Below are 461,373 nucleotides of genomic sequence, written 5' to 3' on the forward strand. Positions count from 1 at the left end.
CCCTTATCTTCGCATCTTTCGTTTTCTGATACACATCATCCGTAATCCCTTCTATCAGCTCCAGCGCTTCCTCATAGCCGGAAGCCACGCCTACCACAAAGAGATCCTCCGGATGAAAGATCTTCTGCTGCAGCAAAAGTGTGGAGAAAAATTCCAGTTCATTTTGTCTGCCCTGAGCCAGAGTGATCAGATAGATCCCCGGTTGAATCTTATTCTGTTTTAATTTCCGTATGATCTTCGCCTTTTTATTGACCAGCGATTCACTGAAATAGGTCTGATAATAAAATTCCATCTGTATTCTCCGTTCAGGACTTTTCTCGATTCTTATTGATAATAATATGCATCCAGTACCTGCTTGGCGATCGGAACCGCTCTGGCTCCGGCGTTTCCGTCATATCCTTCCACGATCACGCTGATCACCAGTTCCGGATTGTCCACATTGGTAAATCCCATAAACCAGGAATGGCTCTTTTCCTTGTCACTGCTGTATTCGGCAGTTCCGGTCTTTCCTGCTACAGAGTAGGATTCTCCGCTTAACATGGTCGCCGTTCCTTCATCTACCACTGCCTTCATATATTCTTTCAACTGAGCTGCCTCACTGGAATCCATCAGTTTTCCGTAAGAAGACGGTTTGTGTTTGGAAACCTGCGTTCCCGTATAATTCGTAATGCTGTCCACAAGATACGGTTCCATCAGAGTTCCGCCATTTGCCACTGCCGCCGTAATCAAAGCCATATGATATGGACTGACCTGGGTTTCTCCCTGCCCCATAGCTGTCATCATCATATCCGCACTGGAAGAATTCTTATCGATTTTAAATTTACTCTTGGAATACGGAAGTACAGACGGAAGTGCTTTATTAAACAACAACTCCTCGGCTGTTTTTCTATATGCACTCTTGTCCAATGACAAGCCGATATTCGCAAAGGAAGAATTACAGGAATAGGCCATAGACAATCTGAGATCTACCGTACCATGGGCCGTACTGTCAAAGCAGTGGATCGTGGTTCCGTCTGCCGTAATCTCTCCGTTACAGTCATAGCTGTAATTTGCATAGGCACTGTTTTCTCTCATGTATTCCAGTGCTGTTACAACCTTAAACGTCGATCCGGGCGCATAAGCTCCCTGTGTCGCACGGTTTAAAAGCGGACTGGAACTGTCGTCAGCATTTAATGCTTCCCAGTTTTCCGACACGGTATTCGGATCAAACGCAGGCTTTGATACCATCGCAAGGATCTTTCCGGTACTGGCTTCCATCACCACAACCGCACCCTTGTTGTCTCCCAGCGCACTGTAGGCTGTCTGCTGAAGATTGGCGTCCAGCGTTGTGATCACGGTATCACCCATATTTTTCTGATCCTTAAACTCATTGGCCAGTTTTTCCAGGAAAAATGCATTGGAAGTCAGCAGTTCAAAGTTCTCCACAGACTCCAGACCACTCTTTCCTTTTGCCGTATATCCTACCACGTGTGCAAAAATCTCTCCATAGGGATAGACTCTCGTCTCTGTTCCGTCATCATTTACTTGCGTCTGTGCCAGAACTTCTCCATTTTTATCCAGAATACTTCCGCGGATCACCCGGTCCGCATAAGAATCCAGTCTCGGATTATAGGCACTGTTGACAATGTCTTTACTCCTTACCACGTAAAAATAGACGATATAAGCCATCATCGCCAGAAACAGGAACACAAACAGATACGTCACTCTAGCGAATTCTTTGTTGCTCGACTTCCTCGAATTTCGTTCTCTTTTTCTTTGGCGCCTGGGCAGGTCTTTTTCTCTTCTTCTTCGGATTTCTTGTTTCTCTTCGTAACTCATTTTTCTTTCTTTCAATGATTTCTTCCTCATCTTCTCTTAAAATATACAATCCCTGGATGATTCCAAACATAATCAGTGTACTGAGCAGCGAGCTGCCTCCGTAACTTACCAGAGGCAGAGTCACACCCGTAGACGGAATAAATTTTGTCACGCCGCCAATGGTCAGAAATACCTGGAAAATATAACAGGTTCCAAGTCCCAGCGCCACCAGCTTATAAAAAACATTGCGAAGCTGCATGGCAATATTTAGGAACATCACATAGCAGCTTACACAGATCAGAATCAGACAAAGTGCAAAAATCAATCCCAGTTCTTCCGAAATCGCCGAAAAGATAAAATCAGATTCTGCCACCGGGATCTTATCCGGCATTCCCTGATAGAGTCCCATTCCGAACCATCCGCCGGTTCCGATTGCAAACAGAGACTGCGCCACCTGATATCCGCCGTCTGCATACGTTGCAAACGGATCCTTCCATGCTTCCACACGGGTTCTGACATGTCCAAACAAATGATAAGCAAGGACAGATGCCACGCTTCCGCCTCCTAATCCTGCCAACACATACAAAGGCTGTCTGGTTGCCACATAAAGCATCACCAGATACACCACAAACATAATCAATGCCGCACCAAGGTCGGTCGATGCCACCAGGATCAGTACATGCAATGCCGCAACAATCGTAGTCTTTACTACATTTTTAAAATCCGTGGAAATCCTGAGACTGGATGCCACATAAAATACAAACAGAATCTTCACGAACTCTGAGGGCTGGATGCTGATCCCGCCAATGGAAAATCCCAGCTTGGCTCCGTAGGAAGTCTGTCCCAAAACCGCAACAAACAACAGTGCTGCAATGCCGACTCCCGCATAGAAATTCGTCCATTTGGAAAGGAATTTCAAACGTCTTATGATCACCGGAACCACCAGACTGACCGTCACAGATACCGCAACAAATACAAACTGTTTCACTGCTGTCGCATAATCCAGCCGCGTAATCATAATAAATCCCACGCAGATCAACATACACATGTTATTGACCACAAGCCTGGATGACCTGGGGTAAATATTGATGTACAGAAGAATGATCGCAATCAGCAGCACGACCTGTGCCAGATAGAAAAACACCAGCTCCAGTTCCTTCGTCTGCAAAAACATAACCAGATACGCAATCAACTGAATCGTAAACATCAGCCGGTTCTGTCTGCCTAAAATTTTCTTTTTCCGTACCAGATCATGCTGAGCGAATACGGAAAAACATGAAAATGTATATGCCGCAATCAGTATGATCATCAGATACTTCGATAACTCAACAATAATATTAACCAAAACTCCACCTACTTCGTTCTTCTTTACTTAATCCCCCTGCGGAAATGTCCCTTCGTATAATTCAAATTCTCCGGCCATACCGGATCTTGCGCGTAAGCCTGTGTGTAAAGCGATAAAATCTGTTTCGTTTCCGCCTTGCTTTCGCCTGTAAAATGAAGCCGACAGGAAGAAACCTTCACTCTGCGCAAAGTATCCATTTCAGAAAACAGCACCTGCGGATCTGTATTATAGATCACATTATAACAAAAGGTACAGACTCTTCTTATCGAAAAACGATGTCCCAGTCTGTCTGCCATCTCATCTCTTCCAGACGCTTTTTTGCATCCAAAACAGGTCTTTTCCAGACACTGTGCACTTTCCATCACCGGTATATATCCATAGACCACACCCTCGCAATCCGTGAGATCAAGCCCCGAAAGTTCCTTTGCGTTCAATTCCAGAGAGGCTGTATATTCTGAAATCCCCTCTTCTTTTAAAAACTTTTTTGCTTCATGATTTAATATATATAGATTATGGTCTGCAATCACCGATTTGTCAAATCCGATTTTTCTCAGCATTCCAAGAGATTCCAGATTGCGGATCAGGACACCATCCACAGTCTCTTTCTCCGCCAGAAGCAATGATTTCAGCTTTCCATCGAGATTTCCTCTGCTGATATGAGGAAGTGCCAGAAAGATCTGAATCTTCTTTTGCTGAAATTTTCTGCAGATTTCCCGCGTTTTCTCCGGCGTTTCTTTTCCAAGGAACAATTCAAAATCCAGATAGATTCTTCGAAGACTCTGCTCCATCTCAGAACTTTCCAGTGCTGATTCCAGAAACTCCCACATCGCCTCCAGTTGTTCCAGTGTTTCTGCCAGAACGGAGGTTCGCAGGTTTCCAGCAGTGTTATCAGCTCTTTTTTCTAAATCAGAAACCGTATCCGTCATATCTTGCTGACCGACATCTGCGGAAGTTCTTCTGAACCCATTCAAGACCGCTTTTTCCAGTTCTTCGATTCCCTGCCGGCGGAGTGTATTTAACTGCTGCATCGGACAGAAGCAGTCTCCTTCCAGCTTTACATCCAGTGTTTCAAAATAAAACGGCGTATTTCCCGTTTTAGCAAGCGCCTTTGTCACCTGCTCTTCCGTAAGCGGACGATTTTCTGCCGGAGCGATTCGTTCCCCCTTAACCCGGATCACGGTTTTTGTCCCGTTTCTGCCTGTAAACCGAAGTTCCAACACTGCTTTCTCACCAGGTTTCAGAACAACACGTCCTGAGATCGGCTCCTGAAGTTTTGCATTTACATACGTCTGATTCAGACGTTGCAGCAACGCATTGCATCTGGTTCGAAAAATCCAGGCGCCTTTCTTTTCCCGCTGATTTTTCGGAAGCAGTATCGTCTGCCTTTCTCCTTTTTTCCAGTCTTTGCCAAGTGTATAATCTCCATGTCCGGACGGAAATTCCAGTACATCTCCTTTGGACAGATCTTTCAGCACAGAAATCTGCAATTCTCTTCCCTTTTGTCCCAACACTTTTGCAGCCTTCGTCCCCGCATGATTCGGTCGATTGGTACAAAGCATCTCCGGTCCATTGTGTACGAAATAATAACCGCTGTGGAATCCTCCCCGGTTGTATAGATCCATCAGTTCTTCCAGATCCGACTTCTTTACCCGGAATTTTTCTCTGCCATGCTCCAGATATAAATCCGTATATTTCCGGTACATTGCCGTAACACCTGCCACATATTCCGGCTTTTTCATCCTGCCTTCAATCTTAAAGGAATCGATGCCATGTTCGATCAGATCCGGTATTGATTCCAGCGTACAGATGTCTTTCAGACTCATCAGATATCCGTTTTTTCCTTTATAAGTATAAGGAAGCCGACAGGGCTGGGCACACTGTCCCCGGTTGCCGCTTCTTCCCCCGATCATACTGCTCATCAGGCACTGGCCGGAATAACAGTAACACAATGCACCGTGTACGAAACATTCCATTTCCATCTGCGTGGCCTTTTTTATGGTCTCAACTTCTTTTAAAGATAGTTCCCTGGCCGGAACCACACGTTCTACCCCATAATCTGCCAGCAGACTCGCCCCTTCCGGACCAGTCACCGTCATCTGCGTGCTTGCATGCAGCGCAAGTCCCGGAAAATGTTGCCGGATAAAACGAAGGACTCCATAATCCTGCACGATCACGGCATCCAGCCCTTCGTTATAATAAGGTTCCAGATAGGTATATAATTTTTCTTCCAACTCTTTTTCCTTCAAAAGGGTATTGACCGTCAGATAGATCTTTCGTCCATGTAAATGCGCCTCATCGATCACATGCAACAGTTCCTCTTCTGAAAAATTCTGTGCAAATGCCCTTGCTCCGAACAGATTTCCCGCCAGATAGACCGCGTCTGCTCCCGCAGCAATTGCCGCATGAAAACTTTCATAAGATCCTGCCGGTGCCAGGACTTCCGGAAATCCAGACTGTACCATTTATATCCTCCATTCAAAACGAAAGTGTCTCAATAAATTGAGACACTCTTATTTTCTTCGATTCTTCATTTCAGTTTCTAATTTTACGATCTGCATCTGAAGGTCGTTGTTCTCCTCTTTCATCTTAGAAAGTTCCTTCTCTGCATTCTCCAGTCTGATCTGTACCGAAATCAACTCGTGCTTCAGATCATACATGTCTTTATCTTTCAGTTCGATATCATTTTCCAGGGAATCACACTGCTTCTTCGCTTTATAATAATCATCTGCAATGTTCAATGCCAACAGGATATTGCGCGTATCTGCACTCTGTTTCCGATATCCTTCACTGTTTGAACACTCTGTTATCTTGTGGTTCAGATAGGTGGAGACTTTCTGGAGATATTCTTCTCCTTCAAATCCGCTCAGGGTATATACCTTACCGCCGATCAGAACTTCTGTAAAATGTTTTGCCGAACTCATAATATCCTCCTCACAGCTTCTTGCATTTATTATAAACTATCTGTCAGGAAAAACCAACTGTTTTTTCGCATTTTCAGTCATCTTTCAGCCATCTCTCTTGCTGTCATTTTCCGTTATGCCATCTGCAAATATCTTTTCGGTACTTCATTTATTCTTCCTTCGGAATTCCCAGATGTTCATAGGCCAGATCCGTTGCCACCCTTCCCCGGGGAGTTCTCTGAACAAATCCGCTTTTGATCAGATAAGGCTCATAGACATCCTCCAGTGTTCCTGCGTCTTCGGACAAGGTTGCCGCCAAAGATTCCAGTCCGACCGGGCCTCCCTGAAATTTGTAAATCAGTGCCTGCAAGATCTCACGATCCTGTGTATCCAGGCCCAGTTTGTCTACATCCAGAAGATCCAACGCTTCCTGTGCCACCTGTTTTGTAATCACTCCCTCATAACGCACCTGTGCAAAATCACGCACCCGTTTCAATAATCGATTGGCAAGTCTCGGCGTTCCTCTGGAGCGCTTTGCCATCTCATAAGCTCCATCCGGGTCAATTTCCACATTCAATACCTTTGCAGAACGTAAAATAATCGTACGCAATTCTTCCCAACTATAAAATTCCAAACGGTGGATCACACCAAATCGATCCCGCAATGGTGCCGTCAGCATGCCGGCTCTTGTAGTCGCACCTACCAAAGTAAAATGCGGCAAATCCAAGCGGATGGATCTGGCGCTCGCACCCTTGCCGATCATAATATCAATGCAATAATCTTCCATCGCCGGGTACAGCACCTCTTCCACTTGTCGGTTCAGGCGGTGAATCTCATCTACAAACAACACATCCCCCTCCTGGAGATTATTCAGAATCGCTGCGATTTCTCCCGGCTTTTCGATTGCAGGTCCGGATGTGATTTTCAGATTCACACCCATTTCATTTGCAATAATCCCGGCAAGTGTAGTCTTTCCAAGTCCCGGAGGGCCGTAAAATAATACATGATCCAGAGACTCCCCTCTTTCTTTCGCCGCTTCAATATATATTTTCAAAGTTTCTTTCGCCTTTTCCTGGCCAATGTAGTCCGAAAGCAACTGGGGACGCAAATGATTTTCAATCTTTACATCTTCTTCCAGATTTTCCGTTGTCAAAATTCTTCTTGCCATCTTTCTCTCAAGATCCCTTCCGCTTTATCCTGCCACAAATTTATAACATTTTCTTCAAAGCTATTTTCAGAAGTGCCTCCGCGCCCAGCTCTGTTTCCTGATTCTCCTTCACAGCCTCACGAACCGCCCGCAGACTTTCTGCGCTTCCATATCCGAGAGAAACCAGTGCTTCTACCGCCTCTGTCTGCACATCGTTTCCGACAGTTCCCGAACGCAGATCTGCTTCTTCCGGCTGACGCTCAAGAATATCTTCCATTTTCAGCTTATCTTTCAGATCCAGGATCAGGCGTTCCGCTGTTTTCTTTCCGATTCCTGGAGCTGCTGTAATCGCTTTGACATCTCCTGCCATCACAGCAAACCGCAATTCGTCCGCTGAAAGTGCGCTCAAAATTCCCAGACCTCCTTTTGGCCCGATTCCATTGACTGTGATCAGCAGACGAAACACCTCCAGTTCGTCCCCGGTTAGGAAACCAAACAACTGCATGGCGTCCTCCCGTACATTCAGATAGGTATGGATCTTAAGCTGTTCTCCGATTCCCGGCAACTGCGCCAGATCCTTTCCCGGCATATAAATTCCATATCCGATTCCACCGGCCTCTATAATCGCCTTTTCCTCTGTAACCCCTGCAAGTTCTCCCTTAATATATGAAATCATACTTTTACCTCAGTCCTTTTATTTCCGTCTCATTTCCTTCAATGTCTGCTCTTTGTTGTGCGCTGCCGATTCGATTTTTTCTGAATGTTTTCTGAATGATTTTCAGAATTTCTTCCTGCATATATATTTCAGAATTTCTTCCTGCACATGTATTTCAGAGTTTCTTCTATTTCTGAATTCCAAAATCTGGAAGCCGTTTCAGGACTTCTTTTGATACAATCCCGATCAGAAACCCTGTACACACACCAGAGATCAGAAGAATCGGCCCATAATATAAAAGTCTGGCAGTCTCCACCACAAACATTGCCACAATCAACTGACCGATATTGTGAAAAACACCTCCCACAATACTGACTCCCATCACACTGAATCCATCCCGGCTTTTCAAAAATACCATCGCCGCAAAACTTACCAGCGCACCCGCCAGGCTGTAAAGCATACTGAACATGCTGCCAAACATAAAGCCTGCCAGAATCACTCTTGCCACGGTCAACGGAAATGAAAACTTCGTACCCATTTTATAAAGAGCAATCACGATCACCAGATTTGCAAGTCCAAGCTTCACTCCGGGAATTCCGATCGGAACCGGCAAAAGAGTCTCTATATAACTGAATATAAATGCAAGCGCCACAAAGACACCAAAATATGCTACCCGGTTTTTCAAAATATCCTCCTGTATCCATTCACTTCTGATGCAATCTCTTTCTTGTTTCAGAGCATGTCTGCTGTTTCCTGCAGTTCACAGATTTAACGCGCCACCACATCTATCTGGGAATCTTCTGCTCCCTCAATCGATACAACAACCTTATTTGGTAAACAGATGATACTTTCTCCATTCTTCGAAATCGCGCGCTGGTGTACACAGATCTGATCCGGGCAGTCTGCGGATTTCATTTTCGCCTCTCCGTCCCGGATCTCCAGTACATTTGTCTCATTAATCTGAATCTCCTGTTCCGAAGAAAGCTGATATCTTCCGTATTCTTTTCCATCGACTGTAATCAGAACACTTCCGCTTTCTGAATCCAACATAAAAAAACGGATCAGTATCCATATGCCCGCAAGCAACAGAATGCTTCCCGCTAATATGAAATCTTTCTTTTTCATAAATTTATCTGACTCCTTTCGGTTAATAAAGAAAAATCCTCTTCTTTTACCGAATCATGGCTTCATCTTATCACATTGTCTTTCGCAATGCAACCACATGTTCGATTGTCAGCGAGTTCCGGTTGTTATTTTTTCGAAAATTCTTTATAATAGAAAAAGATTCTCGTAAAAAGAACTTATCATTATTACTAAGAAAGGACTTACTCATTATAATATGAAATATTTTATAAACCACGGCATACCTCACAGAATATTTTCTGCACTCTTTCCAATCCTGCTGGTTGCTCTGGCTCTGACAGGCTGTTCTACCCCACCGAAAAACGAAGGACTCTCCGCTACCGGATTTTATTTTGATACCGTCGTTACGCTCCAGGTCTGGGGAACCAATGACGAAGAGATTCTGAATCACTGTATGAAACTTTGTACCCAATATGAACAGAAATTAAGCCGTACCATAGAAGGCAGCGATATCTGGAACATCAATCACGCCCAGGGAAATCCGGTCACAGTTTCCGATGAGACGATTCAGGTTCTGGAAGCCGGACTTTCTTACAGTCAGCTTTCCGAAGGCCGTTTTGATATCACCATCGCTCCCTTAAGTATTCTCTGGGATATCGACAATAATCCCGGAACGATTCCCGAACAGTCAGCAATTGAGGAGGCCAGATCCCATGTAAACTATCAAACGGTACAGATTTCCGGCAACACGGTCACTCTTACAGACCCAAATGCAGCAATCGATCTGGGCGGAATCGCCAAAGGATATATTGCAGATCAGTTAAAAGCTTATTTAAAAGACCAGGGCATCGAACACGCCTGGATCAGTCTGGGTGGAAATGTAGTCACCATCGGTACCAAAATAGACGGTTCTCCATTTCGTATCGGCATCCAGAAGCCTTTTGCCGAAGAAAACACGGCAATCACAACTCTGGAAGTTACCGATCAGTCTGTGGTGTCTTCCGGAATCTATGAACGGTATTTCGAGAAAGACGGGAAGATCTATCATCACATTCTGGATCCCGCAACCGGATATCCCTGCGAGACAGATCTCTACGGAGTCACGATTCTTTCCAAGAAATCTGTCGATGGTGACGGTTACAGTACCATCTGTCTTTCTCTCGGACTGAAAGAAGGTCTGAAATTCATCAACCAACAGGACGGAATCGAAGCCATCTTTATCACCAGTGATTATAAGCTTCATTATTCTGATGGACTGAAAGATCTCAACTAAAAATGTTCTTCATTGAAAGATTCCGCAAAGCTATAAGCACGTTACTCACTTTAACAATCTATCAACAGAAGAACCGAATCACACGCTGAAGATCATTTCCCTGATAATACAGCATCGGCCATTGATCCGGAAACATCGTTATCATGCGAATCAGATAAACCAAAATTAACAGGATAAAAAAGAGTCCCACAATTTTCTTACAGATTGTGGCTCTTTTTTTCCGAAATTTTTCTGATACAGACTGGTTCTCTGAAATTTCTTCCATATTCGAATCGTTCTTTTTTCCAGATCTGACGATCACAAAAGCCATTCCCAGAACGAGTAATCCATATATCATAGGGTTTGCCTGCCACGCAAAAAGGAAATCTCCTCTCAGAAGGCCAAAGGCCGCCCTTGTCATTCCGCAAAACGGGCAGGGAATTCCTGTAAGCATCAGAAACGGACAGGTACTGTACTGAATTTTTGATAAAATATAATAGAACAGGGCAATTCCAAGAATTGCCCCGCTTCCTCTTTTGAAATCTTCTTTCAATTGTCTCATTATCCGATCTTTTCGATGATCTTCTTCGGACATTTCAACGCGCATGCTCCACATCCGATACATTTACTGTAATCAATTCGTGCAATATTGTTCTCCACTTTGATTGCGTCGAACTTACAGGTCTTTTCACACATCTTACATCCGATACATCCAACCTTACATGCACTCATTACGTCTTTGCCCTTATCGCAGGAGCTGCAGCGTACTCTTACCTTCTTCTCGTAAGGAACGAGTTCGATCAGCTTCTTCGGACATGCAGCCACACATTTTCCGCAGGCTTTACATGCTTCCTGATCTACAACAGAGATTCCGTCCACGATATGAATTGCATCAAACGGACATGCCTTTACACAGTCTCCGTAACCGTGACATCCGTAATTACAGCTCTTCGGTCCACCGTTCTGAACGAAACTCATCATAGCACAGTCTTTCACACCAGTATATTCATAATCCTGTCCTGCCTGTTCATTGGTACCTGCACAATGTACATAAGCAACCATACGAACCTGTTCTCCGGCTTCTACACCCATGATCTCACCGATCTTTGCGGCAACCGGGGCTCCACCGACCGGACACTGATCAATCGGTGCATTTCCTGCTGCGATTGCTGCTGCAAGTCCGGAACATCCCGGATATCCACAACCACCGCAGTTATTGCCAGGAAGAACGCCAAGAATCGCTTCTTCCTTTTCATCTACTTCTACCGCAAACTGTTTGTCCGCAAGTCCAAGGAAGATTCCAATGAATAATCCAGTACCACCTACGACAACAGCCGCTAAAATAATTCCTGTCATGCTCATTTCTTCTTCCTCCTATATCAGTCCTGAGAATCCGAAGAACGCAATTGCCATCAGTGTTGAAGTCAACAGAACAATCGGCATTCCCTTAAAAGATTCCGGAATATCGTTGTATTCAATCTTTTCACGAATTCCCGCCAGGAGTACGATTGCAATCAGATAACCAACACCTGTTGCGAATCCATTTACAACGCCCTGCAAAAGATTGTAATCATTTTTTACGTTGTTCAAAGCCACACCAAGCACTGCACAGTTTGTTGTGATCAAAGCAAGGTATACACCCAGTGCATTGTAAAGTGCCGGCATAAATTTCTTCAGGAACATTTCTACGATCTGTACCAGTGCTGCAATAACCAGGATAAATACGATTGTCTGCAAATATTCAAAATTCAGCGGTACCAGAATAAACTGATACAGAAGTCCTGCTACGAAGGATGCGATCGTAATAACGAAGATTACCGCACCACCCATACCAAGTGCTGTCTCTGTTTTCTTGGAAACACCAAGGAAAGAACAGATACCAAGGAACTGACTGAGCACGACGTTACTTACAAGAGCAGAACCTACCGCAATTAAAATCAAGTTTACCATCTCTTAGTCCTCCTTCTTTGAAGCGGCCGGTGCGGATGCACATCCACCGCAAGTTGCACAGTCTGAACCACATCCTGACTGGATCTTGGAAGCATCTTTGCCCTTCTTTGTAAGGTTGATCTTTACCTTATTCTGAATGGCTGCAAGGAATGCAAGTACCAGGAATGCTCCAGGTGCCAGGATAAAGATTGTAATCGGAGTGTATCCTGCTGTTCCTGTTGCAGAATCAGCAAGCGGAAGTACCTGAACCCCAAATACTGCTCCTGCTCCGAGGATCTCACGTACCAGACCGATTGCTACCAGACCAACGGTAAATCCAAGTCCCATTCCAAGTCCGTCAAAGATTGACGGCAATACAGGATTCTTGGACGCATAACTCTCCGCACGTCCCAGGATGATACAGTTTACAACGATCAGAGGAATATAAATTCCAAGGGAATCATACAGCGCCGGAGTAAAACCTTCCATCAGGAACTGTACGATCGTAACAAAAGATGCAACAACTACGATAAAGGCCGGCATTCTGACGGAATCCGGAATCACTTTACGCAGAATAGAAATCAACATATTTGACATAACCAGAACGACTGTCGTAGAAAGTCCCATTCCGATACCATTCATGGCAGAAGTCGTAACCGCAAGAGTCGGACACATACCAAGCATCAGGACAAAGATAGGATTTTCATCGATAATACCATTCTTCAGTCTCTCTATACAACTATTCATCTACATTACCTCCTAAAACGCATTCTGAAAATAACCGAGGGCAGCGTTTACAGCTCCGGTAACTGCTCTTGATGTAAAGGTTGCACCACTGATCGCATCGATTGGTTCTCCTTCTCCTCCATCTTTGGATACATAGAACTTATCGGTCTGCTTCCCTACATACTGCTCATAGAAAGCCGGCTTCTGTGCATTCATTCCAAGACCTGCAGTCTCGCTGATGGAAAGGAATGAAATACCACTGATGGTTCCGTCTTTCTGAATTCCAACTGTGATCTGGATATCTCCGCCGTATCCGTCACCATCTGTTGCGGTCACAACGTATCCTTCTTCACCAACTGTACAAACTTCATCGATCGTTGCATTAACGCCAAGATCACTGATCACCTGATCTGCGATATCCTGATCTACATCAATCTGTTTGAATTCACTTAAATCTGCTCCCGGGAATACAGCCTGCCATGCTTCTTTTTTGGCTTTTTCCTGAGAATCAGCGATCGGTTTCTTAGTAATTTCATATACAAGTCCAAGACACAGACCTGCTACTACCGTAATAATGGTAAGGATTAAAGTATTCTTTATGATCTTTTTCATTATTTTTCTCCTCCTTTACCAAATGGTTTTGGAAGAGTTACCTTTTCAATCAACGGAACCAGAAGGTTGCTGATGATGATTGCATAGGATACTCCTTCTGCGCTTCCTCCAAACAGACGGAAAAGTCCGGTCAGAATACCGAGACATGCTCCATATACATACTGACCTTTCTTGGTGATTGGAGACGTTACATAATCGGTTGCCATGAACCATGCTCCAAGCATCAGACCACCACCACAAAGATGTGCGGTAATATACTGAGGATCAAATCCATGTCCTCCGAACAGTGTAACGAAAATCACGAAAGTAACAATATAGGTTCCCGGAATCCGAAGATCAATCACACCTGTCAGAAGCAGAATAATTGCTCCGATCATGATTGCGATCACGGATGTCTCACCGATTGTTCCGCGGATTGTTCCGATCAACATGCTCATGGTATCCACAGTCTGTCCTGCTTTCAGTTCAGCCAGTGGTGTTGCTCCGGTTACTCCGTCATAAATGAAGTAAGTCATCGGACCAGTAAAGGAAAGCAACAGGAAACATCTTGCACCCAGTGCAGGGTTCATGAAGTTCTGTCCCAGACCACCGAAAAGCTGTTTCACAACAATAATCGCAAATGCAGAACCTAAAATTCCGATCCAGAGCGGAATCATCGGCGGAAGGTTCAATGCCAGAAGAAGTCCTGTCACTGCTGCACTTCCATCTTTAATAGTAATTGGTTTATGTAACAATTTTTCAATCAAAGCTTCCCACAAAACTGCTGAGGCTGTGGTTACAATTACAACGAGTAACGCATGTACTCCAAAATTGTAAACACCAAATACCATCGCCGGTAACAGGGCAGCGAAGACGATATACATGATCTTGTCAGTCGTCATCTTATCCCTTACATGTGGTGAAGCCGAAATATTACGATTCTCTTTCACAATTTCCACCTCTCTTATTTCTTCTTCCTCAGATTCGCCATTGCAATCTTCTTCATAGAACCAATTGACTGCTTCAGCTGACGTCTTGCAGGACAAACATAACTACAAGATCCACATTCTATACATTCCAGACCTTCTAATTTCACGAAGGCTTCTTCTGCGTGATGTTCCGCATGATCTGCCAGTCTGGAAGGGATCAGGCGGATTGGACAGGCGTCCACACACCGACCACAGTTAATACATGCTGAAGTCTGCTGTTTTGAAACAATGTCCTCTTTAAATCCAAGAATAGATGAGGTTGTCTTTGTGATCGGAGTATCCAATGTAAACATAGAGAATCCCATCATCGGACCACCGGAGATGATCTTTTCCGGTTCACTGGTAAATCCTCCTGCAGCGTCTACCAGTTCCTGCTGATTTGTTCCAAAGAGTACTTTAAAGTTTGACGGCTGAGCGACTGCGTCACCGCTGACTGTTACAACACGTTCCATTGACGGAATTCCACGCAGTACAGCATTGGAAATACCAATCATTGTCTCCACGTTGTCAACGACACATCCGGCATCTGCAGGAAGCATCTTGGAATTGATCGCACGTTTGGTTGTTGCATAGATCAACTGACGCTCTCCACCCTGTGGGTATTTTGTCTGAAGTTCCATCACTTCCATACGCGGCTCATCTTTTACAGCTTCACGCAGGGCTGCAATACAGTCTTTCTTGTTGTCTTCCACGCCGAAAATACCTTTGGCATTGTCAAACAATTTCAGTACGACACGCATACCGTTTACAAGATCTTCCGTATTTTCCAGCATTCTTCTGTAATCCGCTGTAATATATGGTTCACACTCTGCACAGTTTGCGATTACATAATCAATCTTCTCCGGCTCTTTCGGGGAAAGTTTCACACGTGTCGGGAATCCTGCGCCTCCCATTCCAACGATTCCGGCTTCTCCGATTCTCTCCAGGATTTCCTCTTTTGAAAGTTCCTCTAAAGATTTTGCCGGAAGATGCTCTGCTTCCTCATATGCCCCATCATTTTCCACAACAATACAGTTCACCTTTGAACCGGTAGCATTGAAGTGTGGCTCGATTGCCTTTACTGTTCCGGACACAGATGCATAAATCGGTGCAGACACAAATCCGCCTGCCTCTGCGATCTTCTGCCCCTTCAGGACACGATCTCCAACTGCAACGACTGGATTCGCCGGTGCTCCGATATGCTGAGATAAAGGATAGACCAGATCTCCAACTGGTAACAGCTCCTTAATGGGTTGATCTTTTGCAAGGCTTTTTCCATCATTCGGATGGACTCCACCTTTAAATGTTAAAAGTCCCATTCTCATACCTTCCTTTCTTCTTTACATCTAGCTTTAGATATTATAATACAAAAAATCTCACAAAATCCAGTAATACTGCTCAATTTCTTGTATATTTACGCATACAATCTTTGTTATTTTTTACACAAAAACATTCAAAAAATAGAGGCTATGCAGCCTCTATTTTTCTCACACATAACATTTAAGACGATTATTCTTCTGTAGCTTCGTCCTGATTTTCATTTTCAAGAGCTTTCATGCTCAGGCTGATCTTCTTGTCAGCTTCGTTCAGATCAACGATCTTAGCTGTAATCACCTGTCCAACAGACAGAACATCAGACGGCTTGTCAACATGTGCTCTGGAGATCTGGGAAACATGAAGCAGAGCGTCTACTCCAGGAGCCAGTTCTACGAATGCACCAAAGTCTGTCATTCTTGCTACACGACCTTCGATCACTTTACCTACTGCAAAGTCTTCTGCTGCGTTTGCCCATGGATTTGTCTCCGGGAATTTCAGGCTGAGCGCAACCTTTGTATCGTTGATATCTTTTACAAGTACTGTCAGCTCATCACCAACTTTGAATACTTTCTTCGGATTCTCAACTCTGCCCCAGGACATCTCAGAGATATGAAGCAGACCATCCACGCCACCAAGATCGATAAATGCACCGAAATCTGTAACGTTCTTTACAGTTCCGTCGATTCTGTCATTTACCTGAAGTTTTGCAAACAGTTCTTTCTGACGTTCAGCTCTTTCAGCAACCAGAAGCTGTCTTCTGTCTCCGATCACACGGTTTCTTCTCGGATTGAACTCGCTGATTACAAATTCGATTTCCTGTCCGTCATATTTGCTCAGATCCTTCTCATAAGAATCGGAAACAAGACTTGCAGGAATAAATACTCTTGCGCCCTCTACGTCTGCGCAAAGACCACCACCAAGGATCTGAGTTACTGTTGCTTTCAGGACTTCCTTGTTCTCGAAAGCTTCTTTCAGTCTCTCGTTACCCTTTTCAGCTGCCAGACGTTTGTATGTCAATAACACCTGACCTTCTCCATCATTAACTTTCAGAACTTTAACGGTCATCGGATCTCCGACTGATACAACCGTTGTAAGATCAAGTGACTGATCATTTGAATACTCGTTCTTTGAGATGATACCATCTGATTTGTATCCGATGTTCAGGATAATCTCGTCCGGTTTTACATCGATAACGGTTCCGTCAACAACCTCCCCGTTATGTATTGTTTTAAATGAATCTTCCAACATCTGTTCAAAAGATAATTCTGACATTATTTTGAACCTCCTCAATTATATTATTGGGCGTGGATGCCCCTGCTGTAATACCTACTGTTTCCACGGACCTTAATTGATTCATATTCAAATCGTCAAGTGTCTGTATATAGTACGTATCCGCACATGCCCCTCGGCATATTTCAAATAGTTTTTGGGTGTTCGAACTGTGTTTATCGCCGATCACGATCATCGCATCCACCGCCTCTGCAATGGATTTTGCTTCGGTCTGGCGTTCTTTCGTCGCACCACAGATTGTATTTAAAACACTAATATCATAACTCTTTTTTTCTATAATTTCAACTAATTCTTTAAATTTATTGTAATTAAATGTCGTCTGTGCCACGACACACACCGAAGCGTTGTCCTCCACCTCAAATGTGCATGCTTCTTCTTCCGTTTTCAGGACCGTCACCGGGCCATTCACCCAGCCTTTGATCCCTATCACCTCCGGGTGATCTTCACTTCCTATGATCACAATGTGTTTTCCTTCCCGGCTTTCCTTCTCCACAATGTTATGGATCTTTTTTACAAAAGGACAGGTCGCATCCACGATTTCCAGACCTTTGGCTTCCATCTTGTCATAGATTCTTTTTTCCACACCATGAGAACGGATGATCACCGTTCCCTCCGAAATTCCGTCTAGAGCATCTTCCGTCCTCAGAACCTGCACGCCTTTTTTCTCCAGATCCTTGATCACTTCTTCATTGTGTATGATCGGTCCGTAAGTATAGATCTTTTTTTCGTCTTCCACATCTGACTGTTCTTTTTCTATCTGCCGGTAGACGGTATCTACCGCCCGCTTTACTCCAAAGCAGAACCCGGCCGTTTTCGCAAGCTTTACTTCCATAATCTGTAAACTCTCCTTTTTAATGTTTCAGATGATAATTTCAGTCCGTGAATCCCAATCATTTACACAATTCCAGAATCTTCTCTGTCACTTCCTCAATGGAAAGATCGGAACTGTCGATCAGGATTGCATCCTCTGCCTGTTTCAGTGGTGCAATCTCACGGTTCATATCCCGCTCATCCCGGGCAATGATCTCTCTTTCAATCTCATCCAGATTACAGTCCACATTTTTTTCACGCAATTCCAGATATCTGCGGTTTGCTCTTGTCCTGGAGCTGGCTGTCAGATAGACTTTCACATCCGCATCCGGAAGAATATTGGTTCCGATATCTCTTCCATCCATTACCACATCTTTTTCCTTCGCCAGATTTCTCTGAAGGCTGAGCAGCTTCTGTCTCACTTCCGGAATCGCCGAACTGATGGATGCCATCTTTCCGACCTCTTCCTTCCGAAGTAATGCGGTTACATTTTTTCCATTCAGATAAATCTGCTGTTCGCCATCCTCATATGCAATGGAAACTTCCGCATTCTGACAGGCTTTTGCAATCTCTTCCTTCTCATCCGGTGAAATCTTCTGCTCCAGGAAATAAATTGCCATTCCCCGATACATCGCGCCTGTATCTACATATATAAATCCTTTTTCTTTTGCAACCCGCTTTGCAATCGTGCTTTTTCCGGCTCCTGCCGGTCCGTCAATCGCCACATTGTATCCCATATCTTCTCCTCTTTTCCTTCTATCTGTTGTGCCCCGGTTCCGCTTCTATACTTCTGCCGGCATCTCTCGAATTTCTTTAGCTGCGTCATTCTCCATAAGCTGCCGCAAGTCCCGCCGTATATCCGGTAGACCAGGCAATCTGCAGATTAAATCCTCCGGTCTGCGCATCCAGATCCAGGACCTCTCCTGCGAAATACAGTCCTTTCACCAATTTAGATTCCATCGTGCCAGGATCGATTTCTTTCACATTTACACCACCTGAAGTAATGATCGCCTCACTGAAACCACGAAGCCCGGTAAGCGTCAGTTCCAGATTCTTTATCAGTTCTACAAAATGCTGTCGCTCTTCTCTCGTGATCTCATGTACCCGTTTTCTCGGATCAATTCCGCAAAGTTCCAGCATTACCGGTCTTAACTTGGACGGGAACAGTTTTTCCACAGCGTTTCCGAACTGCTTATTATGATTCTCTTCAAACTCACGCAGCACCCTCTGATCCAGTTGCTCCTTTGAAAGCGCTGGTTTCAGATCAATCACAAATCGAAGTTCTTCCTGTTTCAGCTTTCTGCCCACCAGGCTGCTGGCCGTCAGAACCAACGGGCCACTGACCCCGTAATGGGTGAACAGCATCTCACCGAATCCCTCATATAACTTTTTCTTCTTCTGGAAAATCCGCACCTCTACATTTCGTAAAGACAGCCCCTGTAACTCTTTGACCCATTCTTCCTTTGCCGTCATCGGCACCAGTGCCGGAACCAGTTCCTGCACCTTATGTCCCGCTTCTTTTGCAAATCGATATCCATCCCCCGTGGATCCGGTACTCTGATAAGAATATCCACCGGTTGCCACGATACAGGCATCTGCCCTGACGATCTCACCATCCGCTTTCTTAACCCCACAGAATTTTCCATCAGCGATCACCATAGAGTCTGCTTTTGTATACAGGTATACATCTACATTATTCTTCTGTAATTCCTGTTTCAGAACACGAATCACGTCCGAAGAATGGTCACTGTTCGGAAACACCCGTTCTCCTCGTTCCGTTTTCAACTCCAGACCCGCTTCTTCAAAGAATTCCATGGTCTGTTCATTGGTAAATCCATAAAAACTACTGTACAGAAATTTCGGATTGCGCAGTACGGCCCGAAACAGATTTTCTATATCGCAGGCATTTGTCAGATTGCAACGTCCTTTTCCTGTGATGAAGATCTTCTTTCCCAGTTTTTCATTCTGTTCAAACAGATCTACCTGACAACCGTTTTTTGCAGCAGTGATCGCAGCCATCATTCCGGCCGCCCCTCCGCCGATTACAATTACCTTTTTCATATCCATCTCCATTCCTTTATCGACCAACAACAAAAATAGGAAAGAAAGTCCATTATCCTGTTATTTTTCTTTCCGTTGCTCGTCCGGATAAGAAGTCATTTCCATCTTCTCGCTGACAGGACCCAACTCATCTCCGCTGTACACCTGATACTCATCCCAGATTTCTTCCAGCATTTCCAGGGTCTCTACCACATTTTTCTGTCGTTTCATACACAACGCAACCACCAGCGCATTGATCACACTCAGCGGAGCCACCAGCGAATCTACGATCGAAGCCATATCGCTTCTCGCAATCAGATTGCAGGAAGAATACAGGTTCATGGGAGAATGTATGCTGTCTGTCAGCGTAATAACCTTTGCCTTGCGATTTCCGGCAAATTCCAGCGCTTTCAGAGTTCTCATCGAATATCTGGGGAAGCTGATCCCGATAATCACATCTTCTTCTCCAATTCGAATCAACTGCTCGAAAATCTCGCTGGCACTGTTGGTATTGACCGATACCACATCCTCACAGATCAGATTCAGATAGAACGTCAGGAACGAAGCCAGCGGCGCACAGCTTCGGATTCCAACCACATAAATCTTTCTGGCTGCAAGGATTGTTTCCACCGCAAGATCAAACGCTTTCTGATCAATATTTTCCAAAGTTAACTTGATCTTATCGATATCAGAATGTAATACGGTAGATAAAATTTCCGCGGGAGCCACTCTTCCATACGTCACTTCCATTCGCTGGATGGAATTCAGGCGATTGCGCACCACTTCCTCCAGTGCTTTCTGAAATCCCGGATACCCCTGATAGCCAAGCTGAACCGCAAATCGGACTACGGTCGATTCACTGACCCCTACCATTTTCCCTAGACTGGACGCTGTCAGGAAAACAGCTTTATCATAATTTTCTCTCACATAATCCGCCAGGCGTTTCTGTCCCTTACTCAGTTTTTCATATTTTTCATCAATCCGCAGCAGCAGTTCTTTTGTCCCACTTTCTTCCACGTTCCCTGTTCTCCTTCATCTTATCCTGTCGCATGCCACTCAGTATACTATGCTTTTTCTCACTTTGCAAATCCGACTTCCTGTACTTTCTCATCGTTCATCTGCTCGTCCTTTCAGCTAGCAACATCGTTCCCCATGCTCAGCTCCATGATTCAGTTCTTATGAATTTCCCTTGTATACTCTTTCAGCCATTCTTTCTCCTCTGCTTCCAGATAAGGAGAAATCTTTTCCCAGACCCTTTTATGGTACCGATTCAGTAATTCACACTGTTCTTCACTTAAATATTCCAGATCTATCGCATCCAGGTCAATCGGGACCAATGTCAATATTTCAAATTTCAGAAACTCTCCGAACGCATTGATTGTATCCTTGCATACAATCAGTTCATTTTCTGTACGAATTCCGTATTTTCCTTCTATATAAATTCCCGGCTCGTCAGTGATGATCATATTTTCCAATAATTCCTGCTGATTCCTTCTCGGATTCCAGTGAAAGGCGATCGGAGGTTCATGTACATTTCCCAGATACCCTACCCCATGTCCTGTTCCGTGATTAAAGTCTTTCCGATATTTCCAGAATGGCGCACGTGCCGCATAATCCAGACTGGCTCCGGAACAACCTTTCTTAAACACTGCATCCGCCAGATTCAAAGCCCCGGCTAGGACGATCGTAAAATCTTCTTTCTCTCCCTCCGTCAAGTCCCCCAGCGCAATCGTTCTGGTCACATCCGTAGAACCCTGCAGATAATGTCCTCCCGTATCCGTCAGATAAAGTCCCCTTGGCTGTAATTCCACATCCGTTTCTTCTGTCGCCGAATAATGTACGATCGCTCCATGGGCTCCGTAAGCTGAAATCGGCGCAAAGCTAGGTTCCAGAAAATCTCCCTGTGCCTTTCTCAAGGCTTCCAGTTTTTCTGCCGCTGAGATTTCCGTGATTCTTTCTTTTCCAACCTGCTTTTTCAGCCAGTACATAAATTTGGTATGAGCAATTCCATCTTTCAGATGTGCCTGTTTTTCATTCTCTGCTTCTACCGGATTTTTCACACACTTCATCAGAACTTCCGGATTGGCACTTTCTATTTTCTTCACAGACTCCGGAATCTTCCGATACAGGCTGTAATTTACTCTCGCCGGATCGAGCAGCAGTTTTTCTTTCTCTGAAAGTGTTGCAATCTCTTCATAAATCTGTTCATAAGGACACAGTTCCACATTTAATCCAAACAGATACTCTTTCAATTTTTCTGAAAATTTCTCTTCCTCCGCATAAAGCCGGATTTGCGACTCCATAACCAGTGCATACGCCAGTACAAACGGGCAGTATGCCACATCATTTCCCCTGATATTAAAAAGCCATGCGATGTCATCCAGACTTGTCAGCAAGTGGCTGGTCGCGCCTTTTTCCTGCATTTTCTCCCGAATCCGTGCAATTTTTTGCTCTGCCGATTCGCCTGCATACTGTTCCTCCAGTAAAAACGCCGGTTCCATCGGAAATTTCGGGCAATCCATCCAGATTTCATGGATCAGATCCTGTTCAAAAAGAAGTTGTCCCTCTTTTTCATTCACAATTTTCTCAATCGCTTCTCCTGTGGCTTTATCGAAACAACGCCCGTCCAGACCCACATTTTCTCCTGTCCCTAATTCAGATTTTAAAAATTCCAACACAGTCGGAACGTCAGGCTCCCCCATTTTTTGAAGCTGGATTCCACTTTCCCTAAGCTGGGATTCTGCCTGAAGAAAATACCGTCCATCCGTCCAGAGAAAAGCCTGTTCCTTTGTCACAAAAGCCGTTCCCGCAGATCCGGTAAAACCTGTCAGATATTCTCTCGCCTTGAAATAGTCTCCCACATATTCGCTCTGGTGAAAATCAGCCGTAGGAACGATGTAATAATCCATCTGATATTCCTGCATTTTTCTTCGAAGTTCTTCGATTCGGGTTCTTATCCTGTTCAATGTATCCGCCTCCATGTCTGTATTTTTCTCTGTATTTATATCCACATCTATGTCTGTATTTACATCTGTTTCTATCTCTGCATTCTTGTCTGTATTTACATCTGTTTCTATCTCTGCATTCTTGTCTGCATTTGCATCTGTTTCTATCTCTGCATTCTTGTCTGCATTTATCTCTGTATTCCTGACATCACATGCTACTGCCCCTTTATACTTTCCCATCTGTAAGCCAGGCAATCAGATTTTTATATCACACAAATGCCCTATATAGTTTAACAAAAATCCGCCCCAAATGAAAGTATAACTAAAAAAACTGTATCCAACGATTTCTCATCAGATACAGTTCTTCTTATACAACATTATATACAGTTTTATACCGGATATGCTCCATTTTCAGTGTCAGCAACGGTTGCATCCACCTTTGTCTGCTGTGCTTCTCTGTATTTAAAGAAGTCAACTGCAACCTGCGGGAACAATGCATAAGACAGTACGTCTTCATCCTGCTGGATCCACTGTTCACATTCTTTGCGGAGAGTATCCAACTCATCCGGGATCAGATCTGCCGGACGGCAGGTGATCACTTCTGCATTTTCACCGATAACTTTCTTCTGAACCTCAGGATTGAACGGTTTTACCGTTGCTCCGTATTTTCCGGAAAGGATATCTTTTGTCTCCTTTGTTGCAACTTTATAACGCTCTCCCATCAGTACATTAAACACAGCCTGAGTTCCAACGATCTGGGAAGAAGGTGTAACAAGCGGCGGCTCACCAAGGTCAGCACGTACTCTCGGAACTTCCTCCAGCACTTCGTAGAATTTGTCTTCCGCTCCCTGCTCTGCAAGCTGGGAAGTCAGGTTGGACAGCATTCCTCCCGGAACCTGATAAAGCAGTGTCTTAATGTTGACACCCAGGTTCTTCGGATTCAGCAATCCGCTCTCCAGTGCATCATCACGGATCGGACGGAAGTAATCAGCAATCTCAGCCAGAAGATTCTGATCCAGACCTGTATCATAAGGTGTTCCCTTAAATGTCTCAACCATAACCTCTGTTGCCGGCTGGGAAGTACCCAGTGCGAACGGTGAGATTGCAGTATCGATGATATCAGCACCAGCTTCTACGGATTTCAGATAAGTCATGGAACCTACACCGGAAGTATAGTGTGTATGCATCTCAATCGGAATGTCTACTGCTTCTTTCAGAGCTGCAACCAGTTCTGTTGCCTGATACGGACAAAGCAGACCAGCCATATCTTTTACACAGATAGAATCTGCGCCCATGTCCTCAATCTTCTTTGCCAGATCAGTCCAGTAGTCCAATGTATAAGCATCTCCCAATGTATAGGATAATGCAACCTGTGCATGAGCTTTTTCCTTATTAGCCGCCTTTACTGCTGTCTGCAGGTTTCTCATATCATTTAAGCAGTCAAAAATACGGATAATATCGATTCCGTTTGCAACAGATTTCTGTACGAAATACTCTACCACGTCATCTGCATATGGACGATATCCCAGGATATTCTGTCCACGGAACAGCATCTGAAGCTTGGTATTTTTGAATCCGTCACGGAATTTACGAAGTCTGTCCCACGGATCCTCTTTCAGGAAACGTAAGGATGCATCAAAAGTAGCTCCACCCCAGCACTCTACGGCATGGTATCCGACCTTATCCATCTTGTCGATGATCGGGAGCATCTGTTCTGTTGTCATTCTGGTTGCGATCAGAGACTGATGTGCATCACGCAGGATGGTCTCTGTAATCTTAACCGGTTTCTTCTCTATCTCTGCCATAATCAATTTTCTCCTTTATTCAGACTCTATTTCACACCAAAGATTGCCATGAACGTACCGGCTGCTACGGCGGTACCGATAACACCTGCAACGTTTGGTCCCATTGCATGCATCAGCAGGAAATTGGTAGGATCTGCTTCTGCTCCGACTTTCTGCGATACTCTGGCTGCCATAGGTACGGCAGATACTCCGGCTGAACCGATCAGCGGATTTACCTTACCTCCGGTTGCAAAGCACATCAGTTTACCGAACAATACTCCGGCTGCTGTACCAAATGCAAAGGCTACAAGACCCAGAATTACGATCTTAATGGTATCCCAGTTCAGGAATGCTTCTGCACTTGTGGTTGCACCTACAGAAGTACCAAGCAGAATAACTACGATGTACATCAACGCATTAGCAGCTGTCTCTGTCAACTGTCTTACAACTCCAGACTCTTTAAACAGATTACCAAGCATCAACATACCAACCAGCGGTGCTGTAGTCGGAAGGATCGTACAAACTACGATTGTGATAATGATCGGGAAAAGGATCTTCTCCAGTTTGGAAACCGGACGAAGCTGTTCCATCTTGATCTTTCTTTCTTTTTCTGTGGTCAGAAGTTTCATGATCGGCGGCTGAATGATCGGCACCAGTGACATGTAAGAATATGCTGCCACCGCGATCGGTCCCATGATTGCTGTCTGCTGCAGTTTACCTGCAAGGAAGATAGAAGTAGGGCCATCTGCTCCACCGATGATGGAAATTGCTGCTGCTGCTTTGTCTGTAAATCCCATCGCCATTGCTCCGAGATATGCAGCGAAAATACCGAACTGTGCGGCTGCTCCCAACAGGAAACTCTTCGGATTGGCGATCAGCGGTCCGAAGTCTGTCTGCGCACCAACACCAAGGAAGATCAGTGACGGAAGAATTGCCCATTCATCCAGCAGATAGAAATAATGTAACAGTCCACCTACTCCATTACTGGATTCCTCAACGCTGATCATAATGTCCGGGTAAATGTTGACAAGAAGCATACCGAATGAGATCGGCACCAGAAGGAGTGGCTCAAAGCCCTTTCCTACTGCTAAATACAGGAAAACACAGGCCACTGCGATCATTACAAGATTGCCCACTGTTAAGTTCATGAACGCAGTCTGTTGCACAAGGTTTTCCAACGTGTTTGTTATATATTCCATTTGTCAAACCCCCTAATGTACTAGTTTAATGTAGCTAAAACATCTCCTGCGTCGATTGCATCTCCGACTGCTACATTAATACTTGCAACGGTTCCTGCTTCCGGAGCTACAACCGGAATCTCCATCTTCATTGCCTCGATGATGACAACCGGATCACCGGCTGCTACGCTCTGTCCTACGTTTGCTGCGATCTGGAATACTTTTCCTGCTGCTCCTGCTTTTACTTCAATTCCGCCTGCTGCGGCTGCCGGTGCTGCCGGAGCCGGTGCTGCGGCCGGTGCTGCGGCAACTGGTGCCGCTACCGGAGCTGCTGCAACCGGTGCTGCTCCTGCGCCTTTTTCCTCAACTGTAACATCATATGCAACTCCATTTACTGTGATTGTATAATTCTTCATTTTATTTCCTCCTGTTATTTCCAGTTATTATTCTTTCTGCGTTTGATGGAACGCACGATAAATCCATCTGTTGAAGTTCCCTCAGAAGCTGCGATCGCTGCTGTAATGACTGCAATCAGCTGAGACTGATCCATCTCACTCTTTGCAGGCGCTTCTGCAACCGGTGCTGCCGGAGCCGGTGCCGGTTTTGCCGGAGCTTCTACCTTCGCTTCTTTTGCATTTCCCTTGAATTTTGCTTCAATTGCCGGGATAAACCGGAACAGGGAAATAATAAATGCGATAAAGATCAATACAAGGAATACGGTTCCCATACCGATCAGTGTATTCATTCCTGCTTTTTCAAGAATCTGACCGATCGTGTACTTGATATTGACGGACATATCTGTCATATGTTCTTCGTCATCAAAGTTCAGTACGATATCGGCATCTTTATTCTCAAATTCAGCTTTTGTCGTAAGAATCGGTCCATCTTTTGACTCAGAAACTTCGAATTCTCCATAATCAATCAGTTCGCCATATTCTTTGACCGCATTCTGATAGGAATCCATCATAATAAGGAAATCGTCATTAGCGATCGGAAGTCCTGAACTCATCAATGTATAATTCAACTGAAAATCAGAATAGGATCTTAACATGTCAAAATCCGCATCTGACATTGTCTGGAAACTCTGGAGTACAGTGTCTGCACATGTTTCCATGGATTGCGTATCATAATCCGCACTCTTCTCATCCGCTCCACATCCGGCCAGTCCCAGAGCCATGGTGAGAACGAGAAGGATTAAACTAATTTTTTTCTTCACTTCGCCTCACCTCACTAAACTGTTCCGTGTTTCTTGTCCGGACGATCCTCTCTCTTGGTAAAGAGCATTTCAAATGCACCGATCAGATATTTTCTGGTATCTGCCGGCTCTACGATAGAGTCTACATAGCCTCTTCTTGCTGCTGACATCGGGGAAGACTGCAGTTCTTTGTACTCCGCTGCTTTTTCACGAATTACAGAAGCGTCTTCTCCTGCATACATGATCTTCGCTGCAAGATCTGCTTCCATCATACCGATCTCACTGTTTGGCCATGCATAGACAATATCTGCACCAATCGACTTGCTGTTCATTGCGATGTAAGCGCTTCCGAATGCTTTTCCAACGATAACATTGACTTTTGGAACGGTTGCATTTGCAAATGTATAGGTCAGTCTTGCTGCTGCTCTTGCCATATTCTTTTCGGATTCTTTGGTTGCACAGTATCCGGAAACATTGGTCAAAGTCAGTACCGGAATAGAAAATGCATCACAGAAGTTTACGAAGTCAATTGCCTTCTTACATCCGTCAACGGTAAGGGATCCGTCAAATTCAGCCACAACCTGTGCCTGTGCATCATAAACCTTGGTACGGTTAGCCACAGCACCGACTGTCACACCATTCAGGCGGATAAATCCGGTTACCATCTCTTTTGCGAAAGCGGACTTCACTTCAAAGAAGCTCTGATTGTCTGCGATCTGTGCCAGAGCAATTGCAGTATCTTCTGCTGCATTTGCAAGATCCGGGCATACACGATTCAGATCATCTGTACATTCTTCATAAGAAAGATCATCTTCGTTATTTGCCGGAAGAAGTGTAACGAGTGTACGGATCTGTCCGAGAATCTCTGTCTCACTTCCTACACCGTCTACCAGTCCTGCCACTTCACTCTGATAGTCTGCGGAAGAAGTATCACACTTGGAAATTTCATTTCCTGCAAGTGCATTTGGAGAATTCACAAACAGTTTTCCTGATTTGCTTTCCATAAATGTAAAATCTGTCAGACCCGGAATCACTGCCAGTCCACCACCGCATGTTCCAAAGATAGCAGTGATCTGCGGAATCACGCCGGATGCCATAGACTGTTTCAGATACAGTCCACCGAACGCTTCCAGTGCGTCAGTTGCCTCCTGAAGACGAAGTCCTGCGCAGTCGATCAGACCGATCACCGGTGCTCCCATCTTCATAGCCATGTCATAAATCTTCAGGATCTTCTTTGCATGCATCTCACCAATCGAACCGTTTAATACGGTTGCATCCTGGCTGTACACATAAACAAGGTTTCCGTCGATCACTCCATAGCCTGTGATGACGCCATCCGCCGGAGTCTCCTTTGCCTGCAGATTGAAGTCAGTGTTTCTGGCTGTTACAGCTCCACCGATTTCAACAAAACTGCCTGCATCCAGCAGTTCGGCAATCCGTTTGCCTGCAGAATTATCTGTTGCATTGTTACCCATATTCTAGCCCTCCATAAAAAATTTTTATTAAAAATAAACCAAAATTTCTGCCTATTATATTATAGCTCTTTTATCCACAAATTGCAAGAAAATCTGTCCGATTTTTAGTGAATTTCACAAGTTTTTTCTATGAATTTGTCAAAAAGCCCGTATCAATGAAGGATTCCATTGATACGGGCTGCTTCTTCGTTTCCTTTCAGAATTCCTGTCAAGTGCTTTCTTTCTGATATGCGGTTGCAATTTTGAAACAAAAAACCCTTGCTGATTATTTCTTACGATTCCGGTACTGGATCGGAGTCATATTATACATTTTCTTGAACAACCGGTTGAAATGTTCCACATTCTGATATCCTACGGACTCTGCCACATTTTCTACAGTCATGGCAGAACCTTTTAACATCGTACATGCTTTCTTCATCCGGACTTTCTTCAGGATATCTCCGAACGTCTCTCCTGATTTTTCTTTAATATATTTTGACAGATAAGGTTTGGTCAGGAAGAATTTCTCAGACAGATCATCCAATGTAACCGTTGTATAGTTCTCCTGGATATAATTTACAATCTCTGTCAGTCTCTCATCCTTGCACTCTGTCGCACCTTTCAGTTCTTCGATCTTATTGACTGCGATTGTCAATGCCGCGATGGAAGCCTTAATGATATCGGCATCAATTCCGACACCCCAGTATCTCTGACGGTTACAGATGATTCCCACATAAGCAACCGCTTTGGAAGATGATCCACGAGTCAGAGAATGCTCTTCGTATACAGAAAGTTCATAGCTGATGTTAAAGTAATGCTTGATCGCATTGCTGACTGCATCCAGACGTCCGTTACCGACACCGTTGATCACACGATTCTGTCCGCCGTGATGGATGGTTGCGCTTGCGATGATTCCATTTTCCTGCTTGAAATGGCACTCATCCACGGTAAAGATCGGATGAGCCGTTACATAATGATCCTCGAAGATCCGATAGACCAGATCCGGGGTAAGTTCTTTATGCGCTTTGTCGGAAACATCTTTTACAAGATATCCAACTTCTTCCATCATCTTCTTTGGCAGACTGATACCGAAGTTCTGCTTCAGGATGTAATTGACACCGCCCTTTCCGGACTGGCTGTTGATTCGGATGACATCGGATTCGTAACGTCTTCCCACGTCTTTCGGATCCAGCGGCAGATATGGAACGGTCCAGTGATCGTCGTTTCTTTCCTCCCGCCATGTCATACCCTTCGCGATGGCATCCTGATGAGATCCGGAGAATGCTGTAAACACAAGGTCTCCTGCATATGGCTGTCTCGGCGGTACCTGCATTCTGGTCAGATGCTCATAAGTCTCTCTGATGTCCTGAATATCGGTAAAATCAAGATTCGGTTCTACTCCCTGTGAATACATATTCAAAGCAAGTGTTACGATATCTACGTTTCCGGTTCTCTCACCATTTCCGAACAACGTTCCCTCGATACGGTCTGCTCCTGCAAGCATACCCATCTCTGCATCGCTGACTCCGCAGGCACGATCATTGTGCGGGTGAAGGCTTAAGATTACGTTTTCTCTGTATTTAAGATGTTTATTCATGTACTCTACCTGACTGGCAAATACATGAGGCATTGCATTTTCCACAGTGGTCGGAAGGTTGATGATAACCTTTCTCTTCTCAGACGGCTGCCATACATCCAGAACCGCATTGCAGACATCCAACGCATAATCCACTTCTGTTCCGTGGAAACTTTCCGGACTGTACTCAAATGTAAAATTACCGTCTGTCTCACTTGCCAGCTGATTCAATAAAACAGCTCCGTCTACTGCGATCTGCTTGATCTCTTCTTTGCTCTTTCTGAAAACCTGTTCTCTCTGAGCTACGGAAGTAGAATTGTACAGATGAACCACTGCATGAGGCGCACCCTGTACTGCTTCAAAGGTACGTTTGATGATATGTTCTCTCGCCTGAGTCAGCACCTGGATCGTCACATCATCCGGAATCATATCCTGCTCGATCAGAGTACGAAGAAACTGATATTCTGTCTCAGACGCTGCCGGGAAACCGACCTCGATTTCCTTGAACCCGACATCTACCAGCATCTGGAAAAATTCCACCTTTTCATCCAGACTCATAGGCTCGATCAATGCCTGGTTTCCATCTCTCAAATCTACACTGCACCAGATCGGCGGTTTCTCTACATGATCCTTTTTCGCCCAATCATAGCACTCTTCCGGTGGCATATAATAACTCCGTGTATATTTTTCACTGTTCTTCATTATCTTCTCTCTCCTTGTATTCCAAAGAGCCCATCACAGCCTCCATTTCGTTTCCTCTTACTTCCTCATTTCCAAGAACTGAGACCGATCTTCTCAAAAAGTAAGATTCACTCCATTTTCGTATAATATATCAAACTGTTTGCTCTTTTTTGTCTTTATCATAGTATCATAGTCCCTCTGATAATCCTAGTGACAAATTTAATCATTTATATTGATTATATTTAACATCCATTTCTCCAACACTGCTTCTGCGCATACCCGGAACGTCCGAACGAGTACCGTTCGATCCGATACGATCGGAATTACTTTCCAGGTCTTTCCGCCCAGTTCATAGCGGACAGTGCCGATCTGTTGGTACTTTCTGACCGGTGCTTTCAGATCGTTTTGCATCGTTACTCTCACATTCATTTTTTCCCCTTTTTTCATCAATACCTCCATCGCTTTTTCTTCGGTTTTTAGCATTGTATACACGTATGCATCAGAATATATTCCATCTTCTTTGCTAACTCCATCTGCGATCTTTACTTGCTTTGTCGGGATTTCTTTCCAGACATTCTGATAAGAATAGTTTTTCAGTCCGTATTCCATCAGTTTTCTGGTATCTTCCCATTTATAGTTCTTATGGTTCGGCCATCCGCAGCCAAGCAAAGCTACGATATAACAGCGATTCTCCCTCTTTAATGCCCCCACATAACAATATCCCGCCTTTGAGGTAAATCCTGTCTTTCCGGATATTGCTCCATCCATCATCTGTAAAAAGGCATTGTGATTGTGGCACTGGTAATGAGAAACACCATCCAGATCTGAGAACTGATACTCGTTTGTTTCCGTAATCTCCAGGAACAGATCTCTTTTCGGTGAATTCCAGATACAATACTTCATAATTGCTGCCAGATCCTCAGCCGTTGTCTGATGTGCTCCGCCTTCATTTTCTCCGTCCAACCCATTCGGCGTCACAAAATGTGTATGATGAAGTCCGATGCTTTTCGCTTTTCGATTCATCAGATCCGCAAAAGACTCCACCGAACCGCTGATATGCTCTGCAATTGCCACTGCACTGTCATTGTGGGATTCCAGCATCAGGGAGTTGAGAAGATCTCTTAGTTCAAAACGTTGTCCTTCTCTCATCCCCAGTCTGACTTTCGGCTGTTTTGCCGCTTCTTTTGATACAGTCACTTTCTCTTCCAGATTTCCATATTCCAGCGCTAATATACAGGTCATGATCTTGGTTGTACTGGCCATCGGACGGATTTCGCTTCCGTTTTTTTCAAATAAAATACGCCCACTGTCAGCATCCATCAATACGGCCGACTGGGCGTGTAGTTCTGTGGGTTCTTCTTCTGCATTTTCTGCATTTACAACTTCTAATGTATGGATTCTCTCTGAACATTCAGCCAATTCAACGCCTGTTACGCTTCCAGCTATAAGCCCCAGCACCATGACAAATGTTATGACCGGTACTTCATGGAATGCCGCAAGTGTTTTATATAACAGTACATAAGCTGAACGCGAGATAAAACGACGAATCTCTTCGACTTTGTTTTTCACGCTTTCAGATTTCCCACCTTTTCCATCCATATTCTGTTGTTATCATTCTATTGTTTCCGGGTATGTCCTATACATCATTTCTTAGATCTGCAACGTCAACTGTGCTTCATCTTCCGCCTGTTCTTTCAGATCTTCCACCTGCTCCGGATTCAGATTCGGAAGTTCTTCCAGAGAAGTCACTCCGAAGTGACGTAAGAATTCTTCCGTCGTCCCGAACAAAATCGGGCGTCCCGGCGCATCCAGTCGTCCCACTTCCTGTACCAGTTCATATTCTACCAGCTTATTGACTGCGTGATCGGTTTTCACCCCACGGATCTTTTCGATCTCCAGCTTTGTCACAGGCTGTCTGTATGCAATGATGGATAAGGTTTCCAGCAATACGTCCGTCAGTACATATTTTTTCGGCTGTTTTGCAATCCGGATCAGATATTCATAAGCTTCCGGTTTGGTACACATCTGAAAAGAATTGTCCAGTTCAATAATCCGGACTCCCCGGTCTTCTGCTTCATAGCGATCCGCCATATTGTGGATTAATTTTCTTGTCGTTTCCTCATCATGTTCGATCGCTGCTGCAATCTTTTCAAGTTCTACCGATTCTCCCATGGTAAAAAGAATCGCTTCGATGATTCCTTCTGTCTTTTCAATTGTCATCTTCATCCTCCGATTCTTTATTCTCCATGCAGGATTTCATCCGAATTTCACCAAAGGTGTCTTCCTGTTCCACCTGAATTTTTCCCATTTTCATCAATTCCAGTACTGCAAGAAATGTCACGATAATCTGCACTTTTGAGCATTGCGCTTCCAATAAGGATCGAAAATCTGCCGTCTGATGTTGTCTCATATATTTTTCGACCCAGGAAAGCCTGTCCGGAAGCGTCACTTCTTCTTTTTCAATCTTTCCGAATTTGCTTCGAATCGGGTCGATCTTATTGTTCTGACGTTTCATCACATCCCGAAAGACTCGGTTTAGACTGTTCAGTGTCACACCTGACAACAGGGCCTCTACATCTACCGGTTCCACATAATCCAGAACTTCCTGCGGAATGGTAGGATCCTTATAATAAGTCTGGGCATTATCCACCTGTCGGTCTTTCAGTTCTTCTGCCATGTATTTATAAATCTTATACTGTAAAAGACGTTCCACCAGTTCTTTTCGAGGATCTTCCTCTTCGCCCTCTTCATTTACTTCTGCCGGAAGCAGCATTTTACATTTAATGTCCAGAAGAGTCGCCGCCATAACCAGGAATTCACTCATCACATTCAGATCTTCCCGTTCCATCTGATGAATATAGTCCATATATTGATTGGTAATCTCTACGATCGGAATATCATAGATATCAATTTTATTTTTGTCGATCAGGTGCAACAACAGATCCAACGGACCCTCAAATACCTGAAGTTTTACAGACAATCCCATAGTTTACCTGTCCTCTTCCTTTTCCTGTTCCGGTTTTAATTCCAATGCAACGATTTCTGCCTCATTAAACAGACGAATGTTCACAGTGTGGCTCCCAAGCCCTCTACTGACTGCAATATAAGACTCCTCTTTTTTTGTCAGTTCCCCCGAATACTTCGGAAACAGCTTTGCCTGAGGCGTGATCAGCCCCCCTAACCCCGGAATGCGAATGATTCCGCCATGAAGATGTCCCGATACCACAAGATCCGCTCCCCAGTTACGATAGTCCTGAAAAAATACAGGATTATGGGCAATCAGAATCTGAAAATTCTCTGTTTCCCCTTTTCCTAGCATTTCCTCTAGCCTTTCTTTTCCGAGAAAATGTTTGCGAAATTTTTTATAATAGGAATTTGGAAGTTCCAGTCCGGTGACGACGATTGTTCTTCCTGCAATCTTTATCTGATCGGTCTGATTTTCCAAAAAATGAATTCCAGCCTTTTCCAGCCGTTCTTTATAGGAAAAAAATGCATCCCCATACACTTCCTGCTGTTCTTTCATCCGCTGTTCATGGTTTCCGTTTCCGTAATAAACCGGACAGATTTCCGGAAGCTGCTCTACAAATTGTGCGGCTACTTCCCAGGAAATATCCTCTTTTCCGACCAGCATATCTCCCGCAACCAAAATAAGATCCGGATGAATCTTCCGGATTTCATCGAGCAACTTCTTATTTTTCTCTCCATAAACATGGTTATGCAGGTCGCTTAGTAAAACGACCTGCAAATTTTTCTTAATCCCGTTCAGTTTCGGAGAGATGACTTCATATTCTCTGACCCGGAATGTATGTAATTCCCGGATCATTTCCGCTACGGTCACTGCAAAGATAATCGCAATGATCCAGATCACTGTCTGAAGAATCTCCTGCATAGTTATTGTTCCTTTATTATTCTGCCCAGTCCTCTAAGATTGCAACGCCTGCACTTGCACCAAGACGGGTAGCTCCGGCTTCGATCACTTCTTTTGCAAATGCTGCATCACGCACACCGCCAGATGCTTTTACTCCAAGTTCCGGTCCTACTGCTTCCCGCATCAGTTTGACATCTTTTACGGTTGCTCCACCGGTGGAAAATCCGGTAGAAGTCTTTACAAAATCAGCTCCGGCTGCCTTTGCAACCTTGCTTGCCTCTACGATCTCTTCATCTGTCAGCAGACAAGTTTCCAGAATCACTTTGACCAAGACTCCTTCTCCGGCTGCTGCTACAACTGCTTTGATATCTTCTGATACATAATCCCAGTCTTTGGATTTGATCATTCCTACATGGATGACCATATCGATCTCTGTTGCTCCGTCTTTTACTGCAATCTCTGTCTCAGCAGCTTTGCCTTTGGTAGACATTGCTCCGAGAGGGAAGCCTACAACCGTACATACAGCTACCCCACTGTCTTTCAGAAGTTCTGCGCAATACGGTACATAACTGGAATTCACACATACAGAATGGAATCCGTATTCCTTTGCCTCCTCACACAGTGCTTTGATCTGTTCTTTGGTTGCTTCCGGCTTCAATAATGTATGATCGATCATCTGAGCCACTTCTGCTTTTGTCATAATATACTCGTCTCCGTTTCTTTTTCTTTCTATTCTACACGATATATCCTGAAATTTCAATGACTCCATGACAGTATCTGCTTAACATCTTATGAATCCAGTCTTTCAGCGATGCTTTTTCGATGGTTTCTTTCAGGCAGATCTCCACACTCCCGATTTTTTCCTTTCCCAGATAATAATCCAGTGTTCCGATCGTTTCTCCCTTCTTGCCGGGAGCCTGGATTTTTTGCGGCAGATTCAGCTTCTTTTCAATCTCTCCGAATTTTGCACCGGTCGTATCTAACCAGGTAAATGGATAGGCATATTGGATTTCTGCCGTTTCTTCTGTCCCGTTTTTCACTTCAATCGGTTTCAGTTCCGGCATCTTATCATCCCGGTATAATCTGCAGATTCCAAAGCCGTATCCCAGCAATGTCACCGCATCTTTAAACCGGTCTTTTGAGTTTTCCGCTCCCATGATCACTGCGATCAGTTCCACATCATCCTTCTTTGCGGTAGCCGATACGCAGAATTTTGCATTTCCTGTGGAACCGGTTTTCAATCCGGTCGCATATTCATACTGACGCACCAGCTTATTGGTATTGGTCAGTCCAAATTCCGAATCTCCTTTCCGCGTATGATGGGTAATATTTTCCATCCAGATCATCGAATAATCCTGGATATCCGGATATTTGGTGATCAGTTCCTTTGACATCAGTGAAATATCCCTTGCCGTGGTCTCATGTCCCTCAGCATCCAGACCGTTACAGTTCACAAAATGAGTGTTGGTCATCCCAAGTTCTTTTGCTTTCTCATTCATCTTTTCCACAAACACTTCTTCACTCCCGCACAGATGCTCTGCCATCGCCACACAGGCATCGTTTGCACTGGCCACTGCGATGCATTTCAGCATGGTATCCACGGTCTGTGTCTCTCCGGGTTCCAGAAACACTTGGGAACCGCCCATGGATGCCGCATATTCCGAAACTGTCACCTGATCGTCTTTGTGGATCTTTCCTTCCGCGATTCCTTCCATGATCAGAAGCATGGTCATCACTTTCGTCACACTGGCCGGTGCCCTCCTGGTGTCTGCCTCTTTTTCATATAAGATACTTCCCGTTGTCTTTTCTATCAGGATTGCAGACGGTGCACTGATCGTCAGATTTTCGTTTGCCGCAGAAAGTCGCAGTGGGAATGAAAACATCATCCCCACCGTAAGTATCCATATGATCCAACATTTTGCAAGATTTCTTATCCTGTCTCTTCTGCCGAATGCTGTCTTGTATCTTCCATCAGGATTCCTGCACCACTTTTTACTACCTCTCATACCACATTTCTCCCGCCTGTTTCTCTGTTATCAGTATAAGAGAAGTTTGAGCAAAATATGCCGGAATCCATTCTGATTTTCAGAAATATCTTTTCACTCTTTTATAATTTCATCACCGTATAACTTACATTATTCGATAATCCGATAATCGCACTGATCTGGTTTCCTCCGTTCGGTGAGGAATGCCAGAACAAATCCTGACTGGAAGTCTCTCCCCAGAAAAAGCCCACATGGTTATAATCACTATTACCGTGTTTTCCACCTTCATTTTCATTCCAGATCCAGATTACATCCCCTTTTTCCAGGATTCCGGAGTTCAACATTGCAGATTTACTCCTGAAATCATACATCGGAACCTGATTTGCATATTTTCTCTGCCAGGTGATCCATCCTCCTGCACACTGGGAATATTCCTGCTGATTCGGAATTGCTGACGGTGTCGCACCTGCACTTTTCAACACATACCACACAAACCCGGTACAGTTCATTCCCGGTGCCCCGTTAAAGGAAATATCTCCATTCGGAGAGCGATAATCCAAATCCGGTTCATAACGAGTTCCCAGATAAAATTTATCCTTTTCATGGGACTGAAGATTCATGACCACCGCAGCGGCTGAAATTCCAAGTGCGTTGGAAATCCCGCGATTCGGGCGGTAAATACTCTGTGTATAAGGATTTGCCGTAGATCCGGGTGCACTGCTTCCCTTTGGAAGAAGTACGATCTTTATCGCCTGCATATTATAATGAATTCCGGTACTTCCGGCAATCTGTCCGTTTTTTGCCCAGCCAAGCCAACCGTATTTCTCAAGATGTACCTGATAGTATACGTCATAATAGCTCGCATATTCTCCGGTCAACTGAACTTTCATCGCCTCAATCCGGCTACTGTGATCTGTAACGCCCGCTACGGCACCTCCATTTACCCAGTTCTGCCATCCACCTGTCTCAAGACATGCACTATACTGGATTCCTCCCTTAAGTCCATCCTTTACATTTTCTAGATTGATTTTTACTGCTTCTAACTGTTTGCCCTGCCCGGTGGTTCCGGAGATCGTTCCGGCACTGACTGCATTTTGCCAGCCGCTTCCTTCCACAAAAGAAGCGTATGTCAATGTTCCGGCCTCTGTATTTGCTATATAACTACGTGTGGTCTGGGCAGGTGCATTGGATGCGTTTTTCGGATAAAGCTGAATCTGGATTGCCTCCAGTCGCTTGGAGTATCCGGCGGTTCCGGCATATTCTCCATTCTTCGCCCAGCCAAGCCAGCCGTAAGTCTGGGAATGCACCCGATAATATATATCATAATGCTGCGCCATTTCCCCGGTCAGTCGGATCTGAATTGCTTCCAGTCGCTTGGACTGTCCGGAGGTTCCGGACATCGCTCCATTTTTCACATATCCTTGCCAGCCATAGGTCTGTACATGGGTTCGATACTCAATATTTCCATCATATTCCTGGTTATTGAGCTGAATCTGAATTCCTTCCAGTCGTTTCGACTGTCCGGAGGTTCCCGCAACCGTTCCATCCTGAACATACCCCTGCCAACCGTAAGTCTGTACATGAGTTCGGTAAGAAACCATCGGATGCAGATACTTCTTATCGGTTGCTCCCGGCGCTGCATCTCCTTTTTCTACCAGTCGGATTTCGATGGCTTCCAGACGTTTGGAATAGCCGGCGGTTCCCGCATATTCCCCGTTCTTGGCCCAGTCAAGCCAGCCATAGGTCTGAGAATGAACCCGGTAATAAATATCGTAATGCTGTGCTATCTCTCCGGTCAGGCGGATCTGAATCGCTTCCAGTCGCTTGGATTGTCCGGTAGTTCCTGCCATTGCATCATTCTTTACATAATTCTGCCAGCCATAGGTCTGCACATGGGTTCGATACTCAATATCTCCCGTATATTCCGGATGCTCCAGTTTGATTTGGATGCCCTCCAGTCGCTTGGACTGCCCCGATGTTCCGGAGGTTTCTCCATCCTTCACATAGTCCTGCCAACCGTAAGTCTGTACATGAGTCCGGTAAGAAACTGACGTCTTCTCCGCCTGCGTTTCCACCTCGGTTTCTATCCCAGTCTCCTGATCCTCCTGATCCTGTTCTTCGGATACCGGTTGTATCTGTGACCCGTCATCCGACTCCTGACCATCCTGATTCTGTTGATCTGAGTTCAGACTTGAATCTTGAGCATCTTGTTCCTGAGCCAACACCTGATGATCTTTCTCCTGTGGGTTCTGTAAATCCTGTGTCTCGGTATGGTCCGACGCCTGTTCCGAATTCTTTCCCGTAGTTCCATCTTCCATCTGAGCAGAAACAGCGTCTACACCTTCATAGGCATAGCTGTCTGCCGGATAGTAGATTCCTGTATTGAAAACAACTGCCGCCAGTATGAGCGCTAAAATTTTCTTCTTCATTCGACATAATCCTCCCTCAACTTATTTAGTTTACCATACCCTTTCTTTTTGTTTCAAGGAAAATCCGTCTGTTCAAATTTAGTCTGGTCAAATTTAGTCTGGTCAAATTTAGCCTGGTCAATAAAAAAAATCCGAACCCTCCGGTTACCCGGAAGATTCGGATTTTCACTTTCTGTAATCTTTCAGAATATTTCTTTCTTAAATTAGCAGATTCCCTGAGCTGTCATAGCATCTACAACTTTCTCGAATCCGGCAATGTTAGCACCTACTACGTAGTTGCCTTTTGCGCCGTATTTCTCTGCTGCATCAGACATGTTATGGCAGATATTGATCATGATGTTTTTCAGTTTTGCATCTACTTCTTCAAATGTCCAGCTCAGACGCTCGCTGTTCTGGGACATCTCCAGTGCAGATGTTGCAACACCACCGGCATTTGCAGCTTTACCAGGTGCAAAGATTACACCATTCTCCTGCAGATACTGTGTTGCTTCCAGTGTAGTAGGCATGTTTGCACCTTCGCAGACTGCCAGGCATCCGTTTGCTACCAGAGCCTTTGCATCCTCTAAGTGCAGTTCGTTCTGTGTTGCACATGGAAGAGCGATATCTACTTTCACATTCCATACGCCACGTCCCTCATGATATTCTGAATTCGGACGATATTTCTTGTATTCTGTCAGTCTTGCACGATTGACTTCTTTGATCTCTTTCAGTGCTGCAACGTCAATTCCTTCCGGATCATATACCCAACCGGTAGAATCGCTGACTGTTACAACCTTAGCGCCCAACTGCTGAGCCTTCTCTGTTGCATAGATTGCAACGTTACCGGATCCGGAAACTGCAACTGTCTTTCCTGCAAGTTCGATTCCGTTCAGCTTCAGAAGTTCTTCTGTCAGATACAGCAGACCATATCCGGTAGCTTCTGTTCTTGCAAGGGATCCACCATAAGTTAATCCTTTACCTGTCAGAACACCTTCATAAAGTCCTCTGATTCTCTTGTACTGACCGAACATATATCCGATCTCTCTTGCACCTGTTCCGATATCTCCGGCCGGTACATCTGTATCTGCTCCAATATATTTGCAAAGTTCTGTCATAAAGCTCTGGCAGAATGCCATAACCTCACGGTCTGATTTTCCCTTAGGATCGAAGTCGGAACCACCTTTTCCTCCGCCGATCGGAAGACCTGTCAGTGAGTTTTTGAAAATCTGCTCAAAACCAAGGAATTTGATAATACCAAGGTTTACAGATGGATGAAGTCTCAATCCTCCCTTGTATGGTCCGATTGCGCTGTTAAACTGTACACGGTATCCGGTATTTACCTGAACCTGTCCCTTATCATCTACCCACGGTACTCTGAATTTGATCTGTCTTTCCGGTTCAACCAGTCTTTCAAGCAATGCATCTTTACGATACCTTTCCTCGTTTGCTTCGATTACAACTCTCAAAGACTCCAGTACCTCTTTTACTGCCTGATGGAATTCAGGCTCTGCCGGATTTTTCTTTACGACAGCTTCGATTACCTCATCAACATATGACATAACTCTACCTCCTAAAATATGTTCTGGTTTCTGATAATACCCGTATCCTATCTTTCTAACAAATATTCCTGCAATACAGAGCATTATATCCTGGCTCATCGCCATACAAAAAGCAGAACTTCAAAGAAGCCCTGCCTGTTGTCCCCTTTGACAAAAAATATTTTAGACTGTACTCTGTTTTTTGTCAATATAGAATTTGGAAAAAATTTTATCTTTGTAGCACTTTAAACCTACAAACCACATCGGAATCACCGGATTATATAAAACCATTATCCTCCAGCAAAAGGAATACAACGGGAACCGCTTACGCTTGCCTTCGCCCCATAAAGAGATCTCCTTCGAGCGGCGATCACGCTCGCTCGAAGAAAGTACCGGGGCTTCGGATGTTCCCTTATGTATTCCTTTTGCGAGAGTTAAAGTTGCATTCCTGTAACTTTAAAAAGATCCACCGGATCTTTTTGTCGTATACCCGACAACGAAAAAACGGAACATCCGAAGGATGTTCCGTCCATTATGCACACTAGTTATACTTGCGTTTTCTAGCAGCTTCAGATTTCTTTTTACGTCTTACGCTTGGCTTTTCGTAATGTTCTCTCTTACGAATCTCCTGCTGAATTCCAGCTTTTGCGCAATTTCTTTTAAATCTGCGTAAAGCGCTGTCCAACGTTTCGTTTTCTTTTACGATTACATTTGACATAGTCTCACACCTAACCTCCCTCCAGCCTATATTGTGCATCATACGACTGTTTGGGTATTTTTTATTGCACTATATAGAATTATATCATATTTTCCGTTTACGTCAACTGATTTTTCGCATTTGATGCGTTTTTTTCCTCAGTAATTTTTCTGACGTATTTTCAGACCGATGATTTGATTATTTCAACTGTCCTTCCAGAACTTCTTTCACTTTTGCAAGCGCTTCGTCAATTCCTGCCGGATTCTTTCCGCCTGCCTGTGCCATGTTCGGACGACCACCACCGCCACCGCCGACACATCCTGCGATTGCCTTCACAAGATTTCCGGCATGAGCACCCTGTTTGATTGCGCCGTCTGTTGCGGTTGCCATCAGACTGACCTTACCGTCTGCTCCGGAAGCCAGAACTACAACGCCTTCTCCCAGTTTTTCTTTCAACTGATCTCCCAGGTCGCGCAGTCCGTTCATATCTGCACCGTCTACTTTCAGTGCAAGTACTTTTACGCCTTTGACTTCTTCTACCTGCTCGGTCACATCACCCATGGACTCTTTTGCCATCTTGCTCTTTAAGCTTTCCACCTCACTGTGCAGACTCTTATTCTCTGCCAGTGTATGGGAAATCTTCTCTACCAGATGATCCGGAGTTGCTTTCACAAGGGCTGCCGCTTCTTTCAGGCTCTCTTCCAGTTTGTCATAGTATTTCAGGAGTCCTTTGGATGTCAGTGCTTCAATACGTCTGACACCTGCTGAGATTCCGGATTCAGACACGATCTTCAATGCCATGATCTCTCCGGTATTCTTTACATGAGTTCCACCACAGAACTCAATGGAAAAGTCTCCCATGTTTACGACACGGACTACATCCCCGTATTTCTCACCAAACAGAGCCTGTGCTCCTGTCTTTCTTGCTTCCTCGATCGGCATGTTCTTACATACAACCGGAAGTCCTGCCATGATCTTCTCATTGACGATCGCCTCTACCTGCTTCAGTTCCTCCTGACTCAGTGCAGAGAAATGTGTAAAGTCAAAACGAAGTCTGTCTTCGTTGACACTGGATCCGGCCTGTTCTACGTGTGCTCCCAGCACTTCACGCAGTGCTTTCTGAAGCAGATGGGTTGCAGAATGGTTGCGCTCTGTCAGGGCACGTTTCTGTGCATCCACTTCCAGAGTTACCTGATCTCCAATCTTGATCATACCTTTTGAAACGTATCCGATATGTCCCAACTTGGTTCCTGCCAGATGGATCGTGGTTTCTACGGTAAATTCTCCGTCGGCTGTCCGAATCACACCGGCATCGCCTTCCTGTCCACCCATCGTTCCGTAAAACGGTGTTTTATCCACAACGATCGTACCTTTTTCCCCGTCGGAAAGGGCATCGACTACTTCTGTCTCTGTAGTCAACGCAGTTACTTTCGCCTCATAAGACAGATTGTCATATCCTACAAATTCTGTTTCCAGTGTGGAATCCAGTTCATCATATACAGAAGCATCTTTTCCGGACATGGAATGAACGCCGAAAGAGCCTTCGGATTTCTTCTTCTGTTCTTCCTGTGCCTTTTTAAAGCCTTCCTCGTCATAAGTCAGACCTTTTTCTTCCAGAATCTCACTGGTCAGATCAATCGGGAATCCGTAAGTATCGTACAGACGGAACGCATCCTCTCCTGAGAGAACCTTTTCTCCACGTTTTTCCATCTCAGCTTCCATATCAGCCAGAATCGAAAGTCCCTGATCAATGGTCTTGTTGAAGTTGGCCTCTTCTTTTGCGATTACGTTAAAGATAAATTCTTTCTTTTCTTCCAGTTCCGGATATCCGTCCTTAGATCCCTCAATTACGGTATTGGCCAGATCTACCAGGAATGCTCCGTCGATTCCGAGAAGCTTTCCGTGGCGGCATGCACGGCGAAGGAGACGACGAAGGACATATCCGCGACCACTGTTGGAAGGAAGGATACCGTCGGAGATCATAAAGGTTACGGAACGTACATGGTCTGTGACCACACGAAGAGACACATCTGTCTCATGGTCGATTCCGTAAGATTTGTCTGCAAGACGGCAGACATGATCTCTCAGCGCTTTGATCGTATCAATATCGAACATGGAATCTACATCCTGAACCACACATGCCAGACGTTCCAGTCCCATACCTGTATCAATGTTCTTCTGGATCAGGTCTGTATAATTGCCATGTCCGTCGTTGTTGAACTGGCTGAATACGTTGTTCCAGATTTCCATGTAACGGTCGCAGTCACAGCCGACTGTACATCCTGGTTTTCCGCAGCCGTATTTCTCTCCGCGGTCATAATAAATCTCAGAACAAGGTCCGCAAGGGCCTGAACCGTGCTCCCAGAAGTTATCTTCTTTTCCGAAACGGAAGATTCTCTCTGCCGGAATTCCCATCTCTTCATTCCAGATCTTGAACGCCTCATCATCATCCTCATAAATGGACGGATACAGACGATCCGGATCGATGCCTACTACTTCTGTCAGAAATTCCCAGGACCAGTGGATGGCTTCGGTCTTAAAATAATCTCCGAAAGAGAAGTTACCAAGCATCTCAAAAAATGTACCGTGGCGGGCTGTCTTACCTACATTCTCGATATCTCCGGTACGGATACATTTCTGACAGGTTGTCACTCTGCGTCTCGGCGGAATCTCCTGTCCCGTAAAATAAGGTTTCAGCGGAGCCATTCCTGAATTGATCAGCAAAAGACTCTTGTCATTGTGCGGCACCAGTGAAAAACTTTTCATTGCCAGATGTCCTTTACTCTCAAAAAATTTCAGGAACATCTTTCTTAATTCGTTTACTCCATAGGATTGCATATCTTTCCTCCTCATGTTACAAGCGGACATGCCAGCATGTCCGCTTGTGTGTTACTTACGCACCAATAGAGTGGCACATATGTCCACTCTATGGAAGTTCTTTATTTTTTGCCTTTACCTTTTTGGTTCTTTCCGTCTTTCCGACCAGTTAATCCTCTTCCGAAGATTCCTGCAATAAATGCGATTCCGCCGATTGCAACTGCCTGGATCAGAAGTTCCGGTACACCAGATAAAAATCCCATAACTACACCTCCGAACGTTCTATGCTACGTTCTTTCCTATGATAGCATAGGCATTTCCGTTTGTAAAGAGAACTTATTTCGCAACTTATTTTAATTCGATCTCTGCCAGTTCTTTTGACGGAAGTGGTGTGGAAGAATTCTTCACAAAGTTAGCCAGCGCTTTCTTTGCTTTCTCTACCGGAATATTGGTACCTGCTCCGGCGATACATCCTCCCGGACATCCCATACCTTCGATCAGGCATCCGTTCATACGTCCTGCTTTCGCAAGCATCAGGGTCTTCTTACATTCAGCCAGTCCCTCTGCATGTTCCACATGAACATCCACATCCGGATAATACTCATGTACACAGTTCTCGATTGCCTGAGCCACGCCGCCTGCACACGCATAACCGCGGCCTGCTCCGGTTGCATTATGGAAAGAGGACTCTGCCTCATATTTGGTCAGGTCAATTTCTTTTGCATCGAACATTGCCTGCAACTCTTCATAGGTTACAACGAAGTCTACATCGCTTCGAACGGTTCTTCTGGAAGCTTCCAGCTTCTTGGCTGCACATGGTCCGATAAATACCACTCTTGCATTCGGATGCTCTTTCTTGATGGTTCTTGCAGTTGCCACCATCGGAGTCAGTTCCTGGGAGATCTGATCGATCAGATCCGGGAAATATTTCTTTGCCAGCATGGACCAGGACGGGCAGCAGGAAGTCAGCAGGAACGGTAACTCTCCTGTCTCAACCTTCTCTACATAGTGATGAGCCTCAGCAATGGCTCCGATATCTGCTCCAAGTGCTACTTCATATACTTCCTTGAATCCAAGTTCCTGTAAAGCCGCTTTGATATTTCTCGGGGTGATGTTGTCTCCGAACTGGCCGACAAATGCCGGTGCGATCTCTGCAACAATCTCTCCACCCTCGGAAAGTGTACGCATCAACTGGAATACCTGGGATTTGTCAGAAATTGCTCCGAACGGGCAGTTTACCATACACATACCACAGGATACACATTTGTCATTGTCAATCTTTGCACGTCCCATCCTGTCACTTCCGATGGCTCCTACGCCACAGGCAGCCTGACACGGACGCTCTTTTTTGGAAATTGCATCATACGGACAGGCCGATTTGCACTTTCCGCATTTGATACATTTTTCCTGATCAATATGGGAATGTCCGTCTACCATGGAAATCGCGCCTCTCGGACATACCTCCATACACGGGTGCGCCAGACATCCACGACACATATTGCTGACTTCATATCCTCTTTCCTCACATGCATCACATGCTGACGGAATCACCTGCATAAGCGGCGGCTCATAATATTTCTCGGAAATATTACTTGCATCCACCCCTGCGGTCAACGGAATCGGTTTATCCTCCGGACGAAGGGAAAGTCCCATTGCAAGTCTCAGTCGTTCTCTGACGATCGCTCTGGAACGGTATACGCTTTCCCGATACTGTTCCGTATCTTCATTTACAATTTTATAAGGAATTTCTTCCATATCATCTAAAAGCGTCTCTGAATTAGCTTTCAGTCCAAGTTTCGCTGCTTCTGTAAATACCTGTCTTCTGATTGCTCTGATTGGTGTGTCCAATCCTCTCAACATAAGGCGTACCTCCTGATTTTTAATCTTTATCCTCATTCATTTACCACAGATTAATATACCTGTCCGTTAAAATCTTGTCAACCAAAATCCATGTATGAAATAAGAAACAATCCGGTAAATCTTCTGACCGGAAACCATTTAAATCCTGTTTCCTTATTTTAACAGCAGATCCTGTGCGTAATAAACAGACTGCATGGCATCTTTTCCGTAGAAATCTGCGCCGATCATATCCGCATACTCCTGATTCAGTACCGCTCCTCCTACCATGACTTTGCAGTCCAATCCTGCTTCTTTGAGCTGTTTGATGGTCTCTTCCATGCTGACAACGGTTGTCGTCATCAGGGCACTTAAGCCTACCAGCTTAATGTTCTGTTCTTTCACGGTCTCTACGATCTTCTCCGGCGGAACGTCTTTTCCAAGATCCACCACTTCAAATCCGTAATTTTCCAGAAGAACCTTCACAATATTTTTTCCGATATCGTGAATATCTCCTTTGACGGTTGCCAATACAACTTTTTCTTTTGCCTCTTCTGTCTCATCGGTTCCTGCCATAGCATCCTTGATCACGGCAAACGCAACCTTTGCTGCCTCTGCACTCATCAAAAGCTGTGGAAGAAAGACCGTACCTTTTTCGAATCCCTTGCCCACGGTATCCAGTGCCGGGATCAGATGCTGATTGATGATATCCAGCGGCTTTTCTGTCTCCAGAAGTGCCTTTGTCATCTCTCTTGCCTCTTCCTTCAGACCCTTTTCGATAGCGGTCTGAAGCGTTCTGCTTCCGCCTCCCGCAGCGGCTGTCCCACCGGCTGCTCCGTTCCCCTGGTCAATGGAAACCGTCTGAATCGTCTGAGTTACTTTAGAGAACCGCTCGATATAGTTTCCAAAGTTCTCATCCAGATTCATCAGTGCATGATAAGCATAGAAGGAACGCATCATGTCTTCGGAAGATGGATTGATGATTCCCGCGCTCAGCCCACTGTACATCGCCATGGTGTAGAAATTGGAATTGATCACCGGACGGCTCGGCAGACCAAAGGAGATATTGGACACACCGAGAACCGTATTTAATCCCAGTTCCCACCGCACTCTTCGCAGAGCTTCCAGTGTAACGATCGCACCTTCCGCCTCTGAGCTGATGGTCATCGTCAAAACATCGATCACGATATCCTTCTTCTGGATTCCGTATTTTGCTGCCTCTGCCACAATCTTCTCTGCAATCTTTACTCTTCCGTCTGCGGTTGCAGGAATTCCTCCCTCATCCAGCGTCAGCCCGATCACAACGCCGCCATATTTTTTCACCAGAGGGAATACCATATCCATGGATTCTTTCTTCCCACTGACCGAATTGACCATCGGCTTTCCGTTGTAGATCCGCATGGCACGTTCCATCGCATCTGCATCTACGGTATCGATCTGAAGGGGAAGACTGGTCACCGCCTGAATCTCCTGGATCACTTCTTCCATCACCGCCGGTTCGTCAATATCCGGAAGACCTACATTGACATCCAGAATGTGTGCGCCCCGCTCTTCCTGGGTAATTGCTTCGTTCAGGATATAGTCCATATCATTTTCTTTTAACGCCTGCTTGAACCGTTTCTTTCCGGTCGGATTGATCCGTTCTCCGATGATCCTAGATCCCACGCCCAGTGTGACAGACTGCCCGTAAGAGGATACGATGGTCCGGTCTTTTGGCTGGGGTACCAGAATGGAAAGATCTTTGCACTCCTCTGCCATCTTTCGGATATGATCCGGTGTGGTACCACAGCATCCGCCGATCACACACGCTCCCATCGATACGATTTCTTTCATACATCCGGCAAATTCTTCCGGTGATACGTCATACCAGGTCTTTCCGTCTTTCTGTTTCGGAAGTCCCGCATTTGGTTTTACGATAATCGGAAGGGAGGTATATTCTCTTAACTGTTCCAGAATCGGCATCATCTGTGCCGGTCCCAGTCCACAGTTGATTCCCAGAGCATCCACTCTTAAGCCTTCCAGCATGGCAACAACGGACGGAACATCCGCACCGGTCAGAAGCTTTCCTCTTTCGTCAAAAATCGCCGTAACGAACACCGGAAGATCTGTACCTTCTTTCGCCGCAAGAACTGCCGCCTTCATCTCATAGGTATCACTCATGGTCTCAATATGGATCAGATCTGCCCCTGCCGCTTCTCCATATTCCATCACTTCGCGGAAGGCACGGTAAGCCGTCTCAAATTCCAGATCTCCCATGGGCTTTAATAATTTTCCGGTAGGGCCCACATCGAGAGCTGTATAAATCTTCCGGTCAACTCCTGCGTCCTCTGCCGCCTGTTTTACATGAGACACCGCCGCATCCACGATCTCTTTGAGCTGATAGCCTTCATCGTGGAATTTCAGGGCATTTGCACCGAATGTATTGGTCAGTACAATATCACTTCCCGCCTCAATATAGGATTGGTGAATCTCCCGGATTGCCTCCGGATGAAGCAGGTTCCAGGTCTCCGGCAACTCTCCCGGTGCCAGCCCCTTTGCCTGGAGCAGGGTTCCCATTCCTCCGTCAAAAAATAATAATTCTTTTCCTAACTTTTCTCTTATCATGCCGTATTCCTTCTATATAGACAATCTGTCTTTGTACAAATCTCGCATCCCTGTCTGTGACACGGCAGAGATGTTTCGCTGATCCCGATCACCGCCGTCACTGATTTTGACGGAACCATCATACAACTGTCCGTCAGTGTCAGTCCGATCTTCTTTGCTGCATCCAGCATCTGAACGATCGGTCTTTGATACTCAATCGAAAAATCTCCGTATCCGGGACTGAATCTCGGTCTCAGATAAAGAGCTTCCTTTTCTTTTTCCCGGCGCAGTTCTTCCTGGATCTGATCACAGTATTCTTCCAGATAAGCCGCCGCACAGGCCTGTACGACAACCGCCTTTGCCATATTCCTTACAGAACTTCTCTGGATCAGGCGATCCACCTCAATTCCCAGTGTCGCCCCAAAAACAGCCACGGAAGAACATCCCTTCAAATTCTTCCCAAGCCCTTTGCTTTTCACATCCAGCTTTCCGATTTTAAACCTGTCATCCGCCATCTGCTCTAACTGAAAAATGCGGCAGACCGAACGCTTCTTTGCGCATTGGTCCAACTGCAAAAAAGCTTCGGAAACCATGTCAAGCGTTTCTTGATCTACCGCGTTTCTTCCATAGCCCAGATACCGGATTGCCTCCTGTATTCTGCTTTCCATGCTATCTGTCTTCTATCCTCTGTCTTTTCTCTTCTTCTCGTTAAATCCTGTCCTTCGGATCACAGAATTCCATATCTCTGCCATCCGCAGTTCTTTAGCATTTCACAATCTCTGAAAGGTTGTTCAGGATTGCTGCCGCAACTTCCGGTTTGTTCATGGAATAAATATGGATATTCTTGATTCCATTTGCCAGGAGATCAATGATCTGATCTGTCGCATATGCAATACCTGCCTGCTGCATTGCCGCCGGATTGTCCCCGAAGCGGTCTACGATTGCCTGAAATCTTGCCGGAAGAATGGTTCCGGAAAGCTGACAGATCCTCTTCATCTGGCGCCCGTTGGTTACAGGCATAATTCCCGGAAGTACCGGAACCGTGATTCCCGCTTCCCGGATTCTGTAAAGGAAATTATAGTGGATGGAATTGTCAAAGAACATCTGTGTCGTCAGGAAATCAACTCCACAGTCCACTTTTTCTTTCAGATAACGGATGTCATCCTCTTTATGTGCATTTTCTACGTGTCCTTCCGGATAGCATGCTCCTCCGATACAGAAATCTCCATGCTTTTTGATCTCCTGTACCAGTTCCGATGCATGTTTGAAGGAATCATCTCCCGGTAAGCTTCCGCCTTCCGGAATATCTCCGCGCAGAGCAAGAATATTTTCGATTCCTGCTTCCTTTAACCGTCCGATCACCTCGCGTACCTCTTCTTTTGTAGAAGAAGCACAGGTCAGATGTGCCAGAGAGTCCACACCCAGATCGTCTTTGATGTGTTTGGCGATCTTAAGCGTATTCTTGCTGGTTCCGCCGCCTGCCCCGTAAGTCACACTGATAAATGCCGGTTTTAATGCTCCGATCTTATCTACTGCATCCTGTACCTTATCATAGGTATCCGATGTCTTTGGTGGGAATACCTCTAAAGAAATATTAATTTTCCCGCTGTTTAATTTTTCTGAAATCTTCATCCTGTTGTATACTCCTGTTTCTTTTTACTGTTGCTTATTGTACTATCCCAGAAGATTCTTGTAAAGCATATCATATTGCTTTGCTGAATTTTTCCAGGAGAAATCCCGTTCCATGCCGCGTTCTACGATCTTGTTCCAGTCACGTTTCTTATCATAGAAGATCCGTTCTGCATACCGGATCGTATGAAGCATCTCATGGGCATTGTAGTTTGCAAAGCTGAATCCCGTACCGGTCTTCTCATATTCATTATAGGCTTCTACGGTATCTTTCAGTCCTCCGGTCTCCCGTACGATTGGGACTGTTCCGTATCTTAAGCTCATCAACTGGCTTAATCCGCATGGTTCAAACAGGGACGGCATCAGAAATGCATCGGCAGAGGCATAAATCTTATGGGACATTTCTTCGGAATAGAAAATGTTTGCGGAAACCTTCTCCGGATACTTCCATGCAAAGTGCCGGAACATATTTTCATATTTCACTTCTCCGGTTCCAAGAACCACGATCTGTACCGCATCCTGACAAAGTTCATCCATCACATAGTCCACCAGGTCAAATCCCTTCTGATCTGTCAGTCGGGATACCATGCCGATCATCATTACCTTCGAATCCTTCACCAACCCAAGTTCTTCCTGCAGTGCCGTTTTATTTGCCACTTTATTTCGCCGGAACGTATCGGACGTATAGTGCTTTTTGATTATCGGATCCATAAACGGACAGTATTCATTATAATCCAGTCCATTGACGATTCCGCTTAAGTCATTGGATCTGGCATACATCAGTCCGTCCAGACCTTCTCCAAAAAACGGAGTCTTGATCTCTTCTGCATAGGTCTCACTGACCGTAGTAACCTTGTCGGCAAATACGATTCCGCCTTTTAAGAGATTGGCGTTGTCATAAGCCTCCATCTTATCCGGCGCAAAATAATAATCCGGAAGTCCCGTAATCCGCTGTACGCTGTCCCGATCCCAGACTCCCTGGAATTTCAGGTTATGTATCGTCATAACAGTATGGATTCCCCGGTAATATTCTCCTCCGTAACGGAAATTATCCAGATAAACCGGAACAAGACCTGCCTGCCAGTCGTGGCAATGGATCAGATCCGGTCTGAATCCGATCACCGGAAGGATACTTAAAGCCGCTTTGGAAAAGAACGCGAACTTCTCGATATCCCATAGTGTATCTCCATAAGGAGTAAATCCCGTAAAGTAATGTTCATTATCTATAAAATAAAACGTAATCTTATCCAGTACGATCTTTAAAATGCCTACGTACTGGTCTTCTCCGTTTATGTTCATATAAAAATGATCCACATATTCCATTTTATCTTTCCATTCCTGCTTCATACAGGAATATTTTGGCAGAACCACTCGCACGTCGTATTTTTTTCTGTCAAAATATTTTGGCAAAGAACCCACAACATCTGCCAGTCCTCCCGTTTTAATAAATGGTACTGCTTCTGATGCAACATAAAGAATATTTTTCATATTTCTTCCTCCATCGACCATAAAACTCTTATTTTCATTATACCGCATCCGGTCAATTATTGGAAGAATTTTATCGATGTTTGTACTCTAATTGAATGGTGTCCGCGATCAGTGCAATGAACTCTGAATTGGTTGGTTTTCCTTTGCCATTGCTGACAGTATACCCGAAAAGTTCATCGATCGTATCCAGTTTTCCTCTGCTCCATGCTACTTCAATCGCATGACGGATTGCCCGTTCCACACGACTGGATGTGGTCTGATATTTTTTTGCAACGGTCGGATACAAGACCTTCGTGATGGCATTTAATACATCCATATCATCCACCGCCATCAAAATGGCATCCCTCAGGTAATGGTACCCTTTGATATGTGCCGGAATTCCGATCTCATGCAGCAGATTGGTGATACGGTTCTCCAGTTCTCCCTCTCTGAGGGTCTCATAATTTTCGGCTTCCGCTCCCCGTTTTCCCTGTCCCCTGAAAGAGTGGTTCACATTCTTGATCCGGCTTAACAACATCTCATTATTGAATGGTTTCATCATGTAGTAATTTGCACCTTTCTGAAAGGCATCTTCCGTGATCGCTTCCTGTCCGATCGCCGTCAGTACAATAAAACTCGGATGTTTCTTCACCATTTTGTCATGATTGATCTGATCCATCACTGTCAGACCATCCATTTTCGGCATAATCAGATCCAACAGCACCACATCCGGCTCTTTGTTCCTTATGATCTGACAGATATCTTCTCCGTTTTTTGCTTTTCCCACCACGTTCAGCATTTTATCCGAACTGATGATTTCATCCAACATGTCCAAAAGTCGTTCATTGTCATCTGCAATTGCTACACTTAACTGTTCCATGGGTACTCCTTTCCTGATTCCTTTTAAGTTTTCCACATGGGCTATTATACGACGGCAGTTTACAGATCACAATTTCAACACCTCGTAATGATTCGACCACTCCTTTGTTTTTCTCTGAATTATCAAAATAATTCGTCATTTTTCTCGTGAAATCTGTTTTATTCCGTCTGGTTTTCTGCAAAATTATCCCCGGAAAGTTCCAACATCGTCTCCGCAAAGATCCCATACCCTTTTTCCGGATGATTCACAAACACATGGGTTACAGCCCCGATCAGTTTTCCGTTCTGGACGATCGGACTGCCGCTCATTCCCTGAATGATTCCACCCGTTTTCTCCAAAAGCTTCGGATCCGTCACCCTTACAATCATTCCTTTATTGACTTCCTTTTCTGTCGGATCCACATCCAGGATCTCCACATCGTAGTAACAGATCTCATCCCCGATACAGCACCGGATCTGCGCCGGCCCTGTACAGATTTCTTCTTTCTTTGCCACTTCGATTGCAATTTCTTCCTCGAACAGCCGGTCAACTTTCTCCAGTTTGCCGTAGATTCCGGCTTCTGTATTCTTCTCAATCTCGCCCAGCCTGTTAAAACTGTTATAAACGATAATTCCTTCCAGACTCCCCGGCATTCCCGCTCTGCCCTTCATCAGTGTCCGGATATTGGTGGCATAAAGACTCCCTTTTGCGATTTCCACCAGTCCATTGGTGTCCACATCATGGATTCCATGCCCCAGTGCCCCAAAACGGCTGTCTCTGGTTAAAAAAGTGATCGTTCCGAGTCCCTGAAGATTGTCCCGGACCCAAATGCCGAGTTTCCGCTCTTTGGATGAGACACTGACCGGTGTCATTTTCAGCTCAATTTCCTCTCGGTCGCGTCGAATCTGAAGGATCACCGTTTCTTTTTCGAGATTCTTCACACAATCCGCCAGTTCTTTCTTATTTTCTACCTTTTCTCCATTGATCCCCACAATGTAATCCCCTGCCTTCACCAGGTTTTTGGCAGGTTCTTCCTTGATTCCTTCCTGATTTTCCACCGATTGAGTCCCAAGTACCATCACGCCCTCTGTTTCCATGTAAATCCCAACCGGCATTCCCCCCAGAAGCACTGTATTTTCTTCCAGAGATCTTGCACTGACCTCCTGTTCCGTCTGACTCCCATCCTTTTTCACCGTATCATATGCCACATATCCATATCCCGCCAGCCCGATGATCCCCATGAACAACAAACCGTTCAGTATTCTTCGATACCAGATTTTTTTCACAGACCCACACCTCTTTTCTGAAACAACCTATAAGAAAAAACGACCGCCTTTAGCAGTCGTTTTATTATGTGAATCTTTGCATCGTTTCACTCTGGTATTTTTTTCATTTCTTTTTTTGCTTCATTTCCTTTGCGCTGGACAAAATTGTATCCGTAATCTGATCTCCGCCCAGGATTCTGGCCAGTTCCATCACAGAACCTTCCTCATCCAGCTTTCGGATCTGGGTTCGGGTCTTTTCATTTTCCACAGATTTTTCGATCAGATAATGGCTGTCCGCCGCTGCTGCGATCTGAGGCAAATGGGTAATACAGATCACCTGATGGGACACTCCGATGATCTCCATCTGTTTTGCCACCTTTGCAGCCGTGATCCCGCTGATTCCCGTATCGATCTCATCAAAGATCAGGGTCGGTGTCTCTTCTTTGTCTGCCATCACCGCTTTGATCGCCAGCATCACTCTGGAAAGTTCTCCCCCCGATGCCACTTTGGAAAGGGGGCGTAATTCTTCGCCCGGATTCAGTGTAATCCAGAACTCTCCCTGTTCCCATCCCTTTCCGGTACATGCTTCCATTCGGGTCAGACGCACTTCAAAACAGACATCCAGGAAATTCAGTTCTCTTAATCCGTCTTCCACTTTCTTCTCAAAGATTTCGGCACATTCTTTTCGCTTTTGACTCAACCGGTCTGCGCTTTCTTCCAGTGTTGCTTTTGCTTTCTCCGTCTGCTCCAGCAGCGTATTCCGATAAGTTTCATAATCCTGAAGCATCTGGAGTCTCTCACACTGTTCTTCGTAATAATCCTGAATCTCAGAGATCGTTTCTCCGTATTTTGCCTTCAGACGATTGATCTCATTTAACCGATCTTCTGTCTGTGCATACTCTTCCTGAGAGAAAGAAAAGCTTTCCTGATAATCTGCCAGTTCCCGGTTAAAATCATTGAGCAGACTGTCTACTTCCACCAGTTGTTCATAAAGTCCCGCGCCGGTTTCATCATAAGTACTGATCTCCTGAAGCGCGCGGATCGCACGGCTCAACAGATCACTGGCGTTTGCTCCTTCCCCTTCACTGGTATACCCATACGCCTCCGAGATCATCTCTGTCATTTTCCGTCCGTCCGACATTCTCCGGTAGGTTTCTTCCAGCAGTTCATCTTCTCCTGCCGTCAGTTCTGCTTCCTCAATCTCCTGTATCTCAAACTCCAGAAGAGAAATTTCTTTTTTCCGTTCTTTCTCATCCATGGAGGTCTCTTCCAGTTTTTTCACTTTTGCTCTGTATTCTTTATAGTTTGCCGCCACTTCCTGTTTTAATTCCAGAAGTTCCTCTCCGCCAAAAAGATCCAGAAGCGTCAGATGATTTTTCCGGTTTAACAGGGTCTGGTGTTCATGCTGACCGTAAATATCGATCAGACTGCCTGCCACTTCTTTCAATACACTCATGCTGACCGTCTCACCGTTGATCCTGCTGATACTTCTTCCTCCGGTCAGCTTCCTGGTCAGGATGATCTGTCCCTCATCCGGATAGATATCCATTGCTTCCAGTTTCTTTTGGATCCGTTGATCTTCCACAGAAAAGCACAGTTCTACCAGACCGTAATCCGCTCCTGTACGCAGCATATCCTGACTGTATTTTCCACCCAGAGCCAGACCGATCGAACCGAGAATGATGGATTTTCCCGCGCCGGTTTCTCCGGTCAGGATATTCAGTCCTTCTGAGAAATCCACTTCGATTTCCTGGATCAGCGCCAGATTTTTCACATGCAGATTTTGTAGCATTGTTTCCTCCTGTCCCGCAAACTCCTCAACTTCAAATTCAAATCCATCAACATCAGGCTAATTATTGTTTACGATTTTGCGGATCTTATCCATTACAAGAATCGTATCGTCCACCGTTCGGATCGCACACATAATAGTGTCATCTCCTGCGATACATCCCACCACTTCCGTCCAGTCCATATTATCAATGGCAGCCGCAACTGCCATTGCCATACCGGAGACCGTCTTGATCACCAGAATATTCTGTGCCATGTCCATGGACGAAAAACCATCACGCAACACTCTTCTGTATTTCTCGCTGATCTGATTTTCTTCCGGCTGCAATACCACATATTTCTGCTTTCCTTTTTCCGTTTGCACTTTGGTCAGCTTCAAATCTCTGATATCTCTGGAAACCGTAGCCTGTGTCACCTGGAAGCCTTCCCGGTTCAGAAGTTCTGCCAGCTCTTCCTGAGTCTCCACATCATACTGACCGATTAATTCTACGATTTTTGCGTGACGACTGACTTTCATAGTTTATTTTCCTTTCATTTTCCTGCGCAATGTTGCCATAAAACTTTCTTTGCCCAACTTTACAAGTCCTGCAGTCTCCTGCGTCTTTTCTATCCGAACCTTGTCTCCGGTAATGAGGGGAGAACATTCCGTTCCATCAAAAGAAACCAGGGCATGGGAGACGGAACCCCCTCTGCCTTCTCCCACTTCAATCTCGATCACATCCTCCGCGGAAAGCACCACACTGCTGGTATTCAACGCATGGGAGCAGATCGGTGTAATGATGAAAAGCTGCGCTGTCGGTTCTACAATTGGACCACCTGCCGACAGATTATATCCGGTCGATCCGGTAGGGGTAGAAATAATCACTCCATCCGCTTCATACCGGTTCATCAGTTCTCCGTTGACATACAGATTAAAATGCATGATCCGAAGAGCACCGTCTCTGGTCAGTACAATGTCATTCACCGCAGTTTCCGGTGCCCCGTCATTGACACTGCCCTGCATCATCATCCGGTATTCCAGTGTATAGGACTCTTCAAACAATTTGTTCAGGTCATTTGCAATATCTGTCACTTCCACTTCTGCCAGATATCCCAGGGTTCCCATATTGATGCCGAGAACCGGAAGATGAGACCCGCGAATTCCACGGATTGCCTGGATCAGCGTCCCATCTCCTCCGATTACGATCGCACAGTCTGCTTCAAGCGGCACCGATCCCGGAATCACATATCCTTCCTCGTCTGTCTGTGCAAGAATACTCTTCTTACCGGATTTTTCGATATAAGACTGCACCAGCCTGGTCACATGCAATCCTTTGTCTTTCTTTTCATTTGTTAAGATATAAAACGTATCCATCAATTTCTCCCTTAGTTCAGTGTTTCAAATGCCGCATCCACAACTGCTTCCGGGGTTACTCCATGGATCGCGCCCGGCATTTCCGGACACTTCTGTAAATGCAGTAAATATTCAATATTTCCCTCAGGTCCTTTGATCGGGGAAAACTCCAGATTCAGGATATCAAATCCGATCTGAGAAGCATAATCCATCACTTTGTGAATCACTTCCAGATGGGTGCTCTTTTCTCTTACCACACCCTTTTTCCCCACTTTTTCTCTTCCCGCCTCAAACTGAGGTTTGATCAAAGCTACGATCTGTCCCTCCGGCTTCAGATAATTTCGGATCGGTTCCAACACCTTCGTCAGCGAAATAAAGGAAACATCGATGGAAGAAAAATCGATGGGTTCTCCGATATCTTCCGGTGTCACGTAACGGATGTTGGTTTTCTCCATGCAGACTACCCGTTCATCCTGCCGTAATTTCCAGTCCAGTTGTCCTCTGCCCACATCGATGGCAAACACCTTCACTGCACCGTTTTGCAGCATACAGTCTGTAAATCCCCCTGTGGAGGAACCCACATCTGTACACACCTTCCCCTCTACCGTCACATCGAAATGTTTCATCGCTTTTTCCAGCTTGAGTCCACCGCGGCTTACATAAGGCATCTTATGTCCCCGGATCTCAATCTGAACTTCTTCCGGAAAGCTTGTCCCCGCTTTATCTTCTCTCTGGCCGTCCACAAACACCTGCCCTGCCATAATGATCGCTTTTGCTTTTTCTCTGGACGCTGCCAGATTCCGTTTTACAAGCAATACGTCTAAACGTTCTTTCATAACTACTCCTGTATCTCCTGATGTTTTTCCCGATCTGTTCTGTCGTTGTCGGATTCTTCTGAATCTTCTCTCAGAGCATGCAGATATACTCTGTCACAATCTGTTTTACGATGGTATCCGGATCCATTCCAACTTCTTTTCTTAAGACTTCCACATTTCCATGCTCGATATATTCATCCGGAAGTCCGACATTTAAGACCTTCATGGTAAGTCCCTTCTTTTCTGTATAACGAAGAACCGCCTCTCCGTATCCGCCGGAAAGCACGCCTTCTTCAATGGTTACAAGAAGCCTGTGGTCTTTCGCCGCTTTTTCTATCATCTCTTCATCCAACGGCTTTATAAATCTTGCATTGATCAAAGACACCGGATACCCGATTTCTTTTAACCCTTCCCGCACTTTTTCTGCCAGCTCTGCCATATGTCCCACAAAGAGAATGGCAATCTCCTCCTCTTCATAGATCCACTCACTCTTTCCGTAACAGATTTCCCGGCGAAATTCTTTCAGACCTTCATAGGCTTCTCCTCTCGGATAACGAAGTGCCACAGGTCCGTCATAATCTACGCAGAACCTGACCATATCCGCCATCTCCCACCTGTTTTTCGGCGACAGGATCGTCAGATTCGGGATCATGGATAAAAAGGCAATGTCAAACAATCCCTGATGGGTCTCTCCGTCACTTCCTACCAATCCGGCACGATCTACACCGATAAATACCGGAAGATTCTGAAGACATACATCATGGATCATCTGGTCAAAGGCTCGTTGTAAGAAGGAGGAATACAGTGCAATCACCGGTTTCAGTCCTCCTGCAGCCAGTCCCGCCGCAAAAGTCATCCCATGTTCCTCTGCGATTCCCACATCAAAAAAACGTTTTGGAAACTGTCTGGAAAATCGTGCAAGCCCTGTTCCATCTGCCATAGCTGCCGTAATTGCCACCAGATGTTCCTTTCGTTTTGCCTCATCACACAATACTTTTGAAAAAATATCCGTGTAGGTATCCCTCGTTGTCTTCCCGGTCTGTTCTCCGGTATCCACCACAAACGGACCTGTCCCGTGGTATTTGGACGGATTAATCTCTGCCGGCTGATACCCTTTTCCTTTTTTCGTCAGAACATGAATCAATACTCCATGCTGGATCCGTTTTGCCTCCCGGATTACCCGCCGCAGCTTCCGGATATCATGCCCGTCCACCGGTCCCAGATAGGTAATGCCCATATCTTCAAAGAACATTCCAGGAACGATCAGTTGTTTCAGACCGCTTTTTGCCCTTTTCATCTGACCCAGGATCCGTTCTCCGGCTCCCGGCACTTTCAGGAGACTGTCTTCCACACCTTTTTTCAGACCGGTATAGGCTTCCGCCGTCCTTAGTCCATTCAGATAATTTGACATTCCACCTACATTTTTGGAAATCGACATATTGTTGTCGTTTAACACGACAATAAAATTACTTTTCAGTCTGGACGCATTATTCAACGCCTCATAGGCCATGCCACCGGTCAGGGAACCGTCACCGATCACAGAAACTACTGTGTGATGCTGTCCTAAGATTTCTCTTGCCTCCACATATCCGAGTCCGGCAGAAATTGACGTAGAACTGTGTCCCGTATCAAAAGCATCACATTTGCTTTCCTTCCGTTTCGGGAAGCCGCTCATTCCGCCATATTTTCTCAGATCATCAAATCCGTCTTTTCTTCCGGTCAGAAGTTTGTGGGTGTAGGACTGATGTCCTACGTCCCAGATCAGTTTATCTGTCGGCAGGTTCAGTTCCAGATGAAGCGCCATTGTCAGTTCCACCACGCCCAGATTGGAAGCCAGATGTCCACCGGTTCTGCTGATCTTCTCAATCAGAAAAGAACGGATTTCTTCTGCAAGAACCGGAAGTTCCTCCGGTTTTAGTTTTTTGATATCGTTCTCCTGGCGGATCTTATCTAAAATCATGTGCTGTCCCTTTCTGTCTCTGTGACATTATGATTCCCGGTACACCAGAGACTCTACCAGCCAGCATAAAAATTCATTGGCCTTTCCGGTTTCTTTCAGTTTCTCCATGGCACGGTCAGAAATCACCTTAACATCTTCTTTCGCACGCTCTAACCCATGGATGGTTACATAAGTCATCTTCTGATTCTTTTCATCACTCAAAATCGGTTTTCCCAGCGTCTCTCTTGTACTGGTCACATCCAGAATATCATCGCGGATCTGGAATGCCATTCCGATATCAGAAGCGATATCTTTCATCCGCAGGACTTCGTCATCATCTTCTCCCGCCAGAACGGCTCCGACCATCATGGCAGCCTCAATCAATGCTCCTGTTTTCAGACGATAGATAAATGTCAGGGTATCCTCATCGATCTCTTTGCCTGTTTCTTTCACATCAACTACCTGCCCGCCGATCATTCCGTAAACGCCGGCCTTTTTTGCAAGCAGTGCAATGGCTTTTCCTACTTTTTCCAGATCATCCGGATAGGTGTCAAAAGCAGTTGCCGCTGTCTCAAATGCGTAGTTTAACAATGCATCCCCTGCCAGGATTCCCATGTCTTCGCCATAAACCACGTGGGTTGTTTTCTTTCCTCTTCTGTAATCATCATTATCCATAGCCGGAAGGTCATCATGTACCAGAGAATAGGTATGGATCATCTCCAACGCCGCCATAAACGGTTCCACCAGCGAACCCTCTCCGCCATACATTTTGTAAACCTCCTGCATCAGCATCGGTCTTAACCGTTTGCCGCCTGCCATCAGGCTGTACTCCATCGCCTCTCCGATCACATTTTGATTCTGCAGGTCAGAGGGCAGATATTCTTTCAAGATTGCTTCGATTTCTTTTACTTTTTCCGCTCTTTGTTCTTCAAAATTCATGTGTCTCTCCATTCTCGTCCAGGATCTGTACTTTCTTTTCGATCCGGTCAATCTTATCTTTGCATGTTTTCAGTAACTCCATTCCTTTCTGATACAGTGCAAAGGATTCTTCCAGAGACGTGTCTTTCTCTTCCATCTTTCCGGTCACCTCTTCCAACTGTTCAAAAAGTTCTTCCAGCTCAGGTTCTTTCTCTGTTTCCATGATACGCCTCCTTCCCTTTTTCAAGCACTTCTGCACGGACCCAGCCGTCCGTTACATAGATCTCCAGTTCTTCCCCCTCGGAAGTCTGTTCCACCGATGTCAGCCTGTGTCCCTGCTCATCCGCCACATAGGCAAAGCCCTGTTCCAGTTTCTTGAGCGGAGACAGCCCTTTCATCTTCTCCAGATACAACTGATATCTGTGCCGTTTCTCCAGGATTTTCTGTTCCATAGAGCCTCTCATATCATCCTCAAGATCTGCAAGATACTGACGTTTCTGATCCAGTTGTGATCTTGGATGGATCAATCGCAGTTTCAGTTCCATTTTTTTCTGTTCCTGGCGCATTTCCTGAATCTTCCAGTGGATCTGCTGGCGAAATTCTGTCTGGTACCCGTCCAGCAATCCAAGGATTTCATCGATTCTCGGCACCGCCAGCTCAGCCGCCGCCGAAGGCGTAGGTGCCCTTAAATCGGCCACAAAATCCGCAATCGTCGTATCTGTTTCATGTCCGACGGCTGAAATCACCGGAACCCGACAGTTAAAAATCGCGCATGCCACATTTTCTTCGTTAAAGGCCCAGAGATCCTCGATGGAACCGCCGCCCCTTCCGACAATGATCACATCCACCTGTTTGGATTCCAGCATACGGATTCCCTGTACAATGCTCTCTTTGGCTCCTTCTCCCTGTACCAGTGCCGGATAAAGGATCAGTTGCACAAAAGGATTCCTTCTCTTTGAAATATTGATGATATCACGGATTGCAGCCCCCGTAGGTGCTGTCACGATTCCGATCCTGGAAGGATATTTTGGAATCGGAAGTTTATATTCCGGTGCAAACATTCCCATCTCTTCCAGTTCCTGTTTCAATGCTTCAAACCGTTCATACAGTTCCCCGGCTCCATCCAGCACGATCTGTCTGGCATAGAGCTGGTATTTTCCGTCTCTTTCATAGACACTGATGTTCCCCAGCACAATCACCTGCTGTCCTTCCCGCATACGAAAAGAAAGCCCCGACCTTGAGCCTGCAAACATAACACAGGCTATGGTTCCGGACTCATCTTTTAAAGAAAAATAAATATGACCCGAGGTATGATATTTTAGATTAGACACCTCGCCTTTTACATAGATGCGGTTCAGCATGTAATCCTGCGCAAACATATTTTTCAAGTAGGAATTCACCTGCCGCACCGAATATACATTTTCCATGAGATTACTCCCGCAAAACTTCCGGCGCTCAGGATGCAAACCGGGCAAGTACACCGTTTACAAAAGCCGGTCCTTCTTCCGAACTGAAGCGTTTCGCCAGTTCGACCGCCTCATTGATCGCAACTCCCTGTGGAACATCCTCATCCCAGAGGATCTCATAGACTGCCAGTCTCAGGATCGACAGATCAACTTTGTTCATGCGGCCAGTCTTCCAACCTGTTGTCTTTTCATTGAGCAGATTGTCGATTTCCGGCAGCTTGTCCACGATCTTCTGGTATTTTTCCTGGATATATACAAGATCGCTGTCTTTTGCATGGGAAAGCTGCTCAAAATAGAGCCTGAGATGCTCCGGCATATCTTCCATGGAATTAAACTCCACCTGAAAAATCATTTTAAATATATGTTCTCTGAGTTCTGATCTGACCATAACAGTTCCTTTCTCGCTTGTTTTTTACTACTAAAAAAGATCCACCGGTTCTTTTTGTCGTATGCTAGGCAATAAAAGGAAACGAATTCTATTCGTCTCCTTCCATCTCCACACCTGCAACTTTAATATTCACATCTGCCACTTCCAGACCTGTCATAGTCTCAATTGCAGACTTCACCCGTTCCTGAACCTTTGTAGATGTCTCAACAATACTGTAATCATATTTCATATTCAGTGCAAGGGCAACCGTCACAACACCTTCCAGCACATCCACTTTCACGCCTTTGGACAGATTCTTCATGCCCAGTTTGCTGATCAGTTCGTTGGTGATGTTTCCGGCCATGGATGCCACACCTTCCACCTCAGTCGCTGCTAATGCGGCAATGATCGCTACGACTTCGTCTGCGATCTTCACCTCTCCCATATTCGGATCATTCTGTATCGTATACGTATTTCTCTCGTCTTTTGCCATTTTAAAAACCTCCTGTGTTGGTCTTGTCTATCCCTTATTATAGCAAATCTGTGTTTAAATGCAAAGGGTATATTTTACCGTCCGAATTCTGATAAGATCAGGCCTTCGTTCCTCTCCTGTGTCATCCGGATACTCCAGTCATGCACGAACAGAAGAAGCGGTCTTCCCTTCAGATCCTTGATCTTCTTCATATCAGAAGTTCCACTCAGTTTATCCAGATTGATCTCTTCGTTTTCGATCCAGCGAATATGCTCATAAGGAAGATTTTCCATGCGAATCTCCACATTGTATTCATTGTTCAGCCGGTATTTCAACACATCAAACTGCAGGACACCCACAACGCCTACAATGATTTCTTCCATTCCGGTATTGTACTCCTGGAAGATCTGGATCGCACCTTCCTGTGCAATCTGGTTGATCCCTTTGATAAACTGTTTCCGTTTCATGGTATCTACCTGACGGACTCTTGCAAAATGTTCCGGCGCAAAGGTAGGAATTCCTTCATAACAGAATCTGTCTTTGGCGGAAGTCAGCGTATCTCCGATGGAAAAGATACCCGGATCAAAGACTCCGATGATATCTCCGCCATATGCTTCTTCCACGATCTTGCGCTCACTCGCCATCAACTGCTGTGGTTGAGATAACCGTACTTCCTTTCCGCCCTGCATATGGTACACAGACATTCCAGCCTCGAATTTACCGGAGCAGATTCGCATAAATGCGATCCTGTCTCTGTGGTTTTTATTCATATTTGCCTGAATTTTAAAGACAAATGCAGAGAAATCTTCCTCGGTCAGCGGATCAATCTCGCCTTTGTCCGACATTCTCGGAAGCGGGGATGTGGTCATCTGAAGAAAATGTTCCAAAAATGTTTCCACACCGAAATTTGTCAGAGCCGAACCGAAAAATACCGGGGAAAGTTCTCCTTTGCTTACCAGTTCCTGATCAAATTCTGCGGAAGCGCCATCCATCAGTTCGATTTCTTCTTCCAGCGTAGCTTTGGCATCTGCTCCAAGGATTTCATCAATCTCCGGCGCTTCGATGTCGATGGTTCTCACTTCTCCCTGGGTCGTTCCTTTTCTTGTATCAGAGAACAGTTCCACTTCCCGTTTCTGTCTGTCATATACCCCTTTAAACGCTTTTCCTGACCCGATAGGCCAGTTAACAGGACAGGTTGCGATTCCCAGTTCTTTCTCGATATCATCCAGAAGGTCAAAGGTATCCATGGCCTCCCGGTCCATTTTATTAATAAAGGTAAAAATCGGAATATGGCGCATGACGCAGACTTTAAACAGTTTTCGTGTCTGTGCCTCCACACCTTTTGACGCATCGATCACCATCACGGCTGAATCCGCCGCCATCAGTGTACGGTAGGTATCTTCCGAGAAGTCCTGATGTCCCGGGGTATCCAGAATGTTGATGCAGTATCCTTCATATTCAAACTGCAAAACGGAAGAGGTTACCGAGATACCTCTTTCTTTTTCAATCTCCATCCAATCAGAAACCGCATGCTTTGCTGTTGCCTTTCCTTTTACACTTCCCGCCTGATTGATGGCACCTCCGTACAGCAGGAATTTTTCAGTCAGAGTCGTCTTTCCTGCATCCGGATGGGAAATGATTGCAAACGTTCTTCTCTTTTTTATTTCGCTTTTAATGTCTGCCATTGTATTTTTCTCTCCCATTTTCGATCGTTCTTTATATTCGCTGTCTTTCTTACGTTCCTGTGCGGTCAGATCTTTTGTTCTTCTGCCGGATATCTCCTGTCATACTCTGACCGCATACTTAGTTAGTCTATCACATCTATATAGTCCCCTGCAAGTCTTGAATCTCATTCACCCGGCCGAATCTGCGTGATCACCACATTTTCCGGAGAAATCTCTGTTTTTCTCGTCACGATGTCTTCGATCTGAGCCAGTGCAGCGTCTGTCAGATCTGAAGCTTCCACCACTACATCCGCCTGATCCTCTGTCAGATTTACCACAGCCTGTGTAAATCCTTTGGAGGCCAGCAGGGTTTCAATCGCCATTTCCTGTTCTGCCATCTGTGTCAGCTTCACCATCTGACTGATAGCATCCTGTTTCTGTTCCTCACTCAAATCCGTATTATCTATGATTGCCTGAAGGGTTTCTTTATTTTCGGCTCTCACCTGTTCTCTTGACACCTTTGCCTGTGCAACCGTCGCTTTTGCTTCCCCGTTTGTCAGAACTGCCTCCCCCGGTGTTCCGTCCACATTATCTTCTGAATCCTGACTCTCTACATCTGAATTTTCTGCCTGAAGATCCTCCTGAGAAATATCCAGCAGTTCCTGATTGGCAAGATCTGCACTGGTTTCTTCCGCCTGATTCGATGATTTCGGGAACAGCTTCCCGGAATAATTCAAATATCCTGCGATTGCGACCATGACCGCCAGTGTTGTGATCACGATCTGATTCTTTTTCAGAATTTTTTTCATTGTCATGTCCTCCCTGATTATTTGGAATGTTCCCGTTTCACTATTTTTATCTTATGCGCTTCGATTCCAAATAATGCACGGACTGCTTCCGTCAGATTTTCCACGACCACAGGATCATCTCCGCCATCTGCCACGATCAGTACCCCTTCCGTTTCCGGCACCAGTTCTTTCTTTACATACGGATCCTGCGTTCCCTGACCCGACTGTGTATAAATGCTGCTTTTCTCACTGTTCTGACTCTGCGTTGTCCGACTGCCGCCTGCACTGTCTGTCTCTTCAACCGTATCAGAGGAATGATTCTGATCCTTCTCCACTACTTTTTCTCCGGTTGATTTCAACGTGATCATCACTGAGACTTCTCCCACCCCGTCAATTTTCCTCAATACTTCAACCAGTGTTTTCTCCATATTTTTCCGGTACGTTTCGATCTCTCCGTCCCCGGACATTCCCTGTGTTTGCGTCTCCTGCGTCTGTATGCTGTCAGCCTGTCCCTTCTCTTTTACCGGAATCGACAGCACCACCAGCAGAAGCCCCGCCAGAAAAAGAATCAGCAGACGTTGCCTTCCATTCCCAAGTTTGCGGAGTTTTTCACTCCAGACGGACAGGTTCCACGAAAATCTGTTTTTGTCCATTTTCTTGCCTCCGACCTCCTGTTCCGGCTCCTTCTGTCACTTCACCCGTTGTTTTCTCCTGCATTTCTGTTGCATCCGCTGCACTTTCCCCGCTTTCTGTTCCGGTCTTTGTACTTTGATCGTGTCCTGTCACTCCTTGAGTCTCTGTGTCATTTGAGCCGATTTTATTTTGAATTTCGTGATTTGCTTCCTTTCCTAATTCCACATTCTTTAGATGTAGAGTTTCCTCAAAATCAGCCACTTCCTGCTCTTTTTCGGAAAACATCTGCGAGAGATCTCCCGTTCCGGACAACTTCAGCACCGGGGAGATCACCAGCAGAATCAGCACCAGTCCCACAAAAAATCTGACGTACTTTCTGTAATTTCCCGACGGCAGCAGTTGAAGCGCCGCCGTAAATATCACCAGATAAAATGTAATCTGATACATCCAGTCATAAAGATATGTAAACATATTTCTTTTATACTCCTTACCGCCCATGAGAAGACCAGACGTCTGACTTTACCCGCCTGATTATTTTCAAACCGCTCAGGATGTCGTTGCGCTTAAAACTGCCAATGTCAACATGAACAAAAGCCCGGTACTGGTCATGATTTTTAAGAGAAGCTCATAGCCTTCACTGATACTGCTGACACATCCCACGATTCTCTGATGGGAAACCGGTTCCACAACCGCCGCCAGCAATTTATAAAGCAGGGTCAGTGCCGCCATCTTCACCACCGGAGAAATACAGAATACCCCACAGAAAATAAGGCCAGTCATGCCGATTCCGTTTTTTATCACGACAGCCGATGCCAGTGCCACATCCGTCATGCCTCCCAATACATTTCCGATCCCCGGAATCACTTCCACGCCCCTGCCCAGTATGGTTCGATTCAGGGAATCCATTGCCGGTGTCAACATCCCCTGTATAATATTGATCCCGGCAACCGCACCTACCAGAATCTTCAGGATCCAGCCGATCAGTTTTCTGCACAACTCGGTAAATTGTGTCAGATACTCTTCTTCTGTCAGGTAATTCATAATCTTCATCATCAGGAAAAGATGGACCATCGGCAGCAACAGATTCACAATCACCAGATTTACCACATAAATGATCAGAAGTACCAGATTATAAAAGGCCAGTGAAGACGCCGCTCCCGTGGAAAATGCAATCGCCATACAGTAAGAAGGTGCCAGTACCTTCATAAATTCCGTCAGATCCCCAAGCCTTTCTTCCGCCCCGTCCAGGGTGATCAGAAATCCCTGCAGACAAATGGTAATCATCAGCAGATATAAAATATAAAAACTGACTTCCGAAATCTGCCGGTTCTGAAAAGCTTCTGAAAAATTGGTGAAAATAGCAGAGATCAGAATCAGTACCAACAGTTCGACCCAAATTTTTCTGTGACTGGTCAGTTCATATCCCATCTGTTCTTTGATCAGTCCTAACACAAGTTCCCCGGTCGGTTTCAGATCTCCGTGCATCAATTCCCGCAGGATTTCTTCCATACTTCTCTTTTCCTGCGGAAAGAGTTCCTGCAAAGATCGATCCACTTCCCGAAAATCAAACCGATCCAGCAACAGTTCTTCCGCCTGGTCCGATGTCGTCTGGTCTGATACGTTCTCTTCTGATATATTCTGATCATTTGCCATTTGATCAGCCGCCCTGGTTCTGCCCGGAACCGCCAGAACAATGCCGACAGTTACCACGAACGTCAAAACTATACGTATCAGTCCGCAGGATGATGTTTTGTCCTGCAACACGCCTTTTCTATGCTCTGTGTTTCCCTTTCTCATGACAGAAATTTCCGAACCGTTTCAAGCAATGCCGACAAAACCGGAAGACTCAGCAATAGAATAGTCAGCTTTCCGAACAGTTCGATCTGAACCGCAAGTGTCTGGTATCCCGCATCCTTACAGATCCCGGATGCAAACTCTCCTACATAAGTGATCCCGATCATTTTCAGCAGAATTGACAGATACTCCGGATTGATCCCGGACAGTTCTTCCAGATTTCGGAACATTGTGACAAAGCTGCCAAGCCTTTCCACAATCCCGCCAAACAGCAAAAGGCTGACTCCCACGCTCACATAGATTCCGTATTCCGGTTTGCCGCTTTTTAACTGGACAGACAGTAAAGCACCGACCACTGCAAGCAATGCAATCTTTATCATTCTTTTCCCTCCCATCCCGGATTCTGATTTTTCTCTGAACACATTACATTCTGTTTTTCTTATTCCAATCCATCTCATGCACTCCTGCAAGTACATAAGCGAAAAAAAGTACCTGTATTTCAAAGCGCAAAAAGTCTCTGGATCGTCAGAAACAGTTCATAGATATATGGAAGGATCCATCCCAGCACCAGAATCAGGCCTGCAAAACTCACAAGAAATGCCTGTTCCTCACGCCCGCTGTGTTTCAGAACCTGGCTCAGTATGGATACCAGAATCCCCACCGCTGCGATTTTAAAGATCAACGTGACCGACATGTTTCCCTCCTCTTACAGGAACAACAGTACCAGAAAAAGTCCTCCGGTGATCCCTGTACAGTAATAAAGTCTCCGTTTCACCGAAAGTGCCTCCCTGCATGTTCCGATTTTCAGTTCCAGTTGTTTCAGATACCATTCCAACACTCCCACACCTGTTTTTAAGTCTGTCTGTCCCAGTCTTTCCCCAAGTTCCGTTAAATCCAGATATTCTCCTTCTTTCAGCGAGAGTCCGGACAAATAGGTTCTGAGTTCTCGCTCCCACAACCGCGCAAATTCTTTTTCCTTTCGCTCCTTAAGGCCCACGGAAAGTGCCAGGAACCACTCCCTGTACGGTGAATCCAGATGAGTCGCAACTTGTCCGAACAACAGTTCCAACGGGACATGCGTATACTCCAATTCTCCTTTCAGCAGATAAAAAATCCGGTACAGTTCCTTTAATTCCTCATACTTCTTTGCTTCCTTTCCTGCCGAAAATGCACCAAGTCCGACGCAGGAGATAAAGATCAGAACACAGCCTGTCAGTTTCAGCATCTGGAATAAAAATCCACACCCCGCTCATCAAAAATGGACTGTATCGAGCCGGTGGTCGGCTGATTTCCGAGGATTACATACCGTTCAAACCTTCTCTGACGAACCATCTGATCCAGAACCGGTCTTTTTCTGATTTCCTCCATAGACTCTCCATGGACACTTGCCAGCATTTTACATCCGCAGTGCATGGCATATTCAATGGCATGTACTTCCTCCGGTGTTCCGATCTCATCCACCGCGATCACCTGCGGAGACATGGAACGTATCAGCATGATCATTCCTTCCGCTTTCGGACAACAGTCCAGAATATCCGTCCGCATCCCAAGATGGTTCTGGGCAACCCCCATATAACATCCTCCCAGTTCCGAGCGTTCATCCACTACCCCGACCGTACAGCCTTTGATATATTGATTCCCGTCTGAGATCTGCCGGATCAAATCCCGGATCAATGTGGTCTTGCCGCACCCCGGAGGAGAAATGATCAGGGTATGGCATAACTGCCGGTTTGCCGTGATATAAGGCAGCACCTGGTCCGCACATCCCAGAACCTCGTGCGAAATCCGCAAATTAATAGATGAAATAAACTGCATGTTTTTAATATGATCGTTTTCTATGATGGCTTTTCCCGAAATACCCACGCGATGTCCTCCTTCAATCGTCAAAAATCCCTGTTTCATTTCATATTCATAAGCATAAAGCGAATAATGGCTGATATATTCCAGGGTCTCCCGTATCTCTTCTTTTGTGACCACATGTTCCCGCCCATTTCCGTCCACAGGAATTTTTTCTTCTCCGTCCTCCAGAAGGATCAGTGGTTGTCCGATCCTCATCCGAATCTCCTGCAGCCGATCAGTAAAAAGTTCTCCCGCCTGAAATATTTCCCGGATCGATGCCGCCAGCACCTGCATGACCTGTCGCTCCTTTCGTCTGCTGGTCTGTTGCCGGGTGCGCTCTCCTGTACTTTGCATCCTCATACTTGTCTACCTCCATACAACTACACTATATGAGAATGTTGCCCGAAACATTCCTGAAACTCTGAGAATCCTTGTTCCGACTTTTTTATACTTTCCCAAACTTTACGTGTTGTTTTGCGTAAACTACTAATGAAAAACGACTTCCTCCAAACTGCAAAAGTTACTTCTTATTTCTCCCACAAAAGGTTGCAACGGGAACCGCTTACGCTTGCCTTCGCCCCATAGAGATACTCTTCGAGCAGCGCTGATGCTTGCTCGAAGAAGGTACCGGGGCTTCGGATGTTCCCTTATGCATTCCTTTTGTGGAAGAATCCGGACCAGAACTGTTCGCATGTCATTTTGCTCTCACTGTAGGACTAGCACGAGTGGTTTCCGACACAACTTTTGCAAAAGAACGAAAGTCATCTTGTTGCTTCGCGTAAACGCAAAAAAGCACCCGGCCGCTCTTTTTGAACAACCGAATGCTTTCATATCTTTTATAAATTTCTGTATGAATTTTTCAGATTTTCTTATTCTGCAACATCTTTCATGCTGAAGCTGAATCTTCCCATCTTGTCTTTTCCGAGGCATACAACCTTTACATGCTGACCAAGTGTCAGAACATCTTCTACCTTGTCGATTCTCTCCTTGGAGATCTTGGAGATGTGAACCATTCCTTCTTTGCCCGGAGCGAACTCTACGAATGCACCGAAGTCTTTGATGCTGACAACATCACCTTCCAGAACCTGTCCAGCCTCAAAATCTGTTGCAATGATCATCACCAGTTTTGCTGCTTCTTCCATGCTGGCTTTGTCCACACCACAGATGGATACATTTCCTTCATCTGTAATATCGATCTTCACGCCGGTACGCTCGATAATAGTATTGATGGTCTTTCCTCTCTGACCAACCACATCACCGATCTTCTGCGGATCAATCTGGATCTGCATGATCTTCGGTGCATATTCTCCGACTTCTTTTCTCGGCTCTGCGATGGCTTTGGACATTACCTCATCCAGGATATAGGTTCTTGCTTTCTTTGTTGCTGCAATCGCCTCTTCGATAATCGGACGGGTCAGACCGTGGATCTTAATATCCATCTGAATTGCTGTAATACCTTTATGAGTACCTGCTACCTTAAAGTCCATATCTCCGAAGAAGTCTTCCAGTCCCTGAATATCAGTCAGTACCAGATAATCATCATCTGTCTCACCTGTCACCAGACCTGCTGAGATACCTGCAACGGCTGTCTTGATCGGAACTCCAGCTGCCATCAGTGACATAGAAGATGCACAGATACTTGCCTGAGAAGTTGAACCGTTGGACTCGAATGTCTCAGATACTGTACGGATCGCATATGGGAATTCGGATTCACTCGGAAGTACCGGAACCAATGCTCTCTCTGCCAGTGCTCCATGTCCGATCTCACGACGTCCCGGTCCTCTGGACGGACGGGTCTCTCCTACGGAGTAAGACGGGAAATTGTAGTGGTGCATATATCTCTTTGTGGTTGCAGACTCATCCAGACCATCCAGTTTCTGTGCTTCGGAAAGCGGAGCCAGTGTAGTCATGGTACAGATCTGAGTCTGTCCTCTTGTAAACATTGCGGATCCGTGTACTCTCGGGATCAGATCGATCTCTGCCGCAAGCGGACGAATCTCATCGATGGCACGTCCATCCGGACGCTTGTGATCTTTTAAGATCATCTTACGAACGGTCTTCTTCTGGTACTGATATACAGCCTCTCCCAGAACTGCCAGCCATTCTTCCTTCTCCGCAAATGCCTCAGCCAGACGGTCTGTGATCACGCGGATATTCTCTTCTCTTGTCTGTTTGTCATCGGTAAAGACAGCTTCTTCCATCTCTGCCGGCGGAACGATCTCTTTGATTGCTGCAAACAGTTCTTCCGGAACTGCACAGCTTTCGTAACTGTGTTTCGGTTTGCCACACTCTGCTACGATGGTATCGATAAATGCGATGACCTTCTGGTTCAGCTCGTGTGCTGCGAAGATTGCTTCGATCATCTGTGCTTCCGGAACTTCATTGGCTCCTGCCTCGATCATGATGACTTTTTCTTTGGTAGAAGCAACCGTCAGTGCCAGGTCAGAAACTGCTTTCTGATCTGCGGTCGGGTTGAATACAAATTCTCCGTCAACCAGACCTACCTGTGTGGTAGAGATCGGGCCGTCAAACGGAATATCGGAAATGCTGGTTGCAATGGCTGCACCAAGCATCGCTGTCAGTTCCGGAGAACAATCCTGTTCTACAGAAAGTACCAGGTTTTCCAGAGTTACGTCATTTCTGTAATCCTTCGGGAACAGAGGACGCATCGGGCGGTCGATTACACGGCAGGTCAGGACTGCATTCTCAGATGCCTTTCCTTCTCTCTTGTTGAATCCTCCCGGAATCTTTCCTACGGAATACATTCTTTCATTATATTCCACACTCAGAGGGAAGAAATCGATTCCTTCTCTCGGTTTCTCAGATGCGGTTGCTGTACAGAGAACGGTCGTATCCCCGTAATGCATCAGAACTGCACCGTTTGCCTGTTTTGCAACACGGCCTACATCAACTCTTAAAGTTCTTCCGGCCAGTTCCATTTCAAACTTTTTATACATGGTGGTCTCCTTTTCTTTTTCTTCTTTTGGACAGGAGATCCCGAAACTACTGAAAAACATACTGCTTCAGAGCTCTCAATATCCTTTTCAGTGGTCTCGGTTTACTCATTCTGCCCACAATCTGCTTTATTATAACACAAAGGAGCATCATTGTAAAACAATTAATGCTCCATCATATAGCGAATTTAAATTTATTTCAAATTATCGCAAGACGCAATCTTGTTCTTGTCATATTTCCGCAGTTCATTTTTATTGTCCGGAATCTGCTTTTCCGCAAAAGTTTGCCACGGAAACCGCTTACGCTTGCCTTCGCCCCCATAGAGATACTCTTCGAGCGGCGCTCGCGCTCAGGAAGTACCGGGGCTTCGGATGTTCCCTTATACAAATCTTTTGCGGAAGAATTGAGAAATGATTTGACGTGTTGATACTTTTCTTTTGCCAATGTTTATTTAAATAAAACATGAAAAAAGCTTCCTGACTGTTACTTCAGGAAGCTTTTTGTAAGCAATAAAATTATTTTCTCAGACCAAGTCTCTCGATCAGGGAACGATATCTTTCAATATCTTTCTCTTTCAGATATGCAAGAAGACCTCTTCTCTGTCCAACCATCTTCAGAAGACCTCTTCTGGAGTGATGATCCTTCGGGTTTGCTTTGAAGTGATCTGTCAGCTCATTGATTCTTGCTGTCAGGATAGCAATCTGTACTTCCGGAGAACCTGTATCTCCTTCGCTTCTTCCGTATTCCGCGATAATAGCCTGTTTCTTTTCCTTTGCGATCATGTTTCTTTTCCTCCTTGTAATTCTCTTTTTTAAACGCCTGATATTAAGTGACGGTGGAGTCCTCCAATCACCGAACATCGGCTGACCACGAGTGCTAGTATATCATAGATTCTCCCCTGAGTAAAGGATTTTTTCTCTGATATGAAGCCAGATATGATTTCCATGATATTTTCTCATTCTGTCGGGATCAGTGAATCCGTCAGATTCTGGTAATCTTCATTTTCCCCTGCCGTAAATCTCAATGCTTTTCTGCTGTAATGAACTTCTTTTGTCTGTGTCTCTCCATAAACCGGTGCAGCTGCATAGCTCTCCAGCACACTGATAAATCCCTCTTCCGCCTGATCCTGGGAACCGTACATTCCCTGATTCACATTCGCCTGGAAGGTGTCCATCGCCTGTTTCAGACTCAGATTCGGCTGATAGGTGACAGGTACCACATAACCGTCTCCGTCTGCTTTTCTCGGAATCCCAACTTCATACTGACTGGACGCAAACATGGTTTTTAATGCCTGTTCGAATCTTGCTTCCCGCTCCCCTGAAAATCCCGGATCCTCCGAAGAATCTGTGAAACTCTGTTCATATTCTGCCTGTGCCTCTTCCTGCGTCTCCCCGGTAAATTTACAGTAATCTGTCACCTGACCTTTCAGGCTTGCATCCAGCGATGCCTGAAGATAACGACCGGCTTCCAGCGTATCCGCAATCTCCTTGTATGGCTGCATATAGTCATACAAGATCTGGTTCATCAGGATTTCCCAGCCGGCATCCTCCATCTGAAACCCGTCACTGTTCTTTTTCACGGTCAGTGTCAGTGTTTTTTTCTCTTTTCTCACAGGGGTATCCAGCAGAGAACTATCCTTTTTCAAAAGCCCGGACACTTCTTTTGCCAGATCCGTAGTTTCCAGTTTTTTGGCCTGGTCTTCGTCTGTTTTCCCTGTGGTTTCTCCCACATCCACTGCCGAAACCTCCACGGACACTTTATAATCTGCATTATGTTTCTTCACATCCAGTATCTGAAATTCCACCTGTTTTAATGCAGCTTCCAGAAAATTTCTGTAATCTTTTTTCAGTGCTTCCGGAAATTCTTCGATATAGCTGTCCTTTACGGAGTCGATTCCTCTCTCCAGCAACAACTGGGCTGTCGCCTTGTCTCCGGACGTAATCATTTCAATCTGTGTATTCGCATACTCCTTCGGATCTTCCTTTTTGCAGGAACAAAGTACCGCCATCATAAGCAGACTCAGCAAAAAGATCTCCACCCATTTACTTTTTCTCATGGAAATACTCCCATCCATACTGAATATCCTTTTTTAACTGTGTTTTCAGTTCCTCAAGACCACTGAATTTCTGTTCTGCACGCTTAAACGCACAGAACTGGATCGTAATCGTTTTTCCGTAAGCATCCTGGTCATAATCATAGAGATACACCTCTGTCAAAAGCACCGGTGTTTCTTCCACCGTAGGTTTTACTCCTACATTTCCAATCGCAGGATACCACTTGTCATCCACTTTGACCTTGCAGGCATAAACTCCGTATTTCGGCAGGATCTTTCGATCCGGCGGTGCCACATTCATCGTAGGAAATCCGATCTTTCTTCCGATCTGATTTCCGGTTCTTACAACACCTTCCATCTGATAAGTATACCCGAGCAGATTATTTGCCAGCTCAACATTTCCCTCTCTTAAAGACTCTCTTACGAATGTACTGCTGATCTCCCGGTTCCCATACATTTCTTTTTCGATAATATCTACCTGAAAACCGAACTGCGGTCCGACTTCCGCAAGCATCCGGGCATCGCCTCTCTGGCAGTGTCCGAAACGGAAATCTGTTCCAACCACAATATATCTGGCATGAAGTTTTTTTACCAGGACATCCCGGATAAAATCCATCGCCTCCATCTCCCGGATTTCTTTTGTAAAGGAGCAGGCGATCAGAACGTCCGTCTGTCCCTCTAAGAGTTCTCTTCGTTCTTCGGCAGTCAGAAGAGAATCTTTATGCATGTCAAAAGAAAATACCACACTCTGAACCGAACCGTCTTTTGCATACTCTCTGATCCGGTTGATCAGTTTCTGATGACCTCTGTGCAATGCATCAAACTTGCCCAGAGTGACCGCACTTCCTTTTCCTTCTTCTACTTGAAACTCCTGTATGTCTGTTACGTACTGCATGTTTTTCCCCTGCTCTACTCCTGTGGTGAGTAAAAATTTTTTATCAGTTTTATCCTCTGTTTGTCCTGTTGGTATTCATAAATCCCAAGGAACTGCTGTTTATGGTCATATACTCTGATCCATTCCCGGTCATGAGCCGGCCGTTTTCCATCCTCATACTCCCGGATCCATTTCAACTCCAGCGGATTTCCGTTATAAGCCAGAACAGCTCCTTTTTCTTTCAGAACTGCTCCCGGATACTGTGAAAACATCTGATCCACCGGAATCAGAATCTCCTGCAATCTTCCCTGATCGGAAAGTTCCTGAATTTCCTGTAACGTCCTGGCATCTTCCAGCCGGAACCGTTCCACTCTGGTACGGATCAGTTCTTCCATACAACCGCCCACTCCCAGTTTCTCTCCGATATCCTGACAAAGAGTGCGGATGTAGGTTCCCTTGGAACATTCCACCCGGATTCTGGCTCTCGGAAGCTCCATGGAAAGGATCTCAATCTCTGAGATTGTAACCCTTCGTGGCTTTCTTTCTACCGTTTTTCCCTCTCTTGCCAGTTCATACAGCTTCTTTCCGTTTACTTTCAACGCACTGTACATCGGCGGGATCTGATCGTAACTTCCCCGGAACGAAAGGATAGCTTCTTCTACCTGTGATTCATCAAGATCCGCTGTTTCCTGTTCTTTCAGAACCGTTCCGCTGATATCCTGGGTATCGGTACTGATTCCCAGCAACAGGACTGCTTCATAGACCTTGTCCTTATCCGTCAGCATATCGCACAGTTTGGTTGCCTTCCCCAGGCAGACCGGAAGCACACCTGTGGCATCCGGATCCAAAGTTCCGGTATGTCCGATCTTTTTCTGATGGGTGATGCCTCTTAATTTTGCCACAACATCATGAGAGGTATAGCCCTTCTCCTTGCTGACATTCAACACACCGTTTTTCATGCTTTTTCTCCGTCTTCTTCCGTTATCTGTGGAGCGATCTTCCTCAGCAGATTATTGATCACATCATGAACGGAACCCTGCATGGTCACACCGGCCGCTCTTACATGTCCGCCACCACCGAAATACTGTGCCACTGAACTGACGTCCACCAGACCATTGGAGCGCAGGCTGACTTTGAATTCACCGCTGTCCAGTTCATGCAGGAAGATTGCCACTTCCACACCTGTTGTATTGCGAAGCTGACTGACAATTCCTTCCAAATCTGACGCCTTTGCTCCGTAAAAATTCATCACTTTTTTGGTGATGACACTGACAATACATTTTTTGTCCAGCAAAAACATACTTTCCAGCAAAGCCCGCCCCAGGATCTGCTGCTGGATATAGGTCTTGCTGTAATAGGTATGATCGATCAGTGCATTGGCATCCAGTCCGGTTCTGAGCAGATCTGCTGCGACCTCCATCGTCTCCGGTGACGTACAGGAATATAGAAATACACCGGTATCATGGGCAATTCCCACATAAAGTGCCTCTGCGATTTCCCGATCCAGCCCCTCAGAGCCGATCATCCGGCAGATCAGTTCCGAAGTGGAACTGGCATCCGGAACCACATAATTTTCCCGCGCATAGCCCAGATTGCTGATGTGATGATCCACACACAGCGTAGTCTTTGCGTTTCGAAACATTTCTTCTGCAAATCCGAGCCGGTCCGGACTTCCGCAATCCAGACTGATAAACAGATCATAGACCTGATCCACAGCCTGATTCTTTACCTGATCGGTTCCTTTCAGGACGAGAAACTGTGCCGGTACTTCCTCTAGATACACATCTGTTTTTATTTCCGGATATTCTCTGGTCAGATAAAGGTAAAGCCCCACACAGGATCCCACACAGTCCCCGTCCGGGCGCACATGTCCTGCGATCCCTACCGTCTTCTTTTCTTTCAGAATCTCCTGCAACAATTTCTTCATTCTTTATTCCGCCTCTTCTTTTAAATCCTTTGTCACATCGGCAATCTTCTTTGACATATTGACTCCGTATTCGATGGACTGATCCAACACAAAGCGGATCTCCGGAGTATTTCTCATATTCAGAGTTCTTGCCAGTTCTCTGCGGATATATCCTTCCGCACTTTTCAGGCCTTTCAGCGTATCCTGCTGGGCTTTTTCATCTCCCAGCACGCTGATATAGGCCTTACATGTCTTCAGATCCGGTGCCACTTCTGCCATCACAACCGAAGTCATCGTTGCCACTCTCGGATCCTTCAGTCCGGCACGGATAATGTTGCTCAGTTCGTGCTGAACCTCACTGTTAATCCTTGTATTTTTTATACTGTTTTTTCTCATCTTTCTACTTCCACCATCTTATAAGCTTCTACCTGGTCGCCCTCTTTGATGTCGTTATAATTCTCAAAGACGAAACCACACTCATAACCTGCTTTTACTTCTTTTACATCATCTTTGAAACGTTTCAGAGATGCAAGTGGCCCCTCAAATACCACGATTCCGTCACGAACCAGACGTACCTGACAACTTCGCTCGAAGACACCATCCTGCACATACGCACCGGCAATGGTACCCACTCCGGATGCCTTGAATGTCTGTCTGACTTCCGCATGACCCAGTACCTTTTCTTCGAAAACCGGATCCAACATACCCTTCATCGCTGCTTCCACATCTTCGATCGCATTGTAAATGACACGATACAGACGGATATCCACGCCCTCACGCTCTGCAATCTCTTTTGCAGTCGCATCCGGACGTACGTTAAATCCGATGATGATCGCATTGGATGCAGATGCCAGAATAACGTCGGATTCATTGATGGCACCAACACCACCATGAATGATCTTGATGACAACCTCATCGTTGGTCAGCTTCAGAAGACTCTGTTTCAGAGCTTCCACAGATCCCTGTACGTCAGCTTTGACTACGATACCCAGTTCTTTTAAGTTTCCTTCCTGAATCTGTGTAAACAGATCATCCAGAGACATCTTGGACTTGGTATCATCCAACAGCTTCACACGGTTCTGAGAAATAAAGGTATCTGAGAAGGATCTTGCCTCTTTTTCATTCTTACAGCCGACAAAGATTTCTCCTGCATTCGGCACATCATTCAGACCCAGAATCTCAACCGGCATAGACGGTCCTGCTTCTTTCACACGACGTCCCTTGTCATCCATCATCGCACGAACCTTACCATGTGCAGATCCGGCTGCGATGGAATCTCCGATACGAAGAGTACCCTTCTGTACCAGAACGGTTGCCACACTACCTTTTCCTTTGTCCAGCTCGGCCTCGATCACAAGACCTCTTGCACGCCGGTTCGGATTTGCCTTCAGTTCCAGCATTTCAGCCGTCAAAAGCAGCATTTCCATCAGTTCCGGAATTCCTTCTTTGGTATGAGCGGAAACCGGTACGAAAATAGTACTTCCACCCCAGTCTTCCGGGATCAGTTCATATTCTGCCAGTTCCTGTTTTACACGATCCACATTTGCACTTGGCTTATCGATCTTGTTGATCGCCACTACGATCTCGATTCCGGCTGCTTTCGCATGGTTGATAGCCTCTACAGTCTGTGGCATAACACCATCATCTGCTGCAACTACCAGAATCGCAATATCTGTGGAATTTGCACCACGCATACGCATGGAGGTAAATGCCTCATGTCCCGGAGTATCCAAAAATGTGATCTTTTCTCCGTTGACCGTTACCACACTTGCACCGATATGCTGGGTGATTCCACCGGCCTCACGGTCTGTTACGTTGGTATCACGGATTGCATCCAGAAGGGATGTTTTACCATGGTCAACGTGTCCCATTACGCAGACTACCGGCGGACGTTTTACCATCTTGCTTTCGTCCTCTTCGTCCTCTTTCAGAAGTTCCTCGATTACATCAACGACTTCTTCTTTCTCGCAAAGTACATCAAATTCCATTGCGATCTCTTCTGCGGTATCATAATCCACTTCCTGATTTACCGTTACCATCTTACCCTGCATAAACAGTTTTTTCACGATCACGGACGGAACGACTTTCATCTTGTCTGCCAGTTCCTGAATCGTCAGAGATTCCGGAATTACGATCTGTTTGATAGTCTCTTCTTTCTTTTTCTCCTGTTTCTGCGGTTTCTTAATCTCTGCCTGGTTCTTCTGATTCTTGCCTTTCCGGCTCTTTCCTACAAAATCATCATCCAGACGTTCCTGTTTCTTGTGATCTTTTTCTTTATCCTTTGTCTTGTTACGACTCGGCTTCTGTTCCGGTACAACCGGTGCAGGAATGGAAGATCTTTCATCTCTTCTGCGGTTGTCTCTGTTTCTGTTATCCCGGTTGTCGCGATTGTCTCTTCTGTTGTCTCTGCGGTCATCGGATCTGCCACCCTGATTGCCCTGGAACCGGTTATTTCTGTTGTCTCCGTTTGGACGACGGTCATTGTGACCACCACCTTGTCCGTTTCGGTTTCCATTGTTATTGTTATTAAATGGTCTGGAATTTCTCTGACCGGATGCCGATCGCTGTCCCTGCTGGTTCTGACCGCCCTGATTCTGGTTCTGATTGGCTGTCTGGCGCTGTCCCTGATTCTGACTGCCCTGATTTGCTGCCGGGCGCTGTCCCTGGTTCTGACTACCCTGATTTGCTGCCGGACGCTGTCCCTGATTCTGACCCTGATTTCCTGTCGGACGCTGTCCCTGCTGATTCTGACCCGGACGCTGTGCTCTCTGTCCGTTTGGTCTGCCGCCCTGTCTGGAGCCGTTCTTCAAATTCTGTGGCCGGAAGACCTGCACAATATTTTTCTTCTTCGGTGCTTCCTGCTTTTCTTCTGCTTTTGTCTCCTGATTTGCTGCCGGATGTTTCTTTCCGTAAGCACTGCGGATGGATGCAACCACATCATCCTCCAGTGTACTCATATGACTCTTCACATCGACTTCTTTCTTTTTCAAAACGTCCATCAGGACTTTATTTTCCATGCCAAGCTCTTTGGCCAGCTCATGTACTCTGATTTTTGTCATATTGCAACTACCTCCTTTATGCAATCGTGTTTCTGTCTGTTGAAGTTTCCATTTCCTGAATGTTTTTCAGAATTCCTTTTGCGAACCCCTCATCCAGTACCGCCAGTGATGCGCGGAACTGTTTTCCCATCGCATGTCCCAGGCTCTCTTTATCACTGTAAAAACAGATCGGGACTTTATGATACTCACACATATTCCGAAAATTTTTCTTTGTATTTTCTGATGCATCTCCTGCCACGATCACAAGATATGCGCGTCTTGCCTTTGCTTCCCGCTCCGTCATAAATTCTCCGCTCACAGTCTTTCCTGCTTTCGTGGCCAGACCGATCAGGGAGAGTGCCTTATCTTGTCTCAATCGTCTGCATCTCCTCTTTTAATTCATCATATACCTCAGACGGAATCGCCTGTTTGAAGGAACGCTCCAGCCCCTTGCTCTTTATCGCACGCTCCAGACATTCCCCGGACGGGCACAGATATGCACCCCGGCCGTTCTTCTTGCCGGATGCATCCAGTACAAATTCCTCCTCCGGTGTCTTCAGAACCCGGATCATTTCTTTTTTATTTTTCATTTCTCCGCATCCTACGCATTTACGCATGGGAACTTTTTTCTTTACGCTCAAGTGCCTTCACCTCATTTGATTCCTGACTGTTATTCTTATTCTTCTACTTCCTGAAACTCGACTGCATCCTGGGATACTTCTTCGTCTGTATAATTCTCAGCCGGATACTCTTCCTCATATCCATCCTCGTATCCTTCTTCCATCATCTGCATCTGTTCCATATAATCTTCCGGCAGTTCTCCGGATTCGATTGCCTGTGTCTCACTCTTGATATCGATCTTGTATCCGGTCAGACGGGCTGCAAGTCTTGCATTCTGTCCTTCTTTTCCGATTGCCAGAGATAACTGATAATCCGGAACGATCACGCTTGCCATCTTCTCATCCGGATCCGCCATAACAGAAATGACCTTGGCCGGACTCAGAGCATTTTCAATCAGAAGTGCCGGGTTGTCACTCCAGTTGATAATGTCGATCTTCTCGCCTCTTAACTCATCTACGATCGCATTGACACGTGCTCCGTTTAATCCTACACATGCTCCTACCGGATCTACATTCTCATCATTGGATGCCACAGCGATCTTGGTTCTGGATCCTGCTTCTCTTGCAATGCTCTTGATCTCAACGATTCCTTCTTTTACTTCCGTCACCTCAGCCTCAAAGAGACGCTTTACAAGCTCCGGATGGGTACGGGATACCAGGATCTTCGGTCCCTTCGGTGTGTTCTTCACTTCTACCACATAAAGCTTGATACGCTCGGTCGGTTTGAAATGCTCGGTCTTTACCTGTTCCTGCTCTGTCAGCATTGCATCGGCTCTTCCCAGATTGATGCTGATATTTTTGCCAACATAACGCTGTACAATACCTGTTACGATATCTTTCTCTTTTTCAAAATACTGATCGTAAACGACTTTCCGTTCTTCTTCGCGGATCTTCTGTAAGATCAGGTTCTTTGCGTTCTGTGTTGCGATTCGTCCGAAAGATTTGGACTCTACCGGGATCTGTGCGATGTCTCCCATCTCCAGCTTCGGATCGATCTCCTTTGCATCTTCCAGGCTGATCTCGATTGCCGGATCAAATACTTCTTCTACGACTTCCTTTTCCGCAATTACGGAATAATCACAGGTCTCACGGTTCATCGTAATCTTGATATTATCCGATGTTCCGAAATGATTCTTACATGCACTGATCAGTGAATTTTCGATTGCATCCAGCATCGTGTCCTTGCTGATGTTCTTTTCTTCTTCCAGGACTTTCAATGCTTCCATTAATTCTGTGTTCATTTTTACCCTTCCTCCTTATAATCAGAAATCAAACGCCAGTCGAATCAAAGCGATTTCTTTTTTCTCAAATGTCTGTTTTTCTCCGTCTTCATACGCGATCGTCACCGTATCTTTATCATATCCATCCAGGATTCCGATAAACTCTTTCTGGTGATCGATGGCACGATAGGTACGGACTTCCACTTCTTCCCCAAGACTTCTCTTAAAATCTTTCTCTTTTTTCAGAGGTCTTCCGAGTCCCGGAGAACTTACCTCAAATATATAGCTGTCTTCAATATAATCTTTCTCATCCAGAATATCGGAAAATTCCCGGCTGACAGCCTCGCAGTCGTCTACCGTGATTCCGCCTGGCTTATCAATATAAGCCCGCAAATACCACTGACCGCCTTCTTTTACATACTCAACGTCTACCAATTCAAACCCCAGACGTGTGATGATCGGTTCCAGTAATGTTTCTGTCTTTTGCTCGTATTCTTCTCTTCTCGCCAAAGCACTTCTTCCTTTCTCCATCTGTCCGGCTGCTACCGACTAAAAAAACTGCACTGGATCTTTTGTCCTATGCCTGGCAACTGAAAAAGTTCACGGAACCTTTTCGTTGTATGACTGGTAACACCAAAGAAGAGTGGACCAAATGTCCACTCTTCTGCCGGGTTCTTATGTAACTGTTGTAAGTATAGCACTCTTTTTCAGATCATGCAAGCCTTTTGGCCAATTTCATGCCTGTTTTCGCACAATTTCATTATATTTCACACAAACCCTCTCTGTATAACACACTATACAGCAACTTGCACGCTTTCGATTCCTTAACGGCTCTTTGTGCCAACGCCATCCCGTTTTGCCTGCTTCAGACGGTTCAAAGTCACTTCCCGTTCTCCCACTTTTACTTTCGTCTCTGTTCCTTCCGTAAACAGATACACTTCTTCCAGTTCATCTTTTTTCTGGAGACGGATTCCACGGACTCCCACGGCTCCTTTTTTCTTCTGCGGAATATCATCCGCTGCAAACCGAAGGAAATATCCTCCCTTTGTCCGAAGTACCGCCTGCTGTCCTTCTGTTACCAGCCAGACACCGATCAGCGCATCCTCGTCCTGAAGTTTCGTTGCCACAATGGTTCGTTTGGATACCAGGAACTCGCTTCCCTCTACTTTCTTGATCATTCCCTGTCTGGTAGCAAATAACAGTTTTGCATACCGAAGCTGTTCTCCGTCACAGATATAGACGATCTGTTCTTCGGTACTGTCATAATTGCTCACATTGTCAATCGGGGTTCCCTTGTCCCGGAATCTTCCGTAAGGCAGATCCAGTACTTTGACCTGATGCATCTTTCCGGTATCTGTAAACATACAGATCTTCCCGGTATTCAGACAATGTACAATGTATTTGTTTTCCTGATCGGCCGCCTCTTTGTTCCGTTCATACACAGACGGATCCACCGTTCTTGCATACCCGAACCGATCCATCAGGAAGACCACTTCCTGTTCTTCGATCTTCTTTTCTTCAAAGACGGCTTCCTCTGCATTTTCAACCTTTGTGCGACGTTTTCTTCCATAATTTTTCTTGATCTCATCCAGTTCGGACATGATCAACTCCGCCATGGAATCGTAGTTGTTCAGAAGATCTTCATATCTTGCGATATTTTTCAGCGTCTGTTCGTGTTCTCTCTCCAGAGCCTCGATTTCCAAACCGATCAGTCGGTACAGACGCATCTCCAGAATGGCAGTTGCCTGTCGCTCTGTAAAGCGCAGCATGGCTGCCATCTTTTTGGAGATCTTGGATTTGAACTGGATGTTCTCCGTCTCTCCCCGGATCAGGCAGGCCTTTGCATCTTTTACATTTTTACTTCCACGCAGGATCTCGATGATCAGATCGATCACGTTGCAGGCCTTAATCAGCCCTTCCTGCACTTCCTTCTTTTCCTGCTCTTTTGCAAGAAGTGTCCGGTACTTTCTGGTAGAAAGTTCAAACTGAAAATCCACATGATGTTCGATGATCTGTTTCAGACTTAATGTCTCCGGTCTGCCATTTGCCACTGCCAGCATATTGACACCGAAAGTATCTTCCAGTCTGGTCTTCTTATAGAGCATATTTTCCAGATTCTCAACGTCCGCACCCTTTTTCAGCTCCAGCACGATCCTGATTCCCTCTTTGGAGGACTGGTTGGAAATGTCCGTGATATCAGAAGTCAGCTTTGTCTCCACCAGATGATATACATCGTTTAGGAATTTGCCGATTCCGCTTCCGATCATGGTATAAGGGATCTCAGAAATCACCAGTTGTTTCTTTCCGCCTTTTAATTCCTCGACCTCTACTTTTCCGCGAAGTTTGATCTTGCCCTGCCCGTTTTCATAGATATGGGCCAGATCATCCTTGTTGACTACAATTCCTCCCGTTGGGAAATCCGGTCCTTTAATATACTTCATCAATCCTTTTGTAGTAATCTCGTTGTCCATCATATAGGCTTTGACCGCATCCACCACTTCTCCCAGATTATGGGTAGGGATGCTGGTTGCCATACCAACCGCAATTCCTTCTGCGCCATTTACCAGCAGATTCGGAATCCGAACCGGCAAAACCAGAGGTTCTTTTTCTGTCTCATCAAAGTTTGGCCCGAAATCCACCACATTTTTATCCAGATCTGCCAGATACACTTCCTGAGTCAGTTTCGCAAGCCGTGCTTCCGTATAACGCATGGCAGCGGCTCCGTCTCCTTCGATGGAGCCGAAATTTCCGTGGCCATCCACCAGCACCATACCTTTTTTAAAGTCCTGCGCCATCACCACCAGAGCTTCATAAATGGAACTGTCCCCGTGCGGATGATATTTACCCATGGTATCTCCCACGATACGGGCGCATTTTCGATAAGGTCTGTCATAACGGATTCCAAGCTCATGCATATCGTAAAGGGTTCTTCTCTGCACCGGCTTCAGCCCGTCCCTCACATCCGGCAGGGCACGGGCAATGATTACGCTCATCGCATAATCGATATATGATTTTTTCATTACATCCGAATATTCTGTTCGGATGATCTGTGATTCACTCATCGGTTTTCTCCTTTAACATCAGATATCCAGCTCTGCTTCTGTGGCATTCTTATATATGAAAGAACGTCTCGGCGGAACTTCGGTTCCCATCAGCATTTCCGTCACACTGGAGGCCATTCTCGCATCCTCGATCTCTACCAGCTTCAACATCCGGTGCTCCGGATCCAGCGTTGTCTCCCAGAGCTGCTGCGCGTCCATCTCACCCAGACCTTTGTAACGCTGCAGCGTAAACGGACCGGTATGTTTTTTTCGGTAATGTTCCAGAGCCTTATCATCATACAGATACTCTTCTTCCCCATTCTTCGGCATCGCTTTATAAAGCGGCGGCATGGCGATATAGACATGTCCTTCATAGATCAGTTCCGGCATAAACCGGTAGAACAATGTTAACAAAAGGGTGGAGATATGGGCTCCGTCCACATCCGCATCCGCCATAATAATAATCTTGTCATACCGCAGTTTTGTGATATCAAAATCGTTGCCGTATCCTTCGGAAAATCCACAGCCAAATGCATTGATCATGGTCTTGATCTCCGCATTTGCAAGGACTTTGTCAATGCTCGCCTTCTCCACATTCAGAATCTTTCCGCGAATCGGAAGGATTGCCTGATATTTTCGGTTTCTGGCTGTCTTCGCAGATCCGCCCGCAGAATCTCCCTCCACGATAAAAATCTCACATTTGGAAGCATCTCTGCTCTCACAGTTTGCCAGCTTTCCGTTACTGTCAAAGGAATATTTCTGTTTGGTCAGCAGATTGGTCTTTGCCTTCTCTTCCGTCTTTCGGATTTTTGCTGCCTTTTCCGCACAGGACAGGATCTTTTTCAGAGTTTCCAGGTTTCTGTCAAAATACAGAACCATCTCATCCCCCGTCACCTTTCCGGTGGCCTTGGATGCATCCGGGTTGTCCAGCTTCGTCTTGGTCTGTCCCTCAAATCTCGGATCCGGATGTTTGATGGAGACGATCGCCGTCATTCCGTTTCGGATATCCGCTCCGGTAAAATTGGCATCCTTCTCTTTCAGCACCCCGATCTCACGGGCATACTGGTTCATCACCGTCGTAAAGGTCGTCTTAAATCCGGTCAGATGGGTTCCGCCTTCCGCATTATAAATGTTATTACAGAAGCCCAGTACATTTTCATGGAATTCATTGACATACTGCAACGCGATCTCCACTTCAATCCCCTCTGCCGTTCCTTTAAAATAAATGGGATCGTGGATCGCTTCTTTCTTTTCATTTAATTCCCGGATAAATCCAAGGATTCCGTCCGGTTCATGATAGGTTACTTTTTCCTGGCTGTCCGGTCTTTTATCCTCGAACACGATCGTCAGAGACGGGTTTAAGTACGCCGTCTCATGCATCCTGCTTTTGATCTCTTCTGCGCGGAACTTCGTCTTCTCGAAGATCGTATCATCCGGCAGGAAGTTCACCTTCGTTCCGGTCTTTCTGGTCTTGCCAACCACTGGCAGCAGGCCGTTTTCCAGTTCGATCACCGGATGTCCCTGTTCGTACCGGTCATGATGGATTGCTCCTTCCCGGCTGATCCACACATCCATATGGGTGGACAGTGCGTTTACAACAGAAGAACCGACTCCGTGAAGACCTCCGCTGGTCTTATAAGCCGAATCGTCAAATTTACCGCCGGCATGCAGCGTCGTATATACAATTCGTGCTGCCGAAACTCCTTTTGCGTGCATTCCCACCGGAACACCACGTCCGTTATCTTCCACAGTCGCAGACCCGTCCGCCTCCAGTGTCACATGGATCTCCGTACAGAATCCGGCGAGATGCTCATCCACCGCATTATCTACGATCTCGTAAACCAGATGATTCAATCCCTTCGTAGACACACTTCCGATATACATTCCCGGACGCTTTCGTACCGCTTCCAGTCCTTCCAGGATCGAAATACTGTCTGCATCGTATGTATTTTTCTTTGCCATCTTATACTTTCCTTCCTGATTTTATGCAAATGCATACTCCTGTTTGCTATCTTAGCACAAAATCTTGGGTCAGTTCAACTAGATTTTCACTCTATCACTACACCATATAGAACATCCGCCAGGATTTCCATGGAATTTTTCATCTCTCCCACCGTATTCGTCTGCGCCCCGGCCTCGATCAGAAGAGATTTCGGAAGCATATGCAGACTGTACCGGTATCCCTTCAGATAAATATGTCTGGCATAACCCGGATACCTGGTCTCACAGGCCAGTTGCATCTGAAAGGAAAACGACAGATTCTCCTGAATATATGGGTTTGCCAGATACGCGATGTCCCCATTGGTCCGGGTTCTGCTCAGCCCGTTAAAAAACATGATCTTTGCCGTCGGCTTTCCGGCGATCTCCGTAACCAGATGGGTCGTATCCGCCACACCATCCCGATGCAGATCGATTGCGACCTGGATTGACGGATTTTCTTTCAAAATCTTCCGAACCTGCGGCTCCACCAGTTCGTATGCGTTACTACGATCCAGTTTTCCGTCCACCAGATCATAAACGCCGGTATGATGCAGCGTCTCGATTCCTTTTTGGTTCAGAAGCTCTGTCAGATACTCTCCGATCCCTACGATCGACGTGTTCGGATCCCCCGGCACAGAATCCGCAAAGGTCTCCTGGGAATGGGTGTGAAAGATCAGGATCTTTGGGCCTTGTACACTTCTGTCAATTTTCGAACTCCGACTCATCAGGTCTTGAATATTCAACTGCTCCGGACCGATCATCGTAATGCTGTCCACTGTATAAAACCGGTTCAGAAGATATTCAAAATCCTGCAATTTCTCCATGGAAAATCCCCCGTCTGTCGGAGCGTTTTCCCCGGAACTTTGCGTCGGATCTGCCTCCCGTTTTTCTTCTGCTTCCGCAAAAGTCTCATCCTCTGCCTGTTCTTTTAAAATCCTCGCAATCGTCTGCGGATCCTCTACTTCTCCGGCATAAGCCTGTTTTTCCGATGTAAATGCCAGATATGGCAGCAGACGGATTGCCTGCTCCAGCAACCAGTCCTCTCCGCTTTTTTCGTTTTCTTCTTTCAGATAAGAAAAGCCCGGAAGATAAAGTCTTTCCGCCAGACCTAATAATTTTTCCTGTAAAAACAAATTGCCCAGCCACAGAATGAAAAAAATACAGACGGGCACCATAAACCTTCCTTTTCTCATATCATACTTTATGTCCCAGCCTTCCCGGTTATGAACTTAAACCTTCATTTTTTTCATTCCTGTCACCTGCAAATAACAGGTTCAGTCCTTCTGAAATCGTAAATCCGATCTGCACCACCATTTCATCCACATCTTTCGGCGTCATATACATTCCGTTCAAATGAGGAGAAATCAGTTCTTTCACCAGTTCATATTTTTCTGTCCCGTTATAGGATCGCAGCACTTCTCCCACCCCTTTCAGACTGTCGGATGTTTCCAGCGCGCGGATCAGATTTTCCATGGTATCATTGACGATCGTGGCTGCATCCACCACCGTAGGAACCCCGATTGCGATCACCGGAACCCCCAGGCTTTCTCTGGTAAGTCCGTTTCTGTGGTTTCCCACACCGGAGCCAGGATGAATCCCCGTGTCTGCGATCTGGATCGTCCGATTTAATCTTTTACTGTTTCTCGCTGCCAATGCATCCACCGCGATCACCAGATCCGGATGAGTCTGCTCCACGATTCCTCTCACGATCTCCACCGTTTCCATACCGGTTTTTCCCATCACGCCCGGCGTGATCGCACTGACCAGATTCATCACATCCATTCCCATCGCATATTTCCCATATTCTTTGACTACATGCCGGTTTACACAGACCTGATCTGCCACGTTTGGCCCCAGAGCATCCGGTGTTACATCCCGGTTGCCAAGTCCTACGATCAGCACCGAGCAGTCTTCCTTTTCACGAAACCCCAGCTTTTCCATCAATTCCTTCACATGACCTGCCAGTCTGACAGATACCTCCCTGTGGTAGGATTCATCCGGCACTACCAGATTTGGCGCCTCCAGCGTAATATACGTCCCCACCGGTTTTCCCATGGTTCTGGCACCTTTTTCCGTCTGGATGATCACCCGGGTCATTTGGATTTCCCGCTCCGCATCATAGTCCTCTTCCAGAATCACACCTTTCACTTCCACATCATCTGACTCGAACTTTTCCTTTTCCTCCAATGCCAGATCGGTACGTACTTCATATCTGTCCAACATCTTTGCTCTCCTTCATCCTGTTATTTTTCTCTGAATTTGTTGCCTTACTTCTCGCCTTGCCCATCAGCATTTCGGCTGTCTTTCCTTTTATCGCCTAGTTTTTCCAATTATTTCAGAAATATGTATTGACAAGGTTGTACCCTTATCATAAAATAAATGAGTATGTTCCGTTAGAACGTCCGTGTCCGAGTCTAACGGTTCCAACATTATCAAGTAATTTATCAATCACATTTTGGAGGTGTACAGATTGGCTAATATTAAATCTGCAAAGAAAAGAATTCTCGTTACAGAGACAAAGACTGCCAGAAACAAAGCAATCAAATCTAAAGTTAAAACAATGGTAAAGAAGGTAGAAGCTGCTGTTGAAGCAAAAGACGTTGCTGCTGCTCAGGACGCACTGAAAGCTGCAATTTCCGAGATCAACAAAGCTGGAACAAAGGGTGTTTACCACAAGAAGACATGTTCCAGAAAAATCGCTCGTCTTTCCAAGGCTGTATCTGCAATCGCTTAATTTACAGAGCATTTTATATTGAATTTACAAGAAGAACATCCATACCGTCAGTGGATGTTCTTTTTTTATGCAACCTTTTGTGGCAGGGTAACAGTTTTCATCAACACATTTCTTCCGCAAAAGGGATGCATAAGGGAACATCCGAAGCCCCGGTACTTTCTGAGAGCGTGCGTGAGCATCGCTCGAAGGTTCTCTCTATGGGGCGAAGGCAAGCGTAAGCGGTTCCCGTTGCAACCTTTTGCGGGAGGATAGTGGTTTGCGTAAACAAAAGATCCACAGAACTCTTTCATGAATTCTGTGGATCTTTCTTCTTTTCTTTATTTACACAATTCGGATTAGTTGTTGATCAGCTTATCTTCGTTGCTCCAGCTGTACAGTTTTCTGATTTCTTCTCCAACCTTTTCAGCCTGATGCTCTGCAGCTTTCTTTCTCATAGCCTTGAAGTGTACCTGACGTCCTGCCGGTGACATATCAAGCAAGAACTCTTTTGCGAAAGTTCCATCCTGGATATCGGACAGGATCTTCTTCATAGCTTTCTTTGTATCTTCTGTAATGATCTTCGGTCCTGTAATGTAATCGCCATACTCAGCAGTATTGGAGATGGAGTATCTCATTCCTGCAAATCCTGACTGATAGATCAGGTCAACGATCAGTTTCATTTCGTGGATACACTCAAAATATGCATTTCTCGGATCATATCCAGCCTCACACAGAGTCTCAAATCCAGCCTGCATCAGAGCACATACACCACCACAAAGAACTGCCTGCTCACCGAAGAGGTCTGTCTCTGTCTCTACTCTGTAGGTTGTCTCAAGAAGTCCAGCTCTTGCTCCACCGATTGCAAGACCATAAGCCAGTGCACGATCCCATGCTTTTCCTGTTGCATCCTGCTCAACAGCAATCAGACACGGTGTTCCTTTTCCTGCTACATACTCACTTCTTACTGTATGTCCCGGTGCCTTTGGTGCGATCATGGTAACATCTACATTTGCCGGAGGTGTGATACATCCGAAGTGAATGTTAAATCCATGAGCAAACATCAGCATGTTTCCTTCTTCCAGGTTTGGCTCGATGTCTTTCTTGTACATATCTGCCTGAAGTTCATCGTTGATCAGGATCATAATGATATCAGCCTGTTTTGCTGCTTCTGCTGCTGTAAACACCTGGAATCCCTGCTCTTCAGCTCTCTTCCAGGATTTGCTTCCTTCATAAAGTCCGATGATAACATCGCATCCGGAATCTTTCAGGTTCAGAGCGTGTGCATGTCCCTGACTTCCGTATCCGATGATTGCGATCTTCTGTCCTTCCAATACAGAAAGATTACAGTCTTCCTGATAAAAAATTCTTGCTGCCATTTTTACATTCCTCCTAAATTGTGTAAATAATTATGTTAAAGACTTTCGTCTCTAGCCTCTGGTTCCTAGAGATAAGTAACATCCTTCAGTCCTCTGGCCAGTCCCGTAATTCCGGTTCTCGCCAGTTCCAGGATCTCATATCCATCCAGAAGATTTAAAAATGCTTCCAACTTGGACTGATTTCCCGTCAGCTCGATCATCAGGCATTCTTTTTCCACATCCACGACTTTCGCACGGAAAATATCCGCCAGTGAAATCACTTCAGCACGATGAGATGCATCAACTCTGACTTTTACGATGATCAACTCGCGGTAAACAGAATCATCATCCTTTAAAAGCTTGATCTCTCTTACATCTTCCAGTTTGCGTACCTGCTTCTCGATCTGGGACAGGATCACCTCGTCTCCTGTCGCAACTACCGTAATTCTGGTAAATCTCGGATCAGCCGTAACACCGGCTGTAATACTGTCGATACTGTATCCTCTTCGGCTGAACAGTCCTGCGATTCGACTCAGGACACCCGGAGTATTATCGACAATCAATGAATAAACTTGCTTTCTCATTCTCTTTCCTACTCACTTTCCAGAAAACAGAGTGCGTTCTGTTTTCTAAATAATATCAACTTCCAACCTGTTTGTCAAGTTGTGATTTTAATATCTTACAGATTAATTTAGCTACGATATCCATCCGGATTATTGGACTGCCATTTCCAAGAATCTGCGCACATCTCTTCAATTCCACGTTCTGCAACCCAGCCCAGTTCTTCTTTCGCCTTTGTTGCATCACAGTAACAGGTTGCAATATCCCCTGCACGGCGCGGCTTGATCTCATATGGAAGTTCTTTTCCACACGCCTTCTCATAGGCATGAAGCACGTCTAAGACACTGTAACCGATTCCGGTTCCCAGATTGTAGATGTTCACACCTTTCTGTGTCTTCATTTTCTCGATTGCCTTTACATGACCGATTGCCAGGTCTACTACATGGATATAATCCCGCACTCCGGTACCATCCGGTGTCGGATAATCATCTCCGAATACCCCAAGGCATTTCAGTTTGCCCACTGCCACCTGTGCAATATAAGGAACCAGATTGTTCGGGATTCCTTTCGGATCCTCCCCGATCAGTCCTGACGGATGCGCTCCGATCGGATTGAAATACCGAAGCAGCATTACATTCCATCTCTCATCTCCCACATGAAGATCTGTCAGGATCTGCTCCAACATTCCCTTGGTCTGTCCGTAAGGATTGGTGATCTGTCCTTTCGGACACTTCTCTGTAATCGGAATCTCCGCCGGATCTCCATATACCGTTGCAGAGGAACTGAAAATCAGATTGAAACAGTCATGCTGTCTCATCACATCACACAAAAGCAGCGTACCTGTAATGTTATTATGATAATATTCCCACGGCTTTGCCACGGACTCACCAACTGCTTTTAATCCTGCAAAATGAATTACGTTTTCAATGTTTTCCTTTTCAAATACTTCTTCCAAGTCTTCCCTGTTCAGAATATCTCCCTGATAAAATTTTACAGATTTTCCGGTAATTTCTTTGACACGATCCAGTGCCTTCTCGCTGGAATTGTAAAGATTATCCAAAACCACTACCTCATATCCTCTGTTCAGCAACTCCACACAAGTATGACTTCCGATATATCCGGCTCCTCCGGTTACTAAAATTGCCATAATTTCCTCCTGTTGTTATTGTTATCTGTTTTCCGGCATCTGCAACTTGCTTTTCCTTCTGCCATCGAACTTTCATCTATACTTTTTTCAAATATTTATCTGTAGCTGAATTTTCAATTTTTTCTTTCAGACACATACCTGGCCAGCTACGCTGCTTCTCGATACTTTTACTGTCTGATCACTCCTTCATCCAGAGATACGTTGGGTACAGTCCGTCTTCTTTCATCCTGCGGATTGCCTCTACCACCGATGCCTTATCTTCTTTATAGGTAACCCCATACCATTTATCCTGGGATTTTAACACTTCTACCGTAGCCTTATCTTCGCTCAGCAGTTCCCCCACAACAGTCGGCAGAAAATACTCACATTTCAGTGGATTGGATGCAAGATTTTCCTCCAGGAATTTCGGGAATCTTTCCTTCAGTTCCTTTAAAATGCTCTCGGTAAATCCAAACATGTTCATAGACACGATACTCTCCGGAGAAATCTTTGTCCAGGTCTCTCCGTCATCCTCCGTATAAGCAGCCCCATCCTCTGTTTTCTCAATATGGGTGCGCTCTGTAATGTTTTTCAGATACCCCTGAGCGTCCATCTCGCAGATACCGCGTGACACATGCCCATTCTCTGTCAGTGTATTTTTCAGAATATATCCCACCATAGTATAACGATACTTCTCATCATCCTGATGAGTCGTCAGATAATCATAGATCATCTTTAACGCGTGAGGACCATAATAATCATCCGCATTGATCACCGCAAACGGTCCGTCCACTTCCTCTATACAGCTCAGAATAGCATGTCCCGTACCGAAGGGTTTCACCCTGCCTTCCGGAACCTGAAATCCTTCCGGAAGATTGGTCAGTTCCTGGAACACATATGCCACTTCCATCTGCTGTGCCATACGGTTTCCGATACTTTTCTTAAAATCTTCTTCATTCTCATGTTTAATAATAAACACGACTTTCTCGAATCCGGCTCTTTTGGCATCATACAGGGAAAAATCCATGATAATATGGCCCTGTTCGTCCACCGGATCAATCTGTTTTAAGCCACCATACCGACTGCCCATACCGGCTGCCATAATGACTAATACTGGTTTCTTCATTTTCTTTTCCTCCATGATTACTAGTATAATGTGCTACCTGTTTAAAAACAATAGCAAATCCTGTTTTCTCTAAATGACCTTCTTTTTCTTCCAGATTCCCGAAAAATAGAATCCCAAAGATACAGCAGTTCCAATAATCCATCCCACCGGCCAGGACATCCAGATACCGGTGGATTCAAAGAATCCGGACAGAATAAAGGCAAGAACGACTCTCAGGATCAGATCCGTAAACGTCGAGATCATAAATGCCTGCATACAACTTGCTCCGCGGAGCACACCGTCCGCGATCAACTTCCAGGAGACTACCGCATAGAACGGAGATACAATCCTCAAAAATTCTACTCCCACTTCCAGTGCTTTTTCTCCTCCCTGACTTAAAAACAATCCCACTGCGAATCGACCGCCGAAAAAAAAGAAACATACGACCGGAATCACCACAGCAAATACCAGTTTCATTCCTGCTTTAAAGCCTTCTGTCACTCGCTTGATTTCTCCTGCCCCCATATTCTGGGCAGTATAATTGGATACTCCATTTCCCAGTGTGGTAAAGGATGTGATCGCAAATGTATTTAATTTAATGGCTGCGGAATAACCTGCAACTACGGTAGATCCAAAACTGTTGACCAGACTCTGCACACACAGATTTCCCACAGAAATAAAACTCTGCTGCAAGATACTTGGAATAGAGACTTCCGCTATTTTTAACAACATTTCGAAAGAAAATCTGGAATAGGTCTCTTCCTCTTTGATCTGCCGCAACCGAAGTTTCAGCAAAAGAAAGGACAAGATCGACGAAACACCCTGCGCCAGAAAGGTTGCCCATGCCACTCCGGCTACCCCCATATGGAACCAGATCACAAAGATCAGATCCAGCGCAATATTTCCAAGAGAAGAAATGATCAGAAGTAACAACGGAGTTCTGGAATCCCCCAACGCAGTAAACACTCCGTTGCAGATATTATATAGAAATAAAAAGAACAGTCCCCAGACATAAATTCGCAGATAAATTGCCGAATCCCCGAAAATATCCGACGGTGTCCGCAACAATTTCAAGACTCCGTTGGAACTGAATTCTCCGATAACCGTCAAAAACAGACTCACAACAATCGTAGTAATCATAGACGTACTGACGGCCGATTTCATTTTTCCATAACGCTTTGCCCCGAAATACAGTGCAATTACTACGGAACATCCCACATTCAGCCCGGTGGCCACTGCCATATAGAGCATCGTCACCGGATAAGAGGCACCGACAGCCGCAAGTCCCTGCACCCCTACAAATTTTCCTGCGACAATACTGTCCACGATATTATAAAACTGTTGGAACATCACGCTTAAAAGCATGGGAAGTGTAAATCTGCACAGCACTCCAAAGGGCTTGCCTTTCGTCATGTCTGTTACCATCTTTTTTCCTCCGTATTTTTTTCTTCTGATCTTTTGAGCTTCTGATTTTCATGTTATTCATTCTTTTTTGCTTTTCTCGTAGATTCTTTCTCACCACCGAAAAGCCGTTTCTTTTACAAACGCTTTCTATCTTAATACAGGACGCCCGGAAAGTCAAAAAAATCTTCCATTGCTTTTCGCATCTGGCATTTTGCATCCGGCAAGTTCTTCTCCGGCACGATCAATACGAAATTGCGTCACGTCCTCGGCGGTCGGACAGACAACCTTACCAACTGCCCAGCTTCCTTTTTAATCTGATCCCGATAGGACAGATTGTGATATCGCTTTACCTGCATCCGGGTAATCCCAAGGGAAGATGCCACCTGTGCCGAGTCAGCCCCATACACATACAGTGTTGCTCCACAACTGCTTCGGATCTGTCTTGCGCTGTAAGAAGGCGTTCCCGCCTTTTGTGCCAGTTTTTTCAACATTCTGCTGATATACATCAGATTCAATGGCTGATTCCGGCTGTTTAAAAACAAGGTCTCTTCGTTTTTTCTTCCAGTTTCCAACAAATACTGTTCCACAATCTTCCATGCATCTTCCGGTATATAAGCCGGCTCTTTCCTTCCGGCAGGAAACACATACACACCATCCGCATACTGACCGAAATCTCCCGGACAAAGTGCAACAATTTCCGTTGCTGACAAACCGGCTCTGTATAGTAACACCAGGATCGTATATGCCATAGCATCTTCTTCTGCCGCCTGAAACAGACGATCCAGATCCTGAATCGGAACCGTCTGCGTAAACTGTTCCTGACGTTCCAAACCGGGGAGATACTCTGCAAACCAGTCCGCAAACTCCGTTCCCGTCATAATCCCCATTTCCTGCTGATTCTGTATGATATAATCCGCCAGAGAATGTAATTCCCGGATCTTTTTTGACACCGTAGAACCTTTCAGGCTTCCTGCTTTTACCTTCTCCTGTAAATATCCGAAATACTCTGCCACATCCTTCTGCTCCATTTCCAGGAAATCTTTTTTCATAAAATGCATAAATTCTATCAAATCTGTCTCGTAAGAAGCCTTCGTTGTCTCACTCTTAAAATGTGCCAAAAACTCTGGCCAGATCACATCTTTTAAAGTATCGGATGCATAAGAATCATTCATGAGAAGCCCCTCCTGCCTTGTCTGCATATTCCGCGCAAGCGGAATCCATCCATTAAATGTTATTAGTATACTTCATACTATAACATTTAACATAAAAAAAGAAAAGAGTATTTTCAACTCTTCTCTCCGTGATTCTCCTGTTTTTCAAGGAAGCATCCTTTTTCATGAGAATAGATCACTCCCACTGCCTGAAGATAGGAATAGATGATCGTGGTTCCCACAAATTTCATGCCTCTCTTCTTCAAATCCTTCGAAATCTGATCTGATAATTCCGATCTCGTCTCCCCGATCTCATAGATTGTCTGCCCATCTGTCCAATGCCAGAGATAGGAATCAAAACTCTCCCACTCTTCCTGAATTTCACGAAAAATCTGCGCATTTACCACGGCTGCATGAATCTTCAGCCGGTTTCTGATGATTTGCGGATTTGCTTTCAACTCCTCTTCTTTTTTCTCATCATAAGCTACAATCTTTTCTATCGCAAACTGATCAAAAGCCTGCCGAAAGGCTTCCCGCTTATTCAGCACACACTCCCAGGATAATCCTGCTTGGAAGGATTCCAGGATCAACATTTCGAATAATTTTCCATCCTCATGAACCGGTTGCCCCCATTCTTTATCATGATAGCGAATATATCGTTCATTTTTTGGATTTGCCCACCGGCACCGGCATTTTCCATCTGACCATTCCATATCTTTTCTCCTGTAATTCTGTATAGTTCATTTCAATCGTTTATTGTCTCTTTACAATTTTTAATTCATATCCTAATACATTCAGCAATTTATTGAACGCTGTAATTGTTGGTATACTTTCCCTTCTTTCAATTTTTGAAATTGTTTGTTGTGTCTTTCCGGTCAATTTTGCCAATTCCTTCTGTGTAATATTCTCCTGCTTACGTAAAGAAATCATTTCCCCTATCAACCTGTATTCAGCACGTGATTCATCCCACTCCTTTTTAAATTGCTCATTATTTTGTCTTCTTTTTTCGATTTCCCTTTTTACATTTACCTCAACAAATGGCATATTACACCTCTCCTATTGTCTATATTAATTTCTTTCCTAATATCTTTTCTAATTCTTTTGCTCTCTTTTTTATAATTTTTACATCCGCTTTTTCTGTCTTATTTTTCTGTTTTTTGCAAACATGAAGCAAATATATATTTTCTCCATCCGGCACCACATAAAACATTCGATTATGCTTATAAAAATAGACTTCATATATCTTCTTCTGCCATAGTTTATACTGAATTTTTTCAAATTCACCATTTTCCATACATTCTCTTACCGAATATGCATCTACAATTTCTCTTTCTGTTAAAGAATGTATGTATTCTAAAATCAAATTCCTTCCAGAATTTGATTCATAATCATGCAATATCATAGTTCTTCTCCCTTTATAAAATACATCATATAAGATGTATTGTCAATTTTATTTTAACATCAACTGAGAATACTTTTATTTTCTGTGAAATAACAAAGATATCGAAAATAAGATTTGAATAATGAAATGTCTTAAAGATACATTGTGGGTCACGCTATTACAGACCTTACAAAATCAGTCTATACTAAGCGAAACCCACAATGGTTACATGATGAAATACTTAAACTATTTTATAACTTTCTTAGAACTTACCAGCCTTTGCTGCTTCCTCAATCGAAACTGCAACTGCAACAGTCATACCAACCATCGGATTGTTACCTGCACCGATCAGACCCATCATTTCTACGTGAGCCGGTACAGAAGAGGATCCTGCAAACTGAGCATCAGAGTGCATACGTCCCAGTGTATCTGTCATACCGTAGGAAGCCGGTCCTGCTGCCATGTTGTCCGGATGCAGAGTACGTCCTGTACCACCACCGGAAGCAACGGAGAAGTATTTCTTTCCTGCTTCTACGCATTCTTTCTTATAAGTTCCTGCTACCGGATGCTGGAAACGTGTCGGGTTTGTGGAGTTACCGGTGATAGAAACATCAACGCCTTCTTTCCACATGATAGCAACACCTTCACGTACATCGTTTGCTCCATAGCAGTTTACTTTGGAACGAAGTCCGTCAGAGTAAGCGATTCTCTGAACTTCTTTCAGTTCTCCTGTATAATAATCATATTCTGTCTGAACATATGTAAATCCGTTAATTCTGGAAATGATCTTTGCAGCATCTTTTCCAAGACCGTTCAGGATTACACGCAGAGGTTTCTTACGAACCTTGTTTGCTTTCTCAGCGATACCGATTGCACCTTCTGCTGCTGCGAAAGACTCGTGACCTGCCAAGAAGCAGAAGCAGTCTGTCTCTTCTTCCAGAAGCATCTTTCCGAGGTTACCGTGTCCAAGACCTACTTTTCTCTGGTCAGCTACAGATCCCGGAATACAGAATGCCTGAAGTCCTTCTCCGATTGCTGCTGCAGCGTCAGCGGCTGTCTTACATCCTTTTTTGATTGCGATTGCTGCACCGACAGTGTATGCCCAGCAAGCGTTCTCAAAACAGATCGGCTGGATACCTTTTACCTGATTATATACATCCAGACCGGCATCCTTTGTGATCTTCTCTGCATCTTCGATAGATGCAATGCCATAGCTATTTAAAACTTCATTGATTTTATCAATTCTTCTCTCGTATGATTCAAATAAAGCCATCTAATTATCCTCCTATATTCTTTTCCGATTGCGAGACTATTATTCTTTACGCGGATCGATGATCTTCACTGCGTCATCTACACGTCCGTACTGTCCCTGTGCCTTTTCCCAAGCTTCATTCGGAGTATCTCCTGCTTTGATGAAGTCTGTGAATTTGCCAAGGCTTACGAACTTGTAACCGATGATCTCATCGTGCTCGTCAAGAGCGATTCCTGTTACATAGCCTTCTGCCATCTCAAGATAACGAGGACCTTTTGCAAGTGTTCCGTACATTGTACCAACCTGAGAACGAAGTCCTTTTCCAAGGTCTTCCAGTCCGGCACCGATTGCCAATCCGTCTTCAGAGAATGCACTCTGAGTTCTTCCGTATACAATCTGTAAAAATAATTCTCTCATAGCAGTGTTGATTGCATCACAGACAAGGTCTGTATTGAGAGCTTCCAAAATCGTCTTTCCTGGAAGGATCTCAGATGCCATTGCTGCGGAGTGTGTCATTCCTGAACATCCGATGGTCTCAACCAGTGCTTCCTGGATCACGCCATCCTTTACGTTCAGAGACAATTTACAAGCTCCCTGCTGCGGAGCGCACCAACCCACACCATGTGTAAAGCCGGAGATATCTTTGATCTCTTTTGCCTGTACCCATTTGGCCTCTTCCGGGATCGGAGCTGGTCCGTGATTAGCACCCTGAGCTACCGGACACATCATTTCTACTTCATGTGAATAAATCATGTTAAAACTCCTTTCAAATCTGAAATTTTCTCTTGTATAATGTTGAATGGTTTCTCACACTACACCCAGTATATTTTCGCATATTTTGACAAATCCGTCAATCATTCCGAAAAAGATTTGCTTCTAAGATTTGAGCATCTCAATCGCAAGTGAGAGAACCCTTTCTACCGCCTGTCTTCGATTTTCCTGTCGATCCCCTGAAAATCGACATTCTATCGTTTCTGTCTTCTGGTTTAAACTGCATCCCACATAAACCAGGCCTACCGGTTTTTCTTTGGTGCCGCCGCCCGGTCCTGCAATTCCAGTGGTAGAAAGTCCCATGTTGGCTCCGGCAGCTTTTGCCGCCCCCTCTGCCATTTCTTTCGCAGTCTGAGCGCTCACCGCGCCGTACTTTTCCAGCGTTTCATGAGAAACACCCAGCAGTTTTTCCTTTGCCTGATTGGAATAGGTAATATAGGCTTCATTTAACACATCAGAAGCCCCTGCAGTATTTACAATGGTACCGGAGACCAGACCTCCGGTACAGGATTCCGCGGTTGTAACCGTGTATCCTTTTTCCTTTAGTAAAGTAACCAGTTCTTCTTCCAGTAGGATTGCAGACATTTTACATGCCTCCCTGAGTCAGAACCTGTACATTCTTTGCAATATAGTCTACCAGTGAGATAATGGTCAGTGCCAGTGCGATCCACATCAAAACGGTTCCCACCATATCAAAGGCTCCTCCTAAATTCATGATCATGACAATGATCATCAGCATCTGGAAGGTTGTTTTAAATTTGCCCCAGTAGCTGGCTGCAATAACGATTCCATTGTCGGATGCCACCAGACGGAATCCGCTGATAATAAATTCTCTGGCAATGATTACGATAACCACCCATGCCGGAACCCGGTCAAGATCCTGTAGACAGATCAGGGCAGAACAAACCAGCAGTTTGTCAGCTAACGGATCCATAAATTTTCCGAAATTTGTAACAAGATTATATTTTCTTGCGATCTTTCCATCCAGAAAATCCGTAAGACTCGCAACCACAAATAAAGCAAGTGCAATCCATTTATTGGCATTTCCACCCACGTCTGTCAACATAAAAAATACAAAAAACGGAATCATAATCACACGCAGTGTCGTCAGTTTGTTTGGTAAATTCATGAAATCAGTCCTCCTATCAGATCATACTCATTTGCACCAGTTACTTTTACTCTCGCAAAATCACCGGACATCAACTCCTGATCCGCAGTTACAAAAATCAGGCCATCCACATTCGGTGCGTCCATATAAGTTCTTCCTACAAAAGCATTTTCATCCACAACTTTTCCTTCGATCATCACCAGAAGTTCTCTTCCGATCATGTCTTCTGCCTTTTCAAAAGCAATCTCCTGCTGCAATTCCATCAGCTCTGCCTGTCTTAATTCTTTGACTTCTTCCGGAATCTGATCCGGCATGGTTGCCGCCGGTGTATCTTCTTCCGGCGAGTAAGTAAAGACTCCCAGTCTTTCGAACTCCATTTCATCCACAAATGCCATCAGTTCTTCATGCTGTTCCTGTGTCTCACCCGGGAAACCGGTGATCAATGTGGTGCGAAGTGCAATATCCGGGATTTCTTTCCTAAGCTTTCCAATGATGTCAACCAGCTCCTGTTTGGTGGTTCTCCTTCCCATTCGTTTTAAGATGCCATCGCTGGCATGCTGAATCGGAAGATCCAGATAATGACAGATTTTCTCTTCTTCTTTAATGACCTGAATCAGTTCCTCTGTAATCTCTTCCGGATAACAGTAGAGAATCCGGATCCAGTAAAGTCCCGGGATCTCGCACAGTTTTCGCAGCAGTTCCGGTAATTTCTTTTCCCCGTAGAGATCCACTCCGTAAACGGTGGTTTCCTGTGCGACCAGGATCAGCTCTTTTACTCCGCCTTCTGCCAGTTCTCTTGCTTCTTTCAGAAGTTTCTCCATCGGCACACTCCGGTAATCTCCGCGCACCTTCGGGATGATACAGTAAGTACAGTGTTTATCACAGCCCTCTGCAATCTTCAGATAAGCGTAATGTCCACCGGTCGTTACCAGACGCTTCGTTTCCACCTGCGGAAGGGCGTTGATATCTTCCATTTTCAGTTCCGTATGACCTGCCAGTGCTTCATCGATTGCTTCCAATATCTTATCATAGGATGTGGTACCAAGAACTCCGTCTACTTCCGGAATCTCGTCTAAGATTTCTTTCTGATATCTCTGTGCCAGACAACCTGTCACGATCAGCGCTTTCAGTCTTCCTGTCTTTTTATATTCTGCCATCTGCAGGATCGTATTGATACTCTCCTCCTTGGCATCATGAATAAAACAACAGGTATTGACAACGATCACATCCGCTTCTTCTTCCGTATCTACCATCTGATACCCTCTGGAATCCAGCAAACCCAGCATCACTTCCGTATCCACCAGATTCTTGTCACATCCCAGAGAAATAAACAATATATTCATAGATATTCTTGCTCTCCTATACAGTGATAAAGGGGCTGTCAGAAAACAGTCCCTTTTCTTCTTCATTTTGTTTTACTTTTATTCCTCGTCTTCTGCATTTTCAGCGATGATCTTGATCTTTCCCTGATTCAGTTCATCGATAGCGATAGACAGAGGTTTCTCTCCTCCGTGTACATCAACCAGCGGCATTTCTCCGTCGATCAGCTGTCTTGCGCGTTTGCTGGTTGCAAGCACGATGGAATACCGGCTGTTTACAATCTTAGTAGCGCCCTCCTCTACGTCTGAGTTTACTACCTTCATAAGATCCGTATAAGATGGATGCAGCATAATTTATTTCTCCTTTCCTAATTGCGATAATTCTTCTTTAATCTCCTGCGCGAATTCTTTTCTGGAACAGATTCTGGAACGCGCACACTGGATCACCCTGTGGACTTCCTCCACACATCTTTCCAGTTCATCATTAATGATCAGATGATCATAACGGTCGATATATTCCGCTTCTTCCACTGCACGTTTCATCCGACCTTCGATGACTTCCATGGTCTCCGTTCCTCTGCCAACCAGTCTTTCTTTCAGTTCTGTTGCACTGGGCGGAGTCAGGAAAATCAGTTCCGTCTCCGGAAAACGTTCCTTTACTTTTAATGCACCCTGAATCTCAATCTCCAGAATTACATTTTTTCCCAGAGACAATTGCTCTTCTACATAGGCTCTGGGAGTTCCGTAATAATTTCCCACGTAATTAGCATACTCTATCAGTTCCTGCTCTGCAATCATTTTTTCAAATTGTTCTTTCGTTTTGAAAAAATATTCCCTTCCATCCACTTCACCCGGACGCGGATTTCTCGTGGTCGCAGAGATCGACAATGCATAATTTTCCGGATATTTCTCCAGGAGACGTTTCATCACAGTTCCTTTACCGGAACCGGAAAATCCGGAAACAACACTTAAGATTCCTCTTTCCTGTCTCATAGCTTACTTCTTTTCCTTCTGATTTCTTTTCTCTTTTTCTATACTTCTTCTGTATCGTTCTGTCTTATTCAATGTTCTGGATCTGCTCACGGATCTTTTCGATCTCTGTCTTCAGATTGATGGCATGATTGGAAACATCCAGATCATTTGCCTTCGACAGGATTGTATTGGCCTCCCGGTTCATTTCCTGAGCAATAAAATCCAGCTTTCTTCCGATTCCGCTTTCTTCATCCAGAGTCGCTTTCATATGAAGTACATGGCTTCTTAAGCGGACCAGTTCTTCGTCCGTACAGATCTTATCGGCAAAAAGCACGATCTCTGTCGCGAGACGGTTCTCATCGATCTGGGTATCTCCCAACAGTTCCTGTACCTTTTCTTCTAGTTTTTCTCTGTATTCTTTGACGATCTCCGGAGACCGTTTCTCGATGGCTTCCACGTCTTCCAGGATTCCGTCCAGTTTTTCAAGCAGATCTTTCTTCAGATTCTCCCCTTCTGTGATCCTTGTCTCCACAAACTGTGTGAATGCACCTTCCAGCGTCTCTTTTAACAGACTCCAGAGTTCTTCCTCATCCACTGCCTGTTCTTCCATGGTGATGACTTCCGGATATCTGGACAGCGCAGACACTCTGATATCGTTTTCCAGACCGAACTGTTCTTCCATCTTCCTGAAGCAATCCAGATATTCTGCCGCAAGTGCTTCATTATATTTTAAGGACACCTGATTCTGCGCAGAATCTTCATAGGAAATGAACAGATCCACTTTTCCGCGGGCTGCGTACTGTTTCAGAAGGCTGCGGATTGATGACTCAAAGAAATTCAATTTTTTTGGCATCCGAATATTGACATCCAGATAACGATGATTCACACTTTTTACTTCTACCGTAAATTTTCTGGAATCCCGAACCAGTTCACAGCGTCCGAAACCTGTCATACTTTTTATCATGTTGTCTCCTCCTCGAGGCTTCTTTTCGTTTTTAAAACCTTTTTAAGCTCAAAATCCATTATGCTATTATAACCCTCATCATGCAAAATGGTCAACCGCTTTCGATGTACATTTTTTTTTAAATAGGGTATAATAGTGGAAATGTAAGTTAGATAGTGAGGATGATAATATGGCTTTTGATGGAATCACCATAGCAAATATAACCAAAGAATTACAGGATACTTTAACAGGCGGAAGGATTTCCAAGATTGCACAGCCGGAAAAAGACGAACTGCTGTTAACGATCAAATCTTCTGCCGGACAATTCCGTCTCTGCATCAGCGCAAGTGCTTCTCTTCCGCTGATCTACCTGACAGATGTCAATAAGCCCAGTCCCATGACTGCCCCCAATTTCTGCATGCTTCTCCGCAAGCACATCAGTAACGGGCGGATCACCGGGATCACACAGCCGGGTCTGGAACGCATCATCCGATTCGAGATTGAACATCTGGATGAACTTGGCGATCTCAGGCAGAAAGAGCTGATCGTAGAGATCATGGGCAAACACAGCAACATCATTTTCTGTGATGAGAATCAGAAAATCATCGACAGTATCAAGCATGTCTCCGCCCAGATGAGTTCTGTGCGTGAAGTGTTGCCGGGCAGAGATTATTTTATTCCGGATACGCTGGAAAAAGAGGATCCTCTTTCCATTACCGAAGCACACTTTTCCGATCATCTCCGGAAGAAACCGCTCCCGCTTTCCAAAGCGCTCTACAACAGTTTTACCGGCATCAGTCCGGTGGTTGCCGAAGAAATCTGTACTCTCAGCAATCTGCCGTCTGAGCTTTCACCAAAAGATTTAAGCGAAGACCTGATGCACCACCTGTACACACAGTTTTCTATCTTTTTAGATCCTGTCCGGGAGGGTAGGTTTTCTCCCGTAATTTATTTTGACGGGCCGGAACCGAAAGAATTTTCTTCCCTGGAACTGTCTCATTTTTCCAATCTGGAGGCTAAGACTTTCCCGACCATTTCTCAGGTTTTGGTCACTTATTACGCTTCCAAGAATCAGATTACACGGATCCGCCAGAAGTCTGCTGATTTAAGACACGTCATTAATACGGCACTGGAACGTAACCGCAAAAAATACGATTTACAGCTTCGTCAGTTAAAAGATACCGAAAAGCGGGACAAATACCGGATCTACGGGGAGCTGATCAACACCTACGGCTACGGCGTGGAAGAAGGCGCCAAATCCATGGAAGCATTCAACTATTACACCAACGAAACCATTCAAATTCCATTGAAGGATACGCTTTCTGCCAAAGAAAATGCGCAGAAATATTTCGACCGTTATAACAAACTGAAACGTACCTTTGAAGCCTTAAATGAACTGACCCGAGAGACCCATCAGGAGATCCTGTATCTGGAATCCATCGGAAATGCCCTGGATATCGCCCGTCAGGAAGAAGATCTGACTCAGTTAAAGGAAGAACTTGCACAGACCGGATATATCCGCCGCAGAAGCGGTCAGAAAAAGGTCAAAATCACCAGCAAGCCTTTCCATTATATTTCTAGCGATGGATTTCATATGTACGTCGGAAAAAATAATCTGCAAAACGATGAGCTGACTTTCCGTTTTGCCAACGGTGGTGACTGGTGGTTCCATTCTAAAAAGTATCCCGGCTCTCACGTCATCGTAAAGACTGAGGGAAAGGAGTTGCCGGATCGCACCTTTGAAGAGGCAGCCCGTCTTGCCGCTCATTTTTCCAAAGCAAGCAAAAGCGACAAAGTCGAGATTGACTATGTCCAGAAAAAGGAAGTAAAAAAGCCCGGTGGGGCAAAACCGGGCTTCGTTGTCTATTATACGAATTATTCCCTGCTAATCGATTCCGATATCAGCGGGATTCAAGAGGTCCGGTAATTATACCGGATCTTTCTTTCCAAGCAAGTGGTCGATAAACTGCTGTGCCGTTCTTCCCGAACGTCCACCGTGGTTCATCTCCCATCTGTTCGCTTCTAAGAGAAGTTCCTCATCTTCCATCTTAATTCCATTTGCTCTTGCAAGTTCCAGTACAATCTCCTGGAATCCTTTTTTATCCGGTGCTCCATAATAAATCGTCACACCAAACCGTGCCACCAGAGAAAGCTTCTCCTGTACGGTATCGTTTGTATGCAGTTCCTCATCTCTGTCCGCTTTATCTTTAAAGGTCTCCCGGATCAGATGACGCCGGTTGCTGGTCGCATATATCAGGATATTATCCGGTTTCTTCTCCAGACCGCCCTCAATTACTGCCTTCAGATACTTGTATTCAATCTCAAATTCCTCAAAAGAAAGATCATCCATATAAATAATAAACTTATAATTCCGGTTCTTGATCTGCGCAATCACATCATTCAAATCCTGGAACTGATGTTTATAGACTTCGATCATACGGAGTCCCTGATCATAATACTGATTCAGGATCGCCTTGATCGAGGAAGATTTTCCGGTTCCCGCATCCCCGTAGAGCAGACAGTTATTGGCTCTTCTTCCTTCCACAAAAGCTTCCGTATTCTCGATCAGTTTCTGCTTCTGTATATCATATCCTACCAGATCATCTAAATATACATGAGCAATCTTTGTGATCGGAACGATATTTGCACCGTCCTCGGTATGCTCCACACGAAATGCCTTGTGAAGTCCTAATTTACCAACGCCGAACTCTTTGTAGAACTGTGTAACACTGGTTTTAAATTCCTCCGCATCCTTGCTTTCTTCCAGATTGGCCGCCAGTTCACAGATCCGGTCTCTGATCCGCTTATTAAAAAGCTTACTGCCGTTTCCGGTGTCTTTATAATTTTCTAAAATATCCAGACAGGATGCGTTTAAGGTTTTCTTCAATTCTGAAAAGTCATAGTCAAACAATTCCTTGAAAATCTCAAAATCATGCAGTGCGATCTGATTGATACTTCCCTCTACTTTTCCCACGATCTCACATGCGGTGCTGTATGCATTCTCATCAGTTGCCAGAAGATAAGTCAGATATGTATGCCACAAATTTCCTTCGAATCCGTGTCCTGCCGATAATTCCAGCAGTTCATTGACGCATTCAAACAATAAGCCTCTCAAATCTTCCAGGTTATAGTATTCATTGTCATAATTTTCCATCAGAAAGGTCATATCCGCCAGGAGCTGTCCTTCTTCCATATACTTATATAACATTAATTCATTGGTTCTCACGTTTGTTTCCTCTTTTCTCTTACACTCGGTTCTTTTTCAAGTGCTTTTTAATAATTTCCGAGAATCTTCAGATTTCTGGATTCTTCTCTCAGACCACGGATCGCATTTTTCACTGCCGGATCTGCCATGTTTCCGTCGAAATCCACGAAAAACCGGTATTCCCAGGGTCTTCCCTCGATCGGGCGGGACTCGATCTTCGTCATGTTCAGATCATTGTAAATAAAATGAGACAGCATATGATACAAAGATCCGCTCTCATGAGACACCTCAAAGCAGATGCTGATCTTAGACGCATTTTTCCGGAAAATCTTCTGATTCGTCACGATGATAAAACGGGTAGAATTTGCAGGATTGTCATTGATCTCCCGATCCAGGAGTTTCAGTCCGTACACCTCGGCTGCATGTTCGGAGCAGATGGCCGCCTTTTTCACATCATCATCCTCCAGAACCTTCCTTGCCGCTACAGCAGTATTGGCCACACTGATCTGCTGCCAGTCCCTGTGTTCATCCAGATAACGGGCACTCTGCATCAGTGCCTGCGGATGGGAATAGACCCTCTCGATATCACTTAATGTAGCATCAGGAAGTCCTGCCAGCGCATGACGCACCGGAAGCACCAGCTCATCTACGATATAATTTTCAAACTCCACCAGAAGGTCAAAGACCTCGTCTACGGCTCCTGCCGTGGAATTCTCAATCGGAAGGACCGCAAAATCTGCGCTTCCCTCTTCGATTGCTTCCATCGCATCTCTGAATTTCTGTACATGAAAGCTGTTAATCTCTTTTCCGAAATAACGGAACATCGCTTCCTGGCTGTAGGATCCTTCTGTTCCCTGGAATACGATTCTTGAATTCTTCCAATCCAGCTCCTCCACAGCAATAAAAGGAAGCTTTCCAAGAGCTCCTTTCTCCGTCAGCAGCTGATACTGTAACTTTCGGCTCATCGCCATCAGCTGCTCAAACAGTTCCCCGATCCCTTTTTTATTGAACTCGCCATGGACCATCGTCTTCACAGCCGAAATCTTTTCCTTTTCCCGTTGTCTGTCAAAGACTTTACTGCCGTTTGCGATCTTATATTCGCCTACTTCCCGACACACCCCCATGCGCGCCTCATAAAGTCTGGCGATCTCATGATCAATCTCATCGATCCGATCTCTTAATTCCAACAAATCTGCCATTTTAAAATCCTCTTTTCTCCCTGTACTTTGCAGATACATACGATTTTCATTCTATCACAGCATTTTCACAAAATCTATATTTTCTCTAAAATATCTTCTATCCTGCTTGAAAATATCCAGCGGATATTATATGATGTTCTAGGTATTTTGAATAAAAAAATGAAAAGTACAATACAAAGGAGGTTTTTATGAGACATTTAATGAGTCCTCTTGATTTTTCCGTTGAAGAACTGGACGAAATCATGGATCTGGCCAATGATATTGAAGCTAACCCCAAAAAATATGCACACGCCTGCGAGGGCAAGAAACTCGCGACATTGTTTTATGAGCCAAGTACACGTACCCGTTTAAGCCATGAAGCAGCAATGCTGAATCTTGGTGGTAGTGTCCTCGGCTTTTCTTCTGCCGATTCTAGCTCTGCTTCCAAAGGCGAAAGTGTTTCCGATACCATTCAGATGATTTCCTGCTATGCAGATATCTGTGCAATGCGACATCCAAAAGAAGGTGCACCGATGGTAGCCTGTGAGCATTCTTCCATTCCGATCATCAACGCAGGAGACGGTGGACATCAGCATCCGACCCAGACACTGACTGATCTTTTAACCATCCGTTCCATGAAAGGTCGTCTGGACAATCTGGTCATCGGTCTTTGCGGAGACTTAAAATTTGGTCGTACCGTTCACTCTCTGATCCATGCACTGGTTCGCTATGAAAATGTAAAATTTGTCTTAATCTCTCCGGAAGAATTAAGACTTCCAAGTTATATGCGTGAAGATGTGCTCGATAAGAAGCATGTACCATATAAAGAAGTAGTTCGTCTGGAAGATGCTCTTCCGGAACTGGATCTTCTTTACATGACCCGCGTTCAAAAAGAGCGTTTCTTCAATGAAGAAGATTATGTCCGCATGAAAGATTTCTATATTCTGGATAAAAAGAAAATGGCTCTGGCTCCGGATGATATGCTGGTCCTGCATCCGCTTCCGAGAGTAAATGAGATCTCTACCGAAGTAGACTCTGATCCCCGTGCCGCTTATTTCAAACAGGCTCAGTACGGTGTCTATGTCCGCGAGGCTCTGATCCTGACTTTACTTGGGATTCAGGTAGATCAGTAGATTCAAATGAAGGAGGAAAAACTTATGGTAAAACATACACTGAACGTCAGCAGTATTTCAGAAGGTTTTGTACTGGATCACATCGAAGCCGGAAAAAGCATGGAGATCTATAAATATCTGAATCTTGACAAACTGGACTGTTGTGTTGCAATCATCAAAAATGCACGAAGTGAAAAAATGGGCAGAAAAGATATCATGAAGATTGAGTGCCCGATTGATATCATCGATCTGGATATTTTAGGTTTTATTGATCACAACATCACCGTAAATATCATTCAGAACGATCACGTAGTAGAAAAGAAACTGCTTACACTTCCGAAGCAGATCAAAAATGTGATTCGCTGTAAGAATCCGCGTTGTATCACTTCCATCGAACAGGAACTGGATCATATCTTCGTTCTGACCGATGAAGAGAATCAGATCTATCGCTGCAAATACTGCGAAGAGAAATACAGCGACCATAATAAATAAAAAGAAAAAAGAAACGCGAAGCAAGACGATAAGCCGGGTTATGTCGTTGGACGGTCATCTGTCTAGGCCTGATGTTGCCATCAGGCTCCAGCGACCTACCTAAAGCGTGACGGGCCGCCACATCGCTTTGATCCGGTCTTGCTTCGGATGGGGTTTACATATGCCCCCGCTGTTACCAGTGAGGCGGTAGTCTCTTACACTGCCTTTCCACCCTTACGAGCCGGAGTAATTCACTCCGGCTCGCGGTTTATTTCTGTTGCACTAGCCTTGGAGTCGCCTCCACCGGACGTTATCCGGCATCCTGCCCTTTGAAGCCCGGACTTTCCTCGTCTGCTACCTTTCGGCACTTGCAGCCGCGACCGTCTGTCTTACTTTGCGTTTCAGTTTCAAATTATATTACAGATTATTCTATGTGTCAATTCCCAGATCTTTCAACCAGTTTCCGGAATCCGCTGCCGTTGTCGCCAGCTCGTCACACCGCTCATTCTGCGGATGTCCGTCATGGCCCTTCACCCAGTGGAACGTCACCTGATGGATCTCTTTCGCTTTCAGAAGCCGTTTCCACAGGTCGATATTCTTGACCGGTCCGCTCTTTCCCCGGTTCCAGTTCTTTTTGATCCATCCATCAATCCATTTCTGATTAAATGCATCCACCACATACTTGGAATCCGAAAAGAGATCCACCTGACAGGGACGGTTTAAAGCTTCCAGCCCCGCAATCACCGCCATCAATTCCATCCGGTTGTTGGTGGTTTTTTCATATCCCTGGGAAAGTTCCTTCGTATGCATCTCTCCTTTAGAATCCACATATTCCATTACGGTTCCGTATCCTCCCGGTCCGTCCGGATTACCTCTCGCTGCACCATCTGTATAGATCGTCACTTTCATCATATCGAAAACCGCTCTCCCTTCCAGTCAATTTCCGCAATTCTGTCGCGATAATCTTCTGTTTCTTTCTGCCGGATCAAGCAGTCGATCGTCTCGTATTTTCCCCAGAAATGCATGGGAAAGACCACCTTCGTATCCGTTTTCCGCATAAAATAATCAATCCCCCAGAAGTAGGCATCTTCCAGCCTCGGATCCACCGGAACAAAGGCTGCATCGATCTTACGTCCCTCCAGCTTGTCTACTTCTCTCTGATAATTTTGCTTCATCTCGTCATTATAAGTGGCACTTTCTTCTTCCCAGTGCCACCAGTTCAGATCTCCGGCATGATAAACGGTTTTTTCTCCACATTTCACCAGAAATGCAACTCCCTCATCCGTAGATTTCAGACAGGTAATCTCACATCCCGCAACCGTAACTTTCACATCAGAAGAAACCCAGATTACATCTGGCGCATCATATTTCTTCGGAATATCATCCGATAAGACAAAATATACTTCCTGATACTGTTCCCGCAACTGAAAGATCTTTTTCTGGAAATGATCCCCATGCACATGACTTGCAAACACGATCAACGGATGCTCCTTCGGAAATTCAGGAAGCTTTCCCAGATAATAATCAAATAACAAGGTACATTCAGGAAGTTCCACAGAAAATCCACTGTGCTCGATATACGTTACTACCATCTATTCTTCCTCTCCGATTTCCTCAATCAGCCTTGTAATCAACTGCTCAAACTCCGGTGCTTTTTTATCTGCGGTCTCCTGCACTTCTTCATGCGTCAGCTTATTACCGGAAATGCCGCTTGCCATGTTGGAAATAAAACTGATTCCGCAGACCTTCATACCTGCATGGTTTGCCGCGATCGCCTCGCAGGCGGTACTCATCCCCACAGTATCTGCCCCAAGGATTCCAAACATCCGGATCTCTGCCGGGCTTTCAAAATTCGGCCCGGAAGCCTGTACATAAACACCTTCCTGTAAAGAAATCTGCTCTTTTTTTGCTACGATCCGGATCTTTTCCTGAAGCTCCAGATCATAAATATAAGTCATGTCCGGGAATCGGACTCCCAGTTCTTCCACATTTGCTCCAACCAGCGGAGACGGTACAAAGCAGGAGATCTGATCTGTGATCATCATGAAATCTCCGGCCTGAAATTTGGGATTAATCCCTCCGGAAGCATTGGTCAGAATCAATATCTCTGCGCCCAGTTCTTTCATCAGTCTGGTCGGAAGCACCACGTCTTCCATAGAATATCCTTCATAAAAATGGACCCTTCCCTTCATGACAACCATCGGAACCTGTCCAATGTAGCCAAACAGAAATTTCCCATCGTGCCCTGCTACCGTTGAAACAGGGAACCCTGGGATATCCCGATAAGGGATTTCTGCCACGATCTTCATATTTCTGGCATAATTTCCAAGTCCAGATCCCAGGATCAGAGCTACTTTCGGTTCAAAATCCGTAACCTTCCGGCAGTACTCATATCCAGCACGAATTCTTTCATATGCTTTACTCATTGTCTCTGCTCCTGTCTTTCTCAGTCTTTGTTAAACACTTCCAAATCTAATGCATTATTCTGTTTCGCAACTATGGTGGTGCAGACTGCATCTCCGGTAATATTCACCGCAGTACGTACCATATCCAAAATACGGTCAATACCCATAATCAGTCCGATTGCTTCTACCGGAAGTCCTACGGAATTAAACACCATTGTCAGAGTAACCAGCCCCACACTCGGGACGCCGGCTGTACCGATGGATGCCAGAGTTGCGGTACCGATCACCGTAATGTAATCCATCATATCCAGATGAATTCCAAAAGCCTGCGCCGCAAACACAACTGCAACACCCTGCATGATAGAAGTTCCGTCCATATTGATAGTCGCACCAAGCGGAATCGTGAAAGAAGAAATCTTCTTGGATACTCCCACCTTTTTATCCAGTGTATCGATGGACAGCGGAATGGTCGCATTGGAAGTGGCTGTGGAAAATGCAAATGCCATAACCGGGAAAAATTTCTTCAGGAACCGAATCGGATTCAGTCCGGTAAAGATCTTTAACAGGATCTGGTAAACACCCAGACACTGCAATGCCAGTGCAAGCAACACTGCAATCATATATTTTGCCAGCGGTACCAACGCAGAAAATCCGATATTTGCAAAAGTTCTTGCCACCAGACAGAAGACTCCGACCGGTGCAATCGCCATGACCATCATGGTCATTTCCATCATAATATCGTTGAACTGGCTGATAAAATTGGCGACGGTTTCCGCACGGTCTCCGATCTTTGCCAAGATCAGTCCCACAATCAGGGCAAATACAATAATCTGCAGCATATTACCGCTTGCCAGAGAATTGATCGGATTGTCCGGAATTATATTCAGGATCGTAGAAATCAGAGAAGTACTCTCCATCGTCTCTACTGCATCCGCACTGGTTTTGATCTTACTCATATCCAGACCGATTCCCGGATTCAGAAGATTTCCTACACTCAATGCAACCGTAACTGCCAACGCAGTTGTCGTCAGATAAAAGATCAGGGTTCTCACACCTACTGCTCCTAACTTCTTGGTATCTCCGATGGACATACTTCCGCAGACGATGGAGCAGAATACCAGCGGAACAACCAGCATCTTCATCAGACGGATAAATCCCTGACCGATCACATAAAGGATTCCCTCAACAATGATATCCGTCTTAATATGACTGTCCGGTACTACATAGCACAGAAAGATTCCTAGGATCAGTCCCGCAAACAACCCGATAAATACCTGGGTCGTAAGTCCCAGTTTCTTCTTTTCTTTCTTTTGTTTCTTTTCCATTTGTTACTCCGCCCTTTCTTCCATATATTCTACCAGAGATTCTTGCCAGCTCGGCATCTCATAAACATCGATAATCCGAAGGATAAAATTATCCAGTGCCGCAAAAGCCGGTCTGGAAGAAGAAAGTTCAGACATTCTGGTCGGAACAGATTCCATTTTCATATCTTTGCCTGCCAGGCGTAAGATCTCTTTTGCGAATTCATACCGATTGCACACACCCTTACAAGTCGCATGATAGGTTCCATATTCATTGGTCTGAATCAGAAATAAAATCAGACGTGCCAGATCCTTTGCGCTGGTCGGAGAGGCAAACTGATCGGAAGCCACCGCCAGAGACTCTCTCTCATCTGCCAGCTCCAGAATCTTATTTACAAAGTTTTTTCCTTTTCCGTATACCCAGTTACTTCTCACGATAAAATGCTTTTCTGTAAATTCCTTGACGTACTCTTCTCCTGCTTTTTTGGATTTTCCGTACACCGTCTGAGGACGTGCTTCGTCAAATTCCGTATAAGCCACACCCCTCTGACCGTCAAACACATCATCAGTAGAAAGCTGTACCATTTTCGCTCCCACTTTTCTTGCCGCAATGCTTAAGTTTCTTGCCCCCAGTGCATTGATTCGATAAGCCTTTTCCGGCTCATCTTCACAGATCTGAATATCTGTAACAGCCGCACAGTTGATAATCACATCCGGTCGGTTCAGCGTTGCGAAATTCAGAACCTCATCGGTCCTGGTGATATCCAATTCCTGTAAATCGGTATTAAACACTTCCATTTCCAACGGATCCAGCGTGTCATTTAATGCCTGTCCCATCTGACCTGCCGATCCTGCAATCCAAATTTTTAACATGATATTCTCCTCCATACACAAAAGAAAAACGTTGATTCAACCCTTGAACCAACGTCTTTCAAGTTCTTATGTATTATACCAGTTTTTTCGAACCACTGTCAATCGTTTTCCCCGTATTCCGGATCTTCTTCCAACTCGAATATTGCCCATTTTTTATGGTTACTTTGTCATTTTCCGAATCGGATAAGGCATACATTTACACACTTCTCTCCAAGAAGTACTATTATTTCTCTGCTCATAAAAAATACCTTGCAAACCGTTAAAACTACTCTTTATATCTTCTGTAGCTCTTTATTCGCACCTATCAAGATCAAAATCATGTTTTCATTCAACTTTTCATCCGGATCAGGATTAACCTCCACCCGGCTGTTCTCCTTGAGCCCTACCACGCTCACTCCATATTCCTTACGTATATCCAGCTCTTTCAGACTCTTTCCAAGCCACTTTTTCGGAACCCTGGATTCTGCAATACTGTAATCCTGTGATAATGCGATCCAATCGGTAAAGTTTGCTTTCATCAGATTCCTTGCAAGCTTTATGCCCATTTCCTTCTCAGGAGAGATCACCGCATCTGCTCCGATCTTTTTCAGAATCTCCGCATGTCTTTCACTCTTGGCTTTTACCACTACATATGGGACCCCAATCTCCTTGCAGATGACCGTCGCCATAATACTCGATTCCAGATCTACAGACTCAGCAATTACTACACCGTCTAAGTTACGGGTTCCCAGAGATCTCAGGAAATCCGCATCACTGAAATCCGCCTGCATGGCATAAGATATCGAATCCGCAATATGTTCTACTCTGTCCATATCCTTATCTATCGCAATTACTTCACAGCCAAGGCTCTGCAATTCCATTGCAACACTTTCTCCAAACCTTCCTATTCCAAATACTGCATACTGTTTATTCATCTTTATCCTCCATATTTTATCCGATTATTATCCTCTCTGACGGAAGCGATCTCAACTTTTCTTTCAGCCTGACCCTCTCTGCAAATAAAAGTGCGATTGTCATCGGACCCACTCGCCCGATATACATCAAAATCATCAATACGATCTTACTGCCTGTATGCAGCCTGGTCGTAAGATCCGCTGTCAGTCCCACTGTACCAAGTGCTGACGCTGCCTCATACATAATCCTCTGGAAGGAAACGGCATCCGGTTCAATCACCGCAATCGTAATGGTTCCGGTGATGTATATACCAAGAGCCAGCATAATCGCAACGAAGCCAACGCGAAAATTCTCCTCATCAATCTTTCTTCCAAAGCATTCGATATCATGTCCGCCACGCAGCATCGTGAGAAGCGCCAGGAACAGCATCGCAAATGTCGTCGTCTTAAGCCCGCCTGCCGTTCCTCCCGGTGAACCTCCGATAAACATCAGAATCGTATGCAGAAATCCGGTTTCCTCATGCATACCTACCTGTGAGAATGTAAAAAAACCTGCTGTTCTTGTCGTGACTGACTGGAACGCAGACGCCAGAAACTTCTGTCCGATGCTTAAATTCCCAATTGTAGCCGGATTATTATATTCCAATATAAATGTCAGAATCGTTCCGGATAAGAAAAGTACCAGTGAAGTAACCAATGCAACCTTTGTATGAAGCCTCAGTCTGGTAAACCACCATTTTCGAGGTACTTCCTGTCGATAAATTCTTTTGCCATTGTCAATCACATCGTACCACACGGTAAATCCGATTCCACCAAGTGTGATCAGCAGCATGGTCGTAATATTAATCAACGGATTTGTCACATATTTTGCAAGACTGTCTTCTCCGAGAATATCAATTCCGGCATTGCAGAATGCAGATATAGAATGAAAGATGCCATACCAGATTCCTTTTAGCAGACCAAATTCCGGCACGAACTGAATTGCATACAATACCGCGCCCATACCTTCGACAACCAGCGTTCCCAGAAGTAACTTTCTGACCATTCTTACCAGTCCGCCAAGAGAATCCATATTATAGGTCTCCTGAATTACGATACGTTCTTTCAACGTAATCTTTCTGCGCATCAGCATAAAGAATGCCGTCACACAGGCAATGATTCCAAGACCTCCGATCTGGATCAGCAGGAGGAGCACCGCTTTCCCAACGATTGTAAACTGATACTTCGGAACGATTGTAACCAGTCCCGTCACGCAGACGGATGTTGTCGATGTGAATAGTGCATCCAGAAAACTGATTGGTTTTTCATTACAAACCGGCATCCACAAAAGCACAGCACCTGTCAAGATCACACCGAGGAATCCAAGTGCCAGAATCTGCATGGTATTCCATCTGATATTTTGTTTTTTCTCTTGTCTCATTTATTTTTCCTCTTTATAATCTGTATCCGTTTTTAAAAAAGAAGCATCTATGTCGATGCCCCTTTTTGTTAACTTTCTGCATTTCATTTACATTTTATCAGACAAAACTAAATTTTCAAGTACAATCGAAAAATTTTCTTCTTCCATCTTGGATATCGCTCGGTTTTTCAAAGATTCTGCGCGATTTCCCGAGCCATTATCTCCAGACTTCTTCTGCGATCTCTTTGACCAGTTTTAATTTAGCCCACTGTTCTTCTTCCGTCAATTTGTTTCCGATCTCACAGGATGCAAATCCACACTGAGGACTTAAGTACAGTCGATCTAGCGGAACATATTTTGCCGCTTCATGGATTCTTGCAATCACTTTTTCCTTATCTTCCAGCTTTGGTGTCTTGGTTGTGACAAGTCCAAGTACCACTTTCTTCTCTCCACTTACTTTTGCAAGCGGTGTAAAACCGCCGGATCTCTCATCATCATACTCCAGGTAATAGGCATTGACATTTTCTTCTCCAAAGAGCAGATCCGCCACGGAATCATAGGCTCCGGAGCTGAAGAAAGTGGAATGATAGTTCCCTCTGCACACATGGGTATTAATGACCAAATCTTCCGGTGCATTCTCTACAACTTTATTGTTCAATTCTAGCAGAAGCTTCTTATAATTTTCAAGTGTCTCTCCACTCCTTCCGGTCAGTGCCACTGCCATTTTTGCATCCACCATGCCTCCCCATACGCAATCATCAAACTGAAGATTTCTGCAACCTGCCGCATAAATTTCCTGTACGAATTCTCCGTATGCTTTGATCACATCCTCTGCAAACGCCTCTTCTGTTCCATAAATCTCCAACGTTGTCTGCAAAAGCTGTGCTCCTGTAAAATATGCATAGAACTGCCCCGGAGAAGGAATGGTCTGTTTTGCCACGGTATTTTCATCTTCCAGTGCTTTCACAAATTTAAAATGCTCTACAAACGGATGATGTTTCACAGAAATCTTTCCGGTCATATAAGTATCATCGATCATGGCTGCTTCCGCATCAAACGTGGTATTTCCCTCCACCGTCTTCTGATGTTCAACTCCTTCAAATCCCCACATAAAATCCAGATGCCAGGTGGATCTTCGGAATTCTCCGTCTGTAATCACATGGTAGCCTAATTCCTTAGTCTTCTTTACCAGATCCAAAATACATATATCTTCCACTTCGGTCAGTTGCGCTTTGTCGATTACTCCTGCTTCATACTTCTTTCTTGCCTCTTTTAACTTTTCCGGCCTCAAAAAACTTCCTACAAAATCATATCGAAATGGTGTGCTCATCTTTTTCCCTCCAAATTATTTTCATCATTTATTTCATGCTGTTATTATAATTTGGATCTTTCACTTTGTATAATATATATCTCAGAAGGTTCTCCATAGCTTTAAACTATGGCTATTACAAATCAACAGAATGATTCTTTATAAAGAATGTCGTCACGCAAACGGATGTTGTCGAATGGTTCCATAAAACTGATTCGCACTTTCCTGCGGCATCGAATAGTCATCTGCCTGCTCACTGTCCCTCTGTTCCATTCTCTTGACGATCTGATCGAATCTCTCTCTTATTCTGATAACGCCGATATAAAGCACCTTTTGTCATGCCAAGCTCTCCCGCAATCCGGCTGACCGATACAGTTTCATATCCATTTTGTGCAAACAAATGCAGCGAACTGTATAATTCTTGCAAGCTCCATAACCACAACTTTCAGCAACTGCCGCCTGAATGGTCTTATCCAATCCATCCCTGGCCGCTGCAAAGCAACAAATGACAAGACCATACATCAACAAAAACAAATTCCTACGTCCCCAGAAACTGATCGTGTTACGATTCCATACAGAATATCCAATAAATCCAACTAGAGCAATTACCATAATAGTCGTTACTGTAGTTACCATATTTCCAAAATAAAGTTTCATAACTTACCTCCGATCATCTTTTACCGTTGTACCAACTAATCACGCCCTGCAGGTTCTGTATCCTGACACGTTCGCCACCATGCAGCATCATATCCAGTATATCCTCCTCTTCCGGAGTTCGATCTGTTTTCTTCTCCAGAGCTTTTCCTGCTGTTTTTACCATAATGCTCATCATCATTTTGTACATTCCATGAAGTTTTTCTACATTAAAATTTCCCTGCAATGTAAATACAGGAATCTTTCCAGGAATACTGTTCTTTTCCCGTATTTCCTTTCGCTGTGTTCCCGTCTGTCCCATTCCAACTGCACATACTGCACAAATCTTATATTTTTTTCTTGCCAAGCCATAACCCTGTATCTTTCCTGCCATGATCCATCCAAGATAAATAATTTCAGTACCCGCTGGTAACTTATTTCCAGCTTCTTCTGTACTATACACAGAGACACTCAATTCATATCCTAATAATTTTGCATAATGTTCGGTACTTCCTGTATTTGATGTATAAACAACTGCTTCCATTTCAACTTTCCTCCATTCCCTTACTCAAATATTCGGTTAAATTATTTTTTGTAATAAAAAAAATAAGGATGCAGACACGAAAATCTACATCCTTATATTTCACGTTTCGTATTATATACATGTATAAGCCGATCTGTAAATCGCTAAAATTGCGTACTTTTCGCCAAAGGTAGTCGATTTTTATTTTACGCAATTCTCTACGCAAATTTGACTCAAAACCATACGATAAATTTAGATATTTTATGATATTTTAGGACACTTTACTCACATATATCTAACTTCGTAAAATTGTCGAGAACCGCGTAAACACGCTGTTTGTGGGCTTATAATGCTATAACTTCACCGACGAACTTATGCGTTCATCTGTTTTGCGACTTTTAGATTACATTCCAGCCTGATTTGTGAACTTTGTAATTACACTCCTGCCTGTATTGCTACCTATATATAATACAGCTATGTATTTATCACCACTTTCAAGGAATTTCTCTTTCTAGCTTATTGACGATTTCCGGTGTTCCCCAAATTTTTAAGTTGGGGAATATTTTTGAGCATTTGTTGCTTGATTTCAATTTCATTTTTTATCATTTGGGGAATCCTTTTTATAAAGTTGGGGAATATTTTCGTTCCCCAACTTCAATTCATAGCATCATTTTTCAATCTCTATTTCTAAAGAAATCCTCATATTCCTTTTTTACCCTTCTATTTTCAGGAAACATATCTCTTTCCACCAATAACTGTGACGCTCTCCAATCTTCTTCACTTCTCATAGATTCAAAACTTTTTCTAACTGCTTTAACATCTCTACCATGTATAAGACTGTTAACCAACATATCGTCCTGTCGTAAAGCACTTCTAGATAATAAATGCCAATATCCCATTGATATATTACTTGAAGCTGTTACTCTTTTTAATTTATATTTATTTTTCCCAGGCTTAAGCATTTTAAAATTAAATTCCTTTTGTAACAAGTCAACGTACTTTGTTCTCATTTCCTTTATACTATTATTTTTCCAAAATACTATATATATAATAGCATTTCCAAATCTTAGACACAATGTAGCCTCGGAACCAGAAATTATGACTCTATTATAATCTAACGGCAAATCATACATCATAGACAAGCCTAATGCTGTTCCAATAAGTCTAGGCTCCTCAACTATTTCTAAGGGTTTATATTCATAACATCGTTCTGGTAATGGTGTTGTATTGACATGTACACCCATAAAAACATTAAAAGCATCAGGCATTTCTTTATCTTCCAATATGCATTCAATATATTTCGTTATAAAAGAACAATCCATTTTTCGACTTCTCATATAGTTATATGTAATTTTTATTATCCACTTGACAAAAATACTATAATCTATTTCTTTTTCTATCTCTGAGTCTTTCAAATTATAATCTATTTCTTCTAAAAATTGTTCTTTTATCAATTTTCCACCATATTAATCTAACCCAGACAAAATGCCATTATTACATTCACTACATACATCTGCAATTGTTAAACCAAAATTATCTTTAAATGTTCTCTCCGGGGTGAACGAAACATCCTGTTCTGGAAAAAGCTCTAACAAAACCTGTGGGAAAATATGTTCTGCTGATCTTTTTCGATTTGAATCAAATTCTTTTTTGCAGTAGGCACATTCTTTCTTTTTCAAATAACGCCCTCTTTTCTCCAATATATTTTTTCTCTTATTATAACCATATTTTCTTTCTATTTCTAGTAAACTATACATATTTATAATTTTATAATCAGCAGTGACTCATAGCCGAAATTCTAGCTCTTCGAATTTCTTCATTATAATATTCTTCCGGTGTCTGCGTCTTCGCCACTCCAAATTTCTTAATTTCTTCTTCCATTATATTATCCAAGACATGTGTATAAATGTTTAATGTAATGCTGATACTCGAATGTCCCATCAACCTCTGGACAACCTTCGGTTCCATTTTCTTTTCAAAGCATCTTGTAGCAAAAGTATGCCGTAAACTATGTGGGTGAAAGTCCCTGATTTCTCTGGGTTCTCTATTTTCCTGTACTGCCAGAACTCCTTCTTTTTCGCTCATTCTTTTTAAAGCCTTTTTAATTTCTTTTTCTACAACATATCTGACACAAGGACTTCCCATACCTGTTGTAAAAACCAAATCTTTTAAATCATCCGTACTTCTCCAGCGACTGCCCAGTTCCTCTTTTAGCTTATTCTGTTTTTTCTTCTGAGCTTTTAATATTTCTTCCATTTCTCCTAAAAACGGAATCTCTCTGATTGAATTTACCGTTTTAGGAGTTACAAGCATCATTCTCTTTTCTCCATTATAATAACTACAACTCAAGGAACGTCTGACGTGAACTACTTTCTTTTTAAAATCTATATCGCTCCATTTCATTCCACCAAGTTCTCCAACTCGGACACCTGTCAGACACATGAAATAAAACATTTCTTTATACCAGCTATCCTCCATCTCACTCAGAAAATTGTCCTGTTCTTCCTGGGTTAATGCAATTTCTTCTTTTGATTGTTTAAATGTCCATGGTACTTCTACAATCAAACATGGATTTACTTTAATCAATTGGTTTCCTAATGCAAAATCTAAGCATTCTCTTAAACGCCCCAATGCTTCTCGCATTGCACTGTGCGATACCTGATTCTGTTCCATTGCATTTAATGCTCTCTGAACATCCAACGGTTTAATATCTTTCAACTTCATTGAACCAATATAAAAGCCAAATGTTCTTTTGAAATTATTTTTCATCGGTGCAATACTCGTTTCCTTCACCCGGTGTTGCTTTACCTCTGAAAACCATTCTTCAAACCACTCATTCAATGTGATTCTTGTTTTTCTATAATCCAATGTATCCCTGGCATTTTCTTTTGCCTTTTCAAATTCTTCCATCAGTTCATTTAGATCTGTTCCATATAAATTGATTCTAATTCCATTTACAACCGCTCTTGCTTCATATGAACCGTTCTTCTCTCTAACTCCTCTTGGTAATGCTTTTGCCATAATTATTTCCTCCTGAAAAAAATATTTATCTGTTGCTCCTTCAAATTACCATTCATAAACGTGCAAAACAAACATGCAAATTTTTATTTCGTATCCTTGACTTATTGTCTAACCTGTGCCAACAGCCATTTATCCAGTAAGAGCTTATGTGCATAATTGCGATTGCCAATTCTGACAACAAATATTTTTTCATTTTCCTTCATCAATTCTCTGGTTTTCGTCATCCCAAGATTCAAGTAAGCTGCCGTTTCTTCTACATTCAATAGTACCTTTTCTTGCTCCATATACTACCCTCACACTTTCTTCTTTCCTATATAATAGTCATATCCTTTTCTGACATTGCAAAACATACATGTATCCTTATATCGCTGTTCTGGATTCACTCGCCGGATATAATGTCCCGGCACATCATAAAAATTGCCTGCACATACTCTGCACAGGCTCACGACTAACGGTTTTTCAATTATCTTCGGTATCCCGGTACTTCTCCTGATTGCTTTATTGATTTTCTCCATTTCAGTGCGGTCTAAGGTACACACATAATTTTCCAACCGTCTTTTATCTAAAGTTCTAAGCTGCTCCAACAGCACTACAGAATCTTTTTCTAACCCTTCTATTTCCGGGACTGCAATGTGTGTCGGCAGTTTCATTTTTTCTTTACTAGTAATTGCTGCCACGATCACTGTCGGACTGTATTTATTTCCTATATTATTCTGAATCACCAGCACCGGACGATAACCGCCCTGTTCACTTCCAAATACAGGATCAAGGTCGGCGTGATAAATATCCCCACGCCTGACGTTTCTATCTTCCATCTTTGCTTTATCTCCTCTCGTCTTTCTAACTGTTGTTATCCCTAAATATGTAAAATACAAGCCTATTTGTCCCCGACGCCCCGACTTGTAATTGGGAAATCATCAGACGGCTGACTGCTAATCAGCTCCACAGGATTTTATCTAAAATAAATATATGGGATTAGGAGTTTTCCTCTCCAGGGATCTCCTGAAGCTGCCCTCACTTGTTGCGGCATCAAAGAAATATTTTGTATACACGACTTTATGACCGGACAGGAGTATCATTATGCCTGTTGTCTGTTATCGCCCTGCCAGAAGCAATCTGACAGTTATAACCAGATATTTTTCGCTCAACAGTCTGGGCAATATAAACTGAAACCAAAAGGAAGTATACGGGTGGGATTTCGCTGTCTTTACCCAATCCGTGTTATGGCGTATCTGTTAATGTGGCTTACGCTCATCACGATAACAACAGGAATGTGCCTGATGAATGTATATGAATTTGTCAAGGTTCGTCCCGCTCCCCAGTCTTTTCATAACAAAAGAAGAACCAGGTGGATCAGAATATTTCTCTTTCCACCTGTTTCCTCACTTAAACGCTATTTTTCAACCCACTATCTCAAAATCTTTTTCAAATTTCTGATTGCTGCTTTTACAGACTTTGCTACCATCTGAAAAGAGCAGCCTTCTTCCTGTGCAATCTGCTCATAATTCTTATCTTCAAAATAATACTTCATCAATCGTCTTCTCTGAATTTCCGACAACTGCTGGATTGCACTATGTAACCGTTCCGCTTCCAGTTTATTCAGAACAGTATCCTCTACACCTTCCTCTTTCTGAAATACCCGTTCATATAAACTGGAATCCCAGATTTCTGACTGTTCCAAATGCCTGTCCACAACATTCATATGCGACACATCCTGCAATTCAAACGTATTAAAAGCTTCATATACATTCTTTCCTATTTCCAAATCCTTGTACTCTTTTTCACCATTATGAAATGAAACATAATATTTTCCGTCCTTCTCATAGATTTCATATGGGTTGTATTTATCTTTTCTTCTTTTTGGCTGTCTGCCTTCCATGTCCTTTCCTCCGATCTGAATTTTTTTGAATTCAGATCAGTAGGCGGGGGCACGAATACGAACAATCGTCCTTATTTTGAATTGCTCATTCTCAATATTTAGGTAACAAAAAACGCCCTGACAGATTTCACTTCTATGGACGCATTTAATTCGATATTTTATTACCCTGGATTCATTATTGGCTCTTACCCTAGTTTCAATTCCAACATTTACTAATGAAATTGTTGAGATTTTTTTAATTGAATACCTTCTGTTGAACAGAATTTTTTAGCTGAACTCTTGCTAAGAACCATATTTTCTCCGGTTAGATTCCGGAAAAAAAATAAGCATACAAATACTGCTCTTTCGAAATCTGTTTTTTTTAACCGAAAGAGATTTGTATGCTTTCTCATTTATCGGGTAATACCCTGTGTTTTTTCTAATGTTACACCCTTTTCACTTTTCAAATTTAGGGTAATACACTAAATTTATGGAGGTATATAAACATGGATATTCCAAAACATTATTTGCCACTTTAGTAAAACAAGGGCGTATGGAAATGCATTTAACACAAGAAGCTCTTGCTGAAAAACTCGGAATATCGGCGGCTTATCTTGGAGACCTCGAACGCCATAAAGGCGGTCCCAGTCTGGAATTATTTTGTAAAACCATGCAGACTTTAAATATTTCTGCTGATGACTACGTTTATCCAAATCAGAATAAAAATAATTCTACATATGATCAGATTCTTCGGCTCTTAAATCAGTGCAATGATTATCAGTTACAGGTAATTCTTGCAACTACGACAGCTCTGCTAGATTCTAATCCTTTTATTTCTAACGTAGGCACTACTAATGATACAAAATAAAACTTGTAAAATACCGATAAATAGCTGATAATTACCGATATTTAAAATTAGTGGAATAAATACTATTACCATATGTTAAAAACAGTTATGCTATATCATTACAACTTGATATAACATAACTGTTTCTTCTTTACGAACATCCTTTTATCTATCAAATACTACATTTTCCTCCACGACACACTTAATTGCTTTTCATCTCACTAATTATTTTTTCCATATCCGTCGATTTTTTCAAGAGTCCTAAACCGGCCAATAACTGAATACAATCTACATATCCTTGACAATATGCCCTTTGTTCTGACACAAACGCTTCTTCTTCCAAAATTTCTCCATATTGCTTCAACTTCTCCCTGTCCTCATTATTTATATGATCGAGAAGTTTATTCACCTTTTCTTTTTCCATTTTCTTCTTCAACTGAATATTTGCAAGTTCTTGGAAATAGATATAACTTTCTCTGTTTATATTCTCACAACGCAACTGGTTCAAAAAAGAGGATATTTCATTCCAAATATCATTTTCCATAAAAATTTCTCCTGCTATTTTTGGTATCTTTACTTATTATGCCCAATTTTATATTCCATCATTTCATCAATTCACCATTAAATTTATATCCCATTCCCCATACATTTAAAATGTATCTTGGTTTTGCAGAATCTGGCTCAATCTTTTTTCTGATTCTCCGAATTATGCCCATAACATTATCTTCTGCCCCATAATATGGTTCTTTCCAGACTCGTGTATATATTTGTTCCTTCGAAAAAACTTGTCCTGGATTTCTTGCAAGCAAATATAAAATTTCAAATTCATAATTTGTTAATCTTACTTGCTCACCTTGGCATTCAACCGAACGATACACAGCGTTTATTTTTAAATCTTCATAATCAAGTACCTTTCCTCTTGAACCTTTCATATCTGTGCGACCTTTGTGATTAAGAAAATATAATAATTCATTCAATTCGTCTTCTTCATCATCGGTAAATGTTACAACCACTACCTTCCTCATCTATCAATAAAACCTCTCACTTTTTAAATCTTACATTTGTAATCTTTTCTTTATTATTACATTTGTAAGATTTAAAGTCAAGCTTTTTCATTCCATTGACAGATCAGACATTTTCAATATATAATATTTTTATTACAAGCGTAAGATTTGGAGGGATATCACATGAGCAATTTGCCTCAAATTACAGAAGCTGAATTTGAAGTTATGAAAATCGTTTGGAAATACGCGCCAATCAGCACAAATGAAATTACTGAAAAATTAACACAAACTTCCAGTTGGAGTCCTAAAACAATTCAGACATTGATCAAACGTCTCGTTTCTAAAAAGGCTTTAACTTATGAAAAACAAAGCCGGGTTTTCGTCTATACTCCATTAGTCAAAGAAGAGGAATATATTCGGCAGGAAAGTAATTCTTTTTTAAAACGATACTATAATGGTAATATCACTTCTATGCTTGCCTCTTACATTGAGGACGATAAATTATCTGAAGAAGACATTACTGCCTTACGGAATCTTCTTTCCAATCATTAAACATGGGAGGAGCATATTTTGACATATTTTAGCTTTCGTTTTTTACTCTGTAATGCCATCATCTGTATTTTTTTAGGCATTTTACTGGGATTAAAAAGATTATTACAAAATCAATTATCCGCACGTATGCAATATAATCTTTCGATTATATTTCTTGTCGTTCTAATTGTTCCTTTTTTTCCAATAAAGTCTGCCCCATCTTCTATATCATGGGGACATTTACTAATGCCAAATTCAAATACCAATGGTGACATTCAAACCACTTTTCTTTCTGGTAATAGTTATACTTTGAATAAAATAAATGATTTTGCTGTCTCGGTCAGCACCCAAATTCCAACTTTTATTCACTCATTACTTGTATTTTTCTGGAGCATCGGTGTTTTCGTAATGTTTGTTCTTCTCTACCGTTCGGCAAAACAAGTAAAAGCCTTACATAGTTCTGCCTTACCTCTTCAAAACGAAGTAATAAACACTCTTTATATAGATTGTTTAAACGAAACGAACAGCAAGAACACAATCCCAATTTATAGTACAGCATTTTTGAAATCTCCTGTTTTAGCTGGTTTCCTACGTCCTCGCATTTATCTTCCAATTCACCTGATTTCAGATTTTAATGCCGGAACTATAAGCGCAACGGATCTTCGATATATGCTTCTGCACGAACTACAACACTACAAGCATAGAGATATTCTAGTTGGATATCTGATAAACACAGCAAATGTTTTCTACTGGTTCAATCCTTTGATCGGGTATTTTCTGAAAAGAATACGACAGGAACGAGAACTTGCCTGTGACGCTGCTGTATTGCAATTATTGAAAGAAACAGAATACACGTCATATGGAAATACACTGATTAACTTTGCCGAAACAATAGCTCTGACTCCATTTCCTCTTACTATGGGAATCAGTGGAAATGCAAAGCAGTTAAAAGGACGTATTTTAAATATTGCATCATTCCGCAAGCCTACTTTTACACAAAAAATTCGTGGATACCTTATATGCATATTTGTCTCTACTGTCATCATTGGATGTGTTCCATTACTTTCTGTTTATGCTTCCGATCAGACTGGCTATCATTTTGATACAACAAGAAAGAATATTACTCAGCTAAATCTTTCTTCCAATTTTGGAAACTACACCGGAAGCTTTGTTCTATATGATCAGGCTACTGATAAGTGGAATATTTATAATATAGATAACGCTTCCACACGTATACCACCGAATTCAACTTATAAAATATACGATGCATTACTTGGCCTGGAATCTGGAATCATTACACCGGAACATTCCACTTTCACATGGAATGGAGAACCCTGTCCTTTTGAATCTTGGGAATCTGATCAAGATTTGACCTCGGCTATGCATAATTCCGTGAACTGGTATTTTCAGGCAATTGATTCACAGGCAGGTTTTCAATCCGTAAAGACATTTTTACAGACAATAAACTATGGTAATCAGAATACTGGAACAAACTTAAATCTCTATTGGACAGATTTTTCTCTGAAAATCTCTCCAATAGAACAAGTAGAATTACTACAGAATTTCTACCAAAATAATTTTCATTTTGATAGAAAAAATATACAAGCAGTAAAAAATGCCCTGTTACTTTCCACTACCTCTTCTGGTTCTCTTTACGGAAAAACCGGAACCGGACGTGTCAATGGTAAAGATGTCAATGGCTGGTTTGTCGGATACATTGAATCAGATAATAATACTTACTACTTTGCTACAAATATTCAAGCTCCTTCCAACGCAACCGGAAGTCAGGCTACTGAAATAACCGAAACTATACTTTCTGATTTTGGTATTTGGAAATAAAAAAGAAGAACTGGTAACCTAATTTCCTGTTATCAGTTCTTTCTTTTTCTTCGTAATCTCTTCAATATTGTTATCTGATTATTTTAAGGTATATCCTCACTTACATTCCTATATATTTTTGGGCTTCTTTTTTACAATCCAACGTATTACCATGGGCAATTACATATTCCATGCATTCTTTTCCCTGTTGTTCTTTCCCTACTCTGTAGTAACATACTCCAAGCAGAAGTCTGCGTGTAACCTCATAATATGGCAACTTTTCTGTATCATCTTCCAGTAATCTTATTGCTGCCTCATCTTCCTCTTTCAGCATAAACTTTTTTGCCATAAACAGCGGATTATTCTGAAATACGTTTCCTGCTTTTTCTAATGTATCAGAATATCCAGCTCCATCTTTCTCCTGATATTTCTTCGTCAGTTCAAGATTCGTCACAACCTGCTGCCAGGAACGTCCCTCTTTTTTTCCTTTCCATTCATTCTTTGTATATTCTTCTGCTTTCTGTAGTTCTCCATTAGCAATAAGTGCAACTATATACTTAGGTTGAGCCATCAATACTACATTTTTTTGAAAACCTTTATAATCCAGACTCTTTCCGTATTTTATCATCCCCTCCAACATTTCTAAATATTTCTCTGCATCACATTCCTGCGACAGCATCCGATCAATTTTTGAAAACTCTCGGAGAATATTACAAACTTCAATCAACATGACCACAATCAGATCAAGCACCGCACAGCCCCATAGAAGATAGGAATCTGTTGTGATCCAGCCCGACTGTTTCACATTGAAAAAGAGTACTGTCTCTTGATGTGGAAATGGATTCCCTTTAAAAATACTTACAATACAAATCAATGCTACATAAATCAACAGCGCATTTCGTATCATTCTGATGCGACCATTTTTTTGCTTTTCATAAATCTTTTTTATCTGTTCTTCCATTCTCTTCTACCTTTCTTCGTTGCTGATCAATCCTGCAACTTATCTAATCGATACTGATATTTTGGTATATTATCGATTCCATTATCTAAAATCCTGTTTCCAACATAATGAACCGATCCATCATTCTGAAATTTCACCGTAAGTTCATGTGTAATAACCGCATCATTACACACTACAGAATCACAAACTGCATTTATAGTCAATACAACTGTTCCATCTTCATTATACTTGATTTCAATTACTTCCGGCAATGATAATCCGAAATGTGTTGGTGCATAATTACCACATCCCAAACGTTGCCACGCATAAGTATTACTTTGTTCATCATACACCGCCCATTCTTTTAGTTCTTCTGCGGTAACAGGAAGATATGTCATAATTACACTTTCAAACTCATCTGCCGTAACTCCTGCTACTCCAGTTTCATTGCTAAATTTTTCCCCGTATTTCATATTATAAAGATATTCAAAAACCCCATTATAGTCCAGATCTTGCATATTCTCTATATTCCAGTTTGAGCACAGTAGATTGTTTCCCTGATAACCCAATGGCCCTACATATCTTTCTGAATATTCCAGGCATTCCTCATTTAATGGTCTAACTCGGATAATACAACTTCCATCAACAATTTCTGTCACTTCCGGTGGTTCCGGTACACATACTTCATAGCAAAAGTTCCCATATTCTGTGTATTTCCATTCCTTTATTTTTGAAAGAGAAATATAGGTAAGCATCGGCTCTGTATCATCGTTCCACAACATTTTTGCTGACATAACAAACATGTTTTCCCCATCATATGTATATTCTTTTCTGGTAATTCCTCCATCTATATCAATTTCATATAAAATTACGTTGTCTTTTTCTTCTTGCCTGGCAGCATTCAAAAACATTTCCATCTTCTGATAATTTTCCATAACAGAATAATGATCTGAACCCCTTACCGGATTTCCATTTTGTTTGATAATCTCTTTCATCCGATCCATCATTTGCCTGGCAACATTCTGATCCGCTTCTTGCATTCCATTAAATTCAGAATAAATATCTCGGATGGCCTCCATATTCTCTTCACAATCGTTCACTACTTCCTTTTTCTTTTTTTCATCAATTGGCAAATCATATCCCTTATCTTGAATTTCCATAACAGTTTTTTTCTGACTCTTCTCATTTTTTACATCTGAATCGTTTAGTGTTTTTATGTTTTTGCAGGAAATCAGAACCATTCCTATACAAAGTACTAACAAGATGCTTTTTCTTTTCATATTGCCCCCTAATTATTGCTATAATTTGCTTTCCACTCTTCTTCTGTCAATCTTGGCATATACCACCCTGCATTTGCATTTTGATCTGATTTGATTACTTTATTTGATAAATACTGAAAACTTCCGTCTTTCATAGGTTTTATAATCAATTCACTGGTAATTGCCTGGTCTAACATTCTAATTTCCCATACTGCTTCTATCGTAAGTTTTAATGTTCCATCGTGCAATTTTTCATATGAAATAACTTCCGGATATGGCTCATATGGAAATTCACAATCATACAATCCTCTCGGTCTGTATCTAAAAGTTTTGTCATCACAGTTATAAAAAGTTCCCTTTTCAATCTCAGTACTGTCAAATGGTAAATATGTCTGCAAAACCTCTTCAAACTCATCTTCTGGAACTTCATATTCTGCTCCACCGAAATTTGCTTCATAGGAGACTTGCTTTCCATATTTCATATGATACATTTTTTCATAAAGGTCATAAAAATCAAGTTCCGTATAATTCTGCTCATCCCAATTTGTAATCAATAGATTATTAAGCGTATACCCTAACGGCATAACATATTTCCGATTCAATTCTCTGCACGTTTCGTTCAATGGCTGTACTCTGAATCCAGTCTCCCCCGGTGCTCCATCAAATCCCGGTGGACGGTACTCTTCAATAAACAAATATCCTTTTTCCGTATATTTCCACGCATACGCTTCATATTCATCATAATATTCGGCCTGTGGATTATTATCTTTCCATTCAACCTGACATAATCGAACATCCACCTTTCCATCCATTGACTCTAAATGATATTGTATAATTTCCCCTTCATCAAATACGACAACAATGTCAACTGCTGCCTGTTCTTCTTTTTCCGCTGCTTTGCAAAATTTTTCTACCTTTTCACTGTTGACCATATCAATCTGATTATCACGATCTACTGCCGCATATCCTTGCATTTTCAGACAATTGATAATTTTTCTTTTCGTTTTTAATGTATTTAACTCTGACTTCTCCTGTATATAGATATTCTGAAAAATTTGTGCCGTTTCTTTCGCTTCAGCATACATTGCAGATTCTACAGTTTCTTTCTTTTGTACTTTTTCTGTGATTCTTTCTTGTCTGCATCCTGTAAAAACCATAAGAATTATCAATATCACCGTCAAAATCTTACATTTGTAATAATTTTTTGTAAAAATTTTTTTATTCTTTAAAATACTCATCCAATACTGTTGCATCTTTTCTAACAACATAACCACTTCCACCGATTCCTTTCACATTCTCAACCATACTGATGAGAAGAATTGGTCTGTCTACATTTTTCTCTGCTGTAAACACTGAAAACCACCCGATTTCTTTACCAGAAGTATCTTCTTTCGTTGCTTTCAACTCTGCTGTCCCCGTTTTTCCAGCCAGTAAAATATCGTCACGATGTGCCGCATATCCGGTTCCTTCTGGATTATTTACAACACCTTCTACACCTTGCATAATTTCTTCTACATTTTCTTTGGTAAAAGCATTTTCTATCCATATTTCACCGGCAGCCTCTTCTTCGTATGTTAAATACGGCTTTACCATATTCCCTTCATTTAAAAACGAAGTATAAATACTTGCCAAATGTAACGGATTTACAAGAATCTGCCCTTGTCCATAGCCACTATCTGCCAGTTGTATTTCTGTTTCTATTTTATCCGTATTTGAATATGTTGATTCCTGCATCGCAATCTCAAACGGTATATCCTGATTAAAGCCTATTTCATTTAAAGTATTCATAAAATTTTCACTTCCAATTTTAAGAGCAGCCTTTGCAAAGTAAATATTATCAGAATAAATAATTGCATTCTTCATAATAACCGGTTCATACTCATGAAGTGTTGTCACTTGATAAGACCCCCAGGACGAATCTTTCTGCCATTCCAGACCTTCATTTCCAAAATCCTCTTTTGGATCTATGGTTTCCGTTTTCAACCCAATTCCTGCTACAACTGGCTTAAATGTTGAACCAGGACACCATACTTGACGGAAACGATTATATAAAGGTTTCTTTTCATCTTCATTTAATGATGTCCATTTTTCTGATGATAGTCCTCGTATAAATTCATTATTGTCATAAGATGGAGTACTGACCAAGGCCAATACTTCTCCTGTATAAGGATTCATTGCAACAGAGCACCCCGGATCTTCTTTAAACTGCTCATATAATGATTTTTGCAAGTCAGAATCTATCGTCAATCTTATATCTTTACCATCTTCTTTAAAAGTGCTTACAAGAACTTCTTTTTCTTCCCCATCGCTATCTAGAATCTTTATATCACAACCATCTTTTCCTTTTAATTGCTTTTCGTATAATTTTTCCAACCCAGACCTTCCGATTACACTTTCGTTTGTATATCCTTCCCCCGGATGATTTTCCAAATCCTCTGCCGTTACAGATTGTACATAACCAATTAAATGAGCGGCTGCTTCCCCTAACTCATAGGATCTAACTTCCACATCTGACAACATAACCCCCGGAATTTCCAGAAGTTTATTCTGACGCTCCTGCTCCTCAAGCGTCTTTTCTTCTGGCTGTATTTTCATTAAATCTGTTTCTTTTACTTTCGGAATAGTTTCAATTGGTACAAAAGAATCTTCTTTCACCCACTTTGCTGTAAGTTTGTTATTTATTGTTTCTACGTCTATCTTCAATAACTCTGCTATTTTTTCAAGAGATACATTCCTGTCTTCCAGCTTTCCCGGTATAATACCAACCGATGTCGCTACACCTTTTCCTGCAAGCATTTTACCATTCCGATCTAATATTTCTCCTCGCTCCGCTTTTGAGGTAGTAACGCTTATTTTATCATCACTCTCTAAATCTGGAAAAATCAAACTATCCTGCCATACTAATTTATATCCCTGTTTTGTTTTTTTCAGTTCTACCATATTATCAAACTGTATTGTTCCGGCAATTGTATTACATGATGTTTCATACGAAAGCGTAACTGTATCTGCTTTTTTCTCTTTCACAGCTATATGACTGATTTTAATGTCACTGACCTCTATTCCTTCGTATATCTTAGAATTTCGTTGTATGTATTCTTCTTTTGTCAAATAAACTTTTTCATCTGAATCTATCATAGTATACATTACTTCATATTCCTTTTTTTCAATATGATTCATATATTCCACAAGTGTGTCTTCTGGTGATTCCGTTATCGTCCTTTTTAATAAAACACCTCCTGAAACAGCAATTACTGTTATAGCTACTATCAGCCCAAAAATCTTACAAACGTAAGATTTTTGGATATTTTGCTTTTTTCGTCTTCTTTTCATAGATATTCCTTTCTTCTAATTTTTTTGTTTCTTAAATCTTACATTTGTAATATTTAAAAGTCAAGTAAAATATAATGTTTTAAAAGAATACTTACTTATATAATTTTTTTGACTTTTATATTAAATCAAATCTTCACCATTAACAAATCCATACGATTTTAATAATTCTTTATCTTCTGAATTCCTTTCTTGCCTTAGATTAATATTATTGGGGATAATATCCGGGCATGAAAATAGCCAGGTGATTCCTTGAGTTGGAACCATCTGGCTATGTAGATTTTATTTCTATTTTTTCACTATTTCTTCGACCAAAACTTCTATTCTATGTCTTGACATATGATCACAATCTTCTTTTATTTTTTTACAATACTGCAAGAATTTTTCAGCATCCGAATGATACAAAACATACATAATATTATAACACGTATGATATCTATCTTCATCCACATTGTCTACTGGAAAAGAAATTCTATTATACAAATTGTCTATCTCTGATATGATAATATCATGATAATAACTACTATCAAAATTATTTCTAAGTTTATATGAATAATCATAAGCCTTTTTCCCATGAGTTGTTTTTTTCAAATATCCCACATATGTCTCTATTAAAAATTTCATCATCTCTTTATTTTCTTCTTGATATATTCTTTTTATCTTTTCCGCTGACATGTGAAACAAATCATATGAATACGATAGCATTTCCTCTTTTCCATCTAAGACAGTTTTTTCCAGCATTTCTTCTAAAATATTTCTATATTCTGATAAAACACTTTCATTATTTTCCTCTAAAACATCACTCCAAACAACATACGCATCTGCAAATTCATTTAATTCTGCTAAACTCTTTGCTTCAAGCATTTTCTCTCTTAAAATAGGTAATACACTCCTTATTTCCTCATCTGACTTATAATAATTAGACTTACCTCCCGAATTAAGAAATAGCTTGTATTCAGCATCCAATTGTTCTTCATTTAGTACCCCTTCCTCATAATATTTCAGTATCATTTCTACCAAATTTGTACTACACTTTATTCCATAAAGATATCTGCCAATTCTATGCTGAAGCATATTTCCAATCGTATTTGTCATTTTTTCTACAGAATCAGTATTATCAGAATCAATTTCTTTATAGTACAAGTTTTCTACACTCTCCACAACAACAGCAAAGCATATTAACTTTAATTCTTTTTTAAATTGCTCACTCATATCACTATTACAAAACAATTTTACATCTTCAAAAAAACGTTGCGCCTTTTCGAGCGTCCGTAAATTTTTGACTTTATGGATTTCCAAGAATTTTTCAACAAAGTCTGCATGGATATTCATTTTACTCCATGTCACTTTCTCTGCACGTTCTGTAATATGATATATTCTTTCAATGACCTTTTCATTATACTTTTCAAATACAACTTTTTTGTCCGATTGTATTTCATCTGTATTCGCAATCACAATAACTTTTACATAATTACATTGCTTGAGTTCTTCTATAATTCCAAATATATCTTCCAAATTTATGTCATCACTCATTCTTTCCAAGTCATCTATTACAATAATATGAACAGAAGTAAACTCTTTTGACAATAATAGAAACATTTCTCTTTCATTGACTATACTTTGTACTGCTTCCTTTGCCTGACCAACTTTATCCCAGATTTTTGATGCGCCATCTAAAATATTATTAGCTATTTCACCTATTTTCCCACCAATATTATTCTTTAAAGCCAATTGAAATAAAGCTTCATGATATATTTGCCTAGTGTCTTTCAAACCAAACATTGATATTTTACAAACATTGGGATTTGCTTCTAATGCCTCATTTACCGCATAAGATTTTCCAATTCCCCATGTTCCATCAAATAAAATTGCTCTATACGGTAGATGATCTATGTCACTGATTATATTTTTTATATTATCTGCTTTCATACTGTATCTTTCCACCCCTATTTTTCATCTAACAACTTATCTTCCATCATCCTTCCGAATCTCATCAATAATCCGACCTATATTACACGTAATCTGTCCCTTACACTGATGAATATCCTCATTGATTTTCTTTTCCTGTTCAATAGCAATCTCTATATTTTTCGCCAGTTCTCCAATCGCAGCATTTTTCTTCGGATTGATTCCTGTTCTGGCAAGTAACAACTTATAGATAAATGTCTGATGTCCATCTTTTTCATTCTGGATAATCTGTTCAGCATTTGGCTCAATATCATCTTCGTATGAATTTTCATAATGTAACAACAGAAATAATTCAAATGCCGGATTACTAACCGCTAATATATTCTTCTTTTCACCTTCAGCTACCAATTCATCATAATCAAGTACCTTCTCTTCAAAAATGTCTCCATCAAATACAACAATCATCTTATCCCGTTCTTTATCAAACGCTATTTCTGGATTTTCTTTCTGATTTTCTGCAAACTCAATCAAACGTCTTGGAAATGAAATGTCCCTGTCTCCCTCTGTTTTTTCAAGTAACCGGATATCGATCAATGGATGAATATTTAACTCTTTTCGGATATCAATTAACTTTTTGAAATACCATGTTTCAGTATTTGCACCCTCACATATGAAAAAGTACTTACGATAAGGCTCAATCTGTTCTTCTTCATCTGTAGTTCTACTATTCCAATTCGTATAACTTCTTACTGGAGCCAAGGCTACTCCTCCTCTCTCGGTACAGAAATACTTTCTGCACTGTCGCGGCAGTCGTCAGGTGTCTGTGCAAGCACATCCGTCTGACTCGTTGCACGCGCAAAATCAAATGTTGAAAATACTGGTATCGCACCATACCTGCCTTCCAGATATGCCTTGCTCAAAACTTTATCGTATCTCTCCTTGAAACGATCTAAAGAATAAATAGAGCTTGCATTTTCTGCATTACGTTCTACAAACCAGATCTCATCCCTTCTAAAAATAGCCTGATCCATAATAGATGATTCATGTGTAGTGAACAATAGCTGCATACGCTGCTCATCATGTAGCTGCATAAACAATTGCAAAAATCGTTCTGTCAGCTTCGGATGTAAGCTTCTCTCCAATTCATCCACAACATAAAGAACATCTTCTCGTTTATTCAACAGCATATCCATCAAATCAAATAATCTTCTTGTTCCATCTGATTCTTCATCAAAACCAAACTCATAAAATGACTTATTATGATGCAACCGGATGGTTGTGACCTTCGGTTCAGAATGTCCTTCAACTTCGATATTAAAGAAAGTTTCCTTCGATCTCATCGTCATTCTAAATGATGGTTCTTCCTGCTCTTCCATTCTATTTTTTACATGTTGCATCATCTTATCAAATACTGATTTCGGCAATGCATTTGATAACTCATCCAATGTAATTTCTTCAATTTTCACCTGGCTGATTCCCGTATCAAATGTTTGGATCAATTTGTTAATCAACTTCAGCGAATTATCATCATAATAATATTCCAGATCAATCAATGGTGTATCCGGTGTAATGATTGAAATATGGTTCTGAATCCAGTCGTATACATCCCGGAAGAACAACAATTTAGATCGTGTGCTATATTTTTTTCCACGATTCATTTCTGTTAAGAACAAAGATGTTTCATTTCCTTCAAAATCATCTGCATATGTTTCAAATTTATTTTTTTCTGTGTTTGTCAGCGTAATGCCATCATTTAACACCGGACGTTTACTTCCTTCTCGCTCAAAGAGACATTTGGCTGAACCATTCTGATATAATTCATATAACCATTCTCCGGTTACTTTTCGTCTACTTAAAACTGCCGAAAAACCATAAGCATAAAATTTGTCACCTACAGTAATCTGAATTTCAAAACTACTTTCTCGTTCCTTATTCTCCTGGCGATTCTTACAAAACATCTGTGTAGCTTCTATTGGAATACCATTGCAGACACTGTCTTTAAAAAATTTAAAGAACAATGCCAGATTGGTCTTTCCAGATGCATTTGCTCCATAAACGACTGCATATTTTAATAACTGGGTACTTTTTATCTTTAACCTGTGATTTGCATTTGTTCGTATTTTATTTGAGGAAATCATTGTCAGCTCTGCTGCTTTATCAAAAGATTTAAAATTTTCAACACTTACTTTTACTAACATTCTTATACACCTCCACCTTTATTATATGTTTTACTCTTCTCTCAGTCAATGTAAATTTTCTTATTTAGAGATTTTTTCGTTATATATTGTTTCTTTTTCTATTTTTAACAATTTTATTTTGAGTTATGCATATAATATCAATGTATAAGTCAGCTTTTTGTAGCGACACTATTTTACTAATGCCGCTACATGAAATATTACAATAAATAAAAACTTCTAATTCTTTTTTCTTCTATCTCTCCCAGTCCATCCTTCCTGTCACATTCAACATCTTTTCTTCTCGGAAGCTGAGCATCTTTCCATTAGTTCCACCGACAATGATATGATCCAGCAATTCTATCCCCAATAGCTGTCCGCACTTCTGCAGCTTTCTCGTAACAATCATATCCTCTTTTGACGGTTTCACATTGCCACTGGGATGATTATGAAGTCCAATGATTGCAGAAGCATTTGCCAGAATACTGCTCTTAAAAACTTCTCTGGGAATTACCAAAGATGCATTGATTGTTCCAACACTGACCAGATTCATATTGATTACCTGTCCATTATTTTTCATATTCAGGATGCAAAATACTTCTCTGTCATATTGCAATAACTCCTTCGCCATCAATTCTACAACAGCCTGTGGACTGTCCAACGTCTGCTCACTATAAAGAGACGGCTCTTTTACCAGACGGATATTCACAACTTCCAATTCATTCTCCATCCTTCTGATCTCCTTTTGGAAATTCTACAACCAGAAGGACATTACTCTCTGAAGATTCCACATATGCTTTCAATTGTGTTAATGTCATCTCCAAATATTTAGGTTGTTCCACCATCATCTGCTCCTTTCGTTTCTTCCCTTGCTTCTGTTTTTCCTGACAAATAGCTTATCACTTTGTTTGTCTTAATGCTTTTCTGTAACTCACTGATAATGCACAGATCTGCTACATTCACTCCCGGCAAAGCAAGCATTTCATCCATCGCCATATTGACAATCTCTTTTTCCGTTCCGTATCCGGCATAAAATAAACGCTGTAATACTTTTATTGCTTTCTGATTTTTTCCCATTTCATCATCAAAGGGCAGCTTATCGCCGCCCTCTGTTTTACTCCTCCTCTTCTTTCTTTTCTTCAATTCCTAATCTCTTAACTTGTTTCTTTTTATTCCAGATACGAACTCCTGTGATCCCGGCTGCTGATAATACCAGAATGGCTATCCATAAAATTGCATTTTCAATGTCTCCTGTTTTCGGAGGGTTATTGGTTTTTGTAGTAGTACCCGGTGTCTCTGGGGTTGGTGTTTCCGGTACTTCTTTGATGGTTACAGTCTGACCTTCATCGTTGATTTCCTTATGCTCTGTTACCTTTTTCGGTTCTTCCAGATTTGTTATATCATACAGTTCTTCAAAGGTTACAAGCTGTTTTCTTCCAAGAGTACTGCCATCGAAAGTAAACTCAATCTGCACTTCCATGTTTTCCTTGTCCGCTGTAAATTCATAATCATTGGTAACTTCTTTGCCATCAATGAGCAACTTTGCATTTTCTGCCTTAATCATCTGCCAACCAGACAGCTTATAGTTCGTACCAATTTCCAGTCCTTCTAAAGTAACCTTATCCACGATCGTCAGATCTTTTCCGGCTTCAATCTCTTTCTTTCCATTCTTATCAGTTGCTATGGTATGAATCGAAATCTTTCGCTCCGTAATCAGAACTGTCTGACCTTCATCGTCAATGTCTTTATGCTCTGCAACTTTTACAGGTTCTTCCGGATTCTTCAGGTCATATAATTCTTCAAATGTAACCAGATTCTGTCCGCCAAGCTCTGATGCATCAAACGTATAAGAAATCTCTACTTTCATTTTCTCGCTGTCAGCAACAAAAGTGTAATCATTCTCCACACGTTTTCCAGCAATCAGCAATTCAGCATTTTCTTCTTTCAGCATCTGCCAGCCTTTTAACTGGTACTTTCTTCCTTCTTCCAGACCATCCAAAGTAACCGTATCCACAATCGTTACTTTCTTTCCTGCGACAATTACCTTTTCGCCCGTTTCCTTGTCCGTTGCGGTTGTATGAATGGTAATCTCTTTTTCATACTCATCGGTCAGCGTTCCAAGATCGATTGTTACTTTATTTCTGCTGACAACAACTTCAAATACAGGAATCAGCTTCATGCCTTTGTTGGATTCGCAAGATAACTCTTCAATCTCATAAGTGTCATAAAATAATGCACCTTTGCTGTCGTCCGGCTCTGAACTTCCGAACCAGATACCGTCCTCACTGGATGCTCCGGCATTTGTATTTTTCTTATGAGATGCCCAATCGGAAGCGGTTGAAAACTGACCATTTTTATCTGTCACTACAATATGGCTCTCTCCGGTTGTTTTACTTGTAATCTTAAAAGGAACATTCGCAAGTCTCTTATGTGTACCTGCTCCAATCTTTACTCCTTCCAGATCTCCACGTTTAATCTGATTGTAAATGGAATGGTTTTCATCAGTTAAATCCTCGATTTTTCCATTTTCCGTAATCGAAAATTCAATCGCTTTTGCCCCATCAGTCAGATAACCCTCTGGTGCTTTGGTTTCTTCCAGTTTGTATTTACCATACGGAAGTAAATCTGCTGTCGTTGTTGCGATTCCGTCAATACCTGTCTGAATCGTCTTAACTGTTTCATTCTTCTTGTACAGCTTTCCTTCTACTAGAACCGGATTCTCGTTCAGAGAAATAATTGCAAATGCTGCATCTTTTAATATGGCACTTCCCTGTGCCTTGGTGTCTTTCGTCTCCAAATCACGTTTCTGAATCTTCACACCACCTCGGATTACCTGGTCAGATACGGAATACTGATTACTTCCAGAAAGAACTGCAAGTTCTCCGTCTTCTGTAATCTGTGTCAGATACATTCCTTTGATCTGCTCTGTGCTGTCTCCTGCCTGCATATAAGCTCCGTCCAGTAAATATCCGTCTGGTGCTTTTGTCTCCTCAACAGTCAGTGTTCCAAGTGGTAATACGATTTTTTCATTCTGTGTATAGAATGTATCTCCGGATACTTTGTAAGCATCTGCCAATTTTGTCACATAATGAATATTTCCATTACTATCTTTTTCAACCACCGTCTTTGTAACCCAAGTACATGTTGCTTTCTCCGGTAAATTATCTTTTGTATAAAGTCCGTCATAATAATGCCAGGTAAATTCTGCTCCTGCCAGTGCTGTATTACCCTGTGCGGTTGCTTTTCCTGTCTCCATATCAATCTTGAACAGATCTACCAATGTCTCTGTTACTTTCGGAACATCGGAAACATTTAATACGGCTGTCTTTCCGGCTTCAACTTTCAGACTGCGTACTGTCGTATCCAGCTTATATCCTTTCGGTGCAGAAAGCTCTTTGATATAAACAGTCCCTGCAGTCACTTCAACTTCATTTGTCTCACCATTCTCATTTGTTGTAAGTGTTCCAATCTGATTACTGCAATTCTGGTCTGAGAATATGCCAAAAGTTGCTCCGGCAATGGAATACATTGCATTTGCTTTTGTGATACTTTCATTTGCTGTGGTCTTTTTTGCCTTCGCATTTCCGACATTCAGTTCTGCCCAAAACTGTCCGATGTCCTGTCCTTCTCCGGTGTAAATGTAACCGCCGCATTTATATCGTCCCTTATTTGTCTTCACAAATGATTTTGCTCCGGCATACACCTCATTCTGAATATCCTGTGAAATCTCAGAATAGACTACCCGGACATTATCACACTTCCAACCCAAATGCTCACTTAAACGCTGCCACACAAGACACTGTTCTAAGAGATATGCCTGATTTGCACTCAGGTTACTGTGACTGCCTGCATACTGTTTCATATACTCAATCGACAATGCCACATCTTCAATCTGATCTGCACTCATGCTGGCACTTGCATCATGTCTAGTTTTATAGCTATTCTTAAATTTCATGTTAATATTTACACAGTAGGCAGTTTCTCCCTCTACTTTCATATGTCCTTCGTTGAAGGTACTCTTAATTGTTCCGTCATTCATTAAATGTTCCACATGTCCAACTCTCTCTGCGGATTCTGTCCAATACTGTGTTTCCGCTGCCTGAACCGATGTGATCGGCAATGCAGTTAAAATCGTGGTCAGGGTAAGAAGTCCTGTACACACTCGTTTCCATATCTTCTTCATTTTCTACAATTCCTTTCTTTTCAATCAAAAAAAGACGTCCCTCAGGAACGCCTGCTGTTACTTTATGTTGTTTACTCCCTGCTGTCATGCAGGGTGTGGGAATCTCTGACCTGCCGAAAGAGAAGATGTTCCCGGCTCCTTATTGTCTTTTCGGCTGGTAATCTGCTGGTAAACTAAAGGGGTAGGGTGTGGGGAGGGGAAAACAGGAAAATGCTGATTTCTCATTGACCGCCAACGGATAGACTTTTCCCTTGGTGTCAAAATGCCTAGCGTTCCCTGCTTTTTTCCCGTTTCCGGTATAATTCCAGTGCTTTGATAATGGTTTCTTCCATTTTTTGCTGTGAAGTTCCCGATGGAAAGTATTTTTTTAGTCGGTTCTTCGGGATTTTCCACTGCTCTACCTGATTTGGCTTCTCTTCTGACATAATCGACAGCAAAACCTCTTCATTCAACCTGCCTTCTGCGGAGAATTTTCGGATTTTGATTGCCTGTGCATGACTTGGGGTACAAGCCTCCGACTCCATGGTGTCGTACAATATCTCCTGTTCCTCTTTCGGCAAATAAGACAGTTCTACCGCTGGACGCATGGCAATTTTCTTGTTATCGACCATATCAAGAATTTCCGGTATAAGTTCTGTAAGGCGGATATATCGGCGGATTGTTTCTCGACTTTCCCCTACTTCTTTTCCCAACGCTTCATTTGTTCTCAATCCGTTTAAATCTGACACCACTGGTGTCAAATTATTTTTACTTGGTCTTCCTGCTTGCCTGTTCATAGCTTCCAATCTCATTTTATAAGCAAATGCTTTTTCTGACGGTAAGATTTCTTCTCTTTGAAGATTGCTGTCAACCATGACAATGACTGCTTGGTCATCACTAAGATTTCTTACAATACATGGCATTGTCTCTTTTCCAGCCAGTTCACTTGCCATTTTTCTGCGGTGTCCGGAAATCATTTCATACCCGCCCATTGATTTCTCCCTGACAAGTGCAGGCACTAATACACCATGATCACGAACACTCTCAATTGTTTCCAACATCTTGTCGTCCATTTTCACCTTAAACGGGTGATTCGGAAAATCTGTGATTTCATAAATGGAAATATCTTTCACATACTCCTGATTCTTATGATCTCTTTCCTCCTGCGTTGTAAAGAGGTCATCGGCTGAGGGAAGATTCATGTTTATTTCTCTGCTTTTCGCCACACTTTAACACCTCCCTGGTAAATTCTGCATACGCCTTCGCAACTGTGCCATTCTTGTCGTACTCATAAATACTCTGTCCTGCCACACTGCTTTCCGCTGCCGTAATAGCCACGGGGATAATCGTCTTGAAAATCCGGATATGTTTCCCATAATTCTCCCGAAGGCTATCTGCCGTTGTTCTTGCGAGTTTCGTTCGCATATCGGCAAGCGTCAGTAACACTCCATCAATCTTCAGATCAGGATTTACCTGCCTCTGCACCTTACCGATTGTTCTCATAAGTTGTGTCATGCCTTTTAACGGCAGATAATGAGCCTGCACCGGTACAATTACACTGTCCGCAGCTGCCAGCGCATTAATGGTCAGCATACCTAAACTCGGCATGCAATCAATCAGGATATAATCATAATCCTTTTTTAATTCTGACAAATACAACTTCAAAGTCTGTTCTCTACTCATTGCATTTACCAGTGAGATTTCCATACCTGATAACTCAATATTGGTCGGAATAATATCTACTCCCTCCTCGTGATGCAGAATTCCTTCATTGTACACAAACGTTTCGTCCTGTAAGATTTTTCTCATTTGCGTTGCCAATGTAACCGGAAGATTATCTGCATCAGTCCACCCTAATGCCGTAGTTAAATCTCCCTGTGGATCAGCATCTACCAACAACACTTTTCGCCCCTGATTTGCAAGACCAATTCCAAGATTTAATGTCGTTGTGGTCTTAGCTGTTCCTCCCTTCTGATTTGCAAGGGCGATTACTTTACATTTGGTCATATGGTTTCCTCCTTCCTCGAAAAAATTTAATAGCCAATCCTTTTTACGGGACCGGCTATGTACAAAAATGGGCATGAAAAAAGCCGACGGATTCTTAGCGAACCAATCGGCTATGTAATTACACTTCCCTATTAATATTCTTTTGGAATTTCTTTAGAGAAAGTTATATTATAAGTTTCAGCAAGTAATTTTATACTACCTCGGAAAATTTTCCGAAATTTCTTCATAGCAACTCCATATTCCAAATCTTCCCAATCACTTTGCAAGTTTTTATAAAGAATTCCTCTTACTTCAACCCTCTGCATATTATCTAAGAATTCATTACATGCATCAACCATTTGCTTAATTATTGTTATTATATTTTGATCATATTTATATCTGCTAAGTATATCTACAAGCTTATTTTTTATTTCTATCGCTGATTTCTCACTCCATTCCTTGTTTTCCATCTCTTTCGGGTTAATCAACAATCTTTTTGATTCTAAATAGTAGAACATCTCTTGAATTCCTTTTTGTCCAGATTCTGTATATTCCCAAGATATTCCACCAATTGGAACAGATATTCCATTCAATTTTATCCCCATATACCTCTTAACTCCTTTGTAACCTCAGTAATATCCTATAAATTTTTATTCTTCAGCCAGATACTCCCATAATCTTTTTGCATTCACATATGTTTCTTTGTTCTCCATAATACTTTTCATTTCATTCTCCGCTTCTTTTTCTGTTTTGAATCCTTTATAAGATATAAACATAGGTCTACTATCTTCTTCTCCATAAGAAATTTTTGTTGTTCCATTTTCAAGTTCTATTATCTCTTTAACAATAGCATTGGTTAAAAGATTAGACGTATAAATTTCAACAGTCTCTCCCCATAAGTAAAACTCTTTTCTTTTTATAAAAGTTACATCTAATGCTGTTCCAACTTTTATATTCTCCTTTTGCTGATTAATTTTCAAATCATTGGTCTTCATCTCTGTTAACTTAGTATTAATCCTTATTGGCATTTTCTTTTTTAAAATAATATAAAGTTCTTCAGTATCTCTCCAACATTCTTCTTCATCTTGCTGAAGTTTTGATGGATCAATAGTAATTTCCACTTCTTGCTCCACAAAATGCAATTTTTTGTACTGTAAAATTGCTTCTTCAAAATATTTTTTCATAGATTTTATGGAATTCCATTCTTTTATTTGCGTATCTTTCTTTATAGCTTCTATTGGCTGTTTAAACAATCTGTCAAAAAACGCTACCATCATGTTATAATGTTCAATTATTTCCTTTATACTTTTAGCTTTTTCAGGCTGTGCTCGATACGTGATTTTACTTTTTCCCGTTCCTTTCTCCAGTACAATTTTCAAATATACAATTTCATCTTGTTTTGTTTCAAGTACAATATTATCATTCGTATGGAATCTACTAAAATTTATATCCCTTTTGCCTAACTCTGTATCAATATTAAATGTAACTTTTTCCTTTGATGGTCCTATTATAACGTCTACAATTTCTTCTTGTTCGGAAATAGGATAAATATTGTTCCCTGTTTGGACAGAAGTTTCAATATCTGTTACTCCATTAACCCTTATTGTCCGTCCCTCTTCTTGTACACTATTTAATGCTTCAATAAAATCCTTATACGCTTCTTTATTCTTAAAACTAATTTTTCCTTTATACGAAATCTCTTGATTAGAAAATACCTCTTTCAATTTATTACCCATTTTACCAATCCTTTCTTATTTCTGCTAATACTAATATTTTACTAATTAAAATATATTTCTGCGTCATAATATCACTTTCTGAAGTAAATTGTTCTTCTGGAATGTTCAAAATCGTATTTATAAAATCAATACGTTCACTTGCATTCGGAACAATAATATATCGAATATCTTCGTAATTGTAAAGTAACCATAACTTTTCATACTGTCTTGTACTTAACCTGCTATTAATGTCCATCTCTAGTAAATATTGATTTGCCACAACACGTTCGATATTTGTATTTCTTACTGCTTCTCTGCCTGGAACATATCTCCATTCTTTTTCGTCATGAAAATTTTTTTGAAATTCTATTTCTATTTCTTCTCCAGTTTCTTTTTTATTTTTTCTTTTCATAATTCCTCTCAAAGGTTTAATGAAGCATAATCTATCTAATATATCGTCCACATACGCGTCTGATACATTATCAGTATTCAAAACTTGTTCAACTATTTCTGAAAAATATCTTGTATATTGTGATTGCTCATTCAAATAATGAATCGGTTGTAAATTATTCTTTTCTCCCCATTCTTTTGAAAAAGCAATTCCATATTCACCATAAAAGTCCGTATGCGTATAATTATTCTTTATTCTCTTTTTCTCATCACTACTTAAATTTGAATAAATTTCTCCCACTGGATTTAAGTAAAAAGTTTCTGTAAGTTTATGAAATGGGATGTCACAAAAACACTTCTGTAATACCATAGCTTCCGGGAAAGCAATATCCCCATTATGTATATTAAGATACTCTAAATTTTCTTTACAATATCTCGGTATAATGGCTTTCTTTTCTAAAATTTCTTTCAAATACTCTGATTTCTTCATAAAATTAAATATTGTATTTGCACTCTGAGCATAATCATCATATCTTAAATCTATTTTTCCCATACAACAAAACTCCTCTATCCTTCGCAACTTCTATTATACCTTTCCTAACCCACTGCACTTTTCTATGTTTATTATACCAACTCTTCAACCCCTATACATCAATTTTTCCAAATTCTATAATCAAAAAAGCAGGCAATAAGAAGTCACAAAACCTCTTCATCCACCTGCTTTTTACCTATACTCTCACCACTACCACTTCCACAACATCTGGATGTTCAACCACCCACATACCACAAAATATCACCTATTTTGTGACTTTCTCATGCTAGGAGACAAAGTATTCTATAATATACCTCACCATCTAACTTTTCTCTATTATAATCTCAATTTCTCTTTTCATCAATCGGAAAATATTTCCACGATAGTTTATGAAAAGTTGGGGAATCTTACGCTATCATACATCAAAAGTTGGGTAAATATTGGGTAATTACACTACTCCCCAACAAAATAAAACAGGCAATCTTCGCCTACTTATTTCAGAAGAATGAGGCGAAGTTTCATACGACAGTTGGGGAATTGAAATTCCCCAACTCACTCCCCAACTTTTACCCAATTCCATGCATAAATAGCGATAATTTACGATAAGCCAAAATTTATTCCCCAACACGCAAAAAAAACCTTGAATCATCCCATTTTCATAGGAAATTCAAGGTTTTTCGTTGATTTACATGATAATAATACGGTTCAAATTCTTATGCGAACTGTAAGATTATGCGTTCATCTGTGCAGCCACCTCTGCAGCGAAATCTTCCTGTTTTTTCTCAAGACCTTCTCCAGTCTCAAAACGAACGAATCTCTTTACAGTGATGTTTGCATTGTTTTCCTTCGCAACCTTCTCTACGTACTTAGCAACTGTCAGATCACTGTCCTGAACATATGTCTGGTCTAACAGACAGATCTCTTTCAGTTCTTTGTTAAGACGTCCGATGATCATCTTCTCAATGATGTTATCCGGCTTCGGTTTCTTGCTTTCTTCATTTTCTTTCTTAGCTGCTGCAAGAAGAATTTCTTTTTCATGATCCATGTATTCCTGAGATACTTCATCACGGGATACATACTTCGGATACATAGCTGCAACCTGCATTGCTACGTTCTTCAGAGCGTTCTTGATCTCATCGTTTACAACGTCTGTTTCAGCTTCGATCAGAACACCGATTCTTCCGCCGCCGTGGATGTAAGATACCACACATCCGTTTTCAGCTACGACTTTCTCAAATCTTCTGATGTTCAGGTTTTCTCCGATCACTGCGATCTTCTCTACCAGAGCATCTTTTACAGTCTTAGATGTATCAGCAGCCCATGGTTCAGCAAGGAATGCATCCATATCTGCTGCATCAGAATCTGCGACCTGATTTACAACTGCTTCTACAAATCCCTGGAACTCATCGTTCTTAGCAACGAAGTCTGTCTCAGAGTTTACTTCTACGATTGCTGCTACTTTATCGTCTTTTACTACAGTCTTAACGATACCTTCTGCTGCAATTCTTCCGGCTTTCTTCTCAGCTTTAGCCTGTCCGTTCTTTCTCAGGAATTCGATTGCTGCATCCATATCTCCGTTTGTTTCATTCAGAGCTTTCTTGCAGTCCATCATTCCTGCGCCCGTCATTTCTCTTAATTCTTTTACCATGCTTGCAGTAATTGCCATGATTCAATCCTCCATTTTGTGAATATTCTTAGGAAGCCGCCGAAAAGAGCTCTGTCTTATACGGCGGCGTGTTCATCCCTGTAATTACTCTGCGGATGTTTCTGCTGCTTCTTCAGCAACTTCTTCCTCATAGTATGCGTCTTCTCCGCCTACTCCCTGATTTGCTTCGATAACAGCATCTGCCATCTTGGAAACGATCAGTTTAACGGCACGGATAGCGTCGTCATTTCCAGGAATTACATAATCCAGTTCTTCCGGATCACAGTTTGTATCACAGATTCCGATCAACGGAATTCCAAGTGTGTGTGCTTCCTGAACACAGATTCTTTCCTTCTTAGGATCTACAACAAAAATTGCATCTGGGAGTTTCTTCATGTTCTTGATTCCGCCAAGGTTCTTCTCAAGCTTCGCCCATTCTTTCTTAAGCTCGATCACTTCCTTCTTAGGAAGAACATCAAATGTTCCATCTTCAGACATTCTCTCGATATCTTTCAGACGTGCGATTCTGCTCTGGATTGTCTTGAAGTTTGTAAGCATTCCTCCAAGCCATCTCTCGTTTACATAGAACATTCCACAACGGTCAGCTTCTGCCTGAATTGCATCCTGAGCCTGTTTCTTGGTTCCAACGAAAAGGATGTTTCCTCCGTTTGCTACGATATCAGCAACTGCCTGATATGCATCGTCTACCATTCCAACAGATTTCTGAAGGTCGATAATATAGATACCATTTCTCTCTGTGTAAATGTACGGAGCCATTTTAGGGTTCCATCTTCTTGTCTGATGTCCGAAATGAACACCTGCTTCCAGTAACTGCTTCATTGAAATAACGCTCATGTTTCTTTCCTCCAATTGGTTTTAATCTTCCGTATGTTTCCCGCTTTTGGACCGGCAAATCTGCTTAGGCACCCCAAAAGCACCGCATACGTGTTTTTTTGCAACGTTGAAAGTATAACATACAAGCCCTTATAATGCAAGGATTTTCCTGGCATATGCCAGAAAGTTTTGTTATAATAACATACAACCGATTCAGCAAATAAGATTGGAGGTTTTCTATGAAATTTACATTTGCACACAACAACTTAAATGTCTACGATCTGGACAAATCTCTTGCTTTTTATCAGGAAGCTTTGGATCTCCAGGTTGTCCGTACCAAAGAAGCATCCGACGGCAGCTTTATCCTGAAATATTTAGGGGATGGCGTCACTCCTCACCAACTGGAACTTACCTGGCTTCGCGATATGGATCGTCCTTATGAACTGGGTGACAACGAGATCCATCTGGCCTTTCAGGTTGATGATTTCGATGCCGCTTTCAAAAAGCACAAAGAGATGGGCTGCGTCTGTTATGAAAATCCATCCATGGGGATCTACTTTATCGAAGATCCCGACGGTTACTGGTTGGAGATTGTACCGAAACGCTAAGAGTCCAAAAAAGTCATCTGCTCTCTGTGGGTACTCCCCACGGAAAGCAGATGACTTTCTTTATTTCTATTCTCTTTTCTTTTCGTTTCTGTCAGCCTTTACCAATATCTTACATAATATGTAACACGAACGGAACTGACACAAACCGGAACTCCTGTCTGCTGTGCTTCGATCATCTGTCCACCACCGATGTAAATTGCTACATGTCCCGGTGTCCAACAGATATCTCCCGGCTGCGGATTGGAAACAATCGTTCCTCCTGCAAGCTGTTCACTGGATGTTCTCGGAATACTGATTCCTGCAACTCTGTGACAATACTGGGTCAGACCGGAACAGTCAAGTCCGACTCCCGGAGTGGTTCCGCCCCATACATAAGGCACACCCAACTGGGAATAAGCTGCACTGACAATCGTTGATGCCGCACTGGAATTATTACTCGGTGCAGCCGGTGTCGGTGTAACCGTTGTATTGCCGGTGTTGGTGTTTCCACTGTTGGTTCCGCCGTTGCTGGTATTTCCGCTGTTGGAATTACCGCGATTGCTGTTATTTGCTGCGGCTGCTGCCTGCTTTGCAGCTTCTTCTGCCGCTTTTCTTGCAGCTTCCGCTGCTGCTTCCTGGATCTGCTTATCCAGATCAGCCACCTCCGCCTGCTTGCTTTCCAGCGTTGCACTTAAAGTCTTCTGCTGTTTCTCATAATCAGCCTGCATGGTCTCCAGATTCTTCATCTCTGTCTCCAGAGTATCTTTTAGATCTGCGACCTGCTGCTTGGTCTTTACATATTCTTCCAGCATCTTACGGTCATATTCATGAACGCTCTTGATGTAATCTGCCTGGTTCAGCATCTCTGCAATACTTCCGGAACTTAAAATCCGTTCCAGTGCAGATCCATCACCTTCTTCATACATATATTTAATACGAAGCTTCATGTCTTCCTGCTGCTGGTCTTCTTTTTCCTGAGCAGCTTTCAGATCTGCCTCTGCCTGAGTGATCTCCTCCCCTTTGGCAACCATATCATTCTCCAGCTGGTTAATCTTTGCCATCAGGTCTGTCAACTGTGACTGTAGAGAAGATACCTGCTGTTCTGCCGCACTTTTCTGTTTCTTCAGGTCTGCCTCTGACGGCGCCGCAAATACAGGTGTAACAGCCAGTGAACATGCCAGCGCTGTTGCGATGAACGCATTATGTATTCTTTTCATTATAACTCACCTATCCTTATATCAATTATCTATGTCCCCACATATAGTTACACTATACCTTATAATCTTCCTTTTTTCAACACTTTTCTGGTATACGTAACCGGCAGGGATCAGGAATTTACCTATTTGAAATGAATTATAATACATCCGCCACAAAATTGCAATATTTTTAATATTTCCGTAATATTTTACCAATTCTGTAAAATCAACCTTTGTTCAGCCGCTGTAGGACTAAAAATGCTATACGGTACATTTTTCTGCATTTCCAGCTTCTCAATCTATCGTATAGCATTTCGCTTCTGTATTTTGTTTCCGCTTTCCGCCTTATATCTTATTATTGCACAGACAGATTGGTGTAGCCCATCAGACTCAAATCCACTTTCTGAGCCACTTCTCTTCCTTCCCGGATTGCCCAGACCACAAGGGACTGTCCGCGATGCATATCACCGGCTGCAAATACGTTTTTCACGGAAGTTTCGTACTCGCCCGGAGCCGTTGCCACATTGGTTCTTGCATTGACATCGACTTTGAAATCTTTCGTCACATAATCCTGACTTCCCAGGAATCCTGCCGCAATCAGAACCAGTTCCACCTCTACGGTATATTCACTTCCCTGGATCTCCACCATGGACATCCGACCGGTCTTTTCGTCTTTCTTGCCTTCCAGTTTTACCAGAACTGCCTTGCAGACATTTCCTTTCTTATCTTTGATAAATTCTTTGACGGTTGTGGTATATACTCTCGGATCCTTTCCGAAGATTGCGATTGCTTCCTGCTGACCATAATCTGTCTTGCAGATTCTCGGCCATTCCGGCCACGGATTATTTTCCGCACGTTTATCCGGTGCCTTCGGCATCATTTCCAACTGAAGTACCGATTTGGCACCATGTCTCATGGAAGTTCCCACGCAGTCGTTTCCGGTATCGCCACCACCGATGACCATTACATTTTTTCCTTTTGCGGAAATGTAGGTGCCATCCTTTAACTTCATATCGTTTGCCCACAACGCCTTTGTGGTAGATTTCAGGAAGTCTACTGCGAAATAGATTCCTCCCGCATCTCTTCCGGGCACCTTGATATCTCTCGGATTCGATGCACCGCAGGCAAGGATCACGCGGTCAAACTCTTTTAACAGGTCTTTTGCTTTCAGATCCTTTCCTACATTTACACCGGTGCGAAATTCTACACCCTCTTCTTCCATGATCGCGATTTTACGGTCTACAATCTGTTTTTCCAGCTTCATATTCGGAATTCCGTAGCGAAGCAGTCCGCCCGGTTTGTCTTCCCGTTCAAACACAACAACCGTATGTCCTCTTTTATTTAACTGATCGGCTGCTGCCAGACCGGACGGTCCGGACCCGACAACTGCCACTTTCTTTCCGGTTCTGACTTTCGGCGGTCTTGCCTTTGCATAGCCTTCTGCATATGCATTTTCTATAATTCCATACTCATTTGCCTTTGAAGAAACCGGATCTTCATGCAGTCCGCAGGTACAGGCATTCTCGCACAGTGCCGGGCAGACTCTGGATGTAAATTCCGGGAAATTGTTGGTTTTTACCAGTCGGTAATAGGCTTCTTCCCAGTTTCCGTTATAGATCAGATCGTTCCATTCCGGCACCAGGTTATGAAGCGGGCATCCGCTTGCCATTCCGTTTAAGATTTTTCCGGACTGGCAGAACGGAACTCCACATGCCATACATCTGGCTCCCTGTATCTCCTGCTCTTCTTTCGTCAGAGGCGTATGGAATTCATTAAAATGTTTGATTCTCTCTTCTGGTGCCTCTGCAATTTTATCCTGTCTTGCATATTCCATAAATCCTGTTGGTTTTCCCATTTTTTCCGCCTCCTATCTGCCGTTTTTGATTTTGTTGAACGCTTCGATTTTTGCCTGTTCGCTGGACAATCCCTTTTCTTCCATCTGAAGGATTGCGGACATCATCTTCTCATAATCCTCCGGGATGATCTTTTTGAATTTCGGCAGATAGTCTTTGAAGTTTTCAAGGATTTCTTTTCCAACCTCAGAATTGGTATATGCCACATGTTCCTTGATCATATCTTTCAGTTCCAGAACATCGTATTTATCGGTTACCCGTTCAATATTCACCATTTCTTTGTTTACTTTTTTATAAAGATCGTTGTTCAGATCCAGAACATAAGCGATACCACCGCTCATTCCGGCTGCAAAGTTCTTGCCGGTCTTTCCGAGCACTGCCACACGTCCTCCGGTCATGTACTCACATCCGTGATCTCCCACGCCTTCTACGACTGCGGTTGCACCGGAGTTTCTGACACAGAAACGTTCTCCTGCCACACCGTTGATAAATGCTTTACCGCTGGTCGCTCCGTAGAGTGCCACATTTCCGATGATGATATTGTCTTCTGCCTTGAACTTAATTCCCTGTGGCGGACAAACCACCAGTTTTCCTCCGGAAAGTCCTTTTCCGAAGTAATCATTGCTGTCTCCTGTCAGTTCCAGAGTCAGTCCCTTCGGAATAAAGGCTCCGAAGCTCTGTCCTCCTGCACCGTTACACTTGATCACATAAGTGTCTTCTTCCAGACCTTCCGGATAACGTCTGGTAATCTCAGAACCAAAGATGGTTCCCAGCGTACGGTCTGTATTGGTTACATCGATCTCCATACTTCTCTTCTGGCCTTTTTCCAGAGCCGGAAGCAACTGTTTTACCAGCACTTTTTCATCCAGTGTCTTATCCAGTTCAAAGTCATAAACTTTCTTCGGATTGAAGATCACGCCTTTTTTCTCTTTTGCATACGGATTGTACAGAATTCTGGAAAGATCCAGTTCTGCCGCACGCTCGGAAGTCGGTACATCCTTGATCTTCAGAAGATCCGTACGTCCTACCAGTTCATCCACGGTACGAACGCCTAATTTTGCCATGTATTCCCGCAGCTCTTCTGCAATAAAGCGCATGAAGTTTACCACGTATTCCGGTTTTCCCGCAAAACGTTTCCGAAGTTCCGGATTCTGAGTTGCCACGCCGACCGGACAGGTATCTAGGTTGCAGACTCTCATCATCACACATCCCATGGTTACCAGCGGAGCTGTTGCAAACCCATATTCCTCTGCACCAAGAATTGCTGCGATTGCTACGTCACGGCCACTCATCAGTTTACCGTCTGTCTCGATCCGGACTCTTTCACGCAGTCCGTTCTGGATCAGGGTCTGATGAGTTTCTGCCAGTCCCAGTTCCCACGGAAGTCCTGCATTCTGGATTGAACTTCTCGGAGCTGCTCCGGTACCGCCATCATATCCGGAAATCAGGATAACACCTGCTCCCGCCTTTGCCACACCGGCTGCTACGGTTCCAACTCCGGCTTCTGATACCAGTTTTACGGAAATTCTTGCATTTTTATTTGCATTCTTACAGTCATAGATCAACTGTGCCAAATCTTCGATAGAATAAATATCGTGATGTGGCGGTGGAGAGATCAGACTTACACCAGGGGTAGAATGTCTGGTCTTTGCAATCCACGGATAAACTTTTCCGCCTGGAAGATGTCCTCCCTCTCCCGGTTTTGCACCCTGTGCCATCTTAATCTGAATCTCCTGTGCACTTACCAGATAACGGGAAGTCACGCCGAATCGTCCGGATGCCACCTGCTTGATTGCAGAACATCTGTCGGTATCCAGACGTTCAATATCCTCTCCACCTTCTCCACTGTTTGATTTTCCGTGGAGCTGGTTCATTGCAAGCGCCAAGGTCTCATGAGCCTCTTTGGAGATCGAACCATAAGACATCGCTCCGGTCTTAAATCTGGTCACAATAGAATCCACACTTTCTACCTCATCAAGCGGTACACTCTTCTTCGGGTAGTTGAATTCCATCTGTCCACGCAGATTGATTTTCTCTCCTTCTTCATCCACCATCTTCGTGTACTGCTTGAACATATCATAATCGCCGCGTCTTGTAGCCTGTTGCAGCATATGAATGGTCTGTGGATTGTAGAGATGTTCTTCTCCACCGCTCTTTGCTTTATGTTTTCCCTCACTGTTCAGGGTCATATCCACCTGTAATCCCAGCGGATCATAGGCCTCTGAATGGAATCCGATATAATCCTGTGCGATTTCTTCGATTCCGATTCCTCCTACTCTGCTGACTGTATCGGTAAAATATTTCTGAATAAAATCTTCTTTCAGACCGATTGCCTCAAAGATCTTTGCTCCCTGATAAGACTGCATGGTCGAAATACCCATCTTGGAAGCGATCTTGATGATTCCGTGAAGGACTGCATTGTTGTAATCGTCCACCGCTGCATAATAATCTTTATGAAGCAGATTTGAATTGATCAGCTGACGGATAGATTCATGTGCCAGATACGGATTGATCGCACAGGCTCCATAACCAATCAGTGTTGCAAAATGATGGACTTCTCTGGGTTCTCCGGATTCCAGGATCATGGCTACCGATGTTCTCTTCTTGGTACGAACCAAGTGTTGCTGTAAACCTGACACTGCCAGAAGTGACGGAATTGCCACATGATATTCATCCATTTCCCGGTCAGTCAGAATCAGGATGTTGGCTCCCTCTCTGATCACACGGTCAACCTCAATAAACATATAGTCCATCGCCTTCTCCAGGCTGGTGTTCTTATAATAGGTAATCGGAATTTCTGCTACCTTGAATCCGTCCACCTTAATATTCTTGATTTTCAGGATATCCGTATTGGTCAGGATCGGGTTATTCACCTGAAGCATCTTACAGTTCTCTTCTTTTTCTTCCAGCAGGTTTCCATCGGATCCCACATAAATCGTGGTGGATGTTACGACTTCCTCACGGATCGCATCGATCGGCGGATTGGTAACCTGTGCAAATAACTGTTTAAAATATCCAAACAGTGGCTGATTCTTCTGAGACAGTACTGCCAGCGGTGCATCGATACCCATCGCAGCAATTCCTTCTGCCCCGCGCTGTGCCATGGTCAGAATCGAAGATTTCACTTCTTCATAAGAATATCCGAAGGCTTTCTGCAGTCTGGTACATTCTTCTTTGGTATAAGTAGGAACATCCTGATTCGGGATCTTCAGATCTGCCAGATGGATCAGGTTGCTGTCCAGCCACTCTCCATAAGGCTGACGGTGTGCATAATCTTCTTTCAGTTCTTCGTCATCAATCACTTTTCCTGCCACCATATCTACCAGCAGCATTTTTCCGGGATGAAGTCTCTCTTTTACCACGATCTTCGTCGGATCAATATCCAGGACTCCGACTTCCGAAGACAGGATCAACTGATCATCATCGGTAATATAATATCTGGAAGGACGAAGACCGTTCCGGTCCAGAACCGCTCCCATCCGATCACCGTCTGTAAACAGAATGGACGCCGGTCCATCCCAGGGTTCCATCATGGTAGAATAATATTGATAGAAATCTTTTTCCGACTGGGACATGCTGCGATTGTTTGCCCACGGTTCCGGAATAGAGATCATGACTGCAAGTGGCAGATCCATTCCACTCATCACCATGAATTCCAGCGCATTGTCAAGCATGGCTGAGTCAGAACCGGATGCATTGATGGCCGGCAGAACCTTGTGCAGTTCTCCGTGCAGGAATTCAGATTCCATCGTCTCTTCCCTTGCCCGCATCTTATCTGCATTACCTTTGATGGTGTTGATCTCTCCGTTATGTACGATAAAACGATACGGATGAGCTCTCTGCCAACTCGGTGCTGTATTGGTACTGAATCTGGAATGTACCAGTGCTACCGCTGATTCATAATCTTCACTCTGGAGATCGTCAAAGAACAGTCGAAGCTGACCTACCAGGAACATTCCTTTATATACGATCGTACGGCTTGAAAGAGACACGACATAAGTATCATCACTGCTCTGTTCAAAGACACGTCGAATCACATAGAGCCTCCGGTCAAACGGAAGACCTTTTTCCACTTTTCTCGGACGTTCGATAAATGCCTGCATAATACACGGCATACAATCTACTGCTTTCTTTCCCAGAATCTCCGGGTGGATCGGAACTTCTCTCCATCCCAGGAAATTGAGTCCTTCTTTTTCTACAATGACTTCAAAGATTTTTTTTGCCTGATTTCGTTTCAGCTCATCCTGCGGGAAGAAGAACATACCGATTCCGTAGTCTCTTTCCCCACCAATAGAAAAGCCGAGGGTGCTACAGACTCTGGAGAAAAATTTGTGTGAAATTTGTAAAAGAATTCCTACACCATCTCCTGTCTTACCCTCGGCGTCCTTGCCAGCTCTATGTTCAAGATTTTCAACGATTTTCAATGCGTTCTTCACTGTCTCATGTGATTTCACGCCTTTGATGTTCACCACCGCACCAATTCCACAGTTGTCATGTTCAAAACTGCTACGGTACAACCCTTGTGGGGTCTGCGCTTCCATATTCTGTTTGTTCATATCCGCATTCCTTTCTCTGTTAGATCTTTGGAGCTCAGAAGCTGTTCTCTCGTCCAGCCCTTGTTTCCGCGTTTTTCTCAATATACTACATTTTTTTTCGTTTGTAAACTGTTTTTTTCTCCAAATTGTCAGATAATTAGATTTCTTTCTTATTTTTTCTATTTTATCTGTTAATTATATTCATTTAAAGCCTGTATTTTCTTTTGTGTCTCATCTTTTTTAGATTCACGGGGAAATTTTTTTATCAGATTTGCCTTTTCCATAAGAATATTATATAATGTTTCCGTCAAAAATCTGGAGGAATTTATCATGCACGTTGGAAAGAAAATGCAAAAAAGAGAAAAGTCTGCCATGTCCGTTTCCCTGTACGGAAACCTTGTCTTCGTCATTGTCGAACTGGTCATGGCTATTTTTACCGGATCACAGGCTGTATTGTTGGATGCAGTTTATGATGGGGTTGAATTTTTCATGCTGCTCCCTTCCATTTTCCTGATTCCGCTTCTCTATCGCCCTTCCAACGAAGCACATCCTTTCGGATATACACAGATTGAAACCGTATTCGTGGTCGTGAAGGGAATCACCATGCTGACCGTTACCTTCGGTCTGATCTTTAACAACTTCCATTTGATGCTGCACGGCGGTCATATCGTTTCTTTCCAGACTGTTGCTTCTTTCGAACTTTTCGCATGCATCCTCGGAATCCTGGTCACAGTATACCTCTATTTTAAGAATCGTTCCATGCACTCTCCTCTGATCACTATAGAACTTCAGGGCTGGAAAATTGACAGTGTGGTTTCTCTCGGCATGGCCTTTGCTTTCCTTTTGCCCCGTTTTGTGACTTTCTCATGGTTTCAGTATGTAATCCCCTATCTGGATCAGATCATCACTATCACACTTTCCGTTATCATGCTCCCGACTCCGGTTAAGACCGTGATCACCGGAATCCGTGACCTTTTGCTGATTCCGCCGGAGGAAGAAACCATTCAGGATATCAAAACGACCATAGAACCCATCATTGGAATCTACGGTCATAAAAATCTGTATTATGATATTCTCCGAACCGGACGTAAAATCTGGATCAGTGTGTATATCACCTTTGACAAGGATATCATTTCTTTATCCAAATTCAAAGATCTCCAGACTCAGTGTATCCTCGCTCTTGCCGAAAAATATCAGGATTTCTATTTTGAACTGCTTCCGGATATCGAATTCGATGGAATCGAGGAAGATCTCCCAAACTCTGAATCCAGTGTTGCATCTCCCTCAGAATCCGGTGCCGACTCCCTCTGATCCTTCTGCCGTCTCATTTGTATTTATGTCCCTGATCTTAACAAAGGCGCAGGCAGATACAAAAGCGGCTCCCACCGTACTGATACACAACGGCCAGAATCCCGAAAACATCCAGGTAAATCCATCTGCCTTTGTCACGAGCAAAGAAACCAGGTTCATCGTAATATGCAGGCACGCTGCCGCTTTCAGGGAACCGTATTTTTCATAGACATAAGCCAGAAACAGCCCCATCACAAAGCCGTAAACGATCTGAACCAGATTTCCATGCGTCACGGCAAAAAACATCGCCGACATCAGCATAGCTTTCTTAAATCCAAATCCCTGTTCATACCGTTTGAATATCACACCTCTGAAAATCATTTCTTCCGATAACGGCATCAAAATTCCCAGACACAGAATCTGTACCTCAAATCCGGCCGAATACATCGCCTGACTGGTCTTCTGATATGCGTCGCTGTAAAAAGCCAGTCCCGCCAGATTCATCAGATTATTCAGCGCAATACACATTCCCACGCCCAGCAGCAGAATCCACAGATACCTGCCGGCAGAAGCTCTTTCTGTTGTCACAGCACCTTCCAGCTTTTCCTTCTTCCGATCATGCAGGAAGAATGCTGCAGAAACCGCCAGTGTGATCAGTGCACCAAAGGCAGAGATTTCCACCAGTCTGGAATTGATTACCTGAAGCAATTCATTCATATGATCCATAACGTATTGCTGGATCTGATCCATTCCCATCTTTTTCGCCTGTGTCTCTGCCATATATCCGCCAAGCACAACTGCTTCCGCCGCCGTAACAGCCACCAGATTGACTAGCCAGTACAGGATTAACGGACCCACAAGATATCCGAAACTTTTCTTATTATTTTCCATCTGCATTGTCCACTCCTGTTTCTTTTCTTCCGTACGCTTCCAACATCTGTCTGATCTGCTCTTTTCCTGCAGAATTTTTGCAAGAACCTTGTACCATATCCGGTTTTCCGCCTCCCCGGCCGTCAAATGTATGATTCAGCATTTCTGCAACCGGACGCATATTCAACGTCCGGCTTCCTGCAATGTATCGGAATCCCGCACTCTGTTTTTCCTGTTTTTGTTCTGTATTCTTTCCGGTTTCCGCCGTTGTATTTTCTTTGGAAGGTCTCCCGCTGTCCAGATGCTCCTCGGAAATAATCAGACAGCATTTCGCACCTTGATCCAGAATTCCGTTCAGATACGCGCGCATCTCATCCGGTTTTAAGTTTTCCCGAAACAGGCAGATAAGCTCTCCGCTTCTTACTTCCGGAAGCTTTGACAAGATCAACTGTTTCTGGAGAGTTTTACACTCTTCTTTCCAGCGATCCCGTTCCTCTTTCAGTCGCTCCACCGCCTCATCGATCTCTGTCTCTTTCGCACACAGCGAATGGGAAATCCGTGCCGCACGCAACTCCTTCGCCCCATAATCTCTCAGGGCACGAAAGCCGCAAAGCAATGTCATCCGCACACCACCTTTATAACGCTGTACTCCGGTCAGCTTGATCACGCCGATCTCTCCGGTTCTCGTTACATGAGGTGCACAACAGGCACAGACGTCATATCCCGGAATCGTAATAATCCGAACCGCTCCTTCGATCTCGATCTTACTTCGATATTCCAGGCTTTCCAGTTCCTTTTTGGAAGGATAACTTACCAGAACCTCCACATTTTCAACCACCGCGCGGTTTGCTTCCCACTCAATTTTTTCCAGTTGTTCTCTGGAAATCTCACCGTCGAAATCCATGGTACAGACTTCGTCGCCCAGATGAAACCCTACATTGTTGTAACCAAACCATTTATGAACAATACCGGAGACAATGTGTTCTCCGGTATGTTGCTGCATTTTATCAAAACGCTGTTCCCAGTTCAGTTTTCCTGTGATTTCTTTTCCTTCTGCAAAAGGGGCATTGGTTCTGTGCCAGATCACGCCATCCTTTTCCTGTGTGTCCAACACTTCCACATCATCCAGCCAGCCGGTATCCCCATACTGTCCGCCCCCTTCCGGAAAAAATATGCTTCTGTCCAGTACCACTTTGTACTGTCCTTCTTTTTGATCCTTCGTACAGGAAAGTACGGTTCCACGAAATTCTTTTAAGTATCCGTCTTCGTAGAATAATTTTTCCGTCACGTTATCTTACATCCTTTCCGGAGCTTCAAATCCAAGCAGATCAATACAGCACTCCAGCACTCTTCTCGTCACATCCAGAAGCGCAAGATAACTCTTCTTTCTTGCTTCCTCTTCTTCAGAGAGGATCTTGGTCTCATGATAGAACCTGTTGAAGGTATTTGCCAAATCATAAATATATGCACAGATCTTATGCGGTGCATTTTCCTGACTTACATTCTGGATCATCTCATTGAATTTTCCCACTTCCAGCATCAGATCCTTTTCAATCTTACTGATCGGATCCAACAGTTTCAGATCTGTCAGATCTCCGTTTGTCTCTTTATATTTTGCAAGAATGGATTTGATTCTGACGATCGTGTAAAGAATGTACGGTCCTGTATTTCCTTCAAAGGAAGTAAAACGATCCACATCAAACACATAATCCTTGGATGCCTGGTTGGAAAGATCTCCGTATTTGATTGCTGCAAGACCTACGGTCTCCGCAATCTTTTTGGCTTCCTCTTCCGAAACTGTACGGTTCTCCTGGATCTTTTTGTACATTTCTTCCTCGATCTCCCGAATCAGGTTCTCCAGACGCATTACGCCGCCTTCTCTCGTCTTGAATGGCTTGCCGTCTTTTCCATTCATCGTACCAAATCCCAGGAATTTTAAGTCCACTTCCGGTTTTACAATTCCGGTCTTCTTCGCACAGCGGAAGACCTGTACGAAATGCAGTTCCTGACGCTTGTCCACCACGTAGATCACTTCGTCCGGATCATACTTTTCTTCCCGTTCCACCAATGTTGCCAGATCTGTCGTATCGTAAAGAGCTGCTCCATCTGACTTCAAGATCATACAAGGCGGAATCTCCTTGGTATCTGTCTCTTCTTTGACATCTACCACCAACGCTCCGTCATCCAGATGCGCATAGCCTTCTTCCTTCAGACGCTCTACCATTCCCGGAATATAGGCCTGGGCATCCGCCTCTCCTTTCCAGAGGTCAAATTCCACATGCAGCTTGGCATAATTTTTCTTCAGATCTGCCACAGACACTGCCATGATATGTTTCCAGATCGCACGGTATCCCGGATAACCATTCTGAAGAAGATATGTTGCATGAAGCGCCTCTTCCCTGTACTCTTCATGCTCCTTTGCATAGGCACTTGCTGTCGGATAGATTTCTTCCAGCTCTCCGATGGTAAACGGTGCCTCTGTGGGATATTCTCCTTTATAATTCTCATCAAAATAAACCAAATCCGGTTGTCTCTTTTTCAGCTCGGTAATGATCAGTCCCATCTGATATCCCCAGTCACCCAGATGGATATCTCCGGTTACATCATTGCCCACAAAACGCTGGATTCTCTTGATACTCTCTCCGATGATAGCCGAACGAAGATGTCCGACATGCAGCGGTTTCGCTACGTTTGGTCCACCGTAGTCGATCATGATCTTCTTCGGTTCTGCTTCCATCTGCGCACCCAGCTTTTCATCTTCCGCCATCTGCGCAACATATTCTGATACAAAAGACGGGCTGAGCGTCAAGTTGATAAACCCCGGCTTTACCGATTCTGCCTTTTCAAACATCGGCTGATATTTCAACTGCTCCACCACATCATCTGCGATCATAAATGGTGCCTTTTTATATTTTTTTGCACCGGCCATTGCTCCGTTACACTGATATTCGCATAAGTCCGGACGATTGGATACCGTTACCTTGGCTAATGCTTTATCATAACCTGCCTTTTCAAACGCTTCTTCCAGACAGGATGTAATTTTTTCTGAAATCTTTTCCATTTTCCAGGATTCCTCCTTTATCTTTTCTGCGTACCTAGTATATCATTTGTGACCCTAAAAAACAACGGATTGTCGCGTATTATGTTGGCATTCTGCTGGTTTTCCCCTCATTTTCCAACGGATTTTTCCAGATCTGTCAGGGCACTCCCAAGAATCTTGTCCTTCTCTTTTGCCTTTTCAAACTTCGCTTCCACCGATTCCACCAGCATTTTAACTTCTCCGTCTTTTGCCGCCTCTGCCAGAACCGCCTTCGCATCCTCATCATATAGGCTGTTACAGATCCAGTAGGTTCCATCCTGCCTCTGACACACATACAGATCCCCCAGCCCCGGTACCGGTGTATCGATTCCCCGGATCTTCATTTCATATTCCACAAAAACCGCATAGCCCGTCCGGATCTTTGCCTTACGCATATGTATCTTCAGATTCTGATAGGTTTCCACAAATTTGTGATTGCTCTCGATTTCTTTTTGGAACGCCTCACTGACCACCGGCGTGATCTGACGGATTGCTTCCACATCCCCATCCGTCATCCACTCATAATATTGTCCGATCAGATCTTCTATCTCCTGCTTTTCTTCCCGGCTGCATACCTCCATAACATTCTGATCCCGCGAAGCTGATCCGTCTGCATTCTGTGTTACCATTCCCGCTGTTTCGATCACCTTTTCTTCCGAAATACTGTCTTTCGTCAGTACAACCGCAGAGCCAAGCACGAGAATTCCCGTTGCAATGACACATGCCATCTGTTTTCCTTTCATCACACAATCCCTCTCTTTTACATTCTGATTTCTCCTCTCTCGTGTTTTTTCTTCTATCTCTTCGGATGTTTTCTCAAGTGTTCTCCTCTGTTCCCCATCCCGTCAGCCGCCGAACGGGGCAATGCCTGCAAAATGTTTTGGGTACAGAAAATTTCCCCAGGCAATCCCAAAAATAACTTCCGACACATTTCGGAATGATGTGCAATCGTCAGTATGTCCGGCACGCAAAAAAAGAGCGAAATACTTGTGATTTCTCTTAAGTATCCCGCTCTTCTTATCCCTAACACGTCTGGGCGGAATCGAACCGCCGCTCCTGCCTCCGGAGGGCAGTGCTCTATCCCCTGAGCTACAGACGCATAACAGGAATGTCTCCTCAACCGGAAACATCCCTGTTATATTAGCACAAATCATTTCAAATGTAAAGTCCCTCTGTCCAGATAATCATAGCGTATTTCCCGATAAAATTTTCTGCTAGATTATGATGCACACCAGACCGCCATTCGAGTCATTCACGATCTTTTTCATGGTATCCTGCAGTTTTTCCTGACTGGCATCATTAATCCTCTGAATCTTATAGTTCATTCCGTCCAGGACCATCGTTTCAATAGATTTTCCAAATATATTGGTTCCCCAGATTCCTTCCGGCTGTTCCGCAGCCTCTTTCAGATACTGGATCAGATCCTGTGCCTGCTGTTCACTTCCCACGATTGGTGCGATTTCATTTTCAATATCCGCCCGGATCATATGGATAGAAGGTGCTTTCGCATGGATTTTAACCCCAAACTTATTTCCCTGTTTGATCAGTACAGGTTCTTCCAACTGGATTTCCTCCTTCTTCGGACTGACCACGCCGTATCCTTTTAGTTTTACATCGGTGAAAGCATCTTTCAGCACACCATACTCTGATTTCAGCGCTGCCAGTTCTTTCATGGCTTCCACCAAATCCGCTTCTCCCCGGATCTTCAGCCCCGTCAGTTCACTCAACACATCATAGTAACACTCTTTTGCATATTCCATGCGAATCTGTACTTTCCCGGTGTCCATTTCAATCTTCTCGATCTGCACCGATTCCAGAAACTCTCCCAGTTCCCGAATCATACTCGCTCTCACGCTTCGGATGTCTGTGATTCCATTCAGGATCTCCCGGACTTTCGAGAGAAGATCTGTTTTGATCTTATGATCCTCCGGCAGCATTTCCACCCATTTTGGCAGATAAAATTCCACTTCACTGACCGGAAATTCAAAGAGAATCTGGCGCATGATTTCATGGATTTCTTCTTCTTTGATCTGTTCACAGTTTACCGGAATCACCGGAACCATATATTTTTCTTCCAACTTCTTTCCCAGATCTTTTGTTTCTTTCGAAAGAGGGCGCATAGAATTCAGCAACACTACAAATGGTTTTCCGATCTCTTTTAACTCCCGGATCGTGCGTGCTTCTGCCTCTACATATGCCGCCCGGTCCAGTTCTCCGATGGTTCCGTCAGTCGTCACCACCATTCCCAGTGTGGAATGTTCCCGGATCACTTTCTGTGTCCCGATGGCAGCCGCCTGGGTAAACGGAATTTCCTGATCAAACCAGGGGGTTTTTACCATCCGCTCTTCTTCCCCCTCCATGTGTCCCTGAGCACCATTCACCATATAGCCCACACAGTCGATCATCCGTATCTTTACTTCCACATCCTCCGAAAGCCTGACCCCGGCAGCTTCTTTCGGTATAAATTTAGGCTCTGTGGTCATGATCGTGGTGCCAGATGCAGACTGGGGCAGTTCATCTCTCGTCCTCGCCTTCACCGGCTCCTCCTTAAGATTCGGCAACACCAGCAATTCCATACAGCGCTTGATAAAGGTAGATTTCCCGGTGCGTACCGGCCCAACTACCCCTATGTAAATTTCCCCGTTGGTTCTCGTTTTAATTTCCTTATATACCTGAAATGAATCCATAAATATACCCCCTTGTTCCACTGATACAGTGTATGAACAAGAGGGTTCTGTTTAGACCTTCTCTTTTTGATTTTTACTTTATATTTCTGGTCTTGTCTCTTCTTCCCCTACGTGCAAAAAGGATCCCTCGCTCCTAGCGCGGTTCTATCACGCTTCCCAGGGTAATGCCGAATTCTCAATCCGCGGATCCCGAAGCATCAGATCTTCCACCGCTTCTTTCGCACTCTTCCCCTCGAAAAGCACCTTGTTGATTTCTTCTACGATCGGCATGGAAACTCCGTACTTCTTGGCCAATGTCCTGCCTGCTTTTGCAGAATAAACACCTTCTACTACCATCTGCACTTCTTCCATGGCTTCTTCCATGGTAGCTCCCTGTCCGATCAGATACCCGGCTCTCCGATTCCGACTGTGCATACTGGCACAGGTTACGATCAGATCCCCGATCCCTGTCAGGCCGCAGAAAGACTCAAACTTTCCACCCATTTTTACTCCCAGTCTGGAAATCTCTGCGATTCCTCTGGTAATCAGTGCGGCTTTGGTATTGTCTCCATATCCCAGTCCGTCTGCGATTCCCGCAGCCAGTGCAATTACATTTTTCAGCGCACCGCCAATCTCAATTCCCAGAATATCCGGACTGGTATAGACCCTGAAACATAGACTCATAAAGACCTTCTGCAAATATTCTGCCGTTTTTTTATCTGTTGCACCTACCACACAGGTGGTCGGAAGTTTCCGCGCAACTTCTTCTGCGTGACTCGGTCCGGAAAGAATGGCTACATTTGCCGTTGGAAGTTCTTCTTGAATCTGTTCTGACAAAGTCTTCAGGGTATTTTCTTCAATTCCCTTTGACACGTCCACGATCAACTGTCCGTCTTTGATCAGACCTTTCAGCTTTGCAGCCGTCTCTCTGGTATGTACCGACGGTACCGCCAGAACCAGAATCTCCTGATCTGTCGCAGCTTCTTCCAAATCACTGGTAATCTTAATCGCTTCCGGAATCTTCACGCCGGGAAGTTTTTTCTTTAGTTCCCGGTCTTTTTTCAGGAGCTCCACATTTTCCGGATGTACGCCCCAAAGTGTCACCTGATGTCCGTTTTCCTGTAACAGGATTGCAAGAGCCGTTCCCCAGCTTCCTGCCCCGATCACTGCTGTCTTCGCCATGTTGTCTACTGTCCTCTCTTAACGTTTTGTTTTGTTCGGATTTCCAAATTTATTCTCCTCTCCTTTTAAGAGACGTCCGATGTTTGCCCGGTGTCTGATCCACGCCAACACCATCAGAAATGCTGCCAGCACATACATTTCATTCAAGCAACTCTGGGCTACCCCAAATCCGCCCAGTTGACCATTGACCATCACCAGCATCAGAAACAGCATCGAAACGATCAGCGAGCCCAGAGAGATATATCTCGTCAATGCCACAATCGTCACAAAAATGATCAGTTCGATGATGGTCATCCACCAGCTTGTGGAAATGATAAGCCCTGCCAGTACGGCAATTCCTTTTCCACCTTTAAATTTCATATAAAACGGGAAATTATGTCCCAGTGTTGCTCCCACGCCCGCATACAGCCTCAACAGCGGTAAAATCTCCGGGCTCTTATTACGGAAGATCAGAGTCACCAGCGCTGCTGCCAGTACACATTTCAGACAGTCGCCCGCAAAAGTCATTGCCCCTGCTTTCCATCCCATCACACGCAACGCATTGGTGGATCCCGCATTTCCACTGCCGTATTTTCGGATATCCATATGGTGCATCTTTCCCACCAGATAACCGGTCTGCAACAGACCAAATACGTATCCGATCACCAGACAAATTACTCTTTCCATACTATTGATCCTTTTCCTTTCTTTCCCGGATAATGAACTTCAGGGATGTTCCCTTAAATCCAAAAGCCTCCCGGATCTTATTTTCCAGATAACGGGTATAGGAAAAATGCATCAGTGCCTTGTCATTCACGAAAATCACAAAAGTCGGCGGCTTCACAGCTACCTGAGTAATATAATATAATTTCAGACGTTTTCCCTTGTCTGACGGCGGCTGTTGCATTGCTACCGCTTCCATCATAATCTCATTAAGTACACCGGTGCCAATCCTTAAGGTCTGATTCTGAATCACCATATCGATCATATCAAAGAGTTTCGGCAATCTCTGGCCGGTTACAGCCGATACATACATAATCTCGGCATATGGCATATAAGACAGAATCTGACGAACTTTTCCTTCATATTCTTTCATCGTCTTGTCATTCTTTTCGATGGCATCCCATTTATTCACCACAATGATTACGCCTTTTCCGCGATCATGGGCAATTCCTGCGATCTTTGCATCCTGTTCGGTCACACCCTCCACTGCATCGATCACCATCAGCACCACATCTGCGCGTTCTACGGCTGTCACGGTACGGATGATACTGTAACGCTCCAGATCTTCTTTGATCTTACTCTTTCTGCGAAGTCCGGCGGTATCGATAAAAATGTATTCCTGCCCATTGTGTACGATCTCCGTATCAATGGCATCTCTTGTCGTACCCGCAATATCAGATACGATCACACGATTTTCTCCCAGAAGGCGGTTGATAATCGAAGATTTTCCGACATTCGGCTTTCCCACAATAGCAATACGAGGTCTGGTATCTTCCTCGATCTCTCCGGTATGTTCCGGAAATTCTGCGATTACTTCATCCAGAAGATCTCCGATTCCCAGCCTGGAAGAAGCGGATACCGGATGAGGATCTCCGATTCCCAGATTATAAAATTCATAAACATCCGGCATAAATTTTTCAAAGCTGTCTACCTTGTTGACGGTAAGAATCACCGGCTTTTTGGATCTTCTCAACATATCAGCGACTTTGGAATCTGCATCCACAAGCCCCTGACGCACATCCGTGATAAAAATAATCACGTCCGCCGTATCAATGGCGATCTGCGCCTGATCCCGCATCTGGGAAAGGATCACATCTTTGCTGTCCGGCTCAATTCCTCCGGTATCGATCAGCGTAAATTCTTTATCCAGCCATGTGACATCTGCATAGATCCGGTCTCTTGTCACACCCGGGGTATCCTTTACGATCGAGATCTTCTCTCCTGCCAGCGCATTAAAAAGTGTGGATTTCCCAACATTCGGTCTTCCCACGATTGCTACTACTGGTTTACTCATAGTTCTTCTCCTGTTCTGTCTATCTTTCTATTCTTTCTGTTTCACTTTTCAGTATGAGCGTCTCTGTCCCTTAACTGTCATCCGGATCCTTCTTTCTTATCAGAATTCGGCTTTCTCGTTCTATTTGCGTACATTTCTTTCGCATAAACTTTTTCTCACGCCCATCCGATTGATTTTACAATATCCGCTTACACTTGTAAAGTCTCTCTTTTCTTCCTTACCTATTATATATGCTGTTACTGAAAATAACAAGCCGCCAGGCATCTTTACTTTCTTGCAAAAAAATGATATAACCTTAATGTAGGAAAAAATTTTACACAGGAGATCAGCATGACGAATATTGAATTATTAGAAAAGACACTTCCGGTAGCTCCGCTTAAGATCGCCGCTTTGGAAAGCTGCCGGGAACTCGGACAGAAGGTAGATGACTACATCGTATCTTTCCGTAAAGATACCATCAATGACCTGACTTCATCTGCCCGCTACATGAATTATCAGAAGGACAGTTACTTAACAGAATGTTCCTGTCCGAGATTTGGTTCCGGCGAAGCAAAAGGAATCCTCGGAGAATCCATCCGTGGTACCGACCTGTATCTGATGGTCGATGTCTGCAACTACTCTCTGACCTACACGGTAAACGGACATCTCAACCACATGTCTCCGGATGATCACTACCAGGATCTGAAACGTATCATTTCCGCCACCAACGGAAAGGCTCACCGCTTGAATGTGATCATGCCTTTCATCTACGAAGGACGTCAGCACAAACGTACCAAGAGAGAATCTCTGGACTGTGCACTGGCTTTAGAAGAACTGACAGAGATGGGTGTATCCAACATCATTACCTTTGATGCACACGACCCACGTGTCCAGAATTCCATTCCGTTAAAAGGATTTGACAGTTTCAATCCGGCCTACCAGTTCATCAAGGCTTTGTTAAAGGCCGAGCCGGATCTGAAAGTAGACAAGGATCATCTGATGATCATCAGCCCGGATGAAGGTGCGATGCATCGTGCCGTATACTTCTCCAACGTCCTAGGTGTGGATATGGGTATGTTCTACAAACGCCGGGATTACTCCACCATCATCAACGGAAAGAATCCAATCGTTGCCCATGAATTCCTGGGCGATGATGTAACCGGCAAGACCGTGATCATTGTAGATGATATGATTTCTTCCGGAGAAAGTATGCTGGATGTTGCCAAGCAGTTAAAAGACCGCCACGCTGACCGCGTCATCGTATGTACCACATTCGGTCTTTTCACCGACGGCCTGGAGAAATTTGATGAGTACTATGAAAAAGGATATATCTCCCGGGTCATCACCACAAACCTGACCTATCTTCCTGAGAGTGTCCGCAACAGTCCGTACTTTATCATTGCTGATCTCAGTAAATTTATCGCATTGATCATTGATTCCATGAACCATGATGTTACCATCGGAAAGATCTTAAGTCCGACCGAAAAGATTCATGCTCTTCTGGAGAAATATAATCGGTGATCTACTAATAGAAGTAATCGAATAAACCACCAAAATTCAAAAACCCCCGAGACGTAAGAATCGATTTCTTACACCTCGGGGGTTTTCCTGATCCACTAAATCGTTTTCGTCTCAGGCTTTTCCGTCACTTCCGAGTACGTTGATGATTTTATGTCTTACCAGATCTTTTACGTTTGCACGTCCAACCTTCAGATATTCTCTCGGGTCAAACACTTCCGGATGCTGGTTCAGTACCTGGCGAACTCCTGCTGTCATAGCCAGACGTAAGTCAGAGTCGATGTTGATCTTGCATACTGCAGATTTTGCAGCCTGACGCAGCATATCTTCCGGAATACCGATTGCATCTTTCAGGTTTCCACCGTTCTCCTGAATGATCTTTACATATTCCTGGGATACGGAAGATGCTCCGTGAAGTACGATCGGGAATCCCGGGATTCTCTTTGTAATTTCATCCAGAATATCGAAACGAAGCTGTGGCTTCTGTCCCGGTTTGAATTTGAATGCACCATGGCTGGTTCCGATTGCGATTGCAAGGGAATCTACACCTGTACGTGTCACGAATTCTTCTACTTCATCCGGCTGTGTATACATTGCATCGTCTGCTGCAACTTTTACATCATCTTCTACACCAGCAAGTTTTCCAAGCTCAGCCTCTACTACTACACCCTTGTCGTGTGCATATTCTACAACCTTCTTTGTAATCTCGATATTTTTCTCAAAATCATAGTGAGAAGCATCGATCATAACGGAAGAGAATCCTCCGTCTACACATGCTTTACATGTCTCAAAATCCGGGCCATGATCCAGATGCAGTGCAATTGGAATATCGTTTTCGATCAAAGCTGCCTCTACTAATTTTACAAGGTAGTTGTGGTTTGCATAAGCTCTTGCACCCTTTGAAACCTGAAGAATAACCGGGGAATTCAACTCACCTGCTGCCTCGGTGATTCCCTGTACGATCTCCATGTTGTTTACGTTGAATGCTCCGATTGCATATCCGCCTTCATACGCCTTTTTGAACATCTCTGTCGTTGTTACTAATGCCATGTTTCTTCCTCCTTTTTATGCTTTGCATTGCATTTATCGCAATCGTATTATGAAAATACGATAACTGCCTTAAACATATATCTGTTATTCCTCTGCACCTGCTGTAGCAGACATCGAATCAGTATCCTCATCTGCACCGCTGTCATCCTCTTCATCGTCTGCACAGAAATCCGTATAGGTAGATCCGTTTTTCAGCGTCACACCCTTCGCCTCTGCCAGTTCACTAACCGTCACGAGTTGATAACCTTCCTCAATCAGCTTCGGAATCAGCGTTAACGCCGCGTCGATAGTCGGTGAATGAATATCATGCATCAAAATAATATCACCATCTTCCACATTATTCAAGACCGCATTGATGGTAGACTGGGTATTCATAGTCTTCCAGTCCAGTGTATCGATGGACCACAGGATCATCGGCATTCCAACCGAAGACTCCACCGTATCACTGATTGCTCCGTAAGGAGGCCTCATTACGGTTGCCGTATGACTTCCATCTGCTTTCTTGATCGTGGAATTGGTTGAATTGATCTCCTCTTTTACTCCGGACGCATCCAGTTTACTTAAATTGGCATGATCCCAGGAATGATTTCCCAGCTCACAGCCAATCTCCGTCATTTTAGCAATTTCATCCTGAAACTCCGCTGCATTTTGTCCCACCATGAAGAATGTAGCATGCGCATCATTTTTCTCCAGCGCTTCCAGAAGTTCCATGGTACGCTCTCCCGGTCCGTCATCAAAGGTCAGCGCAATCATCGGTTTTGATGTATCTATGCTGTACTCTTCGGATTTTAATTTTCCATCTTTTCCGAACACACATTTCTTCAGTCCGACCTGTTGCTTTCCGGTCAGCATCTTACCGGAAGAATCAAAATAATATTTTGATTTTTTCAGAGTCAGCCACCCAACCTGCATGGCACCGTCTTCTGTGTAATAATATGTACTGTCCTTGATCTTGACAAATCCGGTCTTCATCGCGCCGTTTTTATCAAACTGATAGGTCTTTCCGTCGATTTCCTGAACTCCGGTCACCTTATTTCCCTTCTTATCGAAATAATAGACCTTGCCTTTTGATGAGACAAAATCACTGGTCACCAGGCTGCCGTCATACTTTTTAAACTGATTGCCGCTCCAGGTTCCGATCTTGTTCTCCACGCTCAATGTACCGTCCTGCGCTACCAGATTGACCCGGCCTTTCCAGGTTTCCAATTCCTTCTTTTCCAGATCTGCATCCAGATCCAGAACGATGGGATAGCTTCCTTCTTTGGCAGTATCTGCCTTACAGGACACTTTGTAATACTTGCCACTGTTCAGATCATCCAGCAGATCTCCTACGGTATACCCGCTCTCTTTGTCCAGAATCTTATCTTTGCTCCTGTCCGACTCCAGTTTGGCTTCTACCTTTAATGCCGGCATCTCTTCGTCCTGTTTGATCTTTATATTATCAGCCTTTACGATGATCCTTGCATTTTTATCCCCTGCATAAGACGCATGACTTAAAAAAAGTGCAATAAAAAAGCACAAAAAACAAATCCCCCCAAGCTTCTGCTTGCGCGCTTTTCGTTTCTTGTACCGTCTCTCTTCTTTCAAACTTTTTTCTGATTTCTTTAAATAATCCTGCTCAGGATATTTTTTACTGTTCTGAGACTCAGCGGTCTGCGCTTTGCCTGCACGTGTTCTTTTTCTTTCTTCCGTACTTTTTTTCACTCCCGCTTTTTTATCTGACTGCATTCCTGTCCCCACATTTCTTTATATTCAGTATGGAAAAAACAAGATATTCTGTTTTTTCCATACTTTTTATTATTATACTATACAAAATGTGGTTATGCAATAACACGCACTCTCAAAACTCCGTCAATTCCGCAAAGTTTCTGATACAGGTCATCTGACACTTCTGCTTCTGTATCGATCATAGTGTATGCATATTCATTTCTGCTCTTATTACTCATGATATCGATGTTGATATCCTGCTCTGCCAGAAGACCGGTGAACTGTCCCAGCATCTTTGGCTGATTCCGGTGAAGGATAGTGATTCGACTGCATCCCTTGCTCTTCACGCCCATATTGCAGTCCGGATAATTCACAGAATGCTGAATGTTTCCGTTCTCTAGAAAATCCATTACTTCATCAACAGCCATCTTTGCACAATTGTCTTCTGATTCCTCTGTAGATGCTCCCAGATGCGGGATTACGATCGCACCTTTGACTCCTGCCAGCTCCGGAATCGGGAAGTCTGTCACATATCCTCTGATCTTTCCTGCCACCAGTGCATCTACGATTGCTTCACTGTTGACCAGAACATCTCTGGAGAAGTTCAGAACGACCACATTTTCTTTCATCAGGCTGAGTGCATCCTTGTCGATCATATTTTTGGTGCTTTCCATTGCCGGTACATGGATCGTGATGTAATCACATTCTTTATACAATTCATCTACCGTTTTTGCATGATGGATGTTTCTGGAAAGCTTCCATGCAGCGTCTACTGATACATATGGATCATATCCGTATACATCCATTCCCAGATGGGTTGCAACATTTGCCACACGTACACCGATTGCTCCAAGACCAATGACTCCCAGTTTCTTTCCGTCAAGTTCGGTTCCTGCAAACTGTTTTTTCTGTTTCTCAGCTTTTTTGGCGATATCGCCGTCTTCTTCATTTTCTTCTACCCAGTGGATTCCCCCTACAATGTCGCGGGCTGCCAGAAGCATTCCGGCAATCACCAGCTCTTTTACACCGTTTGCATTGGCTCCTGGAGTGTTAAAGACAACGATTCCCTGCTCTGCACATTTATCCAACGGAATATTGTTGACACCGGCTCCTGCACGGGCAATTGCCTTTAACTGAGAACTGAATTCCATCTCATGCATTCCCGCACTGCGGACCAAAATAGCATCTGCATCTGCTTCATTCTCAGCAGTTGTATAATTTTCTGTAAATCTTTCCAGACCGACTTCTGCGATCGGATTCAGGCAATGATATTTTAACATGGCTGATTTTCCTCCTCAAACTTCTTCATAAATGCAACCAGTGCTTCCACACCTTCATACGGCATTGCGTTGTAGATACTTGCACGCATACCGCCTACCGTTCTGTGACCTTTCAGGTTCTCCAGACCTGCTTCTTTGGATTCTTTTACGAATTTGGCATCCAGATCCTTATCTCCTGTTACGAAAGGTACATTCATCAGAGAACGGTCTTTTTCTACAACTGTACCCTTGAACAGTTTACTCTGATCCAGGAAGTCATAGAGCAGTTTTGCTTTCTTTTCGTTGCGCTTCTGCATTTCTTCCAGACCACCCATTTTCTTCAGCCACTTGAAGACTTTTCCGCAGATATAGATTCCGTATGCCGGTGGAGTATTGTAAAGGGATTTCGCATCTGCATGTGTCTTATACTGCAGCATGGTCGGAGTTCCCGGGTATACGTCTTCTGTGATCATATCCTCGCGGATGATTGCGATCACTACACCTGCCGGTCCGATATTTTTCTGGACTCCACCGTAGATCATGGCATATTTTGTCACATCAACAGGCTCTGACAGGAAGCAGGAGGACACATCAGCGATCAGCGGTTTGCCTTTTGTATTCGGCAATTCTTTATATTTGGTTCCGTAGATCGTATTGTTTTCACAAATGTATACATAATCTGCATCTTCAGAAATCGGAAGATCGGAACAATCCGGAATATAAGAAAATGTCTTGTCTTCGGAAGAAGCGATCTTGTTGGCCTTTCCGTATTTGGAAGCTTCCTGGAACGCTTTCTTAGCCCACTGTCCGGTCACGATATAGTCAGCCACACCGTGTTTCATAAAGTTCATCGGAATCATGGCAAACTGCTGGGATGCGCCGCCCTGAAGGAAAAGGACTTTATAATTATCCGGAATTCCCATCAGATCACGAAGATCCTGTTCTGCCTCATTGATGATCTCTTCGAATGCCTTGGAACGATGACTCATCTCCATTACGGACATTCCTGTTCCTTTATAATCCAACATTTCTTCTGCTGCTTCTTTCAGCACCTCTTCCGGCAATACAGCCGGTCCTGCTGAAAAGTTATACACTCTGCTCATCTTTTTGCCCTCCATTTCATCTTATCTCTTACCCTTGTCTGTTTTCATCTGATCTCACAGACATTTTTCTATACCATTTTGCTGGTTTGCAAATTATTGCCTACTGTTCATCCTCTTCCAGATCGGATGCATCAAACGCTTCACTGATCGAACTTCCCGGTGATACCATCGGCCACACTTTATCATCGGAATCAATCTGACAGTCGATCAGCACCGGTTTTCCTAAGGTCAGCGCCTTTGCAAATGCTTTTGCAAAGCTTTCTCTGCTTTCTGCACGGATGCCGACAGCTCCCATTGCTTCTGCCATTTTCACAAAATCAACCGCATCATTTAATACCGTCTGCGAATACCGTTTTTCATAGAACAGATCCTGCCACTGGCGTACCATACCAAGTACATGGTTATTGATCACCACTTCGATCACCGGAATCTGATACCTTGCGGCTGTTGCCAGCTCATTCATATTCATACGCAGGCAACCGTCTCCCGCAATATTGACCACAACCTTATCCGGATTGCCGCATTTTGCTCCGATCGCAGCCCCAAGACCATATCCCATCGTACCCAGTCCTCCGGAGGTCAGAAGGGTTCTCGGCTTTGTATATTTATAATACTGAGCCGCCCACATCTGGTGCTGTCCTACTTCTGTGGAGATCACTGCCTCTCCCTTTGTCTGACGGTAGATTTCTTCGATAATATAAGGTCCTGTCAGTCCTTCCTGCGGATAACGCATCGGATAGGCTGATTTGTAGCCCATGATCCGGTCGATCCACTCTTTATGATCCTGTTGCGACAGGATTTCATTCATCTTCTTTAAAGATTCTTTCAGATCTCCTGTCACTCCCGCATTGATCATGATATTTTTATCCATCTCTGCCGGATCCACATCAAACTGAAGGATCTTTGCATGGTGTGCAAATTTCTTGGCATTTCCGGTCACTCGATCACTGAATCTGGCTCCCAGAACTATTAGAAGATCACATTCACTGACCCCGAAATTGGATGTTTTGGTTCCATGCATTCCCAGCATTCCGGTATAAAGCTCATCCGTTCCCGGAAAAGCGCCTTTTCCCATCAGGGAATCGCAGACCGGTGCATCCAGGAGTTTTACAAAGCTTCGAACCTCTTCGCTGGCATCGGCAAGGACAGCTCCGCCGCCCACAAAGACGTAAGGACGTTTTGCCTTTTTGATCATCTCCAGCGCAACCTGAAGTTCTTCTGCTGAAACCGCCTCCGGATCCGGAAGAATCGGATCGATCTTCACCGGTTTGTATTCTGTTTTATTTGAGGTCACATCTTTGGTAATATCGATCAGTACCGGTCCCGGTCTTCCGCTCTTTGCGATCCGGAAGGATTTCCGGATAACCGTAGCCAGTTCTTTGATATCTTTTACAATATAATTATGCTTGGTGATCGGCTGAGTAATACCCGTAATATCTACTTCCTGGAAACTGTCCTTTCCAAGCAGCGGAAGGGTAACGTTACAGGTGATCGCCACCATCGGAATGGAATCCATATAAGCCGTTGCGATTCCGGTGACAAGGTTGGTTGCCCCCGGTCCGCTGGTTGCCAGACACACTCCGATTTTTCCGGTAGATCTTGCATACCCATCTGCCGCATGAGCCGCTCCCTGTTCGTGGGAGGTCAGGATATGCGTGATCTCATCCTGATGTTTATATAATGCGTCGTATACGTTCAAAATCGCACCGCCCGGATATCCGAATACGGTATCCACGCCCTGTTCTTTCAGACATTCTACAACGATCTCTGCTCCGCTTAAGTGCATTGTACTTTTCCTCCAAAAAACCTGTATTTATGAATTTTTTCCAGGAACTTCCAGTACTGCTCCGCGGTTTCCTGAGGTAACCATCGCTGCATAACGAGCCAGATATCCGCTGGTGATCTTCGGTTCTCTCGGCTGCCATTTTGCCTTTCTTGCTGCCAGTTCTTCCTCAGAAAGTTTTACATTTAATGTCAGTTCCGGAATATTGATCTGGATGATATCGCCTTCCTCCAGAAGTGCAATCGGTCCTCCTACTGCTGCTTCCGGTGAAACGTGTCCGATCGCAGCTCCTCTGGATGCTCCGCTGAAACGTCCGTCTGTGATCAGTGCAACGGTAGATCCCAGACCGTATCCTGCGATTGCAGAAGTCGGATTCAGCATCTCTCTCATACCCGGTCCGCCTTTTGGTCCCTCGTAACGGATGACGATAACATCTCCCGGATGGATCTGGCCGGTCTTGATTGCATTGGTTGCATCCTCATCACTCTCGAAAATACGGGCAGGTCCTTCATGTACCAGCATCTCTGCCACTACTGCGGAACGTTTTACTACACTTCCGTCCGGTGCCAGATTTCCTTTCAGAACTGCCAGGCCGCCGGTCGGTGTATACGGATTGTCGATCGGACGGATGACTTCCGGATTCTTATTTTCACATCCGGCGATATTTTCGCCGACTGTCTTACCGGTTACGGTCATGCAGTCTTTATGGATCAGACCAAGCTTATCCAGTTCATTCATGACTGCGTAAACGCCGCCTGCTTCGTTGAGTTCTTCGATATATGTATATCCTGCCGGTGCCAGATGACACAGGTTCGGAGTCTTCTCACTGATTTCATTTGCATAGCTGATATCAAAATCCATTCCGATTTCATGAGCGATTGCCGGAATATGCAGCATACTGTTGGTAGAACATCCCAGTGCCATGTCTACGGTCAGTGCATTGCGGATCGCATCTTCTGTCATAATGTCTCTCGGACGGATGTTGTTCTTTACCAGTTCCATGATCTGCATACCTGCATGTTTTGCAAGCTGGATTCTTGCAGAGTATACGGCCGGAATGGTTCCGTTTCCTTTTAATCCCATTCCCAGAACTTCTGTCAGGCAGTTCATACTGTTTGCGGTATACATACCGGAACAGGAACCGCAGGTCGGACATACTTTATTTTCAAATTCACAGACATCTTCTTCTGTCATCTTTCCTGCCGCATAGGATCCGACTGCCTCGAACATGCTGGAAAGACTTCTCTTTTCTCCTTTTACATGTCCTGCAAGCATGGGACCGCCGCTGACAAAGATTGTCGGAATGTTCAGTCTGGCTGCTGCCATCAGAAGTCCCGGTACATTCTTGTCACAGTTCGGGATCATAACCAGTCCGTCGAACTGATGTGCTATTGCCATTGCTTCTGTGGAATCTGCGATCAGTTCTCTTGTAACCAGAGAATACTTCATACCCACGTGTCCCATGGCGATTCCGTCACAGACAGCGATCGCCGGGAACATCACCGGAGTTCCTCCTGCCATTGCAACACCAAGTTTTACGGCTTCTGTAATTTTATCCAGGTTCATATGTCCCGGTACGATTTCATTATAGGAACTTACCACACCGATCAGAGGTCTTGACAGTTCTTCCGGTGTCATTCCCAATGCATTGAACAAAGATCGATGGGGTGCCTGCTGCATTCCTGTTTTTACGGTATCACTTCTCATAACATTTTCCTTCTTTCCTGTATTTATTTAGAAATTCTCTCGCAGATCAGATCTCCCATCTCGGAAGTTGAAACCTGCTGTTTTCCTTCTGACATAATATCTCCGGTACGGTATCCGTCTTTCAATACCTGTGTCACTGCCTGCTCGATTGCATCTGCTTCTGCATCTCTGTCAAAGGAGAATCGAAGCATCATTGCTGCGGAAAGGATGGTTGCGATCGGATTTGCAATATTTTTTCCTGCGATATCCGGTGCGGAACCGCCGCTCGGCTCATACAGACCGAATTTTGTCTCATTCAGACTTGCAGATGCCAGCATACCGATGGAACCGGTTACCATACTTGCCTCATCGGAAAGAATATCCCCAAACATATTCTCTGTCAGGACCACATCAAACTGTTTCGGATCTCTGACTAACTGCATGGCGCAGTTATCTACCAGCATATGTTCCAGTGTCACATCCGGATAATCCCTTGCGACTTCCTCCACTACTTTTCTCCAGAGTCTGGAAGAATCCAGAACATTGGCTTTATCGACACTCGTCACCTTTTTGCGACGTTTTCTTGCAATATCAAATCCGCGTTTTGCAATCCGGCGGATCTCGTTTTCATTATAAGTCAGCTCATCAATAGCTGTTACGACTCCGTCTACTTCCACAGTCTTTCTCTGTCCGAAATAAAGACCGCCTGTCAGCTCTCTCATAATCATCAGGTCAAATCCGCCTTCTGTGATCTCTTCTTTCAGCGGGCATGCACCTTTCAGTTCTTCATATAATACTGCCGGTCTTAAGTTGGCAAAAAGATTTAATGCCTTACGGATTGCAAGAAGTCCTGCCTCCGGGCGTTTGGAAGGCTCTAACTGATACCACGGGGAAGTCTTTGCATCTCCGCCGATCGATCCCATGAGAACTGCCTCGCACTGTTTCGCTTTTTCGATGGTTTCATCCGTCAGAGGAACTCCATGCACATCAATGGATGCTCCCCCCAGAAGAAGCTGTTCATAATCACAGGAAAATCCAAACACTTCTCCTGTTTTATCAAGGACTTTCATTGCCTCCGTCACGATCTCAGGTCCGATTCCATCTCCCTTGATCACACCAATTTTCAAACTCATCTCTCTCCATCCTTCCTGTATGTAATCAAACTGCATTTTTATGCATTTGAATATTTCTCAATATTACCGCATTTTTTTTCACGTTTCAACCTTTTTCCCCATCTGTTGTTAAAATCACTCTTTAAGTACGCAAAAACGCTTCCTTTCGGAAGCGCTTAAAACGTTGTTATTTACTCAGCATTGGGTTTCTCAATCTGTGCAATTGCAGCTTTCTGCATCGGGATACGACAATTCTTATTGCTTCCAAATTCTACGATGACATCTTCATCTGTAATATCAATGATCACACCATAGAATCCGCTTGTCGTCAATACGGTATCTCCGATTGCCATTTCTGATAACATAGACTGCACTCTCTTCTGTTCCTTCTTCTGCGGACGGAGCATGAAGAAATATAATCCACCGATCAGTACCACATAGACGATGATGATCACTGCGTTATCCGCAGCAGCACCTAACATACCTAACATTTTCTTTCCTCCTAAATGTACTATTTATATGATACACAACTTTCAGCAATACTTCAAGACATTTTGCTGATTTTTTCTTTCTTATATTCCTGAAAACATCCCTGATCCAGGGCATCTCGTATTTCTTCCATCATCGTATTATAGAAATACAGATTATGAAGCACACATAAACGCATTCCCAGCATCTCTTTTGCTTTCAGCAAATGTCGGATATAGGCTCTGCTGTAACTTCGGCATGCCGGACACTGGCACCCTTCCTCGATCGGACGGTCGTCCAGTTCATATTTGGCATTAAACAGATTCAGTTTGCCGTGGTTGGTATAGACATGTCCGTGTCTTCCGTTGCGGCTCGGATAAACACAGTCGAAGAAATCCACACCACGATCCACTGCTTCCAGAATATTTACCGGAGTTCCAACTCCCATTAGATAGGTCGGTTTATTCTCCGGAAGATAAGGAACAACTTCATCCAGAATGTGATACATCTCTTCGTGTGTCTCGCCTACTGCAAGTCCGCCTACCGCATAACCGTCCAGATCCAGTTCCGTGATTCGCTTAGCATGCTCGATCCGGATATCGGCATAAATTCCGCCCTGATTGATTCCAAACAGCATCTGATGCGGATTGATGGTATCTTCCAACTGATTCAGACGATTCATTTCTTTTTTACAACGTTCCAGCCACCTCACGGTCCGATCCACAGAATTCTGAATGTAGGAACGTTCCGCCACACTGGATGGACACTCATCGAACGCCATAGCGATCGTAGAGCCAAGATTCGACTGAATCTGCATGCTCTCTTCCGGACCCATGAAGATTCGATGTCCGTCTATATGAGACTGGAAAGTTACGCCCTCTTCTCTGATCTTGCGAAGTCCTGCCAGAGAAAACACCTGAAATCCACCCGAATCAGTCAGGATCGGTTTGTCCCAATTCATAAATTTGTGAAGACCGCCCAACTGTTTTACAATCTTGTCTCCCGGTCTGACATGCAGATGATAGGTGTTGGAAAGTTCCACCTGCGTCTTGATCTGTCTTAAATCATCGGTAGAAACCGCACCCTTGATCGCGGCCGTGGTTCCCACATTCATGAATACAGGGGTCTCAATGACCCCATGTACTGTTTCAAGCCGTCCCCGCTTGGCGCGGCCTTCTTTTTTTATTAACTGATATGCCATATTTTTCTACACTTTCTTCTTTAATAATGCATGATGACCGGTGTACCTACTTCCACCAGATCATAGAGCGTTGCCACATCGCTGTATGCCATATTGATACATCCGTGGGAGCCATTGGTCTGATATCTTGTTCCTCCGAAATATGGCTGCCAGGTTGCATCGTGGAACCCAACTCCTGTCCAGGTCACACGAAGCCAGTAGCTGACCGGTGTCTCATAGGTATAGGTTCCGTCTGGTTTTTTCTCGCCACGCAAGGTCTTGTTCCGTTTCTTTTCCAGAATACTGTATACCCCCTGAGGAGTCTGTCGCTCTGGTGTCGGAAGTCCAGTTACCACATCGGTTTCAAAGGAAACCGCTCCACCGGATACTACCCACATATGTTGGGCTGTTAAATCCACTTCAATATAAGTATTGCCCCACTCTGCACCGTCATGACTGGCTGCAGTCTGTGCATAAGCCGGTTCTCTGCTGACTACTTCGCCTGTCTGGATGCTGTTGATCAGATTCTGGGCTTCCGTTGCCTCATCAATTGACCATCCGTAAGTACCGCCACTGACTTCTGCCGTCTTCCCGTTCGGTGCCGTGATAGACTTTTTCTTGCCGATGGTGTCATATTTCTGACCGAAGTCCTTCATATACTGGGTCACCGCATCGGTATTAAAGGTCACATTCATATTCTCATCATAGGTCAGCCAGGTGGAAATCAACGCCTTATCTACCACTTCGTTGGTCGATCCCATGGTATATGTAATACTTGCCTTGCAATACTCGTTCATGGTATCGCAAGCCGCCTGTACTTCTTTTGATTCTGACGTATATTTCGGCAATGCATAACATTTCTCTTCTTCCATATTTAAGGTAGACTGAAATCCTGCAATCGCATCATGAATCTTCTGGTTCAGGACATCCTGATCCACCTTATTGCCCAGCACTTCCGGCTCTACCACAAATTCGTTGCCGTCAAATTTCGGATAAGCAGACTGTGGTTCTGTCTGTTCTACCTCACTGATACATTTCAGTTGCTGAATCTTCTCGTTCAATGCATCCTTGTCATAAGATACATCTACCTTGATATCTGCACTGGACGGTTTAAAAAAGGCCTGCGGCCAGAGAAATGCATTCTGACTCTTCAGCGCTTTCTCGATACTGTCATTCTTCTTATATGTGAGGGAAATGTCGCTGCCGGAAATCGTCTCTTTGACTCCGTCCTTCTCTTCTACCGTCAGAGCGTATCCTTTCACCTGACTTTTGATACTGTTTTCCACTGCTGATACGGATTTCATGGAAAACGGCATCTCATTGATCTCCGTTCCATAGTAAAAATGGCTGGAGAAGAATGCACATCCTCCCAGATAAATCAGTGCGATCACTCCGACCACACATCCCAGTACGATTCCAACTTTTTTCAAGGCTTTGCCCTTTTTCTTTGTCTTTAGTTCCGTTCTCTCTTCTCCCAGATCGTCAGACACAGATATCCCAGAATCATCCAGATCCCACTTAACCGGCTCAGAAATTTCAACTGGTGCTTTGTGCTTTTTTCCGCCTGACGGATGAGTCTTCTTGTGCTCTTCTCCCACTGCTTTTCCAGTTTCATGATCTGCCGTGCGCTTTTTGCGAGCTGGCTCTTTTTGCGCAGTGCCGGTTGTTTTTTTCTTTTTATGTTCAACGGTAGATGGATGTTCCGGATTTGGTCTGCGTTTCTTCTGTGTTGATTTTGCATGTCCGGTCCTCTCCTTTCCCTGCTGCTCCTTTTCAGTCGTTTTTTTCTCCTGATCACTCATATTACTAACCCCTTTTTTTCACACATTACGTCTCCGTTCATTATAATATGGTTCCTTTAAAAAGTACAGTGCAAAAATCTTAATTTTAGATTGCCAGTTTTCTGAACATCTTTTATAATAAATTCTATGTGTAACTGTTAATTTTTCCTAAAGGAGTGACCAAAATGAGTGGATCAACATTTGGAACTTTCTTTCGCGTAACAACCTGGGGAGAATCCCACGGTCCTGCCATCGGTGCCGTTATTGACGGATGTCCGGCCGGACTTGCCTTAAGCGAAGAAGATATTCAAAAACATCTGGACCGTCGAAAGCCGGGCCAGAGCCGATATACAACCAAACGCAAGGAGTCGGATAAAGTCCAGATTTTATCCGGTGTATTTGATGGGCGCACAACTGGTACCCCCATCTCTTTCATTGTTTTTAATGAAGATCAGCATTCCCGCGATTATGGCAATCTCGCCACAACTTATCGACCGGGACACGCAGATTATACATTTGATCAGAAATATGGATTCCGGGATTACCGCGGTGGCGGACGTTCCTCCGGTCGTGAAACCATCGGTCGTGTAGCAGCCGGTGCTGTCGCTTTAAAGATTCTGGAGTCACTTCATGTCCAGTTGACGACGTATTCCAGTTCCATCGGTCCGATTCATATACCTGAAGAAGACATGGATTTCTCTGTTATCTCGCAGAACCAACTTGCCATGCCCAACCTGGACTATGCAAAAAAGGCGGCAGATTATCTGGAACAGATAATGAAAGAACAGGATTCCTGCGGCGGAACTATCCAGTGTCGAATCAACGGACTTCCTGCCGGAATCGGCGAACCTGTCTTCGGCAAGCTGGATGCAACGCTTGCCAAAGCCATCATGTCCATCGGTTCCGTCAAAGCCGTTCAGATCGGAGACGGAATTCAGGTTGCTTCCTCCACCGGAAGCCAGAATAATGATGCATTTTATATAGAAGAAAACCAGATCGCAAAAAAGACCAATCACGCTGGTGGAATCCTGGGCGGAATCAGTGATGGCAGTGAAATTCTGCTCACCGCATCCATCAAGCCCACCCCTTCTATCTCTCAGGTTCAGCAGACTGTAACCGACCAGTTGGAAGAGACCGATCTGGTGATCAAAGGGCGGCACGATCCGATCATCGTACCGAGAGCCGTTGTTGTCGTAGAATCTATGGCAGCCTTGTCCCTCGTTGACCTTTTATTCCAGAACATGACCAGTCGTATGGATAACTTTGTAGATTTTTACCTTAGAGGAGAACCATAAAATGCCCAAAAAAATTATTGATATCGTAAATATATCCAAATCTTTTGATGACAATCTTGTCCTGGATGAATTAAATCTTTACATCCGGGAAAATGAATTTCTGACACTTCTTGGTCCCAGTGGCTGCGGTAAGACCACGTTGCTTCGTATCCTCGGCGGATTTGAGACCCAGGATCAGGGAGACATTATCTTCGAAGGACAGAATATCAATGCCCTTCCCCCGAACAAACGTCAACTCAATACCGTTTTCCAGAAATATGCGCTGTTCTCCCACATGACCGTGGCCGAAAACATCGCGTTCGGACTGAAGATCAAAGGCAAGAGCAATGCCTACATCAAAGACAAGATCCGCTACGCGTTAAAGCTTGTCAATCTGGACGGTTACGACAACCGTACCACTGACTCTTTAAGCGGTGGTCAGCAGCAGCGAATCGCGATCGCCCGTGCCATCGTAAACGAACCGAAAGTCCTGCTTCTGGATGAGCCTCTTGGTGCATTGGATCTAAAGCTCCGTCAGGATATGCAGTACGAGCTGATTCGTCTGAAAAACGAGCTCGGTATCACCTTCGTCTATGTCACCCATGATCAGGAGGAAGCCCTGACCATGTCCGACACCATCGTCGTCATGAACCAGGGTTATATCCAGCAGATCGGTACTCCGGAAGACATTTACAACGAACCGCAGAACGCTTTCGTGGCAGACTTTATCGGTGACAGCAACATCATCAAAGCTACCATGGTAGAGGATAAAGTCGTAAAAATGTTAGGGGCAACCTGGCAGTGTGTGGATGTAGGTTTCGGAAAGAACACACCTGTGGATGCAGTTCTGCGCCCGGAAGACATCGATCTGGTAGCTCCGGAAGAAGGAACTATCCAGGGCGTCGTTACCCATCTGATCTTCAAGGGTGTTCATTATGAAATGGAAGTCCTTGCAAATAACTATGAGCTTTTAGTTCACAGCACAGATATGTTTCCTGTCGGAACCGAGGTTGGAATTCATGTGGATCCTTTCGATATCCAGATCATGAACAAACCGGAATCCGAAGATGAGGAGGCCGTCAATGTGGAAGAGTAGAAAAATTCTGACCGGACCTTATCTTCTCTGGTCCATCGCATTTACCATTCTTCCGCTCCTCATGATCGTTTACTACGGCATGACCACGGAAAAAGGACGTTTTACCTGGAGCAACCTGGCGCAGATCACCACACCTGAGAACTTAAAAGCTCTTGGACTGGCTTTACTTCTGTCTTTTGTGAGTACGGCAATCTGCCTGATCCTTGCCTATCCGCTGGCAATGATCCTTTCTGAGGCAAATGTAAACCAGACCAGTTTTATTGTTCTGATCTTTATTCTTCCGATGTGGATGAATTTCCTGCTTCGAACACTTGCATGGCAGAATCTGCTGGAAAAAAATGGGGTCATCAACACCATTCTGACCTTTTTCCACCTTCCGGCTCTTTCTCTGATCAACACACCGGGTGCCATCATTCTGGGAATGGTTTATAACTTCCTTCCTTTTATGGTACTTCCTATCTACAATGTGCTGGTCAAAATTGACCGGGATGTGATCTCTGCCGCAAAAGATCTGGGAGCCAACAATCTTCAGACGTTTTCCAAGATCATTCTGCCTTTAAGTGTGCCGGGGATCATCAGTGGAGTTACCATGGTCTTTGTTCCGTCACTGACCACGTTCGTAATTTCAGATTTGCTGGGCGGAAGCAAGATCCTTCTGATCGGAAATGTAATCGAACAGGAATTTAAGCAGAGCAGCAACTGGAATGTGGGAAGCGGACTTTCCCTGGTTCTGATGATCTTTATCATCGCCAGCATGGCTCTGATCGCAAAATATGATAAAGACGGGGAGGGGACAGCATTCTGATGAAAACATTTTTAAAAAGATTTTATCTCATCCTGATTTTTATTTTACTGTACGCTCCCATCGTTACTTTAATGGTTCTGTCCTTCAACAGTTCCAAGTCCCGTTCCAAATGGGGCGGATTTACCTTTAAATGGTATATTTCCCTGTTCCAGAACCAGGATATCATGAACGCACTGTACACTACGTTGATCATTGCATTTTTGTCCGCACTGATCGCCACTGTGATCGGCACTGCTGCCGCCATTGGCATGCAGGCTCTAGGAAAACGGTTTCGGACCTTCATGATGGGCGTCACCAATATCCCGATGCTCAACGCCGACATTGTAACCGGTATCTCCATGATGCTGTTGTTTATCGCCCTTCGATTCTCTCTGGGATTTACCACGATTCTGCTGGCACATATCAGTTTCAACATTCCTTACGTGATCTTAAGCGTATTGCCCAAACTGAAACAGACCAGCAAACACACTTACGAAGCCGCACTGGATCTGGGCGCTTCTCCCATCTATGCATTTTTCAAGGTGGTATTCCCTGATATCCTTCCGGGTGTATTTTCCGGATTCCTTCTGGCATTTACCATGTCACTGGATGATTTTGTTATCACCCACTTTACCAAAGGTCCGGGAGTAGACACTTTATCCACCAAGATCTATGGAGAAGTCCGAAAAGGAATCAAGCCGGAAATCTACGCGTTGTCCACTCTACTTTTCCTTACAGTGCTGTTGCTTTTGATCTTGTTAAATACTGCACCGGACAAAAAAGATCCAAAGACATCCAAAGCAAAGCCTTTATCCAAAGGACGGAAGGCTTCCAACTTTGTGTTCCGCCGGGTGGTTCCTGCCATGATTGCTCTCACCGTTCTTTTCGGCGGTATTTACTACGGAACCAAAAACGGAGTTGCCGGTGATAACCAAGTTATCGTATATAATTTCGGAGAATATTTAGATCCTGATGCCATCGAGATGTTTGAAGAAGATACCGGTATCGATGTGGTATACGAAGAATACGAAACCAACGAAATCATGTATCCAAAGGTTGAATCCGGTGCCATCGCCTATGATGTGGTGTGTCCGTCCGACTATATGGTACAGCGTATGATTGACAACGATCTTCTGGCCGAAATCAATTTTGATAACGTTCCGAATATCAAATATATTGACGATGTTTATCTGGAACATTCCCAGGAATTTGATCCCGGCAACAAGTATTCTGTCCCTCACCTCTGGGGAACCGTCGGAATCCTGTACAACACCTCCATGGTGGATGAACCGGTAGACAGCTGGGGAATCTTATGGGATGAAAAATATAAAGACAGCATCCTGATGCAGGACAGCGTCCGTGACGCCTTCGGAATCACCTTAAAATATCTTGGTTACTCCATGAATTCCACAGATCTGGATGAACTGGAAGAAGCAAAGGAAATGCTGTTGAAACAGAAACCTCTGGTTCAGGCTTATGTCGTGGATCAGGCAAGGGACAAGATGATCGGAAATGAGGCCGCACTGGCTGTGATCTATTCCGGAGAAGCCCTTTACTGCCACACAGAAAATCCGAATCTGGAATATGTGATTCCAAAAGAAGGTTCCAACCTCTGGATCGACTCCTGGGTCATTCCGAAAAATGCGAAGCATAAAGAAAATGCGGAAGCATTTATCAACTACATGTGTCAGCCGGAAATTGCAAAAATGAATTTTGATTATATTACCTATTCCATTCCGAACTCTGCCGGACAGGCATTGATCGAAGAACCGGAATATCGCGAAAGCCAGATTGCCTTCCCTGATATCGATACGCTTACCAATTGTGAGACGTTCCATTATCTCGGGCCAAAAAACGATGCCATTTATAACAAACTCTGGCGCGAAGTCAAATCCAAATAACCAAATCTAAAAACATGTATTGATGAAAACCATTATCCTCCCGCAAAAGGAATGCATAAGGGAACATCCGAAGCCCCAGTACTTTCTGAGAGCAAGCGCGAGCACCGCTCGAAGAGGCTCTCTCTATGGGGCGAAGGCAAGCGTAAGCGGTTCCCGTTGCAACCTTTTGTGGGAGAATTTCTGAGACATTATATCCAAATCGTACCACGCTTTTATCACGCAACACCATTTTTACCACGCATTTGCCACGTTTTCCTGTGCGTTTCTATGGTGTTAAGTGGGACAGATCATAAAAAATAACGGATATCTCCGGCTTACAGCCGGAAACATCCGCCTCCTATAAATTCTCTGACCAACGATGTGTTTGGTACATATTCACTTCCGATTCCCACGAAATAATCCAAAAACTTCAACAATCTCTTTGCTTCCACGTATTCCGGACTTTCTTTTTCCACTCCAAAAAGCAGTGGCTCTACATGTTGCTTTAATACAGCCAATTCATAGATCAGTGCCGAATTAAACATCACATCCGCTTCTTCCTGATATGGGAAAATATTCTCTTCCTCCCCTCTTCTTACCGAGCCCCACATTTCTATGGTTCTCTGGGCAGAAGTCCCTCTGGTTCTTGCATCTCTTACGATCCGCCGGATCAGTCGTCCGTCTGTACTCGGAATTCGGTTATGTTCATCAATGTTCAACTGGGTCAGCGCACTGATATAAATCTTAAATTTATTCGCATCTGAAAGACCTACTGTCAGTTTCGGATTCAGGCAATGGATTCCCTCGATCACCAGGATATCACGTTCTCCCAGTTTCTTTGGTTTTCCCACATATCTTCTGCGTCCCAGTTCAAAATCAAAGGTCGGAAGTACCACTTCTTCTCCATGCAACAGCTTCTGCATATCTTCATTGAATCCTGCCACATCAATGGCTTCCAGACATTCGAAATTATATGCTCCGTTTTCATCTTTCGGAGTCTTCTCCCGATCCACAAAATAATTATCCACGGAAATCGGATGCGGTCGTTTTCCTTCTGCCTTCAGTGCGATAGACAATCTCTGTGAAAATGTGGTTTTCCCGGAAGAAGAAGGTCCTGCAATCAGAACAAACTTAATTTCCGGATCTGCTGCGATCGTTCTTGCAATCTCAACAATCTTCTGCTCCTGGTGTACTTCTTCCACCAATACTGTCTCCAGCATATTATTGGAAGTCACCTGATCGTTCAAATCTCCTACCGTACGGATATTCTGAAGATCTCCCCATTTTTTTGCATCTTTTAACACATGGAACAGTTTTTCCTGAGGTGCAAATTCCGGAATTTCCGTAGGATTTTCTGCAGTTGGGAGCTGAAGTACAAACCCTTCATCATAAGGATACAATTCAAAATATTTCAAATATCCTGTATCTGGCACCATATAGCCATAATTATAATCCTCATATCCATCTATATCATAGATATTCACTTTCGAAACTCTCCGGTATTCAAACAAATGCTCTTTATCATGCATGTTATGTTCCCGAAACATTTTTACAGCATCTCTTGTATGTACAGAACGTTTGTGGAAAGGTACCTTCTGCTCCACCAGTTCTCTCATCCGCTTTTCCACCTGATCCAGAAAATCCCGATCCGGCTTTTTCTCCCCATCCAACGTACAGTATAGTCCTTTACTGATAGAAAATTGAATCCGTACGCCAAGACCAGATATATCATGAATGGCCTTGAGCAACAGCAGACACATACTTCTCTTGTAAGTCTCATATCCCACGCTCTGCCGCGTTGTAACAAAGGACAGTTCACAGTCTTCTTCCAGCGTCTTGTTCAGTTCCTGGAGGTAATAACCATCTTTGAACACCAGAACAATCTCACTATCATATTCCGGCTGATACTCCTGTGCAATCTTTTGATAGGTCATTCCCTTTTCATACCAGCATACCTTTTCTCCTATCGTCACCGCAATCTTTCCTTCCATATTCCGGCACTCCCTTCTGCATGAATCTCTTTTCTGCCAGCTAAATTGTTTGAAACGGATGGCAAACCTGTGCACATTTCACCTGTATCTCCGGCAGTTGTTCCTGAAAATACTTTTTCATATCTTCCATAAACATATATTCCGTTCCATAATGTCCTGCATCAATGATCGCAAGATCACGCGCCACCGCATCAATCCCCTCATGATGGCCGATGTCACCGGTGATCAGAACCTGTGCTTTCTTTGCAATCGCTTCGTCGATTACACTCTTTCCAGATCCCGGACAAATCGCTGCTCTTGTAATTTTCATCTCCAGATCTCCGAAAACCCGTGCATCCGGAAGTCCGAAGCCTTCTTTCACAAGCTGAGTACATTCTCTCAGACTTTTGGCTGTTTCCAGATTCCCGATCTTTCCGATTCCTTCTTCTCTCTCTTCGACAACCGCTGTCACTTCCAACACCTGAGGATCTTTCAGGTTTAATTTCTCTGCTGCCAGATCTGCCATTCTCTTCACATCATAATTGGTATGCATTGCATAATAATTCAGATCATTCTGCAACAGCTTGACCACCCTTCTTCCGATAAAGTCCTGATCCGTCACAGATTTCATGCCGCTGAAAATCAGCGGATGATGTGTCAGAAGAAGGTCTGCTCCCCAATGAATCGCATCCTCAATTACTTCATCCAGCGCATCTACTGCCAGATAAACCTTCTCAATCTCTTTGTCTTTTCTTCCCACCAACAGTCCCACGTTGTCAAAGTCCAACGCAGCTTGTTTCGGACACAACATTTCCAGTTGGCCGGTCAATTGATCCCATTCCATGTTTCATTCCTCCCGTCATTCTTGACGAATTCTCGAAAGCGCACTTTGAATGACTTCCAGCTCCTCTACAATCTGTTTTTTTCTTTCCCGGATTCTCTCAGAATCTTCTCTTTCCAGTCTTTGGAGAATCTCTTCGCAGATCTTCTGTTCCCTTCTTAAATATTCCAGCAACACGGGATGTTTCTGTTCCAGAAGACGCTTTCCAAATCTCAATTCTTCTGTGGTCCAGCTTTCCTGCCTGCATTTTTCTTTCTGATTCGGAAGCACTTTCATCATCGGATAATATTTTCCATCCTCTTTTACCATATCTTCCTGTATGATAAAAAAACCTTCCTCCAAAAGAAAGGTTCTGACTTTTTCCAGTTCTGACTGTGGCTGAAGCACACATTCCTGCAGAGAATCTGCAACTTCACGGCTCTCTGAGAGAATCTTTATCACGAGACCTCCGCCCATGCCCGCAATCACCGCACACTGTACTTCTCCTGTTTTTAATTCTTTCATTCCATCCGAAAGTCTTGTCTTAAGTTCTCCGTCTGTGAGGAGTTCCCCGATATGCTTCCTGGCCCGTTCCAACGGTCCCACATTGATATCCATGGCAATTCCGGATGGATTTTTTCCTTCAGATAACAGGTACACCGGAACATACGCATGGTCTGTTCCGATGTCTGCAATCCGAAGTCCCGGCGTCACAAGATCTGCGACTGCCTGTAATCGTTTCGATAATTCCATATCCTGCTCTTAATTTTCCTGTTCTGCTATCTGTTTTTATCCTTCTTTATCAGTGGATTAATCCAGATAATCTCTTAACTTTCTGCTTCTGCTTGGATGACGCAGTTTCCGAAGTGCCTTTGCTTCGATCTGACGGATACGCTCTCTGGTTACATCGAATTCTCTTCCCACTTCTTCCAGAGTTCTTGCTCTTCCGTCGTTCATACCGAATCTCAGCCGGAGTACTTTCTGTTCCCTTTCTGTCAGAGTATCCAGCACCTCATCCAACTGTTCTTTCAGAAGGGTAGCTGCTGCCGCTTCTGCCGGTACCAGCACATTGTCATCCTGAATAAAGTCACCCAGATGGCTGTCTTCTTCCTCGCCGATCGGAGTCTCCAGAGATACCGGTTCCTGTGAAATCTTCAGGATCTCTCTGACACGTTCTACCGGCATATCCAGTTCTGCTGCGATCTCTTCCGGCGTGGGCTCACGTCCCAGCTCCTGAAGCAACTGTCTGGACACACGGATCAGCTTGTTGATCGTCTCTACCATATGCACCGGAATACGGATCGTTCTCGCCTGATCTGCAATGGCTCTCGTGATAGCCTGACGAATCCACCATGTTGCATAAGTACTGAATTTGTAACCTTTATGATAGTCAAATTTCTCTACGGCTTTGATCAGGCCCAGGTTTCCTTCCTGAATCAGATCAAGGAACAACATTCCGCGTCCCACATAACGTTTTGCGATGCTGACAACCAGTCGTAAGTTGGCCTCTGCCAGCTTCTTCTTCGCTTCCTCGTCTCCGTCTTCCATTCTCTGCGCCAGTTCAATCTCTTCATCAGCAGAAAGAAGCGGAACCTTACCGATCTCTTTCAGATACATACGAACCGGATCCTCGATACTGATTCCGTCCGGAACGGAAAGATCGATCTTTTCCATATCCACTTCGTCTTCTTCATTCAGAATGATATCGTCATCATTGACATCATCTGAGTCATCACTGATTCGAAGGACATCAATATTGTTTGCTTCCAGACGTTCATAGACAGTCTCCATCTGTTCCGCATCCAGTTCCATATCCTGGAAAAAGTCATTGATTTCCTGAAGTTCCAGAATACTTTTCTTCTTTTTGCCCCATGTCACCAACTCTTTTAACTTTTCTTCGAATTTCTGTGTGTTTTCTTCCATGTGTCCTACCTTCCTTGCCCGCAAGCCTCATCCTTCGGGCTGTCTTGTTTTATTTTAACCCTAATCAATGGAAATATGCAGTTTCCGCAGCTCTTCCACTGCTTTTCGCTCCTTCATCATCCGCTGGAATCCTGCAAGATCCGTCGGTGGAAGTTCCCGCATCTTCCGTTCCAGAGAAGCGTCCTTCACTTTGATGATAGTTTCCTTTAATGCCTTTTCCTGCTCTTCCTTCGTGGTCAGTTCCTGTATTTTGGTATGGAACAGCGCAGCCACCTGCTTATGTTCCTCTTCTTCTGTAAAATGACTTATGACTCTGGCGGGATTGATCTCGCCTTCCTCATACTGCTGATATAAAAGATCCGCAACCGTCCGATACAGCTCTGTTGTAAAATCTTCCGGACTTATGTACTTTTTGATAATCCCAAACAGCTTCCTGCTCTCGATCATCCAGGTCAGAAGTACGCCCTGAGATTTCTTCTGTCCGTGCTCTTTCGGCTTTTCTGTCTGCTGTGTAGATCTTGGTCTGCTTGCCGGTCGCGCCAGGCCATCCTGAATCGCTGTTTTGCTTACAAGCTTCTTCAGGCTTCCCATATCCACCTGATATTCTTTTGCAACCGCTTCTATATAATTGTTGCGCTCCAGTTCTTCCTCAAAGGTGCCCAGTCTTCTGGCTGCCTCCTTCAGGAAATCTGTTTTCCCTTCCGGCGTATTCAGATCATAGTTCTTACTCAACGTTTCCAGAGAAAACATAAAACCGTTCCGCGCCTTGCCAATCCGTTCCTCAAACGCTTCCGCGCCCAGATTCTTGATAAATTCATCCGGATCTTTATAGGGATCCATCCGGATCACACGCGTCGTGATCCCTGCTTCTTTCAAAATCGGGACCGCCCGAAGCGCCGCTCTTGTACCCGCATCATCACTGTCGTAGGTCAGATAAACCTCCTGAACATAACGCTTGATCAGAGAGGCATGTCCAGATGTCAGTGCTGTTCCAAGAGATGCTACCGCATTGGTAAATCCCGCCTGATGCAGCGCGATCACATCCATATAGCCCTCGCACACCAGAAAATACGGCTTTCTCGAAGTCCTTGCCCGATTCAGTCCGTAAAGATTCCGGCTTTTATCAAAGATCATGGTCTCCGGAGAATTCAGATATTTAGGCTTTCCGTCTCCCATGACACGGCCTCCGAATCCGATCACCCGACTGTTCACATCCATGATCGGAAACATGACACGGTTCCAGAACTTGTCATAGACTCCGTTCTTTTCATCCGTATTGATCAGTCCCGCCTGACGGATCTGATCTTCCGTATAGCCTTTCGATCTCAGATACCGATACAGATCATCACTGTATTTACTGGAATATCCAAGACCAAACGCCGTAATCGTCTCATCTGACAATGCCCGTCCGGTCAGATAACGGTAAGCCGTCTCTCCCCGGTTCGATTTCAACTGCGCATAGAAATACTTCGCTGCCGTCTTATTGATCTCCAATAAAGTAGATCTCAGATCCGCTTTTACTTTTGCTTCTCTGGAATATTCCATCTTCGGCAGTTCTACCCCTGCTCTGTCAGCCAGCGTCTTCAATGCTTCCGGAAAGGTATAATTTTCATATTCCATCAGGAATGTAAAAACATTTCCACCATTTCCGCATCCGAAACAATAATACATCTGCTTGTCCCGGCTCACCGAAAAAGACGGAGACTTCTCATTATGAAAGGGACAGAGTCCGAAATAGGAACTCCCTTTTTTCTGCAATCTGACATATCCGGAGATCACATCCACAATATCATTCTTTGTACGTACTTCTTCTACCAGATCATCGGAATAATACATGTTTCTTTGTTTCTCTCCCTTTTTATGCTTTTATGATCCATGTTATGAACGCTGCTTCATGAAAGAACCCATGCATCCGGAACGAAAATTTCTGTAAATTTTCTGACCGCATAGGTATCTGTCATACCCGCAATATAATCACAGACTGTCTGTTCCAGTTCTTCCTCTCCTTCTGACAGATTCCTCTGATAATGCGCCGGAAGCTGTCCCGGATTCTGAACATAGTAAGAGTAGAGCTGTTCCACCATATGTACTGCCTTATCCTCTTCCTTTTTGGCAATAGAATTGGTATAAATATGGTCAAACATAAAGGAGCGCAGTGCATACATCTCCTGCTCTACCTCTTCTGACATCATGATGTGATCCTGTTCCATACTGTGAATGATGACATCATGAACCATCTTATTCAGCCTTGATTTGCTGTTCATTCCCAGTGCTTTTCGAAATTCCATGGGGATCTCTTCTTCTGTCAGAACCTTGCCGCGAATCGCATCATCAATGTCATGATGGATATAGGCAAACTTATCCGAAAGCCTCACCACCTGTCCTTCCAGCGTATGCGGTGTCCCTGATGTCTGATGGTTCAGGATTCCGTCTCGCACTTCCCAGGTCAGATTCAGACCCTTTCCGTCCTTTTCCAACTTCTCAACCACCCGGACACTCTGTTCCTGATGTGAAAAATGATGAATCCGATTCAACGCTTTCTCTCCTGCATGGCCAAATGGCGTATGCCCCAGGTCATGTCCCAGCGCAATCGCTTCCACCAGATCCTCATTGAGCGCCAGCGCCTTCGCAATCGTCCGTGCGATCTGCGAAACTTCCAGCGTATGCGTCAGTCTGGTCCGGTAATGATCACCTTCCGGAAGCAGAAACACCTGTGTCTTCTGCTTCAGTCTCCGGAAAGATTTGCAGTGAAGGATCCGATCCCTGTCCCGCTGAAAAGCCGTGCGCATATCACATTCCGGTTCTTTGCGCACTCTGCCCCTCGTCTCGCTGCTCTTTGCCGCATAAGGACTTAAGTTGTTCCATTCTCGTTCTTCCAGTTGTTCTCTGATCGTTCTATCCATAATTACGCCCTCCCGGGTTCATCCGAATAAAAGCACCTATCATTAATATTCCGTGTCAAGCCCTTTTTTCCTTTTTTATTTTTCAGAAAAATCTATCTTTTTTTCGATTGCCTCAATTACGCTTCTTATCACTTTCAGTCTGGCATAATATTTGGAATTTCCTTCCACAATGATCCAGGGTGCATCTTTCGTTGAAGTCCGCAATATCATCTCATCCACTGCTTTTTCATACTGATCCCACTTTTCCCGGTTTCTCCAGTCCTCCTCTGTGATCTTCCACTGTTTTTCCGGATTTGTCTGTCTTTCCACGAATCGTTTTGCCTGTTCTTCCTTATCAATCTGCATCCAGAATTTCAACACGATTGCCCCGGAATCTGTCAGATCTTTTTCCATCTCATTGATCTCCCGATACGCTCTTTTCCATTCTTCCGGTGTGCAGAATCCCTCGATTCGTTCCACCATAACTCTTCCATACCAGCTCCGGTCAAAAATCGCCACATGTCCCTCCTTCGGGAATGCCCGCCAGAATCTCCAGAGATAGTGGTACTTTTTCTCCAGATCATTCGGGGCACAGGTCGGATGTACCACATACCCCCTGGGATCCATTCGTTTTGTCAGTCGCTTGATCGCTCCACCCTTTCCGCCTGCATCCCATCCTTCAAATGCCAATACCACAGGAATTCGTCTGCGATACAATTCCCCGTGTAGTTTTTCCAGTTTCTTCTGAAGCCGTTTCACTTCTTTTTCATAGACTTCTTTGCTGCATGATTTACTTAAATCTGCCTGCGCAAGCACGGAGGAATGAAGTTCTGTTTGTTCTTTGCTTCCTGAACTTCCTACATCTTGTATTTCAGTTTCTGCTTTTCTTTCCGCATTGTCCTCTGCCAATACCCACTCTCTTCGAACCCCATTTTCTACCAGATTTTCAATTCCACACTCACGGCTCACGTCTTCTGACTCTGTTACCGTTTTTGTCTGATTTTTTTCCAAGTCAGAACATTGTACCTTTTTTACCATATCGACAGCCTGTCGCAGCCGTTGAATGACAGTATCGTAGATCTTCATCGTCGCATATCTTCGATCCATTGCTTCCACAAGCGTCCAGCTTGCATCTTCCGTGTCTGTCCTCTGCAACATTTCCTCGTTGATTGCAAGGTATTTTTCAAATTTATGATTCCGCTTCCAATCCTCCGTTGTGACCCTCCAGGCAGTTTCCCTATCCTTTTCCAGATTTTTCATTCGCTTTTTCTGTTCTTTCTGATCAATGAACAGGAAAAACTTTATCAGCACCATCCCGTCTGCCGTCAACTGCTGTTCAAAAGAACGTATCGACCGAAAGGCATGCTCCAGTTTCACGCCTTTGATTTCCCCCTCAAACCGATCCGTCTGAACCTTTCGGTACCAACTGGTATCAAAGATCGCAATCCGTCCCTTCTCCGGAAGCCTATTCCAATACCGCCAGAGAAACGGATGAAGTTTTTCATCCTTTGTTTCCTTTTTCATTGCATGAACCTCGAACCCTCTGGGATCCAGAGACTCGATTAATTCCCCGATCTGAACTCCTTTTCCTGACGCATCCAATCCCTCAAACACGATCATCACCGGAATGTGAAGTTCCCGACATTCCCGCTGTAATTTCCCAAGTTCTGTTCTTCGGCTTTCTATTTCTTCCTTATACAGCTTCTTGTCCATCTTTTTTGTTACATCCAGTTTCTCCAGCATTTTCGCACCTCCACAGGTAATCTAAAACCAACTGTTTTTATTATAATTCTTTTTTTCAAAAAAATTCAATTTATGTGTTGACATTTTCGTCATGCTTCGCTATAATATCAAATGTTGGTGCTGCAAAACGCAACACATTAACAACGAAATGCGGAAGTGTCGGAACTGGCAGACGAGCAAGACTAAGGATCTTGTGATCAATGCGATCGTGTGGGTTCAAGTCCCATCTTCCGCAGTTTATAATTTTAGGGAAGTCTTTCAAGACTTCTTTTTTATTTTCTTCTATTTCACTTTTTTTGATGATACTTTATCATTTCACTGAAAGTTCCGAATTCACTCACAATCCCAACATCCCTTTGCCCAATACACTCTTTTTATATTTGAAGATCAAACACTTTATACCATCCTCATCTTCAAATGAATTCGTATATTCTATTTTAGCCGGTTTCTTTCCAAGTTCACTTGGATCAGATAACCAATCTTCTAATTCTGCTATTGCGTTTTTAATTTCTTCATTCATAATCACACCTCCCTACGGTCTGTAGTTATACTATCGCATATTGATTAAAATAACAATAATTCATGCACAAAAATCCTCTGCCTTGCATCATATCTCAGATTGCAAAACAGAGGATTTCTATTCTTCCCTAAAATACCACAACCAGCAGCATCTTAAACTGTTCCTGCCCATAAACCGCATGCGGATGCTTTGCAGGCATTACGATAGATTCTCCCTCGTGAAGTTCATACTCCTTCCCATCGATGGTAATCTTTCCAACACCATCCAGACAAGTCACAAACGCATCTCCTCCGGATTCATGTGTACTTATCTCTTCTCCTTTATCAAAAGAAAACAGCGTCACACTCAGGGCATCGCTCTGAGCCAATGTCTTACTGACTACCTGTCCCTGCTGATATGCCACCTGATCTTTCAGGGTCATTACTTCTGCTTTATTGATATTTTTCATTCCTAACATACGATCCTGCTCCTTTTCTTTTTTATAAGAATAGTATAACAGTTTACCGCACTCTTATTTGTTGTAATTCCAATATTTCCGTGAGCAATTATATTCCAATCCAAAAATTCACCGTCAAACCGCTGTTAGCATCTATTATGTCAGTCCATCATATTACCGGGGAATCTTGGAATTCCGTCAAATCCCACTTTCAGATCTTCATCCGTCGGAATGTAATCAGACATTTCTCCATTATGGAATTTCTCATAAGCATACATATCAAAGTATCCGGTTCCGGTCAGTCCGAAGAGGATTGTCTTCTCTTCTCCTGTCTCCTTGCACTTTAATGCCTCATCAATGGCAACTTTGATTGCATGGCTGCTTTCCGGTGCCGGCAGGATTCCTTCTACTCTTGCAAATCTCTCTGCCGCCTCAAAGACAGAAGTCTGTTCCACAGAACGCGCTTCCATATATCCATCTGCATACAACTGAGATAAGGTAGAACTCATTCCGTGATAACGCAGTCCTCCTGCATGGTTCGGAGATGGAATAAATCCACTTCCAAGGGTATACATCTTTGCCAACGGGCATACCATTCCGGTATCACAGAAATCATAGGCATAAACGCCTCTTGTAAGACTCGGGCAGGATGCCGGTTCTACTGCGATAAACTGATAATCTTTTTCTCCCCGCAATTTTTCTCCCATAAACGGAGAAATCAGTCCGCCAAGATTGGAACCGCCTCCGGCACATCCAATGATGATATCCGGTGTCACGCCGTATTTATCCAGTGCAGCCTTTGCCTCGACTCCGATCACTGACTGATGCAGCAGAACCTGGTTCAGTACGCTTCCAAGCACATAACGGTATCCTTCCGTTCCGACAGCTGTTTCTACTGCTTCTGAAATCGCACAGCCAAGACTTCCTGTGGTTCCCGGATGTTCTGCCAGGATCTTTCTCCCCACTTCGGTTTCAGTGGACGGAGACGGAGTCACACTGGCTCCGTAAGTACGCATTACTTCGCGGCGGAACGGTTTCTGTTCATAAGAGCATTTTACCATGTATACCTTACAGTCCAGATCCAGATAAGAGCAAGCCATAGAAAGTGCAGTTCCCCACTGCCCTGCTCCGGTTTCTGTCGTTACACCCTTCAGCCCCTGTTTCTTTGCATAATATGCCTGCGCAATGGCTGAATTCAGTTTATGGCTTCCACTGGTATTATTTCCCTCGAATTTGTAATAGATCTTTGCCGGTGTATCCAGTTTTTTCTCCAGACAATACGCACGTACCAGCGGTGCCGGACGGTACATCTTATAAAAATCAAGAATTTCCTGCGGAATCTCGATATAACGGTCTGTATTGTTTAATTCCTGAGCTACCAGTTCATCACAGAACACGACACCAAGTTCTTCCGCAGTCATTGGTTCATGGGTAGCAGGATTCAGAAGCGGTGCCGGTTTATTCTTCATATCTGCACGCACATTGTACCAGTATTTCGGCATCTCATCTTCATTCAGGTAAATCTTATAAGGAATTGTTTTCTCACTCATATGTTTTCTCCTTTTTCTTTTTTCTGACTGCATCAATATTTATAGATCCAGTTCTTTCCTCCATTCTGTTTCAGAAGAATCGTTTCAGAATTTTTCTATGTTCTCTTTTATTATAACAAAAAAGCTCCCATTCCGGCAAAATATATTGCCGAAACAAGAGTTTTACTTTTCTGTCTGATTATGCAAGTTTTTCTTTTGCAACTTCTGCCAGTGCTGCGAAGCCTTCTTTGTCGCTGACTGCCAGTTCTGCTAACATCTTGCGGTTCATGTCAACACCTGCAAGCTTCAGTCCGTGCATCAGTTTGCTGTAAGAAAGTCCGTTCATTCTTGCTGCTGCGTTGATACGAGCGATCCAAAGCTGTCTCATCTGACGTTTTCTCTGTTTTCTTCCAGCGTAAGAAGAGGTAAGAGCTCTCATAACAGACTGTTTTGCAACTCTGTACTGTTTGGATCTAGCTCCTCTGTATCCTTTCGCCAGTTTTAATGTTCTATTATGCTTTTTCTTTGCGTTCATTCCGCCTTTAATTCTTGCCATCTCTTAATTTCCTCCTTTTAGATCAACCAAATCTTACAGATATGGTAACACTTTCTTCATGTTCTTTACATTCGTAGCGTCTGTAATAGTAGACTGTCTCAGATTTCTCTTTCTCTTGGTAGTCTTCTTTGTTAAGATATGGCTCTTGTAAGCTTTATTTCTTTTCAGTTTACCGGTACCTGTCTTTTTGAAGCGCTTTGCAGCTGCTCTATTTGTTTTGATTTTTGGCATAATATGTTCCTCCTTCATTGGTTGCCTTGCGGACATCTGTCCGTGGTTTCTTATTTTTAACGTTTTTCAGTTAAAACCATGCTCATGCTTCTGCCTTCCATTTTGGCAGGTTTCTCCACAACAGCCACATCTTCCAGAAGCTTTGCAAAATCATCCAGAATGTGTTTACTCTGCTGAACGTGAGCCATCTCACGGCCGCGGAAACGCAGTGTCACTTTTACGCGATTTCCTTTGCCGATAAATTTCTTGGCATTGTTTACCTTCGTATTCAAATCATTAGTATCAATATTCGGTGAAAGACGTACTTCTTTCAACTCAACCGTCTTCTGTTTCTTCTTTGCTTCTTTCTCACGTCTGCTCTGCTCGTATCTGTACTTTCCGTAATCAACAATCTTGCAAACCGGCGGCTGTGCTTTCGGAGCAATCTTTACAAGATCCAGATCTGCCTCAGATGCGATCTTCATTGCTTCTCTTGCTGACATAATTCCCAGCTGTTCTCCATTTTCACCGATCAGGCGTACTTCCCTGTCTCTGATTTGTTCGTTGATCATTAAATCGCTAATTGTAGTGTACCTCCGTAATATCATTCCCTATTGACTGTCGGTTGCTCAAAGCATCTTTGCGAATCGCCACAGCATACATCCCTGCGGATGTATGTTCACCGTACTGAAAATCCTGTAGAATAAAAATAAGGGCGAACCAAAGTTCACCCTTTCATCCTGTATGACACAACAATCCATAATATAAAGACTGTAAAATCTGTCGATATCAGACCGTATGCACTCGATTATGATACGGTGAGAGTGAAACTCTGCTTTGTTTTCCGCTTTACGCAACTATTAATCTACCACAGACTTTTGATCCTGTCAACTATAATTTTATATTTATCGATACTCTCCTGTAGGATTACAATACATGTTTGACAAACCTACAATTTTTATATTTATCGATACTCTCCCATATTGAATACCGCTACCACGCCCGGACCGGTATGACTTCCGATTACGGTTCCGATGTTGTGGATCAGAATGTTGTCGATTCCCATCTTTTCTTTCACCAGTTTCGCCACATACTGTGCATCTTCCAGACAGTCTCCGTGGGTGATCATGATGATGTCATTTTCCCAGCCTTTGGAACGCTCTATGGCCATATCCACGATCTTGTGGAGAGATTTTTTTCTCCCTCTCTCTTTTCCAATGACCTGAAGTCTTCCTTCTTCATCCATATGTATGATAGGTTTGATCTGGACAAGGGTTCCCAGAACTGCTGTCGTCCTGGAGATTCTTCCTCCTCTTTGCAGGTGGTTCAGATCATCCACCGTCACATTATGGCAAATGTGAAGTTTGTTCTTTTCCGCCCAGTCTGCAATCTCATCAATCGTCTTTCCTTCTGCTTTCTGTTTCAGGGCATAATATAGAAGTAATCCCTCGCCCATGCAAGCGCACAGTGTATCGATCACATAGATCTTCGCGTCCGGGTATTCTTCCTGGAGTTCTTCCTGGGCCAGCTTCATGCTGTTGCAGGTTCCGCTGAGCCCGGAAGAAAATGCCAGATGCAATACATCTTTTCCTTCTTTCAGAAACGGTTCCAGTGCTGCTTTTGCTTCTGCCGGATTGATCTGAGATGTCGTCGCCATCTTTCCCTCTCTCAGCTTCGCAAAGAACTCTTTCGCACTCAGTCCGTACATATCTGTATAGGTTTCTCCGTCTATCGTATATTTCAAAGGAATTACCGGTACATTTCTCTCTTCCAGCCATGACAGCGGCAAATCCACAGTACTGTTTACTGTAATCACAAACTCTCTCATAAATAACCTTCCTTTCTCTGTTCAGCCCTATCATAGCATTATTTGATTCAAGATGCAAAAACAATTTCTCCGCATATCGGCAACCTTAACACGTTATGAACGAATTCCTCCGGATATAAAAAATTAATTTCTCCGGATTCTGAGATAACTTCGCCCGGAAAGTGTCTTGTTAAACGCAACAGCGCAAAACACCAGGATCATCCCGATCAGAAAACCAATCCAGTTCAAAAGTGCGGTCAGAACCAGAAGCATCAGCCGCATAAATTTCAGAGCATATCCCAGTTCAAAATTCGGCTGAGTATAATTTGCTACCGCCACAAACGCCATATACAGCATGACTTCACTGTTGAACCACCCGGACTGCACCGAGAATTCTCCCAGTACCAGACCTGCAATCACGCTCAGGGGTGTACTCAGCATGCTTGGTGTATTCAGTGCGGCAAGTCTCAGACCATCAATCGCCAGTTCCAGAATCAGAAGCTGAAAGATCAGCGGAATATTCACCATATCCTTGACTGCCACAAATGCAAACACTTTCGGAAGCCAGTTCAGGTTCTGCATCATCAATAAAAACACCGGCGTCAGGAAAACTGTGAGAACCGTAATGATTGCCCTCGAAACTTTCAGATAGATCCCGGTCAGAGTCGGAAAATAATAATCATTTGCCTCTTCGATCATATCCAGGATGGAAGTCGGGAGAATCAATGCCGATGGCGAGTTGTCAACAAGCATTACGATTTTCCCTTCCAGTAAGCAGGCTGTCGCCGTATCCGGACGTTCTGTATACTTGAATTTTGGAAACGGATTGAACCACTTTCTGCGAAATAACGCCTCTGCCAGCGTCTGCTGATTCATTTTCATATCATCAAGTGTCAGTCCTTCCACCCGTTCTGTCACTACCTGTAACACTTTCGAATCCACCCGGTCTTCCATATAGCAAATCACCACATCCGTTTTCGAGCTTTTCCCCACCGATTCCATTTTCATAATCAGGTGCGGATCCCGAATCCTTCTTCTCATCATCGCCGTGTTAAATACAACCGTTTCCACAAATCCGTCTCTGGATCCCCGAAGTGATTTGTCTGTCTCCGGCTCTTCCACGCCTCTGGCCGGATAAGTCCGACAATCAATGGCTATGCATCCCTCATATTCCTCGATGAAGAGGCAGGTCACGCCCGAAAACATATTTTTCATCACTTGATCAAACTGATGCAAAATTTCCACTTCCACATATGGAATACATTTTGCCGAAAACTCCAGAATTCTCTCCGGCATATCTTCCGGTTTGATCTTCATCATGGAATCCAGAAGCTTTAACATGGCTTCATCTTTCATAAAACCATCTATAAAATAAAAAGCGGCATTCCTCCCACCAATTTCAATCTCCCGCTTGATCAGATCAAAGCTCGCCTCCACAGGCAAATGTTGATCCATCCACGCCAGATTGTCGTGAAAAGAACTGCCGACTTCTTTTTCTTTCATATTTTTCATAGGAACACTCCTTTCAACTCTTCTTCCAGTAGTGTTCCTGTTTTCCCGGATTTTATGTGGTACTTCCGAATCCCCCGTTGCGAATGGCTGTCGCATCATCATCCACTGTGATTCCGTACTCTACGAAAATCCCCTGCATAAAACCTTCTCCGGCTTTCAGTTCCAGAGTCTTGTCTTCTCTGGAATCATTGGTCAGTTTTGCAAAAATATGTCCCTCATTATCCGAATAGAAATAATCGCTGTCAATGATTCCCACGGTGTTGTTCAACTGCAGACGATATTTGAAGCCCAGACCGCTTCTCGGATAACATTTCAACACCCACTCCGGTTCCATTTCCACACGGATTCCGGTCGGGATCTTGATTCCCTGACCCGGCGCAACCGTAAAATCCACCGGAGAAAAGAAATCATACCCAGCAGACCCTGCTGTCGCTCTTTTTGGCAGCCTGATCTGTTCATAGATCTCTTTTACCTTTTCCTCCGTTGTTTCCGGAAATGTATCTTTCCATCCTTCCAGAAACTGCTCATAACTTACTTTATGAAACTTTGCAATTTTTTTCATGTTTTCTATCCTCTCCAAATCTGTTCCGTTCCGATCTCATCCAGTGAAAATGTTCCGCACATCGCCATCGTATCTTCCAGTTCCGATTTGATCTTATTGGTGTAAACCTGTACGCCTTCACTTCCCCCGCCATAGACTGCTGTCACAAATGGTCTTGCAATGATCACTGCGTCCGCTCCGAGTGCCAGTGCCTTGAATACATCTGTACCGGAACGGATTCCGCCGTCTACGAAGATCTTCATCTTTCCTTCCACCGCTTTTACGATCTCCGGCAGCACTTCCGCCGTTGCCGGACACTGATCCAGTACCCGTCCGCCGTGATTGGACACTACAATTCCTGCCGCACCTGCTTCCATGGCTTTTCTTGCACCTTTCGGTGTCATAATTCCTTTTAAAATAAACGGAATCTCCGCCATCTTCACGATCTCTTTTAATTCATCTACCGATTTACTGCCCGCCGGCGGATTCAAATTCTTCAGAAACGGTAAGCCTGCTGCATCAATATCCATCGCCACCGCAAAGGCGCCTGATTTTTTCACCAACTCCATCTTTTCACGAATGGTTCCCAGATCCCACGGTTTAACCGTCGGAACCCCGATTCCGCCATTTGCCGAGATCACCGCAGTTCCTTCTTTCATTACCATCTCATCTACACCGTCTCCGGTAAACGCTGCGATCCCTTCCTTTGCACAACCTGAAACCAGAATCTGATTATATTCGTCTTCCGTATATTTTTCTCCATAATGTAATTTCACAGAACCTACCGGACCCGCAAAAAACGGAGCCGAAAATGTCTTGCCAAACATTTCTAATTTCGTGGATACATCCTGTTTCTCGCAGATTGTATCCATATTAATCCGGATATTCTGCCATGTTTCATAGTTCCGGACGGCCAGTGTACCGCTACCCTTCGCCCCCGGACCAGGCATCTGGTTGGAACAGGCTCTTCCGTTGCAGACCGGACAGGCCTTGCAGTAAGGTCCGATGCATCCTCTTGCGTTTTTTAAAATCTCTTCATAAGTCATATTTCATTCCGCCTTTCTGATGTTTATTTTTCTAGAATCCCTGATTCTTTAATCACCTTTAAGATCTCACCAATCTTCTCTTCATTTGCCACCAGTGCCATCCGCACATACCCTTCTCCATGTTCTCCGAATGCGCTTCCCGGTGTAACGATGATTCCCGTCTTTTCCATCAGTTCCATACAAAATTCAAAGGACGACTCGTAGCCTTTCGGGATTGGTGCCCAGACAAACATGGTCCCCTGGCTGTCCGGCACATTCCATCCAAGTTCCCGTAACCCACCACAGAGCATCCGATTTCTCTTTTCATAATTTTTCTGCTGATCCAGCACATATTCTTCCGGGCCGTTCAACGCAGCAATCGCAGCTTTTTGCACCGGCAGGAAGATTCCGTAATCAATCTGGGAACGCAGCACCTTAAACTTCCGAATAATCTCATGATTGCCCACCACAAACGAAATCCGGGCTCCCGTTAGGTTGTAAGACTTTGACAGGGAATAAAATTCCACACCCACCTCTTTTGCACCTTCGAACTGCAAGAAAGATTTACCTCGTTCTCCAGTATAAACAATATCAGAATACGCATTGTCATGTAAAATAATGATCTCATATTTTTTTGCAAATGCGATCAGTTCTTTATAGAAGGAATCCGGCGCACAGACACAGACCGGATTTAATGGATAAGACACGATCATAAATTTTGCCTCTTTTAAGATCTCATCCGGAATGTCCTCCAGATCCGGCAGAAATCCTTTCTCTGGGTTCAAACGGTAGGGAACCACATTTGCATTTGCCATAATTCCGCACATCTCAAACATCGGATACCCCGGATCCGGAACCAGCATCGTATCTCCCGGATTACAGAACACCATTCCGATATGTGCCATACCTTCCTGAGAGCCATAAACAGACATAATCTCATCCGCCTCCAGCTTCACTCCGTATCTGGTCTGATAACGGTTCTGCATCGCTTCGATCAGCTCCGGAAGTTCTTCCAGAGAATATTTATAATTTTCCGGATCTTTACAGGCTTCTTCCATCGCCTTCATCACATACGGTGCCGGTTTGAAATCCGGTGTTCCGATAGAAAGATTATAGACAGGAAGTCCTTTTCGCATCCGTTCTTCCTTCTTTTCGTTCAAGGCTGCAAAAATCCCCGGTTTAAAACTGTTTACTTTATCTGAAAACTGAAACTCCATAACTCCATCCTCCTTCAACGTTCTTTCTATTCTATCATACTTTTTTTCGAAAAAAAATGTTAAATCGCGCTTTTTGAAGGATTCGAACGATTGCAGTCTTTGACAGAAAAGAGTATAATAACTTTACATGTTTTTTAACAGGGAATCTATCAGCTTACGTTGACACGAAGCACAGCCGGATTTTCCCATGTGCTTAACTTGAATTTCAGAAAGGACAAGAATTAAAATCAGCTTATGGAAAAAGAGAAAGATTTACGGCAGGATCCAAAAGATCCCGACCTTCACACAAACCATTTCACTCAGGATCAGAAAGACAATTCTTCCTCTGATCCTTCCAGTGAATACTATACAAACCAACCGAAATTCGGCACTCGCGGGCCTTCCAAGATCCGCCAGCAGTTCAGCCAGGGCATGACCTTCTTTCTGGTAATTGCCGCAGCGATTCTTTTCTATTTCGGTTTGTTCCGTCTCAACTATATTTCAGGAATTTTAAAGACCTTTTTAAGTGTGGCAAAACCAATCATCTACGGGCTTGGCATCGCATTTCTTCTGAACCCGATCATAAAAAAGGTGGATCAGATTTTGGTGCCGCGACTGGAAAAAATGACGAAAACGCCGGAACGTGCCGCAAAAATCAGCCGCTCTGTGGGAATCCTTGTATCGCTTCTCACTGCATTTCTTCTGATCACAGCCCTTTGTAACGTTCTGCTGCCGGAACTCTACACCAGTATCCGCGACATGGTATTTAAAGTTCCCGGACAGTTGAATTCTCTGCTGGATCAGATCAATGAGATGAACTCCAAAGATACCACCATCAATATGCTGGTCACGAACGCCATTGAAGAAGGAAGCAATTATCTTCAGAACTGGCTGAGAAACGATCTACTCAAACAGACCAACGTCATCATGACCAACTTAACCGTCGGTGTGATCAACGTTTTAAGCGAAGTTCTTAACTTCTGTGTGGGAATCATCGTTTCCATCTATGTGCTTTACAGCAAGGAAGTTTTTTCCAGACAGAGTAAGAAATTCGTCTATGCACTGTTAAAACCGGATCGTGCAAATCTGGTACTTCATCTGACCAGAAAAAGTGGTGACATTTTCATCGGATTTTTAAGCGGAAAGATCATCGACTCTGCCATCATCGGAGTCTTATGTTTCATCGGTCTTTCTATTTTAAATATGCCTTACGTCCTGCTGGTCAGCGTGATCGTGGGTGTGACCAATGTGATTCCGTTCTTCGGCCCTTACATCGGTGCGATCCCCAGTGCCATCCTGATTCTTCTGGACAGTCCGATCAAAGGAGTTTATTTCCTGATCTTTATCTTTGCATTGCAGCAGTTGGACGGAAATGTCATCGGTCCCAAGATTCTGGGCGATTCCACCGGTCTCTCCGCATTCTGGGTGGTATTTGCCATCATGGTAGGCGGTGGCCTTTTCGGAATTCCGGGCATGATCCTGGGTGTTCCGACGTTTGCCGTTATTTATTACGTCGTGACCTTGTTGGTCAACGATCTCTTACGACGCAAAAAACTTCCGGTTGATTCCGGTTCTTATGACGAACTGAGTTATGTAAATAACCAGGGCGAATATATCCATGCTGATGACCACAAGGAACATCTGAACAATCAGCAGGAAAACAACAAAGGAGAATAATGTATTATGCCAATCAGAGTACAAAATGACCTTCCGGTCAAAGAAATACTGGAACATGAAAATATATTTGTGATGGATGAGTACCGTGCTTCCCATCAGGATATCCGACCGATCCGCATCGGACTGTTGAATCTGATGCCACTGAAAGAAGATACAGAACTTCAGATCCTGAGATCTCTTTCCAATACACCACTTCAGGTAGATGTGGTCTTTGTTCGTGTAGACAGCCACGCTTCCAAGAACACCTCTACTAGCCATCTGAACAAATTCTACGAGTCGTTCCGTGATATCCACCATCAAAAATTCGACGGATTCATTATCACGGGTGCTCCCGTGGAACAGATGGAATTTGAGGATGTAGATTACTGGAAAGAACTGGAAGAGATTATGGAATGGACCAAAACCAATGTCACTTCCACCCTGCATCTCTGTTGGGGCGCTCAGGCCGGAATGTATTATCATTTCGGGATCAATAAAAAGCTCCTGCCTGAAAAAAAATTCGGTCTGTTCTGGCATCAGGTGCGTAACCGTAAGATTCCACTGGTTCGGGGATTTGATGATGTATTTTTAGCTCCTCATTCCAGACACACAGAAGTACCCCTCGATGAGATTGAAGCTGATCCACGCATCACCATCCTGGCGGATTCCAAGGAAGCCGGAGTCTTCCTCTGTATGGCAGAGGACGGTCGCCAGATCTTCGTGATGGGGCATCCGGAATACGACCGAATCACACTGGATACCGAATACAAACGGGATCTTTCCAAAGGTCTTGATATTCAGATGCCCTGTAACTATTACCCGAACAATGATCCAGACCAGAAGCCGCTTCTGACTTGGCGTGCTACCGCAAATAATCTCTACACCAACTGGTTAAATTATTATGTATATCAGGTAACACCTTACGACCTTGATGGTACCCCATTTTAAAAAAGGGGGTATCATCTTGTCCCTTTTCTTTTATTCTATTCTTCTTCTGTTTTTATTCATGCTTTCCCGATTTGATATAAAGCATCATCGGATTCCCGATTTCTTTCTATATGAATATCTGCTCCTGTTTCTTTTCGGCCAGTATCTTTCTCTTCCACTCTTTCATGTATCCTTTCTTTCCAGACTTCTTGGAGTTACGCTTCTTCCCTTCGTTTTGCTGGTTTTCACCCTATTCTTCCCAGGTGGAATCGGAGGTGGCGATGTGAAATTTCTCGCACTTACCGGTGGATTCTTCGGATTCTGGTTTCAGATTTATGCGTTCTTTTTTGCGCTTCTGGGGGCACTGTTGTATTTCTTATTAACCAACTCAACTGCCTCCCGTCTGTTTCCAAAAAGAAAAGACCTGAAAGCAGTCATTGCTTTAGGTCCCTTCCTGAGTTTCGGTATTCTGTTTCAGATTCTTCTCCAGAACATTTTCCATGTTCTTTAAATCATCTTTTCAGCATTTCTGCCACTCGGCAAATATCTGTGCTGTTTGATTATTTTGCAAACAGAGATTTAAATCGCTTCATTGCTTCTACAGTATTCTCATAATTTCCAAAAGAAGTCAGACGGAAGAAATTCTTTCCGTTCTCACCGAATCCTGCTCCCGGAGTACCAACTACCTGGATCTCATTTAACAGATAATCGAAGCATTCCCACGCATCCATTCCATTCGGGCACTCGAACCAGATATACGGAGAATGATGTCCGCCATAGAAACGGATTCCAAGCTCTGTCATGGTATCTGCGATCAGTTTGGCATTCTTCTTATAATATTCAATGTTCTGGTTGCACTCATTGATTCCCTCTTCTGAGAATACAACTTCTGCCGCTTTCTGGATAATATAAGCCGTTCCGTTATATTTGGTAGACTGTCTTCTGTTCCACATATTGTGGATAGACATTTCTTCGCCTGTAGAAGCCTTAAATACCAGTTCTTTCGGTACAACCGTATATCCGCATCTTGTTCCGGTAAATCCAGCTGTCTTAGACAGAGAACAGAATTCGATGGCGCATTTCTTTGCACCCTCAATTGCATAAATACTTCTCGGAAGTTCCGGATCACTGATAAATGCTTCATATGCAGAGTCAAACAAGATCACTGCTTCATTTTCCAGTGCATAATCTACCCACTCTTTCAACTGCTCTTTGTTGTAGCAGGCTCCGGTTGGATTGTTCGGAGAACAGATATAGATAAGATCCACATGCTGATCATGGTTCGGCAACGGGAGAAAATCATTTTCTGCATTTGCGGAAATATACGTAATCTGATTACCACACATTGTGTTGGAATCTACGTATACCGGATAAACCGGATCCGGAATCAGAATCACATTATCATGTCCGAACATATCGGTAATATTTCCTGTATCGCTCTTTGCTCCATCAGAAATAAAGATATCGTCTGCATCCACAGATACTCCATTTCTCTCATAATATCCTGCAATTGCCTTTCTGGTTGCTTCATATCCCTGCTCCGGTCCATATCCATGGAAACTTTCTGCAGAAGCCATATCGTCCACTGCATCATGCAGTGCCTTTACTACAATATCACTCAATGGCTTTGTTACATCACCAATTCCAAGACGGATCAACGGTTTGTCCGGATGTGCTTCGGAATAAGCTGCGGTACGGTGTGCGATCTCAGCAAATAAATAATTATTTTCTAATTTCAGATAATTTTCGTTTAATTTCGGCATGCTCTTCAGTCCTTTCCTCTTCTGCTGCCATTAACAAGTCTCACATGCCGTATATTTTAGCACAATTTTTTTCTACTGTAAATTTTATTTTTTCGCAAATAAATGCAACTAAATATATTCAAAAACGTTAGAAAAGGCAGTCCTTAAATAAGACTGCCCTGCTCTCTTAACTGTTTATTTTTCTTATGCCTTCTAGTGCTTCTATATTTTTCAATAATGCTTCCCTATATTTCACTTTATATACTACTTGAAAATTCCCACTATTTGCTAATGGATTATCGTCTTTAAATCCATCTACAAGCACTTCCCCTTCTTTATAGTATGTTTCTTGAAAATTTTCCCATGCTTTTTCCGGTGAAATATATGTAACCGATACTACACCATTCATTTTTTCTATTTCATTTTTCAATTCAGCTAACTTTTGCTCCGAAATATCCTCATCAAAAAACACTGTAATTTGATAATCACTGGCTTCCCTTTTTTCTCCCAACTTTTCTTTTTTCACTTTATTAGAACTTTTAACAAACGCAACACGTTGATCTGTATTTCGTCTTTCTGCATTCATTATTGTACAAGCTTCTGTACCCTGAAATTCCATATCATATACAATAGAAATCGGTAAAAAATCATCTTTTGGAATTTCCTCTACTGCTGAATATGTATCCAAACATCCCTGAGAATCAAATCTGTCTTTCATTATAATATGTCCATCACTCAATTTTCCCTCTTCCGCAGTGTAAACGATTTCTTTATCACTACTTTTACCTTTTTGATAATAAAAGACTGTGCCATCCCTGAATATTTCTATTGTTTTTCCCGAACTTTCAGAATTCCAAATCCCAACATATTTTGAAGAAACAAACAACTTACTATATGTTAAATATCCCCCAACAACTACCAGCATTATTCCCAATATAACTATCCATCTTTTTTTCATTTTGTACTCCCATTTTATTATCTTTCAAATATACTTAACAATCCTTAAATAACCTTTTTGAGCCTCAGATAGAAAAAGGGAGATAAAGTTTATCTCCCCGCAGATAATTTTTACACTTCAAAGCAGTAAAACACTTCATGAAACCCCTCTACATCTTAAAAGTTGCACACTCCGTACCCTGACACTGCTTTGCCTGACCACCCTCTACGCTGATTCGTCCGGCCTGACACTTACATGCTTCATTGTACATACATTTTTCTGCCTGACAGTCGATTCCGGTTGTTTCGGAACAGTGGCATCCCCCGCCGGCCGCATTTGAATAGCCGCTTTCTTTTCTTTCCGTAAAACTGTCACACTGTGTCTCACTTGGGGAACAGGCTTGATTACCTCCCACCTGAATCTGATCTAAATCGCATAAAAACTGATGATTGTGCGCACATGTCTGCACGCTGCATTTTAATTTTGGCATTTTTCTACCTCCTCAAATTTATTGATCGGAGATAGTCTGCTCATTTTTTCAGATTTTATGTATAATAAAACATTTCTGTTTGTACAGCGCGGAACCCCTTTTCCACACACTGCTTTTCCGCTTATACTTTCGTTTCACTTTGAGCCACTGGTGCACGATACACCTTAAGCCTCATATGGTTCTGTGCTTTCTACCACTTTCACACGGATTCGATCCGGATGTTCACCCGACCATCCCATCGGAGGCAGCGTTGTGATCCGCCACATATCTTCTCTGGAAATCTCAAAGCCAAACAGATCCATGTTCTGTTTCATCCGCTCCATCGCAGAGGATTTCGGCAACGGCAAAATTCCCCTCTGTACTTCATAACGCAGACAGATCTGTACCGGTGAAACTTTATATTTTTCTGCCAGTTCTACGATCAGTGGTTCCGACATCATTCTCATTCTTCCGATCGGACTCCATGCCTGAACCAGGATTTCATGTTCTTTGCAGTAAGAAAGTACGCTTTCCTGGGTATACCCCGGATGTACTTCAATCTGATCTACCGCCGGAATTATCTGACAGTTATCGATCAGATTATCCAGATGATGTGGCAGATAATTGCAGACACCAATTGCTTTTACCTTTCCTGCTTTATACAGCTCTTCCATTCCACGCCAGGTATCAATATTCAACTGTTTCCAGTCTTTATATCCTACTTCCGGAAGCGGCCAGTGGATCAGATAGAGATCCAGATAATCCGTCTGAAGATTCTCAAGAGTTCTTTCAAAAGCCTCTTTTACCTGAGAATATCCCATCTCCGTTTTCCATGCTTTGGAAGAAATAAAAAATTCTTCTCTTGGTATTTTGCTTTCTTTGATTGCCGTTCCAAGATATGGTTCCGTTCCATAAAAGGATGCTGTATCAAAACAACGATATCCTGCTTCGATCGCCGTTTTGATCACTCGCTCACTCTCGTCCTGCGCAGCCTTATAGGTTCCGAATCCTACGCACGGAATCTTCACTCCGTTGTTCAGGGTATAGCAGTCATTGACTCCCTTAAACTCATCCGTTTTTATTGCTCTTAACATTTCACTCATCCGTCTCTTCCACCTCGTTTTCTTTTTTTCTATTGTCTTTCTCTATATTTTTTTCTTTATCTTTTCCTGTAATATAGCAGCGTCTGTGCACATGCGAAAAACTCCCGTACCAGATAATTTAAAAACAGGACCGGATTGGAAGATGCCGGTACTCCCTGCACCTTTTTATAGCCTTGTTTTTTCGCCATCATCAGAGCACGGCACACATGAAAATCATTGGTCACGATTCCCACCTTTTTCCCATGAAGATCACTGTTCAAAAAATCAGCGCCATAAAGACCGAAACTGAATTTCAGATTTTCCCAGGTCGTTGTAGACTTGTCTTCCATCAGCAGTCTGGCTTGCTCAATTCCACACTCCAACAGATAGTCATTCATCGAGAATGCTTCCGATATGTCTTCGCCCCGTCCCTGACCTCCGGACAGGATTGCTACCGTCTTCGGATGCTCTTTCAGATAAGCACACGCTCGATCCAGCCGGCGTTTCAGCGAATTCGTCACCCTGGTTCCACGCACCTGAGCTCCCAATACGATCAGCACTTCCAGATCTTTATCCGGCTGTTTCCCGGCTGCCCACAAAATCCGTACCTCTCCCGCAAGAAACGTCAAAAAGCAAAGAAGCAACAGCCCCTGTAAGAATCTTCTGATTTCCACCGGACAATTTATCAGAATAACATGGCATGCCAGACAAAAAATCCCCATAAAAATCCAAAAAGGAAGAAAAGTTGAATCTTTTCTTCCCGTATAAACCCGTATCACCATATAATATAGGATACAAAATATTCCAAGGATCAGCATGGATTATCTTCCACAGCACTTCTTGTATTTCTTGCCACTTCCACACGGACACGGATCGTTTCTTCCGATCTTCTTCTCCTTACGGATCGTTCCGGAATTCTTCTGTTCTCTGTAAAGACGTTTCTTTGTCTCGGCATCAAAGATCTCATCCCACTGTGGCAGTTCATACAGCCAGTCAGCTTTTGCATCCACCATGTTTTTATAAAGCTTCTCTTTATCGAAAATCAGATTAACTTCCGTATCTGCTTCCATTGTCTCGATCGGGTTGGCTTCTTTCAGACTGTCGTTGATTCCATCTAAAAATCCAACCATAGTCAGAAGCTCCAGACCATATTTATCAGCCAGTTCCTGAACCGTACCTTTTACTTCAACTTCCGGCTCATTCAAAAGCTGCTCATAGATTCCTTTTTCAATTGTAAAATAAGTTCCCCAGAATTTCTGAAGAGCACCTCTGTCCATCTCTTTGGAATAGGCCATATCTCTCCACTGATCTAATAATGATTTTTCACTCATTTGTATATAACTCCTTTGTATGATTTTCGTCCGTAGCTTTTATTATATACCATCCCGGGCTTTCCGTAAAGAGGCTTTTATCGCTTGCGTCTCCTGAAGGATTCCATTATAATGAAGAAAGTCAGATTTTAAAAAATCCAACCACAAAACGTATGGGCACAACACTTTTCGTCTGTTGTCTGTACCTTACATAAAATGAAAGGAATGATAAAATACATGAAACGTATCAAAAGAATCCTGGCAGCAATCGGTGCCCTTTTACTCATCGCCCTATATGTCAGCACCCTTATTTTTGCGCTGATCGGAAATGACCTTGCGATCAATCTGTTGAAAGCATCCGTTGCACTGACAATCTGCCTCCCGGTCATGCTCTACGCGATTTATCTGATCTACCGCCTCCTCAGCGGAAATCACCCGGACTAAGTGTAAGCGGTTTCCGTTGCAACCTTTTGCGGGAGGATAATGGTTTTCATCAACACACTTTGTCCTATAACTCTAAAAGTGCTAAAAAAGCTGCCATTTCCTAAAAGGAAACCGCAGCTTTTATTCTGTCTGTAACTTTTTTATTTATTGCGATAAATAATATCGTCTCTTCCCGGTCCGTTGCTGACCATTGTGATCGGATAACCGATCTCCTGCTCTACAAATTCGATGTATTTTCTGCAGTTCTCCGGAAGATCTTCATAATTCTTGATTCCACGGATATCCTGTTTCCATCCCGGAAGAGTTTTGAGTACCGGTTTTGCTTTTTCCAGCAAATGTGTTACCGGGAATTCTGTTGTAACTTCTCCGTCAATCTCATATCCGACACAGACCGGAATCTCATCCAGATATCCCAATACATCCAATACTGTAAATGCAACATCTGTAGTGCCTTGCATTCTGCATCCATATTTGGAAGCGACACAGTCAAACCATCCCATACGTCTCGGTCTTCCTGTAGTTGCTCCGAACTCTCCACCGTCTCCACCACGGCGTCTCAGTTCATCTGCTTCTTCTCCGAAGATCTCGCTGACAAACGCTCCTGCTCCGACTGCACTGGAGTAAGCCTTACATACCGTAATGATCTGTTTGATCTCATATGGTGGAATACCTGCTCCGATTGCACCATAAGCTGCCAGTGTGGAAGAAGAGGTTACCATCGGATAAATTCCGTGATCCGGATCTTTCAGAGATCCAAGCTGTCCTTCCAGAAGAATTTCTTTTCCTTCTTTCAGCGCATTGTGTAAGAACAGAGATACATCGCATACATACGGTGCTACCATCTCTTTATATTCTAACAGTTCTTTCAAAAGTTCATCCGGATCGATCAGCGGTTTGTGATACAGATGCTCTAACAGTACATTTTTCTGATCTGCAACACGTACAACCTTCTCTTTCAGCAATTCCTCATCAAACAATTCACTGACCTGGAATCCGATCTTTGCATATTTATCAGAATAAAACGGTGCAATTCCTGATTTGGTGGAACCGAAAGATTTACCTCCCAGTCTCTCTTCCTCATATGCATCAAAATTCTTGTGATATGACATTACGATCTGAGCACGGTCTGATACCAGAATCTTCGGTGCCGGCACCCCCTGTTCCTCTACTGATTTTATTTCATTGAACAGACGCGGAATATCCAACGCTACACCATTTCCGATAATGCTGGTGGTATGATCATAAAATACACCAGATGGTAATGTATGCAGTGCAAACTTCCCGTAATTATTTACGATGGTATGCCCGGCATTTGCTCCACCCTGAAACCGAACGATGATGTCCGCTTTCTCTGCAAGCATATCCGTAATCTTACCTTTTCCTTCGTCTCCCCAGTTCGCTCCTACTACCGCTTTAACCATTCCTGAGTCCTCCTGCGTGATTCTCACTTATAAATTCTCATTCGCGGCCCTTATAACCGCCTTAGCAATTATACTATACTTTTCTGGTTCTGTAAAATCTTTTTTACAGAAAAAGCGCCGAATTTCACACGTTTTTACATCAGCGGTGCGATCAGACGAAGTGCCCGTCCGCAGATTTGCATCCAGATATTCTGTTTTCTCACTTCTTCCAGTGTCACACAGTGACATTTTCTTATGGTTCGCTGGAAATCCTGCTCTATATCCCTGACCGCCGGATTATTATAGATATAGGCTCCATTTTCAAAATGCAGGTACAGACTTCGGTAATCCAGATTGATGGTTCCCACCGTTGCCACCTCATCATCCGACACGAAAATCTTTGCATGCACAAAGCCCGGTGTAAATTCATAGATCTTTACGCCAGCCTCCAAAAGCTCCTGATAATAGGTCTTTGCAAGAGCGAATGCATACCACTTATCCGGAATATGAGGCATGATGATTGCAACCTCAATTCCGCTTTTCGCCGTTTTCGTCAGCGTATCCATCATCTGGTCGTCCAGGATCAGATACGGTGTCATAATATGTACATAGCGCTTGGCATGGTTTAGAATGTGTTTATAGACGGTCTCTCCCACATCCTCATGGTCAAACGGACTGTCCGCATAGGGCAACACATAACCCAGTTCCCGTTTCTTCACTCCGGTTGATTTTTCCGTCAGATAATCCTGATAGGATTCGCCGCCTCGCTCCGTGGCGTTCCACATCTGAAGAAACATGATCGTAAAACTCTGTACCGCATCTCCCTCAAACATGGCCGCCGTATCTTTCCAGTAACCAAAGCGTTCAATCCGGTTGATATATTCATCTGCCAGATTCACACCACCCGTAAAAGCTACTTTTCCGTCTACCACACAGATTTTCCGGTGATCCCGGTTATTTTGTACCGTTGTCAGTACCGGACGGATCGGGCTGAACATTTTACAGCGGATCCCATATTTTCTCATCTGTCTCGGGTAATCATAGGGCAATTTGGAAATGCTGCACATTCCATCGTACATAAAACGGACTTCCACGCCCTCTCTTACCTTTGCTTTCAGAATCTCCAGGATCGTATTCCACATATAGCCTTCTTCTACAATGAAATATTCCAGAAAAATATATTTTTCCGCCTTTTGAAGCTCCCGAACCATCTGGTGAAATTTTTTATCCCCGCTCGGAAAGTAAGTTACTTTTGTATTTCGGTAAATCGGAAATCCCAGCTGATATTTCATATAATGGGCCAGAGACACATCCGCAGACTTACTGAGTTTCAAATCTCTGATGACACTTTGATCCTGCTGCATATACCGATGAGTCTCCAGTTTTCTTCTGGAAAGCTGTTTCGCCAGTGCACGGCTTCCCAGTTCTGATTTTACATAGATATAAAACAGCGTTCCAAACACCGGAAAGACCATCATCAGCAAAATCCATGTCATGGTAAATGCCGGATTTCCCTTCTCGTTGATAACATAGATCACCACGATCACACGAAGGATCATCAGAACCACATCCATATAGGTTCGATAATCTTTCAGGACTGTCACCATAGAAATCATGACGCCGATCTGCAAGAGCAACAACGCCAGGATCAGAGCCGTTCGTCCGAATACCACACTTAAGATTCCTTTTTTTGCTTTTTTCACTGCTTTTGTATCTAAATATTCCATGCATTGACCTCCGCACGCAAATGTATTACAATGATGTTCACAGGATTTATCTTCAGAAAGGAGACTATTATGTATCGCAAATTCACAAAAGTTTTGCTCACACTGGCTGCTATCGGTGCATTTGTCGGCGCCTGCTATGCTTACTGGAGCAAAAAGATTTCCCGTACCGATAAAGACTTCACACTGTCCGAAGAAGAAGATTTCGATCTGGACAATGACTTGGAGCCCGTTTCCCATAGAGAATATGTTTCTTTAAACCGCTCGGAAGCTTCATCCGATGCAAAGGACTCTTCTGACTCAGAGGAATCTTCCACCGATGAATCTCCAGCGACTTCTGAGGGAACCATTGCCAACGAGACTTCATCCAAACCCGAGAAATCTTCCGATAGCGAAGTCGATGCTTCTTCTGATTCAGAAGATATGACAGAATAAGCATCTTCATCTTCTGCCGGTTCGAAAGAAGTTTCTTATTTTATCGCCTGGAACCTTTCAGAGGTCTCCAGGCTTTTTCTAACAGTCTTACTGCTTCTTTTATCTTTTCTTCACTGAGATTTGCATATCCCAGCATGATCACCGCTTCTTTTTTCTTTGGCGGTTCTACATAATATTCCGAAAGTCCGTAGACTTTGACTCCGTTTTTCCCTGCCGCCCGAATCAGTTCTTCTTCCTCCAACTCCGGGAAATGAAGCAACAGATGTACTCCCGCATGTTCCCCAGAAATGGTACACAGATCCTGAAGCGGTTTGAGAGCGGCAAGCAACGCATCATGTCTTCCTTTATACAACGCCCTGCTCTTGTTCAGATGTCTCTCAAAATATCCCTGCTCTATAAAATTCTGTAAGATCAGCTGATCTACCCTGGACACAGTAGAACTCAGAAACTCTGCCCGTTTATGATATCCTTCCAACAGAGAATAGGGAAGCACCATATAGCTGACACGGATTGCCGGAGCAATGGATTTCGAAAAGGTTCCCATATAGATCACTTTTTCTTTCCGGTCATATCCCTGCAAAGCCGGGATTGGTTTTCCCTTATAACGGAACTCACTGTCATAATCATCCTCGATAATATAACGAGATGGTTTTTCTTCTGCCCATTTCAGCAATTCCATTCTTCGTTTCAACGGCATAACCGTTCCGAGCGGATAATGATGAGAAGGCATCACGAAAGCGATATCCGCCTCTGACTTTTTCAGTTCCGATACCAGCATTCCGTTTTCATCCATATTCACCGTACAGACCTGATAGGACAGATTGGAGAATACCCGGTAGGATTGTTTGTACGTCGGATTCTCCATCGCCACCTTATAATCCGATCCCAATATCATACAAAGCAGCATCAGCAGATAGTCATTTCCCGCTCCCACAATAATCTGTTCCGGTGTCGCACTGACTCCCCGTGCCTGATACAGATAACTGGAAATCGCTTTTCGAAGTCCCCATTCCCCCTGGGAATTTCCAAGCCGGAATAATTCTGCCCGGTCTGCGACCAGACTTTCTTTTGACAGCTTTCTCCATGCATTATAGGGAAAACTTTTCAAATCGACTCCACTGGGTGAAAAATCATACCGGAATATTTCTTTTTCCCTGGCAGGAATTTCTTCTTCCCGGATCCGCTCCGGTTCCCATGCAAAAAGATCTTCAATCTGCGCCACAAAATATCCCCGGCACGGCTCCGCCTCTATATACCCTTCCGACATCAACTGTTCATAAGCCAGTTCAATGGTACTTCTGCTGACCTCCAGATGTCTTGCAAGCGTTCTGGTAGAAGGCAGTTTCTCCTTGCTTGAAAGTTTTCCGTTCTGAATATTCTCTTTGACATAATTATAAATCTGTTCATACAGAGGGATCTTCGAACCCGTCTGCAGATTGATCGTCAGTTCATTCATGGCACCTTTTCACCTCAGACTTATTATCAGATAAAATCAGACCGTCCCATACAGGCCGGTCTGCATTTTTACGCTTTTTTGGGAAGTCTGAAAGAACTCTTCAAAGATACGATCCGGTTAAATACCAGATGTTCTTCGCTTGAATCTTTCTGGTCTACACAGAAATATCCCTGCCGTACAAACTGGAAGCTCTCTCCCGGTTTTGCATCTTTAAAGTTCTCCTCCACATAGATTTCCTTTACTGTCAGGGAATTCGGATTCAGGTTCAACGAACCATCCTCTTTATTATATACACCCTTTTCTTCATCCACAAGATTTTCATAAAGTCTTACTTCTGCTTTTAACGCCTTCGGAGCTGCCAGCCAGTGAATGGTTCCTTTGACCTTTCTTCCGGTAAATCCACTTCCGCTCTTTGTCTCCGGATCATAAGTACAGTGTACCACTGTCACATTTCCGTTCTCATCCTTCTCATAGCCCACACATTTCACAAAATATGCATTCATCAGGCGGACTTCATTGCCCGGGAACAGACGGAAATATTTCTTCGGCGGTTCCTCCATAAAGTCATCTCTCTCGATCAGAAGTTCTCTGCAGAATGGAAGTTTTCTGCTGCCCAGTTCTTCATTTTCCAGATTGTTCGGTGCATCCAGATATTCCACTTCCCCTTCCGGATAGTTATCGATCACCAGACGGATCGGATCCAGTACAGCCATCATACGAGGCTTTTTCAGCTTCAGATCTTCACGGATACAGTATTCTAACATGGCGTAATCCACGGAGCTCTGACTCTTGGAGATTCCGCACATATCAATAAACATTTTAATGGATTCCGGTGTGAACCCTCTTCTTCGAAGCGCAGCAATGGAAACCAGACGCGGATCATCCCATCCGTCTACGATTCCGTCTTCCACCAGTTTCTTAATGTAACGCTTTCCTGTCACCACATTGGTCAGATATAATTTGGCAAATTCGATCTGTCTCGGCGGATTTTCAAATTCACATTCTCTGACTACCCAGTCATAAAGCGGACGGTGATCCTCAAATTCCAGAGTACAGATAGAATGGGTAATTCCCTCAATTGCATCTTCGATCGGATGTGCGAAATCATACATCGGATAGATACACCATTTGTCCTTTGTGTTGTGGTGGTACATATGTGCCACACGGTAGATGATCGGATCTCTCATATTGATATTCGGAGAAGCCATATCAATCTTCGCACGCAGTACACGTGCTCCGTCTTCTACCTTTCCTTCTTTCATGTCCTCAAACAGTGCCAGATTTTCTTCGACGCTTCTCTCTCTGTACGGGCTGTTCTTTCCAGGCTCAGTCAGCGTTCCGCGATATTCACGGATCTGATCCGGTGTAAGATCACAGACATATGCCTTTCCCTTTTTGATCAGTTTGATCGCACATTCATACATCTGATCAAAATAATCGGATGCAAAGTAAAGATGATCTCCCCAGTCTGCCCCCAGCCACTGGATATCTTCCTTGATCGACTCTACGAATTCCATTCTCTCTTTGGTCGGATTCGTATCATCAAACCGCATATGGAATGTTCCGCCATATTCCTGTGCCAGTCCGTAATTTAAAAGGATAGACTTGGCATGACCGATATGCAGATAACCGTTTGGTTCCGGTGGGAATCTGGTACAGACATGGTCATACACGCCCTCTTTTAAATCCTTATCTATCTCCTGCTCGATAAAATTCTTTGATACCACTTCGTTTTCCATTTTCTTCCTCCGATATGTCCTCTGTCTGCCCGAAAAATCTTTCAGGCTCTTTAGTTTATAATCTTATCATAAAAAAGAAGGCAGAACAAGGGAGATTATCCCAGAATTCGCCCTCTTATCTTTCCCCAGACCTGTTCCTGTACATATCCGTAGGCTCTGTCATACAAAAAGAACAGAACCTGCCCCGCTGCCCAGACTCCGATCCGAAACAACCAGCTTGTCTCCGAATCAAAGATCAGAGCATGCATTCCTGCCAGACTGCTCAGATAAATCAGATTGAAGATCAGCCATTTCCCAAAGAAGAACCAGGTTCTTCTGTTCGAAAGCGTCTCCTTTTTTCCCAGGAAATCCCAGAGTCTGTCTTCCAGCAGAATATAAAGCCCCATCGCCGCATAAGAACCTACGTACAGTTTCTCCGGTACCAGCATCCATCCCAGAAGAATCGCAGCCACATAGAACGCCACACCCAGTTTGCCGCCACATTCTCTTAAAACAATTCCCACAAAGTAAGACGCCGCTGCCAGCAAAAACAGGGTATTGGTCTGAATCACACTCCCCAGCATCATACAGATCATGCTGACTGCCAGAAACATTCCGGACATGACCAGTTTTTTTGCCGTTACATGCATGGACAAAGATCTCCTCCCATACACTCACACAGACTGTCTGCAATCCACAGATCGCAACAGAAATTTCCGGTTCCACAGGAATTATTCTGCCCCTGACTGCCACCGTAAGGAGACTGACTCTGATATCTCTGACGGTTCCACTCCAGTTGATTCAAAAGCTGACGGTAAACAGGATTCTGCGGCTCCATATTGACCGCCTGTACCGCATGATCATGAGCCAGGATATTATTGCCATATCCCATATTGGCTGCTGCACTCAAATAATACCATTCTGCATTCCGGTTACGGATCCTGCTCAAGGCATTGAGCGCATCTCTGTATCTCCGTTCGCTGATCATTCTCTGTACATCCTGACGAAGCCCCGCCTCCTGATCGAAAGACGAGCCGGACGCTCCGGAACCATTCTGGCCGGTATCCCCCTGGTTCTGACCGGAATAACTCTGATATCCGCCCTGGTATCCGTAAGAATAGGATTGTGCTCCGGACTGGCGTTCTTTCATGATACAGTCATAAGCTTCCTGCACTTCTTTAAATTTTTCCTCTGCCAGATCCGCCAGAGGATTATTAATATTGGCATCCGGATGATATTTTCTGCTCATCTCCCGGTATGCACTTTTTATTTCTTCATCCGAGGCATTTCTTGATACCTTCAGTACTTCATATGGATCTTTATTCATCGATTTTCCTCTCTTATCTCTTTGGTACCTTACTGCTTTTCATCATATACTATCTTCCCGAAAATGTCTACTCTGTGCCTCTCTAAATGAAAACTTTCCCGCCATCATGGGAAACGCAAAGATCAGCAGAGATTTCGTAATCGGCCCGCTAGTCATCTCTTTCCTCATCTTTTGTCGCCCCTTTTTTCCATATCTCCCGTTTCTGTGTTCCCTTTTCTCATTGTTTCCGTGTTTTCCATTCCCACTTCCGTATTTTCCGACTCCGCGTCTGTTGATCCTGTATTATCTGTCTCTTCTTCCCGGTTTTTCGCTTTCTCCACCTGCATTTTTCTGTATTTTCCCCAGATGCCTCCGTAAAGAATATTACGAAGGATATCCACATCCTGCAGACAGGGAAGCCGTTCAAACGCCGCACTGCACTCTCCTGCCATCATACACAGGATCTGCTGCATATAGGATTCATAATCTTCTCTCTTATGAATTTCCGTCAACGGATTGTATCGGTTCTTTTTCAGATCCTCATCATAATCTTCATAGGCATCCATGATATAAATAAATTTTCCCAGATAAAATCCCATCTGATACAGCGTTTCCTTCCAGTGATCTTCCTGAAATGCCAGTATTTCTCCCATGATCCGTCCAAAACATCCCGAAATCAGATCCAATTGTGTGCACCCTTCCTTTTCACAGCTCCGGATCTGATCCAGCTCACTCTGAATCGTCTTGCATTGTCTCGGATATTCCCGGATCACCTTTTTCACCTTACGCTTCAGGGCCATCATCCCCAATTTCCCGGAAAGTTTTTTCTCGTCCTCCCAGTCATCCTTCTGATGATAATAAGCCAGGATCAGATTCATGTCTGCCGCATAATCCGTCATTTTCCCGGAAAGCAACACCTGTTTCTTAAAGGGATGGAGCTTGCAGCGCCTGTGTGAAATCTCCGTCTCACTCTCATACAGAGACGTAAGCAGCACCGCCAGAAATGTCATATCATAGCTGAGTGTCAGTTGTCCCGCACTTCCGTAACATTTCCGAAGTGCCCTGCACAATCCACAGTAATAGGCTTTGTATTTCCGATAGTCTTTCATTTTCAGTTCCGGTTCGTCTACCGCAATATATCCAAACATCTCTTTCACCCATCCGTTTTATCGCTGAAACATCTTTTTTGCAACGCTCTTTGCCAAACTCACATTTTAATTGCCCTAAGCTGTCATGATCTCCACCAGAATTTTGTGAAGACACGATCTTTGGTTCGTTGCTTTGTGTAAATGGAAAAAGCACCGAAAGGAACGTTAATACGCCACTTACGGTGCTTCATTCTCAGCTGTCTAGGGGACTTGAACCCCCGACCTCCGCCTTACCAAGGCGACGCGCTACCAGCTGCGCCAAGACAGCAGATGCGTGCATCTCTCACGCAACGTTAACAATATACTATACATTACAGTCAGTTGTCAACCACTTTTTTATCTTTCCATAATTTTTCTGCTTTCGACTTGATTCTCTGAATCGCATTGTCCACCGTTTTCGGACTTCTGTCGATCAGCTCTGCGATGGTTCGATAATCCGTCCCCTGCAAATGCAGATACAGTACTTTACTCTCCAGCGGGCTCAAAGACTCCCAGAGACTTTCCTGCAACGCATCTGTATATTCCTGATTCAAAAACAACGCCTCCGGATTATTCTCCATCCCCACCTGAATCGTATTGATCAGCGGCTGGGCATCTCCTTCGCTCTCCTTTTCCTCGTACAGCGACACATAAGAATTCAACGGCATATGCTTCTTGCGGTTTGCCGCTTCGACTGCTGAATAAATCTGTCTGGAAATGCACAGTTCCGCAAAACTGTAAAAAGAAGTCTTATGCGAAAAATCAAAATCCCGGACAGCCTTAAACAGCCCGATCATGCCCTCCTGGATCAGATCTTCATTTTCTCCGCCCAGAAGATACATGGCACGGGCTTTTTTCCTCACCATCGGCTTATACTTGTCCATCAGGAAGTCTATAATCTTCTCTTCCCCTGCCCGGTAATCTTCGATCAACTGCTCATCTGTCATTTTCTCGTAGGAACTCATATTGTATCCCCTTGATTTCTTTTTTATTGATCAACAATCTTTTCTGTTTTTCATTGCAGTCTCTGCCTTAAGATCTCATAAGCCAGCACCCCTGCTGCCACAGAAGCATTCAGCGAATCAATCTCACCTTTCATCGGAACAGATGCCACAAAATCGCAGGTCTCTTTCACCAGACGTCCTACACCTTCACCTTCATTTCCGATGACCAGCCCGATCGGGCCTTTCAGGTTTACATCATACATCACATCACCGTCCATGTCTGCGCACACGAACCACAATCCCTTTTCTTTCAGGTCTTCCATGGTCTTCTTCAGGTTCGTCACCTTTGCCACCGGTGTATAATTCAATGCTCCCGCAGAAGTTCTCGCCACCACTGCCGTCAGACCTGCTGCCCGTCTTTTCGGAATGATCACCCCATGTGCTCCCACCAGATTAGCGGTACGGATGATGGCCCCCAGATTATGAGGATCTTCAATATTGTCCAAAAGGATTAAAAACGGATCTTCTCCCTTTTTCTCCGCCAGTGCCAGCATATCCTCCACCGAAGCGTATTCATATGCCGCGCCATAGGCGATCACGCCCTGATGTCTTCCGGTTTCCGAAAGATGATTCAACCGCTCTTTGTCCACAAAATTCAGGATCACGTCTCTTTTTTTGGCTTCCCGTACAATGGTTCGAACCGATCCGTCCTGGCAACCGTCCTGCACAAAAATCTTGTCAATTGGTTTCTCTGAACGAAGTGCTTCCAACACCGCATTTCTTCCCTCGATCAGCAAACTGTTTTCCGATTTATTTTCTTTCATATAATGTCTGCTCCTCCAGGCTGTCCAGTCCGATCTTCACCAGTTCCAACAGCCGTTTCCATTCTTTTTTCAGATAAAGATATCCAAGCAATGCTTCAAATCCGGTCGCTCTGCGGTAATCCGTGATGGACTGGTTCTTTGCCGCCGAAACCGAACGGGTATTTCTGCCTCTCCGGTAAACCGCATGCTCTTCTTCCGTCAGATATTCCTGCATCTTCCGCATCATCTGCGACTGAGCACTGGCCTGTACATATTTGCTGGTTTCTTCATGCATGGCATGAACCGGTTTGTTGCCTTTATAAAGCACCAGACTCTTAATAACCAGATCGTAGATACAGTCTCCGATATACGCCAGGGTCAGCGGGGAATACTGTCTGATATCCCCCGCCTGAACCTGAAACAACTCTTCCAGATATTCCGGAAATTCAAATGTTATGCTCTCTTCCATTTTACTCCTTCTCGCGTATCTTCCAGCACGATTCCTTTTGCCAGAAGTTCATCACGGATTGCATCTGCCTTAGCAAAATCCTTTGCTTTTCTGGCAGCCTGACGATCCTCGATCATTTTCTCGATCTCTTCATCCAGGATTTCTTCCGGTTTATCAACGATGATTCCCAGTACATCGGTCAGTTTTTCCAACAGGGAACGAAGATTGCTTACATATTCTTTCGAACTGTTTTCGTCTGCTGTTGTGTTGGCATATTTTACCAGGTCGAAGATTGCGGCAATGGCATCTGCTGTGTTGAAATCATCCTCCATCGCACGTTCAAATGCTTTGACGAAGTCTTCTGTTTTTGCATATGCTTCTTTTTCAGCTTCAGACATTCCCTCTGTCTGTGCATTTTCTGCCAGGAATTTCAGATTCTGTGCCGCATTTACGATTCTCTCCAGTCCTTTTCCTGCTGATTCCATCAAATCCGCACTGAAATTCAACGGGCTTCTGTAATGCGCACTCAACATAAAGAAACGCAGAACCTGAAGATCATATTTCTCACTGATTTCTCTTACGGTAAAGAAATTTCCCAGAGATTTTGACATTTTACGGTTATCGATATTCAGGAACGCATTGTGCATCCAGTATTTTGCAAATTCTTTTCCATTGGCTGCCTCACTCTGCGCAATCTCATTTTCATGATGCGGGAAGACCAGATCCTCTCCACCTGCGTGAATGTCGATTTGCTCCCCTAAATATTTCTTGGACATTTCCGAACACTCGATATGCCATCCCGGACGTCCCTCGCTCCACGGAGCCTTCCATGCCGGTTCGCCTTCTTTCTTCGGTTTCCAGAGTACGAAATCCAGCGGATCTTCCTTCTCATCTTCTCCGCTGACTAACAGAGAACGGTTTCCTCCCTGCAGATCATCCAGGTTTTTATGGGAAAGTTTTCCGTAATCTTTAAAACTTCTGGTGTGGAAATATACGGTTCCGTTCTTCTCGTAAGCATATCCTTTATCGATCAGATCCTGGATCATTTGGATCATTCCACCGATTTCCTGGGTTGCCAGAGGATGCGTCGTTGCCGGCATTACATTCATGCCTTCCATATCTTTTTTGCATTCTGCAATATAGCGTGTGGAAATTTCTTCTGCGCTGACACCCTCTTCGTTGGCCTTTTTAATGATCTTGTCATCGACATCCGTAAAATTGGATACATAATTCACTTCATACCCTTTGTATTCAAAATACCGACGTACTGTATCGAACACGATCATCGGTCTTGCATTTCCGATGTGAATAAAATTATACACGGTCGGACCGCAGACGTACATTTTTACCTTTCCTTCTTCTAATGGAACGAATTCCTGTTTTGTCTTTGTAAGTGTGTTGTAGATTTTCATCCTGTTCTCCTTTTATTTTCCATTCTGCTATTCTTTCTGCATTTTTCATTTCTTTTCTATGCCTCGGATGTATCCGCTCATTTTTTTGCCGGATACATCTGACCTTTTCAGTATAACACGAAACTCTTATTTCCGCATAATGCACCGGAGCGGATTTTCTTATATTCAGGCACCCGGTTTCCATTCTTTCAGCAGACAGGCTTCCTCTAATCTTTCCACCTGTTCCCTCAGCGCCTTGTTTTCCTTTTGCAGTTCCTGAATATCATTCAGTACCGGATCCGGCAGATGGATCTGATCCATATCTGATCTCGGAACTTTTTTATTATCCATCTTTACAATTCTTCCCGGAACACCGACTACAGTACAGTTCGGTGGAACCTCCTCAAGCACCACAGAACCGGCTCCGATCTTGGAATTTTCCCCGATTGTAAAAGAACCGATGATCTTCGCTCCCGCGCTGACCATGACATTGTCTTCCAGCGTAGGGTGACGCTTTCCCTGTTCTTTTCCGGTTCCCCCGAGAGTGACGCCCTGATAAAGGGTGACGTTGTTTCCGATGATCGTGGTCTCTCCGATGATCACTCCACTTCCATGGTCGATAAACAAACCTTCTCCGATGGTCGCACCCGGATGAATCTCGATTCCTGTTTTTCTGGCAGCTCTCTGTGAAATCCATCTCGCCAGAAAATAATGTTTCTTTTTATAAAGTCTGTGTGCAACCCTGTAATTCAGGATTACCTTAAAGCTGGGGTATAATAATACTTCCCAGTCGGATTTGATCGCGGGATCTCTCTCTCTGATTACACTAATCTCATTTTTTACATAGGATAACATCCCCATAATTCCATCTCCTTAATTTCTCAATTCTCATAACACTAATCGTATGACTGGAAACTAAAAAAACTTCGTCTCAAAAAAGAGACGAAGTCTAATCCGCGGTTCCACTCTTCATAGAGGTTCTCTGATAAGCAAACCCTCCACTCGATACACGTAACGTGTGTCAAACGTATCCGGATACTTCAGATCTTCTCCGGATCAACTCCCGAATGCACTTCACATTTTCTTCCCTTAAGACCGCTTTCAGCCGGTGACGCTCTCTCTCTGGCAGTTCCAAAAATGCTACTCTTTTCGTTCAAAGTCTTTTTCTTTTCAAACTCTACTCTTAATATTATGCAACTTCCGCGATTTTGTCAATCGCTTTTCGCCAATCTTTTGCATATTTTCCTGCACATTTTTTATTTGCTTTCTATCATGCCGGAATTACATTTTGACATTTTTCAGGCTCTTTGATTCACACAGAATGTAATGTCTGCTAATCAGACATTTTACTAAGTAACCATGCATTATACAATCTCATTTAAAAATACCGGTGCCAGCGGAATCAGCTTCTTCCACTCTTCTATAAAACGATCCGTCAGAACCATTCCCTGCATTGTTTCTTGTTCCAATGCCAGTTCCGTTGGATTTTTCACCCCAAAGATCAGTTCGGTCAGCACATCCACCGGAAGCACTGCAAAAGAATCTTCCGTCTCTGTCACCTCTGTTGTCTCTTCTCCTGCCGGGCTTTTCAGACGATACACTCTGCTGTTTTGCTGCAGGATCGGATCGATCACCGCAAAGGCACAGTCCACCTCTTCCGCCTCTTTTGCCTGCAAACAGGATAACAGGGTTGACAAATGAAGGGCTCTTGCCATGATCATCGGAACTTTTTTCGCCTGCCCGCCTTCCCTCCAAGGATAGACCAGACAGGATGTCTCCTCATCTTTTGTCAGTTCCCGGATCATTTCCCGGACACATTCTTCATATCCCGGAAGCGTCAGAGGTTCTCTGATTTCCCACTCCCCCTCGTTTGCATAGGCTGCTATTGCAACCAGTTTTTCTCCTTCATACGCCAGAAGGATCCCTCCGTTTTCACTTTGCTGTTCCAGAATCATGGTCTGATAATATGCCGTATCCCTCACCGCATACACCCGATATCTTTCTCCGGTACACTCTGTAAAGAAAGCTGCCAGGTCTTCGGCGTCCGACCATCGTGCATCCCGGATACGATATTTATCCGACTTCGTCTGCACTTCCAACGCCGACGGGTTTCCTGCCTTCCCGGCGTTTGCTGTCATTCCACCGCAAAGTTCACTCTGATCCTGTTCATAGATAAACCGGAAATCATAGGGCAGATAAATCTCTTTTGCCGCCGGCATCAGGAACGTAAATGGTTCTTTCTTCCGATACATTTCTTCCATGGTTCTCACCAGAAGTTCCCGCATGTATCCCCGTTTCCGGCAGGATTCCCTGGTCGCAACTCCAATGATATAGTGGGTCATTTCCTGACGGTCTGCAATCTGAAGCGGATAGGGATTTAACTGAATCATGGAAACGATTTCCGCTTCATCCCCATTCTCTTTCTCCGGCACATTTTCCTCATCTTCGATCACATAGATGTCATTGTCCCGGGTCTTGATAAAATAATAATAATCCAGAAATTCCCGGGTATCTTCTGAGAACACCTCTTCCCACAGTGCTCTTGTTCTTCCCTTTTCCTCTACTGCAAGCTTTTTGATCTTCATGTCCTTTTTATTTCTCCTGCTATCTTCCGCATCCCGGGCATCCGGCACAACCTTCCTGCGGAGTCACATCCACACTGTAACGGGTCATTTTTTCCAGAGAACAGATTGCCTGAGAAGAAATGCCTTCTCCGCTCCCCGTAAATCCAAGTCCCTCTTCCGTCGTCGCCTTGATATTGATCTGATCCAACTCCAGTCCCAGCGTCTTTGCAATATTCTCCCGCATCTTAGGAATATGCGGTGCCATCTTAGGCTTTTGCGCAATGATCGTGGCATCTATATTTTCCACCACATACAGTTCCTCTTCCAGAAGTTCACCCACTCTTTTCAAGAGCTCCAGACTGGAAGCACCTTCGTATTTCGGGTCTGTATCCGGGAAATGTTTTCCGATATCTCCCATTGCCGCTGCTCCAAGCATTGCATCCATAATCGCATGAAGTAAAACATCTGCATCCGAATGGCCCAGCAGTCCTTTTTCATAAGGGATCTCTACTCCTCCCAGAATCAGCGCCCGATCCGGCACCAGTCGATGTACGTCATATCCTAATCCAACTCGCATCTGTTATCTCCTCTCTGCACAGTCTGAAATTTATAAATAACTGTTCCAAGTATCTTTGCAATTCAATTTTTATTTTATCATGACATGCACTGATAAAACATCCTAATTTTTTGGTTATAAGGCAAAATGTGTTGATAAAAGCCATTACCTTCCCGCAAAAGGTTGCAACAGGAACCGCTTACAATTCCGTTTTTCGAAACCCAAAAAAGTCCTCAATGAAAACAGAATCTTGCCCTAACAAAAGAAAAAAGTCCGTATAAAACTTATACAGACCTTTCGAAGTAGCGGAAACTGGATTTGAACCAGCGACACCACGGGTATGAACCGTGTGCTCTAGCCAACTGAGCTATTCCGCCATATGAAGTGCACCGCAGTATGAATCATACCTGGCACTTTTTTGAAAACGATGGGACCTACAGGGCTCGAACCTGTGACCCTCTGCTTGTAAGGCAGATGCTCTCCCAGCTGAGCTAAGATCCCATACTTTTCATAGCTTGCGAAGTGCTTTATCCGCAACCCGCTTTGCTATTATACAATTAATTTCAAACAAATGTCAACACTTTTTTTCAAAAATTTTAAAGAACTTTTTTCAAGGCTTTTTCCGGGGAAACTGTCACGGAATTTCTCACGGAATTTTCCGCCCCAAAATCCCCGGATACTCGTCTTTTTCTTTCTCACAGATCCTTTATCAAACTATCAAATTCAAAGATTTACCTGAAATAGTTCACACCGGATTCAAAAATCTTCAGATCCTGTTCGCCATAGATATTGATTGCCACAGAATCTCCTCTTCGCTCTGAATGTGCCATCTTTCCAAGCACTCTTCCGTCCGGACTCGTGATTCCTTCGATTGCGCCGTAAGATCCGTTTACGTTCCACTCTTCGTCCATCGTGATCTGTCCGTTCGGATCGCAGTATCTGGTCGCAATCTGTCCGTTCTCTTCCAATTGTTTTAACCAGGCTTCGCTTGCCACAAATCTACCCTCACCGTGAGAGGCCGGATTGGTATAGACTCCCCCGAGTTCTGCGCCTGCAAGCCATGGGGATTTGTTGGTCATCACTTTGGTATATACCATCTTGGAAATATGACGTCCGATCGTATTGTAAGTCAACGTTGGGGCATCTTCTGCCTGTCCGGTGATCTTGCCGTAAGGAACCAGTCCCAGCTTGATCAGAGCCTGGAATCCGTTACAGATTCCAAGTGCCAGTCCGTCCTGTTCATTCAGAAGTTTTTCTACTGCTTCTTTAATCTTCGCATTCTGGAATGCTGTCGCAAAGAATTTTGCCGATCCGTCCGGTTCATCTCCGGCACTGAATCCACCCGGGAACATCATGATCTGAGCTTTTGCGATCGCTGCTTCGAATTCTGCCACGGAGTCTCTGATGTCTGCCGCATCCAGATTCTTAAATACCTTTGTAATCACCTTTGCACCGGCACGTTCAAAGGCTTTTGCACTGTCGTATTCACAGTTTGTACCCGGAAATACCGGAATAAATACGGTCGGCTGGCCAATCTTGTGACTGCAGATATGTACCTTGTCCGTCCGGAACAGCTTTGTCTCCACTTCTTTTTCTTCGCTTGCTTCAGACTTGGTTGCAAACACATTTTCCAGTGTCTTTTTCCATGCTTCCTCTGCCTCATCCAGTGCGATCTTCACTTCACCGTAGACCAGAACCGGCTCTTCTGTCACTGTACCGACAACCTCGTAATCTGCCTGTAACTGATCCAGACTGTCCGCTTTTACTTCTGCCAGAATTTCTCCGAAACCTGTCTCAAACAACGTTTCTTTCGAAAGAGACGGATCCACTTTCACACCCATCTTGTTTCCAAATGCCATCTTGGCAAATGCGGCTGCCAGACCGTGACGATCCAAAACATACGCAGACATGATTCTTCCCGCACGGATATCTTCTGTTACATGTCCATACTGTTCCATTACTTTTTCATATACCGGCAGATCATAAGCATCCCGTGCAATCCGGATTCTGACCAGTTTGTTTCCGGCACTCTTAAGTTCCGGTGTGATCACATCTTTTTCTGTCGCCATATCCACTGCAAAGGATACCAGCGTCGGTGGCACATCGATCTCCTGGAAAGTTCCGGACATACTGTCCTTTCCTCCGATGGCCGGAAGTCCAAATCCAAGCTGTGCCTCATAAGCACCCAGAAGTGCTGCAAACGGCTGACTCCAGCGTTTTGGATCTTCTGTCATTCTGCGGAAATATTCCTGAAAAGTAAAACGGATCTTCCGGTAATCTCCACCCGCTGCCACAATCTTTGCCACAGATTCTACGACTGCATAAACCGCTCCATGATACGGACTCCAGCTGGACAGATAAGGATCAAATCCATAACTCATCATGGATACACTGTCTGTGGTTCCGTTCATCACCGGAACTTTTGCGATCATGGTCTGTGTCTCTGTCATCTGATATTTTCCGCCGTGAGGCATAAACACAGATCCGGCACCAATAGAGCCATCAAACATCTCCACCAGTCCCTTCTGGGAGCACACATTCAGATCACTCAGTAAGTTCAGCCAGGTTTCCTTTACTTCACCCCTCACTTCTTTCGGAAGGAACAGGCTTTCTTCTTTTTTCGGAAGTTCTACTTCTACATTGGTTTCCTGGTGCGCACCATTTGTATCCAGAAATGCACGGGAAAGATTGACAATCTCTTTTCCTCTCCATACCAGAACCAGTCTCGGTTTCTCTGTTACAACGGCAACCTCTGTTGCTTCCAGGTTTTCTTCTTTTGCATAAGCCAGGAACTGTTCTACGTCTTTCGGATCGACTACAACAGCCATACGTTCCTGAGACTCGGAAATTGCGATCTCCGTTCCGTCCAGTCCGGCATATTTCTTTTTCACTTTATCCAGATCTACGATCAGACCGTCTGCCAGTTCTCCGATTGCCACTGACACTCCGCCTGCTCCGAAATCATTACATTTCTTGATCAGATGGCTGACTTCTTCCCGTCTGAACAGTCTCTGGATCTTACGCTCTGTCGGCGGATTTCCTTTCTGAACCTCCGCGCCACAGGTTTCAATGGATTCCTCGGTATGTACTTTTGAGGATCCGGTGGCGCCTCCACAGCCGTCTCTTCCGGTTCGTCCGCCCAGAAGGATGATTGCATCTCCCGGATCTGACGTCTCACGAATCACCGCACGACGCGGAGCAGCTCCCATAACCGCACCGATTTCCATACGTTTTGCAACATAATCCGGGTGATAAATTTCTTTTACCAGTCCCGTTGCCAGTCCGATCTGGTTTCCATAAGAACTGTAACCGCTTGCTGCTCCCCGTACCAGTTTCTTCTGCGGAAGCTTTCCTTTCAGTGTCTCTGCCACCGAAACCGTCGGATCTGCCGCACCGGTCACACGCATTGCCTGATATACATAAGTTCTTCCTGACAGCGGATCACGGATTGCACCGCCAAGGCAGGTTGCAGCTCCACCAAAAGGCTCAATCTCTGTCGGATGGTTATGTGTCTCATTTTTAAAGTTAATCAGCCATTCTTCTGTCTTTCCGCTTACTTTGATCGGAACAACAATACTGCATGCATTGATCTCATCCGATTCTTCCTGATCCTGAAGTTTTCCTTCTTTTTTCAGTTTCCGCATCGCCATCAATGCCAGATCCATCAGACAGATAAACTTGTCTTTGCGATCTCCGTACATGTCCTGATGGTCTTTCACATATTGCTGATAAGTCTTTTCGATTGGTGCTTTATAATCTCCCTCATCAATCTTTACCTCTTTTAATTCCGTGGAAAAAGTCGTATGACGACAATGATCTGACCAGTAAGTATCCAGAACCCGGATCTCTGTCACTGACGGATCCCTTTTTTCTTCTTCCGTAAAATAATGCTGAATATGCTGAAAATCCTTGAATGTCATTGCCAGTCCCAGAGAATCATACAGTGCTTTTAACGCGGTTTCATCCATCCGACAGAAGCCTTCATACGTCTTGATATCTTCCGGTTCTTCAAATTCTGTCACCAGTGTTTCCGGTTTTTCCAGTCCTGTCTCTCGGGAATCCACCGGGTTGATACAGTGATTCTTAATGGCAGCCAGTTCCTCTTCCGTAATCTTTCCCCGAATCACATAGGTCACAGCCGTTTTGATCACCGGCTTTTCATCTTCTTTAATAAACTGGACGCACTGCTCCGCAGAATCTGCTCTCTGATCGAACTGGCCTGGAAGAAATTCTACAGAAAAAACTGTATCTTCCTCATCTCTCGGAAAATCTTCCTGATACAGAAAATCTACCGGCGGCTCTGCAAACACACCTCTGCAAGCTTTTTCAAATGTATCCTCCTCTATATTTTCCACATCATATCGAATCAGCTCCCGCACTCCGGTCACTGCCATAATTCCAAGATAGTGTCTGATTTCGTGTCGTAACGCCTTTGCCTGTACAGCAAACTCTGGTTTCTTTTCAACATAAACACGTCTTACCTGTCCCATCATGTCCTCCTAATGATCTTTCCTCGGTTCACAACTCTTGTTTCTCTGCTGCAACTTCTTGTCTTCGTTTTACAAGCTTTGCCTCAAGTATATCACGATTATTTTCATTAGTATAATTAATAGAATTAAATTTATTTATAATCTATGCTAATTTTTCTTACAAGCCCACAGATTGCGGACACCCCAAGCAGTGCCGCTCCAAAGATTTTGCCAATTCGAAGTGTCATATCCAAGAAGAACCCTTCCGGAAGAATCCGGATCATATAGTCCGTCTCCGGATCCAACAGCCAGAGATCATTATTAAAAAACAGCTCATGAAATTTTGTAAACACCGCCGTAAAATCTCTGGATATCAGGAATCCCAGCACCAGCAATATCAGGAAAAAGACCGACACTGCCAGAAACCAGGATCTGGTGAGACATTCTTTCAGATCTACCTTCCAGCGGATCAGAAGCCCCAGACAGATTGCCATCAGTACAAGACAACATCGCCTCAGAAACAGTCCGCCGAGGAACAGATTCTTTACATCCGCCATATGTAGCCTATCCTGTTCGTTAAAGAAATCCTGAACCTTCCAGTCTACGACAGTCGTAATAGAAAGTTCCTTCTTTTTCCCGATCAGATATTTCATCATCGTGCGCGTCACTTTCATGACTTCTTTGGGTTCCATATGAACCTCGGAATAAACATCATATTTGTCATACTCTTTTCTGTAAAAGGAATAATCCCCATACGCCGCATATTGAAAAGATGTGATCAGAATCACAAGAATCATCGCCAGCGCCAGGATCAGTCCTGTTACGGATTGTAACACTTTCTTTTGTTGCATTTTCTTTCTCTCCACTTTACATTCTTTTCTTTTCGTCTTATAATACACTTATCTTTTATTAGGAGGACTTATGATATGGATATTAATTACGAACTTTATAAGGTCTTTTATTATGTTGCTTTATCTCTCAGCTTTTCCGAAGCTTCCAAGCATCTGTTCATCTCCCAGTCTGCCGTCAGTCAGTCTATCAAGACGCTGGAACGCAAACTGGACCAGAAGCTGTTTATCCGAAGTACCAAACGGGTTCAGCTTACTCCGGAAGGCGAGATCTTACTGCGCCATATCGAACCTGCCATGAATCTGATCCAGCGTGGGGAAGCACAGCTTACCGACGCCGCAAAGACCGGAGGACAGATCCGGATCGGTGCCAGTGACACCATCTGCCGTTATTTCCTGGTTCCTTACCTGGAACGTTTCCATAAGGAATTTCCCCATGTCCACATCAAGGTCCTGAACCAGACTTCCATCCGATGTGTGGAACTTCTGGAAACCGGTCAGGTGGATCTGATCGTAGTCAATTATCCCAACTCCTATTTAAGTAACGTCTCTTCGATCAAGAAAATCCGTACTTTCCGGGATATTTTCATCGCAAACCAGGCGTTCTCAGAACTGAAAGACCGAAAGCTTTCTTTCAAAGAGCTTTCCCAGTATCCCATCCTGATGCTGGATCGCAAGAGTACCACCAGTGAATTCCTTCACCGTCTGTTTTTACAGCATCAACTGGATCTTGTTCCGGAAGTCGAACTCAGCAGTAATGATCTGCTGATCGACCTTGCCCGGATCGGTCTTGGCATCGCTTTCATTCCGGATTATTGCCTGAAAGAAGTTTCTTCTGATCTGTTTGAAGTAAAGACTCAGGAAACACTGCCGGAACGTGAACTGGTCGTTGCCTACTCTGAACAGATTCCTGTCTCCAAAGCAACTCAGGCTTTCCTGAATTACTTTTAATATTTCTGAATATATCAGAATATTATGATTCTTTCATGATAGCACGCAATTGCCACACAAACAAAGTATTTTTTCACGGGCTCTGCCAGAAGTCTTTTACTTCTTTTAAAATAGTCTCTTCGTTTCCCGTCGTGCAGTCCGACCATTCTTTTGGAAAGATTGCACGATTTTTTGTTCCCTGGAATCTCTCGTCCAAAAGTACGATGATCCCCCGATCTTCCTCCGTACGGATCACTCTTCCTGCTGCCTGCAACACTTTGTTCATTCCCGGATAACGATAGGCATAATCAAATCCCGGAAGATTCTGGCTGTCAAAATACGCTTTCAGAATTTCCCTGTCATTGCAGACCTGAGGTAAGCCCGTTCCCACGATGATCGCTCCGATCAGGCTGTCCCTGGTCAGATCAATGCCCTCAGAAAACACACCGCCCAGCACACAGAATCCAAGCAAAGTTTCTGCCTTTGTTTCTTCGTTCGTGCCTTCCTCCGCCGTTTTCTGTGTTTTGCCAAAAGCATCCAGAAACGCTTCTCTTTGCGCTTCATCCATATAGGGTTCCTGTACCAGACATTTTACAGAAAAGGCCTCTCTTTCCATCCGATCTTTCACTTTCTCCAGCACCGACTCCATAAAACGGTAAGATGGAAAAAACACCAGATAATTTCCTCGTTTTTCCGCAGTGATCTTCAGCAGATAACTTGCATATTTCTCATACATGTCCATTCCGCGCATGGTGTATTTTGTGGTCACATCCATTCCCAGAAGGATCCTTCGGTTCTGCACCGGAAAGGAAGATCGGATGTAGATTGCATAATCATCCGTTCCGGTACTTAAAAGCTTTTTATAGTAATGAATCGGCAGAAATGTGGCAGAGAAAAATATCGTACTGTTCCCCATATCCAGATATTCCTGCAGATTCTCTGCCGGATTCATACAGGCAAGTTTCAATTTGAATCTGCCATTTTCTTCCAGTTCTGTATAGATGACATAGTGGTCATCAAGCCGCTCATAAATATAAAGAAAATTTCGAACTTTGAAAAAGAAATCCAGAATTTCCGAGTGAATCTCCTCTCCTCTTCGTTTCTCCAGATAGTCTTCCAACTCTGTCAGCACATTCATCAGCTTCAACGCAATATGTGACACACTGGTCTGCACCCGGTAATTTTCACACTCCCGTTTCAATTCCAGAAACTGTTTATTGCATTCCCTCAGCGCCTTTGCCAACTTTGCCGCCTCCAGACGAACCAGCTTTTGTACTTCCAGGATCTCTTCTTTATAAAGTACGGCACTGTACATCTCCCTGCCGCGCTCCACCAGATTGTGAGCTTCGTCCACCAGGAACAGATACTCTTCTTTTGTCCCCTCACCGAAAAAACGTTTCAGATGGGCATTGGGATCAAACACATAATTATAATCACAGATGACTGCATCCGCCCATTCCGACAGATCCAGAGATAATTCAAACGGACACACCCGATGTTTTTTTGCCTGTTCTTCCAGCGTGCTGCGATCCATATCGTCTGCCGTAGTCAGCAGATCATACATTGCATCGTTCACCCGGTCAAAATGTCCTTTCGCATAAGGACATGCATCCGGATTACATTCCATCTCCTCACAGAAACAGATCTTTTCCTTCGCTGTCAGTGTGATGACTTTCATCTGAAGTTCCTGTTCCTTCAGCGTCTGGAATGCCTGTTCCGCCACCGTCCGGGTAATGGTTTTTGCCGTCAGATAGAAAATCTTCTCTCCCAATCCTTCCCCCACGGCTTTTACAGTTGGAAAAATCGTCGCCATCGTTTTCCCGACCCCTGTGGGAGCCTGAACAAACAGTTTTTTCTTTCTCAGTATCGTCCGATATACCGAAACTGCCAGATCCTTTTGACCTTCCCGATAAGGAAACGGAAACTCCAGTGCTTTTATCGAACGATTTCGCTTCTCTCTCCACTGAATCCGAAATCTTGCCCATTTTTCATATTGATGAACCACATCCAAAAACCAGTGTTCCAGTTCCTGAAAATTTAACGTTTCCTGAAACCGTTTGATCTCTTCGTTTTCCATGTTACAGTAGGTCAGTTGTACCCCCATCTCCTCCCATTGATTCTGAAGAGCATAAATATAGGCATAACATCTGGCCTGAGCCAGATGTACGCCTATTGGTTCGGTGATGGAAGTCAACTCTTTCATAACCCCTTTGATCTCATCGATCATTACATGATCCTCTTCTTCCAGGATTCCATCGGCCCTTCCTTCAATCTGGAGGACAAATCCCTCCGCCGGAATCTGAAGTTTCAACGGAACTTCTGCCCGATAAGCACTTCCCATCCTCTTCTGGATCTTCCGATGGATCTTACTTCCGAGCTGCATCAGAGTGCTGTCCATACTTCCTGATATTCGATTGTCTATATCTCCTTCCCGCAAAATAAACTCTACGAGATTACGGACCGAAATCCGAACCACTTTTTCTTCCATAAACCTCTTAAACCTTAAAACTTGTGTTCCATTCCGGATTGTGCCAGTTGAGACGCAATCTCTTCAAAAGAAAGACCACCAACCGCACTGACTGTACCCGCCACGGCGCCTTCCACCAACGGGCAGTCCACCATCTGAACCTTACGATCCGGCATCATCTCCAGCACCATCTCGGTCGTCATAACCGCAGATCCCATATCCATCAGGATCAGGACTCCGTCTTCTGTATAGATTTCATCGATCGCTGCCTGAATCTTCTCAAAACTGGTTCCGAAACTGCCGTCTTCCATGCCTCCCGCCGGTCTGATCCTGGCATCCGGAGCCATCATCGTAGTCAATTCTACCACACTTTCTGCCAGATTCTTACTGTGAGATACAATAACAAATCCTACCATAGCCGTCTCCTTTTCAGATCTGATCTCTGATTACTTCCAGCATATCACTGTAAGACGTTGCACCCGGATCCTGATGTCCGATTCCGCGTTCTCCCACATAGCTTGCGCGTCCCTTGGTTGCCACCAGATCTTTGGTATGTTCCACGCCTTTCCATGCTGCATCCACACCTGCACTCAGTACGGCTTTTGCATCTCCGCCTTCTTCTAGCTTTGTATGCATAGCTTCCAGAGACGGAACCATTGCATCCAGCATGGTCTTTTCTTCTGTCGTGGATTTTCCGCGCTGTTTCACTGCCTCTGTTGCCGTCTCAAGCACCGACAGAAACTCCGAAAGATCCAGTTCTTCCTTTCCTGCGCATGCAATCCCGGCTTTCAGGAATGCAGATCCGTACAACGGTCCCGATGCTCCTCCAACCGTAGAAACCAGAGTCATACCGACCGTCTTCAGGATCGTGCCGATGTCCTTACCTTCCAATGTAGGAAGTTTCTTTTCTACTTCTCCGAATCCTCTTGCCATATTGATCCCGTGATCACTGTCACCAATCGGCTGATCCAACTTAGTCAGAAAATCTTTTTCTGCCTCAATCTTATGAGCGATCTCCTGCAGGATCTGGATTACTTTTTTACTGTCTGCCATTTTCTTCACCTTTCTGTCGTATCATACTGCCTTTCCTGCCGTTCCTGCTATTCTTTCCAGGCCGGTGTATCTGCCTTTGCATCCAGCAGCTCTTTCATCTCATCATCCAGCTTTAATAAGGAAATAGAGAATCCCTGCATCTCAATGGAAGTCATATAGTTACCTACCATCGTGCGATAAACCTTAATTCCTTTTTCTGCCAGTACATCAGCAATATGGTTATTCAGGATATACAGTTCCATAAGCGGGGTGCCGCCGGATCCGTTGACCAAAAGTGCCACTTCACTTCCTGTATAGTCCAGATCTGACAAAATCTGCTCCAACAGAATATCCACAATCTCATCTGCCGGACGCATCTTTTCCCTATGAGTTCCAGGCTCTCCATGAATACCGATTCCGATCTCAATTTCGTCGTTGCCAAGTTCAAATCCCGGTTCTCCAGCTGCCGGTACGATACATGGACTGATTGCCGCACCCATGGTCCGCACATTGTCCACTACTTTCTGTGCCACTGCATGAACTTCATCCAGACTTGCACCCGTCTCTGCTTTTGCTCCGGCAATCTTATGTACAAAAATTGTTCCTGCCACGCCACGGCGTCCGATCGTGTACAGACTGTCCTTTACCGCAACATCATCATTGGTCACCACATACTGTACCGGAATTCCTTCCGCCTCTGCCATGTCGGCTGCCATCTCGAAATTCATCACATCACCGGTATAATTTTTAACAACCATCAAAACACCTTTGTCTGTGGCGATCGCCTTGATTCCTTCGTAGATCTGATCCGGTGTAGGAGAAGTAAATACAGCTCCGGCTACCGCAGCGTCTAACATTCCTTCTCCCACAAAACCACCGTGAGCCGGTTCATGTCCGCTACCACCTCCGCTGATCAGAGCCACTTTTCCTTCCTTCTTCTGCGCACGTACTACCACATTCCCACAATCCAGTTTTCTCAGGTGATCCGGATAAGCCTTTACCATCCCCTGTATCATCTGATCTTCTACCTGTGACGCATCGTTAATAAATTTCTTCATCGTATGACCTCCTTCAACTCCTGTGAATGAATCTAGCCATTTACCAATTTCAAAACCTGTATCTATTTTAACATCCTGTCAGATATTACACAATAAGGTTCTTAAATTTCATAAACAATTTCTCCGCGTTTCTTCAGCAAATTCCACCATATCCTTTCGGTATCTGAGCGGAAGATGATTTTGTTGACATCTCAGATTGGTTCTTTCCCGGATAGCGATCGTCTGACAGAACCTCCGGTACAGTTCCGCATAAAACATTTCCCCCTCCGTTGTCTCTTTCAATAACTCCTCCCGGATCTCCGGCTGTTCTGCAAGGATCCAGCGTTTTCCTTTTTCATGGATCAGAAAACTGTCATGAGTCTTATCGCGGATCATCCAGTTTTCCTGTGGAAACCGGTCCGAAAAATGTTCTCCCAGACAAGACAGGATCCGATTCTCCGGATGGATCTCCGAAAACAAAATCCCCTGTTTCAGTTCCCGGAACCGCACCACTTCGATAAACATATGAGCTTCATTCCCCACCCTTCTGCTCAGTTCAAAAACACGTGCAACCCGGTCATTACTCAGATATTCCAGAATCCGCCCCGGTTCTTTCAGATATCTCGCTGTCTGAAGCGTCCCCAGCACTACGTCTGCCTTATCATCCGCTTCCGAGAGCAATGTCAGATACAATTCCCCGGCAACCTCTTCTCCCAGATTTCTCCAGATCATTTTCTCTACTGCCTCCCGCTTTTTCACACGGACTTCCACCGGAACATACTCACAGAACAATTCCGTGTCGTACCGTCCTTCCAGACGGATTCCATTGTCCCCCGCCGTTCTGGAATCTCTCCATGCGTCATAGATCGCAGAATACATTGCATTCAACGTATCCTCACATACAAATAGTTTCTTCATTTCGGAAATTTTCCTCTCTGAAATTCACATCATCAAACAAGGACAACTGTTGATATCCCACTTCTCTCACTTCCCTGGGGAGCCGTTCTTTCTGTGCCATGAGATTCTTCAAAATAGAATCCTGTTCAAACCGTATCGGATACATCATCTTTCCCTGACAGGTAATAAAATAAATGGCCCGTTTTAAAACTACTCCGATCTTTTTCAGATCCTGAAAAGTCAGTACTCCCATTCTTCTTGCTTTTACGATCCGAAGCGCTGATTTGTACCCGATCCCCGGCACCCTCAGAAGTTCTGAAAAATCCGCCCGGTTAATCTCCATCGGAAATACATCCAGATGACGCAGCGCCCAGTCACATTTCGGATCCAGCCAGATATTAAAATTCGGATGTTCTTCCGACAACAGTTCCGATGCTTCAAACTGATAATAGCGAAGCAGCCAGTCTGCCTGATAAAGCCGGTGTTCCCGTAGAAGTGGCGGCCCGATCTCTGTCTGCGCCGGCAACAGATCCGATCGTTCCCCCACATAACGCCGTCCCTGATTCACATTAACAAAAGCAGAATAAAACACCCGTTTCATGCCGAAATTCTGATACAATGCCTCAGAAACTTTCAGAATCTGATAGTCCGTCTCTTTTGTCGCACCGATGATCATCTGGGTACTCTGTCCAGCCGGGACAAATCTCGGCGCATTGTGATAGAGCTGAATCTCTTCCTTATTCTGCTTTCCGTAATTCTGCACCAGGCGCATAGGTGTCAGAATCTTCTTTCTGGTCTTATTCGGAGCCAGAAGTCTCAGACTGTCCGCCGTAGGAAGTTCCAGATTGGTACTCATCCGATCCGCCAGAAAACCGGTCTTCTGAATCAGATCCGGAGATGCTCCCGGAATCGCTTTTACATGAATATAGCCCTGAAACCGATATTTGGTGCGCAGCAGACGCAGGGTTTCATAGAGCCTCTCCATCGTATAATCCGGATTCTTCAAAATACCGGAGCTCAGGAAGAGGCCTTCGATATAATTTCTCCGATAAAATTCCATTGTCAGGGTACAGACCTCCTCCGGTTCAAAAGAGGCCCGTTCCACATCATTTGATCTGCGATTCAGGCAATATTTACAGTCATAGATGCACTCATTGGTATACAGAATCTTCAACAGAGAAATACATCTTCCGTCCGCCGAAAAACTGTGACAGATCCCGGCTTTCTGACAGTTTCCCATACCGGTTCCATCCCCTTTTCGATCTACCCCGCTGGAGGTACATGCCACGTCGTATTTTGCTGCATCTGTCAAAATCTCAAGTTTCTTCCAGATATCTTTTTCGGCAGGTCTTTTCTGATAAACTTTTCTCTCTGCAATTGCCACCTCTTCTGTCATCTCTTCCATAACTCCCTTTGTAAAACTATACGAAACACTCTCTGCAAATTCCTCAGTCTATCACGGCTGTCACACTGAGTTCCTGCGGACACGAATCTCTGAGTGTTCCTCCGCTTTCAAATAGAACATATGTTCGTATTAAAAGAATACTATATTTCAAAAAGATTTTCAAGTCCCGAACAAAAAAACAGTCACTGAACAAATCCTTTCAGGATTTCATCCAATGACTGTCTTCCTCTTATCTTATTCTTCGGCACAGATCTTAACTTACCGGTAAATCCTCTGTCCGATTTCCAGGTTCTGTCTGTCCTTAAGTTGTCTCCCTCAGGATCAACTTCGGTTTTAAAACTTCCGTTTTCCTTTCTGACCGCTTGTCCAGCACACGTTCTACTGCAAACTGACACATTTCCTGAATTGGCTGGGCAACGGTTGACAATGCCGGAACAAACACTTCCGCCAGCGGCACATCATCATATCCGATCACAGCCACCTCTTCCGGCACCTTCTTACCGGCATTTAAAAACGTCTTCAGAATCCCCGCTGCCACAATATCCGAGCTCACCAGAATTCCATCCGCACCAAAGCGAAGAAGTTTCTTTCCAAGATGGATGCCTTCCTGCCATTTATCGCCCGGACCTTCTGTGTCACAAACCAGTTTCGGATCGTACATTCCTTCCTCTTCCATCGCTTTCTGATACCCCTGAAAACGATCCCGGATTGCCTCCAGTTCCGTATGCTGTCCAACGTATGCGATGTATTTTCTTCCCTGTTTCTGCAGGAATTTCACCGCTTCGTATGCACCATAAAAGTTATCCGTATTCATGCAGGATAATCCTTCGGCTGCACTTCCGCCTTCCAGAACCACGCCATTACATCCGGCGTCTTTTAAGACTTTCCAGCATTCCTCATTCAGCAACTGATATGCCACGATCATGCCATCCACATTATAAGTCAGCATTTTTCTGAGACTGTCCATCTCCGTATCTTTTTCATAATTGGTAGAACTGACCATCGTAGTATACCCGCGCTTCCGCAACATGGTCGAGATCAGACTGACCATTCTGGAATAATATTCATTGGAAATATCCGGAATCAGGATTCCTATAATCTCCGACCGGTTTGTTTTCAGGGCTCTGGCTGTATAATTCGGCTCATAGTTCAGTTCCTTAATTGCCCGGTTCACTTTTTCTTTGACTTCCTCAGAAATCGTCGCCGTACCGTTAATTACATAAGAAACGGTAGGCTGTGTCACACCTGCCAGTGCAGCCACGTCCTTCATGGTCGGTCTTCCTTTTCTCATAAGAACCTCTTTCTTTCCATTCATTTCCCGGGATATCCCTAAGATTTCCCATATTTTTCTTCCAGTTCCCAGATTTCTTTCTCCGGTCTCATGCCGTCTGTTCCGTTCATCTCCGAGAGGGAGCAGGCCGCCGAAGCTGCCGCAAGACGCATGGCCTTTTCCAGATGATATCCCTGATACCCTCCATACAGGATTCCGCTGCAATACGCATCTCCCGCTCCGTTAGTTCCCTTGATATATCCTTCCGGGAGCGACAGGCTCGCTACTTCCACTACCTCGCCGCTTTCACAGTCTAATCCGAAATTCTGCTTTGGCGAATGGATCACCGCCCACTTGGAGACGCCCAGTTCTTTTAATTTTTCCAATGCCTGTTTTGCAGTCTCCGAATCAATCTCTCCGTCTTTTACCAGTGAGATACCGGTCACAGCTTCCGCTTCTACCTCATTAATGGTGCAATAATCTGTATATTTCAAAGCACAGCGCACAATCCTCTGTGCCCGGTCACTCTGTTCGGAAACAATATCAATGGAGGTTTCCATTCCCCGTTCTCTCGCATCATGTAAAATTCTGGCTCCATGGGTTCCATATTCCGGATCTTCCTCATCCACTTTTGCCATCAAAAGAAGGTATTCCAGATGAAAGATCCTTGCATCTGCCTTCTCCCAGTCAATATATTTTTCTTCATACAGATCCGAAGATGCCGGAACAAAAAAGAAAGTTCTCTGTTTGGTGTCCTGCGCATTCATCACCAGTGTCTGCGCACTGATCCCTTCCCGTACAACTCCGGATACATCCACAGCCGGATACTGACTCAGACGTTCACAGAGCATATCTCCGTTTTCATCCGCCCCAACCAGAGCGCTTACCCGGATCGGAAGCTCTGGATCCATCTTTGCAAGATCCTGAATCAGATTTCCGGTTCCACCTACATAACTGACGGGATCTCTTGCTTTTGTAAGCATCCCTGCCTCCGGATACGTATCAATCTTATAAAATGTATCTGCAATCAGAGAGCCAGCTACCGTAATCCCCTGTTTTTCATGTTTCATCATTTCTTCCTACCATTTCTGAAGAATCTGTCCGTCCGGTCCGAAATGTTTCAGCATAACCAGCGGCTCATATTTGGAAATGTTGGTGATGGTAACTCCTTCCTGTGCCCGTTTTTTGCTGACAAAGAACTCATCTGCTGTCGCCTGTCCATAATGGATCAGGGTCGGAGCTTCGCACTGGAAGTTGCCAATCTTTCCATATCCCTCAATTACCACACATCCATAAGCGCACGGATCTTTGATGGTGACGGTTTTGCCCGGTTCTACGACCAATTCTTTTCCGCCCACAAAATCATTTCCATATACAATCCATTTCTGATCAAATCCATCTCCACTCTGCTCCTCTACCGGACGGTGGAAATACCGTTTTCTGTAATCCGGACAGGTATTCTTCTCCCAGTCAGCCACTTCAAAAATCTTTTCAATATCTTTTTTATCCTCTTCCGGAAGATAACCGGACAGATCATTGTAATGGAAGACTTCCCCATTGACCACATTTTCCCAGATCGCCATGACATCACTGTTCCACTGCGGTTCATAAGTACACAGAGATCCCGGTGCATGTACCACGCCTGCCGGAGTGTACCATCCGGTATCCAGCTCAATTCTAAACGCTCTGGAAAGCTCCGTAATTCTGGTGTCACGAACCGTAAAATCTTTCAGACGTTCAATGACTTCTTCCTTCGTTACGGAAGGATCAAATCCAAAATAGCTGACCGGCATCTGTCCCAGGTGCTGATTATACTGCTTCGGGAAGAAATAATGTTCGTGTTTCGGCTTCACGCCCACCTTCTCACAGGCTTCTTCTGCATGATGGATATGATGGAACAACGGCATATCATAATCATAGAACTTGGAATACATTGGCCAGGTTCCGTACTTTTCCATCAGTTCATCACCGATCAGATCTGCTCCCAGCTCATCCACAAACTCCTTGAAAAGAATCTTCTGTTCCGGATCGTCGTCTACATTGACAAAGCTCATTCCCTCAAATTCCTCTGCGCCTTCTGTCTCCACATGAGTAATGGAACTGAACCATCTCTCCACGATCGCACCGCGATCCATTCCCATTGCAAAATAATCATCCGGATGCAATCTCAGTCTGCGTCCCGGACGGTTAAACGGTCTCGGTACCCATGTCGGTAATAACTGTAAGATTCCATCTCCCTTTTCAAACACCTCTCTGACTTTTGACATACTGACTCCTTTCCGGCAGGCTGTCCTTTTCATCTTCCTGCCACACCTTGTTTTGCATTGTTTCCTAATTACACTCCGGTCATTTATACGTATAAATTTATGATAAGTTAAGTATAACTTTTCTGTGTTTTACTGTCAACATGTTTCCTGCAAATATCCAAATTATCTAAAATCATTGAACTCTCTGAAATGAATTTTGCTCTTGCAAATTGGGTTATAGAACAAATAATGTTGTTGCAAACCCTATTTCCTTTCCGGTGCAATCTTTTTGCGGGAATCATCAACTTCAATACAATACACAGACTATACTGCATACAAAAAAATCACCCCACCGTTAATATCTCCTCCGATCTCGGGGTCCATATTAACTGGCAGAGTGATCTCTCATCAGTTTCTTTATTCTGTTAATCTTTTACAGATCGCGAATCCGTTTTCTGAGCGGGAGAACCATTGCCGGTGATACGGACAGCTCATCCAGTCCCATCTTCAGGAATTCTTCGGTCAGTTCAAGGTCTGCACCCAATTCACCACAGATACCGATCCATTTTCCTTCGGCATGTGCATTGTCTGCTGCCATCTTGATCATGGAAAGGACTGCCGGATGGTGCGGATCATAGAACTCGTCCAATTTGGAATTCTGACGGTCGATTGCCAGGGTGTACTGGGTCAGGTCATTGGTTCCGACGCTGAAGAAATCCACTTCCTTTGCAAGCTCACGACTGACCATAACAGATGCCGGAGTCTCGATCATGATACCGGTCTCCACATCCTCTTTGTACGGAATGCCTTCCGCCTTCAGTTCATCCTTTACTTCTTCAATGATCTCTTTGATCTTCTTCACTTCTGCTACGGAAATGATCATCGGGAACATGATGGAAAGGTTTCCATAAACTGCTGCACGATATAATGCTCGAAGCTGCGTCTTGAAGATCTCCGGTCTTGTCAGACAGATACGAATTGCACGGTATCCCAACGCCGGGTTCTCTTCTTTATCCAGGTTGAAGTAATCTACCTGTTTATCTGCTCCGATATCCAGAGTACGGATGATGACTTTCTTTCCTGCCATCGTCTCAGCAACCTGTTTGTAAACTGCAAACTGCTGTTCCTCTGTCGGATAGGTTTCATTTTCCAGATACAGGAACTCACTTCTGAACAGTCCGATACCGCCGGCATCATTTTTCAGAACTGCTCCAAGATCTGCCACATTACCGATATTGGCATAGACATTGATCTTCTGTCCTTCTTTGGTAATGTTTTCTTTGCCTTTCAACTGTTCCAGCAGAGCTTTCTGTTCCAGATCTTTCTGCTGTTTTGCTTTCATCTCTTCCATGGTCTTCTCGTCCGGATCGATATACATGATACCTGTAAATCCGTCAACGATTGCCATCTTTCCGTCATATTCCTGCGTCAGGGCTTCTCCCAGACCGATAATAGCCGGAATATTCATGGTTCTTGCCAGGATTGCTGTATGGGAGTTTGAAGATCCATACATCGTTGTAAATGCAAGAACTTTGTCCTTATCAAGCTGTACAGTCTCACTCGGAGCCAGATCATCTGCTGCGATGATCGACGGTTCATCTGTCTGTACAATAGAATCTATGGTTCCTGACAGAATACCGAGTAATCTCTCAGAAATATCTTTGACATCGGCTGCACGTCCCTGCATATAAGCATCGTCCATGGATGCAAACATCTGTGCAAAATTATCAGACGTTGTAGCAATTGCATATTCTGCATTTACATTCTGTGTCTTAATAATGTTCTCTATAGATTCCACATAATCCAGATCTTCTAGCATCATCTGATGTACTTCAAAGATCATGGCATTTGCTTCACCTACATCTGCCATTGCCTTATCATAAAGCTTCTTCAACTGATCCAGTGCAATCTTCTGCGCATCTTTGAAACGCTGATACTCTGCATCAGTATCTTCTACATGTTCTCTCTTGATCGTCTTTTCGCTTCTTTTATAAAAAGAAATCTTTCCGATTGCGACACCACCGAACACACTTTTACCTGTTAATGTAATCATAATGTTCTCCTACTCCATTTCACAAATAAACTTCCCGATTGAATAGGTCTTACAGATTTTCTTTGAAGAATGCTTCCAGAGCAACGATTGCTGTCTCTTCATCTTCTCCTTCTGCTGTGATGGTCACTTCTTCACCTTTCTTTACGCCAAGTCCCATAACTCCGAGGATTCTCTTAGCATCTGCTGCTTTTCCAGCTTTGTCAATCATGATCTTTGACTGGAACTCTGCGGCTTTCTTTACAAGGATTCCTGCCGGTCTTGCGTGAAGTCCTTCCGGGTCTGTTACAACATACTTAAATTCTTTCATAATTCTTTCTCCTTTATCCATTCATTCATCATTTAGCTTAAAATGCTTTTGTATACCCCATAGTATATACTATTTTTTTGTACTTTTCAACGGAATCTGTCTCTAAATTAAGGGAAATTCGAAGGATGAAATAGTACAATTTTTGTGATGGCTTGCTTATTTTCCTTTTATGATTCCCATAATCCGCTCGATGGAATCTTTTCTTTTTACAATTCAAATCATATTTTGTCACTTTTTACGATAAATCCATAAACTCGTTGACTTCGATTGTGAAATGTGCTACTATATACAAGTATTGTTTTTACATTTTGTAATCAAAGTGTGCTCGTACAATACAAAACTATTATTTTTATTCACTATATGGAGGTAGCACAATGAGCACAGGTACAGTAAAATGGTTTAACAACCAAAAAGGTTACGGATTCATCTCTGACGCAGAGGGTAATGATGTATTCGTTCACTACACAGGACTGAACATGGAAGGATACAAGACTCTTGAAGAAGGTCAGGAAGTTGAATTCGAAGTAACTGAAGGAACAAAAGGACCTCAGGCTGTCAACGTAACCAAACTTTAATCAAAATTTAATTGTACCTTTTTTTATATAAATCAATGATTTAGATATTAAAAAGCACTACGGGAAAATTGAGATTAACAAGTGCGCAAAAACTGCCGCTTTCAAGGAATATTCCTTCGAAAACGGCAGTTTTTTTGTTAAATACAACTCTAAATTTTCCCACTATCTTCAACTATCCCGAAAAAGATTAAGACAGCTTTAGTTCTGTTTCTTGCCCTCAGCACGTTTCATGAATTTTTCATTTTCAATAATGAAACGCTCATGAGTTCCTGAGCCGATTTCTCCGGCTTCATCATAAGCTTTCACTTCAAACACCAGACGTTTTCTGTCTACTTCCACAAGCTTTGACTCACAGGTCACTTTCATACCCACCGGAGTTGCTGCTGTATGTTTGATATTGATGGCTGTTCCAACCGTTCCCTGTCCTTCTTCCAGGAAAGATTCCACGCTGGTACTTGCTGTATTTTCCATCAGCGCGATCATACACGGTGTGGCATAAACCGGAAGCAGTCCGCTTCCCATTTTCTGTGCTGTCAGTTCCTCTGTTACAAGGATCGTCTGTTCTTTTGTGATTCCAATTTCCAAAGTCTGTTCCTTTCCGCTACAGGTTTTATCTTTCTGTAGTCTGTATGACATCTCTCAAAAAATCCCTTTTCCCAGATAACATCCGCTCTATCGCAGATGTACCGTTAATTAGCAAAGCGGGTATTTCTCTGTCAGTTCTGCAACCATTGCCTTTGCTTTTGCTACATTCTCTTCGCTTTCAATCACCATTGCAATGATTTCAGCGATCTTATCCATGTCTTCTTCCTTCATACCACGTGTGGTCACTGCCGGTGTTCCCAGACGTACACCACTTGTGACAAACGGAGATCTTGGATCGTTTGGAATTGTATTTTTATTGCAGGTTACGTGTGCATCGTCCAGACGTTTCTCCAGATCTTTTCCGCTGATGTCTTTTTCTGTCAGATCTACCAGCATCAGGTGGTTGTCTGTTCCTCCGGATACAATCTTAACGCCTCTCTTCTGTAGCCCGTCGCTGAGTGCTTTCGCATTCTTCACGATCTGTTCCTGATAGGTCTTGAATTCCGGTTTCAGTGCTTCCTCAAAGCAAACTGCCTTTGCAGCGATCACATGCATCAGCGGTCCTCCCTGGATTCCCGGGAATACAGCTTTGTTGAAGTTGAATTTTTTATTATTCTCTTCGCTGGAAAGGATCATTCCGCCTCTCGGTCCGCGAAGGGTCTTATGTGTGGTTGTGGTAGTCACATGTGCATACGGGATCGGTGACGGATGCAGTCCTGCTGCCACAAGACCGGCGATATGCGCCATATCCACCATCAGGTATGCTCCTACTTCATCTGCGATCTCACGGAATTTCTTGAAGTCGATGGTTCTTGCATAAGCACTTGCTCCTGCAATGATCAGTTTCGGCTTATTTTCCAGAGCGATTTCTCTTACCTTATCGTAGTCGATCACACCCTCATCATTCACCCCATAGGAACAGATGTCAAAATATTTTCCGGAAATATTAACCGGTGAACCATGAGTCAGATGTCCGCCGTGATCCAGATTCATACCCATGACCTTATCGCCAGGGTTGATCATTGCAAACATCGCTGCCAGGTTTGCCTGTGCTCCGGAATGTGGCTGTACATTGACATACTCACATCCGAACAGTTTCTTTGCACGTTCTCTCGCCAGATCTTCTACAATATCCACGCACTGGCATCCACCATAGTATCTTTTTCCCGGATAACCTTCTGCATATTTATTGGTCAGCGGACTTCCCATAGCCGCCATAACGGCTTTACTTACCCAGTTCTCAGAAGCGATCAGCTCAATGTGGGAATTCTGTCGTTTCATTTCTGCCTGGATGGCTTCTGCAATTTCCGGGTCTTCCCGAAGGATCTCGTCAAACTCGTACATAATGTTCCTCCTCTAATGTCCTGTTGTTTCAATGATTTATATGGCACTCATTATAGCATGTGCTCTACGCAAAATCAAACAAAGATAACTGATTACTTTCCGGAAGATCTTTTAAGATCCCCAGTTCTACCATCAGATCGATCACGGTTTTACTTACTTTCGTCCTCTGTCTGAAATCATCCAGGGACAGATATTTTCCGTCTTTCGCAGCTTCTTCTACTGCTTCTGCCGCCTTTTCACCCATTCCGTCGATACTTGAAAACGGCGGAAGCAATTTGCCATCCACGATCTGGAACTTGGTCGCCTTGGATTTGTATACATCGATCGGCAGGAATTCAAAGCCTCTGGCATACATTTCCTGCACCAGTTTCATATCTTTCATGGTATCCTGCTCTTTCTTTGAAAGACTGTCGGAACGTTTTTTATAGTCCTGTATGTAATAATTCAGTTTGTCCTTTCCCTGACACATGATCTCATAAGAAAATGCGTCCGCACGGATTCCAAAATAAGCGCCATAATAAGCCAGCGGATAATTGATCTTACAGTATGCGATTCGATACGCCATCATAACGTATGCTGCAGCATGGGCCTTCGGGAACATGTAGCTGATCTTCTTACAGGAATCGATATACCAGTCCGGTACATCCTTTTCCTTCATCGCCACTTCCCACTCCGGTTTCAGCCCTTTTCCTTTTCGCACACTCTCCATGATAGTAAAGGACAACGCACTGTCTACCCCTTTGTTGATCAGATAGATCATGATATCGTCTCGGGTACAGATTGCCGTGGAAATGGTGGCGATTCCAGATTTGACCAGATCCTGGGCATTTCCGAGCCACACATTGGTTCCGTGGGACAATCCCGAAATTCGAATCAGATCAGACAATGACTGGGGCTTTGCATCCTGTACCATCTGAATTACGAAATCCGTACCGAACTCCGGAACTCCCAGACATCCAAGGGGACATCCTCCGATATCTTCCGGTGCGATTCCAAGGGCACTGGTGTCATGGAATAAGGACAGAACTTTCGGATCATCCAGCGGAATGGATGTTGCCACGAACGGATGCTCCTCATTGTATTCATTTTCCATCGCATCCGATGTAATATATTCTTCCAGCGTACGAATGATCGTCGGATCATCATGTCCCAGAATATCCAGCTTCAACAAGTTGTGGTCGATGGAATGGTAATCAAAATGGGTCGTAATAATATCCGTTGTGGTATCATTTGCCGGATGCTGCACCGGCGTAAATTCGTTGATATTGTGTCCGTGAGGCAGTACCACGATTCCTCCCGGATGCTGACCGGTACTCCTCCGGATTCCGGTACATCCCTGCACCAGACGGTCGATCTCACATTTCCGTTTCCGGTTGCCCCGCTCCTCATAATAATTTTTCACATATCCAAATGCAGTCTTATCCGCAAGGGTCGCGATCGTTCCGGCTTTGAAGGTATGTCCCTCACCAAAAATAACTTCGGTATATTTATGGGCTTTTGCCTGATAATCTCCAGAGAAGTTCAGGTCAATATCCGGCTCCTTATCTCCCTTAAATCCAAGGAAGGTTTCGAACGGAATATCAAATCCAGCTTTCACCAGCGGAGCTCCGCAGTTCGGACAGGTTTTGTCCGGCATATCGTATCCGCACATTCCTGCAAAGGCTTTGACCTCGTCGGATTCAAAGTCACAGTAATGACACTCGGTGCAATAATAATGGGGACTCAACGGATTTACCTCCGTAATTCCCGCCATGGTCGCTACAAAAGAAGATCCAACTGATCCACGGGATCCTACCAGGTATCCTGCCGAATTGGATTTCCACACCAGTTTCTGGGCGATGATATACATCACGGCATATCCATTGGAAATAATAGAATTCAATTCCTTCTCCAGACGGGAAGATACCTGGATCGGCAAATCCTCTCCGTACATCTCATGGGCTTTGTTATAACAGATATCCCTCAATTCCTGGTCAGAATTTTCGATGACCGGCGGACACTTATCCGGATTGATGGGCGCAATCTTCTCGATCATATCTGCGATCCGGTTCGGATTGTCAATCACGATTTCTTTCGCCTTCGCAGCTCCCAGATAGTCAAATTCTGCCAGCATTTCTTCTGTGGTACGCAGATACAGCGGAGGCTGGTCATCCGAATCCGTAAAGCCTTTTCCACTCATGATGATCCGGCGGTATACTTCATCCTTCGGATCCAGAAAATGCACATCACAGGTGGCAACCACCGGCTTTTTAAACTGTTCTCCCAGTTTTACGATCCTTCGGTTGATATCCTTCAGATCTTCCTCGGAATTTACCGCGGTCACCTTGTCGCTTTCGATCATAAATTTGTTGTTGCCAAGCGGTTGAATCTCATAATAATCATAGAATTCCGCCAGTCTGGCAATCGTCTCCGGGGGCTGGTTATCCAGGATTGCCCGGTATAATTCTCCGGCTTCACAGGCACTTCCGATGATCAGACCTTCCCGGAGCTTGTTGAATTCGCTCTTCGGAATCCTTGGCCTTCTCGCAAAATACTCCAGATGGGACATGGAAACCAGTTGATAAAGGTTATATCTTCCCACCGTATTCTGTGCCAGAATAATGGCATGATAAGTTGGCAGTTTTTTGATTGCATCTTTATTGGTGGATCCATACTGGTTCAGTTCTTTTAAGGTATGAATTCCACGATCCTTCAGCATTTTCACAAATTTTACAAAGATCTCTGCCGTAGCCGCCGCATCATCCACCGCACGGTGATGATTTTCCAGAGAAATATCCAGTGCTTTCGCTACGGTATCCAGCTTAAATCTTGAAAGTCTCGGTAACAGGACTCTTGCCATCGCCACCGTATCCACAGATGTAAATTCCGGAACAATGTCCTGATATCGACAGTTTTGCTCGATAAAGCCCACATCAAAGGACGCATTGTGGGCAACCAGTGTAGCATCTCCTACAAACTCCAGAAACTCAGGTAAAATCTCCAGAATATCCGGTGAATCCATGACCATCTCATCCGTGATACTGGTAAGCTGTGTGATCTTGTACGGAATCGGTACTTTTGGATTTACGAAGGTACTGTAACGTTCCGTGATCTCGCCCTGTTCCACTTTCACCGCGCCGATCTCTATGATCTTATCTTTGATGGAACTAAATCCAGTCGTCTCAATATCAAAGACCACATAAGCATCATCCAGCGTCTGATCTTTGGCTTTGATCGCAATATCCCTCAAATCATCCACCAGATACGCCTCAACTCCGTAAATAATCTTAAACGGATCATCCGCATCCAATGTCTCCAGATAATGGTTGGCATCCGGGAACGACTGCACCACTCCGTGATCCGTGATTGCGATGGCCGGATGTCCCCAGTCATGTGCCCGCCTTACAATATCTTTCACTTCCGAGACTCCATCCATGTCACTCATCTTCGTATGGCAATGCAGCTCCACCCGCTTCACCGCACTCAGGTCCTGGCGTTTTTCGCGGAAATCTGATGACTTCTTAATTCCACGGACAGATACAATGGTCAGTTCCCCGTCAAACCGGTCAAAGGAAGTAATCCCGCAAATTTTTAAAAATGCTCCTTTTTTCACTTCCGCCAGAAGATCCGGGAGCTGCTCGTTCTGCGTAAACATTTTCACGGTAATGGTATCCGTCTCATCGGTTACCGCAAACATCAGGATTGTCTTTTCATTTCGGATCTCTCTGGTATCCACGCTGATTACCATTCCGTGGAACGTAATTTCTCCCATTTCTCCCACGACCTGATCCAGACTGATCGGTTCAGAATCAAAATTCCGTCCCCAGATCAGATTCGGATCGTCAGAACCGGGGCCCCGTTTGAAGCCGCCCTTCAAAAAGCCTCCTTTGGAAAATCCTCCCTTTTGGAATCCGCCTTTTCCGTTTCCTTCTTTTGCCTTTCCATTTGCCGGACTGTCCTTTAAAATCTTCTTCTGCCCATCTGTTTCTGATTTCTTTTCTTCTTTTCTTTCTGCCTGTTTTTCTTCCTGGTATACGGTACTTCTGGCAAAGATCGCATTGATTTCTCTTTGCAATGCCACATCTTCCATTTCCGCTTCATTTGACTTTTCTTTTTCTTTAAACGTCATGCGTATTTCTGCCGGCATCCGGAACCGTTCCTCGAAAATCTTGTGAAGAAGCTTTAGGATACATTCTTTTTTCCCTTCTGCCACCACGGAAGACTCCATCTCAATACAGAGGATGTTTCCCTCTTCCACATGGTATTCTGCCTGTGCGAACATATTTCTGGCAAGGATACTGATCTGTTCCAGTTCCAGCAGGATACTTTCCCAGTACTCCGTGATCACATTTTCCAGAGTATACTGTCCCGAAAGCTGATAGGTGTCTCTCACCTGGATCTGGATCATATTCTGCCCAAATAACTGTTCCTTAATCTTTCTTTCCAATTCCAGAATCCTGCGTTTCTGGATCATATGATGGCTGAACAGATGGACTCTGATAAACCGACGGTCGGATGTGGTTGTTACTTTCGTCACTTCCGTCTCTTCAAACAGACCTCTTAAATCCTGATCTACTTTTAACGTTGGAAATACTTCAAAAAATCTTTTGCCCAACGACTACTCCTCCTTGTTCCAGTTCAACAATTCTTCTCTTAAAGTCGATAACAGTTCCTCTTCTTTTACTTTTTTTACGATTTCGCCTTTTTTGATCAGAAGTCCCTCTCCGATTCCTCCGGCAATTCCGATATCCGCTTCCTTTGCTTCTCCCGGACCGTTGACTACACAGCCCATGACTGCCACTTTCAGATCCAGATCGATATCCGCCACCATCTGTTCTACCTGATTGGCCAGAGAGATTAGATCGATCCTGGTTCTTCCGCAGGTCGGACAGGATACCACTTCAATCCCGCCTTTTCTTAAGTTTAATGTCTTAAGGATCAGTTTTGCCGTGCGGATTTCTTCCAGCGGATCCCCTGTCAGGGAAACCCGAATTGTGTTACCGATCCCCTCATTTAATATGATTCCAAGTCCCACGGAAGATTTGATATTTCCGGAATAAAGCGTTCCTGATTCAGTAATTCCCACATGCAGAGGATATGGACATTCTTTCGCAATCAGTTCATGCGCTTTCACACACATCATCACATCCGAAGATTTGATACTGACTACCAGCTGATCGTACCCCATCTTTTCGATCATGCGCACTTTATCCATAGCACTTTCCACAATGCCCTCTGCCGTAACTCCATGGTATTTTTCCACCAGTTCTTTTTCTAGCGAGCCACTGTTCACCCCCACACGGATCGGTACCTGATATTCTTTTGCTTTTTCTACGACCTTTCTGACCCGCTCTTCACTGCCGATATTTCCCGGATTGATCCGGATCTTGTCTGCACCGGCCTCGATCGCCGCAATTGCCAGCTTATAATCAAAATGAATGTCTGCTACCAGCGGAATATGGATCTGTTTTTTGATCTCTCTGAGTGCTTCCGCCGCTTCCATTGTAGGCACTGCACAACGGATAATATCACACCCAACCCGCTCTAACGCCAGAATCTGACTGACCGTCGCCTCCACATCTTCTGTCTTTGTATTGGTCATCGACTGGATCGCAATGGGATGATTTCCTCCGATCGTCACACCGCCAATCTTAATTTCTTTTGTATGTTCTCTCAACATCCGTCTTCCTCCTTTTTCTCTTTTTTCAAGGAAAAACCCTCTGTGCGTTGAAAAAATTCACATGCACAGAGGGGTATACTCTATTGTCTGTCCAGGATCATCTGATCCCCATATTCCCGATCTGTCAAAGTCAGTTGTCCGGCTTCTACACTATAATCATAAGTCGTCGCAACCGAATCTGCCGCATCCCGAAGCTCCGCCTCATCGATACTGTCACCGGCTTTTTTCACCACCGCATCCAGATCCGTATCTTCTACATTCAGTGTAAATGTCTTGGTGTCTTTATCCATGCTGTATTCCATGGGAACTTTGACCTGACTGTCATCGAACTGTTCTGGCCAGGAAACATAGACTGTTGTCTTCCCCTTTACCGTCATTATCATTCCGCTTTCTTCATCCTGCCAACTGCCTTCCAGTGGATTAGAGCGAAACATCTTTGTCAGAAAAAATGCAACGATCAGAATGATCACAATCGTAGAAACCGACGATACGATCCTCCAGAGCCAGCTTCTTTTTTCTTCATCATTCTTTGCAAACATAACCTGTTCCTTCCTCATCTTATTCCTTATGGCAGTCTGACTTTTCCGATAACCTGAATGCTAATCCGAAAATCCCCTGCCCTTTAAGTCATTATAAATTGTTTCACAAACCCTGTCAATGTATTCCCTCCCACTGAATTTTCAGTTTGTCTATATCAAATTTTCACGTTTCATTTTGAAACTTTATGTTTTTCATGTTGATATTTGACACCTTTTCTATATTCTAATACGGAAACTGTTAAAATATACATATCTTACAGGAGGTGCTTCATGACATTCGGACAGAATCTGAAATATTTACGCGAAATACATCATGTCAAACAAGATGATCTGGCTGCATATTTGAAAGTTACCCGATCCGCTATCGCAGGCTATGAAACCCGTGGAAAACAGCCGGATTATGAAAAGCTGATCCAGATTGCAAAATACTTTAACGTCTCTGTAGATTATCTTCTGACCGGAAAGCAGACAGATGCTTCCGCACCGTCTCAGGATCATCTGCCATATACCAGGATACAAGATCGTGAATTGCTTGCCACATATCAGGCCCTCTCTCCATTATCAAAGAGAAGATTATGGGATTATATGCAGGTTCTGAAACTTGCTGAACGCTCCGAATCAGATCAATAAAATTGTAGATCGTATAAAACATGAAAAGAGAGTCCGCACCGGACTCTCTTTTCATGTTATTTCTCTCTATACTTCTAATCTTTAAATCATTTCTCATTTCTTTCACAAAAGGAATGCATAAGGGAACATCCGAAGCCCCAGTACTTTCTGAGAGCGAGCATGAGCGCCGCTCGAAGAGTATCTCTCTATGGGGCAAAGGCCAGCGTAAGCGGTTCCCGTTGCAACCTTTTGCGTAAGAAGTAAACCTTCATATCTTTTGTATAAATTATGCAAAAATAGTTCCCAGCACCGTATATGACAATATCGTCATGATCACAGATGCCAGCAACACTCCGCAGATGATCGCCGGAAATGCTTTGCGGAACTTCACTCCTACCAGAGAGGCAATCAGTGCTCCCGTCCATGCTCCCGTTCCCGGAAGCGGAATTCCCACAAACAGCAAAAGCCCCCAGAACTCATACTTTTCAATCTGGTCACTCTTTTTCATTGCTCTTGCTTCCATCCGTTCCACAAAAGGCTTTAAATGCTTCGTGCCTTTCATCCAGTTAAAGATCGGTGTGATCAGCAACAGAATAAACGGAATCGGGATCAGGTTTCCTATGATACACACCGGAATTGCAGTCCACATCGGCACGTTCAGAAGCGCCGGACCTGCAGCAAGAAGTCCGCCACGAAGTTCCAGGATCGGTACCATGGAAATAATAAATATAATGGCTTCTTTCCCAACCTTTCCTCCCAGGTTCGTCATAAACCAGCTAATCAGCGCTTCACTCATATCAGTTCTCCTTGCTCATAATCTTCTTCAGGGTGTCAAACAATGCTTCCATCTCTTCCCTGGTTCCTATGGTAATTCTCAGATAGTCTTTTAATTTTCCCTCAGGAAAATATCTGACGTAAATATCATGTTCTTTCAGTTGTGCAAATATCTCACACGCCTGATACTCCGGATGGGTCACAAACAAAAAGTTGGCTTCCAGTCCAGGATATGTAAATCCAAGTTTTTCAAACTCTTCTGCCGCCCAGGCTCTGGTCTCTTTGATCTGGTTTACCCGTTTTTCAAAATATGCCTGGTCTTTCACAGCCTCCACTCCGCACAGAATGGATGGAAGGTTCATCGTATAAGAATTAAAGGAATATTTTGCATCATTCAACCGCCGGATCAACTCCGGATTACCCATGGCAAATCCGATTCTCATGCCGGCCATTGCTCTGGACTTCGAAAAAGTCTGAACCACAAGCAGATTCTCATAACGTTCCAGTAAAGCCGCAGCAGACTCTGTATTGTCCGCAAAGTCAATATATGCCTCATCGATGATCACCACAGAATCCTGATTCTTCTTCAGAATCTCTTCGATCATTGTCAAAGATTCACCCACTGAGGTCGGCGCATTCGGATTCGGGAAAATGATTCCGCCGTTTTCTTTCTCATAATCTTCCATTCGGATATGAAACTCCTCATCCAACGGCTGACACTCATAAGGAATCCGGTAAAGTCCCGCCCATACTTTATAGAAAGAATAGGTGATATCCGGGAAAAGTATCGGCAGATCGGAATTGAAAAATGTAAGGAAACACATCGACAATACGTCGTCAGATCCCACTCCCACAAAAACCTGATCTTTCCGGAGGCCATATCTTTCTGCCAGTTCTGATACCAGCGCATTTGCCGTCGGATCAGGGTACAGACGCAGGCGATCCGGCTCCATCTTTCTTAAGGTCTCCTCCACCCCTTTTGCCGGCGGATACGGATTTTCGTTTGTATTCAGCTTAATCACCTTACGCTGTGGCTGTTCTCCCGGTACATAAGGCTCTACTTTTCGAATTTTTTCCTGGATTTTCTCACTTAATGCCATCTTTTTCTCCTTGTGTTACTTCCTGTTATCAATCACTTATACGAATTTTTACAGACCATATTCCTTTGCCATCTCCGCAAATTTCGGAAGGGAATTTACGATAGTCTCATAAGAGGTACAGTAAGCCAGTCGCACATATCCCGGACACGCAAAGGAACTTCCCGGAACGATCAGAATATGATATTCTTTTGCCTTTGCCACAAATTCTTTTTCATTTGCAACCGGAGACTTCACAAACAGATAAAAGGCTCCCTGCGGCTTAATACATTCATACCCCAACTCTCTCAGTCCGTTATACAAAGTCTCTCTGTTACGGTCATAGAAGGAGATATCTGTCTTTTCACCAATACATTTCTCTACCACTTTCTGCTGAAGTGTCGGTGCATTGACAAAACCCAGAATCCGATTGGCAACATTTGCTGCACTGATCAGCGTCTCACTATCTTTCACCTCATCAGGAATTACCAGATAACCGATCCGTTCTCCCGGAAGCGATAAAGATTTGCTGTAAGAATATCCCACGATCGTATTGGCATAATATTTTGTCAGATACGGTACTTCCACACCATCATAAGCCAACTCTCTGTACGGCTCATCGGAAATCAGGTAGATCTCCGTCTGGTATTCCTTCTGTTTTTTCACCAGAATCTCTGCCAGTTTCTGAATCGTAGCCTCTGAATAAACCACACCGGTCGGGTTGTTCGGTGTATTAACGATCACTGCTTTGGTTTTTTCTGTGATCTTTTCTTCAAACTCATCCAGCTTAGGCTGAAAATCCACGGTATTCGGTGATATTTCTACCAGGATTCCGTCATAATTATCCACATAACTTCTGTATTCTCCAAAATACGGTGCAAAGGTGATCACTTCGTCCCCTGGATTCAGAAGTGCTTTCAGGATCACATTCAATCCTCCTGCGGCTCCCACCGTCATCAGAATATTTTTTGCCGAAAAAGCCGTCCCGAATCTTTCATTCAGAGACTTTGCCACACAGTCGCGTACCTCTCCATATCCGGCATTGCTGTTCGTGTATCCATGGAGCACCAGCGGATCTTCCACCTCCAGAAGTTCTGCAATCGCTGCCTTTACGGCCTTTGGTGCCGGAACATTCGGATTACCGAGGCTGAAGTCATACACATTTTCTTTTCCGAATTCTTTTGCCATCCGGGTTCCTTCTTCAAACATCGCACGGATTGCAGAACTGTTTGCTACCATGTGTTCCATCTTTTTCGATATCATATTCTTTCCTTCTTTCCGTTATGTGTTTCTTTTACGCTTTTATCTTTCAGTGCATCTCTTTTTCCATTTTTCACTGCACCTGTCTTTTTGAGTCTTTCTTTTCCTCTTCAGAGCCGGTTTAACCTGCTGTTTTCTGTGATTCTCCCTTATTTTTTCAGAGTCACATACCCCTTTTCTTCCAGAAATGCCGGACGATAGGACATTTTTGCCTGACGCAGCCCATCTGCCCCAGTATCCTCTTCTCTGTTCACATATTGATAGTCCATACATTCATGCTGGACAAACTGCTGGTTGATCATCGGATAAGCACCGTCCACATCCGCATAAGCCTTCTCAATGTGCACCACGAAAGTATCCTCACAGAGTTTTTCTCCCATGGTAAAAGCAACGATCTCTCCTTCCACACGGAGTACGCCTCCCACCAGATTCAGTTCCCGAAACAGTCGAAGCGAATTGAGAGACACGCACATTTCCGCGTTTTTCTCTTCGTCATCTTCACATCCGTTCAGATTTCTCCACTTCAAAGCCATCTGGAAGCACTCTTCCACATTGTCTTCTGTCAGGGTCTCGTAGTCCCAGTCTTCATGGACACTTTTAAATTTGTTGATATGATTTCGCTTTCCGTGAAGCTTTTTCCCGGAAAGCGTCTCCAGTTTCTCCCGTTCATAAACATAATCTGCCTCATCCCGGTCATATTCGATCTGGAATTTCCCCGGGAAAAAGGTTTCTAACTGCGCAAACATTTCCGGCGTCACACTGTACATGGAAAATTCATATCCCTGTTCCTCTGAGTAAGCTTCCATCACAGACAATGCACGCTTCACGGCGTCCGCCTCCCCTGCCGGATATGCCCAGGAAAGATGGGTCTCATCCTGGCTCTTGAATACCAGTGCATCTTCTATGATCGCCCAAGTCACCGGATAATGTCTGGACCAGAGATAGACATTTGCAAAGGTTCTCTCACAGCTTCGGCTTGGAGCTTTCCCGAAATAGGATGTGATAATCTCCCGATCTTCCAGCTCTGTTTTCTTAAATTGATATTGCATGTTCTTTTTTCTCTTTTCTAATTCTCATTCATTTTCGCCAGTTTGGCTGCCTGGTCTGCCGCGATCAGGCTGTCAATGATTTCATCCAGATCTCCGTCCAGAATGGAATCCAGCTTGTGAAGAGTCAGTTTGATTCTGTGATCCGTCACACGTCCCTGCGGGAAATTATACGTACGGATCTTTTCCGACCGATCTCCTGTACCTACCTGGCTCTTTCTTGCTTCCGCTTCCGCATCATGCTGTTTTGCCAGTTCCAACTCGTAAAGTCTTGCTCTTAAGACTTTCAACGCTTTGTCTTTATTCTTTAACTGAGATTTCTCATCCTGACAGGAAATTACAATTCCTGTCGGAATATGTGTCAGACGTACCGCAGAGTCCGTGGTATTGACACACTGTCCACCGTTACCGGATGCACGGAACACATCAAAACGACAATCGTTCATATCCAGTTCCACATCCACTTCTTCTGCTTCCGGCATAATTGCCACCGTGATCGTGGAAGTATGGATTCTTCCGCCGCTTTCCGTCTCCGGAACTCGCTGTACACGGTGTACTCCACTTTCATATTTCAGTCTGGAATAAGCGCCCTGACCTGAAATCATAAAGACACATTCCTTAAATCCGCCGATTCCGTTTTCATTTAAAGAAATCATCTCTGTCTTCCATCTTCTGCGCTCTGCATAGTGTACCAGCATCCGGTAGATCTCAGCCGCAAACAATGCCGCCTCATCACCGCCTGCGCCGGCACGAATCTCTACGATAACGTTCTTGTCATCGTTTGGATCTTTTGGCAGAAGCAGAATCTTTAATTCCTGTTCCAGTTCTGCAACTCTTGCACGAGATTCAGACAATTCCTCTTTTGCCAGTTCCCGCATCTCTTCGTCTGATTCTTCTTCCAGCATTGCCAGTGAATCTTCGATATTCTGATTACATTTTTTATATTCTTTATAAGCTTCTACGATCGGGGCAAGATCACTTTGTTCCTTCATCAGTTTGCGGAAACGTACCGTATCATTGGCTACGTCCGGTTCCTGAAGTTCTCCCATTACTTCTTCGTAACGAATGAGTAAATCTTCCAATTTATCAAACATCTGCTTCTTCCTTTCTCTGTCCGTAACACTTCTTTATCTGTAACCTTTACATTTTTCTGATCAACATCTTATTTATCATACACGCCAGCCACCACACGGTCAAGCCCCGCCAGGTCCTTTTTCACGCTGACCGCAGAAAATCCGGAGTCTTCCAGCAATCCGCTGACAGCTTCTCCCTGATCGTATCCGATCTCTAGGATCAGCGTTCCTCCCGGCTTCAGATAACTCCCAACACCCGTTGCGATCCTGCGATAAAAATCCAGCCCGTCTTTTCCACCATCCAACGCCTGATAAGGATCATAGATTTTCACTTCTTCCTGAAGTGATTCAATCTCCGCCGTTGCAATATATGGAGGATTCGACAGGATCAGGTCAAACGTTCCGTCTGCCGCATCCCACAGATCCCCCTGACAAAATGTTGTCTGAACCAGTCCCTGCCTTTCTTCTTCTGCGAGCAACTGCGTTGCATTAGCCTTCGCCACATCCAGGGCTTTTTCACTCAGATCCGTTCCCAGACCGGAAAGATCTGTCCTTTTGTGTTCTGCCGCATATTTCAGCACGCTGATCAGAATACATCCGGAGCCGGTACACAGATCCAGAACCCGGTCTCCGCTTTTTATCCGGGAAACCGCTTCTTCCACCAGGACTTCTGTATCCTGTCGCGGAATCAGAACCGATTCATTGACCATAAATTTATATCCCATAAATTCCCAACTGCCCAACAGATATTGAAGCGGAATTCTTTGTTTTCTCTTTTCAGCCAGTTTCAGTGTCTCTTCTGTCACTTCTGGAGAAATCTCCTGACCCGGATCCATGAAAAAATCTGCTTTCGTCCTGCCGGTGGTGTGTTCCAGAAGATACCAGGTATCTGTCACCGGTTCCGGAACCTTTCCCGATTCCAGCAGTGCCTGCACCTGTATTCTAAGATCTTGAATCGTCATTTCCGTTTCTTCTCCTGTATTCTTTCTATTAAATATAGCATCTAAAATAAAGTATCTGCTTTTCAACCATTTTCTGTACGGCTCTTTCTTCGCACGAACCTTACAGTTTCAAACCGGACTGTGGATCATACATTTTCCTCATCGGATTTCGCCGGAAAATTCTCTTCCAGATATGCCCGCCAGTCAAACACTGCTTCTACTGCTTTGATTCCGACTTCGATCATCCCATCATCCGGCTCTTTTGTGGTCAGATTCTGAACCAGAAGTCCCGGTTTGCTCAGAAGATTCACCAATACATTCTCACTGCGTCCTGCCAGACGGATAATTTCATAAGAAATCCCGGCAATCACAGGAACCAGCAGCAGCCGGATCACAATCCGTAAAATCTGTGACTGAGCTGTGATAAAGAAACACAGAACAATACTGACCAGCATCACGAAAAACAGGAAACTGGTTCCACACCGTTTATGCTGTCTGGAACTTTTCCTTACATTTTCCACCGTAAGCTCCATCCCATGCTCGATGCAGTTGATACATTTGTGCTCCGCACCATGATACATAAAAGTTCTCTGGATATCTTTCGTTCTGGAAACCAACAGCAGGTATCCCAAAAAAATCAGGAGTCTCGCCGCTCCCTCCAGTGCTGTCACTGCAAATCTGGAATTCATGCGTCGTCCCAACAGATTACTGATCCAGTAGGGAAGAACCATAAATAATCCCAGCGCCAGAAACACCGACAGGATCATCACCGCCGTCATAAAACGCCGCTCCTTTTTTTCTTCTTTCAACCGCTGCGCTTCCGTCATATTCTTTTTTGCCTGCGTTTCTTCTTCCTCTTCGAAAAAACTGGCAGAATACATCAGAGTACGCATCCCTAAGATCAGAGAATCTATAAAATTAAAAACACCCCGGACAAAGGGGATTTTTGCAAAGGTATTTCCGGAGGCGATGCCCTGATAGTGCTTCACATCTACTTCAATCTCCTGATCCGGTTTTCTTACTGCCACCGCATAGAGATCCCGATTCTTCATCATAATCCCTTCCAGCACAGCCTGTCCGCCTATATTTGATGACTTCATAATTCACCTTTCTTTATAACTTCGCAGAAAGCACCTGAAACATATTTCCCCGAAGTATCTTTTGATCTTAGCAGGCAATAAAAAAGGTACGCTGACCTTTTTATCATATACCTGGCAATAAACAAACAGGCTGAGATATAAACCTCAGCCTGCAGTCTTCATACATTTGATTCTTATTTAATACCATATTTCTTGTTGAACTTGTCAACACGTCCACGTGCCTGATTTGCTTTCTGCTGTCCAGTGTAGAACGGATGGCATTTGGAACAGATTTCTACGTGGATACTTTCGTTTGTAGATCCTGTTACGAATGTATTACCGCAGTTGCAAGTTACAGTTGCCTGATGGTATTCTGGATGGATTCCTTCTCTCATGATTTCACCTCTCTATTTTAATCTTTTATTCTTTGTTTATCTTCAATTTTAAACAGCTTTCATATTATAGCACAGACTTTTTTCTTTGGCAAGCCTTTTATATGATAAACTTATCAGCAAACTCATTTGACTTTATCCAATAAATTTCTGTCTTCTCAAAAGCTGCACCAGTTCGGCATTTGTCTTCGTCCGCGCGAACATATTCAGAAGATTATCAACCGCCTCTTCTGCCTTCAGACCGTTCATATTTCTGCGGATCATATCCACCGCTTCTCTCTCTTCTTTCGTCAGAAGAAGGTCTTCTCTTCTGGTACCGGATTTCGGAATATCAATGGCCGGGAATACTCTCTTTTCCTGGAGCTTCCGGTCAAGGACCAGTTCCATATTACCGGTTCCCTTAAACTCTTCATAGACCACATCGTCCATCTTGCTTCCGGTATCCACAAGGGCTGTCGCCAGAATCGTAAGGCTTCCGCCCTCTCTCATATTTCTTGCAGCTCCAAAAAACCGCTTCGGCATATGAAGTGCCGCCGGATCCAGTCCACCGGAAAGCGTTCTTCCTGACGGCGGTACTGTCAGGTTGTAGGCTCTTGCAAGACGTGTAATACTGTCAAGCAGGATCATGACTTCTTTTCCATGCTCTACCAGTCTCTTTGCACGCTCAATTACCATCTCCGATACCCGTTTATGGTGTTCCGCCAGTTCATCAAAGGTAGAATAGATCACTTCTACATTCGGTCCTTCGATTGCTTCCTTAATATCCGTTACTTCCTCCGGTCGTTCATCAATCAGCAGGATCAGCAGGTGCATATGTGGCGCACTCTTTTTCACAGAAAGTGCCACTTCTTTTAACAAGGTGGTCTTTCCTGCTTTCGGCGGGGAAACGATCATTCCTCTCTGTCCCTTACCGATCGGTGCCAGCAGATCCACCAGTCTCATTGCCATAGATCTTCCCGGCTGTTCCAGACGAATCCGTTCATTCGGGAAGATCGGGGTCAGATCTTCAAAATTCGGGCGTCGGCTGGCATCCGACGGTCGCATTCCGTTGACACTTGTTACATATAATAATGCACTGAATTTTTCCTGCTGGGTCTTTACTCTGGTATTTCCTTTTATAATATCTCCCGTCTTCAGGTTAAAACGTCGGATCTGGGAGGGCGATACATAGACATCATCATCCCCAGGCAGATAATTGGCACAACGAATAAATCCGTATCCGTCCGGCAGAACTTCCAGAATTCCGTCCGCAATATTTCCACTGTCTAATTGTTCCATATCGGAGCTGTCCTTTTCTCTGCGCTCCTGGTGTCCTTCTTCTGCTTTTCCGTCATACTCCCGGGATTCCCCGTCCCTTTTCTCCGAAAAATGAACCTCTTTTCCTTCTTTTCTTCCGGCTTTCGTTTCTTTTACAGCATCCTCTTCTTTTGCCTCTCTGGCTTCCTTTTCATCCAGGGCCATCATGGCATCGATCAGATCTTTCTTCTTCATGCCGGATATTCCCTTCATTTTTCTCGTTTTTGCCAGCTCTTTTAATGTAGCAAGAGGCAATGATTCATATTTTTCCCGTGTCATACCTGTCTCCTCTCCTGTCATTTATCTGCCGAAATACACATACGACAACCTTTTTGTTTCTTTTCAGCTATATCTAATTTTAACCGTTTTCTGGGAACCTTTGTCTGAAATGACTTGACTGAATAGATTCATTATACACTACTTGTTCCAAAAAAGAAAGTGCTTTCTTGCTTTCATAAAACATCGGTGTTATGATTGTGATACGGTGACATGATCTTTTCTTCATGATACCTGTCACCTGAAATGAATAAGAAACATGGAAAGGATCCGGTTGATTTATGGAACGATGGGGTGAAAAGCGTTATCATTCTCTGGATTATGCGCTTCGCAGCCAGTTTGGCGAAAAAGTTTACAAAATTGCATTAAACGGTGGCATGACCTGTCCCAACCGGGACGGCACCATCGGAGATCGAGGATGTATTTTCTGCAGTCCCATGGGATCCGGCGATTTTGCCGGCTCTTCGGCAGATTCCATTTCCGACCAACTAAAACGCGGCAAATACGATCTTTCCACCAAGCGTCCGATCCATTCTTATATTGCCTATTTTCAGGCATTTACCAATACCTACGGTTCCATTTCCCATCTGGAAAAGATCTATCTGGAAGCTGTAAGTGATCCGGAAGTCAAAGTCCTGTCCATCGCTACCCGCCCCGACTGCTTAGGTCCGGAAGTTCTAGCTTTATTATCAAAGATCCGGAAGATCAAACCGGTTTGGATCGAACTCGGACTTCAGACTATTCATGAAAAGACTGCAAAAGATATTCGAAGAGGTTATCCGCTTTCTATCTTTGAACAGGCGGTTCAAAATCTTCATGCCAGACAGATTCCGGTCATCGTCCACACGATCCTGTATCTTCCGGGCGAGACACCCGAAATGATGCTTCAGACCATTGATTATCTGAATCACTGTCCTATCCAGGGCATCAAATTACAGCTTTTGCACGTGTTGAAAGGCACAGATCTCGCAATCCAATACCAGCAGCATCCCTTCCATATTCCGGAACAGGACGAATATATCCGGATGGTGGGTTCCTGTCTTTCACATTTAAGACCTGATATTGTGATCCACCGTGTCACCGGTGACGGACCTTCTGATCTGATGATTGCACCTCTCTGGTCCCAGAAAAAACGAACCGTATTAAATGAACTTCACGCTTATTTAAAAAGCCAGGATATCTGGCAGGGAAAGGAGTATTCTAACTTATGACAGACAGCTTTGCTTTATATAAACTGATTATCCTGTATATGCTGAAAAAGGTGGATTTCCCACTGACCACAGCACAGATTTCCGAATTTATCCTTGATAAAGGCTATACCTCTTTTTTCAAACTCCAGGAAACGCTGTCCGAAATGCTGGAGAGTAACTTGGTCAAAACCGAAGAAACCCACAACCGTACCCTTTATCATCTGACCGAAAACGGAGAAGAGACCATTCATTTCTTTCAGGACCGGATCTCTCCTTCCATTCAGAAGGATATCGATGATTTCCTGGCGGAAAAAGCTTACGACCTGAAAGAAGAAGTCTCCGTCAAATCCAATTATTATATGAATACCAACCATGAGTACGATGTGGTTTGCAAGATTACCGAAGAAGAGCAGACTCTGATCGAGTTGAAACTGTGTGTGCCAACAGAAAAGGAGGCGGAATCTATCGCCTCCAACTGGACCAAATATAATCAGGAAATCTACACTTCTTTACTTTCGAAGCTGCTCTAACCATTCTTTTCTTTCTTTTTCGCATCCAAGATCGCCGGGTTCATAGAACCTGGCGTTTTTTATTTCATCCGGAAGATACTGCTGTCTCGCATAATGGTTCGGATAATCATGTGCATACTGATATCCGGTTCCCCTTCCAAGCTTCGCCGAACCTCCGTAATGGGCATCCTGTAAATGTGACGGCACCGTCGTCTTGACGTGACGTACATTTTCCATGGCTGCCGAAATGGCATTGACCGCGGAATTGCTCTTTTTGGCCGTCGCAATATATAAAACCGCCTGGGATAAAATAATCTGAGACTCCGGCATTCCCACTCGTTCTACCGCCTGAGCCGCTGATACCGCAACCGTAAGTGCCATAGGATCCGCATTTCCCACATCTTCCGAAGCACAGATCATGATTCTTCGCGCAATAAATTTCACATCTTCACCTGCATACAGCATCTTCGCCAGATAGTACACGGCCGCATCCGGATCCGATCCTCTCATGCTCTTGATAAACGCTGAAATGGTATCGTAGTGGTTATCTCCTTTCTTATCATAATACACCACCCGCTTCTGAATACATTCCGAAGCCACATCCAACGTAATGTGAATCAGGCCGTCCTCACTTCTCGGAGTCGTTAGGATTCCCAGTTCAATCGCTTTCAATGCATTTCTCGCATCTCCTCCCGCCAGATCTGCCAGGAATTCCAGGGCATCCTCATCAATCTGCGCATGATAGCTTCCCATTCCTTTTTCCGTATCGTTCACCGCACGCAGCAACAGCGTCCTGATATCCTCTTTGTCCAGTGGTTTCAGTTCGAAGATACTGGATCTGGAGATCAGAGCCCCGTTCACCTCAAAGTAAGGATTCTCTGTGGTGGCTCCGATCAGAGTCACGGTTCCGTCCTCTACGAAAGGAAGCAGATAATCCTGCTGCCCCTTATTGAAACGGTGAATCTCATCGATAAACAGGATCGTCTTTTTCTGATACATTCCCTGCCGTTCTTTTGCCGCCTTCACCACTTCTTCCATATCCTTTTTTCCAGCAACCGTCGCATTGATCTGGCAGAATTCCGACTTGGTGGAATTGGCAATCACCCGCGCCAATGTGGTTTTTCCAGTTCCCGGAGGTCCGTAAAAGATCACGGAGCCCAGCTTATCTGCCTTGATCGCGCGGTATAATAATTTTCCTTTTCCGATAATATGCTGCTGTCCGACTACTTCTTCCAAAGTCTCCGGTCTGAGCCTCGAAGCCAATGGTGCTTCTTTTTCCTGTTGTTTCTCTCTGGCATATTCAAAAAGATCCATCTCTTCTCTTCCTTTCTCATTTTGTTTTTCTATTGCATCTTTATCCTGTCCCTGCCTAATCCTGTCTCTGACAGTTTCTGACAGATGATTTTCTCTGTTACAGATCATTTTCTCTGTTTCCTTCGGTACAACTCCGTTATCCACCGGGCGATGTGTGTTTTGCTTTTAATCCAGCAACAACTCCTCTGCCAATACAAACCGATACCCTTTTTCCTGTAAGAGATCTATAATCTGAAAGGCGGCTTTCACCGAACTCTCATAACAATCGTGCATTAAAATCATATCATTTTCTCCCGTTTTCGTCACTACCCGATCTACGATTTCACTTACATTTTCTGTGGTCCAGTCCAGACTGTCCACACTCCACAGCACCGGAATCATGGAAAGTCTGTCTTCCAGCGCATCCGACCATTCCCCATAAGGCGGGCGTACATAGCGAACCGGCTGTCCGGTGATCTTCTCGATTACCCGACTGGTCTGCTCAATCTCTTCCAGACCTTTTTCCGTCGAAAGCGCCGTCAATTCGCAGTGATGATAGGTATGATTTCCAATCAGATGGCCTTCCGCCTGCATTCGTTCAACGATTTCCGGATATGCCTTCGCGCTCTCCCCAATCAGGAAAAAGGTCGCCTTTATCTTCCGTTTCTTCAACCCGTCCAGCAGCATGGGAGTATAGGTCGGACTCGGCCCATCGTCAAAGGTAAGCGCGATCTTCGGCTTTTCTTCGATCGGGTTTTCCATCTGACCACTCCACCGTTTTTCTGATTCTGCCTGCTCTCCCGCTTGTTCTCCTGTCTGATCGTTTGCTATTTCCATCCTCCCCACACGTTCTGCTTCTCCTGTCTCTGTATCCGTTCCCAGACTCCAATATTGACCCGGATTCCGGTATTGTTCCAAACTCCGTTCGACTCCCTGTCCGCCCTCTCTTCCTTCACACAGGATTTTCCCCACACACAGGATCAGAATCCCCAAGAGTTCCGCTTTGATCCATCTTTGCTTCCAGCCCATACTTTGCTCCGGCTTTTCATCATATTTAATATATGCATTGCAGATTCATTATATTGATGCTATCATAACCTATGGCACTATTTTAGAACTTCAGAAACATTTTGTTAGATTTGAGGAATGAACGTTATGAAAAAGGAAAATAAAATGGGAGTCCTTCCCATTCCAAAATTATTGATCACCATGTCTTTACCAATGGTCATCTCCATGCTGGTTCAGGCTCTCTACAACATCGTGGATAGTATTTTCGTTGCAAAATTAAGCGAAGAAGCCTTAACCGCTGTATCTCTGGCCTTTCCTGTCCAGAATCTGATGATCGCAATTGCCAGTGGAACAGGTGTCGGAATCAACGCACTGTTATCCCGCTCCCTCGGCGAAAAGAATTTTGACCGGGCAGACAAAGCCGCCCAAAACGGAATCTTTCTCGCCATATTAAGTTGTATCGCAATGGCCGTCATCGGCCTGCTCGGATCTCATGCCTTCTTCCTGGCACAGACAGATCAGGAAGCCATTGTAAAATACGGAACCCAGTATATGCAGGTTGTTACCATTGTCTCCGTCGGAATCTTTATGCAGATCACCATGGAACGACTTCTCCAGGCTACCGGAAAAACCATCTTCACCATGATCACTCAGGGTACCGGTGCAATCATCAACATTATCATGGATCCCATCCTGATCTTCGGATTGTTTGGTTTTCCACGTCTTGAAGTGGCAGGTGCTGCCATCGCAACGGTATTCGGTCAGTTGGTAGCCGTTTGTTTATGTATCTTTTTTAACTGTCGCTATAATAAAGAAATCCATATCAACATGCTGCATTTCCGACCAGATCTTTCCACCATTGGTGAAATCTACCGGGTTGGTGTTCCTTCCATTATTATGCAGTCCATCGGATCTGTGATGGTCTTCGGCTTCAACAAGATCCTGCTGGTATTCAGCACAACTGCCGCCGCATTATTTGGGGTTTACTTCAAATTACAGAGTTTTATCTTCATGCCGGTCTTCGGTCTGAACAACGGAATGATCCCCATCGTCGCCTACAATTACGGTGCTCGCAAGAAGAAGAGAATCATGAAAACCGTCCGACTAAGCGTCTGCATTTCCATCGGAATCATGTTTCTCGGTCTTCTCGCCTTCCAGATAATGCCAGTGCCACTTTTACATCTGTTTGACGCTTCCGATCATATGATTGAAATCGGTGTACCTGCGCTTCGGATCATCAGCATCCACTTTCTTCTGGCCGGTTACAGTATCATCATCAGTTCCTCTTTCCAGGCCCTTGGAAACGGATTTTACAGCCTGATCATTTCCGCAGTGCGACAGCTCGTGGTCATCCTTCCGGTTGCTTATCTTTTATCCCATTTGTTCGGTCTTCATTCTGTGTGGTTCTCTTTCCCCATCGCCGAACTGGTCTCTGTGATCCTTTGTACCCTGCTGTTCCGAAGGATCAAGCGCCTGAAGCTGGACCCGCTGGATTCTCCGAATTCCGATATTTCTATGTAGCAAATATTTAAAAAGTCATCTGCTCTCCGGAGATTTTCCGAAAGACAGATGACTTTCTTCTTTTACTTTTTGGTTTTCTTTTTCCCAGGCTTTTTCTTTTTTACACTATATCCAAAGGTTCCGATCGTCCGGTCCAGATTCAGATATTCGCCGTGGGAATACACCAGAAGTCCTGCATGGTTTAACTCAAATTTTCCGTTCTTTCCCATCAGTTCTTCCGATACCTGAACTGCCTCTACACTGGCAAGAAACATATGGTGGGAACCCAGTTCTTTTACTTCTGTCACTTTACACTCCAGATTTACCGGACTTTCTTCCACGATCGGAGCATACTGAAGCTTTGATGCTTTTCCACTTGTCAGATGGGTTTCTTTCCATTTGTCCACATCTCTTCCCGAACGTACACCGCAATAGTCCGTCGCTCTTGCCAGCTTCTCTGTCGTCAGATTCACCGTGAATTCCCCACTCTTTCGAATCAGATCGTAAGAATATCGTTCCGGTCTCACGGAAATATACAGCATGGGCGGATTGGTACACACCGTTCCTGTCCACGCCACGGTCAAAAGATTGGTATTCCCGTCAGCATCTCCACATCCCACCAGCACAGCCGGCAAAGGATAGAGCATATTGCCCGGTTTCCAGATCTGTTTTTTCATAAGCATCCTCTTTTCTTACTGCTGCAGTGCTCCCACCAGAGTAGGCAACAACTGTTTCTTTCTGGATACTACCCCCTTCAGGATCAGCGCATCATCATTGAGCGGCATGTCATAAGCCGCAATGATCTGTTCTCTTGCACTGTCCCCGGCGCAGAGCAGCTCCGTAGATTCTGTTACAATATTGGTCAGCATCAGATAGATCATATTCAGACCATGATTGCTTCTTGCGGTATCCAGATAGGATTCCACTTTCTTTTTGATCTCTCCCAGTTCTGTGGCACTCATAGAATTCACCTGTCCCACGCCGAATGTAGTATCGCCCACCTGGAACTGTTTAAAATCCAGGAAACAGATCTCTTCTGCCGTCTTGTTGCCCAGATTGCTTCCGGCGTTGAACATCTCATACGCAAATTCTTCCACATCGATTCCTGCAATCTCTGCCAGACGTCTGGCTGCCGCTTCATCCAGCGGTGTACAGGTCGGTGAACGGAACATCAGTGTATCGGAAAGGATAGCTGCACAGAGAATCCCTGCCATCTTCGGTTCGATCTCCACCTGTTCTTCCTGGTACATCTGATAGACAATCGTTCCGGTACACCCTACCGGCTGATTCCGAAAAAAAACAGGGCCCATTGTCTCAATACTGCTGAGCCTGTGGTGGTCAATGATCTCCAGAACTTCTGCCTCATCAATCCCATCTACTGCCTGTGCCTTTTCATTATGATCCACCAGGATCACCTGTTTCTTTCTTGCTTTCAGCAATCTTCTTCGGGAAATAAATCCCTCAAAATTACCGACCGCATCCAGAATCGGGAAGTCACGGAATTTCTTCTTTGTCATAATTTCCCGCACATCGTCCACATATTCATCCATGTGAAAGGAAACCAGATGATCTTTCGTCATAAAATATTTCACCGGAATACTCTGATTGATCAGCCTTGCCGTTGTAAACACATCATGTGGTGTTGCGATCACAACGATCTCTTTTTCTGCTGCCTTTTTTAAAATTTCTTTTTCCACCTTCTCTGCCCGGCAGATCACCATACAGCTCACATTAATATCTACCGCACAGAGTTCCAGTTCTTCTACATTCCCCATGATCACCAGATCATCCTTTTCGATCAGCGCTTTCATCTGCGCCACTCCGGATGCCGCGATCGCTACTTTTCCTTCTTGGAAATATCCGTGATGATTTCCCTGGAGCACCCGTCCGTCCACCGCATTGGAAATATTGCGGTACTGGGTTCTCGCTTCTGAAAGTACGGTGCTGTCATGTACATCCATGTAAGATGTAGCGATATCACCGACTGTGATCAGACCTTCCAGTTTGCTGTCTCTGGTTACCGGCAGGGTCTTCATTTTTTCTTCCTTCATGATCTCCCATGCACGTTTGATGGGAACGCTGGTCTTAACCCCTTCAATCTTTCTCAGATCCACATCCTTGACCTGAACCCTCAGATTAGACAGCAATTTCGGTGGTTTCAGTCCGAAACTCTTCAACACATGCTGTGTTTCTTCATTGATTTGTCCGGCTCTTCGCGGCTCATATATCTTCTCACTCGCCCCCGGCAGGTGATTTTTTAAATTAGCATATGCGATTGCAGAACAGATAGAATCTGTGTCCGGATTCAGATGCCCCACCACATATACCTTTCTTTTAACCTCTTCCTTTTTGAGTATATTTTTTGACATAATACTTCCTCCATAATGACTCTACCATTTAGATTGCCATTTTTTCGTGGATTCGTCAACTGATATTGGAAAGATTGGTTGTTTTTTCCGCGAAACATTGCTATACTAATAAAAACTATAATTACGGACGAGGTGCAGTATGAACGAAGAATTAACAATGAACGAAGAGATCAAAGAAGAAGCAGAAGCTCCGGCTGAAACTATGGCAGACCTGGAGGATCATTTTGATGATGCCAATCCATGGAACCGTGTAACAGCTTATATGGAAGAAGGTACCGTTCTTCCGGTTAAGGTAGAAGGCGTTGTCAACGGCGGTGTAATCGCAATGGTAGAAGGATTACGCGGATTCGTACCGGCATCTAAGCTTTCTTTATCTTACATCGAAGATCTCGAAACTTATCTTTCCAAAGATATCGAAGTGCAGGTCATCGACGTAGATCAGGCCAACAACCGTCTCGTCCTGTCCGCACGCGAACTTCTGAAAGAAAAAGAGCGTAAGGCAAAAGCTGATAAGATCGCCAGCATTCAGGTTGGATCCGTTATGGAGGGTACCGTAGATTCTCTGCAGACCTATGGAGCATTTGTCAGACTGGAAGACGGACTGTCCGGACTGGTACACATCTCTCAGATCTCCAGAAACCGTATCAAATCCCCTGATGCAGTCTTGAAAGTCGGCGATCAGGTAAAAGTCAAAGTGATCGGAATCAAAGACGGAAAAATCAGCCTCAGCATGAAGGCTCTTGAGGAAGCTCCGGAAGAAGAAGTCTTTGAAAAGGTTGAGATCCCGAAAGCAGAAAATATCGGAACCAGCTTAGGTGATCTGTTCAAAAATATTAAGCTTTAATGAATCTGAAAATGGGTGTTGCATTTTTTAATGCAGCACCCATTTTTTTGAGTTATAGGAATACAACTTTAACTCCCGCAAAAGGAATGCATAAGGGAATTTCTCCTATAATCATCCCGATAGCATACGTCGAAATCTTTTACCTGCTCCTTTTCGATTTACAATCTCTCCGCTTCTTTCAACCAGATCGTTGCACAGGCATCACTCGGCATTCTCAGATCCCCTCTTGGAGACAGCGCAACCGTACCCACCTTCGGTCCGTCCGGAAGACAGGATCTCTTAAACTGCTGAGAGAAAAACCGTCTGCAGAATGTCTGAAGCCACTTCTTAATCGTTGCAGCATCATACTCGCCATCGAATGTCTGAAGCGCCAACCGGTAAATTTTCTCCGGTCCATATCCAAAACGCAACATGTAATACAGATAAAAATCATGGAGTTCGTATGGGCCCACTAGATCTTCTGTCTTCTGTGCAATCTCTCCATCTTTTGGTGGAAGCAATTCCGGGCTGACCGGCGTATCCAGCACATCATACAATACCTCAGACAGTTCTTTATCTTCTGCCACATCTGCTGCATATTTCACCAGATGCCTCACCAATGTTTTCGGAACAGACGCATTGACTCCATACATGGACATATGATCCCCGTTGTAAGTTGCCCAGCCAAGTGCCAGTTCTGACATATCTCCGGTTCCGATTACCATGCCTCCATGGGCATTGGCAATATCCATCAGCACCTGAGTCCGTTCTCTCGCCTGAGAATTTTCATAGGTTACGTCATGATTTTCCGGATCATGATCGATATCCCGAAAATGAATATTCACCGCATCTGCAATCGGCACTTCTTTTAAAGTTGCCCCCAGTTTTACCGTCATCTTACATGCATTCTGGTAGGTTCTGTCCGTAGTTCCGAAACATGGCATCGTCACCGCGATGATCTGTTTCTTGTCCAATCCAAGCAACTCAAAAGCTCTCGCCGTGACCAAAAGAGCCAAGGTAGAGTCCAACCCTCCTGAAATTCCCACAACTGCACAACCTGCGTGAGTATGTGCCAATCGTTTTTTCAATCCCATCGCCTGAATCGTCAGGATCTCTTCACAGCGATACGCCCTCTCCGTCTCAGAGCTCGGAACGAACGGTCTGGACGGGAAGGTTCTGGTCAGACCGGTCTCTTCTTTCTTTATGGAAAATGAAATCCTTGGGAGAATTCTCTCTTCTGCCAACTGGAAAGTCGTATTCCTTCTCCGCTCACTGATCAATCGATGCAGATCCAGTTCCGTACAAATGATTCCGTTTTCAAAACGTTTGGATTCTGCCAGAATAGATCCGTTCTCTGCGATTATATTATGTCCTCCAAATACCAAATCCGTCGTAGACTCTCCCTCTCCTGCGTTGGCATAGATATATCCTGCGATCAGCCTTGCGGACTGTCCCTGGATCAGTTCTCTTCTGTATCTTCCTTTTCCAATGGTCTCATCACTGGCCGAACAGTTGACGATCACGGTTGCCCCCTCCATCGCCGCCTGAATACTCGGTGGAATCGGTGACCATACATCCTCACAGATTTCCGCAGAAACTACCAGTTCCTCCATTTCTTTTGCCTGGAACAACAGATTGGGGCCAAAAGGAATCTTCTCCCCGTTTACAAGGATCTCCCGATCTGTTTTCGGTCCCGGTGTAAACTGACGCATCTCATAAAATTCACCGTAATTCGGGAGAAAAGTCTTGGAAGTCAGACCCAGGATCTTTCCCTGATTCATGGCTGTTGCCACGTTATAAAGTTTTCCATCCACTGCTAATGGTGCTCCCACAAAAACAAGGGCATCGATTTCTTTCGTTTCCTCCGCAATTTCAAAAAGTGCCTGTTTTGCTGCATTCAATAATATCTCATGTTCAAACAGATCACTACAGGTATAGCCAGTCACACAAAGTTCCGGAAAGACGATAAGCTTTGCTCCCAGCTTTGCTGCCTCTTTCATTTTTTCAATGATTTGTTCCTGATTATATGCCACGTCTGCTACCCGGATATCAGGCGTAACTGCCGCAACCTTTATAAACCCATGTTTCATGTTCTATTACCTCCGCGCCTTCTTCAAAAGTTCTTTTAATTCTTCCACCGAAAACGGATAGGACGTATTGCAAAAATGACATTTTACTTCGATTTCTTTTCCATCATCGATCATTTCCTGAATATCCTTCGCCCCGATACTGATAATTGCCTTCTCAATCCGTTCCTTGGAACAATTGCAGTAGAATCTGGTCGGCAAGGTATCCGTCACTTCCAGATCCAGTCCCTCCAGAACCTGAGCTAACATCTCTTCCGGTGTATGTCCGTCTTTCAGCATTTCTGTCACAGATCGGATTTTTTTGATATTTTCTTCCAGCTTCTCAAGGACTGCTTCTTCCACAAACGGCATCACCTGCACGATAAATCCTCCGGCACAGTTCACCGTATTGTCATGATTCATCAGGACTCCCAGTCCCACAGAAGATGGAACCTGCTCCGAGGTTGCGAAATAATACGTCAGATCTTCTGCGATCTCTCCGGTCTGAAGAATGGTCTGACCGGAATATGGTTCTTTCAGTCCCATATCCTTGATCACATTTAAAAATCCGGCTCCAAGAGCTCCTCCTACATCCAGTTTCCCGTTCTTCGGCGGAAGCATTACTTCCGGATTGTTCACATAACCCTTTACATTCCCCTTGGTATCAGCAGTTACCGTCAGTCCTCCGATAGGTCCGCCGCACTGTATCTGCAAAGTCAGCATATCCGTATCATTTTTCATCATGCTTCCCATCATACTTCCACCAGTCAGCAATCTTCCCAAAGCCGCGGTTGCTACCGGACTTAAATTATGATGAACCCTCGCCTCTTCCACCAGATTTCCCGTCGTTGCAGCAAACGCACGAATCTGTGCACCTGCTGCAGATGCTCTTACAATATAATCTTCCATATTCTTATCCTCTTTTCTATTTCATTTTTTACTTTTCTGCTTTTTCTCGATTCTGTCCCACAATTCCTCTCGAATTGATTTCTTTCGGCTTGTTTACACCACTTTTCCACTCTCTCTTGCGATTACATAGATTCGCTCACTTTTTTCATCCGGCCGCCGATCGGTAAATGCATCATACGCCGTCACGAACTCCAGGCCCGCTCTCTCAATGATCCTCTTCATTGCCTCCAGCGTATAGGCTTTCTGATAATGGATCTCCTCCTGTTTTTCATACAGCCCATCTTCTCGCTTAAGAAACAGTGCCAGTTCATAGGTATTGATCCCGGTTTCTTCATCATAATCATTCTCCCAGATAAAGCTGTTGTTCTCACGATTCTCCGCAATCGTCTGCTGTCCTAAAATCTCCCGGTATTTATATTCCGTATTAAAATCAAAGACAAACAGTCCACCCGGATCCAGGTAATTATTCACCAGACGGAAGACCTCTTCCAGATCTGTTTCTTCTGTAATATAATTGACAGAATCACAGACACTGTAAATGGCGCGCACCGTTCCGTAAAGTTCAAACTCCCGCATATCCTGCAGAAGATACAGGATATCATGACCGGATTCCAAACGTTTTTCCATTGCAATCTCCAGCATTTCTTCCGAATTGTCCGCACCGATCATATCATATCCAAATGCAGCCATCCGCTCTGTCATCGCACCGGTTCCGCATCCAAGATCCAGCACCAGTCCGTCTTCGATTCCATCTTTTTGGAGCAGTCCATGCAGATAGTCTGCCCACTCATCGTAGGGAACATTATCCATAAACTCGTCATAGACCGCTGCAAATTCTGTATAAGCCTCCATATTTTTCCTCTTTCTGACAGTTTTCTCACAGAAGTATTTTATCATGACTTGCCCAAGACAACAATTGTTAATTTATGATTGACACACCCGGATCATTGGACTACAATAAGTAAGGATATAATAAAATACCTTCGGTAGGTGAGGTTACCACAGGGATTAGGATATTTCCTGAGATTGCTGCCGCGAGTTTGTGGAGACACAGGCGAGATGGTTAGCAGGCTATGTCGAAGACTAAGGCATAACCTAACGCAATTTTATGCCCTGTGATACTAAAGCTTGAACGATATTTTTACCAGGCAGAAATGCCCGTCATTGTTTGAGCTTTGACGGGTTTTTTATATGTCCGAAAATCAATTTCTTTCCCGGTCTTCTCATCTTGTCCCGGAATTTATTCTATAAGAATGTTTAAATTTCCAGAAGAAAAGGATACCTAAAACCCCGGAAAATTTTCAGAAAGGAAAGGTGGTGAGCACAATGGATGCTGGAGCCAGTTATCACTCGTGGACTTCTATTATAATTTCATACAAGAATCGAGGAAAATACTATGATGGACAAAGAAATCTTTGTAAACCTCTTACAGGACCGTCAGTTCAAGGCTGTAAGAAGTATTTTGAATGTCATGAACGCAGTAGACATTGCCTCACTGCTTTCAGAACTTGAAGATAAAGAACTGGCACTTGCTTTTCGTCTGATTCCAAAGGAAGAAGCAGCGGAAGTATTTGCAAACATGAACAATTCCATGCAGTCCTATCTGGTGGAAATGTTTACCGAAAAAGAATTAAAAGAATTGCTGGACGATCTGTACATGGACGATACCGTGGATCTGCTGGAAGAACTTCCCGCCAATCTGGTCGGCCGTATCTTAAATAACGTCAGTCAGTCCAAGCGAAATATGATCAACGTACTCTTAAACTATCCGGATGACAGCGCCGGAAGTATTATGACCACCGAATACGTCGGTCTCCGCCAGAACATGACCGTTGCCGAATCTATGGCACACATCAAGCGGACCGGAATTCACAAAGAGACGATTTATACCTGTTATGTCACAGAACGTCGTCGTCTGATCGGAATCGTTACTGCCAAAGATCTGCTGATCGCAGAGGATGACACTCTGATCAAAGACCTGATGGAAACCGAGATTATTTCCGTCAATACTCATGCCGACCAGGAAGAGGTTGCCCAGTTGTTTACCAAATACGATCTGCTGGCCATTCCGGTTCTGGATGCAGAAAATCTCATGGTCGGAATCGTCACCGTCGATGATGCTATGGATGTCATGGTTGATGAGGCTACCGAGGATATCACCAAAATGGCTGCTATGAGCCCCAGTGAGAAGCCTTATATGGAAACTTCCGTTTTTTCCCACGCAAAAAACAGAATCCCCTGGCTTCTGATCCTGATGCTGTCTGCCACCATAACCGGCACGATCATCAACCGCTATGAAGAAGCTTTCGCCACGATCCCTCTTCTGGTTTCCTTCATCCCGATGCTGATGGATACCGGCGGTAACTGCGGTTCCCAGAGTTCTACCCTGATCATCCGTGGTATCGCACTGAATGAGATCCATTTTAAAGATACCCTGATGGTCATCTTCAAAGAATTCCGGATCTCACTGATTGTAAGCTGTGTCCTTGCAACCGCAAACGGACTGCGAATCTTCCTGATGTATCACAACGGACTGCTGGCTATCGTCATCGGATGCTCCCTGGTCTTTACAATCTGTATCGCCGCCATGATCGGATGTTTCCTGCCTCTGGCTGCTAAGAAGATTGGCCTGGACCCGGCACTTATGGCATCACCGCTGATCACAACTCTGGTGGATACCTGCTCGATCATTATTTACTTTACAATCGCAACCTATGCCTTTCATTTACATCTGTAAACCTTCACGGCGTAATCTTTTGTGGGAATAATTCCCTATTTTTGCAGAAATCTTACAGAATAAAACATATTGATGAAAATCAGACTTATAGGACAAAATGTGTTGATAAAACCCGTCTTCAGCCTTTGGTAATAAATGGCTGGAGACGATTTTATTTTTTGACACTTCGAAATTTTATCTCCGCAAAAGAGAGGACTAGCGAAAGCGGTTCCCGAGGTAAACTTTTGCGGAGATATTTCACGAAACTGACAAAATAGAAAAAAACGGAACACAGAAAGATTCCATATCCATAAATCTCTTGTGTTCCGATCTTTTTTGCTATATTTCAGTCTGTTTTTCCAATCATTAGCAGACTTTGTAGATCCATCCTTCCGGTGCCTCGATGTGTCCCATCTGGATTCCGGTCAATGTCTCATACAGTTTCTGAGTGGTTTCACCCATCTTCTCCATACCGCTCGGGAAACAGATCTCTTTTCCATGATCTACGATCTTTCCTACCGGAGAGATAACGGCTGCTGTACCACACAGACCACATTCTGCGAAGTCTTTCAGCTCATCTAAGTATACTTCTCTTTCTTCTACTTCCAGTCCCAGATAATGCTCTGCTACATATAACAGAGAACGTCTTGTAATAGAAGGAAGAATGGAAGAAGATTTCGGAGTTACGACTTTGTTGTCTTTTGTTACAAAGAGGAAGTTTGCTCCGCCTGTCTCCTCTACCTTTGTTCTGGTTGCAGGATCCAAGTACAGATTCTCATCATATCCTTCTGCGTGAGCAGTTACGATTGCATGTAAGCTCATTGCATAGTTCAGACCTGCTTTAATGTGTCCTGTTCCTCTCGGTGCTGCACGGTCGAAATCACTGACACGGATTGTAAGCGGTTTAGCGCCACCTTTGAAGTAAGGACCTACCGGTGTAGTAAATACACGGAACTGGTACTCATCTGCAGGTTTTACTCCGATAACCGGGTTGGAACCGAACATATACGGACGGATGTAAAGAGTTGCTCCTGATCCGTACGGCGGTACATAGTCAGCATTTGCTGCTACAACTTTTTCGATTGCGTCAATAAATCTATCTTTTGGAAATGCCGGCATCTCCAGACGTTTTGCAGAATCGATCATTCTCTCTGCATTCAGGTCCGGACGGAAGACTACGATGTGTCCGCCTTCTGTTGTATAAGCCTTCGTTCCTTCAAATACACTCTGTGAATACTGCAGAACACCTGCACACTCATTCAGTACAATATTGGCATCTTCTGTAATGACACCGTCATCCCATTTGCCGTCCTTATAGTTTGATACATATCTCTTCTCAGTCTGTACATAACCAAATCCAAGATTTTCCCAGTCCATTTGTTTCTTCTCCATTGATAATTCCTCCATTCCTCTGGGATTTCTCCAAATACGTTTTTCATTATAATACCAGGAATAACAAAAATCAAGAGTGCACTCTGTTTTTTTATCTTTCCATCATATTAATCGACTCAATTCCTACGCTTCCGCCCCGGACAACCTCAATATTTTTAAATTCTTCTTTCATCAGCTTCACCACCGCATCGTTCTTGGTCGCGGTCTGGACGAACTCCAGAAGCAGGCTGTCTCTGCTGATATCGATGACTCTTGCCTTGAACGTCTCTGCGATCTGGAACAGTTCTGTCTTATCTTCCGGTGTACATTTTCGCACTTTGATATAGAGGATCTCCTTCATCCGCACGAACACATCGGTAAAATCAATGACCTTGATCACTTCCACCTGACGATTTAACTGTTTTTTGATCTGTTCAAAAGTTTCATCATCGCTGACTGTTGCGATTGTCATTCTGGAAATGGTCGGATCCTCTGTGGTTCCAACCGTCAGACTATCCAGGTTATATGATTTTGCAGAAAACAGTCCGGAAATCTTTGAAAGTACACCCACCTGATTTTCCACATATAAAGAAATCCATCTCTTTTTGATATTTGCGTCCATTTCCTGCCTCCTTAATCTATGATCATATCTTCCAGGGTTCCGCCCGGCTGGATCATTGGATATACCTGATCTTCCGGACTAATGATAAATTCAATCAGCGTCGGAACTTTTTCACTCCGGTTCTTCTTTGCCTGTTCAAATGCTTCCGCTATTTTTTCTTTTTCCGTCACACGAATTCCTTTTGCGCCGTAGCTTTCTGCCAGTTTGATAAAATCCGGCGTGTATTTCGGATGCTCTTTTCCCTCTGTGGCTCTGGTCAGTGCCCCTGCTCTCAGGTCTGTCATCGCATAACGTTTGCCATAGAACAGTTTCTGCCACTGACGTACCATTCCGAGATATTCATTGTTAAATACACAAAGAATTAGCGGAAGTTCTTCCAAAACTGCCGTGGCAAATTCCTGAATATTCATCTGCATTCCGCCATCTCCGGAAATTGCGATAACGGTCCTGTCCGGATTTCCGATCTGAGCACCGATTGCTCCCGGAAAACCGTATCCCATGGTTCCGAGTCCACCGGAAGTCAGCAACTGCTTCTGATGGTTCAGTTCGATATACTGGGTGGTAAACATCTGATGCTGTCCTACATCTGTCACGATGATTGCTTCCTTGAACTGTCGGTTGATCTCCTCAATAATATCCTGCGCTCGCATTTCCGGTCCTTTTTGCATGGTCAGCGGATGTTGTTCTTTCCAGTCTGTAATTTTCTGCATCCAGTCCCTATGCTCATATTCTTCCACGTATTCCAGCATCTTCTCGATAGCCTCTTTTGCATCTGCCACGATGGGAACATCTACCTGTACATTTCGGGAGATTGCCGCCGTATCAATATCGATATGTACAATCTGTGCATTCGGTGCGAAGGAATGCAGTTTTCCGGTGATTCGGTCATTAAACCTTGTTCCGATGGAAAACAGGAGATCACTTTCGTTGACCGACATATTGCTGGCATAGGAGCCATGCATTCCCAGATTCCCAACGTAATACGGATGATCCGACGGAATACAGCCCTTTCCCATGATCGTTGTCACAACCGGAACTTTCGTCCGTTCTACCAGTTCTGTAAAGACTTCCCCTGCCCCGGAAATGTTCACACCGCCTCCGGCCAGAAACAGTGGTTTCTTCGCCTTACTGAGCATTTTGATCGCACGTTTCAACTGTCCGATATGTACACCTGTGCTCGGCTTATATCCTCGGATATTTACGGTTTTCGGATATTCCGCACTTCCAAGTTCTGCCATCACATCCTTCGGCAGATCAACCAGTACCGGTCCCGGACGTCCTGTCCTTGCAATGTAAAAGGCCTCTTTGATGATCCGCCCCAGGTCTTCTCTCTTTCGGACCGTCACGCCATATTTGGTAATACTTCTGGTAATTCCTACGATATCCACTTCCTGAAAGGCGTCATTTCCAATTAGATGGCGCGCCACCTGTCCGGTAAAACAAACCAGCGGAACACTGTCATAATTCGCGGTCGCAAGTCCTGTTACCAGATTCGTTGCCCCCGGGCCGCTTGTCACAAGACATACCCCGACTTTTCCAGTACTTCTGGCATAAGCATCTGCTTCATGCACCAGTGCCTGTTCATGCCTCGGCAGGATTACCTTTGTAAAATCCTGCTTATAAATTTCATCGCTGATATCTACCGTACATGCCCCCGGATATCCGAATAATACATCCACGCCTTCTTCTCTCAACGCTTTCACCAATAATTTATTTCCTGATATATTCCGCATATACATCCTCCTTTATCTTTCCCCGTTTTTCTCTGTTGACACCACAACAACTAAAAAATGCCCCAAGCATGATGCTTAGGGCGAATCTCTATCCGTGTTACCACCTAAATTCAAAGAAAAATTTCTTCACACTCTGTCAGTACGGGAATCTTCCGATACTGTCTCCCTGTAACGTAGGAGATACGTTGAAGCCTACTCAAAGCCCCGACATCCTACATCCATTCCATACGGTTTTCATTCTCCGAACCAGGTTTCGAAATCTCTGTCGCCGTTCTTTGCTTCTTTCAGTCCACTGCTCAAGGGCTACTTCTGCAACATCTTCACGAAGATTTCCACCAGCCATCTTCTCTCTTGGCATCCGTATGCTGCATACTCCTCCCTGTCACTGCATTTAACTTTCAAATTTAACCCTAATTATACTGGGTGATATTTTCTTTGTCAATACGGAGATTTTAATCATTCTCCCCGAAAATCCAATTATTCTCTTTCATAACGTGCAAATACATATTCCAGATCAAAGCAGGTATTCTCTTCACTTTCTTCTTTCAGAACCCAGGACGGATCCGCATCCAAATTCGGGAAATGTGCATCTGCCTGATAAGAATGATCGATCTTCGTAATAAATGCCTCATCACACAGCGGCTCCAGCATCCGGTAAATACTCTCTCCTCCGATCACAAAAATCTCATCGGTATCATATTTTTTCAGTTCTTCTTTCAGTTCTTCTTCCGAATGAACAATCACCGCATCCTTCACCTGATAATTCCGGTTGGAAGTCAGTACAATATTCCGTCGGTTCTTCAATGGCAGTCCCCCCGGAAAGCTTTCCAGAGTCTTTCTTCCCATCACCACGATATGTCCGGTCGTCTTCTGTCTGAACTGTTTCATATCAGAAGGAATACTGACCAACAATTGATTCTTATATCCGATCGCCCAGTTTTTATCCACTGCTGCAATTAATTTCATACCTGTACTCCTCTTGCAATTCTCAATTTTTATTCCACTGTTCTTAAAACTTTTCTACAATTTTTCAAGCTGTTATCTAAGGTTTTCAGTACCATCCCATGCTTTCCGAAACTCCCGGTCAGATTGCCACCGGAATATTCCGGATCTGCGGATGTGTCTCATAATCGATCAGTTTCACATCTTCCGGCGTAAATTCGTAGAAATCTTTGATCTCCGGATTCATCCAGAACTTCGGTGCCGGAAGCGGCTCTCTTTTCAGCATCTCCTCAATCAGCGGAATGTGGCGATCATAAATATGAGCATCTGCAATCACGTGCACAAATTCTCCCACCTGCATATCACATACCTGTGCCAGCATATGCACCAGAACCGCATACTGGCAAACATTCCAGTTATTTGCCGTCAAAACGTCCTGTGACCGTTGATTTAAAATCGCATTCAGCGTCAGCCTGTCGCTGTCATGTTCCTTTGTCACATTAAAGGTCATGCTGTACGCACAGGGATACAGGTTCATTTCATGGAGATCCTGATGCACATAAATATTGGTCATGATCCGGCGGCTGTAAGGATTATTCTTCAGATCATAGATTACCCGATCCACCTGATCCATCATTCCTTCTTTATATGCATGCTTCACACCCATCTGATAACCGTATGCCTTACCGATGGAACCTTCCTCATCTGCCCAACTGTCCCAGATATGGCTGTTCAGATCGTGAATATTATTGGATTTCTTCTGCCAGATCCAAAGCAGTTCGTCCACACAGTTCTTGATTCCGGTCTTTCGAAGAGTCAGCGCCGGAAATTCTTTTCTCAGATCGTACCGGTTGACTACCCCAAACTTTTTGATGGTATAGGCGGGCGTTCCGTCCTCCCAGACCGGACGTACTTTTTCTCCCTCCGTACTGGTTCCGTTGTCAATGATATCTCTGCACATCTCTATAAATACCTGATCTGCATAACTCATATATGTCCCTCCTGTTTTCATCTGTTTCTATGTTTATTTGTTATTTTTCCACCTTCTTGCCCTTCGGTCAAGAAGTATCCCTCGCACAATACGCTCGGTCATTTACAGATCTCTACGGTTCTGCAATATTATACAGCATTTTGTCCAGCGCTTTATGAACCGCTTCTATCTCCCGTTTCGACATTCCTCTCGTCAGGGAACGGTCCAACTTCTTTCTGTTCAGTTCCATTCTTCTCTGGATGTCATAGGCCTTTTCCGTCAGATAAATCTTCTTTCTTCTCCGGTCGGTATTGCTTGGTACGCACAGAATAAATCCCTTTTCATCCAATCGCTTCAAAAGCCCTGTTACTGTTGGATTTTTCAGATTCAGATGCCGCTCCACATCGATCTGATTCACTTCTTCTTTGTTGGTGTGGAACAGATAATCCAGTACTGCGCACTGAGACGCAGTGATCCCTATATTTTTCAGGCTCTTCGTCAGATCCTTTTCATAAACATTGTTGATCTGTTTGATTTTAAACCCCAGTGGATGTTTCGGAATTTCCATGCAGCTTCCCTCCCTGAAAGATCATTCTTTCCATCAATACTCGCGGATGATACTGCTGACTTCGTGAATGCTATCCATCTGCTTTAACACATCCAGCGCACTCTTCAAATGACGTTCTTTTACTTTTTCCGTTCCGATGACCAGCTCAGCCCCGGATGCCTCTACTTTCTTCTGTACGACTCTGGCAATGCTGACTTTGTGATCTCCGAATACTTTTGCAATCTGTGCCAGAACTCCCGGCTCATTTGCCACCTGCATTCTTAAGAAGAAACGATTCTTCACATCTTCAAAAGATTTGATCTTCAAATCACGATAGCAGGTACAACTGATCCGTCCGGTACAGCCATATTTCAGATTACGTGCCACATCGATCACATCACCCATCACCGCACTGGCTGTCGGAAATTCTCCAGCTCCTCTTCCGTAGAACATGGCATCATCCACAGCATCTCCGTGTACAAAAACTGCATTGAAAGAATCACGCACAGATGCCAGCGGGTGATCCACATCGATCAGCATCGGATGTACCGCAACTTCGATTCCATCCTCTGTATTATGCGCCACGCCCAGCAGTTTGATCACACTGTGAAATTCTTTTGCATAGGCTACATCCTGCGCCGTAATCTTTGTGATTCCTTCTGTATAGACATCATCAAATACCACTCTGGAGTGAAATGCGATGGATGCCATAATTGCCATCTTTCTTCCCGCATCCAGGCCTTCCACATCTGCGGTAGGATCTGCCTCCGCATATCCAAGCTCTGTAGCCTGCGCTAACGCTTCCTCAAAGCTCATATCTTCTTCAAACATCTTGGTCAGAATGTAGTTGGTCGTTCCGTTGACAATTCCGATCGCTTCCGTGATATCGTTGGCAGCCAGACACTGTTTCATCGGGCGGATGATCGGGATTCCCCCTGCAACCGCCGCCTCAAACAGCAGATCTCTTTCATTCTTCTCCGCTGTATCCAGAAGTTCTTTTCCATGTACCGCAAGCAGATCCTTATTGGCTGTGACCACATTTTTCCCGGCATTCAACGCTTCCAGGATCATGGTTCTGGCAGGCTCAATCCCTCCCATAACCTCGATCACGATCTGAATCTCCGGATCCTCTATGATCTCTTTCCAGTTATCTGTCAGAAGCGCCGAATCTACGCCCGGACGTTCTTTCTTTATATTATGAACTAAAATCTTGGAAATCTCAAGTTCTGTTCCAATCAGGTGTACCATCTCGTCAGATCTCTTCTGAACCAGCTTATACACACCGCTTCCTACTGTTCCAAGTCCCAAAAGTGCTGCTTTCATCTTTTCCATGTGTTTTCTCCCTGTAACTTCTTTCTCTTACCTTCTCGCTCTGCTCTTTTCCGGAGATTTGCCATTGCAAAACTCCAGAGCTGGTATGTAACTGCCAGTACCTGAAACAAACTCAGACTCTGGACTGTCGCTATACAAAAAAAGAAGCTTTCCATCCGCTGAAAAGCTTCTCTAAGAGAGCGACAGACGGGGTTCGAACCCGCGACCCCGACCTTGGCAAGGTCGTACTCTACCAACTGAGCCACTGTCGCATTTATATTGTTCTGTCTCGCTCAGAACAATATTGATTCTACTATAAGGTTCCTCAAATGTCAACAGTTTTTTGAAATTTGCTTAATTTTTTTAATTTCTTCAATTTTCCTGTTAGTTTCCACATTCGATACTAATTTCATTGAATCGATCCAGAATATCTTCAACCTTCAGATTTTCCTTCTCTTCTCCTTTTAGATCCATCACAATCTGGCCCTGATGCATCATCAGAAGTCGATTACCATATTCCACGGCATAGCGCAGGTTATGTGTGACCATGATGGTGGTCAGATTTTTTTCTTTTACAATTTTATCGGTCAACTCCATGATCAGTTCAGCAGTCTTCGGATCCAACGCCGCCGTATGCTCATCCAGAATCAGGAAATCAATCGGTGTCATTGTGGACATCAGAAGTGCTATCGCCTGTCTTTGTCCGCCGGATAAAGATCCGACCTGAACATCCATTTTATTTTCCAGTCCCAGACCTAACTGACTTAACATTTCCTGATAAGCTTTCTTCCGATTCTTATTCACACCGGAGCCCAGTCCGTAAAAACCACCTTTATTGTCTGCCAGAGACATATTCTCCAGAATCGTCATAGACGGGCAGGTTCCCATCGCCGGATTCTGATATACTCTCCCGATCTTCTGATTGCGCTTGTATTCTTTTTTCCCGGTGATATCTTCCCCGCTCATCAGGATCTGTCCCGCATCTACTCCAATGCTTCCGCAGAGAATGTTGAGCATAGAGGTCTTGCCGGAGCCATTGCTTCCTACGACGGATACAAATTCCCCCTGCTCCACCTTCAGATCAAACTGATGGAACAGACACATTTCATTGACCGTTCCCGGATTGTAATATTTATCGATTTTTCTTAACTCAAGCATTCTTTTTCACCTTCCTTTTCCGCTCACTTCCGATCACCAGAATCAGAAGGAACAGAACTGCCGTGATCAGCTTCATATCCTGCGGTTCAAAAAATTTCAATGCCGCTGCCACACACGCCTTATATAAAATGGAACCGATCAGTACCATTGTCGTTGCCTTCATAAAGGACAGATTTTTAAATAAGCTGGTTCCGATGATTACACTGGCAAGTCCGATTACGATAGCACCGGTACCACTTGAAATTTCGAACACTCTCTGTTCCTGACAGAAAATGCAGCCCGCCAGAGATACCAGTCCGTTTGCCAGAGCCAGTCCCAGAATCTTTACATTTCCCTGATCTTTTGCAAGGGATGTAACCAGTACATCATTGTCTCCTACCGCTCTCAACAGGAAACCGGATTTTGTCTTCAGATACAGATCCAGCAAAACTTTACAGATCACCGCAATCACAAGGACAACTGCCAGCACCTTATAGGAAGCCGAACTCCCCTGAAACAGGCCATTCATTGCCGGATTGTCAAAGATGCTTTCTTCTCCGAAAATCGGCACGTTTGCCGTTCCTGCCAGTCGCAGGTTGATCGTCCAGAGTGCCGTCATCATAATGATACCGGATAACAGATCTCTTACCTTACATTTTACATGGATCAATCCGGTACAGATTCCAGCGATCACTCCGATCAGAAAGGATGCCGGGAGGGTCAGATAAGGATTTACACCTCTCGTAATCATTGTGGCGGTCAGGGCAGCCCCCAGCGGGAAGCTGCCATCCACCGTAAGATCCGGAAAATCCAGAATCTTATATGTGATATAAACACCCAGGGCCAGGATTCCATAAATCAGTCCCTGTTCTAAAATTGTTACATAAATCCCCATAATCTATTGCCTCCGGTTCCTTCTTCTTTCTTATCTTTTATTTGGAAATGCTGTCGAAGCTTTCAACGGCATTGTCTGCCAGATCCTGCGGTACAGTGATTCCAAGATTTTCAGCAACTGCTGTATTTACATAGAATCCAGGCTCTGTAATAGTTTCAAAATTCATTTCAGAAGCTTTCTTCTCACCCTTTAAGATCTGTGCTGCCATCTTTCCTGTCTGTTTTCCAAGTGCGATGTAATCCAGTCCCTCTGCTGCTACACAACCGATCTTTACCTGCTCGATCTCACTTCCGAATACCGGAATATTCTTCTCGTTTGCTTTATCCAGAATCGTTGCCAGGGAATTTACAACGGTGTTGTCTGTCAGGTTGCTGATGCAGTCTACTTCGTCTAACAGTTCATCTGTTGCCAGTGAAATGTCTGCAGTCTGTGTCACACCTTTTTCTACGATGGTAAATCCATAATCCCCTGCCAGATCTTTATATTTTTCCAGGGCAGATACGGAATTCACTTCGCTTGTGGTATACATGATACCGATCTTTGTTGCGTCCGGAAGCATCTCACGGATCATCTCAAGCTGTGCTTTGATCGGAAGCTCATCACTGGTTCCTGTTACATTTCCAACCGGTGTTCCATCTTCGTTTGCAAGCTTTGCTGCAATCGGATCTGTCACGGCTGTGTATACAACCGGAATGTCGGAGTTCATTGCGGAATTGTAAGCTGCCTGTGCACTCGGTGTTGCAATAGCACAGATCAGATCCACCTTATCAGATACAAATCCGTCACTGATCTGTTTTGTTGTTCCCTGATCGGCTGCTGCATTTTTCACATCCACTTTCAGGTTCTTTCCTTCCTCGATTCCTTCTTCTTTCAGTCCTTCTAAAAATCCCTCCCGGCAGTTATCCAGGGATCCGTGTTCTGCAAACTGGGAAATTCCTATCGTATAGGTCTTCTCTCCGTCTGATGCGGTATCTTCACTCTTGCTGCCTCCACATGCTGCAAGACTCATTGTCATAACTACTCCCAATACAACTGCTAATACTCTCTTTTTCATAATTTTGTCTCCTTTTTCTTTTTTCATAGTTTCCGCAAAAGCAAAGGAGCCGATCTTTGAACATCAATGAATGTTACAATAGCAAGCTTAAACTTTGACTTGCCGCCAATAAAAAAACCGTCTCAAGCAAATTGCTTGAGACGGTAATAAAATCTTATTATCGCGGTACCACTCAAATTGACTAATGTCCACTTTCCTCACGTACTATCATACGCTCCTGATTGATAACGGGTTCGGTTCCCGGCAACGCCTACTCTTTCGATCGATACGTCATTTCAGGCTGCCCTCGAAAGTCCATTCAGAATTGAAATCCATACAGCAATCCCACCACCTGCTGCTCTCTGTGATTTCTCTCAAAACCTACTCTTCTTTCTCATCGGTTTTTGCTTTTGATGTGTTTGATTATATTCTTCCATTTTTCATTTGTCAAGCATTATTTCCAGAATATTTTCCGATAAAATTTCCGTTCCATCCTCAAAAGTAAGAATTCCGGGCATTTCCCGTACTTTTTTCACCCGTCCCTCTTTTTCCAGATAGGCACCGCCTTCTTTCCTCAGATCCGGTTCAAAATACCTGATCTTCACAGAAACCTTTTCATGGCATTTCAGAAAAGCCCAGACTTCATCCAGCTTTTCCCGCTCATCCTCTGCCAGTTCTTTCTTTTTCTCTGTAGCCCTAGAAGCTTCCCGTATCGCCTCTTCATGTCCGGTCAGTGCTGCAAAAGGTGCAAACTGAGCCGCCCGGTCTTCTCTGGACATGGGTGGATGTATCGGAGATTTCGGTGCTGTCATATGAATCAGTTCTTCTCTCATTTCTGTCCTCCTTTCATTTGCACTGCTCTTCCCCTCACCTTCCCTGCTGTTTGCCTGCGTCCGGTGTTCTTGGATCTGTCATCTTTGTTTTTCCTTCGCCCGATATCCTCTGATCTGTCATCTTCATTTTCCCTACGCCCGATGTCCTCCGATCTGCTGATTCCGATCCCGCATGGTGGCTCCCTCCTGATAATTGGTTCCCTTCAAAATCGCATTTTTCCCATAACGCTTCTTGATGACAAGCGTTGCCTCCTGCAGTCGTTTTTCTTTTTCACGCTGAATCTTTTCCTGCTCTTTCTGCTGTTCCAGTTCCTGATAGTCTGTAAAAAGATCCAGCTGTTCAAACTGATCCTGCTCGTCTTTTTCCAGAGCCTGCTCCGTCTGAAGACGTTCTGCGGATAAGGTAACTCTGCGAACTAGGAGTGCCGGATCCACGATCCGATCATACAGTTCCAACATCTTTTCCATCATCTCTCTTCCAGAAGACGTATATCCGTCCATGCGCACCGTTCCATGGGCATGCTTCGGAATCAGACGGCCGTAACGATCCCTCTTCACCTCTCCGCGATATCGTTTGCCGGAAGTACCCTGCAGATTCTGAATATCATATCCTACCGTCAGAACCATCCGGTCTGTCATCAGATGTTTTTCTACCAGATCCAAAGACAAGGTCTCTGTCATCTCCCGCACGACAATCCTTGCATCTTTGGCAGAATAAGGACAGGAAAGCACCTGTCCTGCGCCCATGCTTTCAGATACCGGCTGATAGGATTTAATGTCAGCCATGGTACAGGGTTCGATCCCCCATGCGTGATCGATCAGCAGTTCGGCATTGATCCCAAACAACCGATAAAGCAACTCCATATCGCAACCGGGACGAAACCGTTCCACTGAACAGGCCGCCACATCCCCCATTGTGTAGATTCCATACTGTTCCAGCTTTTTGGCATAGCCATGTCCCACCCGCCAGAAATCCGTGATCGGCTGATGATCCCAGAGTTCTCTGCGGTAAGAAATCTCATCCAGTTCTGCGATCCGCACACTGTCACGGTTGGGCGTTACATGTTTTGCCTTGATATCCATAGCGACTTTCGCCAGATAAAGATTGGCTCCGATTCCCGCTGTAGCCGTGATCCCGGTCTTCTCATACACTTCCCGGATCATCTCCGATGCCAGCTCGTTTGCACTCATCTGATACGTCCCCAGATAATCGGTCACATCCAGCATCACTTCGTCAATCGAGTAGACATGACAGTCTTCCGGCGCCACATACTTCATGTAGATCTCATAGATTCTGGTACTGTATTCCAGGTACAGCGCCATTCTCGGAACCGCCACCAGATAATCCATCTCAAGCTGCGGATTGGTTTCCAATTCACTTTTTCTGACAGAACTGCCCTGAAACCGCCGCTCCCTGCAGGCACATCTTCGCTTTCCGTTCAGATCCCTCACCTTCTGTACCACTTCAAACAGTCTGGGCCTCCCGGGAACTCCGTAACTTTTCAGTGCCGGAGATACCGCAAGACAGATTGTCTTCTCTGTCCTGCTTTTATCTGCAACCACCAGATTCACATCCAGCGGATCCAGTCCCCGCTCCACACATTCCACCGAAGCATAAAACGATTTCAAATCGATGGCCAGATAAGTTCTCATGGCGTCTCCTTTCCTCTTGCATTATCTGCTTTCTCTGTTTCGTCCCCTGTTTTTCACAGTTACTTTTACCCTTGTATTGCATGGTTTTCTTCGTTCCAATACTCTCTTCATCAGCCTTCCATTCTCTTACATTCCATTTTATCAGAACATTTGTTCGTTTTCAAGTTTATTCGAGATTACAGGACAAAAATCCACTTACATTCCGTTTTAAATTACTACAAAATACTCCTCCCGCAAAAGTTTTGCATCCGTTGCAATCTTTTGCGGAAGAAATTCTCTTTAACTCATTTCTTTCACAGAAGAATTTCGAGCAAAAAATAAGCAGACCATCCACTCGACAATCTGCTTATCCTTCGTTTTATCTTTTGCTGTTTCTATTTTTCCCGGTTTTCCATCTTTTATTTTTCTTCTTCGGCTACGGTTTCCAGTCCCAGCTCGTCCAACTGTTTCTTGTCTGCCGGAGTCGGTGCTTCAGTCATCAGACAGGATGCATCTTTTACCTTCGGGAATGCGATCACGTCGCGGATGCTGTCCTGTTTTGCCATCAGCATCACCAGACGATCCAAGCCGTAAGCCAGCCCTGCGTGTGGCGGTACTCCGTATTTGAATGCATCCAGAAGAAATCCGAACTGCTCATAAGCCTTCTCTTTGGTAAATCCAAGTACCTCGAACATCTTTTCCTGAATGTCATCCTGGAAGATTCGTACACTTCCTCCACCGATCTCGTTTCCGTTCAACACGATATCATATGCTTTTGCACGAACTTTTCCCGGTTCGCTGTCGATAAATTTCAGATCTTCTTCCATCGGCATGGTAAACGGATGATGCATTGCTACATAACGGTTCTGCTCGTCACTCCACTCTAACAACGGGAATTCTGTGATCCATACAAAACGATATTCATTCTTATCCAACAGTTCCAACTGTTTTGCCAGTTCTACACGCAGTGCGCCCAGAGAATCCCAGACCACTTTATTTTTATCAGCCGCAAAGAGCAGCAAATCTCCTGCTTCTCCACCCATTGCTTTTACCAGTGCATCCATCTGCTCCTCTGTCATGAATTTTGCAAAAGAAGATTTTACGCTTCCATCTTCCTGAAGCGCGATATAAGCCAGTCCCTTTGCGCCATAATCTTTCACAAAAGCTGTCAGCTTGTCGATTTTCTTTCTCGGCATGGAACCCTGGCCTTTGGCGTTGATACCACGAACGCTTCCGCCTTGTTCAATGGCTCCTGTAAATACGCCGAAGCCACAGTCTTTTACCACTTCAGTCACATCGGTCAGCTCCATTCCAAAACGCAGATCCGGCTTATCGGAACCAAAACGATCCATGGCTTCCTGCCAAGTCATTCTCTGGATCGGAAGCTTCACATCTACATCCAGAACTTCTTTAAACAGTTTTGCAAGATATCGTTCATTGACTTCGATCACATCATCCACATCAACGAAAGACAGCTCCATATCAATCTGTGTGAATTCCGGCTGACGATCTGCACGAAGGTCTTCATCACGGAAACATCTTGCGATCTGGATATAACGATCCATACCGGAACACATCAGAAGCTGCTTATAAAGCTGCGGTGACTGCGGAAGTCCATAGAAACTTCCCGGATGGATACGGCTTGGCACCAGATAATCTCTGGCACCTTCCGGTGTGGTCTTTCCAAGCATCGGAGTCTCAATCTCCAGGAATCCTTCTTCGGTAAAGAACTGACGGGTCAGTGTCATGACACGGCTCTTCATTCTTAAGTTTCTCTGCAGATCCGGTCTTCTCAGATCCAGATAACGGTATTTTAATCTGAGCTCCTCTTTCGTCTTGGAATTTTCCTCAATCTGGAACGGAGGCGTCTCAGACTCTGATAAAATCCGCAGTTCCGACGGAATAATCTCAATCTCGCCGGTTGCGATCTTGTCGTTGACCGCTCCGGAACGTTTTGCCACTTCTCCTACAAATGCAACTACATATTCTGAACGAAGAGAGGCTGCCTTCTCCAGAACTGCCGGATCTGTCTTTCCCTCTTCACATACGACCTGAATGATCCCGGAACGGTCTCTTACATCTACGAAGACCAGTCCGCCTTTATTACGATTTTTCTGAACCCATCCCATAATGGTGACGGTCTCTCCCACATTGGCTGCGGAGAGTTCCCCACATCTGTGGGTTCTCTTTAATCCCTGCATTGATTCTGCCATGTTCTTTCTCCTTTTCCTTCTATGTCTGTCTTTCTTTTATTTTTTCTTTTCAATTTCTGTAGCCGATCTATTCCAATTCACCCAAATTCAGATATTCTGCTGTATTGCAGCTTCCATCATGGTCATTTCTCAGTCCCGGAAACACTCCACGATATCCGTATATCCCTGCTCTGCGAGCTGCTCCTTCTGGAATTTCTTGTTCTTCTTCATATTGACGATCAGCACCTGAAGTCCGTTCTTCCGGTCTTCTTTTGCCTGAGCCAGTACCTTCAGAACCCCTTCCTGCGGCATCTTCTTCTCGATCAGATAAGCTCTCTTTTCTTTGCGACTCGGAATCTCATATCCACGCTCTAACAACAGCATAACGATTCGCTCAAATCCGATGGAAAATCCAACTGCCGGAGTATCCTGTCCGGTAAATTTACCGATCATCTTGTCATAACGTCCGCCACCGCCGACACTTCCGCCAAACTCATCCATGGAAATCTCAAAAATTGTTCCGGTATAATAGGACATTCCACGTACCAGAGTCGGATCGAACTGTACGGTAAAGTCCGCTTCTTTCACTGCATCCACGCTGGTCATGATCTGCTCCAGGCCTTCCGCTGTTTCTGCTGCCAGAAAGTCTCCCAGAGTCTCTTTCAGATAATGGATTCCCGTAATATCATTAGTCACTTCACGGAATAATCCCAGATATTTTTCGATGGATTCTTTCGGATAACCGGATTCTTCCATCTCTTTTTCTACACCATCCAGACCGATCTTGTCCATCTTATCCAGCGTAATAAAGACTGCATCGTAATCCTCTTCTGCAAATCCGCTGTACGCTGCCATGGCTTTTAAGATCTGTCTGTCGTTGATCCGGATCGTAAAACCTTTAAAGTCCAGTTTTCCAAGCAGGGTGCTGGTTGCCTGGATCAGCTCAATCTCTGCCAGATTGGAAGATTCTCCCAGAATGTCGATATCACACTGCATGAACTGACGAAACCGTCCTCTCTGCGGTCTGTCGGCTCTCCATACATTTCCCATCTGTAACGCCTTAAACGGAGACGGCAGCTCATTGGAATGGTTGGAATAATATCTGGAAAGCGGAACTGTCAGGTCATAACGAAGACCTCCGTCCACCAGATCACTTTCTTCTTTTGCCGTATCAATCTTTAATTTTTCTCCACGTTTTAAAATCTTAAAGATCAGTTTTTCATTGTCTCCCCCCTGCTTGCTGCACAGATTCTCGATATGCTCCACACAGGGAGTCTCAATGGAAGTAAATCCAAAATCACGATAGGTATCTTTGATCAGTGCAATCACATAATCGCGAACTTCCATTTCCTTCGGCATCATATCTTTCATACCGGTTACCGGTTTCTTCTTCAGCGCCATAGCCACTCTTCCTTTCTTTCGATCATCTCATCGATCCGATCTATGTATTCTAAAATATTTTTTACATTTTCCACACGCACGATTCCCACCTTTTTTCCGCCTTTTCCTTCCATCGGTTCCGGCAGTACGAGCTTGGTGGAAGCACCTGCTCCGCAGGCCACAATAGACTGCTTCTCTTCCATAATTAGTATATTGTATATTCCTGCTTTGTCAACCTTTGCATAACCTACATTTTCAAAATTTCCTGCCATATTCTTCTGTCGGTACAGATAATAGGGTACCAGATCCATCTTTCTGGCATAGGTCTCCCCCAGATCGATCATCTTTGTCATCTCCGCAGCATCGATCTGACGGATCGGATTTTGTCCGTATTTCGCCGCCCGTTTAATCGCAAGGGAATGGATCGTCAGACTATCCGGTCTCAGGGCTTCTACCCTCTTTAACGTCTCTTCCATGTCTTTTGCATCTTCTCCCGGAAGTCCTGCGATCAAATCCATATTGATATTATCAAATCCCAGACTTCTCGCCTTTAAGAAAACTTCTTCCACCGCTTCCACCGTATGTTTTCTTCCCACCAGATCCAGTGTTTTCTGTTGCATGGTCTGGGGATTGACTGAAATTCTGGTCACATGGTGACGCTGCAATACTTCTAATTTTTCTTCCGTGATACTGTCCGGTCTTCCGGCTTCCACTGTCACTTCTTTGACCGTAGAATAGTCAAAGGATGTCTCCAACTGGGTCAGCAAACGATCCAGTTGATCTGCACGCAATGTCGTCGGCGTTCCTCCGCCCACGTACACCGTATCCAGTACTTTCTCTCCGGAAACTCTCGCCACAAATGCCAGTTCTTTCAACAAAGCTTCCAGATATCGGTCTGTCTTGTCTTCCCACAATGCAATCGGTGAAGAACTAAACGAACAGTAGGCGCAGATACTCGGGCAAAACGGGATTCCCACATACAGGCTGTATCCGTTTTTATAATCCAGCTGCTCCAGCAACTGTTTTTCCCGCTTCGCAATCTCCACACTCAGCCCGGCTTTTTCTTCAGATACCAGGAACCGTTCCTCCATCCAGGTCGCAGCTTCCTGATCTTTCTTTCCCTTTTCCAGTTCTCCCATCACCAGTTTTGTCGGACGAACTCCTGTCAAAATTCCCCAGGGCAATCCCTGACCTTTGATCTTCTCTAACTGATGATACAATTCCTTTCCAACACTTGCTTTTGTCTCTGTTTTCGACTTTTCTCCGTCTTTCCGGCAAACGCAAAAAGAAGAACCACCTTCTATTTCCACAGAAACCAGTGGTTCTTGCTCTTCCTTTATTTTCTGAGTAATCTCAGCTTCCGGAAAGAAGGATTTCACAATGTGATACGCATCATATGCATACAGCGTCTCCTTGCATACAATCTCTATCATGTATCTTCTCCTTTTCCCCGTTCCATCCTTCTATAAAAACGGATTGTATTCCTTTTCATGCCCAATCGTTGTCTCGTCCATATGCCCCGGGTACACCTTCGTCTCCTCTGGCAGATCCAACAGACGGTCTTTGATGGAACGCACCAGTTGTCCTGCATTTCCCGTTGGGAAATCACTTCTTCCCACAGACTCACAGAACAACGTATCTCCACTTAAAAGTACCTGTTCTTCCGGGAAATAATAACAGCATCCGCCTACCGTATGTCCCGGTGTGTAGATCACCTGAATGGTAAATCCTGCCAGATGCAGTTCTTGTCTGTCTGTCACATAAGTTACCTGCTTTAAGGTACATCCTTCTCCATAATAAGAAGACATGTTCAGAAGCGGATCTTTCAGCATCGTCTCTTCTTTTTCATAAGCATAAACCGGAAGTTCACTTCCTCCAAATGCATTTCTGAATTTTTCCACACCCATGATATGGTCAAAATGTCCATGAGTCAGGAGAATTGCTTTCGGAAGATACCCTTTCTCTTTGATATGGTCGATCAGAGAGTCCGGACATCCGCCCAGATCTGCCGCCAGACATTCTTTCGTCTCTTCCTGTATCATCAGATAAGCATTGGTTCCGATCGAACCCACTAAAAACTGTTCTACTTTCATCTCTTAACCTGCTGTTCTTTCTATATCAATCACACCTGCGAGTTTCCGCATCTTATCGATCACCCGGTTGAGTTCGTCTCTTCCATGTACGATAAATCCCATTTCAATCGTGGCTGTTCCTTTTTTACTGGTTCTCACATTCATGGATTTCACATCGATCTTTGCCTCGGTAAAGATTCTGGAAATATCCATCAGAAGTCCCTGCTTATCTTCTGCAAACATCTTAAGTTCTGCCAGATACTGTCCTTCATTTCCTGCATCGGTCGGATTCTCCCATTCTGCACGGATCAGACGCCCTCTTTCGGAATCCGAAAGATTCAGCATGTTGATACAGTCTGTTCTGTGGATGGAAAGTCCTCTTCCACGGGTCACAAATCCTACGATCTCATCCCCCGGCACCGGAGAACAGCACTTGGAAAAACGAACCGCCATATCGTTGATGCCTTTGACCACGATTCCGCTTTTCGATCTTGCCACATGAATCTTCTGCTTGTTGGCATCTGCCACCTGTTCCAGAATCGTTTCGTCTGTGATCTCCTTGCGGTGATCCTTTTCAAACTCTTCCTGCAGGCGGTTCACGATCTGGCCTTCCTTCATTCCACCGTGTCCGATGGCAGCCAGTGCGGAATCCCAGTCTTTAAAGCCATATTTCTGCTGTACGATCTGCTGGTATTTCGGCTTCATGATATCCACCATGTTGATACCTTTTGCCCGGCAGTACGCCGCGATCATCTCACGGCCACGTACAATATTTTCTTCTTTATATTCCTTTTTAAACCACTGGTTGATCTTGTTCTTTGCCTGCGTACTCTTGACGATATTCAGCCAGTCTCTGCTCGGCCCTCTGGAATTGGCCGAAGTCAGGATCTCGATCCGGTCTCCGTTCTGGATCTTGTAATCGATACTGACCAGCTTGCCGTTGACTCTGGCTCCTACCATTTTATTTCCCACTGCGGTATGGATACAATAAGCAAAATCCACCGGCGTGGAACCGTTTGGCAGGTTCTTCACATCTCCGTTAGGTGTGAAACAGTAAACATCTTCCGCGAACAGATCCAGATCTCCCTTCAACAGGCTTAAGAATTCCCGGTTGTCCGACATATCTCTCTGCCATTCCAGGATCTGACGCAGCCAGCTTAACTTCTCTTCTTCCTGGGCTTTCATGCTCTTGCCTGCATCTCCGCCCTCTTTATATTTCCAGTGAGCCGCAATACCATATTCCGCAGTCTTATGCATCTCCTCCGTCCGGATCTGGATCTCGAAAGGCTGTCCCGTCGGTCCGATCAGTGTGGTGTGGAGGGACTGATACATATTCGGCTTTGGCATAGCAATATAATCTTTAAATCTTCCGGGGATCGGAGTATACATCTCATGGATCACACCCAACGCCCCATAACAGTCCTTGACAGAGTCCACGATAATCCGCACCGCAAACAGATCATAAATCTGATCCAGGGTCTTATCCTGGTTCACCATCTTTTTATAGATACTGAAGAAATGTTTGACACGACCGTAAACCTTAGCCTTGATGTGGGCATTTTCCATATGTTTGGACACTTCCGCCACAATGGCCTGCACAAACTCTTCCCGTTCTGTTTTCCGTTCATTTAACGCGTTGACCAGATCGTAGTACACATCCGGCTGAGAATATTTTAAAGACAGATCATCCAGTTCGATCTTGATCTTGGAAATACCGAGTCTCTGAGCGATCGGTGCATAGATATCCATGGTTTCTCTGGCCTTTTCCAGCTGTTTCTCCGGTCGCATAAACTCCAGCGTCCGCATGTTGTGAAGCCGGTCGGCAAGCTTGATGATAATGACACGGATATCCTTCGCCATGGCAAGGAACATCTTTCTTAAATTCTCTGCCTGAACTTCCAGTTTGTCCTTCGAATAAGACAACTGACCCAGCTTGGTAACCCCGTCTACCAGAAGCGCCACCTCTTCCCCGAACTCCCGGGACACATCTTCTACGGTCATCACCGTATCTTCCACCGTATCGTGCAAGATTCCCGCTGCAATCGTCTCTTTATCCATCTCAAGGTCTGCCAGAATGATTCCCACCCAGAGCGGATGGATGATATATGGTTCTCCCGATTTACGAACCTGATCTTTGTGAGCTTCCCTCGCCGTCTGATATGCTTTCTCCAACATGGAAATATCTGCGGACGGATGGTATTTCCTTACCCGGTCCACCAGCACCTGATACAGTTCTTCCGGATTCTGATAATCTTCAGGAGCTTTCATGGCATGACCGTCTGCCATCAGCAGATTTTCATTCATTTTCTGATATTCTAGTGTTCCGGACATCCGAAAGCCTCCTTTCTCTGCGCCAACTTTCTCATATGTACTACTCTCTTACTCTCTGAATTCCTCTTAATTTTTAGTCCATGGCGGTATTATACCACCATTCACTGATAATTTACAACTGTAAGCTGAATCGTTCTTCGTCCGTTGTATTCGTTGATCGAGGGGTAAAAGGTAAATGCCATTTCCTGCTTCCTCTGAATATATTCCAGACATTTCTTTGCCTCTCCGAAATAAATTGCCTCCATCCGGTTTCCCGCCGGATCCTGCACCTGGAATTTTAATACATTTTGATTCTTTCCCACAATCTGCGGATAATATACCCTCAGATTTTTTTCTGCAAAAAGAGGTCTTGTATTTCCTTTTCCGAAAGGAGCCAGAAGTGAAAACTCCCGGATCAGATCCTCGTTTATGTAAGCAAATGGCAGTTTCATATCAATGTGGATCCGCTCCGCCATATCCTCCCAGGACAGGATACAGTTTTCATTCAGCCTTTTTCTTAAGATCTCCACATTTTCTTCAGGAAGCGACACCCCTGCTGCCATTTTATGCCCGCCAAATTTGAGGAACAAATCTCTGCATCGATTCAATTCCGTGAACATGTCATATGCCTCTATAGAGCGCCCGGAACCTTTGACACCTGTTTCTGCCTTTGTCAGAACCAGCGTCGGCCGACTGTAATGTTCCCGGATTCTTCCGGCAATGATCCCGGCGATACTTTCATGGCATTCCGGCAGATAAACGACCAGCACCTTATCCTGTTTCAGTTCCGATGCTTCAATCTGATCCATTGCCTCTTTGACGCCTTTTTCTGTCAGCTCTTTCCGACTGTCGTTTAAAACTTTCAGATCCTCTGCCAGCACCATGGCTTCTCTTAACTCCTTTGCTTCCAGAAGCTCCAGAGCACGCTTTGCCGTATCCAGGCGCCCGCTTGCATTTAAACAGGGACCCAGTATGAATCCGATATGATACGGATTGATCCCGTCTTTCGGGATATTGGTGCACTCCATCAGCGCCCGAAGTCCCAGGTTCTTCGTGCGTTTCAGCATCTCCAGTCCCTGTCTGACAAAGATCCGGTTCTCATCCACCAGATCCATCACGTCACCAATCGTTGCAATGGCCACATTTTCCATCAGATCATCCAGATCCGTCGAATCCTCTCCCATCGCCTCGGTCAACGCCTCCACCAGTTTGTATGCAACTCCCGCTCCACATAATCCGTCAAACGGATAAGGACAGTCCACACGCTTCGGATCGATCACCGCATCCGCCGGCGGAAGCTGATACTGTTTTTCTCCTTCAACTTCTGTAAACGGTACCTCGTGATGATCTGTCACCACCACAGTCAACCCCAGTTTCTTTCCGTAGGCAATCTCCTCTTTCGCAGCGATTCCATTGTCACAGGTTATCACGGTATCCACCCCGTCCGATATCGCCCGATCGATCAGAAGCCGGTTCAGGCCATAACCATCCCGGATCCGGTCCGGAATATCCGTATCCACTTCCGCCCCCAGTCTGACAAGCCCTTCCTGTAAAATGTAAGTGGCATTGATCCCGTCAATATCATAATCACCGATCACGCGGATCTTTTGTTTTTCCCGGATCTTCTCTGACAGAATTTCAATGGCACGGTCCATATCCTTCATCAGCATCCCATCATACAGATCTGAAATGGTACCGTTTAAATAGGCATCAATCTCCTCCATTGTGGTCAGATCTTTGTTTCGGATCAGCCTTGCAGTAATCGGGGAAATGTGGAACCGTCCGGCAATCTCCTGAAAATCCGCTTTTTTCATGGTCAGAAACCATTTTTCCATTGTTTCTTCTCCCTGCTTTTTTATCAAACTATATTATAATCTATTACATTTTGTCTGCATTATCTTCCCGTTCATGTTCGTTGAACACTTCATACAGGCATTTTATATTCTTTCATCATTACAATCTTCCATCGATATTTTTCCGAATCTCATGCATATGCCACAAGGGTGCTGCCGGAAGCAGCACCCTTGCCTGATCAGATTTCTGTTTTATTTTTTCCGTTTTCTGGTCTGTTTTGCCGTCTGTTGTTTGCCGATTCTGGTGGTCATCAGATACCAGAGTGCTCCGGTGATACATACGGAAGAATAAGCTCCCCATGCCACACCGACCATCAGCGGTAATGCAAATTCACGGATCGAGCTTACCCCCAGAATATAAAGCACTGCAACCATAACAAAAGTCGTAAAGGTTGTATAAATGCTTCGGGTCAGCGTCTCTGTGATACTGCGGTTGACCGTTTCGGACAGCTCCTCTTTCTTGTTGCGCTTTAATTCCTCACGGATTCGGTCAAAGATTACGATCGTCGCGTTGATGGAATATCCCACGATGGTCAGAATACATGCGATAAAGGTATTACCAACCGATACACGGGCAATGGCATAGAACGAGATAACAATCAGCACATCATGGATCAATGCCAGAACCGCACTTCCCGCAAACCGGATATTCTTAAACCGGAACCAGATATAAAGCAGCATACAGATGGTTGCCATGATTACCGCGGTTACCGCATCCGATCTCATTTCGGAACTTACAGTTGAACTGATATTTTCGGACGTGATGTCGGTTTCAGCCACGCCGAACTTCTCCTGCATCATGCTGTTGAAGGCTTCTCTCTTGCTCAGATCCAGCGTCTGGGTCTTAAAGATAACCTGATCGCTGTTCTGTACCTTCTGTACCTGAACGTTTTTGTCTCCGGTCACATCTTCGATCAACGGAACGATATCTTTGTCAATCTCATCCAGGGAATACTCCTTATCAAAGGTAACTGTGGTTGCAGTTCCGCCCTTGAATTCCAGGCTGTAATTCATGGCGCCTTTTCCCTGGCTGTGGTTGAAGATACCAAATCCAAGTCCGATCAGCATTGCTGCGATAGAAATGGCAAAAAAGACCTTCTTCTTGGCAAGGAAGTTGATCGGAGATCTCTCCGGGCGTACCTTTCCGTAGAATTTCTGATCCTTAATTCCCACTGCATAGAATGCATAGATGATCAGTCGTGTGATCACCAATGCCGTAAACATGGAAAGAATAATACCAAGTGCCAGTGTCTGTGCAAATCCTTTCACAGTACCGGAACCTCTCCACCACAGCACAATAGCCGCGATGATAGTGGTTACATTACCGTCTACGATAGCAGACATTGCTTTATGGAATCCATTTTTCAGGGCAGCTTTCACATTGTGTCCTGCGCTGATTTCCTCTCTCACACGTGCAAAGATGATAACATTGGCATCTACCGCCATACCGATACCGAGAATGATACCTGCGATACCCGGTAATGTCAGTGTAATATCAAATGCATTCAGACAAATAACAACCAGCTCTGTATAGATCAGAAGTGCAAGTCCGGATGCAAATCCCGGCAACAGATATACAATACACATAAATACGAAGACAATTGCCAGACCAATCGCACCTGCCATCAAGCTGGTGGAGATTGCTTCCTGTCCCAACTGTGCTCCGACCACATTTGATCTTAATTCTTCAAGCTGAAGATTCAAACCACCGATTCGAATGGTAGAAGCCAACTGTTCAGCCTCTTCAAAAGAATCCATACCAGTGATCTGTGCCTGTCCATCAGAAATAACAGACTGTACATTCGGAACACTGACGAAAGCTCCGTCGTAATAGATTCCGATACTTTCTCCTGCCGCATAGGCTTTCTTCGTTGCCTCTGCGAATTTCTCGGTTCCGTCTTTTGTAAAAGAAAGGCTGACTACGCTTTGATTTTTCTTTGTGTCCTGATCGGTTCTGGACTCTGCAGTTGCATTTTTTACGTCATTTCCGGTCAGAACGATGGAGCCGTCTGCTTCCAGTTCTTCGATCGATTTATTCAACTGCCAGTCTGTTCCGGTATCTCCCGTGGAGCTTACGTAGGAATAGTTCTGGTTGCCCTCGCTGTCTGTCTGTGCGATGAAATACAGGGTTCCCGGCTGTCCCAGTTCATTTAAGACTTCATCTGCATTCTGTACACCCGGGATCTCGATACTGATTCGATCGTCTCCCTCCTGGTAAACAGAAGCTTCGGTACTGTACTGCTCCACACGTTTCTGCAACTTGTAGATCGTATCAGACATATCTTCGGAAGAAGGCTTGTCTCCCTTTACCTGATAGGTAATGCTGACTCCACCTTCCAGATCCAGACCCAGCTTAATGTTTTTCGCTGCTCCCGTTTGTGTCGGTCCGATTCCGATCACTGCCGTATAAGCCAGAAAGACCAGAACTGCCACGGTCAGGATCAGGCTTACGATCCCCTTTTTTTTGCTCATGTTACTCATGGTTTACTTCCTTTCTTCATCCGCTAATGCGGCTTTGATCATGATTGCACATTCCACACGTTTTCGCTCCATCTCACAGCCCACATCGTAAGTATCGTTGAGAGAGCCGTGGAATTTGTAGGAATTTGCCATACATCCGCCACTGCAATAAAATCTTGCAAAACAATGTCTGCAATCTTCCTTGGAATAAACACTTAATCCCCGGAATTCATCTGCAATTTCCGGATGGAGGATTCCTTCATCTACATTTCCCATCAGGAAATCCTCATCTCCTACGAACTGATGACAGGGATACAAATCTCCCCACGGAGTCACTGCCAGATATTCCGTACCGGACCCACAACCTGAGAGTCTCTTGGAAACACAGGGACCGCCTTCTAAGTCGATCATGAAATGGAAGAAGTTAAAGCCCTTTCCTTCCCGCTGTCTTTCCACGATGATCCTTGCCAACTTATCATATTCTTCAAAGATCTTTGGAAGATCCTCTTTCTGGATCGCATAAGGATCTGTCTCTTCTCCAACTACCGGCTCAATAGAAATCTGTTTGAAACCAAGGGATGCAAAATGCAGGATATCCTCTGAAAAATCCAGATTGTTACGGGTAAAGGTTCCCCGGATGTAATATTTCTCCTGATGTCTGCTCTCTGCCAGTTTCTGAAATTTCGGAACGATCAAGTCATAGCTTCCTTTTCCGTTTCTGAACGGCCGCATCTGGTCATTGATCTCTTTTCTTCCGTCCAGAGACAATACCACGTTGTCCATCTCTTTATTGACAAATTCCTGGATCTCATCGTTTAACAGGACTCCGTTGGTTGTCACTGTAAAACGGAAATGCTTGTCGTGGATCTTCTCCTGCTCTCTTCCGTAAGCCACCAGATCCTTGACAACCTGCCAGTTCATCAGCGGTTCCCCGCCAAAGAAATCCACTTCCAGATTATGTCTGGAACCTGAATTGGCAATCAGGAAATCCAATGCCTTCTTTCCCACTTCATAGGACATCAGTGCCCGTCTTCCATGGTATTCTCCCTCTTCTGCAAAACAGTATTTGCAGGCCAGATTACAGTCATGCGCAATATGTAAACAGAGCGCCTTTACCACCGTCTTTCTCTGTTTTACCACGTCTACGAAATCTTCATAAATATCTTTCGTATAAAGACGTCCCTCTCTGGTAAGCTCTGTAACTGCCTCCAGCACGTCTTTTAAATCTTCTTCCGGATAGGTTCCGCTCAGTTGTTCTTTCAGTGTTTCCCAGGTTTCTTTCTCCTGAAGCGTCTCTGCCGTATGCTCCGGATTGTATTCCGTCAGCACCCGGATCACATCATATGCCAGAGGATCCACTACATGGACGGAACCGCTGTTCACATCGAGAACAATGTTATATCCGTTGTTCTGATACTGATGTATCACACCTGTTGCCTCCTTTTATCTTTCTCTTATCTCCTTAACTTTCTAATAATCTATCGATCTGTCACATGCATAACAACAAGGCAGCGACCGTGGCCGCTGCCTTCCCGTGCGATTGTATCCTGATTATTTACAGTGCTCGCAAGTCTGATTTCCCACAGTACAAGAAGTCTTACATGCTGACTGGCAAGATGTCTGACATTCTCCGCATCCGCCTTTTTTTACTGTATGGTTCAGAGTCTGCGTATTTAATGTCTTAATATGCTTCATCTTCGTCCCTCCTATGTTTTTCAAACTATTCTTATATAGTATAGCACATGCCCTTTGGATTGGAAAGACTTTTTTTATGTCAGCTGACATCCCAGGAACCGTGCCGTTGCTCTCGCAATCTTCAGTTCGGCTTTCCCAAATTTCTGCTCCTCTTCCCGGTTCAGAAAAACAATGGCACCTACCGCATCTCCGTCGCTGATCACCGGTGTGATCACTTCCTCGCAAAACTGCGGATCCTCCACTGTGATCTTGCAGAATTCTTTGCTCTCTTCTTCCGCAAAGACCTGTTTTCTCTCGGAAATTACTTCTCTTAACTGCTCCGTCACATAATTTTCTTCCATCTGTTTCTTGCCGGCTCCTGCCACTGCAATCACCGTATCATTGTCCGTGATACAGACGGTACAGCCCAGTGACTCTGCCAGGCTCTGTGCATACTGGGTGACTGCCGTTCCGAATCCTCCGACCGGAGAATATTTTTTCAGAACAACCATCCCTTCCCGGTCCGTAAAGATTTCCAGTGGGTCCCCCTCTCTGATTTTTAACGTCTTACGTATTTCTTTCGGAATCACGATCCGTCCCAGATCATCGATCCGCCGGACAATCCCCGTTGCTTTCATATGCTGAATTTCCTCCTGCTTTTCGTTATATTTTCCCATATTTCTGATGCTTCTGTTTTTCATTTTCCAGCTTTAAACTGTATGGGTAGTATGTGGAAATCCGGGAAATTTATGCGAAATTCCCTTTAAGATTCGTTTACCAGCTTTCCGGTCATATGCTCCGGGATCAGTTCCAGGCACCAGGTGGCTTCCAGATATTTTCGAAGTTCTTCCTTTATATATTCCTGATCTTCCGTAAACTTCAAGCACAGATTCTCGCAGATTTTTTTCTTCACCTCTGCATCCTCCAGCACTTTCATTCTGCCGAAGACCACCACGCTTTTGATATTCAGCGCCCACTCGCCTTCTTTTCTGTAACCTTCATCATGGACACAAAAAGAAACTTTATCGCATTTCTCTATGGCATCGATCTTATGGCCTTCTTTTGCTCCGTGAAAATAGAGATGCCCGTTTTCTTCACAGTACCAGTGGGTCATCGGGATTCCGTACGGATATCCGTCATCTCCCAACATCGAGAGGATTCCTCTCGGTTCCTGCTTTAAAATTTCCACACACTCTTCCGTTGTCAGTTGTTGCTTTTTTCTTCGCATTTCTCTAAACATTTTGCTCTTACTCCTGTTCCGGTTTCTTTTTCCTGATTATAGCACAAAAACAACGTTTTTACCGTTTTCATCTGAAGCTTCGCATCAATCGCCTCACAATCCTCCATGGTAATCGCTTCCTCTGTATCTACACGTTCATATGGAATCTCCAGTTGTTCCAGACATTCATCCTTTCCATCACAATGTATTTCTGTTCATCTTGCTTCTTTTCTCTCAAAAGCGTATCATGTATGCAAGGATAACAAAAGTGAATTTTTCAGATGATCCGTCCTGATCATTTAGTTTTCGAATTTCTGTTATGGGATTCTTCCGGCAAGTGCAAAATCACATAGTCCCAGAACAGCTCCGCCGAAGGCGTCTGGTGACGTGATGCTGCCAGTCCGATCCCGATTTCTTCCGTTGAAGCAATTGAAAGCCAGCCTCTTTTTCCAGCGTCATCATGCTCCGACTGATTCCCGACAGCGTATATCCCAGCTTTTCTGCCGCAGCCGTCATACTTTTTTCCCGCAGAACTTCTGTCAGTTCCTGCACCTTTCCCTGCCTTTGATCTTCGGAAATATCTTGCAACAGTTTTACAACACGATCGACGCTTTTGTGGTCGGCTATTTTTCCGGCACCGATGATTTGCCGCCATCGGGATTGCCGGCCGCTTTTTTATATAACATGTACGCAGCCGCACTGCGCGCTTCCGGGGACACCGTTGCTGCACTTTGGATCCTGGCTGCTTCCATTTTCTCCAACCTGCTGTTGGATCTTCTCTTTGTGGCATATTTTCACGATGGAATCGCAGGTGCTGCCAAAGCCACTGCACTGACACTGTTCTTTGCCGCTTTCCTGTGTATTGCCTATCTGTTTCACTCCCACCGGAAATTTCTGTTCCAAAAAAAAGACTGCATCTTAAGATTGTCTATGATCTACACAACCTTAAAATGCAGCCTTATCACTTTCCTTCATCAGGCCAGCCTTTATATCGGGAAGGCCCTGGTCCAGGGAACTGTCAATACCGGAGGAACCGAGCTGATCTCTGCCTACACAGCCGGCACCCGGATCGAAGGATTTGCCAATTCTTTCGGGGACAGTACCTCTGCCGCTACTTCCGTCCTGATCTCCCAGAACTACGGAGCCGGTAACAGACAACGGGTCAAGCAGACCTTCCTACACAGTCTGAAATCCACCCTTACTCTGGGGATTCTCTGTGGACTTCTTTTATCGGTAACCGCTCCTCTTTCCATCCGGCTCATGATCGGTACCTCTCAGGCAATCGCTTTTTCCCGTGCAGTTCATTACCTGCGCTTTATTGCATGGTTCTATCCCTTATGCTTCATCGGCGGAACCTTCACCGGACACTTTAACGGAATCAGTAAAATGATATTCACCCTGTGCGGCACTCTGTTGCAAATTGTCCTTCGGGTCATCCTGTCCGCCTCTTTCTTCCCCGGTATGCAGTTAAATGCTGTTGCACTTGCCACCGGACTCGGCTGGTTCCTTGCCGTCTCCTTCTGGAGCATCTGCTATCTGATGCGGCATCAACGATAATATCCGCCCTATTCGCGATTGGTTTTGCAGCACCGATACAACGTATCCAGCAGTTTTTCCAGATTCATCGGCTTTGCCAGATGCTCATTCATACCCGCATCCATAGATTTCTTTACATCTTCACTGAATGCGTTGGCTGTCATGGCTATGATTGGAATCGCCTTTGCGTCCGGCCGCTCCATTCCACGGATCATGGATGCTGCTTCCACTCCGTTCATGACCGGCATCTGGATATCCATCAGGATCGCATCATACGTTCCCTCTTCAGAACCTGCAAATTTTTCTACACAGACCCGTCCGTCCTCTGCCCGTTCACAGGAAATCTGTTTCATGGCAAGTAATTCCTCTGCCACCTCATAATTCAGATCATTGTCTTCTGCAATCAGAAGATGCAGACCGACGCAGGCCGCCTCGATTTTGCAACGATGTTCTCCGTTTGCCTGTCCTGACCCTTCTTTTGTTAATCTTTCTGGACAGGCCACTTCAAATTCCAATTGGAATCTGGTTCCTTTTTCCGGCACACTCTTCACCGAGATCTTGCCGTCCATCAGATCCACCAACTGTTTGACGATGCTTAAACCAAGACCGCTTCCCCTCACCTGGTTGACTCTGGTATCTACCGCCCGCGTAAATTTATGATACATTTCCTTCATGTAAGCCGTCGTCATCCCGATTCCGGTGTCCTCGATCACCGAAATAAATTTTACCACACCTTCCTTTTCCGACGGTTCCTCGTACATTTCAAAGGTAACCTTTCCACCATCCGGTGTATATTTCACGGCATTGGACAGAAGATTTACATAAATCTGCTTGAGTCGAAAAGCATCGATCCATACATATTCCCTGAAAATGTCATGCTTCTTTCCAGACAGTTCCAGATTTTTCCTGCCTTTTGTATTCTGAATAATGTCCATACATTCGTCATACAGCTTCAGCACATTTGTCTCCTGCGGTTCATTTCGCATCTGTCCATTCTCAATCTGAGTAAGATCTAGCACATCGTCTGCCAGTTGCTGCAGATATTTTCCAGCGGCTTCAATCTTTTCAAATGCATCCTTCACTTTCTCATGCTGTTCCAGATTCTCTTTTGCAATTCTGGTAAAACCAAGCATCGCATTTAGAGGCGTCCGGATATCATGCGCCATACGAGACAAAAACTCCGTCTTTGCTGCATTGGCTCGACTTGCCTCTTCTGCAATCGCAATCCAGTTCTGTTCTCTTCGCTTGCTGTCGCTGATAATCCTTGTCACATACAGCACATTCACCGTCCGACCAGAGAAATCACGTTTTTTCACCACAAATCTCGCTATGTGCCAGTTTCCATCTGTTGCCAGATATTCCATGGCAAGGGTTTCTTCTTCACTGAGCCTGTCTGCCAGTGTCGTAAGATCAAAAAATTTCCGCACCCTGTCCCGATACTCGGTTGCCACGAAATTCTCACAGATTTCCACCATCTTAGATGAAGCTTCTCCTGAATTTCCAGTCAGTCTGTGGATCTCGTTTTCGCTGGAAACCTCTTCATAAAAATCTCTTTCCAGATCAATCCGAAAAATAGAGACATAAATCTTACTGATCGCCGAAATAATTTCATTGCTAAGCTTCGTTTCTTCCAACGCAACTTCCAGTTCATTCTGTCTCCTGCGCTCCTGTGCCACAATATCGTCCACATTTCGGAAACCCAACATCATTCTCACGGAACCTTCCTCCGGTTCCATACAGACCGCATACGCTTCAAAATATTTAATCCGTCCATCCTCCATTCTGGTTCGATAACGGAACGCACATCGCTCTCTCTTTTTAAACTCCCGCTCCAGATAGGTGCGATCCAGCCTTCTGATAAAGTCCTGCCGGTTAGATGCATCCACAAATTTCTCAGCATACATGGAAATTGCTGCATCATAATTGGTGATCTCCCGCTCTGCCTGCCATCTGAAACTGGATGCAATCTGTTCATTTGCCAGTTTTAAGACTCTGGCTCTTCCATCCCCCAGATTCACCGCATACACAGCAATATAATCCCGGCTTAACACACTTAAATATTCCTGATCCTGTCTCAGTTCGATCCGGTTTTCATCCAGCTTTTTGTCCTGCCGGTAACCAGACCAGATACTTCCCAGATGTCCACCCACCAGCTCCAGCATGTTAATAAAGATATTGACTTCATCTATCCTCGGATTATCCAGACCGATAAAGCCGCTGAGCTGTTTTTTCCAGAAAATCGGAAACGAAATTTCTGTAACTATATCCTGAAAAGAAAGGAGCTCATATTCCGAAGGCATCGTAACTCTTATAACCTCCAGATCTGGGATTACCACACTTTTTCCTTCTTTAAATAACTGATACCAGCAGGGCATCTCTTCTGCATGAATCTTCTGAAGATTCTGGATCTGAGGTAATACACCTTCTGCACACCACTCATAGGTATTGGTATATACTTTCTCATTTTCTAATGCTTCAAATATATAGGCTCTTCCTGCCCCGGTATAGTCTCCCAGCGCCTGAAGAAGCCGATTGATCTCCTTTTCACTCGCCTCCAGACTGTCCGCCCGATCGATCAGAACCAGTTGCTGAAAGATTAGTTCCAGATCCTGAAGATGTGCTTTCGTAAAATCTTTCGATTGATTCATAAATATCTATCACAATTCCTTTCGTACTTTTCCTGAGTTTCTTCTTAATAAACGTATATTTTTTTAAATTAAAAATGCTTGAACAAGCCAAAAACTCCACTTTCTTACATTGTCAATTATATCATCACTCAAAGCACATCATCAATTCCGTCCACGCCGGAAATCATGCCATTCAGGAAACCATCATTTCCGAAGTCCTTAAAATCACCTCATGAAAGCATTCCGCCCAGCATCCCGCTTCCGGTACACAAAATCATCGTTACCGCCATGTTCCAGAGCGATCCGCTCTTTTCGTGATACACACAAAATGAAATCAGAACCATCAACAGGAAATAAAGAAAACCGGAAAGAATTCCCCAGAGAAACTTTCTGGTTTTCATCCGTTTTCCCAGAAGAAATCCCCCTGCAAAGTTCGACAAAATATAAATCCCAACGATTCCTCCTGTCACCATCTCCTCAGATATCCTGAATTTGTAAAGCAACACCGAAAACAGCAGTAAAAATCCTGCCGTGATCCCATACGACACCAACAATGTTTTCACCACCGAAGACGCCAGATCGATTCCCTGCCTCTTTTCTTTTTTTCCCATACTTTCCATTTTTCCACCTCGTCCACTTCCTTTTTTCATATCTATGCATCCCACAATTATTTCATGCCACTTGTCAAGAACCCTCTCCCCTGTTAAAATAAATGCAGACCGTAAAAAGACTGGAGGAGATAATATGGGCAAAATTGAAGAAGTAAGAGGCGAAATGGTCAAAGCCATGAAAGCAAAGGACAAGGAACGCAAAGACAGCCTGTCCGCACTTCTTTCCGCATTAAAAAACAAAGCCATTGATAAACGGGAAGATCTGACCCCGGAAGAAGAGGGACAGGTTATCTTAAAAGAGATCAAACAGGCAAAGGAAAGTCTGGAAATGACACCGGCTGATCGTACCGATCTGATCGAAGAATACCAGAAACGAATCGCTGTTTTCGAAGAATTTGCACCGAAAATGATGGACGAGACCGAGATCAAAGCCGTCATTGACGAAGTATTGGCTACTCTCGGAATTGATACCCCGACTGCCAAAGACAAAGGACGCATCATGAAAGAACTGATGCCAAAAGTCAAAGGAAAAGCAGACGGCAAACTGGTGAACCAGATTGTGGGAGAACTGTTGAAGTAATCCTTATCCTCCCGCAAAAGGTTGCAACGGGAACCTTTTGCGGGAGTTAAAGGTGTATTCCTATAACTCACATATGAAATTTGTTTTAAAAAGATTAAACCGCCTTCAGCCCTTTATTTTCAAGGGCTGAAGGCGGTTTAATCAACACGTTTTTTATTTTCCAGATTATAAACAGATGGGACAAAACATTACCTTATAACCATCTCACGCACTCCGAAAAAAGGGTTGCATAAGGGAACAGCCACAGCCCGGGTACTTCCTGAGAGTAAGCGTTAGCGTAGCTCGAAGGTTAGTTGTTTGTAGCATTCTGATCGGAGCCTACTGCGTAGTCCTCCTCTTCTTCCTGTTTCAATGTCACTCCCTGATCGATAAAACTGATCTTTTCCCAGACTTTCTTGTGAAGCTTCACCGTAGTGTCTTTCTTCCATTTCTTCAGAAGAGAATCGTACCGATCTGTCTTTCTCTTCTCTACGATCTCTGTCTTCTTCGCATCGGTTGCTTCTCTGTCTAAAAGGCTGGTCAGCTTGACTACATAACATCCACTGTCTGTCTCGATCAGATCAGAGACCTGACCTTCTTCCATGGAATCTGCTGCCTTTACCACATCTGCATCCGGGCTTGTACTGTCAGAATCGAAAGTCGCAGTCTGCACTTCCAGATCAGCTTCCTGTGCTGCAGCATCCAAGTCTGTATTACCAGCTGCCTGAAGCTGGTTCACAAAATTCTGCGCGGTTTCTTTTACAAGTGCCTTCTCATCATCTGTCATGGCACTTGTCGTTCCGTCTGTACCTGTCTTGGTATAGGAAAAGGTCACATACTCCATCTGTTTCTGTGCGGCTTCCTCGTCCGTTACATTTTCATCGACACCCGATTTCATCGCCGGCTCCATCTTATTCTGGATCGTCAAAAGTGTCAGAACACGCTCTACATTTTCCTCATCGCCGGATACAATCTCCTTGTCGGCAAGTGCATTATTTTCCACAAACTCTTTTGCCGCACTGGTGATCTTTTCCTTTTCTTCTTTGGAAAGTTCCACATTATAATCTTTCATGTGGTCTTCCATCAGATACATATTCTCCAGATTCTCAATCAGAGTATCTTTGACCTGAGATTCGTAAGTTACGCCATCACTCAGTTCTGTCTCCCACATATTATCGCCCATAAATCCTGAGTAGTAGGTCTCAAACTGTGCCTGCTGCATTCTGGCATAAAAGTTTGCCACTCCTGCTGTGATCTTATCTTCTCCAACTTCCGCAACCACTTCTGAATCGTTGAGTTTTCCGCATCCGCCAAGTACTACGGTACTTAAAACTGCCACAGAAGCTGCCAGAAATATTTTACGCTTTAGGTTTTTCATGTTATTTATCTTTCCTCCAGATTTTATCCGCTTTCCGGACATTTTGTCTATATTATATCCTTTTTCTTTCAGGCAAGCAATCCTTTTATATCAATTAACAGCTTTTTCACAAGCTCCAGCACATCTCCGTCTTTTTTCCCGGCACTGATACCTTTCTTCTGATAAATAAAAACCGGAGGCTCTTCCATCTTGAAATTCAGATCGCCCCTGTATTTTTCCAGAAGTGCCGGAATTTTTCCCGGATCCGAACGTGCCTTTTCATACATGACAAACCGATAAGTATCCTGTTTCTGCTCTACCACTGCCACATCCGCTGAATGTGCCAGTGCTTTTAAATTGGCGATCTGCAACAATTGTTGTACCTTTTTCGGAAGATCTCCGAACCGGTCGATCAGCTCTTCCAGCATATCATCCATCTCCTCTTCCGATTCGATGGCAGCGATCCGCTTGTAAATATCCAGCTTCTGATACTCATTCGGGATATAAGATGCCGGGATATAAGCATCCACGTCCAGATCGATGGTGGTGTTGAAAATTTCTTCCGGGATCTCTCCCTTCATCTGCCGAACCGCCTCATTTAACATCTTACAATACAAATCATATCCCACGGCTTCCATGTGTCCGTGCTGCTCGGCTCCCAGCAGATTTCCGGCTCCCCGGATCTCCAGATCCCGCATGGCGATCTTAAATCCGCTTCCCAGATCCGTAAATTCCCGAATCGCTGCCAGTCGCTTTTCTGCCACTTCTTTTAACACCTTATCTCTCCGATACAGCAAAAAGGCATACGCCATCCGGTTGGATCTTCCCACACGACCTCTCAACTGATACAACTGGGACAGTCCCATTTTATCTGCATCATGAATGATCATGGTATTCACATTGGAAATATCCAGTCCGGTCTCGATAATCGTTGTGGAAACCAGAACATCGATCTCCCCATTGATAAAATCGTACATGATACTTTCCAATTCATGCTCCGGCATCTGCCCATGGGCAAAGGCGACCTCTGCATCCGGAACCAGTTGCTTGATCCGACCTGCCACATCCGCAATATCCTGTACCCGGTTGTAGACATAATACACCTGTCCATCCCTGGAAAGTTCCCGCTCAATGGCTTCTCTTACCATCTCATCGTTGTATTCCATCACATAGGTCTGGATCGGCATACGATCCATAGGAGCTTCCTCCAACACACTCATGTCACGGATTCCGATCAGACTCATATGAAGGGTTCTCGGAATCGGTGTGGCCGTCAGCGTCAGAACATCGATATTTTCTTTCATCTTCTTGATCTTTTCTTTATGAGTCACGCCGAAACGCTGTTCCTCATCGATGATCAGAAGCCCCAGATCCTTAAACTCCACATCTTTTGAAAGCACACGGTGGGTTCCGATCACAATATCTACCATTCCTTTTTTCAGGTCTTCCAACGTCTGTTTCTGTTGCGCCGGTGTCCGGAATCTGCAAAGCAGTCCCACTTTTACCGGGAATTCCTTCATCCGCTGTACGAAGGTATTGTAATGCTGTTGTGCCAGAATGGTGGTCGGCACCAAATAGACGACCTGTTTATTTTCCTGCACCGCCTTAAAGGCTGCACGAATGGCAATCTCCGTCTTTCCGTACCCGACATCCCCACAGATCAGGCGATCCATGATCCTGGTACTTTCCATATCTTTTTTGACAGCTTCAATGGCCTGTAGCTGATCTTCCGTCTCTTCAAAGGGGAACATTTCTTCAAATTCCCGCTGCCAGACTGTATCTTCTCCGTACACATATCCGTCCGTCTGCTGCCGTTTGGCATAAAGTTCCACCAGATCCTTTGCGATCTGCCGGACCGCTCCTTTGACCTGACTCTTCGTCTTCGTCCACTGAGCCGTTCCCAGCTTGTTAAGACGCGGTTTCTTCGCATCGGCTCCGGCATACTTCTGGATCATATCCAACTGAGTAGCCGGGATATACAAGGTTCCGCCTGCCGCATAAGAGATCTTCATGTAGTCCTTCGCCACTTTTTCTACCTGGATCTTTTCAATCCCCTGATAGATACCGATTCCGTGGTTTTCATGCACCACATAATCGCCCACATGCAACTCGGCAAAATCCTGAATCTTCTGGCCGTCATAGGTTTTTCTGCGCTTTTTCTTCTTTTTGCGGCCGAAAATATCGCTCTCCGCGATCACCATGAATTTCAGCATAGGGTATTCATACCCTTCTGCCACATGGCCGTAGGCCACCAGAATCTCTCCCGGATTTACGGTGCGTTCCATATCTTCACTGAAAAAACTGTTCAGATCATAATCCCGCAGATCCTCTGCAAGACGTTTTGCCCTGGTTCTGGATCCGGATAAAAGTACGACCCGGTATTTTTCCCGTTTCAGACGTTTCAGATCTCTGGTCAGTGTCTCGAAACTGCTGTTATAAGGATTGACTCTTCGGACATCCAGCGGATAAATTCCACGGACACGGAACTCTTTGCACCTGGTTTCCAGCGTGGCAAACCCCACACTGTAAAACTGGTTGATCCTCCGATAGATTTCTTTTGCAGGGATCATCTCTTTTAATTCCTGATCCAGATGCATCTCCTGCTCTTCCCGTTTTTCCCGGCTCTTTTCGACTTCCTGTTCCACTTCTTCCAGCGCTTCTGCCAGACGGTTTGGTTCGTCCAGAAACAACAAGGTCTCTTCCGGATCAAAATAGTCCAGAAAAGAACACGGGCTCTCTCCATCCGTTTCCAGATCTCCGGCCGGATAGACCGTGATCCGTTCCAGATTTTCAATCGAGCGCTGACTGTCCGGATCGAAGGTACGGATGGAGTCCACTTCATCCCCCCACAGCTCGATTCTCACCGGCACCTCATCGGTCAGGGGATAAATATCCAGGATTCCGCCCCGAACCGCAAACTGTCCAGGCGCATCTACCTGGATTTCTCGCTCATATCCTGCCTCAGCAAGATACTGCTCCACTGCTCTCAAATCCAGTGTCTGTCCGCTTTCCACTTCAAGGGTATGCTTTCGGAAACTTTCAAGAAGTGGCATCCCGTCCAGAAACGCATCCATGGTCGTGATAATGGTCAGATCTTCCGGGGCATTTAAAATCTCCCGGATCACTTCCATCCGTTTCTGAAGCAGATATTTTCCCTTAATATCCGCATGATAAAACAACAAATCCTTCGCCGGATAAAGATACACATTTTCACTTAAAAACCGATATTCTTCATAGGTGGATGCCGCCTTTTCCGAACTGGATCTGATAATCAGCTTCTTCCGAAACTCTCCGGATAACCCGTACATCAGATGGGTCTTTTCCGATCCGCTGCAATTGGACAAAAGAAGCATTCCCGCCTCTTTTTTCTGTTCTTTTTGAATCTCTTCCAACTCCGCCAGTTCCCGCAGCGGAGCCAACAACGCCTGCATCATCTACTTTTCCCTTTTCTTCCGGTTGAATTCATTCATTGCCGCCTGAATTTCCCCTTCCAGCATCAGTTCCACAGCCTGTACACTGTGCTGACATCCTTCCTCCATCAGTTCCTGTTCTGCCTTGGAAAAATGTCCCAGCACAAAATCTTTCAGATCATAGTTCTTCGGTTTTTCTCCCACACCGATCTTCACTCTCTGAAAGACCTGGGTTCCCAGATGGGCAATGATATTTTTGATTCCGTTATGTCCGCCCGCACTTCCTTTGGCACGGATTCTGATATTTCCCGGATCCAGACTGATGTCGTCATAAAGAACGATCAGCTCTTCCTCCGGATCAATCTTATAATAATCCACCAGACTCCGGATACTTTCTCCGCTCAAATTCATATAAGTCTGCGGTTTTGCAAGGATCACTTTCTGACCGTTGATGATTCCTTTTCCCAGATAAGCCATATGTTTTCTGGTGTCCATGGAAATCTGATATTTGTCTGCCAGATGGTCGATTGCCATAAAACCGGCATTGTGTCTGGTTCCTTCGTATTCTTTTCCCGGATTTCCGAGTCCTGTTATAATATACATATTCCGTTCACTCTCTATACTTTCTTATTTTTTCGTTTCTTTTGTTCCGTATTCCTTTTTCATATGCGTTTCCGTTTCATTCCCGGATACCTTCCGGTTTTCCCAGTTTGCTCCAACGCTTATTGTATCGAAAAACCGGCCTTTTGTCATCCACCTTCTATCAGAAATCTGAATCCTGCAATTCTTCCATGGCTCGTTATTTCCTGTCATACTCTCGGATCTCCTGCATATATTGGTATCAATCCATCGGATTAACAAATTTCTGGAGGAATCTTATGCAGTCAAAGACAAGAATCATCGTACTTCATATGAAAGAGATCATTTACACCGTGATTTTTCTGCTGCTCGGTATCCTTTTGATCGTTCTTCTGGCTTCTATGTTCCTGCCAGGCAAAAACGACAAAAGCAGTTCAGCAAAAAAAATTTACACGCCCGGTGTCTACACCTCTGCCCTTACCTTAAACAACACGACCCTGGAAGTGGAAGTCACCGTGGATGAATCCCATATCAATTCCATTCGCTTTGCCAATCTGGATGAAACAGTCACCACCATGTTTCCACTGCTCCAGCCTGCCATGGAATCCATTGCAGACCAGATCATCGACACCCAGTCTCTGGAAGGACTCTCTTATCCGGAGGATACACCTTATACCTCACAGGTTCTGGTGGAAACCATTCAAAAGACCCTGGAGAAGGCAACCCGCTAAAATCGAATCACCCCCGCTAAGACGTACAGCCTGTCGGCTGGCTACGCTCTGCGGGGGTGCATCACAAGGTCTTACTTTTTCTTTTCTTTAACCTTCTACGATCAGATACTGTCCGTTTGGAAGCGGAAAGACTTCAGAAGCCTCTTCCAGTTCTTCAGAAGACATGCCATCCACGTCCATTCCATTTTCCTCAAAATATTCTCTGACTTCATCCAGTGATTCCACAACCACTGCCATACAGTCTTCCAGAAAAGCCTCAGCTTCAGGAATCGTCTCCGCAACCGGCTCGTCAAAGAGCTGTCCCTGGTTCTCTAAAAATGTCATTACGCACTCTTCATCATACTCGTACACGTCAAATTCCTCCCTTGTTTATCTCCTCTAATATCTGAACCGGCCGGTCTAAAAGGATGGTTGCTCCTGCTTCTTTCAGTTGCTCAACGCTTCGAAATCCCCAGGTAACGCCCAGCGTCTTCATCCTGGCAGCCGTTCCCGTGGCAACATCTACTTCGGAGTCTCCAATGTATACACATTCTTCCGGTTTCACCCCAAATTTCTCTGCGATCTGAATGGCTGCATAAGGATCCGGCTTTCTCGGAATCCCTTCCTGCTGTCCCTGTACCCAGTCAAACATCTCTTTTCCGAAGACTTCTTCCACCACATGAACTGCCTGTCGGTGCGGCTTGTTGGAAAGTACTGTAAGTTTCATCCCCTTTTCTTTTAATGCCTGCAGCAATTCCACGATTCCATCGTATGGGGTCACATGATACGTACAGTTTGCATCAAACACTCTGTCATAGACTTCCATTCCTTCTTCGATTCTTGAAAGAGTCGTATCCCCGGAAGCTTTTAACGCCTTCTCGATCAGAACACGGGATCCGTTTCCTACAAACGCTCTGCATTTGCTTCGCTCCAGAGCCGGATATCCCATCTCTTCCAGGGTAAGATTCACAGAGTACGTCAGAGAATCCAAAGTGTCCGTCAAAGTTCCATCCAAGTCAAAAATACATAATCGAAACATACCTTTTCTCCTTTTGTTCAAACGCCAGTTCTGACACTATCCCTATCATAGTATGAACCGATTAAAATTTCAACCTGAAAATCGTTTCTCTGGCGGTTTTCCGTTTTACTTTCCCGTCAGATATTGTTTCATGATCCGGAGAGCATTTTTCTCCAGACGGCTGACCTGTGCCTGAGAAATAGCGATCTCCTCCGCCACCTCCATCTGTGTCTTTCCCTCGAAGAATCGCAGGTTGATAATGTACCGTTCCCGCTCATTCAGGCGTTCCATCGCCGCTTCCAGCGACAATTCCTCTACCCAGTTTTCCTCCCGGTTCTTTCGGTCGCTGACCTGATCCATCACATAGAGCGTATCTCCTCCTTCGCTGTAAATCGGTTCATAAAGACTGACCGGCAACTGAATCGCATCCAGGGCAAAAACAATCTCTTCCTTCGCAATCCCGATCTCCTCAGAGATTTCCTGAACCGTAGGTTCTTTCAGATTCTTTTTCACATAGCCTTCTTTTGCATAGATGGCTTTGTATGCAATATCTCTCAGCGATCTGCTGACCCGGATGGAACTGTTGTTGTCTCTTAAATATCTCCGAATCTCACCGACTATCATCGGAACTGCATAGGTCGAAAACTTCACCGCACGCTCCGGTTCAAAATGATCCACCGCCTTCATCAGTCCCACACAGCCGATCTGAAACAGATCATCCGCATTTTCATTGCTGGCAGAAAACCGTTTAATCACACTGAGTACCAGACGTAGATTTCCTTTGATATAGGTATCTCTTGCCTCCTGATCCCCCTCTTTGATCCGCGCAAATAAAGCTTCCTTCTCTTCTTCATTCAAGAGTGGAAGCTTCGATGTATTCACCCCGCATAGTTCAACTTTATTCAGAGCCATAGCAAAAATCCTCCTGGTAAAATGTTCTACTAGAATTTTTCTCACTATGGCTCTTTCCTATGCGTTTCTTAAAAAATTAAAAAAAGTTTTAGTCCTTGACACGTTTCCATTTCTCCGCCAGATTCAGAATCTGTGCCTCGAATTTTGCACAGTCCTTGTTGGCAAGTCCCTCGTTCTGATAGATCACATCCATCAGGAGACGTCCTGCTGCCACCAGTCTTGCAAAGACAGAATCCGCCTTTCTTGCCGCCGGTTTCTTCTTCTGGATCGGAACCGGAATTCCCTCGGTAATAATGACATTTTCTGCCAGATCCACCTGCCCGCCGGAATACGGTGCAAAGGCCGGACAACCGATCTCTTTTGTCACCAGTTCTGCGAAATGATCCGTCACCTCATCTTCCCCGTGAACCACAAATACGTGTTCAAGCGGAGTATCAAAGCCTTTCAGCCATGCAAGCAGACCTCTCTGATCTGCGTGGCCACTGATTCCTTTCAGACTTTCGATCGACGCTTTCACCTCGATCGTCTCTCCAAAAAGCTTCACTTCCGTGACGCCCTCGATCAGCTTTCGTCCCAGAGTTCCCACGGCCTGATATCCAACGAAAAGGATAGTACACTCCGGTCGCCACAGATTATGTTTCAGATGATGGCGAATTCTTCCCGCGTCACACATACCGGAAGCGGAAATGATCACTTTCGGCTTTTCTTCCATATTGATCAGTTTGGATTCATCACTGGTTACTGCTACTTTCAATCCGTCAAATTTCAACGGGTTGATCCCCTGATTTACCAGCGTCATGGCATCCTCATCAAAACAGCCTCTCATGTTCTTTCCGAAAATATTGGTGGCCTCAATCGCCAGCGGACTGTCCACATAAACTTCAAAATCCGGATTCACTTTCACCAGATGCTTTTCCTTGATTTCCCGGATAAAATACAACAGTTCCTGGGTTCTTCCCACTGCAAAAGAAGGAATGACAACGTTTCCGCCCTTTGCGAAGGTTTCGTTCAGAATCCGCGTAAATTCTCCTACATAATCCGGTTTTTCCTCGGAATGGATCCGGTCTCCGTATGTAGATTCGATCACCACATAATCTGCTTCTTTGGTTGGGATCGGATCTTTGATGATGGGCTGATCCAGGTTTCCGATATCTCCGGAAAATACGATCTTCTTCTGAATCTCTCCTTCCGTGATCCACACTTCGATACTGGCAGAACCAAGCAAATGCCCCACATCGGTAAATCTGATCCAGATTCCTTCACTGAGTTCAATTTTCTGATTATAATCACAGGGCTCAAACAATGCGATAGCATCGATGGCATCCTGTACGGTATAAAGTGGCTCTATCTCCGGCTGACCGGCTCGTTTGCCCTTTCGGTTGCGCCACTCTGCCTCAAATTCCTGAATGTGCGCACTGTCTCGCAACATCACATTACAGAGATCCGAGGTTGCAAACGTCGTTACAATCCCGCCTTTGAATCCATTTTTCACCAGAAGTGGTAATAACCCGGAATGGTCGATATGTGCGTGTGTCAGAAGTACATAGTCAATCTCCGGAGGCGGTACCGGAATCTCCTGATTCTCGTATAGATTCGGTCCCTGCTCCATACCGCAGTCTACCAAAATATTCTTTCCGCATGCCTGCAGTAAATGACAGCTCCCTGTTACCTCATGATCCGCTCCAATAAAAGTTAGTTTCATAAGTCTTCACCAGCCTTTTCCTGGCACATCCAGTCCATGTGCAAAATGCATGATTTACATGTAATTTTTTCTGTATTATATCATATTTTGCACAATTTTTAAATATTATTCGCACAATTCCGACTTTTATTTTTCTTTATACTTCATATCGATCCAGTTCTCTTTTCAGCCGGATCATAATCTTTTTCTCCAGTCTGGAAATATAGGACTGTGAAATTCCGAGAATATCTGCCACTTCTTTCTGGGTCTTTTCTTCCCCGTCCGGATGCCCCAGTCCAAAACGAAGCTGTACGATCAGCTTTTCTCTTGGCGGAAGCTGATTGACTGCACGTATCAACAGTTTCTTTTCCGCCTCCAGCTCCAGATCCCGGTAAATCGTATCTTCTTCCGTCCCCAGAATATCCGACAGAAGCAATTCATTTCCGTCCCAGTCCACATTTAACGGTTCATCAATGGAAACCTCCATCCTGGTCTTATGATTTCTTCTCAGGTACATCAGAATCTCATTTTCAATACACCTGGAAGCGTAAGTCGCCAGCTTGATGTTCTTTTCCGGATTAAAAGTATTGATCGCCTTGATCAGTCCAATGGTTCCGATAGAAATCAGATCCTCCACTCCCACTCCTGTATTATCAAATTTCTTTGCTATGTAAACCACCAACCGAAGATTATGTTCGATCAGCGTTTCCTTCGCCTCCTGATCCATTCTGGAACCCAGCCGTCCGATCATCCGGCTTTCTTCTTCACCGGCCAGAGGTGCCGGCAGGACATCTGCTCCTCCGATATAATGAATTTCCTGATTTCTGCCGAAAAAGAATCTCTGCACTCCCGGAAATATGTTCCAGGAAAATTTCTGTGGCCTCTTTGTTTTTTCCATCATGATTCTACTCCTCCTAATCCCTCCGGATTTAATAAAATATCATATTCTTCCTGTTCAAACACCGGGATCTGGCAAATCCCGATCACAGGATGCTTCATCCACCTTCCTGATTCCGCGAGCTTTCCTGTCTTCCGGCTTCTTCCGTCTCCAACCGGCTGAAGATACATTTTCTCGATTTCCAGTACCGGCATCTCGCCTTCTCCCTGCACCGTACTGTATGGAATCCTGTAAAAATTCTTGTTTTCTCTTCTTAATTCCTCTCCGAAAAGTTCTTCCGCCTTTTTCTTTGCCATCACATGCACCGGCTTCTGCGAACAGGGATCTTTCAGGCTATTTCCGGTATCCATTTTTCCCCGTACCACAAAACATTTTTCTCCGGTATACAACTCAATCTCATAGATCCCCTGTCTCCTGACCAGCAGCATTTCCAGGAACTTCACCATCCAGTTTCCAAATCCGTAAGCCATTCCCGCAAACAAGAAAAAGATTCCCACAGATCGGACTGACCTGGAAACGCTTTGCAGGATTCCTCCCATCAAAAACGTGCAGATCATCAGAACCATAAAGGCTTTTGCAAAAAATCGAAAAGAGCGGACCGGAAACGCACAAAAGATCATACCGGCTCCGCCGCACAGATACGCCAACATGCTCTTGAGCCAGAAATTCGGCAAATAAATGACCGTCATCAAAACTCCCACCAATGCCCCCACCCCGGCTGCAAGAAAGAGTCTGCCCCATGTAATCCGACATTTCAGAATCCCCACTGTCAATAGAAGCAGGATTCCATCCATCATAAAATTTATCAGGAAGATCAGGTCTACATACACTTCATAATGCATCGCAACCATCCTTCTTACTCTTAGGTACTAAATCGATTTGGCACCCTTTTATTATAGAAAGAGCGGACTTCACATTTTGTCAGATCGTGAAGTCCGCTGCTTAGATTCTTTCGACGGCATCTGCCAGTTTCTCGCAATTGCCGAGCGTTCCCTCTGTCACATTCCGGCATTGTATACGCTCACCCTGGACTTAGGATAAACGAAAAAAGATCCACCGGGCCTTTTTGTCGTATGTCTGGCAAATCAAAAAAAGCCATCTTATTTTCGTTGAATTACTCAACAAAAACAAAATGGCTTCTGATGTCGAAACTTCTATTCTGTTGTATCTTTCCGTATGTCCTGTCGGATATCCGTCTATTTCTTAAAGAAATCCGGAATCTTGATGGACTGTTCTTTCACCTTACTGGAAGGTGTTCTCGGCTGCTGCATGGTCGGGATGGTTCCACCCTGCGGTCTCTCCGGAATATCCGACTGGATTCTTCTCTCCGGATTTGCAGAATGTGCAACATGGGAAGAATTCAGACCTGCTGCTGAGGAAGTTGCTGCAGAACGTGTCGGAGAAACCATATCTCCTGACGGAAGAATGGATCCCATCTTCTGCTGTCCTTCCAGTCTTGCTTTCAGCTTGGAAGCACTTCCCCCTACGTTATGAAGTCCTGTTGCGATTACAGTGATTCTTGCCTCATCTGTGCGGCTGTCATCATACATCGCACCAAAGATAATGTTTGCTCCTTCTCCTGCCAGATCCTGCACGTAATCTGCGGCATCGGAAGCATCCATCAATGTAATATCTCCGGAAATATTGATAATAACATGAGAAGCACCGGTGATGGTTGTCTCCAACAGAGGACTTGCCACTGCCTGTTTTACTGCTTCTAATGCCTTGTCATCCCCCTTGCCTTCACCGATACCGATATGTGCAATACCCTTGTCCTTCATAACGGTCTGGATATCTGCAAAGTCCAGGTTGATCAGTGACGGAACGTTGATCAGGTCGGTAATACCCTGAATACCCTGCTGTAACACTTCGTCTGCCTTCTTCAGAGCTTCCGGCATCGTCGTTCTTCTGTCTACTACTTCCAACAGTTTATCATTCGGGATCACGATGATGGTATCCACGTTTTCTTTTAATTTATCGATTCCTGCAAGTGCGTTCTCCATACGGGTTCTGGATTCAAAACGGAACGGTTTTGTAACAACACCTACGGTCAGTGCGCCCTGTTCTTTTGCGATTCTTGCAACCACCGGAGCTGCTCCTGTACCGGTACCGCCACCCATACCACAGGTAACAAATACCATGTCAGCACCTTTCAGTGCTGCGGAAATCTCCTCAGAACTTTCTTCTGCTGCTTTCTCTCCTACTTCCGGCTGTGCTCCTGCACCAAGTCCTTTGGTAAGTTTCTCGCCAATCTGCATCAGTGTCGGTGCCTTGCAAAGCTGAAGCGCCTGTTTATCTGTATTGATCGCAATAAACTCTACTCCTGCGATCTGCTCATCGATCATTCGATTCACGGCATTATTTCCGCCGCCGCCTACTCCGATTACTATAATCCGTGCGGCTGCTTCTGATTCGTTTGTTTTAATTTCTAACAAGGGTCTTTCCTCCTTCGTTGTTCTTACTAACTTCTTATACTTCCCTGATATTGAACGATACAATCCAATAAGTATATAATATAGTTTTTTAGCCAAATAATCAATAGAATTTTTTACACTTTTTGCATTTTTTCCTTACAATTCAACTATATCAGATTCCAGACTCTTTCTCCTGAAAAATCTGATTTTCATTTTCTAATTATAGTCCGAGTCGTAATCTGAGTCATAATCCGAGTCGTAATCTGAGTCATAATCCGAATCATAATCTGAATCATAGTCGGAATCATAATCACTGCTGTCATACGAATTATCATCATAGCCGGAATCATAATCGCTATTGTAATCGGAGTCACTGTCCTCAGAATCACTGCCGGAATCTTCCGTATTTTCTTCCTTATCCGGCACAAAGCTGATCGCTGCCCCAGAACCGAAATAATTTTCCAGGTGAAGGGTTCCTGTCGCATCCGGATATTTTTCCGAAAGTTTTTCCAGGATCGGAGGAATCTGGGCGATCTTTTCATCCAGTTTTCCACTTCCAAGCAATGCGGTGATCTGGCCGAAATATAAGGTTACATCTTTCCCCTCAAACACGATCCGATCCGGCGAAAGCTCCTGTTTCTTCACTTCACTTGTCACGGTCAGAACCGAATCAAAGATCTCCGTGTCTTCCACCGGAAGCACCTTGTGTGCTTTCACATCCGCCGTGGTCAGATTGATCCCCTCAATCTTTGGTACTCCGTCCACAGACTCCAGATCTGCGATCAGTGCCACCACTCCGTCTTTGTCAAAATAAATATATTTTCCGTTCAGCTCCAGATAGCCGATGATAGATGTTTCATAGACCCGGATCCGGATGGTCCATGGATTCTTCAGACTGATGTCCGCACCTTCCACCAGGGGAAGATCCTTCATCTGGGTATGACGGTATTTCCACCAGACATACGCAGAATTGGACGTGTATTTATCTTTCTTTAACCAGTTTACAATCTCGGTTTCCGATGTGTAGGAATTTCCCGTCACTTCAATTTTCTGTATATGAAACAGCAAAAGGAAGGCAAGGATCAGAATGGCAAGTCCGAGAACCAACGCCAGAAATCCGGACCAGACTCCTTCTCTCTTTTTCTTTCTTTTCTTCTTCATTCGTACTCCTTTCCTATCCCGTACTTTTTTTGTTTTTACTCTTTTTATCTCAGAGTATCTTTATCGCTTTACACGTTTCGCTTTTTACTTTTTTTGTTTTTCCGGTTATCTTTTTCATTCTATCAAATTTGATACACTCAGCACAAGCCCCATTTCGATCAGAAGGAACACAACCGAGGTACCGCCGTAACTTACAAACGGAAGCGTAATCCCGGTATTGGGAATGGAATTTGTCACCACGGCAATATTTAAGATTACCTGGATCATCATGTGCGCCATGGCTCCCGCCGCGATCAACGCGCCAAACAGATCTCTGGCATGCGTCGCGATCACGAAGAACCTCCAGATCATAAGCAGGAACAACAACAGAATCAGTCCCGCTCCCACCAGCCCCAGTTCTTCACAAATAATCGAAAAAATCATATCATTCTGCGCTTCTGGAAGAAATCCCAGCTTCTGAATGCTCTTGCCCAGCCCCTGCCCGAACAGACCGCCGGAACCGATGGCATAAAGTCCCTGCAGCGTCTGATACCCTTTTTCAAACTGTTCCGGATTCCGCCAGATCTCCAACCGCTCCAGGCGATAACTTTCCAGTCCCAGAAAAATCCCCAGAAATCCTGCCCCTGCAGCCGCCATCCACAGGAACTGCCCGTATTTCGGACTTGCCGTAAAGATCAGGATCCCGGCGATTCCCAGAATAATAATTGCCGTACTCAGGTTGCTTGCCCCTACCAGACCTGCAATGGGAAGTACCGGAAGAAACAATCGGATCATGGTAGAAAATTTTCCGATCTTTTTGGTCTGTCGCTCGATCATCCATGCCAGGAACAGGATAACCGCCACCTTCGCAAATTCCGACGGCTGAAAAGAAAACGGACCCAAAGACAGCCATCTTTTGGATCCGTTATATTCTTTTCCCACAAACAAAACCGCAACAGACAGGGCAAGCGCACTGACATAAGCTGCCGGAGCAAACCGGCTCCATTTGTGGTAGTCAATCCCGGCCGTCACAAACATTCCAACCAGTCCCAGTATCGTTGCAAATCCCTGCTTTTTCAGATAGTAAAAGCGATCATGAAATTTCGTCAGTCCGTTATAAGAACTGGTGCTGTACATCAAAACCAGTCCCACCGCCACCAGAATCCAGATCACCACCAACAGCGTTGTATCATAATGATTCTTCCCGGACCCCGCTGATTGCTTTGCGCTTATCGATTGCTTCGATTGCACTGATTCATTTGACTGCTTCAAATTGTGCACTCCTGCTCAGACTTTTTTGCTTTTCGCTTTACGTCTCAGGCAATGCCCGGACAAGCTCTTTAAAGATTTCTCCACGTTGCTCGTAATTCTTAAACATTCCCCAGCTTGCACAGGCCGGTGAAAGAAGAACCGCGTCTCCCGGTTCTGCGTATTTCACACATTTCTCAAACGCTTCTTCAAAGGTATCTGCAAACACATAATCCTCGAACCCATTTGCCTTTGCACACTCTGCGATCTTCTCCCGGGTTGCTCCGATCAGAACCAGTTTCTTCACTTTTCCGTCAAAAGCCTGGATCCATTCATCATAGGAAGAATCCTTGTCATATCCTCCGCCGATCAGAACCGTCTTCCGGTTCATCGCCTTAATCCCGCGAATTGCTGCATCCGGATTGGTTCCTTTCGAGTCATTATAGTAAGTGACCCCCTGTTTTTCTGCCACGAATTCGATTCGGTGTTCCACTCCTGCAAATGCTTTAACAACCTTTCGGATCACCTCGGTCGGAACTCCGTAGGCTTTTGCACAGGCTGCCGCCGCCATTACATTTTCATAGTTATGAGTGCCGAGAAGCTGCAGTTCATCGATGGTACAAAGCACTTCTTCTGCTTCTCCATTCAGCTTCAACACAATCTTACCATCCTCAAGAAATACACCCTCTTCCAGACGTCTTGCGCTGCTGAAAAAAATCACCTTTGCTTTCAGGGTTTCTCCGAACGGCCGCAAGACCTCATCCTCATAATTCAGCACACAGGTATCTTCCTCTGTCTGATTCACTGTGATGTTTTCTTTCGCCGCAATATATGCTTCCATCGTATGATGACGATTCAGATGATCCGGTGTGATGTTTAAGATCGCACTGACTTTCGGTGCAAAACTGTGGATTGTTTCCAACTGGAAGCTGCTCATCTCTGCCACCGCAACGGAATCTTCTGCCATGGAAAGCACTGCATCCGTATACGGATTTCCGATATTTCCCACCACAAACACGCTGTCTTTGTATGCTTTCATGATCTCGCCAAGCAAAGAGGTCGTTGTGGTCTTTCCGTTGGTTCCCGTAATTGCCAGTACATCCCCTTTTCCATAGACATACGCCAGTTCTACTTCTCCCCAGATCGGTATCTGTAACGCTTTCATCTCTTCCACTACCGGAAGATCCATCGGAACTCCCGGACTCAAAACTACCAGTGCCAGAGACTCCATCACGTCTTTTGAAAGGTCGCCCAGAATCACCTGAACCTCTCCCGTCTTTTCTTTTAACGCTTCCGGATCCAAGGACGTATTGCCGTCATAAAGGATCACCTGTGCCTGCTGTGCAAGCAATAATTTACACGCTGCGATCCCGCTGATCCCGGAGCCGAATACCAGTACATTTTTCCCTTTGATCTCCATCTTTTTTCCCTGCTTTCTGTCGTTCTTTTTTATAATCCCATATATGCGACCAGACAAAGGATCGCTGTTACGATGGAAAAGACCGCAACCACTCTGGTCTCTGACCATCCGCACAATTCAAAATGATGATGGATCGGTGCCATCTTGAAAAACCGTTTTCCGCCTGTTTTCTTAAAATATGTGACCTGTATCATAACAGAAACAACTTCTACTAAGTAAATCAGTCCCACGATCAGGATGAACAACGGCATCTGAAGCATATATGCCGTAGCGGAAACAAAACCTCCCAGCGCCAGAGAACCGGTATCTCCCATGAATACACTGGCCGGATATACATTAAATAAGAGGAATCCCATCAATGCTCCGATCACCGCACAGGTAATCGGTTCGATCCCGCTTTTGGTTCCGATCGCCACCACCGAGAAAAAGACTGCCACCAGCAATGTAACACTGGAAGCCAGACCGTCCAGTCCGTCTGTAAAATTGGTTCCATTGACCGTACCGATCACCGCCACAAACAGAAGCGGAATCGCAAGCCATCCGATATCCCAGTACATTCCCCCGGAAAACGGGATCAGCATGGTCAGCGGAATATGCGCCACCTTCACAATATAGTAGGAAAAAATACCTGTCACTACGATCTGCAGCGCCATTTTCTGCATCGGAAACAAGCCGTCTGAACGCCGCATCACAACTTTCAGATAATCATCCAGAAATCCGATCAGTCCAAAACCAAGGGTCAGAAACAGGATCGGGATAATCTTCGGATAATCTTTAATATAGAACAGAGAAGTAATCGCAATACTTGCCAGTATGATCACGCCTCCCATGGTAGGAGTCCCTGCTTTCTTCAGATGAGACTTCACTCCGTCTTCCCGTTCCGTCTGTCCCATTTTCAATTTTCTCAGAAACGGTATGATCACCGGTCCCATCAGAAGACTCAGTGCGAAAGAAATCAGCACCGGTACTATCACTGTCTTACTCATATATACACCTCTTTATCTTTCTTGTTCTTAAAACGCCTCACTAAGTATACCGCATTCAATTCCCTTTTTCAATGCCAAGATAAGGAAGCGCATTCTCAAAAATATCACGCAATACCGGGGCTGCAATGGTTCCTCCATAATAGATTCCCTGTGGATCATGGATCACCACCATCCCCAGGATTTCCGGATCCTCCGCCGGTGCAAACCCTATAAAGGAAGAGATATATTTATTGGCACTTCTCGGAAGAGTTTGAGACGTGGCCGTCTTTCCGCCGATCCGGTACCCCTCCACTGCCCCGTTTTTTCCAGAACCTTCCGACACCACACTTTCCAGAAGCGTTCGCATCGTTTCCGAAGTCTTCTTCGACACCACACCTTTTGTTTTCGAATAGGAAAATGTCTCGATCACCTGCCCCTCCTGATCCCGGATACATTTTGCAAAATGCGGGGTCACTCTGGTTCCTCCGTTGATCAGGGAGCTGACCGTCACCGCCATCTGGATCGGCGTGATCTGAAAGGACTGGCCGAAAGACATGGTCGCCAGTTCCACCAGTCCGATATTGTCTTTTTTGTGCATGATCGTTGCTGCTTCCCCCGGAAGATCGATGCCCGTCTTTCCCATCAGGCCGAACTGCTGAAAATATTCATAGAACCGGTCAGCACCTAGACGAAGCCCAATGTCGATAAATACCGGGTTGCAGGAGTTCTGGATTCCCTGTACAAAGGTTTCCGCCCCATGTCCTCCCACTTTATGACACCGGATTCTCCGATCTTCTACTACCCGGTAGCCCGGACAGGAAAAGGTATCCTGAAGACTGACTACACCTTCTTCCAGACAGGCTGACGCCGTGATGATCTTAAACGTCGAGCCTGGTTCATAGGTATCGTTGATACAGCCGTTTCTCCACATCTGATTCAGAAGATTCTGCTTTTCTGCATCCGACATCCCTGTTGTTCCCATCCACGTATCTGTTTCTCCTGATGTACCAGAATTATGAAGCGAATCATCCGCCTGTGTACCCTCACCTGCATTTCCCATATTCAACGTAAACGGTTCGTTCAGATCAAATTCCGGCACATTGACCATGGCAAGGATCTCTCCGTTTTTCGGATTCATCAGGATCACAAAGACTTTCTGCGCCTGCTTTTCTTCCAGTACCTTCTCTGCCGCCTGCTGAGCATAAGTCTGGAGATTATAATCCAACGTCACTTCCAGGGTATTGCCCGGAATCGGTTCAATCCGGTCTTCCGCCATTTTCTCCAGTTCCAGTCCTCTGGCATCTGTCAGTGTCAGGATCCGCCCGTTCTTGCCTTTTAAAATCTCTTCATATTTTACTTCAAGCCCGATGATTCCCTGATTATCTCCTCCAGTAAAGCCCAGCACCTTGGAAGCCAGTTTTCCGTAAGGATAATAACGTTTATAGTCTTCATCCACCTTCACCCCTGCCAGACCATATTCCCGGATTCGATCTCCTGTCTCCTTTTCGACATTCGTCTTAACCCGCTCCATTGAAGAAACTTTTTCCACCCGCTTACGCACATCCTGTTCGGGAAGTTCCAGTTCTTCGCTTAAAACCTGAATGACCTGTTCCGGATCTTTGATCTGATTATGAATCACCGAAATCGTACAAACTGACTGATTTGCTGCCAGAATTTTCTGATTCCGGTCCACAATTAACCCTCTGGCTGCTTTGATCTCCCGCTCCCGTTCATGAAGTGCTTCTGCCTGTTTCTGATAATATTCCGCTTGAAAGATCATCAGATAAATTAACCTTCCCACCAGCCCCAGAATCATGGCGAAACAGAGACCAAACACAAGTAAGATCTTCCGTTTATGATACGTTTTATTTTTCACCCAAATAAAAAACCCTGTAAAAGATGTTGTTATAACCTATTACATCTTTTACAGAGTTATTCCAATTCGTTTCATTCACCTATTCTTCATCATCATAACCGCTGTCCGCCCAGTCGGTATAATCCGGGTCGTAGGATCCGCTTTCATCTTCATAATATCCGGAATCATTCGAATAATTATCCTCATAGGAACTATCATAATCCTGATAATCATTCTGAGAACTTCCATTTCCTCCAGTTGCTGTTGCACTCTCTGATCGTGTGATATTCAAGTAAGGAAAAGCTTTCGCCATTATCTTCTGGGACAGTTCCATAATATAAGAACTCACCGACTGATTTTCCACATTCGGTTCGTCAATCACTACATAAATTACTACTTCCGGATTTTCCACCGGTGCATACCCAATAAAGGAAAGAAGATAGTTTCCATTTCCACGAGGAAGCTTTTCCGCTGTACCCGTTTTTCCACCAATTTCATATCCCTCTACCTGTGCAGAAGTTCCGGTTCCGTAATCCACAACGGCTTTCATATATTGTCTTACCTGATCAGAAGTTTCTGACGAAATGGTCTTTTTCAAAAGAACCGGATCCTTTGTCTCCAATACATTTCCATCCTCATCCTGGATCTGCTTTACCACATGAGGCTCATAGTAGTTTCCACCATTCACCAAGGAACAAAAACCACTTGCCAACTGGATCATGGTCACATTAAAGTTCTGCCCAAAAGAGTTGGTCGCCAAATCCGTCACCTGCATGTTGTCTTTTGTATACAACAGACTGGCCGTATACCCTTCGTTCGGAAGATCGATTCCCGTATATTGTCCAAAGCCAAAAATTCTCTGATATTTGGTAAAATTTTCTACTCCGATGGCTTCTGCGATCTGCATCAATGCAACGTTACAGGAATTTGCAATTGCTTCTTCTATCGTCTGTGTTCCATGTCCGCTTCTCAAATGGCAGTGAATATCGTAATCTCCCACATGGAGAGATCCTCCACAGACATACGTTTCATTTCCGGTGATTGCTCCAGTCTCCAGACCTGCTGCCACCGTAAATGGTTTCATCGTCGATCCCGGCTCAAAAGCATCGCTGATACAGAAATTTTTCCACATTTTGCTTCGCGCTTCCGTCTTTTCTTCATCCGACATCGACTTAATCTTCTTCTCGGAATAAATAAAGGAAAGATCTTCCGGATTGTTTGGATCAAAGTTCGGATAATTTGCCATCGCCAGAACTTCTCCGTTATTTGGATTCATCACAATCACACCCGTGTTGGCGCTTCCCGGTTCATCCGCTCTTGCCTCTCCTTCATGTTCCTGGTTAAATTCCAGAATACTCTCCTCTACAATGCCCTGTAAGGTTGCATCAATCGTGGACACCACAGTATTTCCATTGACCGCTTCCTTCACCGTCTGTTCCAGAGACGAATTGTCATCTAAATATCCGTATTCTCTTCCATCGGTTCCGTTTAAAATGGAGTTGTATGCACTTTCCAGCCCTACTGCTCCTGCATTTCCACTCCCTGAAAATCCAACTACAGTACTTGCCAGACTGTTGTAAGGATAAGTTCTCTTATAATTTTCCTCCAACCAGATTCCGGTCACATTGGGGTACTTTTTCTTATCCCCTGTAATTTCTTCAAACTCTTTGGACTGTTCATAAGTCAGTCCTTTTTTCAAAATCTGATATCGACTGTCCGGATTTTGCTGGATTGTTGCCCGGAGTTCTTTTTCATCCACTCCGAATTTACTGACCAACATGCTGATCGTTGACTCCTGAGCACCTTGATTCAACTCTTCTGCCTCTCCCAGTGCTTTCACATCCAGGATCAGATTGTAGATTCGTTCACTGGTTGCCAGTTTTGTTCCGTTTCTGTCTACAATATCTCCCCGCTTAAACGGAATGGTTCTGCTGTCATATACTTGCTGATTCAGAACCTTTTTGGTATATTTATCACCATTTTTCACGTTGATCGTCATAATAATTCCTATTAAAATAGCAAAAACTGCCATGACTGCCAAAAACAGAAATGCCAGCTTTTTCTGCATTCTTTTCGGAAATTTTCGGATCAGAAAGTTAAATTGATTTCTCTTTGCCATATGCTTTCCTACTTTGATACGTCCGCCGACTGGGCAATTGCTCCACTCTTTGGAATATTTTCATATTGTTTCACATAATCACTGGTAGGGCTCTCATATTCGATTACCTGTCCTGCGGACGGCTCCACCATTCCCAGTTCATTGATTGCTTTGTCTCGAAGTTCCTGTATATTCACAGAATTTTCAGCCGCATGATAAGCTGTGTCATTTTCCTCCGTCAGGGAAGAAAGTTCTTCCTGAAGAGCTGTAATATTCTCAGATCGTGTCTGAAGTTCCGCCTTTAACTGCAGATACTGCACACAAACAAATACCGCGCAGATCGCTGCGATTGCAAAAAAAATCACATAAGCCGGACTGATCTGACGGGCACGATTTCTGTTCTTACGTACCTGTGAGCTGACCCGGCGCTTCGGCTGTCTGATCTCTTCTCTTCTCTTTGGCATGGCTTCCGGTTGCCGCACCGTATTTCCATACACATACATCTGTCTGTATTCTGTTGTACGGTGGCTTCTTCTTGTTGCCATTGCCGTTCCCCTTTCATTTATAATGCGGAGCGGATCCCCTCGATCCGCCCCAAAAATACTCCCCGTATTTTACTTATGCTCTTTCGAAGATCCGAAGCTTCGCGCTCTTGGATCTGCTGTTGACTTCCAGTTCCTCCTCACCTGGAAGGATTGGCTTTCTGGTGACCACTCTCCCCTTGGACACCTTTCCGCACACACATACCGGAAAATCACTTGGACAGGTACATGGATTTTCATTTCTCCGGAAATTACTTTTTACGATCCGATCTTCCAGTGAATGGAAGGTGATCACGCATAATCTCCCACCCGGATTCAACAGATCAATCATATCATCCAGCGTATCTTTTAATACGTCCAGTTCCCGGTTCAATTCGATCCGGATCGCCTGGAAAGTACGTTTTGCGGGATGTCCCGTAGTCTTCTGCACTTTCATCGGGATAGACTGTCTGATGATCTCCACCAGCTGTCCGGTTGTTTCGATGGGACTCTTCTGTCGTTCGGCTACGATATGTTTTGCAATATTCTTTGCGAAACGATCCTCCCCATAGTCGCGAATCACATGAAAAAGTTCCATTTCAGAATAAGTATTGACAATATCTTTTGCGGTCATGGTCTGTCTCTGGTCCATTCTCATATCCAGAGGAGCATCCATTCGGTAGGAAAATCCCCGGTCAGCCGTATCAAGCTGATAAGATGAAACTCCGAGATCGATCATGATCCCATCTACTTTATCAATCCCTATTTCCTGAAGCCGTGCCTTCATATCACAATAATTGCTTCGGATTATCGTGACCTTCTCCCCGAAGACACTTAATCGGGCGCTTGCCGCTTCGATCGCCGCCGCGTCCTGGTCTATACCTATAAATCTCCCCTTGCTGTCAAGTCTGCTACACACCTGGAAAGCATGTCCGCCTCCGCCCAGTGTAGCATCCACGTAGATTCCATCCGGTCGGATGTTCAGCCCATCTACGGTTTCATGTAGTAATACTGAAGTGTGTTGAAATGCCATCTTTTCCTCCATCCGGTCTTAAGTCTCTTTTTCTTACGTTCGCAGGAAATCAGATACGGATTCCGATCGATTCCATACGATCTGCGATCGCATCCAGATCTTCTTCGGATACTTCGCTGCGTTCTTCCCAAAGATCCTTGTCCCAGATCTCCACGCGATCCTGGACTCCCACCAGGGTCACTTCCTTCTCCAGCCCCGCATCTTTACGAAGTGACGGTGGGACAAGTACTCTCCCCTGCTTGTCATACGTCAGTTCGTTGGCGCTTCCGAAAAAGTAACGCTGAAAAATTCTGGCATCCTTGTTCATCCGTGGTAAAGATTTTAACTCATTTACGAAACTTTCCCATTCTTCCTGAGAATACACAAAAAGGCAGCCTTCCAGCCCTTTACAGATCACAACATTTTCTCCCAGATCGTTGCGAAACTTAGCTGGAATAATCAATCTTCCTTTTTCATCGATCGTATGATTGTATTCTCCTAATAACATTGGAACACCTTTCGTTTCCGTGGTGCTCTACTTCGCACCACATTCTCCCCACAAGTCACCACTTCCTACCACTTGCCCCCATTTTATACCACTTTCACTCCATTTTCAAGTGATTTTTAGAGATTTCACAGTTTCTTTGCAAGAAAATTTTGATTTTCCGATGTATCACGCGATCGTTTTTTTCAGTAAAATCAAGCCAATTTCATGACAAATCACGTTGATCAAGCTATTTTTCTCCCTTTTTTCCCACAATTCACCCCGGAATTCAGAACCCGTGGGGAATTTTTCTCCGGTGGAGCGCAGCTGGGGGAAAACATTATCTTCTCGCAAAAGATTGTAATGGATTTTTCCAACAAAAAACACCTCAGGTATCAGACTTCATTTCATCTGACACTTAAGGTGTATTTCCTCATCCATATCATTCTTTTTAAAATTTTGTTCTACTGAAGGTCATTCAGATAATTCTGAACCGCATCGTAGTTTATTTCTACCACATCTCTCGGCTGTTTTGCTTCATATGCGCCATATGCAGAATAGCCAAGCCATCCCACAAGCACCAGAACCGCCACGCCTAAGACTGTCTTACGGAGAATGCTCTTTCTCTTTTCTTTCTTCATCGTCTCTTTTCGACTGGCCTTCTCCTGTTTATAGCGATCTACTTTCTCCTGACTCATGTCGGTTTCCTTCCTTTCCACGGCTTTCGTGCCTCTATGCACTCCAGTGTATCACATCCGGAACTAAATCACAACAATGATTCCTCCGTCACTTGCATAAAGAGAGCTGACTCCTCTTGTATCAATAATAAAACTGTCTTTCACCTGGATCTTTTCCTGGATCATTTTCCGGACTGCCTCCGCCCGCTCCGGTGCATTACAATGGGAAATTGCAAGAATCTTCTGTTCCGGGTGGATTACTTCTGCTACCACACTGTCTACCATCTTCGTCAGGGCTTTTTTCATCCCTCTGCCCTGCCCTAACTGGTAGATCGTACCTTCCGGTGTGGAACCCATGACCGGTTTAATATTCAGCGCAGTTGCTACCAACGCTTTAATCCCCGTCAATCTTCCATTTTTACGAAGAGCATCCAGACTTTCCAGTACAAAATAGGTATGCTGTTCATCTATAAAAGCATTGACTTGTTCAATCACCTGTTCAAACTCCATTCCCACTTCTTCACATTCCTGGATCTTTAATGCGATCAGTGTCTCCCCAACCGATGCAGACCGGGAATTGAACACATGGATCTGTTTCTCTCCATACTCTTCTTCATATAAATTCTTCCCCAGTACTGCGCTGTTGTAAGAACCACTCAGTTCTGCGGAAAGTGTCACTGCATAAACATGATCCGCATCACAGTGGTAAGAATTCATATAACTTTCCGGGGAAGGACAGGAAGATTTCGGACACTCCGGACTTTCTGCCACCAGCTTTAAAAATGCTGCCTGATCAAATGTATCATCATCTGTAATGATATGATCTTCTACCTGAAGCTGCAGCGGTGCTGTCACAAACCGACCGCTTTCTTTCATCTGTTCTGTCAGTTCTCCACAACTGTCCACGATTACTTTATAACTCATCTTTCTTCCTCCTGCTACCTGTCTTTCTATAAAAACGAAATACGATTTTTATTTCCATCATATGTAGTATTCAATACCACATAATAGTAGCATACTTTCTTTCAGAAGAAAAGAGATTTTTATTTATTTCTCTGCTTCTCTCTCCACACTATTCCCCTGACAACGGAATACTTCTGGAAATATTCAACGCAATTCCCATTTCTGCCATCAAAAACAGGATCGACGTACCTCCGTAGCTGACAAAAGGAAGGGTAATTCCGGTTGTCGGCATCACCTTCGTCACAACCATCACATTAAAAATAACCTGAAGTGCAATATGCATAAAAATTCCGGACGCAACAAGAGATCCATACATATCCGGTGCATTTTGTGCGATAAACAATAAGCGATACAGAAGAAACGCAAACAGGAACAATACCACCAGTGCCCCGAAGATTCCAAGTTCTTCACATACAATCGATAAGATCATATCGTTCTGCACCTCCGGAATCACCATTTTCTGGGTACTGTTTCCCAGCCCTTTTCCGAACACACCACCGGAACCAATGGCATAAAGTGCCTGCGTCACCTGATAACTTCCGTCCGCTGCATATTCCTCCGGTTTCAGCCAGGACAACACTCTCTGCATACGGAATCCACTTTCCGCCAGACTGTCCGCATTGGCCAGAATGAACTGCACGCCCAAAAACATCAAAAGTGCCGCAATGCATACTGCAATCAGAAACGGTTTCTTCTTCGGATGAACAACAAAAATCAATCCAGCCGTAATTCCCGCCACAATGATGGCCGTACTCAGGTTGTCCGTCAGATAATATACCGCACCGGCTGCGACCAGCCCCGGGATCATCGTCCGGATCATTCCCTCCAGCGAATATGCATATTTTCCTGCTTTGCATAACAGATACGGCATCAGCAGGATAATCGCCACCTTCGCCAACTCTGACGGCTGCATGGTTAAACCTGCGGGAAGCTGGAGCCAACGTCTGGATCCGTAACTTTCTACACCCAGCGGAGACCAGCGTACCAACGCCATCATAAACATCGCCAGTCCGTAAATATGCCAGACAAAAGGTGCATACAGATGATAATCGATTTCTGATACAATCATCATCGCCGCAAAGCACACCACGCTGATGATCGCCTGACGACTGAAATAATACGTACTGCTTCCAAATTTATCCTGAGCAGTATAAGAACTGGTACTGTATAACATAACCAGACCAAAACACGTCAGAAAAATTACAATCATCAGCAGATTATAATCAAAATACTGTTCCTTTGCTTTTTTCTTCTGATACCATCTCAGAAAGCTTGTGATAAAATGATCCCCGGATCGTTTTCCGCTCCGGATCGGCTGTACCGTTCGACTCTTCATTTACACTTCCCCTTGTGATTCATTTCATAAATTCCCTATGCATTTGCATATGCTACCGGGCGATCCATCACCGGATGTACCGGTTTTCCATGTCCGAAGTATCTGTCATACCATACCAGGAAAATATAAACCGTCCAGATCTTACGACTGTTATCCGTCTTCTCGTTGGTATTTTTTCCGGCCTTATGATCATCCAGCATCTTCAAAAGCAAATCTGTATTGAAAAACTGCTTTGCCGCATCCGATTCAAACATTTCTTTTACCCGGTTGTAATACGCATCTTCTTTTAACCATACACGAATCGGGATTGGGAATCCCAGTTTCTTCTTTTCAGCTGTTTTGCTGCGGATCACCTTTTCCGCTGCCCCTCTTAAGGCTACTTTTGTCTTCGGTGCACGTACCTTATAGTCAAGCGGCAATGTTTCCGCCAGTTCCAGAACCTTCTTGTCCAGGAACGGCACCCGAACTTCCAGCGAATTTGCCATTCCCATCTTGTCGCCCTTCATCAGAATATCATGTACCAGCCACAGATGCATGTCCACATACTGCATTTTCGTCACCGGATCTTTTCCCTTTACCCGGTCATATAAAGGCTTCGTTACCTTCTGGATTCCCGGCTCACATCCCTTTTTCAGAATCTTATTTGCTTCCCGCTCTGTAAAGATATTGGTTGCATTTGCAAAATATCGTTCTTCCAAAGTCTTTCCGTGGCGCATCAGGAACCCACGGCCCTTCATGCCTCTCGGCAGGCAGCGCTCCGCAAACCAGCCCAGTGCTCTTCGAACCGGCATCGGTACTTTGTTAAATCCGGTATGTTCCAACGGCTCACAGTAAATATTATATCCGCCAAACAACTCATCCGAGCCTTCCCCGGAAAGTACAACCTTTACTTTTTTTGATGCTTCCTGACTTAAGAAATACAATGCAATCGCCGCCGGATCCGCAACCGGCTCATCCATATAATACTGGATATCAGAAAGCTTGTCCCAATATTCCTCCGGTGAAATCACCTTTGCGTCATTCTTCATATTGATACTTGCCGCAAACTCCTTTGCATCCTGGATCTCACTGTATTTTCCCTCATCAAATCCCACGGTAAACGTACGGTCCACCTGACCAAGATAAGTCAGATAACTGGAATCCACTCCACTGGAAAGATAAGATGCGACTTCCACATCACTGATCTTATGCATGGCAACTGAATCTTTCATCACGCGCTCCACATCATCCACGATCTCATCAAAAGATTTCTTCGTATCTCCTCTGAAATCCGGTTCAAAGAAACGGGTGATCTCCATTTTTCCATTTTCATAGGTAAAATAATGTCCCGGCTGCAGGCAGAATACCCCTTTGAAAAACGTTTCATTGGTCGGCACGAACTGGAAAGACAGATAGTTTGCAAGTGCTGCTTCATTAAACACCTTGTCATATTTTGGATGTTCCATAAACGCCTTGATCTCGGATCCATACATAAACGTTCCGTTCATCTGTGCATAATATAATGGTTTAATACCGAAAATATCTCGCGCACCGAACATTTTCTTCTTCTGGGTATCCCAGATCACAAACGCATACATTCCGCGGAGCCTGTCCACCAGTTTTTCGCCCCACTGTTCATATCCATGGATCAAAGTCTCAGAATCCGTATTGGATGTAAAGACATGTCCTGCCTCCACCAATTCCTTTCTCAGTTCCTGATAGTTATAAATTTCCCCGTTAAACGTCAGAACCAATGTCCGGTCTTCATTATATAAAGGCTGATCTCCGACTGCAGAAAGATCGATGATACTCAGACGGCGGAACCCCAGAGCCGCGTCTTCATCTACATATTTTCCCTCACTGTCTGGTCCCCTGTGTACAATGGTATTCATCATATTGGTCAATACCTGCTCTCTATCCTCAACCTCTCCAACAAATCCTACAAATCCGCACATAATTTCAAGTCTCCTTCTTATGTTGCCTGTCTATTCTTATAAACTTCAAAACTTTCTGTTTTCATTTTCATGAATAACGGAAAGGTCTGCCGATCCCCCATCAGCAAACCGTTCCGTATTCATAATAGTTTATTATAGCGAGTCCCCCATAGAAAAACAAGGGTTAGTTACAGTCAAACTCCGGATTGAATGCATAATAGTTCTTACTGTCCAAATGCTCCGTCACGATTCTTAAACTTTCTCCAAATCTCTGATAATGCACGATTTCCCGTTTTCTTAAGAATCGAATCGGATCGCAGACCTCCGGATCCTTGATCAATCTCAGGATGTTATCGTAAGTCGTTCTGGCTTTTTGTTCTGCGGCCATATCTTCATGAAGATCCGTAATCGGATCCCCTTTCGACTGAAACGTGGTAGAGCTCCACGGCACCCCTCCAGCCGATTGCGGCCAGATTGCCAACGTATGATCCACATAATACTTATCAAATCCGGATTCTTTCAGTTGTTCCGGTGTCAGATTTCTGGTCAGTTGGTGCACGATGGCACAAATGATTTCAAGATGAGCAAGTTCGTTGTCCAGTATTCGGTAGAAGTAACGTGAAACCGCCTATTTTCAAGGGTTTCCGAGATTTTTATATCTCGTATTTTCGTCTGTTTTTATCAGAATTTATTGCCGGAAAACTCCCAATTTCCGGACGAGTTTCTACCTATAATAATGCTGATCAAAAAACGGAGCTTGCATCCGGTCATCCAGACTGTTTGCAGACTCCGCTTTTTAAATTGGTGCTATTTCTTCACAATCCGGATCTGAATTGCTTCAATTCCTTTCCGGAATCCGACAGAACCAGATGCGAATCCGGCAGCTACCCAACCAGTCCAACCAACAGTCTGGATGTGAGTCCGGTACTGGAGCTCATAGCCTTCCGGCAGTCCCTCGATTTCTAGGCTGATTGCTTCCAGGCGCTTGCTCTGCCCCTTGGATCCGATCATGGTTTCTTTAGTGATATAACCAAGATCTACCCAACCGGTTCCCTGAATATGGCATTTACCTTTCAGTCTTAAGTCCACTCCCAGCTTTCGAGCAGCTTCTTCCAGGCTGATCCAGAGCGCTTCAAGTCGTTTACCGAATCCGGTCGTGCCTGCAGTCTGGCCGTCTCGTACCTCTGGACAGTCTCCAATGGTCTGACAGTGAGCTCTGTATTTGACGCCCATGTCGTTGATCGGATCTCCGGGAATCTGCCTTGGTCCATTCCCAGTAGATGAACCACCACCAAGGATTTCGCTTGGAAAGTCACGGTACACTTCGTTCATGTCTACCCGGCCGTTAATGCCTGGAACGCTTCCGGAACTGCTATACTGCCACATGTCATAGGATCCGGATATACCTACCGGTTTCTGGCTGCTATACCGTGCAACCCACTTGGTGAAACGATCCAGTCTGTTCCCGATATATTTCTGGTACCAATACTGGCCGGAATAGATGCCGCACCAGTAACCGGCTGCCTCGACAATATCCCCGAAGACGATTCCGTTCTGGACTGCCACGGATTCTGTGCCACGCTGCTCCAAATCGTAATAGATCGGATAGGACATCTTGCCTTTATACGGAGCAACCAGTCTGAGGGCATGCGCCGCCTCGCTCTTAGCCTGTGCGGTATTTTTAGCGTAGGAATAGATATACACGCCCCAAGGGATTCCCAAACGTGTACACTCGTCTGCGTTTCTCTTAAACTGCTTATCGTCCTGGGATGCGATATTGTCTCCGTATCCGCATCGGATAATTGCACCCTGAATTCCGGCCGCTTTGACCTTGTTCCAGTCGATCACACCATTGTGATAACTCACGTCTGCGATTAATTTACTCAAACCAACCGCCCTCCTTCAACTCTGCTTTCTTCTGTTCGATCTCTTCCGCATACTCTGTCTCGAATTTCTGAGCCTCTTCCAGAGTCATTTCCTCCAGTTCTGCTACATGCTCGGCAGAATATCCGTAAGCGAAACTCTTTACGATTTCCTGAATTGTCTGCTCTGTCATTTTTATTCTCCTTTCCGTGCGACGTCGCACATAAAAAGAGAGCCAACATTTGGCTCTCTAAAAAATGATTGATATTTACTAATATATGCCATATAATACAAGTAGAAAGAGCAATCGCCCACAAGGTGGGTTGACCTCGAATTATATGGTATATAGAATCACCACTCCTTCGCTCGCCAAAGTTCCGGGGTGGTTTTTCTATGCCTTAAAACATTATCAGCCACCCTGCAACACGATTGCTCTGAATCTATCTTATCATCATTTCTGCGTTACTTCAATTCCTATTCTTCCTCCGAACTGCACTCCGGAATACCGGCCACACTTGTCAGTAATGACAGTACCCCGGCCAATGCCGCAGCTGACATAACATATTTCCAGTCTACCTGGCCAAGTGCTGCCGCCGCTCCAATTCCTGCAATTGCTGCCTGCGCAACAGTCTTAACCGCACGGATCATAGCTTTCCGGATCCATTTCTTTGTATCAACTGATACCTTGAATACACAATTTTTTAACATGCCTTTTCTCCTTTCTTTTTAAGATGCAGCTCTTCAATTTCATGCATCATCTTTGTTGCCATTCCATTTCCACCGAGTTCATGATACGTCTCATACATTTCCATAAAATTCTGGTATGCATAAGACGGGATGCTCCCAAGCATCATATACTTATCATGGTATTCGATCAGCTGCACCCGCAGGAGCAGCATCGTCCCTTTTGTATTTGCAGTCCTCTGCTCATTCTCCCGTTCAATCCGTTCGTCCCGTTCCTTGGCGTCAATCGCCTTCTGTTTCCGTTGCTCCTGCAACAACCAGACGATATAACCCATCAAAGCCGTCAGAATGATCGGGAGGACGATGAGATAGGTCTGAATCATTAATTCTTTCATGCTCGCTTTTCTCCTTTTGATTAACTACTAAAAAATATCACGCTGAATTTCCACTGCTCCAATGTTTTTGCAGCACCACTGTTCTGGTAGAATCTTCCGGTGATCGTATTATTTTTTGATACTGGGATGGCGATACAACCCGACGACCAAAGTCTTGCCGTTGATCCTGTAGTGGTTTCAAAGTTCATATATTCAGCCCCATTCAATAGCAACCCGGCAATTCTTCTCACCACGCTAGAAGTTCCCATACCAGAAAATAGTCCTCCTAGCGAGACAAGTGCATACCCGTTGCTAGGTACGTTGTAAGACGCAACATTTGAAAAACTACCATTTGCTAAAGAAACATTTGTCCCAGATTTACTGTAAAATTTAGGGAGCCTGTAATGTGCTCCACCAAGTGTCTGTCCGGAACTATTGGTAACATCTCCCCCTTTTGCTTTGATGCCTCCGGTTACGTAAAATGATCCATCTGTCAGTTGCAGATACGCATCCTTATACGTCCCACTTGAATTGAACCCATACATCCGAAGCGTATTATTACAAGAACCAATATAGCCAGTCAGCCCATTGTTTCCTGATGGGAATTTAAGGTGTCCATTATCTCCGGCGGAGCCACGAGGATTGATGGTGACATCAGAGTTCATGACAGCGCCGGATTTATTCACCTTATTATTAAAAGATGTAGGAGTAATGCTCACTTTGACTTTGTCGCTATCCTGAAGTAATATCTCTCCTCTTCCTACTGATGTCCCAGCTGGTATTATATCCTGCATACTCGTCTGTGCGCCAACCGCTAGCCCATCATTTCCTAGTGTCGACATTGTTCCGTCTGAATTCGTTATAGCAATTTCTCTTAAAGATGGATTAAGCTCGATGGTTGTAATGTCGGTTAAACTAGGCATTTCATCATTGATCGCATATTCCTCTGTTTCGATTGATAATACTCCGTTTTCAATTTTCGTTAATCCCTCAAACACATACCGTTCATCTTCTTGATGGAACTTATTATTAAACACCGACCCATTAATCTCCACTCCGTTGATCTGTCCGGCATTCACGATTCCCAGATCCGCCGTAATCGCCGACAGCTGACTCACTTCGATATTTTCTGCCACGAATTTATACAACTGCCAGACACTTCCATCCCAACGATATGTAGCATTCTGGATTAATCCTTCCACGGTGCCGGTATGCTTCCACAGCATCCCTTCTGTCTTTTCTGCCGGTTCCGTATCAGATACCTCTATCTTTCCGGCATCTCCTTTTTCCCCCGGATCTCCTTTTGGCCCTTTGATATTTCCAATGTATGCCCACTTTGCTACGTCTGCCGCACCGGCACGCACACAGGCATACAGGTTGCCGGTAAATGGATTCACATACCGGTCATTGACTCTTGCGTCACTGATTCCTGACTCTGGGAAGATCATTCCGTCTGTACTGGTTCCCAGCAGCTTATCTCCGGCATACCATTCACTGCCACGGGTTCCATCCTCTCCTTTCAGCGTTGGCGTGGTCTGTTCCCCGTTTTTGTCTGTGATCGTCAGGGATGTGTCCGGATTCACCTTGATGATCGGACTGACCCCATCCTCTCCGGCTTTTCCCGGTTCTCCGTCTGCGCCTTTCTCTCCGTCGTTCACATTGCTGACCGTTACCTCATACTGTCCCCGGAAGATTCCACCGGAATCCGTTGCTTCAAACCGGTAGGTCACTTTGTCTGGCACATCCGCAGCGTTCACTGTGACCTCTGCACCTAAACTCAGTTCTTCTCCATCCTTATACCATTGGATATTGAACTGATCCGCAATGTTCAGACCACCATTCTTCACAACAGCTATCAGCGTGGTAGAACCTTCCCCATTCTTGAACACGATCCCATTACTGGAGATCACCGAACAGGTATAGACTCGATTGGCAGCGATCAGGTTGTTGACCTGCTGCAATAGTTCCGGATCCATCTGAGACTGCAGTTCCTCATAATTGGAAAATGTCGTCTTATTTTTTGTCTCATCTGTCAGGCTTTCTACCTGCTCTTTCACTCGTGCCTGCAAGTACAGTGGCGGATTGAACTCTTCGTCGATAATCGTGAAGGTATCCCCCACATGAGCATCCACATATCCTTCCACTTCATAGCTCAGCTTCGGCACGCATCCTTTCTTCAGCTCCGCCAGTGCCTGACCGTATAAGGTATTCACGTTATCCGTATCATAATTCCAGACCTTTGCGATATACCGGTCGTTGGCCGAGCTCAACAAATTGGACGGAAAGCGGTCTCTTGCCTGTGGTGCCAGAATGTTCCTGTTGCCTGCGGCGGTCATGTATTCTACGTTTCCATTTTCATCATATTCCGTCTTCGCCAGACTGGTAACGGTTAAGTTATCCCGACCAAACGGCCGGATTGCCGTAAACAGCTCCGTAATATCTGACGTCTTAGTAATGCCCTCAATATTAACACCGTACCGCAGACGTTCATCCGTCCGGTTCTGACCAATCCCCTGCACGGTGTCCGAGTGCTGCTTATAGACATTCAGCACAATCTTCTGGAGCGAAAAGTCCGGATTCAATACCGGCACAAACTCCGCCTCTGCTGAAAACACATTAGCCAGTGAAAAGATCCTGGCAAGGATCGTATCGGATCCTGTCCATTCATGGCTGATCCGTTTGTCTGATACCTCATTAATTCCCAGCGTGACCGTCTTCTCCCAGTCAAATACTGCCAGGTATTCCGCAAAAGACATGGCTTTCGGTGCCTTGTATGCCGTGTTCTCTTCATTGAGCAACTCAAAAGACAACGAGTACGCCATTACGTCCACAATTTCCTCATCCTGCGTGGACTGGACAATGTTTAAGTAATAATCCCGGCCGTCTTTCTGGAAAGCCAGCTTGTTTCCTACGGTCAGATACTGAGCGTCCTCATGGTCTGCCGGTGCCTTGAATGAAAAGGTATTTGCCGTCCCTTCCAGGTAAGAATGTAGCTCGTCATCATAATAATGCAGCGCATCCGGTGCTTCATTATCCATGCGCGCGCACACCACATCATGCGTGCTTAGGATTGTTATTCTGATTGATTCCATTTATATATACGCCTCCCTTATTCTTGCTGTGATCGTCGGGGCCGGACTGCTGAAGGAAGAATAATAGAACCGCACTTTCGTTTCTCCCGGCGGCACCTTAAAAAATTTGGAACCCAGCACTTCATCATCCAGAGACGGGATCCCATCCACATAAACCTTTGCGGCACTTCCCTCGATGCTGACCTTACTTCCTGCCCGGTACCGGTTTGGAATATCATACAGATAGGCCACGTTGTCTTTTCGGAAAAAGGTGTCCCGAAAATACATTCTGGTTACAAGGTTATTAAGTCCACGATCTCCAAACTGCCCGGCGCATAACGTCAGTGTTAACGCCTTCGTATTCTTCAGTGCCGGATACCGGAACTGATATTTCTGTCCTGCAAAATAGAACTCAAACAGTTCTCCCATCTTCCGGATATAAATGTTAGAACCTCCGTTTCCGGTGCTTGACCAGTTGGTCGGCTCATATTTGATTCGCTTGATCTCTTTTTCCTGCACCTGCATGACCATAGATGCCGTATTATCCGTGGTGCTCCGTTTTACGAAATGCATGGAAGCCAGATGCTTGCCACTGGCATCTCCAATAACCATCTGCAAGGTTCCGGTTTGAGGAACCAGGCCAGTCTCTGCGGCAATTCTTGTCTGCGCCAGAAAACTGGATGCGCCTGTCTGTCCGCTTGAATCAGCAGGAAGTGTGATCGTCTTCGTTGCTCCATGCCAGGAGGGACCGGAACCTACACTGGTGAGCCCCAACCAGTCCATTCCTTTTAAGACATATCTTCCCCAGGTTCCGTTCTTCGGATATTCCGAATGACCGCCATCCCACATACCCTGATTATCGGTCATGGCAGCATAGTCCTTATAATTCTTATAACTGGCCAGAATCTGCGACTTCTGCCTTGTCTCCTTATCCACCTCGTCAGCATTTCCCAGTTGGATTGCACCATACTCTGACACAATCCCGAGGTAACCATTTTCGTGATTGTGAGTAATCTCGTAATCCACTGCCGCCGAAACCGAACCGTCATTGACGATCGTCACTTCCAGAATCCCGTCACTGTTTGCCTCCGCCGTGAAACTCTTCTCGTCCACTGCATATTTATGTGGATCCGTGCAGTAAATCACAAAGGTTCCCGTCACATTTAGCTGACCTTCCGGTACACTGCCGACACCTTTCTTTGTCCCGATAAAATACTTGTCCGGCTCATCCAGAAAGACCAGTCTTGCCTGTTCAAATTCCAGAAGCGCGCACAGCTTGTTGTATCTCTCCCGAAACTCTCTTGGCGAAGAAGACAACAGCTGATACGTCACCGTAATTTCTCTGGGCGGTCTTCGCTTGTATCGGTACTGAGAACCGGTCATGTGGCCGATCTCCAGCTCCCCAATCTCAGACTCTAGCAATTCCCGGCCGCTGACGCTCAGCGTGGTATAGCCTGCGACCTCATTCTCTATATAAGTTCCATTGATGCTCAGAGCCTCCGCCGGGAGACTCTGGCTTTCCGGATCACCGATCGTATCTGTAAATTTATACATCCTGTGACCTCCTATCGTTTTCCTGTGATATACTTCCTGACTTTTGCGTCATTATTGTTCTTTTCCTGAACATATCTGGCAGTGCCGTAGCCGACCTCACGACCATCCATTACGCTTGTCACCTCTGCATTGACATAGATAACCGGAGTATAACTGTATTCGCTGCGCATTTCTGCTATCGGCACAGAATAATTGTTCATTCCAGCTCCTACAATTGCGGGGTTGTCTGGAATTGATACCAGACGCGCAGATACCTGTTCTACATTTCTTTCCATCGACTCAATACCGATAGCGAATCCCTCTCCGATAAATGCTCCCAATTTTCGGAACACTCTGGAGGGACTTCCAATCTTCGCCTTTGCAATAACAGCCTGTTCTGCTGCTCTTGCCAGTTGTGCGGCTACTGCCTGCACAGTTCCAAGCGTCGATCTCATCCCGTTAGCAAGTCCGATACCGATATAATATCCACAACTATACGCTGCGGACGCCGCACCTCTCAGCATTGACAATGCAGAATTAACTGCATTCGATGCGATCCCAGGCAACTGTGTAAATCCTGGCCTTGCCCCATTGAGGACACCATTTCCAATCCCTTTTCCTGCTACCTTTGCCTGATTCATTGCTGTCGTCAATGCGGTCTGCAATTTTGTCATAGACTGCTGTCCTGAAGATGCAATCTCTGCCAGTGAGCTTCTTACGGATGCGGACACCGGGACCATGCCCTGCATACTTGCAATGGCGCTCTGCGCACCTGCCGCAACTCCCTGAAATGATCCTGAAATGCCTGATAATGCATTTCCGATTCCGCTGATCGCAGATGCCGCTCTTTCTGACGAACTTGCCAAAACAGAAACACCTGCAGCCATCACCAGAATTCCTGCAGCTGATGCACTGATCGATGCTGCCGCAGTCATAACACCTGTTGCGAATCCGAGCATCGATGTGGCTGCCTGTGGTAACGATGAGGACAGCGTAGTTACCGATGTAATAAATGGCTGAATTGCTGTCCCGATCGCATTCATTCCACTCACCGCTACCATTGCAGACGCTGCAATTAATGTAAGCCCTGTTCCGATCGCTTGAATCCCTGTGCCGGCTTCTGCCATGCCACCAGACACTGCCGTGATTGCTCCGATTCCAGTTGCAACCGCTCCAAGCGACGCAGCCATATCAAGCAGAGACAATTTCGTCAGTTTCTCCACGCCTTCCGCCAGTTTTTTAAATCCTTTTCCGGCATTCAATGCAGCCTCTCCGATGGAATCAAAGATTCCTGCCACAGAATCCAGTACTCCGGATATCGCATCACCAACCGATGTTACCACTTCCGAAATCCCCTGGAATACATCACTGATGACTGTCCCAAGGTTCGTTACCAGTTCTGACAAGCTGTCTATAATCGGACTGATCTGACTAAGCAGAGTTGTAAAGACTTCTGCAATACTTTGAACCGCCGCTGACACAGACTCTACAATCGCCTGTATGTTGGGAATGAATGGAGCCAATGCTTCCACGATCTGCACAATCGCATTCGCTACGATCTGAACGCACTGCGTAAAAACAGTTCCGATAATTTGAACCACCGGAGCCAAAGCTGTCACAATCTGGCTGACAGCACCACCAATCGCAGTGATAATTGATGAAAACGCCACTCCAAGTGCTGTTACTAATGGAGATAAAGCTGCAAAAGACGCTGCAATTGTTGGCAATACCGGTGACAAGATCAACAGTGCATTTGCAAGTGATGTAATCGCCGTACCCACAATCTCACTGATAGCCTGTCCCAGAGCCGTTATGAACGGAGCGCAGTTTCCGACTGCCGTTCCGAAACTGGAGATAATCTCCGCAACTCCGCTTCCCTGTGTTGCCAGAAGCGTCATGGCCACTACAACAATTCCAATCGCCGCACCTAATGCAAGGATATTTACCGGATTCGCAATCTTCAGCGCCTGTCCAATTCCCCGGAACGCCGTGGAAATACCGGTTCCGATTCCTTTTGCTGCTGTCGAGATTCCCTGTCCAACAGACTTAAACAGCGTTCCGATACTCTCGATCACCTGAGCGATTTTTGACTTTGAATTTGTACATGCCTTTACTGCATCATCCGTTCCTTTTTCCGCATTCTTCTTAAAAGACTGAAACGGATTAAAGGATTTCAAAAACTTGAAGGCCGTAAAGCCACCTTTCAGTCCAACGATCCCTGTCAGAATTCCTTTGATCTGTCCAGGACTCAATCCACTCACAAACTTCGCAATCGCACTGACCGCATTTGATGCAGCTTTTACGATATTTCCAAAAGCCTTTACGATCTGATCGAACACTCCTGTACTTTCCAGTGATGCGATGATATGCTGCACCGCTTTTCCTACATTCTGAAACGCTTTGGACAGCGCCTTGATTGCACCTGTCTTTGCAAAGGTTTTTCCCAATCTTGAAAACACATCCCCCACATTCGACAGATTCTTGATCCCGTCCGCCACCTTATTCAGCACACTCTCCGCCGTGTCTCCGAACTTCTTGATGGACTCCCTCATGGTCGGGAACCCATTCTTTTTCAGCATCTCGTCCACTGCGTTGATAATACTTAAGGTTCCACGGGTAACAGCCGCTCGCATGTTATCGAAGGTGCCGCTCCAGCTTGCACCGGCTTCTTTCGCCGCTCCAGAGATCTTCTGAACTCCATTTGTTCCTTCCATCATTGCAGTTTCCACCGTAGACAAGAATTCATCTGCCCGGATCTTGCCTTTTGACAGATCATCCTGCACCGATGCAGAGTCTCGTCCAACAGCCTTTGCATACATTCCGACCGCATCGATTCCCACGTCAAACAGTCGGTTCAGCTGATCCATCTCAACCGTTCCCTTGGTTCGCATCTTACCGATTGCGTCCGCTACCATTTCCAGCTGTTCATTGGTGCCTTTGCCGTAAAACGCTACCGCATCTGCCCAAGCCCCCACTGACTTCGTCGCCGATTCCAGACTCATACCACGGGTCACAAAGTTCTGCGTTGCTTTCGCTGCCGCATCCAGACCGTAGGCCGTTCCCTTAGTGATGCCCTTTAATTCTTCCAGTGCACCACTGGCTGCATTTGCATTTCCCGTGATGGTCGTGATCGTTCGGTTGAACTGCTCCATGGTGTCCTGTCTGCTAAACGCAGAGGAAACGGAACTGGACAGAAGATTTGCACCGGCGGAAAGTGCCTTGAATACTCCGATGCCGGCGGCAATCCTGCTGATGGCTCCGGTGGCTTTATTTACACCGTCAGAAATTCCGCTGATGCTCTTTTGTGCACTGCTGAATGTGCTGGAGAAATTCTTGTCCACCGCACTGAGTACCGCCTTTACACTATAACTTTCCGCCATGCTCTCCCCTCCTTCTCATATATTCTCTATACCTCGCCGCTGCTGAATTGGTTTCGTCCTGCTTTTCTTTCTTTCCCTTGAATCGATCCAAGATCTTCTCATAGTCGAAGAACTGCTTGAAGGTCCTGTAAACCGGCTTCGTCTTCTTTCCGGATTTCCGTTCTGCCTTCACTTCACGGTTCAGCCATGCCAGCTCGTGTAGATGGAACTCCGTATCGAACTGGCGCAAGTTATAAGCCTCCATCCGGATCCGGTATTCATAGAAACTCATTTCCTCTGCCTCTTTCAGGGTTCGAATTCCAAGTCCCCGGAAACAATTCACCAACAGTTCCTGATACATTTCTTCCGAACTTTTCTCTACGCTACTGTCTTCCCGTTCTCCAGATCTTCCAGATTCTCCAGATCTTCCATAAGATTCTTTACTTTCAGACGAGTAGCATTCGAGTTTTTTAACTCTTCCAGAACCTCCGCAAACAGCTTCTCGATATCCTCATGGTTCTCCACGTATTCATCCACGCTTTCCTGATTCGGGCGTTTCTTCTCCGTGCAGGTGCTGAGATACAGAACCTCGGACAGCTTTGTCGTGTCATATCCCATCAACAGCGGAACCATCATTTCCAGACCCGCCCCAAACTTCATGTTCTCCCGTTCCACTTCGTACTTTTTATCCAGTTCCCTGATGAATTTGATCCCGAAATGGACTTCATACTCTGTGCCTTTAATCTCCATTACCATAGTGTTTTCCTCCAATCAAAAAAGGGCGTGTCTCTTACGCCCCTGTCTTCTGTGTATCTGTGAACACATAGTCTGCAGCTTCCTGCTGTTCTGCTGTCACCGTCACATATCCTGTTTTTCCGTTTCCGTTACATCCAAAGGTCAAGGAAATCTCCACCATGTCCTCTGCATTGGATGTTTTTTCCAGTTCTGTCAAGAATCCCTGGAAATACATGCCCTTGAATTTACCGGAATTTGTGGTCGTTCCCTTTTCTTCCAGATTAACTTCCCAGATCTCCAGAAGCTGGTCGTTATCCAATGCGGTTTCCAGTTTCTCAATCAGAGTGTCGCCCTTGGATAAGATGCTGGTGGCAGTAATCTCTACCTCTGCCACGCCAGGAGTCCGAATGGAGCCGTCCTTTGTAGCAGTGGAATCCGCATCCTTGCTCTTTGTTCTTCCGTTTTCTGTGGTAAATGCAAGCTGCATGGCATCTTCGGTTGCCGATTCCTCTTTTACCCGATACAGATAAATGATTTTCTTTCCCTGTACCGCCTCTGCAAATAACTGCAATTTGCTAAATCTCATATTCTTTTCCTCCTTAGCTGAATTTAAATTCTATGTTTAATATTCCATGTAACAATGCCTCACTGGTGGTGTTGTCCGGCAGAATTTGCTGATTCACGTCTCCCACTGACCAGGCATGATTCTCCGTATGTTCCAGAGTCCGGCTGATCTGCTTGATCATCAGCAGACACTTGGAAACCGTCCCTCTCTGATGCGGTTCGTTGTGCCAGACATTGATTGTCTGATAGACGGAGCCGAAGATTGCCGTCTTGTTTGCCGCATCAACCTGTTGGGATTCTGCCAGATACACAAACGGATAAGTCGTTCCTTTTGGCGGGAGCACTCCGTCATACACAGAAATTCCTTCCTGTTCAAACGCCTTACGTAACTTCACCAGCAATGAGCTGAATAATTCCTGTTGTGGATCCATCTGTCTTTCCCTCACTTCACCAGTTTTTTCATATCGTTTACAAATTTATTTTTCTGCTCATTGAATGCCGGTCCCACAAAGGGCTGCGCATCCATATACCGGGTTCCATATTCCTGATAGGGCGCATACTCTACCGTCGGCGCAATAGTTGCCGTCAGACCGGAATCTGTCAGATCCAGACCAATACTCCTCCGCAACGTTCCGGTATCCACCGGAGCTTTTTCCTGTGCGTTTCTCTGGAGATCTGCACCATTCTTCTGCACCACAGTCCGGACAGCTTTCAGATCCATCCTCTTATCCAATCCGGTTCTCAGTTCGTTCATTCCTGTGATCTTTATCTTCACTCCTGCACCTCCGACACCACATAGATCTGCTTTATCCGGAGCCTCCGGCTCATATCTACGGTGTACAATTTTTCACCGATACGGATACGGTCAAAAGGATCGTCATAATGGTTCTGTAGCTGGATCGTCAGACTTCCCTGACTGATCTTTCCGTACAGAAGCTTCATCCGCTCCTCTCCGGTATCCTGAATAGCCGCCATCTGTTCCACTTCTGAGATCTTTGGAACGCCGTAGTTTCCGGTTACAGGATCATAGACTCCCGGCTCGACCGTTCTCATATAGATTTTGGTGTCATATCTCATAGGAATCTCACCTTACCCTTTGATGCATCCTGTTGTCTGTCCAAAAAATCCTGAATATCGTCACGATACCCAGAGAAATCATCGGTGGAAAACGACTGACTCTCCCCTTCAACGGTATGCGCCGACAAGCCTTCGGATCCAATCCGGTTGTATCGGATCACAGACACTTCCAGGATGATATAGTTCAGTTCTTCTGGTGGCTCGATCCCGCCCAGCAGACTCTTCAATCGGCTCTTTGTTCCTGACAGAATCAGGTTCAGTCGCTTGTCCAGCGCTTCGTCCGTTTCTTCCGGCAAGCCAAGCAGACTTTTTAAATCTTCCAGCATCTTCTCACCTCCATCAGGCCTCTGTTGCTTTTGCAGGATCCGTGTTCGGTTCTGCCCTTTCTGACTGTTCCGTTTCGTCCTGGATCTTCGCAATCAGAGGCATCCCTCTTTTATTGTCTGATCCGGACAGTTCTCTCAAGCGCTCCTCTGACACCGAAATACCCTCTCGGGGGAAAATGTCCCCCGGATGATATTCATGATCCGCATCATGGAGATCTGTAAAATATTCCATCACCTGATACATGCGAATTCTCCTTAATCTCCAGCATTGACTGTAACAGCCACATCACCGGACTTCACGGCTTTGTAGTTCTGATCACATTCCACTACAGTAATGTGGTGTGTTGCCGTGGAGCTAATCTCGGATTCTCCATCCCATTTGCTCCAGTTTTTCACATCCATTCCGTAAGTCACGGAAGTAGCAGATGCCGCATCCTTATACTTCCAACAGTTTCTCGGAGACTGCAGCTGTTCTGATACAGACAGCTTTGTCTTTCCTGTCTCGCTTCCTGCTTTTGATGTTACGGTCAGGGTTCCAAGTGTCTGTGTATCAGCTCCGCCAACTGCAATATACGCAATGGCATCCTGATATTCACAGAACAATCTCAGGCCCATGATCGCAAACATGTCAGAAATTGCTCTTTCATAAGTGCCCTGAGCATGGAATCCAATGAAACCAGTCTCAGGATCTGTTGTATAAGACAGTCCGGCTCTGACAAATTCAGAATCGCCCGGATCAACATAGTATGCAACCAGGTTGTTCAGCGGAGTCGCTACAACTACATTTTCCGGAATCTCAGAAGAAACAAACACGACATCTGCTCCCATGAAATCCGTCACATACTTAAATCCAAAAGCGGTCTGAAGAGTAATGTCAGCAGCACCGACGTATTTATACACGTCCAGTGTGTTCACCCAGAGCGCCACACCAGTTGCAGTTCTCTTCATTTTCTGGAACTTGTCCACAACTTTTCCGATCGCCATAGCAGCAGCCATCTGCCAGGTGGATTCGTGCCCTACAAGAGAGCCTGCTTTCAGCTGCGTGTAGAATTTTCCAGTTACCACATTGATCAGATCAGACTTGAATTCATCATCCGTGGACTGAACTGCAGCATCATAGCCTTTTTCTGCAATCGCTTCCAGAGATACTCCCTTTCTGTACTTTTCGATGCGGATTGTATCGAACGGCACTTCTTCCACCTGGTACTGAGACAGCGGAATTTCATCTCCTTCCGCTACCGCACCGCTCTGCAGTGTTCCGGTAACCTTTTTGGTCTTTAAAGTAGAACCATTCTCCTTTTTGATCATTCGGGTAATACCCATAACATCCAGCAACGCCTGTAAGTCTTTGCTAAAAGATGTTACAAAATCAATTTCTCTCGCTCTTGTCTGAGCCTGTGCTGTCCCGGTCATATTGTCCGGAGCTGCAAAAATCTGTAAACCGAATTTTCTATTCTTATTCATAATCTTCCTACCTTTCTTCTATTGAAATAATTCCAGATTTTCAGCAATCAGTTTCTGTCTCTCTGACGGATTCTTAATTGCCAGAATCTGTTCTTTTGTCATAGTTCCCTTGCCACCTGAACCTGCTCTTGGAGTTTTCCCCTTTAAAGTCTGCTTTACTTCGGCCAGAACTGCCTCTTTAAACAGCTTCGCAAAAGACTCTACCGCTTTCTTTGTTCCATCAGCATCGTCTGTGATCAGATGTCCAAGCAATTCATCTGGAAGGTTAATCTCTTCATCCTGAAGCATCTTTCTTGCAGTCTTTGCCATATCAGAACGATTTGACTGCTTCTGAAGATCTGCGAGCTGCTTTTTCAGCTTGTTCATTTCATACTCCGTCTTCTCTTCCTTGGTCATCTTCGCCAGTTTCTCCGCTTCCGACAGCTTGTCATCTGTCAGTGCCTGCCATTTCTCCTGTGCATTGGTCACTGCAGTCTTGACTGCTTTCTGGACTCTGCGGTCAAACTCTGCCTGATTCCCTTCCCCTTTCAGGAAGTCGTCAAATGACATCGAACCATTTCCATTGTTTCCTTCACCATTTCCATCCCCTGTTCCGGTACCGTCACCGTTTCCGTCTCCGGATCCGCCGTCGTCTCCATCACCTTCCGCAAACAGCTGCAAATTGGTCATTGGAATTCTCCAACCACCATAAAAGTTGTTCATGTGTTTCATATATTTATCCTTTCTGGCCCACCCCATTCACTGAAGCCCAGGGCATTCCGTCGAACCATAGTTTTACGTCATTTCGGACACACCCGTTACACGATCCGGACATACTCCGGAAACTCATAGGACACCATACAGATGCCAATGAAAAAGGAATCCACCAGAAGACAACCTTCCTCTGACAGATTCCTGCATTTTATATCAACCCATCCGGGCGACATTTCGTATTTAATTTTATCTGCTGATAAGTCTTCTAACGACTGGATCAGCGTCTGCGTCAGGACCGTAATCGCAGCACATACCACGTCGGATCCTTCCGGTGCATAATTTGCATGACCGGATATCGTAATTCCATCCAGCCTCACGCTTACCTCAATCAAATCACACCACTCCTTTTTCTTCCGGTCGTTCCCTGCCGGTGGGAGATGTAAGGATCACCGCCTCTCTATTGACATCCGATTCCCGTCAAAATGTATCGCATCCCCGATTCTTGCCACTTCATCGCCAATCCTCACTCCCTTCAGTACAGATTTCCCGTCATCGAACGTATACAGAAACTTCACTCCTTTGTAGCTGATCCGGTTCGCCAGCCACTTCGGAGCAATCCGATCCGCCACATCGGTCACGATGTACGTCGCTTTCATCGTCCTGTCCGTGCCAGGATAATGATGGCAATGCAAATGATTAAAATATTAATGGTTGATGTTGCCATGCTTCTCGCCTCCCTGTCTGAAAATCTCCGGATTATCCCGAATCAACATATACAATGCATTTCCCAGCTTTTCTACTTGCTTTTCTTTTAAACCGATAGAATACATATCATCCAGTCCGTGCAACATTTCATGGCAAAGCGTTGCCTCCTGCTGTTCCACAGACACACCCTCCCGAAGCAGAATCTTTTCTTCCAGATACTGAATCTGTCCATATAACTCTTCCGCTCCATCGTGCAGTTCCTCTCGTCTTTCGATCTTATAATTCTTATACAGAATTTTGACTGACTTTGGTATATTCACTTTATCTCTCCTCATTAAAGAATCGGTATTTATTATCTGTTGCTCCATTTGGAAGAGTCACTATTCCTTCCCCATTTCTGGTTTTCGGGATAAAGGTTGTCGCAACTTTTATTTCCGCAATTTCGTTCGGCTTGAGCGAAATTGTAATATCTACTCCGGTTTCATACTCATAATCTCCGGCAATTTCTTCGGCATTATCAATCAATGACTGTCCGCAGCTTTTTACCGCTTCAATCCATCTTTCTTGTGTTTCAGGGTTTGTTTTCATGGTCTTACCTCCTAAAAATGCACATAAAAATACCACCGGTCTCTCGACTGGTGGTAACTAAATCCCTCTAACTCCTCCGTAAATACAGCCTTTTGTTTTGCATTCAACGGCTATAGAATTACCTCTTTTTTCGCGAATAATCTCATTTCCACAACGGGGACAAATTACTTTTTTATCCGGATTATTCAATTTTTCATATAGCACCTTATAATCATGCTCATTCATCGTAACCATAAATAAGCCTCCTTGCTTCTTTATTGTATCTAACTCTGACTCCCGCTTCTTTTGCCCTATCATACGCATCAAGCATTAACATTCTTCTTTCTTCAGCACTTAAATTTGGAGCGTTTAATGCAGCACATTAACTTGCTCTAAATTCATCACGCCAATCACCAACTCTAAACTGTGAAGGATGATTTTTATAGTGTCCATAACTCTTTAAGTTTTTTTGACATTTGCCCGAATTCCTTCACAAATCATAGTCAATGACTCCATAGCCTCCGAATCTATCAAGATTTCATTTTCTGCATCAGAAAAGTTCTTTATTTTTTCTCGAACCTCTTTTTCAAACTCAAGCCATTCTTCCGCATTTCCCTCGAATTCGTATATTTTTCCAATTAATTCATCCACACTCATATCATCTGAATGATTGTTCATGTTAGTTCTTGCCATTTTACGCCTTCTCATAAGTATTCCAATATTTGACCAAGCATATCCCCAGCACCGCTTTCTTCAAAGTCACGCTTTTCCTCATCACTTGAATATTCCCATGCTTCTTCTACTTCCTTTTCTACTCTCAGCCATTCCTCATCCGTTCTATCTCCTTCAAAAATCATTTCTTCTAGCTCTTTAAGGCTTTTTGACATTTCTAATCTCCTCTATTGATTTGAGTATACGCTCCTTTACGGATAAATCCTTTTCTTTATTTGCTAATTCTATCAGCCATTGTTCTCTATTTTCAATGCCTGCATTAAAATAGTCCACTGCGAAATCATAGTCTGACACATAATAGTTCGTAGTTCTTGCTATATCTCTTAGTGGCTCCACCACTCTTTTATATGTCCTCGTATATTTTACTCCATATTTATTACATAACTCTTCTGCAAGCATCTCACATGCATTTTCTTCAAACCATTTATATTTTCGATATGCTCTCGTATTATACAAAACAGATCTCGTATGCAAATGTTCGTGAATTACTGTTTTAACTCCAGCACCCGATCTCAACAATATATCACCATTAGATTTGGTTCTTCCAATAGCTCTTGGTAAATCTTTACGTTCTACAACCTTTGTTATTCCACTCCATTTGCTGCTTGGAAGATTTAATGAATCAAGAAAATTATTTACTTGTAAGGACATCTCCTCCAAATTATTAGGCATATTCCTTGGATCAGTAAATAAAGCCCCTTCATCTTCTGGTTCAATTATATCACTTCTACCACTCTTTGCAACTGAATTTCTCTCCATCCACTCCTCATAGCTCAATCCATGCTCTTGATACGTATCTAGCCATTCATTATAGCTGTCATCGTCTATATAAGCAGATACAGAGCACCGGCAGTTCGGATGGATCGGCGGAGCATTGTCTCCCGGCATCATCTTCGACACCTCGAAGTGCTTTCCGTTCAACGACTGACAGGAGCCACAGGCACTTCCCAAAGACAGGAACGTATACTGCTCATACCCGTTCTTTTCAAAGGACTGCTTCTGTGCATCGATCTGGACTCTCGCCAGTTCTGTCCGCATCAGACGTTCTGCCACGTACTTACATGTTCCGAACAGCTTCTGAAGATGTGTCGCCAGCTGTCTGGGATTCTTCCCCTGAATTAGCCCCTGCCTCAGGAGCTTGTCCAGCTCGTTCCTCATCATGTCCTGATACAGCCAGATCCTCTCCGAATAGGTCGCATTGTGAAAAGAACCGTTGACGATGGAGCTGACCATCTTCTCATTGTTCTGGACTGTTCCGCCAAGGATTCCGGCCTGACGCTCCAGTTCCTCTTTCGTCCGGTCCGTCAGGATCTCCTCGTTGTACTTTTGCAGCTCGTCGAACCCGGAAACCAGCTCCAGACCGATGTTTGCTTTCAGCAGTTCCAAGCGATTGATCTTCATGGTGGCATTGTACAGACGCATCTCCTCATTTGCCTGCTTGGAGAAGTTCTTTTCTTTCACATACTTCTTCGCTTTCCGGGCAAATTCTTCCACGTCAGCGGACTTGATCCGGCGCTTCGCCTCCGCAAGAGAAATACCTTCCTGCCTAGCATACTTGGTATAGAATCCATTGATCTCTCTCTGGATCTGATCTGCGGTATAGTCCAGAATGTCATGAATATGCTGTACATACTCTTCTTCGGTCAGAAGATTCTTTTTCAGGTTCTCTTCTTCTCTTTTTCGCCAGTATTCGGTACTGCTCTTACTCTTCTGTACGATTTTCTGTGCCATCTCCATCACCACCGGTTCCATCGTTATTCAATCCGAACAACCTCGTCAGATCAGAAGTTCCGGAACTCTCTTTCTTCTCATCATCCATTCTTTTGATCTCTTCCGTTGTGTTATCCACAATCGAAAGAACACCCAACTGCGTCTCCTGACTCACAAGTCCATCTATATTCCTTGCAATTTCAGCTTCTTCCTGCAGGTTTGCCGGGAAGTTCGGTGTGAAATGCGGATGAATCTTCACCCAGGCATCTTTTTTCATTCCAGAGACCGGATTTGAAAAGATTAGCCGGTATCTCCGGTTCATTCCGGAAGTGAATTTCCGCTCCTTGGTCTTTTCCAAGTTGCTCATGGCCTGCAGCTTATACTTCATAGCAATTCCAGAGCTCGTTCCGAAGTTCTCATCCGAAATATTCGCAACCATGCTAATCTGGAAGATAAGCTTCTCTAATCGATCAATCAGATGTTCCTGCGTTGTGTCTCCGTCCGGCTTCTGTAAGAAATCCACAATCACCTGCTCCGCATCTCCGTCAAAATTGATGATTCGGTCATCTCTCACATGCTTCAATTCATCTTCTTCTAGCAGAGGGCCTAAGATCTTCAGGTAGGCATCCGCAAAATAATCCACATCATTTGCCTTTTCGCTGATAGCCTTGTTATAGGCATTGATCATGGTCAGCACCGGCTCAAAGATTCCCATTCGCTCCTTGTTCTCAACATACTCTGTAGCAGGCACTCCGTCAAAGCCATGCAGCTTCTCATCTTCATCCCAGACAAGCTTGCCTTTGATTGTGAACCAGCGTACTTTTTCTTCGTCAGACAGGCTACCGTGCAGAACCTGATCTGCATCAACGTACAATCTCACAAAATAGCGTTCTCTTTGTAAGACGGAATCATCGTAGATCACGAAAGCATCCATCGGACTCAGGTAAGTAATGCAGATGTTGCTCTCTTCATCCACATAATACATTTCATAGCCCTTGCCAAAGATACTGCAGATCTTGGACAGCTCTGCATTGTTGTCATCCTGATCATTGTACTGATCCAACAATTCTACATAGTTCTTGACGGCTTCATCGTCATCTACCTGCAGCTTGATCGGATGCCCAATAAAAAAGCCGTTCATCGTATCCACGATATACTTGGCAAAATTCACAGCAATCCGATTGTCCGGTTTCCATTTTGGCTTTGCCGGTTCTAAGAAGATTGGATACTCCGTTTCGTAGGCATCTTGCAACTGTCTGTACCGGAAGGAACATTCAGCAGCATGCCTGGCAATAAATTCATTCAGTTTGTCGTCCGTCAGTTCTTCCTCTGACGGCAGTCTATATAAGTTCTGCATCTTACAGCCCTCCCTTGATATTTCTGTTCAGTCTGGCCGGAGCTTTTCTCTCCTGCTCAATGGAATAGCGTAGCATTGCCATTGCATCATCAAAAAATGGAACTGGTTCCTCCAGATAAGTGTTTGTACGCTCATCCTTCTTCCACTTCCATTGTTGGATTTCCTTTATGGTGTTTACACAGGTCGGGTAAATGTGGATCCTGTGCTGTTTCAAATAATCGATTTGAGCATGAACACTGTTCCGTTCCTTATTGACCGGCTTTGCCCTATATCCCGCTTTCTTCCACATCTTGATTCGATCCGGCTCTGCGGAGTCACACCACATATTAAGCCTTTTGTTAAATTTCCCCTCAGCCAACCGAATGATCTCATCCGTATCCATCTCGTACACATACAACTCACGGCACAGGAACAACTCCCCATCCTTGAATCCAACCTCCCCAATACAGTTTGCATGGTTGAAACCAAAGTCCTGTGCATTGACCATATAGTCAAAGCGTTCCGGGCTTCGATCGAATTCTTCTACGACATAATTCTTCAGGATCAGACCGGCAACTTCACCCCATTCACCCAAACCATAGACTCTGTATCCTTCAGGATCCACTTCCTTACGCCGAAGCATACGTCTGTGATACGCCTCATCAATAAACCGGTTGTTCTCGTAGGTAGACTGATGCGTCAGAACATCCGTATCTTCTCGGTCAAAGAATACTTTCTTGATCCAATGATGTGCCGATACCGGATTGAACGTCAGTCTGATCTGGTAGAACTGTCCCTGTGGAAGCTCCCCTCGCAAACGGTCATCGATAATCTCAAAATCCGACTGCGTGATCTCCGTGGCTTCTTCAATCCAGACATCCGTAAGCTTCCCTCGCTTAAAGGTAATAGATTTCAGCTTTTCCCGCTGCTTCTCATCATTCACGCCTCGGAAGATAATCTGGTTATGGTTGCTTTTGCATTCCAACAGCATGTTGGAACTGTTAATATACCAGTATCTCTTGTACTGCTCGCCAAACATACGAAAAATAGCACCCTGCAATTCTGCAAAAGTGCTATCTCTATTCGTGACATCTGCCTTCCGGACACACAGAAGATTCCGCCCCGGATCATTCATCAACCGCAGAATATAATGCTGTGCTGTATCCATACTTTTTCCGGATCCAGCAGAGCCTTTCATTACGATGTATCGTTTCTGGCTCTGATCAACCTCTTTGAAGCAGACATTTGCCTGAACATTTATGTTCATCCGGTATCACCCTTACCGTAGTCAATCGTGATGTTGAGGTCCAGATCAGTATCCATCTCCACCTTGTCAGTATACAGTCCATACCGCTTTCCAAGCAGTTCAGCAGCCTTTAGCCTGTCTTTCTCTGATGGTGCTTTCTCTATCGCCCTCGCTGTGCTGCATCCGTCGCCTATTCCTTCCACAACGATTTCTTCCGATGCGGATTCTCCACGCATGACGCTTGTCAGGTACTCGATTACTTCCTGGGCATCGGCCGTCTTTTCGTTGTGGATTTCTTCCATCCGGTCATCTATATATTTTTTAACGTTAACATTAGTTAACAATCTGCTCGCTGCTGATTTAGCTGTTTCATCACTTTTCACATTTTTATAAACTGCCTTGTAAGCCCGGGTGGCGTTACAATCAATCAGGTACTCATCACAAAATCTTTTCTGTTTTTCAGTCACTCAGACTCACCTCCCATGTTTGCCTTCCTTCCACACACAAAAAGAGACTCATTGCTGAGTCCCTTTTAACCAATACTTATAATAAAACTCTCTTTATTTTATGCTCGTACCAGCTCGTCTTCTTCACACCAAATCATATTTTCTTCGTCATGCTCTGTTTTTTCAGCCTGATCGATTTCCACAAAATATATCGGCGGTTTAGTCCCGCCATCTGTATCTATGCAAACTATCACGCCATGTTTCCCTGTTTCTTTAATTTTTACCTTGTCATATTCAGAAAACATTATTTTCCACCTTTCTTTTTCGGGTATGCCGTAATAAATCTCGGTTTTTTCTCGCCATTATCAATTTGCCATCCGGTTATTACATTCTTTTTCTTATTAATTCCCAATTCCATATCAACCGAATACGCTGTATGTCCATATTTATTTGTCTTATATACAATCGCTGGATTATTTTTTAATCCACTTCTTATATCCCTTTCAAAAGTTTTATAATTTCTCATATTATAACCTATTGAATTAAAAAAGTCAGCCTTTCCGGCGCTTTTTGTAGGATTTAGCAAATAATTTTTAAACTTTCCATGCGTGTCTATCACAGCGTTTTTATAATTAGGCAAATGTGCTTTCTTTCCGCTTGCCGATCCTCTACCACCCATCGCATCTCGCCTCGTTAAATTTCTCACTGAATGCCTTAATCCGCACAATATTTTCTGTGCATTCCTCCGGAACATTGCCGTAAAAGATAATCGTCTCCGGCTGCAAGCGTCTGACCATTTCTTTATAGCCTCGTATAAACAACTCCCTTTTTATTCTGCTGTTCTGCGTTCCCACACTGGAAACCGCAACGACTCCGCCAACAGGTTCTCCATCAAAGCACCACTCAAACGATTCTTCTGTACTCCAGCTGATCGTCGGGATCACATCCACTCCGTACATTTGCAGGTAAGCTCCTATCCAGTGTTTTCGAAAATGATTATATATCTGCAATGCCTTCGGAAAATCTGTATAGGTACTAAAATCCGGACTGCATACATATCTAAACTCCATCAGCATATCGAGATACTTGTCCGGCTGATTCCACAATCTTTGAAACTGATAGTCATCAATAAAGAAATGGCAGCCTTTATTCTGTCGCTTCTTACAGCTCTTTGCATAATTGAAGGAAATGAAATCGCAAGAATCAAAATATGTAGGTTCAATCTCTGGGATCTGAAATTCTCCCACGCCATCAAATATCATCTTTTGCTGATTTTCAAAAGTTCTTTCCTGCACATCCTCACCTCCCATTCACTCCAATAGAAAAAGGCAACCCTTTCGGATCACCTTCTTCTGAGAGCTTTTCATCTATGAAATTTTTGGCTTTTTAACATACTAACACGATTTTAGCGAACATTGCCGAACATTTTTTAATTTTCTTCAATTTTTTCAAAATATCTTTTGTTCCGCATCCGGCAGCTATCTTCTGTGTACTTGATCCGGCGTTTTGGGAAGATCTGGTTCATTTGGAGAGCGACCTGATACCATGTCAGATTATCCAGATAATATAGCCGGAACATCATCCGCAGCTCACTCTTGTCAATTCCGTCTATGTACTCCTCCACCTGGATCTGCTTTTCCAACAGGTCACTTTCCAGAAGCATCATCTTGGCTTTCCGCTTCTTCAGAAGCCCGATCCGGCGATTGATCTCCATGTTAGGAAAGCCTTTGATCTTGACCGTCCGCAGCGGCTTCTTTCCTTTCTTCCCGCAAGTCACGGAATCCGAAACAATGGTCTGGCTCAGCTGATTGATCTTTTTCTGATCATCCTGGATTCTTCTCCTCAAGTCTTTAATTTCTTCCAACATGTCTGCATACTCAACCAGAATGTTTCTTTCCATCGGTCTCTCCCTCCAAGTCCGCCTTAATATCACACCGCTCTGCCATGTACTCGATCAACGTCCGGTGCTCCAGTTGTCTCCCCTGCGCCTGCACCATACTCCCTGCCTGATATGCCGGTCTGCGAAACCGTTCTCTGGCTGCCTCGTCTACTCTCTTTTCAAAGACATCGTCCTTGCGGAGTTTATCATATGCCTTTGTTTTCTTGTCTCTTCCTCGCAATCATATCTACTTCCTTGATTCCAGGTTCTCTTCGTCAGTTACTTCACGATACGGCTCTGGTAATGGCATCCAGGCTTTCACAAGGTCTCTTGCCCGTAGTAGTCCCTGCATCCTGCCGGATGTATACTCATCAACCTTGCCCATCTACTCCTCCACCTTCCACGATCTCAATCACCTCTGCCAGCTTCAGCAGCTCACAGGGCTTGTCCTCTCCGACAATCCTCGCATACCGGCTTTTCTCCTTCAACTGCTCGATCACTGCATACCGGTCAAACGCTGTTGGCTGCTCATCAATCACCTGCAGCAGTGTCTTCCTCCCGGTCATATAGTCTGCTGACAGTCCATGCACCAATCCGTCCACGCTAATCATTCTGCTCATTCGTTCCACTCCTTCATCTTCAACCTTGTTCCCTTTTCATACACCGTGCACTCTTCTACTGTGCATCCTCGGCTGTGCTCCATAATCCCTGCATAGTCACATCCATTGACTTCTGTCCGCGCACTTCGGTACTTGCAGGACATACACAGATGCCGATCCGCATTCTTTTCGGTTTTTCCTTTCTCCGCTTCCTTTTTCTGTTTCCGGAACATGGCTGCGTAAGTCCCAACCGTTCCAACAGGGATACCAGTCTTCTCTGCGATCTCCTTGTTCTGGTAGCCTTGCTCCACCAGTTCTCCAATTATGGTTCTGCGATCTTCATGCTCGCTTTCCGGAAGCGGGGTTGATTTTCTTTTCGTTTTCATCTCAGTCTCCTCTGGCTCATCGGGGGGGGGCAATACTTTCTTCTGTCAGTTCCTCCGTCTTCTGCTTCACCATTTCTTCAATTGCCTGTTTGAATTCCGGATTTTCTACCGCCGGAACTGCGTCCACCAGATACCTTGTGTCTTCCGGTAATAATTCTTCCAATCTCTGGATTGCAACGCTCCCATCATCAAACTCCGTAAGCACTAGCACCTTTCCCCCTTTCAAAAATGCTTCCAGCGCTCCTGTTCTACTGCTTTCTCTTATCCAACTCATGCGTCCACCTCTTCCGCTTTTTCTTCAACCGAGAACTCAATGTCTACGTTCAGGATATCTTCTCCAAAAGCAAACGTTAAGCGCCCACAGCTTTCATTCCGCTTGTCGCATTCTTTCAGGATTTCCATCAAATCATGCATGAAGCCCTCGGAAAAATTAAAATCCATTCCCATTATCGTTCTCCCTTCTGCAAATTCTTCAGGAATTCTATCAGGTACGTCTTACTCTCTGCATAGTGTATATACTGCTGATCATAAGTCTCATCTCTTGTGCCGGCTTTTCTCTTTTCCTTCTCCAACAGATGGTAATAATGCTCATCACGAGGCTCGCATTTCCAACCTTGTTCCCTCTGAGGATATTCCGTAACCACCAGCCGGCTACCATCCGCAAAATCGTACTTGTAATAATTCACATCAATGTGATCATCGTAATACCATAATCCCCAGTCTTGATAGTTATTCAGCCATTCTTCTCGCTGAGTATTATTCTTAAGTTTTGGAAGTTCCGGCTGTTCTTGTTCTTCTGGTGGGTTTTCGATTGCATCCACCTCACAGATATATCCTGCCAGTGCCGCAGCCAAGATCTTCTGTTTCCGGATTCTGATATCATTCGGACCAAATTCTTCCTTAGCCATCTCCAGATATCTCCGAGCCTTTTCATTCTCTTCCCTTGCAATCTCGAGATCACTCTTGCCAGATGTCTCCTCATACAGTTCCACTGGATCCGATTCTTCTATCACTTCAGCTACCGGCTCGATCACCACATCTTCCACCAGCTCGGGTGTCTCATCATGTGCGACATCGCACATCGCATCTTGCTCAACCATCTCAGGCTTATCATCTGGCAGGATTTCCGGATAATCTTCCACATTCATCTGACCAGAAATCTGTTCTTCCGGAACTTGTTCAGGTTTCCTGATCTCCCGGATATCTTTCACAGTCATATCCGGTTTTACTTCCTCGATCTGCTTATCATCCAGATACAGCATCTCCTGCAACTGACTCTTTCCGTATTGTCGATACCGCTCATCCAGAACTGGTGAATTACCCTGGACCGAAAACCGGTCATTGATTGCCATCCACCTGGAACAGGTTGATCTCTGGATTCCATACAGGTCCTCAGCAAATTCCCAGATTGATGCATACCCATCAGCCAGATACATCTCATGATCCCGAACGTATTTCAGGTAATACCCCACAGCCACAAATTCTCTTGTCATATTCGCGATGCTTTCGAGGATAATGTCTTTTAATTCCGGATATGTAATATTCAGATACCATTTCTCTTCATTCATGCTTGTTCCCTCCGGTTCCATTCCTGCTGGATTGCTACGATTACCGGCGTCCATGTGATTGCCAGATTGTTATAAAATCTTAACATCAATGGATCGTTCTGATACTTCACACCGACCTTCCGCATATCCGCCTGGTATTGCTTCATGTCCCTGTGTCTTGTATAATCCTTATAGGCTTTCCAGATTGAATTCTGGATATCTGCTATTTTTTCATGCATAATGCCCTCCGTATTTTAAAAGTTACAGTTTTTTGACATTGTTACACTTTTTCTTAGATGGTTACATTTCGTTTTGTAACCATAAAACCGCGTATTTTCAACGTTTATCACGTTTTTTTATTACGGTTACAGAAGTTACATGCATTTTCCTCGTATGGAAAAACTTTTTATATAAAACACTCACAAAAAACTTTTTTTATATAAGAAAAGTGAGTGTAACTTTTGTAACTTTGTAACCCTTGCCCTTATTTAAACGGCAATTCTTCCTGCTCAAACGGAACATTTTCTTCTTCGTCACCTATCTTCACGGGACTGAATCCATCCCTGTCTTCGAATTCATTCAGCTTCAGCCAGACGCATCGCACAGATCTTCCGTCGATCTTTTTGACCTTTGTCTTATTCGTTCCATCCGTCTGAATAAGCCCCTGCCGATCCGCCCAGTTCATAAACGCTTTGTAGGAAAACTCTCCATTTCTGCACAGATCTTTTACTGCCTGAGGGTGCATCACAGCATATCCGTCCTCCAGAACGCCCCATTGCTCCATATTGACCGCCGGATCGAATCTCTGGTGGTTCATGCTGATCTTATCAATCAGGTATCGATAGCAGCGTTCATGCTCCGAGACTTCACTCTGACTGGCAAGAAGACTCCTTGCATCTTCCAGGTCGATATACTGGCCATCATGAAAAATGTGCTCTGTGGCAATCTTATCTGCCGTCAGAATCACAGAAAGCGCAATGCTCTGCTTTTGCATCGCATCGTCCCGGTAAATTTCCTTTTGAATCTTCTGCTGCATTTCTTTGATCTCATCCACTCCCATTTCTTTCAGGATCCGGATAAACCTTTTCCCCGCAAATCCATAATTCTTCTTCAGCAGTTCTGCTGTGTATTGCGGATCTTGGAACACTTTTTCTTTACATTCCACTTCCAGGATTCGGTTGATGGCTCCGCCCTGCGTCACATAAGAACTCAACGGACGCTCCCCGTTGGTCAGAATTGCATTCTTCCACCGGCTCTCTTTTCGGATTCCCAGTTCTCTGTTGGAACGGCTTTTTCCTTTTCCGGAACACAGATCATATACTACTCCTTCGAAATTATCCCGGATCCTTGCACTGACTTTGCTGGAATCATCCAGCATCAGCGGCAGATGGTTCAACAGATCCGACCGGACTTCCAGCTGCACGTCTGTTGTCTTGAAATCTCCGATGTACATGCTGTCCGCTGGATTTGCCCAGATGGATGCCGCAAGCATCATTGCCACGGACTTACCTCCTTCCGTTTCACCCCACAGGTCCACAATGAACGGAAGGGCTCCTGTCATCCCAACCAATACGCTGGCAAAGGACGCCGCCAGGAAGAATTTAATCTCCATCCGGCCACTCTTTCGCAGTTCCAGAACATGATCCATCCACATCTGTTTATTTCCATAGCATCCTATGGATTCATAGAGCTGTTTGAACTGCATATCTCCGTCGAAAATAATGTCGGTATCGTAAGGAATAAAGTCCTGACCGATCCATCCCAGTTTCGAAGTCGATTTCTGGACTGGGATATCATCATCGTTCAGATTTTCCACATCTGACAGATATTTCACCAGCAGCTTGGCATTTTCTGATGTAACCGAAACTCCAAGCTTTGAAAGCTGAACGATCTTACTGGCAGACGTGATCATGTCTTTCGAAATCGTGATCTCCGTCCATTTATGATTCCGTTTGTAGGCTAACCGAATCTGTTCTTCACCGGTTTCTAAGTTCTTCAGTCTACCGATCGGCAGGATCGGATGATAGCATACAATGACTTCGTTGGTATAATCCTTGTTAAATGTATGAATCCCATCGTCCGAAGCGATCCAGGAACCGCACTTCATTGCTTCATACTTTCCGGTAAAGTTCGTCCAGTTCTCCAATAGACTGTTCTGTGTTCGCCTTTGTGCCTTGGATTCTTTTTCTACCCTTCTATATGCCCGGACCAGCATATCGAACTGGGATTTCACGCCCAGTTCCTTTGCCCTGTCCTGAAAAGACAGCAGCATCTGGGCTTTCTTTATCTCGTCCTCCTGCTCGAAGATCTCTATGAAGACCTCTTCTGCAAGAATGGTTTTTCTGTCATATTTACTTAATGGCTGCACAATGTTTTCCTCGCCTCCTCCTGAGCGTATACTTCATGCAGATACAGTTGGTACTGCAATGCATTGTAAGAGTCGCACCACGCATCAGAGAACGGCTCCGCCTTTCTATAACAATCCCGGTAAATATCGATCAGATCGTTATTCAGTTTCTTCTTTTCCCTGTTACGGATTTCTTCTTTTTTCCGCATCTCTCTTGCTTTTTTTGCTTTGTAGATTGCCAGCTTTGACTCGAAGGTCGGCTTCTCATAGGTTCCACCGAGAGACAGGAACGCATCTTTAAAAGAAAGCCCGTCATACATTTGGACAAATCGGAAGATATCGCCATTCGCTCCGCATCCAAAACAATGAAAGTCATGTTCGTAGATCTTCATGGACGCTTCCCTGTCTCCCTTATGGAACGGACATTGAATGAACCCAGCCCTGTTTGGCTGAGGCAGTCCGCACCTGCTTAAAATATCCCGCATGCTATATGTCTGCTTAATTTCTTCGCTGGTCAATCTCTCCATCTCCTGACAGGATTCGCATGATCTCTTTTCCGGTATCTTTCTTTTCGCAGAACTCAAACCGGACATTATAACGATCACGGATGGTGCACAATGATTTATATAACTGATTTCCGTCTACTGCCTTGGCTGATACCACATATTTTTCACGTTTTCCGTTCACCATCCGCCATCTCACTTCATGTTTTCTAGGATTCTTCCAGAACCATACGTCCTCCAGGCTTTTAATATCAGCCCCATGTTCCACCAGAATCACAAGCTGTATGCCGGCGTCAATCGCTTTCAGAAGCTCCCGTTTGAATCGTTCATGCTGCTGGCAGACATTCCCGCATAATTCCTGCAGGTTCTGCTTCCGGTCGATAATGAGCCTAGGATTATCCAGACTCATATAATCACCAACCAACAATTTGCTGGAGAAATGTTTCACACCATTCTCATCGAATGTCTTTATGATCTTACGGATAGCACGCTGTTTTTCCCTTGTATCAATTTGTATATCCATTTAATCAACTCCTAGTTAAACGGCAGCTCTTCATCAATTCCATCCGGGATATTCATGAATCCATCAGCGTCCGGCGAAGGCATCTGCGCATGTCCTTCCTGATAATCTCTATAGGCCTTCGTTTCCGACTCTCTCGGAATCTGAGCCTCCGCAACCTTATCAATCGACATGAACCACCGGAAGACTCGCTTGTCCAGTACTTTACCGTCGTAATAGTCTTTTTGTGGACCGAACACGCCTCCGATCAGCTTGTTCTTCATGCCGACAATATCAAGTGTTCCATCTGGTTTCCAACACTCAAACCCGGCATTGGAATGTTCGGTGCATGTGCACAGTGTCTTTAACTGCGACGTGCAATTCCCCTCAGCATCTTCTGCGACAACATAAGCCGTTCCCTGATTCGGCCATTTCTTATCTGGCCGGATATCATTTTTAAAAGATTCCATGAAATATCCTGCCTGCTTATCTCCCGGAGCAAAGTCGAAATAAACCGCTAGCATCGGTCTGTTCGTCTTAGTCATTCGCTCCTCAACGCTTTTGATCACCATCTTATGTCCGCCCAACTCCACCGGTGTATATTCGCCTTGAACTTTCGCCTCGTCATAATTATTCGGTCTTCTCATTCTGTTCCGTTCCTCCCATTTCGTAATAATCTCTGATGGCTTTTTCCACCAAAAGAATGTCGTTATCAATCGTCAGGCCCTCAAACATTCCGATCGGCGACTTACTTACTGCCCCATCTGTTGCCTGCGTCACAAACAGGTGCTTACCGGATTCCACAATACACCGCAGAACAATGGTAAACATGCCTTCCACGCAGACTTTTTCGTCCAGCAGCTTTCCGATCGTCTTCGGCTTGATCTCGCCTAAATCGTTGGATTCCTCGTGCATGATCATATACACGATTTTATCTGCCGGTACCTTGGTGGAAATGAACTGGATCAGGTTCCAGAAATGATCCCCGATCTGGTTGTATAAGGTAAACACTCCGTTTCCCGCTCCGGCAGAGCTATGCTTGTTCATGAACATGTTGGTGATCAGGTATCCTGCATCATCGATCACGATGTTTTTTGCCCTGGACGCGATCAGCAACTTCATGATCTGCTGATAGTCATCGGAATGCCAGCCATTTATCTTCCCTTTGAATGGAAGTGGCTTGTCCAGAACCCGGATCAGGTTCCAATCATCATTTCCTACACAGTTCCGGAGGCTTGTGCTTTTGCCCATTCCGGATCTTCCAATAATCAAAACTGGGATTGCCATGTTTTACGCCTCCTTTTCTTCCTGGACCTGAGAAATGAAGAACTCAACGGTTCCGATGCTGTATTTCTTAAACATATCAACAATATCATTGATCTCCGCCAAGTCTTCTGCCTCGAAAATTACATCCTCTACTCGCTCATAATCATATTCCGACATATATGTCTGCTTTGCCTTTAATTTCCACATACGCTCCCCTCCTTATCTAATCCGCAGACTTTCTGTCTGTGTCAGATGCGCCCAGTCTGCTTCGTTTTCTTTCAGCCACTGCTTGATTGCTGTCCGGTTTAACTTTGGTTCCTGTGCAACCCAGTACTCTTCCGGGATCTGATCTTCCTGATCGATTACAACCGCCGGCGGGTTCTTCTGAATACCAAAGCTGAACAGATCTGTCTTAAATTTTCTCTTTCCGGTATCAATCATAGATTTCTCAATCTGCTGCTTGATCCGCTTGATGTTATTGTTCAGCACATCTTTCTTTTGCTTCAGACGCTCCATCTCTCGATCGATCAGGTCTATCTTTCCGCCAAGCTCCGTCATGACCTTTGCGCAATTTTCTGCTTTGATCTCCAGTTCTCCGTCTACTCCCTCCAGTGTGTCCTTCAGAACTTCCGGATCCACCGAATCATCTTCCATCATGTCCAGTAACTGTCTGTATTCCTCTGTTAATTCGTATAATGTTGCCATTCCATTCCTACTCCTTCTGCATCGTCTTATTTAATTCCATGTGTTTCATTGCTTCCAGGATCAGTTCCGATGCCAGCTTTTTCATCGGGATTCCCATCTCTCCCGAAATCTCGGCCAGTCGATCATAAGTTTCCCGCTCCAGTCTCGTCACCGGCTGCTTGTCCTTAGACGAGTGTGTTTTCTTCTTGACCGAAATGTTTATGATCCATTTCTCTTCCATCTTCTACCTCCATGTATATAGCAGCTTTTTTCTTCCTCCGCTGCATCTCGTTTACCTCCTGCCGGACGATCCGTTCCTGATCCGCCCAGTCGAGAAAATCATCGTCATCCCAGTCTTCTCTACGCATCATTTTTCTGTAACCCCTGAAAATCTTTCAGCATCTTATTCATCCACTGTTCAGAATCTCTGTCCCCAAGTCCTGTGATGTCCTCTCCCAATGCCAGACACAGAATCGCATCGCCAACGATTGGCTGCCCGTGCTCATCCGTTCCGTAAAATCCGGAAGCTACCGCATTGAAAGGAAGTCCCTTAATGATTCCCTCTTCATCCACCAGCATGATAACCGGTGCTTTAAAATAATCGAGTAATCGCTTTGTTCTCACAGTTTCGAAATGTCCTCCGATCTCTTTCTGAATCGCCTTGTAACTTTTGAAATCCAGATCAATGATAGAAATCTTGTTATCTGTCGTAATTTTTATCGTCTCCATTTGACTTATTTCCTTTCTTTTCCTATAATGTAATTGACTTATTTTCTTGAGCGCCCAAAGCTTGCCGGCTTATGTGGGTGCTCTTTTTTATCCCAGTAGCAGAATCACTGCTGACGGGAACAGAGTTATTGCTCCGACCACAATCATTACCTCCAACAGGATCACGGCCAACTCTTTTACATCTTCCCATTCCATGCTTGTCCTCCTTTCTACCGCCTCAGGCGGTCTTTATCTTTTGCAATAGACACCTGGTAATAAACTCGGAATAATTCCGTATGATTCTTGCTGTCTGTTCCGGCGTCTGATCCTTGTAAGCTTCATCATCAAAATGATATGTTCCGTCCCTGATTGATATTGTTTCTACTACCATCTATCCACCTCCCTGATTATGTTTATGTGCTACGGTTTGTACTTGTTGCAGACATCTGGTATAATTTTCCTATCAAATGATGAAAGGAATGATTTTATGGTCACTAACATTAACGCTTATGACTTAAACCCAGCACGCTTTACTGGACCTCGGAATTTTTATATAGACTTACCTCATATATGTCCATGTTGCTCTACCGCTTACTCATCTAATCCAAGTTTTTCAGGTTTTTTTGAAAATACATTGGGCACAATACATCTATATAGCTTATTTTTCTGTCCTGCATGTGAAGATGCTTTTCTTGTTACCTATGACTTTATTGACGATATCGACCATAATAAATGTGTTGGTAATATTGCTGTTCAATATCCATTTCCAAATAACACCACTTCGTTTTCTAATAAACTTTCTGAACTATCACCCAAGTTCGTAGAAATTTATCACCAAGCCGAACAAGCCGAAAATGCTGGATTATCAGAACTTTGTGGTATTGGCTATCGAAAAGCCCTTGAATTTCTTGTAAAAGACTATGCTATAGCACAACATCCTGATAAGGAATCAGAAATCATATCTTCTTTTTTAGGAAAATGTATCCAGGAATACATTGACAACCCTAAAATCAAAGCTCTGGCAACAGCTTCTACTTGGATTGGAAACGATGAAACCCATTATGTTCGTAAGCACGAAAATTACAATGTGCAAGATTTAAAGCGCTTTTTAACTACCACAATTGCATATGTTGAATGTGAACTTAATCTTGCTGAAGCTTTTGATTTTTTGAGTGGTTCTCAATAATATTCTGCAAGCGCTTTGACTCCCATATAACCTGATCGGAAAGCAATTGCGGGTCTGGATCTCTTTCAGCAAGAAGATTTTCCTCTATATCCCAGTACTGCGTAATCTCGCGTACTGGGTCTTTTTCTATTCCTAGTCCACGTTTTGCTTTTACCTCGATTACTTTAATCACTTTTACGCTGTTGGGACCATCTAATCTATTTATCTACCCCCTCCCTACTCACTGCTTTGTGTGTCTGTGGAGAACAAATACGATAACTCCATCCCTGGGAAGTAAGTATCCCTCACTTTTACACATTCTGAATATCCCCAGTCTGATTCTCCATTAAATCTGGAATGTATTGTTCTGTACGATAAATTAAGCAACGTTGCTATATCATGTCTGGTTATCTTTTTTCTCTTCATTTCTGCCTCTAAATTATCCAATCTAACTTCAGGCATCTTCTCACCTCCCTTTATTGCGGAATTGCGCAATTCGTATTTTTACTATATTGCATTATTGCGCAATTGTCAACAATTTATTTGCAAAATTTTGCAATTTTCTATTTACATTCATAACGCAATATTGTAATATCAAATCAAGCAAGGAGGTAAGAATATGGATCAGCGAGCAAAACTACTAAGAAACTTAATGGAAGAACAAAATATGAAGGTATCTGACATTGTAAAAAGATCGGGACTGCCATATTCTACTGTAAAAGCAATATTGGAACGTGGTGCTGAAAAAGCTGGATATGTAAATGTATGTAAGATATGCAATGCTCTCGGAATCAGTGCAGATGAACTGGAGCGGATGGTTGCGGATCAGAATTATGAGCCTACTACCCTCGCCGCACACTTCGATGGCGATGATTATACAGAAGACGAACTGGACGAAATTAAGCAGTTTGCTCAGTTCGTAAAGAATAGAAAGCAGTCCTAATTATTGGACAGCTTATCAGATATACTTGAGTGGGAGGTGCTTATATGAACACATACGAATGTTTACAGGACGAAGCCTGCGAGGACGGTATAGAAGTTGTGGACTATACATTTGAAAGTGACCGGATTAAGGGATTGTATTGTGATGGTGTTGTAGCCATCCGAGAAGATATGACGATTCCAGAGAAAGCTTGTGCACTGGCAGAAGAAATGGGACATCACGGAACCTCTTACGGGAATATCATAGATATGGATTCCGTACAGAACCGTAAACAGGAACGTCAGGCACGCTTGCACGGATATAATCGCCTGATCGGACTCGCAGGGCTGGTCGAAGCCTATGAACACGGCTGCCAGAACCGGTATGAGATTGCAGAGTTTTTGGAAGTTACGGATGAATTTCTGGAAGACTGCATTAGCTGCTATCGAGATAAGTATGGGGAGTGCAAAACTGTAGATAACTACACAATTTATTTTATCCCTAACTTGATGATATTTAAGAAAATATAGAATCGAGGTGATTTTATGGGATTTTTTGATGCATTTAAACCCAAAGACACTTCTTCATCTTCCAAAATTATAGACAGAAAATCTATTCCAGCCGAACAAATAGATAAAATGCAACGTATCAAAGCCAGCAACTGTTATCGTCAAAGACTTTATAAAACCTTTTATAAAGGATATCCTGAAATGCCATTTATTTCTCAAGATAGAGAATTAAACACCAACTGGATCGAGCAAGCCAAAATGTTTGGCGTTACTCCTACAAAAGAAGCGATGACACGATATTCTGATGGTTTATTGCCTGGACATGTTTATCTGTTGTATTGGCTAAAGAAATATACCAACCAAAAGGCCCCCTCGTACTTCGAATATAAATACGGTATAGATTTTTATAAAGAAAAGAAGTTATTAACTCAGAACGGTTATTTGGAAAATTCCAAGCCTACCCACAAAGGCGAACTTGCAATCAATACTCATCATGATGTCATTGTTAAACATGATTCGAAATTTCAAGTAACTTTATCAGATAATGCTGATTTAAGTAAATTAAAAGATCCTGCTGATATTAACTTAAACGCAAGGGAATTGGAGAAGCAAGGTGATATAGATACTGCTATAACGCTCTACGAAAAAAATGTTTCTCACCGTTTTGTCGGTAATTATCCTTATGATAGACTCGCCATTATCTACAGGAAGAAAAAAGACTATGCTAATGAAATCCGTGTTCTTAAAACAGCAATTGATGTTTTTACACATGATGTTCCTGTTACACGTTCAGATCGTTCTGTCAAGTTAACACGTTTCAAAGAACGTCTAGCAAAAGCAAAAAAATTAAAGATGAATAATTAGAAAATTCTTTGATAACAATCTTCCTAAGTACGGAATCGGAACGACCGTGGATAATTACTACATTGCGTTTATCCCGCATTTGATGGTAGGGAAGATAAAATAAAAATAGACGCCTTTTTTATAAGAATATGAGTTCAAAAAACACTTAGAATTGGTACACTCTGTAAATATCATTTTGGTACAATGTGGAAAATTATTTTTGCAAAATGATAAGCATTTTTTTGTAGAATACTTGACAAGATTCTTGCGTATGATATAATATCACTAATTAGTGAATGACTGGGGTCCAGTTGCAGAAGAGTCTTGAGGTAGAAATGCTTCAGGGCTCTTTTTGCATAATTAACGAAAGGAAAAGATTATGTGCAATAAAATAATTGCAGAATTCACTACTATAGATGAACAAATTGAAATTTTAAAGAGACGACATCTTTTGTTCTTAGACGAAAAACTCGCAAGAGATTCGTTACAAGCTTATGGATATTACACCCTAATCAACGGCTACAAAGAACCCTATGTCTATCTTGATGAAGATGGAAATGAATTTTATAAAGAAGGCACTTATTTCGAACAAATTTGCTCTCTCTTTAATCTTGATGCCGAACTCCGTTACGCGGTTTTAACTTCTATGCTTGCTCTAGAAGACCATTTACGCTCTGTAACATCCTATGTTATAGGTGAACACTTTGGATCAGACGACTCGGTTTACTTAAATCGAGAAAACTACAAAGATCGACCTGTTTCAAATAAAAATTTTTCTTTGGATTCTATTCTTGATACGATGCAGCATACATTACGTTCCAACAGAGAGCCTATTCTATATCACCGACAACATTATAATAATGTTCCTCCGTGGATTCTCGTAAAAGGGCTTTATATGAATACACTTGTTAACTTTATACGCTTTCAAAAGAAATATGTTAAAGAAGAAATGCTTCATATTATCTATGGAATCTCTCCTGAAGTAGCTGCTTTAGATTCCGTAAAGGAATTGTTTATGAGTACACTCTTTATTTCATTAGATTATAGGAATATGGCAGCTCATGGTGGGCGCACATACAATTTTGCTCCACATTCAAAATTAAGATTAAATAATTCTTTGATCAAGGAATTATCAACGGTTCTTGATTGCCCTGTCCTAACGCAGAAAACCTGCAACATTAATCAGTTATTTTACTTATTACGATTATTCCGATTAGAACCACTTCATCTAAATATGTTAACCGCTTTAGAAAAGGAGGTAAGTCGTCATTGTACCCTGTTTCCGAATGATATCCATTACATCCAAGACGCTACTGGAGTACTCTTCGATCTCGAAATAACTGAAGATAAATAATATTCATAATAAAAAACCGCCCCTGCGCCAACAGGAACGGTTTCCCCATAATCAATATGAGGACGTATATAACGTATATATCCGAAGAGATACATACAATACTCACAAAAATATTGTATCATCTTCGGGCAGCTATCGCAAGCGGAACACCCGTTCCTCGCTGGCTGTTATTTTTATACCCATTTTTGTGCGACGTCGCACATATACTTAGGAAGGTGATGTTATGAAAAATGAATACTGTATCTATCTGAGGAAATCCCGTGGTGATTCCGCTCTTGAAGCTATGGGCGTAGATGTCCTGGAACGGCATGAGCGCACACTCCTGGATCTGGCCAAACAGATGAATCTGTCGATCACTGCAATCTACCGTGAAGTGGTTTCTGGTGACTCTATTTCTGCCCGTCCTGAAATGCAAAAACTTCTGGCTGAGGTGGAATCCGGCAAATGGAAAGGCGTACTGGTTATGGAAGTAGAACGTCTGGCCAGAGGCGACACCATCGATCAGGGCATTGTTCAAAGAGCATTCCAGTACACGGATACTCTGATCGTAACGCCAGTCAAAGTCTACAATCCTGCCAATGAATTCGATGAAGAATACTTTGAATTTGGATTATTCATGTCACGCCGGGAATATAAAACCATCAAGCGCCGGATGCAAGCCGGTCGTTATGCTGCAGCCAAAGAAGGAAAATGGCCATTTAATGCAGCACCTTATGGTTTCCGCAGATTCAAGCTCTCAAAAGAAAAAGGGTGGACACTTGTACCGGAAGAAGAAGAGGTTCCTGTTGTGCGTCTGGTATATGCACGTTACACCGGCCCCGATCGCGTTGGCGTGACCACGATCCGCAGATATCTGAATGACCGCCAAATGTTCACGCGCTCCGGTAAATTGTGGACAGACAGCATGATCCGGGAAATGCTGGCAAATCCGGTATATGATCAGATGGTCGCAATCGGTCGGCGGAAACAAATCACTGCACTGGAAGACGGGCAACCGGTAAAGAAACGTCCCCGTTGTGATAATTACGAAGTATATCAGGGCAGACACCCTCGTATCATTGATCACGATGTCTGGATGGAAGCACAGAGCTACCTTGGAAGAGGAAAACCTAAACTTCCGGAGCAGTACAGCGTAAAAAATCCACTGGCCGGATTGATTGTGTGCAGCCAGTGTAAAAAGAAAATGCTCCGTCGTCCTGCTGCTCTGACCGGAAATAAACATGGTGCTCCTTACGATTCGATTTTATGCAATACACAAGGCTGTCCAACCGTAGGATGCAGTCTGGATCTGTTGGAACATTCCGTCATCGATGCGTTGAGTGAATGGGTAAAGGATTATGAATTGGATCATGTCATTCCAGAAAGTAAAGTCCCGGAACTAACAGATCTCCTAGGATCCACTGAAAAAGAAAAGGCTGCTCTTCTCTCCCAGAAAGAAAACCTTTTCAATCTTCTGGAACAGGGCGTGTACTCCTCTGAGGTCTTTCTGGAACGCTCCCACGTCCTTCAGGAGCGCATTAATGCTGTGGATGATAAAATCCTCGACTTACAAAAAGAGATCGAATATGAGAAAAATAACGATGCTCACATCCATAGTTTTATTCCATCCTGCAAAGGTCTGCTCTCCTGTTATTGGGATTTATCAGTTGAGGAAAAGAATAAAGCTTTGAAAATGCTATTGCATAGTGTAGAATATAAGAAGTTAAAGAGAAACAAGAAAGGACACAAAGATGATGCGTCCTTTGAACTAACTATAAAGCCTCGAATCCCGCGTATTTAGGGGCTTTTCGGTTACTTCTACAGAAAATGGGAAACTTCCTCAGTTCCGATATCGGTCAATATTCCAGTTACTTCCTTATAAGGCATGGTGTATCTCTGACACAAATATCTCATGGATGCGCCAAGCTCGCCGTCAGGTCCTCCAAATTGAGTCATAATTACCTGTGCCATTTCCGGATTTGTCTGAGTAATCTTTACCGGATACTGTAACCTCTTTTCATAATTCCACATAAATCAGCATCCCCCTTCCTGCCATGGCCACGGTGAATCAATCCAATCCCAATTATCACTGCATGAATCCGTCACTGTATCTATAGTCAACGGTCCGAAGTTTTTGGCATACTCTTTCAATGCCTGATTGCGCATCCGACTGCACTCATAAAAATACGCCAGGGCATCTTCATCCTCAGGATGCGTATCTAAAAATAGTTTTGCATCATCCACCGCAAAACTATATAAATAAATCTGATCCATCAGATCTTTCTTGCATACACCATTCGTCATCTCATTTGCCCTCCTTTTCTTCCAAGAAATTCGAGATTTAATTCCTGAAAGATCGTTCCCTGACAAAGAGCCTTCTCTAAATCACAGATTTCTCTCCATTCCTGCCATGGCACATAAGCCATCGCAAGCGGAAACTGAGATAACGGATCTTTTCTCATCTTTATACATGTATCACATGCATCCTGGTGAAATTCAGCACATGGTGAACAGGAACCTCTTCCCGTATTTCGAACCTGATTCCGGGAATAATTGGAACAATATGGCATATTCCTGTTTCCTCCTTTTCCATTCTTGTACTTATAATTTATGAAAAAATGAGAAAAATGTGCATATTTTCCTTTCTTGCCACATATATGTGGATGATTTCAATTTTAAACGTTGTTCTTACGAAGTCGCCGCAGATGGTACGATTGTGTAAAGACAGCATTTATAAAACAAAAAAGATCAACATTTCTGTTGATCTCCCAATAAATATGTACCTTCAAAATCACATACAAAGAACTCTTTCATCCATTCTCCTATCACCTGTTTGGTTATGCCCTCGACCTATTAGTAACAGTCAGCTCCATGCATTACTGCACTTCCACCTCTGCCCTATCTACCTCGTCGTCTTCAAGGGGTCTTACTAACTTGACGTTATGAGATATCTCATCTTGAGGGGGGCTTCACGCTTAGATGCCTTCAGCGTTTATCCCTTCCCGGCTTGGCTACTCTGCTATGCTCTTGGTAGAACAACAGATACACCAGCGGCCAGTCCATCCCGGTCCTCTCGTACTAAGGACAGCTCCTCTCAAATATCTTACGCCCACGCCGGATAGGGACCGAACTGTCTCACGACGTTCTGAACCCAGCTCGCGTACCGCTTTAATGGGCGAACAGCCCAACCCTTGGGACCTACTTCAGCCCCAGGATGCGATGAGCCGACATCGAGGTGCCAAACCACTCCGTCGATGTGAACTCTTGGGAGTGATAAGCCTGTTATCCCCAGGGTAGCTTTTATCCGTTGAGCGATGGCAATCCCACTTTATACCACCGGATCACTAAGTCCTACTTTCGTACCTGCTCCACCCGTCGGTGTCGCAGTCAAGCTCCCTTCTGCCTTTGCACTCTTCGAATGGTTTCCAACCATTCTGAGGGAACCTTTGAGCGCCTCCGATACCCTTTCGGAGGCGACCGCCCCAGTCAAACTCCCCACCTGACATTGTCCCCCGACCCGATCAGGGCCGCTGGTTAGAAACCCAATACTGCAAGGGTGGTATCCCAACAGCGACTCCCCAACAACTGGCGTCATTGGTTCTTAGTCTCCCACCTATCCTGTACATGCAATATCGAATCCCAGTATCAAGCTGGAGTAAAGCTCCATGGGGTCTTTCCGTCCTGGCGCAGGTAACCAGCATCTTCACTGGTATTTCAATTTCACCGGGTGCATTGTTGAGACAGTGCCCAAATCATTACGCCTTTCGTGCGGGTCGGAACTTACCCGACAAGGAATTTCGCTACCTTAGGACCGTTATAGTTACGGCCGCCGTTTACTGGGGCTTAAGTTCAAAGCTTCGCTTGCGCTAACCTCTCCCCTTAACCTTCCAGCACCGGGCAGGCGTCAGCCCATATACCTCACCTTTCGGTTTTGCATAGACCTGTGTTTTTGCTAAACAGTTGCTTGGGCCATTTCTCTGCGGCCTGTCACCAGGCACTCCTTCTCCCGAAGTTACGGAGTCATTTTGCCGAGTTCCTTAACAATGCTTCTCCCGTCGGCCTTAGGATTCTCTCCTCATCCACCTGTGTCGGTTTACGGTACGGGTATTTTATGAACAATAGCGGCTTTTCTTGGCAGTTAGCTCACACGCTTCCTTACTTATAGTTCAGTCCGCATCACGTCTTCTCCTTATGAGGCGGATTTGCCTACCTCACGGATACCTCGCTTGCACCGGTCTTTCCATTCCCGGCTCGTGCTCTCTCCCTGCGTCCCCACAGTTCTGTCATAAAATAGTACAGGAATTTCAACCTGTTATCCATCGACTACGTCTTTCGACCTTGCCTTAGGCCCCGACTTACCCAGAGCAGATCAGCTTTACTCTGGAAACCTTAGATATTCGGCCGGAAGGATTCTCACCTTCCTCTCGCTACTCATTCCGGCATTCTCTCTTCCATACAGTCCACTACTCCTTCCGGTATAGCTTCTTCCCGTATGCAATGCTCCTCTACCAATCTTCTAAAAGATTCCTAGGCTTCGGTAGTGTGTTTCAGCCCCGGACATTTTCGGCGCAGGACCTCTCGACTAGTGAGCTATTACGCACTCTTTGAATGTATGGCTGCTTCTGAGCCAACATCCTAGTTGTCTTCGAAATCCCACATCCTTTTCCACTTAACACACATTTTGGGACCTTAGCCGTAGGTCTGGGCTCTTTCCCTTTTGACCATCCAACTTATCTCGGACAGTCTGACTCCCATACAGCATCTACACGGCATTCGGAGTTTGATATTCTTTGGTAAGCTTTGACGCCCCCGCGGAAATTCAGTGCTCTACCTCCGCAAGACTCGTATGAGGCTAGCCCTAAAGCTATTTCGAGGAGAACCAGCTATCTCCGGGTTCGATTGGAATTTCTCCCCTATCCACACCTCATCCCCACCCTTTTCAACGGATGTGGGTTCGGTCCTCCATTGCCTTTTACGGCAACTTCAACCTGGACATGGATAGATCACCCGGTTTCGGGTCTACTCCGTCTGACTTCTCGCTCAGTTAAAACTTGGTTTCCCTTCGGCTCCACACCTACAGTGCTTAACCTCGCCAGACAGCGTAACTCGCCGGACCGTTCTACAAAAAGTACGCGGTTCCGCCAATAATGCGGTTCCACAGCTTGTAAACATATGGTTTCAGGTTCTCTTTCACTCCCCTCCCGGGGTCCTTTTCACCTTTCCTTCACAGTACTATGCGCTATCGGTCACTAAGTAGTATTTAGCCTTACGGGGTGGTCCCCGCTTATTCAGTCAAGGTTTCTCGTGTCTCGACCTACTCTGGATCCCGCCTTGTCAACTCGTCTTTCGCTTACGGGGCTTTCACCCTCTCTGGCTGGCTTTCCCAAAACCATTCTGCTAAACTCATTGAATCAATTTCGCGGTCCGAACCCCAGCATGCACGCACACTGGTTTGGGCTCTTCCGTTTTCGCTCGCCGCTACTCACAGAATCACATGTTGTTTTCTCTTCCTCCGGCTACTTAGATGTTTCAGTTCACCGGGTTCCCCTCCTAACGTTATGTATTGGCGTTAGGATACTTGAGGTCTTCTCAAGTAGGTTTCCCCATTCAGAAATCTCCGGATCAATGGATATTTGCTCCTCCCCGAAGCTTTTCGCAGCTTATCACGTCTTTCATCGGCTCTTAGTGCCAAGGCATCCACCATACGCTCTTTTTAGCATAACCAACTTGCTTCGATTCACGGGAATGAATCTCAGCCACACATGTATAGCGTTACATGCGTTGGTAATAGTTCAATTATTTTAGTTCGTTTTCTTCGAACAAGTTAATGTTGTTAACATTACCTCGGATGTCTTGATATTTCTATCTTATCTTTGTATGCGATTTTCAAGGTACATAAAGATGCGAGCGCGTCGGAAACAATGTGTGGGACAAGCTTGCTTGTCTAAGCACTATTGCTTTTCGATGCATTGGCATGTCATGCCATGAGCGATAAAACCGTAGGTTTTAGAGCTTCGCATCACATCTTCTCATTTCATTGACTGAATTTATCAGTCATTAGAAACCTGAACACTTTTAGAACTTCCTCTTTTCTTCTCGTTCAACTCTCTAATCACTGGTAAAACCAGCTATCCGAACAGCACTTCCCTGCTGATGGGGTTGACCTCAGGCTCCCCTCTTTTCTTCAGTTGCCTGTGTCTGTATCTATGCATAAATGTCGAGCAGCGATTCCGCTCTTTCATTTATTCTTTTTCAATTTTGGCGGCCACCTACTCTCCCACACCGTTACCAGTGCAGTACCATCGGCCGCTTAAGGCTTAACCATCGTGTTCGGGATGAGAACGGGTGTTTCCCTTAAGCGCATCGCCACCAAAAACCTTTAGGTTATTGATAACCCAACAATAGACAACAGCACTCTCTACTTTTTCTTCCGTTTTAGTTGGATTGTTCCAGACGAAAGAAATATTTCTTTATCCTTAGAAAGGAGGTGATCCAGCCGCACCTTCCGATACGGCTACCTTGTTACGACTTCACCCCAGTTATCGGTCCCACCTTCGGCAGCTCCCTCCTTACGGTTGGGTCACTGACTTCGGGCGTTACCAACTCCCATGGTGTGACGGGCGGTGTGTACAAGACCCGGGAACGTATTCACCGCGACATTCTGATTCGCGATTACTAGCGATTCCAGCTTCATGTAGTCGAGTTGCAGACTACAATCCGAACTGAGACGTTATTTTTGAGATTTGCTCGGCCTCACGACTCTGCTTCCCTTTGTTTACGCCATTGTAGCACGTGTGTAGCCCTGCCCATAAGGGGCATGATGATTTGACGTCATCCCCACCTTCCTCCAGGTTATCCCTGGCAGTCTCTCTAGAGTGCCCATCCTAATTGCTGGCTACTAAAGATAAGGGTTGCGCTCGTTGCGGGACTTAACCCAACATCTCACGACACGAGCTGACGACAACCATGCACCACCTGTCTCGAATGTCCCGAAGGAAAGGCGACATTACTCACCGGTCATTCGGATGTCAAGGGCAGGTAAGGTTCTTCGCGTTGCTTCGAATTAAACCACATGCTCCACCGCTTGTGCGGGTCCCCGTCAATTCCTTTGAGTTTCATTCTTGCGAACGTACTCCCCAGGTGGACTACTTATTGCGTTTGCTGCGGCACCGAATGGCTTTGCCACCCGACACCTAGTAGTCATCGTTTACGGCGTGGACTACCAGGGTATCTAATCCTGTTTGCTCCCCACGCTTTCGAGCCTCAACGTCAGTCATCGTCCAGTAAGCCGCCTTCGCCACTGGTGTTCCTCCTAATATCTACGCATTTCACCGCTACACTAGGAATTCCACTTACCTCTCCGACACTCTAGATCAACAGTTTCCAATGCAGTCCCGGGGTTGAGCCCCGGGTTTTCACATCAGACTTGCTGTTCCGTCTACGCTCCCTTTACACCCAGTAAATCCGGATAACGCTTGCCCCCTACGTATTACCGCGGCTGCTGGCACGTAGTTAGCCGGGGCTTCTTAGTCAGGTACCGTCATTTTCTTCCCTGCTGATAGAGCTTTACATACCGAAATACTTCATCACTCACGCGGCGTCGCTGCATCAGGGTTTCCCCCATTGTGCAATATTCCCCACTGCTGCCTCCCGTAGGAGTTTGGGCCGTGTCTCAGTCCCAATGTGGCCGGTCACCCTCTCAGGTCGGCTACTGATCGTCGCCTTGGTGAGCCGTTACCTCACCAACCAGCTAATCAGACGCGGGCCCATCTTGTACCACCTCAGTTTTTACCCCTGCACCATGTGGTGCTGTGGTCTTATGCGGTATTAGCAGTCATTTCTAACTGTTATCCCCCTGTACAAGGCAGGTTGCCCACGCGTTACTCACCCGTCCGCCACTCAGTCACAAGATCTTCAATTCCGAAGAAAATCAAATCAGGTGCTTCGTTCGACTTGCATGTGTTAAGCACGCCGCCAGCGTTCATCCTGAGCCAGGATCAAACTCTCGTTAAAAGTGTTTGTGTCCAGTTCAGAATCAACCTTCTGGCTAATTCTTCCCTTTTTACTGTTGTTTGGTTCGTTTGAACCGTTCTTAAAAATCTTCTCTTATAAGAAATTTTCAAGGGTTGTTGTCTATTGTTCAGTTATCAATGTTCTTTTTCTTTGCCGTGCTCTCACGAGTCAGCCTATTTAGATTATCACATTAGCGGCTTTCTGTCAAGAACTTTTTTCTTTTTCTTTTCAAGTTCTCATCTCAGCTCTTCAGACCAACCACTGTCGATCACCCGATCCGTTCTGTTGTTCCGACTTGCTGTTAGCTGTCTGCCTCAGCGACGTGTTATATCTTATCATTCTAATTTTGAATTGTCAATGATTTTTCTGTTTTTTATTTTTTTCACACAATTTATATAATTCAAAACGTTTTCCTAATTTTGTCTCTGTCTATTCTGCTATTTTTCCCTTGTTCAAGCTAAAAATATCGCATAAAAAACAAAAGGCATCGTGTTAACTCATCCTGTTAATACGACACCCTTCTACTTTCGCACCCTATCGTAAATCATCCGCTCAGTGATCATTTACCTTTCCAACACTTTTATATTTTTAATCGGGGTGACAGGATTCGAACCTGCGACCTCACGGCCCCCAGCCGTGCGCTCTAACCAAACTGAGCCACACCCCGCAACGCTCTTACTATTATAGATAAAAACGTTGCAAATGTAAAGAAGGAATTAAGGAATTCACTTTCCTGGGTTCAAAACGTTTTCGAAAGAACGAATTCTCCCTCCAAAACCTTCCGTTCAAAACTCAAAATCTTCATAATCCTCCGGCAGAAATCTGTGGTAAATGATATGGCATCCCTCATCTTTAAAGCAATAATAATAAGGATCCTCATGTTCCTCCGGAAAACGGATCAGCCAGTCAAATTCTCCATTTTCAATTTTCTGACAGGTACTGTCCTTCGCACGACTTCTGAATAATTCCAGAATTTTTTCTATCGTGCAGTCATGACGCGCCACCAACTCCACCAGATCACGGATAAATTCATTTTCCGCCATATTTTCATGTACATAAATACTCCCCTGCTCCGGCACATGAAAGCAAAATCTTTCATTTTTTGCCGTAACCGAGATATTTCCCAATTTTTCTGTTATAGACTCCGGTAATGTTTGAAGTCTTTCCAGCATCTCTTCCTCACTATCCTGACAATCCAGTATATGATTCAGAGAACTCAACGGGTAATACAGGCGAATCTTTTCTTTCTGATATCCAAGTTTCGCCTGCTCTTCCTTTATAATATCAATCAGATTCTTTTCCAGTCTGTCCGCCCTCATAATTTCTCACTCTAACTTTCCCAGATGTGATTTCCGATACTTCAGTCTCCACAGCTGTGAGATTCACACCGTAATCTTCTGCTTTTTATTTTGGCTGTTCACTCAACGTTACTTCCACGGTCTTCTCCTTATATTCTCCATCATTTCCTGGAATCTGTACCGTTACTTTTACTTTTTCTCCAGCCTTATAATATTGAAGCTTATTCTGCAAAGTCTCCATGCTGTCAATGGTATCGCCATCCAGTCCCGTGATTACATTTCCTTTTGTAATTCCGGCAGCTTCTGCTCCATAACCTTTAATTGCTTCTGATACATAAACTCCTTCCGGCATATTAAACCGCTGTGTAGTCTCTGATGTAACATCCAGTCCCTGAATTCCCAGATATCCTCTCTCGGCTTCGTCCACCTTTTCTTTTGTGGTCTGGTTCATCAGATCTGTAATAATATCGCTGACATCACTGATCGGGATGGCATATCCCATACCCTCTACTTCATTTGCCGCAAGCTTTGCGGAATTGATTCCGATTACCTCTCCATTTGCATTCAAAAGAGCTCCGCCACTGTTTCCAGGGTTGATCGCTGCATCTGTCTGAAGAAGCCCGGTTGATGTAGTTCCACTGCTGGTCTCGATCTGACGGTTTGTCGCGCTGATAATTCCGGTTGTCACAGACTGTCCGTAACCCAGAGCATTTCCGATTGCGATTGCCGGTTCTCCCACTTTCACACTATCCGAATCTCCCAATGTGGCAATTGCGATTGAATTCATCGTATCATCACTGATCGAGTCCAGAGGTACCGCAATTACTGCAAGATCATTTTCTGAATTGGTACCTTTAATATTTGCTTCCACACTCGTGTTATCCGCAAAAGTAACCGTCAGGTTATCACTGCCCTCTACCACATGGTTATTGGTCACGATCAAAAGTTCCGTATCACTCTGGGAAATAATAATTCCCGAACCGGAACTGGTCGATTCCTGTGTCCCAACCTGCCCAAAGAAATTCTGCACCTCCTGAACACTCATGCTGGTAATCGAAACAACAGACGGCATCGCATTTTCCACAATCTTTGATACGTCAGATGTTACTGTACCGGAAGATGTGGTAAGTGCTGCTGTATTACTCTGTACCGTACTGGTCGTTTTTGCCGTAGTCTTTGTTCCACCGATTCCAAGTACATTCGTTCCAATCGCACTGACTCCCAAAAAGGCTGCTCCTGCAACCACACCAAACGCCAGTCCGCATCCGGCCGCTTTTACTCCTTTTGGCACATTTCTCTTTTTCTTAGGATTTTTATTGTCTGAACTACCTGAGCCTGTATTCGAATAACCGGATCCGTTTGAATGTTCTGTCTCCGGATCGTAATAATTATATTGATTTTCCATAGAGATTACTCCTTCCGTTTTCTTTTTACATGCTTAATCATACCGACACTTTGTGATAGAAATGTGTTCGATCGGTAAAAAAACTTTGAATCACCGATTCCCCGTCAACAGATTCCATATACATTTTGCTCTTCCTGAAAGGATTTTCTTACAGATCCATGCTATGAAAAAGCTGTAAATCGGCGCCGCGATAAACAGAAAGAGGCCGATCCATGCATTTGCTCCCAGAATTCTCATTCCCAGCTTTGTCACAACACTAACCACCATCTGGTGACTGGCATAAACAAAGAAGGTAAGCTTCATCCAGGATTTTGCCTCATGTTTCACAATTTTATTGAGTAATAACCAGAAAAATACTGCTCCCACAAGAAAATATAAGAGAGAAAATACTACATTAATTCCCTTGCCGTATAAAATACCTGTCAAAAGCATGCAAATGCCAGACACCGTAAGGGCAAGATTCTCTCCAAAGGGGCCTGGCCCTTTTAACGTATTTTCTCCAATATGCCCTGGCCCCTTTGATCCATTTTCCACCCATCGTTTTCCATGGAGGCCAAGCCATGCTCCGGTTCCATACACCACAAACCAATTCAGAAGTGAATTCAACATCTGAGGCTGTACCCGATAAAATATACCGCTCTGCAGAAGGAGCACTCCTGCCAGAACCACCGCTCCCACATATCGGTTTCTCAACAGCACATAAATTACCGGACAAAGGAACACGAAAATGATCAGAAACTGTAAATACCAGAATACCGGATTATACCGATACCAGATTACTGCATCCAGCACAGACCTCCAGGACAGGCTGATCGGGCGATCCGCAAACATTCCCGCCAACTTCGGGATCTGCAATACGACATAATGCAAAATATAATAGATCAGATTCCATACTATATAAGGCAGAACCAGAGTTTTAACCCTGCTCTTCCATTTTCCCGAAAGTTTCCCCATGGTAAATCCCCGATAAAATAAATAGCCCGAACAGAGGTAAAATCCTGCCACGCCCAGATTTGCCAGATATTTTATGATAAATCCTTCCAATACAAAAGGACCGGTGACTTGCGCACCGGCCTCTGTAAAGCTTGAAATATTATCTGCATGGATCCAGATCACAAAGATCGAAAACAGAAAATGAAACCACTCGACATTCTTCCAAAACTTCTGTTCTTTCATACTATTCGACCGTAACTGATTTTGCCAGATTTCTCGGCTTATCCACATCACAACCGCGTCCTACCGCGATATAGTAACCAAAGAGCTGCAACGGAATGATCGCCAGAGAGTTTGTAAAGTATTTATTGGTATTCGGGATGTAAATCACATAGTCGGAAGCCTTTGTCACTTCGTCATTTCCCTCCTGGGTCACTGCCAATACAAACGCACCTCTGGAACGAACCTCTACCATGTTACTGATCATCTTCTTATACAGGTCTTCCTGCGTCAGGACTGCTGCCACCAGGGTTCCTTCTTCTACCAGAGAAATGGTACCATGCTTCAGTTCACCTGCCGCATATGCCTCGGAATGAATATAGGAAACCTCTTTCAGTTTCAGTGATCCTTCCATGGAAATCGCATAGTCGATACCACGTCCGATAAAGAATACATCCTTTGCTGCCAGATAACGGTTTGCGAACTTCTGGATCTTCTCCTGATTTCCAAGCAGCATTTCCACCTGATCCGGGATCTTCTTCAGATCTTCGATCAGTTCTGCCATCTGTGTATCTGTGATTTTTCCCTTTGCACGGGCAAATTTTACCGCAAGCAGATACAACGCGATCAACTGGCAGGAATATGCCTTTGTGGTTGCAACGGCGATCTCCGGACCTGCCCAGGTATACATAACACTGTCCGCTTCTCTTGCGATGGAACTTCCAACCACATTTACGATACCAAGAACTTTTGCGCCTTTCTGTTTCGCTTCACGCAGTGCTGCCAGAGAATCTGCGGTCTCTCCGGACTGGCTGATGATCACAACCAGAGTTCCTTCTTCGATGATCGGATCACGATAACGGAATTCTGATGCCATATCCACTTCTACCGGGATTCTTGCCATGCCTTCCATCACATATTTGCCGGTCAGTCCTGCATGATATGCAGATCCGCAGGCCACAATATTAATCTTCTTGATCGCACGGATATCCTCATCTGTCATGCCCAGTTCTTCAATCTCGATCTTGCCATCCTGAATCCTCGGAGACAAGGTATCTGCAATTGCCTTCGGCTGCTCATACATTTCTTTCAGCATGAAATGCTCATATCCGCCTTTTTCTGCCGCATGAACGTCCCAGTCAATTTTTACAGATTTCTTTTCAATCGGTTCTTCATCAACATTGAAGAATTCAATGTTATCTTCGGTCAGCTTCACGATCTCTTCATTTTCAATAAAATATACGTCTCTTGTATATTTCAGGATTGCCGGAACGTCTGATGCAATCAGATTTCCGTCTTCTGCTTTTCCAACGATCAGCGGAGAATCTTTCCGCACTGCATACAGTTCATCCGGATGATCATTAAAAATGATTCCAAGCGCATAAGATCCTTCCATACGATGCATTACTTTTGCAATCGTGCGAAGCGGGTTACCATCATAATAGTTATCCAGCATATGAGCCACTACTTCTGTATCGGTATCAGAAATAAACTCATATCCTTTTTCAATCAGACGATTCTTTAATTTCAGATAATTTTCAATAATACCATTGTGCACTACTACAATGGAGCCATCCTTGTTCATATGAGGATGTGCATTGACATCAGACGGTTCTCCGTGGGTTGCCCATCTGGTATGTCCGATTCCGATGGTTCCCGGCAGTGTAGCGCCGTCATGTGTCATCTCACTGACTACTTTCAGACGTCCCTTCGCCTTTACCATATCAATTTTTCCACCGTTGCAGACTGCAATACCGGAAGAATCATATCCTCTGTATTCCAGTTTTTCCAATCCATCCAACAGAATCGGAGCAGCCTGACGCTCTCCAATATAACCTACGATTCCACACATAATGTTACTCCTTTCATTATCAAGCCTCAATTTTTAAGCTTTTCTTCTGAATGCCCATTTTCAGGTTCTACTCATCTAAGTTGATAAAATCTAAAGAAAAATCATCCTCTTCCTTCTTTGCATTTCGCTTCGGAAGCTCAATTTGTCTGGTTGCACCTTCCAAATCTAATGCATCAGAGTAAGGATTTTCATCTTCTTCAAATTCCTCGTCATACTCGTCATCATATTCGCCGTCGAAGTCTTCGTCGTACTCGTCATCATATTCGCCGTCGAAGTCGTCTTCGTACTCGTCTTCATCATATTCATCGTCGAAGCCATCTTCATACTCGTCGTCATCATATTCGCCATCGAAGTCATCTTCGTACTCGTCATCATCATATTCATCATCAAAATCATCTTCGTACTCATCGTCGAAGTCATCGGCATATTCATCATCGGATGCATCTGACTCGTAAGAATCTTCATATCCATCATACGAACCGCCGTATCCGCCTTCTACGTCTGAATATAATTCGTCCAGTTCATTGTTGCGTCGGTGAACCTGGATTGATTTAATAATCACCAGAAGGAGAAGAACTAAAATCACAGCCCAAACCACAATCAACACAATCATAAAATGACTGTTTACGAGATCCTGAATCTTATCCAGGACTCCATTTGCACTGGCTTTTTCTGCCTTTGTCGGCACGATATATCTCTGATAAGTTCCCTGTGTGGTGTCATACTGATAATATCCTTCCGATCCATCCGTGCAGAGTGCATACACCAGGAAATAATCTGTGCTGGATGTATTCTGCCATGCCGTAAATTCTTTTCCATTAATGTCAGATGTTGTCTCCTGGTATTTGGACGGCAGTCCGTCACTACCTTTATGATTCATCAAATAGATCGTACAACTATCAGAGATATCTACCAGTTCTGTCGGCTCATAAGCAGATTCCTTGGTATTATACAGAAAATAATCGGAATTTCCATCTGAATCTTTCAGATACACCAGACAGTAATCGGAACCATCCATCAACATAGCTCTTCTGTCTTTTCCGTCGATCTGTACTGTACCTTCCGTAAATCCTGTCGGAATCACCGCCTCTGAGAAATCTTCATTCAGTGTATAATCTTTTCCGTTTACAGACACAGAAAGGCTTTCGCCGGAAGAAGAAACATTTCCTCCATCAGCAGAAGTTCCGTCTCCCGCTTCGATCGTCACGGTAGCGGTTCCTGTCGTCAGGTTCAACGTCTCATCCGAGTACAGATAAGAAGTATAGTTCTCAACGGATAAAGTTGTAGAACCTTCTTTCAATGCTTTAAAGACCATGGTGTACGCCAGTTCTGACTGGGTACCGTCTCCTGTGGTAGACAGGGTCACTTTTCCATCTCCGCCGGTTGCATTTTCCCCATTCTTAAATTCCAGATAAGAAGTATCATAAGTAACCGTGGCATCCCCGTCTCCGATTGCTGCTCCACCGGTTGCGATTTTTACCTTTACTGTCACTTCTTCTCCAACTTTTGTGGTAGGATCCGAAAATTGCAGCGTTCCTTCTGCCGCATTTGCTACAAAAACAGATCCGAATACCAGCATACCGATCAATGCCAGTGTTGTACCTAATCTCTTCATCGTTTTCATGTGCTTCTCCTTATCGTTTCCTGTTAGTAATCCTCATCATCATAACTTGAATCATAACTTGAATCATAACTGTTATCATAGCTTGAGTCATAATCCGAATCATCATCGTAGCTATTATCGTATGAATTATCATACGAATTGTCATAGGAGTTATCATAATAATTATCATAATAACTGTCATCATAATCGCTGCTACCGGAAGAACCACTGTCAAGTGATGCAGCCTTACTCTCGATCTCAGAACTAATCGACTTTACGGTAGACGACGGTGTATACCCATCATCTCCGAAGAAATATTTATGCAGCGCAATGACATTGCTTTCCAGTGTATTTGGTACCACACTACTTCCAATTCCGGTTAACGTAGGAGTCGTATTATCCTTCGGAAATCCCTGACTCTCTGCCAGTTTATAGTTCATAGCATTTTTAGCATATGCCAAAATCTCTGTCATGGTAAAATTCGTCTCCACTTTCGAAAACACCTTGTCTATCACTTTATTGATGGTACGCAGATTCGAGGCCTGAAGTTTTTTCACAATCTGCTCAATCACAGCTCTTTGCCGCTCCGCCCGCTTGAAGTCATCTCCCTTGGTATATCGGATTCTTGCATATCCCGTAGCCTGCACTCCGTTTAACAACTGCTTTCCGGGCTGAGTCACCGGTGCAGAATCCACTCCGGTATTCTTGATAACTTCCACCGCATAGTTATTCAGATAAGGAATCTCTTCCTCGGTTACATCAATTTCCACACCACCGACTGCGTCGATCACATCCACCAGTGCGGCAAAATCTACGGTCACATACTTTTCAATGTCCATGTCCAGATTCTTATTCAGCATGGCGATCGCATCTTCTGCTCCCCCAAAAGAATAGGCCGCATTTGCCTTATTATACGTCCCGTCTTTCTGCTGAAGAAGCGTATCTCTGTAGATAGAACTCATCTTTACTTCTCCGGTCTCCCGGTTCAGGCTGGCGATGATAATGGTATCACTTCGGGCCCCCATCTCCGGATCCGTATCCCGTCCATCCAGACCAAACAGCGCCACATTCAGATATCCTGTCTGCGTCTCCGTTGCCTGTTCCGAAATATTCAGTGCATCGGTATCCAGATCCACGGTCTTGATCTGACTCATCTTCCAGGCCGCCACACCGATCACTGCCGTAATCGCCAGTACCAGCACACCGCCCACTATGGATGCAATCTTAAGCGGCATTGGCCAGGATAAGAATCCGCCTTTCTTGCGAGGTCTTTTTCCTGAGGTTCTCGCTGCTGACGAAGCTCCTCTGCCTTTTCTTGCCTGTGTCTTTCTTGTCTGTCCTTTCAGCTTCTGATCCCGAAGTGCCTGATTCTGTGCAGACTTGTCTGTTCTTTTTCCGGCCTTGTTTTTCGCCTTGCCGGCCTGATTCATTGTCTTGCCGGATTTTCCTTTTCCCGGTATTTCACTGTTTGCTGTTCTTTTTCTCTGCCCGTTCTTTTGTGTGTTCTTCACAGGGCGTCGATTCTCCGAGGATGGTGCAGTCCTCACTCTTCCCTCCGGGGAACGTCCGGTCCTTCTATTTGCCATCGTATCTTCCTTTCAGTTTCTCAGAATAAACAGTACTATTATATCTTATTTCTCTGTTCTGCGCAAACCTTTATCGTTTTCCCGGTCAGAGTCTCAGTCAGATTCCCAGTACAACGGGCTCATCGTACATTTCCGGATCACCCAGCCCGGCAGCTTCTGATAGCGCTTTCCAAGCCGGTAACCCAGATATTTTCCTGCACTTTGCATCACCAGGGTTACGATCAGCCAGGGCTTTCGGATATCCAGCAAATGTTTTGCCGTCTTCTTTACCAGCTTGATTCCCTCGTCTTCCGAACGAATCTCCTCGAAAATCTCCGGATGTTCCGCCTGGGAAACTGCCAGATCAAAATTTCGATGAAACTGCTGACGCACCGAATAATTATGGGAATGAATCACTTCCGCATCCGCCGCATAGGCTACCCGGTAACCGGACTGAATGATCTTTGCCGCAAGGATCATATCTTCATTAAAAATCGTCCGCTCCTCAAACCCGCCGAGAGAATCGTAAATATCTTTTCGGTATGCCGCACATACGTTGGAGCAGAAATACGTTTTGATTCCCATTTTCGGAAGATCATCCCAGGATTTCACAAAACTTTCTTTCGGGTAATTAAAACTTCTGGTATATCGCTCAATCACCCGGCAATCCTTCGCCGGAAGCTGTCTTGCATAAGCGGCTCCCACCTTTTCCTGCCGAAGCGCTTTCACCAGATTTTCGATCAGATTCGGATTGGCAGGCATGGCATCCTGGGTCATAAAAATCAAGATCTCCGCACTGGATGCATCTGCGCCCATCGCCCGGGTTCCTCCGTGGTCAAAACGTTCCGGTTCAATCCGGGTCAGCTTAATCCCCGGATCTTCCTCTAACTCCTCCGGGAAACTCCCGCTTCTGGTATCGATCATATGAATCCTGTCCGGAGGTACCGTCTGCTTCTTCAGACGACGAACCAGTTCTACAACCTGACTATCCGGACGATATGTTGGAATGATCACTTCAATGACCGGCTTTTCCATAGCCCTTCCTCCTTGTTTCCTACAAATAGCATCATAATAAACGTCAGCCCCAGCCAGAACCAGGTGGTTGGGTTACTGAACCATGTGGTAAAAAAGGAAAGTCCCAGATAGATTGCGATCTGTCCGTAAAACAGCGCAAAAATCGGGTTGGAACTTCTCTTTTGCGTCTCGCTTAGCCAGCTTGCCATCATTCCGATCGCTCCTGCAAACAAAACAATTCCCCAAATACCGAAATCATAATAAGCATCATAGAACATCGTAAGCGTGGTAAGCTCCGTCTTGGTAATATATAGCGGTAAGCTGATCAGCTCCGGAAAGACAAATTTCAGTCCGGTCAGTGCCAGAACCGGAAACAACATCCGGACTCCATGGCTGTGTGCTGTCAGATCTCTTACCATACAATTGAAATTTTCATAATTATTTGCCACATACATGTAAGGCTGTGTCACAAAAATCGGCACGTTTGAACTCTTCATCTCAAAAATCCCGTTCAGGTAAGCCACATCATGATGTCGGAAAAATGTAAGCATCACATAAAGCGGAATCATAACAACCAATCCGACCACCACCATTTTCCAGGTGATTTTTTTATAAAGCAATACATAGATTACAGCTGCAAATCCTACGGAAAACAGCAGTTGAAACCTTGATACACAGAAAATCGGAATTCCCACTGCGGTTGCATTTCCAAGCAGTAATAAACCTTTTTCCAAAGTTGTCGTCTTCTGTGCCAGTTTCAGGTACACCAGGGTCAGACCGGGAATCAGAATGCAACTGATGGTAAAATAATGCACGCCGGACACATGGAAATAGGAATAAGCGTGAGGTGCCGAGGACAGGATCGGGATATACCCCAGGATCCACGCTTCCAGACCGAAGCACAAAACAGAACCGGCCATCAGGCAGACAATACAGATCAGTACTCTCTTCGCACGTTTCTGTGTCGGGATTTTCTGCTTTCCTGCTGCTGTTGAATCCATGCTGTTCTTTTCTATCAAATTCATGCGTCTTTCATTTCCCCGTGCCTGCAAAGATTCCGTCCCTTCTGCTTCTCCAGTTTTCACAAGCACGCTCTTCCTTGTCCGTTTCTTCAGACAATTCTGCATCCAGTCATACCCTGCACAAAACAGAAGATATACCAGATAAAAACTAAGCCAGGTCTCGATCTCCCACGGAGCGGAAAGTCTGCTTAATTTCAGACAGGCAATTCCCTCTCCTCCTATCCAGGACAGAGAAAACAGGGCTTTCAAATCCACCAGACTTCCGGATTCTTTCACAAATCGGATATAGAGAAAGAGTGCCGCAAGTCCCAGAACCACACCGGATGCTGCATACCACTCCTGTTTCGAACAGGCAATTGCAGCTAGATAAGCAGCAAGATATATTCCATATTCTTTTAAATGAATCTGCTGATACTTTTTCTGTTCCAAAATGCTCTCCCGTCGCTAGTATGCGTTTTTATTCACAAATCCCTTAAAGAAAGTCAGAATAATAATCTTAAAATCCAGTCCCAGCGTCCAGTTCTCAATATAATAAAGATCACAGTCGATTCGCTTGCGGATCGAAGTATCTCCACGAAATCCATTGATCTGTGCCCAGCCGGTCAGGCCCGGACGCACCTGGTGCTTGATCATGTAACGCGGAATCTCCTCTTTAAACTTCTCCACAAATTGCGGTCGTTCCGGTCTTGGTCCCACCAGACTCATATCTCCCTTTAAAATATTAAACAACTGAGGAAGTTCATCAATACTGGTCTTCCGGATGAATTTTCCAACTTTCGTCACACGTGGATCATCCTTTGTCGTCCATTTACTCTTTTCAGAAGCCGCATCCTGCACGATCATAGAGCGGAATTTGTACATAGAAAATGTCTTATTCTGCAATCCAACTCTTTCCTGCTTGAAGATCAGCGGTCCCGGAGAAGAAATCTTGATGGCGATACAAGTTCCCAGCATTACCGGGGAGAACAAAATAATCGCAACAACTGCGCCAAAGATATCCACTGCCCGCTTCATCATCCGATTGAAAAAATTGTTCAGCGGTACATGACGGATATTGATAACCGGAAGTCCCAGAAGATCTTCCGTATAGGGTTTTGTCGGGATAATGTTATTATAATCCGGGATAAATTTGGTATGGACTCCGGATTTCTCACACATTCCCACGATATATTCCAGTTTATGATATTCTTCCAGACCTAAGGTAATGGCAATCTCATCCACATGATTCTGCGGCAGAATGATCAGCAGGTTGTCGATGCTTCCGATCACCTTTACCCCTTTGTATTCCGTTCCACGCGGCTGATGATCATCCAGGATTCCCCGGAGAGAATATCCCCATTCCGGATTGGCTACGATCCGGTCAATATACTGTTCTGTGGCACGACTGTATCCTACCAGAAGCAAATGTTTCTGATTATAACCATTTTTACGGATCTTACGCAGGAAAAGCCGGATCCCGTTGCGCAAAAGCACTTCCAGAACCACATTTAAACAGAAGAAAATAAAAATCATGGTTCTGGAGAAATTCGCCTGTTTCATCACATACAACACTAGGATAAATCCCATCAGACCGATGACATTGGCCTGAATAATATGCCAGGCTTCCAGTCTTCTTCCCTGGACACGCTTGGCTGTGTAGAGCTGGAATACCGCATACAGAATCAGATATCCCGGCACAATGTAAATCAGAGCCCTGCAATATTCACGGAGAGACAAGTACCAGGGATCCATCCGGAAGAACCCGGACTGGAATCGAAGATACCACGCCATTACATAAGAAATGACGATCACCAGCGCATCTAATACCACATGAACTCTGTTTAAATATTTCTGATTGTCCTTTATCATTCTATCTTCACCTTTAAATCGGGCGCACTTCACCCGTTAATTTCTCCGTACATCATACAATATTTTTGTTAAAAGAACAACCCTATTGGTAATTTTTGTTTAATATCTGTAACATTTTCGTAATTATTTAACAGAAAGTTTCTGGTCAGCCCTTTTCTTCCATGTTATAATAGGAAACAAATGATTCGATTACAAAGGAAAATCAGGAAAGCGAGTATAGAAAATCAATGAAAGTCACCATTATCATTCCTAATTATAACGGAAAACATTTTATGGAGCCCTGCCTCAAATCACTGGCAGAACAGACCTGTAAAGATTTCAAGATTCTGGTTGTGGACAACGCTTCCACCGACGGCAGCGTGGAATACATGAAAGAAGAATATCCGGAGATCGAGACACTGGTTCTGGAGAAGAACTACGGATTCAGCAAAGCAGTCAACGTAGGAATCCGCCACGCAGATACTCCTTATGTTCTGCTTCTGAACAATGATACCACTGTCGAACCACATTTTGTCCTGGAAATGATTCGCGCCATCGAACGCTCCCGCTATATTTTCTCCGTCAGCAGTAAGATGATCCAGATGTATCATCCGGAACAGATCGACAGTGCCGGCGACCTCTATACCGTCATCGGCTGGGGCATCTGCCGGGGAGCCGGACGTTCCATCACCAACTATACTGAAGACTGTGAGATCTTCTCTGCCTGCGCCGGAGCCGCTATCTACCGCCGGGAACTGTTTAAAAAGATCGGCTATTTTGATGAGAATCATTTTGCCTATCTGGAAGATATCGACGTAGGTTACCGTGCCAAAATCTACGGCTACAAGAATGTCTACTGCCCTTCCGCTCTCGTATATCATGTAGGAAGCGGAACCAGCGGATCCAAGTACAATGCTTTCAAAGTCAAATTGTCCGCCCGCAATAACATTTATGTCAACTATAAAAATATGCCGGTTCTTCAACTGCTTTTGAATCTCCTGCCGCTTACCGCCGGATATCTGGTAAAATGGATTTTCTTTCTGAAGATCGGATTCGGGAAAGAATACATGGAAGGAATAAAAGAATTCGCGACCTGTAAAGAACAGAAAAATGCCATTCAACCCACTTCATCTGCTCAACTATTGCAGGATTGAGATTGAATTGATTGCAAATACATTTCTGTATGCGAAAGACTGGATGCAGCGAAAGGTGTTGAAGGGGTAAAAAGCGTTCAGTAAATAGGATTTCTCCGTTTATAATCCCCGAAAAAGATTGCATCGGGTAACTCCAAAAGAACTCCAAAAGAAAAGGTGCTAACTTCACTTACCAGCTTGAACTATTATATCAGCTCGTAATATTGAAGTTTAGCACCTTTTCTTTACTCTCTTTTGTTTTTTCCGAAATTATTAAGTTCTTTTCTACGCCTCAATCACACCGATTGCTTTCAGATAACGATTCAGCGCATCCTGCCAAGTTGGCAAACGGTCAAATCCGTTTGCTTCTAATTTATCCTTACTCATCCGGCTGTTATGCGGACGTCTCGCTTTTGACGGGAACTGATCGCTGGTTACCGGATGAACCGTAATTTCTTTTCCAGCCTGACGGAAGATCTCTGTTGCAAATTCATACCAGGTACAGAGTCCTTCGTTGGTTGCATGGTAACGGCCGTACTTGTCTGTCTCTACCATATCCACCAGAAGTTTTGCCAGATCGTAAGTATAAGTCGGGGATCCGATCTGATCATTTACCACGCTCAGTTCATCATGTGTCTCGGAAAGATTCAGCATAGTTTTAATAAAGTTCTTTCCATTCACTCCGAATACCCAGGCGATTCTGACGATATAATACTTCTCCAGATATTTTTCTACTGCCAGTTCTCCTTCGTATTTCGCCTGTCCATAGACATTCAGCGGCTCTCTTTCATCATCCGGCTCCCATGGTCTGGTGCCTTCTCCATTGAATACATAATCCGTACTGATATAGATCATTTTCAGATCCAGCTCTTTGCATACCTTCGCAATGTTTTCAGTACCCTCTGCATTGATCTTATGACAGATTTCCACATTGTCTTCTGCAGCATCTACTGCTGTATAAGCTGCGCAATGGATGACTGCTTCCACATCAGACGCTTTGATCACCTGCTCTACTTTTGCAGCATCGGTGATATCCATTTCTTCTACGTCTACGCCAATTCCGGTATGACCACGTTTGGCGAGTTCATTCATCACGTCATAACCAAGCTGGCCTTTTACACCTGTTACTAAAATTCTCATGATAGATTCTCCTGTTGTTCTTTCAAATAATTATAATATTTTTTTACGCCTTCCTCAAAGCTGCACAACTTTTCGGTATAAATCGAGCGAATTTTCGTATTGTCCAAAACAATCTTTCTTGCATCTACACTCCGTGCATCTTTATAAATGACTTCGGAACTTTTATCCAGTTTCTTCAGAATTTCAACTACTCTGTTCTGACTGATTCCTTCATTGGAACTGAGATTAAAGACTTCTTCCTCTCCTTCATAATCCACCAGAGCTTCCAACATTCCACACACATCTTCGATGTAAATGTAGTCCCGAATGTTTTCTCCGTCACCCCAGATTTCCAGAGTTTCTCCTTCCAAAGACTTTTTGATCGCCGCGTCCACAAACCCGACACCTTTGTGATAGTCCTGCCCCGGGCCGTAAGGATTTGAAATACGAGCAATTCTCATTTTGGTATGCAACTGTGTGTTAAAAGTACGTATCACACTCTCAATACAAAGTTTCAGACTTCCATAATGATTGATCGGCACCGGCAATGCAGTTTCCTTAATTGGCTGTATCTCCTGCACTCCATAAACAGTTCCCCCAGAAGACAGGAAAATCATATTTGTTTTCTGTCGGATTAACATACTGCATAAATTAACAGTTTGTATAAAGTCCCGTTTATAACCTTCCATATACTTTTTATTGGAATTTCCCGGATTCACCGTACTGAGTGAATGAATCACCAGATCCATTCCTTCTACCGTCTCCTCCAGAACACAGTCATCAAAAAAATCCCCTGTCAGGTAGCTTACTCCGGTAACTTTCTTTTCTGGCATTGTCAGATCAAAACTGTACACATCCAGGTCTTCTCTTTTCGACAACCTTCTGGCGAGATTCGTTCCGATAAATCCGTTCCCGCCAATAATTAATACTTTTCTAATGTCTTTCATTTTTATCCTCTGCAATACCTTTCAAAATTGCATCTTTTACCTTTTCCGCTTCTGCTTCCCAGGAAGTTGATCTTGCAAACTCCAGTCCCTTTCTTCGAATCGTCTCCAATTCATCCTCATGTTTCAGGTAATATTCCAGCGTTTCTGCAATATGATGCGGATCGTAATCGACCAGAACAGAATTTTCCTTATTTACCAACCATGTACTGTTTGCACCTGTGGAACATACTGCTACAGAATTCGATGCCATAACTTCCAACGGGAGCAAAGACAGATTGGTATTAGACAATACAAAGCACAGATCGCACTGTGAATAAACCTTTGACAACTGATCGATACTTACAATTCCAAGGCTCTGATGCTTAAACGGAATCTTAAACTCCGAAACATCCCAACCTGCAAATACCACTTCCACTTCCGGCATCTTCTGACACAGAAGATCCAACGCAAGGATTCCCATCTCAAAATCTCTTCTCGGTGTAACCGGTCTTGCATAGAAAAATACCCGTTTTGCAGCACTTTTCTTTTTATAAGGTTTATAAAGTTCCTTATCATAAGAAAAGCCAAAACTGTCTGTTTTCATTCCAAACTCCTGCGCCAGCTTATCTTTCAACCAGTCACCCGCTGTAATTCCACGGAATCCAAAGGTATAGGTCGCTTTTGCAAATTGAGCTTCCGAGCCAAGCGGATAAAAATACGGCTCATAATCCTGCACAAAATAGAATTTTGAAATTGTATTGTCAAAATTTTTCACAAAATATGCGGTCTGCCAGGAAGTTGCAATCGTTGCATGCGCAAATTCTGCATATTTTACATCCCAGAATACTTCCACTCTCTCATCCAGAATTGCAAAATTCTCACGCAAAAAATCTTTTAAAGATTTATTATCTCTGAAATTCGAAGCCAGATGCAGGTACAGTCTGCTGTGAAATCCCAGATTCTCCAGATTGGAAATAAACCGGAAAATATTGATATGTCCTCCGGATCCCTTTCCCATTTCAGGGATTACCCAGTTCAACAGAATCGTCGCATCCTCTTTATGTGTTTCAAACTCTTTTTCATCAAAAGGAACTTTCTGTTCATCAACGATAAAGTGATAAGCCTCGACCAGCGGAAACTGTTCTTTTCTCAAATGCAATTTTATAAGAATCTTTTCCCAAACGCCACGGAGACCTCTTCGTTTAATAAACGGAATCAGTTTTTGAAAAAACAATTTAACCTTATTCATTTATACTCACCTTTTATGCCTTTCTTTGTCTATATTGCTGTGAAATATGTTTATCTAGCCATTTCTGCACTCTCGGCGAATAGCTGTCATATTTTCCTCCAAGATATCCCCCATAATATCGACTGAAGTTTCGGCATACCGCATACCAGCCCCAGTACACTTTCTCCTTTTTAGGCATTTCCAAATGCCTGATATACCTTTCATCTGACAGAATATTTCTCGCCGTCTGAACCGGTAATTTCACCCAACTCGTTGAAATCAAAAATTTCTGTAAATCATATAATCCCTTATACTCATCAAAATATCTCATAAAATAGGAACTAAGTTTAAAATTGTGTGAATGATAGACCGGAGCATATGGACAGTATAATTTTTTATATCCTAACTCAATCATTTTTCTTGCCCAAATCTGATCTTCAGCAAAAGAAACATCATCATAAGGATACTGCTCAAAAATATCCCGCCGAATACAGGAATTATTGTCAGAGAAGAACGATAACAAATGTCGATATCCCTCCTCCGTCTTATATCGCTCCCTGTTTTCATCTGTCAGTTGAAAAATTGTATTGTCCTCTCCGAAATTTTTAAAATGATAATACAAATCTCTTTTATCCAGTATATTGCAGTCCGGATAAGGATAGTGTATTCCAAACCCTCCCACAATCTCTGGGTCACTCTTCATTCCATCTATAAAATTCTGAAGCCATTTCTTAGACGCCGGCATCGCATCCTGTGTAATAAATACGATATATTTGCCGGTTCCTTTCGAAGCTCCAAAATTTCTGGTTTTTCCATGTCCGAATTCTGAAGCCGGTATCTGATACAACTTACAGGGATATTTTTTGATCGTTGAAATCGTTTCATCCTTTGAGCCCGAATCTACACAAATGACCTCATATTCATATTCTGTTTCCTGCTTAAACACCCGGTCCAAAACCTTATCAAACAGTTTTCCACCATTTTTGGTTGGGATTACGATTGTAACATCCATTCTTTTCTCCTATATCGCCATTATCTGAACAACTTATACATAAATTTGATAAATACTACCAGATATACAACAATTGCCAGGAAAACGATAAACGTCTCTACATTAAACCGTTTATAATTTAATTTAATAACACTGGCTTTTTCCAGATTTTCTCCATCTAGCTTCATTGTGCTTTCTGATTTTCCCTTTTCCGTCATATAAACTGCCATGGTTTCATCTTCCTGCACATTTTCCCCTTGAATCGTAAGAATATATTCCTTTCCTTCACTCTCTTCCTGAATCGGAAAAGATACTTTTATATTCCCGCGCTTCTGCGCGCTCGAACTGACAAACTCCTTATTTTCTGTACTAGATTCATCAATCACTCCCGTTCCAACTTCTTTTCCGGAATCAGCTTCTGTCACACTCCAGTTATAAGTTCCGATCACCTGGTTATCCAGCTTCGTTAGTTTGATTGAAAATCCACACAGCCCATGGTCTGTACTGACAAACGTCTGTGTCAGAACAACACCGGCATTAAGTTTTCCAGTATTCTCATAAGAATTTGCACCTATATCCGTATTATAAATTGCTCGCGGCCAGACTCCATAAGAATAGATTGCAGCGACAACGACTGCCAATACAACAAATATAATTTTCTTTAGATTTTTCACCAATATAACCTCTACTCTTCCAGTTCTCCTGCATAATACGCTCTCTCAAAATGGCTGCCCACTTCTTCGCTCGTACCATCCTCCCGGATTCTTCCCTTTTCGATCCAGATTGCCCGATTACAGATTTTCTTCACCTGGTCAATACTGTGAGACACAAACAAAATTGTTGTATCTTTCTTCATCATTCCCTGAATTCTTTTCTCACATTTTTCCTGGAATCTGAAATCTCCTACCGACAGGACTTCATCCACGATCAGAATATCCGGTGTACCGATTGTTGCGATTGCAAAAGCCAGTCGGGCCAACATACCGGAAGAAAAATTCTTGATCGGTACATCCATAAACTCTTCCAACTCCGAAAACTCTACGATTCCATCATAATGCTTCTGCATCTCTTTTCGTGAGTATCCCAGAATGGCACCGTTTAAGAATACATTTTCGCGAGCGGTAAGATCCATATCAAAACCAGCACCCAATTCGATCATCGGAGCAATATTTCCATAGATTTTCACAGAACCCTTCGTTGGTTTCAATACTCCTGCAATTGTCTTAAGCAAAGTACTCTTACCGCAACCATTCAATCCGATCAGAGCAACCGATTCTCCTTTTTTTACATCAAATGTCACATCACTCAATGCCCAGAACTCATCGTATTTCATGTTATTTTTTATACGCTTGATAAAATATTCTTTCATATTATCTACTTTCTCACTGGAAAGATTAAAACGCATTGAAACATGATCTACTTTTACTACAATATCATCACTCATTCATCTATCCTTCCTTAGAGATTCAATATAAATTCATCCTGCTGCTTGTAGAATACCCACAATCCCAAAGCAAGCGTTGCCAGGACAACCACCAAAAATACCAGCAACTCAAATGCTGACGGAATCCGGTTATACATCATAACCTCCCGAAAAATATTTAAGATTCCGGTCAATGGATTTAAGTTTACAATGATTCTTACTTTCTCTGGCAACATGCTCATTGGATAAATAATCGGAGTCAAATACATTAAAGCCGTTAAAAATACGGTATACAAATGCATCACATCTCTGAACTTTACGGTAAGTGCCGCCAAAATCAACCCAATTCCCAATGAAAAAATCGTCAGATAAACCAACGGGATCACTACCAAAAACATCGTAAAGTGCAACTCCGTTCTTGTAAAAAGCATAACCAGGATCAATGCACAGAAAGAAGACAAGATATTAATGCTTGATGATGCAATCCTCGAAAGCACAAACAGGTATTTCGGAATGTATACTTTCTTGATCAAAGACGCATTTCCCAGAATCGCTGTCATCGCCCCAGATGTTGCCTCGTTATAAAATGTAAACAAGATCTGTCCTGTCAAAATATACAGGGAGTAATTCTCAATATCAAATTTCATCAGATTTGAAAATACTACAGACAGAATCACCATCATCATCAACGGGTTTAGCAACGTCCATAACACTCCAAGCACTGACTTTCGATATTTAATCTTTACATCCCTTGCCACCAACTCATATAGCAGTGGCTGAAATTTTTTAAAATTATTAATATGTTCCAACATCTCTTTTCTCACCTGTTCACATGACTATTTTGTCAAGTCCTTGATTCCGCCCCACTTCTGATCTTTTTCAGAAATGATAAGCTCCATATCTTCCGGAATAGGCCATTCTACACCAATATCCGGGTCATTCCACGCAAGGCCACCCTCGTCATTTGGATGATAAAAATCCGTGCATTTATATGCAAACTCTGCAGAATCAGATAATACTACAAATCCATGCGCAAAATTTTTCGGAATAAAGAACTGTTTTTTATTTTCTGCAGAAAGGAGTACTCCAAACCATTTTCCATAAGTTTTTGATCCTTTTCTCAAATCAACTGCCACATCAAACACTTCTCCACTTACCACTCTCACCAGCTTATCCTGCGGATAGTTGATCTGGAAATGCAGTCCTCGAAGCACACCTTTTTTAGAGCTGGACTGGTTGTCCTGTACAAACTGAACATCAATTCCTGCTTCTTTAAAATCATTGTAATTATACGTTTCCATAAAATAGCCACGCTCATCTCCATGAACGGTCGGCTCTATTACTTTCAATCCTTCAATTTCACAATCTGTTACTTTGATCTGTCCCATCTTCTTCTCCTTACTACATATCGTTTCAACATTCTGTTTCACACATCTGTTTCACTATTCGATATATTTTCCTTCCAGTACATCCATCAGATAACGACCATACTGATTCTTCTGATACAGATCACATGCCTCTTGCAATTTTTCTTTATCAATCCATCCATTGTTATATGCGATCTCTTCCAGACATGCGATCTTACGATTCTGATGAGTCTCTACCGTCTTTACAAAATTCGTTGCATCTACCAGAGATTCATGTGTACCGGTATCCAACCAGGTAAATCCCTGTCCAAGTAATGTCACGTCCAGATTGCCTTTTTCCAGATAAATCCGGTTCAGGTCTGTAATCTCCAGTTCTCCTCTGGCACTCGGTTTGATCTGTTTTGCGTATTCTACAACTTTATTATCATAGAAATACAAGCCTGTTACCGCATAGTTTGATTTCGGCTGTGCCGGCTTTTCTTCCAGAGAAACAGCCTTTCCTTCTTCATCAAATTCCACCACACCAAAACGTTCCGGATCATCCACGTAGTATCCGAATACGGTAGCACCCTCTGTCTTCTTTGCTGCAGCTACCAGACGTTTTTTCAGTCCGTGTCCATGGAAAATGTTGTCACCCAGGATCATAGCACAACTGTCCCCATCAATAAATTCTTCACCCAAAAGGAACGCCTGAGCCAGTCCATCCGGTGACGGCTGAACTTTATACTGAAGAGAAATACCAAACTGACTTCCATCTCCCAAAAGTTCCTCAAAACGTGGAGTGTCTTCCGGTGTAGAAATGATCAGAATCTCTTTAATTCCTGCTTCCATCAGGATACTGAGCGGATAATAGATCATCGGTTTGTCATAGATTGGAAGTAACTGTTTACTGGTTACCTGAGTCAGTGGGTAAAGTCTTGTTCCTGAACCACCTGCTAATATAATTCCTTTCATGTTCTTCTCCTTTTCTTCATGCTTGATATCATCTGCAACTTCAAATTTTTGCGTATCTTCTCAATCATCTCTCTGTTCAATAACGCAAAGTAGCAGTATCTTGATTCAAGATACTGCTCATATGACCTAGTTATTATACATTTCCTCGTAATACTTCTGGTAATCACCGCTTGTCACACGTTCCATCCAGTCTTCATGTTCGAAGAACCATTTGATCGTAAGCTTAATACCATCTTCGAATTTTGTTTCCGGATACCAACCGATCTCAGATTTGATCTTGTCCGGTGCAATGGCATATCTTCTGTCATGTCCTTTACGGTCTTCTACGTATGTGATCAGATCTTCGCTGACAAGTTTCTTTCTCGGATCATCATCCGGAAGCATCTCCTGCAATGTATCCAGAATAATATGAATGATCTGAATATTCTGTTTTTCATTATGTCCACCGATATTGTAAGTCTCGAAAAGTCGTCCCTTTTCCTGAACCATATCGATTCCCTTTGCATGATCTTCTACATACAGCCAGTCACGGACATTTTTTCCATCTCCATATACCGGAAGTTTCTTGCCCTGCAATGCATTGTTGATGATCAGCGGGATTAACTTCTCCGGGAACTGATACGGACCGTAGTTATTACTGCAGTTTGTAATGTTCGCCGGGAACTTGTAAGTATCCATGTAAGATTTTACCAGCAGATCAGAAGATGCCTTACTTGCTGAGTATGGGCTATGCGGATCATAAGGAGTTGTCTCATAGAAATATTCTCCCTCTTCTTCCAGTGATCCATATACTTCATCGGTCGAAACATGTAAGAATTTCTTGCCTTCTTTAAAAGAACCGTCTGGCAATTCCCAAGCTGCTTTCGCTGCATTTAACATTACCAGAGTTCCAAGTACATTTGTCTTTACAAAAACATCTGGATTCTTGATACTTCTATCCACATGACTCTCTGCTGCAAAATGTACCACTCGATCAATATCATTTTCCTCAAAAATCTTATTGATTGCATCTGCGTCACAAATATCTGCTTTTACAAAGGTATAATTGTCTCTGTCTTCGATATCTTTCAAGTTTTCAAGATTACCTGCGTATGTGAGCTTGTCCACATTGATGATGCGGATCTCATCCCCATACTTCTTAAACATATAATGAATATAATTAGAACCGATGAAACCGGCCCCTCCGGTTACCAAATATGTCCTCTGCATAATATCCTCCTACTAAATATAATCAAAATAATCTCATAATCACACATCAGTATAGCATTGTATGGGTAAAATATCAACTACGACAACCCTTTTTCATCATATTGGTGCATCAATACTTCCTTATCTTATCATAACTGTAATCATGACATTCAATACTATAAATACCTGTAATACTATAACAGAACCAATCACCACTCTATCCAAACTACGCTTCGATACAATCACCGAATTCTGGCAGCTCAATAATAACGGAATACAAATCGGGAGGAAATACCTTCCTTGTATGCCAAGAATTGTACTTGAAATACTCGGCGTATAATCAAACATTAGCCCTGCGCAAACGATCAGAAATATCCCGCCGACCAAACAGAGCATCCAGATTCTCTCCCATTTTTTCCATACATGTATCATTTTTTCATTTTGTATTACAGCCAGAATCATTAAAATTACATAACCGATAATCAGAATACTTGGCACTTCAATTTCTACCCAGCCCAGTTTGTCTCCGATCATCCCCGTAAAATAGCTTCCAAAATTCTGCCGAATCGTCTCACAAAAGACTGTGAAAGTATGCACCGGATTCTTAATGCACATTATCAGGCTATAAGTCTTTGTCGTATTTCCCGCTGCCGACGCACCACCTGCTGCCACTAGCATCTTAGGCAACTTTGTAACTAGCATGACAGCCGACCCAATTCCCAGCATTCCTCCGCCAAATATGATTTTCTGTCTGATTCCTCCAAACTTTTCTTTCGGAATCAGAAGACCGATACCAAGCAACGGCAGGTATACAAATTTTATCGGAACAATCACAAGCAAGAGAATTCCAACTACAACGATATCTTTTCCTGTAATCTTTTCCTTTTTTTCATCATAGGCAAGATATAACAAGTATGCTGTCAGAAGGAAACATGCTCCCAACAATACCGAATCATAATTATACGACGCTACCATTTGTATGGTCATTGGGAAGCTTCCGACCAGAAATAGTATATTCTTTGCAAATCCGGGAATTATCCTGAGTGCAAACCACATCACTGTACAATACCAGAATAATGCAAATAACCTTCCCAGGAAAAAGATCTGAACTCCGTTTAAACTCAAAAGACGTCCCAGAGTAACCCCCAGCACTTGCGGCACATAGCCCAAGTGCGCACTCGACAATGGACTTCTTGTTGCAATCGTTTTCTTTGTAATTGCTCCATCTTTTCCTAAGAGTCCTCGGATATAGTGTGCATAAGTCTCTCGAAACGGTCTTTCCTGTCGAAGCAAATAATCTGCAGACTCTTTTTCCAAAAGAACTTGATTTTCCTGATCCACACTTTCTTTACCTAACACTTTACTACTCAGTGCATACGTTGTCACAAAATGCGATCCCTCATCCGGCACTGTATATTGCGGCAAAATCAAAAGATACATACTTCCGATTAACAAAATGCTGATAATTACAACTATATCTTTCGACAGATTCAACGCCTTACAAGCAAATACTACCGTGATGCACATCAACCCCACCGCTACGATCAACCAATAAAAATAAATAATGGAACCGCAGTCTCCGTCAAGAAGCTGAAAGAACAGAGTGTTTTTCTCCTCATCCTTTGTTTCGTTCAAAGTTACCGGATGAAACAACTGATTATTTCCCGTATACGTTTTTTTCAGTCCAAGATTTGCTTCACTGGTTTTAGAATTTCCAATTTCTATTTTATAAATTTCTCCCAGCTCAACCTTTTGCTCCGGAAGATAGAAATAGCAAAATCCTTCTTCCGGCAATGTAGTTTCGTCACATAGCCATTCTTTTACCAGTTCCCCAGTTTGCTTTTTTAACTGTACCGAAATATTTAACCTTTCCTGAGGACAGTCTACCCATATTGCAATTCCCGTAATTCCAGTGCTTACAGTTGTAATATCCTGAGTAGCTGATTCGCCTGGTTTTAAGGAAATCTCTTCTGCAACTCCAGCCGGATCTGAATCTTTTCCTACTGCCATCACACTTCTCGGCTGACTTGCTGCATTTTCGACATATATCTTATACAATCCTCCTGCCGACCCTAAAAAAAGACAGCACAAAACTGCCCATAAGATAATTAGATTCTTATTTTTTTTCCATCGTTCTTTCAAACTACTCTTCCCCTGCATCTTCTCTGTCCCGTACTTTCTTCTCTAAAAATGCTACCTGCTGTGCCAGATTTTTAATGCGGATTGACATTCTCGAAACCGCAACCGTCAGGATAAAAATAATGGTCAAAGCAAAAAGGAATCCACAGAAAAAAAGCATATTAGTTGGACTTGCCACTCCAACCAGATGCGCCAGCCTTGTAATCAGCATTGGGAAACAGTTTAAAATAAAAATCCCAACACCCACCCCCAACCAGGCCAAAGCATACCGTAATTCCAGTTTTCTTTGTTTTACCATATTGATAATCCAGGACAACGCAAAAATAATAATCACTGCCACTACAATCTGTATTTTTATATTCATACATTATCTTCCTTTTCTAAACCATTCAAAAATAATTGCAAGCGGAACTTTTATCATATAATACACTGAATTTTTCAGTGAAATGGATGATACACCCCCCTCACGTTCCCGCATGATAACCGGGATTTCTTCCACCTTAAGTCCACGCATCAAAACTGCGACCACACTTTCCGGTTCCGGGTAATCTTTCGGATAATCCTTTGCGAACATTTCCAGTACATTTTTTCCGATCATTCTTAAACCCGATGTGGGATCTGTAATGGTTTTCCCTGTTAACAAACGAATCAGTCTTGTAAAAAAGCGAATCCCGACTCTTCGTAATCCTGAAGACTGAAAACCTTCCTTCTCTATAAAACGAGACCCTATTACCATATCCAGTTGATTCTTTTCCAGATAATCTGCCATTTTTTCTAGAAACTCCGGATCATGCTGACCGTCTCCATCTACCTGAACAGCCATATCATATCCATGTTCCGCCGCATATTGATATCCGGTCTGTACTGCTCCTCCAATTCCAAGATTGATTGGAAGATTTATGATATTATATTGATGACTTTCACAGATTTCTTTCGTCCTGTCTGTCGAGCAGTCATTGATAACCACATAATCAAAATGTTTTGATTTTCCCAGAATATCCTCTACCGTATGCTCTATATTTTCCTCTTCATTATAAGCCGGTACAATAATCAATCTTTTCATATTTACTCGTTAACTATCCTCTCTAATTCATCCGTAGTACATTCCCAGGTGAAATGTTCCCTCAGTCGTTCATAACACAACTCCTGAGCTTTCCTTCGTTTTTCCGGATCATTCGCCACATCCTCCAGAACACGATACAACGTATCTACATGATTGTCTTTCATAACTGTTCCATATTCTTTTCCCATGACTAATTCCTTGGTTCCACCTCGCTCTGTCGTAATAATATAACAGTGACAGGCTGCCGCTTCTAAAGCTGATGTCGCAAATCCTTCCGAAAGGGACGGTAGGCAAAAAATATCCGACGACTCTAACAACGCAACTACTTCTTCAAATGCCAGGCGTCCTACCGGAATAATATACTCGGATTGATGTGCTTCCACATATTCTTTTTCTTCGCCCTCTCCGGCTAAAAACAGATATAAATTATCACATTCCTTTTTATTATATCTTTCAACCGACTCTATCAATTCATAAATGCCTTTTTCTTTCAATAATCTTCCCGTAAATGCAATAACAACCGCTTTCTCCGGAATATTGTATTTCATTCGATAATCACATAATTCTTTTTCTTTTATTTTTTCTATTTTTTTCAGATCCACTGCATTATACAACACACCTTTTGACTGAATTCCAAAATGCGCAGACCATTCACAGCATGCTTCAGAAACCCCATAATAATTTCCACAAACCCGTTTCAGGACAAACGTATGCATATGCTCATAGATTCCCCCGATAAAATCCAAAATCTTATTGTGAACAGACAAATGCCCAGTTCCATGTTCAATGCAAATACTCTTTATTCTCTTCCTTTTTGCATATACTGCTGCATAAATAGAATGTAAATAAAACCTTGCATTGATTACGACAATATCATAATCATGTCTTTTCAGGTACCGGTGGATCAGCCAAAATTCCCTAGTTGGCTTCATAACAGGAAAACGTCCGTTTATAAAATTAAAACATGGGAAACGATATACTTTGATTCCTTCTATCTTTTCCGTCGTCTTACTTCCAGTTGTATTGTTAGTGATAACGGTAACTTTGTTTCCCCTTTTTATCAATTCTTTCGCAATATTATAAGTGTAATTCTCAATTCCTCCCATATGTGGAAGAAATTGTGCCGCAAAAATGCAATACTTTCTTCTTTTATTATCCATCTATTCTCTTCCATTTTTAATCATTTTGTCTTTTATTGTAACATTCTTATGTATTCAGCGCAAGGTTTGTGATTGCGGCTGTTACTTTCAACACTATTCTCCTAACAAATCGCTTATTTGCAAACTTCTGTTAAGTATGATACATTACTAAAGTATTACCAATTTACACTTGAAAGGAGAAAAATATATGCTTTTCAGCATTATTGTCCCGGTTTACAATTCCGAAAAATATTTAGCACAATGCATAGAAAGTGTTCTCTGTCAAACTTATACAAATTTCGAATTAATTTTAATTGATGACGAATCCACGGATTCTTCCTATGAACTCTGCCAGAGCTACTCTGTAAAAGATCCTCGTGTTCGCGTTGTCAGGAAAAAGAATGGTGGAACTTCCTCCGCAAGAAACGCTGGTTTAGATATCGTCACCGGTCAGTATACCACTTTTATCGATAATGATGATTATTGGCATGATCCAGATGCTTTAGCTCTTCTTGCTACACAATTAGAAGAAAGTCAGGCAGATGCTCTATTTTATAATTCTGTATCCTATTATCAGAACACGGATTCTTTTTCACATGTGAAAGAACCACTTTCCAGGAATCAACTTTTATCTTTATCAACAGAAGATGCCCTAAAAGAACTCATACAACATCAACTTCTCTACCGCGCTGTTTGGACAAAAGTTGTAAAAACCTCTCTTATTAAAGAACATCATATTTATTTCCCGGAAGGAATGCGCAATGAAGATACCGACTGGACAGCCACACTTCTTCAACATATCTCTTCACTGGATTATTGTGAAAAGACTTTTTATGTTTATAGAAAAGGAACCGGAAATGCTCAAACTGACACTGCACCTAATTTTAAGATCATAACCGATCTTGCAAAAATTTTGAAAAAGCATACAGATACAGCTCAAAGCCTTCCACAAAAACGTCGTGAAGTTCTTTATCATTATCTTGCTTATCCTTATGCTGTTTGGATGGCTCAGATTCGTTCCTGCTCTCTTAGACATCCTGCTGTAAAAAAAGAGTTTTCAGCCATGAAGAAATATTCTTTTCTTCTGAAATACAACTGGGATCCCTCAGTCAGATTAGTCAGTTGTGCTTATCGCCTTTTGGTTTTAGAATTACATCTCATTTATTGAATTATTATCTTTATCACCGCAACTAAATTCCTTTGTAAAAATGGACAAAACCCCCGGGTTTTGTCCATTCTACTTTGGCAATTCTGGTTGTGTATTTGCACTTCTGAATCAACTTTTTGATTTCTTCATTCATCTTCAAACTTTATAACATATGGTGAATGATTAATCCGCCTATCTTCTGGTGGAAGTTCCATATAATTTCCATATGCATTTTCAAGATGTTCTTTATTATTTCTCAATACGCAAATAGAAATATCTTCAAATGGGACTTCTTCCACAGGGAACATATTTTTCACTGGAAATTTATATTGCATTGACTCTGCATCTCCAAAAGACGTCACATATTTTGTATGCATCGGATTATATTTTGTACAGGCTTTCACATATAGACGATAAATAAATCTCGGTGAAACATGAAACAGCTTCAAGCCATAATGGGTGCACCAGCAGATTGACTGGGCTAATGCAAATTTGATTCCTTTGTATGGTATTACTGGATATGGTGTTCCGCAAAGATAAAGTAATCTGTCCAAAAATGTAGTCATAAACCACTGACGCTTAGCTAATTTTTTAGTTGGTGCCACACAATCAAACGGAAAAATATCAATAAAAATACATTGCTCACATTTCAGATTCTTACTGAGATGTGAAATAAAAACAGTTCCCTTTCTCTGTAATTTTGTTACATTGCACGCATAACGCTTATCAACTTCTGGTGTTAAGACCCGATAATGATCACCCAGCTCTTTTTCTGCAATTTCCAAAAACCTGTCATAATCTTTCCGAAGCATTCCTACATCTGTGTCATCATCCCAAGGAATAAACCCCTGATGACGCACCGCACCAAGTGCTGTTCCAAATGCAGCAAAATATGGAATCTCGTATTTTTTACATACACGATCCAAATCCTGTATCATCTCTATTTGCACCCTGTGCAAATGCTCCAGCACTTCCTTTTTATACGGCTTACTTCTGTTTATCTTTTCCATTTTTATTTCCTCTTTTATTTTTCTGTTACTCTTAAATTAAAAATTCTCTTTTCACCAGATCCTGTAAAGCTTCCACCAGTCTTTTATTATCCTCTATTGTCAAACAGCCAATATGTCCCACTCTGAAAACCTTATCTGCCAACTCTCCTCCATTCGGGCAGATCCAGATCTGATATTCGTCTTTCAAAATCTGAAATATTTTTTTTGCTGAACACTGTTGTGTTTCTAATGCTGTTACCGCGTTTGACATAGAGTCTGAAAAAAATGATAAGGGAAAATCCTGTATTCTGTTTCTAAAATCCTCTGCCAGATTTTTCACCTTCCCAATTTCTTTTTCCACACCAATAGTGTCAATTTCTTTTAATCGCGCATGTATCTGTAATAAAGTTCCCACTGCAGGTGTAAATGGCGTTTGTCCTCTCTCGCCGTTTTTTAATGCATTTTTTAAATCCAAATACATACATTTTGTTTCGATAAACTCTATTTTATCCACCGCCCGTTCTGACAAGCCCAATATAGCAATTCCCGGTGGTACGGCTAACGCTTTCTGGGAACCCACAATCAACACATCGATTTTCCATTTTTCCATATTCACTTCATCTGCAAGAAAAGAACTGATTGCATCCACTATTAAAAATATTTCATTTTTCTCACAGAACTCATGAATCATATCTAAATCATAATGTACACCCGTTGAAGTTTCATGTACATTTACAAGCAAGGCCGAATATCCTTTCCGATCATACTTTGCCAGGTCACTTTCCTGTAGCGATTTTCCCGGTTGCAATTTTATCTCATCATACGGAATATTATGAAGTTCGCACAATTCTGCAAATCTATGTCCAAAACTCCCTCCATTAATAACCAACGCTTTATCCTCTGTTGACAACGTATGCATTACTGTTGCTTCCATTGCCGAAGTCCCTGATCCCGTCAGAAATACTGCTCTTGCATTCTTTCCTGCATATGCGCTCTTCAAAAACATTCTTTCATTTGCTTTCATAACTGCCGAAAATTCATCTGTACGAAAATACGGAATCTCCTCTCCTCCAATTTTTCGCACTTCTTCATTCATCTGTACCGGGCCAACCGTAAAATTAATCATTTTTTCTCCTTTTACTTCTATTCGGTTCTTTCACGAACTTTTTTACATCTTTCTGACATCTTCTTGATCAAACTTCTCTATAACTTTAATAATTGCCTCCATCTCTTTTCTACTGTACATATCATTTTCTGTTCCACCATGATTCATCATTTTTACAAATTCTAGCAACTCATACCGAAAGCCCTCTCCATCATATTGGAAAAAATATTTTTTGTACTTCTCAAATCCTCATATCTGATTTCAAAATAATCAATTTTCCACCAGGGAGCCGGCACATAAATATAGCCCTTTGTTCCTGTTATAACCATATGCCCTTCGGTTTTAATGCCTTTTCCAATCTTAAAGGTCGCAGTTGCATGCTCATATTCTAAAGTTCCTTTTGTAAAGTAATTATATCCGTTTTTTTCATAATCATAAAGCGTACAGTTTTTATATTCTGTTCCAAGCATTTTGATAATCGGAGCTAACGCGATACTTCCCCAATCATACATGCTCCCCTGATATTTTTCTTCACTCACTTTTTCCATATCATCCGGAATATTACTACAGGCAATCTCCATATCCCTCACACTTCCAATCATCCCACTGTTCACAATCAACAAAAGATGTTCAAATGCCGGGAAAAACAGAGTTTTAATCGCTTCAAACAGAACAAGCTGCCTGCTCTTGGCCAGATCAAACATTGAAATTGCTTCCCTTTCCGAAAGAAAAATCGGGCTTTCACATAATACATGGCAATTATTTTCCAAAGCATCACAAATCAGTTTTTCATGTTCTGTAATCATTGCGGAAATATATACTGCATCTACATCCTTCAGCATTTCCACCAGAGTCTGATACTTTTTAAGATTGTATTTTTCGCACAATTCTGTCTCAGAATTTCCATCTTTAAAAATTCCAATCACTTCCAGCCCGCTTACATATTTACATTCTTTCAGCACTCGCTCCGCCGGATTTTGAATTCCAACAATCCCCAGTCGAATCACCGGATTCAAATTTTCCCTCAATTCACTGCTGCTGATTCCTTCCGTTCTTTTCAAATATACAACTTCACAAAATTCTTTCAGATAATCAAATTTTCCTTCCCAATCTGACCCTATTGCAAAAATATCAATTCCATATTTTTTTATATCTGAAATTTTCTGTCCTTCATACTCTTCTACAATAATCTCGTCCGCAAGCCCTGTTGCTTTGACCGCTTCAATCCTTTCTACTACTGATTGCTGTACATTAAGTTTTCCACGGTTTTTATCAAAAGCATCCGATGTCACTCCAACTATCAGATAATCTCCCAGCTTTTTTGCCCGTTCCAGCAATGCAATATGGCCATAATGTAATAAATCATAGGTTCCATAAGTAATTACTTTTTTCATCTTTATCTCCCATAAAGTCTAGTCGTTTTTGACTGTTTCTTATTTTACCATTCCTTTTGCTTTGAAGCAATATTTTCAGCTTTCTCTCCTGCCATTCCTTCTACAAATCTTTCTTCTTTTTCCGCATTTCTTGACTTTTCTTCTCAACATGCTATGATTGAAAAAGCTTTTACATCAATAATTTCAAATTCAAGAGAGGTATTTATGCACGATTATTTTTACATAGGCTGTACAACAATTCTCCGGTTTCTGTTACGTTTTTTCCCACACAGACCATTTCATCCAAAACGGATTGTTTTTACAAGTTATCTTGGCAAACAGTATTCCTGCAACCCCAAATACATCTGTGAATATATCCAGAAACATTCTTCAGATTATGAACTTGTCTGGGCATTTCAGAATCCCGGACAATTCCAGTACCTGCAAAAACAGGGAATAAAAACCGTAAAATATAACTCCCTTGCTTTTATTTATCTTTGTTTATCTTCTGGATATATCATCACAAATGTACGCGATCTGAATCACATTCCATTTACATCCAGGCAGCATGTCATAAATACCTGGCACGGTGGTGGCGCATATAAAACCGTAGGTTCTTCCACCGCTTCCCAGACAATTGCCGAACGTTTCCGGCAAAACATTGCTCAAAAAACCTGCTTAACTTTTTTATCAAGTTCCAGATCTTTTACTGAATTAACGCTTCAAAAAAGCTTTCATCACACTGGTACTATTCTTGAATGTGGAATGCCCCGCAATGACCTTCTTATCAATGGACAGCGATCGGATATTCGTAAAAAAGTATTAGAACATTTCCAGCTTCCTGAAGACCAGCATTTATTGATTTATGCACCAACTTATCGCGAAAATAAGGCTGTCGCTGATTATTCCTTTGATACATCTGCTGTGAAACAAGCATTATCACAACGCTTTGGTGGAAACTGGTCCATTTTGTTCCGTTGCCATTATTACCTCGTGGAAGAAGCTCGTAATTTAAATTCTGACTATATCAACGCCTCTGATTATCCAGATATGCAAGAATTATTATATGCTTCTGATATTCTGATTACAGATTATTCTTCATCTATCTGGGACTTTTCTTTTACAAAACGTCCCTGTTTCTTGTACGCCACTGATCTGGATGATTATGAAATTTCTCAAGGATTTTACACCGATATTCATACCTGGCCATTTCCTCTCGCCGAAAACAACCAGGAATTATTAGATAACATTCTATGTTTTGATCAGAACCTCTATTTACATGCCATCCAAAAACATCATCAGGATCTTCACTCTTTTGAGCACGGAACCGCATGTCAGCAGGTACTTAACTATATAAAAAAAACCTCTTAACTTAAATATTGCTAAAGTAATCGCAACAATCACCAAGGTCAAGTTTTCATACAAACTCAGATTTTTTCGCTTCACGTAAATCATTCAGGAGCTGTCAGTTCTATACTGCCAGCTCCCGTTTTTCTTATATTCTACTATTTTTATTTTCTATATCTTAGATTATCTATATTTCCTTTTCCCACCAAATAAATCACACCTAAAATCACAATGTAAATCAATGCTCCTACCGGCACCAATACTAATAACTGCAAAAACGCGCCATTAATATATTTCATAAGATAATTAATCACAAACCCCATAATTCCTGACGCCACCAAAAATTTTGGCGCTCCGCCAAGAATAATTCGAAGTCGTATAATCTTCCTGGTTGCACAAATGAAATAAACAAAGACAACTGTCTCGGAAATCACTGTGGCAATTGCAGCTCCCATCTCCTGATATTGCGGAATTAGAATCGCATTCAAAATTAAATTCGATACAGCTCCTGCTGCTGTTCCAATCAATGCTTTATTCTCATTTTCTGTCGGTATCAATACCTGATTATAAAAAATATTATCCAGTGCCGAAAACACCAAACGCAAGGCCAGCACCCGCCCCGTCCACATTGCCGGAAGGTAATCTTTTCCACTAAACAGTAAAATAATCGGACGAATCAGTACAAATAATCCTGCCGTACTTGCTGTTGATAAAAACAAATTCAATTCGGCACCTCTTTTAAAGAGTTTTTCATATTCTTCTTTTTGTCCTTTTGCTATATATTCTACCAGTCTCGGAAGAAGCACTACACTAATTGAATTGATTATAATCTTTACAACATTATTGATCTTTACAGCCGCCGAATATAGTCCAACCTGATAATCACCACAAATAGCGCCCAACATAACCGTGTCCATATTCATATAAATTGACACCGACAAGGTCGCGCCAAAAATCACTATAATCGGACGCAGATGTTTTTTCAGTTGTAACTTTCCGGTCACACGGAAATTCACATATTTTCGCATCTGAAACAAATTCAGAAAACAATAGCCATAAGTCGAGAAAACATAAAGGGCTGTATATGTCAGAACATCCTTTTCTGATTTAATTAACAGAAAAGTCAATACCAATGATAGTATCTGTAATACGATCGTTCGAATACTAATATATACATATTGTTCCAATGCCTGATACAGCCAATCTACACATAGGGTGCTTCCGATAATACACAAGCTACATACGAGCATGATTTTTTCTCTTCCCGTAAAAGCTCCCGACACAAAGAATATGAGTAACACCAGATAAACAATAGCTGTTGTTATCAAATTAATCGTAAAAATTTCTTTTACTAATTGCGAAAACTTATTCTTATCTTCTCTGCGCTTTGCTGCTTCTCTGACTGCATAAGTACTGATTCCCAGAGATGCAAATAAGATAAAATAGGAGATCACTGAATAACAGTATTGAAATTTCCCCAGCCCCTCTACTCCTAAAACTCTTGAAATATAAGGAAAAGAAATCAAGGGAAACACGATCACCATCACGGATTTAATAGCATTAAATACAAAATTAACCCGAATATCAGGTCTTTTCTTTTTCTTCATAAAATCTTCTCACACTCAAAGTTTTTCTACTAATTCATACGTTTTTTCACAATGCTGATTCCCAAAATACTTAAAAAACGCTTCCGTTCTTCTTTCATACTCCGGTTTCATAGCAAATTCATTCCTACATGCTTCAAGAAGTTCTTTTTCTACCTCTTTTAAAGTTGTTGCTATTGGTCCAAATCCCTGATCTTTATAAGTAAAGTATTCGCTCTCCGCATATTGTTTTTCCGAAAATTCTTCCGCATCAAACTGATAATACACCATCGGCTTCCTCATATAAACATAGTCACAGGACACCGATGAATAATCTGTAATTAAAAAAGCAGCTTTTTTCAGCAAATCCTGTACAAAATATTCTTCCTTTTCCGCTATAATTACACGATCAGAAGGAGATTTAAAACATCCAGCATACCCTTGCGCATATCCATGCAGATAAAAAATCAAATGTAAATTTTCGCGTTCCAAAATCTCTAAAAATTCCGGATCATTCAACATCCGACTGTATTCTTTATAATAGGGCGACTGAAAAAAATCCTTTCTTATCTCCGCAATCCGATTTTTGTTTGTCTCATGGCGATAATCCAGCCATCTCCTCCATGTAGGCATTACTACCACTAAACCTGGTTCCTTTTCTTTTTCGAAAAGATTATCATGCCGACAAAAACCAATCGCCTGAATCTTTTTCGGATCCTGATGATTCATTTCCACCATAATTTTCTTTTCCAACTCTGAGATTGCTATGATCAGATCATATCTGGTGCTTTCTCCACTTACAATTCCAGATACACCTCTTGCAAAACCATGATTTAAAAAAATATATTTAAATCTTGTCAATTTCAGTTCGAAAAATCCCCCACAGATTCTGTCATCTGGAAAACCATGATATTTTGTCGTTCCAATATATTTCGCTGCCGCCCAATACAACATAGAATGTTTCCAACCACCAAATTCTATCGTATTTCCCAATTCAGCAACTTTTGTATAATCCGAAGCCATCTTTTTAATCGGATAGTATACTTCTTTTTCCGGATAATTTTCTCTTATATATTTAAAAAACCAATACCCATTATCTCTTGCGTTTTCTGCATATTCTGTAACCACCCAGACGTCAGGATGCCTTCTCCTGTACAGTTTTCCCGGTATCCACATCACCAGCAATTTAAAAATGGTTGGAATATCTCGTGGCCTTAATCTTAAGATCTGATTCAACAGATACTTCATCATCTTCTTTACCTTTCAACATTTTTATTCTGCTATCATATCTGCTATCATTCGTTCATAGGTTTCTCTCATACCTATTTGTGGTTTCCATCCTAATTTTCTTAACTTTTCTCCACTGAGATGCATTTTCACAGAAGGAGCATATCCGCAATCTGTTTCCGGAATCTCAATCCGGGTTTTAATTCTTCCTTGTGCTACCTGATCTGCTACCAACATTGCCATTTCCCGGATTTGCATATGAGATTCCTCATTTACCACATTATAAGCCTCCCCATCACTTCCACAAGTTCCAAGAAGTAATAATGCCGCAACCACATCCCGGATATAGCAATAATTTCCTTCTGATGTTCCTGCTGTATGCAGAACAATATCTTCTCCGTGGATCGCACTCCTTGCAAACTGAGCATAAACACGGTTATCTTCTCCGGAGACTCCCGCTCCAAATGTCTGAGCCAGTCGCGCAATTCGAACCGGCAATTTGTATTCGGATGAATAAGCTGCACACAGACATTCACACAGCCTCTTTCCTTCCGGATAACAACTCCTTGCACTGGTCAGATCTACATATCCTAACTCTTTTTCCGTCACTCTTTCCAGTAACGGATCCGGTGTACCATACACTTCCATAGAAGAAAGATATACTATTCCCTTGGTCTGTTTCTTTCTGGCTAACTCTAATATATTTTTCGTCCCCTCACAGGAAATATTCAGCGTTTCCACCGGTTTCTCTATCATTGTTTTCGAAGTAGTCACACTTGCCGTATGGAAAATGTAATCTACATTTCCTTTATAATCGATTGGCTCTGTAATATCTCCTACATAAAGTTCTAAATCCGCTTCCTTCAAAAGTAAATTAAATTCTCTTTCTGCTTTTTTCTGATCTCGTATCGCAGCAATCACATGAATTCCCAGATTTTTTTTTCGATTTCCCAGCAGAAATGTCTTCACTAACATTTTCCCCACAAATCCGGTAGCTCCAGATACCAATACCGAACTGTTTCTATATTTTTTCAGATCTTCTTCATGTTGCTCTACTACATATTCCAGATCTTCCATCTGCATACTTCCTGCAACAAATAAATTCTTAACATCCATATAACTGTGAATTTTCCCTTTCTTCTGCCAATGCCTTAAATGTAAAATAATCCATCGGCGTCGTTATTTTAATATTTTCTACCGGGCCTTCCACTGTGAACAATTCATGGCCGTTCCATTGCATGATACTTGCCGAATCAATAAAGTCATATTTTTCTTCTTTGATTGCCCGCTCATGAGCTTCCAAAATTTCTTTTAAATGAAATCCCTGCGGAGCACGTGCAAACAAGCATTTCGATCTGTCAATGACCCGATCCACTCTTTCTTTTTCATCCACCTGAATAATCGTTTCCGTAACCGGTGCCACCGTAATAGCCGAGCCATGTTCCCGGATAGACTGCAAACAATCTGTGATCGTTTTTCTCTCAATTAATGGACGTACCCCGTCATGAATCAAAACGTTTGCCTCTTCTCCAAACAGTTCTTCTGCCTTTTTCAATCCATGATAAATGGATTCCTGACCTGTCTTTCCGCCAGGAACAACTGCCTTTACCTTATCCATATTATATTGCTTTAAAAGCTTTTCTAAAAACGGAATCCAGTCTTCCACACAAGCAACCACAATCCCATCCATTTCTTCATGATTCTGAAAATGTTCCAGAGTATGAATGATAATTTCTTTCCCATGTAATTTTAAGAACTGTTTCGGCAACGCTTTCTGATTCATTCTGCGTCCGATTCCACCCGCAAATATGACTGCAACATTCATTGATTTTTCATCCTCTTCTTTCCACAACGGATTTCTTTCCATATTTTTTTATTTTATCATTTTTCATAAAAAAAGAAAAGTCCCCATCACAACTATGATGGGCACTCTATTCCTTAATACATTTCCATTTTTATCCCAGCGTAAATGGGGCTTCCGTAATCGGGAAGTTCTTATTATAAAACGGATCCCCCTCATCTAATACTTTTTGCCATTTTTTCTGGAACTTTTTCTTCTCTTTTTCAAAACGTTCTATCTTTTCTTCCGTATCCTCATATCCTCTGGATTTCGATTCATAATGATGCCATTCTGCAAATGCATTAAACACGATCAGTTTGTTTAACTCTCGTAACTTCAGACAATAATCCACATCGTTACAGGCAATGACGAACTGTTCATCAAAACCACCGACCTGTTCAAACAGATCTTTTTTTGTCATCATACACGCTGCCGTTACCGCACTGTAATTGCAGTTAATTCTCGCACGTCCCATATATCCAAACTCGTCTTTTCCAATTTTCATATTGACATGACCCGCGTAATTGTCAAATCCGATTACAATTCCTGCATGTTGAACCGTATCGTCTGCATATAATAATTTTGCACCTACAGCACCTACTTCTTCACGCATGCAACATCCCAACATTTCTTCCAGAGCATCTTCTGTCATCATTTCCGTATCATTATTCAGGAATAATAAATATTCTCCTTCTGCAGACTTCACCCCAAAGTTATTAATCGCTGAATAGTTAAATTCTTTCTCCCAGATAACAACTTTCACATTTTCATGTTGTTTTTTCAGCTTTTTATAATACTGGAAGGTTTCTTTCTTTTCACTGTTGTTCTCGATAATCACTATCTCAAAATTTTTATAGGAGTTCACCTGATATAAGGAACGTATGCATTTGTCCAGATCTGCTACATGGTCTTTATTTGGAATAATAATCGACACTTTCGGGTCGCCATGTATTGCATATTTTACATGATACATTCCCAGAAGTTCCGCATGCTCTACCGTTGCATCAATCTTCATTCTCTTCAAATGATCTTCAATCGCTTTTTTCCCGGCTTCATATGCATACATCTTACTTGCCGGATCTCCTGCAACTGAATTCATGTGAACCCGCCAGTGATAGAGAATCATAGGAATATGCTTAATCTGCGTTGCATTTTCAATGCATCGAAACATCAGATCATAGTCCTGCGCTCCGTCATACTCGCTGCAAAATCCACCAATTTTATCCACAATTTCTTTCTTCACCACAAAAAAATGGGTAATGTAATTATTAGAACGGAACAAATCTATACTGAAATCCGGTTTAAAATTCGGATCCAGATGCTTTGATCCATCTCCGGTTATCTTATCTTCATCTGTATACAGGATATCATAATCCGTTTCCTGTAATGCATTTACCACTTCATACAGCGCATTCGGTGTCAGCAGATCATCATGATCAAATAATCCGATGTATTCTCCCGTTGCAAGTTCTAATGCACCGTTTGTATTTCCTGCGATTCCAAGATTTTTTCCCAGGATTTTATATTTGATTCTGGAATCCTGCTGATGGTATCTTTCCAGTTCTTTTTCTACTTCTACATCCCCCTCACTTCCATCAGCGATACATAACTCCCAGTTTGAATAACTCTGAGAGATAACGGACTCTATCATTTCTCTCAGGAAATTGATTGGCGTTTTATAGGTCGGAACCACAATACTGATCAATGGCTGCTTCTCAAATACCATTACTCTTTGCTTCTGTAATTCTTCTTTTGTCACCTTATTCTCTTCATACCATTCTTCATAAGGTTTTCCCGTTTTATTTACAGCTCTTTTGACATATTGCTTTATGTTTTTCATCCCATATTTCCGGATATAGTCTGCCATTTTTTTTGCATATTCCGGTTTCATATATTTCAGAGACCTTCGAATAAAAGAGACTCCATCACGCATTTTCTGTTTTTTCAAAATTTTGTCACCGTTTATGCTGATTTCTTTTTTTCGGATTCCATCTGTAATATAGAATTTATATTCAGTTTCTTCGCTTGTCTCAAATTCAATTTTAAAACCACAATTTTCTTCTTCAGATACTCCAAAGTCAGATTCAACACCATCCCTTCTTGTTTTCCGTGTAACTTTTATCTTTACAGACTCTCCCTTGGAATCTTCCACCCTAAATCGAACATCCTTCGACCCTTCTGTAGAAATTGCCCAGCCCTGAATCACCATGTTATTTTTCACAATTTCTATTCTTTCAATCTCATAGGAAATCGTGCTGTCCTTTTCTGTTTTTTTATTTTTCTTACCATTCATGCGGTATTTTAAATTCATGCTTTTCTCCCTATTCTATAAGAATCATTCCGACTTTCACAAACACCCTCAGTATACCCCTCGCCTTAGATATTGTACAGGTTTTTCTCTGCTTTTTTCAATTGATCCTTTCTTAATTTCTTATTTTTAAAACAGGCCATATTCCTGAGAATACAGCCTGCTAATAAATCGTTTTCTATTCCGTTTTTTATTGACCTTCTATTGATCCCACATTACATTATCCACTGTAAAGGAAGTAATTCCGCGATCCATTAAGATTCCCAGAGAGGTTTTATCCTTCACCGAATAAATATTCACCCTGATATCCGAATCTACGTATGCTTTTTCATCCCCGTTTACCAGATTCCGACAATTCACCGATACTCCCACATTATAATTCTTCAACCATTCAATATCTGTGGTCTGCGCAGATTCGATTCCGTATGTCAGCGTAATATTCGGATTCATTTCCCTCAATAACTGTAAATACAGATTATTAAAGGACGTCACGATCACATCGTCCTGTATTCCCCGTTCCACCAAAATCTGATACAGCTCTTTCACACTGTCAAAGGAATTCAGATTCTTGGTATCCAGTTGAGGAATACATCCATATTCTCCACAGATGTCCAGGAATTCATCCAATCTTGGGATTCGTCGCTCGTAATTATTATAATTTCCTACTCCGTTTCCTGTCTTGATATTGTACTTGGAATAATTACACAATTCCTCATATGTCAAATCCGAAATATTTACATTCACACCACATATGTTGGAAAGATTATTGTCATGGGACAACACAAAGACGCCATCTTTTGTCTCATTTACATCAGTCTCTATAGAATCAAATCCAGCCTGACCGGCAAGTGTAAATGCCGGGATAGAATTATCCGGCGCTTTTCCACGAAGTCCGCGGTGTGCCGTAAAGAATGCATCACTCTTCAGGATTACTCCGTGATTTACCTGTACGGTTAATTGCTTAGAACCGATTCTTCCGTTTGCATCCTGTGCCGTTGCCGTAATCACATATTTTCCGGAAACCGTAGGCGTCCATTTTACTTCTTCTTTCGCTCCGACTGTCGCGATTTCTCCGCTTTCTCCGGTTGTCTCATTCTTCCAGGAATAGGTGGTCTGTACTCCATTTACATTTCCTGTAAAGGCTGAGGAAAGTGTCAGCTCCGTATTGACTGCAACGCTTCCGCCTGCGCTGCTCTGAATCTGCGACAGACTCCATGTTCCGGATACTGTCTGGTTTTCACCGTTTCCTTTTTCTACAAATGCATTCGTTTCTGTAAAAGTTCTGGCATTCTTTGGCAATACCATCACCTGAATACTCTCCAGTCGATAGGAATATCCTGCGGTTCCGGCTTCTTCTCCATTTTTAGCCCAGCCAAGCCAGCCATAATGCTGTGCATGTACCCGATAATAGACATCACATTTTTCCGCAATCTCTCCGGTCAGTCGGATACGGATTGCTTCCAGTCGTTTAGACTGCCCTTCCGTTCCCGATTTTTCTCCGTTTTTCTTCCAGTCTTTTTCCCAACCATAAGTCTGCACATGCGTTTGATATTCTATATTGCCCTTATATGGTTGATTTTTTAAAGATAATTGGATACTTTCCAGTCTCTTAGACAGCCCTGTAGTCCCGGACTCATATCCATTCGTCCTCATTCCTTGCCAACCATAAGTCTGTACATGCGTCTGATATTGCACCCCTGTATCCGCACTCAGATAAGAATAGCCCGTATCACCAGGTGCCCCGGTTCCTTTGTCCACCAACATAATCTGAATGGCTTCCAACCGTTTCGAATAACCACTGGTACCCGCCGGTTTTCCATTCTTTGTCCAGCCAAGCCAGCCATAGGTCTGGCAGTGAACCCGGTAGTATATATCATATTTTTCTGAAAGTTGTCCGGTCAGACGAATCTGGACTGCTTCCAATCTTTTAGACTGTCCAACTGTACCTGAGACCTGTCCGTTTTTCTTCCAGTCTTTTTCCCAACCATAAGTCTGTACATGACTGCGATATTCAATATTTCCGAAATAATTTCTAATATTAGACACCTGAATCTTCAGGCCCTCCAACCGCAGACTGGAACCTGTGGTTCCGGAAGATTCTCCATTGTATACAGATTCTATCCATCCCTTTTTCTGAACATGAGTAGAATAACTGACCATGGCCGACTCATTCGCCTGCGTCTCTACCTCATTCTCCGCATGAACCTGCACTGTTGGGAAAACGCAACTAACTCCCATAAGAAAGACTCCGGCCAGTATGCCGATTCTTCGTCTCCAACTTTTTACCATAATACTCCTCTCATATCTGTTGACATTCTTCGTATCATTCTATCTAATCAATTTTTCGCGTAATAATATATAAAGTATATCACAATTTAAGTTTTACAACAAGATCAGGAACTTCCGTACGCCTTAAAATAAAGATAAGGTACCAACCACTCCCTGCAATTGATCCCTTATCCTTATTGTCTCTTCTTTTTGTTTTTTCTGTTCTTTCAATCAATCTTGATTATTCTTTTTGATTTTATCGCTCCTAATACAGCTTATACGCCACATTCCGATCCACGTATCCGCTGATTCCCGGTACGCTTCCCTTGGAGGTAAACTGCCAGATCGTGACATTTCCTTTTCCGGCATAACCGTGTCCCAGTCCGAAGCTTCGATATCTTGCCACCCATACATCTTCATCTGCATAGTGGTTCATATCGATATAATTATTCAACCAGTTAGTATTCGAATAAATCATAAATTTATATCCCGCATTCTCGATTTCTTTCTGGAATGCATCGATGATCTGGGTCAATTTTTCTTTCCCAAGTACCTGTTGTGTCGCATCTTCTACGTCATAAGCAACCGGGAAAGAAAGCTTTCTTCCGTTTAAAGTTCGAATCACAGACTGTGCCTCCGCCTTCGCCTGTGCCACCGTAGTCGCATACCCATATTTATATACACCGACACGCACTCCATTTGCAATTGCCTGATTATAGTTCTGCTCAAACGTCGCATCTACCTGGTTATTTCTGGTTGTGATCCGAAGCATGGCAAATTCATTTCCTGCATTCTTCACGCTAGACCAGATTACATTTCCGTTATATGCAGACACGTCCACTCCATAAGCATTTCCACGGTAAGCATCCCTTAAGACGCCCGGTGCCGGAAGAACTTTGGGTATTACCAGAACCTGAATCATCTCCACTCGTTTGCCCAGTCCTGCGGTCCCGGCCTCCGTACCATCTGCTGCCCATCCAAGCCAGCCATAGGTCTGCACGTAGACTCTGTAATAAATATGATAATGCTGCGCCAGTTCATCCGTCAGTGACAGTTTGATGGCTTCCACCCGTTTGCCACTGTTGGCTGATCCGGCCTCTGCTCCATTTCCGGTTTCTGTATTCCATCCGGTTCCCTGGGTATATGCCTGGTATTTCACTCCACCTTTAAACCGATCATCTGTCACGGATAATTTAAACGCTTCGATCCGCCGGCTCTGACCGGTGGTTCCACTGAACCCATTCCCATCCGCTTTCATCCATCCAACTCCCTGTACAAAAGTGGTAAGGGATACATTTCTTGCATAGGACGGGACATTTGTGGAGCCTGGTGCCGCCTCGCCTTTTGCAACCAATTTCACACGGATCGACTCAATACGCTTGCTCTGTCCATAGGTTCCTGCGACTTCCCCATTTTTCGCCCAGTCCAACCAGCCAATGGTCTGTACATGCACCTGATAATACACATCATAGTGCTTTGCCAGTTCGCCGGTCAGATTGATCTTCAACGCTTCCATTCGTTTGCCGCTGTTCTCTGCACCGGATACATTTCCTGCCGTTGCCAGATTCCGCCAACCATAAGTCTGTACATACGTCTGATACTGAATACTTCCGGTATATGTTCCATCCCCTACATACATACGCAGGGCTTCCATTCTCTTTCCTTCTCCGGTGGTTCCGGCCTCTGCTCCATTTTCTGCCTGAACCCAGCCTTTTCCTTCTACATACACATCATAGGAGACGCCTTTAAGTTCCCGGCTCGGTCTGGTAGTGGCTCCCGGAGCCGCTCCACCTTTTGGCACCAGCTGAATCTGGATGGATTCAATTCGTTTTGCATAGCCGGAAGTTCCTGCCATTTCCCCGTTCTTTGCCCAGTCAAGCCAGCCGTAGGTCTGACAATGTACCCGATAGTACACATCATATTTCTGTTCCAGATCCCCGGTCAGTTTTAACTGAATGGCTTCCAGCCGTTTGGACTGTCCCACCGTTCCGACGGAGCCGTAGTTCTGATTGTTCCAGTCTGTCCAACCGTTTCCCTGTACATGTGCACGGAAGGAAATGCCGCCATCTGTTTCACTTCTCACGCCGATCTGCAGGGATTCTACTCGTTTACTGAGTCCTGTCGTTCCGCTGAGTGCTCCGTTTGCGGCCCAGTCCTGCCAGCCATAAGTCTGGACATGAGATTTGTATACGATAGAATCCTGAATTTTTTTCGGGGTCGTAGTGGCTCCCGGGGCCTGTCCCCCTTTTGCAACCAGTACGATTTTCACGGATTCCAGTCGCTTATCCAGACCGACGGTTCCGCTGGTGTCTCCATTTTTCGCCCAGTCAAGCCAACCGTAAGTCTGCGCATGCACCGAATAATATACATCATACTGTTCTGCCAGTTTTCCGGTCAAACGTACCTGCAGAGCCTCCAGTCGTTTGGATTGTCCTGTGGTTCCGACTTCTGCTCCGTTGCTCTTCCAGTCCGTCCAGCCCACTTCCTGAATGAACGCACGATACTCTACGTTTCCGTCCACCGCACTGTCCACATTGATCTTCATGCTTTCCACACGTTTGCTCTGTCCGGTGGTTCCTTCTTCTTTTCCGTCTTTGACTTCCTTGATCCAACCGTAGGTCTGCACATGTGCCTGGTAGCGGATAGATGCACCTTCTGCCGCAACTGCGATTTCTTCCTTCGCGTCTTGTGTTTCAGGCGTCTGTCCTTCTTCCCCTGTCTGGTTTCCGTCCTTGTCCTCTGTAAACTCTGTGCCGGTCGTCTGTGAAGCGTCTGCATTTCCTGCGTTGCCACCGGAAGTCTGATCTTTGCCCGTTTCCTGATTTTCTCCGGTAGTCTGATCCTGTCCGGAACCCTGAGTATCTCCGGTGTTCTGATCCTGTCCGGAAGTCTGGGATGGATCCTGGGTTGTATTTTGTGAGCCTTCTTCTGTATCGGTCGTCACCGAATTTGCCGCTTCCTGATTTGTCTCCTCCTGCACTGCCACATTTTTGCTTTCCTGTGCCCATACGGTTGCCCCGCTGAATCCGGTCAACACCATAGAGGCGCATAACAGTGCCACGATTGTTCTTTTCATCCGTCTCTCCTTTTCCCGCTTCGCTTTTGTTACTTCTTTTATTTCTTACTTTTTCACAAATGGATTTGCTGTACTTCCCGGCGCCGCACCGCCTTTTTTCACCAATACGACCTGAATCGCTTCCAGTCGCTTGGAAAGTCCTTCGGTTCCGGCACTTGCTCCATTCTTTGCCCATCCGAGCCAGCCATAAGTCTGAGCATGCACCCGGTAATATACATCATATTGATTTGCCATCTCTCCGGTTAATTTGATCTGAATGGCTTCCAGTCGTTTTGCCTTTCCGGTGGTGCCACTTTGCTGACCTCCACTCACCCAATTCTGCCAGCCATAAGTCTGCACATGCGTCTTATACTGAATATCCCCTGACATCGGCTTATTCTGAAGTTTCAAAACGATGGATTCCAACCGTTTTGATTTTCCGGTCGTTCCCGCTGTAGCTCCGTCTGCCACGAAAGCCTGCCAGCCATAAGTCTGCACATGGGTTTGATATGCCACCGACGGTGTGGATTCACGATACGCATTGGCTGTACTACCCGGTGCTGCACTGCCCTTTTCTATCAGTACGATCTGTACCGCTTCCAGTCGCTTGGAATAGCCGGCACTTCCGGCGCTCTCTCCATTTTTCGCCCATCCCATCCAACCGAAAGTCTGCGCATGCACCCGATAATACACATCATAGTGCTTTGCCATCTCTCCGGTCAGTTTGATTCGGATAGCTTCTACCCGCTTGGACTCACCGACCGTACCAGCGATAGCATCATTTTTCACTTCAGAAAGCCAGCCGTAAGTCTGGCAATGGGTCTGGTAAACGATATCACCGGAATAGGGAGCATTTTGCAGTCGGATCTGCAATGCCTCCATTCGCTTGGATTCTCCGCTGGTTCCGGCACTGGCTCCATTTTTCTGATAATTCATCCAACCGTAGGTCTGGCAATGTGCCCGATAGGCTACCGCCAGACTTCCATCATCCTGATCGCCATCATTTCCGTTGTTCCCAGGATTCTTCCCTTGAATGACCACATTCACATAGTTCTTGCTCACATACCCATACATTCCATCATAGGAATAATTTCCCGAACCAGTATTGATCGAACCTCTGTCCGAATTCAATACCGGATCACTCTGGATCTGGTAAAAATCTCCGGAGCTTCCCAGAATCCGGAACGCATATCCAGACTGCAAACCGGTGGAATAAATTTTCGCGGATGAAGTGCTTGCTTCTTTTCTCACATTCAGATCTGTATGGTTAAAATTATAAAAATCTTTGATTCCGATGGTATATTGGTTCAGATCCCTCTTTGCCGAATCCAGGCTCTTCATGATCGAGGCAGCCTTTTCGCCCCAATAAGGATCCGATCCATAACTCACATTGATTCCTGCCGCCTTATTTCCCAGAAATCCACCCTTGTAATAAATATATCCCGCTCTTAAATAACGTTTGGACATATACGTCTCTGCAAAATCTTTCACACAGGCATCTACACTTCCATAGCTATTGGCACTGGCACCAGGTGACCGGTCGATGGCATTTAACCCAAATAAATTATTTTTATTCTGTGCAATATTGCTTCTTCCCCAACCGCTTTCGTTTCCGGCGATTGCAACGATCGCAAGCGCATTGACTCCATAGGTATTCTGCATATTGATGGCGATATTTCCCATATTCAACATTTTTCCACTGCTGGTCTTGCTTTGAATCAGTTGATTCAACTCGGCTGCCGTATATGTGGTTTTACTTCGAAATGGCAGATACTGAAAATAATTATAATATGGTGCCGATGGATTCACCGAACGATTTCTGGTATTGTTCTGGTAATCGGATGCCATCACCGTATAATCGGTATAAAAGTAATGCCCATCATAACTGTAATAGGTTACACCCTGAGACAGGCCGGACGGTGCCGCTCCCAGATTGATGATACTGCCCGCATTTTTATCATTTAGGTTGATTGCAACTTTATGGTACAGATTTCCGTTCTTCACATAATAATAACTGACACTTCTGGAACTGTTGTAAGCCACGATCTGGACTTCCGATGCATTCACCAGACCAATGACTCCACCCAACATGAATTTGACCTGGCCGTTCTCCATGCCCAGATAAATGGCATCTGCCCCATAAGCACCACAAGTATACCCTTTGTAATTGGTATCCTTTTCTTTAAAATCCGTCGTACTGTTTGCGGAGACTGCCGTGCCATTAGCTTTTGCACGGAAATTGACGATCTTTACCCCGGTTGCCTGTGCTTCTATCTCGCTACCCGCGTCTGCACTCTGAACTGCAACCCCCTCTTCCGAAGTTCCATCCGTGGTTTCGTCCTGATCCTCATCTAAGGCTCCGCTTTCTACTCCGGATTGTGCTCCATCTGTTACTGCATCTGTTACTGCCGGATCCACGCGATCTTCCAACAAACTGTAATTTCCATTTTCATCTACTACATAGATTTCCCGCTCTGACAGATTACTGCCATTTGGTTGTTCTTCTGCATATACCACATGAATTTCTCCGAAAAACAGCACAAGGGAGAGAGCCATTCCCAAAAGAATGGCTGCATCTCCCTTGCGTTTTCCGAACATTCTAAACAGATTCTTCCTGTGTTCTCGTTGTCTCATTTTTGCTCTCCCCTTATGTTTCTTCCTGTTTCACACTCCTGGTTCCCTGCTTTTATTTCACAAAACTGCTGGTGGTTGAAGTCGGTGCAACTCCCCCTTTGTTCACCAACTTGATCTGAATGGCCTCCAGTCGTTTGGACTTTCCTTCCGTTCCGGCACTCTCTCCGTTCTTCGCCCAGCCAAGCCAGCCGTAAGTCTGAGAATGTACCCGGTAATAAATATCGTATTTCTGTGCTGCGGTTCCCGTCAGCTTGATCTGAATGGCTTCCAGTCGCTTGGACTCTCCGCTGGTTCCTGACAACGCTCCGTTCTTCGCCCAGCTCTGCCAACCATAGGTCTGTACGTGAGTCCGGTACTCGATTCCACTGGAACTGTCTCCCTTTAAAAGACGGATCTTGATAGCTTCCAGTCGTTTAGATTGTCCACTGGTTCCAGAAGTCCCGCTGGTTCCTGTGGTCAGGCCTGTCCAACCATAGGTCTGTACATGGGTCTGGAACTGTAATTCCAGTTGCGGCAGATCTGCACTGGTCAGTTTAACAAAGTGGTTGCTGGTACTTCCCGGTGCTGCCTTTCCTTTTTCCACGATCTTAATCTGGATGGCTTCCAGGCGCTTGTAAGCCCCTTCCGTTCCGGCGCTCTCTCCGTTCTTTGCCCAGCCAAGCCAGCCGTAGGTCTGTGCATGGACTCTGTAGTAAATATCGTATTTATCTTTGTCCGTTCCGGTTAGTTCAATCTGAATGGCTTCCAGGCGCTTGGACTCTCCACTGGTTCCCGATAGATGCCCGGCTGTTACCCAGTCCATCCAACCGTAGGTCTGTACATGGGTCCGATATTTCACAGAGACTTTGCTGTTGTTTGCCACATTGATCTTAATGCCTTCCAGGCGCTTGGACTCCCCGCTGGTTCCGGCTGTGGCTCCGTCTTTTACCACATTCTGCCATCCGTAGGTCTGTACATGCGTCTGATACTCGACAGAAGGAGCTCCGTCTGCCTGTTCTACGAATCGATTGTCTGTGCTGCCCGGAGCTGCCGATCCCTTCGGTACGACCTTGATCTGGATCGCTTCCAGTCGCTTGGACAGTCCTTTCGTTCCGGCACTCTCTCCGTTCTTTGCCCAGCCAAGCCAACCATAGGTCTGGGCATAGGCCCGATAATAAATATCATACTTGGAAGCATCGGTCCCTTCCAGTTTGATCTCAATGGCTTCCAATCGCTTGGACTCATTGACCGTTCCGGATAAGGAACCATCTTTCACCCAGTTCAACCAACCATAGGTCTGAGCATGGGTCCGATATGTAACGGATACATTTCCGTAATTTTTAAGAGAAATCTTAATGGCTTCCAGTCGTTTTGATTCTCCGATGGTTCCAGAAGTCTCTCCATCTTTGGATTCAGCCTGCCAGCCATAGGTCTGCACATGGGTGCTATAAACCACATGAGGTGTCGTATCTACTACCGGTCCATTTCCCGCATCGCTGGAATTTTTATTATCGTCCGTCACTTTGTTGCTACGGTATGCCAGATAACTGCTTGCCGGATGATAATAATTCAAAAACTGCTGTAAAGTCTTGGTACCACCCTGACCGTATACCGTACGTTTGATAATCGGTGGAGTCTGTTCAATGATCGTCAGAGATTTTAACTGCCCACTCTTGTAGACCACGTCTTCCACCAGAACCACATGGCTTCCCGCTTTCAGAAGCATGTCCCCCACCTGAAGTTTGTACAGGATCTCGGAATCCGTTCCACTGATTCTCTTTCCGGCAGAGGCAATACTTCCTGTATAATGTCTGCTGGAAAGTCCCCATGCCCAAGACACGAATCCACTACAGTCGGAAGAGTAATATGGTGCTGACGCGTTAAAAGTCGAACGATCTGTATAAAATTTGCTGTTTCCATCCTTCACTGCATTCTGGAACTCGGCAATGGATGCGTCATACGGAACATATTTTGCATAGACAGGCTGTCCGTAAGGAATTCCTGTATAAGTCTTTCCGGCCCGGAACGTATAATCCCCATCCCAACCGGATACATTTTTCAACGGTGTCCAGGTCACCTTTGCCTGTTCCTCTGCACGATTCACGATGTTCTGCTGTTCCTTGCTCAGATCAGACATTGCATAGGCAGAAACTTCATCCGAAGCGGTGGCTTCCTCTCCTGGCTCTGCAGCCAGTGATGCCTCATAGTCTGCCTCTGTAAAATTCTTTGCATTCTTTTCACATTCCTCACAGATTCCGTCTTCCTCACTGTGGAGACTGATCTCACTCTCAGGTGTCGTCTCATACACATATTCGGACAGATCCGCACTGGAAAAATCTTCAGCAAATAGCCGTTCCAAAGAGACCTGATATTCCTTATGGTCCATCGTTACAATCAGATTGCCATCCTCCGTGTAACACTGATAAATATCATGGAGTACCTGATTCTCTCCGGCATAAACATCCCAGTGGAAGGCTTCCCCCCGTTCGTAAATTTCTCCGTATGGAGTCGGAATCACACTTTGAACGTCACCGGTCTCCTGCAAGGCCATCAGCTCTTCTGCCTCAAAATCATAACAGTAAGCATTTCCATTCTGGATGAAATAAGCCTTTTTATCATTGACCACAAACATCCGGGAGATCACAGCCTCTACCTGATACAATACCCTGCTCTCTCCACTGGAGCGATCCACCTGTACAATCTTGGTATCATCTGCCACATAATAAATATGATCCGTGAACACATTGATACTGCTGTAAGATGCTCCTCCTGTATAGTCTTCTATATTAAGATCCTCTTCTGAAAAAACACCTCCATTCAGAAGATTCAGGCTGCTATTTCCAAGTATATAGTCGTTTGTCAGATCTTCCGCCCCTGCGCTCATCTGCAGTCCCGATGCCAGAATCAATGCTGCCAGAAGACCTACTACCCGTCTTTTCATAGATTACTCTCCTTTCAAGTGAAGACATAGTTTCACTTATACAAAGATAAGCATACCACAAACCCCTGACATTTTCCACCGTTTTCATTCATTCCGCTTTATCCTGTCTGTATTTTCCCACTTTCATTTCCAAATTTTGCCCATTTTATCCGTGTATTTGACTTTCCATCTGAAATAGGTAATAATATCCAATATATTCTTTGCAGTCATGCGTTTTCAGTTCTGTATTACCAGCCCTGTGTTATGCATGATTTGCTATATGTTTTCAAACCGAAACGGAGGTCCTTTATGAGCAGAAAAAGAAGACGCAGACCGCTCACTCCCAAAGAGCGCGCCCTTCTACGACGAAAGAGAAAACGCAGACGACTGATCCTGATCCTTGCAGAGCTTCTGGTTCTTGCAGTCCTTGGTGTCGCTGCTTTTGTTGTTTTAAAATTAGATCTGATGAATTATAATCCATTGAATGAAAAGAATCTGGATATTTATCAGGACACCGGTGATTACACCAATATTGCACTTTTCGGTCTGGATTCCAGAGAAGGCGAACTGGAAAAAGGCGCCCGAAGCGACAGTATCATCATCGCCAGTATCAACAACAAGACCAAAGAAGTCAAACTTCTGTCTGTTTACCGAGACACCCTTTTAAAACAGGATGATGACACCTATGATAAAGCAAACAGTGCTTATTTTTACGGTGGACCGGAAGCAGCCATCGCACTGCTGAACCGAAATCTGGATCTGGATATCAAGAAATACATCAGTGTCAACTTCAACGCCTTAAGCGACATCATCGATGCCCTCGGAGGACTTGAGATTGATGTAACCGAAGAAGAAGTTCCTTATGTGAATGCGTATACCGTGGAAAATATCAAAGTCACCGGTAAAGATTCTCTGGGAATTGAGTCCGCCGGGCTCCAGACCTTAAACGGAATCCAGGCTACGGCCTACGCGCGAATTCGTTACACTAGCGGTGATGATTTCAAGCGAACCGAACGTCAACGTCTGGTACTCCAGAAGATTGCAGAGAAAGCACAGGCCGCCGATATTTCCACCTTAAATCGTATCATTGATCAGGTACTTCCAGAAATTTCCACCAATCTGACCGCCGCCAATTTTATGGGTCTGGCCGCCAACGGTCTGAAATACAGTATCGGGGAGAGCAAGGGATTTCCTTTTGACGTCACGACTTCCGAAAGTGTGCGCAACCACGATGGCTCCTATGTTATTCCCATTGGATTTTCCGACAATGTCTCCCAGCTTCATCAGTTCCTTTTCGGAGACAAAGATTACAAGCCCTCCGACTTGGTGGAGGAGATCAGTAACGACATCATTTATCTTTCCGGAGTAGATCCGGCAGATTATACCACCAACGATTCTTCCTCTTCCGACAACGAGGATTCCTCCGGTGATCCTTCAGATTCTTCCGATGAAGAGGACAGCAGTTCCGACAGCGGTTCTGACTATAATGACTCCTCCGATGAAGAAGATACCGGCGGATATTATGATTAAGCAAAAAATCAGGCATGCGAGTGTTTTTCTACACATTTGCATGCCTGACTTTTTGCTTTTTTAGCCACTTAATTTACAGTGCCGCTCAAAGGTTAGTGCTCGTTGCAACCTTTTATGGTGTTTTTACTCTCCCAGACCATCTTCCACGATCTTTACCATCTCTGCCAGTGCCGCTTCTTCATTTTCGCCCTCGCAGAAGATCTCAATCTCATCTCCGCTTTTTATGCAGGCTCCCAACACACTGAGCACGCTCTTCGCATTGGCGGCCAGTTTTCCGTTTCTTGCCTTAAATGTCACAGAGCAATTTTCAAACTTCATTGCAGTGGTACAGAACAAACCTGCCGGTCTCAGATGAAGTCCTGTAGGATTTTTTATCTTTACTGTTTCGCTTACCATCGTTCTATCACTCCTGTTTTGCTATCTCGTCTTCTCTTATATGCCATGTTCTTCCTTACTTTTGGTTCCCGTCTTTCCTTTTTCTTCCTTTTTCTCTGTCTTACTTTACTCTTCTTTTTTCTGTAAAAGGATCTTGATTGACGGTTGGGTCACCAGAGTGACTGACTCCGGCACTTCTACGGAAACCGGAACGATATAAGTGCCCGGATCTTTGCAGTCTTTCAGATCGATCGAAACACCATTTCTCACATCCAGAGAATTCAGTGCATCCTGCGATCCTTTAAACTGAAGACTCAGGTCTTCCACATCTTCATAATCAATCTTCAGGCCACTGGCAAGATTGTTGACCACGATTCCCTCTACCGGGAATTCTATGGTCTGTGCACCTTCCAGCTCCACTGTCACTGTAACAATAACATTCTTCGCTGTGTCATCTACCAGCTCCACTCCTTCCGGAAGATAAGGAGAAATGTCTACCACGATTTCTTCCTTTCCGGTTGCTCCGCTGATATCCAATTCGGAAGACGGAATCTGAATACTGTCCAGTCCTTTCAGGGCCTTTGCTGTTCCACAGACAGAAATTCTATCCGGGGTACTGGTAAGTCCCGTATATACATATCCGTTGGCCGGACTTCCTGACACTTCAAAGTCTAACGTTAAATCTTTCTTGCTCAATACCTGTACATCTACGCTGACACCTTTTTCTCCAAGGTTGTTGGTCAGCAGGGTCTGATCGATCACATTTCCCTTTGCGTCGTACAGGATCAGTTCTGCATCCAGTTCCTTATCTTCTGCCAGTCCGGAAATATTCACCCTTGCAACTGCTTTGTCAATGGTTGCCACCAAGGATTCCGAACCACGAATTGTAATGGTCTCCGGATTGGTCTTTGTCTCTCCCAGTACATAGCCATCTCTTAATGTGCCTGTCGTATCCACACTCAATGGGAAAGTATTTTTGGTCTGGTCTTCAATCTTGACCTGGATATTTCTCGGAGTCGCCTCTGCAGACTCATATTTGCCTTCGAATCCATCCACCGTTACCGTCACTGGAACCAGAGATTTCAATTCCATCTCCCGCATATCCGCTTCGGCCTTGATGTCATTATTCTTAATCTGAGAAAGCACAGATCTCGGCGCCGTCACTGCAACAGTCACAGTCTGCGTATCATCCAGAATTTGATAGGTCTTTCCGGTATTGGTTACTACTTCTTCATTTGTGACTGTGACCGGTATATTTCGATATATGTTTGTATCCACCGGATCGTCCACGTTTACCACGATCAACCATAACAATGCAGCAAAAAGAACTGCTGCAAACTTCAGTCCAATGTTGTTTGTCAGCTTATTCTTCATGCTTCTGCCGTCCTTTCCACCGTGTAAATTTCTTCACATCTGAAGTACAGTACTGTATCTGGCTCAATCTTGTCATCAGATATTCTTCGGAAACGCCACGTGCCAGTTGTCCGCCCATCGCTACAGAGACCTGACCGGTTTCTTCAGATACAACGATGATCAGTGCGTCACTGACTTCGCTCATTCCCAGTGCCGCTCTGTGTCTGGTTCCCAGTTCCTTGCTGATCTGCATATTGTCCGACAGCGGAAGGTAACAGGTTGCGGAAGTAATCCGGTCTCCCCGCACGATCACGGCTCCGTCATGCAATGGTGTATTATGTTCAAAAATATTGATCAGAACCTGCTCGGACACTTTACAGTCCAGTTCGATTCCGGTCAGTTCATATTCAGTCAGGTGGATCGCCTGTTCCACCACGATTAGCGCACCTGTACAGACGCTTCCCATCTCGAAGGCTGCATGAACCAGACTTTCCAGCGTTTCATCGGAAAATCTCTGATTCTCTTTGTTGCGCTCAAATGGCACCAGATTGGAAAAGAAATTCTTCTCTCCCAGTTTTTCCAATGCTCTTCTCAGTTCCGGCTGGAACACGATCACCGCTGCTGTCGCCAGCACATTGATGCAGCCTTTTGCCAGGAACAAAATGGTATGCATCTTAAAAACGGCTGCGATCAGAATGAAGCCTGCCAGTGTCAGCAGTCCGCGAAGCAGCATCCATGCTTTTGTATTCTTGATCCAGAGCATGATCTCATAGATCACTACCGCAACGATCACGATCTCGATCACATCGATAAAACGGATATGAGGCAGATATAAATCTCCCAGATATCTTCCGAAAAATGCTGCGATTCTTGCTTCCATTCTGTCACCTCCTGTCCTTCAACTTCATAAATATATATGTTACTTCTTCGTAGAATTATTTTCCATGCCCAGTTCTTTATTTAAGCTCTGCTTTAAGAGTTCTTCTTCTGTCTCTTTCTGGCTCCATTCCTGACGTTCGTTGATCTTTTTCACCGTTTTTTCCGGTGCCGATACCACAATCTTCGGAACCGCTTTTACATAATAATAGTATTCATCATCTTCAAATTGCATCCGCTGGGTACGGGAATAATCCACTGAAAAGATCATAAATTCCAGTGCCATTCCGATCACCACCGATACTGCACTTCCCAAAATCAGTGTAAGATAATCTGTATGTACTCCAAATGCAAGATCTCCTGCGATAAACAGAACCAGTTCTGAAATCACACCGGCTCCGATTGCAATCTTCCATGCCTGATCTGCCGCACGCATCCGCAGATTGTAGACCAGAAGCAGGCAAACCGTAAATGCCAGAATTGCCACAAACATCTCCTTATTCTGTACGATCTGTTTGGTGTAAGCCGACAAACTCTTGATCATGCTGTCTGTCCCGGAGCTTTTCAGTGCTGCCGAAGCTCCTTTTACATAATGAAGCATATAATATACGATGGTTCCGCAGGCTACCGGAACCGCAAAAACCGGTGTTCCAACCAGACCAAAAGCAACCGGGATCACATACGGGATCTTTAACACAAATGCAAGAGGTGTAAGCAAGATCAGCCATGCTTTCTTCGGTGTAAATCTGAAATAAAAAATATACATAATCAAAAATACGACCGCTGTGATCAGTACCACCGGCAAGGATACAGAATAAAAATGGATCAGGATCAGTCCTGCCGCCAGAATCGTCATCACGATCAATGGCAGGAAGGTACAGATCACTGAAAGTCCCACTGTCACAAATACGGATGCCGCCTGTTTTGTAAATCCTATGTTCAGATTGATTGCTCCAAACACCAGCAATCCCAGGATCAATCGAAGTCCCTTGTCAATATAAGAAGAATACTTCCCATAAAACATCTGCAATTGTTCTTTCCAAACCAATAATGTATCCATTCTTTATTTCTCCCTCTTATATAACTTTCCAAGTCTCGCAAGATCTCTGTAATATTGTTTCACTCTCTGTTTCGCTTTATTATATTTTTTCCGGTAAAAACTTCCCGCTCTGGTCGCACAAACAATCAGAACCAAAATATCCAACGACAATTATGAGCGCCAGAATGATCATTTTTGTAATCGTCAGGGATTCCAGAAAATTGTCCATTCCACCAATCAGAACCAATCCGAGAAACAAACCGTATCCGATCGTCGTCCACAAAATCGTGATCAGTACATTCAGCCCTACATAGTCTTTTCGGTAGTAACTGCTGATCGGAATATCTTCTTTTCCTTTTTTCTCCTCATATGCCGCCATGCGGGTCATTAATTTTACGCGATTTTCATTCAACATCGTTCTTCACCCCACAGTTTCCCACTGTCATTTACACATTGCTTTTAGTATACCATATAGTCAAAGTCCTTGTCCAATGCTTATCGTCAAAAAGTACACTTTTGAAACGCCTGCTTTTTTCAGCATTTTCGCCGCCTTATTGATCGTACTTCCCGTGGTATAGATATCATCAACCAGCACCACGGATCTCACCGGTTTCCAGCACTTCGCCACTGCAAATGCCTGTCTTAAATTCTGCTGTCGTTCTCTGTCATCCAGTTCCTTTTGCGGTCTGGTATCCCGAATCCGAAATAATGCGCCCTCTTCCACCGGGATGCCCGTTCGCTTCGACAATTCTCTCGCCAGAATCTTCGCCTGATTATACCCTCGTTTCTTTTGTCTCTTTTCTGAAAGCGGAATGGGGATCAATGCCTCTGCCTGCCAGCGTCTCAGATCTTTTGCAAATCTTTCCGCCATTTCTTCCGCAAAAACCTTCGCATAGACTCTCTGGTTCTTGAATTTGAACCGGTAAATTGCATCGGATGCGGGAGATCTGTGAAGATACAGACTTCTGCCCTGATCGAAGTAACGTTTCCTCCCGGCGCAGTCCCGACAGTATTCCACATCCTCGTCTTCTTCTCGCAATGGTTTTCCGCACCGATAACAACGGGGTTCTTCGACATACTGCAGTTTCTTCCGACATTCCTGACATATGCAGCTGTCATCCATCTTTTTCCACTGTTTTACCACTCTCTGTTCTCCGCTCTCCGGCCCATTTCCTATCTTTCTCTTTTCCGGAAAAGCACCGATTTTCCCGGATACCTGCAGAATCTCTCCGCAAAATGGACAGACCTCCGGATAGAGCAGGTTCAGACCTCTCTGATACACTCTGCCAAGCTGGTATAACGCTCCTGTTCGCTTTTGTTTTGGATCATATCCTGAAATGTTTCTTCACTCCCCACAATGGTAATACATTTTTTTGCCCGCGTGACTGCCGTGTAAAGCAGACTGCGGTTGTACAGTTGTCTCGGTCCCGGGAGCAACGGCAGGATCACAGCCGGATATTCGCTTCCTTGGGATTTGTGAATGGTAATGGCATAGGCCAGATCCAGTTCTTCCACCAGATCAAATGGATATTTTACCATCCGGTGTTCATCATATTCTACTTCCAGAGTCTCGTCATATTCATTGATTTCCCTGACAATCCCCATATCCCCGTTGAAAATTCCCTGACCTTCATCTACTTTCAGGCCGTATTTCGTCCGGATTTCCCATTCCAGTTGATAATTATTCCGGGTCTGCATAACCTTGTCTCCCACCCGGAACAACCGGCTTCCGATTTCCTTTTCTGCCTTTTTTTCACTGGCCGGATTCAGATACTTCTGTAAAAATTCATTGAGACGTTCCACCCCCAGAAGTCCTTTTCTCATCGGAGTCAGAACCTGAATCTCTGAGGCATCTTCTCCGATATATTTTGGCAGCTTTTCCTGGATCAGCGCGATCGTTACCCGGATAATAATATCCGCATCCTGGCGTCTCAGAAAGAAAAAGTCGCGGCTCTTATTGTCCGGCACCACCATTTCTCCCTCGTTGATTCGATGGGCATTCAATACAATATCGCTGGTTCCCGCCTGCCGGAAAATCTTTTTCAGCTTTATAACCGGAAACCGCTCAGATGTAATAATATCTTTCAGTACACTTCCCGGTCCTACTGACGGAAGCTGATCCTGATCTCCCACCAGAATCAGGCGGGTTCCCGGACAGATTGCCGTCAACAACGCATGCATCAACGGCAGATCCACCATTGACATTTCATCGATAATGATCACGTCCGCTTCCAGAGGATTCTCCTGATTCCTGCCGAAACCGCCCATGGATTCCTCTTCCTGACTCCCGCTAACCTCCAGTAAACGATGGATCGTCTGTGCCTCATAACCACTGGTTTCCGTCATTCGCTTCGCCGCACGCCCCGTGGGTGCCGCCAGACTGATGTCCAGTCCTTCCCGCTCAAAAATGCGGATCATGGTATTGATGGTGGTGGTTTTTCCGGTTCCCGGTCCTCCTGTAAGGATAAACAGACCTCTTCTCAGAGATTCCAGTACCGCCTCTTTCTGCCGGTCATCCAGACTGATCTTCTCTTCTGCCTCGATCTGGCGGATGACCCGCTGTGCCTCCTGCTCATCGATCTCATAAGCCAGATCCAGTTCACAGAGCATCCTCGCCGTATTCAGTTCCAGGTAGTAATAGTGACTGGCATAGACCCGCACTTCATCCCCAACCTGCTTCATCACGGCTTTTCGCTCGATGCACAGATCCATCACATGTTTTTCCATCCGTTCCGTCCCCACGCCAAGGAGCTGACTTGTCCGGTAAAACAGACTTTCTTTCGGAAGATATACATGCCCTTCCGTGGTACTCTGCGTCAATACATAGAGCAAACCACTGTGAATACGAAAATCCGAATCCATATGGATTCCGCCACGCATCGCAATCTCGTCTGCTGTCTTAAATCCCACTCCCTGAATATCTTCCGCAATCTGGTACGGATTTTCTTCCAGGATCTGATAGACTTTCTGTCCATAATACTGATAAATCTTTGCCGCCAGTGTAATCGAGATTCCGTATTTTTGCAGAAAGATCATCACTTGCCGCATCTCTCTTTTTTCTTCCAGTTGGGATGCGATCTCCCGTGCCTTTCGTTCACTGATTCCTTTTACTTCCGCCAGTCTCTCCGGCTCCTCTTCAATGATTCGGAAAGTATCTTCTTTAAAAAGCTTTACGATCTTTCCTGCCATCTTCGGTCCTACCCCTTTAATCGCTCCGCTTCCCAGATAACGTTCAATCGATACCAGATCTTCCGGTTCCTTGATCTGATGCTCCGATACTTTCAGTTGGACGCCATACAGGCTGTGTGTTGTATATTCTCCGGACACCTCGATCAGTTCTCCCTCTCCTATGTATGGAAAGCTGCCCACGCAGGTCACCTCTCCGTCATCATTTGTCAGAGAAAACACGGTATATCCGTTTTCCTCATTTCGATATACGATATGTTCAATATATCCCTGTATCGTTTCCAACGCTTCTCTTCCTCTCCTGTGTATCTTCTCTTCCTGTATATCCGTTCCCATTCAGGAATGTCTTATCTTTCTTTTCTCTTAATCACGCAATCCATAAAATCCATCACAATTTCGTTGTCACGCTGTTCGCATCGTGAAAAACGGAAAGATTAAAAATCTTTCCGTCCACTCATAAATTCTACAAATTGTCCGGTACCTATCGCAACGACTTTCATCGGGTCTTCCGCTGTCATCGTATTGATTCCCGTTTTTTCTTCAATCAGCTCTTCCAGTCCCCGAAGCATCGCACCACCTCCGGTCAGTACAATTCCACGATCCAGAATATCTGCGGAAAGCTCCGGTGGAGTACGCTCCAATACTCCGATCACGGCTTCCACAATCTGACTGGTTGCTTCTCTTAAGGCTTCCTCTGTCTCGGAAGAAGTGATCGTAACCGTCTTCGGCAGACCTGTCACCAGATTCCGGCCACGGACTTCCATCGTCTCTTCCTCCACCAGAGGATAGGTCGTTCCGATCTTAATCTTGATATCTTCTGCCGTCCGTTCTCCAATCAGCAGATTATGTTTCTTCCGCATATAACGGACGATTGCCTCATCGAAATCATCCCCCGCGATCTTGATGGACGTATTGACTACCGTTCCGCCCAGAGAAATTACCGCAATATCTGCCGTTCCTCCTCCGATATCCACGATCATATTTCCGCAGGGTTTGGAAATATCAATTCCGGCACCGATAGCTGCCGCTACCGGTTCTTCGATCAGATGTACTTCTCTGGCTCCGGCTGCAAAGGTTGCCTCCTCTACGGCTTTCTTTTCCACTTCCGTCACACCACTCGGCACGCAGATACTGATCCGCGGCTTTTTGAATGTTCTCCGTCCCAGAGATTTCTGAACGAAATATTTGATCATTTTTTCTGTTACGGTATAGTCTGAAATCACACCCTGACGAAGTGGGCGCACGGCCACAATATTTCCCGGTGTTCTTCCGAGCATCAGTCTGGCTTCTTCTCCGATAGCCTTGATCACATTGGTATCTCTGTCAAAAGCAACTACAGACGGCTCCTTCAAAACCACACCTTTTCCTTTTACGTATACGAGCACACTGGCTGTACCCAAATCTATCCCGATATCTACTGCCATAATACTCTCCTTCCAATCTATCTTCTCTTCTATTATCTTCTTTCGTATGCATCTCATACCTTCCGGCTCTCAAAAAGATGCATTACTAGTATAGTAAAATTTGGAAGGATTGGAAAGTCCTTTTTCCAGATTTCAGACTTTTTTCACTGTATTTTAAGAATTTAAAAGCATGGGCTTTACATATTTTCCCGTGTAAGATGCAGGATTCTCCGCCACTTCTTCCGGGGTTCCGCAGGCAACAACCGTACCGCCCTTATCTCCGCCTTCCGGCCCGATATCAATCAGATAATCTGCCGTCTTGATCACATCCAGGTTGTGTTCGATCACGATCACGGTATTACCCTCTTCGGAAAAACGGTGCAGAATCTTCGTCAGTTTATGCACATCTGCAAAATGCAGTCCCGTAGTTGGCTCGTCCAGAATATAAACGGTCTTTCCGGTGCTGCGCTTGCTCAGCTCTGTCGCCAGTTTGATCCGCTGCGCCTCGCCTCCTGATAATGTGGTGGACGGCTGTCCCAGTCGAATGTACGACAGACCCACGTCATTCAGCGTCTCCATCTTTCTGCGGATGCTTGGAATATGGTCGAAGAATTGCAATGCCTCTTCCACCGTCATATTCAGCACATCATATATACTTTTTCCTTTATATTTTACTTCCAATGTCTCCCGGTTGTATCGTTTGCCCTTGCAGACTTCACAGGGCACATAAACATCCGGAAGGAAATGCATCTCAATCTTTAAAATTCCGTCACCAGAGCAGGCCTCGCATCGTCCGCCTTTGACGTTGAAACTGAATCTTCCTTTCTTATAGCCTCTGGCTTTCGCATCGGCTGTCGCTGCGAAAAGATCCCGAATCAGATCGAACACACCGGTGTACGTTGCCGGATTGGATCTCGGTGTCCGTCCGATGGGTGACTGATCGATGTTGATCACCTTATCCACCTGATCCAGCCCTTCGATCTTTTTGTGTTTTCCAGGAATAGTACGCGCCCGGTTCAGTTCCCGTGCCAGCTTCTTGTACAAAATCTCATTAACCAGAGAACTTTTTCCCGAACCGGAAACTCCGGTCACACAGGTCATCACTCCCAACGGAAATGCCACATCTATATTTTTCAGGTTGTTCTGCTGCGCTCCAATTACTTTCAGCCAGCCCGTCGGTTTCCTGCGAACTTCCGGCACCGGAATCTTCAGACGCCCGCTCAGATAAGCACCCGTAATAGATTTTTCATTTGCCATCAGTTCTTCTGCAGTTCCCACTGCCACCACTTCTCCACCATGTTCGCCGGCTCCCGGACCGATATCCACAATGCAGTCTGCCGCGCGCATGGTATCCTCGTCATGCTCCACCACAATCAACGAATTGCCCAGATCCCGCAGATGTTTCAGCGTATTCAGAAGCTTGTCATTGTCTCTCTGGTGAAGTCCGATACTAGGTTCGTCCAGAATGTATGCCACACCGACCAGACCGGAACCGATCTGTGTCGCCAGCCGGATTCTCTGTGCCTCGCCTCCCGACAAGGTTCCCGTTGCTCTTGCAAGGGTCAGATAATCCAGCCCCACATCGATCAAAAACTGAATCCTTGCTTTGATTTCTTTTAAGATCTGATTTCCGATCATCTGCTGGGTTTCATTCAACTGAAGTTCCTGAAGGAACGCCCGCATCCGCTCGATGGAGAGTTCTGTCACTTCATAGATATTTTTCTCTCCGATGGTTACCGCCAGTGCGCCCTGTTTCAGACGCTGTCCCCGACATTCCGGGCAAGGCGTGATCTGCATATAACTTTCATATTCCGCCTTCGTTGTCTCTGATCCGGTCTCCCGGTAACGACGTTCCACGCTGCGAATCAGACCTTCAAAAGCAATATCGTAAACACCCTCACCTCTCTGACCTTTATAATAAACCTTCACGGATCGTCCGCCGGTTCCATAGATCAGAATATCGTGGATTTTCTTCGGATATTTTTCAAACGGTGTATCCAGATCAAATCCATATTCCTCACAAAGCGCATCTAAAATGGCTCTGGTAAAACTTCCTTTTGTGGCACAGGACTGCCATCCCAGCACCACGATCGCGCCCTCGTTGATACTCAGGCTCTTGTCCGGAATCATCAGATCCTCATCAAATTCCATTTTATATCCCAGACCGAAGCAGACAGGGCAGGCTCCAAAAGGATTATTGAAAGAAAAGCTTCGCGGCTCGATTTCCTCAATGCTGATTCCGCAGTCCGGGCAGGAAAAGCTCTGACTGAAATTCATCGGTTCTCCGTCGATCACATCCACCACCAGCAATCCTTCTGAAAGAGCCAGTACATTTTCCACAGAATCGGTCAGTCTCTTCTCAATCCCAGGCTTGATCACCAGACGATCCACCACAATCTCTATGGTATGCTTGATGTTTTTGTCCAGACTGATCTCCTCGGACAACTCATAGAGATTTCCATCGATTCGCACCCGGACATACCCACTTTTCTTGGCACGGTCCAGTACTTTTACGTGTGTTCCTTTCCGTCCGCGGACAACCGGTGCCAGGATCTGTACCTTCGTCCGCTCCGGCAGACTCATAATCTGATCTACCATCTGATCCACCGACTGTTTACGGATCTCTTTTCCGCATTTCGGGCAATGCGGGATCCCGATCCTCGCATATAAAAGTCGCAGATAATCATAAATCTCCGTCACCGTTCCCACTGTAGATCTGGGATTATGATTGGTGGATTTCTGATCGATCGAAATTGCCGGAGAAAGTCCCTCAATACTCTCCACATCCGGCTTTTCCATCTGTCCTAAGAACTGTCTTGCATAGGAAGACAAAGACTCCATGTAGCGTCTCTGTCCCTCCGCATAGATTGTGTCAAATGCCAGGGAGGATTTTCCCGATCCACTTAAGCCTGTCAGAACAACCAGCTCATTTCTCGGAATATCCACATCTATATTTTTCAGGTTGTTTTCATTGGCGCCACGAATTCTGATGTATTGTCTGACGTCCATTTTCTTTCCCATGTATCTTACCTCTGTTCTATTATCTATTCTTTCGGTTCTATTGATATTTTGGTTTTACGATTTCTTTTCTACAGTTTCTCTTTGCTCCGGATCCGGTCTTGTATTCCTGTAGTCCTGATCCTTTCAGTTTTTCTTTCGAAGTCATTTTACTCCAGATCGTTCAGCGCCTTCTTGATCTCTACCAATTGATCTCTTAAAACTGCTGCCGTCTCAAAATCCAGTTCCGCTGCTGCTTTCTTCATTTTCTTATTCAGTTTCTCAGCAGCCTTCTCCAGTTCCTGACGACTCATGGATTCCGGATCTTTCTCCATCTGCAATTCGGAAGTATCTGCTTTCTGTGAAATCGAAATCAGATCCCGAACCGGTTTCTCAATGGTCTTCGGAATAATTCCATGTTCTTCATTGTACGCTTCCTGAATCTCACGACGTCGCTTTGTCTCTTCAATCGCAAGTCGCATGGAATCCGTCATATTGTCCGCATACATGATGACATGACCCTCAGAATTTCGTGCCGCACGACCTATGGTCTGGATCAGAGATGTCTCCGAACGCAGGAATCCCTCTTTGTCCGCATCCAGGATCGCCACCAGCGTAATCTCCGGAATATCCAACCCTTCTCTTAACAGGTTGATTCCCACCAACACATCAAACACATCCAGACGCATATCCCGGATAATCTCTGTCCGTTCCAGCGTATCAATATCAGAATGAAGATATTTGACCCGAATCCCCACCTCCCGCATATAATCGGTCAGATCTTCTGCCATACGTTTTGTCAGCGTCGTGATCAGAATCTTATGTTTCTGGGCAATTTCTTTACGTACTTCTCCAATCAGATCATCAATCTGGCCTTCCACCGGACGAACTTCCACCTCCGGATCCAGCAAACCAGTCGGACGGATCACCTGTTCTGCGCGGAGAAGTTCGTGTTCCTCCTCATAAGTTCCCGGTGTTGCCGACACAAACAGCACCTGATTGATCTTACTTTCAAACTCCTCAAAGTTCAACGGTCGGTTATCCTTCGCCGAAGGCAGACGGAATCCGTAATCTACCAGAGTTGATTTTCTGGACTGATCCCCGTTGTACATTCCACCGATCTGCGGAATCGTCTTATGAGATTCATCAATCATCATAATAAAATCATCCGGGAAATAGTCGATCAACGTATAAGGTGGCTGTCCCGGTTTCAGTCCTGATAAATGTCTGGAATAATTTTCGATTCCGGAACAAAATCCCGTCTCTTTGAGCATCTCAATATCAAAATTGGTTCGTTCTTCTATACGCTGTGCCTCCAGAAGCTTGTCTTCAGATTTGAAATAGCGTACCCGCTCCTGCAATTCTTCCTCGATTGCTTCTGTTGCCCGTTTGATCACTGTACGATCCACTACGTAATGGGAAGCCGGGAATATTGCCACATGTTTCAATTCTCCTTTGATCTCACCGGTCAGCACATCAATCTCCGTAATCCGATCGATCTCGTCCCCGAAAAATTCCACCCGGATTGCTGTATCTTCCTCATTGGCGGGGATTACTTCCAGCACATCCCCTCGGACACGGAATGTACCACGCTTAAAATCCATGTCATTTCGATCATACTGGATCTCTATCAGCTTGCTGATCACCTCATCCCGGTCTTTGATCATACCCGGACGCAGGGAGATCACCATGTTCTGATAGTCTGTCGGACTACCCAGACCATAGATACAGGACACGCTGGCCACTATGATCACATCCCGCCGCTCTGTCAACGCCATGGTCGCAGACAGACGCAGCTTATCAATCTCGTCATTGATCGAAGAATCCTTTGCGATATAGGTATCGGATGAAGGGACATAAGCCTCCGGTTGGTAATAATCATAGTAGGAGATGAAGTACTCCACACTATTGTTCGGAAAAAATTCCTTGAATTCACTGTATAACTGAGCCGCCAATGTCTTATTGTGGGCGATGATCAGAGTCGGTTTATTCAGCTCCTGAATCACATTTGCCATGGTGAAAGTCTTACCGGAACCTGTAACACCAAGTAAGGTCTGACACTGATTTCCCTCTTTGAATCCCGCTACCAGTTCCGCAATTGCCTGGGGCTGATCGCCGGTAGGGCTGTATTTTGACACTAATTCAAAATGATCCATATGATTTCTCCTGATTGAATCTGTTTTATCGATAATATCGGAAATTGTTATATTCTTAGTATTGTTTCCTGTCCAGTATATCATTCCTAATATAAAAAGTACAGAACAAAATCGAATGTTTGTTCTGTACTTTTTATGCTTTCTATTGTTTTCACAGCTTTTTTGCTTATTTGTTCTCATTTTATCGAAAAGACTTACTTCCCGTCCCTCTTCTTCCCGATCCACTGCATTCCATAATATCCGATGGCTCCCGCTAGAATTCCTACCACGATTCCACCCAGAATATCCATCGGATAATGTACATATAAATACAGTCTGGAAAAAGCAATCAGCACTGCCAGCACACAGGCGCCTTTCCAGAGTTTTTTCTCTCCTGCCAGATACAGTGCACTGACTGCTGCAAAGGATGCTGCCGTATGTCCGGATGGGAAGGAATAATCATGAGGACGTGTAATCAGAAGCTGCACTGCCGTATTCACATCAAAGGGTCTGGTTCTCGCAACCAGATTTTTTAAAATTCCATTACACAAAATCACATCTGCCACAAGAGCTAGCGCCAGGATCATTCCCGTCTTGCGTGTTTTGGGCAATATCAACAAGATTGCCGTCAACAGAATCCAAATGATTCCTGCATTGCCCAGCTTTGTGATTCCGCACATAATCGAATCCAGAATCGGATGATGGATTGTCTGGATTGCATTTAATATCTGTAGCTCGATTCCCATTTTCTTTTCCCCTGTCTCCTGTTTCTTCTTTCTCTATTGTCTGTTCTGTTTCGTATCCTGTTTTCTTAGCTACCTCTCTGTTTTTTTCTCTCTTGTTTATCTTTCTTATTTGTCTATCTTATTTTCTCTCCGCTGCTTTGATTTCGACTCGTCGCCTCAAGCTCTGGCTCTGACTGCGACTTCATTTTTCTCACACAGTTTCTGCATTCCCAGCATCAGAGTGCTTCCGACCAGAAAGAGTTTGACTCCAAACTCTATCGAGATATGGCGCAAATCCACCCGAAACAAACCAGAGGTTCTTTTTTAAACCCATCCTAAACTATCGCATCACAATATACACTGCATAAACCAGATACAACAGCACCATCACGATTCCTTCCTTCGCACTGATCTTCCGTTTTGTGGCCGCAAACACCCAGACCACAAAAGAAAATCCGATCAGCACCAGAATATCGATCACATTTTCCCGGATAATGGCCATCGGACTGATGGAGGATGCGATTCCAAGCACCATCAGAATATTAAAAATATTGGAACCCACCGCATTTCCCACTGCCATATCCACTTCATTTTTTCTGGCAGCCACGATAGAAGTCACCAGCTCCGGAAGAGACGTTCCGATGGATACGATCGTCAGGCCCACCAGCGTCTGCGTCATACCAAGGTCAATGGCGATCCGGCTGGCAGAATCCACGGTCAAATCTCCGCCAATCGCAATAGCAATAGCACCTCCTACAATAAAGAGCAGGCTTTTGGGAAGGGACAGAAGTTCCAGTTCCTCTTCCGCTTCTTCATATTCTTTCCATTCTTCCTTCTGTTCCTGACTTCTTGCCGACAATGCACTTTTCAGCATCAGCCCGATATAACCGGCAAACAGGATCAGGAACAGGATACCATCCAGATGTCCCAGCGTCATACCGAAAGTATCTCCGATTCCTGCAATTCCGCAGGCAAGCAAGACAACTGCACAGAGAATGGAAAGTGGAATATCTCTTCTTATGGTGTCTTTATGCACAAAAATCGGTGCCAGCATCGAGCACACTCCGATCACGAACATCAGATTGAAAATATTGGATCCCACTACATTACTGATAGCCAACTCGTTATTGTGTGCGATCGAAGCTGTTACGCTGACCGCGGTTTCCGGCAGTGAAGTGCCCATTGCCACGATAGTCAGTCCGATAATGATGGACGGAACCTTCAGTTTTTTTGCCACGTTGGAACTTCCTTCCACAAAGAAATCCGCCCCTTTGATCAGAAGGACGAATCCCACGACCAGACAGCCGATCACAGCCAGCAGTGGTGCTTTATTTATCATATCTCCCATTTTACTACTCCTCGATTCCGAAAAAACTCAGCATTTCTTTTACTGCATCCCCATTATCAAAGGGATTGCGCTCAATCAGATAAAACTTTCCGTCCCACGGGATCTTCACCTTCCAGGTGTTGATCTCTGCCTCATTCAATGCATAAGACGGTATCTGGGCGATCACCGTATCTTTCCTGTCCATAAACAGGATTTCTCCCTTTCGGTATGCGATCATCTGCATCTTCTTCTGGCTTACGATCCTCAAAGTAATGCAGACCACGATCAGCACTGCCATGATCGATTCCAGCACCACATCCGTCTGTCCGGAAAGTGTCATTCCCGCAAGACAGATCAAAAGCGCAATGATCATCGGTACCGAAAAGATCTTCATCTGCAATCCTCTATAATAACCGGACACCAGAAAATGATAGGCTCCACCTGTACTGTCCTCATTTTCCTGTACCAGCTCATCCGTCTGTTTCTGCAGTTTCCTGTTCATGGCCTGTGTCAGTGCTTCGCTGACTGCCTTCGCCACCATCCTCTGTAAAAAATGCATGTCCTCTCTCCTCTTTCTCTCCTGTTCTCTGATATGCCTGCTGATCAGCCATTCTGCCAATGAATCTGCTCTCCGGTAATCAACGGGTAACTGATCAGTCGTTCTGCCTTCAGATCCTCTGCATACATATCCACACCTGTGATCTGATGATTCTCATATGTCGTGTAATAGTATATGCCTTTCTGAGCATTCCAACAAGAGGTATAGAGCGTAATTTCATATTTTCCTTCTGCCACTTCGCAGCATCCTCTCTGCTGATCCACAGAACCGAGAATATGGAAGAACTGGCTGATGCTTTCTTTTTCTGAATCTCCGGAGATTGCATGCAGTTTTGTAAATGCCACCTTTGCAAAACGGGATGCAGAAGAAAGATCTCCCGGAAGTCCGATGGATCCCATTCCACGGCTGTACGTCTGAAGCGGAAGGCTCGGATCAAACAGATTTTGCGGCTGTTTCGGAGACAGATGCATGTAGTTGTTCATCAGGAACATCTGTTGATCAAAAGGCGGGTTATTCGTCAGAACACCCACCGGATTGTCATAAATCTTCATTCCTGCTTCCATAAATTCCACCGTGATCGTCTCCTCTTTATCGGCGATCAGATAATGAAGCTGGGCGCAGGGTAACTGCTCACTATATGATGTATTCATCAGATTGGTCTGCTCCAGAAGTTTCTTCACTTCCTGCACCGATGCACACTGACTCAAAAGCCATGGAATCAGTTCATACTGTGCCACGTTTGCTTTTTCTTCTGAAAGTTCTTCCTCATAATGGGCATTTCCAACGAAATTAAGACCTGCAATCCCCACTCCTTTTTCATTTACCGCGTCATAATACAAGGGATAATCATTCACTACATATGCCATACCGATGATTGCATAGTGATTGTATCTGGTTTCATGATACCGAAACGGCAACGGATAATTCCGCGGCATGATCGTCACCTGATCCCCATAAGAAAATTCATAATCCAGAGTTCTTCCCATATAGAAGTCACTGGTCTGATAAGTTGCTGCTGTACACATAAACGTTCCTTCCTTTCTTTCACTCGTCACTTCGTATAGACGAAAAAGAATAGCCGGGATCTCCACCCGGCCATTTTCTCTTCTTATCCGGCGATGAATCAAAATCTACACTTGATTAAGATTTTATCGCTTGCCAACAATCCCGGAATGTACCTAATGGCACTTCCGGAACATGAGCTTCCTGCAAGTCTGTCAGGAAATGCTCTGTTCCACCCGTTCTGTTATAAATGTTTCCACTTCCCCGGATTCCATACCTAGGGCAAGTCCAAATTCGTTATAAAGATGATCTTCCGCAATCTTGAAAAACCGTTCATCACTGGATGTCATCTTTTTCCCCTGCTGTAAACGCTTCTGTTTTCGGGTATAGATCGTCTTGATCATCTTGATCCACTCCCGGCAATCGCAGGTTCGAAGTGCTT

425 protein-coding genes, 7 tRNA genes, 3 rRNA genes, 1 other RNA gene, 2 pseudogenes, 1 riboswitch and 3 other annotated features (2 of these 442 only partly in view) are annotated in these 461,373 nt (G+C 44.2%); of the genes and pseudogenes, 42 read left to right on the forward strand and 396 right to left on the reverse strand.

The features are described from left to right. The 9 genes from KGMB01110_RS00600 to KGMB01110_RS00640 form a co-directional block, all read right to left on the reverse strand. Window positions 1-292, reverse strand: partial view of a hypothetical protein gene (locus KGMB01110_RS00600; protein ID WP_174714241.1) — the 5' portion only. 47 nt of this gene lie to the left of the window's left edge; the window shows 292 of its 339 coding nt (coding positions 1-292); its start codon is at window positions 290-292; the stop codon falls past the left edge of the window. A 32-nt stretch (window positions 293-324) separates the two neighbouring features. Next, window positions 325-1,668 carry a peptidoglycan D,D-transpeptidase FtsI family protein gene (locus KGMB01110_RS00605; protein WP_117602569.1) on the reverse strand — a complete coding sequence of 448 codons (1,344 nt, stop codon included), beginning with the start codon at window positions 1,666-1,668 and terminating at the stop codon, window positions 325-327. Between the two features lie 37 nt (window positions 1,669-1,705). Next, window positions 1,706-3,142, reverse strand: a complete 1,437-nt coding sequence (locus tag KGMB01110_RS00610; protein ID WP_117602162.1) for an FtsW/RodA/SpoVE family cell cycle protein — start codon at window positions 3,140-3,142, stop codon at window positions 1,706-1,708. Between the two features lie 23 nt (window positions 3,143-3,165). Next, window positions 3,166-5,604 carry a U32 family peptidase gene (locus KGMB01110_RS00615; protein WP_119297285.1) on the reverse strand — a complete coding sequence of 813 codons (2,439 nt, stop codon included), beginning with the start codon at window positions 5,602-5,604 and terminating at the stop codon, window positions 3,166-3,168. A 48-nt stretch (window positions 5,605-5,652) separates the two neighbouring features. Continuing rightward, complete coding sequence (gene zapA, locus KGMB01110_RS00620; protein ID WP_117602160.1) at window positions 5,653-6,063, reverse strand: cell division protein ZapA; 411 nt, start codon at window positions 6,061-6,063, stop codon at window positions 5,653-5,655. 148 nt (window positions 6,064-6,211) lie between these two features. Then, window positions 6,212-7,210 (reverse strand): Holliday junction branch migration DNA helicase RuvB, encoded by a 999-nt coding sequence (ruvB, locus tag KGMB01110_RS00625; RefSeq protein WP_119297286.1) that lies wholly within the window; start codon window positions 7,208-7,210, stop codon window positions 6,212-6,214. Between the two features lie 40 nt (window positions 7,211-7,250). Next, window positions 7,251-7,865: a Holliday junction branch migration protein RuvA gene (gene ruvA / locus KGMB01110_RS00630; protein WP_119297287.1), complete on the reverse strand. Its 615-nt coding sequence runs from the start codon at window positions 7,863-7,865 to the stop codon at window positions 7,251-7,253. A 166-nt stretch (window positions 7,866-8,031) separates the two neighbouring features. Beyond that, window positions 8,032-8,529, reverse strand: a complete 498-nt coding sequence (locus tag KGMB01110_RS00635) for a Gx transporter family protein (protein WP_117602157.1) — start codon at window positions 8,527-8,529, stop codon at window positions 8,032-8,034. A gap of 83 nt (window positions 8,530-8,612) precedes the next feature. Beyond that, window positions 8,613-8,969: a NusG domain II-containing protein gene (locus KGMB01110_RS00640; protein ID WP_117602156.1), complete on the reverse strand. Its 357-nt coding sequence runs from the start codon at window positions 8,967-8,969 to the stop codon at window positions 8,613-8,615. A 214-nt stretch (window positions 8,970-9,183) separates the two neighbouring features. Here KGMB01110_RS00640 and KGMB01110_RS00645 point away from each other — a divergent pair, with 214 nt between their 5' ends. Then, window positions 9,184-10,200: an FAD:protein FMN transferase gene (locus KGMB01110_RS00645; protein WP_117888280.1), complete on the forward strand. Its 1,017-nt coding sequence runs from the start codon at window positions 9,184-9,186 to the stop codon at window positions 10,198-10,200. Window positions 10,201-10,261: 61 nt separating this feature from the next. On the opposite strand, the gene KGMB01110_RS00650 is transcribed toward KGMB01110_RS00645, so the two are convergent. The 72 genes from KGMB01110_RS00650 to gpr all read right to left on the reverse strand — a co-directional run bounded on the left by KGMB01110_RS00650 (window position 10,262) and on the right by gpr (window position 89,341). Further along, entirely contained in the window at window positions 10,262-10,741 is a 480-nt protein-coding gene (locus tag KGMB01110_RS00650; protein WP_170141669.1) for a DUF2752 domain-containing protein, read from the reverse strand. Further along, on the reverse strand, window positions 10,741-11,541 hold the full coding sequence (locus KGMB01110_RS00655) for an RnfABCDGE type electron transport complex subunit B (RefSeq protein WP_119297289.1): 801 nt from the start codon (window positions 11,539-11,541) through the stop codon (window positions 10,741-10,743). Before KGMB01110_RS00655 ends, KGMB01110_RS00650 begins: the two co-directional genes overlap by 1 nt. A gap of 12 nt (window positions 11,542-11,553) precedes the next feature. Further along, the gene (locus tag KGMB01110_RS00660) at window positions 11,554-12,129 is read right to left on the reverse strand and encodes an electron transport complex protein RnfA (RefSeq protein ID WP_117602153.1); all 576 of its coding nucleotides are present in this window, start codon (window positions 12,127-12,129) and stop codon (window positions 11,554-11,556) included. A gap of 3 nt (window positions 12,130-12,132) precedes the next feature. Next, window positions 12,133-12,855, reverse strand: a complete 723-nt coding sequence (rsxE, locus tag KGMB01110_RS00665) for an electron transport complex subunit RsxE (RefSeq protein WP_117602152.1) — start codon at window positions 12,853-12,855, stop codon at window positions 12,133-12,135. A gap of 12 nt (window positions 12,856-12,867) precedes the next feature. Then, the gene (locus tag KGMB01110_RS00670) at window positions 12,868-13,446 is read right to left on the reverse strand and encodes an RnfABCDGE type electron transport complex subunit G (protein ID WP_117888279.1); all 579 of its coding nucleotides are present in this window, start codon (window positions 13,444-13,446) and stop codon (window positions 12,868-12,870) included. Next, window positions 13,446-14,375: an RnfABCDGE type electron transport complex subunit D gene (locus KGMB01110_RS00675; protein WP_119299014.1), complete on the reverse strand. Its 930-nt coding sequence runs from the start codon at window positions 14,373-14,375 to the stop codon at window positions 13,446-13,448. Before KGMB01110_RS00675 ends, KGMB01110_RS00670 begins: the two co-directional genes overlap by 1 nt. Window positions 14,376-14,389: 14 nt before the next feature. Next, on the reverse strand, window positions 14,390-15,712 hold the full coding sequence (gene rsxC, locus KGMB01110_RS00680; protein WP_117602150.1) for an electron transport complex subunit RsxC: 1,323 nt from the start codon (window positions 15,710-15,712) through the stop codon (window positions 14,390-14,392). A gap of 190 nt (window positions 15,713-15,902) precedes the next feature. After that, complete coding sequence (gene rpsA, locus KGMB01110_RS00685) at window positions 15,903-16,982, reverse strand: 30S ribosomal protein S1 (RefSeq protein WP_117602149.1); 1,080 nt, start codon at window positions 16,980-16,982, stop codon at window positions 15,903-15,905. Beyond that, a complete protein-coding gene (gene ispH, locus KGMB01110_RS00690; RefSeq protein ID WP_117602148.1) occupies window positions 16,963-17,832 on the reverse strand; it encodes a 4-hydroxy-3-methylbut-2-enyl diphosphate reductase in 870 nt (289 codons plus the stop codon). Before ispH ends, rpsA begins: the two co-directional genes overlap by 20 nt. Before the next feature lie 58 nt (window positions 17,833-17,890). After that, entirely contained in the window at window positions 17,891-18,547 is a 657-nt protein-coding gene (cmk, locus tag KGMB01110_RS00695) for a (d)CMP kinase (protein WP_117602147.1), read from the reverse strand. Window positions 18,548-18,632: 85 nt separating this feature from the next. Next, window positions 18,633-19,871 carry a BaiN/RdsA family NAD(P)/FAD-dependent oxidoreductase gene (locus tag KGMB01110_RS00700; RefSeq protein WP_119297290.1) on the reverse strand — a complete coding sequence of 413 codons (1,239 nt, stop codon included), beginning with the start codon at window positions 19,869-19,871 and terminating at the stop codon, window positions 18,633-18,635. A gap of 60 nt (window positions 19,872-19,931) precedes the next feature. Further along, entirely contained in the window at window positions 19,932-20,867 is a 936-nt protein-coding gene (locus tag KGMB01110_RS00705) for a MurR/RpiR family transcriptional regulator (protein WP_119297291.1), read from the reverse strand. A gap of 152 nt (window positions 20,868-21,019) precedes the next feature. Continuing rightward, complete coding sequence (locus KGMB01110_RS00710; RefSeq protein ID WP_119297292.1) at window positions 21,020-22,831, reverse strand: aminopeptidase P family protein; 1,812 nt, start codon at window positions 22,829-22,831, stop codon at window positions 21,020-21,022. Between the two features lie 353 nt (window positions 22,832-23,184). Then, a complete protein-coding gene (locus KGMB01110_RS00720; RefSeq protein ID WP_119297294.1) occupies window positions 23,185-24,600 on the reverse strand; it encodes an oxaloacetate decarboxylase subunit alpha in 1,416 nt (471 codons plus the stop codon). A gap of 26 nt (window positions 24,601-24,626) precedes the next feature. Beyond that, entirely contained in the window at window positions 24,627-25,778 is a 1,152-nt protein-coding gene (locus KGMB01110_RS00725; RefSeq protein ID WP_117602143.1) for a sodium ion-translocating decarboxylase subunit beta, read from the reverse strand. A gap of 20 nt (window positions 25,779-25,798) precedes the next feature. Next, window positions 25,799-26,173 (reverse strand): biotin/lipoyl-binding carrier protein, encoded by a 375-nt coding sequence (locus tag KGMB01110_RS00730; protein WP_117602142.1) that lies wholly within the window; start codon window positions 26,171-26,173, stop codon window positions 25,799-25,801. Window positions 26,174-26,187: 14 nt separating this feature from the next. After that, window positions 26,188-26,973 (reverse strand): OadG family protein, encoded by a 786-nt coding sequence (locus KGMB01110_RS00735; protein WP_119297295.1) that lies wholly within the window; start codon window positions 26,971-26,973, stop codon window positions 26,188-26,190. Window positions 26,974-26,987: 14 nt separating this feature from the next. Next, complete coding sequence (locus KGMB01110_RS00740; RefSeq protein WP_117602140.1) at window positions 26,988-28,427, reverse strand: acyl-CoA carboxylase subunit beta; 1,440 nt, start codon at window positions 28,425-28,427, stop codon at window positions 26,988-26,990. A gap of 265 nt (window positions 28,428-28,692) precedes the next feature. Further along, window positions 28,693-30,684 carry a 2-isopropylmalate synthase gene (locus KGMB01110_RS00745; RefSeq protein WP_119297296.1) on the reverse strand — a complete coding sequence of 664 codons (1,992 nt, stop codon included), beginning with the start codon at window positions 30,682-30,684 and terminating at the stop codon, window positions 28,693-28,695. Between the two features lie 198 nt (window positions 30,685-30,882). Continuing rightward, entirely contained in the window at window positions 30,883-32,232 is a 1,350-nt protein-coding gene (locus KGMB01110_RS00750; RefSeq protein WP_243112607.1) for a D-alanyl-D-alanine carboxypeptidase family protein, read from the reverse strand. Between the two features lie 81 nt (window positions 32,233-32,313). After that, the gene (gene scpB / locus KGMB01110_RS00755; RefSeq protein ID WP_117602128.1) at window positions 32,314-32,883 is read right to left on the reverse strand and encodes an SMC-Scp complex subunit ScpB; all 570 of its coding nucleotides are present in this window, start codon (window positions 32,881-32,883) and stop codon (window positions 32,314-32,316) included. Beyond that, window positions 32,873-33,649, reverse strand: a complete 777-nt coding sequence (locus tag KGMB01110_RS00760) for a segregation and condensation protein A (RefSeq protein ID WP_117888272.1) — start codon at window positions 33,647-33,649, stop codon at window positions 32,873-32,875. Before KGMB01110_RS00760 ends, scpB begins: the two co-directional genes overlap by 11 nt. 3 nt (window positions 33,650-33,652) lie before the next feature. Then, window positions 33,653-34,552, reverse strand: coding sequence for a metallophosphoesterase (locus tag KGMB01110_RS00765; RefSeq protein WP_119297297.1), 900 nt, complete (start codon window positions 34,550-34,552; stop codon window positions 33,653-33,655). A 16-nt stretch (window positions 34,553-34,568) separates the two neighbouring features. Next, the gene (gene deoC / locus KGMB01110_RS00770; protein WP_117602125.1) at window positions 34,569-35,231 is read right to left on the reverse strand and encodes a deoxyribose-phosphate aldolase; all 663 of its coding nucleotides are present in this window, start codon (window positions 35,229-35,231) and stop codon (window positions 34,569-34,571) included. Between the two features lie 34 nt (window positions 35,232-35,265). Continuing rightward, window positions 35,266-36,417: a D-alanyl-D-alanine carboxypeptidase family protein gene (locus KGMB01110_RS00775; protein ID WP_243112847.1), complete on the reverse strand. Its 1,152-nt coding sequence runs from the start codon at window positions 36,415-36,417 to the stop codon at window positions 35,266-35,268. Between the two features lie 221 nt (window positions 36,418-36,638). Next, complete coding sequence (locus KGMB01110_RS00780; RefSeq protein ID WP_119297299.1) at window positions 36,639-38,945, reverse strand: hypothetical protein; 2,307 nt, start codon at window positions 38,943-38,945, stop codon at window positions 36,639-36,641. 203 nt (window positions 38,946-39,148) lie between these two features. Beyond that, window positions 39,149-40,483 carry an NADP-specific glutamate dehydrogenase gene (gdhA, locus tag KGMB01110_RS00785; protein WP_117602122.1) on the reverse strand — a complete coding sequence of 445 codons (1,335 nt, stop codon included), beginning with the start codon at window positions 40,481-40,483 and terminating at the stop codon, window positions 39,149-39,151. Between the two features lie 520 nt (window positions 40,484-41,003). After that, entirely contained in the window at window positions 41,004-41,180 is a 177-nt protein-coding gene (rpsU, locus tag KGMB01110_RS00790; protein ID WP_004054229.1) for a 30S ribosomal protein S21, read from the reverse strand. 177 nt (window positions 41,181-41,357) lie between these two features. Beyond that, window positions 41,358-43,997 (reverse strand): alanine--tRNA ligase, encoded by a 2,640-nt coding sequence (alaS, locus tag KGMB01110_RS00795; RefSeq protein WP_119297300.1) that lies wholly within the window; start codon window positions 43,995-43,997, stop codon window positions 41,358-41,360. Window positions 43,998-44,098: 101 nt separating this feature from the next. After that, window positions 44,099-44,239 carry a hypothetical protein gene (locus KGMB01110_RS14850; RefSeq protein WP_156085426.1) on the reverse strand — a complete coding sequence of 47 codons (141 nt, stop codon included), beginning with the start codon at window positions 44,237-44,239 and terminating at the stop codon, window positions 44,099-44,101. Between the two features lie 85 nt (window positions 44,240-44,324). Next, window positions 44,325-45,836: a 4Fe-4S dicluster domain-containing protein gene (locus tag KGMB01110_RS00800; protein WP_119297301.1), complete on the reverse strand. Its 1,512-nt coding sequence runs from the start codon at window positions 45,834-45,836 to the stop codon at window positions 44,325-44,327. Between the two features lie 153 nt (window positions 45,837-45,989). Beyond that, window positions 45,990-48,416: a homocysteine S-methyltransferase family protein gene (locus KGMB01110_RS00805; RefSeq protein ID WP_119297302.1), complete on the reverse strand. Its 2,427-nt coding sequence runs from the start codon at window positions 48,414-48,416 to the stop codon at window positions 45,990-45,992. Further along, window positions 48,413-49,063 (reverse strand): vitamin B12 dependent-methionine synthase activation domain-containing protein, encoded by a 651-nt coding sequence (locus KGMB01110_RS00810; protein ID WP_117602118.1) that lies wholly within the window; start codon window positions 49,061-49,063, stop codon window positions 48,413-48,415. The genes KGMB01110_RS00805 and KGMB01110_RS00810 overlap by 4 nt, the downstream gene beginning before the upstream one ends. 94 nt (window positions 49,064-49,157) lie before the next feature. Further along, window positions 49,158-50,027 carry a methylenetetrahydrofolate reductase [NAD(P)H] gene (gene metF / locus KGMB01110_RS00815; RefSeq protein WP_117602117.1) on the reverse strand — a complete coding sequence of 290 codons (870 nt, stop codon included), beginning with the start codon at window positions 50,025-50,027 and terminating at the stop codon, window positions 49,158-49,160. A gap of 42 nt (window positions 50,028-50,069) precedes the next feature. After that, complete coding sequence (glgA, locus tag KGMB01110_RS00820) at window positions 50,070-51,512, reverse strand: glycogen synthase GlgA (RefSeq protein WP_119297303.1); 1,443 nt, start codon at window positions 51,510-51,512, stop codon at window positions 50,070-50,072. Between the two features lie 70 nt (window positions 51,513-51,582). Continuing rightward, on the reverse strand, window positions 51,583-52,371 hold the full coding sequence (spo0A, locus tag KGMB01110_RS00825) for a sporulation transcription factor Spo0A (protein WP_117602115.1): 789 nt from the start codon (window positions 52,369-52,371) through the stop codon (window positions 51,583-51,585). Window positions 52,372-52,529: 158 nt separating this feature from the next. Further along, a complete protein-coding gene (gene spoIVB / locus KGMB01110_RS00830) occupies window positions 52,530-53,636 on the reverse strand; it encodes a SpoIVB peptidase (protein WP_243112608.1) in 1,107 nt (368 codons plus the stop codon). A 103-nt stretch (window positions 53,637-53,739) separates the two neighbouring features. Then, entirely contained in the window at window positions 53,740-55,407 is a 1,668-nt protein-coding gene (recN, locus tag KGMB01110_RS00835) for a DNA repair protein RecN (RefSeq protein WP_119297304.1), read from the reverse strand. Between the two features lie 57 nt (window positions 55,408-55,464). After that, window positions 55,465-55,920 carry an arginine repressor gene (argR, locus tag KGMB01110_RS00840; RefSeq protein ID WP_117602113.1) on the reverse strand — a complete coding sequence of 152 codons (456 nt, stop codon included), beginning with the start codon at window positions 55,918-55,920 and terminating at the stop codon, window positions 55,465-55,467. Between the two features lie 3 nt (window positions 55,921-55,923). Continuing rightward, window positions 55,924-56,757: an NAD(+)/NADH kinase gene (locus tag KGMB01110_RS00845; protein WP_119297305.1), complete on the reverse strand. Its 834-nt coding sequence runs from the start codon at window positions 56,755-56,757 to the stop codon at window positions 55,924-55,926. A gap of 11 nt (window positions 56,758-56,768) precedes the next feature. Continuing rightward, the gene (locus tag KGMB01110_RS00850) at window positions 56,769-57,572 is read right to left on the reverse strand and encodes a TlyA family RNA methyltransferase (protein WP_117888262.1); all 804 of its coding nucleotides are present in this window, start codon (window positions 57,570-57,572) and stop codon (window positions 56,769-56,771) included. A gap of 70 nt (window positions 57,573-57,642) precedes the next feature. Then, a complete protein-coding gene (gene dxs, locus KGMB01110_RS00855; protein ID WP_117888261.1) occupies window positions 57,643-59,511 on the reverse strand; it encodes a 1-deoxy-D-xylulose-5-phosphate synthase in 1,869 nt (622 codons plus the stop codon). Between the two features lie 27 nt (window positions 59,512-59,538). Then, window positions 59,539-60,429: a polyprenyl synthetase family protein gene (locus KGMB01110_RS00860; protein ID WP_117888260.1), complete on the reverse strand. Its 891-nt coding sequence runs from the start codon at window positions 60,427-60,429 to the stop codon at window positions 59,539-59,541. Then, window positions 60,419-60,631 (reverse strand): exodeoxyribonuclease VII small subunit, encoded by a 213-nt coding sequence (xseB, locus tag KGMB01110_RS00865; RefSeq protein ID WP_117602108.1) that lies wholly within the window; start codon window positions 60,629-60,631, stop codon window positions 60,419-60,421. Before xseB ends, KGMB01110_RS00860 begins: the two co-directional genes overlap by 11 nt. Further along, a complete protein-coding gene (xseA, locus tag KGMB01110_RS00870) occupies window positions 60,609-61,835 on the reverse strand; it encodes an exodeoxyribonuclease VII large subunit (RefSeq protein ID WP_119297306.1) in 1,227 nt (408 codons plus the stop codon). Before xseA ends, xseB begins: the two co-directional genes overlap by 23 nt. A 28-nt stretch (window positions 61,836-61,863) precedes the next feature. Further along, window positions 61,864-62,262, reverse strand: coding sequence for a transcription antitermination factor NusB (gene nusB, locus KGMB01110_RS00875; RefSeq protein WP_117602106.1), 399 nt, complete (start codon window positions 62,260-62,262; stop codon window positions 61,864-61,866). An 88-nt stretch (window positions 62,263-62,350) separates the two neighbouring features. Next, window positions 62,351-62,734 carry an Asp23/Gls24 family envelope stress response protein gene (locus KGMB01110_RS00880; protein ID WP_117602105.1) on the reverse strand — a complete coding sequence of 128 codons (384 nt, stop codon included), beginning with the start codon at window positions 62,732-62,734 and terminating at the stop codon, window positions 62,351-62,353. A gap of 74 nt (window positions 62,735-62,808) precedes the next feature. Then, entirely contained in the window at window positions 62,809-64,398 is a 1,590-nt protein-coding gene (locus KGMB01110_RS00885; protein WP_117602104.1) for a peptide chain release factor 3, read from the reverse strand. 164 nt (window positions 64,399-64,562) lie between these two features. After that, window positions 64,563-65,186, reverse strand: a complete 624-nt coding sequence (locus KGMB01110_RS00890) for a SpoIIIAH-like family protein (RefSeq protein WP_117602103.1) — start codon at window positions 65,184-65,186, stop codon at window positions 64,563-64,565. Window positions 65,187-65,203: 17 nt separating this feature from the next. Then, window positions 65,204-65,818: a stage III sporulation protein AG gene (locus KGMB01110_RS00895; RefSeq protein WP_243112610.1), complete on the reverse strand. Its 615-nt coding sequence runs from the start codon at window positions 65,816-65,818 to the stop codon at window positions 65,204-65,206. Then, window positions 65,775-66,269 (reverse strand): stage III sporulation protein AF, encoded by a 495-nt coding sequence (locus KGMB01110_RS00900; protein ID WP_170141670.1) that lies wholly within the window; start codon window positions 66,267-66,269, stop codon window positions 65,775-65,777. Before KGMB01110_RS00900 ends, KGMB01110_RS00895 begins: the two co-directional genes overlap by 44 nt. A gap of 75 nt (window positions 66,270-66,344) precedes the next feature. Beyond that, window positions 66,345-67,595: a stage III sporulation protein AE gene (locus KGMB01110_RS00905; protein ID WP_119297308.1), complete on the reverse strand. Its 1,251-nt coding sequence runs from the start codon at window positions 67,593-67,595 to the stop codon at window positions 66,345-66,347. Next, window positions 67,592-67,972, reverse strand: coding sequence for a SpoIIIAC/SpoIIIAD family protein (locus KGMB01110_RS00910; RefSeq protein WP_117602562.1), 381 nt, complete (start codon window positions 67,970-67,972; stop codon window positions 67,592-67,594). Before KGMB01110_RS00910 ends, KGMB01110_RS00905 begins: the two co-directional genes overlap by 4 nt. A gap of 119 nt (window positions 67,973-68,091) precedes the next feature. After that, window positions 68,092-68,286 carry a stage III sporulation protein AC gene (gene spoIIIAC / locus KGMB01110_RS00915; RefSeq protein ID WP_117602100.1) on the reverse strand — a complete coding sequence of 65 codons (195 nt, stop codon included), beginning with the start codon at window positions 68,284-68,286 and terminating at the stop codon, window positions 68,092-68,094. Between the two features lie 12 nt (window positions 68,287-68,298). Beyond that, window positions 68,299-68,817 carry a stage III sporulation protein AB gene (locus KGMB01110_RS00920; RefSeq protein ID WP_117602099.1) on the reverse strand — a complete coding sequence of 173 codons (519 nt, stop codon included), beginning with the start codon at window positions 68,815-68,817 and terminating at the stop codon, window positions 68,299-68,301. After that, window positions 68,811-69,791 (reverse strand): stage III sporulation protein AA, encoded by a 981-nt coding sequence (gene spoIIIAA / locus KGMB01110_RS00925; protein WP_243112611.1) that lies wholly within the window; start codon window positions 69,789-69,791, stop codon window positions 68,811-68,813. The genes KGMB01110_RS00920 and spoIIIAA overlap by 7 nt, the downstream gene beginning before the upstream one ends. Before the next feature lie 509 nt (window positions 69,792-70,300). Further along, window positions 70,301-72,388, reverse strand: a complete 2,088-nt coding sequence (locus tag KGMB01110_RS00930; RefSeq protein ID WP_117889756.1) for a polyribonucleotide nucleotidyltransferase — start codon at window positions 72,386-72,388, stop codon at window positions 70,301-70,303. A gap of 513 nt (window positions 72,389-72,901) precedes the next feature. Then, window positions 72,902-73,168, reverse strand: coding sequence for a 30S ribosomal protein S15 (rpsO, locus tag KGMB01110_RS00940; protein ID WP_117602084.1), 267 nt, complete (start codon window positions 73,166-73,168; stop codon window positions 72,902-72,904). Window positions 73,169-73,341: 173 nt separating this feature from the next. Then, window positions 73,342-74,442, reverse strand: coding sequence for a hypothetical protein (locus KGMB01110_RS00945; protein WP_119297309.1), 1,101 nt, complete (start codon window positions 74,440-74,442; stop codon window positions 73,342-73,344). Further along, the gene (locus KGMB01110_RS00950) at window positions 74,429-75,334 is read right to left on the reverse strand and encodes a bifunctional riboflavin kinase/FAD synthetase (protein ID WP_119297310.1); all 906 of its coding nucleotides are present in this window, start codon (window positions 75,332-75,334) and stop codon (window positions 74,429-74,431) included. Before KGMB01110_RS00950 ends, KGMB01110_RS00945 begins: the two co-directional genes overlap by 14 nt. 14 nt (window positions 75,335-75,348) lie before the next feature. Continuing rightward, on the reverse strand, window positions 75,349-76,272 hold the full coding sequence (truB, locus tag KGMB01110_RS00955) for a tRNA pseudouridine(55) synthase TruB (RefSeq protein ID WP_119297311.1): 924 nt from the start codon (window positions 76,270-76,272) through the stop codon (window positions 75,349-75,351). Beyond that, window positions 76,269-77,240 (reverse strand): DHH family phosphoesterase, encoded by a 972-nt coding sequence (locus KGMB01110_RS00960; RefSeq protein ID WP_119297312.1) that lies wholly within the window; start codon window positions 77,238-77,240, stop codon window positions 76,269-76,271. The genes truB and KGMB01110_RS00960 overlap by 4 nt, the downstream gene beginning before the upstream one ends. Window positions 77,241-77,243: 3 nt before the next feature. Then, window positions 77,244-77,615 carry a 30S ribosome-binding factor RbfA gene (gene rbfA / locus KGMB01110_RS00965; RefSeq protein ID WP_119297313.1) on the reverse strand — a complete coding sequence of 124 codons (372 nt, stop codon included), beginning with the start codon at window positions 77,613-77,615 and terminating at the stop codon, window positions 77,244-77,246. Beyond that, on the reverse strand, window positions 77,612-80,278 hold the full coding sequence (gene infB / locus KGMB01110_RS00970; protein ID WP_119297314.1) for a translation initiation factor IF-2: 2,667 nt from the start codon (window positions 80,276-80,278) through the stop codon (window positions 77,612-77,614). Before infB ends, rbfA begins: the two co-directional genes overlap by 4 nt. 16 nt (window positions 80,279-80,294) lie before the next feature. Then, window positions 80,295-80,633: a L7Ae/L30e/S12e/Gadd45 family ribosomal protein gene (locus KGMB01110_RS00975; protein ID WP_117602077.1), complete on the reverse strand. Its 339-nt coding sequence runs from the start codon at window positions 80,631-80,633 to the stop codon at window positions 80,295-80,297. Next, entirely contained in the window at window positions 80,620-80,898 is a 279-nt protein-coding gene (gene rnpM, locus KGMB01110_RS00980; protein ID WP_117602076.1) for an RNase P modulator RnpM, read from the reverse strand. Before rnpM ends, KGMB01110_RS00975 begins: the two co-directional genes overlap by 14 nt. A gap of 35 nt (window positions 80,899-80,933) precedes the next feature. Then, entirely contained in the window at window positions 80,934-82,118 is a 1,185-nt protein-coding gene (gene nusA / locus KGMB01110_RS00985) for a transcription termination factor NusA (RefSeq protein ID WP_117602075.1), read from the reverse strand. A 21-nt stretch (window positions 82,119-82,139) separates the two neighbouring features. After that, window positions 82,140-82,607: a ribosome maturation factor RimP gene (gene rimP / locus KGMB01110_RS00990; RefSeq protein ID WP_117602557.1), complete on the reverse strand. Its 468-nt coding sequence runs from the start codon at window positions 82,605-82,607 to the stop codon at window positions 82,140-82,142. Window positions 82,608-82,921: 314 nt separating this feature from the next. After that, window positions 82,922-85,159, reverse strand: coding sequence for a DNA gyrase/topoisomerase IV subunit A (locus KGMB01110_RS00995; protein WP_119297315.1), 2,238 nt, complete (start codon window positions 85,157-85,159; stop codon window positions 82,922-82,924). 18 nt (window positions 85,160-85,177) lie between these two features. Next, complete coding sequence (locus KGMB01110_RS01000) at window positions 85,178-87,100, reverse strand: DNA gyrase/topoisomerase IV subunit B (protein WP_119297316.1); 1,923 nt, start codon at window positions 87,098-87,100, stop codon at window positions 85,178-85,180. Between the two features lie 86 nt (window positions 87,101-87,186). Next, window positions 87,187-88,311 carry a stage II sporulation protein P gene (locus KGMB01110_RS01005; protein ID WP_119297317.1) on the reverse strand — a complete coding sequence of 375 codons (1,125 nt, stop codon included), beginning with the start codon at window positions 88,309-88,311 and terminating at the stop codon, window positions 87,187-87,189. A 28-nt stretch (window positions 88,312-88,339) separates the two neighbouring features. Continuing rightward, window positions 88,340-89,341 carry a GPR endopeptidase gene (gene gpr, locus KGMB01110_RS01010; RefSeq protein ID WP_119297318.1) on the reverse strand — a complete coding sequence of 334 codons (1,002 nt, stop codon included), beginning with the start codon at window positions 89,339-89,341 and terminating at the stop codon, window positions 88,340-88,342. 247 nt (window positions 89,342-89,588) lie between these two features. On the opposite strand from gpr, the gene rpsT reads away from it, so the two are divergent. Further along, window positions 89,589-89,852 (forward strand): 30S ribosomal protein S20, encoded by a 264-nt coding sequence (rpsT, locus tag KGMB01110_RS01015; protein WP_147604184.1) that lies wholly within the window; start codon window positions 89,589-89,591, stop codon window positions 89,850-89,852. Between the two features lie 335 nt (window positions 89,853-90,187). On the opposite strand, the gene ilvC is transcribed toward rpsT, so the two are convergent. From ilvC to KGMB01110_RS01100, 17 genes are all read right to left on the reverse strand, one after another. Further along, window positions 90,188-91,207: a ketol-acid reductoisomerase gene (gene ilvC / locus KGMB01110_RS01020; RefSeq protein WP_119297319.1), complete on the reverse strand. Its 1,020-nt coding sequence runs from the start codon at window positions 91,205-91,207 to the stop codon at window positions 90,188-90,190. 65 nt (window positions 91,208-91,272) lie between these two features. Next, window positions 91,273-91,770: an acetolactate synthase small subunit gene (gene ilvN / locus KGMB01110_RS01025; RefSeq protein ID WP_117602068.1), complete on the reverse strand. Its 498-nt coding sequence runs from the start codon at window positions 91,768-91,770 to the stop codon at window positions 91,273-91,275. 107 nt (window positions 91,771-91,877) lie between these two features. Beyond that, window positions 91,878-92,894 carry a UDP-glucose 4-epimerase GalE gene (gene galE, locus KGMB01110_RS01030; protein ID WP_117602067.1) on the reverse strand — a complete coding sequence of 339 codons (1,017 nt, stop codon included), beginning with the start codon at window positions 92,892-92,894 and terminating at the stop codon, window positions 91,878-91,880. Window positions 92,895-93,072: 178 nt separating this feature from the next. After that, complete coding sequence (locus KGMB01110_RS01035) at window positions 93,073-93,999, reverse strand: nucleotidyltransferase family protein (RefSeq protein ID WP_119297320.1); 927 nt, start codon at window positions 93,997-93,999, stop codon at window positions 93,073-93,075. A 69-nt stretch (window positions 94,000-94,068) separates the two neighbouring features. Then, complete coding sequence (locus tag KGMB01110_RS01040; protein WP_117602065.1) at window positions 94,069-95,403, reverse strand: MATE family efflux transporter; 1,335 nt, start codon at window positions 95,401-95,403, stop codon at window positions 94,069-94,071. A gap of 236 nt (window positions 95,404-95,639) precedes the next feature. Beyond that, window positions 95,640-96,554, reverse strand: coding sequence for a tyrosine-type recombinase/integrase (locus tag KGMB01110_RS01045; RefSeq protein ID WP_117889746.1), 915 nt, complete (start codon window positions 96,552-96,554; stop codon window positions 95,640-95,642). Window positions 96,555-96,667: 113 nt separating this feature from the next. Further along, window positions 96,668-97,246, reverse strand: a complete 579-nt coding sequence (locus tag KGMB01110_RS01050; RefSeq protein WP_117602062.1) for a DNA-3-methyladenine glycosylase I — start codon at window positions 97,244-97,246, stop codon at window positions 96,668-96,670. A 40-nt stretch (window positions 97,247-97,286) separates the two neighbouring features. Further along, window positions 97,287-97,577: a helix-turn-helix domain-containing protein gene (locus KGMB01110_RS01055; protein WP_117602061.1), complete on the reverse strand. Its 291-nt coding sequence runs from the start codon at window positions 97,575-97,577 to the stop codon at window positions 97,287-97,289. A gap of 19 nt (window positions 97,578-97,596) precedes the next feature. Further along, window positions 97,597-97,935 carry a type II toxin-antitoxin system RelE/ParE family toxin gene (locus KGMB01110_RS01060; RefSeq protein WP_117889745.1) on the reverse strand — a complete coding sequence of 113 codons (339 nt, stop codon included), beginning with the start codon at window positions 97,933-97,935 and terminating at the stop codon, window positions 97,597-97,599. 241 nt (window positions 97,936-98,176) lie between these two features. Continuing rightward, a complete protein-coding gene (locus KGMB01110_RS01065) occupies window positions 98,177-99,187 on the reverse strand; it encodes a GGGtGRT protein (protein WP_117602059.1) in 1,011 nt (336 codons plus the stop codon). Window positions 99,188-99,226: 39 nt separating this feature from the next. Further along, window positions 99,227-99,919, reverse strand: a complete 693-nt coding sequence (locus KGMB01110_RS01070; RefSeq protein WP_117602058.1) for an iron-sulfur cluster assembly scaffold protein — start codon at window positions 99,917-99,919, stop codon at window positions 99,227-99,229. A gap of 123 nt (window positions 99,920-100,042) precedes the next feature. After that, on the reverse strand, window positions 100,043-100,522 hold the full coding sequence (locus KGMB01110_RS01075) for a CinA family protein (protein ID WP_117602057.1): 480 nt from the start codon (window positions 100,520-100,522) through the stop codon (window positions 100,043-100,045). A gap of 1 nt (window position 100,523) precedes the next feature. Beyond that, window positions 100,524-101,066 carry a CDP-diacylglycerol--glycerol-3-phosphate 3-phosphatidyltransferase gene (gene pgsA, locus KGMB01110_RS01080; RefSeq protein ID WP_117889744.1) on the reverse strand — a complete coding sequence of 181 codons (543 nt, stop codon included), beginning with the start codon at window positions 101,064-101,066 and terminating at the stop codon, window positions 100,524-100,526. Next, complete coding sequence (gene rimO, locus KGMB01110_RS01085) at window positions 101,063-102,388, reverse strand: 30S ribosomal protein S12 methylthiotransferase RimO (protein WP_119297321.1); 1,326 nt, start codon at window positions 102,386-102,388, stop codon at window positions 101,063-101,065. The genes pgsA and rimO overlap by 4 nt, the downstream gene beginning before the upstream one ends. A gap of 78 nt (window positions 102,389-102,466) precedes the next feature. Then, window positions 102,467-102,715, reverse strand: coding sequence for a DNA-directed RNA polymerase subunit omega (gene rpoZ / locus KGMB01110_RS01090; RefSeq protein ID WP_117602054.1), 249 nt, complete (start codon window positions 102,713-102,715; stop codon window positions 102,467-102,469). A gap of 3 nt (window positions 102,716-102,718) precedes the next feature. Continuing rightward, the gene (gmk, locus tag KGMB01110_RS01095; protein WP_117602053.1) at window positions 102,719-103,357 is read right to left on the reverse strand and encodes a guanylate kinase; all 639 of its coding nucleotides are present in this window, start codon (window positions 103,355-103,357) and stop codon (window positions 102,719-102,721) included. 64 nt (window positions 103,358-103,421) lie between these two features. Then, entirely contained in the window at window positions 103,422-104,300 is an 879-nt protein-coding gene (locus tag KGMB01110_RS01100) for a YicC/YloC family endoribonuclease (protein WP_117889742.1), read from the reverse strand. A gap of 169 nt (window positions 104,301-104,469) precedes the next feature. On the opposite strand from KGMB01110_RS01100, the gene KGMB01110_RS01105 reads away from it, so the two are divergent. Continuing rightward, complete coding sequence (locus tag KGMB01110_RS01105) at window positions 104,470-106,206, forward strand: Rqc2 family fibronectin-binding protein (protein WP_117602051.1); 1,737 nt, start codon at window positions 104,470-104,472, stop codon at window positions 106,204-106,206. Here the strand turns inward: KGMB01110_RS01105 and KGMB01110_RS01110 are convergent, their stop codons facing one another. Then, window positions 106,207-107,505, reverse strand: coding sequence for an ATP-binding protein (locus KGMB01110_RS01110; RefSeq protein WP_119297322.1), 1,299 nt, complete (start codon window positions 107,503-107,505; stop codon window positions 106,207-106,209). Between the two features lie 47 nt (window positions 107,506-107,552). Continuing rightward, window positions 107,553-108,683 carry a prephenate dehydratase gene (pheA, locus tag KGMB01110_RS01115; protein WP_117602049.1) on the reverse strand — a complete coding sequence of 377 codons (1,131 nt, stop codon included), beginning with the start codon at window positions 108,681-108,683 and terminating at the stop codon, window positions 107,553-107,555. Window positions 108,684-108,871: 188 nt separating this feature from the next. Here pheA and pyrB point away from each other — a divergent pair, with 188 nt between their 5' ends. Beyond that, a complete protein-coding gene (gene pyrB / locus KGMB01110_RS01120; RefSeq protein ID WP_119297323.1) occupies window positions 108,872-109,795 on the forward strand; it encodes an aspartate carbamoyltransferase in 924 nt (307 codons plus the stop codon). A 24-nt stretch (window positions 109,796-109,819) separates the two neighbouring features. Then, window positions 109,820-110,266, forward strand: a complete 447-nt coding sequence (locus KGMB01110_RS01125; protein WP_117602047.1) for an aspartate carbamoyltransferase regulatory subunit — start codon at window positions 109,820-109,822, stop codon at window positions 110,264-110,266. 13 nt (window positions 110,267-110,279) lie between these two features. Here the strand turns inward: KGMB01110_RS01125 and rnpB are convergent. From rnpB to KGMB01110_RS01215, 18 genes are all read right to left on the reverse strand, one after another. Continuing rightward, window positions 110,280-110,641: RNase P RNA component class A (rnpB, locus tag KGMB01110_RS01130), an RNA gene on the reverse strand. Between the two features lie 33 nt (window positions 110,642-110,674). Next, on the reverse strand, window positions 110,675-111,154 hold the full coding sequence (rnhA, locus tag KGMB01110_RS01135) for a ribonuclease HI (protein WP_117602556.1): 480 nt from the start codon (window positions 111,152-111,154) through the stop codon (window positions 110,675-110,677). Beyond that, window positions 111,154-111,837, reverse strand: coding sequence for an MBL fold metallo-hydrolase (locus tag KGMB01110_RS01140; RefSeq protein ID WP_119297324.1), 684 nt, complete (start codon window positions 111,835-111,837; stop codon window positions 111,154-111,156). The genes rnhA and KGMB01110_RS01140 overlap by 1 nt, the downstream gene beginning before the upstream one ends. Then, on the reverse strand, window positions 111,838-112,671 hold the full coding sequence (locus tag KGMB01110_RS01145; protein ID WP_117602045.1) for a purine-nucleoside phosphorylase: 834 nt from the start codon (window positions 112,669-112,671) through the stop codon (window positions 111,838-111,840). A gap of 20 nt (window positions 112,672-112,691) precedes the next feature. Then, a complete protein-coding gene (locus KGMB01110_RS01150; protein ID WP_119297325.1) occupies window positions 112,692-113,975 on the reverse strand; it encodes a dicarboxylate/amino acid:cation symporter in 1,284 nt (427 codons plus the stop codon). 3 nt (window positions 113,976-113,978) lie between these two features. Further along, window positions 113,979-114,824 carry a dTDP-4-dehydrorhamnose reductase gene (gene rfbD / locus KGMB01110_RS01155; protein ID WP_117602043.1) on the reverse strand — a complete coding sequence of 282 codons (846 nt, stop codon included), beginning with the start codon at window positions 114,822-114,824 and terminating at the stop codon, window positions 113,979-113,981. A gap of 272 nt (window positions 114,825-115,096) precedes the next feature. After that, window positions 115,097-115,738, reverse strand: a complete 642-nt coding sequence (locus tag KGMB01110_RS01160) for a potassium channel family protein (protein ID WP_119297326.1) — start codon at window positions 115,736-115,738, stop codon at window positions 115,097-115,099. Between the two features lie 16 nt (window positions 115,739-115,754). Further along, window positions 115,755-117,137, reverse strand: coding sequence for a TrkH family potassium uptake protein (locus KGMB01110_RS01165; RefSeq protein WP_119297327.1), 1,383 nt, complete (start codon window positions 117,135-117,137; stop codon window positions 115,755-115,757). Between the two features lie 196 nt (window positions 117,138-117,333). Continuing rightward, entirely contained in the window at window positions 117,334-118,446 is a 1,113-nt protein-coding gene (locus tag KGMB01110_RS01170; RefSeq protein ID WP_117602040.1) for a 5-methyltetrahydropteroyltriglutamate--homocysteine S-methyltransferase, read from the reverse strand. 232 nt (window positions 118,447-118,678) lie between these two features. Beyond that, window positions 118,679-118,825, reverse strand: a complete 147-nt coding sequence (locus tag KGMB01110_RS15780) for a helix-turn-helix domain-containing protein (protein ID WP_243112848.1) — start codon at window positions 118,823-118,825, stop codon at window positions 118,679-118,681. Further along, a complete protein-coding gene (locus KGMB01110_RS15205) occupies window positions 118,762-119,082 on the reverse strand; it encodes a hypothetical protein (protein ID WP_243112873.1) in 321 nt (106 codons plus the stop codon). Before KGMB01110_RS15205 ends, KGMB01110_RS15780 begins: the two co-directional genes overlap by 64 nt. Window positions 119,083-119,095: 13 nt before the next feature. Continuing rightward, window positions 119,096-119,602, reverse strand: a complete 507-nt coding sequence (locus KGMB01110_RS01185) for a flavodoxin domain-containing protein (RefSeq protein ID WP_119297328.1) — start codon at window positions 119,600-119,602, stop codon at window positions 119,096-119,098. Between the two features lie 653 nt (window positions 119,603-120,255). Continuing rightward, the gene (locus KGMB01110_RS01190) at window positions 120,256-121,035 is read right to left on the reverse strand and encodes a hypothetical protein (RefSeq protein ID WP_119297329.1); all 780 of its coding nucleotides are present in this window, start codon (window positions 121,033-121,035) and stop codon (window positions 120,256-120,258) included. 12 nt (window positions 121,036-121,047) lie between these two features. Then, window positions 121,048-121,260 (reverse strand): hypothetical protein, encoded by a 213-nt coding sequence (locus KGMB01110_RS01195; RefSeq protein WP_119297330.1) that lies wholly within the window; start codon window positions 121,258-121,260, stop codon window positions 121,048-121,050. A 94-nt stretch (window positions 121,261-121,354) separates the two neighbouring features. After that, on the reverse strand, window positions 121,355-122,602 hold the full coding sequence (locus tag KGMB01110_RS01200) for a tyrosine-type recombinase/integrase (RefSeq protein WP_119297331.1): 1,248 nt from the start codon (window positions 122,600-122,602) through the stop codon (window positions 121,355-121,357). A gap of 101 nt (window positions 122,603-122,703) precedes the next feature. After that, window positions 122,704-122,886 (reverse strand): excisionase, encoded by a 183-nt coding sequence (locus KGMB01110_RS01205; protein ID WP_119297332.1) that lies wholly within the window; start codon window positions 122,884-122,886, stop codon window positions 122,704-122,706. Window positions 122,887-122,895: 9 nt separating this feature from the next. After that, window positions 122,896-123,417: a type II toxin-antitoxin system PemK/MazF family toxin gene (locus tag KGMB01110_RS01210; protein WP_119297333.1), complete on the reverse strand. Its 522-nt coding sequence runs from the start codon at window positions 123,415-123,417 to the stop codon at window positions 122,896-122,898. Window positions 123,418-124,010: 593 nt separating this feature from the next. Next, window positions 124,011-124,481: an RNA polymerase sigma factor gene (locus tag KGMB01110_RS01215; protein ID WP_009243964.1), complete on the reverse strand. Its 471-nt coding sequence runs from the start codon at window positions 124,479-124,481 to the stop codon at window positions 124,011-124,013. Window positions 124,482-124,950: 469 nt separating this feature from the next. Between KGMB01110_RS01215 and KGMB01110_RS01220 the strand changes: the two genes are divergently transcribed. Next, complete coding sequence (locus KGMB01110_RS01220) at window positions 124,951-125,328, forward strand: helix-turn-helix domain-containing protein (protein ID WP_119297334.1); 378 nt, start codon at window positions 124,951-124,953, stop codon at window positions 125,326-125,328. Window positions 125,329-125,509: 181 nt separating this feature from the next. Here KGMB01110_RS01220 and KGMB01110_RS01225 read toward each other — a convergent pair whose 3' ends face one another. Then, entirely contained in the window at window positions 125,510-125,851 is a 342-nt protein-coding gene (locus KGMB01110_RS01225) for a hypothetical protein (RefSeq protein WP_117889233.1), read from the reverse strand. 58 nt (window positions 125,852-125,909) lie between these two features. Continuing rightward, window positions 125,910-126,332, reverse strand: coding sequence for a winged helix-turn-helix domain-containing protein (locus KGMB01110_RS01230; RefSeq protein ID WP_119297335.1), 423 nt, complete (start codon window positions 126,330-126,332; stop codon window positions 125,910-125,912). A 162-nt stretch (window positions 126,333-126,494) separates the two neighbouring features. Here KGMB01110_RS01230 and KGMB01110_RS01235 point away from each other — a divergent pair, with 162 nt between their 5' ends. Both KGMB01110_RS01235 and KGMB01110_RS01240 read left to right on the forward strand, forming a co-directional pair. Continuing rightward, entirely contained in the window at window positions 126,495-126,863 is a 369-nt protein-coding gene (locus KGMB01110_RS01235) for a BlaI/MecI/CopY family transcriptional regulator (RefSeq protein ID WP_117542454.1), read from the forward strand. Between the two features lie 18 nt (window positions 126,864-126,881). Then, entirely contained in the window at window positions 126,882-128,681 is a 1,800-nt protein-coding gene (locus tag KGMB01110_RS01240) for a BlaR1 family beta-lactam sensor/signal transducer (RefSeq protein ID WP_119297336.1), read from the forward strand. Between the two features lie 100 nt (window positions 128,682-128,781). Here the strand turns inward: KGMB01110_RS01240 and KGMB01110_RS01245 are convergent, their stop codons facing one another. The 17 genes from KGMB01110_RS01245 to rpsB all read right to left on the reverse strand — a co-directional run bounded on the left by KGMB01110_RS01245 (window position 128,782) and on the right by rpsB (window position 149,553). Beyond that, the gene (locus KGMB01110_RS01245) at window positions 128,782-129,621 is read right to left on the reverse strand and encodes a hypothetical protein (RefSeq protein ID WP_119297337.1); all 840 of its coding nucleotides are present in this window, start codon (window positions 129,619-129,621) and stop codon (window positions 128,782-128,784) included. 26 nt (window positions 129,622-129,647) lie between these two features. Next, on the reverse strand, window positions 129,648-130,880 hold the full coding sequence (locus tag KGMB01110_RS01250) for a DUF6070 family protein (RefSeq protein ID WP_119297338.1): 1,233 nt from the start codon (window positions 130,878-130,880) through the stop codon (window positions 129,648-129,650). A gap of 8 nt (window positions 130,881-130,888) precedes the next feature. Continuing rightward, window positions 130,889-132,127 (reverse strand): DUF6070 family protein, encoded by a 1,239-nt coding sequence (locus KGMB01110_RS01255; RefSeq protein WP_243112614.1) that lies wholly within the window; start codon window positions 132,125-132,127, stop codon window positions 130,889-130,891. After that, window positions 132,078-134,189 (reverse strand): penicillin-binding transpeptidase domain-containing protein, encoded by a 2,112-nt coding sequence (locus KGMB01110_RS01260; protein WP_119297339.1) that lies wholly within the window; start codon window positions 134,187-134,189, stop codon window positions 132,078-132,080. The genes KGMB01110_RS01255 and KGMB01110_RS01260 overlap by 50 nt, the downstream gene beginning before the upstream one ends. A gap of 285 nt (window positions 134,190-134,474) precedes the next feature. After that, window positions 134,475-136,115: a P-loop NTPase fold protein gene (locus KGMB01110_RS01265; RefSeq protein WP_119297340.1), complete on the reverse strand. Its 1,641-nt coding sequence runs from the start codon at window positions 136,113-136,115 to the stop codon at window positions 134,475-134,477. A gap of 36 nt (window positions 136,116-136,151) precedes the next feature. Next, a complete protein-coding gene (locus tag KGMB01110_RS01270) occupies window positions 136,152-136,853 on the reverse strand; it encodes an RloB family protein (protein WP_024852958.1) in 702 nt (233 codons plus the stop codon). Between the two features lie 2 nt (window positions 136,854-136,855). Then, window positions 136,856-138,292, reverse strand: a complete 1,437-nt coding sequence (locus KGMB01110_RS01275; protein ID WP_119297341.1) for an AAA family ATPase — start codon at window positions 138,290-138,292, stop codon at window positions 136,856-136,858. Window positions 138,293-138,524: 232 nt separating this feature from the next. Further along, window positions 138,525-138,998, reverse strand: coding sequence for a JAB domain-containing protein (locus KGMB01110_RS01280; RefSeq protein WP_119297342.1), 474 nt, complete (start codon window positions 138,996-138,998; stop codon window positions 138,525-138,527). Window positions 138,999-139,096: 98 nt separating this feature from the next. Then, entirely contained in the window at window positions 139,097-139,411 is a 315-nt protein-coding gene (locus KGMB01110_RS01285) for a hypothetical protein (protein ID WP_119297343.1), read from the reverse strand. Beyond that, on the reverse strand, window positions 139,383-142,451 hold the full coding sequence (locus KGMB01110_RS01290; protein WP_119297344.1) for a VaFE repeat-containing surface-anchored protein: 3,069 nt from the start codon (window positions 142,449-142,451) through the stop codon (window positions 139,383-139,385). The genes KGMB01110_RS01285 and KGMB01110_RS01290 overlap by 29 nt, the downstream gene beginning before the upstream one ends. 266 nt (window positions 142,452-142,717) lie before the next feature. Further along, a complete protein-coding gene (locus KGMB01110_RS01295; RefSeq protein WP_119297345.1) occupies window positions 142,718-143,656 on the reverse strand; it encodes a ParB/RepB/Spo0J family partition protein in 939 nt (312 codons plus the stop codon). Further along, window positions 143,610-144,437, reverse strand: coding sequence for a ParA family protein (locus KGMB01110_RS01300; protein WP_119297346.1), 828 nt, complete (start codon window positions 144,435-144,437; stop codon window positions 143,610-143,612). Before KGMB01110_RS01300 ends, KGMB01110_RS01295 begins: the two co-directional genes overlap by 47 nt. Before the next feature lie 131 nt (window positions 144,438-144,568). Then, the gene (locus tag KGMB01110_RS01305) at window positions 144,569-145,021 is read right to left on the reverse strand and encodes a DUF6650 family protein (protein WP_119297347.1); all 453 of its coding nucleotides are present in this window, start codon (window positions 145,019-145,021) and stop codon (window positions 144,569-144,571) included. Window positions 145,022-145,066: 45 nt separating this feature from the next. Beyond that, entirely contained in the window at window positions 145,067-146,152 is a 1,086-nt protein-coding gene (locus KGMB01110_RS01310; protein ID WP_119297348.1) for an abortive infection system toxin AbiGii family protein, read from the reverse strand. A gap of 1 nt (window position 146,153) precedes the next feature. Next, entirely contained in the window at window positions 146,154-147,074 is a 921-nt protein-coding gene (locus tag KGMB01110_RS01315; RefSeq protein ID WP_119297349.1) for an abortive infection system antitoxin AbiGi family protein, read from the reverse strand. A gap of 709 nt (window positions 147,075-147,783) precedes the next feature. Further along, on the reverse strand, window positions 147,784-148,719 hold the full coding sequence (gene tsf / locus KGMB01110_RS01320; RefSeq protein WP_117602023.1) for a translation elongation factor Ts: 936 nt from the start codon (window positions 148,717-148,719) through the stop codon (window positions 147,784-147,786). An 84-nt stretch (window positions 148,720-148,803) separates the two neighbouring features. Next, complete coding sequence (rpsB, locus tag KGMB01110_RS01325) at window positions 148,804-149,553, reverse strand: 30S ribosomal protein S2 (protein ID WP_117602022.1); 750 nt, start codon at window positions 149,551-149,553, stop codon at window positions 148,804-148,806. Window positions 149,554-149,771: 218 nt separating this feature from the next. Between rpsB and KGMB01110_RS01330 the strand changes: the two genes are divergently transcribed. Continuing rightward, window positions 149,772-150,140 carry a VOC family protein gene (locus tag KGMB01110_RS01330; RefSeq protein WP_117602021.1) on the forward strand — a complete coding sequence of 123 codons (369 nt, stop codon included), beginning with the start codon at window positions 149,772-149,774 and terminating at the stop codon, window positions 150,138-150,140. Between the two features lie 98 nt (window positions 150,141-150,238). On the opposite strand, the gene KGMB01110_RS01335 is transcribed toward KGMB01110_RS01330, so the two are convergent. From KGMB01110_RS01335 to gltB, 3 genes are all read right to left on the reverse strand, one after another. Beyond that, on the reverse strand, window positions 150,239-151,336 hold the full coding sequence (locus tag KGMB01110_RS01335) for a C40 family peptidase (protein WP_119297350.1): 1,098 nt from the start codon (window positions 151,334-151,336) through the stop codon (window positions 150,239-150,241). Between the two features lie 334 nt (window positions 151,337-151,670). Continuing rightward, window positions 151,671-153,170: a glutamate synthase subunit beta gene (locus KGMB01110_RS01340; protein WP_117602019.1), complete on the reverse strand. Its 1,500-nt coding sequence runs from the start codon at window positions 153,168-153,170 to the stop codon at window positions 151,671-151,673. A gap of 12 nt (window positions 153,171-153,182) precedes the next feature. Beyond that, window positions 153,183-157,724 carry a glutamate synthase large subunit gene (gene gltB, locus KGMB01110_RS01345; protein ID WP_119297351.1) on the reverse strand — a complete coding sequence of 1,514 codons (4,542 nt, stop codon included), beginning with the start codon at window positions 157,722-157,724 and terminating at the stop codon, window positions 153,183-153,185. Window positions 157,725-158,033: 309 nt separating this feature from the next. Between gltB and KGMB01110_RS01350 the strand changes: the two genes are divergently transcribed. Next, the gene (locus tag KGMB01110_RS01350; protein WP_119297352.1) at window positions 158,034-159,014 is read left to right on the forward strand and encodes a cation diffusion facilitator family transporter; all 981 of its coding nucleotides are present in this window, start codon (window positions 158,034-158,036) and stop codon (window positions 159,012-159,014) included. Here KGMB01110_RS01350 and KGMB01110_RS01355 read toward each other — a convergent pair. The 9 genes from KGMB01110_RS01355 to der form a co-directional block, all read right to left on the reverse strand. Then, the gene (locus KGMB01110_RS01355) at window positions 158,988-159,884 is read right to left on the reverse strand and encodes a CPBP family intramembrane glutamic endopeptidase (RefSeq protein WP_170141671.1); all 897 of its coding nucleotides are present in this window, start codon (window positions 159,882-159,884) and stop codon (window positions 158,988-158,990) included. The two genes, KGMB01110_RS01350 and KGMB01110_RS01355, sit on opposite strands and share 27 nt — an antisense overlap. Continuing rightward, the gene (locus KGMB01110_RS01360; RefSeq protein WP_119297353.1) at window positions 159,874-161,151 is read right to left on the reverse strand and encodes an alanyl-tRNA editing protein; all 1,278 of its coding nucleotides are present in this window, start codon (window positions 161,149-161,151) and stop codon (window positions 159,874-159,876) included. Before KGMB01110_RS01360 ends, KGMB01110_RS01355 begins: the two co-directional genes overlap by 11 nt. A gap of 6 nt (window positions 161,152-161,157) precedes the next feature. Next, window positions 161,158-162,924 (reverse strand): arginine--tRNA ligase, encoded by a 1,767-nt coding sequence (gene argS / locus KGMB01110_RS01365; protein ID WP_117889250.1) that lies wholly within the window; start codon window positions 162,922-162,924, stop codon window positions 161,158-161,160. A gap of 107 nt (window positions 162,925-163,031) precedes the next feature. Beyond that, window positions 163,032-163,685, reverse strand: a complete 654-nt coding sequence (locus tag KGMB01110_RS01370) for a hypothetical protein (RefSeq protein ID WP_119297354.1) — start codon at window positions 163,683-163,685, stop codon at window positions 163,032-163,034. A 284-nt stretch (window positions 163,686-163,969) separates the two neighbouring features. Next, window positions 163,970-164,041 (reverse strand) — tRNA-Arg (locus tag KGMB01110_RS01375). A gap of 115 nt (window positions 164,042-164,156) precedes the next feature. Then, a complete protein-coding gene (spoIVA, locus tag KGMB01110_RS01380; RefSeq protein ID WP_119297355.1) occupies window positions 164,157-165,629 on the reverse strand; it encodes a stage IV sporulation protein A in 1,473 nt (490 codons plus the stop codon). Window positions 165,630-165,776: 147 nt separating this feature from the next. Next, entirely contained in the window at window positions 165,777-166,790 is a 1,014-nt protein-coding gene (locus KGMB01110_RS01385; protein WP_117602011.1) for an NAD(P)H-dependent glycerol-3-phosphate dehydrogenase, read from the reverse strand. 18 nt (window positions 166,791-166,808) lie between these two features. Then, window positions 166,809-167,456 carry a glycerol-3-phosphate 1-O-acyltransferase PlsY gene (gene plsY / locus KGMB01110_RS01390; protein WP_117602010.1) on the reverse strand — a complete coding sequence of 216 codons (648 nt, stop codon included), beginning with the start codon at window positions 167,454-167,456 and terminating at the stop codon, window positions 166,809-166,811. Between the two features lies 1 nt (window position 167,457). Further along, window positions 167,458-168,786, reverse strand: a complete 1,329-nt coding sequence (der, locus tag KGMB01110_RS01395; protein ID WP_117602009.1) for a ribosome biogenesis GTPase Der — start codon at window positions 168,784-168,786, stop codon at window positions 167,458-167,460. Between the two features lie 330 nt (window positions 168,787-169,116). Between der and KGMB01110_RS01400 the strand changes: the two genes are divergently transcribed. Then, on the forward strand, window positions 169,117-170,286 hold the full coding sequence (locus KGMB01110_RS01400; RefSeq protein WP_117602008.1) for a ribose-phosphate pyrophosphokinase: 1,170 nt from the start codon (window positions 169,117-169,119) through the stop codon (window positions 170,284-170,286). A gap of 111 nt (window positions 170,287-170,397) precedes the next feature. Here KGMB01110_RS01400 and fba read toward each other — a convergent pair whose 3' ends face one another. The 10 genes from fba to KGMB01110_RS01450 all read right to left on the reverse strand — a co-directional run bounded on the left by fba (window position 170,398) and on the right by KGMB01110_RS01450 (window position 183,433). Then, complete coding sequence (gene fba / locus KGMB01110_RS01405; RefSeq protein WP_117602007.1) at window positions 170,398-171,333, reverse strand: class II fructose-1,6-bisphosphate aldolase; 936 nt, start codon at window positions 171,331-171,333, stop codon at window positions 170,398-170,400. Between the two features lie 84 nt (window positions 171,334-171,417). Further along, the gene (locus tag KGMB01110_RS15000; protein WP_170141672.1) at window positions 171,418-173,061 is read right to left on the reverse strand and encodes a polysaccharide deacetylase family protein; all 1,644 of its coding nucleotides are present in this window, start codon (window positions 173,059-173,061) and stop codon (window positions 171,418-171,420) included. A gap of 92 nt (window positions 173,062-173,153) precedes the next feature. Beyond that, window positions 173,154-174,320: a phosphoglycerate dehydrogenase gene (locus tag KGMB01110_RS01415; RefSeq protein ID WP_117889253.1), complete on the reverse strand. Its 1,167-nt coding sequence runs from the start codon at window positions 174,318-174,320 to the stop codon at window positions 173,154-173,156. Beyond that, window positions 174,314-175,402: a 3-phosphoserine/phosphohydroxythreonine transaminase gene (gene serC, locus KGMB01110_RS01420; RefSeq protein WP_117889254.1), complete on the reverse strand. Its 1,089-nt coding sequence runs from the start codon at window positions 175,400-175,402 to the stop codon at window positions 174,314-174,316. The genes KGMB01110_RS01415 and serC overlap by 7 nt, the downstream gene beginning before the upstream one ends. A gap of 100 nt (window positions 175,403-175,502) precedes the next feature. Beyond that, window positions 175,503-177,188: a biosynthetic-type acetolactate synthase large subunit gene (gene ilvB / locus KGMB01110_RS01425; protein ID WP_117602004.1), complete on the reverse strand. Its 1,686-nt coding sequence runs from the start codon at window positions 177,186-177,188 to the stop codon at window positions 175,503-175,505. A 27-nt stretch (window positions 177,189-177,215) separates the two neighbouring features. Then, complete coding sequence (gene ilvD, locus KGMB01110_RS01430; protein WP_117602003.1) at window positions 177,216-178,892, reverse strand: dihydroxy-acid dehydratase; 1,677 nt, start codon at window positions 178,890-178,892, stop codon at window positions 177,216-177,218. A 23-nt stretch (window positions 178,893-178,915) separates the two neighbouring features. Beyond that, window positions 178,916-180,004 carry a 3-isopropylmalate dehydrogenase gene (gene leuB, locus KGMB01110_RS01435; RefSeq protein ID WP_119297356.1) on the reverse strand — a complete coding sequence of 363 codons (1,089 nt, stop codon included), beginning with the start codon at window positions 180,002-180,004 and terminating at the stop codon, window positions 178,916-178,918. A gap of 170 nt (window positions 180,005-180,174) precedes the next feature. After that, window positions 180,175-180,474, reverse strand: a complete 300-nt coding sequence (gene yajC / locus KGMB01110_RS01440) for a preprotein translocase subunit YajC (RefSeq protein WP_170141673.1) — start codon at window positions 180,472-180,474, stop codon at window positions 180,175-180,177. A gap of 53 nt (window positions 180,475-180,527) precedes the next feature. Next, window positions 180,528-181,652, reverse strand: a complete 1,125-nt coding sequence (tgt, locus tag KGMB01110_RS01445; protein WP_117602001.1) for a tRNA guanosine(34) transglycosylase Tgt — start codon at window positions 181,650-181,652, stop codon at window positions 180,528-180,530. A gap of 20 nt (window positions 181,653-181,672) precedes the next feature. Further along, on the reverse strand, window positions 181,673-183,433 hold the full coding sequence (locus tag KGMB01110_RS01450) for a L,D-transpeptidase family protein (protein ID WP_119297357.1): 1,761 nt from the start codon (window positions 183,431-183,433) through the stop codon (window positions 181,673-181,675). A 164-nt stretch (window positions 183,434-183,597) separates the two neighbouring features. Here KGMB01110_RS01450 and aroC point away from each other — a divergent pair, with 164 nt between their 5' ends. The 4 genes from aroC to KGMB01110_RS01470 are packed head-to-tail and all read left to right on the forward strand — an operon-like array spanning window position 183,598 to window position 188,467. Beyond that, window positions 183,598-184,707, forward strand: coding sequence for a chorismate synthase (aroC, locus tag KGMB01110_RS01455; RefSeq protein ID WP_117601999.1), 1,110 nt, complete (start codon window positions 183,598-183,600; stop codon window positions 184,705-184,707). Window position 184,708: 1 nt separating this feature from the next. Then, entirely contained in the window at window positions 184,709-185,782 is a 1,074-nt protein-coding gene (locus tag KGMB01110_RS01460) for an ABC transporter ATP-binding protein (RefSeq protein WP_117601998.1), read from the forward strand. Further along, window positions 185,769-186,587, forward strand: a complete 819-nt coding sequence (locus KGMB01110_RS01465) for an ABC transporter permease (RefSeq protein ID WP_119297358.1) — start codon at window positions 185,769-185,771, stop codon at window positions 186,585-186,587. Before KGMB01110_RS01460 ends, KGMB01110_RS01465 begins: the two co-directional genes overlap by 14 nt. Further along, window positions 186,587-188,467, forward strand: a complete 1,881-nt coding sequence (locus KGMB01110_RS01470; RefSeq protein WP_330507957.1) for an extracellular solute-binding protein — start codon at window positions 186,587-186,589, stop codon at window positions 188,465-188,467. Before KGMB01110_RS01465 ends, KGMB01110_RS01470 begins: the two co-directional genes overlap by 1 nt. A 314-nt stretch (window positions 188,468-188,781) precedes the next feature. Here the strand turns inward: KGMB01110_RS01470 and KGMB01110_RS01480 are convergent, their stop codons facing one another. The 7 genes from KGMB01110_RS01480 to KGMB01110_RS01510 form a co-directional block, all read right to left on the reverse strand. Beyond that, complete coding sequence (locus KGMB01110_RS01480; RefSeq protein ID WP_117601994.1) at window positions 188,782-190,437, reverse strand: nucleoside kinase; 1,656 nt, start codon at window positions 190,435-190,437, stop codon at window positions 188,782-188,784. Between the two features lie 40 nt (window positions 190,438-190,477). Further along, on the reverse strand, window positions 190,478-191,260 hold the full coding sequence (locus tag KGMB01110_RS01485; protein ID WP_117601993.1) for a Nif3-like dinuclear metal center hexameric protein: 783 nt from the start codon (window positions 191,258-191,260) through the stop codon (window positions 190,478-190,480). Between the two features lie 15 nt (window positions 191,261-191,275). Continuing rightward, window positions 191,276-191,989, reverse strand: coding sequence for a tRNA (adenine(22)-N(1))-methyltransferase (locus tag KGMB01110_RS01490; protein ID WP_117889259.1), 714 nt, complete (start codon window positions 191,987-191,989; stop codon window positions 191,276-191,278). Between the two features lie 57 nt (window positions 191,990-192,046). Then, a complete protein-coding gene (gene rpoD, locus KGMB01110_RS01495; RefSeq protein WP_117601991.1) occupies window positions 192,047-193,159 on the reverse strand; it encodes an RNA polymerase sigma factor RpoD in 1,113 nt (370 codons plus the stop codon). A gap of 60 nt (window positions 193,160-193,219) precedes the next feature. After that, window positions 193,220-194,995, reverse strand: coding sequence for a DNA primase (dnaG, locus tag KGMB01110_RS01500; protein ID WP_117601990.1), 1,776 nt, complete (start codon window positions 194,993-194,995; stop codon window positions 193,220-193,222). Window positions 194,996-195,051: 56 nt separating this feature from the next. Then, window positions 195,052-196,062 (reverse strand): deoxyguanosinetriphosphate triphosphohydrolase, encoded by a 1,011-nt coding sequence (locus KGMB01110_RS01505; protein WP_119297359.1) that lies wholly within the window; start codon window positions 196,060-196,062, stop codon window positions 195,052-195,054. A 75-nt stretch (window positions 196,063-196,137) separates the two neighbouring features. Further along, window positions 196,138-197,784: a phosphate--AMP phosphotransferase gene (locus KGMB01110_RS01510; protein ID WP_119297360.1), complete on the reverse strand. Its 1,647-nt coding sequence runs from the start codon at window positions 197,782-197,784 to the stop codon at window positions 196,138-196,140. A 150-nt stretch (window positions 197,785-197,934) separates the two neighbouring features. Between KGMB01110_RS01510 and KGMB01110_RS01515 the strand changes: the two genes are divergently transcribed. Then, a tRNA-Leu gene (locus KGMB01110_RS01515) sits at window positions 197,935-198,019 on the forward strand. 102 nt (window positions 198,020-198,121) lie between these two features. Here the strand turns inward: KGMB01110_RS01515 and KGMB01110_RS01520 are convergent. The 11 genes from KGMB01110_RS01520 to KGMB01110_RS01570 all read right to left on the reverse strand — a co-directional run bounded on the left by KGMB01110_RS01520 (window position 198,122) and on the right by KGMB01110_RS01570 (window position 207,137). Then, the gene (locus tag KGMB01110_RS01520; protein ID WP_117889262.1) at window positions 198,122-198,304 is read right to left on the reverse strand and encodes a hypothetical protein; all 183 of its coding nucleotides are present in this window, start codon (window positions 198,302-198,304) and stop codon (window positions 198,122-198,124) included. A gap of 127 nt (window positions 198,305-198,431) precedes the next feature. Continuing rightward, window positions 198,432-198,761: a cupin domain-containing protein gene (locus KGMB01110_RS01525; RefSeq protein ID WP_117601987.1), complete on the reverse strand. Its 330-nt coding sequence runs from the start codon at window positions 198,759-198,761 to the stop codon at window positions 198,432-198,434. 140 nt (window positions 198,762-198,901) lie between these two features. Then, the gene (locus tag KGMB01110_RS01530; RefSeq protein ID WP_119297361.1) at window positions 198,902-200,290 is read right to left on the reverse strand and encodes a TrpB-like pyridoxal phosphate-dependent enzyme; all 1,389 of its coding nucleotides are present in this window, start codon (window positions 200,288-200,290) and stop codon (window positions 198,902-198,904) included. 178 nt (window positions 200,291-200,468) lie between these two features. Further along, complete coding sequence (gene rplT / locus KGMB01110_RS01535) at window positions 200,469-200,825, reverse strand: 50S ribosomal protein L20 (protein ID WP_117601985.1); 357 nt, start codon at window positions 200,823-200,825, stop codon at window positions 200,469-200,471. 33 nt (window positions 200,826-200,858) lie between these two features. After that, the gene (rpmI, locus tag KGMB01110_RS01540) at window positions 200,859-201,056 is read right to left on the reverse strand and encodes a 50S ribosomal protein L35 (protein WP_117601984.1); all 198 of its coding nucleotides are present in this window, start codon (window positions 201,054-201,056) and stop codon (window positions 200,859-200,861) included. A 56-nt stretch (window positions 201,057-201,112) separates the two neighbouring features. Continuing rightward, window positions 201,113-201,607, reverse strand: coding sequence for a translation initiation factor IF-3 (gene infC / locus KGMB01110_RS01545; protein WP_117601983.1), 495 nt, complete (start codon window positions 201,605-201,607; stop codon window positions 201,113-201,115). 392 nt (window positions 201,608-201,999) lie between these two features. After that, window positions 202,000-202,863: a DegV family protein gene (locus KGMB01110_RS01550; protein ID WP_119297362.1), complete on the reverse strand. Its 864-nt coding sequence runs from the start codon at window positions 202,861-202,863 to the stop codon at window positions 202,000-202,002. Between the two features lie 123 nt (window positions 202,864-202,986). Then, window positions 202,987-204,345, reverse strand: a complete 1,359-nt coding sequence (locus KGMB01110_RS01555) for a spore germination protein (protein WP_408631089.1) — start codon at window positions 204,343-204,345, stop codon at window positions 202,987-202,989. Between the two features lie 61 nt (window positions 204,346-204,406). Then, the gene (locus KGMB01110_RS01560) at window positions 204,407-204,916 is read right to left on the reverse strand and encodes a dCTP deaminase/dUTPase family protein (RefSeq protein WP_119297364.1); all 510 of its coding nucleotides are present in this window, start codon (window positions 204,914-204,916) and stop codon (window positions 204,407-204,409) included. A 5-nt stretch (window positions 204,917-204,921) separates the two neighbouring features. Then, window positions 204,922-205,941, reverse strand: a complete 1,020-nt coding sequence (locus KGMB01110_RS01565) for an alpha-hydroxy-acid oxidizing protein (protein WP_119297365.1) — start codon at window positions 205,939-205,941, stop codon at window positions 204,922-204,924. A gap of 23 nt (window positions 205,942-205,964) precedes the next feature. Continuing rightward, a complete protein-coding gene (locus KGMB01110_RS01570) occupies window positions 205,965-207,137 on the reverse strand; it encodes an aminotransferase class I/II-fold pyridoxal phosphate-dependent enzyme (RefSeq protein ID WP_117889267.1) in 1,173 nt (390 codons plus the stop codon). A 234-nt stretch (window positions 207,138-207,371) separates the two neighbouring features. Here KGMB01110_RS01570 and KGMB01110_RS01575 point away from each other — a divergent pair, with 234 nt between their 5' ends. The 3 genes from KGMB01110_RS01575 to KGMB01110_RS15945 are packed head-to-tail and all read left to right on the forward strand — an operon-like array spanning window position 207,372 to window position 210,210. Beyond that, window positions 207,372-208,793 carry an AI-2E family transporter gene (locus KGMB01110_RS01575; protein WP_117601977.1) on the forward strand — a complete coding sequence of 474 codons (1,422 nt, stop codon included), beginning with the start codon at window positions 207,372-207,374 and terminating at the stop codon, window positions 208,791-208,793. Between the two features lie 6 nt (window positions 208,794-208,799). Continuing rightward, a complete protein-coding gene (metA, locus tag KGMB01110_RS01580) occupies window positions 208,800-209,720 on the forward strand; it encodes a homoserine O-acetyltransferase MetA (RefSeq protein WP_117601976.1) in 921 nt (306 codons plus the stop codon). A gap of 58 nt (window positions 209,721-209,778) precedes the next feature. Then, window positions 209,779-210,210 (forward strand): prepilin peptidase, encoded by a 432-nt coding sequence (locus tag KGMB01110_RS15945; protein ID WP_408631090.1) that lies wholly within the window; start codon window positions 209,779-209,781, stop codon window positions 210,208-210,210. 49 nt (window positions 210,211-210,259) lie between these two features. On the opposite strand, the gene KGMB01110_RS01590 is transcribed toward KGMB01110_RS15945, so the two are convergent. From KGMB01110_RS01590 to KGMB01110_RS01615, 6 genes are all read right to left on the reverse strand, one after another. Further along, on the reverse strand, window positions 210,260-211,462 hold the full coding sequence (locus KGMB01110_RS01590) for an LL-diaminopimelate aminotransferase (RefSeq protein WP_117601974.1): 1,203 nt from the start codon (window positions 211,460-211,462) through the stop codon (window positions 210,260-210,262). A gap of 166 nt (window positions 211,463-211,628) precedes the next feature. Continuing rightward, the gene (locus tag KGMB01110_RS01595; RefSeq protein WP_119297366.1) at window positions 211,629-212,399 is read right to left on the reverse strand and encodes a permease-like cell division protein FtsX; all 771 of its coding nucleotides are present in this window, start codon (window positions 212,397-212,399) and stop codon (window positions 211,629-211,631) included. 148 nt (window positions 212,400-212,547) lie between these two features. After that, window positions 212,548-212,868: a DUF1540 domain-containing protein gene (locus tag KGMB01110_RS01600; protein ID WP_117601973.1), complete on the reverse strand. Its 321-nt coding sequence runs from the start codon at window positions 212,866-212,868 to the stop codon at window positions 212,548-212,550. Between the two features lie 164 nt (window positions 212,869-213,032). Next, window positions 213,033-213,950: an aldo/keto reductase gene (locus KGMB01110_RS01605; RefSeq protein ID WP_330507966.1), complete on the reverse strand. Its 918-nt coding sequence runs from the start codon at window positions 213,948-213,950 to the stop codon at window positions 213,033-213,035. Between the two features lie 56 nt (window positions 213,951-214,006). Beyond that, window positions 214,007-214,651 (reverse strand): YdcF family protein, encoded by a 645-nt coding sequence (locus KGMB01110_RS01610; RefSeq protein WP_170141675.1) that lies wholly within the window; start codon window positions 214,649-214,651, stop codon window positions 214,007-214,009. Between the two features lie 99 nt (window positions 214,652-214,750). Next, a complete protein-coding gene (locus tag KGMB01110_RS01615; RefSeq protein ID WP_117889271.1) occupies window positions 214,751-215,260 on the reverse strand; it encodes an SEC-C metal-binding domain-containing protein in 510 nt (169 codons plus the stop codon). Window positions 215,261-215,476: 216 nt separating this feature from the next. Between KGMB01110_RS01615 and KGMB01110_RS01620 the strand changes: the two genes are divergently transcribed. Then, a complete protein-coding gene (locus tag KGMB01110_RS01620) occupies window positions 215,477-215,683 on the forward strand; it encodes a hypothetical protein (RefSeq protein ID WP_117601970.1) in 207 nt (68 codons plus the stop codon). 140 nt (window positions 215,684-215,823) lie between these two features. On the opposite strand, the gene KGMB01110_RS01625 is transcribed toward KGMB01110_RS01620, so the two are convergent. Then, entirely contained in the window at window positions 215,824-217,104 is a 1,281-nt protein-coding gene (locus KGMB01110_RS01625) for an adenylosuccinate synthase (protein ID WP_117601969.1), read from the reverse strand. A 134-nt stretch (window positions 217,105-217,238) separates the two neighbouring features. After that, entirely contained in the window at window positions 217,239-218,810 is a 1,572-nt protein-coding gene (gene cls / locus KGMB01110_RS01630) for a cardiolipin synthase (RefSeq protein ID WP_119297368.1), read from the reverse strand. 69 nt (window positions 218,811-218,879) lie between these two features. Here cls and KGMB01110_RS01635 point away from each other — a divergent pair, with 69 nt between their 5' ends. Beyond that, window positions 218,880-219,242, forward strand: coding sequence for a hypothetical protein (locus KGMB01110_RS01635; RefSeq protein WP_174714243.1), 363 nt, complete (start codon window positions 218,880-218,882; stop codon window positions 219,240-219,242). Window positions 219,243-219,282: 40 nt separating this feature from the next. Here the strand turns inward: KGMB01110_RS01635 and pdxR are convergent, their stop codons facing one another. The 17 genes from pdxR to KGMB01110_RS01720 form a co-directional block, all read right to left on the reverse strand. Further along, window positions 219,283-220,698 (reverse strand): MocR-like pyridoxine biosynthesis transcription factor PdxR, encoded by a 1,416-nt coding sequence (gene pdxR, locus KGMB01110_RS01640; RefSeq protein ID WP_117601966.1) that lies wholly within the window; start codon window positions 220,696-220,698, stop codon window positions 219,283-219,285. A 68-nt stretch (window positions 220,699-220,766) separates the two neighbouring features. Further along, window positions 220,767-222,437, reverse strand: coding sequence for a glutamine--tRNA ligase/YqeY domain fusion protein (locus KGMB01110_RS01645; protein WP_117601965.1), 1,671 nt, complete (start codon window positions 222,435-222,437; stop codon window positions 220,767-220,769). 95 nt (window positions 222,438-222,532) lie between these two features. Continuing rightward, complete coding sequence (locus tag KGMB01110_RS01650; RefSeq protein WP_117601964.1) at window positions 222,533-223,066, reverse strand: hypothetical protein; 534 nt, start codon at window positions 223,064-223,066, stop codon at window positions 222,533-222,535. After that, entirely contained in the window at window positions 223,057-223,743 is a 687-nt protein-coding gene (locus tag KGMB01110_RS01655; protein WP_117601963.1) for a J domain-containing protein, read from the reverse strand. The genes KGMB01110_RS01650 and KGMB01110_RS01655 overlap by 10 nt, the downstream gene beginning before the upstream one ends. Window positions 223,744-223,907: 164 nt before the next feature. Beyond that, the gene (locus KGMB01110_RS01660) at window positions 223,908-224,870 is read right to left on the reverse strand and encodes a DUF5685 family protein (protein WP_243112617.1); all 963 of its coding nucleotides are present in this window, start codon (window positions 224,868-224,870) and stop codon (window positions 223,908-223,910) included. A gap of 195 nt (window positions 224,871-225,065) precedes the next feature. Beyond that, a tRNA-Thr gene (locus KGMB01110_RS01665) sits at window positions 225,066-225,138 on the reverse strand. A gap of 49 nt (window positions 225,139-225,187) precedes the next feature. Continuing rightward, entirely contained in the window at window positions 225,188-225,841 is a 654-nt protein-coding gene (gene sigH / locus KGMB01110_RS01670) for an RNA polymerase sporulation sigma factor SigH (RefSeq protein WP_279220930.1), read from the reverse strand. 23 nt (window positions 225,842-225,864) lie between these two features. Continuing rightward, a complete protein-coding gene (gene rlmB / locus KGMB01110_RS01675; RefSeq protein ID WP_119297370.1) occupies window positions 225,865-226,617 on the reverse strand; it encodes a 23S rRNA (guanosine(2251)-2'-O)-methyltransferase RlmB in 753 nt (250 codons plus the stop codon). Then, window positions 226,604-227,065: a Mini-ribonuclease 3 gene (locus KGMB01110_RS01680; protein ID WP_117601960.1), complete on the reverse strand. Its 462-nt coding sequence runs from the start codon at window positions 227,063-227,065 to the stop codon at window positions 226,604-226,606. Before KGMB01110_RS01680 ends, rlmB begins: the two co-directional genes overlap by 14 nt. Then, complete coding sequence (gene cysS, locus KGMB01110_RS01685; protein WP_117601959.1) at window positions 227,050-228,456, reverse strand: cysteine--tRNA ligase; 1,407 nt, start codon at window positions 228,454-228,456, stop codon at window positions 227,050-227,052. Before cysS ends, KGMB01110_RS01680 begins: the two co-directional genes overlap by 16 nt. A 165-nt stretch (window positions 228,457-228,621) precedes the next feature. Further along, window positions 228,622-229,296, reverse strand: a complete 675-nt coding sequence (gene epsC, locus KGMB01110_RS01690; RefSeq protein WP_119297371.1) for a serine O-acetyltransferase EpsC — start codon at window positions 229,294-229,296, stop codon at window positions 228,622-228,624. A gap of 74 nt (window positions 229,297-229,370) precedes the next feature. Further along, window positions 229,371-229,601 (reverse strand) — a binding site (T-box leader). Window positions 229,602-229,799: 198 nt separating this feature from the next. Then, window positions 229,800-231,020 (reverse strand): GNAT family N-acetyltransferase, encoded by a 1,221-nt coding sequence (locus KGMB01110_RS01695; RefSeq protein ID WP_117601957.1) that lies wholly within the window; start codon window positions 231,018-231,020, stop codon window positions 229,800-229,802. Between the two features lie 19 nt (window positions 231,021-231,039). Continuing rightward, a complete protein-coding gene (gene ispF, locus KGMB01110_RS01700) occupies window positions 231,040-231,576 on the reverse strand; it encodes a 2-C-methyl-D-erythritol 2,4-cyclodiphosphate synthase (RefSeq protein ID WP_117889275.1) in 537 nt (178 codons plus the stop codon). Window positions 231,577-231,858: 282 nt separating this feature from the next. After that, window positions 231,859-231,932, reverse strand: a tRNA-Met gene (locus KGMB01110_RS01705). A 51-nt stretch (window positions 231,933-231,983) separates the two neighbouring features. Continuing rightward, window positions 231,984-232,056: transfer RNA gene (locus KGMB01110_RS01710), tRNA-Val, on the reverse strand. Between the two features lie 230 nt (window positions 232,057-232,286). Further along, window positions 232,287-236,045, reverse strand: coding sequence for a phosphoribosylformylglycinamidine synthase (locus tag KGMB01110_RS01715; protein ID WP_119297372.1), 3,759 nt, complete (start codon window positions 236,043-236,045; stop codon window positions 232,287-232,289). Between the two features lie 131 nt (window positions 236,046-236,176). Continuing rightward, window positions 236,177-236,875 (reverse strand): TIGR01906 family membrane protein, encoded by a 699-nt coding sequence (locus tag KGMB01110_RS01720; protein ID WP_119297373.1) that lies wholly within the window; start codon window positions 236,873-236,875, stop codon window positions 236,177-236,179. Window positions 236,876-236,950: 75 nt separating this feature from the next. Between KGMB01110_RS01720 and KGMB01110_RS01725 the strand changes: the two genes are divergently transcribed. Continuing rightward, window positions 236,951-237,823 (forward strand): LysR family transcriptional regulator, encoded by an 873-nt coding sequence (locus KGMB01110_RS01725; protein WP_117601953.1) that lies wholly within the window; start codon window positions 236,951-236,953, stop codon window positions 237,821-237,823. Between the two features lie 73 nt (window positions 237,824-237,896). Here the strand turns inward: KGMB01110_RS01725 and KGMB01110_RS01730 are convergent, their stop codons facing one another. The 11 genes from KGMB01110_RS01730 to KGMB01110_RS01780 form a co-directional block, all read right to left on the reverse strand. Beyond that, on the reverse strand, window positions 237,897-240,290 hold the full coding sequence (locus KGMB01110_RS01730; protein ID WP_119297374.1) for an ATP-dependent DNA helicase: 2,394 nt from the start codon (window positions 240,288-240,290) through the stop codon (window positions 237,897-237,899). Between the two features lie 14 nt (window positions 240,291-240,304). After that, complete coding sequence (dhaM, locus tag KGMB01110_RS01735) at window positions 240,305-240,685, reverse strand: dihydroxyacetone kinase phosphoryl donor subunit DhaM (protein WP_117601951.1); 381 nt, start codon at window positions 240,683-240,685, stop codon at window positions 240,305-240,307. A gap of 13 nt (window positions 240,686-240,698) precedes the next feature. Continuing rightward, window positions 240,699-241,322 (reverse strand): dihydroxyacetone kinase subunit DhaL, encoded by a 624-nt coding sequence (dhaL, locus tag KGMB01110_RS01740; protein ID WP_117601950.1) that lies wholly within the window; start codon window positions 241,320-241,322, stop codon window positions 240,699-240,701. 47 nt (window positions 241,323-241,369) lie between these two features. Further along, complete coding sequence (gene dhaK, locus KGMB01110_RS01745; RefSeq protein ID WP_119297375.1) at window positions 241,370-242,359, reverse strand: dihydroxyacetone kinase subunit DhaK; 990 nt, start codon at window positions 242,357-242,359, stop codon at window positions 241,370-241,372. A gap of 108 nt (window positions 242,360-242,467) precedes the next feature. Continuing rightward, window positions 242,468-243,256 carry a TIGR03915 family putative DNA repair protein gene (locus tag KGMB01110_RS01750; RefSeq protein WP_119297376.1) on the reverse strand — a complete coding sequence of 263 codons (789 nt, stop codon included), beginning with the start codon at window positions 243,254-243,256 and terminating at the stop codon, window positions 242,468-242,470. Next, window positions 243,234-244,631 carry a putative DNA modification/repair radical SAM protein gene (locus tag KGMB01110_RS01755; RefSeq protein WP_243112850.1) on the reverse strand — a complete coding sequence of 466 codons (1,398 nt, stop codon included), beginning with the start codon at window positions 244,629-244,631 and terminating at the stop codon, window positions 243,234-243,236. The genes KGMB01110_RS01750 and KGMB01110_RS01755 overlap by 23 nt, the downstream gene beginning before the upstream one ends. Before the next feature lie 310 nt (window positions 244,632-244,941). Further along, window positions 244,942-245,931 carry a LacI family DNA-binding transcriptional regulator gene (locus KGMB01110_RS01760; RefSeq protein ID WP_170141676.1) on the reverse strand — a complete coding sequence of 330 codons (990 nt, stop codon included), beginning with the start codon at window positions 245,929-245,931 and terminating at the stop codon, window positions 244,942-244,944. Between the two features lie 38 nt (window positions 245,932-245,969). Beyond that, entirely contained in the window at window positions 245,970-246,980 is a 1,011-nt protein-coding gene (locus KGMB01110_RS01765; RefSeq protein ID WP_119297378.1) for a carbohydrate kinase family protein, read from the reverse strand. Between the two features lie 9 nt (window positions 246,981-246,989). Beyond that, the gene (locus KGMB01110_RS01770) at window positions 246,990-248,177 is read right to left on the reverse strand and encodes a cupin domain-containing protein (protein ID WP_119297379.1); all 1,188 of its coding nucleotides are present in this window, start codon (window positions 248,175-248,177) and stop codon (window positions 246,990-246,992) included. A gap of 412 nt (window positions 248,178-248,589) precedes the next feature. Further along, window positions 248,590-250,209, reverse strand: a complete 1,620-nt coding sequence (ptsP, locus tag KGMB01110_RS01775; protein WP_117601944.1) for a phosphoenolpyruvate--protein phosphotransferase — start codon at window positions 250,207-250,209, stop codon at window positions 248,590-248,592. Between the two features lie 49 nt (window positions 250,210-250,258). After that, entirely contained in the window at window positions 250,259-250,516 is a 258-nt protein-coding gene (locus KGMB01110_RS01780) for an HPr family phosphocarrier protein (protein WP_117601943.1), read from the reverse strand. Window positions 250,517-250,890: 374 nt separating this feature from the next. Here KGMB01110_RS01780 and KGMB01110_RS01785 point away from each other — a divergent pair, with 374 nt between their 5' ends. Further along, window positions 250,891-251,091, forward strand: a complete 201-nt coding sequence (locus KGMB01110_RS01785; protein ID WP_117601942.1) for a cold-shock protein — start codon at window positions 250,891-250,893, stop codon at window positions 251,089-251,091. A 198-nt stretch (window positions 251,092-251,289) separates the two neighbouring features. Here KGMB01110_RS01785 and KGMB01110_RS01790 read toward each other — a convergent pair whose 3' ends face one another. From KGMB01110_RS01790 to KGMB01110_RS01810, 5 genes are all read right to left on the reverse strand, one after another. Continuing rightward, on the reverse strand, window positions 251,290-251,727 hold the full coding sequence (locus KGMB01110_RS01790) for a thioesterase family protein (protein ID WP_117601941.1): 438 nt from the start codon (window positions 251,725-251,727) through the stop codon (window positions 251,290-251,292). A gap of 57 nt (window positions 251,728-251,784) precedes the next feature. Next, window positions 251,785-253,020: a serine hydroxymethyltransferase gene (gene glyA, locus KGMB01110_RS01795; protein WP_119297380.1), complete on the reverse strand. Its 1,236-nt coding sequence runs from the start codon at window positions 253,018-253,020 to the stop codon at window positions 251,785-251,787. Window positions 253,021-253,084: 64 nt separating this feature from the next. Beyond that, window positions 253,085-257,614 (reverse strand): PolC-type DNA polymerase III, encoded by a 4,530-nt coding sequence (locus KGMB01110_RS01800; RefSeq protein WP_119297381.1) that lies wholly within the window; start codon window positions 257,612-257,614, stop codon window positions 253,085-253,087. A 3-nt stretch (window positions 257,615-257,617) separates the two neighbouring features. Beyond that, the gene (ispG, locus tag KGMB01110_RS01805) at window positions 257,618-258,679 is read right to left on the reverse strand and encodes a flavodoxin-dependent (E)-4-hydroxy-3-methylbut-2-enyl-diphosphate synthase (protein ID WP_117601938.1); all 1,062 of its coding nucleotides are present in this window, start codon (window positions 258,677-258,679) and stop codon (window positions 257,618-257,620) included. An 80-nt stretch (window positions 258,680-258,759) separates the two neighbouring features. Next, entirely contained in the window at window positions 258,760-259,218 is a 459-nt protein-coding gene (locus KGMB01110_RS01810) for a hypothetical protein (RefSeq protein WP_117601937.1), read from the reverse strand. Window positions 259,219-259,488: 270 nt separating this feature from the next. Here KGMB01110_RS01810 and KGMB01110_RS01815 point away from each other — a divergent pair, with 270 nt between their 5' ends. Beyond that, entirely contained in the window at window positions 259,489-259,848 is a 360-nt protein-coding gene (locus tag KGMB01110_RS01815; protein WP_119297382.1) for a helix-turn-helix domain-containing protein, read from the forward strand. A 265-nt stretch (window positions 259,849-260,113) separates the two neighbouring features. On the opposite strand, the gene KGMB01110_RS01820 is transcribed toward KGMB01110_RS01815, so the two are convergent. From KGMB01110_RS01820 to rho, 9 genes are all read right to left on the reverse strand, one after another. Further along, window positions 260,114-260,623 carry a COG2426 family protein gene (locus KGMB01110_RS01820; RefSeq protein WP_117601935.1) on the reverse strand — a complete coding sequence of 170 codons (510 nt, stop codon included), beginning with the start codon at window positions 260,621-260,623 and terminating at the stop codon, window positions 260,114-260,116. Between the two features lies 1 nt (window position 260,624). Continuing rightward, window positions 260,625-261,701: a pyridoxal phosphate-dependent aminotransferase gene (locus KGMB01110_RS01825; RefSeq protein WP_119297383.1), complete on the reverse strand. Its 1,077-nt coding sequence runs from the start codon at window positions 261,699-261,701 to the stop codon at window positions 260,625-260,627. 48 nt (window positions 261,702-261,749) lie between these two features. After that, complete coding sequence (locus KGMB01110_RS01830) at window positions 261,750-262,940, reverse strand: pyridoxal phosphate-dependent aminotransferase (RefSeq protein WP_117601933.1); 1,191 nt, start codon at window positions 262,938-262,940, stop codon at window positions 261,750-261,752. Between the two features lie 146 nt (window positions 262,941-263,086). Continuing rightward, window positions 263,087-263,986 (reverse strand): DUF2156 domain-containing protein, encoded by a 900-nt coding sequence (locus KGMB01110_RS01835; RefSeq protein ID WP_119297384.1) that lies wholly within the window; start codon window positions 263,984-263,986, stop codon window positions 263,087-263,089. Window positions 263,987-264,003: 17 nt separating this feature from the next. After that, window positions 264,004-265,077 carry a peptide chain release factor 1 gene (prfA, locus tag KGMB01110_RS01840; RefSeq protein ID WP_117601931.1) on the reverse strand — a complete coding sequence of 358 codons (1,074 nt, stop codon included), beginning with the start codon at window positions 265,075-265,077 and terminating at the stop codon, window positions 264,004-264,006. Between the two features lie 68 nt (window positions 265,078-265,145). Continuing rightward, entirely contained in the window at window positions 265,146-266,018 is an 873-nt protein-coding gene (gene prmC / locus KGMB01110_RS01845) for a peptide chain release factor N(5)-glutamine methyltransferase (RefSeq protein ID WP_117601930.1), read from the reverse strand. A gap of 125 nt (window positions 266,019-266,143) precedes the next feature. Next, window positions 266,144-267,097 (reverse strand): DUF1385 domain-containing protein, encoded by a 954-nt coding sequence (locus KGMB01110_RS01850; RefSeq protein WP_119297385.1) that lies wholly within the window; start codon window positions 267,095-267,097, stop codon window positions 266,144-266,146. Between the two features lie 173 nt (window positions 267,098-267,270). Beyond that, window positions 267,271-267,471 carry a 50S ribosomal protein L31 gene (gene rpmE / locus KGMB01110_RS01855; RefSeq protein ID WP_117601928.1) on the reverse strand — a complete coding sequence of 67 codons (201 nt, stop codon included), beginning with the start codon at window positions 267,469-267,471 and terminating at the stop codon, window positions 267,271-267,273. A gap of 132 nt (window positions 267,472-267,603) precedes the next feature. After that, on the reverse strand, window positions 267,604-269,043 hold the full coding sequence (rho, locus tag KGMB01110_RS01860; protein WP_117601927.1) for a transcription termination factor Rho: 1,440 nt from the start codon (window positions 269,041-269,043) through the stop codon (window positions 267,604-267,606). Window positions 269,044-269,321: 278 nt separating this feature from the next. On the opposite strand from rho, the gene KGMB01110_RS01865 reads away from it, so the two are divergent. Next, the gene (locus KGMB01110_RS01865) at window positions 269,322-270,251 is read left to right on the forward strand and encodes a TIGR01212 family radical SAM protein (protein ID WP_119297386.1); all 930 of its coding nucleotides are present in this window, start codon (window positions 269,322-269,324) and stop codon (window positions 270,249-270,251) included. After that, window positions 270,248-270,760: a DUF4364 family protein gene (locus KGMB01110_RS01870; protein WP_117601925.1), complete on the forward strand. Its 513-nt coding sequence runs from the start codon at window positions 270,248-270,250 to the stop codon at window positions 270,758-270,760. The genes KGMB01110_RS01865 and KGMB01110_RS01870 overlap by 4 nt, the downstream gene beginning before the upstream one ends. Here KGMB01110_RS01870 and KGMB01110_RS01875 read toward each other — a convergent pair. After that, window positions 270,740-272,053 carry a replication-associated recombination protein A gene (locus tag KGMB01110_RS01875; RefSeq protein WP_117602550.1) on the reverse strand — a complete coding sequence of 438 codons (1,314 nt, stop codon included), beginning with the start codon at window positions 272,051-272,053 and terminating at the stop codon, window positions 270,740-270,742. The two genes, KGMB01110_RS01870 and KGMB01110_RS01875, sit on opposite strands and share 21 nt — an antisense overlap. Window positions 272,054-272,218: 165 nt before the next feature. Next, entirely contained in the window at window positions 272,219-273,061 is an 843-nt protein-coding gene (locus KGMB01110_RS01880) for a polysaccharide deacetylase family protein (protein WP_243112619.1), read from the reverse strand. Window positions 273,062-273,187: 126 nt separating this feature from the next. On the opposite strand from KGMB01110_RS01880, the gene KGMB01110_RS01885 reads away from it, so the two are divergent. After that, window positions 273,188-274,561: an MATE family efflux transporter gene (locus tag KGMB01110_RS01885; protein WP_119297387.1), complete on the forward strand. Its 1,374-nt coding sequence runs from the start codon at window positions 273,188-273,190 to the stop codon at window positions 274,559-274,561. 62 nt (window positions 274,562-274,623) lie between these two features. Here KGMB01110_RS01885 and KGMB01110_RS01890 read toward each other — a convergent pair whose 3' ends face one another. Together KGMB01110_RS01890 and KGMB01110_RS01895 are read right to left on the reverse strand one after the other, a co-directional pair. Then, window positions 274,624-275,217, reverse strand: a complete 594-nt coding sequence (locus tag KGMB01110_RS01890) for a flavin reductase family protein (RefSeq protein ID WP_117601923.1) — start codon at window positions 275,215-275,217, stop codon at window positions 274,624-274,626. Between the two features lie 15 nt (window positions 275,218-275,232). Next, window positions 275,233-276,909 (reverse strand): putative manganese-dependent inorganic diphosphatase, encoded by a 1,677-nt coding sequence (locus KGMB01110_RS01895; protein WP_117889291.1) that lies wholly within the window; start codon window positions 276,907-276,909, stop codon window positions 275,233-275,235. Window positions 276,910-277,048: 139 nt separating this feature from the next. Here KGMB01110_RS01895 and KGMB01110_RS01900 point away from each other — a divergent pair, with 139 nt between their 5' ends. Next, on the forward strand, window positions 277,049-277,753 hold the full coding sequence (locus KGMB01110_RS01900) for a S1 RNA-binding domain-containing protein (protein ID WP_117601921.1): 705 nt from the start codon (window positions 277,049-277,051) through the stop codon (window positions 277,751-277,753). Between the two features lie 158 nt (window positions 277,754-277,911). Here the strand turns inward: KGMB01110_RS01900 and KGMB01110_RS01905 are convergent, their stop codons facing one another. From KGMB01110_RS01905 to KGMB01110_RS01915, 3 genes are all read right to left on the reverse strand, one after another. Further along, a complete protein-coding gene (locus tag KGMB01110_RS01905) occupies window positions 277,912-279,822 on the reverse strand; it encodes an NAD(+) synthase (RefSeq protein WP_117889292.1) in 1,911 nt (636 codons plus the stop codon). Window positions 279,823-279,828: 6 nt separating this feature from the next. After that, window positions 279,829-280,707, reverse strand: coding sequence for an Hsp33 family molecular chaperone HslO (hslO, locus tag KGMB01110_RS01910; RefSeq protein WP_119297388.1), 879 nt, complete (start codon window positions 280,705-280,707; stop codon window positions 279,829-279,831). A 93-nt stretch (window positions 280,708-280,800) separates the two neighbouring features. Continuing rightward, on the reverse strand, window positions 280,801-281,559 hold the full coding sequence (locus tag KGMB01110_RS01915) for a class I SAM-dependent DNA methyltransferase (protein WP_119297389.1): 759 nt from the start codon (window positions 281,557-281,559) through the stop codon (window positions 280,801-280,803). Between the two features lie 123 nt (window positions 281,560-281,682). Continuing rightward, a riboswitch (M-box (ykoK) riboswitch) is annotated at window positions 281,683-281,851 on the forward strand. A gap of 255 nt (window positions 281,852-282,106) precedes the next feature. Between KGMB01110_RS01915 and mgtE the strand changes: the two genes are divergently transcribed. Beyond that, entirely contained in the window at window positions 282,107-283,444 is a 1,338-nt protein-coding gene (gene mgtE / locus KGMB01110_RS01920) for a magnesium transporter (RefSeq protein WP_119299028.1), read from the forward strand. A 345-nt stretch (window positions 283,445-283,789) separates the two neighbouring features. Here mgtE and KGMB01110_RS01925 read toward each other — a convergent pair whose 3' ends face one another. From KGMB01110_RS01925 to KGMB01110_RS15215, 26 genes are all read right to left on the reverse strand, one after another. After that, window positions 283,790-284,815 carry a branched-chain amino acid aminotransferase gene (locus tag KGMB01110_RS01925; RefSeq protein ID WP_119297390.1) on the reverse strand — a complete coding sequence of 342 codons (1,026 nt, stop codon included), beginning with the start codon at window positions 284,813-284,815 and terminating at the stop codon, window positions 283,790-283,792. A gap of 91 nt (window positions 284,816-284,906) precedes the next feature. Further along, window positions 284,907-285,416 carry an acetolactate synthase small subunit gene (gene ilvN, locus KGMB01110_RS01930; RefSeq protein ID WP_117601916.1) on the reverse strand — a complete coding sequence of 170 codons (510 nt, stop codon included), beginning with the start codon at window positions 285,414-285,416 and terminating at the stop codon, window positions 284,907-284,909. An 11-nt stretch (window positions 285,417-285,427) separates the two neighbouring features. Further along, entirely contained in the window at window positions 285,428-287,149 is a 1,722-nt protein-coding gene (gene ilvB, locus KGMB01110_RS01935) for a biosynthetic-type acetolactate synthase large subunit (RefSeq protein WP_117889294.1), read from the reverse strand. A 73-nt stretch (window positions 287,150-287,222) separates the two neighbouring features. Then, window positions 287,223-287,544 (reverse strand) — a binding site (T-box leader). 82 nt (window positions 287,545-287,626) lie between these two features. Beyond that, window positions 287,627-288,115, reverse strand: coding sequence for a dihydrofolate reductase (locus KGMB01110_RS01940; protein WP_119297391.1), 489 nt, complete (start codon window positions 288,113-288,115; stop codon window positions 287,627-287,629). 118 nt (window positions 288,116-288,233) lie between these two features. After that, a complete protein-coding gene (gene thyA / locus KGMB01110_RS01945) occupies window positions 288,234-289,082 on the reverse strand; it encodes a thymidylate synthase (RefSeq protein ID WP_117889295.1) in 849 nt (282 codons plus the stop codon). 112 nt (window positions 289,083-289,194) lie between these two features. Next, entirely contained in the window at window positions 289,195-289,629 is a 435-nt protein-coding gene (locus tag KGMB01110_RS01950) for a MarR family winged helix-turn-helix transcriptional regulator (protein ID WP_117601912.1), read from the reverse strand. A gap of 33 nt (window positions 289,630-289,662) precedes the next feature. Next, window positions 289,663-290,940, reverse strand: coding sequence for a homoserine dehydrogenase (locus KGMB01110_RS01955; RefSeq protein WP_117889296.1), 1,278 nt, complete (start codon window positions 290,938-290,940; stop codon window positions 289,663-289,665). Between the two features lie 178 nt (window positions 290,941-291,118). After that, a tRNA-Gly gene (locus tag KGMB01110_RS01960) sits at window positions 291,119-291,191 on the reverse strand. 112 nt (window positions 291,192-291,303) lie between these two features. Further along, the gene (locus KGMB01110_RS01965; protein ID WP_117601910.1) at window positions 291,304-292,077 is read right to left on the reverse strand and encodes an ABC transporter ATP-binding protein; all 774 of its coding nucleotides are present in this window, start codon (window positions 292,075-292,077) and stop codon (window positions 291,304-291,306) included. Further along, window positions 292,070-292,951: an ABC transporter permease gene (locus tag KGMB01110_RS01970; RefSeq protein WP_117601909.1), complete on the reverse strand. Its 882-nt coding sequence runs from the start codon at window positions 292,949-292,951 to the stop codon at window positions 292,070-292,072. Before KGMB01110_RS01970 ends, KGMB01110_RS01965 begins: the two co-directional genes overlap by 8 nt. A 37-nt stretch (window positions 292,952-292,988) precedes the next feature. Continuing rightward, window positions 292,989-294,005 (reverse strand): ABC transporter substrate-binding protein, encoded by a 1,017-nt coding sequence (locus KGMB01110_RS01975; protein WP_117601908.1) that lies wholly within the window; start codon window positions 294,003-294,005, stop codon window positions 292,989-292,991. A 133-nt stretch (window positions 294,006-294,138) separates the two neighbouring features. After that, window positions 294,139-294,391 (reverse strand) — a binding site (T-box leader). Between the two features lie 33 nt (window positions 294,392-294,424). Continuing rightward, entirely contained in the window at window positions 294,425-294,817 is a 393-nt protein-coding gene (locus KGMB01110_RS01985) for a hypothetical protein (RefSeq protein ID WP_117601907.1), read from the reverse strand. 132 nt (window positions 294,818-294,949) lie between these two features. After that, the gene (locus KGMB01110_RS01990) at window positions 294,950-296,470 is read right to left on the reverse strand and encodes a Y-family DNA polymerase (protein ID WP_119297392.1); all 1,521 of its coding nucleotides are present in this window, start codon (window positions 296,468-296,470) and stop codon (window positions 294,950-294,952) included. A 398-nt stretch (window positions 296,471-296,868) separates the two neighbouring features. After that, window positions 296,869-298,662: an aspartate--tRNA ligase gene (gene aspS, locus KGMB01110_RS01995; protein ID WP_117601905.1), complete on the reverse strand. Its 1,794-nt coding sequence runs from the start codon at window positions 298,660-298,662 to the stop codon at window positions 296,869-296,871. A gap of 129 nt (window positions 298,663-298,791) precedes the next feature. Continuing rightward, complete coding sequence (hisS, locus tag KGMB01110_RS02000; RefSeq protein WP_117601904.1) at window positions 298,792-300,042, reverse strand: histidine--tRNA ligase; 1,251 nt, start codon at window positions 300,040-300,042, stop codon at window positions 298,792-298,794. Beyond that, complete coding sequence (gene hemZ / locus KGMB01110_RS02005) at window positions 300,033-301,454, reverse strand: coproporphyrinogen dehydrogenase HemZ (protein WP_119297393.1); 1,422 nt, start codon at window positions 301,452-301,454, stop codon at window positions 300,033-300,035. The genes hisS and hemZ overlap by 10 nt, the downstream gene beginning before the upstream one ends. A gap of 30 nt (window positions 301,455-301,484) precedes the next feature. After that, complete coding sequence (locus KGMB01110_RS02010; RefSeq protein WP_119297394.1) at window positions 301,485-302,114, reverse strand: MBL fold metallo-hydrolase; 630 nt, start codon at window positions 302,112-302,114, stop codon at window positions 301,485-301,487. Window positions 302,115-302,117: 3 nt separating this feature from the next. Next, a complete protein-coding gene (locus KGMB01110_RS02015; RefSeq protein WP_119297395.1) occupies window positions 302,118-304,424 on the reverse strand; it encodes a RelA/SpoT family protein in 2,307 nt (768 codons plus the stop codon). Between the two features lie 101 nt (window positions 304,425-304,525). Next, window positions 304,526-306,238, reverse strand: a complete 1,713-nt coding sequence (recJ, locus tag KGMB01110_RS02020) for a single-stranded-DNA-specific exonuclease RecJ (protein ID WP_119297396.1) — start codon at window positions 306,236-306,238, stop codon at window positions 304,526-304,528. Window positions 306,239-306,448: 210 nt separating this feature from the next. After that, window positions 306,449-308,728, reverse strand: coding sequence for a protein translocase subunit SecD (gene secD, locus KGMB01110_RS02025; protein ID WP_119299030.1), 2,280 nt, complete (start codon window positions 308,726-308,728; stop codon window positions 306,449-306,451). Between the two features lie 12 nt (window positions 308,729-308,740). Next, the gene (gene scfB / locus KGMB01110_RS02030) at window positions 308,741-310,144 is read right to left on the reverse strand and encodes a thioether cross-link-forming SCIFF peptide maturase (RefSeq protein ID WP_117601899.1); all 1,404 of its coding nucleotides are present in this window, start codon (window positions 310,142-310,144) and stop codon (window positions 308,741-308,743) included. 123 nt (window positions 310,145-310,267) lie between these two features. Continuing rightward, window positions 310,268-310,411: a six-cysteine ranthipeptide SCIFF gene (scfA, locus tag KGMB01110_RS02035; protein WP_117601898.1), complete on the reverse strand. Its 144-nt coding sequence runs from the start codon at window positions 310,409-310,411 to the stop codon at window positions 310,268-310,270. 74 nt (window positions 310,412-310,485) lie between these two features. After that, on the reverse strand, window positions 310,486-311,028 hold the full coding sequence (locus tag KGMB01110_RS02040) for a stage V sporulation T C-terminal domain-containing protein (RefSeq protein WP_117602546.1): 543 nt from the start codon (window positions 311,026-311,028) through the stop codon (window positions 310,486-310,488). A gap of 125 nt (window positions 311,029-311,153) precedes the next feature. Continuing rightward, the gene (locus KGMB01110_RS02045; protein WP_117602545.1) at window positions 311,154-311,630 is read right to left on the reverse strand and encodes a pyridoxamine 5'-phosphate oxidase family protein; all 477 of its coding nucleotides are present in this window, start codon (window positions 311,628-311,630) and stop codon (window positions 311,154-311,156) included. Continuing rightward, entirely contained in the window at window positions 311,594-311,737 is a 144-nt protein-coding gene (locus tag KGMB01110_RS15210; RefSeq protein WP_243112621.1) for a hypothetical protein, read from the reverse strand. The genes KGMB01110_RS02045 and KGMB01110_RS15210 overlap by 37 nt, the downstream gene beginning before the upstream one ends. Before the next feature lie 217 nt (window positions 311,738-311,954). Next, complete coding sequence (locus tag KGMB01110_RS15215) at window positions 311,955-312,161, reverse strand: LysR family transcriptional regulator (protein ID WP_243112622.1); 207 nt, start codon at window positions 312,159-312,161, stop codon at window positions 311,955-311,957. 30 nt (window positions 312,162-312,191) lie between these two features. On the opposite strand from KGMB01110_RS15215, the gene KGMB01110_RS02055 reads away from it, so the two are divergent. Beyond that, window positions 312,192-313,166 carry an MATE family efflux transporter gene (locus KGMB01110_RS02055; protein WP_243112624.1) on the forward strand — a complete coding sequence of 325 codons (975 nt, stop codon included), beginning with the start codon at window positions 312,192-312,194 and terminating at the stop codon, window positions 313,164-313,166. Window positions 313,167-313,174: 8 nt separating this feature from the next. Here KGMB01110_RS02055 and KGMB01110_RS02060 read toward each other — a convergent pair whose 3' ends face one another. Both KGMB01110_RS02060 and KGMB01110_RS02065 read right to left on the reverse strand, forming a co-directional pair. Beyond that, entirely contained in the window at window positions 313,175-315,793 is a 2,619-nt protein-coding gene (locus KGMB01110_RS02060) for a hybrid sensor histidine kinase/response regulator (protein WP_119297398.1), read from the reverse strand. A gap of 209 nt (window positions 315,794-316,002) precedes the next feature. Beyond that, window positions 316,003-316,422: a TIGR04086 family membrane protein gene (locus tag KGMB01110_RS02065; protein WP_243112625.1), complete on the reverse strand. Its 420-nt coding sequence runs from the start codon at window positions 316,420-316,422 to the stop codon at window positions 316,003-316,005. A gap of 94 nt (window positions 316,423-316,516) precedes the next feature. On the opposite strand from KGMB01110_RS02065, the gene KGMB01110_RS02070 reads away from it, so the two are divergent. After that, on the forward strand, window positions 316,517-316,963 hold the full coding sequence (locus KGMB01110_RS02070; protein WP_117601896.1) for a GatB/YqeY domain-containing protein: 447 nt from the start codon (window positions 316,517-316,519) through the stop codon (window positions 316,961-316,963). Between the two features lie 289 nt (window positions 316,964-317,252). On the opposite strand, the gene KGMB01110_RS02075 is transcribed toward KGMB01110_RS02070, so the two are convergent. The 4 genes from KGMB01110_RS02075 to KGMB01110_RS02090 all read right to left on the reverse strand — a co-directional run bounded on the left by KGMB01110_RS02075 (window position 317,253) and on the right by KGMB01110_RS02090 (window position 322,522). Beyond that, a complete protein-coding gene (locus KGMB01110_RS02075; protein WP_119299032.1) occupies window positions 317,253-318,320 on the reverse strand; it encodes a peptidylprolyl isomerase in 1,068 nt (355 codons plus the stop codon). Window positions 318,321-318,388: 68 nt separating this feature from the next. Continuing rightward, complete coding sequence (mfd, locus tag KGMB01110_RS02080; RefSeq protein ID WP_117889350.1) at window positions 318,389-321,730, reverse strand: transcription-repair coupling factor; 3,342 nt, start codon at window positions 321,728-321,730, stop codon at window positions 318,389-318,391. 3 nt (window positions 321,731-321,733) lie between these two features. Continuing rightward, on the reverse strand, window positions 321,734-322,312 hold the full coding sequence (gene pth / locus KGMB01110_RS02085) for an aminoacyl-tRNA hydrolase (RefSeq protein WP_117601895.1): 579 nt from the start codon (window positions 322,310-322,312) through the stop codon (window positions 321,734-321,736). Between the two features lie 24 nt (window positions 322,313-322,336). Next, complete coding sequence (locus tag KGMB01110_RS02090; protein ID WP_119297399.1) at window positions 322,337-322,522, reverse strand: hypothetical protein; 186 nt, start codon at window positions 322,520-322,522, stop codon at window positions 322,337-322,339. 65 nt (window positions 322,523-322,587) lie between these two features. Between KGMB01110_RS02090 and KGMB01110_RS02095 the strand changes: the two genes are divergently transcribed. After that, window positions 322,588-323,019: a hypothetical protein gene (locus KGMB01110_RS02095; protein ID WP_117601893.1), complete on the forward strand. Its 432-nt coding sequence runs from the start codon at window positions 322,588-322,590 to the stop codon at window positions 323,017-323,019. An 87-nt stretch (window positions 323,020-323,106) separates the two neighbouring features. Here the strand turns inward: KGMB01110_RS02095 and KGMB01110_RS02100 are convergent, their stop codons facing one another. From KGMB01110_RS02100 to KGMB01110_RS14875, 72 genes and pseudogenes are all read right to left on the reverse strand, one after another. After that, entirely contained in the window at window positions 323,107-323,370 is a 264-nt protein-coding gene (locus KGMB01110_RS02100) for a glyoxalase (RefSeq protein ID WP_117601892.1), read from the reverse strand. A gap of 1 nt (window position 323,371) precedes the next feature. Continuing rightward, window positions 323,372-324,037, reverse strand: coding sequence for an HAD family hydrolase (locus KGMB01110_RS02105; protein WP_117601891.1), 666 nt, complete (start codon window positions 324,035-324,037; stop codon window positions 323,372-323,374). Window positions 324,038-324,142: 105 nt separating this feature from the next. Then, entirely contained in the window at window positions 324,143-324,928 is a 786-nt protein-coding gene (gene sigG, locus KGMB01110_RS02110; RefSeq protein ID WP_117601890.1) for an RNA polymerase sporulation sigma factor SigG, read from the reverse strand. Window positions 324,929-325,016: 88 nt separating this feature from the next. Continuing rightward, complete coding sequence (locus KGMB01110_RS02115) at window positions 325,017-326,630, reverse strand: MBL fold metallo-hydrolase RNA specificity domain-containing protein (RefSeq protein WP_117601889.1); 1,614 nt, start codon at window positions 326,628-326,630, stop codon at window positions 325,017-325,019. A 136-nt stretch (window positions 326,631-326,766) separates the two neighbouring features. Continuing rightward, window positions 326,767-327,510, reverse strand: a complete 744-nt coding sequence (gene sigE / locus KGMB01110_RS02120; RefSeq protein WP_117601888.1) for an RNA polymerase sporulation sigma factor SigE — start codon at window positions 327,508-327,510, stop codon at window positions 326,767-326,769. Beyond that, a complete protein-coding gene (locus KGMB01110_RS02125) occupies window positions 327,507-328,349 on the reverse strand; it encodes a sigma-E processing peptidase SpoIIGA (protein ID WP_170141677.1) in 843 nt (280 codons plus the stop codon). The genes sigE and KGMB01110_RS02125 overlap by 4 nt, the downstream gene beginning before the upstream one ends. Before the next feature lie 354 nt (window positions 328,350-328,703). After that, the gene (gene ftsZ / locus KGMB01110_RS02130; RefSeq protein ID WP_117889308.1) at window positions 328,704-329,942 is read right to left on the reverse strand and encodes a cell division protein FtsZ; all 1,239 of its coding nucleotides are present in this window, start codon (window positions 329,940-329,942) and stop codon (window positions 328,704-328,706) included. A gap of 195 nt (window positions 329,943-330,137) precedes the next feature. Next, window positions 330,138-331,082, reverse strand: a complete 945-nt coding sequence (locus KGMB01110_RS02135; protein WP_119297401.1) for a cell division protein FtsQ/DivIB — start codon at window positions 331,080-331,082, stop codon at window positions 330,138-330,140. 114 nt (window positions 331,083-331,196) lie between these two features. Continuing rightward, complete coding sequence (ftsW, locus tag KGMB01110_RS02140; protein ID WP_243112851.1) at window positions 331,197-332,294, reverse strand: putative lipid II flippase FtsW; 1,098 nt, start codon at window positions 332,292-332,294, stop codon at window positions 331,197-331,199. Window positions 332,295-332,370: 76 nt separating this feature from the next. Beyond that, a complete protein-coding gene (murD, locus tag KGMB01110_RS02145; RefSeq protein WP_119297402.1) occupies window positions 332,371-333,729 on the reverse strand; it encodes a UDP-N-acetylmuramoyl-L-alanine--D-glutamate ligase in 1,359 nt (452 codons plus the stop codon). A gap of 29 nt (window positions 333,730-333,758) precedes the next feature. Then, complete coding sequence (gene mraY, locus KGMB01110_RS02150; RefSeq protein WP_119297403.1) at window positions 333,759-334,715, reverse strand: phospho-N-acetylmuramoyl-pentapeptide-transferase; 957 nt, start codon at window positions 334,713-334,715, stop codon at window positions 333,759-333,761. A gap of 55 nt (window positions 334,716-334,770) precedes the next feature. Next, complete coding sequence (locus KGMB01110_RS02155) at window positions 334,771-336,570, reverse strand: peptidoglycan D,D-transpeptidase FtsI family protein (protein WP_119297404.1); 1,800 nt, start codon at window positions 336,568-336,570, stop codon at window positions 334,771-334,773. Window positions 336,571-336,649: 79 nt separating this feature from the next. Continuing rightward, on the reverse strand, window positions 336,650-338,668 hold the full coding sequence (locus tag KGMB01110_RS02160) for a peptidoglycan D,D-transpeptidase FtsI family protein (protein ID WP_119297405.1): 2,019 nt from the start codon (window positions 338,666-338,668) through the stop codon (window positions 336,650-336,652). Between the two features lie 8 nt (window positions 338,669-338,676). Next, window positions 338,677-339,192, reverse strand: coding sequence for a hypothetical protein (locus KGMB01110_RS02165; RefSeq protein WP_119297406.1), 516 nt, complete (start codon window positions 339,190-339,192; stop codon window positions 338,677-338,679). Window positions 339,193-339,265: 73 nt separating this feature from the next. Then, a complete protein-coding gene (gene rsmH / locus KGMB01110_RS02170) occupies window positions 339,266-340,201 on the reverse strand; it encodes a 16S rRNA (cytosine(1402)-N(4))-methyltransferase RsmH (protein ID WP_117602540.1) in 936 nt (311 codons plus the stop codon). A gap of 49 nt (window positions 340,202-340,250) precedes the next feature. Then, a complete protein-coding gene (mraZ, locus tag KGMB01110_RS02175) occupies window positions 340,251-340,688 on the reverse strand; it encodes a division/cell wall cluster transcriptional repressor MraZ (protein ID WP_117601879.1) in 438 nt (145 codons plus the stop codon). 440 nt (window positions 340,689-341,128) lie between these two features. Then, entirely contained in the window at window positions 341,129-341,362 is a 234-nt protein-coding gene (locus tag KGMB01110_RS02185) for a hypothetical protein (protein ID WP_117601877.1), read from the reverse strand. Between the two features lie 63 nt (window positions 341,363-341,425). Further along, window positions 341,426-342,265: a DegV family protein gene (locus KGMB01110_RS02190; RefSeq protein WP_119297408.1), complete on the reverse strand. Its 840-nt coding sequence runs from the start codon at window positions 342,263-342,265 to the stop codon at window positions 341,426-341,428. A gap of 148 nt (window positions 342,266-342,413) precedes the next feature. Then, a complete protein-coding gene (locus KGMB01110_RS02195) occupies window positions 342,414-343,640 on the reverse strand; it encodes an FtsW/RodA/SpoVE family cell cycle protein (protein ID WP_119297409.1) in 1,227 nt (408 codons plus the stop codon). Between the two features lie 35 nt (window positions 343,641-343,675). Then, the gene (asnB, locus tag KGMB01110_RS02200; RefSeq protein ID WP_117889314.1) at window positions 343,676-345,574 is read right to left on the reverse strand and encodes an asparagine synthase (glutamine-hydrolyzing); all 1,899 of its coding nucleotides are present in this window, start codon (window positions 345,572-345,574) and stop codon (window positions 343,676-343,678) included. 163 nt (window positions 345,575-345,737) lie between these two features. Then, window positions 345,738-346,145, reverse strand: a pseudogene (locus tag KGMB01110_RS02205) (manganese catalase family protein); the annotation flags it as partial. A 215-nt stretch (window positions 346,146-346,360) separates the two neighbouring features. Next, window positions 346,361-347,440: a GH25 family lysozyme gene (locus KGMB01110_RS02210; RefSeq protein ID WP_119297411.1), complete on the reverse strand. Its 1,080-nt coding sequence runs from the start codon at window positions 347,438-347,440 to the stop codon at window positions 346,361-346,363. Continuing rightward, window positions 347,433-347,609 (reverse strand): hypothetical protein, encoded by a 177-nt coding sequence (locus KGMB01110_RS14855; protein ID WP_156085427.1) that lies wholly within the window; start codon window positions 347,607-347,609, stop codon window positions 347,433-347,435. Before KGMB01110_RS14855 ends, KGMB01110_RS02210 begins: the two co-directional genes overlap by 8 nt. Window positions 347,610-347,890: 281 nt before the next feature. Then, the gene (locus tag KGMB01110_RS02215; RefSeq protein ID WP_119297412.1) at window positions 347,891-348,124 is read right to left on the reverse strand and encodes a holin; all 234 of its coding nucleotides are present in this window, start codon (window positions 348,122-348,124) and stop codon (window positions 347,891-347,893) included. Then, window positions 348,118-348,495: a hypothetical protein gene (locus tag KGMB01110_RS02220; protein WP_119297413.1), complete on the reverse strand. Its 378-nt coding sequence runs from the start codon at window positions 348,493-348,495 to the stop codon at window positions 348,118-348,120. Before KGMB01110_RS02220 ends, KGMB01110_RS02215 begins: the two co-directional genes overlap by 7 nt. A 20-nt stretch (window positions 348,496-348,515) precedes the next feature. Then, window positions 348,516-351,566: a phage tail spike protein gene (locus KGMB01110_RS02225; protein WP_119297414.1), complete on the reverse strand. Its 3,051-nt coding sequence runs from the start codon at window positions 351,564-351,566 to the stop codon at window positions 348,516-348,518. After that, on the reverse strand, window positions 351,567-353,099 hold the full coding sequence (locus KGMB01110_RS02230; protein WP_119297415.1) for a distal tail protein Dit: 1,533 nt from the start codon (window positions 353,097-353,099) through the stop codon (window positions 351,567-351,569). Between the two features lie 11 nt (window positions 353,100-353,110). Further along, window positions 353,111-356,458: a tape measure protein gene (locus KGMB01110_RS02235; protein ID WP_119297416.1), complete on the reverse strand. Its 3,348-nt coding sequence runs from the start codon at window positions 356,456-356,458 to the stop codon at window positions 353,111-353,113. Further along, entirely contained in the window at window positions 356,442-356,798 is a 357-nt protein-coding gene (locus tag KGMB01110_RS02240; RefSeq protein ID WP_119297417.1) for a hypothetical protein, read from the reverse strand. Before KGMB01110_RS02240 ends, KGMB01110_RS02235 begins: the two co-directional genes overlap by 17 nt. Window positions 356,799-356,815: 17 nt before the next feature. Beyond that, on the reverse strand, window positions 356,816-357,193 hold the full coding sequence (locus tag KGMB01110_RS02245; protein ID WP_119297418.1) for a tail assembly chaperone: 378 nt from the start codon (window positions 357,191-357,193) through the stop codon (window positions 356,816-356,818). A 34-nt stretch (window positions 357,194-357,227) separates the two neighbouring features. After that, window positions 357,228-357,758 carry a phage major tail protein, TP901-1 family gene (locus KGMB01110_RS02250; RefSeq protein ID WP_119297419.1) on the reverse strand — a complete coding sequence of 177 codons (531 nt, stop codon included), beginning with the start codon at window positions 357,756-357,758 and terminating at the stop codon, window positions 357,228-357,230. Between the two features lie 13 nt (window positions 357,759-357,771). Continuing rightward, window positions 357,772-358,167 carry a DUF3168 domain-containing protein gene (locus KGMB01110_RS02255; RefSeq protein WP_119297420.1) on the reverse strand — a complete coding sequence of 132 codons (396 nt, stop codon included), beginning with the start codon at window positions 358,165-358,167 and terminating at the stop codon, window positions 357,772-357,774. Between the two features lie 11 nt (window positions 358,168-358,178). Continuing rightward, window positions 358,179-358,511, reverse strand: a complete 333-nt coding sequence (locus KGMB01110_RS02260) for an HK97-gp10 family putative phage morphogenesis protein (RefSeq protein WP_243112627.1) — start codon at window positions 358,509-358,511, stop codon at window positions 358,179-358,181. Continuing rightward, the gene (locus KGMB01110_RS02265) at window positions 358,508-358,813 is read right to left on the reverse strand and encodes a hypothetical protein (RefSeq protein ID WP_119297421.1); all 306 of its coding nucleotides are present in this window, start codon (window positions 358,811-358,813) and stop codon (window positions 358,508-358,510) included. The genes KGMB01110_RS02260 and KGMB01110_RS02265 overlap by 4 nt, the downstream gene beginning before the upstream one ends. Next, the gene (locus KGMB01110_RS02270; RefSeq protein ID WP_119297422.1) at window positions 358,810-359,139 is read right to left on the reverse strand and encodes a phage head-tail connector protein; all 330 of its coding nucleotides are present in this window, start codon (window positions 359,137-359,139) and stop codon (window positions 358,810-358,812) included. Before KGMB01110_RS02270 ends, KGMB01110_RS02265 begins: the two co-directional genes overlap by 4 nt. Before the next feature lie 13 nt (window positions 359,140-359,152). Beyond that, window positions 359,153-359,383 carry a hypothetical protein gene (locus KGMB01110_RS02275; RefSeq protein WP_119297423.1) on the reverse strand — a complete coding sequence of 77 codons (231 nt, stop codon included), beginning with the start codon at window positions 359,381-359,383 and terminating at the stop codon, window positions 359,153-359,155. An 11-nt stretch (window positions 359,384-359,394) separates the two neighbouring features. Further along, window positions 359,395-360,603: a hypothetical protein gene (locus KGMB01110_RS02280; RefSeq protein WP_243112629.1), complete on the reverse strand. Its 1,209-nt coding sequence runs from the start codon at window positions 360,601-360,603 to the stop codon at window positions 359,395-359,397. Window positions 360,604-360,621: 18 nt separating this feature from the next. Further along, window positions 360,622-361,272, reverse strand: coding sequence for a DUF4355 domain-containing protein (locus KGMB01110_RS02285; RefSeq protein WP_243112631.1), 651 nt, complete (start codon window positions 361,270-361,272; stop codon window positions 360,622-360,624). A 128-nt stretch (window positions 361,273-361,400) separates the two neighbouring features. Then, a complete protein-coding gene (locus KGMB01110_RS02290) occupies window positions 361,401-361,688 on the reverse strand; it encodes a ribosomal-processing cysteine protease Prp (RefSeq protein WP_119297424.1) in 288 nt (95 codons plus the stop codon). Window positions 361,689-361,742: 54 nt separating this feature from the next. Continuing rightward, the gene (locus KGMB01110_RS02295) at window positions 361,743-361,952 is read right to left on the reverse strand and encodes a cupin domain-containing protein (RefSeq protein WP_119297425.1); all 210 of its coding nucleotides are present in this window, start codon (window positions 361,950-361,952) and stop codon (window positions 361,743-361,745) included. 48 nt (window positions 361,953-362,000) lie between these two features. Further along, entirely contained in the window at window positions 362,001-362,321 is a 321-nt protein-coding gene (locus tag KGMB01110_RS02300) for a hypothetical protein (protein ID WP_119297426.1), read from the reverse strand. 1 nt (window position 362,322) lies between these two features. Continuing rightward, window positions 362,323-362,589 (reverse strand): hypothetical protein, encoded by a 267-nt coding sequence (locus KGMB01110_RS02305; RefSeq protein ID WP_119297427.1) that lies wholly within the window; start codon window positions 362,587-362,589, stop codon window positions 362,323-362,325. Window positions 362,590-362,646: 57 nt separating this feature from the next. After that, on the reverse strand, window positions 362,647-362,823 hold the full coding sequence (locus KGMB01110_RS14860) for a hypothetical protein (RefSeq protein ID WP_156085428.1): 177 nt from the start codon (window positions 362,821-362,823) through the stop codon (window positions 362,647-362,649). Window positions 362,824-363,027: 204 nt separating this feature from the next. Next, on the reverse strand, window positions 363,028-363,261 hold the full coding sequence (locus KGMB01110_RS02310) for a hypothetical protein (protein WP_119297428.1): 234 nt from the start codon (window positions 363,259-363,261) through the stop codon (window positions 363,028-363,030). 11 nt (window positions 363,262-363,272) lie between these two features. Then, complete coding sequence (locus KGMB01110_RS02315; protein WP_119297429.1) at window positions 363,273-363,455, reverse strand: hypothetical protein; 183 nt, start codon at window positions 363,453-363,455, stop codon at window positions 363,273-363,275. Continuing rightward, on the reverse strand, window positions 363,439-365,031 hold the full coding sequence (locus tag KGMB01110_RS02320) for a minor capsid protein (protein WP_119299040.1): 1,593 nt from the start codon (window positions 365,029-365,031) through the stop codon (window positions 363,439-363,441). The genes KGMB01110_RS02315 and KGMB01110_RS02320 overlap by 17 nt, the downstream gene beginning before the upstream one ends. Further along, on the reverse strand, window positions 365,003-366,367 hold the full coding sequence (locus KGMB01110_RS02325; protein ID WP_119297430.1) for a phage portal protein: 1,365 nt from the start codon (window positions 366,365-366,367) through the stop codon (window positions 365,003-365,005). The genes KGMB01110_RS02320 and KGMB01110_RS02325 overlap by 29 nt, the downstream gene beginning before the upstream one ends. Window position 366,368: 1 nt before the next feature. Further along, the gene (locus tag KGMB01110_RS02330; protein ID WP_119297431.1) at window positions 366,369-367,613 is read right to left on the reverse strand and encodes a PBSX family phage terminase large subunit; all 1,245 of its coding nucleotides are present in this window, start codon (window positions 367,611-367,613) and stop codon (window positions 366,369-366,371) included. Next, the gene (locus KGMB01110_RS02335; RefSeq protein WP_119297432.1) at window positions 367,610-368,059 is read right to left on the reverse strand and encodes a terminase small subunit; all 450 of its coding nucleotides are present in this window, start codon (window positions 368,057-368,059) and stop codon (window positions 367,610-367,612) included. Before KGMB01110_RS02335 ends, KGMB01110_RS02330 begins: the two co-directional genes overlap by 4 nt. A 98-nt stretch (window positions 368,060-368,157) precedes the next feature. After that, complete coding sequence (locus KGMB01110_RS02340) at window positions 368,158-368,343, reverse strand: hypothetical protein (RefSeq protein ID WP_119297433.1); 186 nt, start codon at window positions 368,341-368,343, stop codon at window positions 368,158-368,160. Then, window positions 368,343-368,717, reverse strand: coding sequence for a DUF6883 domain-containing protein (locus tag KGMB01110_RS02345; RefSeq protein ID WP_119297434.1), 375 nt, complete (start codon window positions 368,715-368,717; stop codon window positions 368,343-368,345). Before KGMB01110_RS02345 ends, KGMB01110_RS02340 begins: the two co-directional genes overlap by 1 nt. Beyond that, window positions 368,707-369,333, reverse strand: coding sequence for a DUF4417 domain-containing protein (locus KGMB01110_RS02350; protein WP_243112633.1), 627 nt, complete (start codon window positions 369,331-369,333; stop codon window positions 368,707-368,709). Before KGMB01110_RS02350 ends, KGMB01110_RS02345 begins: the two co-directional genes overlap by 11 nt. 134 nt (window positions 369,334-369,467) lie before the next feature. After that, window positions 369,468-369,938 (reverse strand): hypothetical protein, encoded by a 471-nt coding sequence (locus KGMB01110_RS02355; protein WP_243112634.1) that lies wholly within the window; start codon window positions 369,936-369,938, stop codon window positions 369,468-369,470. Next, complete coding sequence (locus KGMB01110_RS02360; RefSeq protein ID WP_119297436.1) at window positions 369,916-370,158, reverse strand: hypothetical protein; 243 nt, start codon at window positions 370,156-370,158, stop codon at window positions 369,916-369,918. Before KGMB01110_RS02360 ends, KGMB01110_RS02355 begins: the two co-directional genes overlap by 23 nt. Before the next feature lie 6 nt (window positions 370,159-370,164). After that, the gene (locus KGMB01110_RS14865) at window positions 370,165-370,302 is read right to left on the reverse strand and encodes a hypothetical protein (protein ID WP_156085429.1); all 138 of its coding nucleotides are present in this window, start codon (window positions 370,300-370,302) and stop codon (window positions 370,165-370,167) included. Continuing rightward, on the reverse strand, window positions 370,289-370,537 hold the full coding sequence (locus KGMB01110_RS02365) for a hypothetical protein (protein ID WP_119297437.1): 249 nt from the start codon (window positions 370,535-370,537) through the stop codon (window positions 370,289-370,291). The genes KGMB01110_RS14865 and KGMB01110_RS02365 overlap by 14 nt, the downstream gene beginning before the upstream one ends. Then, window positions 370,534-370,902 (reverse strand): helix-turn-helix domain-containing protein, encoded by a 369-nt coding sequence (locus KGMB01110_RS02370; RefSeq protein WP_119297438.1) that lies wholly within the window; start codon window positions 370,900-370,902, stop codon window positions 370,534-370,536. The genes KGMB01110_RS02365 and KGMB01110_RS02370 overlap by 4 nt, the downstream gene beginning before the upstream one ends. Window positions 370,903-370,918: 16 nt before the next feature. Beyond that, on the reverse strand, window positions 370,919-371,176 hold the full coding sequence (locus KGMB01110_RS02375; RefSeq protein ID WP_119297439.1) for a hypothetical protein: 258 nt from the start codon (window positions 371,174-371,176) through the stop codon (window positions 370,919-370,921). Then, complete coding sequence (locus KGMB01110_RS14870; RefSeq protein ID WP_156085430.1) at window positions 371,173-371,349, reverse strand: hypothetical protein; 177 nt, start codon at window positions 371,347-371,349, stop codon at window positions 371,173-371,175. The genes KGMB01110_RS02375 and KGMB01110_RS14870 overlap by 4 nt, the downstream gene beginning before the upstream one ends. Beyond that, window positions 371,349-372,470: a hypothetical protein gene (locus KGMB01110_RS02380; RefSeq protein ID WP_119297440.1), complete on the reverse strand. Its 1,122-nt coding sequence runs from the start codon at window positions 372,468-372,470 to the stop codon at window positions 371,349-371,351. Before KGMB01110_RS02380 ends, KGMB01110_RS14870 begins: the two co-directional genes overlap by 1 nt. Continuing rightward, window positions 372,467-372,688 (reverse strand): hypothetical protein, encoded by a 222-nt coding sequence (locus tag KGMB01110_RS02385; RefSeq protein ID WP_119297441.1) that lies wholly within the window; start codon window positions 372,686-372,688, stop codon window positions 372,467-372,469. The genes KGMB01110_RS02380 and KGMB01110_RS02385 overlap by 4 nt, the downstream gene beginning before the upstream one ends. 245 nt (window positions 372,689-372,933) lie before the next feature. Next, entirely contained in the window at window positions 372,934-374,817 is a 1,884-nt protein-coding gene (locus tag KGMB01110_RS02390; RefSeq protein ID WP_119297442.1) for a DUF927 domain-containing protein, read from the reverse strand. Then, window positions 374,805-375,314 carry a CHC2 zinc finger domain-containing protein gene (locus KGMB01110_RS02395; protein WP_119297443.1) on the reverse strand — a complete coding sequence of 170 codons (510 nt, stop codon included), beginning with the start codon at window positions 375,312-375,314 and terminating at the stop codon, window positions 374,805-374,807. The genes KGMB01110_RS02390 and KGMB01110_RS02395 overlap by 13 nt, the downstream gene beginning before the upstream one ends. Further along, window positions 375,295-375,822 (reverse strand): ERCC4 domain-containing protein, encoded by a 528-nt coding sequence (locus tag KGMB01110_RS02400; RefSeq protein ID WP_119297444.1) that lies wholly within the window; start codon window positions 375,820-375,822, stop codon window positions 375,295-375,297. The genes KGMB01110_RS02395 and KGMB01110_RS02400 overlap by 20 nt, the downstream gene beginning before the upstream one ends. Before the next feature lie 11 nt (window positions 375,823-375,833). Continuing rightward, entirely contained in the window at window positions 375,834-376,445 is a 612-nt protein-coding gene (locus tag KGMB01110_RS02405; protein WP_119297445.1) for a hypothetical protein, read from the reverse strand. Next, a complete protein-coding gene (locus KGMB01110_RS02410) occupies window positions 376,429-377,085 on the reverse strand; it encodes an AAA family ATPase (protein ID WP_119297446.1) in 657 nt (218 codons plus the stop codon). Before KGMB01110_RS02410 ends, KGMB01110_RS02405 begins: the two co-directional genes overlap by 17 nt. Before the next feature lie 3 nt (window positions 377,086-377,088). Then, window positions 377,089-377,271 (reverse strand): hypothetical protein, encoded by a 183-nt coding sequence (locus tag KGMB01110_RS02415; RefSeq protein ID WP_119297447.1) that lies wholly within the window; start codon window positions 377,269-377,271, stop codon window positions 377,089-377,091. Window positions 377,272-377,283: 12 nt separating this feature from the next. Next, window positions 377,284-377,769 (reverse strand): siphovirus Gp157 family protein, encoded by a 486-nt coding sequence (locus tag KGMB01110_RS02420; RefSeq protein WP_119297448.1) that lies wholly within the window; start codon window positions 377,767-377,769, stop codon window positions 377,284-377,286. Between the two features lie 7 nt (window positions 377,770-377,776). Beyond that, window positions 377,777-377,989: a hypothetical protein gene (locus KGMB01110_RS02425; RefSeq protein ID WP_119297449.1), complete on the reverse strand. Its 213-nt coding sequence runs from the start codon at window positions 377,987-377,989 to the stop codon at window positions 377,777-377,779. Then, on the reverse strand, window positions 377,934-378,119 hold the full coding sequence (locus KGMB01110_RS15005) for a hypothetical protein (RefSeq protein ID WP_170141678.1): 186 nt from the start codon (window positions 378,117-378,119) through the stop codon (window positions 377,934-377,936). Before KGMB01110_RS15005 ends, KGMB01110_RS02425 begins: the two co-directional genes overlap by 56 nt. Beyond that, window positions 378,109-378,477 (reverse strand): DUF3846 domain-containing protein, encoded by a 369-nt coding sequence (locus tag KGMB01110_RS02430; RefSeq protein ID WP_119297450.1) that lies wholly within the window; start codon window positions 378,475-378,477, stop codon window positions 378,109-378,111. Before KGMB01110_RS02430 ends, KGMB01110_RS15005 begins: the two co-directional genes overlap by 11 nt. Window positions 378,478-378,694: 217 nt before the next feature. Next, on the reverse strand, window positions 378,695-378,847 hold the full coding sequence (locus KGMB01110_RS14875; RefSeq protein WP_156085431.1) for a hypothetical protein: 153 nt from the start codon (window positions 378,845-378,847) through the stop codon (window positions 378,695-378,697). A 96-nt stretch (window positions 378,848-378,943) separates the two neighbouring features. Here KGMB01110_RS14875 and KGMB01110_RS02435 point away from each other — a divergent pair, with 96 nt between their 5' ends. Then, window positions 378,944-379,642, forward strand: a complete 699-nt coding sequence (locus KGMB01110_RS02435) for a DUF4145 domain-containing protein (RefSeq protein WP_170141679.1) — start codon at window positions 378,944-378,946, stop codon at window positions 379,640-379,642. A 216-nt stretch (window positions 379,643-379,858) separates the two neighbouring features. Here the strand turns inward: KGMB01110_RS02435 and KGMB01110_RS02445 are convergent, their stop codons facing one another. Next, entirely contained in the window at window positions 379,859-380,083 is a 225-nt protein-coding gene (locus KGMB01110_RS02445; RefSeq protein WP_119297452.1) for an XRE family transcriptional regulator, read from the reverse strand. Between the two features lie 157 nt (window positions 380,084-380,240). On the opposite strand from KGMB01110_RS02445, the gene KGMB01110_RS02450 reads away from it, so the two are divergent. The 5 genes from KGMB01110_RS02450 (at window position 380,241) to KGMB01110_RS02470 (ending at window position 385,029) form a co-directional block, all read left to right on the forward strand. After that, window positions 380,241-380,564, forward strand: a complete 324-nt coding sequence (locus tag KGMB01110_RS02450) for a helix-turn-helix domain-containing protein (RefSeq protein WP_119297453.1) — start codon at window positions 380,241-380,243, stop codon at window positions 380,562-380,564. A gap of 44 nt (window positions 380,565-380,608) precedes the next feature. Further along, entirely contained in the window at window positions 380,609-381,073 is a 465-nt protein-coding gene (locus tag KGMB01110_RS02455; protein ID WP_119297454.1) for a M78 family metallopeptidase domain-containing protein, read from the forward strand. 15 nt (window positions 381,074-381,088) lie between these two features. Beyond that, the gene (locus KGMB01110_RS02460) at window positions 381,089-381,916 is read left to right on the forward strand and encodes a hypothetical protein (protein WP_119297455.1); all 828 of its coding nucleotides are present in this window, start codon (window positions 381,089-381,091) and stop codon (window positions 381,914-381,916) included. 358 nt (window positions 381,917-382,274) lie between these two features. Further along, a complete protein-coding gene (locus tag KGMB01110_RS02465) occupies window positions 382,275-383,249 on the forward strand; it encodes an Abi family protein (RefSeq protein ID WP_119297456.1) in 975 nt (324 codons plus the stop codon). Window positions 383,250-383,472: 223 nt separating this feature from the next. Beyond that, window positions 383,473-385,029: a recombinase family protein gene (locus KGMB01110_RS02470; protein WP_119297457.1), complete on the forward strand. Its 1,557-nt coding sequence runs from the start codon at window positions 383,473-383,475 to the stop codon at window positions 385,027-385,029. Between the two features lie 26 nt (window positions 385,030-385,055). On the opposite strand, the pseudogene KGMB01110_RS02475 reads toward KGMB01110_RS02470, so the two are convergent. The 16 genes and pseudogenes from KGMB01110_RS02475 to KGMB01110_RS02550 all read right to left on the reverse strand — a co-directional run. Then, window positions 385,056-385,259 (reverse strand): annotated as a pseudogene (locus KGMB01110_RS02475) (manganese catalase family protein); the annotation flags it as partial. Between the two features lie 3 nt (window positions 385,260-385,262). After that, window positions 385,263-385,532, reverse strand: a complete 270-nt coding sequence (locus tag KGMB01110_RS02480) for a spore coat protein CotJB (RefSeq protein ID WP_117601872.1) — start codon at window positions 385,530-385,532, stop codon at window positions 385,263-385,265. After that, entirely contained in the window at window positions 385,529-385,798 is a 270-nt protein-coding gene (locus KGMB01110_RS15580) for a spore coat associated protein CotJA (protein WP_306307822.1), read from the reverse strand. Before KGMB01110_RS15580 ends, KGMB01110_RS02480 begins: the two co-directional genes overlap by 4 nt. A gap of 263 nt (window positions 385,799-386,061) precedes the next feature. Beyond that, window positions 386,062-388,952: ribosomal RNA gene (locus tag KGMB01110_RS02490) — 23S ribosomal RNA — on the reverse strand. A 532-nt stretch (window positions 388,953-389,484) separates the two neighbouring features. Next, window positions 389,485-389,602 (reverse strand): 5S ribosomal RNA (rrf, locus tag KGMB01110_RS02495). Window positions 389,603-389,708: 106 nt separating this feature from the next. Then, a 16S ribosomal RNA gene (locus KGMB01110_RS02500) occupies window positions 389,709-391,241 on the reverse strand. The 16S, 23S and 5S rRNA genes sit together here, the layout of an rRNA operon. Window positions 391,242-391,833: 592 nt before the next feature. Continuing rightward, window positions 391,834-391,908, reverse strand: a tRNA-Pro gene (locus KGMB01110_RS02505). 118 nt (window positions 391,909-392,026) lie between these two features. Next, window positions 392,027-392,560 carry a DUF3877 family protein gene (locus KGMB01110_RS02510; RefSeq protein ID WP_117603895.1) on the reverse strand — a complete coding sequence of 178 codons (534 nt, stop codon included), beginning with the start codon at window positions 392,558-392,560 and terminating at the stop codon, window positions 392,027-392,029. A gap of 85 nt (window positions 392,561-392,645) precedes the next feature. Continuing rightward, window positions 392,646-393,944 carry a S1C family serine protease gene (locus tag KGMB01110_RS02515; protein ID WP_119297458.1) on the reverse strand — a complete coding sequence of 433 codons (1,299 nt, stop codon included), beginning with the start codon at window positions 393,942-393,944 and terminating at the stop codon, window positions 392,646-392,648. A 90-nt stretch (window positions 393,945-394,034) separates the two neighbouring features. Next, the gene (locus KGMB01110_RS02520) at window positions 394,035-395,168 is read right to left on the reverse strand and encodes an acyltransferase family protein (protein WP_119297459.1); all 1,134 of its coding nucleotides are present in this window, start codon (window positions 395,166-395,168) and stop codon (window positions 394,035-394,037) included. Beyond that, on the reverse strand, window positions 395,122-396,948 hold the full coding sequence (glmS, locus tag KGMB01110_RS02525; RefSeq protein WP_119297460.1) for a glutamine--fructose-6-phosphate transaminase (isomerizing): 1,827 nt from the start codon (window positions 396,946-396,948) through the stop codon (window positions 395,122-395,124). Before glmS ends, KGMB01110_RS02520 begins: the two co-directional genes overlap by 47 nt. Before the next feature lie 67 nt (window positions 396,949-397,015). Then, window positions 397,016-398,572 carry a cohesin domain-containing protein gene (locus tag KGMB01110_RS02530; protein ID WP_119297461.1) on the reverse strand — a complete coding sequence of 519 codons (1,557 nt, stop codon included), beginning with the start codon at window positions 398,570-398,572 and terminating at the stop codon, window positions 397,016-397,018. 23 nt (window positions 398,573-398,595) lie between these two features. Further along, entirely contained in the window at window positions 398,596-400,137 is a 1,542-nt protein-coding gene (locus KGMB01110_RS02535) for an LCP family protein (protein ID WP_243112636.1), read from the reverse strand. Between the two features lie 93 nt (window positions 400,138-400,230). Next, window positions 400,231-401,151: a glycosyltransferase family 2 protein gene (locus tag KGMB01110_RS02540; protein ID WP_119297462.1), complete on the reverse strand. Its 921-nt coding sequence runs from the start codon at window positions 401,149-401,151 to the stop codon at window positions 400,231-400,233. Further along, window positions 401,127-402,581, reverse strand: coding sequence for an O-antigen polymerase (locus KGMB01110_RS02545; RefSeq protein ID WP_243112638.1), 1,455 nt, complete (start codon window positions 402,579-402,581; stop codon window positions 401,127-401,129). The genes KGMB01110_RS02540 and KGMB01110_RS02545 overlap by 25 nt, the downstream gene beginning before the upstream one ends. Window positions 402,582-402,596: 15 nt before the next feature. After that, a complete protein-coding gene (locus KGMB01110_RS02550; protein ID WP_119297463.1) occupies window positions 402,597-404,000 on the reverse strand; it encodes an undecaprenyl-phosphate glucose phosphotransferase in 1,404 nt (467 codons plus the stop codon). Between the two features lie 227 nt (window positions 404,001-404,227). Between KGMB01110_RS02550 and KGMB01110_RS02555 the strand changes: the two genes are divergently transcribed. Then, entirely contained in the window at window positions 404,228-405,133 is a 906-nt protein-coding gene (locus tag KGMB01110_RS02555) for a glycosyltransferase family 2 protein (protein ID WP_330507989.1), read from the forward strand. 264 nt (window positions 405,134-405,397) lie between these two features. Here the strand turns inward: KGMB01110_RS02555 and rfbD (KGMB01110_RS02560) are convergent, their stop codons facing one another. The 14 genes from rfbD (KGMB01110_RS02560) to KGMB01110_RS02625 all read right to left on the reverse strand — a co-directional run bounded on the left by rfbD (KGMB01110_RS02560) (window position 405,398) and on the right by KGMB01110_RS02625 (window position 418,670). Beyond that, window positions 405,398-406,252, reverse strand: coding sequence for a dTDP-4-dehydrorhamnose reductase (rfbD, locus tag KGMB01110_RS02560; protein ID WP_119297464.1), 855 nt, complete (start codon window positions 406,250-406,252; stop codon window positions 405,398-405,400). Then, window positions 406,249-407,178, reverse strand: coding sequence for an NAD-dependent epimerase/dehydratase family protein (locus KGMB01110_RS02565; RefSeq protein WP_119297465.1), 930 nt, complete (start codon window positions 407,176-407,178; stop codon window positions 406,249-406,251). The genes rfbD (KGMB01110_RS02560) and KGMB01110_RS02565 overlap by 4 nt, the downstream gene beginning before the upstream one ends. Continuing rightward, window positions 407,165-408,406: a rhamnosyltransferase WsaF family glycosyltransferase gene (locus KGMB01110_RS02570; RefSeq protein WP_119297466.1), complete on the reverse strand. Its 1,242-nt coding sequence runs from the start codon at window positions 408,404-408,406 to the stop codon at window positions 407,165-407,167. Before KGMB01110_RS02570 ends, KGMB01110_RS02565 begins: the two co-directional genes overlap by 14 nt. Before the next feature lie 13 nt (window positions 408,407-408,419). Next, entirely contained in the window at window positions 408,420-409,397 is a 978-nt protein-coding gene (locus KGMB01110_RS02575; RefSeq protein WP_119297467.1) for a glycosyltransferase family 2 protein, read from the reverse strand. Between the two features lie 20 nt (window positions 409,398-409,417). Then, a complete protein-coding gene (locus KGMB01110_RS02580; protein WP_136626673.1) occupies window positions 409,418-410,050 on the reverse strand; it encodes a hypothetical protein in 633 nt (210 codons plus the stop codon). Window positions 410,051-410,061: 11 nt separating this feature from the next. Continuing rightward, entirely contained in the window at window positions 410,062-410,820 is a 759-nt protein-coding gene (locus tag KGMB01110_RS02585; RefSeq protein ID WP_117889204.1) for an ABC transporter ATP-binding protein, read from the reverse strand. Window positions 410,821-410,834: 14 nt separating this feature from the next. Continuing rightward, the gene (locus tag KGMB01110_RS02590) at window positions 410,835-411,611 is read right to left on the reverse strand and encodes an ABC transporter permease (protein ID WP_119297468.1); all 777 of its coding nucleotides are present in this window, start codon (window positions 411,609-411,611) and stop codon (window positions 410,835-410,837) included. A gap of 24 nt (window positions 411,612-411,635) precedes the next feature. Further along, the gene (rfbC, locus tag KGMB01110_RS02595) at window positions 411,636-412,187 is read right to left on the reverse strand and encodes a dTDP-4-dehydrorhamnose 3,5-epimerase (RefSeq protein ID WP_117603880.1); all 552 of its coding nucleotides are present in this window, start codon (window positions 412,185-412,187) and stop codon (window positions 411,636-411,638) included. 54 nt (window positions 412,188-412,241) lie between these two features. Further along, window positions 412,242-413,120, reverse strand: a complete 879-nt coding sequence (rfbA, locus tag KGMB01110_RS02600; RefSeq protein ID WP_119297469.1) for a glucose-1-phosphate thymidylyltransferase RfbA — start codon at window positions 413,118-413,120, stop codon at window positions 412,242-412,244. A gap of 126 nt (window positions 413,121-413,246) precedes the next feature. Continuing rightward, window positions 413,247-414,329, reverse strand: a complete 1,083-nt coding sequence (rfbB, locus tag KGMB01110_RS02605) for a dTDP-glucose 4,6-dehydratase (RefSeq protein WP_117603878.1) — start codon at window positions 414,327-414,329, stop codon at window positions 413,247-413,249. A gap of 120 nt (window positions 414,330-414,449) precedes the next feature. Beyond that, window positions 414,450-416,366 carry a DUF2142 domain-containing protein gene (locus KGMB01110_RS02610; RefSeq protein WP_170141680.1) on the reverse strand — a complete coding sequence of 639 codons (1,917 nt, stop codon included), beginning with the start codon at window positions 416,364-416,366 and terminating at the stop codon, window positions 414,450-414,452. Window positions 416,367-416,451: 85 nt separating this feature from the next. Then, window positions 416,452-416,811 carry a DUF2304 domain-containing protein gene (locus KGMB01110_RS02615; protein ID WP_119297471.1) on the reverse strand — a complete coding sequence of 120 codons (360 nt, stop codon included), beginning with the start codon at window positions 416,809-416,811 and terminating at the stop codon, window positions 416,452-416,454. Between the two features lie 3 nt (window positions 416,812-416,814). After that, entirely contained in the window at window positions 416,815-417,510 is a 696-nt protein-coding gene (locus tag KGMB01110_RS02620) for a glycosyltransferase family 2 protein (RefSeq protein ID WP_117603875.1), read from the reverse strand. Window positions 417,511-417,512: 2 nt separating this feature from the next. Further along, a complete protein-coding gene (locus tag KGMB01110_RS02625) occupies window positions 417,513-418,670 on the reverse strand; it encodes a glycosyltransferase family 4 protein (protein ID WP_119297472.1) in 1,158 nt (385 codons plus the stop codon). A 187-nt stretch (window positions 418,671-418,857) separates the two neighbouring features. Here KGMB01110_RS02625 and KGMB01110_RS02630 point away from each other — a divergent pair, with 187 nt between their 5' ends. Next, complete coding sequence (locus KGMB01110_RS02630; RefSeq protein ID WP_119297473.1) at window positions 418,858-419,817, forward strand: glycosyltransferase; 960 nt, start codon at window positions 418,858-418,860, stop codon at window positions 419,815-419,817. A gap of 125 nt (window positions 419,818-419,942) precedes the next feature. On the opposite strand, the gene KGMB01110_RS02635 is transcribed toward KGMB01110_RS02630, so the two are convergent. The 3 genes from KGMB01110_RS02635 to KGMB01110_RS02645 all read right to left on the reverse strand — a co-directional run bounded on the left by KGMB01110_RS02635 (window position 419,943) and on the right by KGMB01110_RS02645 (window position 423,284). Beyond that, window positions 419,943-420,806 (reverse strand): LicD family protein, encoded by an 864-nt coding sequence (locus KGMB01110_RS02635; RefSeq protein WP_119297474.1) that lies wholly within the window; start codon window positions 420,804-420,806, stop codon window positions 419,943-419,945. A gap of 31 nt (window positions 420,807-420,837) precedes the next feature. Then, complete coding sequence (locus KGMB01110_RS02640; RefSeq protein ID WP_119297475.1) at window positions 420,838-421,911, reverse strand: pyridoxal-phosphate-dependent aminotransferase family protein; 1,074 nt, start codon at window positions 421,909-421,911, stop codon at window positions 420,838-420,840. A 161-nt stretch (window positions 421,912-422,072) separates the two neighbouring features. After that, window positions 422,073-423,284: a Gfo/Idh/MocA family oxidoreductase gene (locus KGMB01110_RS02645; protein WP_198411019.1), complete on the reverse strand. Its 1,212-nt coding sequence runs from the start codon at window positions 423,282-423,284 to the stop codon at window positions 422,073-422,075. A gap of 204 nt (window positions 423,285-423,488) precedes the next feature. On the opposite strand from KGMB01110_RS02645, the gene KGMB01110_RS02650 reads away from it, so the two are divergent. Next, the gene (locus tag KGMB01110_RS02650) at window positions 423,489-424,634 is read left to right on the forward strand and encodes a CDP-glycerol glycerophosphotransferase family protein (protein ID WP_170141681.1); all 1,146 of its coding nucleotides are present in this window, start codon (window positions 423,489-423,491) and stop codon (window positions 424,632-424,634) included. Between the two features lie 140 nt (window positions 424,635-424,774). Here KGMB01110_RS02650 and KGMB01110_RS02655 read toward each other — a convergent pair whose 3' ends face one another. From KGMB01110_RS02655 to KGMB01110_RS02695, 9 genes are all read right to left on the reverse strand, one after another. Further along, window positions 424,775-426,217 carry a flippase gene (locus KGMB01110_RS02655; protein WP_119297477.1) on the reverse strand — a complete coding sequence of 481 codons (1,443 nt, stop codon included), beginning with the start codon at window positions 426,215-426,217 and terminating at the stop codon, window positions 424,775-424,777. 15 nt (window positions 426,218-426,232) lie between these two features. After that, window positions 426,233-427,444, reverse strand: coding sequence for a CDP-glycerol glycerophosphotransferase family protein (locus KGMB01110_RS02660; RefSeq protein ID WP_119297478.1), 1,212 nt, complete (start codon window positions 427,442-427,444; stop codon window positions 426,233-426,235). 21 nt (window positions 427,445-427,465) lie between these two features. Further along, the gene (locus tag KGMB01110_RS02665) at window positions 427,466-428,536 is read right to left on the reverse strand and encodes an NAD-dependent epimerase/dehydratase family protein (RefSeq protein WP_117603867.1); all 1,071 of its coding nucleotides are present in this window, start codon (window positions 428,534-428,536) and stop codon (window positions 427,466-427,468) included. Beyond that, complete coding sequence (gene ispD, locus KGMB01110_RS02670; protein ID WP_117603904.1) at window positions 428,526-429,245, reverse strand: 2-C-methyl-D-erythritol 4-phosphate cytidylyltransferase; 720 nt, start codon at window positions 429,243-429,245, stop codon at window positions 428,526-428,528. The genes KGMB01110_RS02665 and ispD overlap by 11 nt, the downstream gene beginning before the upstream one ends. A 130-nt stretch (window positions 429,246-429,375) precedes the next feature. After that, window positions 429,376-431,571 carry a glycosyltransferase family 2 protein gene (locus tag KGMB01110_RS02675; RefSeq protein ID WP_170141682.1) on the reverse strand — a complete coding sequence of 732 codons (2,196 nt, stop codon included), beginning with the start codon at window positions 431,569-431,571 and terminating at the stop codon, window positions 429,376-429,378. Between the two features lie 198 nt (window positions 431,572-431,769). After that, entirely contained in the window at window positions 431,770-433,857 is a 2,088-nt protein-coding gene (locus KGMB01110_RS02680; protein WP_119297479.1) for a glycerophosphodiester phosphodiesterase family protein, read from the reverse strand. Between the two features lie 244 nt (window positions 433,858-434,101). Next, window positions 434,102-436,912, reverse strand: coding sequence for a GH25 family lysozyme (locus KGMB01110_RS02685; protein WP_119297480.1), 2,811 nt, complete (start codon window positions 436,910-436,912; stop codon window positions 434,102-434,104). Between the two features lie 45 nt (window positions 436,913-436,957). Then, window positions 436,958-439,525: a glucosaminidase domain-containing protein gene (locus KGMB01110_RS02690; RefSeq protein WP_119297481.1), complete on the reverse strand. Its 2,568-nt coding sequence runs from the start codon at window positions 439,523-439,525 to the stop codon at window positions 436,958-436,960. A gap of 52 nt (window positions 439,526-439,577) precedes the next feature. Then, complete coding sequence (locus tag KGMB01110_RS02695; protein WP_119297482.1) at window positions 439,578-442,445, reverse strand: hypothetical protein; 2,868 nt, start codon at window positions 442,443-442,445, stop codon at window positions 439,578-439,580. A 288-nt stretch (window positions 442,446-442,733) separates the two neighbouring features. Between KGMB01110_RS02695 and KGMB01110_RS02700 the strand changes: the two genes are divergently transcribed. After that, window positions 442,734-443,954 carry an LCP family protein gene (locus tag KGMB01110_RS02700; protein ID WP_117603862.1) on the forward strand — a complete coding sequence of 407 codons (1,221 nt, stop codon included), beginning with the start codon at window positions 442,734-442,736 and terminating at the stop codon, window positions 443,952-443,954. Window positions 443,955-444,077: 123 nt separating this feature from the next. Here the strand turns inward: KGMB01110_RS02700 and KGMB01110_RS02705 are convergent, their stop codons facing one another. The 15 genes from KGMB01110_RS02705 to KGMB01110_RS02775 all read right to left on the reverse strand — a co-directional run. Then, complete coding sequence (locus tag KGMB01110_RS02705) at window positions 444,078-444,350, reverse strand: HPr family phosphocarrier protein (protein WP_117603861.1); 273 nt, start codon at window positions 444,348-444,350, stop codon at window positions 444,078-444,080. A gap of 105 nt (window positions 444,351-444,455) precedes the next feature. After that, window positions 444,456-445,703 (reverse strand): CdaR family protein, encoded by a 1,248-nt coding sequence (locus KGMB01110_RS02710; RefSeq protein WP_117603860.1) that lies wholly within the window; start codon window positions 445,701-445,703, stop codon window positions 444,456-444,458. Beyond that, window positions 445,693-446,562 (reverse strand): diadenylate cyclase CdaA, encoded by an 870-nt coding sequence (gene cdaA, locus KGMB01110_RS02715; RefSeq protein ID WP_117603859.1) that lies wholly within the window; start codon window positions 446,560-446,562, stop codon window positions 445,693-445,695. The genes KGMB01110_RS02710 and cdaA overlap by 11 nt, the downstream gene beginning before the upstream one ends. A gap of 39 nt (window positions 446,563-446,601) precedes the next feature. Further along, the gene (locus tag KGMB01110_RS02720) at window positions 446,602-447,618 is read right to left on the reverse strand and encodes a hypothetical protein (protein ID WP_117603858.1); all 1,017 of its coding nucleotides are present in this window, start codon (window positions 447,616-447,618) and stop codon (window positions 446,602-446,604) included. 79 nt (window positions 447,619-447,697) lie between these two features. Then, a complete protein-coding gene (locus KGMB01110_RS02725; protein WP_243112639.1) occupies window positions 447,698-448,012 on the reverse strand; it encodes a hypothetical protein in 315 nt (104 codons plus the stop codon). A 60-nt stretch (window positions 448,013-448,072) separates the two neighbouring features. Then, on the reverse strand, window positions 448,073-448,879 hold the full coding sequence (locus KGMB01110_RS02730; RefSeq protein WP_243112641.1) for a ComF family protein: 807 nt from the start codon (window positions 448,877-448,879) through the stop codon (window positions 448,073-448,075). Next, window positions 448,861-451,068: an SF1B family DNA helicase RecD2 gene (recD2, locus tag KGMB01110_RS02735; RefSeq protein ID WP_119299051.1), complete on the reverse strand. Its 2,208-nt coding sequence runs from the start codon at window positions 451,066-451,068 to the stop codon at window positions 448,861-448,863. Before recD2 ends, KGMB01110_RS02730 begins: the two co-directional genes overlap by 19 nt. Window positions 451,069-451,217: 149 nt before the next feature. After that, complete coding sequence (gene mreB / locus KGMB01110_RS02740; protein ID WP_117603856.1) at window positions 451,218-452,207, reverse strand: rod shape-determining protein; 990 nt, start codon at window positions 452,205-452,207, stop codon at window positions 451,218-451,220. A gap of 153 nt (window positions 452,208-452,360) precedes the next feature. Next, a complete protein-coding gene (uvrA, locus tag KGMB01110_RS02745; RefSeq protein WP_119297483.1) occupies window positions 452,361-455,207 on the reverse strand; it encodes an excinuclease ABC subunit UvrA in 2,847 nt (948 codons plus the stop codon). 146 nt (window positions 455,208-455,353) lie between these two features. Further along, a complete protein-coding gene (gene uvrB / locus KGMB01110_RS02750) occupies window positions 455,354-457,339 on the reverse strand; it encodes an excinuclease ABC subunit UvrB (protein ID WP_119297484.1) in 1,986 nt (661 codons plus the stop codon). 194 nt (window positions 457,340-457,533) lie between these two features. Then, window positions 457,534-458,064, reverse strand: coding sequence for a phosphatase PAP2 family protein (locus tag KGMB01110_RS02755; protein ID WP_119297485.1), 531 nt, complete (start codon window positions 458,062-458,064; stop codon window positions 457,534-457,536). Between the two features lie 319 nt (window positions 458,065-458,383). After that, window positions 458,384-459,391 (reverse strand): calcium/sodium antiporter, encoded by a 1,008-nt coding sequence (locus KGMB01110_RS02760; protein ID WP_117889175.1) that lies wholly within the window; start codon window positions 459,389-459,391, stop codon window positions 458,384-458,386. Window positions 459,392-459,395: 4 nt separating this feature from the next. Then, window positions 459,396-459,929: a hypothetical protein gene (locus KGMB01110_RS02765; protein ID WP_136626674.1), complete on the reverse strand. Its 534-nt coding sequence runs from the start codon at window positions 459,927-459,929 to the stop codon at window positions 459,396-459,398. A gap of 44 nt (window positions 459,930-459,973) precedes the next feature. Next, window positions 459,974-460,954: a choloylglycine hydrolase gene (gene bsh / locus KGMB01110_RS02770; protein WP_119297487.1), complete on the reverse strand. Its 981-nt coding sequence runs from the start codon at window positions 460,952-460,954 to the stop codon at window positions 459,974-459,976. A gap of 192 nt (window positions 460,955-461,146) precedes the next feature. Beyond that, window positions 461,147-461,373, reverse strand: partial view of a CarD family transcriptional regulator gene (locus KGMB01110_RS02775; RefSeq protein WP_119299053.1) — the 3' portion only. Its footprint extends 280 nt past the window's final position; 227 of the gene's 507 nt are visible here — the last part of the coding sequence; the start codon falls outside the window, past its right edge; it ends in the stop codon at window positions 461,147-461,149.

Origin of the sequence: Mediterraneibacter butyricigenes, assembly GCF_003574295.1 — a bacterium.
Taxonomy (GTDB): Bacteria; Bacillota; Clostridia; order Lachnospirales; family Lachnospiraceae; genus Mediterraneibacter_A; species Mediterraneibacter_A butyricigenes.

Excerpts from the sequence above, each read along its gene's own strand:
- rfbB (WP_117603878.1), bottom strand. The coding sequence starts at position 414,329 with ATGCAGAGGACATATTTGGTAACCGGAGGGGCCGGTTTCATCGGTTCT.
- KGMB01110_RS02220 (WP_119297413.1), bottom strand. The coding sequence starts at position 348,495 with ATGAAAGAATTAATGATTCAGACCTATCTCATCGTCCTCCCGATCATT.
- KGMB01110_RS01875 (WP_117602550.1), bottom strand. The coding sequence starts at position 272,053 with ATGGATCTTTTTGAATATGCCAGAGAGAAACAACAGGAAAAAGAAGCA.
- gltB (WP_119297351.1), bottom strand. The coding sequence starts at position 157,724 with ATGAACAAACAGAATATGGAAGCGCAGACCCCACAAGGGTTGTACCGT.
- KGMB01110_RS02295 (WP_119297425.1), bottom strand. The coding sequence starts at position 361,952 with ATGAAAGCGACGTACATCGTGACCGATGTGGCGGATCGGATTGCTCCG.
- KGMB01110_RS02575 (WP_119297467.1), bottom strand. The coding sequence starts at position 409,397 with ATGGATGTTACAATCGTAATCCCAACCAAAAATGGTGGAAAACTGTTT.
- cmk (WP_117602147.1), bottom strand. The coding sequence starts at position 18,547 with ATGGGATACAATGTGGCGATTGACGGACCGGCAGGAGCCGGAAAAAGC.
- KGMB01110_RS01005 (WP_119297317.1), bottom strand. The coding sequence starts at position 88,311 with ATGAGAAAAGGAAGGTTTATGGTGCCCGTCTGTATTTTTTTCATTCTG.
- yajC (WP_170141673.1), bottom strand. The coding sequence starts at position 180,474 with ATGTTAGGTATGTTAGGTGCTGCTGCGGATAACGCAGTGATCATCATC.
- KGMB01110_RS02285 (WP_243112631.1), bottom strand. The coding sequence starts at position 361,272 with ATGACCAATTTGCAGCTGTTTGCGGAAGGTGATGGAGACGACGGCGGA.
- KGMB01110_RS02160 (WP_119297405.1), bottom strand. The coding sequence starts at position 338,668 with ATGGCAAAGAGAAATCAATTTAACTTTCTGATCCGAAAATTTCCGAAA.
- rpsO (WP_117602084.1), bottom strand. The coding sequence starts at position 73,168 with ATGATCGCAAAGGAAAAGAAACAGGCTATTATCGCGGAATACGGAAGA.
- rnhA (WP_117602556.1), bottom strand. The coding sequence starts at position 111,154 with ATGAAAGTGACGATCTATACAGATGGTGCAGCGAGAGGTAATCCGGAC.
- secD (WP_119299030.1), bottom strand. The coding sequence starts at position 308,728 with ATGAGCAAAAAAAAGGGGATCGTAAGCCTGATCCTGACCGTGGCAGTT.
- KGMB01110_RS02320 (WP_119299040.1), bottom strand. The coding sequence starts at position 365,031 with ATGGCACAGAAAATCGTACAGAAGAGTAAGAGCAGTACCGAATACTGG.
- ispH (WP_117602148.1), bottom strand. The coding sequence starts at position 17,832 with ATGGAAGTAAAGCTTGCGAAAACGGCCGGGTTCTGCTTTGGAGTAAAG.
- KGMB01110_RS01215 (WP_009243964.1), bottom strand. The coding sequence starts at position 124,481 with ATGGAAGGCAGACAGCCAAAAAGAAGAAAAGATAAATACAACCCATAT.
- KGMB01110_RS01600 (WP_117601973.1), bottom strand. The coding sequence starts at position 212,868 with ATGCCAAAATTAAAATGCAGCGTGCAGACATGTGCGCACAATCATCAG.
- rpmE (WP_117601928.1), bottom strand. The coding sequence starts at position 267,471 with ATGAGAGAAGGAATCCATCCAGAATACCATCAGGCAACTGTAACTTGC.
- KGMB01110_RS02650 (WP_170141681.1), top strand. The coding sequence starts at position 423,489 with ATGCACGATTATTTTTACATAGGCTGTACAACAATTCTCCGGTTTCTG.
- KGMB01110_RS01615 (WP_117889271.1), bottom strand. The coding sequence starts at position 215,260 with ATGAGTGAAAAATCATTATTAGATCAGTGGAGAGATATGGCCTATTCC.
- KGMB01110_RS02385 (WP_119297441.1), bottom strand. The coding sequence starts at position 372,688 with ATGCATGAAAAAATAGCAGATATCCAGAATTCAATCTGGAAAGCCTAT.
- KGMB01110_RS14875 (WP_156085431.1), bottom strand. The coding sequence starts at position 378,847 with ATGGTAGTAGAAACAATATCAATCAGGGACGGAACATATCATTTTGAT.
- KGMB01110_RS00730 (WP_117602142.1), bottom strand. The coding sequence starts at position 26,173 with ATGAAGAATTATACAATCACAGTAAATGGAGTTGCATATGATGTTACA.
- glmS (WP_119297460.1), bottom strand. The coding sequence starts at position 396,948 with ATGTGTGGAATCGTAGGTTATATTGGAGAGCGTCAGGCTGCTCCGATT.
- KGMB01110_RS01695 (WP_117601957.1), bottom strand. The coding sequence starts at position 231,020 with ATGAAGATCAAAAAGCTTGCAGTAGAGGAAAAGGGAAGAACAAGAGCA.
- KGMB01110_RS01000 (WP_119297316.1), bottom strand. The coding sequence starts at position 87,100 with ATGGCAAAGAAAAATACATACGATGCAGACAGTATTTCGATCCTGGAA.
- KGMB01110_RS02725 (WP_243112639.1), bottom strand. The coding sequence starts at position 448,012 with ATGTTGAATGAAAATCGCGTAAAATTAATGACCCGCATGGCGGCATAT.
- KGMB01110_RS02235 (WP_119297416.1), bottom strand. The coding sequence starts at position 356,458 with ATGGCGGAAAGTTATAGTGTAAAGGCGGTACTCAGTGCGGTGGACAAG.
- KGMB01110_RS01750 (WP_119297376.1), bottom strand. The coding sequence starts at position 243,256 with ATGAAGAAACTATTTGTATGTGAGGATACGTTGAATGCAATGTATTCT.
- rlmB (WP_119297370.1), bottom strand. The coding sequence starts at position 226,617 with ATGAAAGAAAATAAATCGGAAAACAGTTTGCTGATCGAGGGAAGAAAT.
- KGMB01110_RS00655 (WP_119297289.1), bottom strand. The coding sequence starts at position 11,541 with ATGAGCATGACAGGAATTATTTTAGCGGCTGTTGTCGTAGGTGGTACT.
- serC (WP_117889254.1), bottom strand. The coding sequence starts at position 175,402 with ATGAGCAGAGTGTATAACTTTTCAGCAGGACCGGCTGTATTGCCGGAA.
- KGMB01110_RS15005 (WP_170141678.1), bottom strand. The coding sequence starts at position 378,119 with ATGATGCGTAGAGAAGACTGGGATGACGATGATTTTCTCGACTGGGCG.
- KGMB01110_RS02105 (WP_117601891.1), bottom strand. The coding sequence starts at position 324,037 with ATGTTTCGATTATGTATTTTTGACTTGGATGGAACTTTGACGGACACT.
- KGMB01110_RS02620 (WP_117603875.1), bottom strand. The coding sequence starts at position 417,510 with ATGAAAAGATTGATTATTGTACCGGCTTATAATGAAGAGGAAAATATA.
- galE (WP_117602067.1), bottom strand. The coding sequence starts at position 92,894 with ATGGCAATTTTAGTAACCGGAGGAGCCGGATATATCGGAAGTCATACT.
- rpsB (WP_117602022.1), bottom strand. The coding sequence starts at position 149,553 with ATGAGCGTTATTTCAATGAAGCAGTTACTGGAAGCAGGTGTTCATTTC.
- KGMB01110_RS02090 (WP_119297399.1), bottom strand. The coding sequence starts at position 322,522 with ATGACAGGAAATAACGAGCCATGGAAGAATTGCAGGATTCAGATTTCT.
- KGMB01110_RS01730 (WP_119297374.1), bottom strand. The coding sequence starts at position 240,290 with ATGGAAGAAAAAGTGGTTCGGATTTCGGTCCGTAATCTCGTAGAGTTT.
- KGMB01110_RS00930 (WP_117889756.1), bottom strand. The coding sequence starts at position 72,388 with ATGTATAAAAAGTTTGAAATGGAACTGGCCGGAAGAACTTTAAGAGTT.
- KGMB01110_RS02755 (WP_119297485.1), bottom strand. The coding sequence starts at position 458,064 with ATGGGAATCGAGCTACAGATATTAAATGCAATCCAGACAATCCATCAT.
- KGMB01110_RS02185 (WP_117601877.1), bottom strand. The coding sequence starts at position 341,362 with ATGAGTCAGGAGAAAGTAGATCGCTATAAACAGGAGAAGGCCAGTCGA.
- KGMB01110_RS01825 (WP_119297383.1), bottom strand. The coding sequence starts at position 261,701 with ATGGCATTAAGTGAGAAAATCCAGGAAAAAATTCGAAAAGTAGAGCCT.
- KGMB01110_RS02370 (WP_119297438.1), bottom strand. The coding sequence starts at position 370,902 with ATGAAAACGAAAAGAAAATCAACCCCGCTTCCGGAAAGCGAGCATGAA.
- KGMB01110_RS00605 (WP_117602569.1), bottom strand. The coding sequence starts at position 1,668 with ATGGCTTATATCGTCTATTTTTACGTGGTAAGGAGTAAAGACATTGTC.
- KGMB01110_RS01480 (WP_117601994.1), bottom strand. The coding sequence starts at position 190,437 with ATGGAAGGAAAGATTGCGGTGACGATAGGAGAAAAGGTATGCTGGTAT.
- metF (WP_117602117.1), bottom strand. The coding sequence starts at position 50,027 with ATGAAGATTTCAGAAAAATTAAACAGCGGGAAAATTAATATTTCTTTA.
- KGMB01110_RS01050 (WP_117602062.1), bottom strand. The coding sequence starts at position 97,246 with ATGGAATGGTCAGATGGAAAATGCCGGTGCCGGTGGGCAAATCCAAAA.
- KGMB01110_RS01925 (WP_119297390.1), bottom strand. The coding sequence starts at position 284,815 with ATGGAGAAGAAACAAATGGACTGGGAAAATCTTGGATTTGGTTATGTA.
- KGMB01110_RS01605 (WP_330507966.1), bottom strand. The coding sequence starts at position 213,950 with ATGAGTGAAATGTTAAGAGCAATAAAAACGGATGAGTTTAAGGGAGTC.
- rfbC (WP_117603880.1), bottom strand. The coding sequence starts at position 412,187 with ATGGGACAGATCAAAGTAACAGATTGTGAAATTGAAGGATTGAAAGTA.
- xseB (WP_117602108.1), bottom strand. The coding sequence starts at position 60,631 with ATGGAAACAGAGAAAGAACCTGAGCTGGAAGAACTTTTTGAACAGTTG.
- KGMB01110_RS01305 (WP_119297347.1), bottom strand. The coding sequence starts at position 145,021 with ATGGGGATAAAATTGAATGGAATATCTGTTCCAATTGGTGGAATATCT.
- rplT (WP_117601985.1), bottom strand. The coding sequence starts at position 200,825 with ATGGCAAGAATTAAAGGCGGAATGAACGCAAAGAAAAAGCATAATAGA.
- KGMB01110_RS02660 (WP_119297478.1), bottom strand. The coding sequence starts at position 427,444 with ATGATGAAGTATCTGTTGAATCAGATCTTAAGATTAAGGCCACGAGAT.
- KGMB01110_RS00645 (WP_117888280.1), top strand. The coding sequence starts at position 9,184 with ATGAAATATTTTATAAACCACGGCATACCTCACAGAATATTTTCTGCA.
- KGMB01110_RS01265 (WP_119297340.1), bottom strand. The coding sequence starts at position 136,115 with ATGAAAGCAGATAATATAAAAAATATAATCAGTGACATAGATCATCTA.
- KGMB01110_RS01590 (WP_117601974.1), bottom strand. The coding sequence starts at position 211,462 with ATGCCGAAATTAAACGAAAATTATCTGAAATTAGAAAATAATTATTTA.
- KGMB01110_RS02190 (WP_119297408.1), bottom strand. The coding sequence starts at position 342,265 with ATGAGTTATAAAGTAATCGTGGACAGTTGTGGAGAACTGACAGAACAG.
- rfbD (WP_119297464.1), bottom strand. The coding sequence starts at position 406,252 with ATGAGAATTTTAGTAACAGGTGTAAAAGGCCAGCTTGGTTATGACGTG.
- KGMB01110_RS01275 (WP_119297341.1), bottom strand. The coding sequence starts at position 138,292 with ATGTTAGTAAAAGTAAGTGTTGAAAATTTTAAATCTTTTGATAAAGCA.
- KGMB01110_RS01905 (WP_117889292.1), bottom strand. The coding sequence starts at position 279,822 with ATGAAACATGGGTTTATAAAGGTTGCGGCAGTTACGCCTGATATCCGG.
- ilvB (WP_117889294.1), bottom strand. The coding sequence starts at position 287,149 with ATGCGGAATATATCAGGAAATAAATTATTGGTGAAAGCGTTGAGAGAA.
- KGMB01110_RS01610 (WP_170141675.1), bottom strand. The coding sequence starts at position 214,651 with ATGGGGATTTTTTGTCTGGCATGCCATGTTATTCTGATAAATTGTCCG.
- KGMB01110_RS00960 (WP_119297312.1), bottom strand. The coding sequence starts at position 77,240 with ATGAAGAAATTGTTGCAGGAGATTCTGAAAGAAAAGAAGACGGTAGGG.
- mraZ (WP_117601879.1), bottom strand. The coding sequence starts at position 340,688 with ATGTTATTAGGAGAATACAATCATACGATCGATGAAAAAGGAAGATTG.
- dhaM (WP_117601951.1), bottom strand. The coding sequence starts at position 240,685 with ATGGTAGGATTTGTTATTGTATCTCACAGTAAGAATCTGGCAGAAAGT.
- rsxE (WP_117602152.1), bottom strand. The coding sequence starts at position 12,855 with ATGAATAGTTGTATAGAGAGACTGAAGAATGGTATTATCGATGAAAAT.
- KGMB01110_RS00910 (WP_117602562.1), bottom strand. The coding sequence starts at position 67,972 with ATGATAAAGATTGCATTGCTTGCAGTGGTCGGTGCTTTACTGTCTGTC.
- KGMB01110_RS02480 (WP_117601872.1), bottom strand. The coding sequence starts at position 385,532 with ATGACGAATGGTGTATGCAAGAAAGATCTGATGGATCAGATTTATTTA.
- KGMB01110_RS00710 (WP_119297292.1), bottom strand. The coding sequence starts at position 22,831 with ATGGAGGCGGATACATTGAACAGGATAAGAACCCGAATCGAAGAACTT.
- glgA (WP_119297303.1), bottom strand. The coding sequence starts at position 51,512 with ATGAAAAATATTCTTTATGTTGCATCAGAAGCAGTACCATTTATTAAA.
- KGMB01110_RS01720 (WP_119297373.1), bottom strand. The coding sequence starts at position 236,875 with ATGCAACAAAAGAAAGTGTTACAATCCGTAACAGGACTGATCCTGGCG.
- KGMB01110_RS02125 (WP_170141677.1), bottom strand. The coding sequence starts at position 328,349 with ATGCATTATGAAGTGTATGTAGACCTGATCTTCCTGATAAATTTTATG.
- KGMB01110_RS02240 (WP_119297417.1), bottom strand. The coding sequence starts at position 356,798 with ATGTATCAGGAACTGTTGGTGAATTGTTTCCGGGGACTTGGAATTCGA.
- KGMB01110_RS02415 (WP_119297447.1), bottom strand. The coding sequence starts at position 377,271 with ATGTGGAAATTAAAGGCAAAGCAGACATATATGTCGGAATATGATTAT.
- rpoD (WP_117601991.1), bottom strand. The coding sequence starts at position 193,159 with ATGGAAGAAAACACACAGAAATTCGAAGAAAAGTTAAAAGAGTTGGTG.
- KGMB01110_RS02355 (WP_243112634.1), bottom strand. The coding sequence starts at position 369,938 with ATGGAAAGAAACATTCTGGTTGAGTATGCAGACATGTTGGAAGAAATT.
- cls (WP_119297368.1), bottom strand. The coding sequence starts at position 218,810 with ATGGAATATTTAGATACAAAAGCAGTGAAAAAAGCAAAAAAAGGAATC.
- KGMB01110_RS00850 (WP_117888262.1), bottom strand. The coding sequence starts at position 57,572 with ATGAAAGAACGTTTAGACGTATTGCTTGTAAAACGGAATCTGGCAGCG.
- KGMB01110_RS02685 (WP_119297480.1), bottom strand. The coding sequence starts at position 436,912 with ATGAAAAGAACAATCGTGGCACTGTTATGCGCCTCTATGGTGTTGACC.
- KGMB01110_RS01140 (WP_119297324.1), bottom strand. The coding sequence starts at position 111,837 with ATGGTAGTAACGTATATCGAGCACAGTGGATTTTCTGTGGAACTTCCT.
- KGMB01110_RS02135 (WP_119297401.1), bottom strand. The coding sequence starts at position 331,082 with ATGAAGAAGAAAAGAAAGAAAAAGAGAGAAGGAGTCTGGTCCGGATTT.
- KGMB01110_RS01205 (WP_119297332.1), bottom strand. The coding sequence starts at position 122,886 with ATGGAGCAAGAAAAGGTACTATTGAATGTAGAAGAAACGGCAGCTTAC.
- pheA (WP_117602049.1), bottom strand. The coding sequence starts at position 108,683 with ATGGCAGATTTGTTGGAATTAAGAGATCGGATCGATGAGATTGATCAT.
- KGMB01110_RS02565 (WP_119297465.1), bottom strand. The coding sequence starts at position 407,178 with ATGAAAGACATTAGAAAAGTATTAATTATTGGCGGGAACGGATTTATC.
- KGMB01110_RS01625 (WP_117601969.1), bottom strand. The coding sequence starts at position 217,104 with ATGGTTAAAGCGGTAGTAGGAGCGAACTGGGGAGACGAAGGAAAAGGT.
- tgt (WP_117602001.1), bottom strand. The coding sequence starts at position 181,652 with ATGGCATATCAGTTAATAAAAAAAGAAGGCCGCGCCAAGCGGGGACGG.
- KGMB01110_RS01400 (WP_117602008.1), top strand. The coding sequence starts at position 169,117 with ATGACGAATATTGAATTATTAGAAAAGACACTTCCGGTAGCTCCGCTT.
- KGMB01110_RS01065 (WP_117602059.1), bottom strand. The coding sequence starts at position 99,187 with ATGGCTTTATTTGAATCATACGAGAGAAGAATTGATAAAATCAATGAA.
- zapA (WP_117602160.1), bottom strand. The coding sequence starts at position 6,063 with ATGAGTTCGGCAAAACATTTTACAGAAGTTCTGATCGGCGGTAAGGTA.
- KGMB01110_RS00880 (WP_117602105.1), bottom strand. The coding sequence starts at position 62,734 with ATGGCAAAAGACGAGAGAAATACGTATACGATACAGAATGATCCGAAT.
- KGMB01110_RS01465 (WP_119297358.1), top strand. The coding sequence starts at position 185,769 with ATGTGGAAGAGTAGAAAAATTCTGACCGGACCTTATCTTCTCTGGTCC.
- KGMB01110_RS01225 (WP_117889233.1), bottom strand. The coding sequence starts at position 125,851 with ATGGAAAATGATATTTGGAATGAAATATCCTCTTTTTTGAACCAGTTG.
- KGMB01110_RS01260 (WP_119297339.1), bottom strand. The coding sequence starts at position 134,189 with ATGAAAAGAAGACGAAAAAAGCAAAATATCCAAAAATCTTACGTTTGT.
- KGMB01110_RS01290 (WP_119297344.1), bottom strand. The coding sequence starts at position 142,451 with ATGAAGAAGATATGGAAACGAGTGTGTACAGGACTTCTTACCCTGACC.
- KGMB01110_RS15000 (WP_170141672.1), bottom strand. The coding sequence starts at position 173,061 with ATGCAGTCAGATAAAAAAGCGGGAGTGAAAAAAAGTACGGAAGAAAGA.
- truB (WP_119297311.1), bottom strand. The coding sequence starts at position 76,272 with ATGAAAAACGGTGTGTTGAATGTCAGCAAGGAGAAGGGCTATACCTCT.
- KGMB01110_RS02690 (WP_119297481.1), bottom strand. The coding sequence starts at position 439,525 with ATGAGACAACGAGAACACAGGAAGAATCTGTTTAGAATGTTCGGAAAA.
- KGMB01110_RS01780 (WP_117601943.1), bottom strand. The coding sequence starts at position 250,516 with ATGAAAGAATTTAAGTATGTTGTAACAGACCCGGAAGGACTTCACGCA.
- KGMB01110_RS15205 (WP_243112873.1), bottom strand. The coding sequence starts at position 119,082 with ATGAAACTTTATTTTGGAAATATGGTAACTACAGTAACGACTATTATG.
- KGMB01110_RS01770 (WP_119297379.1), bottom strand. The coding sequence starts at position 248,177 with ATGTCAAAAGTCAGAGAGGTGTTTGAAAAGGGAGATGGAATCTTACAG.
- KGMB01110_RS02015 (WP_119297395.1), bottom strand. The coding sequence starts at position 304,424 with ATGTCCGGAACACTAGAATATCAGAAAATGAATGAAAATCTGCTGATG.
- KGMB01110_RS02705 (WP_117603861.1), bottom strand. The coding sequence starts at position 444,350 with ATGGTAAGCGAAACAGTAAAGATAAAAAATCCTACAGGACTTCATCTG.
- KGMB01110_RS01235 (WP_117542454.1), top strand. The coding sequence starts at position 126,495 with ATGAGCAATTTGCCTCAAATTACAGAAGCTGAATTTGAAGTTATGAAA.
- spoIIIAC (WP_117602100.1), bottom strand. The coding sequence starts at position 68,286 with ATGTCGGTCACGTTGATCTTTAAAATCGCAGCGGTGGGGATTCTGGTA.
- KGMB01110_RS01415 (WP_117889253.1), bottom strand. The coding sequence starts at position 174,320 with ATGTTAAAATATCATTGCCTGAATCCGATCGCAGAAGTCGGTCTGGAA.
- KGMB01110_RS01450 (WP_119297357.1), bottom strand. The coding sequence starts at position 183,433 with ATGAGTGATCAGGAGAAAAAAACGACTGAAAAGGAGCAGCAGGGAAAG.
- KGMB01110_RS02720 (WP_117603858.1), bottom strand. The coding sequence starts at position 447,618 with ATGGATACATTATTGGTTTGGAAAGAACAATTGCAGATGTTTTATGGG.
- KGMB01110_RS02275 (WP_119297423.1), bottom strand. The coding sequence starts at position 359,383 with ATGTATCAGGTGATGGAATATTTTACAGATCTCCATGATGCGGATCAT.
- KGMB01110_RS01985 (WP_117601907.1), bottom strand. The coding sequence starts at position 294,817 with ATGAGAGAAGAACTGATTCATATGACAGCACCGAAATCTCCGATACAT.
- KGMB01110_RS01830 (WP_117601933.1), bottom strand. The coding sequence starts at position 262,940 with ATGATATCGAAAAAGATGGAACACATGGTAGCAAACAGTTCTGCAATC.
- KGMB01110_RS01765 (WP_119297378.1), bottom strand. The coding sequence starts at position 246,980 with ATGAAACATGAAAAACAGGGGATTACGGTAGCTGGCTCTCTGATTGCA.
- cysS (WP_117601959.1), bottom strand. The coding sequence starts at position 228,456 with ATGAAAATCTACAACACACTTACAAAGACAAAACAGGAATTCGTTCCA.
- KGMB01110_RS02340 (WP_119297433.1), bottom strand. The coding sequence starts at position 368,343 with ATGTTTTCTGAATATGACAAGGTAAAAATTAAAGAAACAGGGAAACAT.
- KGMB01110_RS00885 (WP_117602104.1), bottom strand. The coding sequence starts at position 64,398 with ATGGCAGACATTAAAAGCGAAATAAAAAAGAGAAGAACGTTTGCAATC.
- KGMB01110_RS01035 (WP_119297320.1), bottom strand. The coding sequence starts at position 93,999 with ATGAAGAAACCAGTATTAGTCATTATGGCAGCCGGTATGGGCAGTCGG.
- KGMB01110_RS00650 (WP_170141669.1), bottom strand. The coding sequence starts at position 10,741 with ATGAGACAATTGAAAGAAGATTTCAAAAGAGGAAGCGGGGCAATTCTT.
- KGMB01110_RS01280 (WP_119297342.1), bottom strand. The coding sequence starts at position 138,998 with ATGGAGAATGAATTGGAAGTTGTGAATATCCGTCTGGTAAAAGAGCCG.
- KGMB01110_RS02060 (WP_119297398.1), bottom strand. The coding sequence starts at position 315,793 with ATGAATCAATCGAAAGATTTTACGAAAGCACATCTTCAGGATCTGGAA.
- KGMB01110_RS01815 (WP_119297382.1), top strand. The coding sequence starts at position 259,489 with ATGACATTCGGACAGAATCTGAAATATTTACGCGAAATACATCATGTC.
- KGMB01110_RS01055 (WP_117602061.1), bottom strand. The coding sequence starts at position 97,577 with ATGCCATTTGTTGAGGTAAATGTAAAAAGGGAAATCGAAAAAAGAAGA.
- KGMB01110_RS00860 (WP_117888260.1), bottom strand. The coding sequence starts at position 60,429 with ATGAATTTTGAAGAACAAAGAGCGGAAAAAGTAAAAGAAATCGAAGCA.
- KGMB01110_RS01310 (WP_119297348.1), bottom strand. The coding sequence starts at position 146,152 with ATGGGTAATAAATTGAAAGAGGTATTTTCTAATCAAGAGATTTCGTAT.
- KGMB01110_RS01105 (WP_117602051.1), top strand. The coding sequence starts at position 104,470 with ATGGCTTTTGATGGAATCACCATAGCAAATATAACCAAAGAATTACAG.
- KGMB01110_RS02585 (WP_117889204.1), bottom strand. The coding sequence starts at position 410,820 with ATGAGTGATGATATTGTAGTAAAAGTAGATCATGTTTCAATGCGTTTT.
- KGMB01110_RS02570 (WP_119297466.1), bottom strand. The coding sequence starts at position 408,406 with ATGAATAAGGTTAAATTGTTTTTTCAAAAACTGATTCCGTTTATTAAA.
- dhaL (WP_117601950.1), bottom strand. The coding sequence starts at position 241,322 with ATGGCAGACAGTAAAAAAGTAATCCAGATCCTGCAGGAGATCGCTCAT.
- KGMB01110_RS00945 (WP_119297309.1), bottom strand. The coding sequence starts at position 74,442 with ATGAGAAAAAGTAAATGGGTGGAGATCTTTTTGCTGAGTCTGCTTATG.
- KGMB01110_RS01200 (WP_119297331.1), bottom strand. The coding sequence starts at position 122,602 with ATGGCAAAAGCATTACCAAGAGGAGTTAGAGAGAAGAACGGTTCATAT.
- KGMB01110_RS15580 (WP_306307822.1), bottom strand. The coding sequence starts at position 385,798 with ATGCCATATTGTTCCAATTATTCCCGGAATCAGGTTCGAAATACGGGA.
- KGMB01110_RS01485 (WP_117601993.1), bottom strand. The coding sequence starts at position 191,260 with ATGGAATGGGATCAATTGACCGGCCAACTGGAAATGTTGTGTCCGAAA.
- KGMB01110_RS14870 (WP_156085430.1), bottom strand. The coding sequence starts at position 371,349 with ATGGGAATGGATTTTAATTTTTCCGAGGGCTTCATGCATGATTTGATG.
- recN (WP_119297304.1), bottom strand. The coding sequence starts at position 55,407 with ATGCTACAAAATCTGCATGTGAAAAATCTGGCGCTGATCCAGGAAATC.
- KGMB01110_RS00640 (WP_117602156.1), bottom strand. The coding sequence starts at position 8,969 with ATGAAAAAGAAAGATTTCATATTAGCGGGAAGCATTCTGTTGCTTGCG.
- hisS (WP_117601904.1), bottom strand. The coding sequence starts at position 300,042 with ATGGCGCTGAAGAAGAAACCGGTAACCGGTATGAAAGATATGATGCCG.
- KGMB01110_RS00775 (WP_243112847.1), bottom strand. The coding sequence starts at position 36,417 with ATGATGTTTTCATTCCCACTGCGACTTTCTGCGGCAAACGAAAATCTG.
- KGMB01110_RS01350 (WP_119297352.1), top strand. The coding sequence starts at position 158,034 with ATGCACGTTGGAAAGAAAATGCAAAAAAGAGAAAAGTCTGCCATGTCC.
- rfbD (WP_117602043.1), bottom strand. The coding sequence starts at position 114,824 with ATGTTAAAAATTTGGATTGCAGGATCGGCAGGTCAGATGGGACAGGCA.
- KGMB01110_RS02470 (WP_119297457.1), top strand. The coding sequence starts at position 383,473 with ATGAAAAATGAATACTGTATCTATCTGAGGAAATCCCGTGGTGATTCC.
- KGMB01110_RS02215 (WP_119297412.1), bottom strand. The coding sequence starts at position 348,124 with ATGTTAAAAAATTGTGTATTCAAGGTATCAGTTGATACAAAGAAATGG.
- KGMB01110_RS01170 (WP_117602040.1), bottom strand. The coding sequence starts at position 118,446 with ATGAGCACACCATTTCGATATGATTTTGTAGGAAGTTTTTTGAGGCCG.
- KGMB01110_RS01100 (WP_117889742.1), bottom strand. The coding sequence starts at position 104,300 with ATGATAAAAAGTATGACAGGTTTCGGACGCTGTGAACTGGTTCGGGAT.
- KGMB01110_RS00920 (WP_117602099.1), bottom strand. The coding sequence starts at position 68,817 with ATGCTGAAACTGACAGGCTGTGTTCTGATCTTTATCTCCTGCGTCGGA.
- tsf (WP_117602023.1), bottom strand. The coding sequence starts at position 148,719 with ATGGCAATTACTGCAAGCATGGTAAAAGAATTAAGAGAAATGACGGGC.
- bsh (WP_119297487.1), bottom strand. The coding sequence starts at position 460,954 with ATGTGTACAGCAGCAACTTATCAGACCAGTGACTTCTATATGGGAAGA.
- KGMB01110_RS14850 (WP_156085426.1), bottom strand. The coding sequence starts at position 44,239 with ATGGGATTTTTATCTGGTGTACCGGAACTTCTGATCCAGGCAGTTGCA.
- KGMB01110_RS00995 (WP_119297315.1), bottom strand. The coding sequence starts at position 85,159 with ATGAGTGAATCACAGATCATCCGAACAGAATATTCGGATGTAATGAAA.
- mreB (WP_117603856.1), bottom strand. The coding sequence starts at position 452,207 with ATGGCAGTAGATATCGGGATAGATTTGGGTACAGCCAGTGTGCTCGTA.
- KGMB01110_RS02695 (WP_119297482.1), bottom strand. The coding sequence starts at position 442,445 with ATGAAAAGACGGGTAGTAGGTCTTCTGGCAGCATTGATTCTGGCATCG.
- KGMB01110_RS01370 (WP_119297354.1), bottom strand. The coding sequence starts at position 163,685 with ATGAAAGGAAAACAGATGGCATGTGTCATTGCAACGGGAATTCTCGTG.
- xseA (WP_119297306.1), bottom strand. The coding sequence starts at position 61,835 with ATGGAAAATGTATATTCGGTGCGGCAGGTGAATTCCTACTTGAAAAAT.
- metA (WP_117601976.1), top strand. The coding sequence starts at position 208,800 with ATGCCAATCAGAGTACAAAATGACCTTCCGGTCAAAGAAATACTGGAA.
- KGMB01110_RS01510 (WP_119297360.1), bottom strand. The coding sequence starts at position 197,784 with ATGCTGGAGAAACTGGATGTAACAAAAAAGATGGACAAGAAGCTGTAT.
- KGMB01110_RS01460 (WP_117601998.1), top strand. The coding sequence starts at position 184,709 with ATGCCCAAAAAAATTATTGATATCGTAAATATATCCAAATCTTTTGAT.
- KGMB01110_RS01125 (WP_117602047.1), top strand. The coding sequence starts at position 109,820 with ATGGTAAAACATACACTGAACGTCAGCAGTATTTCAGAAGGTTTTGTA.
- leuB (WP_119297356.1), bottom strand. The coding sequence starts at position 180,004 with ATGAGTTTGAAAATTGGTGTGATCAAGGGAGATGGAATCGGACCTGAG.
- ispF (WP_117889275.1), bottom strand. The coding sequence starts at position 231,576 with ATGCGAGTTGGATTAGGATATGACGTACATCGACTGGTGCCGGATCGG.
- KGMB01110_RS02315 (WP_119297429.1), bottom strand. The coding sequence starts at position 363,455 with ATGTCAAAAAGCCTTAAAGAGCTAGAAGAAATGATTTTTGAAGGAGAT.
- KGMB01110_RS02420 (WP_119297448.1), bottom strand. The coding sequence starts at position 377,769 with ATGGCAACATTATACGAATTAACAGAGGAATACAGACAGTTACTGGAC.
- KGMB01110_RS01635 (WP_174714243.1), top strand. The coding sequence starts at position 218,880 with ATGTATCGCAAATTCACAAAAGTTTTGCTCACACTGGCTGCTATCGGT.
- KGMB01110_RS00800 (WP_119297301.1), bottom strand. The coding sequence starts at position 45,836 with ATGTTGAGAGGATTGGACACACCAATCAGAGCAATCAGAAGACAGGTA.
- KGMB01110_RS01620 (WP_117601970.1), top strand. The coding sequence starts at position 215,477 with ATGAAACGTATCAAAAGAATCCTGGCAGCAATCGGTGCCCTTTTACTC.
- KGMB01110_RS02245 (WP_119297418.1), bottom strand. The coding sequence starts at position 357,193 with ATGGTAATGGAGATTAAAGGCACAGAGTATGAAGTCCATTTCGGGATC.
- KGMB01110_RS02225 (WP_119297414.1), bottom strand. The coding sequence starts at position 351,566 with ATGGAATCAATCAGAATAACAATCCTAAGCACGCATGATGTGGTGTGC.
- KGMB01110_RS00890 (WP_117602103.1), bottom strand. The coding sequence starts at position 65,186 with ATGAAAAAAATTCTGAAAAAGAATCAGATCGTGATCACAACACTGGCG.
- KGMB01110_RS00810 (WP_117602118.1), bottom strand. The coding sequence starts at position 49,063 with ATGGAAAGCAGAATACAGGAGGCAATCCGGTATCTGGGCTATGGAAGA.
- KGMB01110_RS00740 (WP_117602140.1), bottom strand. The coding sequence starts at position 28,427 with ATGGGTAACAATGCAACAGATAATTCTGCAGGCAAACGGATTGCCGAA.
- dhaK (WP_119297375.1), bottom strand. The coding sequence starts at position 242,359 with ATGAAGAAATTTATTAACGATGCGTCACAGGTAGAAGATCAGATGATA.
- KGMB01110_RS15210 (WP_243112621.1), bottom strand. The coding sequence starts at position 311,737 with ATGGAGGATTGTGAGGCGATTGATGCGAAGCTTCAGATGAAAACGGTA.
- KGMB01110_RS02625 (WP_119297472.1), bottom strand. The coding sequence starts at position 418,670 with ATGGATAATAAAAGAAGAAAGTATTGCATTTTTGCGGCACAATTTCTT.
- KGMB01110_RS02270 (WP_119297422.1), bottom strand. The coding sequence starts at position 359,139 with ATGCTGGAAGATTTAAAAAGTCTGCTTGGCTTGCCGGAAGAAACGGAC.
- mfd (WP_117889350.1), bottom strand. The coding sequence starts at position 321,730 with ATGCAGGCGTTGTTGGCTCCGCTGCGGGAACTGGCGGAGTTGGAAGAG.
- KGMB01110_RS01185 (WP_119297328.1), bottom strand. The coding sequence starts at position 119,602 with ATGGAAGCAGTTGTTTATACATCAAATACAGGAAGTACCGAACATTAT.
- spoIVA (WP_119297355.1), bottom strand. The coding sequence starts at position 165,629 with ATGGATTCATTTCAGGTATATAAGGAAATTAAAACGAGAACCAACGGG.
- KGMB01110_RS02010 (WP_119297394.1), bottom strand. The coding sequence starts at position 302,114 with ATGAAAGTAGAACAGTTTTTAGTGGGTTCGATCGGAACCAATGCTTAT.
- KGMB01110_RS01210 (WP_119297333.1), bottom strand. The coding sequence starts at position 123,417 with ATGGAAGATAGAAACGTCAGGCGTGGGGATATTTATCACGCCGACCTT.
- KGMB01110_RS01900 (WP_117601921.1), top strand. The coding sequence starts at position 277,049 with ATGAACGAAGAATTAACAATGAACGAAGAGATCAAAGAAGAAGCAGAA.
- KGMB01110_RS01895 (WP_117889291.1), bottom strand. The coding sequence starts at position 276,909 with ATGTCAAAAAATATACTCAAAAAGGAAGAGGTTAAAAGAAAGGTATAT.
- KGMB01110_RS01820 (WP_117601935.1), bottom strand. The coding sequence starts at position 260,623 with ATGAGTGAAGCGCTGATTAGCTGGTTTATGACGAACCTGGGAGGAAAG.
- KGMB01110_RS02425 (WP_119297449.1), bottom strand. The coding sequence starts at position 377,989 with ATGGAAGAGAAATGGATCATAAACATTTCGGTCAAGAAGAAAACACAC.
- spo0A (WP_117602115.1), bottom strand. The coding sequence starts at position 52,371 with ATGGAACAGTTAAGTGTAGCAATTGCAGATGACAATGAACGACTTTTG.
- ptsP (WP_117601944.1), bottom strand. The coding sequence starts at position 250,209 with ATGATTACATTAACAGGTAAAAGTGTGTTCGGTGGTGTCGCAATCGGA.
- infC (WP_117601983.1), bottom strand. The coding sequence starts at position 201,607 with ATGATCAACGAACAAATCAGAGACAGGGAAGTACGCCTGATCGGTGAA.
- KGMB01110_RS01865 (WP_119297386.1), top strand. The coding sequence starts at position 269,322 with ATGGAACGATGGGGTGAAAAGCGTTATCATTCTCTGGATTATGCGCTT.
- KGMB01110_RS01330 (WP_117602021.1), top strand. The coding sequence starts at position 149,772 with ATGAAATTTACATTTGCACACAACAACTTAAATGTCTACGATCTGGAC.
- murD (WP_119297402.1), bottom strand. The coding sequence starts at position 333,729 with ATGGAGATCAAAGGGAAAAATGTACTGGTATTCGGCTCCGGGATCAGC.
- KGMB01110_RS01810 (WP_117601937.1), bottom strand. The coding sequence starts at position 259,218 with ATGTTTGCAAAGAATGATGAAGAAAAAAGAAGCTGGCTCTGGAGGATC.
- sigG (WP_117601890.1), bottom strand. The coding sequence starts at position 324,928 with ATGGCTCTGAATAAAGTTGAACTATGCGGGGTGAATACATCGAAGCTT.
- KGMB01110_RS02230 (WP_119297415.1), bottom strand. The coding sequence starts at position 353,099 with ATGTATAAATTTACAGATACGATCGGTGATCCGGAAAGCCAGAGTCTC.
- pgsA (WP_117889744.1), bottom strand. The coding sequence starts at position 101,066 with ATGAATTTACCAAACAAACTGACGACACTGCGTGTGATTATGATTCCG.
- epsC (WP_119297371.1), bottom strand. The coding sequence starts at position 229,296 with ATGGGGATGTTATCCTATGTAAAAAATGAGATTAGTGTAATCAGAGAG.
- KGMB01110_RS02665 (WP_117603867.1), bottom strand. The coding sequence starts at position 428,536 with ATGGATGTTAAGAATTTATTTGTTGCAGGAAGTATGCAGATGGAAGAT.
- KGMB01110_RS02550 (WP_119297463.1), bottom strand. The coding sequence starts at position 404,000 with ATGATAAAGGACAATCAGAAATATTTAAACAGAGTTCATGTGGTATTA.
- KGMB01110_RS02710 (WP_117603860.1), bottom strand. The coding sequence starts at position 445,703 with ATGAAGAATAAGCTGACAAACAACATTGGACTGAAGTTTGCAGCAGTT.
- KGMB01110_RS01680 (WP_117601960.1), bottom strand. The coding sequence starts at position 227,065 with ATGGAAGAGAGCATAACATTTGAATTTCCGGAATATCTGGAAGAGTTG.
- KGMB01110_RS02380 (WP_119297440.1), bottom strand. The coding sequence starts at position 372,470 with ATGAATGAAGAGAAATGGTATCTGAATATTACATATCCGGAATTAAAA.
- ilvD (WP_117602003.1), bottom strand. The coding sequence starts at position 178,892 with ATGAGAAGTGATACCGTAAAAACAGGAATGCAGCAGGCACCCCATCGA.
- deoC (WP_117602125.1), bottom strand. The coding sequence starts at position 35,231 with ATGACAAAAGCAGAAGTGGCTCAGATGATCGATCATACATTATTGAAG.
- ilvB (WP_117602004.1), bottom strand. The coding sequence starts at position 177,188 with ATGCACTTAAGCGGAGCAGAGATCGTTGTAGAATGTCTGAAAGAACAG.
- KGMB01110_RS00905 (WP_119297308.1), bottom strand. The coding sequence starts at position 67,595 with ATGAGAAAGGGAAACACAGAGCATAGAAAAGGCGTGTTGCAGGACAAA.
- KGMB01110_RS02040 (WP_117602546.1), bottom strand. The coding sequence starts at position 311,028 with ATGAAAGCAACGGGGATTGTCCGGCGGATCGATGATCTGGGACGGATC.
- KGMB01110_RS01970 (WP_117601909.1), bottom strand. The coding sequence starts at position 292,951 with ATGGGGATTTATGTAACAATTTTAGAACAGGGACTGATTTATGGAATC.
- KGMB01110_RS02530 (WP_119297461.1), bottom strand. The coding sequence starts at position 398,572 with ATGAAAACGATGAAGAGATTAGGTACAACACTGGCATTGATCGGTATG.
- KGMB01110_RS00845 (WP_119297305.1), bottom strand. The coding sequence starts at position 56,757 with ATGGATACGTTTTATATCTTAACAAATGAAAAGAAAGACAAAGGATTG.
- aroC (WP_117601999.1), top strand. The coding sequence starts at position 183,598 with ATGAGTGGATCAACATTTGGAACTTTCTTTCGCGTAACAACCTGGGGA.
- rpsU (WP_004054229.1), bottom strand. The coding sequence starts at position 41,180 with ATGTCAAATGTAATCGTAAAAGAAAACGAAACGTTGGACAGCGCTTTA.
- KGMB01110_RS00700 (WP_119297290.1), bottom strand. The coding sequence starts at position 19,871 with ATGAAAAAGGTAATTGTAATCGGCGGAGGGGCGGCCGGAATGATGGCT.
- KGMB01110_RS02365 (WP_119297437.1), bottom strand. The coding sequence starts at position 370,537 with ATGAGCAGAATGATTAGCGTGGACGGATTGGTGCATGGACTGTCAGCA.
- KGMB01110_RS01715 (WP_119297372.1), bottom strand. The coding sequence starts at position 236,045 with ATGGGACAGGTAAGACGTGTTTATGTTGAAAAGAAACCAGAGTTTGCT.
- uvrA (WP_119297483.1), bottom strand. The coding sequence starts at position 455,207 with ATGGGAAAGAAAATGGACGTCAGACAATACATCAGAATTCGTGGCGCC.
- KGMB01110_RS14855 (WP_156085427.1), bottom strand. The coding sequence starts at position 347,609 with ATGACAGAGCAGACAATTCAGGAAATCGTAAAGAGTTTCGCTTACGGA.
- der (WP_117602009.1), bottom strand. The coding sequence starts at position 168,786 with ATGAGTAAACCAGTAGTAGCAATCGTGGGAAGACCGAATGTTGGGAAA.
- pth (WP_117601895.1), bottom strand. The coding sequence starts at position 322,312 with ATGTATATTATAACAGGACTCGGAAATCCGGGAAAAGAATACGAAGGA.
- KGMB01110_RS01835 (WP_119297384.1), bottom strand. The coding sequence starts at position 263,986 with ATGCAATATCAATTTAAGAAAACAGAGCTGGAAGATCGGGAGATTATC.
- KGMB01110_RS00670 (WP_117888279.1), bottom strand. The coding sequence starts at position 13,446 with ATGAAAAAGATCATAAAGAATACTTTAATCCTTACCATTATTACGGTA.
- infB (WP_119297314.1), bottom strand. The coding sequence starts at position 80,278 with ATGACAAAAATCAGAGTACATGAGCTGGCCAAAGAGCTTGGCATGGAA.
- KGMB01110_RS02540 (WP_119297462.1), bottom strand. The coding sequence starts at position 401,151 with ATGGAAAAGCCGGTCATTGAAGTGATCATTCCAACATATCGTCCGGAT.
- rbfA (WP_119297313.1), bottom strand. The coding sequence starts at position 77,615 with ATGAGAAAAAACAGTATAAAAAATACAAGGATTAACAGTGAGGTTCAG.
- KGMB01110_RS02635 (WP_119297474.1), bottom strand. The coding sequence starts at position 420,806 with ATGGAAAAGATAAACAGAAGTAAGCCGTATAAAAAGGAAGTGCTGGAG.
- KGMB01110_RS01555 (WP_408631089.1), bottom strand. The coding sequence starts at position 204,345 with ATGAAAGAAAAAGAAGTCGGCAGTTCTTTTCACGACAATCTGGCGTGG.
- KGMB01110_RS01975 (WP_117601908.1), bottom strand. The coding sequence starts at position 294,005 with ATGAAAAAGAGAGTATTAGCAGTTGTATTGGGAGTAGTTATGACAATG.
- KGMB01110_RS02115 (WP_117601889.1), bottom strand. The coding sequence starts at position 326,630 with ATGAAACTAACTTTTATTGGAGCGGATCATGAGGTAACAGGGAGCTGT.
- KGMB01110_RS01575 (WP_117601977.1), top strand. The coding sequence starts at position 207,372 with ATGGAAAAAGAGAAAGATTTACGGCAGGATCCAAAAGATCCCGACCTT.
- dnaG (WP_117601990.1), bottom strand. The coding sequence starts at position 194,995 with ATGTATTATTCCGATGATCTGGTAGAAGAAGTACGTACAAAGAATGAT.
- KGMB01110_RS01950 (WP_117601912.1), bottom strand. The coding sequence starts at position 289,629 with ATGGAAATTCCGAAACATCCACTGGGGTTTAAAATCAAACAGATCAAC.
- rsxC (WP_117602150.1), bottom strand. The coding sequence starts at position 15,712 with ATGGGACTTTTAACATTTAAAGGTGGAGTCCATCCGAATGATGGAAAA.
- KGMB01110_RS01220 (WP_119297334.1), top strand. The coding sequence starts at position 124,951 with ATGGAGGTATATAAACATGGATATTCCAAAACATTATTTGCCACTTTA.
- KGMB01110_RS00950 (WP_119297310.1), bottom strand. The coding sequence starts at position 75,334 with ATGCAGTACGTAACAGACATACAGGAGTTTCAAGTAGAAGAAGGAAAA.
- rpsA (WP_117602149.1), bottom strand. The coding sequence starts at position 16,982 with ATGTCAGAATTATCTTTTGAACAGATGTTGGAAGATTCATTTAAAACA.
- rfbA (WP_119297469.1), bottom strand. The coding sequence starts at position 413,120 with ATGAAAGGAATTATATTAGCAGGTGGTTCAGGAACAAGACTTTACCCA.
- KGMB01110_RS15945 (WP_408631090.1), top strand. The coding sequence starts at position 209,779 with ATGCTTTCCCGATTTGATATAAAGCATCATCGGATTCCCGATTTCTTT.
- KGMB01110_RS02310 (WP_119297428.1), bottom strand. The coding sequence starts at position 363,261 with ATGGCAAGAACTAACATGAACAATCATTCAGATGATATGAGTGTGGAT.
- KGMB01110_RS02400 (WP_119297444.1), bottom strand. The coding sequence starts at position 375,822 with ATGGATATACAAATTGATACAAGGGAAAAACAGCGTGCTATCCGTAAG.
- KGMB01110_RS02095 (WP_117601893.1), top strand. The coding sequence starts at position 322,588 with ATGCAGTCAAAGACAAGAATCATCGTACTTCATATGAAAGAGATCATT.
- argS (WP_117889250.1), bottom strand. The coding sequence starts at position 162,924 with ATGGAAAAGATTTCAGAAAAAATTACATCCTGTCTGGAAGAAGCGTTT.
- KGMB01110_RS00720 (WP_119297294.1), bottom strand. The coding sequence starts at position 24,600 with ATGGCAGAGATAGAGAAGAAACCGGTTAAGATTACAGAGACCATCCTG.
- KGMB01110_RS01645 (WP_117601965.1), bottom strand. The coding sequence starts at position 222,437 with ATGGAAAACGAAGTGGTATCAAAGAATTTTATCGAGCAGGAGATAGAT.
- KGMB01110_RS01560 (WP_119297364.1), bottom strand. The coding sequence starts at position 204,916 with ATGAAAAAAATTGCAAAGTTTCATAAAGTAAGTTATGAGCAGTTTCTG.
- scpB (WP_117602128.1), bottom strand. The coding sequence starts at position 32,883 with ATGACAATTGAAAAGACAGAAGGAATCATCGAAGCGATTCTTTTTACC.
- prmC (WP_117601930.1), bottom strand. The coding sequence starts at position 266,018 with ATGACGATTCAAGATCTTAGAATACAGGTGCAGGCACTGCTGGAATCG.
- KGMB01110_RS01245 (WP_119297337.1), bottom strand. The coding sequence starts at position 129,621 with ATGGAAGAACAGATAAAAAAGATTTATGAAAAGCAAAAAAATGGTCGC.
- KGMB01110_RS00780 (WP_119297299.1), bottom strand. The coding sequence starts at position 38,945 with ATGAAGAAGAAAATTTTAGCGCTCATACTGGCGGCAGTTGTTTTCAAT.
- gdhA (WP_117602122.1), bottom strand. The coding sequence starts at position 40,483 with ATGTCATATGTTGATGAGGTAATCGAAGCTGTCGTAAAGAAAAATCCG.
- gmk (WP_117602053.1), bottom strand. The coding sequence starts at position 103,357 with ATGAGACAGGAAAGAGGAATCTTAAGTGTTGTTTCCGGATTTTCCGGT.
- KGMB01110_RS01525 (WP_117601987.1), bottom strand. The coding sequence starts at position 198,761 with ATGTTAGGAATGAAAAATATCAATAAAGCAGAAGTAATGACCCTGAAA.
- KGMB01110_RS02195 (WP_119297409.1), bottom strand. The coding sequence starts at position 343,640 with ATGAAGAGTCGAACGGTACAGCCGATCCGGAGCGGAAAACGATCCGGG.
- KGMB01110_RS01520 (WP_117889262.1), bottom strand. The coding sequence starts at position 198,304 with ATGAATGAAGAAATTAAAAACGCAATAGCAGAATTAGAAGATTGGTTA.
- KGMB01110_RS01340 (WP_117602019.1), bottom strand. The coding sequence starts at position 153,170 with ATGGGAAAACCAACAGGATTTATGGAATATGCAAGACAGGATAAAATT.
- cdaA (WP_117603859.1), bottom strand. The coding sequence starts at position 446,562 with ATGGAAGCAAGAATCGCAGCATTTTTCGGAAGATATCTGGGAGATTTA.
- KGMB01110_RS01060 (WP_117889745.1), bottom strand. The coding sequence starts at position 97,935 with ATGATATTGCATGATTATGAATCAAATTCTGGAAGGAATTTGATTTTA.
- prfA (WP_117601931.1), bottom strand. The coding sequence starts at position 265,077 with ATGTTTGATAAATTGGAAGATTTACTCATTCGTTACGAAGAAGTAATG.
- KGMB01110_RS02535 (WP_243112636.1), bottom strand. The coding sequence starts at position 400,137 with ATGGCAAATAGAAGGACCGGACGTTCCCCGGAGGGAAGAGTGAGGACT.
- KGMB01110_RS01760 (WP_170141676.1), bottom strand. The coding sequence starts at position 245,931 with ATGAGAAAAGGAAGACCGACCATGAAGGACGTGGCTGCACTGGCAGGT.
- gpr (WP_119297318.1), bottom strand. The coding sequence starts at position 89,341 with ATGTTGGACAGATATGAAGTACGTACCGATCTGGCATTGGAGGAAAAG.
- KGMB01110_RS00660 (WP_117602153.1), bottom strand. The coding sequence starts at position 12,129 with ATGGTAAACTTGATTTTAATTGCGGTAGGTTCTGCTCTTGTAAGTAAC.
- KGMB01110_RS02255 (WP_119297420.1), bottom strand. The coding sequence starts at position 358,167 with ATGGATCCACAACAGGAATTATTCAGCTCATTGCTGGTGAAGTTACGT.
- KGMB01110_RS01040 (WP_117602065.1), bottom strand. The coding sequence starts at position 95,403 with ATGGTAACAGACATGACGAAAGGCAAGCCCTTTGGAGTGCTGTGCAGA.
- KGMB01110_RS02250 (WP_119297419.1), bottom strand. The coding sequence starts at position 357,758 with ATGAGATTTAGCAAATTGCAGTTATTTGCAGAGGCGGTACAGGGAAAG.
- KGMB01110_RS02325 (WP_119297430.1), bottom strand. The coding sequence starts at position 366,367 with ATGCAGAACTTATATAGACTGCCGTCAGAGGAAGAACTGACGGACGAC.
- KGMB01110_RS01550 (WP_119297362.1), bottom strand. The coding sequence starts at position 202,863 with ATGAGAGAGTTTGTGATTACAGTAAACAGTACTGTGGATTTGCCGCTG.
- KGMB01110_RS01880 (WP_243112619.1), bottom strand. The coding sequence starts at position 273,061 with ATGGGCTGGAAGCAAAGATGGATCAAAGCGGAACTCTTGGGGATTCTG.
- KGMB01110_RS02280 (WP_243112629.1), bottom strand. The coding sequence starts at position 360,603 with ATGAATAAGAATAGAAAATTCGGTTTACAGATTTTTGCAGCTCCGGAC.
- KGMB01110_RS02450 (WP_119297453.1), top strand. The coding sequence starts at position 380,241 with ATGGATCAGCGAGCAAAACTACTAAGAAACTTAATGGAAGAACAAAAT.
- KGMB01110_RS01885 (WP_119297387.1), top strand. The coding sequence starts at position 273,188 with ATGAAAAAGGAAAATAAAATGGGAGTCCTTCCCATTCCAAAATTATTG.
- uvrB (WP_119297484.1), bottom strand. The coding sequence starts at position 457,339 with ATGGATCATTTTGAATTAGTGTCAAAATACAGCCCTACCGGCGATCAG.
- KGMB01110_RS02630 (WP_119297473.1), top strand. The coding sequence starts at position 418,858 with ATGCTTTTCAGCATTATTGTCCCGGTTTACAATTCCGAAAAATATTTA.
- KGMB01110_RS02405 (WP_119297445.1), bottom strand. The coding sequence starts at position 376,445 with ATGAGAAGACCGAATAATTATGACGAGGCGAAAGTTCAAGGCGAATAT.
- KGMB01110_RS01250 (WP_119297338.1), bottom strand. The coding sequence starts at position 130,880 with ATGAAAAGAAAAAGCATCTTGTTAGTACTTTGTATAGGAATGGTTCTG.
- ilvC (WP_119297319.1), bottom strand. The coding sequence starts at position 91,207 with ATGGCAGCAAGAATTTTTTATCAGGAAGACTGTAATCTTTCTGTATTG.
- KGMB01110_RS01505 (WP_119297359.1), bottom strand. The coding sequence starts at position 196,062 with ATGGATAGAACGATCAGAGAACAACTGGAAGAACGAGAATGGAACAAC.
- nusB (WP_117602106.1), bottom strand. The coding sequence starts at position 62,262 with ATGGTCAGATCAGAACTCAGAGAACATATATTTAAAATGATTTTTCAG.
- KGMB01110_RS02700 (WP_117603862.1), top strand. The coding sequence starts at position 442,734 with ATGAGCAGAAAAAGAAGACGCAGACCGCTCACTCCCAAAGAGCGCGCC.
- KGMB01110_RS01160 (WP_119297326.1), bottom strand. The coding sequence starts at position 115,738 with ATGAATAAACAGTATGCAGTATTTGGAATAGGAAGGTTTGGAGAAAGT.
- ilvN (WP_117601916.1), bottom strand. The coding sequence starts at position 285,416 with ATGGACGCAAATATCAAAAAGAGATGGATTTCTTTATATGTGGAAAAT.
- KGMB01110_RS01565 (WP_119297365.1), bottom strand. The coding sequence starts at position 205,941 with ATGACTTATGAAGAGATTTTAAAAAACGCAAGAGGATGCATCGGACCT.
- argR (WP_117602113.1), bottom strand. The coding sequence starts at position 55,920 with ATGAAAGTCAGTCGTCACGCAAAAATCGTAGAATTAATCGGTCAGTAT.
- hemZ (WP_119297393.1), bottom strand. The coding sequence starts at position 301,454 with ATGATAGAGATTGTATGCAAGGAGACGCTGTATGCATATGATGCGTAT.
- KGMB01110_RS01850 (WP_119297385.1), bottom strand. The coding sequence starts at position 267,097 with ATGAAGTCATCAAATATAGGCGGACAGGCTGTGCTGGAAGGGATTATG.
- rho (WP_117601927.1), bottom strand. The coding sequence starts at position 269,043 with ATGACACGGGAAAAATATGAATCATTGCCTCTTGCTACATTAAAAGAG.
- KGMB01110_RS01965 (WP_117601910.1), bottom strand. The coding sequence starts at position 292,077 with ATGCTTGAGTTAAGAAAAATCGATAAATATTACAATCCGGGAACGGTC.
- KGMB01110_RS02265 (WP_119297421.1), bottom strand. The coding sequence starts at position 358,813 with ATGAGATATGACACCAAAATCTATATGAGAACGGTCGAGCCGGGAGTC.
- fba (WP_117602007.1), bottom strand. The coding sequence starts at position 171,333 with ATGGCATTAGTAACAACGACAGAGATGTTCAAAAAGGCGTATGAAGGC.
- KGMB01110_RS00765 (WP_119297297.1), bottom strand. The coding sequence starts at position 34,552 with ATGCAGGAGATTCTTCAGACAGTGATCTGGATCATTGCGATTATCTTT.
- KGMB01110_RS02345 (WP_119297434.1), bottom strand. The coding sequence starts at position 368,717 with ATGGGTGGTAGAGGATCGGCAAGCGGAAAGAAAGCACATTTGCCTAAT.
- rsmH (WP_117602540.1), bottom strand. The coding sequence starts at position 340,201 with ATGGCATTTCAACACACTTCAGTATTACTACATGAAACCGTAGATGGG.
- KGMB01110_RS00900 (WP_170141670.1), bottom strand. The coding sequence starts at position 66,269 with ATGTTTACATATCTTTATGACTGGATGTATCAGATTACATTTTATCTG.
- mraY (WP_119297403.1), bottom strand. The coding sequence starts at position 334,715 with ATGAGTAAGACAGTGATAGTACCGGTGCTGATTTCTTTCGCACTGAGT.
- KGMB01110_RS00745 (WP_119297296.1), bottom strand. The coding sequence starts at position 30,684 with ATGAAGAACAGTGAAAAATATACACGGAGTTATTATATGCCACCGGAA.
- KGMB01110_RS02680 (WP_119297479.1), bottom strand. The coding sequence starts at position 433,857 with ATGGTAAAAAGTTGGAGACGAAGAATCGGCATACTGGCCGGAGTCTTT.
- hslO (WP_119297388.1), bottom strand. The coding sequence starts at position 280,707 with ATGGAAGATTATATTGTAAGAGCATCTGCAGCAGGTGCACAGATTCGT.
- KGMB01110_RS01470 (WP_330507957.1), top strand. The coding sequence starts at position 186,587 with ATGAAAACATTTTTAAAAAGATTTTATCTCATCCTGATTTTTATTTTA.
- aspS (WP_117601905.1), bottom strand. The coding sequence starts at position 298,662 with ATGGCAGAATCAATGCAGGGATTAAAGAGAACCCACAGATGTGGGGAA.
- KGMB01110_RS01165 (WP_119297327.1), bottom strand. The coding sequence starts at position 117,137 with ATGAGACAAGAGAAAAAACAAAATATCAGATGGAATACCATGCAGATT.
- ruvA (WP_119297287.1), bottom strand. The coding sequence starts at position 7,865 with ATGATTTCATATATTAAGGGAGAACTTGCAGGGGTTACAGAGGAAAAG.
- KGMB01110_RS01070 (WP_117602058.1), bottom strand. The coding sequence starts at position 99,919 with ATGATTTATTCACATGAAGTAGAAATGATGTGTCCGGTAGCTCAGGGT.
- KGMB01110_RS00725 (WP_117602143.1), bottom strand. The coding sequence starts at position 25,778 with ATGGAATATATAACAAACACGTTGGAAAACCTTGTGCAACAGACTGCG.
- KGMB01110_RS01755 (WP_243112850.1), bottom strand. The coding sequence starts at position 244,631 with ATGACAGAAGAGGTGGCAATTGCAGAGAGAAAAGTTTATCAGAAAAGA.
- KGMB01110_RS02590 (WP_119297468.1), bottom strand. The coding sequence starts at position 411,611 with ATGTTGGAACATATTAATAATTTTAAAAAATTTCAGCCACTGCTATAT.
- sigE (WP_117601888.1), bottom strand. The coding sequence starts at position 327,510 with ATGATGGAAAAAACAAAGAGGCCACAGAAATTTTCCTGGAACATATTT.
- KGMB01110_RS01870 (WP_117601925.1), top strand. The coding sequence starts at position 270,248 with ATGACAGACAGCTTTGCTTTATATAAACTGATTATCCTGTATATGCTG.
- KGMB01110_RS01595 (WP_119297366.1), bottom strand. The coding sequence starts at position 212,399 with ATGAAAAAAAGATGGATAGTTATATTGGGAATAATGCTGGTAGTTGTT.
- KGMB01110_RS14865 (WP_156085429.1), bottom strand. The coding sequence starts at position 370,302 with ATGGGCAAGGTTGATGAGTATACATCCGGCAGGATGCAGGGACTACTA.
- KGMB01110_RS01650 (WP_117601964.1), bottom strand. The coding sequence starts at position 223,066 with ATGCATGTAACGGCAAAAAAACTGGTCATGTCCGGAATGTTTCTGGCA.
- KGMB01110_RS01940 (WP_119297391.1), bottom strand. The coding sequence starts at position 288,115 with ATGAAATTAATTGCAGCAGTGGATAAAAACTGGGCGATCGGATATAAG.
- KGMB01110_RS14860 (WP_156085428.1), bottom strand. The coding sequence starts at position 362,823 with ATGGTTACGATGAATGAGCATGATTATAAGGTGCTATATGAAAAATTG.
- KGMB01110_RS01530 (WP_119297361.1), bottom strand. The coding sequence starts at position 200,290 with ATGAGTGAGAAAACAATTCCTTATAAGATTTACCTGAATGAAGATGAG.
- KGMB01110_RS02305 (WP_119297427.1), bottom strand. The coding sequence starts at position 362,589 with ATGAAAACAAACCCTGAAACACAAGAAAGATGGATTGAAGCGGTAAAA.
- KGMB01110_RS01145 (WP_117602045.1), bottom strand. The coding sequence starts at position 112,671 with ATGAGTAAAGCATATGAAAGAATTCGTGCTGGATATGAGTACTGCCGG.
- KGMB01110_RS02760 (WP_117889175.1), bottom strand. The coding sequence starts at position 459,391 with ATGGGAGATATGATAAATAAAGCACCACTGCTGGCTGTGATCGGCTGT.
- KGMB01110_RS02070 (WP_117601896.1), top strand. The coding sequence starts at position 316,517 with ATGGGCAAAATTGAAGAAGTAAGAGGCGAAATGGTCAAAGCCATGAAA.
- KGMB01110_RS02520 (WP_119297459.1), bottom strand. The coding sequence starts at position 395,168 with ATGTGGATAAGCCGAGAAATCTGGCAAAATCAGTTACGGTCGAATAGT.
- KGMB01110_RS02430 (WP_119297450.1), bottom strand. The coding sequence starts at position 378,477 with ATGGAGACGATAAAAATTACGACAGATAACAAGATTTCTATCATTGAT.
- KGMB01110_RS01150 (WP_119297325.1), bottom strand. The coding sequence starts at position 113,975 with ATGGAAAAGAAACAAAAGAAAGAAAAGAAGAAACTGGGACTTACGACC.
- KGMB01110_RS00805 (WP_119297302.1), bottom strand. The coding sequence starts at position 48,416 with ATGATAAGAGAAAAGTTAGGAAAAGAATTATTATTTTTTGACGGAGGA.
- KGMB01110_RS02375 (WP_119297439.1), bottom strand. The coding sequence starts at position 371,176 with ATGAGTTGGATAAGAGAAAGCAGTAGAACAGGAGCGCTGGAAGCATTT.
- KGMB01110_RS02465 (WP_119297456.1), top strand. The coding sequence starts at position 382,275 with ATGTGCAATAAAATAATTGCAGAATTCACTACTATAGATGAACAAATT.
- ilvN (WP_117602068.1), bottom strand. The coding sequence starts at position 91,770 with ATGAGAAAGCAAGTTTATTCATTGATTGTCGATAATACTCCGGGTGTC.
- KGMB01110_RS02765 (WP_136626674.1), bottom strand. The coding sequence starts at position 459,929 with ATGCATTTTTTACAGAGGATGGTGGCGAAGGCAGTCAGCGAAGCACTG.
- pdxR (WP_117601966.1), bottom strand. The coding sequence starts at position 220,698 with ATGAATGAACTGACGATCAATCTGCAGACGGGTTCGAAGATCCCTCTG.
- KGMB01110_RS02445 (WP_119297452.1), bottom strand. The coding sequence starts at position 380,083 with ATGCCTGAAGTTAGATTGGATAATTTAGAGGCAGAAATGAAGAGAAAA.
- ispG (WP_117601938.1), bottom strand. The coding sequence starts at position 258,679 with ATGTTGAGAGAACATACAAAAGAAATTAAGATTGGCGGTGTGACGATC.
- KGMB01110_RS01355 (WP_170141671.1), bottom strand. The coding sequence starts at position 159,884 with ATGGAAAATAATAAGAAAAGTTTCGGATATCTTGTGGGTCCGTTAATC.
- KGMB01110_RS00615 (WP_119297285.1), bottom strand. The coding sequence starts at position 5,604 with ATGGTACAGTCTGGATTTCCGGAAGTCCTGGCACCGGCAGGATCTTAT.
- KGMB01110_RS01660 (WP_243112617.1), bottom strand. The coding sequence starts at position 224,870 with ATGTTTGGATATATTGCGGTAGACGAACCGGAACTGAAAATGAAAGAC.
- KGMB01110_RS02555 (WP_330507989.1), top strand. The coding sequence starts at position 404,228 with ATGAAAGTCACCATTATCATTCCTAATTATAACGGAAAACATTTTATG.
- KGMB01110_RS01570 (WP_117889267.1), bottom strand. The coding sequence starts at position 207,137 with ATGGAGTTTCAGTTTTCAGATAAAGTAAACAGTTTTAAACCGGGGATT.
- mgtE (WP_119299028.1), top strand. The coding sequence starts at position 282,107 with ATGGACAAAGAAATCTTTGTAAACCTCTTACAGGACCGTCAGTTCAAG.
- KGMB01110_RS02045 (WP_117602545.1), bottom strand. The coding sequence starts at position 311,630 with ATGTTTAGAGAAATGCGAAGAAAAAAGCAACAACTGACAACGGAAGAG.
- KGMB01110_RS02655 (WP_119297477.1), bottom strand. The coding sequence starts at position 426,217 with ATGAAGAAAAAGAAAAGACCTGATATTCGGGTTAATTTTGTATTTAAT.
- KGMB01110_RS01075 (WP_117602057.1), bottom strand. The coding sequence starts at position 100,522 with ATGTCTGCAATCCTACTGGAAGAAGAACTGGTTACTTTACTAAAGGAA.
- KGMB01110_RS02075 (WP_119299032.1), bottom strand. The coding sequence starts at position 318,320 with ATGAAAAACCTAAAGCGTAAAATATTTCTGGCAGCTTCTGTGGCAGTT.
- plsY (WP_117602010.1), bottom strand. The coding sequence starts at position 167,456 with ATGGAAAGAGTAATTTGTCTGGTGATCGGATACGTATTTGGTCTGTTG.
- ruvB (WP_119297286.1), bottom strand. The coding sequence starts at position 7,210 with ATGGCAAGAAGAATTTTGACAACGGAAAATCTGGAAGAAGATGTAAAG.
- KGMB01110_RS01990 (WP_119297392.1), bottom strand. The coding sequence starts at position 296,470 with ATGAGAACTTATCTGGCCATCGATTTGAAATCGTTTTATGCTTCGGTG.
- ispD (WP_117603904.1), bottom strand. The coding sequence starts at position 429,245 with ATGAATGTTGCAGTCATATTTGCGGGTGGAATCGGACGCAGAATGAAT.
- KGMB01110_RS01915 (WP_119297389.1), bottom strand. The coding sequence starts at position 281,559 with ATGGAGGCTTATACAGAATTTGCAGCGGTCTATGACGAGTTTATGGAT.
- KGMB01110_RS01890 (WP_117601923.1), bottom strand. The coding sequence starts at position 275,217 with ATGAAAAAACAGATCTGGAAACCGGGCAATATGCTCTATCCTTTGCCG.
- KGMB01110_RS02065 (WP_243112625.1), bottom strand. The coding sequence starts at position 316,422 with ATGAAAAAAGGAAGTGGACGAGGTGGAAAAATGGAAAGTATGGGAAAA.
- glyA (WP_119297380.1), bottom strand. The coding sequence starts at position 253,020 with ATGTACGAGTTTGACGAGATCCTTCGGGAAGACCCGGAAATTGCAGAA.
- KGMB01110_RS01490 (WP_117889259.1), bottom strand. The coding sequence starts at position 191,989 with ATGGAATTATCGAAACGATTACAGGCAGTCGCAGATCTTGTGACGCCG.
- KGMB01110_RS02615 (WP_119297471.1), bottom strand. The coding sequence starts at position 416,811 with ATGAATATAAAAATACAGATTGTAGTGGCAGTGATTATTATTTTTGCG.
- KGMB01110_RS02515 (WP_119297458.1), bottom strand. The coding sequence starts at position 393,944 with ATGGAAAATCAATATAATTATTACGATCCGGAGACAGAACATTCAAAC.
- nusA (WP_117602075.1), bottom strand. The coding sequence starts at position 82,118 with ATGAACACAGAATTAATGGAAGCATTGAAAGTCCTGGAAGAAGAAAAG.
- KGMB01110_RS01300 (WP_119297346.1), bottom strand. The coding sequence starts at position 144,437 with ATGACCAAATGTAAAGTAATCGCCCTTGCAAATCAGAAGGGAGGAACA.
- KGMB01110_RS02410 (WP_119297446.1), bottom strand. The coding sequence starts at position 377,085 with ATGGCAATCCCAGTTTTGATTATTGGAAGATCCGGAATGGGCAAAAGC.
- recJ (WP_119297396.1), bottom strand. The coding sequence starts at position 306,238 with ATGGAAAAATGGTTTCTGACCATGAAAAAAGCGGATTTTCAGGAGATT.
- KGMB01110_RS01725 (WP_117601953.1), top strand. The coding sequence starts at position 236,951 with ATGGATATTAATTACGAACTTTATAAGGTCTTTTATTATGTTGCTTTA.
- KGMB01110_RS01255 (WP_243112614.1), bottom strand. The coding sequence starts at position 132,127 with ATGTTGTTAGAAAAGATGCAACAGTATTGGATGAGTATTTTAAAGAAT.
- pyrB (WP_119297323.1), top strand. The coding sequence starts at position 108,872 with ATGAGACATTTAATGAGTCCTCTTGATTTTTCCGTTGAAGAACTGGAC.
- KGMB01110_RS01045 (WP_117889746.1), bottom strand. The coding sequence starts at position 96,554 with ATGAATGATTCTTATGCATCCGATACTTTAAAAGATGTGATCTGGCCA.
- scfA (WP_117601898.1), bottom strand. The coding sequence starts at position 310,411 with ATGAAGCATATTAAGACATTAAATACGCAGACTCTGAACCATACAGTA.
- KGMB01110_RS01955 (WP_117889296.1), bottom strand. The coding sequence starts at position 290,940 with ATGGAAAAGATGAAAGCAGCACTTTTGGGACTTGGAACAGTAGGAAGC.
- spoIIIAA (WP_243112611.1), bottom strand. The coding sequence starts at position 69,791 with ATGAGGATGCAAAGTACAGGAGAGCGCACCCGGCAACAGACCAGCAGA.
- KGMB01110_RS02510 (WP_117603895.1), bottom strand. The coding sequence starts at position 392,560 with ATGAGGGCGGACAGACTGGAAAAGAATCTGATTGATATTATAAAGGAA.
- KGMB01110_RS01315 (WP_119297349.1), bottom strand. The coding sequence starts at position 147,074 with ATGGGAAAAATAGATTTAAGATATGATGATTATGCTCAGAGTGCAAAT.
- thyA (WP_117889295.1), bottom strand. The coding sequence starts at position 289,082 with ATGAGTTATGCAGATCAGGTATTTATAGAGATGTGCAGAGATATCATT.
- KGMB01110_RS01790 (WP_117601941.1), bottom strand. The coding sequence starts at position 251,727 with ATGTCATACAGACTACAGAAAGATAAAACCTGTAGCGGAAAGGAACAG.
- rimO (WP_119297321.1), bottom strand. The coding sequence starts at position 102,388 with ATGAATATATTGTTTATTTCTCTGGGATGTGACAAGAATCTGGTGGAT.
- KGMB01110_RS01230 (WP_119297335.1), bottom strand. The coding sequence starts at position 126,332 with ATGAGGAAGGTAGTGGTTGTAACATTTACCGATGATGAAGAAGACGAA.
- KGMB01110_RS02165 (WP_119297406.1), bottom strand. The coding sequence starts at position 339,192 with ATGGCAACAAGAAGAAGCCACCGTACAACAGAATACAGACAGATGTAT.
- KGMB01110_RS02455 (WP_119297454.1), top strand. The coding sequence starts at position 380,609 with ATGAACACATACGAATGTTTACAGGACGAAGCCTGCGAGGACGGTATA.
- KGMB01110_RS01385 (WP_117602011.1), bottom strand. The coding sequence starts at position 166,790 with ATGGCGAAGACAGCAGTGATCGGGGCAGGAAGCTGGGGAACGGCTCTT.
- asnB (WP_117889314.1), bottom strand. The coding sequence starts at position 345,574 with ATGTGCGGATTTGTAGGATTTGTTGGAGAGGTTGAGGATAGAGAGCAG.
- KGMB01110_RS02435 (WP_170141679.1), top strand. The coding sequence starts at position 378,944 with ATGGTCACTAACATTAACGCTTATGACTTAAACCCAGCACGCTTTACT.
- KGMB01110_RS01655 (WP_117601963.1), bottom strand. The coding sequence starts at position 223,743 with ATGAATAAAGATCCATATGAAGTACTGAAGGTATCAAGAAATGCCTCG.
- KGMB01110_RS01785 (WP_117601942.1), top strand. The coding sequence starts at position 250,891 with ATGAGCACAGGTACAGTAAAATGGTTTAACAACCAAAAAGGTTACGGA.
- KGMB01110_RS02330 (WP_119297431.1), bottom strand. The coding sequence starts at position 367,613 with ATGAACATAAATGTTCAGGCAAATGTCTGCTTCAAAGAGGTTGATCAG.
- KGMB01110_RS01335 (WP_119297350.1), bottom strand. The coding sequence starts at position 151,336 with ATGAAAAGAATACATAATGCGTTCATCGCAACAGCGCTGGCATGTTCA.
- alaS (WP_119297300.1), bottom strand. The coding sequence starts at position 43,997 with ATGCAATCCTATGGAGTAAACGAATTAAGAAAGATGTTCCTGAAATTT.
- dxs (WP_117888261.1), bottom strand. The coding sequence starts at position 59,511 with ATGATTTTAGATAAGATCCGCCAGGAGAACGATATCAAAAAACTAAAA.
- KGMB01110_RS02645 (WP_198411019.1), bottom strand. The coding sequence starts at position 423,284 with ATGAAAAAAGTAATTACTTATGGAACCTATGATTTATTACATTATGGC.
- KGMB01110_RS00895 (WP_243112610.1), bottom strand. The coding sequence starts at position 65,818 with ATGGACAAAAACAGATTTTCGTGGAACCTGTCCGTCTGGAGTGAAAAA.
- KGMB01110_RS02675 (WP_170141682.1), bottom strand. The coding sequence starts at position 431,571 with ATGAATTTAAAATACCGCATGAATGGTAAGAAAAATAAAAAAACAGAA.
- KGMB01110_RS00760 (WP_117888272.1), bottom strand. The coding sequence starts at position 33,649 with ATGGGATTGTCTGTAAAACTTCAGGTATTTGAGGGTCCGTTGGATCTG.
- rpoZ (WP_117602054.1), bottom strand. The coding sequence starts at position 102,715 with ATGCTGCATCCATCTTATACGGATCTTATGAAGGTAGTAAACTCAGAC.
- rpmI (WP_117601984.1), bottom strand. The coding sequence starts at position 201,056 with ATGCCAAAAATCAAAACAAATAGAGCAGCTGCAAAGCGCTTCAAAAAG.
- KGMB01110_RS02640 (WP_119297475.1), bottom strand. The coding sequence starts at position 421,911 with ATGATTAATTTTACGGTTGGCCCGGTACAGATGAATGAAGAAGTGCGA.
- KGMB01110_RS02460 (WP_119297455.1), top strand. The coding sequence starts at position 381,089 with ATGGGATTTTTTGATGCATTTAAACCCAAAGACACTTCTTCATCTTCC.